The sequence below is a fragment of the Halomonas sp. M1 genome (assembly GCF_029581375.1).
GTDB lineage: Bacteria > Pseudomonadota > Gammaproteobacteria > Pseudomonadales > Halomonadaceae > Vreelandella.
Window position 1 is genome coordinate 2240763 of record NZ_CP121119.1, and the last position, 458517, is coordinate 2699279.

Sequence of the window (458517 nt, forward strand, 5' to 3'; positions counted from 1 at the left end):
ATCGCCATATCCTAGCTCTGCGTTAACCGCCTGTTCAGCCACTAAAAACTCCAAGTAGCGCCGCGCCGTGGAGCGGCTTGCCCCCATGGTGCGCGCCACCTGCATAGCCGTAAGCGAGTCCTGTGCTGCTGCCAGCGCATCCACCACGCGGCGCAGCGTTAATCGGTCAACCCCTTTGGGTAGCGAGCGCGTCGCTGGCCGCGGTGGCTCGTTCGGCTGCAAGCGCGCTAGCACCTGATCTAGCTCGTCTTGATTCATTTCAACGCGATTGGCCAAGGCTTCTCGCTCTCGGCGAAAGCGGCTCAACATCTGGCTCATCCGCGAAACTTCAATGGGTTTAATCAGGTAATCGAAAACGCCGCCACGCAGCGCTTCGCTGATGGTTTCTACTTCCCGGGCGGCGGTCACCATCACAATATCCACATGCATATAGTCGCGCCGAATAGCCCATAGCAATTCTAGGCCTTCCACATCAGGCAAATACGCATCCAATAGAATCAGTTGAATAGTGTCAGCATGCTCGGCCATTAGCGCTTTTGCTTCGCTGCCGTTGCGTGCCATTCCCACCACATAAAAGCCGTCGCTTTGTTCGATAAACGCTTTATGGATATCAGCAATGCGAAAATCGTCTTCGACGACCAAAATACCGTACTGCGCCGTAGACATAGTCATCCCTCTTATACTGGCATCGTTATTATGAGTAGGACGTCGTGGCTGCTTGATCGCAAAGCGAGCGATCAAGCACAGCAATAAAGCACGCACCGCCTAATTCGCTCTCTTCTAGCGTCACCTCACCGCCGTGCTGGCGGCACAGCCGCGCGACCAAGGCTAAACCAATGCCACGATGCTTGCCGGTTTTAGTCGAAAACCCTTCTTGAAAGATCGACTGTGCATGCTCACCAGGGACGCCTGGGCCGTTATCTTCTACTTCAATCAACAGCTGCTCCCCCAGGTCGGTAAAGAACAAGCGGACTGTTGGGGTATCGCTGTTTGGGCCATTAAGCGCAGCATGGCAGGCATTATCCAATAAGTTGCCCACCACGCTCATCATGACCTCTTGTCCAGTGGGCGTTAAGGGGCTGGAGAGTGAGCTCTGCTCATCAATTTCCAACGCAACCCCAAGCTCTCGGGCACGGGTCAGCTTACCCAGCAGCGTTCCGCTTAATACCGCGTCGGTGACATGGCGCATCAAAAAGCTCATTTGCGCCTGAGCACGTTCAGTTTCGTGATGAATCAGCGCCAGCGCCTCGTCAATACGTTTTAGCTGGAGTAAGCCTGAAATGGTGTACAACTTGTTAGAAAACTCATGGGCTTGAGCACGCAGCATATCCACATCACGGCTTGCCTGGGTCAGCGCTTGGGAAAGATCAACAATCTCACGGCGGCTACGAAATGTGGCAACGGCGCCTTCGATCTCGCCTTCATGCACAATCGGCACGCGATTGACCACCACCGGGTGGTCACCCAGCCACATCTCTTGGTTGAACTCCTGCTCACCGTGCCTTAATACTTCCAGTAGCCGCGAATTAGGCACCACTTCGCGAATCGGCTGGCCCAGCAGCACATGCTCATCCAGCAATCCCAAAAAACGCCGCGCTTGTTGATTCACTAAGGTAATCTGCCCCTCGCGGTTAACCGCCAGAATACCCTCGTGGATCGACTGTAAAATCGCCTCTTTTTCCATGGCCAGACGGGCAATCTCGTAGGGCTCTAAACCAAGAATGACCTTTTTAAGATGCTGTGACAGCCAGTAGGCGCCTGCAAACCCTAAGGCGATCATCAGCGCCACTAACGCCCAACCAAAGTTGGTATAGCGCCCCACATCCATGGCCACACGATCGAGCATAAAGCCCACCGAGACCACGCCGATAATATTCCCCTCTTCATCCCAGATGGGAGTCTTGCCGCGCATTGCGGTACCCAGCGTGCCGGTTGCCTCTGACACATACGACTGACCATAAATCAGCGCTTGGTCGTTGTCGCCGCCTACCATGGGGTGGCCAATGCGTTCCGGCAGCGGGTGCGAATAGCGAATCGTCTGTGCATTGCCCACCACCACATAGCGGGCGCCGGTTTCTTGGCGAACGCGCTCCGCCAAGGGTTGGATAATTAACGCGGGATCAGGGGTAGCAAACGCATGAATGATTTGCGGCATACCCGCCACCGTTTTAGCCACCGCCAACGCCCGTTCACCCATTTGATAGGTAATGATTTCCGCTTTGCGGTGATTCAGATACGTGCCTTGCGCCAGCAGCATACCGGCCAATAAGAAGCCCACCAACAGCATGACCTGTAAGCGAAAGCTGCGCTTATACCAGCGGTGTTTTGCGCGGGTGCGGCGCCAGCGCTGTAATTCAGCCAACGTTCGGGGGCGGGAAGCAGTCATAACGGAACTCATAGTGCGCGACAGCGTCATTATGGCACCGCAATGCCAAGAGGCGTTAGCCGTGGTGCTGTTGTGGCACGTTGCCTTAATAGCCGCCATCTAGCCGCGTCTATATACTGATACCTACTAGCTGCGCTTTAAGGTCAGCTGTTCGCACCGTTGTGTACTCAAGGAGGAGAGTCGTGCTAAGCCTTACAAGATGTATCGTGCTAGCCAGTAGTTTAGTAGGGGTTTCTGCAGCAACGGCTAGCCCATTTTATGCGCCCCCTCCCCCTCAAGATGACGCCCCCCTATTCAGTGGCGACGCTGAGCTGGGGTTTAACCAGCTTTCCGGCAATACCGATAGCCGTACACTGATTGGCAAAACACGCCTAACATGGATTACCGGCCAGTTGACTCACTCACTGCGCGGTGAAGTGCGTAATGTCAGCAGAGATGGCAACACAAGCGCTGAACAGTATCTATTGGCGGGCCGCGAGCGCTACGACTTTAACGGCCCGCACTATTTATTCGGTTTTGCTCGGTGGGAAAAAGACCGCTTTGCCGGTTACGACCAACAGCTCTCCGCGATTGGTGGCTACGGCCGACAAATTGTCGATGGTGAGCGCCATTACCTCTCCCTTGAGGCGGGGCCAGGCTATCGTCACGATCGACTACGCGACGACGAAAATGAGCGGCTCGCCGTGGCCTATTCCGCCCTTGATTACCGTTGGGAGTTTTCGCAACACTCTGACCTTAAGCAGGAGATGTCCGTTGAGTATACCGACCAAAATACGACGTCACGGTCACTAACAGCCCTGACAACACGCTTGAACTCTCGGCTGTCGTTACGGCTATCCCACGAGATCAAACACAATTCACTACCGCCAGAAGATGCCAGCGAACGTACTGATCACACCACCAGTGCTTCGCTGCTGTTTCGTTGGTAATGAAAGCCCCTCTCTGAAAAACGCTGAGAACTCTTCGCCTACGGACGCTTTTTGACTGCTTTATATCAGTGCATGACGGTGTTTATCTTGCACCAAAGCAAAACGCATTAGACCTTGGTCTATATTTGCGATAAACTACGCCCAGTTTCCTGTCCTCGCGCCATTCATTGAATGGCGCTTTTTTTTGTTCGAAAAAACCAAGCTTTAAAAAAAACCTGTGGACCTATGCGTTACACCCGTTTGCGCAAGGTGCTGATAAATGGGCACCTCTGCCCCTGACTTTTCATTTATAGGTGTTTTATGAACCAACCTGTCCCAAACGAGGGCCGCATACAGCGTACCCTTGGCGACCCTATTGTGCTGCTGCTCAGCATTGGCTTTATCATCGCGTTTCTTGCTCTGTCACTGTACGACATTGAGCTGGTCGCCGACTCCATCAGCGCCGGGTTCGCTTGGACGGCCCTGGTGCTAGGCAGCTACTTTCAACTGTTGCTTTTGCTGACCTTCTTTATCGCGATTGGCTTGGCCGCCACCCCCGCTGCCAGCGCTAAAATTGGTAATCTTGATGCACCAGAAATAAGCACCTTCAAGTGGCTATCGATTATTTTGTGCACCTTACTGGCGGGTGGCGGGGTATTTTTCGCTGCCGGAGAGCCGGTCTATCACTTCGTGGTCACGCCGCCAGCATTTGATACCGAAGCAGGCACCGCTGAAGCCGTCTCTGGCGCGCTGGCCCAGTCGTTTATGCACTGGGGCTTCATGGCATGGGCCGTACTGGGCTCCCTGACGGCAGTAGTGCTGGCCCACGCCCACTATGTGAAAGGCCAACCGCTTCAACCGCGTACGCTGCTGTACCCAATTTTAGGCGAGCGCCTAATGCGTGGCCCACTGGGGGCGGTAGTCGATGCGTGCTGTGTGATTGCAGTCGTTGCCGGCACGGTCGGCCCGATTGGTTTTTTGGCAACGCAGGTAAGCTTTGGCCTGCATGAGCTATTTGGCCTACCTGAAGGCTACCCCGGACAGCTGATTATTTTGGCAGTGCTGGGCAGTGTTTATGTGCTCTCGTCCATGAGTGGCGTACACAAAGGTATCCAGCTACTCAGCCGTTTTAATGTGCTGCTGGCGCTGGCGATTGGCGCGGCGATTTTCGTCTTTGGGCCTACGCTGTTTTTGGTCAACACCTACGTCGCGAGTATGGGCGCCTATGCGAGTGAGTTCTTCACCATGGCGACCATGACCGCCGACACCGCACCAGCGTGGTGGATGCAGTGGTGGACAGTATTCTTCTTTGCCTGGTTTATTGGCTATGCGCCATTAATGGCAATTTTTGTGGCGCGTATTTCTCGGGGCCGCAGCATTCGCGAGATGATTCTAGCCGTTGCGGTTCTTGCGCCTATTGCGACTACCGTATGGTTTACCTTGCTGGGCGGCTCGGGTATTTACTACCAGCTCAACGGCGTCATTGACCTCACCGATGCGCTGAACAACTTCCAATTTGATGTAGCAACATTAACAGTTGCCCAGGCGCTGCCCGGCGGCACTTGGATGGCGCTGGCAATTCTATTGCTGACCACCATTTTTGTGGCGACCACGGGTGATTCAATGAGCTACGCCATTGCGGTAGTGGGCGCTGGTCACGACAACCCCAGCCCTTACATACGTGCCTTCTGGGGCATTGCGATGGCGCTGATGGCGGCGGTACTGCTCTACATGGGCGCTGGACAAATCGGCGCGCTGCAGCAGTTTATCGTGATTACTGCGATTCCCGTGTCATTGATCTTACTGCCATCGCTCTGGAATGGCCCCCAGGCAGCCTATGCCATGGCGCGGGAGCAGGGCATCATCAAGTAAAAGCGCCTCTCGTGTTGTTAGCGCTTCTTATAGCCCTTCCAGCAGTCGCAGAATCATCTGCGGCTGCTGATTGGCCTGGGCCAAAATCGCTACGCCTGCCTGCTGTAGGATTTGAGCACGGATCAGATTCGAGACTTCCTGTGCGTAATCCGCATCCTGGATGCGCGACCGCGCGGCAGACGTGTTGATAATGTTGGTATTCAGCCCTTCGATAACGCTCTCAAAGCGGTTCTGGACAGCCCCCATATAGCTACGCTGACGGTCTACGCGTTTAAGTGCTTCATCCATGGCAGTGAGTGGGTTGTCTGTTGCGCTGTCATCACCCAGTACACTGAAATCTTCCAAGCCTAATGCCTGTAAGCCCATCGCCTCAAAACGCACCCCGATCACATTACCTGCATTGGCGCCGACCTGGATATTGAGCGTCTTATCGCTTCCCAACAGTCCGATGCCGTTGAAATTGCTCTGCCCTGCCAGGCGCTCAATCTCCTCCAAACGCTGGTCGATTTCCCCCTGGATAGACGCCAGATCGGAGGGTGCATTTGTGCCATTGGCCGCCTGAACGCTTAGCTCTCGAATGCGCTGCAGATTATCGTTAATCTGGTTAAGCGTGCCTTCAGCCGTCTGCACCATGGAGATGCCGTCATTGGTATTGCGGATCGCCTGATTCATGCCTTTTATTTGCGCCGTCATACGGTTGGCAATTGCCTGCCCGGCGGGGTCATCCTTGGCGCTATTAATGCGCAGGCCCGACGATAACCGCTGCATGGCGGTTTGCATCGACTGCTGGCTACTGCGCAGATTATTTTGCACCAGTAGCGACGTTATATTGGTCGCAAGACTGATCACGCTGATTCCTCTTAGGACTGCTACTTCGGCCGCTGGCAAACGCACCGTGGCAGTCACTTTAATATCGGCAGAGGAGCGCAGAAGGTGAGGCTTAGTAGGTAAAAAAATGCGTTATTGCATGCTGGCCGAGGGCGTAACCGAGCGCCCAGTGGCGGCTAATAGCTCATCGACGGGGCCACGCACGTAGTCGTGGTGATAATAAGCCGTGTCCACTACCTCGCCATCCCACGCGACGATGTCTAAATCCATCGTTCTCGGACCGGATTTAATCGGCCCGCGGATGCGGCCCAAACGCTCTTCAACCTCTTTTAAATAGGCACGAAAGGCGGTGTAATCAAAGGAAGTGCGCACCAGTAACGCCGCGTTAAGAAAATCAGGCTGCTGCTGAAACCCCACGGGCGAGGTACGGATCGCCTGGGAGTTGGCTACCAGCTCGCACTCTTGGCCCAAAATGGCGAGCGCTTGTGTGTAGTGCTGGTCGGGCTGAATATTGCTGCCTAGCGAGATTACGCATTCATGGTAGGCAGTACCCAAAGTTGCATGTGACGACGTTGATGGCATAGCAGCACTCCAACCTCAAAGGCATGATAAAGGCAGTCACAAAAGCAGGCCGTCGCGAACGTAATAGCGAAAGCCGTCATTAAATAGGCGCCTAACTAGAGTAGCTCGGCTTATATTTTGTTCAACCTCTGTACAATTTATTGACAAACGCTGAGTACACGCAGAGAGTCATGGCTGTCGTTGACATTCTTCAAGACTGAGGAGCTGCTATGCATACACCCGCTGCATTAGTGACCGGAGGCGCCACCCGCTTGGGGCGCCACTTCGCCGAAGCCCTGGCGGAAAAAGGCTATGATATTGCGTTGCACGTCAATAGCTCACGGGGGGAGGCCGAAGAGGTTGCCAAAGGCATTCGCCAAAGAGGCCAAGCGTGCGAAATACTGCCGTGCAACTTCTTAAGCGACGCTCTTGAAGAGCTGGTAGCCGCTGCCAAGCAGCGCTTTCCAGGCCTGAATGTGCTGCTAAATAGTGCTTCTGCGTATGAACCGGCGCCTATTGCTAGCACCAACATGGCGATGCTGGAAACGCAGTTTCGGGTCAATCTGTTTACGCCGCTGCTCCTCACGCGCCACTTTGCAGAGGCCGTAGAGAACGGTCAGGTCATCAACATCATTGATAATAAAGTGGCCTACCACCAGTACCCTTACGCGGCCTATTTACTGTCGAAAAAGAGCCTTGCCGACATGACGCGCATGGCGGCACTGGAATTTTCCCCACGCCTGCGTATTAACGGTATTGCGCCCGGCGTGGTACTCCCTGCGTCCCAACGCACCAGCGACTATATTCAATGGCGTATAGAAGGCATTCCGCTTAAACAGCAGGGTGACCCCAGCCATCTCGTACAAGCTCTGTACTACTTACTGGATAACAACTTCGTGACCGGGCAAGTCCTGTTTGTAGATGGCGGTGAGTCAAACAACCTGGAAGGGCGGCACTCAGAAAACTACCCTGTGTAGCCACCCTTCACGCCTTTATGCACTGCCTCAAACGCAGCGGGGCCGCCCAAAGGCGGCCCCGCTGTGCGCTATCACCATCCCGACTACTTCGCCGGGTGTGGGTTCTAATCCTCGTCATAGTCTCCTTTAAATTCAGGATTTGACTTGGAGCGCGGGTCATCTTCGCTCAGGCGACTCGCATCTCCCGAGCGCGGCTGACCACCGGGACGGCCATCGATATCAAAGTCCTGCCGCATGATGCGCAGGTTGGCCGGCGGTGCTTCACCCTCTTTGCCCACGCCAAAGTAGAGCGTGGTATGCGGGAACGGAATCTCAATACCCACATTATCAAAGTGGATTTTCACTAAGCGGTTATACGCTCGCCCAATGGCCCACTGCATGCCTGGAATGGTTTTAATACGCACGCGAATGTTAACCGCGCTATCCCCAAGGCTGGTGACCCCGGCGACTTCAAGCGGCGCCAGGATATTCATTTTATGTTCGTCACTGGCGGACAGCTCGTCAAACGCATTACGCAGCTGAACGATGGCATCGTCAATGCTTTCACGATAGGCAATACCGTATTCACCCACATGGTAGCCAAAATCACGCATGTAGTTGGAAACGGTATCGACACTTGAGAACGGTACGATGTGGTAAGTACCGTTAATATCGCGAATACCCACCGAGCGAATACTAAGCCGCTCTGCCGTTCCCGTAATGCCGCCCAGGGTCACCACATCGCCAGTATTCATGGCATTTTCAACCTGAATAAAGACGCCAGTGATGACATCCTGAACCAGCTTCTGTGCACCAAAACCAATCGCTAGACCCAGCACACCGGCACCGGCAATCAGCGGGCCGATATTAATGCCGATTTCCGACAGTACGATCATGCCGGTAATGGTCACCATGGCGATAGCAAGCGCATTGCGGAACAAGCTCAATAGGGTTTTAGCGCGCGGAGAGGGTTCACCAAGGCCTGTTTCCGGGTTGAGTTTATGCTCAATCAGGCTTGCGAGTCCCAGCCACACGCCAAGCGCCACAATTAGAATGATTGCAACGCCGAATAGGTTGCCCACCAGATTGGCACCACGTTCAGAAGCGTACCAAGCCGTCAGGTTAAAGGCGCCCCAAGCATCCAGCACTACCATGATGACCGCGATCAAAATAATGGTACGCAGCACACGCAGCGCATTAGGCACGTAGCTGTTTAAACGTGCTTCTAGCAGCGGCAATTTACGACGTAGATCATCGGAAAGTTGGATACGACGGCCAATGGTTTGGCTCAAGAACGACGAGAGCAGAATGCCAATGACCACGGCAGCCAGCGTTTTCAGCGTCGCAAAAAGCACAAACGGCAGGGCGTCTCCAGGGCGTACTAACGTAAGTACAAAGACAATCAGGAAATAGAGCAGCGCAAACAGATGCCAGGTACGGGCGAACAGCTGCAGCGAGACACGGCTAGCGGTTAACGTTGAGCGCGCCGCCATGTCATTCAGGTTATCCCGCAGGCGAAGGCGGTTTTTAAGCACCACGCCCACCGCGTAAATAAACGCAAGCACCATAATGACAGTGCCTAACAACTGCCCAAGTGCAGCTGCCAAGTAGAAGTTGACCAGGGGCACCACTACCATTAAGCCGTACCCGACCATACCAATCAGGCGCGCTAACCAACGGTTCCAGTACGACGCTTCTGTAGCTGAAATAGGTAGCAGGCGCAGCCCTTCATAGCGCGAAGAGAACAGCATCCGCACGGCCGCTTTAAGCAGCTCAATAATCAGGAAGGCATTTAAAAAGAGTGACGCACGGGTAGAGAGCTCGCCGGTTTCGCCCACCGCAAAGGTCGCTAGCAGGTTACCGCCTACATAGGCCAGGGCGACCAGTAACACATCGATGACCGCGGCAATAGCAACGCATACCACCAGCCTAAGAACAGGGGTTAGCCCGCTGCCCAGTTGCGACCAAGCACTAATTTTTGTGAAAAGAGGCTTCGCAAGGCGACGGAAGACCACAAACATCGCAAAGGTAGCGACAATCACGATCCCCAAATTTATCGCCGCGTTGATGAAGCCCGCTGTATCAAAGGTACCGGCCCCTTGCCCCGTAAACAGGCCGCTCACCATCGTAAACGCCTGCTCCAGTTGCCTGCCAATATCCGTGACTACCCCGCTGGTTAGCTCAGCTAACTGACGCGGTAGCGATACATTTTCAGGGGCCACCTCGCCGCCCTGTGCGGCCGCTTCCGGCGACAGCTCGTTGGCTAATCCTGCGGGAAGCGTTGAGGCTTGATTGCGCAGCAGCTCTATCAGCGCTTGTCGCCCCTGCTCATCCTCAAGCAAATCAGCAAGCGCGGCGTAGGTGGGCGCTTCCTGCGCTGTTTGGGTGGCCTCTTGCTCTTCTGCCGTGAACGTCGTTTGCGCCAACGCGGGCGTTGCCAGTAAGGCAAACAGCGCTAACATCAAGACGCTTAGCCAGGGTAGTAAACGTAGTGGCGTCACACCTTAACCTCCCTTCGGGTGAGTATTTTTCAACAATCTACGATTGAATCGCTGTATACAAATCATAGCGCACCCAGCAGGGGTGCAAAGCTTGTATAAAGATAGCCTAGGGTAACATGGGATTATCACGTTCGTTGAAGGGGCAGCGGCGCTTAGCACGCGCATTGCGGCATTAACGGCCTCTCTTAACGGATAGGATTTTGCTAGGCATCAGCTGCAGAGCGGTGCCAACCATTGATGGGCCAGGGCAAGCACTAAGGCATAGCGTGCACCTTTAGCAAGTACGATCCATAGCAGAGCTCGCCACCAGGGCAGTTTGAAAACACCCGCCAGCACCGTTAATGGGTCGCCAATAATTGGCGCCCAGGAAATCAGCAGGCTGTACTCACCAAAGCGGTGATACCAGCGCTCAGCTCGCGCGAGGCTAGCAGGGGACGCGGGGAACCAGCGGCGATGTTGAAATTTTCGAGCATAGCGCCCCATCGCTACGTTAATCAGGCTACCAAGGGTATTGCCGGTGGTGGCGACTATCCACAGGCCAAGTGCTGGCTCTCCCAGACACCATAACCGGGCTAACCACACCTCAGAGCCGCCGGGTAGTAGCGTAGCGCTAGCCAACGCCACCCAAAACAAGCTAAACATTAAGCGTTACACCTTAACAACGGGGCAGATGACCGCCTAACTGTAGCGTGATCTCGTCGGCGATTTTGCGCACCAGTGCACCCAGCGCTAACAAACGCTCTTCAGGAATGCGCGCCATTGGCCCAGACACCGAAATCGCCGCCAGCGGCGTTCTATGCTCATCATAAATACAAGCAGCGACGCAGTGCAGGCCGATGGCATGCTCTTCGCGATCGCAGGCAAACCCCTGGGCGCGAATGGCGGCCATTTCTGTTAACAGAGTGTCGGTTTGGTAGAGAGTGTTTTCGGTGACCCGGCCAAGCTCGTAGCCTTTCAGCAGTTCGGCGCGCTCCTCATCGCTCATCCAGGCTAACAGCGCTTTACCCACGCCCGACGCGTGAAGCGGGGCGCGGGAGCCCAAGCGCGTAATCATGCGCATCATTTGAGGTGACTCATGCTGGGCCAAAAACACAGCCGTTGCGCCATCTCGGATGCCCAGGTTGGCAGTTTCGCCGGTCTCTGCGGTTAAGCGGCGTAAAAAAGGGCGGCTTTTGGCGACCACGTCCCGAGCTTCCAAAAAGCTGTTACCAATGCGGAACGTTTTCACATCGATTCGCCATAGCCCCTGCTCGCTCTCTTGGGTCACAAAGCCTTGGCTCTGCAGCGCTTGCAGCAAACGGTGGGTGGTAGAGGGCGCAAGGTCAGCCATTTCCGCCAGTTCTGAAAGGGCTAGCCCTAGTGGGCTTGCTGATAAATACTCAAGCAACGTGAGGCCACGTACCAACGATTGGCTGTGCCCGCCGCTTGCTTTGGTGGCTCCCGCCGGGCGTCCGACTGACCTGCGCTTGACTTCACTCACCCTGTTCTCCCTTGAAGGCGTCTTGGCGTAAAGGGGGTGAGGATAACGCGCCTTATAGGCGTTGTCGCGTTTACGGAAACAAATTCCACCAATGCCGACAAGTGCTTCGCTAACGGTGTCGCCACTGGGGAGCGCGCTTGGCAATAAAGGCATCTATGCCTTCGCCAACGTCTTCTGCCTGCATATTGCAGGCCATGGTTTCGCCAGCAAAGGCGTAGGCTTCATCCAACGGCATCGCTAGCTGACGGGAAAACATCGCTTTACCAGTGCGCACCGCCACCGCGCTTTTGGCGCAAATACTTGCGGTCAAAGCATCAACCGCGCTGTCCAGCGCATCGTCCTCTGCGACGCGGTTGATTAACCCCCACTCGGCCGCCTGGGCCGCGCTGATAAACTCGCCGGTGAGCAGCATTTCCATGGCCCGCTTACGGGCAACATTGCGCGATAGTGCTACCGCAGGGGTTGAGCAAAATAGCCCCACGTTAATGCCCGACACCGCAAACCGCGCGCTGCTGGCAGCCACCGCTAAATCGCAGCTGGCGACGAGCTGGCAGCCGGCGGCTGTGGCAATACCCTGGACTTTAGCAATCACTGGTACGGGCAGATTAACAATTGCCTGCATCACCGCGCCGCACCGCGCAAACAGCGCTTGGTAGTAGGCTTTATCAGGGTTGGCGCGCATCTGTTTTAAATCGTGCCCCGCGCAGAACGCTTTGCCACTCGCGGCAAGTACCACACAGCGCACCTGCTCATCCTGGGCGATGTCGTCTAACGCGCTTTGCAGCGCCGAGAGCATTGCTTCAGAGAGCGCATTAAAACGTTCAGGTTGGTTAAGGGTTAGCGTGGTAACGCCCTGGTGGTCAGCACGCTGAAGCAAATTATCCGCGGCCAGGGGTGTCGTGGGGGGAGTTGGCATGGGAAGCTCCTAGACAATGGGTTGTTGCTAGTCTAACGCTTCCCTAGAGAGGTATTGGGCAAAGTAAGACCAAAGTGGCCTCTGCAAAGCAAGAGGCCACGCTTTACGCTTTTTCGACTACGTCTTTAGGCTCCTTCTTGCGACCGTTCTGGCGCTGGTCATAGCCCAGTGGATGGGGTTCACCGCGCGCCTTTGCCAGTTCAATTTGGCGCTGACGCTCGCGGGCGGCGGCGCGGGTTTTCTCAGGCAGCGAGTCGATACAGTGGGGGCAGCTAATACCCGGCTCATAGGCCGACGACTGCATATCTTCAAGAGAAATGGGCATCCGGCAGGCGTGGCACTGCTCGTGCTCGCCTTCGCTGAGGTCATGACGAACCGTAACGCGGTTATCAAACACAAAGCACTCGCCGCGCCACAGGGATTGCGCTTCCGGCACTTTTTCCAGGTAGTTCAGCACGCCGCCTTTCAGGTGGTAGACCTCTTCAAAACCCTCTTTCAGCATGAAGCTGGAGGCTTTTTCGCAGCGGATACCGCCGGTGCAGAACATGGCAACTTTCTTGTGCTTTTCCGGGTTGTAGTGCTCGCGCACGTACCCAGGGAACTCGCGAAACGTGGTGGTTTTGGGGTCAACTGCACCTTCAAAGCTGCCAATCGCCACTTCGTAATCGTTGCGGGTATCAATCACCAGTACTTCCGGGTCGGAGATCACGTCGTTCCAGTTTTCTGGCTCAACGTAAGTACCCACGGTGTCGTTGGGGTCGATGTCCGGCACGCCCAAGGTGACGATCTCTTTTTTCAGCTTCACCTTGGTGCGGTAGAAGGGCGGCTCATCGCAGAACGACTCTTTGTGGTCGATATCGCTTAAGCGGGGGTCGGCCGTCAGCCATGACAGCAGGGCATCGATGCCTTCGCGCGTACCGGCAACGGTGCCATTAATGCCCTCTTTGGCCAGTAGCAGCGTGCCTTTTACGCCGTTCTCGACCATGGTTTGGTGCAGCGGCTCGCGCAGCGCTTCAAAGTCATTCAAGGTGACAAATTTATATAGCGCAGCCACCACAATGGGCGGCGCTGAGGTTGAGATAGGGGTAGGTGCCGTCATGGTAAAACTCCTGGTAGTCGCCCTCGCAAAGGGCGGACCGGGTTAAAAGAGGCGCGCATTTTAACGAAAAATGAGCAAAAAGTTCAGCAAAACCTAGATGCAACACACAACCACAACACCCAATCGTCGATTTATTCGATGTTACCGTATAGAAACCTTCACCCCACGCCAACCCGTGCCGGACGTATAGTAAGCATCACTGTTAATCACTCTTTGGGAGCACCCCATGCAGATTCGTCGTTCAAACGAGCGGGGCTATGCCGATCACGGCTGGCTGCGCTCCTACCATACGTTCTCGTTCGCCAATTATATGGACCCTAACCACATGGGATTCCGTGCGCTAAGGGTTATCAACGAAGACCGGGTAACGCCTGGTAACGGTTTTGGCGCCCACCCCCACCGGGACATGGAAATTCTCTCCTATGCACTGGAAGGGGAAATGGAGCATCGCGACAATATGGGCAATGGCGAGGTCATGCGCCCAGGCGACGTGCAGCGCATGTCGGCGGGCACCGGCGTACTGCACAGTGAGTTCAATCACTCCAAAGAGAATGGCCTGCACTTTCTACAGATTTGGATTCAGCCTGCTAAACGCGGCATTACGCCCAGCTACGAACAGAAACACTTTCCCGTTTCTGAACGTCAGAGCCAGTGGCGTTTAGTGGTTTCCCAGGAAGGACGCGAGGGGTCGGTCAGTATCAATCAGGACGTTAACCTCTACGCGAGTTTACTTAGCCCTGGGGATCAGGTGGCACCACCTGCTACCCGTTACGCATGGCTACACGTGGTAAAAGGCGCGGTAGAGGTTAACGGGGAAACGCTGAGCACCGGCGATGCGGCAGCGTTCACCCCCGAAGAGGTAATAACACTGACCTGTAAAGAGGCGGGCGAAGTGCTGCTGTTTGACCTTGCGTGATGAGCGGTAGAACACAAAACGGCCCCTTAAAGGGCCGTTTTGGTGAGAAGCGCTACTTAACTATTGTGCGCCGAGTAGAGAGCACGAATTTTCAGCGTGTGCTCGACTTCTCTCAAAGCTTCCAGCGCCTGGGGGCCGTAAGCTTTATCCACGTCGATGACGACGTAGCCCACTTTATCGTTGGTTTGCAGATACTGACCCGAGATATTGATGCCGTTTTCAGACAGCACACGGTTAATCTGGGAAAGTACGCCGGGCACGTTATCGTGAATGTGCAGCAAGCGGTGCTTGTCCGGGTGCGCTGGCAGCGCCACTTCGGGGAAGTTGACCGAGGTCACCGTGGTGCCGTTATCTGAATAGGTAATCAGCTTTTCGGCCACTTCAATACCGATGTTCTCCTGGGCTTCCAGGGTAGAACCACCGATATGCGGCGTCAGGATCACATTTTCCAGGCCACGCAGCGGGCTTTGGAACTCTTCATCGTTGCCTTTAGGCTCCACCGGAAAAACGTCGATGGCGGCACCGTTAAGTTTGCCGGCCTTAATAGCGTCTGCCAGCGGCTCAATTTCCACCACGCTGCCACGGGCTGCGTTAATTAGGATGGCGCCATCTTTCATGGCAGCAATCTCTTTCGCGCCCATCATCCAGCGGGTTGAAGGCAGGTCGGGCACGTGCAGGCTAACCACGTCTGAACGTTCAAGCAGTTGCTCAAGGCTGGCCACTTGGTTCGCGTTACCCATCCCCAGTTTGGTGATGACATCGTAAAAAATGACGTTGAAGCCCAGCGACTCGGCCAATACAGAGAGCTGCGCACCAATGCTGCCGTAGCCCACGATACCCAGGGTTTTACCCCGTGCTTCGTGGGAGTTTTTCGCTGATTTCAGCCAACCACCCTGGTGGGCACGGGCGTTTTTCTCAGGAATACCGCGCAGCAGCATAATCGCTTCTGCCAGCACCAACTCGGCCACCGAACGGGTATTGGAGTAAGGCGCATTGAACACGGCGATACCGCGTTTGAGCGCTGCTTCCAGGTCAACTTGGTTGGTACCGATACAGAAACAGCCAACGCTCACCAGCTTCTCTGCCGCTGCGAACACCCGCTCGGTTAACTGAGTGCGAGAGCGAATGCCGATGAAGTGAACGTCGCGGATCTTCTCGATCAGCGCCTCTTCATCTAGCGAGGTAGGCAGAAGCTCGATGTTCTCGTAGCCTGCGTTGTGAAAATTGTCCACCGCGCTTTGGTGGACGCCCTCGAGCAGCAGGATCTTGATCTTGCTCTTGTCCAGGGACGTTTTGGCCATGGCTGAATCAACCTCTATGGTCGGCGGCATGCGCCGTGTATCGGTTCACGGGAGGCACGTATAGTAGCACAGCACCCGGGGCTCCCGGCGCCTTGAAATGATGAAAAGTGTGCGCTTTCAAGATGAACCGGGCGCAAGTCGGAAAATGCCCGTCTGGATGAGGGCAGACGCCACCCCCTTGCCTCGGTGTATACTGTGCGCTTGTTTTTGGTAGCACGACCGCAGCCCCACTTGCCGCCCTTTATCTGTTTGTGGCGTCCGTAAACCAGTAGGCATTAACCAATGAGCGAACACACACCACCCGCGCAAGATTTTGCCGCAACGGTCTCACAGTTAGAGAGCCTTGTGGAACGCCTTGAGTCCGGCGACCTCTCATTGGAAGATGCGCTGACAGCTTTCGAGCAAGGCGTCCGGCTAACCCGTGACGCCCAGCAGCGTCTCGACAGCGCAGAGCTAAAGGTGCGCGCCTTAAGCGAAGACCGCGACGGCCGTTTAGCGGTCGCCCCCTTTGCTGCCACCCCGGACGACACTGCCCAAACCAATGGGGACGACAGCGAGGAGACGCCACCATGGTAACCGCTAACCCAACACGGCTAACCACCCTGCGCCAAACCAGCAACGCCCGGGTAGACGCCACCCTTGCCGCGCTATTCGACAGCCACCGCGCCGTTGATCCGCGCCTGGAAGCCGCCATGCGCCACGGCCTGCTGGTAGGCGGCAAACGCCTGCGCCCGCTGCTGGTGTATCTCGCAGGGCAGGCCCTGGGCGCTGATGATGAGGCCCTGGATGCCCCGGCGGCGGCGATTGAGCTGATTCACGCTTACTCGCTAATCCATGACGATTTACCCGCCATGGACGACGACGACTTGCGCCGCGGCCAACCGACGGTACATAAAGCCTTCGATGAAGCTACCGCTATTCTGGCCGGTGATGCGCTACAAGCGTTAGCGTTTGAAGTGCTCGCCCGCCGCCCGCACCCCCGGCTTGGCAGTATGGTGACTACGCTGGCGGTGGCTTCGGGTCGAGAAGGTATGGTCGCAGGCCAAGCACTGGACCTTGCCGCTGTGGGCGGCCACCCGGATGTCGACGCGCTAGCGCACATGCACAGCCATAAAACCGGCGCGCTCATTGTGGCCGCGGTACGTCTCGGTGGGCTAGCCGCCGTTGAAGAACAGGACCCGCGCTTAAGCGCATTAATTCGCTACGCCCGCGCCATTGGTCTAGCCTTCCAGATTCACGATGATGTGCTGGACGTGACGGGTGATACCGCCACGCTGGGTAAAGCATCCGGTGCCGATGCCGCCCGTGCCAAGCCCACTTATCCTAGCCTGCTAGGGCTTGCGGGCGCACAGCGCAAAGCACAAGCGCTGATTGATGAGGCTATTGCCGCCCTCGCCCCCCTGGGGGAGCGTGCCGCACCGCTGGCCGACCTGGCGCACTATATGATCGAGCGCGACCACTAAACGATGCTCTTAACCATGTTCTTAACTCCATACTCATGAAAACATGCCGCCTATGAAGCTGTTCGACGAGATACCCCGCGAGCGCCCGACGACACCGCTGCTCGACTCCTTTGAGCACCCTGCCGCCCTGCGTGCCATGAATAGTAAGCAGCTTGCCCAGCTGGCAGATGAGCTGCGCGCTTACCTGCTGTATAGCGTCGGCGTTTCCGGCGGCCACTTTGGCGCAGGCCTCGGCGTCGTGGAGCTTAGCGTAGCGCTGCACCACGCTTTTCATACCCCTAAAGACCGCCTAGTGTGGGACGTGGGCCATCAAGCTTACCCCCATAAAATTCTCACGGGGCGCCGCGACGCTATGCTCAGTATTCGCCAGCACGGCGGCCTTGCAGCCTTTCCCCACCGGGCAGAGTCGGAGTACGACACCTTTGGCGTCGGCCACTCCAGCACCTCAATATCCGCGGCCCTTGGCATGGCGCTGGCCGCCCAAGCGCAAGGCAACCCACGCAGGGTGTGTGCGGTTATTGGCGACGGCGCGCTAACCGCAGGCATGGCGTTTGAAGCACTGGCCCATGCCGGTCACGTTAACGCTAACCTGCTGGTGGTGCTGAACGACAACGAAATGTCGATTTCTGAAAACGTCGGCGGCATCGCGACGTACCTTGCCCGCGTGCTGTCCAGCAAGCCTTATCTCAAAATGCGCGAAGAGAGCAAAAAGGTGCTTTCACACCTGCCCGGCGCCCTCGAGCTTGCCCGGCGCACCGAAGAGCACATGAAAGGTATGGTGAGCCCCGCCACGCTGTTTGAAGAGATGGGCTTTAACTACGTCGGCCCCATCGATGGCCATGATTTGGACGCGCTAACCAGCACGCTGCACAACCTGCGCGATGAAGATGGGCCGCAGTTCCTGCATATTAAAACCGTCAAAGGTAAAGGCTTCTTACTCGCTGAAGCTGACCAGATTGGTTATCACGCCATCACTAAGCTGGAAAAACCTAGCGACATCGCCAAAGCATCGCTGGTGAAAAAGCCGGTAGCGCCAAAACAGAGCCCGAAGAAATACTGCAACGTCTTTGGTGACTGGCTATACGATATGGCCGCCGCCGACCCGCGGCTGATGGGCATTACTCCCGCCATGCGCGAAGGCTCAGATTTAATTCGCTTTTCCCAAGCCTACCCTGAGCGCTACTTTGATGTCGCCATTGCAGAGCAGCACGCGGTCACCTTGGCAGCAGGTATGGCCTGCGAAGGCATGAAACCGGTGGTGGCGATCTACTCTACCTTTTTACAGCGCGGCTACGACCAGTTGATTCACGATGTGGCCGTACAGAATCTGGATGTCACCTTCGCGATTGACCGTGCAGGGCTGGTGGGGGAAGACGGGCCGACGCACCACGGCAGTATGGATCTTTCATTTTTACGCTGTGTGCCGGGCATGGTGATTTTAGCCCCCGCCGATGAGGCCGAATGCCGCGCCTTGCTTAGCGCCGCGTATCACCACCCTGGCCCCGCTGCCGTACGCTACCCGCGGGGAAGCGGCCCCGGCGTCGATATTCCCACGCACCTGGAACCGCTCGCCATCGGCAAGGCCGAGGTGCGCCGCCACGCCTCAAACGACGGAGTGCGTATCGCACTGCTGGCGTTTGGCAGTGTTAATAGCGCCGCCGCCGACGTGGCTGAAACGCTCAACGCCACTCACATTAATATGCGCTCAATTAAACCGCTTGACCGCGACGCCGTGCTACACGCTGCCGATGAGCACGAACTGCTCGTCACCCTGGAAGAGAACGTGATTGCCGGTGGCGCAGGCAGTGCAGTGAATGAACTCCTCCACGCCGAAGGCGTTCAAGTGGAGGTGCTAAATTTAGGCCTGCCGGACGCCTTTGTTGAACACGGCACCCCCGCCGAGCTTTTACGCGACTGCGGGCTAGATGCAGCGGGCATTGAAAACGCGATCCGCGCCCGATTGCCGTGATTTTTTGACGTTTAAATATTTGAGAATGCAATGCTATTTCTAATTATTCTATTTGGCCTGATTGGCCTCGCCATTGGCGGTTCTTGGGGTTTGCTCACGGGGGGTGTTTTAGGCTGGTGGCTAGGACGGCGCATCAAACGCCGCTTAACCATCGCGCGAATGCAAATCCAAGAGGGCTTTCTAGAGTCGATCTTTTCGGTGATGGGCTGCCTGTGCCAAGCCGACGGCAAGGTCACGGATGGCGAGCTGGGCGTAGCCGAAAAGCTGTTCGACCAGATGCACCTCCAGGGTGAACAGCGCGCCAAAGCGCGTGCCGCCTTTGAACGCGGTCGCGCCGACAATTTCAATCTTGATGCAGAACTGGCCAGCGTCAACCGCCTCACCCAGCGTCAGCCCATTTTACGTCAGGTGTTTTTGCAGGTTCAGCTCACCGCCATTGCTGCCGACGGCGTGCTCCACCCCGCCGAGCACGAAATGATTCTACGTGTGGCCCGCGGTGTTGGCTGCAGCGAAGCCGAAGTTCAACAAATTGAAGCAATGCTGCACGGCGCAGCCGCCAACTCCCAGGGGTCTAGCGAAGAGGCGCTTAAAGATGCGTATCAAGTGCTGGGGGTAAGTGAAGATGCCAGCGATACCGAGATCAAAAAAGCTTACCGCCGCCTAATGAGCCAAAACCACCCGGACAAGCTGGCTGGCAAAGGGCTTCCCGACAGCATGCGCGAAGTTGCCCAGGCCCGCACTAGCGAGATTGGTAATGCCTACGAACGTATTCGCAGCGCCCGGGGGTAGTAGGTAGTGACAGAGGATAACGCTCTGACTAAAGTGAATGCTCTACTGCACGCCAAAGGAGCCGCCTAATGATCACGCTGTACAGCTTTCCTAACTCCCGCTCGCTGCGGGTGGCCTGGACGCTTGAAGAGCTTGGCCTTGCGTATCAGTGCCACCACGTGGCGCTGGATAAGGGTGAAGGCCAAACGGCTGAGCACTTGGCCCGCCACCCGGATGGCAAAGTGCCGGTACTTGAAGAGGGTGAGCTAAGCCTGTTTGAGTCCGCTTCGATCTGCCGCTACTTAGCAGAGCAGTACGGTGACGCTGGCTTACTGCCGAAGAGCGCCGCTGAACGGGCGCAGGTAGATCAATGGCTGAGCTTTATCATCACTGAAGTTGAGCAGCCGCTGTGGCTACAGGCCAAGCATAAGTTTGCCCTGCCCCAAGAACGGCGTGTGCCCGCGGTTTTACCCACCGCCGCGTGGGAGTTCCAGCGCGCACTACACGCGCTTGAGCGCCGCTATGATGGCCAAGAAACCCTTGTCGGCGATACGTTTACCCTGGCAGATCTATTTCTTACCCATACGCTAAGCTGGGCAGCTAGCATGAAGCACCGGTTACCCGAGCCATTAGTGGCTTACCATGCTCGCCATGCGGCACGCCCGGCGATGGCGCGCGCCATAGAAAAAGAGCAGGCCGCAAAAGAAGAGACTGAACATTAATACAGCGACTAACCGCGCCTAGCCACCGGGCTAGGTGTCGGTTAAAAGCCTAGCTCATCCAGCAGGTCATCAACCTGGTCTTGCCCCGCAACGACATCAGTCTTGTGTTGACTGACCTGCGGCCCGTTGCGCAGCTTGGCATGCTCGTCACGGTTATCTTCTGCCTTAACCCCATCGGTTACATTCGGGACATTATCCACCAACACCTGAACCAGCTGCTCTTCGATAAGCTTGATGACTTCCATCATCTTCTTGATCACTTGGCCGGTAAGATCTTGGAAATCTTGCGCCATCATGATTTCTAGCAGCTCTTTTTGTGTGGCGCCGGTGGCATCAGGCAGCGTCTTGCTTAAGTAATGCTGGGTGTCTTCGATAAGCGAAGTATCACCTTCCACCTTGGCCAAAGTGGCAGCCGCTAACTGCCAGCGCTGGCTAAGCGCATCGCCGGCACTCTCAAGGTCATCTTGTAATGGCTGGGCTCGTTCAACAGCATTTAAAGCGCGCTCAGCGGCCTGCTCTGTCATCGCCGCCACATAGCTAAGCCGATCATTGGCATCAGGGATCGCCTGCGCCGCCTGGGAGATCTGCTGATCCAACCCCAGCTCTTTCATACTGTCGCGCAGCAGGCGAGTTACATAGCCTATGCGGTGAATCATGTCATCAGCACTATCGTGCTTTCCCAACACCGACGGCATGGTCGAATCGTGGGCATTCTTAGTCGTGCTCATCGTAGCCTCTACGCTTATTTTTTTATCAGCAGGATTAACATTTTCGCCCGCATTCACGAATAGCACTCAACACTCACTACACACCATCAATGATCTGTATAGAAGCATTTATCTAATACTCTTAGAAAATACGACTCATTACAAATTATTAGAAACGCTTCACCAACGCAGGACTCACCCTTGAGGTGAGCGCTTTCCGTAACGCGCTAACTAACGTGATGATACCCCGCTTAACTTAAGACTGCCCTAATAAAGCTAACCATATAAAATTATGCTGCCGTAGATGCCCCATAAATTTACTCGTCGTATTCTCAGTAATATCGCGCGAGCATTCACAATGGTGATTAACAGGAAGGTTCTGGCGCATGTTAGAGAAACAACACGCACATTTTTAAGATGGCCTTCTTACCAACGTCAACCAGTACTCTTCTAGCGCCTGGATAGCGTTAATAAACTGATCTATATCAACAGGTTTGACAATAAAGCCCGAAGCGCCAAGATCGTAAGAGTCAATAATATCGGACTCTGCTTCCGACGTGGTTAATACAACCACCGGTATTTGACGAAGTGTTTCCAAGGTTTTGAATTTTTTCAGGAACGTTTTGCCATCCATACGCGGCATATTAAGATCGAGCAGAATTAAGTCCGGCTTTGGCGCATTCTGGTAGGGGGCTTCCTGCTTTAAAAATGCTAACGCCTCAACACCATCTCCCACGTCATGCACATCCACCAGTACTTTACCTTCATTGAAGGCCATTTTAGTGAGGTGCACATCCGCGGGTTCATCTTCCACCAGCAATACTTTAAACTGCGCGCGCGTCATTTTTCACTCCCTGCCGATGGCAAATCAAATATAAAACAGGCTCCCCCTTGGGGGCCATCTTCAATGCTTATACGGCCGTTGGTCTTTCTAAGTGCTTTGGCCACCAGTGCTAACCCCATCCCTGTCCCTGGGTACTCTTCGCTGTTAGGCACTAGGCGTGAAAACATATCGAAGATTTGCTCACGATATTCAGGTGCAACACCCTGGCCATTATCCTCTACCCGAAAACGTACTCGGTCACCCACCTTCAGCCCACTCACCACCACACGTAGCGGCCTATCTTTACAGCGGTACTGCCAAGCATTGTGCAGTAATATTTTAAAAATAAGGCTTAGCTGTTTCTTATCAAAATAAACACGGGGCAGCGGTGTAGCTATCTCCAGCTCGCACTCTAACCGCATGGGGTCTAATAGACGCTCCGTCTGATAGACATCTTGCAGGATGGACAGAGTATCCAGCCGCTCAAATACAGGCGGTACGGTACCCAGACTTAAATAGCGCTGTACATCTGCCACGAGCTCACTTAAACGTTGAGACTGGGTACTTATATAGTGAACGGCCATTGCCGTGCCTGGAGAAGCAGCATCAACTTCCCGCTTTAATTGCTGAGAAAAACTAATTAAGCGTCGGCTTGGCTCTTGAAAGTGGTGGGCCATTGCATGACCTAGCCGTTCCAAATCGCGATTCTGATGAGAAAGCGCATCAATTAACTGTTCATTATCTTTCTTTGCTTTACGTAGCCGAAAAATCATAAAAAGCAGCAATGCGATAAACAACGCCTGTGCAGAGATAGCGATCAAACTTATCCATCTCGTTCTACGTTCAGCGGCTATTAATGCGGCTGTCTGCAGGTCCACCTGCTGCTCAACGCTTTTGATATAGTGCCGCTCAGCAGAGCTTTCGAACTCGCTGGTATCGTAGATGGACGATATTAATACCTCGCGGCCATCGATATTGTGCCGCTGGGTATTAATACCGACTACTTTGATGTTGCCATTGGCAAGCCTATGGCGCATGAACAAGTGGTTGGAAGAGCGTTCGCTCGCGCGCGCAATTTCCTCTTCTATCTGTGCCGGCGTTAACAGATTAATTTGACGTATATTGCGCTGCTCAAGATCATCGTAGCCATAAAATTCATAAGCAGCGGCGTTGGCGCGCACAATGTCTCCACTCGTGGTGTCAATCATCCACATAGGCGCTGAGTGACGTTCAAAATATTCATCAAAGCTTGGAGTGGCCCATGCAAACATGGGTAGCAACAACACTAGCAGGAAGCCGAAGAGCCGTCGCGTTTGTTGCATTAAACGGGTCCTTCCACGGTATTTTTTATTGGTAATGTAAAGAAGAAACAGCTGCCTTTTCCTTCTCCAGCCGACTCTACCCAAACATGGCCGTTATAGCGATCCACAATCTTCCGACAAATCGCCAGCCCTACGCCAGTACCTTCATACTTTTCACGGGCATGCAGACGTTGAAACACTTTAAATAAACGTGTGATCTGCTCTGGTGCAATGCCAATACCATTATCACAAACACTGATTTTCCAGCACGACTGATCAACGAGTTCAGTGACTGCAATGTCAATCATCACTGGCTTATCAGTCGCACAATATTTTAATGCGTTGCCTACCAAGTTCTGGAAAAGCCGTGTCATTTCATCGGGACTCGCGACAACCTCTGGCCAGCTACCCGTGATACTTACCTGTGCCTGCGCTTGGTCAATACTTGGCTTGAGGAAGTGGAGCGCTTCTTCAAGAGATGCCTTGAGAGGCATCATCTGCATAGGCTGCCCTTTACGGCCCACTCGGGAGTACTCCAGTAGCGATAGCAACATATTATCGATGCGCGAAGCACCGTCTTGCATGTAATGCAGCATCGTGCGGCCATCGTCATCTAGGGTGTCACCCAAGTGGCGCTGTAGCAGCTGCCCATAGCTGGTCACCATGCGCAGCGGCTGACGTAAATCATGCGATGCCGCGTAAGCAAAATGCTCAAGCTCTTGGTTTGATTTTTCTAAGGATTCTCGGTATTCATCGCGCTCTTTTTGCAGTAAGTGAGCAGCCGTTATGTCGCGTAAGTAACCGTGCCACATGGTACCGCCATCACTTAAACGCTCTGGCATGGCAATGCCGTCTATCCACAGCAACTTGCCGTTAGGATGGTTAACACGGTAGTTGGCATGCCAAATAGTCAATGTCTCTGCTGACAGCCGGATGCTTTCTGCAACGGCCTCCCGGTCATCCGGGTGAATAGCATTAAAGATACGCGTTATATCACTTGCCGCTTCTTCAATAGTTACGCCATAAATAGCTTCAATGCCTGGGCTGGCGTAGGGAAAGCAGGCATGGCCGCTGGGCGCAAGGTGATACTGGTAGATGGTACCAGGCAGCAGGGTTGCCAACTTTTTGAGCTGCTCTGTCACCTCAAAAGCTTCTCCCTCTGCTTCTTTGCGAGACGTGATATCGGTATGCGTGCCCGCCATCCATAACGGTGCTCCTGCTTCATCTCGCTCTACAATGCGGCCACGGTCATGCACCCAAACCCAATGCCCATCTCGATGGCGCATACGCGCTTCTACGCTGTAGCTATCTAAGCGCCCTTCAAAATGATCTTGAAGGGCAGCATTAGAGCGGGCTAGATCATCTGGGTGGCAAAACGTCATCCACGTATCGATGGTCGTGGGCTGTAGCTCAGCTAGCCGATAACCAACCATCTCTGCCCAGCGTTCATTAAAGCGCGTTTCGCCTGTTTGAACATTCCACTCCCAGGTGCCTGCCGCCGTCCCCCACAAAATATGATTAAGCGCCTGGCGCTGCTCTTTAATTTTGACCAAGTGCTTACGCCCCCGCCAATACAGAACGCCCAGCAGCAGTAAAGAGACAATTAAACCACTTAGTAATACGGTGAAAACCCACAGCCAATTGCCAAGCTCACGCTGCAAACGTAGCAACAACGGGGCATTGACAGGGTTATAAGGCGGCACCTGTAACGCCCTAGCCGTCTCTTCAAGGCGCAAGTAATCCATAGGGGCAACAAACCCTAAGGGTGCACCGGGCGGCATATTAAGTAATGCTCTACTCACCGTTCGTTTATCTTCTTCAGAGACGCGGGGCAGTGCGGCAAATGACCATTCGGGATACAGGCGAGTTGAGTGCTCAAAAGGAAAATGAGTATGCTGTTGGGCATTCAATACCTTGAGTTGATCAATACCCTCCCTGCCCTCTTGCTGCCATAATTCGAGCGTCCCGGTTCTCACAAACCCCGCGTCTATGTCTTTATCTATCAAGGCTTGAATAACGGCGTCGTGGTTACCTAGTTCGCGATAAATAGCAAAGCGCTCAGGACGAAATCCATGCTGATAAATTTCATACGCTTGGGTAAGGTACCCCCCTAAAAAGCGCTTACCCGGCATGCCAATGACTAAGCCTTCAAGGTCTTCAAGCTGCTGAAGAGCATCACGATCTGCATGTGTGACGATGACACCACCCAGTGCATTAAGCCGATGTCCTGCATAAGGGCGGGAGAGTGTTGCCAAAGCGCCACTTACATCGTATTGGTGGCGTATCGTTAAGAAGTGCAGCGGATTGGTGAGTACAAAATCAAGGTGTCCCGCTTCGATAGCGGCTTCTAACTGCTCCAGGCTTAAAGCGCTAAGCTCGACAGTCCGCTCCGGAAACGCGCTATTCACAGCGTCTGCCACAGGGGCAAACTCCTGCTCTACAGCGCTTGCATCACGGTAGGCAAAGACACCAATAGTCAGAGAAGCCTGGGCAATACACGGCAGGAGTAGTAGAAGCGCTAACACTAGAGGGGTGAGCCAGCCTTGCTTCGTTATTTTTATAGACGCGGCCAACTGCATACCGTTTATCCTTATCGCATTAAAAGCTAGGCACTATTTACATTCACACAAACACGATTCCGACCACTGTTCTTTGCGTTATAAAGCGCGCTATCTGCTCTGGCTAGCCCCCCGTCGGGTCGATCATCATCAGGGTGCATCATGGTGGCGCCTATACTGGTCGTTACCTTGATCGTTAATGTTTCATCAAGGTCAATATTTAAGCCCTCAACAGCCGATCTAAGCTTTTCAGCCGCTTTTTCTACGCCATCTCGTTCTGTGTGAGGAAGTAAAACAGCAAACTCCTCCCCCCCTAAACGGGCAAATACATCGTTTTCCCTTAACTGCTCAGTTACCACGTGTGAAAAGCGTTTTAACACTTCATCTCCCGCAGCATGCCCATAGGTATCATTAACACTTTTAAACCTATCTAAATCGAGCATAAGCATGCCAACACAGTAGTCAGCTTGGCGCTTAACTCGCCCGTACTCTCTGTCCGCTATATTCATGAAGCTACGGCGATTAAGCAAACCCGTTAACTCGTCATGCATCGCTAAATGGATCAGCCGCTCCTCCATCGCTTTTCGCTCACTAATATCCTGTTGTACGCCTACCATGCGAATAGGGTTTCCCAGCGCGTCTCGCTCAGTGACGTGACCGGATTCAAATAACCACACCCAATGGCCATCACGGTGAAGGATACGAAATTCGCACTGGTAATTAGGCAACTCGCCAGACAGGTGGCGCTCCACGGCTAGCTCAAAATGTTGGCGCTCTTCAGGATGTATGCGCTCTATCCAGGCTTCAGCATTAGCGGGCAGGTCTGGACTATCAGATTTAAAGCCCACGGTAGCCAGCCAGCGATCACTAAAAACAAACTCATTGCGGTCAAACAACCAGTCCCAAACCCCTAGTTTGCCCCCTTCAATGGCTGCCGCCATGCGCTCTTCAGAAAGCACTAAACGTTGCTCAAGCTTAGCGCGGCTAATGGCATAGCGTATGGTGCGTTTTAAAGAGTCCGCATCAATACTGCCTTTAACAAGATAGTCTTGAGCGCCCATTTCAAGCACTTCTAGCGCAAAGTGAGCGTCGTCGTAACCTGTCAATACAACGATGGGCGTTCCAGCAGCGAGCCTTTTACAGGCTTGTACCGTTGCAATACCGCTTGAATCTGGCAAGCTTAAATCGAGCAGAATAACATCAGGGAGTAGGGGCGCTTGCTGTAAATAATCGGCTAACTCTGAGAGGCTGCTTACCCAATCTAGCGTGGTCTCTTGATCATCATATTTAAGCGTATACTTAATAAGACCGGCATCACCGGGATCATCTTCCACAAGCAAAATAGATAAGCGTTGCATCATTATGCCTTTGAGTTATCAATAAGTTTACTTTGCGTTAAAGGCATACAACGGTCAAGCCTCTTTTTTCCTACCCCTTACGCTCAATATCCACGTCGCTGGCCTGGGTAAAATCATCCAGCGCCATCATATGGCCGAGCTTGCCCGCTTTAGTGGAGAGGTAGTGTTCGTTGTGCGGGTTCAGACCTGTGGTAATCGGCAGACGCTCGACCACATTCACTCCATCCCGAGTCAAGGCATCCACCTTGCGCGGGTTATTCGTCATCAGTTTTAACGCCGTAATACCTAAATGGTTGAGCATCGGCACGCACAGGTCATAGCGGCGCATGTCGGCACCAAAACCGAGCTGTTCGTTGGCCTCTACCGTATCGGCCCCCTGGTCTTGAAGGTTGTAGGCGCGAATTTTATTAAGTAGCCCAATACCGCGCCCCTCTTGGCGCAGGTAGAACAGTACGCCCCGGCCCTCTTCGGCAATACGCTTGAGCGCCTCCTGCAGCTGATAACCACAGTCACAGCGCATGGAGAACAGCGCATCGCCGGTTAAGCACTCAGAGTGCACGCGCCCAAGCACTGGCTCGCCGCCGCTCACGTCGCCCAGCGTTAGCGCAATATGGTCTTTACCCGTGGCCTCGTCTTCGAAACCATGCATAGTGAATGTCGCCCAGGGAGTGGGCAGCCGAGAAGCGGCAATGAAGCGGATGGTCACAGGTTACCTCGCTGATCAACCAAACCAGTTAACCACACCAGTGTTGGCAAAGTGGGCACATAGTTTACCAGGAAGCGGCGGCGGCCTCACGGTATCCCTAGGGTGCAACGATTAATAGGGTGCGACGATTAATGCCAGGCCAGACGCCGCCATGCGTCCTATCTTCAAGTACAATTCCTATCTTCAGGTACAAAGACTCCCTTACAATGCGGGCAAATTTCTTAAGAGCAAGTGTTTATGACCACCACACCTTTGCAAAACGACCGTTTTCTCCGCGCGCTGGCTCGTCAGCCCGTAGACCGCACTCCGGTGTGGATGATGCGTCAAGCAGGCCGTTACCTGCCGGAATACCGCGCCAGCCGTGCCGATGCGGGTAGCTTTATGGATCTGTGCCGCAATCATGACTTGGCCTGTGAAGTCACGCTGCAGCCTTTAGAGCGCTATCCCCTTGATGCCGCCATTCTATTCTCAGATATATTGACGATCCCTGACGCGATGGGCTTGGGGCTTTATTTTGAAACCGGCGAAGGCCCGAAATTCAAGAAAACCGTGCGCACGCCACAAGAGGTTGCCGCACTCACCGTGCCCAACGCCGAGCGCGACCTTGATTATGTGATGCGCGCAGTGTCGACCATCCGTCGTGAGCTCAACGGCCGTATGCCGCTGATTGGTTTTTCAGGCAGCCCTTGGACGCTGGCTACTTACATGGTGGAGGGCGGTTCAAGTAAAGATTTCCGCCACCTGAAAACCATGCTTTACGATACGCCAGACACCATGCACCAGCTGCTGGACACCCTGGCCCACGCGGTAACCGACTACCTGAATGCCCAGATTCGTGCGGGCGCCCAGGCGGTGCAGATTTTTGACACCTGGGGCGGCGCGCTATCTACCCCGGCTTACCTTGAGTTCTCGCTGCGCTATATGGAGCAGATTGTTTCCGGTTTGATCCGCGACCACGACGGACGCCGCGTGCCGGTCATCCTGTTCACCAAAAATGGCGGCCAGTGGCTTGAACACATCGCCTGCGCCGGTGCCGATGCGCTGGGTATCGACTGGTCTACCGAGCTGTCTGACGCCCGCGCACGGGTGGGCCATAAAGTAGCCCTGCAAGGCAACCTCGACCCTAACGTGCTGTTCGCACGGCCTTCTGCTATTCGCGCTGAAGTGGCACGCGTGCTTGAAAGCTACGGCCACGGCCCGGGCCACGTGTTCAACCTGGGCCACGGCATCAGCCAGTTCACTAACCCAGACAATGTCACCGCCTTTATGGACGCGCTGCACGAGTTAAGCCCCCAATACCACCAAGGCATTGCAACGCAAACCAGCGCCCCACGCTCAGGAGCAAAGTAATGAGCGAACTACGTAACGACCAGTGGTTCACCGAGGTATTTGATAGCCACGGCAGCGCTTTCTCGCTGAAAATCTCTGAAAAACTGCTGGATGTACAGAGCCCTTACCAGCACCTAGAAGTGTACGCCACGGAGACCTACGGCAACCTGATGGTGCTGGATGGCTGCGTGATGCTGACCGACCGCGACAACTTCCTCTATCACGAGATGATTGCCCACCCGGCGCTATTCACCCATCAAGACCCCAAGCGGGTGGTGATCATTGGCGGCGGTGACTGTGGAACGCTTAAAGAGGTGCTCCGTCACCCCGGCGTTGAAAAAGTCACCCAAATCGACATCGATGAAGAGGTCACCAAGGCGGCGGAGCGTTTTTTCCCAGCGTTGGTGGAAGCTAACGGCGACCCCCGAGCCGAACTGCTATTTGCCGACGGCGTGAAGTGGGTAGATGACGCTGCCGATGAGAGCATCGATGTGCTGATTATCGACTCCACCGACCCGGTAGGCCCTGCCGAAGGGCTGTTTAAAACCGACTTCCTTAAGCGCTGCCACCGCATCCTAAAAAATGGTGGCGTGATGGTGCAGCAGAGCGAATCACCGCTCTACCACAGCGGCTCTATCATTCGTGAGCTGCGCAACGATATGCGTGAAGCAGGCTTTGATAGCGTGGCCACCCTGCCCTTCCCGCAGCCGGTGTACCCCTCTGGCTGGTGGAGTGTGACCCTGGCGGGTAAAAACGCCAACGTGGAAAGCTTTCGCGAACAAGCTGCCGCCAGCCACGAAATGCCGCTACAGTACTACACAGGTGATGCCCACCGTGGCGCCCTGGCGCTACCGCCCTTTATGCGGAAAGCCTTTGCGTAAGCGAGCGCTAAGGTATTGACAGCGAAGGCCGGGCATTGCTCGGCCTTTTTTGTGCGCTTAGTTTTGTTTGCTAAACCTGTTTGTTTGGCTACCCACGTTAAGGAATAAAAATGAAAAACGTTCGTTGGTTGGGGTTAGGAATCAGCATACTGCTACCCACGGTGGCCATGGCCAGCACTTTGGAAACGGTGCAGAACCGTGACAGCCTTCGCTGTGGCGTCAATGCCGCCCAGCCGGGCTTCTCTTCACTGGATGACGATGATCAGTACCGCGGCCTGGATACCGACGTGTGCCGGGCAGTGGCCGCAGCGGCGCTCGGGGATGCAACAAAAGTAGATTTCGTACCGCTAGACTCTGTAGAGCGCTTTACCGCCCTGCAGTCTGGCGAAGTCGATGTACTATCCCGCACCACCACGTGGACATCAAGCCGTGACACCACCCTGGGCATGCACTTTACCGGCGTTAGTTACTACGACGGCCAAGCCTTTATGGTCGCTAGTGACCTGGGCGTGCAAAGCGCCAAAGAGCTGGATGGCGCGGCAGTCTGCACTCAGTCCGGCACCACCAGCGAACTTAACCTTTCCGATTACTTCCGCATTAACGAGATGACCTACGATCCAGTAGTGTTTGATGCCCCTGAGCAGTCGATTATCGGCTTTGAAGCGGGCCGCTGCGACGTTTTAAGCTCCGATGCCTCCCAGCTCTATGCTCAGCGCATGCAGCTTGCCGACCCCAGCATGGCTGTTGTACTCCCCGAAATCATCTCGAAAGAGCCGCTTGGCCCCGCCGTGCGCCAAGGCGATGACCAGTGGTTCAACATCGTCAAATGGACGCTGTTTGCCATGCTTAACGCCGAAGAATTAGGCGTTAGCCAGGAAAACGTGGACGAGCATCTCACCTCAGAAGACCCCGATGTTATGCGTCTGCTAGGTCAGGACGGTAATTTTGGCGAAGCCATGGGTATTGAGACCGACTGGGCGTACCAAATCGTTAAACAGGTAGGCAACTATGCGGATATTTATGATCGTAACGTGGGTACAGGGTCAGATTTCAATATTGCACGCGGCTTAAACAGTCTTTGGAATGACGGCGGCATTCAGTACGCTCCACCCATTCGCTAAGACGTCCGATTATTAAGCTCTCAGCAGAGAGTATCACCTCTGCATTAGCGGCTACGCACCAAAAAAGTGCGCACGGTAGCCGCTAATGCACTTTCATGCACCACAACTTTGGTAGGAACTTGCTCCGTTTTGCGTTGAAAAGCGCTGAATTTAACGTCGTATCCTTTTTGGCACCTTCCTTGCTAGCTTTTAGTGTCATGCACCTGCATGCATAACGACATTACATCTAGGAAGGGGAACTACCATGTTTAACAAGAAACACTTGGTACTGCTGGCATCTGCGGGCGCCATCACCGTTGCGGGCGTAGCAACTGCGCAGGCCAGCACGCTCGAAGATACCAAATCACGCGGGGCCGTTCAGTGTGGTGTTAGCGATGGCTTACCAGGTTTTTCCGCGCCAGACGATAGCGGCGAGTGGCAAGGTATCGACGTTGACGTATGCCGCGCCGTAGCAGCAGCGGTGCTGGGTGATGCCGATGCGGTTAACTACATCTCCTTAAATGCGGTTGAGCGCTTCACCGCGCTGCAGTCGGGCGAAGTGGACGTACTGTCACGCAACACCACCTGGACCACTACCCGCGATACGACCCTAGGTCTTAACTTTACCGGTGTTAACTTTTACGACGGCCAGGGCTTTATGGTTTCCCGCGACCTGGGCGTTTCAGAAGCCTCTGAGTTAGATGGCGCCGCTATCTGCATCCAGTCGGGCACCACTACAGAACTCAACCTAGCTGACTACTTCCGTGCTAACGACATGGAATTCGACCCGATTGTATTTGATACGTCTGAGCAAACGGTAGGTGGCTTCCAAGCTGGCCGCTGTGACGTACTCACCTCTGATACCTCTCAGCTTGCTGCTCTGCGCATCCAACTAGATGACCCAGATGGCGCCGTCATTCTCTCCGATGTTATCTCAAAAGAGCCCCTTGGCCCGGTGGTTCGCCAGGGCGACGACCAGTGGTTCAATATCGTCAAATGGTCACTCTTTGCCATGCTTAACGGTGAAGAGTATGGCGTTACCAGCGAAAACGCTGAAGAAATGCGCGACTCTGATAACCCCGACATTGCACGCCTGCTCGGCCAAGACGGCAACTACGGTGAAGGCATGGGCTTAGACGCTGACTGGGCTTACAACATCCTAAGCCAAGTGGGTAACTACGGCGAAAGCTTTGAGCGTAACGTAGGAATGGACTCTCCGCTGGAAATCGAACGCGGCGTTAACGCGCTGTGGAACCAAGGCGGCTTCCAGTACGCACCGCCGATTCGCTAAGCGTCTCGATTGACCCCGGCCCGCCCTCCTGTTTAGTGACGGCGGGCCATTTGATTGACCTGCCGTATCGCGGAGACGCTATCCATGTCCGTTCGACCCAACTCTCGCCCGGTCGGCCAAAAGCCTCCCTTCTGGCGAGACCGCGCTAAGCGCGCTCTTATTTTTCAGTTACTCCTTGTGGCCGCTGTCGCCGCTTTTTTGCTCTATATCGTCGGGAATACCCAGGACAACTTATCCGCACGTGGCATTACTACCGGGTTTGGTTTCCTAGGTAACACCGCAGGCTTTGGGATAGTTCAGAGTCTGATCGACTACTCATCCCAAAGCACCTACGGCCGCACGTTTGTCGTGGGCCTGCTCAACACCCTATTGGTAGGGGGTTTAGGGGTCTTAGCGGCGACCATCATTGGGTTTATTGTCGGGATTGCCCGCCTGTCGCCTAACTGGTTACTTGCCCGCTTAGCCAATGCGTATATCGAAACCTTTCGTAATATCCCACTGCTACTGCAAATTTTCTTCTGGTACTACGCAGTGCTTCGCACGCTGCCCAGCGCCAGGGACAGTCTCGCCTTTGGTGAAGTTATCTTCCTCAACGTGCGCGGCCTCTACCTGCCTGAACCGCTCTTTGAGTCAGGCTTTGGCCTCATCCCCGCAACCTTTATGGCCGCGGTCATTGCCAGCATTGCGCTGGTTGTTTGGAACAAACGCCGCCATGAGGCAACCGGCAAACGCATCCCAGCTTACTGGATTTCGTTTGCGTTAATTTTCGGCTTACCCATGCTGGTATTGGTGGCCACGGGTGTGCCGGTTACTTGGGATGTGCCAGAGCTGCGTGGCTTTAACTTCCGCGGTGGCATTACGATCATTCCTGAGTTCCTCGCTTTATGGCTTGCGCTGTCGATTTATACCGCCTCGTTTATCGCCGAAATTGTGCGCTCAGGCATTCAGGCCATTTCACACGGCCAAACCGAAGCCGCCCAGGCGCTTAGCCTGCCGCGCAATCTAGTACTGCGCTTAGTGGTCATTCCCCAGGCGCTGCGTGTGATTATTCCGCCGCTCACTAGCCAATATCTAAACCTGATCAAGAACTCATCGCTGGCCACGGCCATTGGTTACCCAGACCTTGTCTCGGTGTTTGCAGGTACCACGCTGAACCAGACCGGCCAAGCCATTGAGGTCATTGCCATGACCATGGCGGTCTATCTGACCATCAGCCTACTGGTGTCCATGTTTATGAACTGGTTCAACGCCCGCGTGGCGCTGGTTGAACGCTAGGCCAATGGCGAGGAAATACACATGATTCATAACCAATCGATGATTGATCCGAGGCCCGCCCCCAGTAGTTCAGTGGGGCCAGTCGCGTGGCTGCGCACCAACCTGTTTAACGGCCCAATCAATACCATCTTTACGCTTATCGGGCTTTACGTGCTGTATCTTTTGGTCGTGCCCACCGTGCAGTGGGCGTTTATTAACGCCGACTGGGTCGGCACGAGCCGCGACGACTGCTCACGTGAAGGCGCTTGCTGGGTATTTGTCAATGCCCGCTTTAGCCAGTTTATTTATGGCCTTTATCCGCGCACAGAAATATGGCGCGCTAACGTGGTGTTTGCGGGTTTCTTTGCGCTGATTGCATGGCTGGCTATTCCCAAGCTGCCCTTTAAACGCTGGGTGGCGGTGTTTGCCTTAGTGGGCTTTCCGGTAGTGGCCTACGTGCTGCTCCACGGCGGCTACTTCGACCTGCCCCGCGTACCCACTCACCGCTGGGGCGGTTTAATGCTGACCCTGCTGTTGGCCACCGTCGGTATGGTGGGCGCGCTACCCATTGGTATTGTGCTGGCATTGGGGCGGCGCTCTAATATGCCCATCGTCAAAAGCTTCTGCGTAGTATTCATTGAGTTTTGGCGCGGTGTGCCGCTGATTACCGTCCTGTTCATGGCCTCGGTAATGCTGCCGCTGTTCTTACCCTCAGGAATCAGCGTTGACCGCTTAGTACGTGCGCTTATCGGCCTTACGCTGTTCCAAAGTGCCTATATGGCTGAGGTTATCCGGGGTGGTTTACAGGCTATTCCCAAAGGCCAAGAAGAGGCTGCGGCCGCGCTAGGGATGACCTACTGGAAACGCATGGGGCTGATTGTGTTACCCCAAGCGCTAAAGATGATGATTCCAGGCATCGTGAATACCTTTATCTCGCTGTTTAAAGACACCACGCTGGTCATGATTATCGGCTTGTTTGACCTATTAGGGATCGTGCAAGCGGCACTGTCCGACTCTCGCTGGCTGGGATTCTCGCTAGAGGGCTATGTATTTGCCGCGTTTATGTTCTGGATCTTCTGTTTCAGCATGTCGCGCTATAGCCAGTACTTAGAACGCAAGCTACACACCGGCCATAAGCGCTAACGCCGCTTTTATTAACGATTTTTAGCAGGATACTGACATGACACAAGCAGCCACCAACGTCTCTGGCACACGTACTTCTGATCTGATGGTTGAAATGCGCGGCGTTAACAAATGGTACGGCGACTTTCACGTGCTACGCGATATCGACCTAGAGGTTAAACGCGGTGAGCGTATCGTTATATGTGGACCTTCTGGCTCGGGTAAATCCACGTTGATTCGCTGCATCAATCATTTAGAAGAGCACCAGCAGGGTGAAATCGTGGTGGGCGGCGTGCCGCTGACCCAGGACGTTAAGCGTATCGAGCAGATTCGTCGCAGCGTGGGCATGGTCTTCCAGCACTTTAACCTCTTCCCCCATTTATCGGTGCTGGAAAACTGTTGTATCGCGCCCATGTGGGTGCAGAAAAAGCCGCGCCGCGAAGCAGAAGAGATGGCCATGCAGTACTTAGAGCGGGTGCGCATTGCCGAGCAGGCCAAAAAGTATCCCGGACAGCTTTCAGGCGGCCAGCAGCAGCGGGTGGCGATTGCCCGCTCGCTGTGTATGCACCCCGATGTGATGCTTTTCGACGAGCCCACCTCCGCCCTTGACCCTGAAATGATTAAAGAAGTGCTAGACGTCATGGTCGAGCTGGCCAATGAGGGTATGACCATGCTTTGCGTGACCCACGAAATGGGCTTCGCCAAAACCGTCGCCGACCGGGTGATTTTTATGGATCAGGGGCAAATCATTGAGGAGAACGCGCCTGAGCCGTTCTTTAATACCCCACAGTCTGAGCGCACGAAGCTGTTCTTAAGCCAGATTCTGGGACACTAAGTACGGGAATGGGTAAGACAATGGGCCTCATCGCAGGCCCATTTTTGTATTTCATTTATAACTAGCATCGCCGACACATCGACATAAGAGAGACAGTTTACGATGGAAAAGCTATTTATCGACCGCGCGCCACAGCCGATTGCGCCCTTCTCCCACGCATGCCGGGTGGGAGATTTGGTCTTTATTACCGGCCAAATGCCCACTGTTCCGGAAACCAACGAAATGCTGCTGGGTACGTTTACCGAACAAACCCACCGCGTGATGCAAAACCTAGCGATTGTGCTGGAAGAGGTGGGCAGCAGCTTTGAGTACGTGGTTCAGTCACGGGTATTTATTACCAACATGGGCCACTTTGACGAGGTAAATGGTGTATATGCCAGCTACTTCCAGAAGCCGCTGCCTACCCGCACCTGTATTGGCGTTACCGGCCTTGCCGGCGGTGCGGACGTAGAAGTGGACATGATTGCCTGGATTCCGCCCAAAGAAAGCAACGCTTAACCGCCCAGCCGGGTAATACTCGCGGGCAGTAGTGCGGCCTGCTCACGGTGTTGCGTCAGCGGTTTATTGGCCAGCGCAGTGAGCAGTATCTGTAACGGATCCCCATGACTAACCACCAGCACCGTCTCGCCGCTGCACTGCTGCTCTAGCCCCTCGATCACTGCACACAATCTCGCTGCTACGCGGCTTACGGCTTCCACTTGGTATTGCTGATGGTCGGCATCCTGAGCATCTAGCGCCCATACATCGGGGTAATATCGATCTGCCTGGCCATCAAGCTCACCAAAATAGCGCTCACGCAGGCGCTGCTCTTTCTCCAGCGTTAAACCAAAGGCACTGGCAACCCTTTCAGCGGTTTGTGTTGTACGTAAAAAGTCCGAATGCACTACCCGCGTCGGGGTTGTCCACTGCCAATCTTCTACCGTCTCAAGCAGTTGCTGTTCTCCCAAAGCAGAAAGCCCAAACGCGTTAAGCCCCCTTTCAGGCGAGCTAATAATTAAGCCCTGCTCATTGGCTTGGCTATGCCCATGACGCATCAAGAGATAGCGGTTTCGCCAATGATAGGAAGAGGTTCTGAAAGTGTTTGACATATCTTTGCAACAAATCCTAGATTGAAAGGGATCGTTTTCGAAAAATAAACATCTAGCATTACAAATGTCCACTTACGAAACGCACGCCAAGCAAAAGAAAGCGTTAAACGCGATAGTGGATAGCAAAACACAAAAATAACGCATATAAGAGGCTAACTATGGAAACATCACGTTTCTGCAAGCGCCCGCTTGCTATGTTCGCGGCTGCATCACTGCTCCCCTTCGCACTGCTTTCTACCCACGCCTTCGCAGAATGCGAGCGCGGCGATCTTGACACTATGTTCTGCGACGAAGATGGCGATATGGTCGCTGACCGGCCAAGCGATGAGTCAAAGTGGGTCAACCCAGACACCCTTATTTTTGCTTATACGCCCGTAGAAGATCCTGCCATTTATTCAGACATCTGGCAGCCTTTTATTGACCACTTATCTGAGGTTACCGAGCGTAACGTGCGTTTCTTCGCGGTACAGTCCAACGCTGCACAGGTTGAAGCCATGCGCAGCGGGCGATTGCATATCGCCGGTTTCTCAACCGGGCCAACCCCATTTGCCGTTAATTTAGCAGGTGCGGTGCCTTTTGCGTTGATGGGCTCCGACGACGGCCAGTTCGGCTACACCCTGCAGATGTTCACCCACGTGGACTCTGACATTGAGAGCCTTGAAGACCTTAAAGGTAAACGGGTAGCCCACACCTCGCCTACCTCTAACTCTGGCAACTTGGCCCCGCGTGCCTTGCTGCCCGAACTAGGGATCACGCCAGAGGAAGATTACGACGTGGTCTACTCCGGCAGCCACGACCAGTCCATGCTGGGTGTTGTAGCGCGTGACTACGACGCAGCGCCGGTCGCTTCTGAAGTTGTCGAGCGCATGGCAGCACGGGGGCTTTACGATGAAGAGGATGTTCGGCTGATTTATGAATCAGACCGCTTCCCTACGACCTCCTATAACTACGCCCATAACTTGCACCCAGACCTCGTGGAGAAAATCGAAGAAGCCTTTTTTACCTTTGACTTTGTCGGCACCGAACTTGGCGAAGAGTTTGAGGGCGTCGAGAAGTTTATTCCGATTAATTACAAAGATAACTGGCAAGTGATTCGCACCATCCAAGCCGCTAATGACGTGCGTTATACGCGGGAAAATTTGGAGTAACGCGTACCGCGCCGCTGCTCGCGGCGCGGTTCTTCGTTTATCGATGGAAGCGAACCCATGCTGGAAATTACAAATCTGGTCAAGCGTTATGGCCACAACGAGGCGGTGCTAAAAGGCCTCGATCTCAAGGTAGAAGACAATAGCGTTGTGTCTATCGTAGGCGCTTCCGGTGCCGGTAAAAGCACCATGCTGCGCTGTATCAACCGCTTAGTAGAGCCCACGTCAGGCTCGATCAAACTCAACGGTGCCGAGCTGGTTAACGTGAAAGGGGCTGAGTTACGCCGCGCCCGGCGCAAAATTGGCATGGTATTCCAAGGCTTTAACTTACTTGACCGACTCACCGTCATGGAGAACGTGCTCGCCGGGCGACTTGGCTACGTTAATCTCTACCAAGCCATTTCGCGTCGCTACCCGCCAGCCGATATAGAGCGCGCCTTTACCCTGATGGAGCGAGTGGGCATTGCCCATTACGCCAATAAGCGTGCCGATGAGCTTTCCGGCGGTGAACGCCAGCGCGTAGGGGTAGTGCGGGCATTAATGCAAGAACCCGACCTGTTGCTGGCCGACGAGCCAACGGCATCGCTAGACCCACGTACGTCGGAACAAATCATGATCTTGCTGCAGAGCCTTGCCAGTGAGCTTTCGCTGCCAGTATTGATCAACATTCACAACGTTGCCCAGGCAAAAACCTACACAGAGCGCATTGTCGGCCTGCGCCACGGCAAGATGATTTTTGACGGGCGGCCCGCAGACTTTAACAAAGACGCGCTAGATGCCATTTATGGTGGCATTGAGGCACCGGATGAAACGGTTTCCGAGCAGCCGCACCGCTCAGCGGAGGTAGAACGCCATGACTCCGCCTGACCCCCAACCCCATGTGCCTCGCACCTGGAAAAAGCCGCCGTTTATTGCCAACCCCTTTATTCGCTACGGCATTTTTATTGTCGCCGCGATTTATCTGGTGTGGGCTTTCGGTTCTTTGCCGTTTAACTGGGCACGCATTTCGGAAGGCCTACCTAGGGCTGCCCGCATCTTTAGCGGCGGCTTCCCACCAAGCTTTGAGCGCTTTGGCCTGCTGCTCACCGGGTTTAAAGAGAGCTTTCAAATCGCCATTCTGGCAACGCTCTTGGGTGTGCTGCTCTCGATTCCTTTTGCGGTGATGGCCGCACGTAACATTGCCCCCCTACCGATCTACTTAATTGGCCGTTCGGTGATCATTATCTCGCGCAGCTTTCACCCAGTGATTGTGGCCATTTTATTTGTCGCAGCGGTGGGCTTTGGGCCGCTGGCAGGTATTTTAACGCTCACCCTCTACTCCATTGGCTTTGTAGGCAAACTGCTGGCCGAAGAGATTGAGGAGATTGACTGGGGGCAAGTAGAAGCCATGCGCGCAGCAGGTGCAGGCTATATAGCCACACTGTATTACGCGGTCTTCCCACAAATATTACCCCGCCAGGTTGGTTTATCAATGTATCAGCTTGACAGCAATTTGCGCGCCTCTGCGGTGGTTGGCATCGTCGGGGCCGGGGGTATCGGTGGCACGTTAATGAATGCCTTTGGCCGTTACGATTACGACTTCGCCTTTGCGATTCTGCTGATCATTATTGCGGTTATTTTGCTCAGTGAAGGCATCAGCGGCTGGGTAAGGAAAAAAATATGGTAGATCACGCACAGCAACTCGCCGACCGCGTTTGGCAACGCTACGACCGTAAAGAGAGGCTCATCCGCTATGCGGTGCTACTAGGCACGTTAATGCTGGTGTTCTGGGCTGTTCGCGATATTGATATATTCTGGCCCTGGGTGTGGGACGCTCCCAATCAAATGTCGAATTTGGGTGCGCGCATGTGGCCCCCGAGCGCTGCCGGGCTAAGTAATATTTTGAACGCGCTGCTGGAAACGGTGCATATCGCGACGCTCGCAACCTTTCTCACTATTTTTCTAGCCCTGCCGGTGGCCTATATCGCTGCCCAAAACACCACGCCCAATCGTGCGTGCCTGTGGCTCGGGCGCTTTATTCTGGTCTCAAGCCGCTCGGTTAATACAATTATATGGGCGCTGTTATTCGTGGCCATTTTTGGCCCCGGCGTGTTAGCAGGGATCCTGGCGATTGTGTTTCGCTCGATAGGCTTTATCGGCAAATTAATGGGCGAAGCCATTGAGGAAATCGATCGCCGACCGGTGGAAGCTATGGAAGCCACCGGTGCTTCCAAAGCCAAAGTGGTTGCCTACGCTATTGTGCCCCAGGTGATGCCGGCCTTTTTCGCCATTGTGATTTTGCGTTGGGACATCAACATTCGTGAGTCCACCGTGCTAGGGCTCGTGGGCGCTGGCGGTATTGGCGTGATTCTTCAGGGCGCTATCGATACCTTTGCCTGGCCCACTGTTGCCACCATTTTGATCGCGATCATCGTGCTTGTACTGATTGGCGAGGCAATTACCAGCTTACTGCGCAGCAAGGTACTTTAACTCTCCAAAACATGTTTTAGCCCTCGCAAGTGTTTGACCAAACGGCAAACGCTTGCCATGGTTAAGAGGCAACTAATGACAAGGAGGACGTATGACGATGACCACCTATATTGTGGTAGCCGATGCCGCCCGTGCGCGTATTTTCACCCGTGATGCGCTAAACCTCGTTGAACAGGAGAGTTTGGTACATGCGGAAGGACGGCTGCATGAAGGAGATTTAATCACTGATCGTCGTGGCGCCGATGTCCATGAGTCAATGTCCACTACGTCACGCTCCTCCGGTGAAGAGGGAGCCGCTTCAAAACATGAGAACGAGCTGTTTGCTAAAGAAGTGGTTCAGCGCCTTTATACCGCTCGGGTGGAAAACAGCATGGAAAAGCTGATTATGGTTGCGCCGCCTAAGTTTCTAGGCCTACTGCGTGAAAAACTTGATAACCCCACTCAAAAGCTGGTTATTCACACGCTCTCTAAAGATCTAAGCAAAGCCTCTGTGCAGGATATTCAAAACGCGGTAAGCGATTTGCGTTAATCGTCACTCAAGTCGTGGTCGTTCTCGCCGATAGAGCTTTGGTATCCAGCCATCCTCGAGAGAGCGACCATGTTTTCCTCCCTTCGCATACGAATCTTACTTGCTGCCCTAACGGCAATTACCCTCGCTCTGATTATTAACGGCATTGCCAGCTATACCACTGTTAAGCATCACAACAGTCAACAAATTAGCCGTAACTTAAGCGCCGTCGTAGACGGCAACACACAAGCCATTAATGAGTGGTTTAACGCCCGTTATACGATGCTCGCCAGCATGGAAGATACGGTCGCTAGCGACTCCCCACTGGCTGCATTACGTCAGCTAGCTGATTCCGGCAGTTTTATGTCCACCTATATTGCCTACCCTTCTACATCAGCGGCCGTATTTTCTGACGAATGGCAACCCCCCAGTGATTACGACCCACGGCAGCGCCCTTGGTATCTAGAGGCTGCTGAAGCACAAGATACTATTATTACAGCGCCTTATGTGGATGCTCAATCAGGTGGATTGATTGTTACCTTTGCACGCCCTTTCTACCAAAACGGTCAGCTTGCCGCCGTTATTGGTGCTGACATTAGCATTGGTGACGTCATCGATATCGTCTCAGGCATTGCGCCTACGCCTTCCAGTTTTGGCTTTTTAACAACAGAAGACGGCACCCTCGTCGCCCATCCTGATGCTGAATTAACGCTTGAAGCTTCCACGCAGTTGAGTGGAGACCTTACCAATGAACGCCTTAGCCAAATCATCCAAGGCAATGAGCCCCAAGCACTTAAGCTGCAAAACAGCGATAAGCTGCTTATGGGGAGCTATGTCGGCGGCAGTAGCGGTTGGCAGCTCATCGTTGCACTCGATGAACAAGAAGCGACCGCAGGGCTGCGCGCCATTGCCACCACATCGATAGTAACGCTGCTAATTGTCGCCGCCATTACCGCAGTTGTCTTTAGTATGCTGCTCTCACTGCTGCTGCGCCGCTTACTCGGGGTGCGTAATGCAATGGATAACATTGCCTCTGGAGAGGGCGATTTAACCCAGCGCCTGCCAGAAGAGGGCAACGACGAGGTTTCCCAAATCGCCAGCGCCTTCAACCGTTTTGTCGGCAAAATGGAAGCGGTATTGATCGATGTACGCACCAGCAGCGAGTCGGTTCACCATGCGGCAAACGAAATCGCCCTGGGCGGCCAGGACTTATCCCGACGTACCGAGAACGCAGCGTCTAATCTGCAGGAAACCTCTGCCTCAGTGGAGCAGATAACGAGCACGGTCGAGCACACCGCCGCCTCCGCTCAAGAAGCCAACAAGCTCTCCCATACAGCCTCGAAAGTGGCTAAAGAAGGAGGACAAGTGGTGGCTAACGTGGTCATTACCATGGAAGACATCTCCCAGTCTTCCAACAAAATTGGTGAGATCGTCACGCTCATGAACAGCATTGCCTTTCAAACCAACTTACTGGCCCTCAACGCCTCAGTAGAGGCCGCCCGGGCGGGGGAGCATGGCCGAGGCTTTGCGGTCGTGGCCGATGAAGTACGCAAATTAGCAGGGCGCAGTAGTGACGCGGCCAACGATATTCAGAAATTGATCGAAGATTCACAAAGCAAAGTGAATAACGGCACCACATTAGTGCAAAACGCAGGGGCTACCATGCAGGATATCGTGGCCCATATTACCCGTGTTGCTGATGTGCTGGAGGAAATCAACTCCGCGACTAGCGAGCAGAGCGATGGCATTAAGCAAGTCAATATCGCCGTGGCGGAACTTGACCGTATGACCCAAGAGAATGCCGCCATGGTGGAAGAGTCCACTACCGCTGCGGAACAGCTAAAAGAGCAGGCCGATCACCTTAAGGGCACCATCAGCAGCTTTAAGCTGTCGTCAGCAACGCCCCAGGCACTTGAAAGCCCTCGCCCATATATGGCCTTAAAGGGATAGCCACGCTTATGCATTTTCGCTCTTTACGCTCGTTTGTGGTTGCCTTAGCCGCGCCTTGCTTACTTGCCATCGTTGCAGCGCTGGTGGCGTATAACTTAATTGCCGCCGCCCGCACCCAACAAACGGTGGATGACTATACACGCCCCTTAATTAAGGGCGCGCTTGATGCGCGGCTGGATGCCATTGCCGATGCAGAGGGCGAGCGCATCCGCCGAGAGTTAGACACAGCGATGACCCTCGCGTCTCAACTGGCATCTACCAATGCCTTGATGGGCGTAGAAGATGAAGAAGGGTTCCGAGCGTTACACCTGAGCCGCCGCCAGTTATCGAACCTGGTTCGCCAAACCGTCGCCGATAACCCTGCTCTTTTGGATGCCTTTATTGGCTGGGAGCCCAACGCCTTTGGGGATGACGCACGCTACGCGGGTGATGAGCGCTACGGACATGACGGCAGCGGCCGTTTTATGCCCTGGTGGTACCGTACCGGAGACGGCTCCCTGGCGGTACTGCCCCTGGGCGATACCATGGAGAGCCAAACACGTCTAGCCAGTGGCGTTCGCGAAGGTGAGTACTACCTGTGCCCGCGCGAAACGCTGGCCCCCTGCATTATTGACCCCGCCGCCTACGACTATGACGGCGTCACAGAACTGGTCACCTCCTTCAACGCACCGATCGTGGTGGATGGGGAGTTTCGTGGCGTCGCAGGGGTGGACCTATCGCTTAACTTTATTCAAACGCTATTAAACGAAGCCAATCAACCCCTCTATAACGGAGCAGGCCGCATGGCGCTAGTAGCCGGCCGTGGCGGCTTAGTAGCGGACACCGCAGGCGAAAGTGGCCTTGGCTTACCAGCAAGCGAATCGCTTAGTAATACGCTGATGTCTGGGATTGCCCAAGCGGCCTCTCAGGGCAGTCTCCACAGCAGCCTAGATGACGGCATGCTGCAGCGCTACCAGCCTATTCCTCTGGGTACCGAGCAGCCTTGGATGCTGGTGTTGCAGCTACCCGAGTCACTGGTACTGGCAGAGCTAAATACGCTGCAAGGTTTGCTCGGCGACCAGCGCCAGCAAAACACGATCGGCATGACGATTGTTGGCCTGTTACTTGCCTCTATTGGCGTCATAGCCCTTTGGTGGATTGGTGGGCGAATCGCACGACCCCTAAAGCGGCTTGCTAACCGTATGCAGGAAATTGCCTCGGGTAGTGGCGATCTTACCCAGCGTTTGCTGGTACATGGCCGCGACGAAAGCGCAGCGGTAGCCGAGCAATTCAATGCTTTTGCCGCCAAAATCCAAGCGATTTTACTGGATGTACGGCGCAGCAGCGAAGCGGTCAATCATGCCGCTAATGAGATTACCCAAGGGGGCCACGATCTTTCACGGCGAACCGAACAGGCCGCTGCCAGCCTGCAACAAACGTCTTCTGCTATGGAAGAGATTAGCAGCACCGTTAGCCATACCACCCACGCCTCTAAGGAAGCCAGTGGGCTTTCCGAAACCGCATCGGAGCTAGCATCCCGCACGGATAGCGCATTTGAGCAGGTGGTCACCACAATGACGGATATCCGTACCAATTCTGATGAGATACAGAGCATTGTCAGCGTCATTGATGGCATTGCCTTCCAAACCAACCTGCTGGCGCTAAACGCATCCGTCGAAGCCGCTCGGGCGGGGGAACATGGTCGAGGGTTCGCTGTTGTAGCAGATGAAGTACGCAAATTAGCGTCGCGTAGTAGCGACGCCGCCAAAGATATTCGCCAGCGCATTGATGCCTCAGCCAACAAAGTAGAGAGCGGCACCCAAATGGTGCGCGATGCCGAAGCCGCTATGCGTGAGCTGGCCCAGAGCGTAACGCGCGTCACTCAAATGCTGGGGGACATCAGCACTGCAGCGCAAGAACAGAACGATGGCATCAGCCAGGTCAGTATTGCGGTGACCGACCTAGACCAGATGACCCAGCAAAACGCTGCCCTGGTGCAAGAATCCACCACCGCTGCCGAACAGCTGAAAGACCAAGCCGATCGGTTGGCCGCATTGGTAGGTGGCTTCACACTTGAAACGACTGGCAGCGAGGCGCTTAAAGAGTATTCACTGCCGGCCCCAGAAACGTTCCGCTGATGGGCTAAGGAATCGGCGGTAGCGGAATATCATCGCTACGCTTAGCGCCCGCGGTCATTTCGCGGCAGAGCCGCAGGAACTCACGCACCCCGGTGGTGAGGTGCTTGTGGCGGTGCCAAATAAAGGTGAACTGGCGTCTTAAGTCTAACTCCGGCGTGGGCAGCGGCACTAAGCTGCCCCGTCGGAAGGCATCGCGCAGCGCCAACCTGGAAACGCAGCCGATACCCAGGCCCGATTCAACCGCCCGTTTAATGCCTTCGGTATGCTCAAGCTCCAGCAGGGTATTAAACCGACTGCGCCGGTGGCGGGCGGCGTGCTCAAGGGTCATGCGCGTACCTGAGCCCTCTTCGCGCATTATCCAATCCTCACGCAGCAGTTGTTCCAGCTCCAGATGCTCACGCCCCGCCAGTAGATGGCGCGGCGAGCAGAACACGCAAAGCTCATCTTCGACCCAAGGCTGGCTGATAATCATCTCGTCATCACACTGCCCTTCAATCAGCCCCAAATCCAGCGAGTGCTGGCGCACGCCTTCGATGATATGCCGCGTATTGCGCACCGCTAGACGCACGCGGCTGCCGGGGTGCTGCTGCATAAAGTCACTAATCAGCAGCGTGGCTAAGTAGTTGCCAATGGTAAGGGTTGCCCCGACATCTAGCGCGCCCACCCCCTGCTGGCCGCGCAGTAGCTCCTCCACTTCTTCGGCACGGTCCAGCAAGGCCACGGCTTTGGGCAACAGCTGAAAACCGAGCGCATTAAGCTTTAACCGCTTACCTATACGATCCAGCAGTTGGCAGTCGAATTGGCGCTCTAGCTCCGCCAACGCCGTACTGGTCGCGGACTGAGACATGGCAAGCGCACGCGCTGCATGGGAAACGCTTTCGTGCTGGGCAACCGCCACAAAGACCTCTAGCTGGCGCAGGGTGTAATGCATAGCAGTGACCTATCTATCCGGGGGCTCTATATCTATTTTTTAGATAAGTGTTATCAGTATAATTCACTTAACAGATATACCACCCGTTATTTAGAATTAGCAGCATCAAATACAGCTATTTTTTATTCTTTTTTAGAATATGGCGGCGAGGCGTAGCCCACTCTGCCCCTAGAGGAGTCAGCATGAGCAAGTTTGCCCTAGAAGAAGTCCTCAGCGTTCATCACTGGAACGACACCCTGTTTAGCTTCCGCACCACCCGCGAGCGCAGCCTGCGCTTCAAAAATGGTCAGTTTGTGATGATCGGCCTGGAAGTAAACGGCAAACCGCTGATGCGTGCCTACTCCATCGCCAGCCCTAACTACGAAGACCACCTGGAGTTTTTCAGTATTAAAGTGCCCGACGGCCCGCTCACCTCGCGCCTGCAGCACTTAAAAGTGGGCGATCAAATTATGGTCAGCCGCAAGCCCACCGGCACGCTGGTATGCGACGACCTGCTGCCGGGTCGCAACCTTTACATGCTCTCCACCGGCACCGGTCTTGCGCCCTTTATGAGCCTGATCCAAGACCCTGAGGTGTATGAGCGCTTTGAGAAAGTAGTGCTAATCCACGGCGTGCGAGAAGTCTCGGAGCTGGCTTACGCCGACTTCATCACCAAAGAGCTACCTGCGCACGAATATCTGGGCGAAGAAGTCGCCGAGAAGCTGGTGTACTACCCCACCGTCACCCGTGAAGAGTTCCACACCATGGGCCGCCTGACCGACCATATCCGCAGTGGAAAACTGTTTGAAGATACCGGCCTTCCGCCCATCGACCCGCGCCAAGACCGTGCAATGATCTGCGGCAGCCCCGCCATGCTCGACGACACCAGCGCACTCCTGGACGAGCTGGGCCTGAATATCTCCCCGCGTATGGGCGAGCCGGGCGACTACGTGATTGAACGTGCCTTTGTTGAGAAGTGAGTCGTGAGTCGTGAGTCGTGAGTCGTGAGTCGTGAGTCGTGAGTCGTGAGTCGTGAGTCGTGAGTCGTGAGTCGTGAGTCGTGAGTAGAAAAATTCTAGTCACTTTAATGACCACATCACTAATACAAAGCCCCTGCTGGAGTTGTTCCACAGGGGCTTTGTGCTGCTTACTATTTACAGTTCAAAAACTGATTACAGTGCAAAAACTGACTGCTTTTTACTTACCCTTCCCCACTCACTATTCACAGTTAACCTAAACCGCGTCTTTTCCGGTTTCACCGGTACGAATACGGATCACCTGTTCAAGCGGCATGACAAAGATTTTGCCGTCGCCAATCTTGCCTGTATTGGCGACCTGCGTAATGGCATCGATGACCTGCTCCGCCATATCGTCATCGACCGCCACCTCCAGCTTTACTTTGGGCAGAAAATCCACCACATACTCTGCACCACGGTATAGCTCTGTGTGGCCTTTTTGACGACCAAAGCCCTTCACTTCAGTGACTGTAATGCCCTGCACGCCGATATCAGAGAGTGATTCGCGTACGTCATCAAGCTTAAACGGCTTGATAATGGCTGAGATTAATTTCATTGCGACATCCTCTAGCTTGGTGGCCTATTGTCGAAGGTTGGCGGGCCACTGTGGTTAAAGCCCATCCCCCGTTACCGTTAAGCATACACCGCTACCGGCGGAGAATAAAAAATCAACGCAAATGTAGCCTAAGCGTATCCTAAAACAAAAAGGCCTCCCGGTTAGGGAGGCCACGCGCCGGCTCACTTCATTAGCGCACGTTTATTTCTTAACGCTAAACTCAGGGTAGGCTTCAAGTCCGCACTCAGCGATATCCACCCCTTCATACTCTTCTTCTTCGCTAACGCGGATACCCATGATGGCTTTCAGCACCAGCCATACCACCAGGCTCGCCAAGAAGACCCAGGCAAAGATGCCCAGCATACCGATGATCTGCGCCCCAAAGGTGGCATCAGCGTTAGACAGAGGCACTGCCAGACAGCCCCAGATGCCTACCACACCGTGCACCGAGATCGCACCGACCGGATCATCAAGCTTCAGCTTGTCGAGCATCACGATGGAAACCACAACGATCAGGCCACCCACCATACCGATCAGCATCGAGCCGAAGGCAGTGGGCGCCAAAGGTTCAGCCGTAATCGCCACCAAGCCCGCCAGTGCACCGTTAAGCGCCATCGTCAGGTCTGCCTTGCGGAACCATAGCTTCGCCAGGATAAGCGCAGCAATAACACCGCCCGCCGCTGCTGCATTGGTGTTTACCATGACTTGTGCAACATTATTAGCGGAGTCAACGTCTGATACCTTCAGCTCAGAGCCACCGTTAAAGCCGAACCAGCCCATCCACAGGATAAAGGTACCCAGCGTTGCCAACGGCAGGTTAGCCCCAGGAATAGCCCGGATAGTGCCGTCGTTACCGTATTTACCCTTACGTGGACCTAATACCAGCACACCGGCTAAGGCAGCTGCCGCACCAGCCATGTGAACAATGCCCGAACCTGCAAAGTCTGAGAAGCCGATCGCATCAATCCAGCCGCCGCCCCACGTCCAGTAGCCCGATACCGGATAAATCACACCCGTCATCACAACAGCAAAGGCTAAAAACGCCCACAGTTTCATGCGCTCGGCAACCGCACCCGACACAATCGACATCGCCGTGGCAACAAATACTACTTGGAAGAAGTAATCTGCACGCATGGAGTAGTAAGGCGCGTCATCACCGCCCGCGGTTACCGCATCGGCGCTGTTTTCACCGCCTAGCAAGAAACCAAGGTTAGGCAAGAAACCACCTTCCGCGCTGGAGTACATCAGGTAGTAACCCAGCAGGAGGTACATGGTGCAGGCAATTGCAAACAGCGCGATGTTTTTGGTGAGAATTTCGGCGGTATTTTTAGAGCGCACCAAACCGGCTTCCAGCATCGAGAAGCCAGCCGCCATCCACATGACCAACACGCCACACATTAAGAAGTAGAAGGTGTCGAGCGCGTAACTCAACTCTGCAAGCTCGTTCATTGTCAGTTCCCCATTAACCATAGAAAGATGTTATTAGCTGGCTGGATTACACGGCGTCAGCGCCGCGCTCACCGGTACGGATCCGAATCACGTCTTCAAGGGGTGTTACAAAGACCTTGCCGTCCCCGATTTTGCCGCTGTTCGCCGCGCTGCAAATAGCATCAAGAACGCTTTCCAGACGCGCATCATCAACAGCAACTTCAACTTTTACTTTGGGTAGAAAATCGACCACATACTCTGCGCCGCGATATAGCTCGGTATGCCCCTTTTGACGACCAAAGCCTTTGACCTCTGTAACCGTGATGCCCTGAACGCCGTTGTCGGCGAGCGCTTCACGAACGTCGTCAAGCTTGAATGGCTTGATGATAGCGGTGATGAGTTTCATCCCGGTTCTCCCCTGCTGGATTAGCCCTGCTGAATAGGAGGCGACATGGTCGCCCGAAATAAGTGCTTATCTCGTTAATGCGCATACCGTGCCACTCGATTTTTTTATTATTAAAGTCAGTAACTTGACAAAATATACGGAACCTTTAATACGCTTAGGACAAGAATTGAAATAGCGCGCAGCATGGCGCTGCACCATAAGTGATCATTCAAAAAAGCTGCGCGCCCCATTTCAATGCAACGACAATCTGAGCGCACAAATGCAAACGACACATGCGTATTAGCGAAGGGTTGCGTATCCTTACTATTAAGCAGTTCACATTTATGCGTGTTCGTTTAAGGAGAGAACTATGGCGCCCCAAGACCGCATCAGCCGTCTCGCTCAGCAGATTGGCGATCGTTTACAAAACGCATCCCACGCTCCCGAAGATATCCAGAAAGGCGTACAGCAAGTCGTGCGCGGCGCCTTTGACCGGCTGGAACTCGTGTCACGAGAAGACTTTGATATTCTGATGGATGTGCTACAGCGCACTCGCGCAAGGGTTGAAGCCCTGGAGCGTCAGGTGGCTAGCTTAGAAGCCACGGTAGAAGCCTCTGTGGCAAACAACACCACGCCGCTTGAAGCCGAGGTGCCCCCTACGCCTGATCACACCGACTCGACAAAGCCTATCCAGCCAGGGGCTGCTGCAAAGCCGAACGCCACCGACGAGTAAGCGTAAACGCGTCACCAAGACGGCAGTGCGTTGATACGCCTGCCGCCGCCCTCCTGCGCCAATGTGATGCATGATTATCCCGACTTCTCCCTACAGCACGCCATCGCCGCTGAAGGAACAGTGGTAGCTAATCCAGGGCGACTACTAGGTTTACTTGGTTAAAATAAAGTAAGATTTGGCTAAACCTGGATGATAACAAGTAGCGAGGGAGCGCGATGACATTAGCCATTGTTGCCACACGCGCAGGCGTTGGCTTAGAGGCACCGGCGGTACATGTAGAGGTTCATTTAGCCAATGGGTTGCCGGGACTTACGCTGGTGGGGCTGCCGGAAACCGCGGTGAAAGAGAGCCGCGAACGTGTGCGTAGCGCACTCATCAACGCAGGCTTTGACTTTCCCAACACCAAACGCATCACCCTGAATCTTGCCCCCGCCGACCTGCCCAAAGAGGGCGGCCGGTTTGATCTTCCCATTGCCCTGGGCATTCTTGCCGCCTCCGGGCAGATACCTGTAGAAGCATTGGAAGGCATGGAGTGCGCGGGCGAGCTAGCGCTAGATGGCAAGCTGCGCGCCGTGCCCGGCGTGCTGCCCTTTGCTTTGGCCACCCGGCGAGCGAACAAGGCGCTGATTATTCCTCGCGCCTGCGCCGATGAAGCGGCGCTGGCTGGCGATCTACCCGTTCTGCCCGCTGACTCGCTCTGGCAGGTAGTTGCTCACCTTTTGGGCCAGGAAAAAATCACACCCCATCAGCTCTCTGCGTCAGTTAAATCCACTGCCCCCATGGCAGATTTAGCCGACGTGCGCGGCCAGCATCAAGCGCGCCGAGCGCTAGAAGTCGCTGCTGCTGGCGGCCACAACCTGATACTGGCAGGGCCGCCAGGCACCGGCAAAACCATGCTGGCCAGCCGCTTGCCCGGCATTCTGCCGCCGCTTTCAGAAGAGGATGCGTTAGAAGTCGCCGCGGTGCGCTCCGTATGTGGGCTGCCGTTAGAAGCCGACTGGGGCCAGCGGCCGTTTCGCCAACCCCACCACAGCGCCAGCGCCGCCGCACTGGTAGGCGGAGGCTCTAAACCCAAACCAGGGGAAATCTCGCTGGCTCACCACGGCGTGCTGTTTTTAGACGAGCTGCCGGAGTTCTCCCGCAACGTCTTAGAAGTGCTGAGGCAACCCCTAGAAACAGGTACCATACATCTAGCCCGCGCCAGCCACGAGCGCCGCTACCCTGCTCAATTTCAGCTCGTAGCCGCCATGAACCCCTGCCCCTGCGGGCACTTAGGCGACCCACGCCAACGCTGCCAGTGCAGCGCCAGCCAAATTCAGCGCTATCAAGCACGGCTTTCAGGCCCGCTTCTTGACCGTATTGATCTACAGGTGGAAGTCCCCGCGCTGCCACCCGAGCAACTCACCGCCCAAACCCAGGGCGAGCCTTCAAGTGCCGTGCGGGAGCGCGTAATGGCCGCACGCGAACGGCAGATGGCCCGAGGCGCACTTAACAGCCAGCTGAGTGGCAAAGCATTAGAAGCCGCCTGCGCGCTTAACGACGAAGAGCGCGCCTGGCTGGCAAGCGTGCTGGAAAAGCTCAAGCTTTCCGCCCGCGCCTACCATCGCGTGCTTCGCGTTGCGCTCACCCTGGCGGATCTACAGGGCGAGCCTAAACCCTCACAGCCTCACTTTATCGAAGCCATCGGCTACCGGCAGTTAGATCGAATGTTGAAAGGGGCTTAACGCACACTCTCGACAAAATGATCCAGCGCTTCAAATAGCACATCGCGGATAGGTTCCGCTTCGTTGACGAGATGGTGGCGGGCATCTGGGTGGCGGTGCACCTCAGCATTAGGGAATTTCTCCGCTAACACATCTAAGTTCCACTCCCAGTCGACGGTTAAATCCTGCTCACCTTGCAGAATCAAGGTAGGCAAGGGGTTGGGCTGCAGCGCCAGCAACCGCGGCATCCAGCGGCGCATGGCAGTAATCCAGACAACGCTTAAACGCTCGGGCTGGAGCGGGTCGTGGTCGCGGAGAAACTCAGTAAACTGCTCATCGGTGGAGTTGGGCCGATAATTACGCGGCAGCTCCTTCACAAACGGGCTGGCTATCAGATGCAACCAGCTGGCTTGGCTCCAGCGCCAGGGGCGCACTAGCGGCGCCAGCAGCACAATGCCCGACCAGCCGGATGCTTCCCGTCGGGTAAGGGCATCGGTTGCCAGTATCGCCGCACCGGTACTTTGCCCTACGCCCAGCCACGGCTTAGGAGCCATACCCTGAACTTGCAGGGCAGTCTGCAAATGCATTAAGCAGTGCTGATAATCGTCAAAGTCTTCGATCTCTGCCCGGGGGCCGCTGGAAAGCCCATGACCGGGCAAGTCCCAAAGCACCACCCGCCACCCCTGCGCCAGCAGGCAGCCAAGCAAGTGCCGGTAAAGCCCTAAATGGTCAAAGTAACCGTGAATGACAAATGCGGTTCCAGTGGGCCTAGGAGGGCTCCACACCTGGCACCACAGGGCAAAACGGCCCGTATCAATGAATCCGGCATGCACCTCGCTGGTGTCATTGAGCAGTGCTTCTAAACCGTAATGGCAAAAATAGTCATTTACGGCGTCTGTTAGCGCGTCACCCAGCCGTAAGCATGAGAGCGATGACTTACCTGCCGCTTGCCGAAACAAGCCTTCCAAGTGTTGGAAATTATGCATCAACGTCGCTCCATAAATGCCACCTTCCATTGGCCAAGAGTCAGGCAATAGGGGCTACCTTTCTCATCATTTGGTCGAGCATTTTGCCGCTTTAAAGAGTAGGCTGTTTACATGTACGTTCAGATATGGAAGTATTTTCCATAAATATACCTTTACCCTGACCGTGGACCTTTCCTTAACCCACGGGCACCTTCACAGGAGAGACCCCATGAGTGAGCGTATCACGCGTCACCGTTTACAGGTGGCAGCCGACCTAGACCGCTTCATCAACGAGCAAGCTCTGCCGGGTACCGGCGTCGACGAAAGCGCTTTTTGGGCCGGTGTCGATGCCTTGTTTCATGATTTGACCCCAAAAAACCGCCAACTACTCGAAAAGCGCGATGTGCTGCAAGAGAAGCTCGATACCTGGCACCGTGAAAACCCCGGTCCAGTTAGCGACATGCCTGCTTACCGCCGCTTTTTGAAAGAAGTCGGTTACCTCGTCGATGCACCGAACAGCGTAAAAGCCACCACTGCCAATGTTGACCGTGAAGTCGCTGTTCAAGCAGGCCCACAGTTGGTAGTGCCGGTGAGCAACGCCCGTTATGCGCTAAATGCGGCTAACGCGCGCTGGGGCAGCCTTTACGATGCGCTGTACGGCACCGATGCAATTTCAGAAGAGAATGGCGCTGAGAAAGGCTCCAGCTTTAACCCCAAGCGCGGCGAAAAGGTGATTGCCTACGCCCGTGGCGTGCTGGACCGCGCAGCGCCGCTGGCCACTGGCTCGCACCGGGATGCGATTAAATACGTTATTCGCGACGAACACTTGGTGGTCACGCTGGAAGGCGGTCGCGAAACCGGTTTGAAAGATTCCGGCAAGCTGATCGGCTTTAACGGCGAAGCATCTGCCCCAGAAGCAATCCTGCTGGCCAACAACGGCCTGCACCTGGAAATCCAGATCGACGCCAGCCATCCGATCGGTAAAACCGACCCCGCCCACGTAAAAGACGTGGTGGCAGAAGCGGCGCTAACGGCCATTATGGACTGCGAAGACTCCATTGCCGCGGTCGATTCTGAAGATAAAGTGGGTGTATACCGTAACTGGCTCGGCCTGATGAAGGGCGACCTGGAACAAAGCATCGATAAAGGCGGCAAAACGTTTGTCCGTAAGCTGAACGATGACCGCACGTGGAAAACCACCGATGGCGGAAGCGTCACGTTGCCCGGCCGTTCGCTGCTGTTTGTGCGTAACGTGGGCCACCTGATGACCACGCCAGCGGTGCTGGACGAGAACGGCAACGAGCTACCGGAAGGCATTCTGGATGCTGTGGTCACCTCACTGATTGCCCTGCACGACCTGAAAAAAGACGCCGACCAAGCGCGTAACTCCCGCACAGGCTCGGTATATATCGTTAAGCCGAAGATGCACGGTCCGAAGGAAGTGGCCTTTGCCAATGAACTGTTCTCCCGTGTGGAAGACATTCTGGGCATGAGCCGTGACACCCTAAAAATGGGCATCATGGACGAAGAGCGCCGCACCACGGTCAACCTGAAAGCGTGTATTGCTGAAGCCACCTCCCGCGTTGTGTTCATCAACACCGGCTTCCTCGACCGCACCGGTGACGAAATGCACACCGCCATGGAAGCAGGCCCGATGGTTCGCAAAGGCGATATGAAAAGCGCTGCGTGGATCTCTGCTTACGAGAAAAACAACGTACAGATCGGCTTGGCCTGTGGCCTGCGTGGTCGTGCCCAGATCGGTAAAGGCATGTGGGCCATGCCTGACCTGATGCACAGCATGCTGGAGCAGAAAATTGGTCACCCGAAAGCCGGTGCCAACACCGCATGGGTGCCGTCGCCTACCGCTGCGGCGCTACACGCACTGCATTACCATCAGGTAAACGTCACTGATGTTCAGCGCGAATTAGAAGCCCAAGGTGAGCCAGACTACCTCGATGACCTGCTAACCGTACCGGTGGCGGAAAACCCCAGCTGGTCGGACGAAGAGATCCAGCAGGAGTTGGACAACAACTGCCAGGGCATTCTGGGTTACGTAGTGCGCTGGGTAGAGCACGGCGTGGGCTGCTCGAAAGTACCGGATATCCATAACGTCGGCTTGATGGAAGACCGCGCTACGCTGCGTATTTCCAGCCAACACATTGCCAACTGGCTGCACCACGGCATTGTGGATGCAGCGCGGGTAGAAGAGACACTGAAGCGTATGGCTAAGGTGGTCGATGAGCAGAACGCTGGCGACCCAATGTATACCGCCATGAGCGCCGATTTTGAAGGCTCTACTGCCTTTAAAGCGGCCTCAGACCTGGTATTCAAAGGCCGTGAACAGCCTTCCGGCTACACTGAGCCGCTACTGCACGCGTGGCGTCAGGTGCATAAAGCGAAGTAAACGCTTCGCGCTGACTAGACAATAGTCGCTAAAAGCCCCTCATGGTCTCGCACCTTGAGGGGCTTTTGTTTAGCTTAATAACATGCTTACGTTTACGTTAACGAAACCAATCACAGGAAAATAACAATGACCGTCATGACCGCCGAACAAATCGAACACTTCCTCGATGATGTATTTCCTCAACGCATGGGCAAGATAGAGAGCGTCGGCGATATGTGCGCCACCATGCGCTTAACGATTGGCAATGAACACCTTCGCCCTGGCCCCCGCGTTTCTGGCCCCACCATGATGGGCTTTGCCGATGTGGCACTTTACGTGGCGATTCTGGCGCAAATTGGCCCGGAAGCCATGGCGGTCACCAGCGACTTAAACTGCCACTTCCTGAGGGCGGCGTCGGGCGATCACGACATTATCGCCCACGCCAAGCTAATCAAGCTGGGCCGTCGCCTGGCGGTGGGTGAAGTGCAGATTTTTTCCGCCAGTGACGAGACCAAGCCTGTGGTTCATGTCACCGCCAGCTATGCGCTACCCGCTTAAATTTAACGTTGGTGGCCCTTTTATCGTAATAAACGTTATTTCTTTATATTCTCTCTAGCTATATGTATTTTCATTAAAGGCATTGACCACCACGCCGATAATAGTAGCAACGCTTGATAACGCCTCAACAGGCAGGCAAGGAACACTCTTAATGACCAATGCTTCTTTTTCGCACCATATTGCGCGTACCGACAAGCTTATGTGGTGGCCGTTAGGCTTTGTTGCTCTCCTGTGTTTGGTCGTTGGGGTTTTCACGCAAACGCTGCTGCTTGTTGCCGTGGTAGCGGTTATTACCCTTCCGCTTACTTATATCCTCCAGCAGAAGCTGACTGGGCACATTGCCAACGGATTCGTTAAAGCCGCGGTGATGATGGTTTGGTCGGCGACCCTAATCGAACAAAGCGGTGGGATGATTGAAGCGCACTTTAGTATTTTCATCCTGCTATCAGTATTGATTCTCTACAGCGATTGGCGGGTTATTGCCTTTGGTGGGCTGGTGATTGCGCTTCACCATGTGCTTTTTACGTGGCTTCAATATCAAGGCGTCGTTCAGCTCTATACCAGCATGGGCGACATGGCAAGTATGGCCCACGGCGAAACGACCCATGGCGCCATGGACTTACTGTACTGCTTGCTGATGCATGGCGGTGCCGTGGTCGCACAGGTGATTATTTTAGGCTACCTGGCCAAAGTGCTGGAAAGGATGGTGAAAGAAAGCCTGCACGTTAGTCGCTTTGCTGTTGCCGCAGGCGGCGGCAAGTTAGACATGATGTTTAGCGATACAGAGCAGCAGTTGCCCGGGGTCGCCGCCATCATCAACATGCGTGACCAAGTCGCTGAAAGCTTGCGCAAGACACAAACCGCGGCAAGCCAAGTCACCGACTACAGCCAGCAACTTTTTGTTGCTCAGGAACAGTTACGCACGCAAACAGCACGTAATAGTAGCCAAACCGAACGCATCTCTACCGGCACCGCCGAGCTGTCGGCCACCACGCGCGAAACCGCTGAAGAGTCCCAGCACATTCGCGATCTGGCCAATCATGCTGAGCAAGTCGCTCGCCAAAACGGTGAGCAGGTCGAAGAAATGCGCGAGATGATGCGTTTGATTAATCAGCATGCGGGTAAAATCCACGAAATGCTGAGCGAAATTGACAACATTACGTTTCAAACCAACCTGTTAGCACTCAATGCATCGGTTGAGGCGGCCAGGGCCGGCGAGCACGGGCGAGGCTTTGCTGTCGTCGCCAACGAGGTTCGCACGCTGTCAAAAAACACCCAGAGCACCGCTTCTCGGATACGTCAAACCATTGCGGTCACGACTGACCAAGTCTCTCAAGGCGTTGATCAGACCACGACGATCGCTAAAACCACTCAGTCGCTTATCCAAAGCTTTGAACAAGTGGCTATGCGTTTAACCAATATGGACAGCGCGTTACAACAACAGCATCAAGGCGTAGAAGAGCTAGAGCAAAGCGTTAACGAGATTTACAATGCCTTGGAGCTGTCACGCGAAGCAGTGGATAACTCGCACAGTATGGCTGAGCAGCTATCCGGCACCGCCGACACCCTAATGCTCGCTGTGAGCGGCTTTACACTGCCCGCATCCTCAAGCGCGCCAGCAGCACAACAAGTGCTCATTGCATCACCCAGGCGCCAACAGGTTAGCTAACTGGCAGAATCAACGGCGGAGGTTGACTTGGGGCGACTAAAAAGCGCCACCGCCCCAAGTGCCAGCCAACCTGACATTAACAACAACCCGCCAACCGGGGTCACGATACCCAGGCTTAGCCCTGCCAAAGCCATCAGGTAGAGCGAGCCTGAAAAAGCGATGATTCCCAGCACCCAGAGCGTTAGTACAACCCGCTGCCCTGCCAGAGGGCAGCTGCTGCGCCAGACCAACACAGCCAACATCGCTAAGGTATGCCAAGCTTGGTAGCGCACGCCGGTTTCCACAATATCGACCATCGCCGCACCAGCGCTCGCCGCCAACCCATGGGCAGCGTAGGCACCTAACATCACCATCAGCGCACCGGAAAGCGCCACTAAACACCACCACAGACTATCTACTCGCTGCACGTTTTACTCCTCTTGATAAATCTTGATAACCACCGTTTACTGATTAAAACGCTCAGATATTAACGTCACCGCATACCTTGCACGCCGCTAAACCGCTACAATAGAGCGCGTTTTGCCTCACAAAAATGGGACGTTCACCGTTTATGTCTACCCTCAATGAGTCGATACAGCTTACGCTCAACGGCGAACCCTACGCCATTGCTCCTCGCCTAACCGCCGCAGACCTAGTGGAACAGTTGGGCCTTAGCGGACGCCGTATCGCCGTCGAAGTTAATGAACAGATTGTGCCCAAAAGCCAGCTGGCCGCCACCCTCTTAGCGGATGGCGACCAGGTCGAAGTCGTTCACGCCATTGGCGGCGGCTAGCGCTGCCTTCCGCTTGTGCTTTTTCCAAGGATTCGTCATGACGCAACTGACCGATACACCGTTTACCATCGCCGGACGCGACTTTAGCTCCCGCCTGCTCGTGGGCACCGGCAAGTACAAAGATTTTACTGAAACCGGTGCTGCCATTGCCCAAAGCGGGGCAGAAATTGTCACCTTCGCTGTGCGCCGCACCAACCTTGGTCAGGACGCCGACGCTCCGAACCTGCTGGATGTGATTTCGCCTAAGCGCTACACCCTGCTGCCCAACACCGCGGGCTGCTACAACGCCAAAGATGCGGTGCGCACCTGCCGCCTGGCGCGGGAACTGCTGGATGGCCACAACCTGGTCAAGCTAGAAGTGCTCGGCGACGACCACACGCTTTACCCCAACGTGGTCGAAACCCTAAAAGCTGCCGAAACGCTGCTGGCCGATGGGTTTGATGTCATGGTCTACACCAGCGACGACCCTATCGTGGCACGGGAATTAGAAGCCATGGGGTGTTGCGCCATCATGCCGCTAGGTTCGCTGATTGGTTCGGGTCACGGCATTCAAAATCCCCACAACGTGCGCCTGATTGTTGAACAGAGCAGCGTGCCTGTTCTGGTAGATGCTGGCATTGGCACGGCATCTGATGCCGCCATGGCCATGGAGCTGGGCTGCGATGGCGTATTGCTCAACACCGCCATTGCCCATGCCCAAGACCCGCTGCGCATGGCCAACGCCATGAAACTTGCCGTAGAAGCAGGCCGCGATGCGTTTTTGGCAGGCCGCATGCCGCGCCGCCAAAGCGCCGACCCCTCTTCGCCTTTTGCAGGCCGGATTAACGGCTGAAACAGAGACACCATGACCGATACGAACGACACCACGCCCGAAAGCAGCACCACCGGCCCTGAAAGCGTTGATGCCCCGCTGCACCGCCGGGGCATTAAAAGCTATGTGATTCGCGCCGGGCGTATGACCCCCGCCCAAAGCCGTGGCCTGGAAGAAGTATGGCCCCGCTTAGGACTCACCATCGCCGATGGCCGCCAGGATTTAGACGCTCTGTTTGGCCGCCAAGCGCCCCGCGTGGTGGAAATTGGCTTTGGTATGGGCAATTCGCTGATTGAGCAGGCCGAAAGCCATCCGGACACTGACTTCATTGGCATTGAGGTTCATGCGCCCGGGGTTGGCAAACTGCTTGATGAGGTGGATAAACGCGGCCTATCTAATCTGCGCGTTTACCGTGAAGATGCCCTCGCCGTGCTTGAACAGTGCTTGCCAGAAGGCTCGCTGACTACGCTGCAGCTGTTCTTTCCTGACCCGTGGCCCAAAAAGAAGCATCACAAACGGCGCATTGTGCAGCCTGCTTTCGTGGAGCTCATTCGTACGCGTCTCAAGCCAGGCGGCACTTTCCATATGGCCACCGACTGGGAAGCCTACGCCGAGTGGATGGCCGAGGTCATGGAAGCCGCCCCCGGCTACGCGAATACAGCCAGTGCAGAAACTGCCCCCTACGTCCCGCGCCCGACGTTCCGCCCGTTGACGAAGTTTGAAGCCCGCGGCGAAAAACTCGGCCACGGCGTATGGGATTTGATCTACCGCCGAGAAGACTAAAAAGCGACGCAGCCGTCGGGTAAAGCGGCTTAACTATCTCTCAAACGCGCTTGCTGTAAACGACCCGGTGCAACGTGCCGCTGCCACATTCAAAGGCATCTACATTGGCCAGGGTCGTTTCAGCAATATTGGTGAGCGCTTCGTTAGTGAAAAACGCCTGATGGCCGGTAATCAGTACATTGTGGAAAGTGGTTAAGCGCATAAACTGGTCATCCTCGATGATCCCGTGGGATAAATCTTCGAAAAACAGCTGCTCCTCCTCTTCGTAGACATCCAGACCCAGGCGGCCGATATGGCCGCTTTTCAAACCAGCAATCACCGCCGAGGTGTCCACCACGCGGCCACGCCCCGTGTTGATCAGCATTGCCCCCCGCTTCATTAACGCAATAGCATCGGCATCAATCAAGTGATCGGTATCCGGGGTTAACGGGCAGTGCAGCGAGATAATATCCGCCTGGGCGTAAAGTGACTCCAGCGGCACGTACTCTACAAACGCCTTGGCCTGTGGGTTAGGTTGCGGGTCATAAGCCAAAATACGGCAACCAAAACCGTGCATGATGTCAGCAAAAATCAGCCCAATATGGCCGGTACCAATCACGCCCACGGTTTTGCCATGTAGGTCAAACCCCAGCAGGCCGTCCAGCGCAAAATTACCTTCCCGTACGCGGTTATAGGCACGAAAGGTCATACGGTTCAGGCTCAACACCAACGCCACAGCGTGTTCGGCCACCGCGTGGGGCGAATAAGCGGGCACCCGCGCCACGGTAATTCCAAGCCGTTCGGCAGCCGCTAAATCCACATGGTTAAAGCCCGCCGAACGCAGCGCCACTAAGCGCGTGCCACCCGCGTGAAGCTGCTCAAGTACAGCGCTATCCACGTGGTCGTTAACAAAGACGCATACTCCGTCAAACCCCTTCGCTAACGGTGCGGTGTCATGGGTCAGCCGCGCATCAAAAAAGCTCAGCTCATGGCGGTTAGCGGCATTCGCCCGGGTTAAAAAGGTTTGATCGTAGGGTTTAGCGCTAAAGACGGCGATGCGCATGGCGGTTTCTCCTTGCTCGTTATTGGCGCTCAGCAACTGATTAACGCTAAGCATGACGTGAGACATTATCTGCCCAAAAGTGACAAATAAGCGTAATGGTGATCAACAAAGAGGAGGGTAACTAGAAAAAGAGTAGCTAGAAAAAAAGAAGCCGCTCCAAGGGGAGCGGCAAAAGACCGTGACTAGCAATGAGAGGGAGAAACCATGACAGAAAATGAGTTGATACTGCTTACCAAGTATCTGTCGAGGTTCGTGGCGTCTCATCAAACGCCGACAATCACAATATAATCATTCTCATTTAATCTGTCAACACAAATGCGAATAGTTTGTATTTATTTTTAGCTAGACCACCAATTTCAGCCAAAAGGGCAACGTCAGCATTGCCAACAGCGTTTGCCCGGTAATAATCGCAGCCATCATCTCCGCGTCGCCACCCAGCTGACGAGCCAGGATGTAAGCTGACGTCGCCGTCGGCAGTGCGGCAAATAAAAGTGCTACATCGCGGCTTACCGCATCCAGCCCCATCGACCAGGCCAGCAATAGAACAAACGCTGGCATTAACAGCAGCTTGACACTGTTGGTGGCCATGACGCCTCGGTCAAACCTCAGCAGCGCCGACGGACGCAGTGCTACGCCAACAGCCACTAGCCCTAACGGCAACGCCGCACGCCCTAGCAGCTCCACGGTGTCTTGACTCCAACCGGGCAAGCCCATCCCCGTCAGGTTTAATGCGATACCCGCTAGGCAGGCCAGTATTAGTGGGTTTTTCGCCAGCGCTATGGCGCTTTGACCCATACTTGCGCGCCCCAAGGTGCCTGCGGCGACAAAACTTGCAACACACATTACGTTAACCACCGGCACCATGATGGCCACCGCCACCGCTGCCGTCGTGGCGCCAAGGCTGCCATGTAGCGCCGCGGCACCGGCCACGCCCACGTAGGTATTGAAACGCACCGCCCCCTGAAACACTGACGTAAACGCCGCAGGCGATAACCCCAACCAAGCGCGAAAGTGCCACAACCCAAGGCCAAACAGCCCCATGGCACCTAATAGCACCAGCGCTAGCCGCCCCACGGGTACTTGGCTTACATCCGCGGTGGCAAGTGTGCTTACCAGCATGGCTGGGAACAGCACAAAATAGATTAAGCGCTCCATTTGTGGCCAAAAGGTAGCGTTGGGCCAGCGCCCATAACCAATCGCAGCCCCTAACAAAATCAATAAAAACAGCGGCCCTAACGCACCAGTGATACTCTCCATGGTCGTTCCTTAGTAAGTGCGACATCCCAGCACAGCGGACATCTGCGCGATTGCTGTTACCATGAGCCCATCTCCGCCTCACGGCCTGCGTAGCGACTATTCTGCCATGAAGAAATTGTCTAAACCTGTCTACTTTACGGGTTTTCCCGCACTTAAAGTGCTTATTCTTGTGACCGGCTTAGCCCTTGCCGCCTGCACATGGTACGTGTTTGCCAACTCGCTGCGGGACGATAGCGATGTCACTTGGTTTGCTCCCAACGCTGGCTGTGATTTACACACCCACCCCTGCACTGCCATGCTCGGCGACAAAGGGCGAATCACGCTAACGGTAGATACCGATGGGCGTATTGAAGCGTTGGAGATTGTGCCGCTGGAAGTACACGTAGAAGGTATTGACGCCCAACATGTTAGCGTTGATTTTATCGGCCGAGATATGGATATGGGCCTACACCGCTTTGGCTTAACCGCGACCGCCGCTGATTATTTTTATGGCCAAGGTCAGGTAGGTATTTGTACGCAAGCCGTTATGCCGTGGCGTGCGCGTGTCATACTGGATACCCCAGAAGGAAAGTTGGGAAGTTGGTTCGACTTTGACGTGATTCGGAGCTAATAAGCATGGCAGCTAGAACAAAACGTAAACCCCTGTGGCTAGGCCTGGGGCTGTTGGTCGCACTGGTGATAATCAGCCTTATCGGTCTCTACCAAACAACCCTGAATAACGATAGTGGCGAGCCAGCAGGCGGGGCCATCGAGATGCCTTCGACCCACGGCGATTTCTCTTTGGCGCAGCTTGATGAAGGGGATATTGCTATTGTCTCGTTTGGCTATACCTACTGCCCCGACGTATGCCCCATCAATCAAGCCGTTAAACGCCAGGCGCTTGCCCAGTTAGACGAAACACAGCGCGAGCGCGTACTGCCCCTATTAATTACCGTCGATCCAGAGCGTGATACGCTTTCGCGAATGGAAGAGTACATGCAGTTTTTCGGAGACGAATTTATTGGCTTAGTGGGAAGTGCCACACAGCTTGAAGATGTAGCGGCGCGCTACGGGGTCATCTGGCGCCGGGTAGAAGCACCTGATTCAGCGATGTCATACACCATTGATCACAGCGCATCGCTCTTCCTGGTAAACCGTGAGGGCGAGATTTTGCAGCGAGTACTCTACTCGCCCACGCCCCACGCCTTAATATCAGCATTGGAAAACGAACTGGATGGATGAGCGATGATGCCGCGTCACTCCTGGTGAGCTGACGCGCTCTCCTCTGTCACCTCATCTTCTAGCCTGTCCAGCATGGCCATTAATGCCTTAACTTGTGTGCCATCGCGGGTGTCGTGAAGCGGATTTATCTGCCAAGTACTTTCGGCAAAGCCCCACCAGTCCCAGCACCCTTGAGGGTTAGCCATGCTACTTTTGGCCTGAGGGTATAACACCACCTGCCGATACTCTTCCGCCCAGTGGTTTAAGCCGCTGTGACGAACAAAGGTATCGCCAATGGCATCAACGCTCATTTGGCAACCATGCAGTGCAACGGACACCGGGCAGCCGCCCGCCTCGCACGCCTCGGGTATAAACACATAGCCTGTATCCGCCAGCCCTTTTACCGCAAATTCCGACTGGTCAAACGCCACGAGCTCACCGCTACTTGGTGAAGAGGGGCGCTCGGGATAGAGCCACGACAACATCTCGCTGGCGACGTCTTCATTGCAGGCCAACACATGGCTTCCACCACCCTGACGGCAGCCACCCAACGCCTGAGGGTCTATGGCCGCTTCTTGGGGCAACCGCACCGGCCACCCATGACCGGTATCCTCGCTTTTAACCCAGCGAAGCTGCTCTTCCGGTGAGGCAAGCCAAGCTTCCCACTGCTCCGCTAGCAGGCTTCCAAGTTCAGGCGTGACCACACTGTCCTCGGCGCCATGCCAGATATAGGCGCGCAGTTGGCTGAGTCCCTCCTGGCTGCCCACCAGCTCTTGCGCGGCGTAACGCTCCCGCCGTGCATCCAAGTCATCCAGGGAAGGTAGGCCACGGCGGGTTGTCATGCACTGGTTAAGCGCAAGGCTTAATGCCCCTTGGGCACAGCTCCATGGCCCAGCGGCCAGCACCCCAACACCGCTAAAACGCTCGGGCCATGCCACCGCCAGTTGCGCTGCCATATAGCCCCCGGACGATACGCCCAGCACGCTGGCCTGGTCACTATCGGCACTTAATTCGGGCAGAGGGGCCGGAGTCTCAGCATAGGCAGCGCTGCTGCCCAGCATAATAAGCGCGCCCATCAGGCAACGCACAGAAGCAGACGGGGCTGAGCGCATGGCTTACTCGACGCCTAGTAGTTCAACGCGGAACGTCAGCATTTCGTTCGGACCGATAGGGCCTTGGCCGCCTTCACCGTAAGCAAGCTCGGCAGGAATATACAGCATCCAGCTATCGCCAACGCTCATTAGCTGCAGCGCTTCTTGCCAGCCTTCGATCACTTGATCTACTTGGAAGCTCACCGATTGACCACGCTCAAAGGAGCTATCGAACACGGTGCCATCCAGCAGCATGCCTTCATAGTTAACTTCAACCGTGTCTTCAGCGCCGGGTGTCGCACCGTCGCCAGACTCCAGCACTTCGTACTGCAGGCCGGAATCCGTTACTTCTACCTCATCGCGCTCGGCATTTTCAGCGAGGAAAGCTTCACCCTCTTCTAGGTTCAGCTGGGCAATTTCAGCGGCTTCCTGTTCACGGGCCTGCATTGATTGCGCTTGGAAATCCACCAGCGCTTCCATCATCTCTTCTTCGTTAAGCGCTAATTCATTGCCCTCAAATACATCGCGCATGCCGTCAGTGAAGGCATCGAGGTCAAGATCTTCGATATCGGCTTGCATGCTTTCACCTAACGTCACCCCCAAGCTGTAAGCAAGGCGCTGTTCGTCAGTTTCAGGAGCCGCCGCCGCAAAAGGCGCAACCAGTAATAAACCCGTTAATGCGGTTGAAGAGAGCAGTGCTTTCATGAAAAAAACCTTATTCAGGGGCGCAGTACGCCAAAAATTTAGTGCCTTAAAGACTAACACCCGCCGCCCCAGGCTGCATTACCTGAAACGGCGGGTGATTATCAGACCGCAGATGTGAGCAGAGGTTTAGCGAATTAAACCACGAGTGTAGGGCAGTGTGCCGCACCCGCTACCCGCTGAGAAACACTGCCAAGCAGTAGGTTCTTCTCACCGTTGGTACCCTGGGCGCCAATCACAATTAGATCGCACTCTCGCTTGCGGGCAAAACGCACAATTGTGCGCGACGGGCGTCCGCCTTTCACAAAAGCCCTAACCCTAACGCTGTCGGCACCTAACTCTATCGCGTAGGACTTAGCGTGTACCGCAATTTCAGTCGCGTACTCCTTCAGCGCGTCATCGGGGATGTCGAGCTTGTTAGGCCGCACCATGGAAAGCGACGCCTCAAGCAAGCTGTGGTGCTTAAATACACACAGTAGATAAAGCTCAGCGCCGGTTAGCATATGTAGGCCAATGGCCTTTTCAAGCGCCTTGATTGCCCCTTTTGAGCCATCCACGGGCACTAAAATGCGGTTAAACATGCGCGTTATCCTTGTGGTGGTTTAGCGGAAGGCAAGGTCTCGCAAGAACAGTGCAATCTGCGGATACGCAATAATAAGTGCCGCTGCGGAAACCAGCATAAAGATGAAAGGCGGCGTCCCTTTTATCACTTCCCAATAGGGTCGTTTGAATATTGCGATGGCCGTAAATATATCGCACCCAAAGGGCGGCGTGGCCGAACCTATCGCCACTTGGAGCGTGATCAACACCCCTACTAGCACCGGGTCAAGCCCAGAAGCCGCAATGGCCGGCGCAAAGATCGGCGTAAGGACCAAAATCACCACAATCGGATCAACGAACATACAGGCGACAAAGAACGCAATGGAAATGGCGATCAATACGCCTACCGGCCCGGCTTCGTTAATACCAAAGGCGCCTAATACCGCTTGGGGAATCTGGGCAAAAGAGATAATCCAGGAGAACCCATTGCCTGCAGCCACCAGAATAAATACCACCGCGGTAATCAAGCCCGTTGATTTGGCAATGGTGAACATATCCGGCAGCTTTAAGGAGCGGAAAATCACAAACTCAAGCAGCACCGCATAGAGAACACAGGCTGCCGCAGCTTCAGTCGGGCTGAATACGCCGCCATAGATGCCGCCCACAATCAAGACAGGAAAGCCCAACGGCCATAGCGCCTTTTGCACCGCTACCCCACGCTCTTTCCAGGTCGCTTTTGGCTCGGTAGGCACCTTATTAACGATGGCGTAAATGATGCAGTAGATTGAGAACATGCCCAGAATCAGCAGTCCTGGCCCAATACCGGCAATAAATAGCTCAGCAATGGAAGTTTGCGAAATAACCCCGTAAATAATCATGCCGATGCTAGGCGGGATCAGAAAGGCAATGTCACTGGAGTTAATAATCAGGGCAAGCGTAAAAGGATCTTTATAGCCCGCCTTGAGCATCCGCGGGCGAAGCGGCGAACCTACAGCGACAACAGTGGCCTGGGTCGACCCAGATACTGCCCCAAACAGCGTGCAGGAAGTAGCCGTACTTACCGCCAACCCGCCTTTGATATGCCCCACAAAGGTCATCACCATATCAATCAGGCGATTAGCCGACTGGCCACGGGTCATAATATCCGCCGCCAGAATAAACATCGGCACTGCGATAAGAGCGGTAGGGCTTATCCCGCGCATCATCTGTTGGATCAGGGTTTCCATTTGTCCTAAACCGCCAAAACTCATAAAAAAGCCCACAAAGGCGGCGGTCATTAGCGGAATCATCATCGGGAAGCCAAGCAGCAGCAGCACGATCATGATTGTAATTATCGTTGCAGTCATGTGTCGTTCCTCGCGGCCTAAACTTCCGTTTCGGTATCTTTATAGCCATCCACTACGTGGGTCGAGAGATAAACATCTTTCGAAATCACGTTGGTATAGGCCGTCATCAGGTACTGAATCCCCGTTACTGCAAACCCAATGGGCACCCATACGTACATCCACCATGCGGGAATACCGGTAGAAGGAAGACTGCGGCCACGCCCCATTACGGTATTGATATAACCCACGGAGTAGTAGCACAGCACAAACATTACCAGCGCAGTAAACAGGCTGATAAAAATCATCAGCCAGCGACGCCCGCCGGTAGGCAGCGCATCATAAATGGCCGACATCCGAATATGCCGGCCATGACGTGCGGCATAACCAATACCTGCAAAGGTCACCAACACGATTAACATGCGGTTTACTTCCTCTGAAAAGTGCAGGCTCTCTCCAAAAACAAACCGCCCAATAACGTTCGCCACGGTATTTACCGCCATCAAGATAATACCGGCACCCAGGATGACCGCTTCACCTTTACTGATCCAGGTATCCAGCACTCCAAGCGGGCCAGGCAACATGGAGCGATACTTTTTTTCGGCAATATCGTCTTCGCTCATATCCATCGCATTTGCTCCTCTTGGCTCCCCTGACGCTAACGACTGCGCCTTATTATTACGTCAGCATGGCTATCTAACGTCGTGATACGTCAGCTCGCTTCGGGTGTAGGTGGCTAATATATGTACGTCTACACTGTAACGAGTAACCACCACCTACCATTCAACGCTGATTGGCCGCACAACTCTTAAATGAAAAAGGGGCAGCCTACGGCCACCCCTATACAAACAACGCTCATCACTCTAGTGCGTGATTAGTTGCTTTGTACTGCCTCCAGGTCTTGCTTAAACTGCTCAAGCAGCGCAGCACCGCGCTCACCGGTTAGCTCTACAAAGCGCTCTTCAACCTGTGGAGCACGTTCGCGGAACGCTTGAATCTGCTCTTCGTTGAGACGGGTAACCGTCACCTCGTCAGATGCATCCTGGATTTTCGCCAGTGATTCATCCGCTAAGCCAGAGATATGGTCGATAATATGCTCATAAGCGGCTTCGGTAGCGTCACGCACCAGCTGCTGGTCATCTTCTGAAAGACCTTCATAAAAGTCTTGGTTAGCCATCATTGCGGTGGTGAACCAGCCATGACCAGTGAATACTAAGTTAGGAGAAACTTCGTAGAGACCACCAGACTCAATCCAGAAGATCGGGTTTTCCTGACCTTGTAGAATGTTGGTTTGCAGACCGCCATAAACCTCACCCCAGGGTAGCGGCGTTGGGCTAGCACCAAAGGCGCGATAGGTCTCTGACAGCAGCGGGTTGGTCATCGTACGAATATTTTTACCGCGCAGCTCTTCCGGCGTAGTAAACGGCTCATCAAGCGTTACTACCATTTCGCCTTCCGGGTACATCTTCAGCAGCTCAAGGCCCTGTTCGGCGTAAAGCTCTGGGAAGGTTTCATGAATAGCGGTACTGGTGTTGAAGAACTCAATAACAGTTTCTTCATCGGTGGGCAGCAGGTAAGGCACAAAGAAGATTTGTGCTTCAGGAATCAGCGACCCAGTGAAACCCGGTGATTGGTTAACGAACTGGAGAATACCCGCCTGGGTCTGCTCCATAATGTCGTCAGACTCACCTAGCTCGCCGAAACGGTATACCTGAACGGTATGATCGGAGTTCTCTTCGACGTACTCTTTAAACGCCATTGCGAAAACGTCTTGTACATCGCCTTCGTATTCTTCATGAGCGTAACGCCAGTTATCCGCCTGGGCAGCAGCGCTAAGGCCAAACAGCAGTGCGCCAACGCTAGCCGTGGTCAATAACTTTGTCGTTACTGAACGAGTCGAAAAAGTTTTTTTTGCCTTCATGCAGAGTTCCCCTTTCAGTGGTCAGCGCGCTATACAAATGCGCCAAAATCTTATTTTTTGAATAACGCAGTTTTCTATTTTGCTAGCTCACAGCGACTCTAAAACCAACGCATATCACCCCTGCTGATTAGTTAGTTATTGCTGTGATTTAGCAGATGATTTATTCAGCGTGTGCCGCGTTATTCAAAAATAGCTTAATTTCAGGCTAGCGTGATGAACCCAAGCGGTCAAGCTGGCAAGCCACTACCTCCAACGCCGACAACAGGTCTCTACGTGTGTGGCTCCTGTTTTGTCTTTGCTGATCAAACTCCAGAAAAAACAGCGTATCATGCAGCCATCTTGCGACTTCTGGCGGGCTGATTTGATTATTTGTTAATCGTTGATTACTCGCCGTGGCGTGCCAGGCCCATGCCTGCCAGCGTTGAAGGTTTTCACGCTCTGCTTGAAGCTCAGCCTGCTGAATGGTTTTGCGCAGCGTAGTAATGGAGTCACTTCCTTCCGCTTGCGGCTTAAGCTCACGACGCAGCGATCTTAGCGCCTCGGTGACCCGCTGCTGCCAGCCTAAACGCTCTTGACGGATGGTATTTAACGCCATAGGAGCAGCTTGCAAACCATGCTGATAAAGCCAGCTATGGAACAGCAATTCGCACACATCACCGCCTGCTTTGTCCTGTAATACGAGGCAAGCCTGCTCAACCCCGGGCTGGGCATAAAGTGCCAGTGCGAAATCCCACAGCGGAGCCTGCTGTAAGCGCTGTAATCGGTTAGAATCGAGCATTGATTTACCCACTTTTATCGGGAGAATGCATGATCGCACTGCGCCAAGTCGCCCTGCAACGGGGCACACAAACGTTACTCGATAACGCTGACCTTATGCTCCACAGCGGCATAAAGGCGGGCATTATCGGGGCAAATGGCGCCGGTAAGTCGAGCCTGTTTAAACTCCTGCTAGGCGAGCTTGGGCCCGACCAGGGCGACGTTGAGATGAGCGGTGGTCAGCGAATTGCCCACATGGCCCAGGAAGTAGACGCCCTAAACCGCCCCATTGTTGAGTATGTACTGGATGGCGATCACGCGCTGCGTCGTGCACAGGCAGACCTGCTGGCCGCTCGCGAAGCAGACGATGCGCACCGGGAAGCCGAATTACATGGGCTGATCGAAACGCTGGATGGCTACACGGCCGAATCACGGGCGGCTCAGCTGCTGGTGGGGCTTGGTTTTGTACAAGCCGATCTTAAGCGCCCCCTGTCGGACTTTTCCGGTGGCTGGCGTATGCGGGTGAACCTAGCGCGCACGCTGTTTATGCCTTCCGATCTATTACTGCTTGATGAGCCGACCAACCACCTGGATCTTGACGCCCTGCTTTGGCTAGAACAGTGGCTGACTCGCTACCCAGGCACGCTGCTGCTGATTTCTCACGACCGTGACTTCTTGGATGCTGTGTGCGATCACATCGTCCACATGCATCACCAAACGCTTGAGCTTTATCGCGGCAATTACTCCCGCTTTGAGCGCACGCGGGCTGAAAAGCTTGCGTTGCAACAAGCAGAAGCCGCCAAGCAGCAGGCCCGGCGCGAAGAAATTGAGCGCTTTATTGCACGCTTCCGCGCCCAGGCAACCAAAGCGAAGCAGGCACAAAGCCGCGTAAAAATGCTGGAGCGCATGGGAGACATTGCCGTCGCCCACACTGATTCGCCTTTTCACTTCACCCTGCCTGCCGCCGACAAAACATCCCACCCGCTCCTGGTACTTGACCAAGCCACCCTGGGCTATCGCGGCGACGCGGGCGATGTCGCGCAGCTAGAGAAGGTCAACATTACCCTGCTGCCCGGCAGCCGTATCGGCTTGTTAGGCCCCAACGGAGCGGGTAAGTCGACGTTGATCAAATCACTGACCGGTGAGCTTGCGCTGCTCGAGGGTAAGCGAGTGCCTGGGGAGCATTTAGCCATTGGCTATTTTGCCCAGCACCAGCTGGAAAGTCTCGACGTGACCACAACGCCCTTTGTGCATGTGCAGCGTCTCTCACCCACAGCGAGCGACCAAGACATTCGCAATTTCCTCGGCGGCTTTGGCTTTAAGGGCGATGATGCATTTGGCGAAGTGGCTACTTACTCTGGTGGTGAAAAAGCGCGTTTGGCACTGGCGTTGGTTGCCTGGCAAAAACCCAACCTACTGCTGCTCGATGAGCCTACTAACCACTTGGACTTGGAAATGCGCGAAGCGCTTACCGAGGCACTGGCAAGTTTCGAGGGTACGGTGATTCTGGTCTCCCACGACCGCCACCTGCTGCGCGCGACGGTGGATGAGTTCTGGCGGGTGGCCGATCACCGTGTGGAACCCTTCGACGGCGATCTTGACGACTACCGGATATGGCTGAAGGCGCGTTTGGAAGAGAGCCGCCGCGATGGCCGCAGTGAAAAAAGCGAGCGCCAGGGCCAGCAGCCAAACAGCGACCGCAAAGCTACCCGCAAAGCGGCGGCGGAACTGCGCGAGAAGCTGCGGCCGCTGAAAAAACAGCGCGATCACGCTGAAAAAGCCATGGAAAAAGCTCAGCAGGCGCTGGAAGAGGTCGAATCCGTGCTCGCCGACCCCGCGCTCTACACCGATAGCGCTCGAAAGGCTGAATTAACCCAAGCGCTTGCCCAGCAAGCAGACATTAAGGCGCGTTTAGACGGCGCCGAACAGACCTGGCTCGCCGCCGAAGAAGCGCTTGAAGCCATGGAAGCCGAGCTACTGGCAAGCGAAGATACCTAACTTGGTGGGCGGACAGCCCTTAGCTTTCCAGCAGAAACGTAACCGGCCCGTCGTTCACCAGTGCTACCTGCATATCAGCGCCGAATTGGCCGGTTTCAACCTTGGGCCAAGCAGCGTGGGCTTGGCTAACTAAGTAATTAAACAGTCGCTCCCCTTCCCCCGGGGGAGCTGCGCTAGAGAAGCTGGGCCGCAGCCCCTTGCGGGTATCAGCGACAAGGGTGAACTGGGAAACCAGCAAAAGCCCCCCGTCAGCCTGCTGCAGGTTGTGGTTCATCTTGCCGTCAGCATCGCTAAATACGCGGTAGTGCAGCAACTTGTGAAGTAGCTTATCGGCCTCTGTCTCGCTATCGCGCTTCTCCACCCCTACCAACGCCAACAGCCCGTTGTTAATATCACCGACTACGTCGCCATTTACCGTGACGCTGGCACTTTTTACCCGTTGAATCAGTGCTTTCACGCTTTCCCCTTGCATGATTCTCTACAGTGAGGACAGTGTAAGCGCCGCCACCCGATTCAACCAAAACTCACCGCGCATTTAGTTCTGGCCCAACAATGCATCACGAAAGCCTTCACCAAGCGGACGTTCGCCCAACCAGATACTAAACATGGCGCTGGCAAACTCGGCGCTATCGTCTTCAAAGAGCGTTTCACCATTAAGCCCAAGACGCAGTTGCTCGCCGTCCCAGCTCAACAGGTAGCGGTCGCCGGGCACAACGTCGCGATAACGCTGGTTAAATCGCTCAAGGGGCTCCTGAATCTGGTTGAATTCATAAAGCGTTAGCGACGCTTTTAGCGACTCTTCGGTCGCTTTTGCGAAGTCGCTGGCATCAATGGCGTGAAAGTAAGCAAGCTCCAGGCGGCGCGGCACGTTGCTTAACGGCTGCGGCTGCTCTTCACCTTCAAGCTGATAGTAAGCCCCTGCGTAAGCGGTCCAGATCATATAGCGAAACACTCCGCTGCCAAGCAGCCGATAGCGCTGGCCGTTCTCCTCAACAACACGGTCAAAGCGTTCACCACGCTCGGTAACGCTATCGGCTAAGGCCGCTGACGCAAAAAGCGCCATACCGGCCATCAGTATGACGCTTGCGATGCTGCGATTAAGAGTAATAAGGGGCACGGTCAAAACCTCCGGGTTGAGTGGCATAAGGGGCGGCCTTTTTGGCCCTACACCTCAGCTATACATACAAACTCAACTCATAAAGGTTCCGTATCACTTTCACCACGCACGGCACAGCATTAAATCGCAGTGGGGTTCGTTAAGCAGCATCTCGGTTAACTGGCTGGTGTGATGGGGCTGGCCACGACTTCCGATCATCACTAGGTCAGGGGTGTGGCGCTTCATGTAATCGTGCAATACGTTGCAGGGCTGGCCCTGTTCCAGCACAAGCTCTATATCAGGCACGCCATCAAGCTCACGCAGCAGGCTCTCGACTTCGTTATCCAGTGCTTCGCGTAACCGCGATACCTCGTGGTCGCGCCACTGGGCGTAGTAAGCTTGCGAGCCAAGCTCACGCTCGCCGGGCAGGCTCCAGGCATGGAGTAACGTCAGCTTTGCTTCAGGAAAGCGAATTAACGCCTCTTTTAAGGTTTGACGAGCCGCCAGCGAAAAATCAATGGGCACCAAGATATGTTGCCAGGGCTGGGTGGGTAGATACGACGCTACTACCACCGGGCAAGGCGCGCTGCGCAGCACCCGCATCACGGTGGTACCCAAGAGCAGGTCTTTCTGACCGCGCTTACGGTGCATCCCCATAATGATCAGCGAAGCATGCCGCTCATGGGCTTCGCGGACGATCTCCACATGGGGGGAGCCTACTAGCGTCTGAATCATTAGTGCGGGGGCTTCTAACGCATAGTCCTCACGAAGATCCGTCAGCGTGGCGCTAATGTCTTCACTGACCGCGCGCTCCACCTCATGCAGAACCCGATGAGGCAAGTAGGGATCGAGTACGTGCAAAATATCGAGCTGGGCACCCTGAGCGTAAGCGAGGCGCAGCGCTCGGGCAAACGCAGCGCGGTTATCTTGGGAAAGGTCAGTGGCAAACAGCAGGGTCTGAGACACAGCACAACTCCTTGGCCGAGCAGTCGGCGCAGTCGTAAGACAAGCAGGCACTCTTCAGCATGGTGCTCGAATGCGCATACCGCAAGCAGGCACTGCCCTAACCTTGGCTGTTCTGTTCGTTTATCTGCGCCAGGACAATATGTCCATCGTCACTCAGTCACCACCAGGCATGAAAATGGTGCACCGGGCCACGCCCTTTACCAACGCTTAACCGCTCACTCTCTTCTAACGCGGTGTGTAGCCACTGTTTTGCCTCACTAATGGCCGCTATCGGCGCCTCAGCGGCGGCGTCTTGGGGCAGCTTGGCCAAGCACGCGGCAATCGCTGAGGAGAGTGCGCAGCCGGTTCCGTGCAGGTTTTTGGTAGCAATACGCGAGGCCGGTAGCCATGAATGACCGCCGGGTGAGGCTAATAGGTCGGGGCAGGTTTCGCCCCGCAAATGCCCACCTTTTAACACCACATAGGGTGTGCCTAGCTGGCTGAGCCCTGGCAGCATAGCTTCCATCTCATCTAGCGTGGTGGGCGACGCAGTGCCCAACAGCACCGCGGCCTCGGGTATGTTGGGGGTTATCACGTCGGCTAACGGCACCAAAATATCGCGTACCGCACGGATACCAGCATCATCGACCAAGATATCACCACTTTTTGCCACCATCACCGGATCCAGCACAATCCAGCGGGGGCGGCGCGTACTCAGCACATCAGCAATAACCTCGGCCACGTCGCGGCTGGCCACCATGCCAATTTTGACCGCATCCACGCGAACATCGTCCAGCAGGTGTTCAAGCTGTTCACGAATGGCCTGAGGCGAGACAGGGTAAACGGCGGCCACGCCGCCGGTGTTTTGTACCGTTAGTGCCGTTATCACGGTGGTACCGTATACACCCAACGCAGAAAACGTTTTAAGGTCTGCCTGGATACCTGCGCCACCGGAAGGGTCGGAGCCTGCGATGGTCAATACATTGGCTATATGAGTCATATACCCCTCTTACATGATCGATGGTAGCCAGGTGGCAAGCCCTGGGAAAAAGGCTAGCGCCAACAGCATACTTAACTGCAACAGGATAAACGGTATCACCCCTTTATAAATTGCCGAGGTGGGTACGCTCTGCGGCGTAACACCGCGCAAATAGAACAGCGCAAAGCCAAACGGCGGGGTTAAAAACGAGGTTTGTAAGTTAACCGCAATCATAATGCCTAGCCAAATGGGGTCGACGCCCATGGCCAGCAGTACCGGCCCGACAATAGGCACCACTACAAACGTGATTTCAATAAAGTCGAGAATAAAGCCCAATAAGAAAATAACGAGCATAACCACTAGCGTGGCGCCCACCACCCCACCAGGCATGGCTTCAAACAGCTCGGTGACAAGCTCTTCACCGCCATAGGCGCGAAATACCAGCGAGAACAGCGCTGCGCCAATCAGAATCAAAAACACCATGCTGGTGACCTGTGCCGTCGAGTGCAGCACCTCTCTCAGCATAGTGATATTCAAACGGCGGTTAGCGGCAGCCAAAAACAGCGCACCAAACGCACCCACGGCTGACGCTTCGGTGGGTGTAGCAAACCCACCTAAAATGGAGCCTAAAACGGCGACGATCAGCAGTACGGGGGGCAGTAAACCTTTTAATAGCAACGGCCAAATACTGCCTGTATGGCCCAGCTCCGCTTTTAGGGCTGCGCGGTCAGCCGCTGGCGCAGCCGAGGGTTTCAGCCAAGCCACTATTAACAAGTAGACGATATACGCAATGACCAGCAGCAAGCCGGGCACCAGCGCACCAATAAAAAGATCACCAATAGAGAGTGTTTTAGGGCTCCACACTCCCATGGACAGCTGGGCCTGCTGGTAAGCATTCGACAGCACATCACCCAAAAGAACGAGGGCAATAGAGGGCGGAATTATCTGCCCAAGCGTTCCCGTGGCACAAATAGTACCAGTGGCCAAAGCGGGTGAATAACCGCGCTTTAACATGGTGGGTAGCGATAACAGCCCCATGGTTACTACGGTTGCACCCACAATGCCGGTGGAGGCCGCCAGCAGCATGCCGACAATTACGACCGCGATGCCCAGCCCGCCACGCAGGGCGCCAAACGCCATGGCCATCGCATCGAGCAGCGTTTCCGCCACTCGGGACTTCTCTAAAAGCACCCCCATCAACACAAACAGCGGCACCGCCAGCAGCGTTTGATTGGTCATAATGCCGTAAAGCCGGTTAGGCATGGCGTTCATCATACGGGCTTCAAAGGGCACGGCCACGCCCATGGACTGGAGCATTAAGCCAAAGCCCGCAAACGCCAGCGCGGTACCTGCCAACGCTAAGGCAACCGGATAACCAAGCATGAGCACCGCACACACCGTAGCGAACAGCACCAGCGGCATAAATTCTAGTAACGTAGCCAGCACTAGAGAATCTCCTCATGCTCGTGGGAGGCGTTGGATAGCTTGCCGCGAATAATCAATGTCTGGCGCATTAGCTGCGCAACCGCCTGCAGCAGCAGCAGCCCCACCATAACTAAAATCAACGTTTTGAGCAGAAACACGCCTGGGATGCCGCCATCGGGGGAACGCTCCATCACCGCCCAACTGCTCTGCACATAGCGAAAGCTGCTGATAGCGATAAATAGCGCGACAGGGATGAGAAGAAACAGCGTTCCAAGCAAGTCGATCCAGGCGCGCCCTTTCGCCGATAAGCGGCGGTAAAAAATATCGACCCGTACATGGCCATCGCGCTTAAGCGTCCAAGCCGCACCCAGCATAAAAACAGCGGCATGCATGTACATCACCGACTCTTGCATCACGATACTGTTGATACCGATGAAATAGCGCATCACTACAACAGCGAATTGAATCGCCATCATGAAGATTACTAGCCAGGCAATGGCCCGGCCCACCCCTTCGGTCAAGCAGTCGAGCCAGCGCAATAAGCGTGGCTCCTGGGCATTTGCGCGCATTGTTGTTGTCCTGCATTAATAAAACGGCCCAGAATCATCGCTGATTCTAGGCCGGACGTCATCCCCATAAGCGCGCTATTCGGCGCTAAGCGGCAATTAATATGCTTATTCGGCGCATTAGCGCGTGTTGGCTAATGCCTCGGCTTCTGCTCTGCATCGGCTAAAGCGTTTAGACAAGCGGCAGGCAGCGGCAGATCTACGGCAATCGGCAGATGGTCCGAAAACAGATGGTCTAACACGCGCACTTCGGCGGCTTCGAGGGTTTGCGAGAGTAGGATATGATCTAGCGCACGGCGTGGCTGCCACGACGGATAGCTTAAAAGCGGCTTGACCGGGTGGAGCGGCAGGGACGTACTGAAACGCTCATGGGCATGAAGCTGTTCAGGCGTGCAGTTCAAATCACCCATCACCACGACATGACGAAGCGGCTCGATGATTTCACTTAGATAATTAAGCTGCCGAACACGGCCACGATGGCTGAGCGCCAAGTGGGCCACAAAGATATGCAGTGCATCAGGCCCATTGCCATAGCGCACATGTATCGCCCCACGCCCAGGCATCGCACCCGGCAAGCGGTGCTCCTCAATGCGGCTAGGCACTAAACGGGATAAAAGGCCGTTACTGTGCTGGGCAATACGCCCCAAGTTACGGTTTAGCTGTTGAAAATAGTGGGGAAACCCCGCCTGACCGGCGAGGAATTCCACTTGGTTAATACTGCTGGAGCGGAAGCTACCGCCGTCCACTTCCTGCAGCCCAACCACATCGAATTGGCTTAGCACTTCGCCCATCACCGCTAACCGCTTCAAACGCTGGGGATGGGGTAAAAAATGCTGCCAGCTACGGGTTACATAGTGGTGGTAGGCGGAGGTTTGAATCCCCACCTGCAGATTGAACGTCAGTAGCCTGAGGTGACCATGATCCAATAACGATTTTCCGCGATTGGACGTTAGCCCACCTGTTAAGCCGCCAACATGGCCCTGCTCCAGCACTGTTATTCTGTGCGCTCGCTGCGGACGCGCTCAACTAACGCACCGGCAATCTGCGGCATGTTATCCAAGCTGCCGGCCGTACTAGGGGTAATCACATAGCGGCCATCAACCACTAGCGCAGGAACACCCATTAGGCGCATTTCTCGCATGCGGCTGTTCGCTTTGTTAACGTCACTGCGCACGCTGAAAGCCGTTAGCGCTTGCTTTGCTTCTTCTTCGCTGACGCCGTAATCCGCAAAAAATGCCGCAATGTCATCAGCATCTGTTAACGCACGACCGTCTTCATGAATCGCTGCGAAGAAGTCTGCATGCAGCTCTTCTTCAATCCCCAGCGACTTAGCGGCATAAAAAGCATTCGCGTGGGTATTCCAGTCACCGCCCATGGTCGCAGGCATGTGCACGATGTTGACATCGTCTTCAAGCGACTCATACCACTCGCTTACCGGCGTTTGGAGGCGATAGCAGTGCGGGCATCCGTACCAAAACGCTTCGGTCACTTCGATCTGCCCTTCGTCTACGTTTGTCGCCACGGGGGTAGCAAGTAGCGTGTAGTGCTGGCCTTCGACCAACTCCTGGGCACTGACAGCAGCGGAAAGGCCGAAACCGGCCAGCGCGACCACTAACGTTTTAAACATAGCGAGAATTCTCCAAGGATAAGCGAAAGCTGTGACCGTCGATATAGGCCACAGGTTCCCCGCTTTGCCAACGTCGTTTAGCAAAGGGGAGAACCCTAGACGCTGAACTTAGTGCAAGCCCAACAGGTAGTTCGCTACCGCTTCCATGTCGCTGTCGCTCATTTTAGAAGCGATATCGCGCATGATGTTGTTCGGGTCGTTAGCCCGCTCACCGGCTGCAAAATCCTGCAGGGTGGCAATAGTGTATTCCGCATGCTGACCGGAAAGCCCCGGATACACCGCACTGCCAATACCAACACCGGTAGGTGTGTGGCAAGCGCTACAGGAGGGGATACCTTTCGCCATGTCACCTGCACGATAGAGCTCTTCACCGCGGGCGAGAAGCTCTGCATCTTCATCGCTAGTTTGGCCCAAGTTAGCATCTTGCCCAGCGAAAAACGCGGCCACATCCCAGGCGTCCTGGTCGGAGTAATCATCTACTTGCCCCGCCATGGTGGGCACCATACGGTTGCCATCGCGGATGTCCATAATTTGCTTGGCCAGGTAAGACATCTGCTGACCTGCCAGGTTAGGAAACGCACCCGACGGGCTGATGCCCGCTTGGCCGTGACAGGCCGCACAGGTTTGGGCCAGTTCACGACCTGCTGAAGCATCGGCTTCTGCTTGATAGTCGGTTTGCGCGTGGGCGGTGCCAACGGCACCCATGGTAATTGCCAGGCTTGCCAGTAACTTTCTCATTGCTAGTCCACTATGCCGTTTGATTATTGACTGGTACGCATCCTGGGCGCTGCCCAGGTTCAGCACTTTACCAGGGTCAGCTCCGCCAAAACGAACAACATGTCGTGTTGGTCGCTGCTGGCTAGAGCGCGATGGTACACTAGCGCCCCAGGTCGCAGTTATAAACCTCTTGCATTATAACGAATCACCCTAGCGGCGGGAATGCAAGTCCAAGACTGCTTTCGGGGTAATTCGTCGCGGTATCGCTTTTTTTCACACTAATGTGGTGAAGCGAGCCGTTTATACGTTCGTTTTCCAGGATTGATTCCATGACTACCCCCCATGATAGCCTAGTCCCCCGACTGAACTACCCCACCGCCCGCTTTGTTATCAGTGCGCCGACCCTTGCGCTCTGCCCTGACGATACCGGTGCGGAAGTGGCCTTTGCCGGGCGCTCCAATGCAGGTAAATCCAGCGCTATTAACGCGCTTACCCAGCAGACCGCGCTGGCGCGCACGTCGCGCACCCCGGGTCGTACCCAGCTGATTAACTTTTTTAGCGTGATGAACGATGAATCACGCCGTTTGGTTGATTTGCCCGGCTATGGTTACGCCAAAGTGCCAGAATCGGTCAAGTTAGAGTGGCAAAAGCACTTGGCTGAGTATCTTCGTAACCGCTTTAGCCTGCGCGGCTTGGTGCTGCTGATGGATGTACGTCACCCGCTTACCGAGTTCGACCAAATGATGCTCAACTATGCCGACCAGCGTGAAATGCCGGTGCATATTTTGCTCACCAAGTCCGACAAACTCAAAAAAGGCCCAGCCAGTGCCACGCTACAAAAAGTCCGCTCACGCCTGAAAGAGTGGGAAGACCTCGTGTCTGTGCAGCTTTTTTCATCGCTTAAGCGCGACGGCGTGGATACGCTTTCCAAGAAGCTCGACCAGTGGCTGCATACACCGGATCAATCAGAGTACGACCAGCCGCCTGCCTAAGCGGCTCGTAACATTCGCTGGTGAAAATACAGCGCACTCAGCGCCGCTTCTCCAGCCACTCGATCAGGTTAGGCAACTCTTTGACATGGGCTATGCGGTGGACGCGCGCGGGTAGTGCCTGGTCACCGCGCTCGGCAATCCAGGCAGCATGCATCCCCAGCTGCTGGGCAGGCAGCACATCCTCTTTCCACGAGTCACCCACGTGCATAGCCCGGTTTGGGGCCACGTTAAGCCGCTCAAGCGCGGTAAGAAAGGGCTTGGGATCAGGCTTCGGCGCCAGCAACTCACCTGCGGCAATCGCCACGGGAAAATAGCTGGCCAAAGGTTGGCGCTTTAAGTGAATATTGCCATTCGTAATCGCGGCCAACTGGTAGCGCTCAGCTAAAGCGGCTAACAAACCGGCCGCTTCAGGATGAGGCGTTACCTGTACCCGCAGGCGGTGAAACTCATTCATCGCGGCGGCCGCCCACATGAAGGCGGCACTGCGCGTCAGGCCCTGTGCCTCAAGCTGCTCTTCCAGCGCCCTTAACCGCAGCCAAGTAAAGTCTCCACGCCGTTCCGGCACCCGCTGTGCCCACTGCTGGCGACGCTGCAAATAATCCGCCACGCCTTGCTGGTAATGCAGTGCTAACGGCGGCTCCTGGCGTGCTTCGCGCCACATCGCCAGGGCTTCTAACAGCCAGCGATAGTGCCCCTCTTCCGTTTTTAGCATCACGCCCTGGTTGTCCCAAAGCGTATCATCAAGATCAAAAGTAATCGCTTCTAGCGACGACATGGTTAGCTCCCAGCAGGGCGGCGTTTAGCGCGCGGGTGAGCAGCATCGTAGCTTTCGGCTAGGTGCTGCCAATCCAGCCGCGTATATACCTGGGTGGTAGATAAGTTGGCATGGCCAAGTAGCTCTTGCACCGCGCGTAGATCCTGGCTCGACTCCAGCAGATGACTGGCAAACGAGTGGCGCAGGCGGTGAGGGTGCAGGTGTTCAGGCAAGCCACGGGTTACCGACAGCTGCGCCAAACGCTTTTGGATAGCACGATGCCCAAGGCGCGAGCCGCGCTGACCGACAAATAGCGCGACGTCACCCTCAGGCGCAAGCCCGCTACGGCAGGCAAGCCACGCTGTGAGCGCCTGATGAGCTCGCCGACCCACCGGTACTTGGCGGGGCTTACTGCCTTTACCCATTACCCGCACATGATTAGCGGTTAAATGGTTAAGGTCCAGCGCCGCCAGCTCCGCCAAGCGCAAGCCACTGGAGTAAAACAGCTCCAGCATGGCTTGGTCGCGTATCGCCAGCGGCGTGCCGTCGTGGGGTGTATCTAAAAAGCGCGCCAGCGCATCTACATCCACGGGCCTGGGCAGATGGCTTGGTTGCTTCGGGGTTCGCAGCAGGCCGACGGGGTTATCCGCAAGCACGCCTTGCTTTACCAGGTCATCCGCAAAGCGCGAAAGCGCAGCCCGCCTGCGTGCCAGGCTTCTGGGGGCTAGGCCTCGGCTGCGCTCGGCCCCTAAAAACGCTCTGAGCAGGGTGGCATCCAGCGCGCTTGGCTCAGTGATGTCACGCTGCTGCGTAAAGCGGCAAAGCGCGGCTAAATCCTGGCGATAAGCCGCTACCGTAGCCGGGCTTGCGTGGGCCGCCAGGGCCGCTAAATAGCGCTCAACCTGCTCAGCAATGGACGTGTTAGGCATGGGGTTCCAGGCGCATCAACAGCCGCGCCACAATATCGCCCAGGTACTCGGTAAACAGCGTATCCATACTGGCGCGGTAGCTCTCGGGGTCGGGACTGGCAAGCAGTAAATACCCCAGCGGCTCCCCTGCCGATAGCCGTGAAATGGCGCAGGAACCAGCCCTACGCGGCGCTTTGGTATGGGGCAGCAGGCACTTCCAGTCGCTCACGCTAAGCTTGGCGCAGCGGCTGGTGCGGCCATCCAGCAGCGCCGCTAACCGCGCGCTGGCGTGCTGGTCTAACACGTGACGCGGCGGCTGTGGGGGCGCGGCTTCGCTATCGCTTAATGACGCCGGGCACCACAGCGCCATAGCGGGCGTATCAAAACGCTCGCTTAGCTGGGTGGCCAGGGCCTGGGCTAACGCATCACGATCTTGCGCTTCGACCAGCGCCAGCAGCGTTTCTCGCAGGCGGCGATATTGGGACTCGTTATGCCGTGCGGTTTCCAACAGGTGCTCTAGGCGATCTTCCGCAGTTTCGGCGCGCTGGCGCAAATCAATGACTAGCCGCTCAAGCAGCGATACGGCACCCTCGATATTGGGATGGGGCACCTTGAGCTGCTGCAATAGCCCTTCTCGACCGACAAAAAAATCGGGATGACGGGCCAGCCAAAACGCCACTTGGTCAGGGTCGAGCGTCTTGCGCGGCTCGGGGGCTTGAGACATCGCCGTTCTCCTCGAATTAGATGAGTGCTACACGACCATCAAAGACCCGTGTTGCGGGCCCTACCATGACAAGCGATGCTTCAGGGTCAGGCCACTCAATACTGAGCTGACCACCCGGTAGGTGTACCGTCACCGGGCTTTTCAGCAGCCCTTGGCGGATACCGCTAGCCACGGCGGCACAGGCGCCGGTTCCGCAGGCAAGGGTTTCGCCGCTGCCACGCTCAAATACTCGCAGGCGGATCTCATTGGGCGCCACCACTTGCATAAAGCCGACGTTCACTCGCTTGGGAAAGCGCGGGTGTGATTCAAGCAGCGGCCCTAAGCGCTCCACCGGTGCGCTATCGACACTCTCCACCTGCAAAACCGCATGGGGGTTGCCCATGGACACTACGCCCAGCTGCAGCGTCTCCCCCTCCACAACCACCTCATGTAGCGGCTGGTCGCCAGGCGCCTCAAACGGCAGCGTGGCAGGGTTAAAGCGTGGTCTGCCCATATCCACGCGCACCATGCCATCGTGCTGCACGTTCAGCACCAGCGGGCCACCCGCGGTTTCCACGTGGATTTCATGTTTATGGGTCAGGCGCTGGTCACGCACAAAGCGGGCAAAGCAGCGCGCGCCGTTGCCGCAGTTTTCCACTTCGCTACCGTCGGCGTTATAGATGCGGTAACGAAAATCCATCTCCGGGTCTCGGGGCGGCTCGACGATTAATAGCTGGTCAAAGCCAATGCCAAAGCGGCGATCCGCCAACTGGCGGATCTGCTCATCGAGTAACCTGGCGCGCTGAGTGACTAGGTCAACCACCATAAAGTCGTTGCCCAAGCCGTGCATTTTAGTGAAGTGGAGCAGCATCAGCGCGCCCCTTCAGGCAACAGCGCCTCGCCAGCCCACAGATTTTCCAAACTTTCCCGGGCGCGTATTACATGGTAGTGACTGCCATCTACCATCACTTCTGGCGGACGCGGGCGACTGTTGTAATTGGAGGCCATCACAAAACCATAAGCCCCCGCCGAGCGCACCGCCAGCAGGTCACCTTCGGTAATCGCCAGCTCGCGCTCTTTACCCAAGAAGTCACCGGTTTCGCACACCGGCCCCACCACATCGTAGGTGGCTGTTGCGCGCTCGTGGCGAGTATCCACCGCCACAATGGCCTGCCATGCTTGATACAGCGCCGGGCGAATCAGGTCATTCATGGCGGCATCAACAATCGCAAAGTTTTTAGTTTCGCCAGGCTTTAAAAACTCCACGCGGGTCAGCATGACCCCTGCATTGGCGGCAATGGAGCGGCCGGGTTCAAACAGCAGGGTCAGCGTTTCACCGCCTTTCCAGCGGGAGAGACGCGCCAGCAACTGGCTGGCGTAATCAAATGGCTGGGGTGGCGTTTCATCGCGGTAAGGCACACCCAGGCCGCCGCCTAAATCCAGGTGGTCGATTTCGATGCCACGCTCACGCAACCGCTCCATCAACATCAATAACCGCTCTAGGGCATCCAAGAACGGCGCGGTTTCGGTAAGCTGGGAACCGATATGGCAATCAAGCCCTGCCACCCGCAGGTTGGGCAGGCTGGCCGCTAGCTGATAAACGTCTAGCGCTTCATCTACCGGGATACCAAACTTGTTATCTTTCAAGCCGGTTGAAATATACGGGTGGGTGCCCGCGTCTACATCCGGGTTAACCCGCAGCGAGACTGGCGCAATTTTTCCCAGCTCACCTGCCACGCGATTCAAGCGCTCAAGCTCTGAGCGCGACTCAACGTTAAAACACTTGATGCCAACCTCAAGGGCGCGGGCCATCTCCTGAGGCTGCTTGGCAACCCCCGAGAAAACCACTTTTGCAGGGTCACCACCGGCTTTCAATACGCGCTCAAGCTCGCCCACTGAGACGATATCAAACCCGGCGCCTAGCGTTGCCAGCAGCCCTAAAACAGCAAGGTTGGAATTTGCTTTTACCGCGTAGCAAATCAGGTGCGGGTGGCCACCTAGCGCTTCGGTATAGGCACGGAAATGGCGCTCCAGCGTTGCCTTGGAGTAGACATAGCAAGGCGTGCCCAGCGCGTCAGCCAGCTGCGTTAGCGGCACATCTTCAGCATAAAGAACGCCGTCACGGTAGTTAAAGTGATCCATTACCCCTCCTGCTCGGCGGCCGAATCGTTGGTATCGTCAGGCAGATAAAGCGGTCCTTTCTGGCCACAACCGACGAGTAGCAGCGCCGTTAGTAGCACTGCGCTCAATGTGAAGGCTTGCCGCTTCATGCGTCACCTTTAAGCGCTGCCAGCGCTTCGCGGGCACGGCTTGCCGCTGCGCGCACTTGGTCAGGCGCGGTGCCGCCAATGTGATTACGCGCCGCTACAGAGCCTTCTAGCGTTAATACCTCAAACACGTCCTGCTCGATAATGGTGGAGAACTGCTGCAGCTCTTCCAGGGTCATTTCCGAGAGGTCTTTTTTGGTTTTCAGGCCATAGGCCACTGACAAACCAACAATTTCGTGGGCATCACGGAAGGCAACGCCTTTGCGCACTAAGTAATCAGCGAGGTCTGTAGCAGTGGAGAAGCCGCGCCGCGCGGCTTCATACATGCTCTCTTTCTTCGGCTCAATGGCGGGCACCATGTCGGCAAAGGCTTTTAAGCAGTCGCGCACGGTGTCTACCGCGTCAAACAGCGGCTCTTTGTCTTCCTGATTATCTTTGTTGTAGGCCAGCGGCTGGGACTTCATGAGTGTCAGCAGCGCCATTAAGTGCCCGTAGACCCGGCCTGTTTTACCGCGCACCAGCTCAGGCACGTCCGGGTTTTTCTTCTGCGGCATGATGGAGGAGCCGGTGCAGAAACGGTCAGGCAGGTCGATAAAGTCAAACTGGGCGCTGGTCCACAGCACCAGCTCTTCGCTCATGCGCGACAGGTGCATCATGAGAATGCTGGCAAAACTGGTAAATTCGATGGCGAAGTCGCGATCGGAGACGGCGTCCAGGGAGTTTTCTGCTGGGCGATCGAAACCGAGCAGCTCAGCCGTCACGTGGCGGTCGATGGGGTAGGTAGTGCCTGCCAGCGCCGCAGCGCCTAAGGGCAGGACATTGACCCGCTTGCGGCAGTCCAGCAGGCGTTCGTGGTCACGGGCCAGCATCTCCTGCCAGGCTAGCAGGTGGTGGCCAAAGGTGACCGGCTGCGCCGTTTGCAGGTGGGTAAAGCCGGGCATAATGGTATCGGCTTCGCGGTCGGCCAGCGCAATCATACCTTCTCGCAGGCGTACCAGCTCTGCTTCAATGACGTCAATTTCGTCGCGCATAAACAGGCGGATATCAGTAGCCACCTGGTCGTTTCGAGAGCGCCCGGTGTGCAGCTTTTTGCCGGTAATGCCGATTTTATCGGTCAGCCGCGCCTCAATGTTCATGTGCACATCTTCAAGCGGCACCGACCAGTTGAACTCGCCCCGCTCAATCTCGCCCTGAATCTCGGTCAGGCCGTTGATAATGGCGTCGCGCTCTTCATCGCTGAGCACACCTACCCGGGCAAGCATGGTGGCATGGGCGATAGAGCCCTGGATATCCTGGCGCGCTAGGCGCTGGTCGAACGTTACTGACGCGGTGAAGCGTGCAACAAAAGCATCGGTGGGCTCGCTAAAGCGACCGCCCCAAGACTGGTTCGTAGCTTGGCTCATCGGAGGCATATCCTGCTGACAAAACTAATGGAATCGTTAATCGAAAGTGTACCAGAGTCGCCGCACTCAGCGGCATGCCGTTTTAAACAGTGGCCGCTTAAGACGTAGGTGACTCAATTGTAACGGTGGCGGTAAGCGGGGGTTGTAAAAACGCATAGAGCGCTGCAAGGGGCATCGGCCGAGCAAAGTAGTAACCTTGGAAGTGGGCACGTTGAACCCCTTTGAAATAGTTAAACTGCTCGGCGGCTTCGATACCTTCAATCAATACCTCAAGACCCAGTTTATCCGCCATGGTGACAACGCCATCCACAATGGCCGCATCGCGGCGGTCGTTAACCACTTCGCGAACAAAGGAGCGGTCAATCTTGAGTTTACTAATCGGCAGGCGCTTTAAGTAACTCAAACTGGAGAACCCCGTACCAAAGTCATCCAGCGCTATGTGTACCCCCATGCGGCGCAGGGCATGCAGCGCTTGAATCGTGTGCTCGGCGCTATCCATGAGCACACCTTCGGTAAGCTCTAGCTCCAATAGCTCAGGCGCAAGACCGCTCTCTTGTAGCACTTTTTCTATAGACGCCAAAAAACCTGGCCGCTGAAACTGCATAGGTGACACATTAACGGCCATGGTGATCGGGCCGTGGCCTGCGGCGTTGAGGGCCACCGCGTCCCGGCACGCGGTGGCCAGCACCCACTCACTGATGGGCATAATTTGCCCGGTGTCTTCCGCTAGGCTAATAAACTGCACCGGCGGGATATTGCCACGCTCAGGATGGTACCAGCGGAGCAGTGCTTCTACCCCGGCCACCCGGCCGCGTTGGCAAACCTGAGGCTGATAATGTAGCTCAAACTGGTCTTGCTCAATGGCCTGCTGAAGGGCATGACGCAAACTGACGCGCTCGGTTACTTTGCGATTTAACTCATCGGTATACCACTGGTAGGTGTTGCGCCCCCGCCGCTTGGCTTTGTACATCGCAAGGTCTGCCTGTTGAATCAGCTGGCGTGGCTCGCTCATAGTCCCATCATCGGTGGCAATACCAATGCTCGCGGAAATTCGTAGCTCGCTGGTGCGATACCAGTAGGGCGACGAAACCCGAGCGAGCAGACGCTCTACCACTTGCAGTACATCCTGCTCGTGGGCTAAGTCTGGCAGCAGCACAACAAACTCATCGCCACCAAAGCGCGCCACGGTATCCCAAGGGCGCAGCTCCTCCTCCAGCCGCTTAGCCACTTCAATCAGCAGAAAATCCCCCACTTCATGGCCCAGGGTGTCGTTAATCGGCTTAAAGTCATCTAGGTCGACAAACAGAACGGCTAAGTAGCGATGGTAGCGCTTTGCTAACAGACACCCTTGGGCCAAGCGCTGGTTGAGCAACAACCGATTAGGCAGCCCGGTCAGCGCGTCGTGGCTCGCGTTATGGCGTAACTGCGCTTGATACTCGCGCTGTGAGGTAATGTCATTCTGTACGCCAATAAAGTGGGTCACTACGCCGGCTTCATCGCGCACCGGCGAAATGTATAGATCGTTCCAGAACGGCGTCCCGTCGCACCGGTAGTTGCGAATCACCACATGCACTTCACGCTGGGCATTAATACCTTTGCGCAGCTGTCGCCGAGATTCCGGCGCGGTATCTTCTCCCTGAAGAAACCGACAGTTACGCCCCAGCACAGCTTGCCGGGAGTAGCCCGTGATGCGCTCAAAGGCTGCGTTGATATAGACAATGGGCAGATCGTCGCTGAGCGCATCAACGATAATCACGCCGTTAGTGCTCGACTCAACGCTGCGCTCTAGCAGCTGTAGCTTTTGCTCGGTGGCTTTACGGTGACTTATGTCCTGGGTTGAGCCTTGTATTTGAAAAATCTCTCCGTGCTCATCTCTCACCGCTCTGCCAATGGCTCTCACCCACAGGTGTCGCCCCTGACGCGTGATCACCTCATACTCGCCGTCAAAACTAATGCCGGTATCACTACACGCCTGAAAATCGCGCATAAGTTGCTCTCTAGAGCCTGGCGCATAAAAAGCGAAGGCCTCCTCCACAGAGGGTTTAAACCCCGGCGGCATGCCGTGAATTTGGCACAGCTCGTCTGACCAAACGGGCACGTTATTCACCACATCTACGTACCAGCCACCAATCAGCGCAGACTCACCCGCCATTTCCAGCAGCCGCTGATTGCGTAAAAGCTGCTTTTCAATGGCCTTGCGCCGGGTAATATCCCGGGCAATGACATAAATCACCTTATCGCCGAGTGACGCCGTGACTTCCAGCCACAGCAGTTGCCTTGCTGCGGTTAACGCGCGAACATCAAAGGCTTTGATGATTTCCCCTTGAAGCAGTTGCGCCAGCGCCGTTTCGATCACCTTATAATCACGCGGGTCGATCACTTTACCGCACGGTCGGCCCACCAGCTCTGCAGCGCTATAGCCCAGCAGTGTTTCAAACATAGGATTGACGTTAAGCACTATGCCCGCAGCGTCGATGCAGCAGAACATGTCCTGCGAGAGCCGGAAAAATTGATCGAGCTGACCTTGCGGTTCTTCAAGGGGCATCGCGTTACCTAAAGATGTAAGACGCGTTTCAACGCTACGCTTAAATTTAACCGGTTATTTTTACTGTGTGGCCGGGTGCTTTATCATGAGACTTATCATAGTTCGACGCGCCGTGTCAGCGGCCAAGGGAGAATAACGTGTCATCCATCACTAAATTGCGCATTGCCACGCGTAAAAGCCAGTTGGCCATGTGGCAGGCCGAGTACGTCCGCGACCGTTTGATGGCGGCACACAGCGGTTTGGAAGTCGAGCTGGTTCCGCTCTCTACCAAAGGGGATAAAATTCTCGACACGCCGCTTTCTAAAATTGGCGGTAAAGGGCTATTTGTCAAAGAGTTGGAAGACGCCATGCTGGATGGCCGCGCAGACATTGCCGTGCACTCCATGAAAGATGTGCCGATGCACTTCCCAGAAGGCCTCGGGCTTTCGGTGATTTTAGATGGCGCCGACCCCACCGATGCTTTTGTCTCCAACCACTACAGCAACATTGAAGAGCTGCCTGAAGGTGCCCGCATCGGCACGGCCAGCCTACGCCGTGGCCTGCAAATGCGCGAGGCCCGTCCGGATCTTCAAATTCTTAATCTACGCGGTAATGTACAAACTCGCTTGGCAAAATTAGACGCCGGTGAATTTGATGCGATTATTCTTGCCACCTCGGGGCTGCAACGCCTGGGGCTGGATGCACGTATCGCCCAAGCATTGCCCCCAGAAATTTGCCTACCGGCCTGCGGCCAAGGGGCGCTGGGTATCGAATGCCGCTTGCATGACCCTGAGCTGATCAGCTTACTGGCTCCTCTGGATGACCCTGACACCGCCACCCGCGTGCGCGCCGAACGGGCAATGAACACCCGCTTAGAAGGCGGCTGCCAGGTGCCTATCGGTGGTCATGCGATTCTCGACAAGGCCAACGAAACCATTTGGCTGCGCGGTTTAGTGGGCAACCCTGAAGGCACCGAAGTGCTACGGGCCGAAGGCAGTGGCTCCATCCACGAGCCGGAAGCGCTGGGCATTCGGGTGGCTGAAGACCTCCTTGACCAAGGGGCTGGGGATATCCTGGCCGAGGTTTACGGCCACAACGTATGACCCAACCGGTACTGATCTGCCGACCCGGAGAGCGTGGTGAAGCGCTTGCCGCTGCGCTGCGCGCCCAGGGCGCTTGGGTCGAATCCCTGGAGGTCATGCAGCTTGAAGCACTGCCCGAAGCACCGGAACAGCGCAGAATCTGGCTGGATATTGATCAGTACCATAAGATAGTAGTGGTCAGCCCCTTCGCAGCCGAATGTTTAAGCGAAGCGCTGGAGCGTTATTGGCCGCAGCTTCCTGTAGGGATTGATTACTACAGTGTTGGCAGCGCCACCGCCTACACCCTTCACAACCTGCTAGGCGTACGCGTTCACATTCCTTCACCTGCAAGCGGTGAAGATACCAGCGAGGCACTGCTGGCACTTGCCTCACTAAAAGCATTAACCCACCAGAGAGTACTACTGGTAGCGGGTGAAGGCGGCCGCACACTACTCACCGAGACGCTGGAAACGCGTGGCGCGCAAGTCACCCGCGTAGAAGTATATCGGCGAGTGTATCAACCGCCCTCAGCGGCCATGCAGCAACGTCTTTTAGTAGGCGATTACCGGGCGTTAATCGTTACCAGCAGCGAACTGCTTGAACATCTGGCAAAATGGTGTGATCAAGCAGCGTTGAACCAACCGCTAATCGTTTCCAGTCACCGTTTAGCTACACTGGCCGGTAAACTGGGTTTTTGTGACCTCAAGGTGGCGTCGGGAGCAACGCCGGCTGCGCTGGTAGCCGCGTTGGATCGGTCCTGCAACCCAAAGGGTGCCGATGTCGATCAAGGAACTTAATAAGGGCTAGCGACAGATGAGCAAACAACTAAACGATCAGGAAGGCGTACACAAGACGTCTGCCGATGCATCCCAAGAGGGCGCTAAGCCGAGCGATACCGCCGTGCCCGCCTCTTCCAACAGCGAGCCTGCAGGGTCAAGCACTACCTCAGCATCTTCCTCCTATGCCGCTAAGAACAGCCGTTCCCGGCGGCGTAATAAAGGCGGCCACCAACCCGCCGATTCTAAGCAAGACACCACAAGCGCCGCACCTGTAGCACCACACAGCGGTGCCAAAAAAGATGAGCCTGCCCCCAAACAGGCAGCGGGTACGAGCACCGCGAGCGCAAGCGCAAGCCCCAAAGGCGCCTTCACGCCGCCGCCCACTAACAGTGGTGGTGGTGACCGCCACTCGGGTAGCGACAGTGGCAACGGCGGCAACAGTGGCAAGAGCGGCATGCTCGCCATTGTGCTGGTGATTATCCTGGCGGTGGCATTAGTACTGGTTGCTTGGCAAGGCTGGCAGCGCCTGGATAGTCAACAGCAGCGCATTGATGCGCTGACTCAGCAGACTGAAGACAGCGCCTCCCAGCAGGCCGTTAGCGACCTTGAGTCACGTATCGAAAGTGGCGAAGCAGAGCGCAGTCAGGCGCTGGAAAGCACCTTGAGCGATCTGCGCAGTGAACTTGACACTTACCGCAGTGACGTCGACGAGACGCTGGATCAAGTGCTGGCCCAGCTATCCCAAGAGCAGGAAACCGACGAGCGCGACTGGCTACACGCAGAAGCCGCCTATCTGCTGCGCTTAGCCAACCAGCGCCTGCAGCTTGAAGGTGATGTCGATGGTGCAGCCGCCCTGCTTAACACCGCCGACGCCCGCCTAGTGGACGCCGACAACCCGGCACTGACCTCGGTACGCCGTGAAATCGCCAATGAGCTGGCCGCCCTTGATGCGGTACCCCGCGTAGACCGCACCGGTATCTATCTGGCGCTGAACGCCCAGCAGGAACGCATCGCTGGCCTGCGCCTTTCCCAGGAAGTGGAAGAGCGTGCCGTTACCTCTAGCATCGAGCAGCCGCCTACAGGTACCTTCCAGCGCCAGCTAGCACGCTTTGGCGAAGAGTTAAAAGATCTTGTCGTGATTCGCCATCACGACGAAGCGTTGGAAACGCTGATTACTCCAGAGCAAGAGACCTATCTGCGTCAAAGCCTGCGCCTAGTGCTTGAGCAGTCGCAGCTCGCCTTACTCAAAGAAGAGCAGGAACTTTACGAAGCGAGCCTTGATAAAGCCCTGGGTCTACTTAACAGCTACTACGACACCGATCGTGACGAGACCCAAAGCGTCATTAATCGCCTGCAGGAGCTAAAGCAAACCGAGGTGAAGCCAGAACTGCCCGATATCAGCGCGTCACAGCAGGCGCTAGCGAACTTCATTGAAAACCGCTTTGAATCGCGTCGCCAAGGCGGAGGTGACGCATGAGAAAGCTCATTCTTCTTATCGTCGCAGGCCTTGCAGTAGGTGCCCTATTTGGGCACCTAATGATGGCGGTGCCTGGCTACTGGTTAATTCGTGTCGGTGAAACATCGGTACAGACCTCCTTCTGGTTTGGCCTGGTACTGCTACTCGCCGCCTTCCTTGTGCTGCACTTTGCCCTGCGGCTTTTAAGCGGCATTATTCGTCCCGTGGGTAACTTTCGCACCTGGAACAGCCGCGCCCGCAATCGCCGCGCCATGAAACGCACGGTGCATGGCTTAGTGGCCCTTACCGAAGGCCGCTTCAAAAAAGCTGAAAAAACTCTGGTTAACGCTGCCAATGACTCCAGCACCCCGCTGGTTAACTACCTTTCAGCGGCGCTGGCGGCACACTACCAAGGCCACCATGTTAAGTCTCAAGAGCATCTTAACAAGGCTCAGCTAACTACCGAAGGCGCCGACACAGCGATTGGCCTGATGCAGGCGCAGTTGATGATCGACCGTCAGCAGCCCGAAGAAGCACTGGCGATTCTTAATCGTTTGGATAAGCAGCTGACCAACCACCCTCAAGTGCTCAAGATGCTTAAGCAGGTGCATCTCAGCGTTAACGATTGGGAGGGGCTACGCCACCTGATCCCGCGCTTAGCCGCACAAAAGCTGATTACTCAGCAAGAGCGTGAGCAGCTGGAGTTCAAGGCCTACCGTGAACTGATTGTGTTTGAGGCCAAGAACCCCACCAATATCGAGCGCGTACGGGGGTTATGGGCCGATATGCCGGACTACCTGCGTGGGAATACTGAGCTGATCGTGCTCTACACCGAGGCGCTGCTCCAGTCGAACGAAGAGCCTATTGCTGAACGGCTGCTCAATCACTCGCTGGACCACCACTGGGATGCACGCCTGGTAAAACGTTACGGCTTGCTTAACGTAGACGCAGCGCGCCAGCTGGTGAAAGCAGAGAAATGGCTGCAAGAGCGCCCCAATGACCCAGAACTGCTGTTAGCCTGCGGGCGCCTATCGCTACGTATTGGCCAGTGGGAAAAAGCGCTGGAATACTTTGAAGCTAGTCAGCGCCAGCGCCCCAATGGTGAAGTATGTGCCGAGCTTGCCCGCCTCTACGCCAGCATGGGCGAGCATAATAAGAGCCAGCTCTACTACCGCCACAGTGTAGAAATGCTCGCCAAATCGCTGCCATCGCTGCCACAACCCAGCGACGCCAGTGACAGCAAACCAAGTGATCAAAAAGATAAGGCGAGCGATCCTAAGATCACAAAGAAGAAAAGCGCTTAATCATCTTTAAGCGTTATTAGCATTACCTAAAAAAAGGGTGCCCGCTTAAACGGGTACCCTTTTTTATGACTCACACCAGCTACTGGCTCGCGGTAATAACATGGCACTTGGCGAGGTGGCTCACTTTGTGTGACACACTGCCAATAACAACGCCGCCTAAATCACTTAACCCGCGACTGCCCATGACGATAGCATCCGCATGGCACTCCTCAGCGGTGGCTAAAATCACCCGTACCGGGTCGCCTTGTACCAACTGATTCTCCACCTGCCGAGCGCCATACGCTGCGGCTGATTTTGCCGCGTGTTCTAACAGCTGCTTACCTAGCGCTTCGCGCTCACCATTGGAGGCCTCCGCATTGACAGCGCCAAGCCCCCAGACCAATGTCGCCGCATACGTCAGCGCTTCGGGCACATGCAGTAGGTGAAGTGTTGAATCGCTGCCCTCTAAAAGCTGACAAGCAATACGTAGCGCGTGCTGAGAATGGGCAGAGCCATCGACCGGTACTAAGATACGTTGATACATAATTGAGTCACTCCTGTGGTGTCTTTTATTATTACTAAAGTCGTAGAAAATATATAATTTTCAAACGCTTAAATACTGATAGGGTTACTGCCTTGTATAGATAGCGTTGTGGTCTCGATATACTCAATGCGGCTCACCCTTGCCAAGCCATTAGCACTACATCAGCAGGGGCCTGCAGCGCTAATGCGAGGCGGCTGACGTGGGGCACACGGTTAGCTTGTAAGTAACCCCGTGACAAAACCAATATTGTTTAAGTTGCTGCTCATACCTAGGAGGTATCATGGAACTACGCCACCTGAGGTACTTTTGTGTGGTTGCCGAAGCGCTTAATTTCACCTGTGCCGCTGAGCGCTTGCATATGTCCCAGCCGCCGCTTTCACGACAAATTAAACAGTTAGAGCAAGAAGTGGGTGCCGAGTTATTTGAACGCAGCTCCCGGGGCTTGCGCCTAACACCGGCGGGCGTGTTTTTTCAGCAGCATGCGCTTCAAATTTTAGAGAAAGTAGACGCAACCACAGAAGCCACACGACGCATGGCACGCAGCCAGCGCACGCTGTTTGGCATCGGCTTTGTGCCGTCGGTGTTTTATGGGCAACTGCCCACGCTGGTGCGCGATTTGCGCCAAAGGGACAACCTTGAACTCTCGCTGGCTGAGCTGACGTCTGTTCAGCAAATTCAAGCGCTAAAGGCAGGAAGAATCGATATCGGCTTTGGTCGGTTGCGCATCGATGACCCCGAAGTAGAGCAGGAAATTCTGTTCAACGAGCCCTTGGTAGCCGCCCTCCCCCTCGGCCACCCGCTAGAGGGCACCACCCCCAACTGCGAAGCGCTAGCACGCTACCCACTGATTATTTTCCCTGCCAAGCCCCGCCCTAGCATGGCCGATATGATCCTGGGGATCTTTCGCCGTCAGCGGCTAAAAATAGACGTTGTGCAAGAGGCGAATGAGCTACAAACAGCATTAAGCCTCGTGGCCTGCGGCATTGGGATTACGCTGGTACCGGAGCAGGTCAAACGCGTTCAGCGCGAAGGCATTACTTTCGTTTCGCTTGAGGATAAGTCGCTGACCACCCCGGTAATCTGTAGCCGCCGACGTGGTGAAAAACCCTCACCCATCATGCAAGAAGCCAATGCGATCTTAGAAGTGCTGGTCGAGAACCGCCGCACGGGGCGTTACCCCTAGCCTGAGTGACGAAAGCGCCGATGCAGCAAGTTATAGGCCAGCGCCCCAACGACTACTCCCCAGAAGGCCGACCCCAGGCCTAAAAAGCTGATACCTGACGCCGTCGCGATAAAGGTAATCACCGAGGCTTCAAGATGGCTCTTTTCAGCGGCAAACGCGCTGACATTACTGGTAATGGCGCCAATCAGTGCAAGCCCCGCCAGCACCGCTATAAACTCCGCCGGTAATGAGGTAAACAGCGCCACAATGGTGCCAGCAAAAATACCACCGATCAGGTAGAAAACCCCGTTCGCTACCCCCGCCACATAGCGCTTTTCTGGGTCTTCGTGGGCCTCTTTACTAGTGCAGATAGCCGCCGTTATTGCCGCAATCACCGTGGTAATACCGCCAAAAAAGGCGGTAATAAACGAGGTCAAACTCGCTATCGTGATAATCGGCTTAGCCGGGGTGGTATAGCCCGCCGTACGCAGTATGGCCATGCCCGGTAAAAACTGCCCTGTTAGGCTGACCAGCACAAGGGGAATCGCCAAGCTTAGCGTGGCATTCCACGTCCACTCAGGGCGAATAAACTGCGGCTCAGCAAGCTGTAAGGAAACACCCTCAAGGCTTGCACCTTCCAAACCCACCGCCAACGCAACGCCCGTCACCAGAAGCAGCACCAAGCTATAGCGGGGCGTTAGCCGCTTAAACACGAGGTAGGCGATGATCATACCAACCGCCAGCGTAGGCACACTCTCTAATGCAACGAACACGCCCACACCGAACTGAAACAGAATGCCCGCCATCATGGCGCTGGCAATGCCCGGCGGAATTAAACGAATAATGCGGTCAAACGACCCAGTTACACCAATGACAAAAATAATCAGCGCCGCGGTTAAATAAGCGCCCACCGCTTCATTTAGCGATAGCCCAGGGAACAGGGTGACCAGCAACGCAGTGCCCGGTGCTGACCACGCAGTGACCACCGGAACTTTCAACCACAAACTAAGCACAATGCCCGAAATAGCCGCCCCGATTGAAATCGCCCAGACCCAGGAGGTCATCATCGCACTTGAAATTTCAGCACTCTGTGCCGCCTGGAAAAAGATAGCCAGTGGGCCGGAGTAAGAGACTAGCACCGCCACAAAACCAGCGGTAATGGCGGGTACCGACCAATCCTTATGAATACGCATACACAACGTCCCAGCGGGTTAAAGGTGAGTTATAGGTATCAAACAACACAGACGTAATAAGCCAAAAAGGCACCTTTAATCGTTCTTTCAAAAGAGAGAGCGCCAACGCCTAAAGCAGCTGAAAAAAGACCCGTACGACGTGAGCAGGTACGGGCCAAGGAGAATCTCTAATCAATCGTCTAACAACGGCAGTGCTGCCTAATCTCAACCGCTCTTTTCAAGCGCATTACGCGCAAACACAAACTCAAAGTCTTTTGTCTCGAAGATTATTGAGACCACAACGCCCAGCACCAGCGCCCAGAACGTGGCACCGATACCTAAGATTTGCAGGCCCGAGGCGGCAATCAAAAACGCGAACAGCGCGCCTATTTCGTGCTTTTTACCGGCAAAGGCAATGGACATAGACGAGGTAATAACGCGCATCAGCGCAAGCCCGGCGATAATCGCGATAAAGTAGCGCGGCGTGGCTTCCAGCAGGCTAACCACATAGCCGTAAAAGGGCGCTGCCACGATAAAGATCGCTCCCGCCACCACGGCAGCGACCCAGCGTTTGTCGTGGCTGCCAGCCTCAGGTGACGAGCAGATACCGGTCATCGGCGCGGCAATACAGGTGCTGTGCAGGTTGAAAAATGCCGACACCATGGTGCCCACACCCCCCACCGCGGTAATCGCGTTGGCAGGCACCTCTTTATAGCCCATGCCCTTCACCAAGCCAACGCCCGCGGGGGTTTCCATTCCCACTAGAATAATCGCCAGCGGCAGGCCGTAGGTTAGAAAGGCACTGAGCGTGAACTGAGGAACAATAAACTCAGGGAAACGGATCGTTGCTTCAATGCCTGACAGGTCAACACCGGTCGCTATCAGATAAAGGATGCCTGCCAACATAGCGACAACTAGCGGTGGAATTTTACGGAAGAGGCGTGCGGAGATGAAAAACGCCAGGATCATAATGGAAGCGGGCACAATCGCGCTTTCCAGCGGGCGCACCATATTGAGACCAAAGCTCAGCAGCATACCGGCCACCATGCCCATCACAATCGGCATCGGGATCAGCCGCATGACGATGCCCATCACCCCCGTCAAACCCGCTACCAGCGCGATGGCTCCTGCGATCAGGCTGGCACCAAGTGCAGCCTCCAACCCCACCACCGGAATCACCGCCGCAAACATCAGCGCGCCAGGAATCGAGTTAGCCATGGGTAGCGGCAAACGGTAATAGGCGGGCATAAATAGCCCAAACAGCCCGTTAATCATTAGGTAACTGATAACCCAAATCATAATGAAGGAAGAGTCTAGGCCCGCAGCGGTGCCTGCGCTGATGTGCACAACGCCCACGCTGAGGCCCAAGATGCCTGCCACTAGGCCGGTACTGGCGTTATCCACGTTAATGTCGCGCAGGAAGTCGCGGGGCGCATGCCTTAGGCTGACGCCTTTCTCGATATGTTTCACGGTGTGCTCCAGGGATCGTTATATTTGACGTTATTGTTAGCGTTTAATGGTCTGAACACGGCGGTTTAGTTATTGAGTTTGCACAGCCAGTGGTTAGGCAGGTTTAGCCAAGGTCACCACCTGCCACAGGCACAACGCTGCCGGTGATGTAGCTCGCGTCATCAGAAGCCAGGAACAAAATAGGCGCGACCATTTCATCCAGCGTGCCGTAGCGCTTCATCAGGCAGCTCTGTTTGGTCTGGTCGATATGTGCTTGAAACCAGGCCTGCTCGGTCTCGTTTTGCGGCTCCGGGGTGCCCCGGGAGATACGCCGTGGCGGCGCTTCGGTGCCGCCGGGCGCTGTTGCCACCACGCGGATGCCGTGCTCGGCAAACTCAAAGGCCAGCGAGGCCGTCAGCGCATTCACACCGCCTTTGGCCGCCGAATAGGGAATACGGTGAACCCCCCGCGTCGCCGCTGAAGAGACATTGACGATGACACCGCTGCCCTGCGCCACCATCGTGGGCAGCGCGGCGCGGCAGCACCATAACGTAGGCATTAACGAGCGCTGTATTTCGGCGCTAATTTGCGCCTCGGTAAACTCGGTGAACGGCTTGAAGTTAATTGCCCCGCCCACGTTGTTGATCAAAATATCGACTCGACCAAATGCCGCCTTTGCCGCCTGCATCACCTGCTCGGCACCGGCCCAGGCTTCGAGATCGGCCTGCACCGCCATCACCTTGTTATCTTCGGCCTGTAGGCCGGCGACCACCTCGTGGATATCGTCGGCGCGGTCAACCAGCACCAAATGCGCACCTTCAGCAGCGGCACGTTCGGCCAAGCGTCGCCCAATCCCTTGGGCGGCACCGGTAATCACCATCACTCGGTCTTGAAAACGCGGGCCGTTAACGGCTGAGTTGCTCATGCGCTTTCTCCCACCTGGTTCGGGGTGAACTTTTCGTAGTGGAAGCTCTGGGGCTTAATACCTTCGGCATCAAAATGCTTGAGTACCGCATCGACCATCGGCGGCGGACCGCACAGATAAACGTCCACATCGCCGTCGTGCATGACGCCCGCATCCATGTGGTGGGTGACGTACCCTTTACGCGGGTGAGCGCTGGCCTCGTCTACCACCACGGTGGCATAGGTGAAATTAGGCAGTTTGGCTGCAAAGGCATCCAACGCATCCACCATGACCAAATGATCGTCTTTGTTAACGCCATAGATCAGATGGATTGGGGCGTCGCAGCCCTTCTCGACCAATTGCGCCAACATAGAGAGAAACGGCGCTAACCCCGTTCCACCCGCCAACATCAGCACCGGGCGGGTGACATCACGGAGATAGAAGCTGCCGAGCGGCCCGGTTAGGGTCAGGCGATCGCCCACGGCTGCCCGCCCACCGAGATAGCCACTCATCACCCCGTCAGGGATATTGCGAATCAGGAAAGTGGCGCGCTTTTCCCCCGGCAGAGAGCTAAACGAGTAGGAGCGGTGCACCTCGGTACCCGGCACATCAATATGTACGTACTGGCCGGGGAGGAAGGTGATCTCAGCGCCTTCGTCCAGCGCCACCGCAAGCTCGATGCTGTCCTCAGAAAGCTGTTCGACCCCAGCGACCGTGCCCTCAACCTTGCCTACCTGCGTTTTACACAGCGTTGAGGCGACCGGCACTTGAATAACGCAGTCCGACGAGGGCACCATTTGGCAGGTAAGAATCTGACCTTCCGCGGCCTCCTCATCAGACAGCGCTTCTTCCAGGTACTCATCGCCCATCTCAAACTCACCCTGTTCGCAGTGGCCTTTGCAGGTGCCACATACGCCGTCAGAGCAGTCCATGGGTAGGTTGACCTTTTGCCGGTACGCGGCGTCCAGCACCGTTTCGCCTGCTTTACAGCCAATAAAACGGGTGACGCCGTCTTCAAAGTTGAGGGCAATGGTATAGCTCATGGTTGAATCTCCTCCCACCTCACGTCACACGTGGTAAACGTCAATGACCTGATGGATATAGTCGTTATTGAGTTGCACGACTTTTCTTGTGATAAGCGGCGTGCCACCGGACACGTCCAGGGTGTAAAACGCGGTACCAAAGAACTGATCGGTGACTTTGTAGCGGTGGCTAAGCGTGTGCCAGTTGAAGCGCAGCTCAACCTTATCGCCCTCTTGAGCGAGCACTTCGATATTGCTGATTTGATGCGTGGTACGCGGCTCTGGCGTGCTCGCTCCGCTGCGCTCGGTCTTGATGCGGTAAACGCGGTCTTCTAACCCTTCGCGGTTGGGGTAGTAGATCAACGAGATCTCGCTGTGCGGGTCGCGGGTCAGCTGGTCATCGTCGTCCCAAGCGGGCATCCAGAACTCAGCGTCTTGGCGGTAGCAAGCCAGCCATTCGTCCCACTGGCGGTCATCCAGCAGGCGCGCTTCGCGGTATAGGAAAGCTTGGATGTCGTGATAGGTGATGCTCATAGTGGTGTCTCCCCGGGTCACTCGGCGCTTAGGCGGATGCGGTGGCGATGAACTGGCTACGCTCTTTGTCAATCGCGCGCAGCATTTCGTCGACCCAGTGCTTGTGGTGCAGCACGTAGAGGCCTTCGTCTTCCGGTGAGGCACCGCTGAGCAGAGGCTTCATGTCGATGGCCTGGGCATTTTCGTCAGCGCCTTCGATCCACTGCTTGGCGCCGCGAGAAAGATCGTTCCATTCAGCTAACGCGCCGTTGTAGCCTTCTTGGCAGGCGCGAAACTCTTCAAGATCGTCGGGCGTGCCCATACCAGAGACGTTAAAGAAGTCTTCGTACTGGCGGATACGCACTTCTCGGTTCTCAGCTGACTCACCTTTGGGGGCGAAGCAGTAGATGGTGACTTCGGTTTTGTTGACGTCGACGGGGCGCAGCACGCGTATTTGCGTGGAGAACTGATCCATCAGGTAGACGTTGGGGTAGAGGCACAGGTTACGCGTCTGGTTGACGATAGAGTCAGCGCGGGCCTCGCCCAGTTGCTCCTGGATCCACTCTTTTTGCTGGTAGACCGGGCGCACTTCCGGGTTAAGCAGACGGGTCCACAGCATCATGTGGCCGTTTTCGTAGGAGTAGAAGCCCCCTTTGCTCTTCGACCAGCCGTCGGCATCGACGGCTTTGGTGCCGCCGGCATCATAGTTGCGGCGCTCCATGGTGGAGGCGTAGTTCCAGTGCACGGAGCTGACATGATAGCCATCGGCGCCGTTTTCGGCCTGCAGCTTCCAGTTACCGTTGTAGGTGTACGACGAGGTGCCGCGCAGGATCTCAAGGCCTTCAGGGGCCTGGTCAACGATGTTGTCGATGATCTTGGTGGTTTCACCTAGGTGCTGCTCAAGCGGCTGAACATCGTCGCTTAAGCTGCCAAACAGGAAGCCTTTGTAATTTTCAAAACGTGGCAGGCGTTTGAGGTCGTGGGAACCGTCCTCTTTGAAGGCATCCGGATAGGCACCGTTCTTCTCGTTTTTAGCCTTCAGCAGCTTGCCGTCGTTTTTGAAGGTCCAGCCGTGGAACGGGCAGGTAAAGGTGCCTTTATTACCACGCTTACGGCGGCACAGGGTCGCGCCACGGTGGGCGCAGGCGTTAATCAAACCGTGCAGTTCACCCTGTTTATCGCGGGTAATAATCACCGGCTGGCGACCCATGGTGACGGTCATGTAGTCGCCCGGTTCGGCGATTTGGCTCTCATGGGCCAAGAACAGCCAGTTGCCTTCGAAAATGTGTTTAAGCTCAAGTTCGAAAAACTCGGGATCGGTGAACATGCTGCGGTGGCAGCGGAAGATGCCCTGGTCAGGGTCGTCTTGTACAGCGCCGCGAACGCGGTTTTCGAGTTGATCAAGTTTTGTGGTCATGATCGCGCTCCTCGTTATTGTGGGTCGTACTAAGGCGGGCCCAGGGGCAGGCCCGCTGACATCAAAGCGTGAGGCTTAAACCTTGGCAGTGCCTGCTAGCTGGCTAGCGAGGTCGTGTTCGTCTTCTTTGGCACGCGGGCGGGCATGACGCACTTGCAGTTCAGGCGCCTCGGTTTTTGCCAGCTCGACGTCAAATACAACTTCGGAGAAGGGGCCGTCTAACTCGCGCTTGGCGATGGCATCTTGGTCATTGATTTTGTTTGCCGGCACCACCAGCTCTTCACGAGTGGCGAATGCAAAATCGTCATAAGTGTAGGGGTCACCGGCGAGATTGATCTGGGTGGTCAGGTGCTGATGGCCCGGTGCAGAAACGAAGTAGTGAATATGCGCAGGACGCTCGCCGTGACGGCCAAGTGACTTGAGCACTACATCGGTGGGAGCACCTTCCGGCACGCCGTAGCCAGACGGAATAATGCTGCGTGCGGTGTAGCGGCCTTCGCTGTCCGCATAAATCGTGCGGCGCAGGTTGTACTCGCTTTGGGTTTGGTCAAAGAAGGAGTAACCGCCTTTGGAGTTAGCGTGCCAAATCTCCACCTTGGCGCCAGCAATCGGCGTGCCGTCCACGTCGCGCACTTGGCCCGTTAGCCACATGGTTTCACCGTCGTTGTCCTGGCCATCGTCCATGCGCGCAAAGCCTTCCGCTTCCGGGGCGCCAGCCACATACAGCGGGCCTTCAATGGTGCGCGGCGTGCCGCCGGTACGCTTGGCTTCCGCGTCAATGGCGTCTTGGCGCATATCGAGGAAGTGGTCAAAGCCAAGCCCTGGCGAGAGCAGGCCAAACTGCGTCTGGCTACCCAGGGCGTTAAGCAGATTAACGCCCGCCCAGTACTCCTCTTCGGTGACGTTGAAGTCATCGATCAGCTTAAACAGATCAGACACGAGACGGTGTACGATCTGCTTCGCGCGGTCGTTGCCACCGGTTTGGTCAAGACCGGCAATGGTGTTTAGAAACTCTTGTACTTCTGGCGTGTTAAAAATCTTCACGGTCATGGTGATATCCTCATGTTGTTATGGGGTGTTGCGCTTATGGGGGATTGCGTGTGTGCCTAGCTATCGTCTTCACGCACGGAAGAGGGGTGGCGACACAGCGGTTTAACGCTGATCTCCATATAGGGAAACAGCGGAAGATTGCTGACCAGCTCCTGAAGCTCGGCGTTGTCTTCCACATCAAAAATGCTGACGTTCGAGTAGCTACCTGCCACCCGCCACAGGTGGCGCCATTTGCCTTGGCGCTGCAGGTCTTGGGAGTAGGCTTTTTCAGTCGCTTTAATCTCTGCCGCTTGCTCGGCGGGCATATCGGTTGGCAGCTTTACGGTCATTTCGACGTGATACAGCATGATGTTCTCCTCCTCGGTACTTGCGTGACTTAGCGCTTGCGTGACTTAGCTCTTTGACTCAGCGCTTAGGCGCGTTAATCGTTACGCGAATAGTGCGCAAGCTTGTCTTCATCTAGCGTGATACCCAGCCCTGGCCCGGCGGGCAGGTCGACACCAAATGCGTGGTAGTTGAGCGGTTCAACGACGATGTCGTCTTTCAGCAGCAGCGGGCCGAACATCTCGGTGCCCCATGCCATGTCCGGCAGCGTGGCCCAGGCATGGAGTGATGCAGCGGTGCCGATAGTGCCTTCCAGCAAGGTGCCGCCGTATAAGCCAACGCCCGCCGCTTGAGCCACATGAGCAAGCTCTAACACGCCGTAAACGCCACCGGATTTCGCAATTTTCAGGGCAAAGGCACCGCTGAAGCCGCCACTCACTAGGTCAAGCCCGTCGCGGGCATCCTGCACCGCTTCATCCGCCAGCATCGGCACGTTAAAGCGGTTGGCGAGGCGGATCAGGCCAGCGTGTTCACGGGCGGGAATCGGCTGCTCAATCAGCTCAATCCCAGCGTCTTGCAGCGCCTGGATACCGCGTACCGCAGTGGATTCATCCCACGCCTGGTTAACGTCCACACGTACGCTGGCACGATCTCCCAGTGCGTCTTTAATAGCCGCCACATGACGAACATCCTGCTCAACTGGGTTGGCGCCGATTTTTAATTTGAAATCGCAGTGGCGGCGCTGCTCTAAGCGCAGCAGCGCTTCGTCGATATCTTTCGCGGTATCGCCGCTGGCCAGCGTCCATAAAACCGGCAAGTGCTGTTGGCGCGCACCGCCGAGCAGGTCGGCCACGCTGAGCCCCAAGCGTTTGCCTTGGGCATCCAGCAGCGCGGTTTCCAGCGCCGATTTTGCAATCATATTGCCGCGGGCATGGCGGTTAAGAAGGGAGCGTAACTGGTGAATATTGCTAGAGGGCTGACCCAGCAGCAGCGGGGCCAGGTAGGTATCAATATTGCGCTTAATGCTCTCGGGGCTTTCTGGGCCATAGGCCAAGCCACCGATAGTGGTGCCTTCGCCGACCCCTTCAATCCCATCGGAATGGCGCATGCGCACGATCACCATCGTTTGGCAGGCCATAGTGGTCATTGAGAGCTTATGGGGGCGGATGGTCGGCAGGTCGACCAGCAGCGTCTCAATGTGTTGGATGACGGTTGACATGGCGGCTCCAGCATCTAGCGATTAAGTAACTAGGCTGCAGTTTGGTGACCGCCGGTGCTTGAAACCAATATTGTTTAAGTGCCTCTCCATACTTTAAAAGTATTGAACGCATTGGCATTCATGTTACTCATTAATCTGACACAACACTTGACGAGTTCTATAAAATACAAATAAATTATTATTTATCAAACATTTATAAAAAAAATCAGCGCTTTCTGTGGTGAAAAACACAAAAACGGCGCAACGACACGCTGCACCGCAAAACACTAAATAAGTATGATCGCGATTGATAAGACCTTGAAACGTCATCGCCCTTGACGCGGCTGCTGTCAGCCATTTACTGCAACGTCACCATTTCTTGGCGACATTACGCTAAACATCGCTGTTGCGACAAAAGACTAATACAAACTCACTTAGGGAAAATTTACTGCAGCGCCTCCACCAAACTGCTCCGCCGCTAACTGGATAAAATTATCCAGCACGGGCGACACCTCACCCCCGCGCCACGCCAGCCACAGCGGCATAGCGCAGGTGGTTAACTCCTCTAGCTCGATAAAGCAGATGCCTGGCATTGGGTGACAGCGGCTTGCAGCAGGCACAATCGCCACCCCTAAGCCTGCCGCCACCATACTCAAAATGGTGAGGTTATCCGCGCCATACTGCACCACTCGGGGTTCAAACTTCAGCCGGGCAAAGTGCGCTACCACGCGGTCGTAGTAAATTGGTGAGATACTGCGATACCCCCACACAAACTCAGCATCGGCCAGTGCCGCCAGGCACGTGGGCGGCGAGCCCGCCCAAGACGATGTATCGGGCACCGCCAGCAGCAGGTGGTCGTGCTGCAGTAAGCGCGCCTCAATACCTTGGGGGGCGTGCTCATCCAAGTAGAGAATGCCGGCATCAAGCCCACCCTGCTGCAGCTTCTCTAATTGGGGGCCGGAGAGCAGTGGAAAAACATCCAAGGCCACCTGGGGATAACGGCCGCGATAGCCCCCCATCAGCTTGGCGACCTCTGGCAACCATAAATGGGTAACCGTGACCCCCAAGCTCAGTTTGCCGGTTTGCCCACTGCCCAGTGCTAATAGCCGCGCCTTGATATCCGCCCGCTCGTCCAACAGCCGAGTGGCTTCACTGTAAAGTGCTCGACCCGCCACGGTTAAGCGAATACCTCGGGCGTGACGATCCAACAGCTGCGTCCCCACATCATCTTCCAATAGCCGCATCTGGCGCGTCAGCGCAGGTTGGGCCACGTGTACCCGACGGCTAGCCGCTGAGATTGAGCCGCTCTCCACCACGGCGATAAAGTACTCCAGCTGGCGAAACTCCATGGGCGAACTCGCTTACGTTGTTTTTCAAAGTGGCTCACATGGCATGCTTTATGAGGGCGCTTTTCCATACCAATATGATATGGCAAGCATCTAAAATCTATATTTCTGGTATCTGCCCGCTTGTTTCATAGTGAGCGAACAACCCATAAAAAGACTCGTAAGCGAGCAGGACACCTGATGACCAAGACTTACCACCTACTAACCGGGCTGCACTTTACGCTGTGCACCCTGGCGATGATCTGGCCCGGGGCGTTAATCGCTAACCGTATTGAGCCCACCGTGTTTGGCCTACCCTTTCTCTTTTTTTGGTACATCCTCTGGATGCTGATCCTATTTATCGGCATGTGGGTCGCCTTTGTGGTTCGCCACGGAGGTAATCGCCATGACTGATTCTGTCATTGTTGTCGGCATTACCCTGACGTATTTGGCCCTAGTACTGTGGGTGGGGTTGCGCGCACGAGGCCAGCAAAACTCTAGCCTAGAAGGCTATGTGGCCGGTGGCCGCCATGTCGGCGTCGTCATCCTGTTTTTCATTCTAGGGGCAGAGATTTTTTCAGCCTTTGCGTTTCTTGGCGCACCGGGCTGGGCCTACCAGCACGGTGCGCCCGGCTTCTATATTCTGGCCTATTTATCGCTGGTACCGATCACCATTTGGGCCATGGGCCCGCGCGTGGCCAAACTGGGCCGCGAGCGCGGCTACTTAACCCAAGGCGATATGATTGCCGACCACTACCAAAGCAAATCGCTGGGGTTACTGGCCGGGGTAATCGGTGTATTGGCGCTAGTGCCTTATCTGACCATTCAAATCGCCGGTGCCGGGCTGCTGTTTCAGGCGGCCACCGATGGGTTAATTCCTTTCTGGCTCGGCGCACTGCTGGCCTTTTTAGTAGTGGCTGCTTACGTTTTTTGCAGCGGCCTTAACGGCATTGGATGGACCAACTTAGTTCAGGGCATCATGATGATCGCCATCGCTTGGTTTCTGGGGCTGTCCATTTCCGAGCGCCTTTATGGCGGCGTCGGCGAGATGTTTAGCCAAATCCAGCTAACCATGCCCGAATACCTCACCATGCCCGGCGCTACCGGTATGAACTGGGGCTACTTCAGCACCGCAGTATTGGTCAGCGCCTTTGGCGGCGCCATGTGGCCACACCTGTTTATGAAGTTCTATTCTGCCGACAGTGGCAAAACGCTGCGCAAAGTCAGCGTTTTCTACCCGCTTTATGCCTACCTGCTGGTGCCGCTGCTGTTCATCGGCTTTGCCGGCATTCTCGCCTTTGCCGACACGCCCTTAGAGCGCTCGGATACGGTACTGCTTCGCATGGTGATGGACGTGGCTAATTTCTCGCCCTGGGTGATTGGCTTGATGCTCTCCGGCGCGCTGGCTGCGGCCATGTCCACTGGGGCCAACTTGGCCCACACCGCCGCCGTCGTATTAGTGCGTGACGTGGTCGGCCCCACGTTAATGAAAAATGCCAGCGAAAAAGCCGTGGTCAGCGCGACCCGCTGGAGCGTGCTGGGGCTATCGTTGATTGCTTACCTTTGCGCCCTGGCTAACCCCGCCTCGCTGGTGCTTTTGTTACTGGGTGCCTATGGGCTCATCGTGCAGCTGTTCCCCATGGTGATTGGCGCACTGTTTATGCCGCAGCTTAGGCGCGCCAGCGTGATGGCCGGGGCGCTGGTCGGCAGCCTTGCCTACCTGATGATGGAGTTTGTCTGGAGTTCGCCGCTCAACTGGCACGCCGGGGTCTGGGCAATGCTGCTTAATGTCGGTGTGGTGGCTGCCTTCCAGTGGCTTGTCAAACCCGCACTTGCTAAGCCAACGCCTACCCACCGCTAAATGGCTGACGGAGATGACCATGACTACCCAGACCGATCGTATGAATGTAAAGGGCGCCGTGAGCGCCCAGGTTAATGCCGCCTTTGCAGAGGTGAAGGCGCTGTACCAACAGCTGCACCAAATGCCTGAGCTACCCTTTCAGGAGTACAAAACCAGCGCGCGGCTGGCTGAATCCCTGGAAGCCCTTGGCTATACGGTCACTCGCAACGTGGGTGGCACAGGTGTGGTCGCGCTGCTGCGTAACGGCGAGGGGCCAACGGTGATGCTGCGCGGCGACATGGATGCGCTGCCCATTAAAGAAGCGACGGGGCTCGATTACGCCAGCAACGAAACCGCTACCGCTGCAGATGGCAACGAAGTACCGCTGATGCACGCCTGCGGTCACGACCTGCACAGTAGCTGCATTGTGGGTACGGCAGCGGTTATGGTGGGGCTAACTGCGCAGTGGTCGGGCACCTTGATGCTAATTTGCCAGCCCGCCGAAGAGATTTTTGGCGGCGCCAAGGCCATGCTGGCGGACGGGCTTTACGAGCGCTTTCCACGCCCCGACATTATTCTTGGCCAGCATAATATGCCTGCGCGAGCGGGCACCATCGGCCATCGCGCCAACAGCACCATGGCTGCCTGCACCAACTTGGCAGTGACTATTCACGGAGCGGGGGGCCACGGCTCCATGCCTGCACAAACGGTCGATCCGGTGGTGATTGCGGCCCACGTGGTCACCCGCCTCCAGAGCATTGTCTCCCGCGAGGTGCCGCCGGAGGAGACCGTCGTGGTCACCGTGGGTAAACTGCATGCGGGCACCCAGGCCAATATCATTCCCCACACAGCCGAGCTCGAAATTAATATCCGCAGTTTTGACAACACGCTGCATCGCCAAGTCGTGGCGTCGATTGAGCGGATTATTCGCGCTGAGTGCGACGCTGGCCGTGCTCCCAAGCCACCAGCGTTCCAGGTGCTTAACGAAACCATCGCCCTGCACAACGACCCCATGGCCGTTGAGCATGTTCGCAGCGCCCACGCCGAGCACTTTGGCGATACCAACCTCTTCGACATGCCGCGCTTAAACGGCAGTGAAGATTTCCCGTTTTTGGGCAATGCGGAAGCGGGTGGGTTTGGCGGAGACGATATCCCCTACGTTTACTGGTTTATCGGCGCGACCCCCGCTGAGCGCTGGGCAGAAACACCGGGAACGAGCGTTTCACAAAAAATGCGTCATCTTGAAATGCCGCATTCGCCCTACTATTTTCCCGGCAACGACATAACCCTGCGCACCGGCATGGAAGCAATGGCAACCGCCGCGTTGGCATATTTAGCCTAACCAGGCTAAAAGCCTTAACCGTCTAGCAGCGGTTAAGGCTTGGCCCACGCCGCCCGCATACTATGGGCGGCGGTTTTGTTGGTAATCTGCCAAGTGCCATCGACCTTTAACACCTATGAGCCTTCTCTCTGTCAATAGGCCGCAGTGTTTTTTATTGGCCGCGTCAGCGGCCAATGGCAAGTCCCTGAGCTAGTGATCCTACTTCATCTGTCATCGTTGGCTGTGAGTGGCTTACAGCAAACACCTATTGAGGCTCTCTTAACGTGGTGGTTTACCACTGCCAGACCGGGTTGCTCCTTGCAGGTGGGTCTGGGGCACTAGACATTCATCGGTTAACCAGCCTCTGTCCTATTCAAAAAGCGGGTTACTTTACAGTCCCAGTTAGTTTCAGGTTCAGCGCCGGTGTAAGCCCACTCGCTCAGGGTATTGGTGCACGCCAGCAGGATGGATAATCAAAGCGACGGGCTTCGAGTTGGGTGTAGAAGTCGGGGTTCAGATCTCAAAATCAGTCAACAGACACCCTATTTCAGCACACTCCATGATGATCCAGTTAGACGTTGATCATCAGCCTGCTGCGTGACTAACTCGTTAAAAAGCGTTGTTCATCAAACACCTTCTCGTTCTTTAACATGAAATAGACCGCACGCCCGAGCTTGTGGGCCAGAGCTGATAACGCTTTGGCTTTACTCATGCGTTTCTGGAAGCGTTGCAACAGCTTTTGTGCGCCTGGATTGCTGCGCAGATAAAGCACCGCAGCCTCAGAAAAGCCCACTTCAGATGGGCATTACCAATCTTGTTGCCCTGGGTGCCATAGGTCTTACCGGCCGATTCGGCTTTGCACTTGATCAGTCGGGAATAGGAGGCGAACTTCTGGACAGATTCAAAACGTCGAATATCACCCACTTCATACAGAATAGTGAGGGCCAGAATACGGCCAACGCCGGGAATGGTTTTTAATAAGTGGTAGTAGGTCGGCTGATGCTTTTTGGCCTGCTTTTCCAATAGCCATTCCACCTGGCTTAGTTCCCGGTGGTAGCACTCTAAAACGGCCATATCTAGATCGATATTGCGCTGAACGAGCGGGTCATCAAAGGTTCTGCCTAGTTGCTCTCTGGCACTGACATTTTTTAAATTGACCTTGTTGGGTGGCAGGTTGTACTGACTCGTGGTGTTGACCACATGAGCTTTGAGATCCGCGCCGTGGCGAACGAGTCCAGTTCGACGGCGAAGCAGGTCACGGGTAGCTCGCATGCTGCGTGGGTAGACATATGCAAGGGGAAAATTACCGCCTCGAATAAGCGCCGCAATTTTGTAAGAATCCACGCGGTCATTCTTGGTTTTACCACCATGAATGGCCTTCATATAAAGGGCATGGCCGAGAATGAAGGTAATGCCCTGGTCTTCACAGAAATCAGCGATCCAGTACCAGCAGTGCATGCATTCGGTGCCGATGACCAGATCGTCCAGGTAAGGTTCGATCAGATGAAGCAGAGGTTCTGGTTTGGCTGGAATCTCTTTATGCAGAAGGGTTTCGCCCTGCTGATCCAGGATGCAGACATATAAGCTACGGGCATGCAGATCAATTCCACAGTAGTGACGGTGAGTGCTATTGTAAAAGTTCATTGAGTCTTCTCCTGTTAGGTTTGGTCGCCTTTTCAGCTTAGCCAAACGGGCTGAGCTGGGGGAGAAGGCTCAATGAGTATCAAGGCAATCACGTCCACCCAGGAATCTTCCAGGTTGTCGCTATTATCAAAACCCAGCAGCACGCTGGCGACCTCTCCTGCTTGAGTCACCGCTATAAAACGGCTCTTCACAGCACGGCGACTCTTTGCCCAGCGCTCGAAGCGATCGCTGATTAAATCCGTTGCTAACGCACCCTCCGCATCCAGCACAAAAATCCAGGCGTCCTTATGAAACGCTTCCTCCAGCTTTTCTCTACCCCCCTGAAAGCCATCAACATACAGCTGCACAACGCGCTTAATTTCCTCGATCTCGGGCGCATCGCCCACGACAGTGGTCTCCGTCATCACATCACTCCTGCGTAGTCGTTGTCGGTTTATAACCCAAGCATCTCACGCGCCTGCTGCCAAGTGGCTACCGGCCGCTGGTACTTTTCGCACAGCGCCACGGTGCGCTCGACCAACGCTGCGTTTGAAGGCGCCAGCGTTTCGCTATCCAAGCGCACATTATCTTCAAGCCCAGTGCGGGTATGCCCACCGGCGGCAATCGACCATTCGTTAAGCACGTATTGATTAGCGCCGATGCCCGCGCCACACCACTGTGCCTCCGGCGCTAAGCGCTTGAGCGTCTCGATGTAGAAGTCGAAGGTCGGCCTGTCCGCTGGCATGGCGTTCTTAACCCCCATCACGAACTGCACGTAAAGCGGTGCTTTCAATTTACCCTGCTTAGAAAGCGCGACCGCCTGATGGATATGCGACAAATCGAACGCTTCGATTTCAGGCTTCACGCTATAAGTGAGCATTTCATCAGCAAGCCACTCCACCAACTGCGGCGGGTTCTCATAAGCACGGTTAGGGAAGTTATTGGAACCCACCGAGAGGCTGGCCATATCGGGCTTCAGCGGCAGCATACCGCCTCGCGCCTCCCCAGCGCCGGAACGCCCGCCGGTAGAGAGCTGAATAATCATGCCAGGACAGTGCTTCTTAAGTCCTTCCATCAGCCGGCCAAATTTTTCTGGATCAGATGAAGGCGTTTGATCATCGTTACGCACGTGACAGTGAGCAATAGTAGCCCCCGCCTCAAACGCCGCCTGGGTGCTTTCGATCTGCTCTTCAACGGTGATGGGCACGGCAGGGTTGTTCTCTTTGCGGGGCAGGCTACCGGTAATGGCGACACAGATAATGCAGGGCTGAGACATAAACACCTCTTTATACTTGTTAGGCAAAGGAGTCACTGCGGACATACAACGTAACTACCTGCTTCAGCCGCAGGTAGAGGACGCCTTTTAACGTCGCGATGCGTTACCTAATACATGGGTTATCGTCAGGTAAGTGTTACGCCCAAGCCTCATCACGACCAATACCTCTTTTGTTGCTTTGTATACCCAGCGGAGTAACGAACCTGCATACCGATGCGCTTTAACATCAAATAAACAGTTGCTTATGAATAGCTCAAGCAACAACAGTGCGTCGCCTGACAGGGTGTAAGCCCCCGGTCACGCGGTAGCGCGTAAGTTAGCCCGTGAGGCCTACGACTAATGGATGCCATTAAAAAAAGAAGGCCAGCGATGGCTGGCCTTCTTTCTTAGGTACTTATAAAGAATAGAAATCGTAAACCACATCTCATCCTGCCCGTTTCAACCCACGAGCGGCTAACGTCAGGCTGATATTGATTGCTCTTGGTTGGCCGCTGACGCCCTACTTCAAGCCACACCGCCTGAATCAGCGGCCAACACCGCAAGAAGCTTTTGTGCGAAAAGCGCGGGGGCTTCCACGGATGGCACATGCCCCACGCCGTCAAAAATCTCCAGTGGTGCACCGTCTAGTTCAGCAGAAAGCGCTTGCAGCGTGGCGGTCGGCGTGGCCATATCTGCGCTGCCACCGAACAGCTGCACCTTTACTCTCTTCGCTGCTAATTTACCTGTGAACGTATCGCGGCCAAGCATTTCACACAGCTGGGCGTAGGACTCATCGTCGCCACGGCCCATCTGGGTGCACCAGCCCGCTTTCAGCGCGGGGCTTGCCTCAAACGCCGCGGGGGCAAACCAGCGCGGCACGATCTCTTGAGACATCGCCGCCAAGCCTTCCTGGCGAACCCGACCTGCACGGGTATTCCAGAGGTCAGGATTACCGATCACCGCGCCGGTGTTAGTCAGCGTGGCAGAAAGCAGACGTTCGCTATGCTCAGCAATGAGTTGCTGGCCTACCACGCCACCGATGGAGGTACCTGCAAAGTGAAAGCGCGTAGCTCCCGCAAGCTCTACCAGCGCTAAGGCCTCTGCGGCCAAGTCTGCGGGCGTGATTTGTGCACCACTAACCGCTTGGCTAGCACCGTGGCCAGGCAGATCCCAGGTCAGCACTCGGTAGCGGGGCAGCAGCGCGGGGATCACGTCATCCCATACCGCTTGGCTCATGCCCAGAGGGTGTGCCAGCACGACCAGCGGATTTACTTCTGCGCCGAGCAGCCGGTAGGCTACGCTGCGGCCATTGATTGTGTGAAAAGCCATAAAGCCTCCGTTAAACCCGCTCAATTAGCGTGGCGATACCCTGGCCAACACCCACACACATGGTGCAGAGCGCATAGCGCTTGCCACTGTTGTGTAGCTCATGGGCGGCGGTCATTAACAGGCGTGCACCAGACATACCTAGTGGATGGCCCAGCGCAATCGCGCCGCCATTGGGGTTCACGCGGGGGTCGTCGTCTTTTAGGCCGAGGTCGCGCGTACAGGCCAGCGCCTGGGCGGCAAAGGCCTCGTTAAACTCAAACACATCAATCTCATCCATCGTGATGCCAGTGCGCTTGAGCAATTTCTGCACTGCCGGTACCGGGCCATAACCCATAATGCGCGGCTCTACGCCCGCCGTGGCCATGCCGATGATTTTCGCCATCGGTTTAAGACCGTGCTGCTTAACCGCTGCCTCGCTGGCGACCAGCATCGCCGCCGCGCCGTCGTTGACACCCGAGGCGTTGCCAGCGGTCACGCTACCACCGTCACGGAAAGGCGTGGGCAGGCCAGCGAGTTTCTCCAGGGTGGTTTCCCGCAGGTGCTCATCCTGATCAAAGATGAGCGGCGCCTGCTTGCGGCGCGGGATCTCGATTGCCGTGATCTCTTGGGCAAAGCGGCCGGCCTTTTGAGCGGCAGCGGCTTTCTGCTGGGAGCGCAGTGCAAAGGCGTCCTGATCTTCTCGGGAAATGTTGAACTGCTCGGCGACGTTTTCAGCCGTTTCCGGCATGGAATCCACGCCAAACGCTTTCTTCATCAGCGGGTTGATCAAACGCCAGCCGATGGTGGTGTCTTCGATCTTTTGGTTGCGGGTGAAAGCGCTATCCGCTTTACCCATCACATAAGGTGCGCGGGACATGGACTCCACGCCACCCGCCAGCGCCAGCTCCATCTCACCGGCTTTAATGGCGCGAAACGCCGTGCCTACCGCATCCATCCCTGAACCGCACAGACGGTTCATGGTCGTGCCGGGCACCGAGGTGGGAATGCCCGCCAGCAGCGACGACATCCTCGCCACGTTACGGTTATCTTCACCGGCCTGATTAGCGCAGCCCATAAAGACTTCTTCAATGGCGGCAGGGTCGAGATTCGGCGCATCCAGAAGTACAGCTTTGAAGATGGTCGCGGCGAAATCATCCGGGCGCACGCTGGCCAGGGTGCCGCCAAAACGGCCAATAGCGGTACGGCGGGGATGACATAAATAAACGTCACTCATAGCAAACTCCTTATGCGCCCGCGTGGGCTCGCTCGGTGCGCGCTTTTAGCTCACGCAAAATCGTCAGCTCGTTTTCGCTGGGCTCCGGGGTGCTCTCAAGCTGCTCGGCAAAGCGTACTTCCCAACCGGTGGCGTCAATCACGTCCTCGCGGGTTACGCCTGGGTGCAGCGATACCACCACTAGCTCTTTGGTGTCGGGATCAGGCTTCATCACGCACAGGTCGGTGATGACGCGGGTGGGGCCTTTGCCGATATTGGGCACGTTATCGCGCCCTTTGCCGTCGCGGCCAAAGCCTAGCGTAGTGACGAAGTCGACATCTTTTACAAAGGCACGTTTGGAGTGCTTCAGGGTGATAAACACTTCCCCGGCGTTGGTGGCAATTTCCGGGGCACCGCCACCACCCGGCAGGCGAACCTTGGGTGCCTTGTAATCGCCAATTAGGGTGGTGTTGAGGTTAGCAAAGCGGTCGATTTGCGCGGTGCCTAAAAAGCCCACGTCGATTTTGCCGCCCTGCAGCCAGTAGCGGAACATCTCCGGCACCGCCACGGTGGTCAGCGCTGATTCGCACAGTTCACCATCACCGATGGAAAGCGGCAGAATCGCAGGCTTGGTTTGCAGCGTGCCGGACTCGTAAATCAGCACCACATCAGGGGCATGGGTCAGCCGCGCTAGGTTGGCGGCTTCCGAGGGCAGCCCGATGCCCACAAAACAGGTCATGCCGTTCTCCAGCGCTCGCGCCGCCGTCACCGACATCATTTCAGACGAGGTATATTCCAGGCTCATCAGGCTTGGCCTCCCACGTTATCGGCGGCATTAAAGACGTTGTCGTCAAGCCACTGGGTAAAGGTGTCGCGATCCCGAGCAATAGCATCCCACTCCTTGTAGAAGCGATTGCTGCGGCCGTAATAACCGTGAGTATAGGAAGGCAACGCGCCTTTCTCGGCTACTGCAACGGCGCTGATCGCCCAGCTTGGAATCACGCAGGCATTGGGGTGCGCGTTCAGATCATCGACAATCTCTTCCACCGTGACGATGCTGTGTTTGGCGGCCAGCACCGCTTCTTTTTGTACGCCAACAATGCCTTCTACCAACACGTTGCCTTGGCGATCCGCCCGCTGGGCGTGGATGATCGAGACATCCGGGCGCACCGACGGTATAGCGGCCAGGCGTTCACCGGTAAACGGGCACTCGATGAATTTGATTTGATCATTGACGCTGGGCAGCTCGCTACCGATGTAGCCACGAAAAACCGCCAGCGGTAATCCAGCCGCACCCGCTTCAAAGGCACAGGCCATGGCCGCGTGGCTATGCTCAAGAATCTCGATCTTGCACGGCCAGCCTCTCTCCACCGCGTCACGCAGGCGATGCAGCGAGCCCACGCCGGGGTTACCGCCCCAGGAGAAGATGACTTTTTTGGCGCAGCCCGCGCCAATCATTTGATCGTAGATGATATCGGGGGTCATGCGGATCAGCGTCAGATCACGCTTTTGCTGACGGATCACTTCGTGACCCGCGGCAAACGGAATCAGGTGGGTAAAGCCTTCCATGGCAACGGTGGCGCCGTCTTGGACGTAGCGCGCTACCGCGTCATGCAAGCTGAGAAACTCGGCCATGATGGGTGCCTCTTAGCGGGTCGTTGCCGACGTTGTTAGCACTTGTTCGTTTAACGAACATATATTCTTAATACGAACAATTTACTGCCGATCGCTAATGAGGTCAAATGCCTAGCGGCTATTCAGTGCCTGGATGGCCTATCCCCCGCACTGAGTAACGCGTTTTAAAGATATTTTTTTCAGCTACTTATTCACTTTTCAGCCCTTTCTTTGCACGCGCCCCCTGGGCAGTGCTGCTACCAAGGTATAAAGCCGGATTGCATGCATCACACCGCGTATTGGCGTTCTAATGGACACCGGTTTAGGCCAGCAAAGGACAACAACAATGAGCCAACCTTCTGTACATAACCAAAATAATCAATACGCCTGCGCCGTGGTTACCGGCGGCGCTAGAAACATCGGTCAAGCTATCGCGTTACGACTTCAACAGGATGGCTGTCGCGTTATCGTGGTGGATATCGTCGAGCCGGAAGCGGCAGCTTTGCAAGCAGACGCCTACCAGGTTGACCTCGCCGATGCTGATGCCACTCAGCGGGTAATGGGGGACATCGCCGAGCGTTATGCGGTTACTCGGCTGGTCAACAATGTAGGTATCGTCGCCCCCGCTCTGCTTGAAGAGGCAACGCTTGAAGACTTCGACCAATTGATGCACCTGAACGTACGCTCGGCGCTGATCTGCACCCAAGCGCTGCTTCCTGCTATGAAGGCTCAGGGTATGGGGCGCATCGTCATAAATGCCAGCCGCGTGGTGCTGGGCAAAGAAGCGCGAACTATCTACAGCGCAACAAAGGGAGCGCTGCAATCCATGGCCAGAACATGGGCGCTGGAACTGGCTGAACACAGCATCACCGTTAACTGTGTTGCTCCTGGGCCTATTGCCACCAGCGCCTTCTGGCAAAATAACCCGCCTGATTCGGAGCGCGCACGCCGCATCATCGACAATATTCCGCTACAACGCATGGGCCAACCTGACGACGTGGCCCAGGCCGTCAGTTTCTTCTGCGATGAGCGTAGCGGCTTCATCACCGGACAGACCCTCTTCGTGTGCGGCGGTGTTACGGTCGGTTAGGCAAATCGAAGGCTTATTTCACCACGCCCTTTTGGCGCAAGGCGCTGATGTCGGAAGCGCTCTTGTGTAATAGGCGTTCTAACACGCTATCGGTATCCTCGCCCAGTCGCGGCGGTGGCTTGTGATACGCCAACGGCGTTTTGGAGTATTTAATAGGGTTAGCCACACCAGGCACTACGCCGGTGTCGCTTTCTAGCTCAATTTGCATGTTTCGCGCCTGAACCTGCGGGTCATTGAAGACTTGGGCAATATTCTGAATCGGCCCGCAGGGAACGCTAATGGCGCCTAGCATTTCAATCCATTCGTGGCTGGTGCGGGTACGAGTGATCTCCACCATCAGTGGAATTAGCGCCAGACGGTGCTTCACCCGCTCAGGGTTAGTGCCAAAACGAGGATCAATGGCTAACTCAGGGCGCCCAACCGCCTCACAGAAGCGCTTGAACTGCCCATCGTTGCCAATGGCGATAATGACTTTTTCACCGTCAGCCGTAGGAAACGGCTGGTAAGGCACTAAGTTAGGGTGATACTCGCCGGTGCGGGTTGGCGGTGTGCCACTGCAGAAGTAGTTAAGCGCTTGGTTTGCCAGCCAACTGACCTGAACGTCCAGCAGCGCCATATCAATATATTGGCCCTCCCCGGTGCTATGTCGGTGATGCAAAGCACCCAGAATGGCGATGGTGGAATTCATCCCTGTGGTCAGGTCGGAGACCGCCATGCCTACCCGCTGCGGCCCAGCCCCCGGCTCACCGTCGGCGGCACCGGTAATACTCATTAGCCCGGATTGGGCTTGGATTAGGTAGTCATAGCCGGCCATTGCCGCCATTGGCCCGGTTTGACCAAAGCCGGTGATTGAGCAGTAAATCAACCCGGGATTAATCGCCTCTAGGGTGGCGTAATCGAGTCCTTTTCGCGCCAAGCCCCCACTTTTAAAGTTCTCCACCAGAATATCGCTTTCTGCCGCTAGTTCACGCACCAGCGCTTGTCCCTCCGGCTGGCCAATATCCACCGTCACCGAGTGCTTGCCGCGATTGGCAGACAGGTAGTAAGCCGACTCTTGGGACTCCTTGCCCTGTTTATCGTTTAACCAGGGAGGCCCCCAGTGGCGCGTGTCATCGCCGAGGGTGGGGTGCTCAATTTTAATCACCTCGGCGCCCATATCGGCCAGTATTTGCGTACACCAGGGGCCTGCCATTACGCGGCTTAAATCCAACACTCGAAGCCCTGTTAGCGGTCCTGCCATAGCCATTTTCTCCGGTAGTCGTACTTACTGCGATTTACCGACGGCGTTGCGCGCTTCACGGCGTGATGAAATAAAGCGGTAAAGGGCCAAGGCAATGGAACCCACCGTCAATGCAATAAAGACCCAGGTAATGGGGCCACGCACAAAGATCGAAAGATCGTTATGGCCGATCAATAGCGAGCGGCGCAGGTTATCTTCAAACATTGGCCCAAGGATAAAGCCGATTAAAAATGGCGCTGCCGGGATCGCGGCGCGATTGAAGATATAGCCCACGACGCCGAAGGCCAGCATTAGCCACACATCAAAGGTGTCATTATTAACCGCATACGCCCCATAAACGCAGAACATCAACACAATCGGGAAAAGAATAGATTTAGGAATGTCAGCAATTAATGAAAAGTACTTAATGGCCACATTGCCCACTAGCAGCAATACCAGCGAGCTAAACATAATGCCCATAAACAAGGCATAGATGAGCGGCAGGTTTTCTTGGAACATAATGGGGCCTGGCGTTAGCCCATGAACCATAAAGGCCCCAAGAATAATCGCCGTAATAACATCCCCGGGAATACCCAGCGATAGCAGCGGAATCATCGTCGCCCCGGCAACCCCGTTATTACCCGCCTCGGCAGCGGCAACGCCTTCTACCTCACCCTTACCGAAGTTCGCCTTATTAGGCGACCGCCTACGTGCATCGCTATAGGAAATAAACGCAGCCGCCGTAGCACCAGTACCGGGGATGGCTCCAATAATCACGCCGATCAAACTGCCCCGCACAATAGTGGTCAAGCAGCGCTTCAATTCAGAAAATGCCAGGCCAGCACCGCTCGCCTTCGCCTTGATATGGGGAAGCGCCTTCTTGCGATAGAACTCAATAATCTCTGGGATGGCAAACAGGCCAATCAACAGAGGAATAAAGGAGATACTGTCCATTAAGTTATAGCTGCCAAAGGTAAACCGCTGGGAGCCGTAGACTTCATCCAGCCCCACCAGAGAAAGCAGAATACCTAACAACGCAGCCATCAAGCCTTTGATCATAGAGCCGCTGGCCAGGGAAATAATGATGGTGAGCGAAAAACAGATCAGCCAGAAAAACTCCGGCGCGCCAAAATTTAGCGCAATTTTTGCCAAATAGGCGGCAAAAAAGATCAGTGCGATGTTGGAGATAAAATCGGCGATTACCGATGAGTAGAGCGCTGCTTTGAGTGCCTTTTTGGCATGGCCCTGCTGCGCCATAGGGTAGCCATCTAACAAGGTACATGCAGAAGCCGGGGAGCCGGGCGTTCTAATTAAAATAGCGGTAATGGAGCCACCGTACATGCCGCCTTTATAAATACCCACCAACAGCAAAATAGCGGCGACCGGCTGCATGGAGAAGGTAAAGGGCAGCGCTAGCGCCACCGCCATCGTGGCGGTCAGCCCAGGAATGGACCCCACCACCACACCGATGACCACGCCCATCGCAATGGCCAGAAAGTTATCTAAGCTAAAAAATATCGCGATGACTTCCGAAAAATTTTCCATAGATCACCCAGAAGATTAAGTAGCCAATCAGAAACCGATTGGTGATATCGGAAGCGGTACATTCATCACTTTTACAAAGATAAATGTCACAGCGATAGGAAAAACGAAGGCCAGGCTATAAACCCACCAGGTGCGAACGGGATGTGCCACAAAAAGCACCAGGGTCGCCAGAATGCCGGTAAATACCGCCCCCATCGACTCAAATAGAGAGACATAGATGACCAGAGCGACCACCATCAATATGAAACGCCGGGTCGTCCCTTTCTCGATATTTCGTTCATCCTCCTCGCTGCTTCTATCCAACAGGAAGCCTTGTAGGATAAGCAGAATAGAAAACAGTAGGATCAACCAGCCGACGATTCCCGGCAGCCAGCGCGGCGACATCATCGGGTTTTGCAGAATAGGCGGTTCATTGACGTAGTTAGGCACTAAGTAAAACACCAGTGCCAGCGAGAAGCCCAGCAGGATAACTCCCGCAACTACGTCACTTGGGTCTTTTACCCTGCGCTTAGAATCTGAGGGTGTCATCGCTGCCTTCTCCAGGGAAAACAATAAAGGCGAGAACGCATGTCCTCGCCTCAGTGTTTGATGAGAGGCTGCCTAGCTTACTGGCTGATGCCAGCTTGCTGGGCGACGCCGTCCCAACGCTCCAATTCTTCAACGATGAACTGTTTAAACGCATCACCCGACACTTGGCCCGGCTCTGCGCCTAACTGCTCTGCGAAATCTAGAAACTCTTCCCGCTCCATCACCCTGGCCAATGCATCTTGCATGACGCTTTGTGCTTCTTCTGGGAAGGAGCTGTGGGCAATCAGCCCAAACCAAGCAGTGGTGATGAACTGGTCAAGGTTATGCTCGCCCACTTCCGCTAGTGTAGGCACATCCGGCAAATACTCGGAGCGCTCCGCCGAGGTAACCGCTAGTGCACGTAAATCTCCCGAACGAATGTGTGAAAGGACTGTGGGCATATTTTCAAACGACACGTCTACATCACCACCTAACAGCGCAGGCAGTGCCGCACCGCTACCCGCAAAAGGCACCGCGGTCATGTTGGTCTCGGTCAGCGTTTTAAATAGCTCGCCAGACATGTGAATAGAGCTACCCACGCCGCTGTGACTGAAGGTCATGTTTTGTTCTTTTGCAGCTTCTACGAATTCAATAACGTTTTCATAGGGGCTGTCAGCGGGCACGACCATGACGTTAGGAATATCTATCATGTTCTGCAGGAAGACGAAGTCATCAACGGGGTCGTAGCTGAGGTCAGGATAAATAGCGGCACCGATGGTATGGCCTGGCGATGCCATAAGAATGGTGTGATCCGCACCGCGCCCACCGCGTGCAAGGCGCCCGGTGCCGACAGTGGAACCCGCACCCGGGCGGTTTTCTACCACCACGTTAGTATCGAGTTCTTGCTGGAGTAGATCGGCAACGCGCCGCGACAACACATCGGTAGTACCACCTGGAGCGTATGGAACGACTAGACGAATATCATCTGTCGGCCACTCATTGGCGCTGGCAGAGGAAACAGTAAGGCCAAGTGCAAGCGCGCTACTACAGGCAGCTAAACATGTTGCGCTAAGGAGTTTATTCATTGTTATCTTCCTGTGCGTTAGTTAATTATTGTTCGCATTGCGTACACGTATTCGTAGTGCATGCCTTGAGATTACGTTGTTGTTAACACTTTAAAAAACACAACTTTAGTAGTATTGCAGTAAATACTCTCCCCACAACGGGCCTGTAGTGAAAACCCCAAAGTTCGCATGGCGAACTTTTTTACGTTACTCTCTTATCAGAGGCTTCAAACAGTGGATAGCGACGATGCAAGAAGAGATGCTTAATACAGAGAGCCGTGACTTTGTCACTGCCCTGGCCAGCGGCCTGGAGGTTATACAGGCATTTGACGCTGAACACCCACGCATGACGTTAAGCGAAGTGGCGACGCGCACTGGCATGAATAGAGCAAAAGCTAGGCGCTTCTTACTGACGTTGCATGCGCTAGGGTATGTCCGTAAAGAACAACGCTATTTTGAATTAGCCCCTCGCGTTCTACAGTTAGGCTACGCGTTCCTATCCGCCAACAACTATCAAGGGGTTATTCAACAGTACTTGGAAGAAATAACCGCAGAAACCGGGGAGTCTTCTTCTCTGGGCGTCTTAGATGGTAACGATGTTATTTATGTCGCTCGTTCTGCAGCCAAACATCGCTTAATGGCGATTACGTTATCCGTAGGCACGAGACTTCCGGCCGCGCACACCTCAATGGGTCGCATGTTGTTGGCTCAGCTTAACGATAAAGATCTTGATCATTTCCTATCGACTATTTCCCTAGAGCCCTATACCGATAAAACAGTGACCGATGTTAAAGAATTACGCAGCCAAATAGTTAATGCACGCCAGCAAGGCTATGCGATTTCTGATCAAGAGTTGGACTCGGGCTTACGCTCTATCGCTGTTCCGGTTTTTGATGCTAAGCAGCACTTAATGGGGGCAATCAATATCAGCACCAACGCGGCTCGGGTCGACCTCGACACGCTGGTTAATGTTTACCTACCTGTGCTGCAAAGCAAAGTCGCGTACATCCGCGCGCATATTAATTGACCATTACAGCGTCTAACGCAGCGCGATAGCCTTGCACGCCCAACCCGGCAATCACGCCATCGGCGCGTAGCGATACGTAGGAGTGATGCCGAAAAGCTTCGCGTTTGTGCACGTTGGAGAGATGCACCTCAATGACTTTGCCATCAAAGGCATTAAGCGCATCGAGAATAGCCACCGAGGTATGGGTATAGGCCGCCGGGTTAATAATAATCGCTTGGGTACCATCAAGGCGTGCGGCGTGGATCGCATCAATCAAGGCGCCTTCATGATTACTTTGAAAGCACGTGATGTCCCAGTCGGCCATCACCGCTTTCTCACGTAAGAGGTTATTCACATCTTCTAACGTCTCATAGCCGTAGATGTCTGGCTGGCGGCTGCCCAGCAAATTCAAATTTGGGCCATGTAATACCAATACTTTTCCCTGACTCATTCTCTCTTCCACCCTGTGCGCTGGCGCATATATTGACGATGATGCTTGTTCTAGCATCTAGCGCATCAATTGCGCCAGCGACTTTTCAATCAACGCCGACGCTACTGCTCGGCATAGGCACCGCTCTCCAGCTCTAAGTGCGCGGCCCAGGACACGATATCGGGCACTCCCACAGCAGCCTCTATTCTAGGACTCATATCCGGTAGTTCGTGGGCGATGCCTTTATGGCAGTCGATACAGGTTGAATCGCCCGAGGCAAGGTTGGTGGAGTGGGCCCGGGCAGCACGCGTACTCTGCTGGGTGAAGTCCATGGAGTCGAATTCGTGGCAGTTGCGGCACTCTAGCGAGTCATTGGCCTGGAGCCGCGACCATTCGCGCTCAGCCAGCTCGCGGCGCTTTGCCTCGAACTGCTCTTCGGTGCGAATTGAGCCAAATACCCAGCCCCACACCTCTTTAGAAGCCTCCATTTTGCGCGCTACTTTATGCGTCCAGCCGTGAGGAACATGGCAGTCTGAGCACGTCGCCCGCACCCCAGAACGATTGGAGTAGTGAATGGTGGTTTTGAGCTCCTGCATCGGGTTGCGCTCCATCTCATGGCAGGAGATACAAAACTGCTCCGTGTTGGTCGCTTCCATCGCCGTGTTGAAACCGCCCCAAAAGATGATACCGGCGATAAAACCACCCAGGGTTAAAAATCCCAGGCTAAAGTGAACGCTGGGGCGACTTAAAATACGCCAGTAACGGGTAAAAAAGCGCTTCATTGCCCCGCCTCCTGGCGCTCACGTAGCGCCTCGTTAATCACCTCTTCCACCGACTTGAAGCGATTGGGTACCAGCGGGGTGGCATCGGTTTTGGGCACGTGGCACTGAGTGCAGAAGTAGCGATCCGGCGATACGGCGGCTAATACCTGCTTATGGCGATCCATAAAGTGAGTAATGCTCACCATAGGCGCACCCGCGCTGACGGCCTGCTCCCGGCTATGGCAGTTTAGGCACTGGTTAACCCGCATATCGACCTGATAGTCACGGATCGCGTGGGGGATCACCGGCGGTTGCTCTGGGTAACTGCGCACTTCACGGCCGCTATCTCGCGGTTCACCGGCAATAGGCGCCGCAGACTGCGTTTGGCTAATGGTGCCGCCGAGACGCAAGCCATCCGGAGCAGGCGCATCGCGTGTCTCATCCGCACCAGCCGCCCCCGCCAGCAGCGCCATGGATAAACAGAGAGGAAAAAGCCATTTCATCGTTATTCTCCTTAGCCTGTTTACGCCAGATTGACGAGTTCAAGGCGCACCGCGCACTTCTTGAAATCGGTCTGTTTTGAAATAGGATCGGTGGCATCCAGCGTGACCTTATTGATCAGATAGGAGGCATCAAAAAAGGGCACGTACACTAAGCCACGGGGCGGTTTAACGCGCCCACGGGTTTCTACCCGCAGGTTCACATCCCCGCGTCGGCTGGCCACTTTAACCTCGCTTCCCCGCCGGAACCCTTCAGCGCGAGCGTCCTCTGGGTGCATATATAAAAGCGCGGCAGGTACGGCCCGATGAAGCTCAGGCACGCGACGGGTCATGGAGCCGGTGTGCCAATGCTCCAATACCCGCCCTGTACAGAGCCAGTAGGGGAAGTCATCGTCAGGGGCCTCGGGAGGTGGCTCAGCCGGGACGGCGAAAATTAACGCGCGATTATCCGGCTTCGCGTAGAACTGCCAGCCGCTGCCGGGTTCTACATAAGGGTCATACCCCTCCCGGTAGCGCCATAGCGTTTCCTTGCCATCCACCACCGGCCAGCGCTTGCCCCGGTTGGTGTGGTAAGCGTCGAAATGATCCAAGTCTTTGCCTTTGCCGCGGCCAAAGCGGGCGTACTCTTCAAACAGCCCCTTTTGGATATAGAAGCCGAAATCGTCTGCCTCAGCGTTGGCGTAGCCCTCTTCCATATCGGAGGTGGGGTACTGGTCGACCTGACCGTTGGCAAACAGTAAATCAAACAGGGTTTTGTCACGCATCTCCGGGGCGGCTTCCAGTAACTCTTCGGGCCAGACGTCAGCCACGCGGATGCGCTGGGAGAGCGCCACGGTCTGCCATAAATCCGAGCGCGCCTCGCCGGGGGCATTGACCAACTGATGGAAAAACTGGGTGCGCCGCTCGGAGTTACCAAAAGCGCCCTCTTTTTCTACCCAGGATGCCGCGGGCAAAATCAGATCCGCCGACTGGGCTGAAACGGTGGGGTAGATATCCGAGACCACTACAAAGGCTTCGGGATTACGCCAACCAGGCAAAATCTCCTGCATGACGTTGGGCCCGGCCTGCATATTGTTGGTCACCTGGGTCCAGTAGACCTTGATGTCACCATCTTTAAGGCGGCGGCTTTGGGCCACCGCATCAAAGCCCACCCACGAAGGAATAGTCCCCTCGGGCAGTTTCCAGATTTTCTCCGCATCGCGGCGATGCTCCGGATTGGTAACCACGCGGTCGGCGGGTAGGCGGTGAGCAAAGGTGCCTACCTCCCGTGCTGTGCCACAGGCAGACGGCTGGCCAGTGAGGGAGAAAGGGCTATTCCCCGGCTCTGAAATTTTGCCAGTAAGCAGGTGGAGGTTGTAAATCAGATTGTTGATCCACACCCCGCGGGTATGCTGATTGACCCCCATGGTCCAGAACGTCATCACCTTTTTATCAGGGTCGGCATACAGCTCTGCCAAGGCCTCAAGGCGGCTTTCAGAGACGCCGGACTCTCGCGCTGCCCGCGCTAAGGTATAAGGCGCAACATAGTCGGCGAACGCCTCAAAGCTCATATCCGTCCAGCTATTAGCGTTATCAGCGTTCTTCGCCGCCTGCTGCAGCGGATGCTCGTCGCGCAGGCCATAGCCGATATCATCAGTGCCGAGCGCGAAGTTGACATGCTTATCGACGAATGACCGATTTACCCGGTCAGTCTGAATAATATGGTTGGCAATGTAGTTAAGGATCACGATATCCGCGTTGGGCGACATAATCATGGGGATATCAGCCAACTCAAAGCTGCGGTGCTCGAAGGTCGACAGCACGGCGACCTGGGTGTCCGGAAAAGAGAGGCGCCGGTCAGTAACGCGGGTCCAGAGTACCGGGTGCATCTCGGCCATGTTAGAGCCCCACAGCACAAAGGCATCCGCATGTTCGATATCGTCATACACGCCCATGGGCTCATCCGAGCCGAAGGTGCGCATAAAGCCGAATACCGCCGAAGCCATACAGTGGCGGGCGTTGGGGTCGATATTGTTCGAACGCAGCCCGGCTTTAAATAGCTTACTCGCCGCGTAGCCTTCCCAGATAGTCCACTGGCCGGAGCCAAATAGCGCGATGCTCTCCGGGCCATGTTCACGAATGGCGCTGGTAAATTTTTCTGCCATGAGGTCGAGCGCCTCATCCCAGGAGACCGGCTCGAAATCGCCATCTTTAGCATATTGACCGTTGCGCTTACGCAGCAGCGGCTGGGTTAAGCGATCCTCCCCATAGAGAATTTTGGAAAGAAAATAGCCTTTAACGCAGTTAAGCCCCCGGTTTACTTCAGACTGATTATCACCATGAGTCGCCACGATTTGGCCGTTATAGGTGCCAACCATGACGCTACAGCCGGTACCGCAAAAACGGCAGGGAGCTTTATCCCACTGCAAGCGGTTCAGATCAGCATGGGTAATCAGGTTGCTGGCGCCTGCGGGAATCGACATCCCTGCCGTAGCAGCGGCCACCGCTGCGGCGTTCGCCTTTACAAACGCTCGGCGTGTTAGTTTCATTGCTCCCCCTCCTGTACGTGCGGCTCATCCGCTGTCAGGGCATCAACCACTTCGTGATACACAAAGGCGGCGTCAATAACCCCAGGCTGCTCGCGTACGTGATCCATTAAAGCCAATAGTTGTTGTTCGTCAGTATGTTCGGCGACGACCACGAGCTTTCCAGCCGCGTCTTCGCCCATCACTTCACCAATGCTATGTTGGGTAATCCACTCCGCTGTCTGCTTCAGCGCCTCGGGCCGCGCATGAACGATAAAGCTAATGATGTGTAGCAGTTGATCAGACATAGACGGTATCTTTTGTTATCAGTGAGATTGCTTGGTTAGGGCAGGCGGAATAGCAAGCACCGCATCCAGTGCAGCTTTCTAGGTGGATTTCAGGTTGCGGCGGCCGACCACCGGGGCGCAGCGGAAAGCGAATCGCGTTCCACTCGCAGGCGTCCTGGCAGCTTTGGCAATGGATACTCGCCAGTGCCAAACAGTGCGGCTGAACTTCGGCTTGCCAAACAAAGGCTTCGCTAACGCTAGCGCCGCGCTCTATCGCCTGTGGCTCGCATACCGTTGCGCAATCACCGCACAGTGCGCAGCCCGCTTGGGCAACGCTAAGCTCGGGATAGCCACCGCCACCGCGCGTCAAAATGCCTTCCGGGCACGCGTCGACGCAGGCGTTACAACCGGTACAGAGGTCGAGAAAGGCAGCTCTGCTCCAGGGCGGCCGACGCACATCATCACGCCCCGACAAGCGGCGAAAAAGATTGCGCCGATTATTGTTTTTATTCGTGCGCGTCATAAGTATTCCTAAAATAAAAGAACACTAACCCCTGTGCTAAACAGCGGTTAACCACCCTTTAAACTTATTTCTTAGAAGCGTTACGGGCGCCTTATAGCGGCGGGCCGGGAGGGCCTGCAAACATCTGATAAACCCATACCGAAAAGCCATAGCCCCCTACCACTGCTATCGCCAAAATAGGAAATAGCAGCACGACAATAAACAGAAACAGCCCCAATTCCTGGCGTTTGCGAGGTGTTTCTTCCGCCGTTATTGGATGAGATTTTTTAGCCATGCCTAACTCCACAGGGTAGGGACACACCACTGTAGATGTGTATTAAAATAGTTATTTATAAAGCGTAGTAACTAAGTTCAACTTGTCACTTGATCCAGATCAATTTTTCCAAGTTAGTAACTAGATCGCTTGGTACTAACCTAATACCAATGAAGGCCCTCCTTATGAAGGCTCAATTCTTATGACGCTTCCGCTTTATTTAGGCTTACCCATGTGGGCCAACCAAGATTGGCTGGGCAGCCTATACCCGCGCCACGCCAAAACAGACCTTTTAAGTGACTATGCGGCGGTTTTTTCAAGTGTCGAGGGCAACACGACTTTTTACAGTGGTGCGCCCAAGCCTGAGACAATTGCTGCTTGGGCTCGCCAGGCACCCCCTTACTTTCGCTTTTGCTTTAAATTGCCGGCTAGCGTCACCCATGATCAGCGGCTAACGCGCTTGGAAGATGCCTGGGCATTTTTAGCCGCGCTGGAGCCACTTCATGATCGCCTTGGCCCCACCATGGTTCAGTTACCGCGAGATTTTGGCCCCCAGGAGCTGCCCCAGCTAGAAGCGCTACTCGCCCAGTGGCCCGCACATTTACCCTGCGCTGTCGAAGTGCGTCACCCTGAGTTTTTCCACAAAGGAGCCGCTGAGAAGGCACTTAACCAATTGTTGATAACTTACGCAGCTAACCGCGTGATGCTTGATGTGCGTCCACTGTTTTCCACCCCAGCTAATGGCCATGCTGGGCTTGCCCACGCCCAGCAGGAAAAGCCGAAAGTCCCACTACACGTGCTTTCCACGGCACAGCAGCCTGTTATTCGTTTCATTGGGCATATTGACAAAACCATCAACAGCGGCTACTTCAGCCCATGGAAATCGCGTCTTAGCCTGTGGATAAAACAGGGGAAAACCCCTTTCTTATTTGTGCATACTGCAGATAACCGGGAGTCTCCCGAGATGGCGCGCATGCTCTATAAAGAGCTACAAACACTGGCACCGCTACCTCCCCTGCCAGCGTTTGCTGGCGATAAGCAGAGCCAACTGTTTTAAACAGCCTTTTTAGCTGTGTTTACTGGCATGCACTCTTTCTATCGGATAAATTGCGTCTACTTTCGGAAAATAACGCTGGAAAATATCTTTTCCTCACAGTTTAGTTTTCCGAAAATTAGCATTTTACGATAGCAACACCTTATTAATTACAATTGAACCCATATAGAAGGTGAAACATGGCAAAACTTGCACATGCACAGTGGTCATCAAAGATGGCCTTTGTGCTCGCTGCCGCAGGGTCGGCAGTCGGTTTAGGGAATATTTGGCGCTTCTCTTATATGGTGGGCGACAGCGGCGGCGCGGCCTTCGTACTGGTGTATCTCGCCTGTGTGGCGCTGGTCGGTCTGCCTATTCTAGTGGCGGAGTGGATGATTGGTCGCCGAGGCCAGAAAAACCCGATTAACGCTATGGCCGAACTGGCCGCGAACCACGGTAAATCTAAGGCGTGGGCGCTAATCGGCGTTAGCGGTGTATTAGCGGCATTTTTGATTCTGTCGTTTTACAGTGTCATTGGCGGCTGGTCGCTGAACTACACGCTAAGCTCAGTGATTGGCACCTTTGACGGCCAAGATGCAGACGGCATCAGCGGCTTGTTTGGCGGCATGCTAGGTAGCCCCACTACGCTGCTGCTCTGGCACACCGCCTTTATGGTGCTAGTGGTAGGCATCGTGGCCCGTGGGGTCACCAAAGGGCTGGAAAGTGCGGCGCGGTTGTTAATGCCTGCCCTCATCATATTAATGCTCATCCTGGTGGGCTACGGCGTAGCCAGCGGTTATTTTGGCGAAGCATTAGCCTTTATGTTCCGCCCTGACTGGAGCGCGCTTAACGGTGGGGTTGTATTAGCCGCCATGGGCCAGGCTTTCTTCACGCTGTCGCTGGGTATGGGCATCATGATGGCGTACGGCTCTTACCTGGGTGAAGACGTTAACCTGCTGGGCACTGCGCGCACGGTGATCATTCTGGATACCGTGATTGCACTGCTGGCCGGCTTGGCCATCTTCCCGATTGTCTTCGCCAATGGCTTGAGTGCCGGTGAAGGCCCAGGTTTGATCTTTGTTACGCTGCCGCTGGCGTTTGGCAATATGGCAGGCGGCACCATTCTGGGACTGATGTTCTTCCTGCTATTAACCTTCGCAGCGCTAACCTCGGCTATTTCTCTGCTGGAACCCGTTGTGGAAACATTGGAAGAACGCACGTCCATGAGCCGTATCGCATCTACTCTCGCGAGTGGTGTTGCTGTATGGCTATTAGGCGTCGCGGCGCTTCTATCATTCAACGTCTGGTCTGAGGTGCTGTTCTTTGGCCTGAATATTTTCGACCTACTGGATACCTTTACCAGCAAAGTTCTGCTGCCGTTAACAGGTCTGGGGGCGATTGTATTTGTGGCGTGGTGCTTGAAGCGCGAAAGCGTGGAAGCTGAGTTGGGACTCTCAGCAACAGGTGTCAGCCTATGGAACATCATCGCACGCTATGTAGCGCCCGTTGGCGTTATCATTGTGTTTGTGACTGGCCTTATTTGAGCCATTACTAAGGCCTCAACAAAGCCGAGCAAACAGCCGCCCTGCTTCATAGCGGGGCGGTTTCGTTTAGACGCTAGTGAAGTTCGCTCTCTTGCTCGTACTCGGGCAAGGGGGCGATATCCCGCGACAACTTCTGAAACTCCCGATGTAACTCTATTCCCCTGCGCGCCCTTAAACTGCGCTGGGCAGAGCTGCGCCGTTGCTGGGCGTGCTCATCGACCTGCATGCTCATAAAAATGTCGAGCAATTCGTTTTTTACCGAGGTGATTCGTTCGACGTTTCTCATAATCGACGTTCCTCCAGGTGAATATGCCTCCGTCCACCTGCATCCGTAACCACTGATTTGCAAATGATGCAGTGCGGCACTTCACTTCTTACTATAACCTACTTGACAAAATGATGACCAATCCTGCTCAAATGTCTTAACGGCATTTAAACGCCTGCAGATTAGGCGCTGCTGCCGACGCGGGCATGCTGTCATCAAGCGAGTTACCGCTCTACCGCAGCAAACGATGAACCGTCATTAAAAACGAACGTTTTAAACAGGTATTTTTTATCGTACTGTAAATACCTGTTTGTTGAGCACCCAAGGAGCCGAACGTGAGCCGCGCCCTGTTTGATGAAATGAGACGCCGCATGGAGCACTTCCGTCGCTCCGAGCAAAAGGTTGCACGGTTTGTACTGCGCAATCCTGACGAAGTTATCCACATGCGGATTGTGGATCTCGCCACGGAAGCCAAAGTGAGCGAGCCTACGGTGGTGCGTTTCTGCCGCGCATTGGGCTGCAACGGCTTCCAGGACTTCAAGCTACAGCTGGCGCAAATGCTGGCCAGCGGCAGCCAGTTCGCCCAGTTCTCCATGAACGACAGCGACTCAGTCGCAGAATTTTCCCACAGCATTTTCGACTCCACCGTGGGCACGCTGTTATCGGTGCGCGACCGACTCGACAACGAAGCCTTAGGGAAAGCCGTTAACGCCTTGGCCATGGCCAACCGGGTTGAGTTCTATGGCTTTGGGGCCTCTGGCGCGGTGGCTTTCGACGCCCAGCACAAGTTCTTCCGCCTGCAGATCTCAACCTCTGCTTACGCCGACCCGCACATGCAGAATATGTCTGCGGTGACCTTAAAAGAGGGCGACGTGGTGGTGGCGATCTCCCAGACGGGCCGCACCAAAGCGCTAGTGGCTAGCGTACGTTTGGCTCGCGATGCGGGCGCGACGGTGATTGGCCTCTGCCCAAGCGACTCACCGCTGGCCAGCGAGGTCAGCCTGCCGCTGTATATCGATGTTCACGAAGACACCGAGATCTATACGCCGCTAAGCTCCCGCATTGCCCACCTAGTGCTTATCGACGTATTAGCAGTTGGCGTTGCCAAAACCCGCGGGCCAAAGCTCGCCGAGCAGCTTAAAGCGGTTAAAAAGAGCCTTAACACACTGCGCTACCCCGAAGAGAGTTAAACGCTCGCCCTGTACGCACAGCCAGTTCCTTGGCTGTGCTAAACTGACTGCCCATTTTCGAACCGGCAGCGGCTTATATGGACGACGTCACGGCGATTCTTGATCAGCTCAACCCCGCCCAGCGCGAGGCAGTTAGCGCCCCCCAGGGCAATCTACTCGTGTTGGCTGGCGCGGGGTCGGGTAAAACCCGCGTGCTGGTTCATCGCATCGCCTGGTTGATGCAGGCCGAGGGGCTTTCTCCCTACGCCCTGCTGGCGGTGACGTTTACCAACAAAGCGGCCAAAGAGATGCGCACCCGCTTAGAGGCGCTGCTGGGCATCTCTATGCGCCATGTGTGGGTAGGCACCTTCCACTCCATTGCCCACCGCCTGCTGCGCACCCACTGGCAGGATGCCCGGCTACCCCAGCACTTCCAAATCATCGACTCCGATGACCAGCTACGCCTGGTTAAACGGCTGCTGAAAGATTATTCGATCGACGATGAGCGCTACCCGCCACGTCAGGTACAACATTTTATTTCCGGTTGCAAAGAAGAGGGCCTACGCCCCCACCAGGTGAACGTCGATGGCGATGCTTACCTGGGCCAGATGGTCGAGCTTTACGAACGCTACCAACTGACCTGTGAGCGCGGCGGGCTGGTGGATTTCGGTGAGCTGCTGCTGAGAAGCCTGGAGTTACTGCGCGATAATCCGGCGCTGTTAAACCACTACCAGGAACGTTTTGGTCACGTGTTAGTGGATGAATTTCAAGATACCAATACGCTGCAGTACGCTTGGCTGAAGTTGCTGACCGGTATGAAAACACCGATGACCGCCGTGGGTGATGACGACCAGTCCATCTACGGCTGGCGCGGCGCCAAGGTGGAAAATATCCGCCGTTTCGAGCAGGAATTTCCGCACACCCATACCGTACGTCTGGAACAGAACTACCGTTCTACCAGCGCGATTTTAGAAGCCGCCAACACGCTGATCAGCCACAACAGTGAACGGCTAGGTAAAAACCTGTGGACCGATGGCATCGAAGGCGAGCCAATTTCTATCTACGCCGGGTTTAACGACCTTGAAGAAGCCCGCTATATCGTCGATACCATCAAAGAGAAGGTCAACGAAGGCTTTAACCGCCGAGACGTTGCGATTCTCTACCGCTCCAACGCCCAGTCGCGGCTGCTGGAAGAGACGCTGATTCGCCAAGGCATGCCCTACCGTATTTACGGCGGCCATCGCTTCTACGAGCGCTTAGAGATCAAAAATGCCCTGGCGTATTTGCGCCTGCTGCTTAACCGTGATGACGATGCCTCGTTAGAGCGGGTGATCAACGTACCCACCCGTGGCATTGGCACCCGCACGGTGGAAATTGTTCGCCACCGCGCCCGGGAGCAAAGCGTGTCGCTTTGGCAGGCGCTCCATGATGCGATTCACGACGGTACATTAAAGGGCCGTGCCGCCAACGCAGTACAAACCTTTGCCAACCTGATAGAGCAGTTGGATAACGATGCCGCCGGGCTGCCTCTGCACGAAATCATCGACCACGTGACGGCGCATACCGGGCTAATTGAGCACCATAAAAGCGAGCGCGGCGAGAAAGGCCAAGCGCGAGTCGAAAACTTGGAAGAGCTGGTTACCGCCGCCCGTGCCTTTACCCACGGCGACGCGTTTGAAACCCCGGAAGCGGGTGAAGGTATGGCAGCGCTTGAAGCGTTCCTTTCTGAAGCGGCGCTCAACGCTGGCGACCACGAAGCGGAAGAGTTTGAGGACAGCGTCCAACTGATGACGCTGCACTCAGCAAAAGGCTTGGAGTTCCCGGTGGTCTTTATTGCCGGCGTTGAAGAAGGCCTGTTCCCTCATAAAATGTCTCTGGAAGAGCCTGGCAGGCTCGAAGAGGAGCGGCGCCTCTGCTACGTGGGCGTTACCCGAGCCATGCAAAAGCTCTACCTCACCCACGCCGAAACCCGCCGCCTACACGGCAAAGAGGTATTCCCACGCCCGTCGCGCTTTTTGCGTGAACTCCCGCCTCACTTGCTGGAAGAAGTACGCCTGCGCGGGCATATTTCCCGCCCGGTCACCGCGTCGCGTACCTCCTTTGCCCAACAAAGCATCGAGAGTGACGGTGACCTACCTAGCCTGCACGTGGGCCAACGGGTGGCGCATCCGGTATTTGGTGAAGGCATTATTCTGAACGCCGAAGGGGAAGGTGCCCGCGCCCGGATGCAGGTCAGCTTCGAGGGTGATGGCGTTAAGTGGCTGGTGCTGGGTTTTGCTAAGCTGACGCCGCTTTAAACGCCAACGCCTTGGCGTTGAGGGCAATGGCTTGCCGATTAAAACTTGGTTGGCGCATACTGGCAAACGGACACTGTGCTTTTCTGCACGCTGACAAAAATATCCTATAATTTCCGGAGTCTTGCTCATTATGCAACGCCGCAATTTCCTCAAAGCCGCCGGCCTTGGCGCCGCCGGTGTCGCTGCCGCCCCGTTTGTTTCTACCGCCAGCGCTAACGAAACCTACACCTGGGATATGGTGACCTCCTGGCCGAAAAACTTTCCTGCACTCGGTACCGGCGCGAACGACTTCGCCCGCCGGGTAGAGCAACTCTCTAACGGCCGTATGCGCATCCGTGTACACGGTGCTGGCGAGCTGGTGCCTGCCATGGAAGTATTTGACGCCGTGGCCGCCGGTACCGCTGAAATGGGTCACTCCGCCTCATACTACTGGCGCGGCAAAGTAGCCGCCTCGCAGTTTTTCACTGCCGTACCGTTCGGCATGAACACCACTGAAATGAACGCCTGGTTATACCACGGCGGTGGCCAAGAGCTGTGGGATGAGATCTACGCCAACCATAACCTGAAGCCTTTCCCGGTCGGCAATACCGGCGCGCAAATGGCCGGTTGGTTCAAAAAAGAGATTAACTCCCTGGCCGATATGCAAGGCCTGCGCCTGCGCCTACCGGGCCTGGCAGGCGAAGCAATGAACGCTATTGGGGTAACCACCGTTAACATGCCCGGTTCGGAAATTTTCACCTCGCTCCAAACCGGCGTACTTGACGCTGCCGACTGGGTAGGCCCTTACAACGATATGGCGTTTGGCCTGCATCAGGTCGCCGACTACTACTACACCTCGGTGTGGAATGAGCCTACCGCCGTGCTAGAAGGCACCGTTAACCTGGACGCCTGGAATGCCCTACCGGAAGACCTTCAAGACGTTATCCGCGAAGCGGCACGAGCGTCTAACCTCGCCATGATCAGCGAGTTCGCCTACCGCAACGCTCAAGCGCTGGAAACCCTGGTAGACGAGCACGGCGTTCAGCTACGCACCTTCCCGGAAGATGTCATGCAAGCGCTCCATGAATCTTCCCAAGAGGTTATTCAGCGCCAGGTAGACAGCGACGAAGCGTCTCGCCGGGTGTGGGAGTCTTACTCAGCCTTCCAGCAAGTACTGCGCCCGTTTAGCGATGTGGGTGAATACGCTTACTTGAAAAGTCGTGATGAGCTAACGTCTTAAGCCACTTTTAGCACGCTGGTACTTCTTAAGAAAACTCGATCTTCTTAAGCACAAAGGGCGCCTCGGCGCCCTTTTTAGCTGTGCACCGCGCGAATTCGACCATTTTCATCCAGCGCTACCATGACAAAACGTGCTTCGGTGACTTTCTGGCGCTCTTCAATATGGCGACCGTGAGGTGGGCGCACCCAAACTTCCACATCAATTTTGATCGAGCTGTGGCCAATTTCCCGCACCTGGGTATAAACACTGACCATCGACCCCACGCGTACCGGGCTTAAAAAATCCATCGCTTCAATGGCAACGGTAGCGTTTCGCCCGCCGGCTTCACGGCCTGCGGCAAGCTCGGCGGCTTGATCCATCTGGTTGACGAGCCACCCACCAGGAATATCGCCATAGAGATTGGTATCTTGTCGAGAAGCCAGTAGCTTTAACGTGAGCTGCCCTTGGGGCGCAGGTACATCGTCCAAATCAGAATCCAACGGTGTCATAAGGTGGTCGCTTTGTGGGTTTATTGTTGTGATGTTGCTGCATCGCAATAGAGTGGCATTAGTTAATCACAAGAGGAAAGGCGTTTGAAGGGTAACGGTTTATGGCTTAGGAAGAAATATCGCCTACGCTTAGCGCTGCTAGGAGCACTGCTGGTGGTCACCCAGTTAGCCTGGGGGCAGCCCGCCGTGGCGCCATCCCTGCCAAGCGGCACGCTAGGGGCGGTGGGTTCCGACACCATGGCAGGGCTGGTATTACGCTGGGGAGAAGCGCTCACCGCTCGTCATCCAGAAATTAACCTCCAGTTTCAAGCGGGCGGCTCAGCCAGTGCGCCCACGGCGTTAATTGCAGGTACTACGCGCCTTGGCCCGATGTCCCGGCCGATGGCTGCGACTGAGCGCCAGCAGTTTATCGACCGCTATGGCTACCCACCCCTTGAGTTTCGTGTGGCGCGGGATGCGCTAGTCGTCGTTGTCCATCGCCACAACCCGCTTGATGTCTTAACCCGTCAGCAGATTGATGCCATTTTCTCCACCGGCCTTGCCTGTGGTGCCAGCCAGCCCATTCGGCGCTGGGATGCGCTCCTTGATGCCGAGCAGTGGCCTTACGGGCGTATTGCGCTGCATGGGCGCAATTTGGCCTCGGGCACCCACGGATTATTCCAACAACAGGCGCTATGCAGCGGCCAGTTCCGGGTCGATATTAGCGAGCACCCTGGCTCTTCCGCCGTGGTCGCCGCAGTGGGAGAATCGCCTAACGCGATGGGTTATGCAGGCTTCAACCACCTTACCCCCATGGTAAAAGCGCTGCATCTAACCGACCAGCACGGCAACGCCCTGGCGCCTAAGGAATCAGCGATTCAGCGTGGCGAATATCCTTTATCCCGCGATCTCTATCTCTACGTTAATCTGCCCCCAGGGGAGGCGTTACCGGCCGCCGAGCAGGCGTTTATTGAGCTGATTATGTCGCCAGAAGGCCAGCAAATTGTCCGCGCTTCAGGCTTTGTACCGCTGCCGCCTAGCGACCTGAACGCCCAGCAGCCATGGTAACGACTGTCATTTAATTGTCATAAAAATGTTTTAGGGTAAGGAGAATCCCATGCATGTTTATTTTAGCGATGGCACCCGCTTCTCAATGATGTCGACATGACTCCCCCCCGGCTAACCCGCGTTCATCTGCCGCTGCGCCAACTTCAAGACCGCATTGCCACTGGGCTAATCACCGCTGGGGGCATTGGGGTGTTATTGGCGATTCTGGCCATCGGGGTTTTCCTTATTTGGGAAACGCTTCCGCTGCTCGCATTAGGCGATACCTTCGCGCTTAGTAAGCTCTCACCACTTGCCTGGGGCACCCTAAAAGCGGCCCTCGCCGCCATGCTGTTTGCAACGCCCATTGCGTTAGGCGCAGCCATCTACTCGGCGCTGTTTATGTCGGCGCGTTTGCGTAGTCGGCTAAAACCCGCGTTAGAACTCATGGAAGCAGTACCTGGCGTTGTGGTCGGATTTATTGCTGGCTTAGTGCTAGCACCCTGGGTGGAGCGCCACTTAGCCAGTGCCCTGCTGCTCATCGTGTGGCTGCCCTTCAGCGCCGTGTTGGCCGGTGTCTTATGGCATCTTGCGGCGACCCGATTGCGCCAGCGCTTACCGCACTCCTGGGCGGGACTATGGCTAATCCCGTGGCTTGCGTGCATGGTCGTCGTGGCACTGTGGCTCGCGCCATGGCTTGAGCACCACCTGCTAGGGGGCGATCTACGCCGCCTGCTCGACCAGCGCTACGGCATGGATTACGCCACACGAAACGCGCTGATCGTCGGTATCGCCATGGGGTTTGCCGTCATTCCGAGTATTTATGCGCTGGCCGAAGATGCGCTCGCAGATATCCCCCCCACCTTAATGGAAGGCGCGCAAGCGCTGGGGGCCAGCCGTTGGCAGGCGCTTTGGAAAGTAGCGCTACCCACCGCTGGCCCCGGTATTTTTTCAGCGGTCATGATTGGCGCAGGCCGCGCTGTGGGTGAAACCATGATCGTACTCATGGCTAGCGGCAACACCGCGCTGTTTAGCGCCAGTCCCTTTGAGGGACTACGCTCGCTCTCCGCCGCTATCGCCATTGAACTGCCCGAGGCGACCCCCGGCGGACTCACTTATCATCTCTTGATTTTGGCCGCACTAGCGCTGTTCATTTTTACCTTCTTGGTGAATACCCTGGCAGAAGTGGTGCGCCAGCGACTACGCCGCCGCTACCATCGGCTGGGGGGCAGGCAATGACGCCACTATCCGAACAGAGCAAACGGCGGGTTAACTGGCTAAATGATGGGCTGTGGCCGTGGCTATGCGCTGCCTGCGTGGCGCTTTCACTACTGATGTTGGCAGCGCTGCTCACCCTGTTGGCGACCCGCGGGCTAGGGCACTTCTGGCCAGCTGCCCTGGAGGAGGTCACGCTTGCCTCAGGTGATACGGTTATCGGCCAGCCGGTACGCGAAACCCCGCTGCCGCTAAACGCGGGCATGGAGCGGCTCTATTTTACCGGCAACCGCGATATCACCGGGGCTAACTGGCGCTGGATAAACGTCGAGGACATCGCTGAGCAAGCGACCCCAAACGACCTAATCCGCTTAGAACGTACCCCCTGGGGCGATTTTATTGGCCGTTTAATCGCAGTGGAAAGCGATGGCCAGCGCTTAACCGGACAAGCTGCCTGGGAGTACATGACGACTTCCCTAGCGCTGCCAGCCAGCCAGCGGGCTAGCAGTGAGCTACTGTTGCTGACCGCCGATGGCCAAGCGCTACGCCAGCCGCTCTCTAGTATCCGCCATTTTCAAGCCCCCAATGCCATGTCCTGGTGGCAGAAAGCCACAGCCTGGGGGCAAAACGTTTGGCGCTTTCTGAGCGAAGGGCCACGGGCAGCCAATACCGGCGGCGGCGTGTGGCCGGCTATTTTTGGCACCGTACTGATGGTTATTTTAATGTCGGTGATCGTGACCCCGTTTGGCGTACTGGCGGCGATTTATCTCAATGAAATCGCTCATCAAAATCGGCTCACCCATTTAGTCCGCATTGGCGTGCGCAACTTAGCAGGCGTGCCATCGATTGTTTACGGCGTGTTCGGCCTGGGAGTGTTCGTCTACGGCATTGGCGGCTCTATCGATAATTGGTTCTTTAGCGATGAACTGCCCTCGCCCACCTTCGGCACCGGCGGGCTTTTATGGGCCTCGCTGACCCTTGCACTACTAACCCTGCCGGTGGTGATTGTGGCAACCGAAGAGGGCTTAGCGCGAATACCCGACGCCCAGCGCGAAGGGGCGGTAGCGCTAGGGGCCACACGCCTGGAAATGTTAACCCGGGTGGTGCTGCCTATGGCTACCCCTGCGATGCTCACCGGAGTGATATTAGCCATCGCCCGGGCCGCTGGCGAGGTGGCACCTTTAATGCTGGTGGGCGTTGCCAAACTAGCGCCGCAAATGCCGCTGGATGGTGATTTCCCTTATTTGCACCTTGAGCGCAAGTTTATGCACCTTGGCTATCATTTATTTGATACGGCGTTTCATGGGGAGGATGTTCAGGCCGCCATCCCGCTGGTTTACGCCACGGCGTTACTATTAGTGCTGATTGTGCTGGTGCTTAACCTAACTGCCATATTTCTGCGTCATTATCTAAGGCGTCAACGAGGAAACGAATGCTAGCGCCCTTAACACCAAGCCAAGCGTCAGGCCAAGCATCACAGGCTCCGGTGACCACCTTTGCTCCCGGGCAGTGCTGCCTAAGCATCAATCAGTTTAACCTCGCCTATGCGGGGAAACCTGCATTGCGGCAGTTGACGCTCGACGTGCCTCGCCATCGGGTTACCGCTTTTATCGGCCCCTCTGGCTGCGGTAAATCCACGCTGCTTAGGGCGATTAATCGGTTACATGACCTCAACGAATCAGTTTCCCACAGTGGACACATAGCGCTTGAAGGGCAGGATATTCACGCCCCCCAAACGAACGTCACCGAGCTGAGGCGCCGCGTGGGTATGGTGTTTCAAACCCCGAACCCATTTCCGATGTCAATTTATGAAAACGTCGCTTTTGGGCTGCGCTTGCAGCGCCGATTACCCAAGCGTAAGCGAGACGACATTATTGAGTGGGCGCTAACGTCTGCCGCGCTATGGGAGGAGGTTAAAGACCAGTTGCACCGTTCAGCATGGCAGCTCTCCGGTGGGCAACAGCAGCGTTTAGTCATTGCCCGCACGCTGGCCGTCCAACCCGACGTTTTACTGTTAGATGAGCCCGCTTCGGCACTGGACCCCATCTCAACACTCAAGGTGGAAGAGCTGATTCGCAACCTTAAATCGCAGCTTACCTTGGTGCTGGTTACCCACAATATGCAGCAGGCCGCCCGGGTTTCTGACTACACGGCGTTTATGCAGCACGGCGAGCTGGTTGAATTCGGCTTAACCGACCAAGTGTTCACCAACCCGCGTTTACAACGCACTGAAAACTACATCACCGGCCGCATGACCTAGGCCCCAGAGACGACCCGTCAGGAGTGCGCAATGGACATTACCAGCGATACCCACAGCCAGCATATCTCTCGCCAGTTTAATCAAGAGCTAGAGGAGCTAAAAACCCACCTAATGGCCATGGGTGGCCTAGTGGAAAAGCAGGTGCAAGACGCCGTATTCGCACTGCTTGAAGGCGACAGCCACCTCGCCGAAAAAGTGCGCGATAACGACCGCCAAGTAAACGACCTGCAGCTACAAATAGATGACGAGTGCACGCGTGTTCTAGCGCGCCGACAGCCCGCGGCTTCTGACTTGCGCTTAGTGCTGGCGGTTATTCGCGCCACCTCAGACCTTGAGCGTATCGGCGATGAGGCCAGCAAGATTGCCCGTAACGCGATGCTATTAAGTGAAAACAACGGCAGTGTTCGTGGCTTGGTAGAAGTGCGCCATATCAGCGAACACGTCCGTAAAATGCTGCGCGATGCGTTAACCGCGTTTGCCCGCTTTGATACGGAACTTGCCATGCAGGTCGTGCGTGAAGACGAACTCGTGGATGACGAGTATGGCAGCGCCATGCGCTCGCTGATGACCTTTATGATGGAAGACTCTCGCTCTATCAGCTCGGTACTCAGCATTATGTGGGTACTGCGTGCCCTGGAACGCGTAGGCGACCACGCCAACAACCTCGCGGAATATGTGGTTTATCTCGTAAAGGGACTGGATATTCGCCATACCGACCTCGACAGCTTAGATCAGGACGTGCTTAAAAAGTCTTGACCTATCCTGTAATACCTCCTGCAATACGCCCAGATGCGCTGCCTGGGCGTATTGATAAGGAGTTCGCACATTGGATGCATTTACCGCGCTAAGCCGAGGCACTCGGCTGGTGTATCGAAAAGGCCTGCGGCGCTATGTCTTCCTTCCCCTCCTGGTAAACCTTGTGGTTTATGCCAGCATGCTCCGCTTGGTGGTTAACCGCTTTTCTGGCTGGCTAGACAGCGCAATGGCAATGGTGCCGAGTTGGCTTGAGTGGCTATCCTGGTTAATTTGGCCTCTTTTTTTCGTCAGCCTACTACTGGCCGTGTTTTTCACCTTTACGTTAGTCACCCACCTGATCGCCGCGCCTTTCTACGGTTTTTTAGCCGCCAAAGTAGAGCGCCAAGCCACTGGCCGCGAACCGTTAGACGACCGCGGGCTGGCGAAAACGGCGATTGATGCAGTGGGGCGTGAGCTGGTGAAACTAGGCTACATCCTGCCTCGCGCGGCAGCACTGTTGGTGTTTAGCTGGATTCCAGGGCTTAACCTGCTGGCGCCTATTTTGTGGGCACTGTTTTCTGCCTGGATAATGGCCATCACCTACTTAGACTACCCAATGGATAACAATAAAATAACGTTTCGGGATATGCGCCAACGACTCTCACGGCGCTGGTGGCAAAGCCTAACTTACGGAGGGCTGGTGACCGTTGTTACCTGGATTCCGCTGGCAAATTTATTCTTAATTCCTGGTGCGGTGGCAGGCGCTGTTTTGATGTGGGATCACCACTACCGTGGTGTGGTCACGGTGGAATGAACACACTTTTCGACCGTCCACAAAAAACGAGACCCCGCCAGGGCGGGGTCTTGATAACTCTTAATATGGGCGATACCTAACGTTAGCTTCCTATCCTTTTGCGGGACTCCAACCATGGAATTTACCCTGACTAACGTATTGTTCGTCGCTAGATTCACTCCTTGAATCGGTGAGCATCCTTGCAGTGGGACATCCTTGCCCCTTATGTGCTCACTCCTAAGCGTAAGAGTTATTTTCAACCTTGTAAACTAATGTTATCTACAATATCAATTACGACGCACGGTTTTCTTCATTAATCTCTTCTGGGGTGTATTCGTCGTCATTATCACCGTGCATGTCAGTTGATTCAGGATCGTCGACGGCATCTGGACCCTGTGTACCGTGGTCGGTAGTCAGATCGTCACTGTCATAGTTTCCAGCACCTGTACCTTGTGCATGGCTATCCTGAGGCTCATCATCAGTCGTAATATCTTGGTTTTGATCAATTGATGAATGGTCGGTGGTGTCAGCAAATGCTAGTGGGCTAGCCATCAAGCCAAAAGATACACCTAAAATACCAGCTTTCTTGAGTAGTTCCTTGGATATCATATTCCGTCTCCTCGATCGCTGTGATACCGCTAATTTTAAGGAAGAGTGCCATATAGGCTTGCCAGTTCCAGCGGTTATCTTCCTTGTCTGGGTAGTTGCACTGCTTGTGCCATCCTGCCAAAAAATTATATAAAACCATTTAAATACAAATATCTATAAATATTAGTCGATTATTTATAGCCACTCTAAAAGCGCTGTCAAAGCTGAAAAAGTGGCTAAAAATGACACATGCGCAGAGTTTGACCATTCTTAACAGACAATCTGGCACACTTGTACAAGCGTTGTCTTTTTTTAGGGAACGCGTGCTTCTTTGTGACAGGAATTGTTTGACCAGCACCGCCGTTGCATTCAGTGGTTGAATGCAGAGTTTGAAAACGCAGCGTGGTTTTTTTAAAAGACGGTATTAGCCACCAAGGCCCGTGTGGCAGGAAATACGCAGCGAAACTGCGCGCCTTCGCCAGGGCGGGAGACTATCTGTAGCTGAGCATCGTGGCGCAGCAATACATGCTTAACAATGGCTAATCCCAGGCCTGTGCCCCCAGTGGCGGTGCTGCGCCCTTTATCAACTCGGTAGAAGCGTTCGGTCAGCCGGGGGATATGCACCGGATCGATCCCCTCGCCGTTATCCTCCACCGAGATGTAAGCGCTACCGTTCTCCAGGTTGGCCCAACGCAGGGTTATTTGGCTGCCTGCAGGGGTGTAGCGCACCGCGTTAAAAGCAAGATTAGAAATAGCGCTGCGGATTTCCTGCTCGCTGCCCACTAGCTGGGCCTCGCTCTCAACACTTACGTGGATGCTATGTAGCTGGCTACTCGGCACTTGACCGCCTTTCTGCTGACCGGAGAGCGCCAGGGCATCCTGGCGAATGCTCTCAAGTAACGGCCCAACGGCCAGTGGTTGGTGGTCTTTTCCACCTTGGTCAATTTCCAACCGCGAAAGCAGTAGCAGGTCATTCACCAAGCTCTGCATGCGCTTGGTTTGTTCCTCCATCTGACCAATTCCCCGGCCTAAGCGTGGCGGCAGCTGGTCGCTTAAGTCGCTGTAGGTCTCCAAATAGCCGGAAAGCACCGTTAGCGGTGTGCGCAGCTCATGGGAGACATTCGCGACAAAGTCACGACGCATCTGCTCAAGACGATGCAGCCGGGTAATATCCCGCGCCATGACGAGACGTTCATCGTCTCCATAGAGGGTAATCTGATACTGCAGAATTTGGCGTTCATCAATTGGCGAGGTTAGCGTTAACGGTTCGCTATACTGGTTGGCATTGAAGTAGCTGATGAAACGCGGGTCACGCAGCAGATTCGTAATATGCTGCCCGCGGTCATGGGCGGTTTGTAGGCCCAGCATCTCAGTGGCGGCACTGTTCCACCACTCAAGGTCACCGTGGCGGTCTAACATGACTACGCTGTCGCGCATGGCTTCCGATGACTCTTGAATACGCCCGAGGGTAGCCCGCAAGCGGGTTTGGGTAATGCGCTGGCTCTTTTGGTAACGGTAGAGCCGATCAAATAGCTCGCCCCACATGCCCCGCGCCGAAGGCGGTTCATCCTGGGGATGCAGCGTTAGCCATTGAAAAAGCGCCAGCAGTTGACGCAAATGGTAAAACAAGCACACCGCAAGCCCTGCGGCCAACCCTAACCCAGGCGCGCCTAGCGCCCAGCCCAGCAAGACCCCTAAGGTCGCCAGCCAGGCAACTCGCCACAGTTCACGGCTCCAAAGACGCACGTTTTACACCCGAGCGGAGAAGCGGTACCCCGTGCCTCGCACCGTTTGGATAAGGTTTTGGTGGGCTTCGCCCAGGGCTTTACGTAAACGACGGATATGTACATCAACAGTGCGCTCTTCAACGTAGACGTTGCCACCCCATACCTGGTCAAGCAGCTGGCTGCGGGTATAGGCGCGCTCTTGGTGGGTCATAAAAAACTGCAGCAGGCGGTATTCGGTGGGGCCCATTTCCAGCGGTTCACCATGGGCGCTTACCCGATGGCTTACCGGGTCGAGCATTAGGCCATTAATCTCAATGGGGTCTTCCACACCCCGGGGAGTGGTACGCCTTAGCACGGCTTTCAAGCGCGCGACCAGCTCACGGGGCGAAAATGGCTTAGTGATGTAATCGTCGGCACCCGCTTCAAGACCTTGAATCTTATTATCCTCTTCGCCCTTAGCAGTAAGCATAATAATGGGTATTTCAGCGGTAGACTCTTCGCGTTTTAGGCGCCTTGCAAGCTCAATACCGCTGGTGCCGGGCATCATCCAATCCAGTAGCAGCAAATCAGGCTGATGGTCGACAACCATCGCATGAGCATCTTGGGCGTTATCCGCTTCAAGCACGTGATAGTCAGCCATTTCCAGCGCCACTGCGATCATTTCGCGAATCGGCGCCTCATCATCGACAATCAAAACGGTCTTGGCGGTCATTCCTGGGCCTCACGGTGTGCAATGAAACTAGCTCATAGAAAAACAGTTCAATGAAATATCTGTGACGATAACACCATGGCTTAGTGACAATTTTATGACACTCAGCGTATTTAGCCAGTGATTGGCCACCAGCTCAGAGCAATACCGGCAAAAATAAGCAGGCCCGACCAGTAATTATTCAAAAACGCCCGGAAGCAGCCATCACGCTCACGGTGCGCTATCAACCGCTGCTGATGGACAAACGTCGCTGCCATCGCTATTAGCCCTAGCCAGAAAAAACCGCCTAACGCTACTCGTAGCCCTACCCAGGTTAATAGCGCCAGCGTAGCAAGCTGTAGCAGGCCAATGATTAATCGATCAGCATCTCCGAACAGCACCGCCGTTGATTTAATACCGATTTTTAAGTCATCGTCGCGATCAACCATGGCGTACTGGGTATCGTAGGCCACGGTCCACAATACGTTGGCGAAAAACAGCAGCCATGCTTCAAGGGGCACGCTCCCCAGCACGGCACCAAACGCCATCGGTATCGCCCAAGAGAAAGCCGCTCCTAGCACCACTTGGGGAAAGTGGGTGTAGCGCTTCATAAAGGGGTAAATAAACGCCAGTACCAAGCCCCCAATAGAGAGTAAAACCGTAAACCAGTTGGTAAGCAGCACCAGAATAAACGCAATCGCTACTAGCCCAACAAACAGCAGCTGCGCTTCGGTTTCGCTGATACGCCCAGTGGCAAGCGGCCGATGCTTGGTGCGTTTCACATGGCCATCAAAGTGGCGGTCCGCATAATCGTTTACCACACAGCCCGCCGCGCGCATTACATAAACACCGGCAATAAAGATCAGCAATACATTTCGCCCAGGTACTCCCTCTGCCGCAATCCACAGCGCCCATAGGGTTGGCCACATCAAAAGCCAGGTACCAATGGGCCTATCCAGGCGCATCAGTTGTAAAAAATCCGCCACCCGAGCCCACCCCGTTGGCCGCAACAGAGAACGATCCATGCTTACCTCACGAATAAAGATGCAGTGTTAGCCTAGCGCGAAGGCAGGCCAAGATCATCCGCCATGGTGGATAAAAAGTACTCTTGAACCAGCAGCGAAAGCCCGCTGTGCTGAAAAACTGAGCGCCGCCCCCATACGCCAGACACATTTGGCGCACATAGCCGGTGGGCAAAACAGGGCCAATGCTTGGTAGCGTAAAGGGGGCCACGCACTAAATCAGGCTGGCGAAACAGCCAGCTGCCCAAAGAGCGTTCGCCGAGCCCCTCTAACCCTTTCCCCTGCAGCTGGGTCAGCGGCGCTACCGAGCGGGCCACCACCCAAGGCGTATCGTCCACACAGAGCGCTACTTCCCGCAGCCACGCATAGCGGCGCGGCTCAATACCCAAGGCCAGCGCCTCATCCCGCTGAGGCAAGCCAATTGTCTGGCGTAATAAGCGCACCCGAAACGGTTTATCGCCTGCCGCCGCGGTTAGCCGCGCCGTTAACGAATCGGTAGAAGCCACCCATTGCCGCCAGGGTGCGCTCATCGCAGGGCGCAGCGCATTAACGGGTAGCCAATGCATAAAAGGCTGGGCTTGCCGGAAAATTGGGGCCGTCACCGGGTTCTCCAAGGCAGTCAAAAAAGTGAGCGGTAGTGTAACATGGTGCTCTGACAGGCTTTTGTTCCACCGACTTTTGGTGACTGCATGCCCCCACCGATTGAACAACGCGCCGACGCCACCCACGCAGCGCTGGTGATTATTGGCACCGGCATGGCAGGTATTGGGCTTGCCCGCGCCCTGCGCCGCCAAGGCGATACCCGTACCATCGCTCTGTTGAGTGCTGACAGCGGCGACGAATACAGTAAACCGCTGCTTTCCACCGGCTTTGCCAAACGCATTGGCCCCGAAAAGCTGGCCCAGCGCAGCGCTGCCGACATAGCAGAAGAGCTTAACGCAACGCTAGTTACCCATACCCAGGTTGTCCAACTGGATGTGGATAACCAAAAGGTGCGGTTGAGTGACGCCCGAGAGCTTTACTATGATGACTTAGTTTTAGCGACGGGCGCGGCCCCACGCGCGCCCTTCAGCGTGTCTGAGAGCCTTAGCAGCCGCTGCTTCAACGTGAACGACTTAGATGATTACCGCCGTTTTCATACCGCACTAACACAAGGCCCCACGCGGGTCGCGGTGATTGGTGCCGGGCTGGTGGGCTGCGAGTTTGCTAACGACCTGATTGCTGGCGGCCACCACGTCAGCCTATTGGCCCCCGAAAACACGCCGCTAGCGCGCCTACTGCCCGAACCGCTAGGCCGCGCGCTAGCCACAGCCTTTGAAACGGCGGGCATAACACTCCGCCTAGGCCACGCCATTACCGCAATAACCGACTCCGTTAATGACCACGCAATAGACATCCAGCTTGATAACGGCGAGTCTTTTCAAGCCGATAAGGTGTTAATGGCGACAGGGCTTACCCCACGCACCGCGCTAGCAAACGCCGCTGGGCTAGCGGTGGCCTCTAACGGTATACAGGTGGACCGCTACTTGCGCACGTCTGAACCTAACATTTACGCCTTGGGCGATGTGGCCTGTGTGGAAGGTGTTAACGCCATGTACGTACAGCCGCTTCAGGCCAGTATTAAAGCATTGGCGGCTACCCTAACCGGCACGCCCACCCGCGTCGCCTTTGGCGCATGGCCGGTCATCGTAAAAACACCGCTACTCCCCGTGGTGGCCTACCCGCCGTTAACCACGCCCACACAGTGGCGCATCGAAGGGGAAGGGGGAGAAATGGCGGCGTTGGCGGAAGATAAAGACGGTCGTTTGATTGGTTTTGCGTTGACAGGCGGCTGCGTGAGAAGGAAAGTGGAGCTTTCCAGAGCAGCCCCTGCGCTGCTAGGCTGATTTTCGCCGCATTCACGACTAGTCTAAGAAGCTGGACCAGCCGGGTAATGCTTTAAACAACACTGTTTCTTACACATCACAAGCGTACGCTTGATTCTGTTACAAGGGAGTTTCCTCTATGCGCAAACCTGAACTCGCCGCTGCTATTGCTGAAGGTGCCGACCTTTCCAAAGACAAAGCGGGCCAAGTCCTCAACGTCATCCTGGATGAGATCACGAACAGCGTCGCCAAAGGCGAAGACGTCGCCCTGATTGGTTTTGGTACTTTTACCGTTCGCGAACGTGCCGCACGTACCGGCAAGAATCCGCAAACTGGCGCCCCGCTACAAATTCCCGCCAGCAAAAACGTTGCCTTTAAGCCAGGCAAAGCGCTCAAGGACGCCGTTTCCTAATGAAGCTAACGCTTACGCTGTGGCTGCTGAGTTTTATGCTCAAGCGTGCCCTACGCCGCAAGCCGCGCTTTAAAGAGCAGCTGGAACGCATGCGCGGACTGGACTGGGGGATTGCCACGGAAGACTTAAGCATTGCCCGCTACTACCGGATGACGCCCAAAGGGGTAACCACGGGCAAAGGCTTGCCCGTTGACCTTGACCTTGAGCTACGTTTTCGCGACCAAGATGCCGCGCTACGCATCCTCAAGAAGCCTACCCAGCAGGCATTTCTAGACGGCATGGTAAACGGCGAGGTGCGCCTCGTCGGCGACTCCGCCGATATGAACAAGCTGCAAAAGCTGTTGAAGTATTTGTAACGCTAGTGGCTCTATTGCTTGCCGCCTATTGCCCCGCAGCCCATCGCACTGCGGGGCTTTTCGTTGATAGGCCACAACAGCGTCTCTCTAGCCATGCGGCAACGCAGCATATAAACTAAAGTCTAACAACCTCTGCCTACAAGAGCCCCTATGCCGCTTTCACTGCCCCTACGGCGCCTTTGGACACTGGATAAGTTCGCCTATAGCCTGCGGGTGTTTATCGCCTTCAGCGGGGCGCTGCTGTTTAGCGGGGTAGCGGGAGACGTGGCACTGGTGATCCCGCTGTTTTTAGGCATTATCGCAAGCGCGCTTTCAGAAACCGATGACAGCTGGCAGGGGCGCCTACAAGCGTTGGCAGTCACCCTGTTATGCTTTGCCTCGGCGTCGTTTGTGGTGCAGTGGTTATTCCCGTGGCCGTGGCTGTTTGCCCTTGGGTTGGCGCTCTCTACCTTCACGTTGATTATGCTGGGCGCCATCGGCCAGCGTTACGCCACTATTGCCTCGGGCACGCTGATTCTATCGATTTACTCGATGATCAATATTGAACAGCACGGCGGCGTGGATGAAGACGTCGCCGCTCGCCAACTGCTGCTATTGGCCGGGGCAGCGTGGTACGGGGTTATTTCCGTTGTATGGTGCGCGCTGTTCTCCCGCCAGCCGGTCAAGCAGAGCATGGCCAGGGTATATAAAACTCTGGGCGAGTTTTTAATTCTCAAATCTGCGCTGTTTGAACCCGTGCGCGGCGTGGATATAGAGGCCCGCCGGGTGGCGCTGGCGCGGCAAAATGGCCTTGTGGTCGATGCCCTTAACCAAGCGAAAGAGATGATTTTCCGCCGCCTAGAAGGCCAGCGCGGGAGTCGCAAGCTTAACCGCTACCTGCGGATATACTTTATCGCCCAGGACATCCACGAGCGGGCAAGTTCGACCCACTACCCCTACGGCGCGCTCACCGAAGCGTTTTTCCACCACGACGTGCTGTTCCGCTGCCAGCGGCTACTCGACCAGCAGGGCCGTGCCTGCCGTCAGTTGGCTAAATCACTGCTGCTTAATCGCCCCTTCGACCACCAGCTAAGTGAGCAGGCGCTGGCGGACCTGCGCGCCTCTATCGATAATCTGAGCGAGCGCGGCAAGCCGGAGTGGCGGCCGTTGATGCACCCCCTCAACGCCTTGGCCGATAATCTTGCAACGTTAGAGGCGCAGATTGCCAGTGCCCACAACCCCGATAGCGATGACCCGCGCCGGGACAGCGCGCTCTTTGACCGTTCGCCTTCCAGCTTACTGGAAGCCTGGCGCCGGGTACGGCTGAACGTTACGCTGGGGTCACCCACCTTTCGTCATGCGATACGCTTAACCACCGCGCTGGTGGTTGGTTACGGGCTGCTGCAGTGGCTAGACCCAGAGCAGGGCTTCTGGATTTTGCTGACCACGCTATTTGTCTGCCGCCCTAACTTCGCCACCACGCGGCGCTTTCTTTCCCAGCGCATCGTCGGCACGGTACTCGGGTTAATCGCGGGATGGGTGTCAATTAGCCTATTTCCACAACCCTTGGTACAGAGCATGATTGCGGTGGCCGCGGGCGTCTCATTTTTCGCTAACCGTGAAAAACACTACGTCATTGCTACGGCATCCATCACCCTGCTGATACTGTGCAGCTTTAACCAGGTGGGTGACGGCTTTGATTTAATCTGGCCGCGCCTGTTTGATACGTTAATTGGTTCGTTAATCGCGGGACTCGCGGTGTTTTTTATTCTACCCGACTGGCAGGGCCGCAGGCTCTACCGGGAAGCCGCCAACGTGCTGACCAATCACCGCCGCTATCTAGACGAAATTGTTCATCAGTATGAAGAGGGCAAACAGGACGATTTAGCCTACCGGCTAGCGCGCCGTAATGCCCACAATGCCGATGCGGCCCTCTCAACGCTGCTGACCAATATGCTCCACGAGCCGGGCCACTACCGAAAGCAGGATGCCGATAACGGGCTGCGTTTTTTGGTGCTGTCCAATACGCTGTTAAGCCATCTCTCAGCACTGGGAGCCCATCGTCATCGGCTGGCAGAAGACGAAGACGATGCCGCGCTAGTTCCCCTTGCTAAGCGCATCAGCGCCCTGTTAGAACAGCTGGCGGAGCAGTTGCATAAACGCTTGCCCATCGCCCCCCTGGATGAGCACGCCCGCGAGCTACTCGCACAAATGGAAGAGCAGCCCACCCCCGATGAAGAGAGCGCCGTGACGCTCTACCGACCTATTCAGAGCCAGCTACGCCTGATCACCCAACAACTCGCTCCTCTAGGCGATGCCGCCAGCCGTTTAGCCCGCACGCAAGAGGTGGAACCAACGCCCACCGCAGCCTGACAACACGCTTGCTACACCTGCCCGTAGCGGCCAGCGGCTTCACCTAACCAGCGGCGTACCAGCACGGCGGTGATCTCGGCGTTGCCCTGTAGCGTTTGGGCAAGGGCAGTCACACGCTCCAATAGATCAGCGTCGCGCTCAAGGTCGGCAATTTTCATTTGGGCAAGGCCGGTTTGGCGGGTACCCAGCACTTCCCCTGGCCCGCGGATCTCCAGGTCTTTCTCAGCGATGCGGAAGCCGTCGGTAGTTTCACGCATCACGCCCAAGCGCTCACGGGAGCTTTTCGAGAGCGGCGGGTGATAAAGCAGCACACAGAAGCTTTCAGTGCTGCCACGCCCTACCCGGCCACGCAGTTGGTGAAGCTGTGAAAGCCCTAGGCGTTCAGGGTTTTCGATAATCATCAGGCTGGCATTAGGCACATCCACCCCCACCTCAATCACCGTGGTGGCCACCAATAAATCTAACTCGCCGGTTTTGAAGGCCTCCATCACCGCGACTTTCTCGCTGGCCTTCATGCGCCCATGGATCAAGCCAATCGAGAGTGCTGGTAACGCGTGGGTTAGTTCCTCTCGGGTAACTTCAGCGGCCTGGCACTGCAGCACTTCTGACTCTTCTATCAGCGTGCATACCCAGTAGGCTTGGCGGCCATCGCTACAGGCGTTGCGAATGCGCTCCACCACTTCGGGGCGGCGCTCATCCGACACCACCACGGTTTTCACCGGTGTGCGCCCCGGCGGTAGCTCGTCAATCACAGAGACATCTAGATCCGCATAGGCGCTCATGGCCAAGGTACGGGGGATGGGGGTGGCGGTCATGATGAGCTGGTGGGGCGTCAATCCACCGGCTTCACCTTTTTCCCGCAGCGCTAGGCGCTGGTGAACCCCAAAGCGGTGCTGCTCGTCAATAATCGCCAGCCCCAGGCACTGAAAATGCACATCGGCCTGGAACAGCGCATGGGTGCCTACCACCATGCGCGCCCGGCCATCGGCAATGGCCGCTTTGGCATCTAGCCGCGCTTTGCCTTTAAGTTTGCCCGCCAGCCACGCCACCTCAATGCCTAGCGGTTCAAACCACGCCTTGAAGGCACGGTAGTGCTGCTCGGCGAGGATCTCCGTGGGTGCCATCATCGCCGCCTGACAGTTGCCCGCCAGCGCCGAGAGCGCAGCCATTGCCGCTACCACCGTTTTCCCAGACCCCACATCGCCCTGCACCAGCCGCAGCATTGGGGCGGGGCGAGCAAGGTCCAGGGCGATCTCTTCCAGTACGCGCTGCTGGGCACCGGTCAGCGCAAATGGCAGCTGAGCTAAGAAGCGGGTTTGCAGACCACGCCCCGAAGGCAGCGCCGGCGCGCCGTCGGCCTGAATGCGCAAGCGTACTTCCCGCAGGCTAAGCTGGTGGGCCAGTAGCTCTTCCAACGCGAGCCTGCGGGTGGCGGGGTGGTGCCCATGTGTGAGCGACTCTAAATCCACATCCGGCGGCGGCTGATGCAGCAGCTGTAGGCTAGCGTGCAGCCCCGGCAGGTTAAACCGCTGAAGCAGGGCATCAGGTATCACCTCCGGCAGCGCCGCTGGCGTTTGCGTCAACATTCCCAACGCCTGCTGAGTAAGTGCACGCAGACGGGTTTGGTGAAGCCCTTCGGTGGTGGGGTAAATCGGCGTGTAGTACTCCTCAACCGGCGTTTCGCTGCCGCTTAGCCGATACTCAGGGTGATAAATCTCCAGGCCCGTGGCCCCGGCGCGTGCTTCTCCAAAGGCGCGCACCGTTACCCCAGGGCGCAGCTGTTGCTGTTGGGCGGGGGAGAAGTGGAAAAACCGCAGGCTCAAAATACCGCTACCATCGCGCAGGCGAACCAGCAGGCTGCGTCTGCGCCCCTTCACCACGTCACTGGCGGTCACTTCACCTTCAACCACGGCTTCTTGACCCGCCCGCAGCAGCCCGATGGGCGTAAGCCGCGTGCGGTCCTGATAGCGCAACGGCAGGTGAAAAAGCAGATCGCTAATGCGCTCAACCCCCAGGCGCGCCAGTTTAATTGCTAGCGCCTCGCCTACCCCTTTGAGCGCGGTGACCGGTGACGTGAGTTCACTCATGAGGAGGCTTTAACCATCTTGGCAGGCTGCTTACACTGGCTAATCGCCTGGGCCAAAGCATCAATCGCTTTAGGCCGAGGGAAGCTGGCCCGCCAGGCGATGGCGACCGTGCGCGAGGGCGCTGGGTCGGCAAAGGGCCGACTAACCAGCATGGCGTTTTCGTACTGCTCGGTGCCCAACGCAGACTGCGGCAACACCGTAATGCCCAACTTTGAAGCCACCATATGACGAATAGTTTCCAGCGAACCACCTTCCGCAATGAGCGTGTTATTGGGGCTGTTGAGTTTTTGGGTGATCGCCGGGCAGGCCTCTAAAATCTGATCACGGAAGCAGTGACCTTCGCCCAACAGTAATAGCCGCTCTTCCAGCAGGTCCTCTTTATTAATCACCTCACGCTCCACCCAGCGGTGATTGGCAGGCATCAGCACTTCAAAATGCTCGTCGTAAATTGGCTTGGTGACCACATCCGTTTCGGTAAACGGCAGCGCCACAATAATCACATCGAGTTCACCGCTACGCAGCTTGGCGCGTAGCGAGCCGGTCATACCCTCTTCAATATATAGCGACATTTGCGGTGCGGCGTTGGCCAGCGCAGGAATTAAATGAGGAAATAAATAGGGGCCAATTGTGTAAATAGCGCCAATACGCAGTGGATTGGCTAGCTGATCTTTCCCCGCGCTGGCCATTTCATAAATCAGGCTGCTCTGCTCTAACACCCGCTGCGCCTGGGCAACAATTTTCTCACCCAGCGGGGTGACCTGCACGGTAGATTTAGAGCGCTCGAAAAGCGGGCTATCAAGCTCCTCTTCCAATTTCTTTACTGCCACCGAGAGCGTGGGCTGGGAAACATGGCAGCGTTCTGCCGCCCGCCCAAAATGGCGCTCTTGGGCAAGGGTTACGATATAGCGAAGTTCTGTTAAAGTCATAACGGTGCCAGTGGGCATCCTCTCGTTGCTGCTTGTGACTAATTAGTAGCTTGTGACTAATAATCGTGACGGTTAACGGGATGGCAAGGACAAGCAAGTCTTATTGACGATGTCACATCTCATAGAGACTTTGTATCTGATAGGGAATATTTATCAAGAGGAGTGAGCCAGGTGAAGCTAACTGTATTGATTGTCGGCTGTGGCGATATCGGTATTACCTTAGGTCGCGAGCTGCTCAGCGAGGGGCATCGTGTCATTGGTATACGCCGCCACGCTGATGCATTACAGGGTAGCGGCATTGAGCCGCTAGCGCTGGATCTCAATAACCTTGAAGGCGCTGATGCCTCAGCACTGCCTCAAGCCGACTACGTTGTTTACACCGTGAGCGCCGACCGCTTTGAAGAGAGCGCCTATCAAAGTGCTTACCCCGATGGCCTTAAGCGCGTATTAGGTGTGCTGGAGCAGCACAAAAAGCCGCCAAAGCGCATTTTCTTCGTCTCATCGACCAGCGTCTATGGCCAGCAGGAGGGCGAGGTTGTAAACGAGGCAAGCCCCACCGAGTCGACCAGTTTCTCAGGCAACCTGATGTGCGAAGCGGAGCAGGCGCTGCTCAACCATTCGCTACCCGGCACCGTCGTGCGCTTTTCCGGCATTTACGGCCCAGGCCGTGACCGGCTAATTCATCAGGTGGCAGAAGGCCGCATTGCTGCCGTAACGCCAGTCATCTACTCCAACCGTATTCACCGAGACGACTGCACCGGCATTTTGGCACATTTAATTCGGTGCCAAGAAAAGGGCCAGCCCCTTTCCGACCTTTACCTAGGTAGCGACTGTGAACCGGTTACCATGCACAACGTAATGGCGTGGTTAGCCACACAGCTAAAAGTGGCGTCCACTGAGACCATGCAATCACCGCTGCGTCGCCGGGCCAGTAAGCGCTGCGATAATAGCCGAATCCGTGAAACCGGTTATAACTTCCGCTACCCAAGCTACAAAGAGGGCTACGCCCAAGTGCTTAAAGAGGGCGGCTTCTTAACACCGCAAAAAATCTAGCCGCTGGCTAGCTATTTTGAGTAAAACACTAAAAGAGCGGCCCTCGAAGGGGCCGCTCTTTTTATGGGTGTTCGCGTTTAACCGGTGTTTAGTCGCCAATCACCATCACGGCTTCGGCTTCAACTTGGCTACCCTTGGGCAGCGCCTTCACACCTACCGCTGCGCGGGCGGGGAACGGCTGGGAGAAAAACTCTTCCATAACCTTGTTAACAATGGCGAAGTTATCTAAATCCACCAAATAGAGGTTGAGCTTAACGATATCGCCAAGCGATCCTGCGGCTTCTTCACATACCGCTTGCAGGTTAGTGAATACCTGGCGTGCCTGGGCTTCGAAATCCTCAGAGACGATTTCCATTGTCTCTGGGTTGAGCGGGATCTGCCCCGACATATACACCGTATTACCTGCTTTAATCGCCTGTGAATAGGGGCCAATGGCAGCGGGTGCTTTCTCAGTGTTTATAACGGCTTTATTGCTCATAGGTGCTCGTGCTCCTTAATGGTGTAAACATGATTATTTTACCCATCACCAGCGCTGCCAGCGTTTAGCCGGCGGCTCACTGATACGGGCTATTAATTCGCCATTCGGGTAATTTTGCCGACGTTGGGCAAGTTGCGGATACGCTTGATAATACGGGCGAGGTGGACACGCCCTTTCACCGATAGGGTTAAATTAATGGTGGAGAGGCGTGCGTCACGCTCCTCAATGCCGATGCGCTCAATATTAGCGTCAGCATCGGTCACTAGCCCGGCCAGTTCAGCCACCAGCCCGCGACGGCTTTCAATTTCAATGCGCAGCGCAACGGGGAAGTCATCTTCGATCGTTTCCGACCACTCAAGGGCAAACAGCTTTTCGGGGTCGTTTTTCAGGTCAGTAAGGTTACGGCACTCACTGCGATGCACCACCAGTCCTTTGCCTACCGAAAGATGGCCCACCACCGGATCACCGGGCAACGGGTGGCAGCAGCGGGCAAAATTAATCACCATCCCTTCACTGCCGCTAATCACGACGGCTTTATCGTTCCCCTCGGTAAGCGTTTGGTCACAGCGGTCGCCGTGGGCGACATCCACTAACCGCCGCGCCACCACGTGGGCCATCCGGTTACCCAGCCCCAGCGACTCCAGCAGCGAATCCAATGAGGGAACATCTAACTCGCTAAACGCCTGGCTAAACACGTTTTCATCCAGCTCTTCCAGGCTGGTTTCAAAGGGTGTCAGCGCCTTATTCAACAGCCGGCGACCCAGCATAATGGCCTCAGCCTGCTGCTGATGCTTAAGCGCGTGACGAATGGCCGAGCGGGCTTTCGCCGTGGTTACAAAATTCAGCCACGCCAGGTTGGGCTTAGCCCCAGGGGCTGTGATGATTTCCAGGGTTTGGCCGCTTTCAAGCCGGGTGGACAGTGGCGCTAGATGACGGTCGATACGACAGGCAATACAGTTATTGCCAATATCGGTGTGCACGCTGTACGCAAAGTCGATCACCGTGGCGCCCTGGGGCAGCTCCATGATGTCGCCTTTGGGGGTAAATACGTAGATATCGTCGGGGAACAAGTCATTTTTAACGTGTTCAATAAATTCTAACGAGTCCCCTGCGTGGCGCTGCATCTCTAGCAGCCCTTTTACCCAGGCGCGGGCGCGGGCATGACTACCTTCGGCAATCGGGTGATCGGTTTGCCCTGCTTTATAAAGCCAGTGGGCGGCAATACCGTTATTAGCCATGGCTTCCATTTCACGGGTGCGGATCTGCACCTCAATCGGCATGCCTCGCTGGCCAAATAGCGTGGTGTGCAGGCTTTGGTAGCCGTTTGCTTTGGGTATCGCGATGTAATCTTTAAATCGCCCCGGCACCGGCTTATACAGGTTATGCACCACCCCTAAAATTCGATAGCAGCTGGCTACGTCCTCGGTAATGATGCGAAAACCGAACACGTCCATGATTTCTGCGAAGGGTTTGCGCTGGTCGCGCATTTTTTTATAAATCGACAGCAAATGCTTCTGGCGACCAACCACCGTTCCCGGCAGCGCTTCGTCATCTAGACTCTGCTGCAGCGACGACTGAATTTCCCGCATGGCGCTGCGGCGATTACCGCGGGCGCTGGCCACGGCACGCTTAATACGCTCGGCGCGCATGGGGTGAATGGCCTGAAAGGAGAGGTCTTCTAGCTCAATACGGATGGTATTGATGCCCAGACGCCCGGCAATACGCGCATAAATTTCCAGCGTTTCCCGGGCTATACGGCGCTTTTTATCGGGACGTAGCGCGCCCAGGGTGCGCATATTGTGCAGCCGGTCGGCGAGCTTGACGATAATGACGCGAATATCTCGCGACATCGCCAACACCATCTTCTGAAAGTTTTCCGCCTGGGCGACGGCTTTGTCTTCGAAGGTGATCTGGGTCAGCTTGGATACACCGTCCACCAGCTCAGCAACCGGTTTACCAAACTGCGCCACCAAGGCTTTTTTCGAGACGCCGGTGTCTTCAATGACATCATGCAGCATAGCGGCCATCAAGCTTTGATGGTCCATGTGCATGTTGGCAAGAATGTTGGCCACCGCTAGCGGGTGGGTAACGTAAGGCTCGCCAGAGCGGCGACGCTGGCCATCGTGGGCCTGCTCAGCGTAGTAGAAGGCGCGCTTGACCTGCTGGATCTCATCCGGTGGTAAATAGCCGCCAAGTCGGTCGGCCAGGTCATCAATGGTGAACATTTACCGCGCCCCTAATCGGTTCGTAGCCCTAGTCGTTCGGTTCTTAACCTTAGTCGTCGATATGAGGCGTCATTGCAGGACGCGTACGCACCGGGGCTTCTACCGGCTCATCCAGTACCGTATGGTCAACCAGACCCGCGGCTATTTCACGCAGCGCCATCACAGTGGGCTTATCATTTTCCCAGGGCAGCTGCGAATCCCGAGAACCACGGGCCAACTGACGCGCGCGCTGGGTGGAAATCATCACCAGCTTGAAGCGATTTTCAACATTTTCCAGACAATCTTCAACGGTTACGCGAGCCATGGGGGCCTTCCTGTAATGACGACGCCGGGCCGGCGTTGTTGGACAACGTCGCCGACCCAGCGAAAAAAAGAGTGGTAATAGAACCTGATAGATTACTCGACGCTAGGCGCCTGTGACAAGAGCGCGTCGAGCAGTGGCGCATGACGCTCCTGCATGGCGGCCCGTGTTAAGCGGCGGCTAATCACCAGCGACTGCAGTTCTTGCAACGCAGTAGTGAAGTCGTCGTTAATGACCAAGTAGTCATACTCATCAAAGTGCGACATTTCGCTAACCGCATCGCGCATACGCCGGGCAATCACCGCGTGCTCATCGGTGCCACGGCTGGCAAGACGGCGCTCCAACTCACTGCGCGATGGCGGCAGGATAAAAATCGACACCGCCGAGGAAAGCTGTTGGCGTACCTGCTGGGCGCCCTGCCAGTCAATCTCTAAAATAACGTCCTGCCCCGCATCTAGCAGCGTTTGTACTGCTTGGCGCGAGGTGCCGTAGTAATTATCAAAGACCTTGGCATACTCAAAAAAGTCACCACCCGCGATCTTTGCTTCAAAATCGGCCACAGGAATAAAGTGGTAGTTGACGCCGTCCACTTCCCCTTCGCGCTTATTGCGCGTGGTGTGCGACACCGATACTTGAATACCATCAAGGCTTTCGATTAGCTCGCGAACCAAGCTGGTTTTGCCAGCACCCGATGGGGCAGACACAATAAAAAGCGTACCCTGGGACATGAAGCGCTTCCCTAGTTAGCAAAAAGCGAGTGAAAAGTTGCTCAAGCTGTTGGCAAAACAGGCGATAAAAATAGCCGCGCCAACGGTTTGTCATTATTGGCAGCGCTGCTACTGTCTGCACTTGCCCTACACAAACATGCATAAAGTAACGTGCAGTATCGCACACCCATGGCGTGGGCTGTAGGGTTTCGCGCAGAGCGATAAGGAGATCAGCATGCGTAGTACGATAATGATTTTATGCTTAATTGCCCTCGGGGTAGCCCTACAGAAGAGAGTCATCGAGATTCCCCGCCATTGGGCACCTTGGGCGCCGCTTTATGTCGATGACCCCATCACGCCCATCACTCAGCTTAAGCTCAAACGCTTAAACGATAACCGTCAAGCCTGCTTAGCCGCACTAGATACAGTGCCCGAGAGTGAACTTCGCTATACCCCTCTGGCCGACTACGCCCCCACCGACAGCTGCCCACTCAGCAACGTGGTACGCATGCAGTCCAGCAGCGTGCGTTTCAACCAAAGCTTTGTGGCTACCTGCCCGCTGGCCCTGGCTTGGGTGATGTATGAACGCCACGCCCTTCAGCCCGCCGCAGAGGAGATTATGGGTAGCCGAGTGGCCCAGGTGAATCATGTGGGCAGTTTCGCCTGCCGCAATGTGTATGGTCGCGAGTCAGGCAGGCGCAGCGAACATGCCACCGCTGAAGCGTTGGACGTAACGGGGTTTCAGTTCGAGAGTGGTCAGCGCGTAACACTACTTAATCACTGGGAAGATGATGGTGACGTTGGTGAGTTTTTACGGGCAGCCCGGGATGGCGCCTGCGATACCTTTGGTAATGTGCTGGGGCCAGACTACAACGCCGCACATGCCGACCATTTTCATTTAGGCATGCGCGGCTTCCGGCTTTGCCGATAAGGGGCCTGCTCGTTAATCCAGGCTGATATCGTCTTCATCCGTGGCAGCACCGGTCGCGGCACCTACGCCACCACCAATCACCGCGCCCTGGCCAACGCTTCCACCGGTGGCGGCAGCAGCACCTGCGCCAACAGCGGCACCCACTCCAGCACCGCTGGCAGCACGTTCGCCAGTGGTTGAACCGCAGCCAGCCAGCACCAGCATTAACGCGGCAATGGCACTCAGGGTTAGTACGCGTGAAGTCTTCATTACTTGAGTATGCATAGGGTCACCTCCTTATGAGTTGCACCCTTATACCCTAGAAACGATTCACCCTTTTTGCCACCTTTTGTCAGCTTGATCATTCATAAGAAAACACTTATTTGAAGTGCTGTTAGAAGCTTTTAGCACATTGATGCGTGCGCTTTTCAAGCCAACGCCCCCAAGCAAACATCAGCAAGCCACAGCACGCCAAACCCGCCCCAACTAGACCGGTACTTGACCAACTAAGCCCCGCGCTGATCGCAAGCCCTGCAAGCCATGCACCCAACGCATTAGCACCGTTAAAGGCCGCGTGATTGAGCGAGGCCGCCATGGTTTGAGCATCTTCCGCCACATCCATTAGGCGGGTTTGCAGCGAAGGCGCTAGCGCCATGCTAGTGCCTACCAAGCCGACAAACAGCAGCCCCGTCCAAACGTTATTGGCGGCAAAATAAAACAACCCTTGGATCACGCCACACCACAACAAAATAGCGGGAATAGCGCGCATCAGATTTTTATCTGCCATACGCCCGCCGATTAAATTACCGGCAATGGAGCCAAGCCCAAAAATCACCAGCACCAGCGGCCCTAGCGCTTCGCTCATTCCCGCCTGCTGCGTCAACGTCGGCATTACATAGCTAAAAATGGCAAACATGCCGCCACAGCCGATACAGGCAAGCGCCAGCGCGACCAATACGCGCTGCTTTAACAGTGCGGATAGTTCGCGTACCGGGCTTGCGAAGGCATCCACCGGCTGAACGGGTACATAAATGCGTATCAGGAGGGCCGTTAATAGTGCAATAACGCCAACTCCAACAAAAGCGATTTGCCAGCCAAACTGGTTGCCCGCCCAGGTACCTAGCGGTGCGCCGATCAAAATCGCCACCGTTAAGCCCATCATCACCCGGGAAATAGCCCTCGCCCGTTGATCCACTGGCACGGCCCCCGCCGCGACCAATGCAGCAATGCCAAAGTAAGCGCCATGGGGCAGGCCTGCGAGAAAGCGCAGGCCCACAAATGACCAGAACCCTGGCGCCATGGCACTGGCTATATTGCCCAACGCAAACGCCAGCATCAGTATAATGAGCAATGCTCGCCTTGGCGCTCGCGCGGCGAGCGACGAAATCAGCGGCGCGCCAACCACTACGCCTAAAGCGTAACTACTGATCGCGTAGCCTACTTGGGGTACGGTTACCGCCAGGTCCCCTGCTACGCGATTCATCAAGCCCATAATGACAAACTCGCTGGTGCCAATCCCAAAGCCACCCAGCGCCAACACAAATTCAGCCACCCGCGGATTACGCGCCAGCCCTTGAGACGACGATGCTGTCGAATCCTGCATACTTAACTCCTAGGGATACCGCACGGGTGGTATCTCGATTAGCGCTAAATAATCGCAGGATTAGACGAAAGTATAAATACACAAAGCTTAAAAAAGTTAGCGGACAAAGGGGTATCCACTTGGACACGGCGCGGCAGCACCTAAGACACAACTGCTAGGATGATACGATTCTCTATTCATCAAGCGAGACGGTTATGACCCCGCGTAACATCGAGCACGCAATGCAGGCATTGGCCAGTGCCGACTCCGACATTGCGCGTGCCTACCCCTTGGTAGGCGCACCCAACCCGCGCCAGCGCGACCCAGGCTTTGCCACCTTCTTCTCGACCATCGTGAGCCAGCAGATCTCCACCGAGGCGGCCCGCGCCATTATGGGCCGGGTCAATACATTACTGCCGGAGTTACACGCCAAGGCTGTGCTGGAAGTGGAGGGCCAAGCGCTGCGCGAGGCGGGGCTCTCATGGCGTAAGATTGAGTACGCTAAGGGGCTTGCTGAAGCGGAGTTGGCAGGCACCTTTAGCGCTGATGGGCTTGAACAGCTAAATGATAACGAAGCCATTGCCGCCATTACCGAGCTACGCGGCTTTGGCCGTTGGAGTGCAGAGATCTACCTGATGTTCTCACTGCAACGCCCCGATATTTTCCCCGCCGACGACCTCGCCCTGCGAGTTGCGCTGGGCCGCTTGAAGGGCATGGATAACAAACCCACACCCAAGCAAGCCCGCCAGTTGGTAGAGCACTGGGCTCCCTGGCGTAGCGTAGGCTCGCTGTTTCTGTGGCATTACTATCGCGGCGAGCCCCTGTAGGAGAGCGGTCTTCAGAGCGTTAGCCCGCCAAATTTGCCGTTCTGATAGTCCTCAACCGCCTGGACGATTTCTTCGCGGGTATTCATCACGAAAGGGCCATGGGAATAAACCGGCTCATCAATCACCTCGCCGTGTCCAAACAGCAGCCGCGCGTTGCTGCTGGCGCCGATGTCCAGGCGATCACCGTCGCGATCCACTTCAATCAAGTGGTGGGACTTAACGGGCTCGCCGCCTACCGTCACATCGCCATCTACCACATAGAGAAATACCTGCCGACCTGACGCAACGGGCAGTTGTTCGTGGCTACCGGCAGGCAGCCTTAGTGTCGACATAAACACGCCCGTCAGCGTGTCGATAGGGCCCGCGCTTCCCTGCCACTCACCGGCAATCAGGTTTAGCTCCCCGCCGCCCGGCAGCGCGATAGCGGGTATGGATGCTTGCTGCAGCCCCACATAGCGCGGCTCACTCATTTTCAGGCGCGACGGCAGGTTGACCCACAGCTGTAAAATCTCCAGCAAGCCGCCGTCGCGTAAAAACTCCGGCGGCGAAATTTCCGCATGCACAATACCGCTGCCCGCGGTCATCCACTGCACGCCGCCCGCGTTGATCACGCTTTGGTGCTGGGCGCTGTCGGCGTGGGCAAGCGAGCCTTCTAAAATAAACGTCACCGTCTCAAAGCCCCGGTGCGGGTGCGGGCCAAACGGCAGCCCGCGATTATTGGCCGGGTACGTCTGTGGGCCGTGGTGGTTAAGAAACAGAAACGGATCAAGCTGATCCAGCCCTGGCCCCGGCAGTGGCCGCCGGGTGACTAAATCGCCGATATCATCGCGCTTGGCCGGATGCTGGGCGATCACGCGACGTGCTGTTGGGATAGTGTCTGGTGGCATCATTTACTCCTTATCAATACTGCCCAGCGTAAAACCTACCGCAGCGGATAAGGAGCGAATAATTTGCCGTGTTTCATTGAAGTAAATTGTTATAAACCCAGCCTCACTCCCCGTTACTACTTAGCGACCCCACTACGTCCAGCACCTGCCCCTCTGGGCGTACAACGGCCATATCACCCGAGCGCACCACGCCCCCAATAAGTGCCGTAATATTGACCTGATGCGTTACCAGCATCAGATTGCCCGGCCCTTGCCACGCCATAATATTGTCGCGCAGGGCCTGGGTTAGCGCTTCCCGCTCGCCCGGGTTGCGAAAGAAAGAGTCTAGCCACGGCGTTGGCTCAACGTCTCCCAACGCTAGCTGCTCGGCGGTCTCTAACGCCCGGCACCAGCGCGACGAATATACCGCGTCAATGGGCACTTCCCGCTCACGAAACGCCTGGCCTACCCTCGCTGCCTGAACACGCCCCTCCGCCGATAAATTACGCTGGGTATCGCACTCTTCAAGCTTGAACGCTGGTGGGTCGCCGATTCCTGGCGCCAGCGCATGGCGCATTAAGATCACCAAGCCACCTTCTTGGAGGGCTTGCCAGGTGGCGGTGTTGGCGTGGGTGGTGAGGGGGAGCATGCTCAGAATGCTGAGCAGTAGGGCGAAAGAGAGGTAGCGCAAAGTCAGCATGGCAGGGCATCCTCAATCAAGGTAGAAGCACCATTGCCTAGCGTGTTGCTAGTACCAGCGGCAAAGCTAGTTGGGTGCTAAGTTAACAGTAGCACTAGATGCTAGCCTTGCACTGCCTACCTTTGGGCCGAGAATACCTCTCCACGGGGCTTTAGCCGTTAGAAAACTCAGCACGACCTACCACCAAGGGATCAGTTGCCCCAATGTTATTAATATCTTTACCTTCATAATCGAAGGCATTTAATACGTAGCGCATGGCATTGAGGCGCGCACGTTTTTTGCAGTTCGACTTGATGACCACCCAAGGACACTCGGAGTGATCCGTATGGAAAAACATGGTCTCTTTAGCAGCCGTGTACTCATCCCATTTTTCCAGCGATGCCAAATCAATCGGGCTCAATTTCCAACGTTTGAGTGGATGCAGTTCACGCTCTTTAAAACGACGCTGCTGCTCTTCACGACTGACCGAAAACCAGAACTTGATGATATGCACTCCGCTGCCCACCAAGTTGCGCTCAAGCTCAGGCGCTTGACGTAAAAAGTCCTGGTGCTGCTGGTCGGTGCAAAATCCCATGACCCGCTCAACGCCCGCCCGGTTGTACCAGGAGCGGTCAAACAGAACGAGTTCACCGTGCGTCGGCAAGTGTTTAATATAGCGCTGGAAATACCACTGCCCCTGCTCTGTTTCTGTCGGCTTTTCAAGCGCTACGACCCGGGAGCCACGCGGGTTTAGATGCTCCATAAAGCGCTTAATAGTGCCGCCCTTTCCTGCAGCATCGCGACCTTCAAAGATAATGACGGCACGCTGACGCGTTTTTTTAATCCACGCTTGAAGCTTTAGCAGTTCCACTTGAAGGTAATATTTCTGCTTTTCGTACGCTTTACGAGACAGCCGGTGCTTGTAGGGGTAAGGCGCGGAGCGCCAATCGTCGACTAACGCTTCATCCTTTGAGACCGTGCGGCCTTTATCGAACTGTTTCCAATGCAACAGTGCTTTTTTTAGCTCAGCCACGTCATCCAATGACGCACCCTCGATAATATCAGCAACCGCTTTTAGTGTTTCTTCATGAGGCTCAGGCAGCGGGCCTTTTAACCCCAATATATCGGCAATGGCAACTGCCTGCGCCTCTTGGGCGCCATGGGTCTTCTTCACAACGCTAAATTCGTCCACCCATGAGGGTTGCCCTTTGGATAGCGTGTCTGCCGTTTTGTTATCGCAGCTTGTTTTGTCCATTGTACTTCTCTCTTATCAACGTTCACGACAGCGGGGCTAACCATCATATAAAATGCTGATGCGCCCTACCGTGATACGCATCAAAAACGCCAAGCAGAACAGCGGTGTGAACCGACTTTTTTTGCAGCTGAGCGAGGCCACCTGCTGGCGACGGCACAAACCAGATAGCGCAAGCACGCGGGCAGGTGCACCAAGCCGTGAATACGGCCATAGTGCAGAGCTACTGGGAAGTAGGTTCGAGCACGAACAGCAAGGCTGTCGTCGTGCTGAGTATGGTAAGAAGCCGCTACAGCAGCTCTCACAACAGCTAAACGAAGTTGTGTAAAAGCTTTGATGTCCGCAACCTACGCAATATCCGCCAGTTTTATCAAAGCTTTCCAAAACGGAACGCAGTGCGTACCGAATTGAGCTGGGTGCACTATCGAACTCTACTACGGGTGGAGAATGCCCACGCCCACCACTAGTAGTTGCTAGAAGCTATCCATCAAAGCTGAAGCGCCAAACCCTAGGACTATGTTCCTATAATTCAATCAAAAATGGGAACATAGTCCTATATTTTCACACGTCAATTTGTCAACCTTATAAAAACAGGACTATATTCCCATTATATTATTAAAAATAGGAATATAGTCCTATTACTGGTGATTGTATGGCTAAGCGAAATTTACACAGTGTGCTGTTTCCAAAGGAGCGCAAAATTCTCACTCATTTTGGTGAGGATTTGTTGCTAGCGATGAAGCGACGTGGGTTAACCAAGAAGATGCTCTGCGAGCGTACGGGTTTTGATCATAAAACCGTGAACAAGGTGTTTGCTGGTGATCCTGGTGTGGCAATTGGCACCTATTTGAAAATTATGGCCGTGCTGGGTATGGAAAGTAACTTCTCTGAAGTGGCCGCACATGACGAGTTAGGCATCAAACTGCAAAACATCAAGCTTCTGGAAGGTTCAAAATGAGCCGTGAATTGGTAGAGGATGCATAGGAGTGATATAGGTTTTAAAATAATTATTACAAATATTGTTGATGTCATGAATTGCGTGTCAAAAATTTTAGTTTGCTTTCATAAAAACTAGTTTGTATCCTAATAAATTCTTATGTAAACGTAACCCACTGCTTAGCACACGAATAAAATTAAACTTTTCATATGGTTACAAAAATGATCAACTTTTTATTGCCTAGTCTAAGACTCTTGAGAAGATTGTTATTAATATTTCCAATAGGTCTATTTACTAGCACTTTATCAGCATTTGAAGTTCAACCTGTTCCTGAAAAATTTATTCCTTCACAAGATAATACGCCTATATTGATGCTAGATATTCATGGAGAAAGCAATTATATTAGCAGAACTGATATAGAGCTACTCCCACTTTATTCTATAAGCCTTTATCATTTTAAGGGAATACATGGTGTTTTTACAGGAGCATGGCTAAAAGACCTCCTATCTGATCAAAATATTGATAAAGCGGCTACACTTCGTTTCATTGCTCATGATGACTATAGCGTTTTTATCACTTCAGAAGATCGTCACAAACGGGATTATCTTCTAGTCACCCGACTGGATGGAGAACCTTTAACTTTAAACGACTTTGGCCCGACGCTACTGATAGTCCCCGCCGAGGCAGAGGCAGTGCAAGCAGGCGCAACTGATATGACACATTGGGTCTGGTCAATTCGAGATATTTTTATCCAATGAAATGGATAATCAGAAAATCAATGGCTTGGCAACTGACAATAGCCCTTATCCTATTAACAAGCACTTATACTGTTACCATTCTTTTGTATGACTTACATACTCGTTACCAAGCAGGCTCTCACTATACGTCTTTAGTTGCAGTCATTGCACGCTCACAGGCACATACTTCTATACTTAGAAACACTTTGGAAGATTTCCGGAACCGCCCCGAAGATACTAATGTTGTTAATCGCTTAGAAAATTTATTATGGCGGATACCGCAGCATATTAATGGTGTTAGTTTTCATTTGCAGACTAGTCAAATTTCAGAAAACGATTATTATGCCCCTTTAAAACAACTAAAAGACATTCGAGAGGGTCTTTCTGAGATGCATCAGCAGCTCGACGAAATTAAATTAGGTGGCTCTCCCTATAACTTTTTGAATCAGGGCCAAATAATCGAAAACGACTTGGCCATGGCTTACACTATCTTAGAAGGTATCGCGCATTCTGAGGCAGGCAAGCAGCAAATTTTTATGGAGCGCCTGGGCCGCACCGTAGCGGCGCTGTCTGTTACTGTTATAATATTAATAACAGTGCTTTTGATAGGTTTTTTTAAACTCAGACAAAAGCACCACAAAGTATTGCATCTCAGTATGTTTGACGCCCTAACGCAATTAGGTAATCGTCGCTATTTACTACACCATGCAGAGGCTTTTTGTCGAAATAGCCAGCGCTGTGATAGCCCTTTGAGCTTAATCATTATAGATATAGATCATTTTAAATATGTGAATGACGCATTTGGGCATCCTGCTGGTGATCAAGTACTTGAAAGAATTTCAGAAGTATTAAAAAGAGAAGCACGAGCAATAGATGTGGTAGCTCGACTTGGAGGTGAAGAGTTTTGCATACTCATGCCGGACACAAGCTTAGATGGTGCTATGCAGCTAGCAGAGAGACTACGACAGAAAATATGCGGTTTAACACACCAGCAACTGAATGTTGCCACATCAATCACAGTGAGCTTAGGGGTCACAGTTGCGTGCAAAAATGACATGGAATTCAAAAAAATTTATAGCCGCGCAGATAAAGCTTTGTATAAAGCGAAAACTAATGGTCGTAATCGGGTAGAGTCTGCTTAGAATAGAATACTTATAAAGCGATGAACAAAATACAGATTTTCTCACATGAATTTTGCTTTCTTGAACACTTGGTCATAGAACGCTAAAGTATTGGTCAACACACCCGCCAAGCCTATGCTTTTTATAGCAAGCACGCTCAAATCGCGCGGGTTTTATTTATCCATGAATATCAATGAAGGGTACAACCAGCTCTGCCACCTTTATCAGGGCCTGTTTCCGCTCTTCGTAATAGTCATACCGGTCATAAATACCTTCCACACCCTTGAGCTTGTGGTTCAGACAACGTTCAGCAACATGACCCGGCACACCGGCTTCAGCCAACAAACTGCGGCAGGTACGCCGCAAGTCATGCACAGTGAACTCACCCAGGTCGCCCATTTTGTTCTCAGGCTGCTGCTTCTTTCCTGGCTCCTTACCAAAGAGCTTGGCAATGGCCCGATTTAATGTGTCCTTGCCCATATGGGGCTGCTTGCTGCTACGACGACTAGGAAACACATACAACGAACCACACGCGCGAATCTGTAGCTCCTCAAGCCAAGCGATAGCTTGTGGAGGCAGAGGTATCGCAATCCCTACACCCGATTTGCTACGTTCGCCGGGCAACACCCATTTCGCATCGCTCAAGTCAATCTCTGTCCACTTGGCTTCTGTTAGCTCTGTTTTACGCACCCCTAAAACAACCAGCAAAGCACATGCGAGATAGTTATCACGGGTAAAGCTAGCCCGGTTCTCTCTGAACACAGCAAAAGCTTTACTGAGCTCATCGATGCTTAGTGCCCTGTCGCGGCTTTTCTCGACCCCACCCGCATCGTTGACGTTAAAAGCAGATGCGGGGTTATAGGTAAGCAACCCCAGCTTGACGCTATGGTTAAAGAGTTGCTTTAAGTACATCAAAGCGTCATTTGCAATGGTTGGCCGACCACTGCTCGTCACCTTTCTGACGATAGCACGTACATCCATAGGGGTAACGCTATCCAGCGTTAGCGAACCGATGGCGGGAGCAATATCCCTTTCGAATACACGCTTGGGGATATTGGGATGCTTGAGTCGCTTCTCTAATTCCTGATACCAATCGTCAAACAGATCCTGCACCGTACTGATGGTTATCTTTTCTTCACGTTTGCGCTCTGTAAGAGGATCTGTACCGTTACGAATCGCCTTCTGAGTCTCAACCACTTGTTCACGGGCTTCAGCCAGAGATAGCTGGGCGTACTTACCCAGCGTCATACCACGGCGTTTACCCGCAAAGGTATAGCGGCACATCCAGTAGGCAGCTCCTGCCTTAGGAATCATCAAATACAAGCCATTGCCATCACCATAGCGCCCTGGCTTGGCTTCTCTGATCAATGATTGGATTTTCTTGGCAGTAAAGCTCCCCATCCCCTCGCCCCTTCATTAATGCTTCAATACTTACTCATTTTTAATTGCTTATGAAAAAAATGGGTAGTACTTTCAAGCTATTCTGCCCCAATAGTGGGTGGCATGGCATTTTACTACCCACTTGGCGGTGGCTTAAGCTGGATTTTGATAGACAAGCGTAGACAACGTATGACATTAAAATAATTAAAAACAATATTTTATATATCTAAGCAGGAATCCGTAGACATCACTCAATATTCTGAATCTGCTCCCGCATCTGCTCAATCAACACCTTCAGCTCTACCGCACAACGCGTTGTCTCTGCCACCACGGATTTCGACGAGAGCGTATTGGCTTCGCGGTTGAGTTCCTGCATTAAAAAATCCAAACGACGGCCTTTGGGGCCTTTCTGGGCGAGCTGGTGGCGCACTTCTTCGATATGCGCCGTTAGGCGGTCTAACTCTTCGTCCACATCAGCTTTTTGCGCTACCAGTACCAGCTCGGCTTCCAGGCGCTGGGGGTCGAGTTCCGTTTTGGCGACTTCCAATCGTTCCAGCAGTTGGGCGCGTTGGCGCTCTAGTATCTGCGGCAGCAGGCTGCGTACGGTGGCTACTTGCTCGCTGACGGCGTCTAGGCGGGTGGTGATCATCTCAGCGAGCTTTTCACCTTCCCGGGCGCGGGCGTCAATTAGCTCGTCCAGCGCTTGGTCAAATAGCCCTTTGGCGGCGGCTTTGATGGCGTCTTGGTCTAGGTGCTGGGTTTCCATAACGCCGGGCTGGTTGAGTATCGCCAGCGTATTAGGCGGTATAGCACTGGGTACTTGCTCTTGAATAGCTTCTAAAGCGTTGGCGATCTCTTTGAGCCGTTGGGCGTTTACGGCGGGGGCTAGATTGGCTTCGGCAGCCTCAAAGCGCAGGCTGCACTCTACTTTACCTCGTGCTAGTCGGGTGCGTAGGGCATCCCGCAGCAGCGGCTCTAAATCACGCAGCGCATCAGGCAGGCGAAAATGCGGCTCTAAATAGCGCTGGTTTACCGAGCGAATTTCTACCTGCAGGGTGCCAAATTGGGCGGCCTGCTCGGTGCGGGAAAAGGCGGTCATGCTGTGTACGCGGCGGGAAGTGGCCATGGGTCCTCCTGGTAGTGGGCAACGGTTATTCGCCAGTCTACCCGATAGGCCAATCAGCGTGCGCCTAGACGTGTACAATGGACGGCTTTTCCCTGAAACGCGTTTATTGTGAGAGGTGCTATCTGTGAGCAGTGCTAAGCGTCCTGATGTTGTTCGCCCCAGCGGTCGCGAAGCCGACCAGCTCCGTGAAATTCGCCTAACCCGCGACTACACCCGACATGCGGAAGGTTCGGTGCTGGTGGAGTTTGGCGATACCAAGGTGCTGTGTAATGCGAGCGTGGACGCGGGCGTACCGCGCTGGCTGCGCGGCAAAAATCAGGGTTGGATCACCGCTGAGTACGGCATGCTGCCCCGCGCCACGCACTCCCGCAGCAACCGCGAAGCGACTCAGGGTAAGCAGGGTGGCCGCACGCTGGAAATTCAGCGCTTGATTGGCCGCAGCCTGCGCGCGGCGGTGAATTTGAAGAAGCTGGGCGAGTTCACCATTACCGTGGATTGCGACGTGATCCAGGCCGATGGCGGCACCCGTACTGCCGCGATTACCGGCGGCTGCGTCGCCCTAGTAGATGCAATTCGCCATCTTCAGCGGGAAAAAAAGATCAAAGGCGACCCCTTCAAGCAGCTGGTCAGCGCGATTTCGGTGGGTATTTATAAAGGTGTGCCGGTATTGGATCTGGACTACCCGGAAGACAGCAAAGCCGACACCGACCTGAACGTGGTGATGACTGAAAGCGGCGAGCTGATCGAGGTGCAGGGCACTGCGGAAGCGGGCGCGTTTAATCGCGCTGAGCTAAACGCGATGCTTGATCTAGCCGAAAAAGCAGGCGATGAGCTGCGCGAAAAGCAGCGTGAGGCGCTAGGGATTCGCGGTTAATAGCGAAAAGTATTAACGCGCGCATACGCAAACAGGCCAGCTTAATAAGCTGGCCTGTTGCTTGTTACCATGACAGAGCGACGCGGGAAGTAGCTAACGCTTAGAGCGCTAAATCATACTCAACGATTAGCGGTGCGAACTCAGAGAAGGTCGCATCGTAATCAATCCACGCGTCGACCACGTGACGGCGGAAGTTAGGGCCGACCAACTGGTAGTCGATCCGCCAGCCTTCTTGGCGCTCACGGGGCACGTCTTGGTCGAGCTTCGGCCACCAGGTGTATTCGCCAGCGTCGCGATTAATTTCGCGGAAAGTGTCGATAAACCCGGTGGGGCCGAGCACCTGATCCATCCAGGCACGCTCTTCCGGGCGGAAACCAGAGGTGAGCTGGTTGTCGGACCAGTTGGCCAAATCGACGGTTTTATGGGCAATATGCCAAGTACCACAGATGATGTATTCGCGACGTTTACGCGACATCTTCGTCAGGTACTCTTGGTACTGTTCCATAAACGCTTGCTTGGCTTTTTGATCACTCCCGTCAGGCATCAAGAAGGTGGCAATACTGAAGCGGTCATAATCCGCCTGCAGAAAGCGCCCTTCATGGTCGCATTGAGGGAACCCCAGGCCGTACATAATGGCCTTGGGAATTTTGCGGCAATAGAGCGCCACACCGGAAAAACCATCTTCTTCAGCATCCAGGAAGTAGCCTTCATAGCCTTCTGGATAGAGAATATGGTCGTCCAGTTCAAAACTTTTTGCCTTGATGTTCTGCACGCAGACCACATCGGCATCCTGCTGAGCCAGCCAGTCCAGGAAACCACGGTCGACGGCGTCACGTATACCATTGACATTAATGCTGGCAATTTTCATAAATCGTCCCTTTTGCGTCGCTGCTGTATGATACCCGACGTTTAGACGTTTGGGTAAATAGACAAACCTAATCTTGCTACTTAGCCCGTTTATATTGTTGTGTTTGACTTACCTTTCTATTGACAAGAGAAAACCGCCGTGGCCAACACTCTACAACCCTATCAGCGCGATTTCATTGCCTTCGCTATTGAGCAGGGCGTACTCAAATTCGGCGAGTTCACGCTTAAATCAGGGCGAGTCAGCCCTTACTTTTTCAACGCGGGGCTATTTCAAACCGGTCGCGCACTCGCCAAGCTGGGCCGCTTTTACGCCCAGGCGATTGTCGATAGCGGCCTAAAAGCCGACGTTCTGTTTGGCCCGGCGTATAAGGGCATACCGCTGGCAGCGGTTACGGCAGCCGCTCTGGCCGATCACCACGACCGGGATATGCCTTACTCCTTCAATCGCAAAGAGGCCAAAACCCACGGCGAAGGCGGTAATATTGTCGGCGCGCCGCTGGCTGGCGATATTTTGATCATTGATGATGTCATTACCGCCGGCACCGCGATCCGCGAGGTAATGGGCCTGATTAAACAGAGCGGTGCCCGTGCAGGCGGCGTGATCATTGCGCTAGATCGCCAAGAGCGCGGCCAGGGAGAGCAGAGCGCCATTCAGGAAGTTCAGGCCCAGTTTGCAATCCCGGTCGTCAGCATCGTCACCCTGGAACAAGTGCTGACGTACCTAGAAGAGCATGCCGGAGGCGAAATGCTAGCTTACGCCGAGGCTGTGCGGGCCTACCGCGACCGTTATGGCATTTAACATATCGTTATCTACCCCACATTTTTTAAAAGCAACTGTATAGATTAGGAGCGATCGATGCCACGTTGGACACCTCTGCTAGTCGGAGTAACTGCACTGTGGGCGGCCAGTACTGCGCAAGCAGGAAGTTTTGATCTTAACCTTGGCAATAACGCCATCGAGCTTAACCTTGCCGCGCCCGTGGCCAACGGTATCGCCATTGGAGCAGGCGTGCTGCATAGTGAATACCGCGAAGATGCCACCATGCTGCATGGTCAAATCATGGGCGTCGAGCGTAATCGGCGCATGGACATCGGTGTAGGGGCGCGCTGGACGCAGTTTAATACGGATTACGGCAATGGTGGCGGGCTAGGCTTAGGCGGCTACGGCTATGTCTATTTACCCAATGCCCCTGCGGTTTCGGTTGGGGGTTACGGCTTTTTTACGCCCAGCGTGGCCACCAGTGGCAAGCTTGATGACAGTTTTCTAGCTGGCGCTCGTATGCGCTACGATTTTACGCCTACCGTTGATGGTTATGTGGGGTATCGTCGTATGACCGCTGATTTTGACGACCAACGTAGCTCGCGCACGCTAGATAATAGCGTGCACGTCGGGGTTAATTTACGTTTTTAGTCGCCTGCGCCAGCAAATTCATGCTGGCGCCACGCTTCATAGCTAACGATAGCCACCGCGTTAGAAAGGTTCAGGCTACGATTATTGGGCTGCATGGGAATACGCAGCTTCTGTGCGGCGGGCAACGCTGCGTGCACCTCGGCAGAGAGCCCGGCGGTTTCCGAGCCAAACAGCAGCACATCGCCAGGGGCAAAGGCAGCGTTACTGTAGGCTCGGGTGCCTTTGGTGGTAATCGCCCAAATGGTGCGCCCCTGCATCGCGGTTTGAAACGCCGTGAAATTCGCGTGCCGTGTCACGTTGGCTAAGTCGCGGTAGTCTAAGCCCGCGCGACGCAGCTTTTTCTCTTCGAGATCAAAGCCTAGCGGTTCAATTAAGTGCAATCGGCAGCCGTTGTTGGCCACCAGGCGCATAATGTTGCCCGTATTGGGGGCCATCTGCGGTTCAAATAGCGCTACTTCAAACATCACCACCTGCCTATTATTGCTCATTGTGCATTCGCCAACGCCGCTGATTGTAATGGAATTTGCCCAGAAACACTTGTAGAGGTCACCCTTCGCCATGACGCCCCAACCGCCAATGAGCATCCTTAGCCGTATTAAAGGGCTCAACCCGCGCCAGCAGGAAGCGGTGCGCTATATCGATGGCCCCTGTCTTGTACTGGCGGGGGCAGGTTCCGGTAAAACCAGCGTGATCACCACCAAAATTGCCTATTTGGTGCAAGAGTGTGGCATGAGCGCGCGTAAAATTGCCGCCGTGACCTTTACCAACAAAGCCGCTCGGGAAATGAAAGAGCGCGTTGGGCAAATGCTGAAGGGTAAAGAGGGCCACGGGCTAACGGTGTCGACATTTCACAACCTGGGCCTGACGATTATTCGCGGCGAGCTAAAAACCCTGGGCTACAAACCGGGCTTTTCGCTGTTCGACCCGGAAGATGCCAAAGCGCTGCTGCGCGATTTGATGAACAAAGATGCCCAGGTAGACGCCGAGCAGATCAACGCCGTGCAGAGCAAAATTTCCACCTGGAAGAATGATTTAGTGCTGCCCAGCGATGCGCTCTCGTTTGCTGCGGATGATGACGAGCACTTTGCCGCCAGGGTCTATGAAGCCTATGTGCGCCACCTAAAAGCGTATAACGCGGTGGATTTTGACGACCTCATTCTATTGCCAGTGGTACTGCTCAGCCGCGACCCGGAAGCGTTGGAGCGCTGGCGGCGTAAAATTCAGTACATGCTGGTGGATGAGTATCAGGACACTAACGTTTCCCAGTACCTGCTGGTGAAACTGCTGATGGCCGAACGGGCTACATTTACCGTGGTTGGCGACGACGACCAGTCAATTTACGCGTGGCGAGGCGCGCGCCCAGAAAACTTGGTGACCCTGGGCGAGGATTTCCCGCGCCTGAAGGTCATCAAGCTAGAGCAGAACTACCGTTCTACCGGCACTATTTTGCGGGCGGCTAACACGCTAATTGCCAACAACCCCCATGTGTACGATAAAACCTTGTGGTCGGATATGGGCGATGGTGCACCCATTCGCGTGATCGTCAATCGCCATGAAGAAGCAGAATCCGAGCGGGTCGCCAGCGAGATGCTCACTCGGCGCATCAAAGAAAAAGCCGAATGGCGTGATTTTGCGGTGCTCTATCGGGGTAACTTCCAAGCGCGCTTATTAGAGCTCAAGCTCCAGCACTATCAAATCCCTTACAAGCTCTCCGGCGGCACGTCGTTTTTCTCCCGCAACGAGATCAAAGACACCATGGCCTACCTGCGGCTGCTGATTAACCCCGCCGACGACAACGCCTTTTTACGCATTGTGAACGTACCGCGGCGAGAAGTAGGCCCCGGCACCGTGGAAAAACTCGCTAACTACGCCACCGAACGCTCTATTTCGCTGTTTGCCGCCTGTCATGAGATGGGGCTAGAGCAAACGCTGCCCACCCGGGCCGTGGAGCGGCTAGCGCGCTTTACCCATTTTATCGACAGTGTCCGCAAGCGCATGGATCAAGACGATGCCATCGCCGCCATTCGTGACATGCTGCGGGATATGGATTACGAAGCGTGGCTCTATCAAAATGCCAGCGCGCCCACGGTGGCTGAACGGCGTATGGCCAACGTGTGGATTTTAATTGATCAGTTGGAGAAGTCGCTTAACCGAGAACCAGAAGATGCCAATGATTCCACGGCTACCGAAACAGACGGCGTGGAAGCAGCAATTTCCCGTTTAGTACTGCGGGATATTCTGGAACAGCAGGCTGAAGAGGATGACTCCGACCGGGTACAACTACTCACTATGCACGCCTCAAAAGGGCTGGAGTTCCCCCATGTCTATTTAATGGGTTTAGAGGAAGACTTGCTGCCCCACCGCAACGCCATAGAGATGGGCACCGTGGAAGAGGAACGACGCCTAGCTTATGTTGGCATTACCCGGGCGCGGCGCACACTGACATTGACGCTTGCACGCCAGCGCAAAGCCTACGGAGAGCTGATGGACTGCCAGCCCAGCCGCTTTTTAGACGAGCTGCCCAGTGATGATTTGGAGTGGGAGGGTCGCGCGGATAAAGAGGACCCGGAGAAAAAGCAGGCGCGGGGCAAGGATGCTATTGCCGGGCTACGCTCGCTGTTGGGCTAAGTGACCCTTAGCGCTATCAGTAAAAGTGAAAGTGATAGGCAAAAAAATATCCACAGGCGAGTTTAAAACCCGCCTGTGGATAACACACTCTACCGCTGGCTGCTATGAATTACTCAACTTCAGCAACCATGTAATCAACAATGGCCATGACTTCTTCATCTTCAAGACGCATGTTGCCACCTTTGGGCGGCATAGCGCCGATACCCCCAATCGAGTTGGCATACAGCTCATCGATGCCTTTATCGAGACGCTCTGCCCACGCATCTGCATCACCTAGCACGGGTGCACCCGCTACGCCGTTGTTATGGCATGCTGCACAACCAGAGCTACCGTAAAGCGCTTCACCGTCTAAGCCGTTACCAGCACTGGCGACGTCTTCTTCGCTAGCGGCGGCGGCTTCATCAGCAGCTTCTTCGGCAGCAGCTACGTCTTCACTAGCGCCTTCATCGGCCATGCCTTCCTCAGCCGTGGTTTCTTCAGCCACTGCGTCATCGGCTGCATCACCACCGCCTAGCTCGGGCACATCCATTACTGGCTCAAGTAGATAGGCCGTTGAGGCTTCCATCTCTTCATCAGAAAGGTTGGGGTTACCGCCACGGGCAGGCATTGCGCCAATACCGTTGATGGAGTGTTCCAGCAGCGTGGCAAAGCCTTGCTCGATGCGCTCAGACCAGGCCGCTTCGTCACCACGAACCGGTGCACCGGCGGCGCCTGTTTCGTGACACGCCATACAGACACGGTCATAGATGCTGGCGCCATCAATACTGTCGCCGCCGCCATTGCTAGCGGCCTCAGGGGCTGCTGCTGTGCCACACTCTTGGCCCTGTAAACAGAGCTGGCCTACGGGTGCTAGGCGCTGGGCCATTGCGTCACGTGCAGCGTCGGCATAAGCACCGGATGTGCCTGCCATGACGCCAAGGGCTGCCAGCCCGCTCATGATCAGCTTAGATTTCACTCTCACCACCTCTTGAGTATTGTCATAAAACGTTTGTGCTTAACCCCTGCGCGCACCGACCCGTTCCGTCGAAACGCCAAGACATGCGTATCGGGCTAGTATACCGAGAACCCAAAGAGTAAGAAAATGCTACTAAGCGCCGCAATTTAACCTACTTCAACCTTATTCACGAATGCTCTCCCAAAAGTGGCTCATTCCGGCCACTCTTCAGGATGCCAGGCTAATAAACGCTGTTGGGCGTAACACCTAAACCCGCAGCGTTCATAAAGCCGCTTGGCAGGCACGTTGCTAGCATCCACCGTTAATACTAACTCGTTAGCCCCCGTTTGTGCCGCCAGCGCAAAGGCGTGCTTGATGATTGCCTGGCCTAGCCCTTTTCCCCGCCACGCAGGCAGTAGCCCCATCAAGAGTAGTTCACAGCGCGGGGTGGTAGGGTAAGGCGCCAGCAGTAAGACGCCTACACACTGTTTTTCAACCCCTTTTTCACACGCTTCTTGATAGTGCACCTGATACCAATGAGCAGGCGCTTGGGGCGCCTTGGTATAGAAGCCAGCCAGCAGTTCATCCATTGAAAGCAGCTGGTGCAAAGCAGGGCAGTCTAAAGAGTCCTGGCTAACGGCCTCCACTAAGGTTAGCTGCTGTGCGGACGTTAGCGCGCTGAAAGGAACTAGGGTTATCAACGGTGTAGAAGGCTGTTTGCCTCCTGTGCTACACCGAAGATGCTCAAGTTCGGCTAGAGGCCGCATACCTTGGGCTACCAACGGCGCTTGCCACGCAAACTGCTGCGGCGCTAACAGGGTATGGCAGAGCGTAATCCTTTGCTGCTTTGCCCATTGGCACGCCACTTTTATTAGCGCAAGGCCCGTGCTATCCAGCATCTTCGGTAACCATAGCTGAGCGGTACGGTTGGCTAACGGTTGAACCCACACCGCCGCTGCAATTCGCCCAGCCTGCTGGGCTATCCATAGGCCTTGCCAGTTAAAAGTAGGGGTCTTCTTCACCTCCGCTAGCGCTTCCTGCAATCCAGGCTGCAAGGCAGCATCGTGTACTGCGGCTAAATGCAGCAGCGCCTCCCGCCGCTGGGCGGCGGGGCATTCGACAAGCGTAGCGTTCAAAAAACACCTCGCTGTGGAACGTGGAGTAATTACTCGACAGTTACGCTCTTTGCCAAGTTACGGGGCTGATCCACGTCGGTACCTTTTAGCACGGCAACATGGTAGCTGAGGAGTTGCAGCGGTAGGGTGTAAAGAAGCGGCGCCAGCGCTTCATGCACTTGGGGCAGCTCCAGTACACGAATATCATCTTGCTCGCTGATACCCACGCTGTGGTCGGCAAACACAAATAGCTGGCCGCCTCGGGCGCGTACTTCCTGCAGATTGGATTTAAGCTTTTCAAGCAGGTCATCGTTGGGCGCAACCGAAATGACCGGCATTTCACTATCTACCAACGCCAATGGCCCGTGTTTAAGCTCGCCAGCGGGGTAGGCCTCGGCATGAATATAGGAAATTTCTTTTAACTTAAGCGCCCCTTCAAGTGCGATGGGGTAGTGGGCGCCACGGCCTAAAAACAGCGCGTGGTGCTTTTCAGCAAACGCCTGCGAGAGTGCTTCAATTTGGCTATCCAGCGCTAAAACCTGTTGGCAAAGCGCGGGTAGCTGACGCAGTGCCGTGACGATCTCAGCGATCAAGTCGGTTTTTTCAGGCTGACCTTTGGCTTTGCTCACCGAGAGCGTCAGCAGCATCAGGGCGACTAACTGTGTGGTGAACGCTTTGGTAGAAGCCACGCCAATTTCCGGGCCTGCCCGGGTCATCAGCGCCATATTGGACTCACGCACCAACGAGCTGCCTGGTACGTTACAAATCGCCAAGGTACCTACATAGTTGAGCGTTTTGGCAAAGCGGAGCGCGGCCAAGGTATCGGCGGTTTCGCCCGACTGAGATAGGGTGACAAAGAGCGTGCCTTCGGGCACTACAGGGTGGCGGTAGCGATACTCAGAGGCCACTTCTACCTGCACCGGCACGCCAGCGTAGCGCTCAAGCCAGTAGCGCGCTACTAGCCCCGCATGATAGCTGGTGCCGCAGGCAATAATATGAATATGGCGGGTATTTTCAAACAGCGCCTGGGCTTCTGGGCCAAAGCTTTCCACCAGCACGCTGCTAGCACTTAAACGGCCTTCAAGGGCAGCGTTGATCACCTCCGGCTGCTCGAAAATCTCTTTCAGCATGTAATGACGGTAATCGCCTTTACTAGCGGCGCCGTCGCCGTGTTCAAAGGTATGAATGGGCCGTTCAACCCCATTGCCCTGGTGATCCACAATGCGAATAGACCCTTGCTCGCCAAGTTCTACTAAATCTCCCTCCTCTAAGTAGATAAAGCGGTCGGTGACCTGCAAAAGCGCCAGCGGGTCAGAGGCTAAAAATGCCTCATCAATTCCCACGCCCACGACGAGCGGGCTGCCCTGGCGTGCGCCAACGACGATGCCCGGCTCAGCCGCACTCATTACGCCCAGTGCATAAGCGCCGCCCAACCCGTTCACAACCTGCTGGGTGGCCTCAAACAGACCCAACCCGCTTTGCAGTTTGTCTGCCAGCAGGTGGGCGATAACTTCGGTATCGGTTTCTGAGGTAAAGGCATAACCGCTCGCTTGAAGCGTTGCCTTAATGTGTTCGTAGTTCTCGATAATACCGTTGTGCACCACGGCGACTTGATCACTACTATGGTGCGGATGAGCATTGGCTTCAGAAGGCTTGCCATGGGTAGCCCAGCGGGTATGGGCGATACCGGCGACGCCGGGCAGCGCCGACTTGGCTAGCTGCTCTTCAAGGGCTACCACTTTCCCCAAAGCGCGATGACGGGTTAGCGCGCCGTCATGAAGCACCGTCATGCCAGATGAGTCGTAACCGCGGTACTCTAGGCGTTTAAGCCCTTCTAGCAAGATTCCTTGCACATTACGTTGCGCAACCGCAGCGACGATGCCACACATAGACGATTCTCCTTGGCGTTTTAGCGCGCTTTTAGAACACTAATAAAGTAAATAACCGACCGAATTAATTGGTCTTTTTCACCGGACGCGGCCAGCCAGCTTTTTCTAGCTGCCGGCTACGGGTGACAGCCAGCGCCTGATCGCTAACGTCTTTAGCGATGGTGGAACCAGCGCCCACGGTAGCCCCTTTACCCACGGTTACCGGCGCAACAAGCGCACTATTGGAGCCAATAAAAGCGTCATCACCAATCACCGTGCGGTGCTTATTGGCGCCATCGTAATTACAGGTAATCGTACCTGCACCGATGTTAACGTTTTTGCCTAAATGGGCATCGCCCACGTAGCTTAAATGGTTGATTTTGCTGCCTTCTCCCACCTCGGTATTTTTGGTTTCAACAAAGTTGCCAACCTTAGCTTTGACCGCTAATCGCGTGCCGGGGCGAAGCCGTGCATAGGGGCCTATCTGGTTCATCCCGGCGGCTACCGTTGCTTCAATAACGCTGTGGCTCTCGATCACGCTTTCGGCGCCAATCGTGCTGTTTTTAATCACACAGTAGGGGCCAATCCGCACACCTTCACCAAGCGCTACTTCCCCTTCAAACACACATCCCACGTCAATAAACACATCGTGACCACAGGTCAGCTTGCCACGTATATCAAGCCTTGCCGGGTCAGCAAGGGCGACCCCTTGTTCCATCAGCTTATCGGCCAGCTGCTGCTGATAGGCACGCTCTAGCCGGGCCATCTGAGCGCGGTTGTTCACCCCTTCAACCTCTACCGCGGTGGCCGGTTGGGCGGTACATACTTTAATGCCCTCTTTAGCGGCCATGGCAATCACATCGGTTAAGTAGTATTCACCCTGGGCGTTTTCAGCGGAAAGCTGGGGGAGCCAGCGTTTTAGCTGGGCGCTGGTCATTGCCATAATGCCGGTATTGCATTCAGTAATCGCCAGCTGTGCGGGAACGGCATCCTTTTGCTCAACAATAGCTACCGCGTCACCTGCCTCGTTACGCACAATGCGCCCATAACCGGAAGGGTCGTCTAGAGTGACGGTTAACAGCCCCATATGCTGCTCATCCACCTGGGCTAACAGGGCATTTAACGATTCGCGTCGAATCAGCGGCACATCCCCATAAAGCACCAGCACGTTACCACTACCTAACTGGGGCTGCGCTTGGGCAACCGCGTGGCCAGTGCCTTTTTGCTCAGCCTGAATGGCAAAGGAAACGGCACTTTCAGCGAGCGCTTCGCGCAGCTGTTCAGCGCCATGACCAATCACGACGTGGGTACGCGTTGGGTTAAGCCCAGCCGCCGTATCCAGCACGTGTTGTACCATGGGCTTGCCTGCCAAGGTGTGGAGTACTTTGGGCGTTTGCGAGCGCATGCGGGTGCCTTTTCCCGCGGCAAGAATGACAATATCGAGGTCTTGCATGTTATTCACCTGTGGCCGTTTGGCGTGGGGCAGACGGGTCTTCCCAGGCATCAATACCTAGTTCCTCCACCAGCGCGTCACCGAAATAGTTGATAAATGCGGGGGTGCCAAGGCTTTGCCATTGGCCTTCATCAATTTTAATTAACAACAGCGCATTTAGATCGTGCTCTAGTGCCAGCTGCATACCGGCTTCACTGCCGGTTACGGTTAGCGCGGTGGCCCAGGCATCGGCCCACGCATTAGAAGGGTGAAACACGGAAACAGACGCTAAACGGTTATTGACCGGGCGGCCGGTGCGCGGGTCGATGGTGTGCGAGTAGCGCTCGCCATCTTCCTCAAAATAGTTGCGGTAATCGCCTGAAGTCGCCAACGACATATTGTCCAGTGGCAGTATATGTTGCGCCTCCTGCGGCCCCGTATGAGGCACTTCGATGCCGATACGCCACGGTGTTTGCTCATCAGGATGGCGATAACCACGGGCAAGAATGTCTCCCCCCAGGTTCACCAAGTAGTGCTCGATGCCCTGTTGATCAAGGTAGGCAGCTACGCGGTCGACACCGTGGCCTTTAGCAATGCCAGACAGGTCGGCGAATACATCACGCGTACGCCGCGCCTGCATGCTTTGGGTGTCTACGTCGATCGCGTCATACCCTACGATAGCTAAGCGCTCGTTTAGCTCAGCTTCAGAAGGAATTGTTTCAGGGCGCGCTTCTGGGCCAAAACTCCATAAATTGACCAAACCACCCACGGTGATATCGAACGCACCGCCACTCTCCTCGGATACCGACCGACTAATAGAGAGCACTTCAATCAATTCATTAGAGAGGGGCTGCCACTCGTTGAGGGGTGCCTCGTTAAAGGCAATAAGCTCGGCATCGTCTCGATAGGTCGACATCGCTTGATCAACGCTCTCAAGCTCTGCCAGGAACCCCTCTTCAAGCGCGTTAGCCTCGCCTTGGGTCAACGGATCCATCACCGTTACCTGATAGAAAGAGCCAAAGATAGCGCCTTCAAAACGAACGGGGGCATCCAGGGGGCGATCGTTTTCTGAACAGCCTGCAAGTAAGAAAGTGGCTAGCAGCACTACGCCGACAGCACCTGACAAACGGTGGTAGCGATTCATTATATTTCCCTTGAACAATTAGGTATGCGTATTAAAAGTGGAAAAACCACAGTAGCCAAGCACCAAACAGCACCCGGTACACTACAAACGGCTGCATCCCCAGCTTTTTAATAATAACGAGGAAGTAGTGTATACAGAGGTAAGCACTGATGCCTGATAGCAGAGCGCCCATCAACATAGCCGGCCAATCGATCAGTTCGGGGTTTTGAATCAGCCCGACCACTTCCAAGCCACCTGCCAAAATAATCACTGGAATAGAAAGCAGGAAAGAGAAGCGTGCCGCCCCTTCTCGGCTCATGCCCACCAGCAGCGCAGCGGTGATGGTAATACCGGAACGCGAAGTGCCTGGAATCAGCGCCAGCGCCTGGGCAAAGCCGATAATCAGTACATCTTTCAGGCCCAGGCTATATTCACTACGTGTCCCGCGCTTTTTCCAGTCGGCATACCCTAACAGCAGTCCAAAACCAATGAGACTGATGCCGATAATCAACGTTGAGCGCATCTGGTCTGCTATCAAATCACGGCTTAAAAAGCCTATGACACAAACGGGTAATGTCGCTAGCGCCACCCAGAATCCTAACCGGGCGTCTTCATCGACCCCTTTACCCTGTAGAGCGGTGACGCTGCTTTTGAGCATCCGCAAAATTTCATATCTAAAGTAAAGAATAACGGCGGCTAAGCTCCCTAAATGAAGGGCAACATCAAAAGCTAAGCCCTGGTCTTCCCAGGCAGTGAGCACCGGCACTAGAATTAGGTGGGCTGAGCTTGAAATTGGCAGGAACTCGGTCAATCCCTGAACTACCGCTAATACAACAACTTGTAGCCAATCCATACGGCATCCCAATGTCAGTGAATAGTAAGCGAGAATGGACACAAGAATACACGTCAGATGATGTGCTGTCCGCCTGCAAATTTTAAAACATTGACATCGTTTGTGGGGGCTTTTAGCATGGCGCTGCTTTTTAGTAGTGTTTTTAAATAAAGCAGTATTAAAAAGCTCATCGCTACAGCGTCTAACTTATAGACGATTACCTTTCTATTGATTAACGAGGTTACGAGAGCAGCCCATGGAAGATCCCAGTAGTCGATTATGCATGCGTGAGGCAGCCTGTAGGCTTGGCCCGTTAGCGCATACGACTAGCCTTTAAGCGCTCTCTGCTCTTTCAGGCTATCGTAGCCTGACACCTCTTTATTTTGCCTACCTTACTTGCTGCCTCGCGCTCATCGCGAGGTAACTGTGTTACTCGCCATTACCAATAATTGATCGTACTGCGTTTAAGATGATGCATAGTGATAGTTAAGCCCGTGATCGCAAGAAAGATCATTGCTAACTATCCTAACACTCCCTTAAGCGCCGTGGATTTATAACACTCTTATAACGCTTGCAAACTTACAAGCGTTATAAGACAGGGTTGTCTCGCCTTTAAAACGGATATTCCGGAGGCGACACATGAGCTATGCCGTATTAGCTGCGTCATTACGCAGCGCTATGCAGCGCAATGACCAAAGCGCGATTTCCCACGTTGTTTCAGAAATGCAGCCTGCTGATATTGCGGATTTTGCCCGCTATGAACCAGCCTATACCGTGCTCTCTCTGCTGATGCTGCTACCCGAGGAGCAGCGTGGCTCTACATTTGGCTACCTAGAGGCTGAACAGCAGCGCGATATTGCTGAAAAAATGACAGATGAGGAGCTCGCAAAATTAGTCTCTTCAATGGATGCAGATGAGCGTGCTGATCTGTTTCACCTTGTGGAGCCTGGCCGTCAACCGGCCATACTTCGCCAGCTCTCTAAACGTGAGCGCGATGATCTGCGCAAACTAGCCAGCTATGAGGAAGGCACCGCTGGTGCGGTAATGACGTCCGAGTATGTAGCTGTCCCTGACAACATTGACGTTGCTGAAGCGTTAAGCCTACTACGTGCTAGTGCGCCGGATGCAGAAACGATCTATCAGATCTACTGTGTGGACACGCTAGGGCGCTTAAAAGGAGCGGTTTCACTGCGCCAGCTGATCTTAGCGGCGCCTCACCTGCCCATCACGGAGCTGATGGTTGAGGATGTAGTCTTCATTACTGCGGATACGCCCCAAGAAGAGGCAAGTCGACTTATTGCGCGTTACGACTTGTTGGCGCTGCCGGTGATTAACGGAGGTGAGCGTCTAGTCGGCATCGTCACCTACGATGATGCGATGGACGTCGCCGAAGAGGAAGCCACTGAAGACATACATAAAGGCGTCTCGGTGGGCAAACTGGAGGGCAGCCTACGCTCAGCTAGTTTTTTTGAGCTCTACCGCAAACGCGTGGTGTGGCTTGTGCTGTTAGTGTTTGCCAATATTTTTTCCGGCGCGGGCATTGCCCATTTTGAAGAAACCATTGAAGCCTATATTGCGCTCGTCTTTTTCCTTCCCCTGCTGGTTGATAGCGGCGGTAACGCAGGCTCGCAGGCTGCCACGCTGATGGTTCGTGGGATGGCAACCGGCGATGTACGCACCCGTGACTGGGCAAAAATGCTAGGCCGTGAAGTAGGCGTGGCACTCGGGCTTGGCTTGACGATGGCGTTAGCAGTATCAGTCGTAGGTGTTTTCCGTGCAGGGACGGAAATCGCCATGGTGGTGGCGCTCTCCATGGTACTGATTGTGATGGTCGGCAGCCTAATCGGTATGATTCTGCCCTTCATTTTGCAGCGGTTTAACGTTGATCCAGCGACCGCCTCGGCGCCACTGGTCACATCCATTGCTGACGCGTCAGGGGTGCTGATCTACTTTGCGCTAGCTACCGCTATCCTGGGCCTGCCCAGCTAATGAATCAGGAGGTCAGCTGATGACCTTATTTGCTCAACTCTCAGCTCAATTACAGCCGCTATGGCCGCTAATGCTAGCGGCCGTTCTGGGCGCTTCCGTTGGGTTGGAAAGGCAATGGCGGCAGCGCATGGCGGGGCTGCGCACCAATGCACTGGTGGCGCTAGGCGCCGCCAGCTTTACCCTTATGTCGATGATGGTGGAGGGTGAAATCAGCCCAACACGCATGGCAGCTCAAGTGGTATCAGGCATAGGTTTTCTTGGTGCGGGTGTGATAATGAAAGAGGGTGCCAATATCCGCGGCCTCAATACGGCAGCGACGCTTTGGTGCTCAGCGGCTATCGGCGTCATGGCGGGCGCCGGGTTTTATGTGCCTGCCATCTTCGTTGCCGTCTGTATTCTGGCCGTCAATATTTTGCTGCGCCCGCTGGTTTTGCTGATTAACCGGCAGCCCATTGAAAGCAGTCAAGAGGAGGGGGATTGGCAGTACGAGTTAAACATTACCTGTCATAATGATCACGAAGCGCATATTCGTGCGTTGCTACTTCAGGGGTTACTAGGCGATGCGTTACAATTGCAAAAATTGGAAAGCGTCCATCGAGAAGATGAGCGCACAGTTCGCGTAACGGCCAAACTCTTGGCAACAGAGCGTCACGATGCCTTAGTTGAAAAAGTAATCGGACGCCTGAGCCTGGAACCATCAGTCAGCACGGCTGGCTGGGACATCTCATGACACAAATGATTGAGCAGCACCATAGCCAGGAAGCGAAGCGGGTTACGTACATCGGTGCGTGGCTAGACGGTATTCTTAGCGTGGTCAAGGTCGCCGTCGGCTTTATGGTGGGTTCAGCGGCGCTGATCGCCGATGGCATTCACTCCCTTTCTGACTTAGTGACTGACGGCTTCGTGCTGGCAGCGATTCATTATGGGCGCCAAGAACCGGATATTGACCACCATTACGGCCACGGCCGTATCGAAACCCTGACCACGCTGCTGCTCGGCAGTGTGTTGATCTTCGTTGCAGGCGGGATTGCCTGGTCAAGCTTAGACCGCCTGTTCAGCGGCACCGAGGTGGGTGCCCCTGGTATGCTGGCTATCATAGTGGCCATTTTAGCACTGCTGAGCAAAGAGTGGATCTTCCGCTACACCATGCGGGTCGCCAAGCGTGTCAACTCAAAGCTGCTTGAGGCCAATGCCTGGCACTCACGCAGCGATGCGCTCTCTACAGCAGTGGTGCTGGTGGCACTCATTGGTGCCCAGTTTGGTTTTGGCTGGTTAGATGCGGTGGCCGCGATTGTGGTTGGCTTGCTGGTCGGTAAAGTCGGTTGGGATCTGTTGTGGGAGTCGGCTAGAGAGCTGGTCGACACTGCCTTACCCGAGGATGTCCAGCAGCAAATGCACGATGTCGCCTGCAGTGTCCCTGGCGTTGATAGCGTGCATGATTTACGTACTCGCCAGTCGGCTGGCTGGGTGATGGTCGATTTGCATGTGGTCGTGGGCCCTAAAATCACCGTATCGGAAGCCCATGAAATCGGTAACGAAGTAAGCCGCCGCCTGCGCAATGGGTTTCCACTGCTCACCGATGTTATTTTCCACGTAGACCCCGAGGACGACGCCGGAGAGGGCGACCCCAGCCGTTTACCGGGCCTGCCACTGCGCCCTGAAGTGGAAGCGGCATTGAATGAGCGCTGGTATCGCCATCCTGTATGGCGAACATTAAGTGAGCTACAGCTGCACTACTTGGACGATAAAGTATCGGTTTCTTTGATTATTGGTGACGCGGTGAACCAACCCCCCCAATGCCTTGCCAGCCAGCTTAAAAGCTTAGCCAGCGATATCGAGTGGCTGGGCCATGTAGAGATCCTCTTCATTACTCGCGCTGCGAGTAATGCACCTTAATACGCGCATAAGCAGGTGGCTTAGGCAGTGGCAGCTGCCTCCCTGGCCGGCATTGTTACTACGCGTAGCCTTTTATAGCGGCCTGTGGTGGGTCATCACGGAAGGTAACGGGCATATCGGGTTAGGCGTTGTGTTAGCGCTTCTCATCGCCCTGTGCGCACCGCTCAATGTAGCCACTTGGCCGAAGCAGCTACGCTGGTGGAAGCTGCCGGGTTTTATCGGATTTGTACTCAAACATAGCCTTCTGGGTGCGCTTGAAGTGGCACGATTAGCATTAGCCCGACGCTATCAGGCCAATACGCACACCCAACACTATCGCTTTCGCCGCTTAACGCATCACCCTCAGCAGTTGCTCATGGCCAACCTGGTCAACCTAACCCCTGGCACTCTGACGCTACGGCTTCACAACGATGCGCTCGCGATTCACATTCTCCACCATCACCCGCAGGTAGAAGCGCAGCTTCAGGTGCTTGAAAGCCGCATCGCAGCGCTCTATGGTCTGAGTGATGAACCTTGAAATAGGATTTTTAAAGAGGGGTTAACCATCGTTTATTTACTGGCCAGCGCTGTGCTGCTGGCAAACGCTGTGGTATCGCTTTGGCGGCTCTACCGGGGGCCTACCAGCGCTGACCGGATGCTGGCGGTGGAGTTTTTTACGACGTCGGCGCTGGCCATCATACTGCTATTTAGTGCCTACTTTACCCTCCCGGCCTTAGTGGATATTGCCCTGCTGTTTGCCCTACTGGCCGCGCTGGGCACCGCAAATTTCGTTGTTCGCCACCACCCGCCCCAGCGAGAGGAGCCAGATAACGATGCGTGAGCTGCTGGGCGCTGGGTTTATTCTCCTGGGTATCCCCTTTTTTATTGCTAGTACAGTGGGCCTGCTGCGCTTTCCTGATGTTTATACCCGCCTACACGCCCTTACAAAGGCAGATAACATTGGTTTAGGGCTAATCTGTTTAGGCCTTGCCGTACAGGCCAGCAGTGTCGCCGTCGCCCTTAAGATAGCGCTGATTTGGGGGCTGATTCTGTTAGCATCAAGCACGGGGGCTACCTTGATTGCGACCTCCGCCATACGCCACGGCCCCGCTCCTCTGCGCCGTAATGACGACGACACCCATGCTGGCCGTTGACCTGCTACTCGCCCTAGCGGCACTCGCCACTGCAGGCCAGTGCCTACTGCTACCCGGTCTATTTCGGGCAGTGGCCAATTTGATGGCGTTTGGTCTTGTAATGGCACTTATTTGGGTGCGTTTGGAAGCCCCTGATGTGGCGCTAGCCGAGGCTGCCATTGGCGCAGGCATTACCGGCGCTTTGCTGCTCACCGCCCTTGGGCAGCTGCCTGCGTCCCAGCGCAGTATTCAACCTACGTGCGACCGTCCTTTACGCCTACTCATCCCGATAACGGCGTTGGTGCTGTTAATAGCCGGTGTACTCTGGGCAACCGTATTGGCTCTCCCTAAACCCGGTTTGGTTGAAGAAGTAGCAGCGGTACTGCCAAAGAGTGGTGCTGAGCATGCAGTGACCGCGATTTTGCTCAACCTGCGAGGTATCGATACCTTACTGGAAATCGCCGTTATGCTTTGCGCGGTTGCCGCTATTTGGTCACTCCAACAAGCGATCCCTCCGCCAGCCCTAGGCGACCACTACCCAGGCCTGCCGACGCTGGCGCGCTGGCTACACCCTCTGTTTTTATTGATGTTTAGCTATTTTCTCTGGCAAGGAACCCATGCGCCGGGGGGTGCTTTTCCCGCTGGCGCCGTACTGGGTGCTGGAGGCGTGTTGCTGCTGTTAACCGGCAGCATCGCCTGGATGCATCAACGAGATTTTAACCTGCTGCTACGCTGGCTGCTGGCGGCGGGGTTATTGCTCTTTCTAGCCACCGCGTTAGGCGGTTTACTAATGACCGGTACGCTCTACGGTTTACCGCCTCAATTAGCGGGCTACTTTATTATGGCGATTGAAGTAGCGACGGCCCTCTCTATCGCGCTCATGCTGATGGCCTTTTATCTTTTTGGGCGGCCAGGAGCCCCGCGATGACACACCTGTTCAGCAACATAGCGCTGACCACCGAAACGCTTTTCGCCTTGGTGGCTTCTCTGCTGGTGGCGCTGGCGCTGACGAGCGTGTTTACCGCGCGGCACCTCATTCGGCGCTTACTGGCGCTTAATATCCTCTCAAGCGCGGTGTTTTTGCTGCTGGTATTAATAGCACGTACCGCCGATGGTACTGATCCCGTTCCTCACGCCTTGGTGCTAACCGGCATTGTTGTGTCGGTTAGCACAACAGCCGTGGTGCTAGCGCTCTATCTGCGTCGCTACCGCATGAAGCCACCATGCTGACGCAGCCTCTCCCCCTAAGCGCTAGCAGCATACCTGTGCTGTTAGTCATCGTCCCTTTATTGCTGTGCATAGCCGCATTTACCCAGCGTTTACGGGTTAAGCATCAGTTGATTATTGGGATATCGCTAATCGCGCTAGGCAACGCCTTAGGAGCCTGGCAGCTTAGCCTTAGCCCCGAGTGGACGCTAGGCGGTTGGGCACTACCCATAGGCATACGTTGGCACCTTGAGCCCGCGGGGCTTGCGCTACTTAGCTTAACCACCGTGGTAGCTAGTGTCGCTAGCCTGACGGCCTACGGTGAAAAAGCCCAACAAGGCGAATACTGGACGCTATGGTGGTTAATGTGGGCGGCACTTAATGCCCTATGGCTCACCCAAGATCTGTTTAACGCCTATGTGGCGCTTGAGCTATTAACCTTAAGCGCCGCTGGCTTAATAGCGCTGTCACCCAAAGACCCCTACGGCTTTTCCGCGCTTCGCTATGTGATGGTGGCGCTTATTGCGTCGCTTTTGTACTTGCTGGGGGTGGGGCTTATGTACGGTACCCACGCCACGCTAGACGTCAATTTACTCAGCGAGCGGGCGTCTTCTGACATGCTGCATGGAATGGCGGCACTGTGCATGACGCTTGGGCTAATGATGAAAGCGGCGCTGGTGCCATTGCACAGCTGGTTACCCCAAGCCCACACCCGGGCCACCCCGCCGGTCAGCGCCATGTTGTCCGCAGTGGTGGTCGCGGTCGCGCTTTATTGGCTGTGGCAACTCTGGCAAGGGCCTTTCCAAGGGCTTTCGATGCAGCCACTGTTTGCCTTTTTAGGCGGACTTTCACTGCTGTGGGGAGGGTTTAATGCACTCCAACAAACGCAGTTAAAGCGCTTAATTGCCTACTCGACAATTTCTCAGATGGGCTATGCACTGCTGATCCTGAGCCTTTCCCCTGAGCTGAGCACTTACCCCCTCGCCCAGCAAGGGGCGACCACGCTGCTGGTTGCCCACGGTTTGGCTAAAGCTGGACTATTTTTAACCGCCGGTTTCCTGGTGGCTTATCACCAAAGCGACCAGTTGCGGCAGCTTACCGGCAGTGCCTATCGGCTGCCCTGGCTGTGGGCAGGCTTTGCCCTCTCAGCGGCCAGCTTAATAGGGCTACCGCCCAGCGGTGGCTTTGTCGGTAAATGGTGGCTTTTTATAGGGCTTTTAGAGCAACAACGCTGGTTAAGCGCCATCGCTTTTCTCCTGGGAACACTGCTGACCGCCGCTTACTTAGCCCGCGTGCTTACCATTGCGTTGCGCCCGGCAGCGGGCGCTCAAATAACGCTGGCCCCTAGCGCCCTCTCTGCACTCGCTCCCTTACTGCTCGGCGGGTTAGCGTGGTGCGTGGGGATTATTTTATTAATTCAGCATGATTACCTTTCACTGCCTCACATTGACCGTACCAGCGGTTTTTTTGCGCTACCGGCACTGCTGATTTGGCCGTTAGTGCTCGCTTGGCAGCACTGGCGCCCCTCACCACCCTCACACTTTTTCAGCGTACTGCTGTGGCTAAGCGCACTGCTCCATGCCGTTGCTCTGACTGCTCAAGAGTGGCTGACGTTTTATACCGCGCTGGCTTGGCTGGGAGTGATGGGGTGGCTGTTGATTTTACACGGCACAAACCGTACTGCTGCACAGCTCTATTTGGCCATGATGCTGCTCGCAGAGGTCTTACTGTTTGCCGCTACCGCCAGCCTGGTACTACAGGGAGCGCTCAGCGTTACAAACGCCACCTTTGCCACTCTTTCAACAGGCACAGCGCTGCTCATAGGGGGAGGATTAGCCATTAAAGCAGGCGTGTTAGGCGTACACGGCTGGCTACCCATTGCTCACCCTGCTGCACCTGCGTTGGCCAGTGCGCTGCTGTCTGGTGTGATGATTAAGCTAGGTATTTTAGGGTTACTGCGGCTGACACCCCCAAACGCTGAAGGTTTGCCCATTGGCCAACTGCTGTTTTATTGGGGATTAATGGGCGCACTTTATGGCGGCATACGCGGCACGTTAGCAACACTGCCTAAAGCGGTATTGGCATGGTCCAGCGTCGGCCAAATTGGGCTATTAACAGCAGGGCTTGGCGCACTGCTCTGGATACCTGAAAGTGATGCCCTGCGTACCGTTCTTATGCTACTGGTGATTAGCCATGGCCTCGCTAAAGCGGCGCTGTTTATTGGCGCAGGGCCATGGCGTTACCTTGCGGGCTACCAGCGATGGTGGGTAGCTGCAGGCATGGTTATCGCTGCCCTTTCACTGGTGGGCGTACCGTTGAGCGGCGGGCTATATATTAAAAGCTGGCTGACCTACGCAATGAACAGCCAAGGCTTAGCGGGAGAGCTATTAACCCTGGCCAGTGTGGCAACCGCAGGCGCCATGCTGCGGTTCGGTTGGTTACTTTTAAAACATCCGACTGAATCAACGCTCGACGGCAAAACGTCACCACACCGCTGGCTCTGGGGGGGATGGTTTGTGCTCTGCGCCAGCGCTTGGCTAGTGCCGCTTATTTGGTGGTGGTGGCTGCCCTACCCCGGAAGCTGGTTAGCAGCCAACATAAAAGCCCTAGGGATAATCATGGTTAGTGGAAGCGCTGCCGTAGCAATAGCGTACCTGCGTATAACCAGCGCTTTTCAGCTGCCTCCATTGCCGCTGCCGCAACGCATACCACAATGGGGCCAGGCAAGCCGCGTTCGGCTTGCCTGGCGCATTGAGCGCCAGCTACGGCACTGGCCCGTCATCGGTCTTATGCTGCTCATTGTAGCTGGGCTTTTTCTAGCGATATATTAAAGCATAGCGTTTGAGGTTATAGCGGTTCGCTACATGCTTACATCAGCCAAAATGGCGGTGGCAATACTGAAGTAAATCAGTACGCCCGTGGCATCAATCAACGTAGTGACCAACGGTGCTGATGCCGTCGCCGGGTCGACTTTAAAGCGCTCTAGCAAAAATGGCAGGCACATACCCATTATGCTGCCAAATATCACAATCGTGACCATACTAAGCGCAACGATCATACCTACTGCTTCACCACCGCGCATAACGCCTATCGGTGCTACTGCTAACGCCATTGTCAGGCCCAGTGACCCGGCTACCAGCAGCTCACGGCCAAGCATTTTGCTCCAATCTTTGACACCCACATCACCGGTTGCCATACCGCGCACCATCAGCGTTGCTGCCTGGGCACCCGCATTACCCCCACTACCAATCAGCAGTGGTAAGAAGAAGACCAGCGCCACTTGAGCAGCAATGGTGTCTTCAAAGTAAGCAATACCCGCGCCTGAAAACAGATTGGCAAACACCAGCAGTACTAGCCAGAAGACCCGTTTACGATAAAGGCTCCATAGCGGTACACGGCTAACGCCATCTTCCAGCTGGCCGATCGACATCCCCTTGTGGATATCTTCAGTGGCCTCTGATTCGGCGACATCCATCGCGTCATCGTGGGTGACAATCCCCACCATGCGACCGTCAGCGTCGACCACAGGTAAAGCGAGTAAGTCGTAGCGGGCGACAATACGCGCGACTTCTTCCTGCTCTTCATCAACGGGGGTGTGGATAACATCTTTAATCATGATGTCATCCACCAGCGCACCTGGGCGTGCCACCATTAACTGACGCAATGACATCGTACCGATCAGTTGCCCTTCACTATCAAGCACATAAAGCTGATAAACCGTTTCCGCATCGGGGGCGGTTTGGCGCACCCGCATCATGGCTTGCGACACCGTCATGCCACTGGCTATTGCCACATAGTCAGAGGTCATGATGGCGCCTGCGGTGCCCTCTTCATAACTCGATAGACGCTTTAGGTCTTCCCGCTCTTGATGGGCCATACGGCGCAGCAGCGCCTCGCGGCGATCTTCATCAAGCAAGTTGAACAAGTCAGCCCGCTCATCAGAGCCCATCTCCCCAAGAAGCTTAAGCACCTGGGTATCCGACAACTCACCGACGACTTCAAGCTGGCTTTCACCCGGTAAGTAACCCAGTACGTTAGCTGCTCGCTCGGTAGAGAGGATATCAAGTACTGACAGCGCTGCAGGCAACTCCTCATCATCTTCGATGAGCTCTTCAAGCACTTCACCAATATCTGCCGAACGTATTTCCGAGAGCCGTTCGGAAAGCAGAGCTTTACTCGGCTCTTCTTTAACCAACTCGTCTAGAAGCTCATTTTTTAATTCCTGCAAGGTTTCATCATTCAATGACATCGCTATCTCCCTTTTTGCAGGCCCGTTTTAGCCGATAAAGTACTGCAGACAAACGTCAATGACTGCATACGCCGCTTATATTAACAGACAAAAAAAACGCCCCTTAAACCCTAACGGGTTCAAGGGGCGATTTATACACGCCAGAGGCGTGTTTTTAGCCTTTACCAGCCTTTTTACGCAGCTGCTGGATCGTTCGCAGCTGGGCAACGGCTTCGGCAAGTTCAGCAGCAGCGCGGGTATAATCCAGCTCCGCTGACTTCTCGTTAAAGGCCTTCAGCGCTTGCTGACGCGCATCTTCAGCGGCGGCCTCGTCGAGGTCTCCCGCACGCGCCGCAGCGTCTGCCAGGATCGTCACGACGGTCGGCTGGACTTCCATGAAGCCACCCGAGACAAAGAAGTTTTCTTCCTTGCCACCATCGAGGATCACGCGGATCGGGCCCGGCTGAAGCTCGGTCAGCAGCGGGGCGTGACCCGGCAAAATGCCCAGGTCACCCATAATCCCGGAAGCGACTACCTGCTCAACTTTACCTGAGAAGATAGATGCTTCAGCGCTGACGATATTGCAAGTGAAGCTATTCGCCATAGCGAATCCCCCTAATGGACGGGATTACTTCTTCATCTGGTTGGCTTTGTCGACAGCTTCGTCGATGGAGCCGACCATGTAGAAGGCCTGTTCCGGCAGATCGTCATACTCACCCGCAAGGATACCCTGGAAGCCGGTGATGGTATCTTTCAGAGAAACATACTTACCGGGCGAACCAGTGAATACCTCGGCAACAAAGAACGGTTGCGACAGGAAGCGCTGGATTTTACGCGCACGGGATACGGCCAGCTTATCTTCATCAGACAGCTCATCCATACCCAGAATCGCGATAATGTCCTTCAGCTCTTTGTAACGCTGTAGAACGTTCTGTACACCGCGAGCGGTAGCATAGTGCTCTTCACCAACGACCAACGGATCCAACTGACGTGAGGTAGAGTCCAGTGGGTCGATGGCCGGATAGATGCCTAGCTCAGCGATAGAACGCGCCAGTACAACGGTGGCGTCCAGGTGCGAGAAGGTGGTCGCCGGCGACGGGTCAGTCAAGTCATCCGCAGGTACATAAACCGCCTGCACAGACGTGATAGAACCGGTTTTGGTCGAGGTGATACGCTCTTGCAGAACGCCCATCTCTTCCGCCAGTGTTGGCTGGTAACCTACCGCAGACGGCATACGACCCAGCAGGGCAGATACTTCGGTACCGGCCAGGGTGTAGCGGTAAATGTTATCAACGAATAGCAGTACGTCGCGGCCTTCATCACGGAATTTCTCAGCGATGGTCAGGCCAGTCAGCGCTACGCGCAAACGGTTACCGGGCGGCTCGTTCATCTGACCGTAAACCAGCGCTACCTTATCGATAACGTTGGACTCAGTCATTTCATGATAGAAGTCGTTACCCTCACGCGTACGCTCACCTACACCGGCGAATACAGAGTAGCCGCTGTGCTCGGTGGCGATGTTGCGGATAAGCTCCATCATGTTAACGGTTTTACCGACACCTGCGCCGCCGAACAGACCAACTTTACCACCCTTAGCAAACGGGCAGACCAAGTCGATAACTTTGATACCGGTTTCTAGCAGCTCGTTAGAAGCTGCCTGGTCGGCATAGCTCGGTGCTTTACGGTGAATCGGCATACGCTCTTGCTCACCGATATCGCCTGCTTCGTCAATCGGCTCGCCAAGTACGTTCATGATACGGCCCAGCGTTTCCTTACCTACCGGTACGGAAATCGCGGCACCTGTGCTGGTCGTTTCCATGCCACGCTTCAAGCCCTCAGTGGAGCCCATGGCGATGGTGCGCACCACGCCGTCGCCCAGCTGCTGCTGGACTTCGAGGATGGTCTCAGCATTGGAGACCTTCAGCGCGTCGTAGACCTTGGGCACAGAGTCCCGCGGAAACTCTACGTCAATCACCGCGCCGATGATTTGTACGATACGTCCGCTCATCTTGGTTCCTCTCAAAAACCTGCAAATGAAACCTGTCTGCCGGGAGCCACCTAAGTAATGGCTAGCTCCCTAGGCGTTATACGGCAGAAGCGCCGCCGACGATCTCGGAAATTTCCTGGGTGATGGCGGCCTGACGGGCCTTGTTGTATACCATCTCCAGATCGTCGATCAGGTTGCCCGCGTTATCAGTGGCACTCTTCATAGCGATCATTCGGGCGGCCTGTTCGCACGCTCCGTTTTCGACTACCGCCTGATACACCTGCGATTCGATGAATCGAACCAACAGGCTGTCTAGCAACGCCTTGGCATCCGGTTCATACAGGTAGTCCCAGCTTCCGGGACGGGCGTTTTCTTCGTCATGCCTTGCCTCTGCGCCCATATCAGGCGACAGCGGAAGAATCTGGCGTACAACGGGACGCTGCGTCATGGTATTAACAAACTCGTTATATACCACGAAGACACGATCTAAACGTCCATCATCGTAGGCTTCAAGCATGACCTTAACACTACCGATCAGACCCTCAACACTCGGTGCTTCACCTAATCCGCTCTTGGCGGCAACTAGGTTGCCTCCGTAGTTGCGGAAGAAAGCACCCGCTTTAGAACCGAGGGCACAAAAATCCAGCTCAGCGCCTTCCTGTTTCCAGGCCATGGCGTCTTTCAACACCGCCTTAAACAGGTTGACGTTCAAGCCGCCACACAAGCCACGGTCGGTAGATACCACGATATAGCCAACACGGCTGACGGGGCGTTCCACCATATAACGGTGCTTGTCTTCCTGCTCCACGTCAGCGTCAGCAATGTGAGCAACCACATTACGGATTTGGTTAGCGTAGGGCTGACTGGACCTCATCAGATCTTGTGCTTTACGCATTTTAGATGCAGCTACCATTTCCATGGCACTGGTGATCTTTTGCGTATTTTTAATGCTCCCGATCTGGGTGCGTATCTCTTTTGCAGCTGCCATAGCGATCTACCCTTCGTTCGTGGCTCTCAGAAAGCATGCAAGCCCGCCCGCAGGCGGGCTGGACATTACCAGCTCTGAGTCGCCTTGAACTTCTCGAGACCCGACTTCAAGCCGTCCTGAATCTCGCCATTGTAGTCGCCGGTCTGGTTGATCTTGTCGAGCAGGTCGCCGTGCTCAGACTTCATGTAGTCGTGCAGGGCACGCTCAAAGTCCAACACTTTATCGACGCTCACATCATCCAGGTGACCTTCGTTAGCGGCGTACAGAGACAGCGCCATTTGCGCCACAGACATCGGCGAGTACTGGTTCTGCTTCATCAGCTCAGTGACGCGCTGACCGTGCTCAAGCTGCTTACGCGTGGCTTCATCAAGATCAGAAGCAAACTGCGAGAATGCCGCCAGTTCACGGTACTGAGCCAATGCCAGACGTACGCTACCACCGAGCTTCTTGATGATCTTGGTCTGTGCTGCACCACCTACACGGGAAACCGACAGGCCTGCGTTAATCGCCGGACGAATACCGGAGTTAAACAGGTTAGTTTCCAGGAAGATCTGACCGTCGGTGATCGAGATCACGTTGGTCGGTACGAACGCAGACACGTCGCCACCCTGGGTTTCAATGATCGGCAGCGCGGTTAAGGAACCGGTTTTACCTTTCACTTCACCGTTGGTGAACTTCTCAACGTAGTCGACGTTAACACGCGCGGCACGCTCAAGCAGACGGGAGTGGAGGTAGAAAACGTCACCCGGATAAGCTTCACGGCCCGGCGGACGACGCAGCAGCAGAGACACCTGGCGATAGGCCACGGCCTGCTTGGAAAGATCATCATAAACGATCAGTGCGTCTTCACCGCGGTCGCGGAAATACTCACCCATGGTGCAGCCAGAGTATGCGGCCAGGAACTGCATGGGTGCCGGATCGGCAGCGCCTGCAGCCACCACGATGGTATGTTCCATCGCGCCATGCTCTTCTAACTTACGTACCACGTTAGCAATAGTCGACTGCTTCTGACCGATGGCCACGTAGACACAGGTAACGCCTTTGCCTTTCTGGTTGATGATCGCATCGATAGCAATAGCCGATTTACCAATCTGGCGGTCACCGATAATCAGCTCACGCTGACCACGACCGATTGGCACCATGGCATCGATAGATTTCAAACCGGTTTGGATTGGCTCATCAACGGACTGACGGGTAATAACGCCTGGCGCTACTTTTTCTACCGCGTCGGTCATTTTTGCGTTGATGTCGCCTTTGCCGTCGATGGGGTTACCCAACGCATCGACAACACGACCAATCAGCTCAGGGCCCACCGGCACTTCAAGAATACGACCGGTACACTGGGCGGTCATGCCTTCTTCAAGCTGCAGGTAGTCACCCAGGACAACGGCACCTACGGAGTCGCGCTCCAGGTTAAGTACCATGCCGAAAATGCTGTTGGGGAATTCAATCATTTCACCAAACATCGCGTCTTCGAGGCCGTGAATTTTCACGATACCGTCGGAAACGCTGACGATGGTGCCCTGATTACGGGCTTCGGATGCGACGTCAAGCTTTTCAATTCGCTGCTTGATGATGTCGCTGATCTCGGAAGGATTCAGTTGCTGCATGCCATGTCCCTCAGACTCAAATGGTCAGCGCTTCGGAAAGGCGGTTCAATCGACCACGCACCGACCCGTCAATGACGGTGTCGCCGGCACGCAGGATGACACCGCCAATAAGCGACTTGTCCACCTGAGTAGTAATGGAGATTTCGCGATTCAGACGTTTCTTGAGCGCGGTTGCTAGCTTGGTCTTCTGCTTGCTGTCCAGCTTGTAAGCTGAAACCACAGTGACGTCGATACGCTTTTCATGCTCTGCGCGTAGGCGCTCAAACTGATCAGCAATAGCATCTAGCGTCGCTAAGCGGCGCTGATCAGCTAAGGTGGTCAGAAAGCGTTTGAACGCATCATCTGCGTTGTCGGTCAGCATTTCTGCCAACAGTTCCACTTTCTTTTCACTGCTGAGTTTAGGGCTACCTAACAGGCCAGCAACTTGACGATCTTTGACGATTGATCCCGCCATTGCCAGTGCCTGTGACCAAGCGTCAAGCGCCTGATGATCGCGCGCGTATTCAAACGCCGCTTTGGCGTAAGGACGAGCGACGGTAGATTGTTCCGCCATGGGTCACCTCCTTACAGTTCAGCGGCAAGCTTATCAAGCAAGTCGCGGTGCGCTTTCTCGTCAACAGAGGCTTCAAGAACACGCTCAGCGCCTACGATCGCAAGGTGAGAAACCTGTGCACGCAGTTCGTCTTTCGCGCGATTAATTTCTTGCTCAATTTCTGCCCGAGCATTGGTAACCAAACGCTCGCCTTCGGCACGCGCTTGTTCCCGTGCTTCTTCGATCATTTGGGCAGAACGCTTGTTTGCTTGCTCGAGAATTTGAGATGCCTGCTCTTTGCTTTCACGCAGTGTCTGTTCTGCGCGTTCTTGAGCCAGCTCAAGGTCGCGGGTAGCACGGCTAGCTGCGTCCAAGCCATCAGCAATTTTCTTTTGACGCTCGTGAAGCGCGTTGCTGATCGGAGGCCACACATACTTTATGCAAAACCAGACAAAGATCGCGAAGGCGATCGTCTGCCCGATAAGCGTCATGTTGATATTCACAGGGATGTACCTCTGACAAATTCGTGGCGACCGGAGTGAAACAAAACCGAGCGGGGAGCCGCTCGGTCAAGCTGCATTAACCGGCAACAACGAAGATCAGGTACATCGCAATACCAACACCGATCATCGGAACGGCGTCAAGCAGACCCGCCATGATGAAGGTGCGGGTTTGCAGCTGGTCGCTAAGCTCTGGCTGACGTGCGGTGTTGTCCAACAGTTTGCCACCCAGCATGGCGAAACCAAAACCAGTAGTCAGGGCGCTAACACTGATCATGAAGGCAGCTGCAATGTAGACGATTTCCATGATGAAACTCCTAATAGTGCGTTAAGTTCAAGGGTTAAGGTTAAGGGTTATTGCAAAGCGTTGCTCTTGATTAATGATGCTCGTGTGCAGCACTCAGATACACGATAGTCAGCGTCGTGAAAATGAAGGCCTGCAACGATATCACTAAAATGTGGAAGATGGCCCACGGCACATCCAAAATCCAGATGGCCCAGAACGGCAGCAGGGCAATCAGAATGAAGATAACTTCACCGGCAAACATAGTGCCGAACAGTCGGAAGCCAAGGCTAACGGGTTTAACCAACAGGCCAACAATTTCAAGAATCAAATTGAAAGGCGCCAGCCACACCGTATTGAAGGGGGTCAGTGACAGCTCTTTACCGAACCCAGCCACGCCTTTCACTTTGCAGCTATAGTAGATAATCATTAAGAACACACCGATCGCCATACCCAGCGTGGCGTTAATATCGGTGGTTGGTACTATTTTCATGTACTCGAAGCCAAGCTTGCCAAACATTTCAGGCAAGTAGTCAACCGGTAGCAGTTTTAAGCTGTTCATGAGCAAAATCCACATGAAAAGCGTCAACGCGATTGGCCCAATATTTTTATTGTGACCATGAAACGTGGAGCGTGTTAGGCCTTCGATGAACTCGACAACCATTTCCACTGCGTTCTGCAGACCGCTGGGGACGCCTGTCGTGGCCGCTTTACCCGCCTTATGAAATAGCCATAGGAACAGAGCACCCATGCCAATAGACCAACCCATCGTATCCAAATGGATAGCCCAAAATCCCATTTCAGTGGCTTCGGCAGAGGTGGACGCAAGCGACCAGCCATTTTCCGGATGCTTACCGAACGTGAGGTTCTGGAGGTGGTGCTGTATGTAATAGATGGCCGATATTTCGTTATCCGCTGCCATACTGCTTCCTCAAGTTTAAGGGGTTGACCGCTCACGTACGAGCCAAGGTGCTAGCCAGTACATGAGTTGGGCCACCACATAGGCGACAAAGAAAAAAGCTGGGTTTGAAGGGGGCACTGATACTAGCACAATCACGAATAGCGCCACCGTCAAACCAAACTTACCTGCAGCTGCCTGATAAAAATTCAGTACATTTTGTTTAGATTGCCGGCCTGGGCGGCGTAGACCACGCCACACAAAATAGATGCCTGGCAATATGCTAACCACACCACCCATCAAGGCTGATAGTGCTGCTTGGCTGCCTGATACGCCGCCAGCAAGCGCCATAATGAGGGCTGTTACTACTAACTGGGCTTGAAATAGCCTTTTAAAATCTAACGTGCGACGTTTAGCAGTAGAGACATTTTGCACGTTGATCACTACTCCCGACTGCTTTTACCAGCGTTTAGCGTTATTGCCTGACGCCTATCGTCCCACACAACCTTTTAACAAACACGGGCGGATTATAGGGAAGCGCTATCACACCTTCAACCGAAGTTGCACGGATTTGACGCGTTTTGGCAACTACTTGCGACCAAAGGGTTAAAAAAATGGCTATATAACCCGCCTATTTTATATAGCCTGCTATTTAATATGCGCCAAGATACCGTCTAACTCTTCGAGACTGGTATAGCGAATAGTGACTTTTCCTTTGCCTTTCTGCCCGTGATCTATCGAGACAGGCGCACCTAATAGCTCACCTAAATGGGTTTCTAATCTTGCAACGTCTGGCGTTTTAGCTGTACGTGACTGAGGCGGGATAGGCGCTTGGCTGGTTTGAACCTTTTTGACCAACGCTTCGGTCGCCCGCACAGTAAGGTCATTATTGACCACCTCATGGGCAACCTGACGTTGCTGTGCGCTGTTTAGCGATAGCAGCGCCCGTGCATGCCCCATATCGAGATCACCGCGCTCAAGCAACGTTTGTACTTCAGGATCCAGCGCTAATAAGCGCAATAAGTTAGCGACCTGAGTACGCGATTTACCCACCGCATCGGCTATTTGCTGTTGAGTCAGCTCAAATTCATCACCTAAGCGTTTTAGCGCTAGGGCTTCTTCGATGGCGTTAAGGTTCTCACGCTGAATGTTTTCAATCAGCGCCAGGGCAAGGGCAACTTCATCGGTGACGTCGCGAATAACCGCCGGGATTACATCCAGTTCTGCCAACTGAGCAGCACGCCAGCGCCGTTCACCGGCAATAATTTCGTAGCGCTCCTTCCCTACGGGACGCACTACAATGGGCTGCATAACCCCTTGGGCGCGAATAGAATCCGCAAGTTCTTCCAGTGCTTCGGGCTGGATATCCCGGCGAGGCTGATACTTGCCGCGGGAAAGCTGGCCTAAGGGCAGACGCTCTAGGCGCTCCGCTGACGCATCATGGGAGGCAGCTGGCAATAACGGAGCGTCTGCGCTATCTAGCGTAGCACCACCGGTTAAATCTAAACTGTCACGACGACGGGCGCCCGCACCAATCAGGGCATCCAGGCCACGTCCTAGCGCGCGTTTACGCGTCATTCGCTTCCCCTCGAACTTTTAGCAATACGTAACTGCGACATCGTTATAGCGACAGTCGACGAATCATCTCTTTCGCTAGCACCCGATATGCCTGGCTGCCGCGTGAAAAGCGCGCGTATTGAGTCACAGGAAGCCCGTGACTGGGCGCCTCAGCAACTTTTACATTGCGCGGAATAGTCGTTTTTAACAACGCATCACCGAAAAATTCCCGCAGCTGTTTGTCAACTTCCCGCGTTAAGCTGGTGCGCTTATCGTACATGGTGCGCAAAATGCCAGAAATCGCCAGCTCAGGGTTAACACTTTGTTTGATCTGCTCCACTGTATCAAGCAGTGCTGACAACCCTTCCAGCGCGTAAAACTCGCATTGAAGCGGGATGAGTACGCCATCCGCTGCTGTCAGTGCGTTAACGGTAAGCATATTAAGCGACGGCGGACAGTCGATGAGCACCACATCGTAGTCATCGGCCACCTCGTTAAGCGCCAGCGATAAACGGCTTTGGCGCTGGTCGATGTCCAGTAGCTCTACTTCGGCCGCGGTCAAATCGCCGTTGCCGGGCAACACATCAAACTTTACCGGCAGGTTACGCACGATAACTTCGTTCGCGGTTGCCTCCCCCAGCAGTACATCGAGAACGCTTTTATCCAGCTCATATTTGTCGATGCCGCTGCCCATACTGGCATGCCCTTGTGGGTCTAAATCAACCAGCAGTACACGGCGATCCAGCGCTGCCAAGCTGGCCGCTAGATTTACGGCTGAGGTGGATTTGCCCACGCCGCCTTTTTGGTTGGTCAGGGCAATGATCTGGCTCACTACTCAACTCCTTTTGGGGTCAGAATCAACAGCTGCCGCTCGGCCGTTTCAAAAGGTACGCTCAACAGATGACGCTCTTGGAGCACGATACCTGGGGGTAATTGTTTCAATTCTTCATCGGCGCCGGGGCCTTTCATGGCCAGCCACTGCCCGTCTGCCGCCGGTAATGCTTGGGTGAGAATGACAAAATCCACCAAGCTAGCAAACGCCCGTGAAATGACTTGGTCAAACGCCTGGCCGTTAAACTGCTCAACGCGCACTTGGGTGGGTGTGACGTTGTTAAGGGCTAACTCCATCACCGCCTGGCGTTGAAAGCGTACTTTCTTACCGTTGCTATCAAGCAGCGTTACCTGCAGCTCAGGCTTGAGAATCGCTAACACTAACCCCGGCAACCCCGGCCCAGCGCCAACATCAAGCAACCTTGGCCCATGCACATAAGGAGCCACAGCGGCGCTATCAAGCACGTGACGGGAGACCATCTCTTCCACATCACGCACTGCGGTGAGGTTATAAGCCTTGTTCCACTTATGCAACAAAGCCAACAGCGCCAGCAACTGCTCGCGTTGTAAGGGGCTGATACGTAAGTTAAGCGCAGCTAACCCCTCATCCAAACGGGTCGCAACGCCAGTCGGTAAGCTTGCTATCAGAGGCTGCAAAGGGTTCATCCGTTAACCACCTCGGCACTACTGATTAAGCGACGTTTTTTCAAATGGACTAGTAAAATTGATATCGCCGAAGGGGTAACGCCAGAAATGCGTGCTGCATGTGCCAACGTTGCTGGACGTGCTTCGCTTAGCTTCTGGCGAATCTCATTAGAGAGCCCTTCTACCCGGTCATAGTCCAGTTCGGCAGGTAGCGGCGTTGCTTCGTGACGCTTAAGCTTATCGATTTCGTCCTGTTGACGTTCAATATAGCCTTGGTATTTCGCCTGAATTTGCACTTGCTCGGTAACCGATTCGTCTTCAATACCAGTACTTTCTAAGCCGGGTAACGTTGCAATATCTGCATAGGTTAGCTCAGGACGCTTAAGCAAGTCGCTTAAGCAGTATTCACGTGGCAGCGGCTTGCCGGTTTTTTCGGCAATCTTATCTGCCGCAGGGGTATTTGGCTGCACCCAGACGGTGGCTAATCGCGCGGTTTCACGCTCGATGGCTTCGCGTTTCTCGCTAAATGCTGCCCAGCGGGTATCGTCTACTAGGCCAAGTTCACGCCCTTTTTCAGTCAAGCGCAGGTCAGCGTTGTCTTCACGTAGCAAAAGACGGTACTCCGCACGGGATGTAAACATGCGGTAGGGCTCTTTGGTGCCCATGGTAATCAGATCATCCACCAGCACGCCAAGATAGGCTTCGTCCCGACGAGGGTACCAAGCGTCCAACTGCTTGGCGCGACGAGCAGCGTTTAAGCCCGCCAGCAGCCCCTGGGCACCTGCTTCTTCATAGCCGGTAGTGCCGTTAATTTGGCCAGCAAAAAACAGGTTGTGGATAAATTTGGTTTCCAGAGAGTGCTTTAAGTCCCGCGGATCAAAGAAATCGTACTCAATCGCGTAGCCTGGACGCGTGATATGTGCGTTTTCAAGCCCTTTGATTGATCGTACTACCTGCAGCTGAACATCAAACGGCAGTGAGGTGGAAATGCCGTTGGGATACAGTTCATGGGTATCTAGCCCTTCAGGTTCGATAAACACTTGGTGGCTCGATTTATCAGCAAAACGGTGCACTTTGTCTTCAATCGATGGGCAATAGCGTGGGCCAATCCCTTCAATTACACCAGAGTACATCGGCGAGCGGTCTAAATTACCGAGAATAATCTCGTGAGTGCGCTCATTCGTGTGCGCAATGTGGCAGCTCACCTGCTGAGGGTGCATATCCCGAGAGCCCAAATAAGACATGACGGGGGTTGGCATATCGCCAGGCTGCTCTTCTAGCTGCGAAAAGTCGACGGTTTTGGCATCAATACGCGGTGGCGTGCCTGTTTTTAACCGGTCAACGCGAAACGGCAGCGCACGCAGCCGTTCTGCTAGGGCGTTGGAGGGAGGATCACCCGCCCGGCCACCGCGACTTTGATCCAATCCAATGTGGATAACACCGCCTAAAAACGTTCCTGTTGAAAGCACGACTGAGTCGGCATGAAAGCGAATACCGGTTTCAGTAACAACGCCACAAACCGTGTGGTTATCCACAACCAGGTCGCCAGCAGCTTGCTGAAATATCGTCAAATTTGGCTGATTTTCGAGCATGCCGCGAATCGCTGCTTTGTAGCGAATGCGGTCAGCTTGGGCACGAGTAGCCCGAACGGCTGGGCCTTTGCGTGCGTTTAGTACACGAAACTGGATGCCGCCTAAATCCGTGGCTAGCCCCATTGCACCACCAAGTGCATCGATTTCTTTCACCAGGTGGCTTTTGCCGATCCCACCAATCGCTGGATTGCACGACATTTGGCCGAGCGTCTCGATGTTGTGGGTCAGCAATAGGGTTTGACAACCCATACGAGCAGAGGCCAGTGCGGCTTCAGTTCCCGCATGGCCACCGCCGATGACAATCACGTCAAAGCGGTCGGGATAGTTCAAAAGACACCTCGTCTTGTGCCATTAGGCACGCATTTTGTGAACCAGTGCATGAGCACTGGTGAGTAAGCCGGCCAGTATAAACCTCCTGTGGGTAACCGTCAGGTTTTTCCACACCCCAAATAACTACTTCACCTATTATTAATAATAAAATAAAAATATATAAGAGAAGTTCTGTTAATGCTGTAACTACTAGTGTGGACAAAATCTGTGTATAACTAACTTTTTTTTAATAAAAACATTTATTTACACTGTTGGTATTTAGGCGTTTAAACGGAGGAGTGCCTGCGTAGAAGCGGTGTTTGAGCTGTGGATGAAAAAGCGACTTACACACAGGGCGAATTAATAAGAGGTTATCCACCTCGCCATACCGAGTTTGTTACCGCACCTGTGAACAAGGCATCAGCCGAACACTAGAAGTGCTCATAGGTGTCCATAGCAAGGGATGTAGAGCAGAGGAGTTACAAAACTAAAAAATAGTATCCACAGGCAAAAAAAATGGCCTGTCGCACTGACAGGCCATAAAACGGGCAGTTATTAGTGGTTTTCGGTCCCTTTAATGCTTTAACACGCGCGCTAAAAATGATTGCGTACGCTCATGTTGTGGGGTATCGAAGAGTTGTTCAGGGGAACCTTGCTCGGTGATTTCTCCTTTGTGAATAAAAATAATCCGGTCAGCCACCTCTCGTGCAAAGCTCATTTCGTGGGTGACGATCACCATGGTCATGCCCTCTTTAGCTAGTTCACGCATGGCATCCAGTACTTCACCGATCATTTCCGGGTCAAGCGCTGAGGTTGGCTCATCGAACAGCATTAGCCGTGGTTCCATGGCCAACGCACGGGCTAGCGCAACGCGCTGTTGCTGGCCACCAGAGAGCTGGCTTGGGTACTTATCAGCTTGGTCGGCAATGCCCACGCGCTCAAGCAGTCGTTGAGCCGTTTCTTGGGCGTCCTGGCGGCTCCAGCCGCGCACTTTCATCGGAGCAAGGGTAATATTGTCCCGCACGCTTAGGTGGGGAAACAGATTAAATTGCTGAAACACCATGCCCACTTCGGTACGAATGGTTTGCAGCGCTTTGCCGCTTTTGCCGTGGGGTAGTAGTTCATTGCTATCCACGACTAGCGAGCCAGATTGAAACTCTTCTAGGCCGTTAATGCAGCGAATCAACGTCGATTTACCGGAGCCACTGGCACCAATCACGACGACCACCTCGCCAGGAACAATCTCAAGATCAATATTATTGAGTACGTGCAGGCTGCCAAAATGCTTGTTGAGCTGCTGCATACGCACAATAGGCTGCGTTGCGTTATTCATTGCGCTTGTCCTTATTGTCCGACGAGGCCTCTGCGCTCTAATTGACGCAGCAAAAGGGAGAGAGTCCAGGTAATGGCGAGGTACATCAGCGCCACCATGAAGTAGACCTCAAGGGCGGTAAACGTGGTTGCAATATAGATCTGGCCTTGGCGTACCAGCTCACCTACCCCGATAACGGAAAACAGCGATGTGTCCTTAATACTGATAATGCCTTGGTTGCCCAAGGGCGGGATCATGCGGCGAAACGCTTGGGGCCAAATGACGTAGCGAAACGCTTGGGAGCGGGATAGCCCGAGCGAGAGCGATGCCTCGCTTTGGCCACGTTCGATGGATTGAACCCCGCCACGCACAATTTCAGAGATATATGCCCCTGAATTAATAGCAATGGCGGCAATACCGGCCACCAACGCGTTAATAGGGCTGCCCAGTAGCTGCGGCAAGCCATAAAAGATAAACAGCACCTGAACAAGAATAGGGGTCCCGCGAAATACTTCGACATAGAAAATGGCGGGCCAGCGTAACCAGCGATGGCGGCTGATGCGCAGTAGGCCGAATAAGATACCGATAAAGAAGCCAATGGCGAGACCGCCAAACGAGATCATAAGCGTCCAGGGGATACCTGGCAGCAAGTGAGGAATTGAGCGAAACGCTGCCGCCCAATCAAACTGAAAAGTGACGTCCACGTGTCTTTCTCCTGAAAGGCATCCAAACAACGCAGGGCCGGGGGCTAGGCCGCCCGGCCCTGTCTCAGTTATTCACTGTGTAACGAAGTATTAATCGTCGCTGGGCGTTTCACCGAACCACTTTTCGTAGATTTCATCGTAGGTGCCATCTTCACGCATGGCTGCTAGCGCTTCGTTAGTGGGTTCTACCCACTGGCTGCCTTTATGGAACACGATGCCGTACTGCTGGCCCTCATACAGCGGGCCGACCACTTTAGTGCGGCCTTCGCCCCGGGTTTGAGCGAAGTAGGAGACGTTGGGGGCATCGTAGAAGGCAGCGTCAACGTTACGGCCTAACAGCGCCATATACATATCGCTGTTACCGGGATAGGGGGTGATGTCGGCATCGTCACCCAGCTGCTCTTGAAGGAAGTCGTAGCTGGTGGAGCCGATACGGGTAGCAATGGTGAGGCCGGCGAGGTCTTCGATAGTCTCAACATCATCGTTATCCGCTCGGACAATGATTTGTAGGCCTGAGTCGTAGTAGGGGTCGGAGAAATCGACGATCTCTGCGCGCTCTTCGGTAATCGTCACACCCGCAATGGCGATCTCTTGGCTACCGGTTTGCACGGCTGGAATAATACCGGCGAATTCCATGGTAGTTAGGTTGACCTCAAAGCCAGCACGATCGGCGACTTCATTAATGATATCCATATCGAAACCGATCATTTCACCGGTTTCTGGGTCCATCATTTCAAAGGGGACAAAGCTTGGGTCGGTGACCACGTTGACGGTGGGCGTCTCGGCCATGGCGGAGGTGGCCATACTGGCAAGACCAAAGGTGACGGCAGTGGCAATGACCGACTTTTGAATAGTGAGTTTCATTAGTTTCCCCGTGTTTTATGTTGTTGTTAGCGATATTTAAAGAAGGTGTTTCTTTAAAAATCGGGTTAACAACCGTTATTGACCTTTTAACCTTGGCGAGAAACCGCCAAGGCGTCAAGTCACGGGGAGAGCTTGCTACCAACGTTGGTTAGACCATAAAAGAGGCGCCACAGCCGCAGGTGGTGGTGGCGTTGGGGTTTTGCACCCGGAAACGCGCGCCGGCAAGACCCTCTTCGTAATCGATGGTTGAGCCGACTAAATACTGATAGGAGAGTGGATCGACCACCAGGGTGGCAGTGCCAAACTCGATAAGCGTATCGTCTTCGGCGACGTTTTCAGCGAAATCAAAACCGTATTGAAACCCTGAACAGCCGCCGCCGGTCACGTAAACGCGTAGTTTCAGCGCTGGGTTGCTCTCTTCTTCTATTAGCGCGTTGATACGACTGCGTGCGCTATCAGATAAAAGTAGAGGGGTTGGAACAAAAGCTTCTGCACCGCTCATGGGTACCTCCCGCGAGCTTTAAAGAACGAATAATCGGCATTAGAGAATGATTATGGGTAATTCCCAGCAAAAGGGTCAACTATTGCTGGGAATTAGTGAAGGCTTACGGCATTAAGGCGGGGGCTGTTAGGCCGGTATTCTCTTCAAAACCAAACATTAAGTTGAGATTTTGAATCGCTTGGCCCGAAGCGCCTTTGACCAGGTTATCAATCACGGAGAGCACCACGACGGTATTGCCGTTGCCCGGACGGTGGATAGCTAAACGGCAGGTATTGTTGCCTTTCACGCTGCGTGTTTCCGGGTGGCTACCTGCAGGCATTACATCCACAAACGGTTCGTTGGCATAACGCTGCTCAAACAGCGCCTGTAAATCGTCGGGTTCACTGGTGAGTGAGCTGTAGAGCGTCGCGTGAATACCGCGAATCATCGGTGTTAGGTGGGGGACAAAGGTGAGTCCTACCGGATGTTGCTGCATATCCCCCAAGCCTTGGCGAATTTCCGGTAAATGACGATGACCAGCCGCGCCATAGGCTTTCATGGATTCGCTGGCTTCAGCTAAAAGTGACGCCACTTTGGCCCCACGGCCAGCGCCGGTAACCCCTGATTTACAGTCGGCGATTAGCTGGCTTGGGTCGATTAGTCCAGCTTCTAAAAGCGGCAGGTAGCCAAGTTGAACAGCCGTTGGATAGCAGCCAGGTACGGCAATTAAGCGGGCATTTTTAATCGCTTCACGATGCATTTCTGGCAGGCCGTAGACGGCTTCTTTTAGAAGCTCTGGTGCGCCGTGGGGCTGGTCGTACCATTGGCTCCACTCCGCTGCATCGCGCAGGCGGAAATCCGCTGATAGGTCGATGACCCGCGTACCGTTATCGAGCAGTTCCCCGGCAAGGGCGTGGGCCACGCCGTGGGGTGTGGCAAAAAACACGGCATCCATCGCCCCTAGTGCGTTGGCATCGGGTTCGCTAAACGCCAGCGTGTCGTAGTGGCCGCGCAGGTTGGGGTACATATCGCACACCTTAACGCCCGCTTCCGATCGTGAGGTAATCGCTTCTACGCTAACGTGGGGGTGCTGGGCGAGAAGCCTTAAGAGCTCTACACCGGTGTAACCCGTACCGCCGACAATACCAACCTTAATCACAAACCACTCCTTGCGCGTTGAGCACGTTATGTCTTAACAATAAAGCGCTAGTCATAAACAGCCTTATTAAATGGAAACAGGCTGTCGAAGCGTATCAAGCTATGATACACAAGAGGCGTCCCCCATAAGAGCGCTCAATGGTACGAACCCTAATAACCACTGTGTTAGCTAACTCGGGTACCTTGATAGAACCCTTCGTAACCTAAGCGCAAGGATGGTCGCTGTGGCACGCTTTTCCCGATCAGATTTCACCTTAGAGAGTTTTCGTCGACAATTAGCGAACGTGGATGCCCTACCGCAGCTATGCGTGCTGGGGCTGATGTCTGGAGTGATTACTGGCGCGTTGATGGTAGCCTTTCGCTTACTGCTCGAGGCGGGCGCGGCGCTCTATATGCCTGAGGGTGACCCGGAAGCCTTTGAAGGCTTGGCTCCATGGGTGCGAGCGCTATTGCCAATAGTAGCGGTAAGCCTCGTGGGCACGCTGCTATATCGTCAAAGAGCCACGGCACGTAAGTTGGGGGTAGGGCATGTCATTGAGCGCCTTACCTATCACCAAGGGCGTTTTCCACTGCGCAACTGGTTAAACCAGTGGTGGGTGGGGGCAGTGTCTGTTTTAGGTGGGCTTTCTGCTGGGCGTGAAGGGCCTGCTATCCACTTGGGCGCTGCTGCATCCAGCGGCTTAGGTCTTAAGCTTCGCTTGCCTAACAATAGCCTGCGCGTATTAGTTGCCTGCGGTACCGCCGCGGGTATTTCAGCCTCGTTTAACACGCCGATTGCTGGGGTGATCTTCGCCATGGAGGTGGTGATGATGGAGTACACCCTGATGAGCTTTATGCCGGTTATTCTGGCATCGACCATGGGCGCGCTGGTGGCCCAAATGGCTTATGGCAACGAACCCGCATTTCGTATCCCCGAAGTGGCGTTGGGTTCATTGATGAACCTGCCTTGGGTGGTGGTGATAGGGTTGGTGATCGGCCTGTTGGCGGGGCTGTTCATTCACATATCTCGCAGCCAACAGCTGCAGGCGTGGCCACTATGGCTGCGCTTAGCGCTAGTGGGTGTTGCAACCGGCGCCGTAGCTTGGTGGTTTCCCGAAGTGCAGGGCATTGGTTACGATAGCGTTGCAGCGGCACTTAATAATCAGCTTGAACTCAATGTGCTGTTTGCCCTGATGATTGCCAAACTGCTGATTACCGCAATTACCGTCGCGGGGGGAGTACCCATTGGCATTATTGGGCCGGTACTAGTGATAGGCGCTGCCACTGGCGCGTTAGGGGGGATGTTAGGCGGTTGGCTATGGCCAGATAAAGCCGCAGACCCTGGGGTGTATGCCATGCTGGGAATGGCAGCGATGATGGGGGCGGTGCTTCAAGCGCCGCTGGCAGCGTTGATGGCGCTGCTTGAGCTAACCCACTCGCCGAACATTATGCTGCCGGGCATGTTAGTGGTCGTAGTGGCCTGCTTAACGTCGCGCCAACTAACAGGCTGTGAGGGCTTTTTTATTAGCTCGGTACGTTACGGTTTGCACCCCCTTCAGCAGCCGTTGATGCAGGCGCTTTCGCGGGTTTCTGTGCCCGCGGTGATGGAGCGGCAGCTGGTGCGTACTGAGCGCATGATAACGCCGGCCCATGCCCGTCGTTTGCTAGAAACTAGCCCCGTTTGGCTGGTGATTGAGCGCTCAAGCAGTGAAAAACCGGTGCTGGCGCTCAAGGCTGCGGAACTCGCCCGCTGGTTGCTGGAGCACGATAAAGCGCTTGAGGGAGAAACCCCACGAGAAGATGAATTGATCGACTTGCTTGAAGTTCCCGGTCAGCGTCTAGAGATGGCGCCTATCGCCTTGCAGGCAACGCTTTCTGAAGCGTTTCTAACATTGCAGGCGGATTCCCTGGATGCGCTCTACGTGGTACACGGCAATCGACCAAAGCATCAGCGTATTTCAGGTATCATTACCCGTGATGCCATCGAGCGTTACTATCACTACGTTGACCCACTCAGTGTTGAAAACCACAGCACTGAAAAAAAGCACTGACTCCCATGCTGCTATTTTCCAGCAATGACCCCACCGCCTAAGGAGAGACCATGTATTTATGGATAAAAGCCATTCATTTAATGGCTGTTATCACTTGGTTTGCCGCGCTATTTTATTTACCGCGCCTATACGTTTACCACGCCATGGCCCGGGATAAAGGCGATGAACAGGCCATAGGCTATTTCAAAACCATGGAGCGTAAGCTGTATCGGGGCATTATGACGCCCTCAATGATTGTGGTACTGATCTTTGGCGGTTGGCTGCTCTATTTGGTGCCCGCGTGGTTTAGCCAAGGCTGGATGCACGCCAAGTTAGCGCTGGTCGCGCTGCTGATTGCTTATCACCATGTATGTCTCATTTATTTAAAACAATTTGAACAAGCCCGCTGCACCAAAAGCCACGTGTTTTTCCGCTGGTTTAACGAAGCGCCCGTCATTGCGTTAATTGCAATTATTATTCTTGCGGTGGTGAAGCCCTTTTGATGCGCCAACCTCTTCCTCCCGTGGTATTAGTGCTTGCAGGCCACGACCCAACCGGCGGTGCTGGGCTGGTGGCCGATAGTGAAGCGATTAGGGCCTGTGGCGGTTGGGCGGTGACAATCCCTACCGCGCTAACCGTGCAAAATTGTCACGATGTGATGCGAATTTTGCCCGCCGATCCCGGCGCCATGCGCCAAATGGCCGAGGCGTTAGGTGATATGCAGATTGCCGCGATTAAACTTGGCCTACTAGCCGATGAGCCAACGCTGCGTGCGGCAGAGCAAATTATTCGCCGGTTTCCAGGCGTACCGGTGGTGGCTGACCCGGTGCTTAAAGCAGGGGGGGGAACTGAGTTATCCACACCTGCTTTGCAGAAACTGTATGTAGACCGTTTATTACCCCTTGTGGATATTTTAACCCCCAACCGTTTTGAGCTTGCTGCGCTTACACCTGAGGTCACCGCGCCTTTTGACGATACGGCGCGTGCTGTGGTCTTACTATCAAAGGGTTGCCAAGCGATTTTAGTGACGGCAACCGACGACCCTCTGCCAGGCAATACGCAGCAAGTGGTGCACACCCTGCACTCGCCAGATACCACCCGCCAGTGGCAATGGCCTCGCTTACCAGAAATCTTTCACGGCTCTGGCTGCACGCTAGCATCAGCAATTGCCGCACGATTAGCCGTGGGTGAGCGCTTACCATCGGCTTGTGAACAGGCGCAGCACTTTACCTGGGAAAGCCTGTCTCAAGGCTATCAGCCACCCAGTGGTCAGTGCTTGCCCAATCGCTTGCCATACCCTGTACGTTTTTGATCTCATTGGCGGTAAACCATTTATATTGAGGATGCCATGACCACATCTGCTGAACTGTTTGACCTCGCGAGTCGCCATATTCCGGGTGGCGTTAACTCGCCTGTCCGTGCGTTTAAAGGCTTACATCGCCCGCCAGTATTTATGGAGCGTGCTCAAGGCGCTTATCTGTTTGATGTGGAGGGTAACCGCTACGTAGATTATGTTGGCTCCTGGGGGCCGATGATTACTGGTCATGCTGACCAAGACGTACTGGCAGCAGTGCGCGCGCGACTGGATAACGGCCTCTCCTTCGGTACGCCAACGGCGGTTGAAACCACCATGGCGGATCTTCTCTGCGAGATGATCCCCACCATGGAGATGGTACGCATGACCAGCTCGGGCACTGAGGCGACGATGTCGGCCATTCGCTTAGCGCGAGGTACGACAGGGCGCGACAAGATTGTTAAATTTGAAGGTAATTACCACGGCCACTCGGACTCACTGCTTGTTAAGGCGGGTTCCGGCGCGTTAACTCACGGCGAACCCAGCTCGCCCGGTGTGCCCGCTTCGCTTGCTGAACACACCATTACCCTCTCGTTTAACGACCCTGAAGGGGTTGAGGCGTGTTTTGCTGAGATAGGCGAGCAAATTGCCTGCATCATTGTCGAGCCAGTAGCTGGCAACATGAACTGTATCCCACCTCAGCCGGGGTTTCTGGAAACGCTGCGCCGCGTATGTAATGAGCACGGCAGTATTTTGATTTTCGATGAAGTCATGACGGGGTTCCGCGTTGCGCTCGGCGGTGCTCAAGCACATTACGGCATCACCCCTGATTTAACCTGCCTAGGTAAGATTGTCGGCGGTGGTATGCCCGTTGGCGCATTCGGCGGTAAACGGGAAATTATGCAGAATATTTCGCCACTGGGGCCGGTGTACCAAGCCGGTACGCTTTCCGGTAATCCGCTGGCCATGGCTGCAGGGGTCGCCCTGTTAACCAAGCTACAGGTGCCTGGCTTTCACGATGCATTGACTCAGCGGGTACAAACGCTGTGTAACGGTCTGCAGGAACGTGCCAATGCTGCCCGCGTACCGATGATGACCCAATCAGCCGGTGGTATGTTCGGTGTCTTTTTCACCTCACAGTCACGGGTAGATAACTTCGCTCAGGCCACTGCGTGCAACCCAGAGGCTTTCCGGCGTTTCTTTGGTGCCATGTTGGATCACGGCGTTTACCTTGCCCCTTCTGCTTTTGAAGCAGGCTTTATGTCGAGCGCTCATTCACCTGAAGATATTCAGTTCACCTTAGATGCCGCAGAAAAAGCCTTCTCTGTTATGTAACACAAAGTAACGGAGGTCTGCTTCTACTGCTACACTGCAAGAGCCGCTCATTGTGAGCGGCTCTTGTGGTTAATGAGGTAGGCAAGCATGAAAGCTTGGCACTATGGATTGTTTAATTACGCACTTTTAACAGCCGTTATCACCCTGGGTGTACCCTTAGGCGCAACTGCTGCACAGGAGCAAGCTATGACAAAGATTCACATTACAATGAGTGGCTCGCCAGGCGCTGAATTTTCCGCCGAGTGGCGTATTACGCACGAAGGCGAAACAACCGAGCACCTCGAAGAGCGGGGAACAGTACCCGCAGAATATACCTTTGAAGGAACATCTTTAGAGGGAACGGTAAAACTACTGACTGATGATGAGCGCCTTGACGTTGATATCGTAAAAGGCACTAATCGCTCGCGTTCTTCTACCCAAGGCAAAGGCGGCACGCTAACCGTGATGGTGCGCTAAAACGAAAAAACCGCCCCGTAAGGGGCGGTTGATAATAACAAGCGGAGCCTTTACCACTGCGTAGAAACGGCAGAGTTGTTGTAGCCAGCTTGTGAGTGATTAGCATAGGCAACACTACCGCTTTGGCGAATGGTTGATACGTTGCTTTTACCTGTCTGGGATACAACAGCCTTGTGGTTATCACCCTGTTGGAAAATCCAAGATGAGCTTAAGTCGGCGTTATCTTGGGTAACTTCAGCTTTATTATCGTTACCGCCTTGATAAACAAAGCTCCAGGTTTCATCAGCGTTATTTGTTTGTAGAATATCCGCTTCGTTGCCATTACCCATTTGCTGAATAATGGAATCACTTAGTGAAGAGTTTTGAATCTGGCGAACATTGGCTGTGTTGTTATCACCTGTTTGCTCAACCCAAGAGTCATTACGATTGCCACCGAGCTGTTCTACATTAGAGGTGTTGCCTTGGCCATTTTGTAAAACAATGGATTCGTGGCGATCGCCAGTTTGATACACATCTGACTGGTTGCTAGTGCCCATTTGTACTACTCGAGAATATTGGCGATGACCCTGCTGTGTTGTTTCAGCTACGTTGTAATCACCATCTTGAGTAATCAGGGAAGTACGCATATTGGGTTGATTAAAACCGTCTAAGCTGGCACGAAGCGCATTCTGGGAATCAAACGTGGGATTTGCACCAGTGTTTGCGGCAGGCGTTGTTGTTGAGTCGTCATAAAGACGCGGCTCAGCAACAGCAGACATTGATGCAGCCAGTACGAGCGCAGAAGCAATAGCAGTAAGTTGGATTTTCATGTTGTTTCCCCTTTGTTTCGATCTACTTGCTGTGGTGGTTTACTGAGAAGCAGATAGCCACTCAGTAGGTATCGATAGTGACCGCTCGTGTGTTGCCCGAATAGTTTTGTTGCTGGACACTTACACCGCGTAGGCCACTGCCCGATTGTGAAATTGTTACATCTCCGCTAAAACCTAACTGGTCAATATCAGCTCGGAGTGAAAGATTATTGCCTTGCTGGTAAATATTGGCAGTGTGGTTATCACCTTGCTGCCATATGACGCCAATGTTGTTGCCGCTAGTTTGTTGTATGCTTGCTTGGTTATTATTTCCGCGCTGATTGATATGCGAAAAATTGGCTAGCTGATAACTTAGCGAACGTGACTGAAGAACATTTGCCTGATTGTGATTACCTTGTTGCTGTATAATACTAATGTTCCCCTGAAAAGACGCATGATCAATATGTGCCATATATTGAGAAATCCGAGAGCCTTTATTTAGTTCAGATACACTGCCGTTAGCTTCCACATTAGAAGTAATGTTTAAGCTTAAAATAGTAAGCATCACCACGGCAAAATGGGTTTTTTTGCGTAACCTTTGTATCGTGTGATGTTGGCGTAAAGGTTGCATTTTTTATCCTTTTTGAAACGCAATGTATCTTTTTGTTTCATGGTTTGATTGTGGACTATTTGAAGAATGCCGCCATAAGAAAATTTGTTATTATTAAGATTAGTTTTTTAATTAGTATCTAAAATTATTTTTGTACATACTTAATACTTTTTTTGTAACTTTTTGGTGCTTATTTTTTTAATGATTTTTAAACATTAAAAAAGGCCACTCAGTGAGTGGCCTTTAAAATTTTTTATTATTTTGTAACGATTCCCTTGGACGAGCGATTACAAAAGCTATCAAAGCATAGGTATAGGCGCGTTAAGGTAGTCATTTAAAATGGTTTCTTGAAGAGAAGTACCCGGCGCTAGGTTCCATAGTTGATTCTCAATGCCTCTTGCTACCAGATGAATCACAGATGACTCAATGGCTGACATAACGGCAAGTTGAACAGGCTCATTGGTAGTAATGCCCGTTTCTATCTCTAATAAGCGCCTAAAATCAATAAAGCGGTACACCCCGGCCCTCAACTCTTTTGAGTAGATTGTTTTCGTTGTCGTTACATTGGCTAATATTTCACCTGTCGATATTTCGACTGCACGTAAATTAACCGTTACCTGGTCTACCTGATACTGGCCGGATGCCCCAATGCCAAAATATTCAGCACCGGCTCCCCCGGTTCGTACATTCGACTCATAAGCAATAATGCCGCCTTCCAGCATTACCGACGCGGCTCTTAAAGAGGGCAGTGTGTCTGGTTGGCCAAAGCGCTCAAACTCTGCACGAATGATACGCCGCTCGGTTAACAAGTTCTGAAGGCCAACACGCTCAAGGGGTATAAACCAGCCTGAATCTGCTAATGCGCCAGTGAGCATAGCGGCTGCTCCTTGAGTAACTGCCGTAGAGAAGGTACTCGCTGGGGCTGGGCGGTACTGTCCCGTTTGGTCGCGGAAGTCATAGACAGAAACAAAAATCTTACCTGCTGGCGGTGGAAGCGAGATAAGGTCCTGATAGGTTGCGCCCCGCGGTGTTAATGTTGCCTGCGCTCCTTCTAAATTTTCAGAGTTAGCTACTACGCCAGCGCAGCCGCTGAGTAATAATATGACAAGCATGATAGCCGCAGTTTTCATAGAGTTCCCCTTTTTTAAGACGACGTAACCCTAGGGCTTTAGTGTTAAGCCCGAAAAGTTTTGTTAATTTAAGCGGGGTGGAGATTACGGATTAAATAAACCACCGACGCTAATATTGGTTACATCTCCGGTTAACTTATCTACAACTCTAACGGTGAGCTCCCCTCCCACATCGTTAACCACAACACTGAAATCGTCACTATCAAAACCCCCATCGCTTATATCACCCCGACCGACATCAGAAATTAATTGAGAAATTAGCCGACTTTCTAAATTTTGAATCAACCTTTGTGTAGGGTTAAGTGGCTGAGCGCGCCTTGCATTAGGGTCTGTGTTGGTATCCTGAGCCTGCGCTTTACCTAAAAGGTAGCTCCCCATAAATGGATCGCCCCCAAAAGAGGGATTAAGCGGTCGATAAATTAACTCCCCAGCCTGAGCAATGGGAGATAGTGCTAACACGAGCAGTGCCGTTGCTGCGCTAACGTTTTTTACTGTTTTCATTAGAATAACTCCTCTCTTCCCAAGTCTTTGTCAGAGGTAAGAGCAGAAGCCAGCTGATGCTGGAGAAGCGCTTCCTCGACGATTTGTACAGCCTCTCCAGCGACAAGATCTGCTTCGCTAATCCTGGGAGAGAGCTGCGTTCTGAAGTACATCCGGTTGCCTTCCATAATCCATACTTGGCTACCCCAACGTGCATCAGGGCGCTCTTGAATGGTGAGCGTGGCATTGCCTATCAATAAGTTGTCCATCGCCCGTTGGCTAAAGGCGCGATAGAACGTTTTACCCGCCATCGTGATGGTTCGATCAACCATTATTCCGGTTAGCTCGCTGCTGCCAGTAACACGGCTCTGAATTTCCGGGCCATCAGAGCTTGATAGTTGATTAATTGAATCTATGGCGTCTTGTTCACTTGTCGCCAGTGAGTCGCTGGGTGAGGCCGGTTGATTAGCGAGTACCCATGATGTTGGCGACAACGCTAAAAAACTTGCGATTAAAACGACATAAAATAGTGGCATGGCAAGTAGCCCTTTTTTAGCAATTTTCTAACACTGGATTAACGGCTAACGATGCCGCTTTAAGCTTCGGGCAGTATCGATATTGGGTAAAATTGGACCTAAATTTTGATGTATCCAGTTAAGTGCTTGAATTCGGTTATGTACGTTTATTTTTCGGAATATGTTGTACAGGTGGGATTTAACGGTGTGTTCGCTTACAAACAGCTTGTCAGCTATTTGTTGATTGGAAGAACCCGCGCTTAAGAGAGAGATAATCTCCATTTCCCGGTTAGTAAGGCCACAAGCTGGGCGGAAAGCGTTACTTTGGTACTTACGATAGAAAAGGATCAGCTTTGCCATAAGATCCCGCGACATCCAAAGGTCTCCCTCCAACAACGCATGGATACCCTTGCAAATAACCTCGAGGCTCTCGTTGCGGTAAAACACGCCTTTCAACTGAGCGCAGGAGAGCGCTTCTAGTGCGTGATCCATGTCGTGGATGTTAAACGCTGCAAGGGGGACTTTCGTAAGTGTATCTGTCAACTTATCTTGCCAGTCTGGTAACGCATCAACACTGATGTGGTCACTGTCGATCAGAATCAGCATTCTCTCTGCGGTTGTCGCGGGAAGTGCTATGCCCGGAGAGTAAATGCTGACCGTGCAGCCTGTATGCTCATGTAAATAATCAGCAAAAAGCTGAGATTGGGGGCTTTTCTCTGTGATGATATACACCAATTCATCTGCGTTTTCCTGCGGCATTGTGGAGTCCTCATAGATAGAAAGAGTGAGCAAGGGATCACCCAAGTGTTGCCTATAAGATACATTTCGTAAAGTTTTGTTATTAGATATATGGTAAAAATATATGATATATAGATATTCTTTGCAGCTATATGCATACTAAGTAACTGTTTTAAATAAATTTATTTAATTTAAAATAAATTTTAGAATAATAAGTAACGATACATTGAGTAACATTTTGTTGGCTTCTGATGCGTATTCGATAGGCGTAGACTGAGCGTCTCTTGTTTGGAGGTTTACCTATGTCAACGCTCACTCCACTGGTGTTAGCCAGCGGCAATGATGGAAAGCTTAATGAGTTCAACCAGTTACTGATGCCATTGGGGTTTGATGTTCGCCCTCAGGCTGAATTTGGCGTACGCGATGTAGAAGAAACAGGACTTACGTTTGTAGAAAATGCGCTCTTAAAAGCGCGGGAAGCTAGCCGAATCAGTGGGTTACCCGCGTTGGCTGATGACTCTGGCTTAGAAGTAGATGCACTCCACGGGGCGCCGGGGATTTACTCAGCGCGCTATGCTGGTGAGCCGAAAAGCGATCAGAGAAACAATGCAAAGCTATTAGAAGCCCTTAGTGAGTGCGCAGAGGGGCAGCGCACCGGACGCTACTGGTGTGTGCTGGTTTATTTGCGCCATGCTGAAGATCCTGTACCGGTGATAGTGCAACGCAGTTGGGAGGGCGAGATTTTGGCTCACCCACGGGGTGAAGGCGGCTTTGGTTATGATCCGCTGTTTTGGTTACCTGACCAAGGCATGAGTGTGGCTGAGCTGCCTAGTGAAACTAAAAATCGTCTTAGCCATCGAGGTCGCGCGCTGCAGAGCCTGGTGGATTTTTTGAAGGTGGCGCATGGTTGAGCCATTACCCCCGCTTTCGCTGTATATTCACACCCCTTGGTGCGTGCGCAAGTGCCCCTATTGTGACTTTAACTCCCATGAGCCCGAGGCCGGTGAGCTGCCGGAAACAGCTTATCTGGGGGCGTTGCTGAAAGATCTTGATGAGGATATTGCACTTGCGGATGGGCGAACGATTGAGACGATCTTTATCGGGGGTGGTACGCCAAGCCTGCTATCACCAGCGTTTTACCGTGAGTTATTCGATGCAATTCGCCAGCGTTTACCCTTTGCTCCTGATGTGGAAATTACCTTAGAGGCTAATCCCGGCACGACCGAGCAAGGGCGCTTCGTTGGCTACCGCGAGGCGGGTATCAACCGTTTATCACTGGGCGTTCAAAGCTTTCAGACGGCACAGCTTAGCGCGTTGGGTCGTATTCATAGCGGTCATGAAGCCGTTACCGCTGTGGAGCAGGCACGCCAGGCGGGGTTTGATAATCTCAATATTGATCTGATGCATGGCCTTCCTCAGCAAACCCCTAGCCAAGCAATGGATGATATTGAGCAAGCCTTGGCGCTTTCTCCAGAGCATCTTTCTTGGTACCAGTTAACCCTTGAACCTAATACAGCTTTCTTTTCCCACCCTCCGGTGCTACCGGAAGAGGAAGCCCTCTGGGATATTCAAGAAGCGGGCCACCAGCGCCTTGAGCAAGCGGGCTTACATCGCTATGAAATATCTGCGTACGCAAAGCCTCACCAGCAAAGTCACCACAATATTAACTACTGGCAGTTCGGCGACTATCTTGGCATTGGGGCGGGCGCCCACGGCAAGCTAACCACTATTGATCAAGCGGGGGAGTGGCATATAGAGCGGCGTTGGAAAACACGCCAACCAGACGCTTATTTGCGGCGTGTAAATGACCCGCGTGGCTTTATTGCGGGGAAGCAGCTCATCAGTGTTGATGAGCTACCGCTCGAATTTGCTATGAACGCACTGCGTTTAACGGATGGTGTCACCATAGGGAAGTGGACACGCCATACCGGGCAGCCTAAGGCTGTGTTACTTAAGCGCTTACAAAGTGCCCATGAAAAAGGACTTTTGATGGAAATGCCTGAAAAGCTACGTGCTTCGCCTCAAGGTCTATTATTCTTGAATGAGTTGCTGGCCTTGATAAGTGATGAGTGATCAGCGATATAACAGCAATTACCCTGAAGATAAAATGGAGTGAGCGATGCGTATTTTTCGACTACTGACCCCGCTAGCGGCTGCTATCTTAGTGGCCGGTTGTGCCACCACGGACCCTTACAGCGGGCAAACGCAACGCTCTAGTACTGCGATGGGCTCGGGCATCGGCGCCGCTGTGGGTGCGGCGGCAGGAGCGTTATCCGGTGATGGCAGTACCAGCCGACGTGATCGTGCATTAATTGGCGCGGCCGTTGGCGCAGCTGCAGGTGCAGGGATTGGCGTTTATATGGATCGCCAGGAACAGCAGCTGCGTGAAAACCTACAAGGGTCACGTATCGAAATTGATCGTCGCGGTGACGATATCGTTCTCAATATGCCAAGCGGCGTGACGTTTGGCTTTGACTCAGCAGACCTCACTAGTGAAGCACGTGGTGCACTCAACGAAGTAGCCAATGTATTGACGCAGTATCAAGACACTCGGGTGAACATTGCGGGCCACACCGATAGTGTAGGTGACCCCAGCTATAACCAGCGTCTCTCTGAGCGCCGCGCTCAGGCGGTAGGCAGCTATTTAAGCCAAAATGGCGTTTCTTCCACGCGCCTTAATACCAGGGGTTATGGTGCTAACCAGCCAGTGGCCAGTAATGACACGGATCAAGGCCGCGCCCAAAACCGCCGAGTTGAGATTACTCTTACGCCCACTGGCGATGGCCAAGGCTAGCCAGTCACTATTGGGTTAGCAACGATCATCTAACTCCGGTATTGCTGCTAAAAGCCCGCTATGCTCACATAGCGGGCTTTTTTCGATTAACTGTTAGCGAGCTGCCATGCTGTCTTATCAACACGCTTACCATGCCGGCAATTTTGCCGATGTACATAAGCACCTCACGCTTTACGCGGTCATTGATTATTTATTACGTAAAAAAACAGCTATTACATATATAGATACCCACGCTGGAAGAGGCCTCTATCCCCTTGCTACAAAAGAGACCCAGCGGCTACAAGAGTACCGCGCAGGTATTTGGCCTCTGTGGCAGGCTCGCTGCGAGCTGAAGAATCCGCTGTTGGAAGCGTGGTTAGAAGCGCTGGTTAGCGCTCAGCCTAAAGGGGATGAGCTAACCCATTATCCGGGATCACCTTGGTGGCTCTCCCAACCGCTGCGTGAACAAGATCGGCTTAAACTTTATGAGCTGCACCCCGGGGAGCATGAGCACTTAAACGGTCAAGCGCTTCCTAAGCAGGCTCAGCGAATTTATGGTGACGGCTTGGCTGGGTTGAGAAAGTTAGTGCCTGTGGCAACGCCACGCTTATGCGCGCTAATTGACCCCAGCTACGAGCTTAAAACAGAGTATCAAGACGTGGCCGATGCGGCGGTGTACGCCATGGAAAAAGCGCGCCATGCAGTACTAATGATTTGGTACCCACTGCTGCCAGCAGGCCATCACCACACACTATTAACAGGCTTGGAGGAGAGTGGTATCCGTAAAATTTGGCGCAGCGAGCTGCAGCTGCGCCAACCTAACGCACAAAGCCACGGTATGTATGGCAGTGGCATGCTCGTTATTAACCCCCCCTGGGGGCTCAATGAGCACTTAGCTGCGGCAATGGCGCAAATGTCGCCGCTGCTAGGTGCTGAAAGCCGCTATCACAGTGAATGGTTAGTAGGTGAATAGAAATCGGTTACTTACCAATACAGAAGCTGCCGAAAATCTCGCCAAGCAGATCATCGGCGCTAAACTCTCCGGTGATTTCTCCCAAGGCTTGCTGGGCATCACGTAGGTCTTCAGCAAGTAACTCTCCAGCCCCGTAGCCATCTAGCTGGGCTCGCCCGGTTTCTAGTGCGGTCATAGCGCGGTCTAAGGCATTTAGATGACGGCGGCGCGCTGAGAAACGCCCTTCTGTAGTGGTTGAAAAGCCCATGATCTCTTTTAGATGGGCTTTTAAACTATCCACACCCTCACCGGTTTTAGCCGAGAGTCTTAGTGTGGGAGTGGTTGTGGATAAATCAATACCCGCCTGTTCAGCGTTGGTATCAATCTTATTACGCACCAGCGTCAAGCGTGCTTTATCGGGAAGACGTGCCACAAATTCTGGCCAAATAGTCATCGGATCCGTTGTTTCAGTCGTTGCGGCATCGACCAGCAATAACACCCGATCTGCTTTTTCAATCTCTTCCCACGCCCTGGCTACGCCAATTTTTTCAACAGCATCCGGGGTGTCGCGCAGCCCTGCGGTGTCAATGATATGCAACGGCATGCCGTCAATATGGATATGTTCGCGCAGCACGTCTCGGGTGGTGCCGGCGATATCCGTCACAATAGCGGTATCCTGCTCCGTCAGCGCGTTTAGTAAGCTGGACTTACCCGCATTGGGGCGCCCAGCGATAACCACGCTCATACCCTCACGCAGCAAGGCACCTTGGCCTGCCGCTTTACGTACATCGGCTAATGCTTGCTGCACGCCTGCTAGGTGCTGGGCTACATGGCCATCGGCAAGGAAATCGATCTCCTCTTCAGGGAAATCAATGGCGGCTTCTACATAAACCCGCAGCTCAATTAACCGCTGTACCAGGGCTGAAACGCGCTGGGAAAATTCACCTTGTAGCGACCTCACGGCGTTTTCGGCTGCCGAACGCGAGGAAGCATCAATCAAATCGGCAATCGCTTCGGCCTGGGCGAGATCAAGTTTGTCGTTGAGAAAAGCGCGCTCGGAGAACTCGCCAGGACGCGCCAGGCGGGCGCCCAACTGAAGGCAGCGTTCCAACAGCATATCCATGATGATCGGGCCGCCATGCCCTTGAAGCTCGAGCACATCTTCACCGGTAAAGGAGGATGGGCCGTTGAATAGCAGGGCTATCCCTTCATCAATGGTGCCTTCAGCACCGTTAAATGACCCGTAGTGGGCGAAGCGTGGGGCTGGACAGTGCCCAAGTATGGCGGAGGCGATATCACGGCAGGCAGGGCCTGACACGCGAATAATGCCTACTCCGCCACGGCCAGGGGGGGTTGCCAGGGCAGTAATAGTGTCTTGGGTATAAAGTCGATCGGCCATGGCGGTTCCCGTTACTGAATGGAAAATAGTGAGGCGTTGTTATGCCTAAGTTACGCCTAAAACGCCAGACCCCCGCAAGAGCGGGGGTCTGGTTGCTTCGTAAGATGCGCTATTTGGTTCGCATCCCTTTACCCACGCTGGGGTCATTCTCGATATTACGCGTAATAACATACTGCTGCGCGACCGAGATAATGTTGTTGACCACCCAGTAGATGACCAGACCTGCCGGGAACCACAGGAAGAAGAAAGTGAAGATAATCGGTAGCATCTTCATAATCTTCGCTTGCATGGGGTCCGGCGGCGTCGGGTTCAGCAACTGCTGAACATACATCGAAATACCCATCAGGATCGGCAGGATGAAATACGGATCTTTCACCGATAAATCCTGGATCCAGAACATAAAGGGTGCGTGGCGAAGCTCAACGGATTCAAGCAACATCCAGTAAAGCGCGATAAACACCGGCATTTGCACCAGGATCGGTAAGCAGCCGCCCAGAGGATTGATTTTCTCCTTCTGGTAGAACTTCATCATCTCTTGAGACATTTTCTGACGATCATCGCCATACATCTCTTTGAGACGCTGCATCTCCGGGCCGAGTTTCCGCATACGTGCCATAGACTTGTATGCCTTGGCAGAAAGCGGGAACAGTGCCAGTTTCACCAATACGGTCAGCAGTACAATCGACCACCCCCAGTTGCCGACCACATCATGGATTTTATCCAGTAGCCAGAACAGCGGGTTGGCGATAAACCATAGCCAGCCGTAATCCACGGTTAAGCGCAGGTTGGGTGCCACTTGTTCAAGATAGTCTTGAACCTTAGGGCCCATATAGAGCGTTGCGCTTAACGTGGCCTCACCGTCAGCGGCAATGCTGGTGGTTGGGCCTGCAAAAGCAGCTACATTACGGTCGCGAGAATCGGTCGTGGCGTAAAAAAGGTTCTGCTGATTTTGTGCAGGCGCCCAGGCAGACACAAAGTAGTGCTGGATAATGGCCACCCAACCACCTTGCGCCTCACGGTTTTCGAATCGACCACGTTGAATATCGTCAAAGTCGATCTTGTCGTAGCGCGTATCAGGCGTGGAATAGGCAGCCCCTAAATAGGAGCTCATACCCATTGCAACACCGCTAGACGGGTCGGGGCTGTTATCCCGCGCTAGTTGGCCAATAAAGCGTGCGCTAACAGGCGCGTCGGTATTATTAGCTAAGTAGTAGCTCACTTCGACAGCATAGCTTCCGCGCTCAAACGAGAGCCGCTTGATGATATCGACACCGTTAACCTCGGCGGTTAGATCCACGCTTAGCTGCTCTTCGTTATTACCCAGGCGATACTCAGAGCGCTCAGGGGTAAACACGATGCGGCTAGCCTGGCCATCTAACTGTAGGCCTGAACGTGCTACGTAGCTGCGGTTTGCGTTGTCTGAAAGCAGTACATAGTTCCGGTCTGAATCCAGGGTTAACTTATGCTGAGGTAGCGCTGCATAGACGATATCGCCGCCGTGCGGGTCAATACGCACATCGAGAACATCAGTGGTAACGGCAATAAAGTCGCGGCTTGCCGTTTCACTTTCAGTCGCATCCTGCATGCCATCGCCGATAGCGCTTTGGGGGGCCGAGGTGCTGGGAACCGCCAAATCATCGCCATTGGAGGGATCGCTTGCCGGGGCGCCGTTGCTACTTTGTGTAATCTCAGGCGACGAATCGTAGGAGATCTGCCCGTAATCCTGATTCCATTGGACTACCAGTAGGTAGGCCAGTACAGCCAGTGGAATCAGTAATAAAAGTCGTTTTACGTCCATGAGGGTTCTGCCCGATGGGTGGTGAACATGCTAATGGCGCAGTGTCATTTACTCGACCCATGACACACGAAAGCCTGCCAGGCGGCAGGCCGAGGTCGAGCGGCGAGGTGTGTCGTCAAGCGTCACGTGTTACGCCATCAAGCGGGGGAGTTGAAGACACCGCCTGTGCGTCACGCTGAAGTCGCTTCCACATGCCGTGTAGCTGGCGGTGGAGCGTTTCATTATCAATATCCTGAACACCACGCTTAGCCAGAATTACTATATCCATTGAGGGTAAGTGATCTTGGCGAAGCCGAACGGATTCTCTAACAAGACGCTTAAAGCGATTGCGATCAACAGCGCGCTTCACATTTTTTTTGCTGACCACCAGTCCAATGCGGGGATGCCCCCGAGTACTTAAGCGCGCTAGCGCCATCATACCTTTGCCATGAACTTTCAGGTCTGCTTGTTCAAACACGTGACTAAAATCCCCAGCGTTTAGCAACCGTAAGCACCGGGGAAAGCCTTGATGCAGCACACGCAATCCGAGATCAGGCGCTCAGACGCTTGCGGCCTTTGGCGCGGCGGCGTGCGATAACGGCACGGCCGTTTTTGGTTGCCATACGAGCACGGAAGCCATGCGCGCGCTTGCGCTTGAGAACGCTAGGTTGAAAAGTGCGTTTCATAACTCGTTATTCCCACGTGGTTTAGGACGGAAAATGAATTCCAAAAGACCCGGTCCAGTGAGAACTAGCCGGGTAGATTCAATTCAAGACCGGAAATTGTAGAGACTTCCCGCCGCCGGTGCAATTTTTCCTTGCATAAAAAGCGTTAAAAAGGCAATGCCCGTTTTAGTGACTGTTCATCAGTGACGCCACACCGATGGACTATTATTACTAGTAGTATTACTTAAAACCTATTGTTATTAATAGTGGGGATACTAATTGTGGATAAGCTATTTAAAGATAATTTTATCAACAGGTTAAAATCATAAAAAATCTGTGCATAACTATCAAATAAGCACTAAATAAGCTGTTAACTAGGTGTGACTAGATGCAACGGAAATAGCGCTTTTTCGACTTATCCCGATTCCATCATGAGGTTTTCCTTGTAGCTCAAAAGAAGTTGTCCACAGGCAAAAAAGAGCCGCCACTGCGTGTGGATAACCGCTTCGTTGGGCGCTACAATGGTCGGCCGTTTTCAACCGATGGTGAGATGAGTGTCACTCGCGCTTTGGCAACAGTGCCTGGACTACCTACAGGACGAACTGAATTCTCAACAGTTCAACACCTGGATACGTCCGTTACAGGCAGAAGAAGGAGAGGCCAACGAGCTATGCTTGTTGGCGCCGAATCGCTTTGTGCGCGACTGGGTGAGTGATAAGTACGCCAAACGAATCAGTGAACTGATTCGTGAGCTGGCACCTGGAAAACCTCCCAAAGTTAGCTTAACGGTGGGTAGCCGCCGTGCCGCGACTCCTGCGCCACAGCCCCGAGAGTTGGGTAATCCTGTTTCGGCTACGCCCACCCAACGAATGGCTCCAGCAGTCCACACCTCACCCCGCGGTAACGTCTCTGATGAACGAGAAATTAGTCAGCTAAGAGAAGAGTCGCCTGTCCGACGAGGTAATGAGCGTCAGGTGCAGGTGGAAGGCAGCCTGAAGCATGGTAGCGGCCTGAACCCTAATTTCACCTTTGATAAATTCGTCGAGGGTAAATCGAACCAACTAGCTCGCGCTGCCTCACGTCAGGTGTCAGAAAACCCCGGCGGCGCCTATAACCCCTTGTTTTTATATGGGGGAGTTGGTTTAGGTAAAACACACTTAATGCACGCAGTAGGGAATGCCCTGGCGGATCGGCGTGAAAATGCTCAAGTGGTTTATCTGCACTCGGAGCGCTTTGTCGCAGATATGGTCAAAGCGCTGCAGCTAAATGCGATTAATGACTTCAAGCGCTTTTATCGCAGTGTTGATGCACTATTAATCGATGATATTCAGTTCTTCGCGGGTAAAGAGCGCTCTCAAGAAGAGTTTTTTCATACGTTTAACGCGCTGTTAGAGGGGGGGCAGCAGATGATCCTTACCTCTGACCGCTACCCAAAAGAGATCAGTGGTGTTGAAGAGCGTTTGAAGTCGCGCTTCGGTTGGGGGCTTACCGTCGCGATTGAACCCCCTGAACTGGAAACCCGCGTAGCAATTCTGATGAAGAAGGCCGACCAAGCAAAAGTGGACCTTCCTCACGATGCTGCCTTTTTTATTGCCCAAAAAATTCGTTCTAACGTCCGTGAGCTTGAGGGTGCGCTGAAAAAAGTCATTGCAGATTCTCACTTCATGGGTAAAACCATTACCCAAGACTTTATTCGTGAATCCTTAAAGGACCTGCTCGCGCTTCAGGATAAGCAAGTAGGGGTCGACAATATTCAGCGCACGGTGGCCGAGTATTACAAAATTAAGGTAGCGGATTTGCTCTCCAAGCGACGTTCGCGCTCAGTGGCCAGGCCCCGCCAAGTTGCTATGGCGCTTGCCAAAGAGCTGACTAATCACAGCTTACCCGAGATAGGCGATGCGTTTGGTGGGCGTGACCATACGACGGTCTTGCATGCTTGTCGAAAGGTAAAAGCGTTGCAGGAAGAGAGTGCGGATATACGCGAAGATTATAAAAATCTGCTGCGTCTGTTAACCAGTTAACCATATTGTTGGGTCTTAAGTAGAGAGGCCTTTCAGGATATACAACCGGAGTATTGATGAAATTCTCAATTTCCCGAGAGGCGCTGCTGCGCCCGCTGACACTGGTGGCGGGCGTGGTAGAACGGCGCCAAACACTGCCTGTGCTCTCTAATGTGCTGATTCAAGTTGAAGGTGATCAAGTTTCACTCACGGGTACCGACCTTGAAGTTGAGCTGATCGGGCGCACGGTTGCAAGCCAAGTGGACCAGGAAGGCGCGGCAACGGTGCCTGCACGCAAGCTGATGGATATTTGTAAGTCACTGCCCGACCAGTCAGATATTCAGCTTGCCGTCGAAGAGGGGCGGGCTGTTCTGCGTAGTGGACGCTCCCGTTTCACGCTTTCAACGCTGCCAGCAGCCGAATTCCCTAATATCGAAGATGCTGATGGTAGCCAAGAGATAAGCGTTCCCCGCGGTACGTTAAAACACCTTATTGAAGCCACCTCGTTCGCCATGGCGCAGCAGGATGTACGCTATTATCTTAATGGCATGCTGCTTGAGATTCAGAGTAATTTGTTGCGTACAGTGGCCACTGATGGTCACCGTTTGGCTATGTGCTCTCGTCCTATCGATATCTCTGTTAACCAGTCCCAAAAGCTAATAGTGCCACGTAAAGGGATTCTCGAGTTGTCGCGTCTATTAGACGATAGCGACGAACCGGTTAGCTTAACGCTAGGTTCTACACACGTAAGAGCACACACTGGCGACTTTACTTTTACGTCTAAGTTAATTGACGGCAAGTTTCCTGATTATGAGCGCGTGGTGCCACGTAACGGGGATAAAGTGTTGATTGCTGAGCGTGCTGAACTGCGTCAGGTGCTTTCGCGTACTGCCATTCTTTCCAATGAAAAGTATCGTGGTGTGCGCCTCTATCTTGAGGAGAATAATCTCAAGGTAATGGCTAACAATCCAGAGCAGGAAGAAGCCGAAGAGAATGTGGCGGTTGAGTACAGCGGCGGCGCTATGGAAGTGGGCTTTAACGTGGGTTACTTAGTCGATGTGCTCTCGGTGCTAGATGAGGACCGGGTGCAGGTGACTCTGGCTGATCCCAATAGTAGTGCGCTGTTAGAAGAGCCAGGTGGCGGCGACGCACTCTATGTAGTGATGCCCATGCGCTTATAGCATGCTTTAGCTCTATGATAAAACGGCGCTTCTGACAGCAGAAGCGCCGTTTTCACGTTTAATACCAACATGACTTAATTTGGCGGCGACTGTTAATGAGCCTAACTCGGTTACACCTGCAAGGCTTGCGTAATCTCGCACCCGTGGAAATGCACCCCTCTCTGCGTATTAATATTCTCCATGGGGTTAACGGTAGTGGGAAAACCAGCTTGTTAGAAGGCATCCATATATTAGGGATGGGCCGTTCATTTCGTACTCGTCAGCTTAAGAATGTTATCCAGTCAGATGCTCCGTATATGACGCTTTATGGCCGTTTGGCAGGTGACCCTGAGGTTGCCCTTGGGGTTAGGCGACTAAGAGCGGAGAGAGAGCTTGAGCTGCGCCTGCGGGGCGAGAAAGGGGTGCGCTTGGCTGAGCTGGTGGAAGCCATGCCGTTACAGCTGATTAATCCCGATGCGTTTCGTTTGTTAGAGGGATCACCGGCTGGTCGGAGAGAGTTTCTCGATTGGGGAGTGTTTCACGTGAAACATCAATTTTTGGAGGCATGGAAGCGAACGCGCCGGGCGGTGAAACATCGGAATGCGCTGCTTAGGCGTGGTAGAATAGTACCCGGCGAAATTGCAGTGTGGGAGCAGGAGCTAGCTACCTGGGGCGAGCAGATGGATACGCTGCGTCAAAGCTGGTTTAGTCAATTTTTACCTGTCTTCGAGGAAACGCTGGCAAGGCTATTCTCATTGCCAGGGCTAACGCTTCGTTATGCCAGAGGTTGGGATAAGCAGAGGTCCCTAGCGGATGTGCTAGAGAGTAGCCGTGAAACAGATCAGCAAATGGGGTTTACTCAGCAGGGGCCTCAGCGTGCAGATCTACGGATTCGGCTTGATAAGCAGCCAGCAGTTGAAGTGCTTTCCAGAGGCCAGCAAAAGCTGGTTGTTAGCGCGCTTAAGCTAGCCCAAGGGCGGCTTCTGGAAAGTACAGCAAAGCGGCACTGTGTTTACCTGATAGATGATTTGCCTGCGGAGCTGGATGAACAGCATCGCTTGCGGTTTTGCAAATTACTTGAAGAGATGCAGTGCCAAGCATTTATTACCAGCGTCGACCCAGCCGCTTTACGCGATATGTGGCAGCCTGAGACTACGGTTAAGATGTTTCACGTGAAACATACTGAGCAAGGCTTAAGCCAGTTAGTAACGGATGGGTAGGCGACATGGAATGAGACAGACTTCACGACGGAGTGGTCAATGAGCGAGCAGGCTTACGATTCATCAAGCATCAAGGTGCTCAAAGGGCTAGATGCAGTACGCAAGCGCCCAGGTATGTATATCGGTGACACCGACGACGGTACCGGTCTGCACCACATGGTTTTCGAATTGGTGGATAACTCCATCGATGAAGCTTTGGCAGGCCACTGCAGTGAAGTTCGAGTGGTTATTCACCCCGATGAATCAGTAACTGTCAGTGATAACGGCCGTGGTGTTCCTACCGAGCTTCATGAAGGGGAGGGGGTATCAGCAGCAGAAGTTATCATGACGGTGCTGCATGCTGGCGGTAAGTTTGATGACAACTCTTATAAAGTCTCAGGTGGACTTCACGGTGTAGGGGTTTCGGTTGTCAACGCGCTGTCGGAAGAGCTGCGTTTGACCATATGGCGCCAAAATGAAGTGTTTGAGCAGATTTATCGCCACGGCGTACCACAAGCACCGCTAGGTGTGGTGGGTAAAACTGAAAAGACTGGCACTAGCATCCATTTCCGTCCATCACCGGATACATTCGCAAATATCGAATTTCATTACGATATTTTAGCAAAACGCCTGCGTGAGCTCTCTTTCTTAAATTCAGGTGTTGCCATTCGTCTAATGGATGAGCGCAGCGGGAAAGAAGAGCTGTTTCATTATGAAGGTGGTCTAAAAGCATTTGTTGACCACCTGAATAAGAATAAAACTGTCTTGAATCCGGTTTTTCATTTTAATGCAGTGCGTGAAGATGGCGTTGAAGTAGAAGTCGCCATGCAGTGGAGCGAAGCCTTCACAGAAAATATTTTCTGTTATACCAACAATATTCCACAGCGAGATGGCGGTGCCCACTTGGCGGGTTTCCGTGCGGGGCTGACCCGTACGCTCAATAACTACATTGAAGCGGAAGGGTTGCTGAAAAAATCCAAAGTAAATACCTCGGGCGACGATGCGCGTGAGGGTTTAACCGCGGTTATATCTGTTAAGGTTCCAGACCCTAAGTTCTCGTCTCAAACTAAGGAAAAGCTAGTTTCCAGTGAAGTGAAAACAGCTGTTGAGCAGGAGATGGGCAGGCTGTTTTCAGAGTACTTGATTGAAAAGCCTAGTGAAGCAAAATCCATCGTCAACAAAATGCTGGATGCCGCCCGCGCTCGTGAAGCTGCCCGTAAAGCGCGGGATATGACACGACGCAAAGGCGCGCTGGACATTGCCGGTTTGCCGGGCAAGCTGGCGGACTGCCAAGAAAAAGATCCTAGCCAGTCAGAACTCTATTTGGTGGAGGGTGATTCGGCAGGTGGCAGTGCGAAACAGGGTCGAGACCGCCGCACCCAAGCGATTTTACCGCTGAAAGGTAAGATCCTAAACGTTGAGAAAGCACGCTTCGACAAAATGCTTTCGTCAGCGGAAGTGGGCACGTTAATTACTGCGCTTGGCTGTGGCATTGGGCGGGAAGAGTTTAACCCTGACAAGCTGCGCTACCATTCGGTCATTATCATGACCGACGCGGATGTAGACGGCTCTCACATTCGCACACTGCTTCTGACGTTCTTTTTCCGACAAATGCCGGAGCTGATTGAACGTGGCCACATCTTTATTGCCCAGCCGCCGCTATATAAAATCAAGCGAGGCAAGCAAGAGCTTTACCTTAAAGATGAGCAGGCAATGGTCGACTACCTGACGACTACCGCGCTGGATGGAGCGGGGCTTCACGTGAATGCCGATGCGCCAGGCATCACGGGCTCACAGCTGGAAGCGCTGGTTAATCAGTATCGCAACGTGATGAAACGAATCGATCGCCTAGCCCGTGTCTATCCGATTGAAGTGCTCAAGCAGACGGTGCACACAGCGGCGCTGCTAGGCGAAACGAGCCTGAAAGATCGGGTGACAATGGAGAACTGGATCGCTGAGCTTCAAAAAGCGATGGACGATAAGGTGGCCTATGAAGGTGGCCCCCGTTACCAGTTCTATATTCACGAAGATACTGAACGTGGTCTGCATTTGCCCGCGGTGTCGCTAATTGCCCATGGGGTAACCACAGAGTACGTTTGGGGCTTGGATTTCTTTGAAAGCGCCGACTACCGCGCCATTACCGGGTTAGGCGATACGCTCAATGGGCTGTTGGAGGAGGGGGCTTATATTGCCCGTGGTGAGCGGCAGAAGCCGGTTTCCCACTTCTCCGAGGTGCTGACTTGGTTAATGCAAGAAGGTCAGCGTGGGCTCTCTTTCCAGCGCTATAAAGGGTTGGGTGAGATGAATCCTGACCAGCTTTGGGAGACCACCATGGATCCTGACAGCCGCCGCATGCTGCGCGTTACTATCGAAGATGCGGTTGCCGCCGATATGATGTTCAATACGCTCATGGGAGATGAAGTTGAACCTCGTCGCGAGTTTATTGAGACAAACGCGCTAGTGGCTAATCTTGATGTCTAGGCGTCACTGTTGATGTTTCACGTGAAACAAAATAGTGATTGCTGAATAAAAAACGGCCCCTGGTTAAAAACCAGGGGCCGTTTTTGATACTTGTCACGCTTTACTGCTGGCAAAGCCAGTCGGTGAATGCAGCCAAATCAGCGAAAACAGTAGCATTCTCAAGTCCCGCATTGTGGGCCAAGGTTTTCTCTCCCTTTCCCGTTTTGACAAGTACGCTATGGCAGCCGACTGCTTCGCCTGCCTGTAAATCACGCAAACTGTCGCCGACCATCCAGCTGCCCTCTAAACTCTCTATACCTAACTGCTGCTGAATTTCTAGCAGTAGCCCCGGCAGCGGTTTGCGGCAACTGCAGCCATCGTCAGGCCCGTGTGGGCAGTAAGCAATATGAGCAATACGACCGTCTTCTGCTTCTACGAGCGCATTTAAACACTCATGCATGGCGTGCAGCGTCGCTTCATCATAGTAACCACGAGCGATGCCGGATTGATTCGTCGCGACGGTAACGGTAAATCCTGCCTTAGTTAAACGAGCAATAGCGTTAATGGCGGAAGGGTACGGTATCCATTCTGCTAGGGACTTTATATAGGCGTCTGAGTCACGGTTAATCACGCCATCTCGGTCTAAGATAATCAGCTTTTCAGGAGACACATTAACGTAGCGTTCGTTAGTAGGGGACATTTTTAGCTCTATTTAGCGCTTAGCTGTTGGTTGAGTAGTGACAGCGCTTGTAATGTAATAGCGATTTTTTTCCCATCACTACCAAAGCGCTGGAACGGAAACCGATTTAAGCGTGCAAGGCGTGGCAGCGTCGTTAGAAATCGCTCCCTTACAGCAGGTTGGGCCTGGCGTAAGCCGTTAAGTAGCGCAAAAGCTAAACGCTCTCGATGTGTGTCACGTTTACTAAGTTTTCCATACAGTGAAAAAATAAAGCAGTGCCAGTCGCGCACCATGCAGTCTATTAGCTCATGGCGCTCACCTGGATCGGTCTCAAAATCGATAAAAACAACTTCTTCCTGGTTTACCAAAATATTGCGCGCAAACGCTTCACTGAGATAACACTGGCGTGCATGGACATCATTTAGCGCCTGCGTTCCCAGCATAAGGTAATGATCGATCTCTTCCACTTGCTGCGCTGTGAGTAGTTTATCCAGCAGCGTTTGCGATGGCTGATTTTCACTGCCAGCATCGGCCAGCAATAGTGCTTCAGGTGCCTCAGCCAAAATAGTGGGCACTGCCACGCCGGCCGAGGAAAGGGCTTTAATGCGCGCGGCTTCTTGGGCAATGCTCTGTTTGCCCCCCAGGTTGTGAACCGGCTTGAGCGCATCAACACGCAGCCATTTGGCGAGTAGAGTAAGTGGCAGATAGGTAAGGCGTGAGTTACGTTTAGCGGCTTTTTTAAGCCAGACCTTGCGCCCATCAAGCGTATAAGACGCAATGTTGGTTTGCTGCTGGGGAAGTGTGTCTAAAAGAAAAAATTCGTACATAGCCGGTTCCATGGCGAGTCGTCGCTCGTCGACTTTGAATGCAAAGCTAGCTAGTTAGCAGTAAGGCACAGCGATTAGGGTAAACGTTTCACTAATCTTACCTGTATGTTTCACGTGAAACAAAAAGGTTTGTAGGCTTTTCAGGAGGCAAGAACTAGCAATAAAAAACCGGCACTTTTAAAGTGCCGGTTGGAATGTTGGCCTGCGCACGCTAGACAGCGTTTTATAGCATGCTACTAAAAGCGTCTTACTGTGGCAGCTGGGAAATATCCGCAACTTCAAGAAACAGCGCCTGCAGGCTGGCTAGCAACGCAAGGCGGTTCCGACGCACCGCTTTGTCATCGGCCATCACCATAACCTGGTCAAAGAACGCATCAACCGGCTCGCGCAGCGTCGCTAAGGCATCAAGCGCCTGCTGATAGTTACCCTCTGCAAATAGCGGAGCCACCTGTTGTTGGCTAGCTGAGACGGCGTTGAACAGATTCAGTTCTGCCTCTTCTTGTAGCAAAGACTGGTTGACCTGTGTGCTGCCATCGTGCTCCTGCTTACTCAGGATATTAGAAACCCGCTTATTGGCTGCGGCCAGGGCTGCGGCTTCTTCCCGCTGGGCAAAGGCTTTGACAGCGCGCAGGCGACGCGCAAAATCCAGCGGCTTAGTGACCGGCCGGGCACGAACGGCAAGGTACATTTCTGCACTGATACCCTCTTCCTGGCCCCAGGCGCGGAAGCGGTCGAGCATATACGTCAGTACGTCTTCTACCAATCCATCGGCTTTGGGCAGGCTCTGATGTTGATCAGCGGCCACCTGCAGCAGCTCACGCAGGTCGAGGTTCAGCTCACCTTTTACCAGAATGTTCAGCACGCCAATCGAGGCACGACGCAGGGCGAAGGGGTCTTTTGCGCCGGTAGGGCGTTGGCCAATACCGAAAATGCCCACCAGAGTATCCAAGCGATCCGCCAGTGCCAGGGCTTGGCCGGTTAGGCTTTGTGGAATAGTGTCGCTAGCAAACCGGGGCAGGTACTGCTCTTCTAGCGCCTGGGCGACCTCAGCAGGTTCGCCATCTTGCTCGGCGTAATAGCGCCCCATAATGCCTTGGAGTTCAGGGAATTCGAGCACCATCTCAGTGACCAGGTCGCACTTAGCGAGCGCTACAGCGCGCTGGGCGTGGGCGACATCGCCATTAATTTGCTGAGCAATAAAAGTGGCTATCGCCGTGCTGCGGCGCGCTTTATCAGCCAGCGTGCCCAGTTGCTGCTGAAAGACAACGCTTTCCAACTGAGGAATGCGCGATGCAAGAGTGCGCTTGCGGTCGGTGTCGTAGAAGAAGGCGGCATCTGCAAGACGCGGACGAATGACTTTCTCATTCCCTGAAATCACCTGCTGGGGGTCGGCACTGTCGATGTTCGAAATGGTAATGAACAGCGGCTTCAGCTTGCCTTGGTCATCCAGCAGGTGAAAGTATTTCTGGTTAGCCTTCATGGAAGAAATCAGGCACTCCGCAGGCACCTCCAGGAAGCGCTCATCGAAGCTGCCGGTTAATGCGACAGGCCACTCCACCAAACCACTCACTTCGACCAGCAGGTCTTCATCGATGACCGCATGAGCTTCCTGCACTTCGGCTTCCGCTAACACCTGCTCACGAATGCGTTCACGGCGGCGCTGACGGTCGGCCAGTACGTAGGCGTTTTCTAGCGTGGCGAGGTAGTCGTCGGCATGCGCGAGCTGAATGGCATCCGGGGCATGAAAGCGGTGACCATAGGTAGTGCGGCTAGCCTCTAGGCCAAGTGCCTCAGCGGCAATCACATCGCTGCCGTAAAGGGCGACCAGCCAGTGAACCGGACGGGAGAACTCAACCCGGGATGCGCCCCAGCGCATGTTTTTGGGCACCGGCAGTGATTGCAGCGTTTTGCGAATCATCTCCGGCAGCAGCGCTTGAACGCTTTCGCCTTGCTGCTGCTCCTGAAAACCTAGCCAAGTACCTTTGTCGGTTTCCAGATGAATCAGCTCATCCACGCTAACACCGCAAGAGCGGGCAAAGCCTTCGGCCGCTTTGGTGGGCACGCCATCTTTAAACGCAGCGGCCAGGGCGGGGCCACGGCGCTCTACTGCGCGGTCAGGCTGCTTGTCCGCAAGACCGGTCACCTGCACCGCTAAACGGCGTGGTGTGGCGTAAGCGCTAATCGCCTGGAAAGGAATGTCAGCCTCTTGTAGCCCTTTTTTAATACCCGCTGCAAACGCATCTGACAGCGCATCCAGTGCCGTGGGCGGCAGCTCTTCGGCACCCAGTTCTAATAAAAGTGTATCAACAGCCATTATGCCTCTCCCTGGTCGGCGAGTGGTTCTTGTAACAGTTCGCGGCGCAGGGCCTCGGGGGCCATGGGGAACCCCGCTGCTTTGCGTGACTCGAAGTAAGCGGTGGCGACGTCCCGTGCCATGGTGCGTACACGTAAAATAAAGCGCTGGCGCTCGGTCACGGAGATCGCATGGCGGGCATCAAGCAGGTTGAACGTATGGGAAGCTTTCAGCACTTGTTCGTAGGCGGGCAGCGGTAGATTAACGGCTAGCAGTTTGCTGCACTCTTTTTCCTGGTGATCAAACGCCGCGAAGAGCTGATCCACATCCGCGTGCTCGAAATTGTAGGCGGACTGCTCACGCTCGTTTTGTAGGTAAACGTCACCGTAGCTGACTTTACTGCCATCGGGTGCTATCGCCCAAACCAGGTCATACACGCTGTCGACGTTCTGCAGGTACATGGCGATACGCTCAAGCCCGTAGGTCAACTCGCCGGTGACGGGGTAGCACTCAATGCCGCCCGCCTGTTGGAAGTAGGTGAACTGGGTCACTTCCATGCCGTTAAGCCAGACCTCCCAGCCCAGGCCCCAGGCGCCTAGGGTAGGTGATTCCCAGTTATCTTCGACGAAACGTACGTCGTGAATCAGCGGGTCAAGCCCCAGGCGCTTTAGCGAGCCCAGGTAGAGATCCTGCAGATTACTGGGTGAGGGCTTCATGACTACCTGAAACTGGTAGTAGTGCTGCAGACGGTTCGGGTTTTCCCCATAGCGGCCGTCGGTAGGGCGTCGAGAAGGCTGCACGTAGGCCGCGTTCCAGGTTTCAGGGCCAATCGCCCGCAGGAACGTGGCGGGGTGGAAGGTGCCCGCGCCGACTTCCATATCGAGGGGTTGAAGGATGACGCAGCCTTGCTCTGCCCAGTACTGCTGAAGAGCAAGGATCAAGCCTTGAAAGGTCGACACATCGGGTGTCGATTGGTTTGTCGAAACACTCATCGCGGAAAGCACCGTTGGCCATGAATTCATAAGCCGTCAAGTATACAATCACAGGCAGATGGGTTATAGGCACGTTAGCCAAAGAGCCGCTTTTGGTAAGGAGAACGAGATGATCGTTGTAACAGGCGGGGCCGGTTTTATCGGTGCCAATATTGTCAAAGCGCTAAATGTTCGTGGCCGAAATGATGTGATGGTCGTCGATGATTTGCGCGATGGCACCAAGTTTGTCAATTTAGCTGACTGCACGTTGGCCGATTACCTGGACAAAAATGACTTTCTGGCACGGGTTAAGGCAGCGCTACGTGGTGAGATGATTGACCTGCCGACTATCGATGCGATTTTCCATGAGGGTGCCTGCTCCGATACCACCGAGTGGGATGGGCACTATATGTTGGAGAATAATTTCGAGTACTCCAAAGTGCTGCTCAACTACTGTGAGAAGTTTGGCATCCCGTTCTTATATGCTTCGTCGGCGGCTACCTATGGTGGCAGCGAGGTGTTTAAAGAAGCGCCTGAGCACGAGAAGCCGCTCAATGTATACGGTTACTCCAAGCTGTTGTTTGATCAGCACGTGCGCTCGCGCTGGAGCGAGCTAACCACCCAGGTGGTGGGTTTCCGCTACTTTAATGTTTACGGGCCGCGGGAGCAGCATAAAGGCAAGATGGCCAGCGTGGCGTATCACAACCATCTGCAGGTTCGTAATGGCGAAACCTTGAAGCTGTTTGGGGCTTACGACGGCTATGAGGCGGGCATGCAGAGCCGCGACTTCGTTTACGTAGGCGATGTGGTCAATGTAAACCTCTGGTTTTTAGATAATCCCAGCGCATCTGGTATTTTTAATCTGGGTACTGGCCGAGCAGAGCCGTTTAAAGCCATTGGTGAAGCGGTAATCGACTTTTACGGCCAGGGTGAGATTGATTACATCCCTTTCCCAGAAGAGCTAAAAGGGCGCTACCAAAGCTACACGCGTGCGGATATAAGTAACCTGCGTGCCGCTGGCTGCGATGTGGAGTTCAAAACTGTTGCTCAAGGCGTTAACGCCTACTTGGAGTGGCTGAATGGCTAATTCTGCCAAGCGGTTGCTCGTTATAGGCCCTTCCTGGGTGGGCGATATGGTCATGGCACAAAGCCTGTTTATGACGTTAAAAGCTCGCTACCCCGGCTCAACCTTGGGCGTTGTCGCGCCGGCTTGGTCGCAGCCTATTATTGAGCGTATGCCCGAGGTGGACGAAGTACTGCCGCTGGCGGTGGGGCATGGCGAGTTTGGCCTGGGAAACCGCCGCGAATTGGCGGCAAGATTGCGAGGGCGTTTTGATCGCGCCATTGTGCTGCCGCGCTCCTGGAAAGCCGCACTGGTACCGTTTATGGCACGCATTCCCGAGCGTGTGGGCTTTTTAGGCGAGCACCGCTATGGCCTGCTTAAAGAGCGCCGCAAGCTGGACAAGCAAGTGCTGGATCAAACCGTAAAGCGGTTTGTCTCCCTAGGCTTGCCCCTGGAAGAAACCCTACACGGTGATTTCACCATCCCCACGCCACGCTTATCCATCGACCGAGATAATCTGGTAAACCTGCGCCTTACTCATGCGCTGTCATCACGCCCTGCCATCGGCATGATGCCCGGCGCCGAATATGGGCCTGCCAAACAGTGGCCGCTGGAGTATTTTCACGCCTTGGCGGCGCGGCTTATCGCCGATGGTTTTGAGGTGCGCGTACTAGGCGGGGCAAAAGACCACGAAGCGGGGGAGGCCATTATCAAAGGGCTTTCCCACGCTCATAACCTGTGCGGTAAAACCCAGCTAGCGGATGCGGTTGATCTGTTGGCCGACTGCCGTCAGGTGGTGACAAACGACTCAGGCTTAATGCACGTGGCGGCCGCAGTAGGCGTGCGTATTCACGCCCTGTACGGCTCCTCATCGCCTGCCTACACACCGCCGCTAACGGATAATGCCACTATTCACTACCTTGGACTCTCCTGTTCGCCGTGCTTCAAGCGCACCTGCCCACTGGGCCACACCAATTGTCTTAATGACTTGAGCGTTGAGCAGGTGCATCAGGCAGTGAAGAGATGCGTCTAGTAGTTTTTTGAGTTCACCTGGCCGCTCTAGCGACTGTCTAGCTTTTAAAAAATATTAATACGAAATAATGATTTCGTCAGCACTGTCGCTAGGGGTCTCTGTTACCTGCTCTCCTTCGTTCGCTGCTTCGTCAGCTTCACGACGTTGAGGTGCTAGCCCCTCCCACAAGCGCTGCTGAAGAACATTCTCTTCGCGCAGTCGCGCATTGATATCCGCAAGGCCATGGCGCTCAAGTAAGGTGCGTGTTTCGCTGTCGAGAAGTGAAACGCCCAGACCCGCACGGGAATCTTCCGGCATATAGCCCATGGCATCCAATAGAGTAGGAAATATGTCTACCATTGAGGCTTCACGGATAATACGCTTAGGGCTAAGGTCGTCTCCCAGTAGCATAAATGTGTTATCACGATCCATGGTGACAAGTTCATCCCAAACAGAAACACGCATGGTGAGATGGTCGCTCGCAATGGCGACCACGGTGTTTTCTAGTAGACCCTGCTCTGTGAGGCGTTCCAGTAAATCTCGCGCTAGCCAAGCCGAGCACTCAACGGAATAAAGAATATCCACACCGTCCCACTCTCCCTGTCGTTCTATGCAACGCTGAGCGGGGTAACCATATGGAGCGTGCCCTGCAATAGTCAGGTTGACGACACCCCAAGGGCCGTCGCTCTCAGCGTCTAAACGCTCAATCTCTTTCACCGTAAAGTCGTATAACGAGTCGTCGTACAGCCCCCAGTTATTGACATAGTTGGGGTCGTCCAGACGCGGTTGCAGCTCCCTTAGTCCGTAAACGTTATCGAAGCCGTGATCTCTATAGAATAAGCCTTTACCGGCGAACTCAGTGCTTGCACCACCTAAATAACTGAGACGGTATCCTTGCTCTGACAAGAGGTCACCCAGACAACGAACGCCCGGAACAACCGTGGAGAGCGGCTCAAATTGACGGTCGTGTAGTAACCCTGCAGACATCAATGGCGTTCCACATTGGCTAGCGATCATGCCCGCCATCGTCCAGCCGGTATTATCAATTTGACGAACACCCTCAAAGACTTTTCCCGATTCACCAATGGCACTTAAATCGGCGTAAGCATCACCAAAGCGTGGATCATCGTAGGTGCGCTCAATGCTCTCCAGATACAGCAGCAGAAGGTTGGGAGGATTTTCCTGAGCGCTGATAACGGGTTCGACATAGCGCCTGTCTAGCCAGCCCCCATCGTCAGTGACCACGGCTGCACTACGCTGACCGATGCCAAAAATCAGGGGATTGGTAACCAGCAGGGCAATAGCAATCAAGGGTTCCACGCGTCGCCAGCGGTGGTCATGGCGAATAAGCCAGGTAAAAGCAATTAACAAGCTCAGCATGCAGGCTGTGTATACCACAGCAGCTACCATGCGCCCTGATCCACCGTGATCGGTTATGCCGGCCTGTAAGTGGAAGAAGACCGCGCCTAAATCAACAATTCCGAAGCTATCTGCTAGATAGACATATAAACCCCACAGGCAGAGCGGTAATAGCGACCAGGGCCATGCTCTGCGGTAGCTTGCTGATGTTCCCCAGTGAAGCTTCAGGCTGACGATCAGCCATATGCTCGTGACGACAAACAGCGTCCACCAGGGGAGGCGGGTCAGCACGGTAATGGAGTAGCTAATGCTGAAGCCAATAATAAGCAGAGGTAGCCATGGAGAAAGCTTGGGTGTTATTAATTGAGGCATGAGTCTCCCACACTGTTTATGTTAACTAGCCATTTAAGTTCTATGTAACTCATCAAACTACCCTGGCGTTGAAAATTTTATTAAGCTCACTTTTATCTAGTATAAAACTCTACTTGCTTCAACATGCTTTCTTCTCCATACATATTTTGAGTTGTTTTAACTGCATTTCTACCTATAAACTCTCTAAGATGCTGATCGTTAACAAGCATTTCTAACAACTTCTTAGCCTCTTCAGTAGTATCAAAAAGAAAACCATTTTTTCCATGCTCAATCCAATCTACGTATCCACCCTTTCTTTCAACTACGATAGGTAAACCAGCTGCCATTGCTTCAAAAACAACGCGACCAAATGTTTCAATATGTTCGCCAGTGCGATAGTAGAAAATATCTATGTGATGGTAAAAATCATTTGCTTTTAAAGTGCCGGTGTTAAATATTTCTATATTCTCAGTGTTTGAAAGTTCATTCTTTAAACAAGAGGCTCCCTGGAGGATGATTTTAACGTTTGACTTGGCTAAGCTTTTATAAATATCTACGTCTGAAATGTTGTGTTTGCCCGGATCATCTCTACTCATTCTGCCAACAACAATCATTTTTTGATCGTTCAAATCTCTTTCTTTATGTTGAAGAAATGTAGAAATATCAATGGGTGACGGGAAAACCTTTGCATCTATATTTTCAGCATTTTTTTGGTAATTAGACACAACAACATACTCAACATCAGGCCACCTGAGTAATTTAGGGCGATGTGAGGTTAGCTTTACATGTTTAGGATGAAAAGTATTATAAATATTAATGAGTCTTTCTGGGCGAGGTATTAGATAAGGCCAAAGCTTATTACGCCAGTGGCAGCCTACAAAGATATAAGTGCCCCCCTTAGGGTAGCTACCTTTAGTAAGGAGCGAAATTTTTTGTATGCCGTACTTTTCCATTAATTTAGGGCAGGCGCGAGAGGTGCTAGCCCAAAGTTTCACCTCTACATGCTTTGAAAGCATCTTAGCTAAGTGTAGGGCTTCCTGTTCGCTTCCTCCGTATTCAGTTTTGAAGCTATTAAAAATATGTATTTTCTTCATATACTTGAAACCAAGTTAAAATAGTTGGGCTCGTGAGGTTGCTTGCTCATTAAGAAATATTTCTGCAGCACTAGATGTGATATTAATAATTCTCGCTGGTGATTTAAAAAAGGTTTTACATAGTCGTTAGCATTCTTAATTATTCTGGCAGCTGCGTCTTCGTTTTTTCGATAGAAATTAATTTTATCCTCCAGATCAGAATAATCATCTTTTAGTTCGACATAGTGGACGTTAGGGATGAGCAAACCTTCCATAAACCAGGTTTCAAATTTAGGCTTTACCATAAAGCAAAGTGAATTGGATGCCATTATCCACTTTAAATTACTGGCTACCTCATTGCCTTCGATGCTTAAAATAAATTTATATTTCAATTGTTCCTGAATGCTCATGAACGGTTTCTTGCCTAGTTCAGCATCTCTGTTAGTGTCTCCAACATTACATAATGGGTGAGCATGGAAATACTCGATAAAATAGCGGCGATGGGGTTGATGACAAGCCCCACGCCAAACGAGTTGATCTTTTTTTGTAGCGTAATCAAAAGGATCATCTACAAAATTAAAATGCCTAATAGTGTTTAATTTTAATAAAATTGAGTTTTCGTTCTTCTGAGATATGGGCCTGCTCTTTACAAACGTTGGCGTGCAAGGAATGGTTTGTACGTCACCAGGGGTATAGTGAAACAGCAGGTTATCCGTAAAAGCAGCTAGCTGCATCGTTAAGTCATAGTGGTAAAACCAGCTGCCAGTCTTCTTTAAATTTAAAACATTGTGAACGAGCAGTTCTTTGTTTATTTCGAAGTTATGGTTCAACTTGTTATAGTAGTTTACCCTTTTAAGTATGTCGTTTTTTCCACAAGGACTGGCCTGTGTATAATGCATGTCAAAAAGGTGATTTAATTTTTTCTTTTGATGATTTTTAGATGTAAGTTTTAATGCCGCGTACTTGAAGTAGCGCCTTGCTTTCTCTAGGTTTTTGTTGGTTTTTTGCAAGCGGCTAGATAAGTTCATTGCTTTCCTTTGTCATATCATTTACACCGAATGTGCAGAGTGTTGTTCCCTTCTCTAAAGAGAGCTTAAATTTTGCATAGTTTTCACTTTCATTAAGGCGTGAAGCTTCTTTATGATGAAGGTGCATGACATAACTGTAAAACTTGCCATCTTTTCTATAAATATTGTTGTTCATTAGCCTTATAACTAAGTCACTATCTTCTAGGCCCCAGCCTATAAAGTCATTATTAAAGCCATTTATGTCGAAGAAATCTTTGCGCCATAATGAAAGATTACACGTAACAGCCCCTTGCCATTTATTTTTTCGTTTAAAACGAAATGAGGAGTTGGCTGGCATTCTGAAAATAGGGTGGACTCTCTTTATTTTTCTTTTAAGCCATAGCTTAACAATTTCATTACATTGGAATTGATGTGGTACACCATTATTAATTAATTGGTAAGTGTAATTTTCAGAAAGCTTTAACCTTGAGCCCGGTACGAAAAATCCTGGCTGAGATAGGTGAACATGATCTGTGATAAAGCTATGAGGAAGAATACAGTCTCCGTCAATAAAGATAAGGTACTCTCCATCAGATATAGAAACGGCCTTGTTCCGTATTTGGGCAGCCCGAAAGCCTAAATCCTCATGCCAAGCATGCTTTATAACAATATTGCTTGATTTAGTGAATTCTTCAATGCATCGCTTTGTTTTCTCATCGGAGCCATCATCCGCAATGATAATTTCATAGTTTTGATAGTCTTGCGTTAAGGCACTCTTAAGCACAAGCTTTAGAGCCTCTGGCCAATTGTACGTGGTGACTATTAAGCTCACTTTCATTTTTTAGCCTCAGACCTTTGGTATACCTTGGCATATTTGAAGAAAACGCCGATTGCATCGCCAAAGGAAATAACAAAGCCACGCCAGCCAGAAGTGATACCCAGCTTTAAAATATATGATCGGAAGAACGCAAAAAAAGTCTTCACGATAATAAAAAAGAAGCTGTATTTAACTTTTTTGTTAGAAGATGCATATATTTCGGAATAAAGCTGTGCCTTGTCTAATGTCTGTTTTATATCAAAAATAGCGTAATGTATTATTTTTCCTTTGAGCTTTATGATTTTGGTTTGGCTATTGGTCTCGATCTTTTCATGAACTTGGCTGTCAGTAAATCTATGTATTTTTTTATTATATAGTCGAATGATAGAATCATTTCCCCAGCCATTTGTGGTGATTTTTTTACCGCAAAACCAATTTTCTCTTAATATCCGGCCAACGGTTTGAGTATCCTTAATGTCCCAGCTTAAAAGCTCGTCAAAGGCACTTTGATGAAGCTCTTCGTCTGAATCAAGAGAGAATACCCAGTCTGTTGGTGCTTTCTCTGCAGCATAATTTTTTGTTGGCCCAAACCCAAAAAAATCGCCCTCAATAACAATAACATTGTCGAACGAGCGACAAATACTGATAGTGGCATCGGTAGAACCGTTGTCATAAACAAGCACATTCTTGAAGCCTTTAAGAGACTCCAAGCATTGCTTAATCGTATTTTCGCTATTCTTTGAAATGATGACGGGCGTTATATTTTCTAATAACATAAAAAGCCTAATATTAAATAATTCTGCTTGAATTGTAGCTGCTTTTTATCGTCAGCATTGCATCTAAGGTGCGAGTAAATTTTAATATCGACCTCTCCAGCCGTTTCAAGTTTCGTTCCTGCCACTTGCCAGGTGGCCGAAGGCGACAGCGGTCCAGGTCAATCAGCCAAGGTTCGCCATTAGGGTCGATTAAAATATTGCGGGCGTTGAGATCCACATGGTCAAGCCCTACCTGATGAAAGCGTTTAATCATCGCGCCAACGCGCTTTAGCAGTGCATTGTCGGCTTTATCAGCAGCGAGTAAGGATGCCAGCGCCTGGGCGCCTGGTACTCGCACCGTAAGCAGTGCCGCCTCGTAGGTGACCCCGAAGCGCGTTACGCAGCAGGCAACCGGACGTGGCACAGGTAAACCTTGTTCATACAGCTTGGCGGTTAAGCGAAGCTCGCGGAACGCTCGGGTGCGTTCTTCTCCAAGCCATAGGTAGCGTTTTTGGCTTAGCTTGGCGACCAGCCCGCCACGGCGGTAGGGGCGCATTACCCACTGTTCGTTAGCGCGGGCCTGTAAAAAAAGGCTACTGCCACGCCCAGGCGCCTCGCCGACGATTAACCCCTGTTTGCGCCAATACTCCTCTTCAAACAGCGTTGTATCGAGTTGGTGTGATGCGCCAGCGTCACTTAAACTGTCTACATCATATAAAATCAGCCAACTTTCCTTCCGGAGTGCCGCTAAGCGCATGAAGCCCTCTCTGCCTGCTCAACCCAACCATATTGCCATTTTGCGCCTCTCCGCGTTGGGAGACGTGTGCAATCTCGTGCCCACGGTGCGGGCATTGCAGCGCCAGTGGCCCCACGCACGTATTACCTGGATTATCGGCAAGGGGGAGTACAGTTTACTGGCGGGGCTTTCTGGGGTCGAGTTTGTTGTCTATGACAAGTCTACCGGTCTTTCCGGCATGCGAGCCATTTGGCGGGAACTGGCCGATACGCGTTTTGATGTGCTGCTGCACATGCAGCAGGCCATTCGCGCTAGCGTGCTCTCACTGGGGTTAAAGGCCGATGTGCGGGTAGGGTACGACAAAGCCCGCGCCAAAGATGCCCAGCACTGGTTTACCCAGCGCCAGCTTGCGCCACACCCCAACGCCCATGTGTTGGAGTCGTTTATGGACTTCGCACGCTTATTGGGAGTAGAAGACGACCGCCTCGAGTGGAACTTAGCCGTACCCCCGGTGGCCTACGATGAGGCGCGGGTGATCAGCGGCGAAGGGCCTTATTTAGTGATTAACCCCTGCAGCAACGCGCGGTTGCGTAACTTTCGCAACTGGTCGGTGGAAGGCTACGCTAGCGTTATAGAACATGCGTGGGTGCAGCATGGCTTGAAGAGCGTTTTAACCGGCGGCGGTAGCTCCCTTGAGCGTGAAGTTAGTGACCAGATTGAAGCGCTATGCCAGCCAGGTAGCGTTATTAATGCCATCGGCGGCACATCGTTAAAAGGGGTGCTGGCCCTTATTGATAATGCACAGGCGGTGATTGCCCCGGATACTGGCCCTGCCCATATGGGCAACGCCATGGGGACACCAACGCTTGGCCTTTATGCCACCACCAATCCGCAGAGGGCAGCGCCTTATTTGTGGCGCGACTTTGCCGTCAATGCCTACCCTGATGCGGTGCGCACGTACCTACATAAATCGGTAGAGGAGGTTAGTTGGGGGCAGCGGGTGCGCCATGCCGATGCGATGGATCTAATCAAAGCTGATGATGTGATTGCAAAGCTAGACGCGCTGCTGGCGTATACCGCAGCGCAGCCAACAACAGGACCTTCGGATGAAAGTTGATTTAACCGCCCTAGAACACGCCCGCGTGCTGGTGGTGGGAGACGTAATGCTCGACCGCTACTGGCACGGTGGCACAACGCGTATTTCGCCAGAAGCGCCGGTGCCGGTAGTGCGTGTAGAGAACGCCGACGACCGTCCAGGCGGCGCTGCGAACGTCGCGCTTAATGTGGCCTCCCTGGGCGGCCATGCTGCTTTAGCAGGCGTCGTCGGAGAGGATGACAACGCTGAGCTGTTGACGTCGCGCTTGATGGCTTCAAATGTAAGTACTTACTTTCAGCGTAGCTCAGAAATACCCACGATTACGAAGCTGCGTGTGATGAGCCGCAACCAACAGTTGCTGCGTTTAGATTTTGAGCAGAGCCTTGAGGGGGTCGATACGTCAGCGCTGTTAGCACAAGTCGAAAAAGCGCTGCCAGCCTGCGATGTGGTGATCCTCTCTGATTACGGGAAAGGCACGCTCAATCAGGTGGAGAAGTTAATCACGATGGCACGCGCCCATGGTAAACGGGTGCTGATTGACCCTAAGGGCCAGGACTTCAGCAAGTACCGTGGCGCTAGCTTGATTACCCCCAACTTAACTGAGTTTGAAGCGGTGGTTGGGCTGTGTGCGACCGATGACGTGCTTGCCCAACGCGGTGAGGCGCTGCGCACCGAGCTTGAATTGGAAGCCTTGCTCATCACCCGCAGTGAAAAAGGCATGACCCTCATTCGTGAAGGCCATGCGCCGCTGCACCTGCCTACCCGCGCCCAGGAAGTGTTCGACGTAACCGGCGCGGGCGATACCGTGATTGGCTTGATGGGCCTCGCCCTGGCGGCAGGCCACGCACTGCCCGAAGCCATGATGCTGGCTAACCTGGGTGCTGGCCTTGTAGTCGCTAAGCCGGGCACCGCAACGCTTTCGGTTGCCGAGCTATATACCGCGCTGCACGGTGACAAGCTTGCGGAGTTTGGCGTAATTGAGCAGGCCCCGCTGATGGAAGCGGTTCGAGGTGCCCAGCTTCGCGGCGAGCGGGTGGTGATGACCAACGGCTGTTTCGATATCCTCCATGCTGGCCACGTGGCGTATCTTGAGCAGGCTAAACGCTTGGGGGACAGGTTGATCGTGGCCGTCAATGACGATGCATCCATAGGCCGTCTAAAAGGCCCCAAGCGCCCTATTAACCCGCTAAACCGACGGATGCAGGTACTAGCAGGGTTAGGCGCCGTGGATTGGGTCGTGCCTTTTAGTGACGATACGCCTCAGGCACTAATTGAAGCCGTTTTGCCGGATATTTTGGTGAAAGGCGGCGACTATCGCCCTGAAGACATTGCCGGTGGGGCCGCGGTGATGGCCAACGGCGGCGAAGTAAAGGTATTAGGCTTTGAAGATGGCGTATCGACGACGGCAATGATTAGCTCTATTTTGGATCGCGAGCGTTAATGTCGCTTCCGACGTGGCCTCGGTGGGCTTATTCAGCGGTGCTTTATGTACTGTCTCCGCTGATTACTTGGCGTATTTGGCGAGAGCAAGTACTTACTTACTCCCGCCTTCAGCGGCTTGGTTTGCACCTTGGCGAACTCCCCCCGGCGCCGCGCATTTGGCTGCACTGCGCCTCGGTGGGGGAAGTGCGCGCTGCCCGCCCGTTAATAGAGGGCTTGCTGGCGCGGTACCCGAAGCACAGCCTGCTGCTTACCACCATGACCGCTACCGGCGCCCAGCAGGCCCAAGTGCTGATGGATGAGCAAACTGCAGCCGACAACGTAAGGCTTGCCCACTGTTTTCTGCCGCTAGATTATCCTGGCGCGGCAAAGCGCTTCCTCAACCGTGTTAAACCTAAGGTTGCCCTGCTGTTTGAAACCGAGCTGTGGCCCAACCTGCTCCACGCTTGCCATCAACAAGGGGTGCCTGTTGTCGTGGTGAACGGTCGGCTATCGCCGCGGGCCTTTACACGCTATCAGCGTCTGCGCCCGTTGATGGCTAGCGCTTTAGCGAACCTGACGTGGCTGGCGGCGAAATCGGCAGCCGATGCTGCGCGCTTTCAAGCTCTCGGCGCGCGGGCCGAGATCACGACTGTGGTTGGGTCGTTAAAATTTGAGCTTGCCCCTAAAGATAAGGCGATAAAAGAGAGTGAGCGCTTACTTCGTGGCTGGGCGGAGCGGCCTGTATGGGTAGCAGGCTCCACCCGTGAAGGTGAAGAGATGCTACTGTTAGAAGCGCACCGCCAGCTGTGTAAGCGCTTTCCTAATGCGCTATTGGTGCTAGTGCCGCGTCACCCCCAGCGTTTTGATGAGGTAGCGACTCTTTGTACTGACGGCGGGTGGGTGTTAAGCCGCCGCAGCCAGCAACAGGCCGTCACGCCACAAACGCAGGTCTACCTGGGGGATACGCTAGGTGAGTTGGCTGCGCTGTATGCAGCAGGCAGCGTGGCCTATGTGGGGGGGAGCTTAGTGCCATTGGGTGGCCACAACGTTCTTGAACCGGCTGCGTTGGGTAAACCGGTGCTCAGCGGCCCCTTTATCGAGAATTTTAACGACGTGGCCGATCCGCTGTTAGCCGTTGGCGCACTTACGTTGGTCAGCACGCCCGATGCGCTAGCGGTAAGGCTAGTCGAGTATTTTGACGCGCCAGAGTATGCTCGCGAGCAGGGTGAGGCAGGGCGTGTTGCCATCAATGCCCATCGAGGCGCGCTAGCGCGCACTCTCGAAGGGCTTGATTGTTGGTTGGAGCGTTGATTAGCGTAGCGCAGTGCGCTCTACGCCATCTGCTTTGCCCAATAGCAATACATCGGCACCGCGAGCAGCAAACAAGCCGTTGGTAACCACGCCCACAATGGCATTAATCCGTGTTTCCATAGCGACGGGATCGTCGATCATAAAATCAAAGCAGTCGATGATTTGATTACCGTTATCGGTCACTACACCTTGCCGATACACAGGGTCTGCGCCTAGCTTGACCAGCTCTCTGGCAACGTAAGAGCGCGCCATCGGGATGACTTCCACCGGCAGTGGAAAGCTACCGAGCCGAGCCACTTCTTTCGAGCCGTCGGCGATGCAGATAAAACGTTCAGCGCAGGCGGCAACAATTTTTTCACGGGTAAGCGCGGCTCCGCCGCCTTTTATCATGTGTAAGTGAGCATTAACTTCGTCTGCGCCGTCTATATAGAAAGGAATGCTGCCAACACTGTTAAGCTCAAACACCTCAATGTCTAAGGCTTGTAGGCGCTTGGCACTCGCCTCTGAGCTGGCAACGGCCCCTTTGAAGCGGTCACGTAGCGGGCCTAAGCGGTCAATAAACAGGTTGGCGGTTGATCCTGTGCCGATACCCAACACGGTATCTTTCTCAAGGTGTGGTTCTATCTCTTTAATGGCAGCGTCCGCCACGGCGGCTTTTAGTTCATCTTGGGTCATTGTGTTTTCCAGCGTCAGGGTTGGCAGGTGATCCCTAGTATAACGGCCCAAGCGATAACTGCCGATGGAAACGCTGCTAGACGTCGCTAGGCGTAATCTGCTACCAATAAGAGCCTTGTCCGTACCCCTATGGGTCACGCTATTTTTCTGGGAATTCCGCATGCTAGAAGCAACCGTCAAAAAGATCCTCCAAGCCCGCGTTTACGAAGCCGCTTGTGAGACCCCCATTTCTCCTGCTCCCTTTTTGTCGCGTCGCTTCCATAACCAAATTTTAATTAAGCGCGAAGATTTGCAGCCGGTGTATTCGTTCAAAATTCGCGGCGCCTATAACAAAATGGCCCAGCTCACCGAAGAGCAGAAGGCCAAGGGGGTGATCGCTGCATCAGCAGGCAATCATGCCCAGGGGTTGGCTATGGCAGCCAAGCTAATGGGCGTTAAAGCTATCATTGTGATGCCCCGCATTACGCCGGACATCAAGGTTCAGGCGGTGCGTGCTCGTGGGGCTAAAGTCATCCTGAAAGGCGATGCCTTTGCCGCCGCTGCCGAGCACGCGCAGGAATTGATCAAAGAGCACGGCTATACCTACATCCCGCCCTTTGATGATATCGATGTGGTGGCAGGCCAGGGCACCATTGGCGTAGAAATTCTGCGCCAGCACAGTGGCCGGCTAGACGCTATTTTCATCCCGGTGGGGGGCGGTGGGTTAATCGCTGGAGTGGCCGCCTATGTGAAGTACTTGCGTCCTGATATCAAGATTATTGGTGTAGAAGCCGAAGACAGTGCCTGCCTGAAAGCCGCCTTAGAGGCGGGTGAGCGGGTGGTGCTGGATCAGGTGGGTGTATTTGCCGAGGGTGTGGCGGTTGCACAAATTGGTGAGGTGCCGTTCTCTCTTGTGCGCGATTTGGTGGATGAGGTGATTACGGTTAACACCGATGAAATGTGCGCTGCGGTGAAAGATATCTTTGAAGATACGCGTGCGGTGGCGGAAACCTCGGGTGCGCTTTCGCTGGCGGGGCTGAAAAAGTACGTGCAGCAAACGGGCGTTGAAGGCCAAACGCTGATTTGCATCAACTCGGGGGCTAACACCAACTTTGACCGCCTGCAGCATATCGCTGAGCGCACCGAGCTTGGTGAACAGCGTGAAGCGATCTTGGCGGTGACGATTTCCGAGAGGCCCGGCAGTTTTAAAAAATTCTGCCGTACCTTAGGCAAGCGTATGGTGACTGAGTTTAGCTATCGCTACGCTGATAATAGCGAAGCCCACATCTTTGTCGGTGTGCAGGTGAAGCCCGGCGGGGAGGACCGCCAAGCGGTACTGGATAAGCTTCGCGAAGGGGGCTACCAGGTGGAAGACCTTACTGATAACGAGCTAGCGAAACTGCATATTCGTCACCTTAGTGGCGGCCGCCCCAGCGAGCGCTTCGAAGAGGAGCTTTATCGCTTTGAGTTTCCAGAGCGGCCAGGGGCGTTGATGAACTTCCTAACCCAGCTGCCCCACGACTGGAATATTTCGCTGTTTCATTATCGCAACCACGGTGCCGCTTACGGGCGCGTATTGGTGGGGATGCAAGTGCCGAGCAGTGACCGCACCCACGTGGCTGAATATTTAGATGCAATTGGATACCGCTATTGGCAGGAGAGCGATAACCCAGCCTATCGTTTGTTTATGGCTTAGTAGTATGTAAGTGCTTACTAACGCCATAAGTGAGAGCAGCCAGGCAGTCTAAACGCTATGAAACGTTTAATTGGGCGTTAAAAATAGCGCTTATCGCTGTTGTCAGCAGGCCCTTATAGCCCTATAGTCATGATCGAAATTAATGCAGTGTGTCTCCTTTCCAAAGGTAAAGCCTGGGCGACGCACTGAGGGGTATTTGGCAACCGTGAAAGATGTTGGAGAAGAGGCATGCGGCGGAAGAAGCCTGATATGGTGATGGCGTTAACAGTGGTGTTTTTACTCGGCGTACTTGCCACTGGATATGCGCAGGCAGTGTCGGGGAGTTAACTCATCAGGTTATACCTCCCGCGCATTTAGCTCACGCTGCTGCACCTATTGGTAATTAATTGTTTTGCAAACGGGCTGCCCTCTAGGGTTAGCCCGTTTTTGTTGGACGCACCGTCACTTGGTCGCTGACGACAGCATTAAGTGGAATGTCCCAAGGCTCCACGGGGAGCGTCTCTACCTGCTGGCAGGCATGGGCAACACCGATCAGTGCGGGGGCAGGCCCTTTTCTTTGCATGAAGGCGAGACTACGGTCATAAAAACCGCCGCCCATGCCCATACGGTTTGCTTCAGCATCAAAGCCTACCAGTGGCACAATCAACGTATCCAATGCCCAGGCAGGTAACCGATGACGCCTGTTAGCTGCGAAGCGTGGGCACGGTTCGGCAATGCCAAACCGGTTTTTAACCATCGGTGTTGTGGCCCGGTAAACCACAAACCAGAGGCTATTGGCGCTGAAAGGGCGTAGCACCGGTAGATAAACCTCGACATTACGCTGGCGTAGCCAAGGAAGTAGCGGTGTTGGGTCAATCTCACCATTCACCGGTAGATAGAGGCTGATGCGTTTAGCTCGGCGAATGTCGGGCAGCCGTTTTAGCCGTTGGCAAAGGGCCATGGCGGCCTGGCGCTGTTGGTAAGGGGAAAGTGCCTGTCGCTTGCGCTTGAGTTCGCGCCGCAGGGCGCGCTTATCATCCAAGCGGCAATGGTAAGTGGTATGACGGGAAGAGAGGTCGTGCATTGAAAGTGTTCCCCAGAGTGCCGCTGTCGTTCTGGCCCTGAACCTACTGGTTCAGGTGGGTGGCCGCAGCCAGACCGTCAGGCTTTCCGACGCACGGACATGCACACGGGCCTGGCTAGCATTTGGCCCCCTGGGTACTGCGCATAGGCTCGAGGGACTATAACGACTGGCGTACACCCCAGAGAACACCACTATCCTACCAGAGCCAGGGCTAATGCCAAAGTATCGCGTTAAGGTTCTTCGGCACGGCGCGTTTTGGCCAGTGCGCGTTCAAGCCGGTCATTCAAGCGGCTGAGGTTCGCTTCGCCAGCACGGTGCTCGTCTAACGTTTCAAGCAACTCATGGGTAATATTAAGCGCCGCCATAATGGCAATCCGCTCACTGCCCAGCACGCTACTTTGAGCATGGATGCCTTGCATGGCGCGGTCTAAATAGCGAGCAGCGCGCTCAAGCTTGGCTTCTTCACCGGAATCGCAGGCAATTACATAGCTGCGACCCAGTAGGGTGACTTCTTTAGTTGGCCGCTTAGCGTTACTCATCAAAGGCTCCAGCACAGGTCATTTTGTTGACCGATGCGTTAACATCACTGCATAGGAAGGATAGACGGCGTTTACTATAAGAGAGCCGCTTACGTGGGGTCAACGCGCAGGCGCGCCGACCGTTGTTCTATTGTATTCGTCTTCACTTACTCTAAAGCGAGTTATTACCATGTCTCTTATTGAAGAGCGCCAGGACTTTTCTGACGTTGCGGATGTGTTTCTACTGCATGGCAGCATGCAGTCCCCAGCTTTCTTGGACGGTCGCCTGTCTGGCCTCTTGGCGCTGCGTGACATTACCGCCCAAGCGTGGCTGGAGGAGGTCTGCTTAAGTCTAGGCGTTGAGCAACCCCGTGACGAGGCCAGCGCTGAACGCTTACTAGGCTGGCGTCGGCAAACGCTGGAAGCGCTTAGCGCCAGCGATTTGAATTATGCCCCATTGCTGCCTGATGAACTGTTCTCGTTGGCCGAGCAGGCCCAGGGTCTGAAAGAGTGGACGCTAGGCTTTATGGAAGTTGTCGAAGACGCTGCCGACGAGTCGATGCGTGAACGCTGGTCGCAAACCCTGCGTGAAGCCATTGAGGACTTGGCAGGGCTTGCGCAGATCGAAACTGATATCGACGATAGCCCTGAAAACGAGAACGACCTATTCGCGCTGACTGAACACGCACGCATGGCGGCCATGTTGCTGTATACCGAACAACACCCCGGCATGCCTCAGGTTGAACAAACAGACACCCCCGTTCACTAAGTTTTTTACGTAATCTCTAAACCAGCCCATTAATTGTTAGGAGTCGATATGTTGCCTGAGCTATTGCCCCGCCCCGCAGCGATTGAGCCAGCCGAGTACCTGAAGCGGCGCGAGGCGCTGATAGCGCAGCTACCGCAAAATGCTGCCATGGTGGTGCCAGGTGCTTCTTTGGTAACGCGCTCCCACGATAGCGAGTACGCGTTTCGCCAGCAGAGCGACTTCTACTACCTTACCGGCATTCAAGAGCCCGATGGGTTGCTGGTGCTGTTGCCTGGCCGCGAGGAGGGCCAAAGCGTGGTGTTTTGCCAAGACCGCGACCCCACTCTGGAAGCCTGGACGGGTAGGCGGCTGGGCGCCCTGGGTGTTGAACGCCTGCATGGTATTGACCAGGCGTATGAAAATGCCCAGCGCGATGAGCTGTTGCCAAGCCTGCTGGAAGGCCGCGAATTGCTTTATGTACCGCTGGATAACCCCGAGGCCTTAAGCATTGCAGAAGACGCGCTAGCCCATGCGCAGGCGGGATTGCGACGTGGTAAACCAGCGCTAAAAGGCTGGCTCGATAGCCGACCGTTAACTCACCAAATGCGCTTGCTTAAGAGCCCTGCAGAAATCGCACTGCTGCGCCATGCAGCAGCTATTTCCGCCCAGGCCCATGTTCGTGCAATGCGCGTTTGCCAACCAGGGTTGAGCGAGTACCAACTGCAGGCGGAACTGGAGCACGAGTTTAGGTGGCAGGGTGCCAGCGGGCCGGCTTACAGCACTATTGTGGGCGGCGGCGCTAACGCCTGCGTGCTGCACTATATTGAAAATAGCGATGTGCTGGATGCGGATACGCTGGTGCTGATCGATGCAGGCGCCGAATTTGATCTGTATGCCGGGGATATCACGCGCACCTTTCCTGTTAGCGGGCGTTTTAGCGAAGCCCAGCGGGCGCTTTACCAAGTCGTCTTAGAGGCCCAAGAGCGCGCTATCCAAGCGGTTGCGCCTGGTGCAAGCTTGGTGGATATCCACCAAGGAGTGGTGCGAGACTTAACGGCAGGCTTGATCTCTCTAGGGCTGCTAGAGGGCGATGTAGAGGCGCGTATTGATGATGAGAGCTATCGCCGCTTCTATCTGCACTCTACGTCTCACTGGCTAGGGCTGGATGTGCACGATGTGGGTACTTACCGCCTTGATGAGCAAACCCCGCGCCCGCTAGTAGAAGGCATGGTGCTGACGGTTGAACCTGGCCTGTATATCCCTGAGGACGACGAACTGCCAGCGGCGTATCGCGGTATCGGCATTCGCATTGAAGACAATGTGGTGGTGACTTCAGCAGGGCATGAGGTGCTTACCTCAGGCGTGCCTAAGCAGGTGGCTGAAATTGAGCAGTTGATGGCTACTAAATAACCGCTGAGAATTAAGCTGTTTCTGCATTATGTAAATTACGTTACGGTTTACGATAGAGTTTCAGGAGAAGCCCATGCTAGGCGCTAAGCAGGAGAAACAAACGCTCAGCCACGATATCGTGATAGTCGGCGGTGGGCTGGTAGGGGCAAGCTTGGGCTGTGCATTGGCGCCGCTGATTGAGCGTTACGGCTGGCGCGTGGCGATTATTGAAGCGGCAGCGTTGCCTGAAAACAGTCAGGAAACGCCCTGGCAGCCCAGCTTTGATACCAGGGCCAGCGCTATTGCCGAAGGGTCTGCCCAGCGCTTTCGCCAACTGGGCGTTTGGGAAGCCATGCAGCAAGAAGCCGCGCCCATTGAGCGCATTCATATTAGCGAACGAGGGCGCTTAGGCGCAGCGCGGTTAAGCGCTAAAGAGCTGGGTGTTGCAGCATTAGGGCATGTTATACCCAATGCCTGGATGGGACGCGTGCTTCACCAGCAGCTTCAGCGATTGCCCATAGAGTGGTACTGCCCGGCTAAGGTTGACCAGCTAACGCCCCAAGCCTACGGCCACCACTTAGTGCTCTCTGATGGGCGCGAGCTAACGGCGGCGCTCACTATTTTGGCAGACGGTGGACGTTCCGGTCTTAAAGAGCAACTGGGGATCAGTAGCCGCCACCACTCTTATGAACAAACCGCGCTGATTGCCCATGTAGGGGTTAGCCAACCCCATCAAGGTGTGGCCTATGAACGATTTACCGCAGAGGGGCCCATTGCGCTACTGCCGTTACCAGGCCAAGCCATGGAGCTAGTATGGACCCATGCCAGTGGCGCTGACCAAGCGCGCTTAGCCCTATCTGACCGAGCGTTTTTGCATCAATTACAAACCGCCTTTGGCGACCGGGTTGGACGTTTTACGCGGGTTGGGCAGCGTTTCAGCTATCCGCTATCGCTAGTTACTGCCGAAGAACCCGTACGGCCTGGGTTGGCGGTACTGGGCAATGCGGCCCATGCGCTTCATCCGGTCGCAGGCCAGGGGTTCAATCTTGCGCTACGCTCGGTAATGGACCTAGTAGAAGCGCTAGAGCAGGGTGCCCAGCATCAGCGCTCGTTGGGCGATATGCCAACGCTGCTTGCCTTTGAACAGCGGCGTGCCCGAGACCGGGCCAACGTTATCCGATTTAGCGACGGCTTGGTGCGCTTATTCGGATACTCACTGCCTCTGTTGCCCCATGCCCGCGCGGCTGGGCTGATTGGGCTTAATTTGATAGGCCCGCTGCGCCGTGGCCTTGCGCGTCGGGCCATGGGTCTGGAGCGTTGATTTACTAAGCAATTAAGGGACGTGCTATGACAACGCAAACAGCGGCAAGTAAAGCGCCGGTTGAAGACTTTGACGCGGTGATTGTCGGAGCGGGCATGGTCGGAACGGCGCTGGCAGGGTTGCTAGCAAAAGCAGGTATGCGGGTAGCACTGGTAGAAGCGAAAGCGTCGCCATTGCAACTTAGCGCGTTTGGTGACCATGCGCCTGCGCCAAGGGTAAGCGCTCTTACACCGGTTTCCCAGCGCCTGCTGACTCACCTAGGGGCATGGCCCGCCATGGAGGCGACCAGAGTAACGCCCTACCGCTATATGCAGGTGTGGGATGCTGACGGCAGCGGCAGCATTGATTTTTCTGCCGATGAAGCGGGCGCCCCGGTGCTGGGGCATATTGTTGAAAACGATGTCACCTTAGCGGCGCTCAATGAGCAGGTGCTTAATTTGCCCGGGGTTAGTCCTCTTTTCGGCTCGCGTATTCAAGCGTTACAAACCACCGATACCGGGCGTTGGCTGGTGCTGGAGGACGGTCGTCAGCTGCATACCCCGCTGTTAGTCGCTGCAGACGGCGCTCGCTCTGCCCTGCGTGAGCTGGCGGGGATTGAGGTCGCTGAAGAGGCGATGGAGCAGGATGCGCTAGTGACGACGGTTTTGTGCGAAAAAACGCATGGTGCCACGGCGCGTCAGGCTTTTATTGCAGGAAGCCCTTTAGCCTTTTTACCGCTGACGGTGAAGGGCGATGATCGTTACTGCTCAATTGTGTGGTCTACCACCCCAGACCATGCAACGTCACTCGCGAGTCTTTCACGGGAAGCATTAGGTGACGCGCTGGGGAGTGCATTTAGTCACCGGCTGGGTGAGGTGACAGTGGTAGATAGTGCCCATCGGTTTCCGCTCGTACAGCGGCATGCAGCGCACTACGTGCAGCCCAACCTTGCCCTGGTAGGCGACGCCGCCCACAGCATACATCCGCTGGCTGGGCAGGGCGTAAACCTGGGCTTTATGGATGCGGCGGTGTTGGCTGAAGAGGTGATAACTGCCTGGCAACGCGGCGCGCCGTGGGGGGCATTAACCACCTTGACCCGCTACGAGCGGCGGCGGCGTTTTGATAACAGCGCCATGTTAGGGCTCATGAAAGGCTTTAAGGTGCTGTTTGGTAGTCATGTGCCGGTGCTCACCCTCGCGCGAAATATAGGTATGAGCGGTATGAATCAACTGGTGCCGTTAAAGCGCGTGATTATGCGGCAGGCCACTGGAGAGCGTGGTCGCCTGCCGCTGTCGTGCCGTTAGCGGCGGCGGCGGTCCACAACGTTGAGCGCTTTAAGCAGATTAAGCGCTTCGCTGAGCTGGTAATCATCCTGCAAACGCTGGACGGCGGCGGAGCGCTCACGAGGTAGAGCCGATTGACCGCCCAGATGACCATCAAGGTCGGCCTCGCGGATCTCGCGGCGGCTTTCGGCAACCTCTAGTCGGCCACGTACTACCTCTACATCCGGCTCGATGCCTTGGGCTTGAATCGAGCGCCCGTTGGGCGTGTAGTAAAGCGCGGTGGTGAGCTTAAGGCCTTCACCGTTACCCAGCGGCATAATCTGTTGCACTGAGCCTTTACCGAAGCTTTCGGTGCCCATGACTACCCCGCGGCGCTGGTCTTGCAGTGCCCCTGCGACAATTTCAGCCGCTGAGGCGCTGCCGCTGTTAATCAGCACCACTAGCGGTACGTCACCAGCGGGCGTTGCCGGTGAGGCTGAAAACGACATTTCGGTGTCGGAAAGCCGCCCCTCAGTGTACACAATCAGCCCTTCATCTAGGAACAGGTCGGCCACGCCGACAGCGGCCTGCAGCACGCCGCCAGGGTTATTACGTAAATCGAGAATTAAGCCTTCAAGAGGTTTTTCGCGGCCCATGCGTTCTATTGCTTGGCGCGCCTGATCTGGGGTGCGTGACTGGAACTGGCTGATGCGTAAATAGCCATAGCCAGGTTCAAGCACCTCATGCTTGACGCTTTCACTGCGAATGATTTCCCGGTTCAGGGTAAATTCGCGGGGCGCATCTTCGCCTGCGCGCAGTACGGAAATACGAAGCTGGCTGCCCGGCTCACCGCGCATCATGCTGACCGCTTCCTGAAGTGACATGTTGTCGGTGGGGGTGCCGTCAATGGCAATAATAATATCCCGGGAGAGCAGCCCAGCACGGGAGGCGGGGGTGTCGTCAATGGGCGTAATAACCATCAGCTGGCCATTTTCGGTGCCCACTTCAATGCCAATGCCGCCAAACTCGCCCTGGGTGGATTCACGCAGGCTTTGATACTCCTCTTCGTCCAAATAGGCCGAGTGAGGATCCAGCTCGTTGAGCATGCCGCGCATGGCGTTACGCAGCAGCGTGCGGTCATCCACTTCTTCTACATAGCCGCGTTTAATGCGCTCAAACACTTCCGCAAAGGTTTGAATCTCTTCTAACGGAAGATCGTCAGCCGCGCTGTTACCTGCGGGCTGGGCCACTAGCGGTAGCGGCGCTAACAACAGGGCAAGCGGTAGCAGGGTAGCCAAAAAACGCTTGGCGGGGGCCGATACCTCGGTAACAGATAGCGTCATGCAGACTCCGCTAGGCGAAAGGCAGCGCATCTCTGCGCTGCGCAAAGTTAATCGTTAAAGCTTTATAGGTGGTGATACACGTCAGCTTATCCCGTCAGCGGCGTGCAATCCAACGTTGTGGGTTAATTGGTTCACCGCCACGGCGCACTTCAAAGTAGAGCGCCGAGCGTGACTGGCCGCCACTATTACCGACCCGGCCAATTTCATCGCCCCGGCTGACTTGTTGGCCAGGGCGGGCGCTGAACTGCTGTAAATGGGCGTGCAGGGTCATAATCTGGTCGCCGTGGTCGATGATCAGCAGGTTGCCAAAACCACGCATCCATTCAGCAAAAACGACACGGCCGCTGTGAACCGCCGTTACTGCAGTGCCTTCGTTGGCCTGGATGACAATGCCGTTATAGTGTACGCCGTCACGGCGTTGGAAATCCGCGGTAATTGACCCCTGCACTGGCCAGGGCAGGTCGCCTTGGGTGCGGGTGATATGGGTGGTAGGGGTGGGTTGCGATAAGCGGGCAAGCTCTGCCTGAATAGCGCGCAGCTGCTGCTCTGCCTGTTCCCGGCTCTGGTTAAGGTCCGCAAGGCGGTCAGCTTCGCTGCCATAACGGTCATCTAGCGTTGCCACGACGCCGCGCCGCTCAGTAGTGCGCTGGGCGAGTAGCGCGCTCTGTGCCTCCAGCTCGTCTGCCAATGTATCAAGCCGTGTTTGGCGCTCGCTCAAGGCGTGTTGCGTATCGGCAAGCGCGGTATCAAGGCGTCCAATGTCTGCTAGACGCTGCTGGCGAGCTTGGGTCAGTCGGTTTAAGTAGGCCTGCATACGATCTAGCTCAGCCGGGTCGTTTTGGTTGAGCAGGAGTTTAAGCTGAGGCGTTGGGCCAAGGCGGTAGAGCGCGGCCAGCTGTTGAGCGAGCGCGGTGTATTGAGCATCACGCTCAGCTTGTAAGCGATCTCTGTGCTGAAGTAACTGCGTGGTTTCCTCGTTTAGCTGGCGGCGTTCGGCCTGAAGCGTATCCAGGCGCTGGTGGGTGTCGGCCAGCTCGGTTTCTACCTCTTTTAACTCGCGTTCAGCGCTGTCGCGCGCCTGGCCAGTGGCACTCAGGCGCTGGGAGAGCGAATCAATTTCTTGGCCAAGGGCATCTAGCTGCTGGCGTGCGGCACTTTCATTTGGCTGGGCGAAAGTAACCGCTGGCGCATACCATAGCGCCAGCATGGCCAGGAGCGTTAAACAGCGCCGCATGGGCATTAATTAAAACGTATGAGCGGCTTCCCGGTCATTGCTTCGGGAAGGGGTTGGTTCATCATCGTCAGCAGCGTAGGCGCTAAATCGCACAGGCGGCCATCTTCTAAAGCGCCGTCTCGCTCACCTACGTAAATCAACGGCACCATAAAGGTGGTGTGGGCGGTTTGCGGGGCGCCGGTTTCTGGATGCACCATCTGTTCAGCGTTACCGTGATCAGCCGTAATCAAACAGGCGCCGCCTGCGCGCTCGATGGCTTCTACCACGCGGCCAACGCAGGTGTCGACGGTTTCAATTGCCTTAACGGCGGCATTAAAATCGCCGGTATGGCCTACCATATCGCCATTGGCATAGTTGCAGATCATTAGGTCAAAACGGCCGCTGTCGATTGCTTCTACTAGCTTATCGGTGATTTCAAAGGCGCTCATTTCGGGCTTTTCGTCGTAGGTTTTGACGTCCCGCGGTGAGGGCACGAGGATGCGCTCTTCGCCTTCGTACTCGGCTTCGTTGCCACCCGAGAAGAAGAAGGTAACGTGAGGGTATTTCTCGGTTTCGGCAATGCGTAGCTGGGTAAGGCCGCGCTTAGCAACCACTTCACCGAGAGTGTCGCTCAGATCTGACGGCGGAAACGCCGCTGGCGCGGGAATATTGGCAGCGTACTGGGTCATCATTACTAAGCCGTCACCCGCGAGTTTTGGACAAACGCGACGCTCAAACCCCGTGAAATTGGGCTCGGTGAAGGCGCGGGTTAGCTCGCGGGCGCGGTCAGAGCGGAAGTTGAGGAAAATCGCCGCGTCACCATCTTGTAGGGTAATAGCGCCTTCAGTGAGCGGAATACTGCTAGAAGCTACAAATTCGTCGGTCTCACCGCGCTGGTAAGCGTCTCGTAGGGCGGTTTCAGCACTGGAGGCAATGAAGTCGGCATGACCGTCGGTGAGTAGACGGTAAGCTTGTTCAACGCGTTCCCAGCGATTATCGCGGTCCATGGCGTAGAAACGACCAATCACCGAGGCCACGAAACCATTGTCAGCGCCGACCAGCTCCGCTAAACGGGCGTTAGCACGCTCAATTGAACGTAGCGCACTTTGTGGTGGCATATCGCGGCCGTCTAAAAACGCATGGACATAAATACGCTGAGCACCGCGGCGGGCGGCCAGTTCAGCCATGGCAATAAAGTGGTCTTCATGGCTATGTACGCCGCCTGGGGAGAGTAGCCCCAGCAGGTGGACAGGACGACCGTTGGCGACGGCTTCATCAATCGGCTTGGTTAGCACCTCAATCGTATCTAGGTCGCCTTCTTCAATGGCTTTCGTGATACGGGTAAAGTCCTGATACACAACGCGCCCGGCGCCGATGTTCATATGGCCCACTTCGGAGTTGCCCATTTGCCCCTCAGGCAAACCCACATGAAGGCCGTCGGTGTGGACGAAGGCGTGGGGGCGGTTGGCCCACAGTTTATCCATGGCAGGCGTGTTGGCGGCGGCCACGGCATTGTGAGCGCTGTCGGGGTTATGGCCGTAGCCGTCTAAAATGATCAGCGCCACGGGGCGCGGAGTAGTAGATGTAGCCATGGAAAAAACCTCGTTAAGTGGGTCCGTCAAACAATGTGAGGAGCGCTTTGAAACCTTATTAAAGGCTGCTCAGGCAGTTTTCAGACAACACCTTATGATCGGGGTCGCGACGCTCGCGTGCATGGGGCATCATAACGCAGGCAGCCGTCGGGCGTCATGGCCTGCGCGGAATGCTGTGTGACGTGTATACTTGTCGCGTTTCTGACAGTGGCTAGGCCGCTTTTTTCTGCATAGACCAAGAGATTATGTTCGCGATGATCGATCAGCTGTTCGAATTCGTAATGAATCACCCCCTATTAGTGGGGGCGTTTTTGCTGGTACTGACAGCGTGGATTACCTATGAAACGCGCAGTGCTGCCACTAATGCCGTGACCTCTACAGAGGCCACCCAGCTCATTAACCGTGAAGACGCGGTGGTGCTGGATATTCGTGAAAGCAAAGACTTTAAAGCCGGGCATATCGCTGGCGCACGCAACATACCCCAAAGCAGCCTTGATAGCCGCATGAGCGAACTGGAGAAAGTTAAAAGCCAGCCGATTATCGTGGTGTGTAAGCATGGCCAGAGCTCTGGCGCTGCCCATGCAAAACTCTCCAAAGCGGGTTTCGAGCGTGCTACCAAGCTTAAAGGCGGTATGGCGCAATGGCAGGCCGATGGTTTACCGGTCGTTAAAAAGTAATCACGTGGTTGGTAGTATCCGCGTGACGTTATTTATCGAATGAATTATCAGGAGCATTCCAATGGCGGAAGATAACAATACCCCCCAGGCTGGCGCCGCAGAAGGCGAAAAGCCACAGCTGAAGTTCTCTTTACAGCGTATCTACGTAAAAGATATTTCGTTTGAAGCGCCTAATTCGCCCTCTGTGTTTAAGCAGGCGTTCAAACCTAAGGTCAATCTCGACCTTAACACCACCAGCCAGAAAATCGCTGACGACCAGTACGAAGTCGTGGTGAAGGTGACGGCTCAGGTTAACGATAGCGAAACGGGCACCACGTCGTTTCTCGCTGAAGTCGAGCAAGCGGGCCTATTCCGTATCTCGGGTATCGAAGGTGCCCAGCTTGAGCAAACGTTAGGTGCGTTCTGCCCTAACCTGCTATTCCCTTACGCCCGTGAGTGCGTGGACAACCTCGTCAATCGTGGAGGCTTCCCCCCGCTGATGCTGGCGCCGGTAAATTTTGAAGCCATGTACGCCCAGCGCAAGCAGCGTGAAGCGCAGCAGGCTCAACAAGCCGCAGAGAATACTCACTAAGCTATGTCGGAAACGTTGCTCGCCGCTGATTGGGTTGCCTTGCACGGTAAAATGCCGCGTCTCTATGTGCCTGCTGAGTTTGCAGTAGGCGCAACCTTAACGCTTCCGGAAGGCCCTGCGCGACACGTTACGCGGGTGCTGCGGATGGGCGAAGGCGCGCCACTGATGCTGTTTGACGGTCAGGGGCGAGAGGCGGGCGTGCGCTTAGCTGACGTGAGTCGCAAACACACGACGGTGCGTATTGAGGCGCTCTGGCAAGGCAGCGGCGAGTCGCCACTGGCCGTGCATCTTGGTCAAGCGATTTCCAAAGGCGACCGAATGGACTACGCCATTCAAAAAGCCGTGGAGTTAGGCGTTGCCGCGATTACCCCGCTCTATACCGAGCGGGGTGATGTACGCCTCAAAGGTGACCGGGAAGAGAAAAAGCTGGCGCATTGGCAGGCAGTCGCTGCCAGTGCCTGCGAGCAGTGCGGGCGTGCGGTAGTGCCACCGGTTTATCCACCCATCGCGCTTGATGAGTGGCTCGCCGATCGCCAGGAGCCGCTGCGTTTAATGCTGCACTTGGCAACAGGCAACGCCTTTAACCAACAGTCTCGCCCTAATGTGGCGGCGCTGTTGATTGGCCCTGAAGGTGGTCTAAGCGACGTGGATATTAACGCCGCTATTGCCAGCGGTTTTACGCCGCTCACGCTAGGGCCTAGGGTACTGCGTACTGAAACCGCCCCGGTGGTGGCTTTAACGCTACTGCAGCATCACTTTGGTGATTTGTAAGCACTGACTAGTGTAAACACCTTCCACGCAGTCGCTGCCCTGCAATGCGGTGGCAGCGTTTTTTTATACGCTTTTCCCCTCGGTTGGTTTGGCTGGCCGCCGCGACGCTTTGCCTTGCGTGCGCAACCCACCATAATGAAGCTCTACTTCTTGTAAGGACGGTACCCATGGTCCGTGAGTCACACTCATCTCCCCGCTCCGCTAGCGATGCATCTGCCCAGTTGGGTGATGTGGCGTACTTAACCGTGACGGCGGTCAACAGTACGGGGGCGTTTCTACAGTGGGGGCAGCCTAAAGATGTGCTGTTGCCTTACAGTGAGCAGCGCTTTCGGCCTGACCCCGGCAAGCGGGTACTGGTCATGCTTTATAGTGATGACCAGGGGCGTCCAGTGGCCACCATGCGTCTTGATCGTTTTTTAACCGACGATGCCTGGGCCCTAGAGAAGGGGGATGAAGCCTCTGTGGTGGTTGCCGACCGAACGGATTTAGGTATGAAGGTCGTGGTTAATCACCGCTACTGGGGGCTGATTTATCAAGATGATATTACTCAGCCGCTGCGCCGTGGGCAGTCGCTTAAGGGCTATGTCAAGCAGCGCCGTGAAGATGGCCGAGTGGATATTTCGCTACTGCCACCAGGGGCTGCCCGCTTAGACGTGGTGGGTGACAAGGTGCTACAGGCGCTGCGCGAAAGCGGCGGTTACTTGCCCTTGGGCGATAAAAGCTCGGCTCACGAAATCAAAACACGGTTGGGGGTAAGTAAGAGCGCTTATAAGCAGGCGATTGGGCGGCTCTACAAGCAGCAGTTAATCACCTTAGAACCGGGGGCTGTGCGCCTTGTTGTCGGCGCCCTCACTGATGAGCAAACTAAGTAGCCACTAATAGTGATGGTTGGAGCCGTACAGGCAGTGCGGCATACTGGCGGCTATTGTTCATGTATGGATAGGTACCTCAATGAGCCAGGCAACGTTGCATCTCGGTGTGGTGATGGATCCCATCAGCGACATCGCTTACAAGAAAGATACCACTATGGCTATGTTGTGGGCGGCTCAAGAGCGCGGCTACACCCTGCACTATATGGAGCAGGAGGATCTTTTCTTGCAGGCGGGAAAAGCTTACGCGCGCATGCGCCCGCTGACGGTGCATCGTGACCCCAGCCACTGGTACGACTTGGGAGAAGCGGCGCAGCGTCCGCTCGCTGAGTTAGACGTGGTGCTAATGCGCAAAGACCCGCCGGTAGATGCTGATTTTACCAATGCGGTTCATCTCTTAGGGTTTGCCGAGCGAGATGGCGTGCTAGTGGTCAATCCCACCGCAGCGCTTTTGCAGTGCAACGAAAAGCTTTTCGCCCAGCAGTTCCCCCACTGCTGTGCCCCCACGATAGTCGCTAGCCGTGATGACGTACTGCGTGCTTTCCATGCCGAGCACGGCGATGTGATCTTCAAGCCGCTTGATGGCATGGGCGGCACCGGTATTTTCCATATTGGCCCTGATGGCCGTAACATTGGTGCCGTGATTGAGCAGCTGACATTGCGTGGCCAACGGCAAATTATGGCGCAGCGCTATTTGCCGGAAATCAAAGATGGCGACACGCGTATCTTGTTGGTTGATGGTGAGCCGGTACCCTTTGGGTTGGCACGTATACCATCAGCAGGGGAAACCCGAGGCAATCTTGCCGCCGGTGGACGTGGCGTCAGCCGAGAGCTGACCGAGCGTGACCACTGGCTCATCCAGCAGGTGCAGCCCATGATTCGCGAAAAAGGGTTGATGTTTGTTGGTTTAGACGTGATCGGCGATTACATCACCGAAATTAACGTCACTAGCCCAACCTGCGTGCGTGAAATCGATGACCAGCGCGGTACCGATATTGCTGGCATGCTGCTGGACGCGATTGAGCGTCGGCTTACCTAAAGGTTGAACGTTCTAGTCGCTAAATAATTCGAGGCTTGCCGAGCAATCGGCGGGCCGTAGGAGACGCATGCAAAGTTTAAAGCATCACTTTTTAATGGCAATGCCGCACTTAGAAGACCCCAATTTTGCCGGCAGCCTGATCTATCTTTGTGACCATGATAACAATGGTTGCATGGGCGTTATCGCTAACCGGCCGCTAGAGATTACCTTGGACGCCCTGTTTGAACAGCTCTCATTAGGGGGCGACGACAGTCCACATCGTAATGCACCGGTTTATTATGGCGGCCCCATGCATAAGGATCGTGGTTTCATTTTGCACCTGGGTGATAGTCAAGAGTGGGACTCCAGCGTCCAAGTGGAAGATAATATTGCGCTCACCACCTCAATGGATATTCTACAGGCGCTAGCTGATGGCACAGGGCCTGAGCATTTTCTGGTCTGTTTAGGCTGTGCGGGCTGGGATGTTGGGCAGTTGGAGGAGGAGTTAAAAGAGAACGCGTGGCTGACCGTTGAAGGCGAGGGAAGCGTGCTGTTTGATACGCCCCCAGCCGAGCGTTTAACTGCCGCCGCTGGAATTTTGGGCGTTGACCTAAACCTGATGACCCGTGATGCAGGGCATGCGTGATGGTGAAGTGTCATGGCTGATAGCGGGCAGCGTCTGATCCTCGGATTTGATTTTGGCACTCGGCGCATAGGGGTTGCCGTGGCGAACGAGCTGCTAAAGAGTGCGCGAGAACTGTCGCCGCTCACCGCACGCGACGGCATTCCTGATTGGAACCTTGTCACACGTTTAGTAGAGGAGTGGCAGCCTGATCTGTTTGTAGTGGGGTTGCCACTCAATATGGATGGCACTGAATCAGCGATGAGCACGCGGGCACGTAAGTTTGCTAATCGCCTTCATGGGCGCTTCGGCAAGCCGATTGAAATGGTTGATGAGCGAGGCTCTACTCGCGAAGCCAAGCAAATTGCGCATGCGGCGGGCCATCGTGGTAATTACCGGGAAGAGAGCGTGGACGGCATCGCCGCCGTGCTTATTTTAGAAGGCTGGTTTGCCCACCAGGAAGGACTACCCGGCGGGCGTAGCGCTTATTAACGCGGTATAGAAAATTATCGATCCAGCGTACCGGTTTGGGAGGGGACGAACCAGCGTACTGAGCGCAGGTCTTTCTCAATCAAATCGTCAACGTTCAGAAGCGTTGCGAAAATAGCCATGCGCATGGGAATACCGTTATCCGTCTGACGGAAAATCGCCAAACGCGGGTCCCCGTTTAAGTCTACATGCAGGTCATTGGCGCCCGGGCGGCTATCTCGGGGCAGTGGGTGCATGACAATCGTGCCCTGATTGCAACGGTGGTCAAGAAATTCGCGATTGACCATAAAGTCATCGGAAAGCCCCTGGAAGCTCTCGTTCATCTCGTCGGTAAAGCGCTCTTTCTGAATCCGCGTGGTGTAAACCACGTCCAGGTCCGAGAAATCGCTGGCCAATGAGTCGCGCTGTTCAATGCGGTGCCCGCGTGAGGTCACTAAGTCAATCAGTGTTGAAGGCATCTCAAGCCCAGGCGGAGAAACCAGGGTAATGCGCAGCGGATCATAAAGGGACAGCAGCTTAATCAGCGAATGCACTGTACGGCCATACTTTAAATCGCCGGTCAGTAAGATATGCGCGCCACTGAGCGATTTACCTAACCGCTGAAACTCTTTATCAATCGTATAAAGGTCTAGCAACGCTTGGCTTGGGTGTTCTCCCGGGCCATCCCCACCGTTAATCACCGGCACGTTGGTCGCCGCTGCAAACTCTGCCACTGAGCCTTGATCAGGATGGCGCATGACAATCGCATCGCAGTAGCCACTCATTACCCGACTAGTATCGTAGAGCGATTCTCCCTTCGCCATGGAAGAGAAGGTAAAACCGGTGGTGTCGCATACGCTGCCCCCTAAGCGGCAAAAAGCAGCATTAAAGCTCACCCGCGTTCGTGTACTGGCCTCAAAGAAAAGATTGCCGAGCACCGCGCCTTCCAGCACACGCGTCACCTGGCGCCGCTGTGCAATCGGCTCCATGCGCGAGGCAACACGCAATAAGTGATTAACGCTTTCGCGGCTTAATGAATCGACGGTTAATAAGTGCTGGCTCATCGTAGACCTCAAAGTAGATAGGCATTCAGTGCTATAAGGCAGATATAAGTGTAACTGCCAAAGCAGTGGCGCCGAAGTGCTTTCAAAAGCCAAATCTGAGCGTATTGAAACTTTCTTCTCCTTATTTTCTAAAAGCCCTTGCCAAGACGGCAGCGAATCCGTAAAGTACGCATCCGCTGCCGGGGACGCCAAGCGTTACCAGCGGTGAATGAAGGTGAAAACCTTCGGTTTGTCAGTAGGTTAGAGCGGTTGTGTGGCTCGCCTCGTTCGCTGAATTCAGTCACTGAAAACAGCGGTTGACAATCACCAGGAAATGCGTAGAATACGCCTTCCTCGCTGAGGCAAGCCAGTTCAACGGCAAGCCGGTTATCAGCGAAACGCTCTTTAACAATTTGATCAGGTAATTCATGTGGGCGCTTGCCGATGAGGGTGATAAATCACCAAATATCAAGGCAAGCGGTCATGAAAACGTAAGTTTGAATGAATTCGTTTGAACCTTGAGCCAAGTTTGATGCGCTTTTGTTGCTTTCGGCTAGTCCTTAAGTAACGAGTAAGCATCACAATGATTTTAAACTGAAGAGTTTGATCATGGCTCAGATTGAACGCTGGCGGCAGGCCTAACACATGCAAGTCGAGCGGTAACAGATCTAGCTTGCTAGATGCTGACGAGCGGCGGACGGGTGAGTAATGCATAGGAATCTGCCCGATAGTGGGGGATAACCTGGGGAAACCCAGGCTAATACCGCATACGTCCTACGGGAGAAAGGGGGCTTCGGCTCCCGCTATTGGATGAGCCTATGTCGGATTAGCTAGTTGGTGAGGTAATGGCTCACCAAGGCAACGATCCGTAGCTGGTCTGAGAGGATGATCAGCCACATCGGGACTGAGACACGGCCCGAACTCCTACGGGAGGCAGCAGTGGGGAATATTGGACAATGGGGGAAACCCTGATCCAGCCATGCCGCGTGTGTGAAGAAGGCCCTCGGGTTGTAAAGCACTTTCAGCGAGGAAGAACGCCTAGGGGTTAATACCCCCCTAGGAAAGACATCACTCGCAGAAGAAGCACCGGCTAACTCCGTGCCAGCAGCCGCGGTAATACGGAGGGTGCAAGCGTTAATCGGAATTACTGGGCGTAAAGCGCGCGTAGGTGGCTTGATAAGCCGGTTGTGAAAGCCCCGGGCTCAACCTGGGAACGGCATCCGGAACTGTCAAGCTAGAGTGCAGGAGAGGAAGGTAGAATTCCCGGTGTAGCGGTGAAATGCGTAGAGATCGGGAGGAATACCAGTGGCGAAGGCGGCCTTCTGGACTGACACTGACACTGAGGTGCGAAAGCGTGGGTAGCAAACAGGATTAGATACCCTGGTAGTCCACGCCGTAAACGATGTCGACCAGCCGTTGGGTGCCTAGCGCACTTTGTGGCGAAGTTAACGCGATAAGTCGACCGCCTGGGGAGTACGGCCGCAAGGTTAAAACTCAAATGAATTGACGGGGGCCCGCACAAGCGGTGGAGCATGTGGTTTAATTCGATGCAACGCGAAGAACCTTACCTACTCTTGACATCCTGCGAACTTGTGAGAGATCACTTGGTGCCTTCGGGAACGCAGAGACAGGTGCTGCATGGCTGTCGTCAGCTCGTGTTGTGAAATGTTGGGTTAAGTCCCGTAACGAGCGCAACCCTTGTCCTTATTTGCCAGCGCGTAATGGCGGGAACTCTAAGGAGACTGCCGGTGACAAACCGGAGGAAGGTGGGGACGACGTCAAGTCATCATGGCCCTTACGAGTAGGGCTACACACGTGCTACAATGGCCGGTACAAAGGGTTGCCAACTCGCGAGAGTGCGCTAATCCCGAAAAGCCGGTCTCAGTCCGGATCGGAGTCTGCAACTCGACTCCGTGAAGTCGGAATCGCTAGTAATCGTGAATCAGAATGTCACGGTGAATACGTTCCCGGGCCTTGTACACACCGCCCGTCACACCATGGGAGTGGACTGCACCAGAAGTGGTTAGCCTAACGCAAGAGGGCGATCACCACGGTGTGGTTCATGACTGGGGTGAAGTCGTAACAAGGTAGCCGTAGGGGAACCTGCGGCTGGATCACCTCCTTAAACGATGCATTATCCTCGCGGTAAGCGCTCACAATGAATTACCTGATCAGAATGCTGTTGATGAGCAGTGATAAACGCTCTTTCACACTAAAAAAGAAGAAAAGACCTTTCTTTTTCTTTTGATGTTGAAAATACGATTCGTTTATCACTGCTTATAGCAGTCGCTCTTTAACAATGTATATCATGCTGACATAAACACTTCGTAGAAGTGTTTATACGTAATTGTTTTGTGATACGTCTCAAGCGTATCCGGCAATCGTTATTATTGCGAACCCCAGACTCCTTCGGGTTATAGGGTCAAGCAATTAAGCGCACACGGTGGATGCCTAGGCAGCCAGAGGCGATGAAAGACGTGGTAGCCTGCGATAAGGCTCGGCGAGGTGGCAAACAACCTGTGACCCGGGCATTTCTGAATGGGGAAACCCACTCAGCATAAGCTGAGTATCTTACGCTGAATATATAGGCGTAAGAGGCGAACCAGGGGAACTGAAACATCTAAGTACCCTGAGGAAAAGAAATCAACCGAGATTCCCCTAGTAGCGGCGAGCGAACGGGGACCAGCCCTTAAGCATGTGACTGATTAGACGAACGCGCTGGGAAGCGCGGCCGTAGCGGGTGATAGCCCCGTAGTCGAAAATCTGATCATGTGAAATCGAGTAGGTCGGGGCACGAGAAACCTTGACTGAAGACGGGGGACCATCCTCCAAGGCTAAATACTCCTGGCTGACCGATAGTGAACCAGTACCGTGAGGGAAAGGCGAAAAGAACCCCGGAGAGGGGAGTGAAATAGATCCTGAAACCGTGTGCGTACAAGCAGTAGGAGCAGACTTGTTCTGTGACTGCGTACCTTTTGTATAATGGGTCAGCGACTTATATTCAGTGGCGAGGTTAACCGTTTAGGGGAGCCGTAGGGAAACCGAGTCTTAACTGGGCGACACAGTCGCTGGATATAGACCCGAAACCGAGCGATCTATCCATGAGCAGGGTGAAGGTTGAGTAACATCAACTGGAGGCCCGAACCAGGATCTGTTGAAAAAGATTTGGATGACTTGTGGATCGGAGTGAAAGGCTAATCAAGCTCGGAGATAGCTGGTTCTCCTCGAAAGCTATTTAGGTAGCGCCTCACGTATTACCGCCGGGGCAGAGCACTGTTTCGGCTAGGGGGTCATCCCGACTTACCAACCCGAGGCAAACTCCGAATACCGGTGAGTACAGCGTGGGAGACACACGGCGGGTGCTAACGTCCGTCGTGAAAGGGAAACAACCCAGACCGTCAGCTAAGGTCCCCAAATCCTGGTTAAGTGGGAAACGATGTGGGAAGGCTCAGACAGCTAGGAGGTTGGCTTAGAAGCAGCCATCCTTTAAAGAAAGCGTAATAGCTCACTAGTCGAGTCGGCCTGCGCGGAAGATGTAACGGGGCTAAACCAGGTACCGAAGCTACGGGTTCACACTTAGGTGTGAGCGGTAGAGGAGCGTCGTGTAAGCCGATGAAGGTGAATTGAGAAGTTCGCTGGAGGTATCACGAGTGCGAATGCTGACATGAGTAACGATAAAGGGAGTGAAAACTCCCTCGCCGGAAGACCAAGGGTTTCTGTTCGACGCTAATCGGAGCAGAGTGAGTCGGCCCCTAAGGCGAGGCCGAAAGGCGTAGTCGATGGGAAACGGGTCAATATTCCCGTACCGGACATGATTGCGATGGGGGGACGGAGAAGGCTAGGTGAGCCAGGCGTTGGTTGTCCTGGTGAAAGTGAGTAGGCCGAGGTGCTAGGAAAATCCGGCACCTTAAAGCCGAGACACGAGATGAACTGACCACGGTCAGGAAGTCACTGATGCCACGCTTCCAGGAAAAGCCTCTAAGCTTCAGATCATGTGCGACCGTACCCCAAACCGACACAGGTGGTCAGGGTGAGATCCCAAGGCGCTTGAGAGAACTCGGGTGAAGGAACTAGGCAAAATGGTGCCGTAACTTCGGGAGAAGGCACGCCGGCGTAGGGTGATGAGACTTGCTCTCTAAGCCCGAACCGGTCGAAGATACCAGGTGGCTGCAACTGTTTAGTAAAAACACAGCACTCTGCTAACTCGTAAGAGGACGTATAGGGTGTGACGCCTGCCCGGTGCCGGAAGGTTAAATGATGGTGTTAGTCCTCGGACGAAGCTCTTGATTGAAGCCCCGGTAAACGGCGGCCGTAACTATAACGGTCCTAAGGTAGCGAAATTCCTTGTCGGGTAAGTTCCGACCTGCACGAATGGCGTAATGATGGCCACGCTGTCTCCACCCGAGACTCAGTGAAATTGAAATCGCCGTGAAGATGCGGTGTACCCGCGGCTAGACGGAAAGACCCCGTGAACCTTTACTATAGCTTCACACTGGACGCTGATGTTGCCTGTGTAGGATAGCTGGGAGGCTTTGAAACCCGGACGCCAGTTCGAGTGGAGCCAACCTTGAAATACCAGCCTGGCATCATTGGCGTTCTCACTCAGGTCCGTTATCCGGATCGAGGACAGTGTGTGGTGGGTAGTTTGACTGGGCGGTCTCCTCCCAAAGAGTAACGGAGGAGCACGAAGGTACCCTCAGCACGGTCGGACATCGTGCAGTGAGTGCAAGAGCATAAGGGTGCTTGACTGCGAGACAGACACGTCGAGCAGGTGCGAAAGCAGGTTCTAGTGATCCGGTGGTTCTGTATGGAAGGGCCATCGCTCAACGGATAAAAGGTACTCCGGGGATAACAGGCTGATACCGCCCAAGAGTTCACATCGACGGCGGTGTTTGGCACCTCGATGTCGGCTCATCACATCCTGGGGCTGAAGTCGGTCCCAAGGGTATGGCTGTTCGCCATTTAAAGTGGTACGCGAGCTGGGTTTAGAACGTCGTGAGACAGTTCGGTCCCTATCTGCCGTGGGCGTTGGATGTTTGAGAAGAGCTGCTCCTAGTACGAGAGGACCGGAGTGGACGACCCTCTGGTGTTCCGGTTGTCACGCCAGTGGCATTGCCGGGTAGCTATGGTCGGACAGGATAACCGCTGAAAGCATCTAAGCGGGAAGCCCCCTTCAAGATGAGACATCCCCGAGGACTTGATCCTCCTAAAGGGCCCAGCGAGACCAGCTGGTTGATAGGCACGGTGTGGAAGCGCTGCAAGGCGTTGAGCTAACGTGTACTAATGGCCCGTGAGGCTTGACCCTATAACACCCAAGGGGTCTGGTCGTAGTAGTAACGAGAACCGGATACGCGCATCAAGCCCAGGGCTTGATAGAGACGCACACAAACACGTCAGCATGATATACATCGCCAGTTACGCCTGACGACCATAGCGAGCGTGAACCACCTGATCCCTTGCCGAACTCAGCAGTGAAACCGCTTAGCGCCGATGGTAGTGTGGGGTCTCCCCATGCGAGAGTAGGTCATCGTCAGGCACTTATACGAAAAATCCCCCAGGGCTGATGCCTTGGGGGATTTTTTTATGCGCGAGGGGTAAAAAAGAAGGGGGAAGGGAGAATCGTGAGCCGGAAATGCCACACCTCATACTAACGTGCGGTTTTCTGGTGTTTTATGTCAAAATGTAGCATTTCAAGGAGGAATGCTATGACACAAATGCAGTGGAATCAGTTGCTTTCCCCCCAGCGCCTTCACGATAATCGCACTGATAGTGCCCGTGAAATAGGCCGTAGCCCCTTCCATAAAGATCATGATCGTATTGTATTCTCTGGTTCTTTCCGGCGTCTTGGGCGAAAGACCCAGGTGCATCCGCTGACTGAAAATGACCATATCCATACGCGCCTGACCCACTCACTAGAAGTTGGCTGCGTTGGTCGCTCATTGGGTATGATCGTCGGAGAGCTGCTACGCGATCGTCTGCCTGATTGGATAACCCCTGCTGATCTTGGGGTAATCGTTCAAACCGCCTGCTTAGGTCATGATATTGGCAACCCACCGTTTGGTCATGCTGGCGAATACGCCATACGTGACTGGTTTCGACGCGCCCAGGGAAGCGGCCTGCTAGATGGACTTTCAGAGGCTGAGCGGGAAGATTTATTGACCTATGAAGGTAATGCTCAAGGATTTCGGGTAATTACCCAAATTGAGTACAACCAGTTCAATGGGGGGATGCGGCTCTCTGCGGCAACGCTCGGTACACTGCTTAAATACCCATGGACAGTGCGCTATAGCGGCCGGGCGGGCAAGTTTGGCTGCTATCAATCTGAGCAAGCACTGTTAAAAGAAGTGGCAGACGCCGTTGGTTTACTTCCCCAGGGGGAGCAGCGCTGGTGTCGCCATCCGTTAGCATGGCTTGTCGAAGCAGCTGATGATATTTGTTATGCCTTGCTCGACCTGGAAGATGGGTTGGAAATGGGCATCTTGCGCTATGAAGAGGTGGTTGAAATACTGCGGCAAATTGCCGGTGAATTTCCGCCTGAATACGCAGATATGGAGCGTAGACAGGTTTCCCAGCGTCGACGCATCGCGCTGCTAAGAGGGGCAGCCATGGAACGTGCTGTGAACGACGTAGGTGCTGTCTTTGTAGAGTATGAACAGGCATTGTTGAGTGGAACGCTAGGAGAGGACTTGCTTGAGCTGTGCCACCCAGATTTGGGCTGGGGCGTGCGGGCAGCCAAACAATTAGCCCGTGAGCGTATCTTCCAGAATGAGCGTAAAGCGAAGCTGGAAATTGGTGCTTACACCACGCTGGGTATTCTGTTGGAAGCCTTTATCGGAGCAGCCCACGAGCTGCACCACACGGGAAAAAGCTCTTTTAAACATCAAAGAGTGTTGGCGTTAATTGGTGAAAACACACCGCTGCCATCTTGGACGCTATACGACAGTTATCGACGAATGCTGGACTTTATCGGTGGGATGACGGATCACTACGCGGTGGATTTAGCCCAGGAGATGGGAGGCCGTTTACGCGGCTACTGACGCATGCCTACACCGAGGGCTCGCGTAAATGCTTCAGCTCCATCAGTCGCGCGCGCTCGAGGAGAATGTGAATCACTCGATCGTGGATGGCATCGCTCATCTGGCCTGGGGTTAACTCTGTCAACTGGCGGGCAAGGTGCTCGCCGCTGACCACCAAAATATCCGGCGATGCTTCGCTGGTATCGATTTGCCAGCCGGGTAATACAAGCACTCCTCTAACGGGTACAGGCACACCACAGCGTCGCTCCAGCCACTGAGTTAACCAACTGACCCCTTGACGTGTTTTATGCAAGGGGCGACGCTCCTGCCAATGAGGGAAGCGCAGACGCTCGCGTTCAACCGAGACGCTGTTTATCTCTTTACCATCAGTACCGATCGCCAGCGCCCGAGCCCGGGTTTCTACTACAAAAATACCATGGGGTGTCACCACTACGTGGTCGATGGTAAAGCTATCGGTAGGGACATCGTGAAAGACATAATAAGGGTGCGCTTCGGGCCTTACTAAGCGCTCTAGTTCTTGGCCAACGGCTAACTCGCAGGCTAGGCCGAGCTTAAGCCGACGAATACGCTGGTAATCGCGAATTAACAGCAGGGAAAACGCTAATACCAACAGCGTGCTTAGTAAGCCATAAAGTGCCCATTCCACCCAGTCCTGCTGCTCAACAAATAGCATTCGGCCCATGCCGTAAACCAAGGGCGCAAGGCTCACAATGGGGCCCAGTGCGCCATTCAAAAAGAGGCTAGAGAAAGCTTTGTCCAGACGGTACCTTAGCGCTTGTCCAGGTTCACGCAGTGGGGCGTCAAACGGCGAGTGAACGCGGGCGTCGTGTAAGCTCCGCAGTGCTAATACGATGCCGCCCATGGCCGCCATGGGGAACAGAAAGATGAGCGGTAGCAGGTATTCCAGCCAAACCATTGCAGTGCCTTGCCCTTTAGCAGTTTACTTACGTAAACCGACATCATAGAGGTGTGTTAGCCGCCCGCCAACTTTACTTGGTAGCCGAGCGACGTTAACGCTTGCTGCAGTGTCTCGCGATGATCGCCCTGAATTTCGATCACGCCATCTTTAACGGCACCACCCGTGCCACAGCGTTTTTTCAATGTCTTAGCGAGTGTTTTAAGTTCTGTGTTATTCAGAGGTATGCCACTGATAGTCGTGACGCCTTTGCCTTTACGGCCGCTAGTTTCACGGCGAATACGCACAATGCCGTCCAGTGCAGCGAGGCGCTGCTGTTCGCTGGCGATCTCACAGCGGCAGTCATCGATTGACTCGCGGCAATCTGGGCAAGTTTTTCCATGCTCGGTTGAGTATACAAGCCCTCCAAGCTGGTCACGTAAAGAAGCCATGCTAGTTCCCTGTTGAGTGTTGAGGCACTGCTGCCAGCCGCCATTGATGTGTCAGCTGTTCCACCACTGCGGGTAGCTGATACATGCTGCTAATCATAATAGCGCCTTCAGGGGTGCTTTCGGCATCCGGAAAACGGTTTAAATGGATAACCGTCATGCCCGCCTGCAGCGCGGCGCGAACGCCGACAAGCGCATCGTCTATCGCAATGCAGTCACGGGCAGCATAGCCCATGATACTGGCTGCGTGCAGATGTAAACAGGGTTCTGGCTTCCAGCAATTGGCGGTATAACCACTAAACAGCCGATTACCAAAATAGTGGGTGAGGCCGGTGGTTTGTAAGGCAGTGCGGATTTTACTCTCTGGGCCATTAGAAACAACCGCGCTAGGAAAGTGGCTTAATGCGTCGAGCGATTCACGGGCGCCAGGGATAGTGGTCAATTCGGTGGCCAGTCGTTCAGCCAGCTTGGCGCGCATCTTATGCTCCATATGGTCGAGCCGCTCGGAATCTATTTCACCATAGCGATGTTGGAGCTCGGCCACGATACGTCGGAAGCGGGTGCCGCGAAACTCCCCAAGATAATCAGAAGCAGCAAACGGCAAGCTGACAGAGTTAAGGCCAATGGCCATCTCTTCAGCTAAAAGAGGCTCGCTATCAACGAGGGTGCCATCACAGTCAAACAGCAAAAGTGGAAGCGGCATTGTCGTTCCTTGGAGCGCAAAAAGCGCTACCCATGTTAGTTGAAACCGACACACTGCTATTGAACGAGATTTTACGCCCTTTGTGAACACTGTTTTATAATTTTTATACGATAACGCTGGTTGGCCATTATGCACAGATAAGATTTAATGCGCTTTTGTCGGCGTTCTTCTGAAGGCATACGCTGTATAGGCTAAGCTGTTATTACCATAAAAAGGAGACTCCCTATGCGACTTACCCCTTGGTTGCTTTCAATTACGCTGGGCGGCTTACTGTTAGTAGCAGGTCCTACTTTAGCTGAGCAAACGGAATCAGATGAAACTCAGCATGAGGCGCTAGACGACACTGCGTTAGAAGAGAAGTACGGTATTAAGGCAGGTGCAGTGCAGCGCGATGAGGAACCCGCCCCCAGCGACGAAGAGACTTCCACTGATAATGGCACTGATGAGGAAGCGGACGCTGAAGGGGGGACCGGTGGCACGGGTAGTGCTGAAGACGCTGTTGAAGAGGGTGAAGATGAAATGCGTGAATAGCGCTAGCGGGATAAACGCCGTGAGTTGGCGCTACTGCGACGCTGGTAGGGCTTCATGGCCTTTTGGCTGGTTACCCACCACGGAGCGTAATTACCGCTCATGGCGCTAAACAGCGTTTTTTGCACGACGAGGCCAGCTTCCATGCTGGCCTCAATTTTTTCAGTCACCATACGTTGGTTTTCACGCATCATAGAGGGGCTGAAAAATGGCTGTGTTTGCCAAAGCTGTTGGCGCATAGCGATGGTCGATAATGAAGAACTCCAAAGCTCAAACACCATAAAACCCGCTTTCCAAATATCGAGCATTGCGGCTGGTGAATTGGGCATTAGGGAAAGAGGGGTCGGGGATTTCATAAGCGTTGTTGCCTCCTTGCTGGAACATGAAACTGAGTGGCTCATGACTAGTGTTAGTGCATTAATGCTGCGTTGCAACATCTATTTTTTCGCTCATAACCTGTGCTATTGAAAAGTGTTGACCAAAAAAAGACGACCGGCTGGTCGTCTTTTTGAAGGTACGTTAACTACACGCTTACTTTACCTTGGGAGCCAATTCGCCGCGCTCATAGCGCTCGAACATCGCCTCTAGGTTAATAGGCTTGATTTTGCTTGCATTGCCTGCCGTACCAAAGGCTTCGTAGCGAGCGATGCAAAGGTCACGCATCGCTGAGACGGTTTCTTTCAAGAATTTGCGGGGGTCAAATTCAGAGGGGTTTTCGGCCAGGAAGCGGCGTACTGCGCCGGTGGAGGCTAGGCGTAGGTCAGTGTCGATATTGACCTTTCGAACACCATACTTGATGCCCTCGACAATCTCTGCCACGGGTACCCCGTAGGTTTCCGGAATTTTGCCACCGTGCTGATTGATAACTTCCAACCACTCCTGGGGCACTGAGGAGGAGCCGTGCATCACCAGGTGGGTGTCAGGAATCCGCGCATGAATATCTTTAATGCGCTGAATGGAGAGGGTGTCGCCAGTGGGCGGCTTAGTGAATTTATAAGCGCCGTGGCTGGTGCCGATGGCGATCGCTAACGCATCCACATGGGTGGCTTTTACAAACTCAGCGGCTTCTTCTGGGTCGGTTAACATCTGCTCCATGTCTAGCTTACCTTCGGCGCCGATACCGTCTTCCTCTCCGGCCATGCCTGTTTCCAGGCTGCCTAGGCAACCTAGCTCGCCCTCGACGGAAACGCCGCAGGCATGCGCCATTTCTACGGTACGACGCGTGACGTCGACGTTGTAGTCGTAGTCCATGGGGGTTTTTCCGTCTTCACCCAGGGAGCCATCCATCATGACAGAGGAGAAGCCCAGCTGTATGGAGCGCTGGCAAACCGCAGGGCTAGTGCCATGATCCTGGTGCATAACGACGGGAATATGCGGAAACTCTTCCACCGCTGCCAAAATCAGGTGGCGCAGGAAAGGGGCGCCGGCGTATTTGCGTGCGCCGGCAGAAGCCTGCACGATCACCGGAGAGTCGGTGGCATCAGCAGCTTCCATAATGGCGCGCATCTGCTCAAGGTTATTAACGTTGAATGCTGGAATGCCGTAGCCATATTCGGCAGCGTGGTCGAGCATTTGACGCATGCTGATCAAAGCCATGGGGTCACCTTATGTATGTTTTTGAATCGGGGTTGTCTATGTGCACAGATGCTATGAGCGTGCAGGTTCAGCGCGATGCGTATTAACCGCGTTGGGCAGCTGCTTCGAGCGCGGTGACGGCAGGCAACTGCTTGCCTTCAACGTACTCAAGAAACGCACCACCCCCTGTGGAAATATAGGAAACACGGTCAGCAATGGCATATTTATCGATGGCCGCTAAGGTATCACCGCCGCCAGCAATCGAGAAACCCGCGCTATCGGCGATAGCATGAGCGATTACCCGAGTGCCGTTACCAAACTGGTCAATTTCAAATACGCCCACTGGGCCGTTCCACAAAATAGTACCTGCATCTTTCAGCAAGCTGGCGAGGTGGGCGGCGGTGTCTGGGCCAATATCCAAAATCATTTCGTTATCAGCGACCTGATCAACTGGCTTGACCACCGCCTCGGCAGACTCTGAAAATTCAGTGGCAACGACTACGTCAGTTGGCAGCGGGATGGCGACTTTTTCCATCAAGGCTTTTGCTTGGCCGATTAAATCCGCCTCAAAGAGTGATTTGCCCACATTATAGCCTGCCGCGGCAATAAAGGTGTTGGCGATGCCGCCGCCAACGATCAACTGATCGCACTTGTCAGCAAGCGCGGTGAGCACATCTAACTTGGTGGAGACTTTAGAGCCGCCGACAATCGCTGCCATCGGGCGAGCAGGGTTCGCCAGTGCTTTTTCAAGGGCGTCGAGCTCTTGGGCAAGCAAGGGCCCTGCGCAGGCTTGTGGGGCAAAGCGGGCAACACCATGGGTTGAGGCCTGGGCGCGGTGGGCGGTGCCGAAGGCATCCATCACAAACACGTCACACAGTTCTGCATACTGCTTGGCCAACTGCTCGTCGTCTTTCTTTTCGCCAGTATTGAAGCGCACATTCTCAAGGAGTACGACTTCACCGTTGGCCAGGTCCAGCGCGGTGTCTAAATACTCGCTAATAAGCGTAACCGGGCGGCCCAGAAGCTCTCCTAAGCGTTCGGCCACCGGCGCTAGGGAAAACTCTTCGCTAGGTTCGCCTTCAGTGGGGCGGCCTAGGTGGCTCATCAGCATGACCTTTGCACCTGCGTTGGCCGCCGCTTGAATGGTCGGCAGCGCTGCCCGCAGGCGCGCATCGCTGGAAACACGGCCAAGCTTGATAGGCACATTTAAATCTTCACGAATCAGCACACGCTGCCCTTCCAGGGGCAGGTCAGTCATTTTTTGCACATTCATGTGAGCGGTTTCCTTGTGTTCAAACAGGTGGAAAATAGTCATGCGGCCCTAGTCAGCGCGACCTGCTTGTAGAGAGGCCAAGCGTTGGCTGATATCCAGCATGCGGTTGGCGAAGCCCCACTCGTTGTCAAACCAACACAACAGTTTAATCAAGCGTGTGCCCGCGACGCGCGTTTGGGTGGCGTCTAGGATGCCAGAGCGAGGGTCATGATTAAAATCAATCGAGGCCATGGGGGCTTCAGTATAGCCAAGTACACCAGCAAGGCGCTGTGCACTTGCGGCGCGTAGCAGAGCGTTGACCTGCTCGGCAGTAGTATCGCAGCGGACACTTAGCGCCACGTCCATGGCGGAAACATTGATGGTTGGTACACGCACATGCAAACACTCAAAACGCCCAGCTAAGCTGGGCATTAAACGGCTAATACCCACGGCTAAGCCGGTGTCTACAGGGACAATCGATTGCATGGCGGAGCGCGTCAAGCGAAGGTCGGTTTGATGGTAAGCATCAATCACCGGCTGATCGTTCATGGCTGAGTGGATGGTGGTTGTTACGCCGTGCTCAAGACCAAGCGCCTCATCCAGTACGGTGAGCAGCGGCACTAAACAGTTGGTCGTGCAGGAAGCTGCCGACAGAATATGCTGGGAAAGCGCTAGCTCGTGCTCATTAATGCCCCAGACAATAGTGGCATCTACATCGCTTTCAGCAGGCTGAGAAAACAGCAGCCGTTTGGCGCCCGCAGCCAGGTGCATTTCTGCGGTGAGACGATCTTTAAAGCTGCCGGAGCACTCGAGTACTAAGTCGATATCCAGTGCTGCCCAGGGCAGCGCCTTAGGATCGGGTTCACACAGTACTTGGATTCGCTGGCCATTGATCAGCAGCGCTTCACCGTCGTTCTCCACATCACCTGGAAAACGGCCGTGGGTGGTGTCGTAGCGGGTTAAGTAGGTAATGGTTGCGAGGTCTGAGAGCTCATTAATGGCCACTACTTCAAGCTCGGCGTGGTTGCGCTCAACCAGCGCCCTAAGTACGCACTGACCAATGCGCCCATAGCCGTTAATGGCGATACGATACCTGGATGTTGAATTAGCCATGAGACAGAACGGCTCTTAAATAAAGTGGCGAGATGATAACGTATTTCAACCGGCGATGCCGATAAGCCGCCAAGCAAGCGGTAGCAGCAGAGCGGTTAATATGCCGGTTAAGCTCATGCCGAGCGAGGCAAAAGCCCCCGCCGTTGGGCTGAGTTCAAATGCCCGCACGGTGCCAATGGCATGGCCGTTCAGGCCAAGAGCGAAGCCGATAATTCGCTCATCGTCGATGTTTAGCAGCTTTGCGCAAAAGCTGACAAACGGGATAGTTACCACGCCGGTCAACAACAGTGCCCCCATCAGCAGCGCCACACTGCCACCCAGCTGTTCGGTAATACCAATAGCGATAGGCGCAGTAACCGATTTAGCGGCAATAGAGGCGAGGATATGCTGGCTGCTGCCCATCAACCAACCGATGAGTAAGGCGTAGCTGGCGGCAAGCATGGCCGCGATAGGCAGACACACTACCAGTGGGCGCCATAGCTCACGAATACGCGGCAACTGCTGGTAGAGCGGCATGCCCAATGCCACGGTCGCGGGCCCTAACAGTATCGTAAGCCACGCAGCCCCCTGCTGATACGTTGCGTAGGGCACGCCGAACACTGCGAGAGTCGCTGCTAAGAGCAGCGCGGCAATTAAAATAGCCGGTAGCCATGAAGGCTTTTTCAGACGATTGAAGAGTGCGCTGCCAAGTAAAAAAGCGGCAAGCGTTAAACCGACAGCAAACAGAGGGGTAGCGGTTAGGGTACTCAGAAGACTAGCGGGCATTTGAGCGTCCAATGAGACGTTTGAGCAGCCATAGCGTGGTCATAACGCTAAGCAGCGTGCCTAGCAACAGCGCGGTCAGAACGGCGAGCCACTCACCAGCTAACGCATCCAGCATAAAAAACACCCCGACGACGCCAGGCATAATCAGCATGGCGAGCAGGGCAATTAACGGTTGAGCAGCAGCGGCAAGACTTGCGGGAACGCGCCTAAGTACGGCGAGAGTGGTGCACAGCAGTAGCATGCCCACCACCCCGGAAGAAATAGGGAGTCCGGAGAAGTGGATCACCACTTCTCCGATTAACCAATAACTAATCAGCCATAGCAGACCGTTTAACGCGGGCATTGCATAACCCGCGCTTGATCAGCCTGCGTAGCGTTAGCCGAGCAGTTCATTAGCCTGTTTGACGATGTTGTCAACCGTAAAGCCAAAGTGCTTGAACAGCTCACCTGCTGGCGCTGATTCGCCGTAAGTGGTCATGCCAATCACACGACCATCAAGGCCCACGTATTTGTACCAGTAGTCGGCGTGGCCTGCTTCAATGGCGATACGTTTGGTGACAGCTTTAGGCAGTACACGCTCACGATACTCTTCTTCCTGGCCGTTATAACGGAAGGTTGAAGGCATGGAGACAACGCGTACGGCTTTGCCCTGCTTTTCCAACTCATCGGCAGCGTCCATGGCCAGGGAAACTTCTGAACCGGTGGCAATCAGGATAAGCTCGGGCGTACCGTCACAATCTTTCAAAACGTAACCGCCGCGCTGAATTGAGGCCAGCTGCGTTTTGGTGCGTGACTGGTGGGGCAGGTTTTGGCGTGATAGCACCAGCGCCGTGGGCCCGGAGTGGCGTTTAAGGGCGGCATCCCAGGCGGCGACGGTTTCGACGGCGTCACAGGGGCGCCAAGTGTTCAGGTTCGGCGTGGTGCGCAGGCTGGTCAGCTGCTCAATTGGCTGGTGGGTTGGGCCATCTTCACCCAAGCCAATGGAGTCGTGGGTAAACACGTAAATAGCCTGCTTTTCCATCAGCGCTGCCATGCGTACCGCGTTACGCATGTACTCCATGAAAATCAGGAAAGTAGCGCCATAAGGTACGAAACCGCCGTGCAGCGCGATACCGTTCATGACCGCGCCCATGCCGAACTCACGCACTCCGTAGTGTAGGTAGTTGCCGCTGGCATCTTCTGGCGTAATCGCTTTAGCGCCTTTCCAGAACGTCAGGTTAGAGGGTGCGAGATCAGCGCTGCCACCCAACAGTTCGGGCATCTGCGGGCCAATCACGTTCAGCGCTTCAAAGGAGGCTTTGCGTGAGGCAATGCTTTCGCCTTTCTCTTGGGCCTGCTCGATCAGCGCTTCTGTGGACAGGTCGCTTGGCAACTGTGCCTTCATGCGACGCTTAAATTCACGCGCTTCTGCTGGGTAGGCCTCAGCATAGCGGGCAAAGCGTGCGTCCCACTCCTGTTGGCGGGTTTTACCTGCGTTACGAGCATCCCATTTGGAGTAAATTGGCTCGGGGATATGGAACGGCGCGTGCTCCCAACCAAGCTCTTTACGTGCCAGGGCCACTTCTTCGTCACCTAGCGGTGCGCCATGGGCCTCTTCTTTGCCCTGCTTGTTCGGGGCGCCAAAACCAATGATGGTTTTGCAGATAATCAGGCTAGGTTTATCGTCGTGGCTCTTCGCCAGCTCAATCGCGGCTTTGATCTCTTCAGGGTTGTGGCCATCTACATTGGGCACCACGTGCCAGCCGTAAGCCTCAAAGCGCTTAGCGGTGTCGTCGGTGAACCAGCCCTTAACGTCGCCATCGATAGAGATACCGTTGTCGTCGTACAGAGCAACCAGCTTACCCAACTGCTGAGTGCCGGCTAATGACGCTGCTTCATGGGAGATACCTTCCATCAAGCAGCCATCGCCTAAGAAACACCAAGTGGTGTGGTCAACAATGGTGTGGCCCGGGCGGTTGAACTGCGCGGCTAAGGTTTTCTCAGCAATCGCAAAGCCCACGGCGTTGGCAAACCCTTGGCCCAGCGGGCCGGTCGTGGTTTCGATGCCCGGCGCGTAGCCGTACTCTGGGTGGCCTGCGGTGGGGGAATGCAGCTGGCGGAAGTTTTGCAGCTGTTCCAGGCTTAATTCATAGCCGCTGAGGTGCAGCAGTGAGTAGAGCAGCATGGAGCCGTGACCATTAGACAGCACGAACCGGTCACGATCAGCCCACTTGGGGTCTTCGGGGTTGTGCTTGAGGTAGTCATTCCACAGCACCTCGGCAATATCAGCCATACCCATGGGGGCGCCAGGATGGCCAGATTTGGCCTTCTGAACAGCATCCATGGAAAGGGCGCGAATGGCATTGGCCAGCTCAAAACGGGACGGCATGGGGGTGCTCCTCGCCTGAAAACAGAAATAATAAAGCCTCTATTGTCGCTGACTTCCCCCGCGGCGGCAAATTCTGCGGGCCGCTTCTGTGAAGAACTCCCAACAGCGTGTAGACTCTGCCTCCCGAAGTGGCCGTAAAAGTTGTCGAGCCGCTTCTTTATACGGGCAGGGAACCTCCTGCCATGATTTCCTGCTGATGCTGCGGTCACTATGCAGCCGTCATACAGAGGGTCGAGTGCGCGATGAGCGAATATTCCCTGTTTACCTCCGAGTCCGTCTCAGAAGGCCATCCTGATAAGATTGCCGACCAGATTTCCGATGCGGTGCTAGATGCCATTATTGCCCGTGATAAGCAGGCGCGCGTTGCCTGTGAAACCATGGTGAAAACCGGTGTAGCGATTATTGCCGGTGAGATCACTACGTCTGCGTGGGTGGATCTGGAAGCGCTGGTACGGGATGTGATTACCGACATTGGTTACACCTCATCCGACGTTGGCTTCGATGGGGCTACCTGCGGGGTGATTAACCTGATCGGCAAGCAGAGCGTTGATATTGCTCAGGGCGTTGACCGCTCTAAGCCAGAAGACCAGGGCGCGGGTGACCAAGGGCTAATGTTTGGTTACGCCACCAACGAAACCGATTCGTTTATGCCGGCGCCAATCCACTACTCGCACCGTTTAGTGGAGCGTCAGGCAGAGTTGCGCAAAAACGGCTTGCTGCCGTGGTTGCGCCCGGATGCCAAAAGCCAGGTCACCTTCCGCTATAACGCACAAGGCCAGCCCTGTGGCGTTGACGCCATCGTGTTGTCCACTCAGCATGACCCGGAAATTGACCAGGAAGACCTGCGCAAAATGGTCAAGCGTGAAATCGTCGAGCAGGTGATTCCCGCTGAGTGGCTGGATGAAAATACCCAGTACCATATCAACCCGACTGGCAAGTTTGTGATTGGCGGCCCAGTGGGTGACTGTGGCTTAACCGGCCGCAAAATCATCGTGGATACCTATGGCGGTATGGCACGACACGGTGGCGGCGCCTTCTCGGGTAAAGACCCCTCAAAGGTTGACCGCAGCGCAGCCTACGCTGGCCGTTATGTGGCCAAAAATGTTGTGGCGGCAGGGCTTGCCGATAAGTGCGAAATTCAGGTCTCTTACGCGATTGGTGTTGCTGAACCCACCTCGGTCTCTATTGATACCTTTGGTACTGGCAAAATCGACGACGCGAAGATTGTTGATCTCGTTCGTGAGCACTTTGACCTTCGCCCCTACGCGATTACCAAAATGCTCGATCTGCTGCATCCCATGTACCGTCTTACTGCCGCCTATGGCCACTTTGGCCGCGAGCCCTTTGAGCACAGCTACAGCTGGGTAGACGACAAAGGCGAAGCACATAAAGAAACCTTTACTGCCTTCCCGTGGGAAAAGACCGATAAAGCTCATTCTCTACGTCAGGCTGCCGGTTTATAAACGACGCTTGAAGGTAAGCTAGACATCTCGAGAGTGAAGGTTCTCCAAAACGCCCCTTGGCTTAGGTCAGGGGGCGTTTTTTTATGTTCGCTACAGAAGTACCACGGCATGCGCTAAGATTACTTCGCTAGCGGCTAAGGCTGTAATGTAGCCGCTATTTACCAGCAGCGTCGTTAGTGAGCGCTCTCGGGAGTTGGGGTATGCAAAAAAGGATAAAGGCGGCTAAACGATGGCTGCTGGGGGTGTGGCTAATAGGCGGCGCTGTATACGTCCAGGCACAAGAGTGCCCACCGTGGCCCAGGGAGCAGCTGGCGCTTGAGACCCAGGCGTTGGTGGAACACGTCGCGGTATGGGATCGCGCCTACCATGACCAGGGCGAGTCGCTTATTGATGACGAACTCTATGACCAAGCCTTGGCTCGCTTAGCCAATTGGCAAGCCTGCCTGGGAGATGATACGCCCCACCGCCCGCTTACCAGAGTGACCCGCAGTGGCGGCACCTTGAACCACCCGTTCGCTCAAACCGGCTTGAATAAAGCCGACGATGCCGGCGTTCGACGTTTTACCAGCCGCCGGGAGAACCTGTGGATCCAGCCTAAGGTAGATGGCGTGGCGGTCACACTACGCTATCAAGAGGGTGAGTTAATCGAAGCCGTAAGCCGTGGGGACGGCGAGCGTGGTCAAGACTGGACGGCCCGCGCTCACCAACTCTCCGCTGTGCCCAATGCGTTGCCTATGCCGCTTTCTGCAGTGTTCCAAGGCGAACTCTATTGGGTATTGAATGACCACGTGCAGTCACAAAATCCTGCATCTGGCGCTCGGGGCGCCGTGGCGGGAGCGATGGCGCAACAATCACCTAGCCCCGATACTTTGAACCGAGTCGGGCTATTTGTATGGGATTGGCCGGATGGCCCCACCGATATGGCTGTAAGGCTTGCCGAGCTTACTGCGCTGGGCTTCGATACCGCCGACTACACGCACTCCTTAAACGAGCAGCGCGATGCCGCTTATTGGCGAGATGCGTGGTTTAACGGTGCGCTTCCCTTTGCTACCGATGGCGTTGTGCTCAAACAAGCGGAGCGTCCTGGCGTGCAGCGTTGGAGTTCATCGCCGCCAGAGTGGGCAATCGCCTGGAAGTACCCAGCTCAACAGGCGTTGGCTCAGGTACGCGGCGTGGAGTTTCGCGTAGGCCGTACCGGGCGCGTGACACCACTGCTGTGGCTCTACCCAGTTACCTTGGAAGGAAAGCGCATCAGCCGCGTTTCGTTAAACTCGTTAGAGCGCTGGCAAGCGTGGGATATAAGGCCGGGTGATCAAGTGGCAGTAACGCTAGCAGGGCTGACCATCCCCCAGGTGACGGATGTCGTCTGGCAAACGCGTGAGCGGGCGGCGTTAAGCGCCCCCTCACCGGAGCGCTACCATTTGCTGAGTTGCTTTACGTTAACGCCGGGCTGTGAAGCACAGCTACTGGCAAGGCTTAGCTTTTTAAGCGATCAGTTGGGCATGCAAGGGGTGGGAGAAGGCACTTGGCAGGCGCTCATCGACGCAGGCGTTGTTACGGAGTTACTGGGATGGATGGAAGCGACACCTACCCAGCTACAACAGGCCCACGGTATTGGAGCAGTGCGTGCTGCTGCTCTTGAAGCGCAATTCAGAGCTGCCAGGGCCGCTTCTTACGCAGCATGGCTGTCAGCGCTGGGCATGTCGCCCGGCGGTAGTGCCCAACTGGGCAATTGGCAAACCCTGGAAGGCTATTCACGGGCGGATTGGCAGGCTATTCCGGGTGTCGGCCCAGTTCGAGCCGACGCGCTAGCAGCGTTTTTCAGTCATCCGGAGGTGCAGCGCATGGCGCTAACACTGCAGCAGTCGGACATTGCGGGTTTTTAACCCAGGCCGGTTAGGCGCAGCATCAGGCTTAAATAGAGCGGAATCAGCAGCGGTGCCAGTAGCGTGGTGGTGAGCACCGCGAGGGCGCCCTTTTGGGGCTGAATACCCAGCTCCATAGCGACCACCACGACATTTGACGCCATAGGCACCACGCCCAGCAGCAGCAGGGCCATGGCAAGCTCCGGGGCCAGCGGTGTGACCTGCTGTAGCACAAGCACCGCGGCAAGCATGACCAGCGGCCAAAGCAGGTAGCGCAACCCTACGCAGGTGGCGACAAAGCGCGTATCCCACGCCGACAGCGTGACCTGGCTGAGGGTCATGCCAATAATCATCATGCCCAGCAGTGTATACGTGGCAGGGAATACGTCCAAAGAACTCATCAGGGTAGCAGGCAACGTGATGTTGAGTGCATTTAGTAGCAGTGCAAAGAGAAATGCATAGAGGAGTGGCAGGCGAGCGATTTTGATTAGGCTTTGGCGCACAGAAAAGTGGCCGCGGGCGCTTAAATAAAACCCCACCGTAAACTCATATAGATTAATACCCAACATGCAGAACAGGTAAAGCGTCACGCCCTCGGGTGGCAGCAAAATAAGCGCCACCGGCAAACCGAAATAACCAGTATTGCCAGTGCCGGAGGAGAACGCTAAAAGTGCACCCTCCTGAGGGCCGAAGCGGTGCTGCGTCACTCGGCGCACGAGAAGCGCCATTGTGCTCACTAGAATAAACAGCGCCAGCGTCAGTACCAGGTACTCAGCCGTAGGGCCGCCGTTCATCAGCGCGCGAAAAATTGTCAGCGGTGCAATGAGGTACACCAGCAGTGTAGCAATAGGCCGTGGGTCTATCTTCAGTCGCTGTGCCGCAATAAAGCCCAGCCCTACATACCCTAATAACATCAGCAGTGGCCCCATAAGGGCGCTTGGCGCTAAATCCATTTCACCTCCCTGATGAATGGCCATTTTATCCAACATGAGCCGAATTGAAGGGCGACCGTGGAATCTTTCATTAGCCCCCATGCAGCGGAAAAGGGAGAATAACCCAAATAACATCACGTTGACGCTACGCGAGGAATTTCCATGAGCAGCCAAGAACATCCGTTAGGTATTAGCTTTGAGTTCTTTCCGCCCAATACGGATGCCGGGCGAGACAAGCTAATTCACGTGCGTGATGAGCTGGCCGCGCGTAAGCCGCGTTTTTTCTCGGTCACATATGGCGCCGGTGGCTCTACCCAGGCGCGCACGCGTGACATCGTTCGCAGCGTTAGCCAAAGCGGCATCACCACTGCGCCGCACCTCTCATGCATTGGCAGTGAAAAAGCCCTGCTGCGGGATCTGCTGGCGCAGTATCGTGAAGAGGGCGTGGATAGCTTGGTCGCGCTGCGCGGCGATATGCCGTCAGGTATGGCGAGCATAGGCGAGTTGCGCTATGCCAATGAGCTGGTGGAGTTTATTCGCGCTGAAACCGGCGATCATTTTGAAATTGCCGTGGCGGCGTATCCAGAATCTCATCCACAGGCCCCCAACCTAGATAAGGACGTGGAAAACTTTGCCCGTAAGATGAAGGCTGGCGCCAATATGGCCATCACTCAATACTTCTTCACCGCAGACGCTTATTTCAACTTCGTTGAGAAAGCGCGTGCGCTAGGCGTCGAGCAGCCGATTATCCCCGGCATTATGCCGATTACCAACTACACCAAGCTTGCGCGCTTTTCGGACGCCTGCGGTGCGGAAATCCCCCGTTGGATCCGTAAACAGCTGGAGTCCTATGGCGATGATAGCGACGCTATTGCCGCTTTTGGTACCGACGTTGTCTCCCGCCTATGTGAGCGACTGTTAGATGGCGGCGCGCCGGGCCTACACTTCTACACGTTGAACCAAGCGGCCCCGGTATTAAAGATTGTCGATAATCTGGGCGGCTAACAGCCGGCTCTAGGTGTGAACTAAAAACGCACAAAAAAGCCCCGCTCAATGACCATTGAGCGGGGCTTTTTCCATCAAGTTACAGCAAGCGTTGGTTTGTATTCAATGTCACTGTTTACTCACGATTAGCCCGCTTGAGCGGTTTTAGTGCTCCCACCATGCAGTCTACGCTGCATGATAAATATCGTGGCGCCAATCGCAAGGCCTGCAACATCGGTATAGATGCCGCCATAAATCATAAACATCGCACCTACTAGCATAATTAGGCGTTGCCACGTTTTGACCGGGCCGAAGAACCACGCCTGAACAACACCGGCAAGTAAGATAATACCCAGTGACGCAGTGATCGCGACGCGCGTAATCTGCATGGGACTACCTTCCATCAGCATGGCAGGGCTGTAGAAGAACATGAACGGCACGATAAACGCAGCCAAGCCAATCTTGAACGAGGCTATTGATGTCCCCATCGCGTTATCGCCTGAAATACCCGCCGCTGCGTATGAGGCCAGTGCCACCGGCGGGGTGATCGCTGACATAACGGCAAAGTAGAACACGAAGAAGTGTGCCACCAGCGGTTGAATGCCGATATTAATCAAGCCTGGCGCGACCACTGATGCAGCCACCGCATAAGCCGCTGTGGTGGGCATGCCCATGCCGAGCATAATGGAGATACACATAGCAAAGAACAGAGCCAACAGTTGGCTTACACCAGCCAAACCCAACAGCAGTGAGGAGAAGCGAGCGCCAACGCCGGTCAGTGAAATCACCCCGACAATTAGGCCTGCACAGGCACACACCGCGATAATCTGAATCGACATGGTGCCTGCTAATTGCAGGGCTCTCAAAATGGAGCGGATACCCATTTTATTGGGGGAAATCCAGCTGACAACGGCTGCCGACGCGGTGGCTAATGTACCCGCGCGAATCACCGAGTAACCCATGAAAAGCGCTGCAATCAAAATAATAATCGGGGCGAATAGGTAGGCGTGTTTAACAAGACGGCGGAACTGTGGAATTTCATCCTTGCGCATGCCGCGCATGCCTTTCTTAGCGGCTTCAAAGTCGACCATGCAGTAAACAGACAGGAAATAGAGTGCCGCAGGAATAAGCGCAGCGACGGCAATCTCGCGGTAAGGGATACCGGTGACTTCCGCCATAATAAAGGCGCCTGCCCCCATGATGGGCGGCATGATTTGGCCACCGGTCGATGCTGCGGCTTCAATGGCGCCCGCACTGCGGCCGGGGTAACCAACTTTTTTCATCAGCGGGATCGTCAGTGAGCCAGTCGACACCACGTTGCCTGCCGATGTGCCGTTGATCATGCCCATCAAACCTGAGGCAAAAATAGATACCTTAGCCGGGCCACCGCGGGCACGACCCGCTGCGGCAAAGGCAAAGTTTACAAAATAGTCGCCTACCTTTGATGCTTGTAGGAAAGCAGCAAAAATAATGAATAGGATGATATACGTAGATGAAACCGCCGTGGTCTGGCCGAGTACGCCCGTATCGGTGTAAAGCTGGCTGAAAAAGCGTCCTACGGAAAGGCCTGGATAGCTTAAAAAACCCGGTAGGTAAGGCCCACCAAACACATAGGCAAGAAAGATAGCTGAAATAATCACTAGCGCATTGCCAGCCACTCGACGGGTAAGTTCAAGGATAAGCAATGAACCGGCGATAGCGGAGTAAGAAATACCCATCGGCGCAAAGGAGGTGCCGGTCGACATGCGCAGCGGGGTGTTATAAATCACCAAGAAATAACCCGCGCTGGCTAAAGCACATACCATTAGAACCAAATCAGGTAGCGCAAACTTAGTACGCACCTGACGATATGTCCACGATAAGAAAATAGCGGCGACGGTTGCAGCAATGAGAGGGTAACCAAAATGCCATTTTTCAATATGTGGCTCAATGCGCATTGCGCCACCGGCGATTGTTTGCCAAATGATGACTGTTTGCAAAAACGCGTAGCCAGCCAGCAACAGTAGCAGTGAGCTCAATACCGTTTGCCACATAGGTGCGGTCGCCGCATCGTCGCTGGCAAAGCGGGCGCCGGTGAATAAACCAAAGCCAAGAATTAGCGCACCAGCAACGTGAATAATACGATAAGACCACGTTTCCATTGGCAGGACGTTTAGGGTCACCAAGTGAAACACGGCATAGATGATAGCTAAGCTAGCAAATAAGGCCCATTGCCAGCCGGTAAAAGTACGGCGATTAGGTTCGACAATTTCTTCATCGACACCCTCAGCCAAAATCGCTGCAGCGTTCTTGTCTTCCGCGGAGTCGCTGGAAGTTGCAGCCGGGTTAGGGCTGTTGGAGTTATTGCTCATGATACGTCACCCATGGGTGTGGAACATCAGCGTGACTAGCGTTGCTAGATCAGCAATTTATGAAGTACTGATAGTGTAGGAAGGGCCGGCCCTGAGAACACAGGAGCCGGCCCTTTCGCGCAGGTAGCTTAGGCTGTTACTGGCTAATCATATCATCTTCAATTTCATAGCCATTTTCGTTAAACCAGCGGGCAGCGCCTGGGTGGAACGGCATAACGGTGTTGTAAACGACATTTTCAGGAATAGTCGTCTCGGCACTGCGGTGAACCGACATCATGCGATCATTGTTTTCCATAGTGATGCGGGTTGCCTCATAAACAAAGCTTTCCGGCAGGTCACAGGCAGCAATGGCGAAGTTCCACATGGATACAGCGCGGGCATCTTCTTCCAGCGTTTCGTAAGTACTGGCTGGGATCATGTAGCCAGACACCGGGAAGGCGTCAATGATTTGTGCCTGCTCTTCTTCAGTAAACTCAATGATATTAACGTCAGTCTGTACTTCCAGCTGGCTAACAGCGGGGATCGGAATGCCGGCTGCGAAGGCAATAACATCTAAAAGACCGTCTTGTAATTGACCACCGAGGTCAGACCAGCCCCCGTTACGTCGCTCAAAGTTCACGCCTAATTCTTCAAGAATAGCCGGGAAGTAAACATCAGAAGTTGAGCCTGAAGGACCAAAACCAATGCGCGAACCATCAGGGATATCGGAAATTGAGGTGATTCCAGAGTTGGCAAGCGCAGTAACGGAGAACGGCGTTTCGTACATGGGGAACATTGCACAGGCGTTATCCATTACTACGCCGGGCGCCAGCGGGCTTTCGCCGTTCATTGCGTCTGCAGCAGGACCCATGGTGGTCATGCCGAATGCTAAGTCGCCGTTGTGAACAAGCGCTAAGTTTTGAGTGGGGCCACCGGTCACTTCACCGCCGCCGGTAATGTCACCAAGCTGGTCTGCAATCAGGTTTGCCCAGCCAGAGCCGTAGATGTAGAAAGTGCCACCTTGGCTAGCAGTACCAATAGTGAAGCTGGATGGCCAGCCATCGCGATCAACTTCAGCATGGGCGGTAGCAGCGATAAGTGCGCCACCGGCTAGTAGGGCGAAAGACTTAGGCATCAAATTACGCATGGCGAGAATTCCTAGCTGTTATTGGGATTATGTACTGACGGTCGTATGGGTACGGCCAGTTGATACTGCTTGAAGCAGATATGCAGCTAGATAGTAGCGAGAGTTGTGCCAGTTAATTTTTATTTAATAAGAAACAATCACTTGCTTGTTTTTTATTAAACTTTGGTAGATACGGTAATAGCGCGTTGCGTCTGGTTTTACGCACGCAATGGGTGGCGGAGCGTGTGGTTTTTCGCACACTTTAGAGAGTGAGGAGTGAGGAGTGAGGAGTGAGGAGTGAGGAGTGAGGAGTGAGGAGTGAGGAGTGAGGAGTGAGGAGTGAGGAGTGAGTGGAGTGCCCCTGAAAAAGTAGACACTCAGATAAAGAAAGGGCCAGGTAGACCTAGGCGTTGTTAGCTTTTCTTGCCAGGGTCGAGAATACGGACGGGCTGAATATCTTGAACTTTCTGCTCGTCACGCACTTGGTTAACACGGGTGGTTAGCTCCGGTGCTGTTTCATCATCAATGGGCAACTGTTCGAAAAAATCACAGCTTACGCACTCTCGGTAGCGGATGCTGTTTTGCTCCCAGGCACGGATCCGGTCCATCGCCGCGCAGCGTGGGCAGGTCACACCGGCTATAAAACGTTTGATGCTCGACATAATAAGCTCCTATGGCGCAACGGCGGTGGGGCCGTCGCGCTGGGTCATTACAGTAAGAGGGCTAGGCGGCGCGAATACCGCTATGGCGCAGCAGCGGTTCAACGCTTGGTTCTCGGCCACGGAAGCTGCGGAATAGCTCTGCGGCATCACGGGCACCGCCCTGTTCCAAAATTTCCTGCCGGAAGCGTTGGCCGGTCTCAGGGTCGAAAATACCGGCCTCTTCAAAAGCGCTCCAGGCATCGGCGGAGAGCACTTCGGCCCATTTATAGCTGTAGTAGCCCGCCGCATAGCCACCGGCGAAAATATGCCCAAAGCTGTTCTGGAAGCGGTTAAAAGCGACCACGGGCACCACCGACGTGGTGCTACGCACTTCGTCAATTAATGCCTGAACATCGTTAGCACTTGGGGCTTTTAGCTCATGGTGGAGGCGTAAATCGAAGAGCGAAAATTCGATTTGTCGCACCATGCCCATCGCTGACTGGAAGTTTTTAGCTGCTTGTAGCCGCTCAAGCAGTTCTGAGGGCAGCGGTTCATTGCTCTCAACATGTTTGGCGAGCAGGTCTAATCCTTCGCGCTCCCAGCAGTAGTTCTCCATAAACTGGCTAGGTAGTTCAACCGCATCCCAGGCAACGCCGTTAATCCCAGAAACATCGGCAATTTTCTGTTTGGTCAGCATGTGGTGCAGGCCGTGACCAAACTCATGAAATAGCGTCGTCACTTCATCGTGGGTGAGCAGCGCAGGCTTGCCGCCTACTGGCGAGGTGAAGTTACAGGTCAAAAAAGCAACGGGTAACTGTAGGCCGTTGTCAGTTTGGCGGCGTACTCGGCAGTCGGCCATCCAGGCGCCGCCGCGCTTTCCTTCCCTGGCGTACAGGTCAAGGTAAAAGCCCGCAATAGGGTTGCCTTGTTCGGTAATCCGAAAGAAACGCACATCGCTGTGGTAGCTCGGTGCCGCGCTGTCTTCCTTAATCTGAACGCCGAAGAGACGCTCGACGACCTGGAAGAGCCCGTCTACTACGCGAGGCGCGGAAAAGTAGGGGCGCAGCTGTTCCTGGGAAATAGCATGGCGCGCTTCACGCAGTTTTTCGCTCACGTAAGCCACGTCCCATGGCTCAAGAGTGTCGATCTCAAGCTCGTCGCGGGCGTAGGTGCTTAGCTCGGCAAACTCTTCTTTCGCCTGGGGAGCTGCGCGGCGGGCAAGGTCGTTTAAGAACGCAAGCACTTGCTCGGGGGAGTCCGCCATTTTGGTCGTTAGCGAGTAATCGGCGTAGGTATCAAAGCCTAGTAGTTCGGATAGCTCATGGCGCAGGCCCAGGATCTCTTCCAGAATTGGCGCATTGTCGAACTTACCGGCATCCGGGCCTTGATCCGAGGCGCGGGTAACAAAGGCGGTGTAGACTTCGCGGCGTAGTTCGCGGTTATCGGCATAGCTGACAATAGGAAAAAAGCTGGGAAAATCAAGGGTTATACGATAACCCGTAACGCCTTTTGCTTCAGCGGCGGCCTTAAGCGTATCAAGCGCGCTTTCCGGTACGCCGGTCAGCTCATTTTGGTTTTCAATGTCTTTGTGCCAGGCCTGGGTGGCATCCAGGACATTGTTGGAAAACTGATTGGAAAGCGTTGAGAGACGGGACTGAATCTCGCCATAGCGGGCTTTTTGATCAGCGGGCAGGTCAACGCCGGCCAAGCGAAAGTCGCGTAGGGCATTGTCGACCGTGCGCTGCTGGGCGGTATCAAGCTGTGACCAGTGCTTCTCTTTTAGTGCTTGCCAGCCATGAAACAGCCCTTCGTGCTGGCCGACCCAAGTGCCGAATGCAGAAAGCTGCTCCAAGCAGGCTTGGTAAGCTTCGCGCAGCTCGGGGGTATTCATCGTGCCATTAAGGTGCGAAACCGGCGACCAAGCCTGAGAAAGTCGATCATTCACGGCTTCAAGCGGTGCCGCAAAGTTTTCCCAAGTGGGTGGTGTGCTAGCCGCCTGTTGGGCAAGGCGATCGATCGCTTCACGGCTTTCACTGAGCAGTGTTTCTACGGCGGGCACCACGTGTTCGGCGCGAATCTCAGCGAAAGGGGGAAGCTCGTGGCTCTCTAGCAGCGGATTGCGGGACATAGGCACCTCGATGGCATCGTTTTAAAACGTTAAGGAGCGCGTAAAACGCGCGATAATGATGACACAGTGTGGGCAGTGAGGCGTTCTTTCAATAGCAAGGTTTGGCCTGGACGAAAGCGCCTGCTAGTCTTGCCGCCTTTTAGTGCCACCAATGGCAGGAGCATGTAATGAGTGAAACGCTAGAGCGCTGGGGGTCGAAGCGGGCCTTTATCTTAGCGGTAACCGGGGCAGCGGTTGGGTTAGGCAATATCTGGCGCTTTCCCTACGTGGCGGGTGAAAACGGCGGCGCTGCTTTTTTACTGATCTATATCGCTTTTGTGCTGTTGCTGGGTATTCCGGTGATGATGGCGGAAATTTTAATCGGCCGGGCAGGTCGACGTGGCCCTATGCAAGCGCTTGGTGCGCTCGCCGCCGAGGCGGGGGCTTCGCGCCATTGGCGTTGGTTAGGGCTGTTTGGCGCCTTTACGGTATTTTGTATTTTGTCGTTTTATTCGGTGGTCTCGGGTTGGTCGATTGAGTTCTTAGTCACGTCGATAAATGGTAATTTTGCGGGGGCAAGCGCGGCGGAAGTCGGGGCCGGGTTTGATGCCTTTTTGGCAAACCCTGGGCTGTTAATTTTTAATCACTCGCTATTTCTGTTTATGACCATGACCGTAGTCGCCGCAGGCGTCGCGAAAGGTCTGGAGCGGTTAAATAATCTGCTGATGCCGCTTTTATATGGGTTACTGCTGCTATTGGCCGCCTATGCGACAACGACCGACGGCTTTGGCACGGCGCTCTCCTGGCTATTCTTGCCTTCATTTGGGGATGTTACGGCCAGTGTTGTGCTGCATGCGATGGGCCACGCCTTTTTCACCCTTGCCGTTGGAGCTTGTGCCTTAATGGCGTATGGCGCCTACATGCCCGATGACCAAAGCCTGCCCAAGGCTGCCTTCGCAGTTGCCGTGCTGGACATTAGTGTGGCCTTGCTAGCGGGCATTGCAATTTTTTCGGTGGTGTTTGCCCAGGGGATGGACCCAGCTGATGGCCCAGGGCTAATGTTTGTCACGCTACCCATTGCGTTTTCTGAGCTGCCCTGGGGTTCGCTGTGGTTGAGCGTGTTTTTCCTACTGCTGTTACTGGCGACCTGGACATCAGCGATTAACCTCGCTGAGCCGATGGTGGCCACACTGCAGGGCCTTGGCTGGCGGCGTAGCGTGTCAACCGCAGTGGTGGCGCTAAGCGTATGGCTGATTGGCCTGCTATCGGCGTTCTCGTTCTCAACCTTGGCAGAGTTTAAACCGCTATTTAGGCGTAATGTATTTGAGCTGGTAAGCAGTATTCCTCCCGATATCTTCTTACCCATCGGTGGGCTGTTCATAGCGATTTTTGCAGCATGGGTGATGCCTCAAGCGCGTGCTGTAAGCGCGCTGGGAATGGGGGGGCGGGGTTATTTATTATGGCGTACCATCGTCCGCTGGGTATCGATTCCACTGACGTTTATTGTCCTGCTGGGTGGATTGCTATAGTGCTTTTTCCGGCACCATTATTGCGTTAAGGAGATAACCATGAGCAGTGCCCTACGAACTTATCAAGGCGTTTCGCCGCAACTTGGCGAGCGTGTGTATGTCGACCCTGCGAGCGTCGTGATTGGCGATGTGGTGCTGGGAGATGACTGCTCGGTGTGGCCGATGACCGTCATCCGTGGCGATATGCACCGGATACGTATTGGCGCGCGGACAAGCGTGCAGGATGGCAGCGTGTTGCATATCACCCATGCCAGCGATTTCAACCCTGATGGCTTTCCGCTCATCATTGGCGATGATGTGACCATTGGCCACAAGGCGATTTTACACGGCTGCACCCTGGGCAACCGTATTCTGGTGGGTATGGGCGCCATTGTGATGGATGGTGCGGTGGTGGAAGATGAAGTAATTATTGCCGCTGGCGCGGTGGTCACGCCGGGGAAACGCCTTGAAAGTGGCTATGTGTATGCCGGTAATCCTGCTAAAGCGCTGCGCCCGCTGAAAGATAAAGAGCGCGCTTTTTTCCCCTACACCGCAGGTAACTATGTAAAGTTAAAAGAGTCGTTTCTTGCTCAGGCTGCGGGTTAACCGAGAGGCCTAAGCAGTTGGCTAACCACTCTTTTTTCTAACGCAATGATGTTGCGGCAGCTGGAAATCTGTTAATTTATCCAGTTTTCTAGGGTGCCGCGCTATGGCTAATTTTCGCACGCATATTTCGGTGGCAGCAGCGGGCGGTATGGTACTGGCCTACGCGGGCTGGCAGGCTCAATGGTGGCCCGCTAATCAGGCACTGCTGGTCGTGGCGTTGGTCGCTTTTGGCGGCATTTTGCCGGATATCGACGCCGACCGTTCACGCTCTATTCGGTTGATTTTTAATCTACTTTCGGTGCCTTCGCTGGTGCTTGGCGTACTGCTGCTGCAGCCTTGGCTAACGCCCGGGTTACTGCTGGTGGCCTGTGGCGGAATCTATTTCTGTGTACGCTATTTAGCCGCAGTGCTGTTTTCACGTTTCACGGTGCATCGGGGGATCTGGCATTCGCTGATGGCCGCGGGGCTGTGTGCCCTGGCCACGGCGGCGCTTAGTTACCACTTGCTTGCCCAGCCGGCTTGGCTGGCATGGTGTCACGGGGCAGCGGTGCTGCTGGGGTTTATCATTCACCTGGGGCTGGATGAGCTGTTTAGTGTTGACCTGGAAGGCGCGCGGTTAAAGCGCTCTTTTGGTACCGCGCTAAAGCTGGGCGATAGCCGCCGTCCGCTTTCCAACCTATTAATGTTGATTGCGATGCTCACCCTGGTGCCCTGGGCACCGCCCTGGGGAGTGTTAGCGGAGCTGTTCCATCAAGGCTCGCTATTGTGGCGGTAGTCACCAGCGTTTAAACCGTGCTTTTTAAGCTTGTCGTAAAACGTTTTACGGGGAATACCCAGATGGTGGCAAACATCGGTAACCCGCCCTTGGTGGCGTGCTAGTGACTGGCTAATCAAGCTTTTTTCAAACAGCTCTACTTGGCGGGGCAGCGTTGGCTCTTGAGTGTCGGCGGCGACACCCTCCAGCAGGGCATCGAGGCGGTAGTCAAACGCTGCCCCCAGCAGTACATAGCGCTCGGCCAAGTTACGTAGTTCACGCACATTGCCAGGCCAGTCGTGGGCCAATAGGGCGGCAATGGCGTGACTATCCAGCATGGGAGCTTCAAGCCCGCTGCGGTTAGCGGCTACCACGGCAAAGTGTTGAAACAGTAGGGGAATGTCTTCTCGCCTTTCGCGCAGGGCTGGTAGCGGTAGGGTGACAACGTTTAGTCGGTAGTAGAGGTCTTCGCGAAAGCGACCCTCCTCAGCGGCAGCTTTAAGGTCGACTTTGGTGGCGGCAATCACGCGAATATTGAGTGGCACTGCCTCGTTGGCGCCTAGCCGCTCCACGCAACGCTCCTGAAGAACCCGTAGCAGCTTAACTTGTAGTGCCAAGGGCATGGACTCAATTTCATCCAAAAAGACGGTGCCGCCGTTAGCGTGCTCAAACTTACCAATTCGCCGCTCTACCGCCCCTGTGAAGGCGCCTTTCTCATGGCCGAAGAGCTCTGATTCAATGGTGTTTTCTGGCACTGCGCCGCAGTTGATCGCCATAAAGGGGCTGTTGCGCCGGGCGCTGCGTTCGTGAATTGCTCGGGCGACCAGGTCTTTTCCGGTGCCGGTTTCACCAAACAGTAGCACATCAGCTTCTACTTGGCTGATGCGCTGAATCATTGCGGCAAGGCGAGAAATGATCGGTGTACGCCCAACAAGCCGAGGGCCAAGAGCGGCTTGCTGAACTTCAAGCTCCGCTTTAAGGCGTAAGTTTTCGAGGCTTAGCTGGCGCTTTTCAATCCCGCGCCTAACCACATCCAATAACTGATCGCCCGCGAAGGGCTTTTCTAGAAAGTCCCAGGCACCTGCACGCATGGCTTCTACGGCGGTCGAAATGTCGCCGTGACCGGTAATAAGAATAATCGGCAGCGTGGCGTCGCGGCTGTGTAGCTCATGCAGCAGGGCCATACCGTCCATTCCAGGCATGCGAATATCGCTCACAATGACCCCAGGAAAGTCATCAGGCAGCGCAGCAAGCGCTTGTTCGGCGGACTCAAAGCAGTAGGGCGTATAACCGGCAAGCTCTAAGGTTTGGCTGGCGGTGATACGCAGGTGCGGCTCGTCGTCAATCACCATCACCGGCAGCGTCGACGGCTCATGCATGGTTATTATTCTCCTTCACTTTTGGGGCCGTAAACGAGTCAGGAGGCGACGAGTATGGCAGTGTGACAGTGAAGCATGCGCCGCCAGTCGTGTGGTTGCTGGCCTGCAGTTTGCCTCCCAGGTCGTCCATAATACGTGAGGAGATGGAAAGTCCCAGCCCTAATCCGCTGCCCGGCGCTTTGGTGGTAAAAAAGGGCTCAAAAATCTGCCCTATATGTTGCGTGGCAATGCCGGGGCCATTATCGGCGACGCTGATGACCACCTGCTCTCTGATCACCTCAGCGCTAAGCATGAGTATTGGCGATGAGGTCTCTTTCATGGCCTGCAGCGCATTGCCAATAAGGTTAACCAGCACCTGCTCCAGGCGCACTAAGTCGGCGTTTACCCAAAGTGTTTCTTCCGGCCAGTGCTGTTGCACCTGGACGCTACCCTCTTTCAAACGGCTGTGAAACAGGCGTAAGGCGTATTCAATGCATGCCTGCACGGAGATGGTCTCCTGCCGCTCGCTGCTTTTGCGGGAGAACTGCCGTAATTGGGCGCTAATGTCAGCCATCCGTTGAGTAAGCTCGACAATTTGTTCTAGGTTGGCATCGGCTTTTTCAACCCGAGCAAGCTCAATAAACCGCCGAGCATTTTCAGCGTAGGCGCGAATGGCTGCTAAAGGCTGGTTGAGCTCGTGATTAATACCCGCGGCTAGTTGGCCGAGCACGGCAAGTTTGGCTGCTTGAATCAGTTCATCTTGGGTTTGACGCAGGCTTGCCTCAGCTCGGCGGCGTTCTTCAATCTCATCGGATAAGCGCTGGTTGCTGGCGACGAGGTCTCGGGTGCGACGCTCAACGCTCACTTCAAGCTCATCGCGTACTCGGGCTAGAGTTTGTCGCTCACGTTCAGCAAACGCCTCACGCTCTCGGCGTAATCGCAAGCGCTGCCAACCAATGCCACCGCCAAGGGCCACAATGCCGTAAAGCCCGCCGGCCATCAGGGCGGCGATCCATTGTGCGCTAATGACTGGGGTTAGGGGTTTTAAAATGTGCATTTGCCAGCCAAATTCAGGAATGGGGCGTGTGAGACTTAAGTAGCGCTCACCGCTAAGCGGCCCATGTGAAAAGCTGACGAGATAGCTATCAGGCTCGTAGGGCATGTCGATTTCAATGCCGGAAGGTGCCAATGGTTCCATGGCATAGCGCCGCGTGGCTCTTAATGCGTCACGCTCTTCATCGCTAAGGGGATGAAGTGCACTCATGCGTAGCGCCGAGTGGCTGGCCATAAAGATGATGTTGTCGCTGTCAGTAACCAGCAGTTCTGCGTCCTGCTCGGCCCAGCTGGCTTCGACATCATCCAGCAGTACTTTAATGACTAGCACGCCGTCGGGCTGTGCATCGGGCGACGTATCGTCTAGCCAGACCGGAGAGGAAAAGTAGTAGCCGCGCTCAAGGGATTGAACGCCGAGACCGTAAAAGCGCCCCTGGCCGCCTTTAATAGCGTCCGTGTAGTAGCTGCGAAAGGCGTAATTTTGGCCGATAAACGTATTAGGGCGGTGCCAGTTACTCGCGGCGATGGTATCGGCGTTTCGATCTAGCAGATAGATATCTGACACCCCTGCTGTGAAGCGGAAGCGATCAAGTAGCAGGTTGAGCGGCATTGGGTCTTGGTTGTCTGGAGAGGCAAGAAAGCGCTGAATGCCCTCCCGGGTGGCGAGCATTTGCGGCAGGTAGTCGTAGCGCAGCAGGTAGCCATTAAGGTTAGCCGCTGACAAGCGCAGCTCATTTTCTGCGTCGTCCTGTAGATTACTCAGCGCTTGATCACGAGCAAACAGCGCGGCTTGCCACATGCAGAGAACCAGGCCCAGAGGGATCGCTATCAGCCACATCAAACGCCAACGTAGCGGCTGGCTAGTCATGCGGGCGTGCTGCTGGTGCCTTGGGCACGACGTAGTGCTCGCTGAGCGCGGGTTTCAGCGCGGGCCATTTCCAGTAGCCCTTCTTCAACATATACCAAGTGTTCATGGGCGCGGGCACGGGCATCTTCTGCCCGCCCCTCTAAAATTGCATCCAGCAGTGCGCGGTGCTGCTTCATCAGTTGGGTGCGGGAGTCAGGTTTAGCAAACAGGTGCGCTAAATTATCGACAATGCTCTGCTCTAACAGATGGAAAATCCCACGAATTGTATGTAATAGCAGGACGTTATGAGCGGCTTCTGCAATCGCAAGATGGAAGGCGGCATCTAGCTTGGCTTCCTGAGCGGGGTTGGTGCCTACAAAGCCGCCATCAAGTTCTTCAAAGCGCTGAATTAAGACGGCTTTATCTGCAGGCGTCGAGCGTAGCGCGGCATAGTAAGCAGAAATGCCCTCCATGGCGTCGCGAAACTCCAGCAGGTCAAGATGAAACTCGTTATGGCGAGACATCATCTCTAATAGCGGATCTGTATAACCGTTATTAAGTGTTTCGTTTACAAACGTGCCGCCTCCCTGGCGGCTGGTAAGCAGTCCACGGGCCGCAAGTTTTTGAATGGCTTCCCGCAGCGAGGGGCGAGACACCCCAAATCGCTCCGCCAGCTCCCGCTCGGGTGGCAAGCGTTGGCCGGGTTTTAAGCTGCCTTCAAGGATCATAGCCTCAAGACGCTCAGTAATTACATCGGCTAAGCGCTGCTGGCGGAGCGGTGGGTAAGTCATTGGTAAAAGCCCCCGTAATTGGTAAGACCAATAATAAGGGCTTTGGCGGTTTGTCTCAACAGTAAATGGCTAGCTAGTTGATGGCTAATTGTACCGTTTATTTGATTTTAAACTAAAGTATATGGTCGAAAGACGCTCTGGAGCACGATACTGGTTTGACACGACTACGGTGTCTCACTAATGTTGAGTCTAAATTTTTGTAAATTGGTAAAACCAATTCTAATCTGAGGCGCTTAACACCGACGCTTCGATGACCATTTATAAATAGCGCATCTATTTATTGCATAGGGCCTGCCATGATCATTTCAGCACCTACGGACTACCGCCAAGCTGCCAAGCGCCGTATCCCTCCCTTTCTTTTCCACTATGCCGATGGCGGGTCGTACGCAGAGCATACTCTGCGGCGTAATGTTGAGGATCTAGCGGGTGTCGCGTTGCGGCAACGCGTGCTGAAGGACATGTCTTCGCTATCACTCGAAACCGAGCTGTTTGGTGAAAAAATGGCGATGCCTCTTGCCTTGGCGCCGGTGGGGCTAACAGGAATGTACGCTAGGCGTGGCGAGGTTCAGGCGGCACGGGCGGCGACTAAGAAAGGTATACCGTTTACGCTTTCTACTGTATCAGTATGTCCTATTGCTGAAGTCGCAGCGGCGGTGGATCGGCCCATTTGGTTCCAGCTTTATGTATTGAAGGATCGGGGCTTTATGAAGCACGTGCTGGAACGTGCTAAGGCGGCAGGTGTTAAAACACTGGTCTTTACCGTCGATATGCCTGTGCCAGGCGCACGTTATCGCGATGCTCATTCAGGTATGAGCGGTAAGAGCGGGCCTATGAGGCGTATGCTGCAGGCCGCGCTGCACCCCCTTTGGGCTTGGGATGTAGGTGTTCATGGTCGCCCGCATGACCTGGGTAACGTGTCTGATTATCGAGGCCAGCCAACGGAGCTTGAGGACTATATAGCCTGGCTGGGTGATAACTTTGACCCCTCTATTTCGTGGAAGGACTTGGATTGGATTCGCGAGCAATGGGATGGGCCGATGATCATTAAGGGCATACTCGATGCGGAAGATGCCCGTGATGCGGTTCGCTTTGGCGCTGATGGTATCGTTGTTTCTAATCATGGTGGCCGCCAGCTCGATGGTGTTCCTTCTACTGCGCGGGCACTGCCCGCTATTGCTGATGCAGTGAAGGGCGATTTGACCATTCTCGCGGATTCTGGCGTGCGTAATGGGCTTGATGTTGTAAGAATGATTGCCCTGGGTGCTGATACCGCTCTCATTGGCCGTGCCTTTATTTATGCACTTGCTACAGCCGGGGAAGCGGGCGTTACTCATCTTCTAGAGTTGTTCGACAAGGAGATGCGGGTTGCGATGACGCTTACCGGGGCGCGCAGCATCGCTGACATTAGTTCGGATTCGCTGGTGTCGGGTTCGCTGCGCGATATCTAGCGTGTTATAGCAAGAGATACAAGGAAGAGTAGTGTTAAGAGGTTGCTCACCTCAGCTATGGGAGCGAAGTGAGCTTAATTATCGAGCATTTTCAAAATAGCCCTTGCCAAGCCGGCAGCGAATCCGTAAAGTACGCATCCGCTGCCGGGGACGCCAAGCGTTACCAGCGGTGAATGAAGGTGAAAACCTTCGGTTTGTCAGTAGGTTAGAGCGGTTGTGTGGCTCGCCTCGTTTGCTGAATTCAGTCACTGAAAACAGCGGTTGACAACCACCAGGAAGTGCGTAGAATACGCCTTCCTCGCTGAGGCAAGCCAGTTCAACGGCAAGCCGGTTATGTTAGCGAAACGCTCTTTAACAATTTGATCAGGTAATTCATGTGGGCGCTTGCCGATGAGGGTGATAAATCACCAAATATCAAGGCAAGCGGTCATGACAATGTAAAATTGAAATGAATTCGTTTGAACCTTGAGCCAAGTTTGATGCGCTTTTGTTGCTTTCGGCTAGTCCTTAAGTAACGAGTAAGCATCACAATGATTTTAAACTGAAGAGTTTGATCATGGCTCAGATTGAACGCTGGCGGCAGGCCTAACACATGCAAGTCGAGCGGTAACAGATCTAGCTTGCTAGATGCTGACGAGCGGCGGACGGGTGAGTAATGCATAGGAATCTGCCCGATAGTGGGGGATAACCTGGGGAAACCCAGGCTAATACCGCATACGTCCTACGGGAGAAAGGGGGCTTCGGCTCCCGCTATTGGATGAGCCTATGTCGGATTAGCTAGTTGGTGAGGTAATGGCTCACCAAGGCAACGATCCGTAGCTGGTCTGAGAGGATGATCAGCCACATCGGGACTGAGACACGGCCCGAACTCCTACGGGAGGCAGCAGTGGGGAATATTGGACAATGGGGAAACCCTGATCCAGCCATGCCGCGTGTGTGAAGAAGGCCCTCGGGTTGTAAAGCACTTTCAGCGAGGAAGAACGCCTAGGGTTGATACCCCTAGGAAAGACATCACTCGCAGAAGAAGCACCGGCTAACTCCGTGCCAGCAGCCGCGGTAATACGGAGGGTGCAAGCGTTAATCGGAATTACTGGGCGTAAAGCGCGCGTAGGTGGCTTGATAAGCCGGTTGTGAAAGCCCCGGGCTCAACCTGGGAACGGCATCCGGAACTGTCAAGCTAGAGTGCAGGAGAGGAAGGTAGAATTCCCGGTGTAGCGGTGAAATGCGTAGAGATCGGGAGGAATACCAGTGGCGAAGGCGGCCTTCTGGACTGACACTGACACTGAGGTGCGAAAGCGTGGGTAGCAAACAGGATTAGATACCCTGGTAGTCCACGCCGTAAACGATGTCGACCAGCCGTTGGGTGCCTAGCGCACTTTGTGGCGAAGTTAACGCGATAAGTCGACCGCCTGGGGAGTACGGCCGCAAGGTTAAAACTCAAATGAATTGACGGGGGCCCGCACAAGCGGTGGAGCATGTGGTTTAATTCGATGCAACGCGAAGAACCTTACCTACTCTTGACATCCTGCGAACTTGTGAGAGATCACTTGGTGCCTTCGGGAACGCAGAGACAGGTGCTGCATGGCTGTCGTCAGCTCGTGTTGTGAAATGTTGGGTTAAGTCCCGTAACGAGCGCAACCCTTGTCCTTATTTGCCAGCGCGTAATGGCGGGAACTCTAAGGAGACTGCCGGTGACAAACCGGAGGAAGGTGGGGACGACGTCAAGTCATCATGGCCCTTACGAGTAGGGCTACACACGTGCTACAATGGCCGGTACAAAGGGTTGCCAACTCGCGAGAGTGCGCTAATCCCGAAAAGCCGGTCTCAGTCCGGATCGGAGTCTGCAACTCGACTCCGTGAAGTCGGAATCGCTAGTAATCGTGAATCAGAATGTCACGGTGAATACGTTCCCGGGCCTTGTACACACCGCCCGTCACACCATGGGAGTGGACTGCACCAGAAGTGGTTAGCCTAACGCAAGAGGGCGATCACCACGGTGTGGTTCATGACTGGGGTGAAGTCGTAACAAGGTAGCCGTAGGGGAACCTGCGGCTGGATCACCTCCTTAAACGATGCATTATCCTCGCGGTAAGCGCTCACAATGAATTACCTGATCAGATATAGAGCAAACGGTTTAAGCACGATCCCCTCTTGGGTCTGTAGCTCAGTTGGTTAGAGCGCACCCCTGATAAGGGTGAGGTCGGCAGTTCAAGTCTGCCCAGACCCACCAAATTCCTGCGATACTGCGTTAAAATGCCCCTCGTATAGCAGGCTATACGTTGTCGCATTTTGCCTTGTCTCACAGAAATTAATGGCAAGAGGTAAGGTCAGCAAAAACAATGGGGCCATAGCTCAGCTGGGAGAGCGCCTGCCTTGCACGCAGGAGGTCAGCGGTTCGATCCCGCTTGGCTCCACCATTATGTGCTGTTTTGTACATATTGTTTTATCGTACTTTAATGTCCGTTTGTGAATGTTTCGTGACCACTGATAAGTCACTGTGTTTTAACACGTTGTTTTAACATACTGCTTTATCACTGTTCATTGAACAGCTGCTCTTTAACAATGTATATCATGCTGACATAAACACTTCGTAGAAGTGTTTATACGTAATTGTTTTGTGATACGTCTCAAGCGTATCCGGCAATCGTTATTATTGCGAACCCCAGACTCCTTCGGGTTATAGGGTCAAGCAATTAAGCGCACACGGTGGATGCCTAGGCAGCCAGAGGCGATGAAAGACGTGGTAGCCTGCGATAAGGCTCGGCGAGGTGGCAAACAACCTGTGACCCGGGCATTTCTGAATGGGGAAACCCACTCAGCATAAGCTGAGTATCTTACGCTGAATATATAGGCGTAAGAGGCGAACCAGGGGAACTGAAACATCTAAGTACCCTGAGGAAAAGAAATCAACCGAGATTCCCCTAGTAGCGGCGAGCGAACGGGGACCAGCCCTTAAGCATGTGACTGATTAGACGAACGCGCTGGGAAGCGCGGCCGTAGCGGGTGATAGCCCCGTAGTCGAAAATCTGATCATGTGAAATCGAGTAGGTCGGGGCACGAGAAACCTTGACTGAAGACGGGGGACCATCCTCCAAGGCTAAATACTCCTGGCTGACCGATAGTGAACCAGTACCGTGAGGGAAAGGCGAAAAGAACCCCGGAGAGGGGAGTGAAATAGATCCTGAAACCGTGTGCGTACAAGCAGTAGGAGCAGACTTGTTCTGTGACTGCGTACCTTTTGTATAATGGGTCAGCGACTTATATTCAGTGGCGAGGTTAACCGTTTAGGGGAGCCGTAGGGAAACCGAGTCTTAACTGGGCGACACAGTCGCTGGATATAGACCCGAAACCGAGCGATCTATCCATGAGCAGGGTGAAGGTTGAGTAACATCAACTGGAGGCCCGAACCAGGATCTGTTGAAAAAGATTTGGATGACTTGTGGATCGGAGTGAAAGGCTAATCAAGCTCGGAGATAGCTGGTTCTCCTCGAAAGCTATTTAGGTAGCGCCTCACGTATTACCGCCGGGGCAGAGCACTGTTTCGGCTAGGGGGTCATCCCGACTTACCAACCCGAGGCAAACTCCGAATACCGGTGAGTACAGCGTGGGAGACACACGGCGGGTGCTAACGTCCGTCGTGAAAAGGGAAACAACCCAGACCGTCAGCTAAGGTCCCCAAATCCTGGTTAAGTGGGAAACGATGTGGGAAGGCTCAGACAGCTAGGAGGTTGGCTTAGAAGCAGCCATCCTTTAAAGAAAGCGTAATAGCTCACTAGTCGAGTCGGCCTGCGCGGAAGATGTAACGGGGCTAAACCAGGTACCGAAGCTACGGGTTCATTCTTAGGAATGAGCGGTAGAGGAGCGTCGTGTAAGCCGATGAAGGTGAATTGAGAAGTTCGCTGGAGGTATCACGAGTGCGAATGCTGACATGAGTAACGATAAAGGGAGTGAAAAACTCCCTCGCCGGAAGACCAAGGGTTTCTGTTCGACGCTAATCGGAGCAGAGTGAGTCGGCCCCTAAGGCGAGGCCGAAAGGCGTAGTCGATGGGAAACGGGTCAATATTCCCGTACCGGACATGATTGCGATGGGGGGACGGAGAAGGCTAGGTGAGCCAGGCGTTGGTTGTCCTGGTGAAAGTGAGTAGGCCGAGGTGCTAGGAAAATCCGGCACCTTAAAGCCGAGACACGAGATGAACTGACCACGGTCAGGAAGTCACTGATGCCACGCTTCCAGGAAAAGCCTCTAAGCTTCAGATCATGTGCGACCGTACCCCAAACCGACACAGGTGGTCAGGGTGAGATCCCAAGGCGCTTGAGAGAACTCGGGTGAAGGAACTAGGCAAAATGGTGCCGTAACTTCGGGAGAAGGCACGCCGGCGTAGGGTGATGAGACTTGCTCTCTAAGCCCGAACCGGTCGAAGATACCAGGTGGCTGCAACTGTTTAGTAAAAACACAGCACTCTGCTAACTCGTAAGAGGACGTATAGGGTGTGACGCCTGCCCGGTGCCGGAAGGTTAAATGATGGTGTTAGTCCTCGGACGAAGCTCTTGATTGAAGCCCCGGTAAACGGCGGCCGTAACTATAACGGTCCTAAGGTAGCGAAATTCCTTGTCGGGTAAGTTCCGACCTGCACGAATGGCGTAATGATGGCCACGCTGTCTCCACCCGAGACTCAGTGAAATTGAAATCGCCGTGAAGATGCGGTGTACCCGCGGCTAGACGGAAAGACCCCGTGAACCTTTACTATAGCTTCACACTGGACGCTGATGTTGCCTGTGTAGGATAGCTGGGAGGCTTTGAAACCCGGACGCCAGTTCGAGTGGAGCCAACCTTGAAATACCAGCCTGGCATCATTGGCGTTCTCACTCAGGTCCGTTATCCGGATCGAGGACAGTGTGTGGTGGGTAGTTTGACTGGGCGGTCTCCTCCCAAAGAGTAACGGAGGAGCACGAAGGTACCCTCAGCACGGTCGGACATCGTGCAGTGAGTGCAAGAGCATAAGGGTGCTTGACTGCGAGACAGACACGTCGAGCAGGTGCGAAAGCAGGTTCTAGTGATCCGGTGGTTCTGTATGGAAGGGCCATCGCTCAACGGATAAAAGGTACTCCGGGGATAACAGGCTGATACCGCCCAAGAGTTCACATCGACGGCGGTGTTTGGCACCTCGATGTCGGCTCATCACATCCTGGGGCTGAAGTCGGTCCCAAGGGTATGGCTGTTCGCCATTTAAAGTGGTACGCGAGCTGGGTTTAGAACGTCGTGAGACAGTTCGGTCCCTATCTGCCGTGGGCGTTGGATGTTTGAGAAGAGCTGCTCCTAGTACGAGAGGACCGGAGTGGACGACCCTCTGGTGTTCCGGTTGTCACGCCAGTGGCATTGCCGGGTAGCTATGGTCGGACAGGATAACCGCTGAAAGCATCTAAGCGGGAAGCCCCCTTCAAGATGAGACATCCCCGAGGACTTGATCCTCCTAAAGGGCCCAGCGAGACCAGCTGGTTGATAGGCACGGTGTGGAAGCGCTGCAAGGCGTTGAGCTAACGTGTACTAATGGCCCGTGAGGCTTGACCCTATAACACCCAAGGGGTCTGGTCGTCGTAGTAACGAGAACCGGATACGCGCATCAAGCCCAGGGCTTGATAGAGACGCACACAAACACGTCAGCATGATATACATCGCCAGTTACGCCTGACGACCATAGCGAGCGTGAACCACCTGATCCCTTGCCGAACTCAGCAGTGAAACCGCTTAGCGCCGATGGTAGTGTGGGGTCTCCCCATGCGAGAGTAGGTCATCGTCAGGCACTTATATAAAAAATCCCCCAGGGCTGATGCCTTGGGGGATTTTTTTATGCGCGAGGGGTAAAAAAGAAGGGGGAAGGGAGAATCGTGAGTCGGGAATGCCACACCTCACCACTCAATGGCTTCACCCGCCCAATCCCAAAAACTGCCGGTGTCTTCTGGGGTGCGTTGGGAAATAACCTTCAATAGTTGCTCTGCAACGAAGTCAGGCGTGAATAATTTGTCATTGGGTACGCGGGCTTGAAAGGGTTTTGAAAGAGCAGTGTCGGTAGTGCCTGGGTGTAAGCATAGCACTATGGATTGCTTGTTAAGTCTAGTCAGCTCAATTGAGGCCGTTTTCATAAGCATATTATGGGCCGCTTTACTGGCTCGATAGCTATACCAGCCCCCGTAACCGTTATCGGTAATCGAGCCAACACGAGCGGAGAGGCTAGCGATGATCGCTGGATGTGAGCCTTGTAATGATGGCTTAAGAGCTGCAATTAATAGCGCAGGGGTAGCTGCATTAATATGCATTACATGATTAAGAGAAGCTGCATCAAGCTGTTCAAGGCGTTTCTCAGGCTGTAGACCGTGGCTATCGTCGTGAAGAGTGCCTATTGCATTGAATAAGAAGTGGACTGGGCGTCCGCTTACTTGCTGGGCAACAACTGACCTGCCGTGCTCGGTAGTTATATCTGCAATAAGTGATTTTAGGCGTGGATGATCAGATGCTAAGAAAGAGCGGCTGATGGCAATGACTTCACCAGTTTTCTCTGATGCCAGCAGCGCGTTAACCATTGCGCTACCAATACCACCACTGGCGCCAGTAACAACGGCTGTAAAATCTTTTGGAAGATGGGAAAGCATAAATACGCTCCAGAAAGGGAGAACAATATGGTTCTCATTGAAGCGCGCTGTACAGTTATTGTCTAGGCATTGCTGAGGGTATAAAACTTAAGCAGAGGCATTAATACGTCCTGGTTGAGCATTGTTACGCCCATCAGGCTTATACAGGGTCTTTTCAGCAATTTGCCGAATGTAATCCAGCATTTGCTGGTTGTGTTTCATGCGCAGCGTAAGCATTTGGCCTGTCAGCTCGTTCATACGAGCAACACGCTCACTTTTATCCAGTAGGCTTTCCCAAGCAGCTTTGCAATTAGCGTCAGTCGCCGCTGCAAGGGCGCCAGCCGCACCATCATCATAGCCTAGCCGTTTTTGTACTGAGCGGCGCACTACCTCAATACGCTCCAGCTCGCCAAGCAGCGCTTGTTTGGTGTGCGCAATGTCAGTCAGCGCATCGCCGTCAATATCGCCTTTAGTCAGCTGTGCTTGCTCACTAGATAGCAGAGCGACGAGTTCATCAAGGCGGTTTTGCTGGTCATTGAGTAAGCGTACAAGGCTCATGGTTCGCCTCTTAAGACTCGTTTAAATTAGCAATTAAGCCATCAGCGATGCGTTCAGCACGTATTTCTAAACGGCCTTCTCGAATAGCGTCGCGAATTTCCTGCACTTTTGCCATATCAATATCTTGAGAGCTATCAACACGAGATTGGCTAAGCTGCGTAGACTCTTTAGCCGCGCTAGCTGCCTCTACCGGTTTGGCTCCACTTACTTTCTGTACGTCATCACGCTGCTGGGCTTGATTTGAGCGAAGCAGCGGATTGATATTGTCAATTTTCACGTTGTTTGCCTCATCGTCAACGTTGGGGCGGCATGCGCTGTGATATTAACTATCGGCCGGTATAGAGAAGACTTTAGGCGCTGCGTTAAAAATCCACTATTAGTACGCCTTGCCCAACCACGCGCGCTGTCACCATTTCGCGGGTATCGAAGCGTACCCTAATACGTTCACCTTGGGCGCCATTAGCCATTGCCTCGCCTTCGCGGGATACACGAAAGCCCGACCCTTGTGCGATAACAGTAACGCGCTGTCCCCTTTCAACTAGATGGGGCGCTTGTAGATAGTGGGCATGGAAAGTGCTACCACTACGGATAGGCCGTTGAGCGATCATGCCAATAATATCATTTTGCTCAGTGAGCGCTTGAGCCGCCAAGTCACCAAGATTACCTTCACGCTGGCTCAACATATCGCTGGTAATCAGTGTGCCGCGTTCGATATCGTGCCTAGCGACTGAATAACTACCAATGATATCAATCTGAGCCTGAATATAGCGCACCTGGCGCCGCCCTTCACCACACCGCACACCCACAGAGACACGCCCAATAGGTGTTTGGTTCGCATTAGGGAAAAAAGGCTCGGGTGCTACGCAGGCCGGAAGGTGGGGCGAGGGTGGGGAGATGTCGATAACAACTTCCTGCCCCAGCGCATGAGAATGGTTATAAAGAAACTGCTGTACAACATCTACCAGCTCCTGGTCGTTAGCCTGCGCCTGGAGAGATGTAAAAAAGGTGACAAAACAGACATATAGAAGACGTTTTAAAACTGCCAAACAGCGTAATGCTGGACGCGAGGGGCTGGGCATGTGCGAATCGCTCAATCTTAAAGGCTGATGATAAACATCGACTAGAAAGTGTAGTGCAAAAGCCTCCTAGGCATCATGCGAAATGCTGGTGTAAACAGCAGCTGTTCCATGCTTTAGGCTGACTTAGCAACGCCTATTATTCATCATCAATAATTTCCGATTTATTTTTTGCCTCTCAGCGAGCGAGGGACGGCATGATTGACCAACTTAGTTCCGCCTTTAATTACCACCAGCAGGCACTGAATTTACGGCGCGAACGGCACGATGTGCTGGCCGCGAACATAGCCAATGCCGATACGCCCAATTACAAAGCACGGGATATCGACTTTGCGGCCGAGCTTAAAAAAGCAGTAGGCAACGGCTCTGCGCAGCAGAGCGGCGGTGTTGCATTGTCACGAACATCCGAACGCCACCTTTCTGGCCAAGGGCCCGCCTGGCGTGGCGCCGGCAGCTCTGACCTGTTGTATCGCATCCCGGATCAGCCAAGTCTAGACGGTAATACGGTCGATATGGATCGAGAGCGTACCCAGTTTGCCGATAATGCCGTTCGTTACCAAGCCGCACTGACGATTACGAACAGCCGCATTCAAGGGCTGAAAAACGCGATGCAGCCTGAATAACCGAGTTACAGGAGAAGAATAAGCTATGTCGATGTTTTCAGCGTTTGATATTGCGGGTTCCGCTATGAGCGCCCAAGCGCAGCGTATGAATGTTACCGCTAGCAACATGGCCAATGCTGACAGTATTGCTGGGCCAGATGGGGAAACCTACCGGGCCAAGCAAGTCATGTTCCAAGCCCAGGCGCAGAATAACCGCTACGGCGTTGGCGGTGTTCGCGTGACGGAGGTGGTGGAAGACGACTCACCCCTACGCTTGGTATATATGCCGAACCATCCGGCGGCCGATGAAGAGGGCTACGTTGCTAAGCCTAATGTTGAACCCGTGCATGAAATGGTCAATATGATCTCTGCATCGCGTTCGTATCAGGCCAATGTTGAAGTTTTCAACACAACAAAGCAGATGATGATGCAGACACTCTCATTGGGTGAAGGATAACTATGAATATTGATTCGAGTGTTATCAATAGTGTCAATAGCGGTGGCTCTGGTGGGATGCCTGCACGTCAGTCACAAGAGCTGCGTGAAAGCTTTATGACATTATTAATTACTCAGCTACAAAATCAAGATCCATTGAACCCAATGGATAATGCTGAGATGACATCCCAGCTTGCTCAAATTAATACCGTGAGTGGCATTGAAGAGTTAAACACGACGCTCAACGGCATTACTCAGCAAATGGATGCCGCTAAATCCCTACAAGCAGCAGGCCTTATTGATAAAGCCGTATTGGTGCCTGGTAATAATGTCATGGTAAGCGCTGATGCTGAATCTGGCTCCTATGCAACGCCATTTGGTATTGAATTAGCCAAGCCCGCTGAAAATGTAGAAGTAATGATAACCAGTAGGTCTGGGGAAGTAGTTTATACCAAAAACTTAGGTTCAGTTTCCGCAGGGGTAGAGTCTTTCAGTTGGGGTGGGTTAACCAACAGCGGAGAAGCTGTGCCTGAAGGAGCGTACCGCGTTAGCTATAAAGCCACTGATGCGGAGGGCAAGGCTGTAGAAACCACTGCACTCAATTATGCGTTGGTACAAGGCGTAACGCCTGGAACAAAAGGCAGTGATGTGCGGTTAGACCTTGGGGCTGTTTATGGCCAAGTCACGCTCGAACAGATTAAACAGATTCTTTAATTATTGACTAAAGACAGCTTCCCAGGGGAATAGTATGAGTTTTTCACAAGCACTCAGTGGTCTAGGCGCTCAACAGCAAAAGCTAGGCTCCATTGGTAATAATATTGCTAACTCGCAAACAGTGGGCTTTAAAAGCTCAAACGTTCAGTTTGCTGATGTATTTGCCGAGTCGCGTATTGGCCTTGGCGTTCGCACATCGACTGTTCAGCAAAATTTTAGTCAAGGAAATATTGAGTCCACTAGCCGTGGTATGGACTTGGCGATTGCAGGGGATGGTTTTTTCCGCTTCCAGCAGACCAATGGGGAAATTGGCTACTCGCGTAATGGTCAGCTTAACATGACAGCTGATGGGCGCTTAGTGAATGCGCAGGGCTCACAGATTATGGGCTACCCAGCTGACGCTGAAGGGAATGTACAAGAAGGTGGTAATGCGGTGCCTCTTGAGGTCCCACCTGGTGATTTGCCAGCAAATGCAACGACAGACCTCAATGTTTCACTGAATTTAAATTCGGGACAACCGGTTATTGAAGCTGCATTTAATCCAGATAATGCAAATACGTATAATTATTCAACGAATGCAACGGTATTTGATTCACAAGGTAATGCTCGTAACCTAACACTTTACTTCACAAAAACAGCGAATAATAGCTGGGATGTAAACGGACGCTTGTCGGGTGGGCCCGCTGATGGCGGTGTTTACGACGTTGATTTGGGTGAGCTGGTTTTTAACCAAAATGGGACGCTCCAGGCAGACAATACGGGTAATGCAACTTTTGCTGCCAATGAGTTTGGAGATGGCAATCCTCTGGCGGAGCTCGATATTGACCTTAGTTTTGAAGGTTCCACTCAGTTTGCTAACAGTTCAACGGTTAATGACACCATCCAAGATGGCTATACCGCAGGTGCCTTAGTAGGTATTTCGATCGAAGAAGATGGCACGGTAATGCGTAACTACTCGAACGAACAGTCACGTGCTTCTGGGCAGATAACGCTAGTCACATTTCGGAATCCTGAAGGCCTTCGTCCGGAAGGTGACAACCTCTGGACTGCTACCGCATCTTCTGGACAAGAGTTGCTGGGTGCGCCAGGTGCAGGGTTGCGTGGTTTGATTCAGGCAAGTGCTATTGAAACATCGAATGTTGATATGGCGAGAGAGCTAGTAGATATGATCGTTGCACAGCGTGCTTATCAAGCCAACTCACAAACCATCAGCACCCAGGACGAACTCCTGCAGACCATTATTAATCTTTAATTATATTCCTTAATAGTGGCGTAGTAACGTTGTGAAGGAGTGAGTTGTGGATCGAATGCTCTATACCGCCATGAGCGGCGCTAAACACACGATGGACCAACAGGCTGTCATTAGCCAAAACCTATCAAATGTATCCACTGCAGGTTTCCGCGCCCAGCTTCAAGCGGCGCGGTCTGTGCCGGTTCTGGGGGATGGAGCACTTGCTACGCGCGTATCGGCGGTTACCACAACGCCTGGCACCGACTATTCCCAAGGTCCTATTGAGCGTACTGGGCGTACTCTTGATATTGCAATGCAGGATAATGCCTGGATGGCGGTATTAGCGGACGACGGTACTGAGGCATACACCCGTCGTGGCGACCTACAGTTGGATAGTGACGGCGTGCTGTTAAGTGTAGGCCGCCCAGTAATGGGCGATGGCGGTCCAATTGCGCTACCTCAAGGTGCGCAAGTCTCCATCGGCGCGGATGGCACTATCAGTGCTATTCCTCAAGGTGAGGGGCCTGCGGCGTTAGTCGATGTAGGCCGTATCAAGTTGGTAACGCCTGATGAGCAAGGATTAATACGTGGGGACGATGGTCTGTTTCGTGCTCCTTTAGATGAGGAGGGCCAGCCTGGAGGGTTACCCGGTGATGAGGAGGCGCAGATTGTTAGCGGCGCGCTTGAGGGCAGTAACGTCAGCGCTGTGGATGCCATGGTCTCTATGATTGATGTGGCCCGTCGTTACGATATGCAGATGAAAATACTCAGCACAGCCGATGAAAATGCTCAGCGGGCCAATAGCATCCTATCGATTCAAGGCTGATAAAAGCCTCTCAGTTAAGGGAACACGAATATGATTAAGTCCTTGTGGACTGCTAAGACCGGATTAGAGTCTCAGCAAACAAAATTAGACGTTATTTCTAATAACCTAGCTAACGTTAGTACTAACGGTTTCAAACGTTCACGTCCGGTATTTGAAGATTTGCTGTATCAAAACATGCGGCAACCGGGCGCGCAAAACAATATCCAGGATAGGCTCCCTTCCGGCATGCAAATTGGTACCGGGGTTCGAGCCGTTGCTACTGAGCGTTTGCATACCCAAGGAGGCCTGGAAGAAACGGGCAACTCCCGTGATTTGGCCATTAATGGCGAAGGCTTTTTCCAAGTACTTCTGCCTGACGGTACGGTTGGCTATACCCGGGACGGTAGCTTTCAGCTAAATGAAAATGGGCAGATGGTGACTGCTAACGGCTACCCATTAGAACCCGCTATTTTTATTCCAGAAAACGCTTTATCAGTGACCATTGGCGAAGATGGCACGGTGAGTATCCGTCAGCCAGGTATTGCTCAAGACGCGGACATTGGCCAAATCAACGTTGCCTCGTTTATTAATCCGGCTGGTTTGGAAAGTGTCGGTGGTAACTTGTACTTGGAAACAGGCGCATCAGGCGCTCCTAATCAAGATGTGCCTGGCAATAACGGTGCGGGCAGGTTGTTTCAGGGTTATGTAGAGACATCCAACGTTAACGTAGTGGAAGAAATGGTCAATATGATTCAGACCCAGCGTGCTTACGAAATTAATAGCCGGGCAGTTTCCACCAGTGATGAAATGTTGGCGCGTTTAAGTCAGCTCTAACATCGTTAATTAGTAGGGCTTTCTAATAGGGCGCATCATGTTGGAACTGGACACTATTTCTCGCCGGATAAGGTTAATTGGTTTCGCGTTTTTTATTGTACTCGTTGCAGGGTGTGCACAAGTTCCCCGCGCCTCTGTCGTGGGAGAGCAAGAGCAAATTACGATAGTGGATCGGCCACCTCCGGTTGCCAACGGCTCAATCTATCAGGTTCGCCGCGGTTACCAGCCCCTGTTTGAAGACCGGCGCCCCCGCTCTATCGGCGATATTTTAACCATTGTGTTAGACGAAGAGGTAAGTGCGAGTAAAAACGCTCAATCCAACGCAAACCGTTCCGGCAGTTCCAGTCTTAATCTGGCCCAGTTGCCTGACGTGCTAGATGCCTTGGCAGATTTTGGTTTTGACGTTTCGGGAGCGAGTGATTTTGCTGGCGGCGGTGGTTCACAAGCCAATAATACGTTTACCGGTACGATTACCGTTTCCGTTTTGGAAGTAATGAATAATGGCAACCTGCGCGTGCGTGGTGAAAAGCAAATCGCGATTAATCAGGGAACTGAATTTATTCGTTTCTCTGGGGTAGTGAACCCTCGCACAATTACAGCACAAAATACCGTGCCTTCCACTCAAGTTGCCGATGCTCGGATTGAGTATGTAGGAGACGGTTATATTAATGAAGCGCAACATATGGGCTGGTTGCAGCGTTTCTTCTTAAATGTGTCGCCATTCTAGGCGCGTTCAAGGCCCGACAATAGAGGCTTAAAATGGCTATGCAGCAAAGCAATGGACAGACATTTAAACGGTGGGGGCTGCGTTTAATAACGTTATTGGCGCTATTTATCGTCACTTCCGCAGCGGCGGCTGAGCGTGTGCGTGAGCTAGCGGGGTTTGCTGGTGTTCGGGACAACCAGTTAGTTGGCTATGGTTTAGTCGTTGGTCTGGATAGTACTGGCGACCAAACCACCCAGGCGCCATTTACCAGTCAAAGTTTGACCAATATGTTGTCGCAGCTTGGGGTCACCGTACCGCCAGGCACTAATCTACAGCTGCGTAACGTGGCTGCGGTTATGGTCACTGCTGACTTGCCTCCTTTCTCCCGCCCAGGCCAACGCTTGGACATAGTGGTTTCGTCTATTGCCAATGCCCGCAGCCTTCGCGGCGGCACGCTGCTGATGACGCCGTTAAAAGGGGCAGATGGTGATACTTATGCTATTGCCCAGGGCAATATGTTAGTGGGAGGGGCCGGTGCCCAAGCGGGTGGCAGCAGTGTGCAGGTTAATCAACAAGCGTCGGGTCGTATTCCTAATGGTGCGCTTGTGGAGCGAGAAGTGCCGCTCAACTTGGGAGGTAATGGCGGTGTGCTCGAGCTACAGCTCAATAACTCTGATTTTGGCACCGCCCAGCGTGTGGTCACCGCGATTAATAACGAATTTGGTCAATCGGTTGCCTACGCACGAAATGGACGAGTGATCGCACTCGATGGCCCCGTGGATGCCAATGAGCGGGTAAACTTTATGGCCAGGGTAGAGAATGTGCAAGTGACTCCCATGGACGCGCCTGCTCGTGTTGTGCTTAACGCCCGAACGGGTTCTGTGGTGATGAATAGCGCCGTTACTCTTCGACAAGCAGCTGTGGCGCACGGCAATCTCTCTATTATGATCAATACCCAGTTTGGTGTTAGCCAGCCCGCGCCTTTTGGCGAAGGTGAAACGGTTGTGGTGCCCAACACGGATATTGATATTGAGCAGCAAGAGGCCTATCTACAAATAGTCGAAGGTGCACAGCTTAACGACGTTGTTAATGCACTCAACGCGTTAGGTGCGACGCCTCAAGATTTAATGACTATTTTAGAAGCGCTAAAAGCCTCAGGTTCACTGCGTGCTGAGCTGGAGGTTATCTAATGAGCATGGCCGATATGACTAGTCAGTTCGCCCTGGATATGAATGGTTTTCAGCGCTTACAGCACAATGCGCGAGTAGATCCAGAAGCAGGTGTGCATGGCGCTGCGCAGCAGTTTGAAGCACTTTTTGTGCAAATGATGATGAAAAGCATGCGTGATGCTGTTCCTTCCTCAGGCTTATTGAGTAGCTCGACCACTGACACGTATCAGCAAATGCTGGATCAGCAGTGGTCGCAGGTGATCTCATCTAAAGGGATGGGGCTAGCGGATATGTTGGTGGAACAGCTACAGCGGCAAGGAGCCGTTGGTAGCACAGCGAACAATGTGAACCAGGATCAGGAGCTGCAGGCGCTGATTGCTGGTATTCCCCGCGGGACGCCGCGTGTGCTGGATGGGCCTTTGCAGCCACAAAGTGAGAGTGAAACCGGAGGTCGCTTCCTGTCTGAGTTAGAGGTAGTCAGACAGCGCTCCTCGACGGAGCCCAGCCCTGGCACAAATACTGAAGTGAGCGGTTCACAGGCAACTGAATTGCCTGGCTTCTCTAACGCGCCTGACCATGTGCAGCGGTTTATGGCAAAGCTTGCCGCGCCTGCCCAGGCGGCTAGCCAGGCGAGTGGAGTTCCTGCCGAACTAATTTTAGCGCAAGCGGCGCTGGAGACAGGCTGGGGTCGACACGAGATTGCTACTCGCCAAGGCAGTAACAGCCATAACTTATTTGGTATAAAAGCAGGCAGCCAGTGGCAGGGTAAAACCACCGATATCGTTACCCATGAATATATTAATGGCCGCCGGACACAGGTGGTAGACACTTTCCGTGTTTATGACTCGTTTGAACACGCTTTTACTGACTATGCGAACTTGATCGGTAATAACCCTCGCTATGCCGGCGTGGTGCAAGCTGCTAATGCGGAGCAAGCCGCGCGCGAATTACAACGGGGCGGTTATGCGACAGACCCCCTATATGCCGACAAATTGGTTGCTGTTATGAATACTATGGGGCCGCTGAATCCAGGGCACAACCTATTGGCGGATGCACGTTGATGCCATTAGCAATTTAAGTTTTTCTGCGCGCTGCCGATAAAGAAGTTATCGGCCTAAGGAAGTGAACCATGAGCATGTTTTCGATCGGCTTAAGCGGCTTAAACGCGGCGCAGAATGCCCTCAATACGACCAGCAACAATATTAGCAATGTGTACACGCCTAGCTATAACCGCGAGCTAACACAGCTTGGTGAAGGGCGCATAGGGGGCGGTGTCCGTGTTAATGATATCGAGCGCCAGTTCAATACGTATGTCGCAAATCAGCTAAATAATGCCAAGACACAGTCAAGCGCTCTGAGCACTTACAATAACCAGGTTTCGCAAATTGATAACCTGCTTGCTGACCGTGCCGCTGGCTTATCGCCCTTAATGCAGTCATTTTTCTCTTCATTAGAAGATTTGGCAAGTTCACCTTCAGACCCAGCTGCCCGCCAGGGCGTATTGGGTACTGCAAACACATTAAGTGCCCAATTCCGTTCGTTTGATGGTTATCTGCAGGATATGCAGAGCAACATTAATAACCAGATTAAAGATGAGATTACCCAAGTTAATAACACGGTTGAGCAGATTGCTGGGTTAAATCGGGAGATAGTCTTGGCCCGTGCGCGGACTGGCGAAGCCCCCAACAGCTTGCTCAACCAGCGTGATCACTTGGTGTCGGAGCTTAATGAGCGTATGGATCTCCGGTTGAATGTACAGGACGGTAAAACCTATAACATCAGCCTGCCTAATGGTCAGCCCTTAGTGACGGGCACCAGCTCATTTAAACTTGAAGCGGTTCAGGCTGAGAATGATCCCCAGCGCACTGTTGTGGGCTATCGTGATGGTGGCGGTAACTTGGTTCAGCTTGACGAGTCGATCGTGCAGGGCGGCGCCTTGGGTGGACTTATGACTTTCCGCGCTGAAACCCTTGATAAAACTCAGAATCAAATTGGTCAGCTAGCAGTTTCTCTTTCTGTCGCCTTCAATGAACAGCATAAGCAAGGTACCGATTTAAACGGCGATGATGGAGAAGACTTTTTCCGCGTCCGAGAGCCACAGGTATACGGCTCCTCTGAAAATAGTGCCACCGCATTAATTGAATTCGATACCGATAATATCGGGCAGCTACGCGCTACTGATTATACCGTCAGTTACGATGGCTCCGATTTTTCAGTTATTCGCAATGATACCGGAGCCGCCGTAGCGTTCGAGCGAGATAACGATCAACTCTCCTTCGGCGGCGTTACCATGACGTTTGGTGGAGACTTGGAAAACGGAGATCGCTTCGAGGTTCAGCCAGTCCGCCGTGCTGCCGCGGGTATGGAATTAGCAATTTCTGAAGTTGATAAAATTGCCGCGGGTGAAGACGCTTTTTCGGGTGATAACCGTAATGCTTTGGCACTGCAGAGCCTGCAAAGTCAAAATATTGTTGGTGGCAATGCATCGGTCAGCGGTGCTTACGGTGCCATTGTCAGTGATGTGGGCAACAGGACTAATATTACACAAGTTAATTTAGAGGCTCGGCAAGGTCTTACTGATCAACTAAGAGCTGTTCAGCAGTCAGAGTCGGGGGTTAATCTCGATGAAGAGGCGGCTAACTTAATTCGTTACCAACAGTTTTACCAAGCAAATGCTCGGGTGATCGATACCGCGGGTACTATTATGGATACTATTTTGAACCTGCGGAATTAATAAGGAGCTTAGGCGATGCGTATCAGCACGGTCACCATGTTTGAGCAAAGCACGGCTTCTATTAACCGTCAGCAAAATGATTTTTTAAAAGTAAGCCAGCAAATCGCCAGTGGAAAGCGGGTAGTGAATCCATCCGATGACCCACAGGCGGCTTCTCGTGCGGTAGGCGTTGACCAATCTAAAGCGATAACACAACAGTTTGCGGATGCGAGGGTTTCGGCGCGCAACTCGCTTTCGCAAACAGAGAGTATCTTGAACAGTGTTAGTGATGCAGTTACCAGTGCCAAAACGCTGTTAGTACAAGCATCGAGCGATACCTTGAGTGACGTTGACCGGCAGTCGGTTGCCAGCGAGCTCAAAGGCATTTACGAAACAATGATTGGTCAGGCGAATGCCACCGACGGCAATGGGCGCTATTTATTCGGTGGGTATGCAGACAATACACCGCCTTTCGTTGCCGATGCGGATGGTAATACTCGATATCAAGGTAGCGATAACTCACGCGAGCAGCGAGTCGATTCTTCTCGGTTAATGCCTGTGACAGAAAACGGCATCACAATTTTCCAGAGCGTGCCTAGTGGCGCTGGTTATATTGCCGAAGCACAAGGCAACGAAGGTAGCGTTACCTTTGGTGGTCCCCAAGTAAATGACATTAATAATGAGGGCTTTGGTGAAAGCTACAAGATTGTCTTTGGTGAGGAGGGGGGGGAGCCTACCTACAGTGTTCAGCGCTTTGATGGCGCAGCGTATGTAGCCGTTGATGATCCTGCACTTACCAATCAACCCTACTCGGGAGATGGTCAGCGTGTTGCTTTTGGTGGCGTTTCCATAACGCTTAACGGGGAGCCCGTAAATGGGGATGAAATTTTAGTGGCGCGAGCAGGCAGTGCCGAACGGCCTGCTGATCTGTTTAGAACGATGGAGCAGGCAATTCGTGTATTAGAAAATCCTGCTGTCACCGCTGCTGATAAGGCTGAGCTACGTAATACGCTCAATACGTCGATGCGTGACTTAGACAACGCACTGGACAATGTGTTGACCGTTCGTGCATCTGCTGGCGCCCGTCTTAACGAGCTGGACGTTATTGATTCTGTAGGCAGTAACCGCATGCTTAACTACGAGCAAACGCTGTCGGATTTAGTGGATCTTGACTATGCGTCTGCTATTTCCGAGTACAGTCTACGTCAGGTGGGATTGCAGGCTGCACAAAAGGCCTTTGTCGATATTAAGGGCATGTCGCTCTTCGATTATATGTAATCCCACGTGTTAAATGCAGTTTTTAAGAGCATGAACCAAGACCCTTGTGCCGTTAGGTGCAGGGGTTTTAGCTTAATGGAGCCATGGTCTCGATTAGGCTCTGCATAAAGGCGAGACCTTGGCTGAAGAGATTTTGTAAAAAGCGGCCTATATCGGTCATCAGTACCATTAGCAAGATCAGCCCAACGGTGAGTGACGTAGGGAAGCCGATATTAAAGACGGTGAGCTGCGGTGCTGAGCGATTGAGGATGCCCAGCGACAGGCTAATAATTAATAACGATCCGGAGAGCGGTAGTGCCAGTAGCATCCCTGACGCAAAAATAGTTCCTGCATAGCGTGCTAATAGCTCAAAGGCATTAGGATTCAACGTGCCGATGCCCACTGGTAAGGTTTGAAAGCTCATTACCAGCGTTTCTAACACCATCAAATGGCCATTGAGCGCAAGAAACATCAGCAGCGTAATCATATATAGAATACGTGACAACACCATAATGTTAGTGCCGCTGGAGAGGTCAAAAAAGCTCGCAAACGCCAGACCCATCTGCAAACCGATAAATTCCCCGGCAGCCTGCACGACGGCAAATATGATGTGCATCACTAAGCCGATGGCTAGACCGATAAGTATTTGTTCCACCATGATGCCGACTCCCGCCCAGGACATAATGGGCACATTCGGCATGGCTGGTAAAACAGGGGCGATCACCACCGCAACGATAACCGCTAGTCCCACCTTAACTTGGTTAGGAATACTGGTATGGCCCCAGAGAGGTGACGCCGCCATAAAGGCCGTTATCCGTGCGAAAGGCCATAGAAATGCCACTAACCAGCCCTGTAGCTGGGCAAACGTGACCTCGACCATTGGCTACATCACCATGTTAGGAATATTAGTGAATAAGCGATGGGTAAAGTCCGTAATCAACCCAAGTAGCCATGGCCCAGCTAATACCAGCACGGCAAAAACGGCCAGTACTTTAGGAATAAATGTCAGCGTCATTTCATTTATCTGCGTGGCGGCTTGGAACAAGCTGATCAGTAGGCCAGTAAACAGAGCGGCCAACAGCATTGGGCCTGCAAGAAACAGGGTCACGCGCATGCCCTGGTAAGCGATGCTCATTACCATTTCCGGGGTCATGGTTTGCTCCTAGTCGCCCGTTGCGACAATTAAATCATGTAAAAGCTTTCAGCTAACGAGCCAATAATTAGCTGCCAGCCGTCTACAAGGATGAACAGCATCAGTTTGAAGGGTAACGAAATAGTAATGGGGGGCACCATCATCATCCCTAGTGCCATTAAGGTACTCGCAACGACAAGGTCAATAATTAAAAATGGGATAAAAATGGTGAAGCCAATCTGAAACGCGGTTTTCAGTTCACTGGTAACAAAAGCGGGTAGTAAGACGCGCATGGGCAGTTCTTCAGGCCCTTGCATGGGGCCGACGTCGGCTAAGCGCACGAACAGTGCTAAATCTGGCTCGCGGGTTTGTGCGAGCATAAATTCGCGAAAAGGACCTTGGGCAAGAAGCAAAAACTCTTCAAAATCAATTGTTTCTTCTGTGAGAGGCACCCATGCGATGTCATACACTTGGGCGATGACGGGTGACATAATAAAAAATGTTAAGAAAAGGGCGATGCCTAGTAGCACTTGATTAGGCGGTGTTGCCTGCGTGCCCATTGCTGTTCTCAGCAAGCTAAGCACAATGATGATGCGCGTAAAGCTAGTCATCATTAGTAGCATCGCTGGCAGAAACGCCAGCGAGCTTAAAAATAGTAGCGTTTGTAGTGATAGCGACCACTGCTGACCGCCATCTTCCAATGGTTGCGAGACTATCCCTGGTAGCTGTTGCGCATGAGCAGGGAAAGCCAGCATTAAGCAGCCAGCAATGACAGCGCTAAAAAGCCACCAGCGGAGCTGGTAAGGCCAGGAGAGGTGCATCACATATCTCATGGTGTTTTCGTTGGGTCAGAAGAGGGAGGGACTTCACTGCCTCGTTTGTCACGGTGACTTGCTAGTGCCTGGGCTAGGCGGTGTGAAAAGCGTGCCGGTGGTTCAGGCGAGGTGGGAGGAGGACGGTCGTTAGGAGCATCACGCTCATGTAACTTGGTAATTCGGCCTCCGCTAACGCCTAGCACTAGCCACGTATCTTCGATTTCGACCACAACGATGCGCTCGCGACTGCCAACAGCGGTATTGCCCACAATGCGTAAGTGGGCGCCTTGATGATGACGTCCCGTTTGCCAGCGCTTTAACAGCGCGGTACATAGCAAAATAATCGCTATTACGAGCGCTAGCGCTGCTGCCGTTTTGCCTAGAACCGCCATCCCTATTAAGGCATCACCGCTGCCGCTAAGGGCATCAATGGGCGTGTTCTGTGTGGAAGAGGTAGCGACGCTCATCGATTTAGTTTGTGGATGCGCTCAGAGGGGGTGATGATCTCTGTAATACGAATGCCATACTTATCTTCGACGACGACGACTTCGCCTTGAGCAATCAAGTAGCCATTGATCAAGATATCCATTGGTTCGCCAGCTAACCCTTCAAGTTCAATGACCGACCCTTGGGCAAGCTCAAGCAGTTGTTTAATCGTAAGCTTGGTGCGGCCCAGCTCTACGGTAAGCTTAACCGGAATATCCATGATCATTTCAAGATCACGGGATTGAGCGCTGCCACTTTCCGGGCCGAGCGGACGAAACACTTCGTCACTTGCTGATTTTGCTACGGGTGCTGGGGGCTTGTGCTCAGGCTCCTCGGCTTGGGTTTGCTCTTCTGCCTCTTGCTCTGCCATCGCAGCCGCCCAAGGATCCTCTTCGCTGCTAGTGGTGCTTGCCTCTTCTTGTTCCGCCATCGCAGCGGACCATAGATCGTCTTCACCGGTATTATCGGTGTTGGCAGTAGGTTCTTCTTGCTCAGACATGGCGTCCGCCCAATCGTCGTTAGAAATTTTTGGATCGGGTTTGTTAGGATCAGTCATGCTTTTGGTTCCTTGGCTTTCTGTCGCGTTGAACCTTTAATAAAGTCCTTGGACGACACGTTATTCAATGCGGCATGGTCGATCATATGCAGGACACGTAAAGCGCGCTGCTGAAGCTGGCTGCCATACTCACACTCCATGACAGGCACTCCATCCACACGTGCGGTGATGGTTTGTGGAATGTCCATGGGCAGTACGTCGCCTTTTTTCAGCCCCATCACATGGGCAATACGGCTTGGTATTTGAGCAAATTCTGCCACTAGCTCGACCTCAGAATGGCGCAGTTCGCTGGCCATACGCCGCGACCATGTACCGTCGTGGTCATGGTTACTGTCGTTAATAGGATTGACCAGCAGGTCACGCAGCGGCTCAATCATCGCGTAGGGCATGCATACTTGGAAGTTGCTGGAAAGGTTGCCAACCTCGATATTGAACTTTGTGTTGACCACAATCTCATTAGGCGAGTTAGTGATATTGGCAAACTTTGACTGCACTTCAGAGCGTAAAAAATGTGCCTCGATAGGGTAAACCACTTTCCACGCTTCTTGATAGGCTTCAAGCGCGAGGTTCAGAAGCCGTTGAATAATGCGCTGCTCGGTATTGGTGAATTCGCGCCCATCGGATTTTGTGACAAAGCGACCGTCGCCGCCGAACAGGTTATCCACCACCATAAAGACAAGATTAGGTGGAAAGACCACCAGCGCGGAGCCACGTAGCGGCTTCATGGACACCAGGTTCAAGTTGGTGGGCACAGGCACGTTACGTGAAAAATCACTAAAGCTTTGGTAGCGAACTGATTCAACGGTGATATCTGCGCTACGGCGAATCAAGTTAAATAAACTGTTACGGAAATAGCGTGCAAAGCGCTCGTTAATAAAGTCAAGCGCGTGCAGGCGTTCGCGTATGACCCTGTGCTGCGTGGCGGGGTCATAAGGGCGAATACGAGTTTCATTCTCAGAGTTGGAAGACGTAGCTGATGGCTCGTCGTCCCCGCTGACACCCTTAAGCAGGGCATCAATTTCTTCCTGGGACAGTAGATCGTCCTGTGACATGAACGGCTCCAGTTCCCGAGGTTATTGCACAATGAATTCAGTAAATAGCACTTCTCGTAAATCGAGAGGCGGCTGATTTTCTGTCAAAGGTACGGTGAGGCGGCTGATGATTGCCTGGGCAAGCTCTTCTTTACCTTCCGTAGAGGTAAGCTCACTAGCTTGTTTACCTGACAACAAAATCAGTAGGCGGCTACGTACTTGAGGCATGTGCTCCTCAATAATGGTCTTACTTTGCTCGTTGCCAACGAGTAACGTAATTCCCGTATAAAGAAGGCGTGAGCCGTAGCGGTCATCTGCGAGGTTGACAGTAAAAGGCTCAATGCGCGTGAAAACAGGCGTTTCGCGCTCTGCGACCCGCTGAATTTCTCCTCCTTCTGCAGTTCCTCGCTGGTCTAACACCATATATATCGCTGCCGCTGCGCCCGCAGACGACAGCACTACTAGAATAATCATTATCCAGAGCAGTTTTTTGGACCCGCTGCTTGTTTCTGCCATTTATTGTTCCCATGATCATGACGCATGACACTAGTCAAGCATTATGCCTAACGCAGCTGCTGATGATGAAATGAACAGACTCCTTTGGAGAGTCTATCTTTTGGTTTAGCTATCTAACCGTAGTGATGCCATTATTTTCATACAGCCACTAAGGCGTGGCTTAAGCATATAGATCGACACGTCCGTCAAGAACTAAAGGTTTACCACCCTCTAGGAGCGTAAGTGCGCTATCGCCTTCTTCACTGCTTCCGCTGTCACCACTACCGTTGGGGGTGTTAGAGCCTTGTTGAGCAAAGGCTTGTTCGTTAGGGTTGTCATGCTCCCCAACGGATGTTTCACCAAGTGAAATTCCTTGTTCAGCCAAGGCTTCACGTAACTGGGGGATCGCTAGCTCAAGCGCTTGGCGGACTTGGGCGTGGGCTGATAAAAAATGCGCCTGTGTTCCGTGCTCGCTCACTTTAAGGGAAATAGAGAGTGGCCCTAACTCTGCCGGGTGGAGTTGCATTTTAACTTGGTGCTCTCCTCCTCGTTGTGCAAGTTGAATAAGCTGCTGGCCAAGCTGAGAAGGCCATGCGGGGCTGCTAACGGGCGTGCCGATTGACGCTGAGGTCATTAAGCTACCTGTCGCTGGCGTAAGGGTGCCGGGCTGAGTTGAAATGGGTGACTCTGCTCCCCTGCCGGTGCTTGGCGTAAGCTCAGCCAGAGCGGTTGCAATGTTTGGCGCATCGCCACCCATGCGTAGCGAACTAGCATTTATATCTACAGGTAGTGCTATGTTGCTGCTTCGATAAGCAGTAAGCGACTGGCTACCTTCTGTGGTATTTGCGCTGGGCAGCAGGTTAGCCACTTGTCGGTGAAGCTCCGTGAGGGTTGTACCCTGCGGTGTGGCGTCACTAAGGGAGTTAAAAGCAGTCAGCAGCTCGGCGGCTTGGCTTTCACTAATAGCCAACTGCTGAGCAATATCAGGTACCTGGGGTGCTGGTTGTGGCTCTGGCGCTTCGGAGAATGCGGCGACTAACGACAATCGTGCCGCGATCTCATCAAGAGGCGTGAGCACTGACGCTTCGCTCAGCGCACCCTCATTAGCCATTGGATGTGTGGTGTTTAAGTCGACAGACTGGAGTTGAGCGAGTAAGTCAGCCAACGCTTCCTCATCCAATTCAATGTCTAGTGATGTTAGCAGTTGAGCAAAGCTGGCTAGCGGATCTGAAGAACTAGCCTCCGGTGGCGGGCTGGTTAACCGCTGAGGCTGAGCGCCAGTTGCTTGCATCAAAGCCTGATGAAAAAGGGCGTGTGGCGCCCCTTTGTGCCCAAGGGTCTGTGCCGGGGCGGATGAGAGGGAGTTTTGACCCTGATTCGCTGAAAGCAGCAGCTGAATATTCATAAGTAAGTTCCCCGGCGCGACGCTAGTGCGGTTTATCAGTAAGTTGGCGAGCCAAACGGCCAGTGACAAAATCATCGCTAGCTTTTTGCTCATGGCGCTCTTGGCGGCGGTGCTCTTCTAATAACCGGCGCGAGGCTAGTGTATCGTAGGAGGAGAGCTTACGCTGCTCTTGCTGCCAATGTTGTTGGCTTTGCTGAACGCGTTTTTGCTGTGCAGCCAGTGCTTGCCTAGCGCGGCTCAGCGCGGCGTCCAACGAAGCTAAAAATTGTTGATAATTGTACATGGTGGCTGGGTCAATACCGTCGCGCATGGCCAGCTGCAAACGTTCGGCATACTCGGCGCGGTAGCGGGTGAGCGATTCAAGTTGGGCTTCGGTCTGCTGTTGTGTTTGGCGCTCTTCGGCCAGCAGCTTGCCCGCTTGATCTCTGGCATCTCGTGCTAGGCCGGTTAACATGTCGATCTGCGAATGACTCATGGTTAGCCTCCCACGGTGGCATGCAGCGCTTGGCGTGACGCTTCAAGCGTTGCGCATTCATCAATATTTTGCTGAAGAAAGCGTTCCAGGGCTGGAAACCGGCTCACTGCTTCATCCAGTTTTGGATCGTGGCCTGGGCTATAGGCGCCTACGCTAATCAGGTCGCGATTACGCTGATAACGTGAAAAAAGTTGCTTAAACGTTCGCGCAGCTTGCAGTTGCTCAGGCGTTGCAATGGCGGTCATAGCGCGGCTAATAGAGGCTTCAATATCAATGGCAGGGTAGTGTCCTGCTTCAGCAAGCCCGCGCGAGAGCACGATATGACCATCCAGGATCGCCCTTGCCGAATCAGCAATAGGATCCTGCTGGTCGTCACCTTCGGTAAGTACGGTATAAAAAGCGGTAATGGAGCCACCACCCCGCTCGGCATTGCCTGCTCGCTCAACTAACCCGGGCAGTTTGGCAAACACCGAGGGTGGGTAGCCCTTGGTAGCAGGCGGCTCGCCGATCGCGAGGGCGATTTCGCGCTGCGCCATGGCATACCGAGTCAATGAATCCATAATAAGCAGCACATTGCGGCCCGCATCGCGGAAGCCTTCGGCTAATCGCGTTGCATAGGCTGCCCCCTGAAGACGCTGAAGCGGCGATGTATCAGCAGGGGCTGCAACGACAACAGCGCGCCTTCTGCCTTCTGGGCCTAAAATATTATCTATGAAGTCTTGTACTTCTCGGCCACGCTCACCAATGAGCCCGACAACGATGACATCCGCTTGGGTGTAGCGCGCCATCATGCCAAGCAGAACAGATTTACCCACCCCTGAGCCTGCAAATAGCCCCATCCGCTGGCCTCGGCCAACGCTGAGCAGGGCATTGATAGCGCGGATGCCCACATCGATCGGTGCGTCGATAGGCGCGCGGGAGAGTGGGTTAAGCAGCGTGGCTTGAAGCGTGGCACGGGGAGCGTCATCAATGCTTTCCCTGTCATCCAGTGGGTTGCCGTTGCCATCTAGTACACGCCCTAGGAGCTCATCACCAATTGGGAAACGTCGTGCGCTGTGCCCACTGCCATCGCTAAGGGGTGTCACCCTAGCCCCCGGCATTAAGCCGGTGATTTCTTCCAAGGGCATAAGAAACAGCTTATCGCCTGAGAAGCCAACAACTTCAGCTTCTGCGTGTTTGTCGCTGTCGTTAAGCCTGCCGTCTGCACCGGGTAATTCAATTCGGCATGCACTGCCTACCGCTACTCGCAATCCCACTACCTCGATCACCATGCCCGTGGCGCGAATCACCCTGCCGCTAGTGCGGTAGCGGGGTAAATGACCAACACGCTGCGTAGTGCGGTTCAGCGCTTTACGCCAGCGGTAGTGGTGAGGGCAAGTGGCATCGCTCATAATAGTGCCTACAAAGAGGTCGAAGGGTCGCTGACGTGATGGCGCTTGCGAAGTTGGGCATGTACGGCCTGCCAGCGGCTTTCAAAAGTGGCGTCTAGCTCGCCCTGGGCGCTAGTGACGCGACAGCCGCCGCGGGCAAGCTGGTCATCAGGTTGGAGTTGCCAGTTAGCGGCGCTTAGTTCGCTACCTAGGTGCTCTTTTACTAACGCATGATCTTCTGGGTTAAGCCACAAGCGCTGTTGTCCAACCAGCGGTGGCTCGGTGTGCAGAAGATCGCGCACAATTGTCAGAATTTGCTCAGGATTCTCTCGGAGAGCATTACCCGCCAGCTGCTTGCCAGTGGCGAGTGCTAGTTCGGTAAGGTCGTGGGCTATCGTTTCATCCATTTGCTCAAGGGCGACCGAGAACTGTTTAGCGAGAGCTTGAAGCGGAGTGACGGTTTGGCGAACCTGCTGTTTAAGCGTTTCTTCGGCCTGAGCGTGCCCCTCTTGGAGGCCTTGCGCTAGCCCCTCTTGATGGCCACGTGCCAAGCCTGCCTGATAGCCATCTTGCTCAGCTTGTTGGCGAATACGCTCATAGAGTGCTTGGCGTTCTTGCTCTTCTCGCTGGCGTGCTTGCTCCGCAGCGCGCTGTGCCGCCTCAACTTTGCGTTGTTGCGCGGAGGGAGCAGAGAAGTCGCTCTCTTGGAAGTTGGCGCTCTGCTCCTTTAGCTCATCCATCTGCCAGCGCCGCCAGGTGCCATGGCGGTCAAACTCGGGGGAGTGAGTATTAGACATACTCATCATCTCCACCTGATAAGACGACCTCGCCAGAATCCGCTAAACGACGAACCACCTGTAGAATGGCTTTTTGTTCCGTCTCTACCTGGGAAACCCGGATGGGGCCGCGGGCTTCCATATCTTCGCGAACCAAATCTGCAGCCCGTTGCGACATATTGCGCAGGAACTTGTCGACCAGTGCATCCTGGGCGCCTTTGAGGGCCACCACCAGGGAGTTGGTTTCGACTTCTTGCAGCACCATTTGGATTGCACGGTTGTCCAGGTCGAGTAGGTTCTCGAATAGGAACATTTCGTCGATAATTTTCTGTGCAAGGTCTTCGCTGTGCGAGCGAACGGTTTCGATGGCGACTTCTTCTTGCGAAGAGTTCATCAGGTTCAAAATTTCGGCGGCTGTTCTTACGCCGCCCATTTTGCTGCGTTTGAGGTTCTGACCATCCAGCATGCTGGTGAGTACCTCGGTGAGCTCTTGGAGTGCCGCTGGCTGAACGCCGCTAAAGGTGGCTATGCGCAGAACCACATCGTTGCGCAGTTTCTCTTCAAACAGTTCCAGAATGTCGGCAGCCTGGTGACGGTCTAAATGAACCAGGATGGTGGCAATAATCTGCGGGTGCTCATCGCGGATAAGCTCTGACACCATGGAAGCTTCCATAAGGTTCAGTGCATCGATGCCCGAGTTGCCTCCCGTGGTTTCAAGGATATCCTCGATGAGGCTGGTGGCGCGCTCACTGCCAAGAGCCTTAGTAAGTACCGAACGAATATGCTCGCTGGAGTTGAGGTTAAGCGCCACGAACTCTTCGGACTCATTGTGAAACGCTTCCAAAACAGCCTTCATATCCTCGTGGGAGACTTGGTGCAAGCGCGCCATTTCCGTACTGATATCTTGCACTTCGGTAGCGCTCAGAAATTTAAACACTTCGGCAGCGCTGTCTTCGTCAAGGGCAAGTAGCAGGATAGCGCTCTTGCGCGCCCCGCTCATTTCGGCAATAGAGCTACTCATTAGCATTCATCCAACTACGGATAATCATCGCGACCATGCGGGGGTCTTCTTGAGCCATTTCCCGCAGGTCGTTGAGATTGTGTTCGTACAGCGATGTTTTACGGCGACGTTTAGGCTTGTCGCTATAGGTATCACCGTCCTCTGAAGACGCCTCGTCCTCTTCACCATCTTTTTCGTCGCCGACGCTGACGCTAAAGGTACTGCCGGGGCCAGGCATAGCGGCTGCCATGACGGGGGTCTGCGTATAGCGCTTGATCAGCGGGCGGAGAATCAGCAGATAAAGCAGTAGTGCAGCAAGCGCCACGAGTAAGTAGCGCCCCAGCGTAGAGGCAAGAGAGAGCATCTCGGGCTGCCGCCACCAATCGGTCTCATCCGTCGCCTCGTCGGTGCTAGCGAAGGGGGTGTTAACAACTTCGACTTGATCGCCTCTGTCCAGTGAGAACCCCATCGCTTGTTGAACGAGACGCTCTAGCTGAGCAACTTCTTCAGGGCTTAAAGCGACTTGTTCTACCTCGCCCTCATCATTAATGGCGCGGCGGAAGTTTACGACAACCGCTGCCGAGAGACGCTGAACCTGCCCTAGGCGGTGCTGAATATGCTCAATGCTACGATCAACTTCGTAATTAACGACGTCATCTTGGCGTAGGTTGCGTAGCGCATTGGCCGGCAGGTCATTCTCACCCTCCTCAGCGTCTGGCTGATTGATAGGGGCAGGTGCTACGCCAGGCGGAGTGTTACTAAGCGCGCCGGGTATTCCCGTTGCTAATGGGTCTTCGCCGTCATAAGAAAGGCTTAGCTGACGGCTGCGCACGGCCGATTCATTAGGCGCTTGGTTAGGGCCATAACGCTCAGAGGTTTCTTCACGGCGTGAAAAATCGATTTGTGCAGCCACCTGGGCGCGCACGTTTTCACTGCCCAAGATAGGCGAAAGAATATTCTCGATACGTTGCTGGTAGGAGCGCTCTACTTCGGTGATATACGCCAGTTGGGAACCATCAAGGTCATTCCCCTGAGTGGTGTTGGCGGTCAATAGGCGACCGTTTTGGTCGACTACCGTGACGTCCTCGGTGGACAGTTCAGGAACGCTGCTGGAGACCATGTGCACAATAGCGCTGACCTGGCCTTCACCTAAAACTCGGCCGGGTAGTAGGGTCAGAACAATGGATGCCTTGGCAGGCTCGCGGTCGCGTATAAAGACCGACGGCTTGGCCATGGAAAGGTGAACCCGCACCCGTTCCACTGGGCCAAGTGACTCAATGGAGCGGGCCAATTCACCTTCTAGGCCGCGCTGGAAGTTGACCTGTTCAGCAAACTGACTAATACCGAAGGCTTGGTTATCCATAAGCTCCAGGCCAAGGTTGCCGCCGCGAGGCAGGCCTTGCTCAGCAAGCTGAAGCCTAAGCGTGTGAACATGATTGCCAGGCACTAAGAGCGCTTGGCCGCCTTCGCTAAATTGATAGGGAACGCCTCGACTATCGAGTTCGGCGATGATGCGCCCGCCGTCGGCTTCACTAAGGTTGCTGTAGAGCACGCGGTATTCAGGGCTGCTGGCCCACATGAAAAGCGCAGCGACAACAGCAATAGACGCAGCAGCAGCGACCAATAGCACTACCAGAGGGTTGCCACGCAGCTGTTTCAGCATGCGTTCAGCCGTCGGCGTGCTTTTAGTCTCACTCTCTGCCGTTCCACTGCGGGGGGCGTTTTGGGGCGTACTGTTCTGACGGCCTGCCGTAGCACCAGTTTCGCTCATGCATCCCTCCTAGAGGGCAGGCAAAACCGATGACGGCCCAGGCGCATCACCAAAGAAGGCATAGGCTATATCCGTCGATCGCGGTTATCCGCTGAAAGTAGTAAGCGGAATTATGATGAACGCCATTATCCCGGGGCGCGTCGACCATAAATGAACGAAAAGCTTGGCTTTTCGTACCTATTTGTTCGTATGAGTCTTATGCTACCAGTGATAGGCTGCAGGCATTATTTTACTTTCATGCGAATGAGGCATACGTATGAGTTCTCCCCCTATTCAGGCTGCCTTGCAGCAGATGCAGAACATGGCTTCCCAGGCGGCTCAGCCTATTAAAGGCGAGCATGTCTCTACCGCTGTTGGTCAGGGCGGTTTTGGCAGTGAGCTGCAAGCTTCCATACAGCGCATTAACCGTCTTCAGCAGAGTGCTAACACTAAGGCAATGGCGTTTCAGGCAGGCGAGCCTAATGTTGAGTTAAATGACGTTATGGTAGATATGCAAAAGGCCAGCGTTGCGTTTCAGATGGGGTTGCAGGTGCGTAACCGGCTAGTCTCTGCCTATCGGGACGTGATGAATATGCAGGTCTAACTAGCAAGGCAAAGCTGGGGCTATGGGCGTGGTGTGAGAAAAGTAGCATGGCGAACGCTAACTGAAAGGCTAATCAGTTTTTAAAGTCTTACTGTGTACTGCTAAGCGTTCGCTTGCTAAACACGGTTATTTTACGCTTCCGCTGAGATAAGTCGGCCTTGCATTTCTTCTAGCTGTTCGGCAAGTAAAAGCACTTCTTCAGCCGGTATTTGGCGAATCACATCACCTGTATCTCGGTCGACAACCCGGGTGATGATGCGCGTGGACTGTTCGCTAACATCAAACTCAAGGCCGCGTGGTCGCATAACATCATTAATACGCTGTATGGGTTCAACCAGCTCTTCTTTTGTGATTGTGTTGCTGGCAGGAGCTTGGCTCTCTTGTGTTGTGAGTTGGCTTAGCTTATTCACAAGCTCTTGGCGTGGCGTAAGCGTTTGCGTTGATGGAGTGGGTAGTGAAGCAGACGCGCTGTCTAATGGCAGTGGGCCCATAAGAGACGTTCCTTCAAAGGTAAGTAAGCCTAACGGCTAGGTAGCGTTGCAATATCAAAGGCTGAGGCAGCTTATTACTTAATTGTTGAGCCTCACTATGTTTATCGGCCGACACATTCTAATCTTTAGAAGTTAATGCTGGGCCTGTGGTGCTTTTCTTAGATCGACAAGTTTTTATAGATAGGTATCTGTAAAAAGAAAAACATAATTAGGCTGGTGGGCTCATGTGGCTTGCTGAAAGCTTCTGTTATGCTCTGTCGCTTCAGGGTAGGTGTCAAACAATAACGTGGTAGGGAAGGCGAGACGAGCATGGTCGTTCAGCAAGAAGAATATGAAGGCGTTACCAGTGCCTCAGCGATAAGCGCGTATTTGAATGCCATGATTGAAAGCGGTGGTGTATCGCTCTGTTTGGCTGCGTCGGATGCGCGTCCTGAGCCTATTGTGTTAATGGAGCAGCACGTTGGTGAAACCCTGGTCATGGATCTGTCCTCCGTGGATTACTTGCTAGGCCGCCTGCAGCAGGGCGAACAGTTTTTTTTACGTGGTCAGTCTCAGGGCAAGGTGTTGCGTACGCCGCTGCTTTCGCTAACCGAAACGCGACGCACCGGTGGGCGTTTTTTATGCTGTAGCGACTATCCAGTCTCAATAGATGTGCTGCAGCGGCGCGAATCGTTTCGCGCAGAGTTACGCATGGGGATGGTGGTGTCCGCAGCCGTGGTGAGCGCTGATGGTGAGAGCGTCCAAGGTGAGTTACGCGATCTTTCCCAGGATGGTTGTCAGATAGAGCTACCCTTAACTGCGAGTGGCGTGCTTGCTGAGGCAGATGGCCCCCTTAAGCTTGCCTACACTTTTCCTGATGGTACTTATTTTGAAGTGCTGGGCGTGGCCCGCCACCAGAAAACAGACGCTGAGCGCCATATCTTGCGGGTAGGGTTTCGTTTTGCCAATTGCACGTCGGATCAAGAGCGTCAAATTTGGTACTTCGTGTGTGAAATTGAGCGTGAAGCGGCACGTTATAAGAAAGAGACGCAAGAGGATCGTCAGCCGTCGCCATTGTTTGAGCAGGCAGGTAGGCGCACCGACGGGTCAGAGCTCGTTGGGCGCCGCGATATTAAGCGTTACGCCACCCCGACGGCTCGGCGCCTTGTGAAAGTAGCGGCCTACCTCGATGCTCAATTACTGCTGCTAAAACAGGGTAGTGATATTGACTCTCGGCAGCTTTCACGCAACGCCGACCGTGTGTTAATGCTTCATGAAGAAGACCGCGAGGCCTTGCTATTTGCTTCACGCTGCTTATCCCCCGAGCCGCTCCTCGTGCGCCATGGTATTGCCGTGGCAGTGCACCTGCTGGATTTGGTGGGAAGTAACATGCCGCGCGATGTGCAAAAGGCGATTGTGGCCAGTGGTCTGATCCACGATCTAGGCAAAGCGCTTGTGCCCCAGGTGGTATTCAAGGCGCCCAATTTTGAAGCGACCCATCGTCAGGCCATGAGTGAGCATGTGTCCCTTTTAATGGATCGGCTGCACAACTGCCAGTGGCTTTCAGCCTCCGTTGCCAAGGCGGTAATTGGGGGTATTAACGAGCGGCTTGATGGCAGTGGCTATCCGGAAGGCTTATCGGGTAATGACATCAACGAGTTGGCTAAAGCCAGTGCAATTGTGGATGTTGTTGAGGCAATGCGCCGTGATCGGGCCGATCGTCCAGCTCGAACAGCGCAACAAATTTATCGTCATTTATTGCGTCATCCGCATCAATTTGATCCTCGTTGGATCAAGCGCTATGTCGAACACTTCAAAACGCTTCCTGTTGGCTCGCTTGCCCACTTTTCAAGTGAGCAATTGGCCTGGATCGTGCGTCTTAATAAAGATGGGACGCCAGCGGAGGTAGTGCTGGCCGAGGGGGTTGAGCCGCCACTGCGCGATACGTTGGGAGTATCCGTGCGTGGTGATGTCTTTGAGCGGTTAGGGCGGCCTGTTAGGGAAGTGGCAGTATCCACCTGATATGGGCTTTGCTGCCATTGTCTAGCAGCAACGCTAACGTTCACCCCGTGAACATTACTTTTCTAAGCGAAAGTGTGTCTGAGGGTTAAAGTCTGTGGTTGGCGCGCCGATATAACTACATAGCTGAGTTTGAAAGCTCAAATTTTTGAATCATTAACAGCATGTATTGGCCCTATGGGCTCAGCTGTTGTGTTACCTAATGAAGGAGTGCCCGCTTATGACATACTCTCGCGGTGGCGCCGCCTACGGACGTGGTGCTAAGGCGTATGCTCGTGTCGGCGTGGAAAGCGGTGTGATGTCTGCTGACCCGCACCAGCTTATCGTAATGCTGTTTGACGGCGCCCAAGCGGCTATCCGGGCGGCACGAATTCACATGCAGGCAGGCAACACAGCCGAGAAGGGAAAGTCGATATCCAAGGCGTTGGATATTGTTAATAATGGATTAGCGGCTGCATTGGATCAGGAGCAGGGCGGTGCCATTGCTGAGCGGCTAGCTTCCTTGTACGACTATATTGCCCGCTTACTCTTAGTTGCTAACCTACGTAACGATGAAGAGAGTCTGAGTCAGGCGGAACGGTTACTGGAAGATATCGCTTCAGCTTGGCGTGAAATCGGCCAACAGCAGAGTGCATGAGGCAACTATGTCGGGTTCTGAAGCTGTCCACGGCTCTACTCCACAAGCGCTGCTAGAGGCTTACGCCAAACTGCTTGTACGTGCAAAGCATATGCAAGAGCTAGCCAATGCGGAGCAGTGGCCAGAGCTTATTGAGCAGCGTACCCATTACGTTACGTTAGTCGAAGAGCTACGCGAGCTTGATAAACAAGTCGTGTTAGATGCTTCTGCCAAAACTCGTAAGGCTGAGCTGCTGGAAAGTATTCTTGAGCACGACGTTGAAATTCGCCGACGTTTGGTTGCTCGGCGTGAGGAGCTTGGGAAGTTAATTGGCGTATCTCAGCGCCAGCGTGATTTGCACAGAGCCTATGCGCCGCAGCAGGGCAGTCATGACATTTATGACCCTGAAGGCACACAAGACCAGGGGGCTCCGTGAGTGGCATCACGCCACTTATTGATACCCTCATGCACCAAGTGCTTGGGCGTCAAGGAGAAGCCTCTTTACAGCGCTCCTTGAATGCTCCTGTGCAGCCTGTTCCGCCGGGAGAAGGGCCGCGAGCCTTACAAGGTGATGCTAGCTTAGACGGGCGACCAATGTCGCTGCCGCTAGGTGACCTCAAGCGCTTACCAACCTCCCCGGATGGGCAGCGCCTAACTACCCAGGGCGGCGCCAATACAGCCCCAGGCTCCACCCAGACTCATTTAAGTCCTGCGGCACGCACGATTGCGGATGTATTGCTGCGTTTTCCTGCGCCGCCCACCGTTATGCGCCCTGAAGCTCCCCTAATGAGCGCTCTAGACGCGCCGTCAGCTACGACGCTCGCGACGCGTCTAGAGTCGAGCGTACGTGATAGTGGTTTGTTCTACGAGTCTCATTTGAAGCGTTGGTTCCAGGGGGATGTTTCTCGTCAGCAGCTACTGCGTGAGCCTCAGATGCAGCCCGGCCCACGGCCTGTGCTGCCTGCTAGCGTGAATGTGTTGTCGGCGGTTGCTACCTCTTTAGCGCCGGGCTCCTCTGCGCCAACGGGACCTGGCAACTTTTCTATTTTGCCTAATACAGCGCTGGTACCAGTCGCAAGCGATAGGCTGATACTTGAGCGCCCCGTGGCCTTCCTTAATACGCCAGCCAGCCCTGCCGCGTTACAGGCAGAGCGGCAAGAATCGGCCCAAGCGAGAGTTGAAACAGTGGGCGCTCGCGAGCTAGCCGACGTAGCTATCCAGCGCGGTGGTCGTGAGATTGTTCATGAAAACCTGCAGAGCCTAGTGCGTCAGCAGCTGGAGATGCTGGTTATGCCTACCATACGTTGGGAGGGAGACGTGTGGGCCGGGATTTTTATGGCGCTAGTGATTAACTTGCCTACACGTGACGAGGGGCGTGAGGGTGCCCAGGACGAGACTGATTCGGGCGAAGGGTGGCGCTCTGAAATGCAGCTCGAAGTGCCCAATATAGGCGCCTTTAGCGTTACTTTATGGCTCTATCAGTCAGTGCTCAGCATCGACCTTACCACCGAAGACTTGGCGACATATCGGCAACTTGAGCAGGGGGTAAGCGCGTTAGAGCAACGTTTAGGAGCCTTGGATTTTCGCAAAGTTCAGGTTAAATCACGGCATATAAGTTTGGAGAGCCACCATGACGACGCCGGGTGAGCGCCGCCGCCAAGCCGTGGCATTGGCTTATCGAGATGGGGAGCAGGCACCCCGGGTAGTGGCGAAAGGGTATGGTGAGTTAGCTGAGAGGATTATGGCAGAGGCGCAGCGCCAGGGGATTTATGTGCACGATGCTCCTGAGTTGGTGGCGCTGCTCATGCAGCTGGATTTAGATGCCGAGATACCGGCGAGTTTATATCAGGTCGTTGCTGAGCTTCTGGTGTGGGTGTTTGAGCTTTCAGAAGGTGCGCTAAGTCACCGTGAACAGCTCAAGTAGCCAATGTAGACGTTGTGTGCAACCATGATGCTTATGGAAAAAGTCACCCATGGCGTCATTATAAAGTTTATAAAGTCGCGCCTGTGTCGTCCGATGGAACACTATGAGCCAATCAAACTTTCTCGATGAAATTGAAGAATTAAACTTAGCGTACTTACTTCTTGCCCAGCGTCTACTGAGTGAAGATCGAGAGGCAGCCATGTTTCGCCTGAAAGTTGATAGCGAACTGGCAGATTTGCTTACTTCACTTAATGCTTGGCAGTTAACGAAGCTGGCACGTACTAATCAATTGGTATGTCGGTTTAGTCAAACTAGCGGGCAGCGATTACGCCAAATTATGGAAAACCCCAGGGATCAAGGGCTGTCGGGGTTGCATGCATCGCTGTTATCAGCCTGCGAACCGTTCGATTCACTACCCAAAGGAGGGGCGGAGTGAGCCAGAAAAGCTTGGTTGATGAAATGCATCAAGTACAGCTGGCAATCGAACTGATTGAGTTAGGTGCACGTTTACAGGTGTTAGAAACGGAAACGGATCTAAGCCGTACTCGCCTAATTAAGCTGTATAAAGAAGTGCGTGGCATGTCGCCCCCAAAAGGGATGTTGCCTTTTTCGGCAGACTGGTTTGTTACCTGGTTGCCTAATGTGCACTCATCACTTTTTTATAATATTTATGCAAGTTTACAACAAGATACCTGCTGCGAACGTATTGATGCGTTCGTTAAAGCTTACCGACTTTACGAAGAACAAATAGCGCTTGAAGACGTGGAGCCAGTGTTGGGCTTAACGCGAGCGTGGACACTGGTACGTTTTTTTGAAAGTGATCTGCTGCAGCTAAATACGTGTACCCGGTGTGAGGGGCGATTTGTTGCCCATGCGCATAGCCCGATTCACGGCTATGTGTGCGGTATTTGCCAGCCGCCTTCACGTGCCGGGAAAACCCGTAAAGCCCAACGCGGAGCGGCGGGTACAGAAACATAGCCATGACCCACTCACAGGACGACGCAATATAATAAAAACAGCCATTAGCGCATAGATAGCGTTAAAAGGCGGTGGTACTTTTCCATTAAACATCGCCTACATCTTAGTATGATATGACTAAGCTCCACTTGAAATGGAACCCTCCAGTGTTATTCATAATGATGAAGCAGTGGTTGGCGCTCCGTTGATACAAAAACTGCTATCGCAAGGACACTGCTTGTGCTGATTCTCCTAGGTTATGTGGTCGTAATATTATGTGTGTTTGGCGGCTATGTGCTGGCAGGTGGTAGTTTAGGCCCCCTGTATCAACCTTTAGAGCTGTTAATTATTGGCGGTGCGGGCGTAGGCGCGTTTATTGCCGCCAATAACGGTAAAGCGATTAAAGCCACGTTTAGAATACTGCCGCGGCTCAAACGGACCAAAAAATATAACAAAGCCCTATACATGGAGCTAATGGCGCTGCAGTACAAGATTCTCTCCAAAGTGCGCCGTGAGGGGATGCTGGGGATTGAGCGCGATATCGATAACCCTCAGGAAAGCCCGCTGTTTCAAGAGCATCCCACGGTGCTTGCGGACCCGCACATTATGGATTTCTTAACTGATTACCTGCGTCTAATGGTAAGCGGCGGCATGGAGCCGATGGAAATCGACGAGCTGATGCTCCACGAAATCGAAGTATTTGAGCAAGAAGCCCATATTCCCATTGATGCGATTGCTAAAGTAGGTGATGCCATGCCTGCGTTTGGCATCGTGGCAGCGGTAATGGGGGTGATTAAAGCACTGACCTATGCGGATGCTAGCCCTGATCAAATGGGGCAAATGATTGCGATGGCCCTAGTGGGCACCTTCCTAGGGATTTTGATGGGTTACGGTTTTATCAGTCCAATTGCTAGCTACGCAGATCGGCAGGCAAAAGAAGCAGAAAAAATGCTGCAGTGTATCCGCGTCACGCTGCTAGCGAGTCTGCACGGTTATGCTCCTCAGTTAGCCGTTGAGTTTGGTCGTAAAGCACTGCACAGCACCGAACGTCCTAGTTTCTCAGAACTTGAAGAGTACGTGCGTGACGCCAAAAAGGGCGGTAATGCATGAGTAAGGGCGGTGACAAGCGCCCGATAGTCATACGGCGCAAAAAAGTGGTTCATGCTCATCATGGGGGAGCATGGAAAATCGCCTTAGCTGATTTTATGACCGCGCTAATGGCTCTGTTCCTGGTGATGTGGATTTTAAGCGTCTCCAGTGATGAAACCCGGCGCGGTGTTGCTGAGTACTTTAGTACACCGCTGATAACCGCGATGACCGGCGACCGAGGTGGTAGTACGCGGGTGATTCCCGGTGGCGGGCCTGATCCAGCCCATAGCGATGGTGAGCGCGCCCGGGTAGATTTGTCTCTGCAGCCGCGGCCCAGCTTGCAAGAGAGGCGTTTTTTCTCTGATTTACAAGAACGTATAGAGCGGGCCATTGAGCTAGACCCTGAGTTGCGCCAGCTGCGCAACCAAATGCGTTTTGATCTTACCCGTGAAGGGCTGCGCATTCAGCTGCTTGATACAGAGCAGCGGCCAATGTTTCAACTGGGTAGTGATCAGGTAGCACCTTATATGCGCAACCTTCTGCGCACTATCGCGCCGTTGCTCAATGAATTGCCCAATGACCTAAGCATCAGCGGTCATACCGACAGCGTGCCCTACGCGGGTGGCTATCGAGGCTACAGTAATTGGGAGCTATCCAGTGATCGCGCTAATGCCTCGCGTCGGGAGTTAGTCGTCGGAGGGCTTGATCCAGGTCAACTATTGCGCGTATCGGGCTTTGCCGATCGGGTATCGCTGCCTGACACTTCCCCTTCAGACCCTATTAATCGGCGTATTGAGCTTTTAGTACTGTTACCCGAAATTGCTGAGACCATTCGCGACCCAGGTATTCTTAGCACCGATGTGCTGTTACCTGAAGGTGATTCGCCCGAAGAGGCTTTACTACCAGACATGCCACAGGCCGACGTAGCCGAATGAGCGAAGCTGGTCCAAAAAATATGATGATAATGTGGAGCGGTGCATGGATATAGCGGATTTTTTTGACACCTTTTTTGAAGAGGCGGAAGAGCTGCTTGCAGATATGGAGCAGCACTTATTAGAACTGGATGTCGATGATCCGGATAGCGAGCAGCTAAACGCTATTTTCCGTGCGGCCCACTCTATAAAAGGTGGTGCAGGGACGTTCGGGTTTAGCGTGCTGCAAAAAACCACGCATATTTTCGAAAACCTGCTGGATCATGCGCGCAAAGGGGAACTGACCCTGCGCGCTGACCTCGTTGATACCTTTTTAGAGGCAAAAGACATCATGCATGAGCAACTCGATGCCTATCGCAACGAGGAAGAACCCAACCAGGAAGCCTATGAGCGAATCTGCCAAGTGTTGCAGCAGATCGCTTTAGAGGAGATTGGACAAACCCTCGAAGCTCCTGCAGCGCCTGCGCCGACGGTGACACAGCCTTCCAAGGCAGAATCTAGCAAACGCGAGACGCCGGAAGAAGGCGAGACGCATTTGTTAGTCGCCCTACTGAACGTCAACGATAAAGATCGCACGTTGCTGGTCGAAGAGCTTGAGCAGCTGGGGGATATCCAGTCGCACTCAGGCGATGACAAGCGTTACGAGGTCATTCTCAAAGGTGGCGTCAGTGCCGACGATATTGAAGCCGTGATGTGCTTTATTATCGAGCCTGAGCAAATTAGCATCAGCAGCGTTGCTGCGGGTGACCCAGCACCAGAACCAGAGCCAGCACCTAATGTGCCGGCTCCTGCCTCCTCGCCTGCTGTTGAGGAAGTGGTGAGTACTGCGGATAACGCCCCCGCTGTGCCAAAGCAGAGCGATAAGAGCTCCCCGAAAGCCAACGATAAGCCCGCTAAGGCAGCGCCAAAAAAAGCCGCGAGCGAGTCCTCATCAATACGCGTATCTGTCGACAAAGTTGATCAAATTATCAACTTGGTTGGTGAGCTGATCATTACCCAGTCGATGCTCGATCAAACGGTCAGCGACCTTGACGACCAGTCCGTAGGTAATAGCTCGCTCCAAAACGGCATGAGTCTGCTTCAGCGCAATGCCCGTGATCTTCAAGAAGCGGTGATGTCGATCCGCATGATTCCCATGGAGTTTGTGTTTAGCCGGTTCCCCCGCGTGGTGAGAGATACCGCAGGCAAGCTGAACAAAGAGATCGAACTTATTACCGAGGGTAAATCCACCGAGCTGGATAAAAGTTTGGTTGAGCGAATCACAGACCCGCTTACGCACCTAGTGCGTAACAGCTTAGACCATGGTATCGAAATGCCCGATGAGCGTGAGGCGCTAGGTAAGCCTCGCGTAGGCAAGCTGGTGCTTTCAGCGCGTCACCAGGGCGGCAATATTCTTATTGAAGTGCGTGACGACGGTGCAGGAATGGATCGTGAGCGCCTACTCGATAAAGCCCGTGAAAATGGGCTCAATGTTTCTGACGCAATGTCCGATGAAGACGTTTTCCAACTGATTTTTGCCCCTGGTTTTTCGACCGCAAAAGAGGTCACCGATGTATCAGGGCGCGGCGTTGGTATGGATGTGGTGAAACGTAATATTCAAGGAATGGGCGGGCGAGTCGAAATACAGTCTAAAAAGGGCGAAGGCACCAATACGCGTATTGTCTTGCCGTTGACCCTCGCGATTCTAGACGGCATGTCAATCAAAGTGGGTGGCGAAACGTTCATCCTACCGCTCTCTACCGTGCTTGAGTCCCTCCAGCCTGCCAAAGGTGATATGTACGCTATGGCAGGGGATGATGTGGTCATCAAAGTGCGTGATGAATACCTGCCGGTTATCGCGATTCATGAAGTGTTAGACGTCGAAAATGCAATTACTGACCCGACTAAAAGCATCGCCGTTATTGTACAAGGCGAAGGTCGTCGCTATGCCATGTTGGTCGATGAGCTCATTGGCCAGCAGCAGGTGGTTGTCAAGAACTTAGAAGATAACTACCGCAAAGTACCGGGCGTTTCCGCTGCCACCATCCTGGGGGATGGAAGTGTCGCATTGATTTTGGATATCACGGGCTTACACCGCTTAAGTCGTGCCAAAAAAGAAGCAGGCAAAGTAACCAATCATTCACAACTCGCTTATTACAAGGAGGCTGAGCCGTCATGAGTCAAGCAGCTAATAAGGCGGTGCTAGCCGCTGCAGAGGCAGAAAATCGCGAATTCTTAGTATTTTCTTTAGGGGAAGAAGAGTACGCCATTGATATTTTGAAAGTGCAGGAAATTCGCGGTTACGAAAATGTAACGCGTATTGCCAACGCACCGGATTTCATAAAAGGCGTGACCAATCTGCGCGGTGTTATTGTGCCGATTGTTGATCTACGCATTAAATTCCACCTGGAAAATGTGGAGTATGGCGGTCAAACCGTGGTGATTGTGGTTAATGTCGCCGACCGTATCGTGGGGATTGTGGTCGACGGTGTGTCAGACGTGATGACCCTAACTCCAGAGCAGATCAAACCCGCACCGGAGTTTGGTGTGACGCTCTCCTCTGATTTCTTAAGCGGTCTGGGCAGTCTTGATGACCGCATGTTGGTGCTAGTGGATATCGATAAACTGCTGACCAGTGAAGAAATGGCACTGGTAGATAGCACCAGCAATTCTTAATGTAGAACACTGGGCATAAGGAGTGTGCCTATTTTGAGCTAAACAGCCGAGCCGCGAGCCATGGAGTGCTGCGGCTAATTGGGTTGTGCTTGGAGTAATGCGTGTGACACAGCTAGTGCGTCAAGTGATGAGCAATATGACCGTGCGTTTAAGTTGGGGGTTGGTACTTGCTACTTTTTCACTCCTGATTGTCCTAGCGTGCGGTATAGGTCTCTACGCGCTCCACCATGGTGCTGCCATTGTGCAAGCGACAAGTGACTTACAGTCGCAGCAGGCAGCGTTTACGGAATTTTCAGCCCAAGTTCGCTGGGTGCTTATTGGCGTGGTCGTCATGACGGTGCTAACCGTTGTTGTGGTCATTTGGGGAGTGACGGCGAATGTGTTGCGTCCGCTAGATAATTTAGTGGGTTATTTTGAGCGTATGGCTCAAGGCGATTTAAATCAGCAAATTACCTCGCCGGGTAATAACGAAATTGGTCGACTGTATAACGCGATGGCGCATATGCAAGGCTCACTCTCCGAGACGGTCGGCGTGGTTCGCCAAAGTGGGGCCTCTATTTTTGAGCGTTCTCAGCATATTGCCAGCGGTAATAATGACCTCTCTTCACGCACTGAGCAGCAGGCATCTTCATTAGAAGAGACCGCTTCCAGCATGGAGCAGTTGGCCTCCACGGTAGGGCATAACGCAGATAACGCTCGCCAAGCGAGTCAGCTAGCAGGTGATGCGACGTTAACCGCCAGACGCAGCGGTGAAGAGGTTGGCAATATTGTTGAAACCATGCAAGAGATCAGCGCCAGCTCCCATCAGGTAGCTGACATTATAACGGTCATCGATAATATAGCTTTCCAAACTAATATCTTAGCGCTTAATGCCTCTGTTGAGGCGGCACGGGCGGGGGAGCACGGCAAAGGGTTTGCCGTCGTGGCGCAGGAGGTTCGTAGCTTGGCTAGCCGCAGTGCCAATGCAGCAAAAGAAATTCGCACACTTATTGATGCTTCTCTGGGTAAAGTGGATGCCGGTACGCAGCGAGTGAACCATGCAGGACAGACCATGCAAGACCTTGTCGCAGCGGTTCAGCGTGTCAGCGATATTATGGATGAAATTGCCGCCGCCTCAGAAGAGCAGAGCAATGGCATCGGCCAAGTTAATCAAGCGGTTGCCCAAATGGATCAGGTCGTGCAGCAGAATGCCCAGCTGGTTCAGCAGGCCGCCCGCAGTGCCAATGAGCTAGAGAGTGAGGCCGCTCGTCTGCGTGAAGCGGTTGAGCGTTTTCGGGTGTCGGGAGCGAGTGCCGCACCATTGACCACTCGCCCCATTCTACCAAGTGCCACGCCACGGCCCGCTAAGGTGGTTGCTACTAAAACGCCGGTAGACGAGTGGGAAGCTTTTTGATTCAGCCTTTACGTAGAGTCGCCCAATTTAACTAATAAAAATGTCACCTCCCCAACAATAAGGCACGTTAATGCGTAACAATCAGCCAGTCTCCCAACGCGAAGTTGAGCTAAAGGGGGACGATTTTCTCGTCTCGCGAACGGATCTTAAAGGTCGCATTACGTATGCTAATCCCGCGTTTATCCAAATTAGTGGCTTTCGCCATGACGAGCTAATTGGGGCGCCGCACAACCTGATCCGTCACCCAGATATGCCGCCAGCGGCGTTTGCAAATTTATGGCAAACCATCGAAACCGGTGAAACGTGGCGTGGGCTGGTTAAAAATCGCTGCAAAAACGGCGACCACTATTGGGTAGACGCCAGCGTGACGCCGATTGTCGAAAATGATCAGGTGGTTGGCTATGCCTCAGTGCGGGTTCAGGCGTCACGGGAGGCAATCGCCCAGGCAGAGCAGGTATACGCAGGTATTCGTGAGGGGCGTCTTAAACGGGTCTATTTAGATAAAGGGCGTATACGTTATAAGGGGCTAGTGCAGCGCCTTAAACGGGTGCGCCTGCACACCATCCGCGCCAAGCTGGTTGGCATGATTGTGGTGGCGGGCATGCTGCTGTTGGTCAGTGGTGGGCTAGGGCTGTATGGATTAAATGTCGCGGGTGAGCGGTTAGATCGCCTCAATAACGATGGGCTGCGCGATGTTATTCGTCTCCAGCAAATCGACCAAACCATTGCCCATACACGTCAGTCGATGATCGAACCAGAAAGGATGCAGCTCATCAGCCAACGGTTTGAGATGGGCGAAGCCGTGGCGGAAAACGCCGCGGAGGTAGCTGAGGTTTGGCAGGCGTACTACCAGCGTGATGCTAACGCTAGCCAGCTGGCGGATAGTTTTGATCAGCAGCTTCAGGCGTTCTTAGCTAATGGCATGGGGCAAGCGGTGAGCGTGCTACAAGCTGAAGAGACGTATGAGGCGTTTACCGGTTTAGATGCGGTGATACGTGTGATGAATACCGATGGGCGAGCGCTGTCGGAGATGGTGAATCAGCTCATCGCGCAAAAACAGGCTGCAGCGGAAGTTATGGCGGTAGAGGCTGAGCAGGGGCAAACCGCCATGCTGAGCGCTCAGGCGGCGGTGCTGGGGATTGGCTTACTGATGCTCATGATGATAGGCGCGCTTACGCTACGTTCAATCGTTAGACCGTTAAAAAGTGCTTCGCGCTTTACCCTGCAAATAGCGGGCGGCAACTTGGCAGCCCCTGTGCCTGCCCGTCGTCGTGATGAAATTGGCCTACTGCTTGATTCGCTAAATACCATGCGTAAAAGCCTGAGCAGTATTATTGGCGAGGTTAAAAGCGGCATTGAGGTAGTGACACCTGCGGCGCAGGGTATTGCCAGTGGTAATGAAGAGCTGTCGTCGCGTACAGAGCAGCAGGCTGCCGCGCTGCAACAAACCGCTTCCAGCATGGAAGAGATAACCACGACCGTGCGCCAAAATAGCGATAACGCTCAAGAAGCCCGGCGTCTGGCCGATAATAATGCTACACGGGTGACGCAAACCGGTGAGCTGATGACACAGCTAGTCGACAACATGCAACGCATCACTCAAAGCTCGCGAAAAATGACCGAGATTATCAACGTCATTGATTCGATTGCGTTTCAAACCAATATTTTGGCGCTTAATGCGTCGGTTGAGGCAGCAAGGGCCGGGGAGCACGGGCGCGGCTTTGCGGTTGTGGCAGAAGAAGTGCGTAATTTGGCGGGGCGCAGTGCCGGCGCGGCCCAAGAGATCCGGGTATTAATTGATGGTTCCAGTCAGGATGTTAGTGCAGGGGCCGGGTTAGTGGAAAAAGCTGAAGCGGCCATGAGTGAGGTTGCTGAAGCGGCACGCAGCGTAACGCAGATTATGCATGAGATCTCTTCAGCGTCAGAAGAGCAGAGCAGCGGTATTGCAGAAGTCAACCAGGCCGTTGCGGAAATGGATCAAGCGACCCAGCAAAATGCTGGCCGTGTGCAGGAAACCGCGCGGGCTGCGGCAGCATTAGAACATCAAGCGGGGCTGTTGGCGTTATCCGTAGAGGCGTTTCGGCTAAACCATCAACAGTCTCTACAGGCTATGCCAGCCGCTATAGGGGCACCTGCTGCTGCGCATCAACTTTCTGCGAAGCCAAATAGCGCGACATCGCCAGCGCCGCGTGTGAAGCGGCAATCGGTTTCTGCAGAGGAGTGGGAAGAGTTTTGAGCGGACAACGCGAACGGGGAGCCGAAGCCGGCCAATGGGCGTCTAGTGGGCAGATCGAGCGCGACTTGCTGCTAACAGATGCCGATTTTTCACGGATTAGAGAACTGATCTACCTGCGTGCCGGTATCGTGCTTGCCGAGCATAAGCGTGAAATGGTTTACAGCCGTTTAGCAAAGCGGCTGCGCCACCACGGCATAACGCACTTTACCGACTACCTGTCACGCTTGGAGCGTCAGCCCGATGCTAAAGAGTGGGAAGCGTTTACTAACGCACTCACCACCAATCTCACGGCATTTTTTCGTGAGGCGCACCACTTTCCGCTGCTGGCTGAACATATCAAGCATAAGCAGGAGCCGGTGACTATTTGGTGCTCAGCGGCTTCCACGGGTGAAGAGCCTTATTCAATAGCCATGACGCTGCTGGAAACGCTAGGCCCCAAAGCCTCCCAAGCGAAAGTCATCGCCACAGATATTGATACTGACGCGCTCGATAGGGCTCGCGCCGGTATTTATCCTCAGGAACAAGTGCGCAAGCTCGATGAAGTTCGGGTGAAACGTTTTTTTCAGAAAGGTACTGGTAACCATATTGGGCTGGCCCGTATACGGCCTGAAGTCTCCGCGCTGGTGGAGTTTTTGCCGCTTAACCTGCTGGCGCCCCAGTGGCCCGTTAAGGGGCCCTTTGATGCCATTTTTTGCCGCAATATCATGATTTATTTCGATAAAGATACTCAGGCGAAAATTCTAAAGCGGTTTGCGCCGCTCATGAAGCCAGATGGCCTGCTGTTTGCTGGGCACTCTGAAAACTTCTCCTATATTAGCGATGCATTCAAGTTGCGTGGGCAGACGGTCTACACCCCCGCTAAAAAATAACCCGTATTACGTGCGTTTAGCTCCGTTAACAGGTATTTCTCAAGCGGAAGCGCAACAGCACATTAGGTAGCTACCGTAAGAGGAGGCGTGCTTTGAGCGCAGCCAAGATCAAAGTGTTATGTGTCGATGATTCGGCGCTGATTCGCGATTTGTTAACCGAAATCATCAACTCACAGCCAGATATGGAAGTGGTTGCCGTCGCGCCCGACCCCATTGCTGCCAGGGACCTGATTAAGCAGCATAACCCTGATGTACTAACCCTTGACGTGGAAATGCCGCGCATGGATGGGTTGGACTTTCTTGAGCGGTTGATGCGCCTGCGCCCAATGCCGGTGTTAATGGTCTCATCACTCACCCAGAGCGGTTCTGAAATCACCCTGCGTGCGCTGGAGCTGGGCGCGTTGGACTTTGTGGCTAAGCCCAGCCTAGGTATTCGCAATGGGATGATGGAGTACGCCAACGAAATTGCTGAGAAGCTGCGTGCCGCCGCGCGCTCACGACCCCGTCAGGCCCGCCACAAAAACGCGCCGCCTCCGACGCAGTTGAAAGCACCGCTGGTTACCAGTGAGAAGTTAATCATCATTGGTGCCTCTACTGGCGGAACCGAGGCGATCCGTGCGGTACTGGAGCCCTTGCCGGCTAACGCACCTGCCATTTTGATTACGCAACACATGCCGGGCGGCTTTACCCGCTCGTTTGCTGAACGGCTGGACCGGCTGTGCCGGATTACCGTCAAAGAGGCCACTGATGGCGAGCGTGTGCTGCCGGGTCATGCCTATATTGCGCCGGGTGATCAACACCTTGAACTCGTCCGCAGCGGTGCAAACTACGTGGCCCGCTTGAACGATGGGCCTCCGGTTAATCGCCATCGGCCATCGGTGGATGTGCTGTTTCACTCTGCCTCAAAGCACGCCGGTAAAAATGCGATTGGGGTAATTTTGACTGGCATGGGAAAAGATGGCGCTGCAGGGTTATTAGAAATGCGCCAAGCAGGCGCGCCGACCATTGCGCAAAATGAAGAGAGCTGCGTGGTTTTCGGGATGCCGAGAGAAGCGATTGCTGTTGGGGGAGCGGTTGATGTCGTCGCCCTAGACGATATTCCATCGCGATTGATGGCGCTGGTCGCGGCTTCCGGCCGTGCCCAACGGGTGTAATTCATAACCAAAACAATAACGTCAACAGGGGAAGTACTATGGCTCGCTTGTTTCGCAATTTGAGTATTCATGCGGCTGTTATCGCTGCTCTCATCAGCTTTATCGCCATCATAGCGGTGCTGGCAGGCATCAGCTTTATATCGGATCGCAGCGCTCAAAATAATTTAGCTACGCTAGATGTCATTAGTAATGAGCAGCTAAATGAAATTAATCGCGCTGATTCATTGCTTAACCAAGCGATGCTGGCGATGGAAACGGCGTCAAACTTCTTAATGGTGGGTCAGACCCGTCAATCTAATGAGCAAATAGAGATTGCCGCTAACCGTATTGAGCGTGCAGAACAGCGTTTAGCAACCTTTATGGCGACGCCGCGCACGCCTCAAGGTGAAAGGTTGGGCAGCGACTTGATTGAAGATTTTCAAGACGTATTAGCAATGGTCAAACAGCAGTTGGTGAGTTTTGAAACCATGGATATCACCACGTTTAACCAGCTGCGCGGTGAGCTGACAGGACCGCTGGCAAACTTGGCTGAAAGTTCAACTGCCTTTGTTGACTATGGCTTTGACCGCGTGAGTACCATCCGCAGCGACTCTAACGCGGAAGGAGACTTTTTCACTCTCATCAATGCTTTCGCGGCACTCATTGCGTTATTGGTTACCGCGGTGATCTATGTAGGGTTGCGTCGCACAGTGATTGCTCCGCTTAACGATGCGGTGCGCCGCTTGGATAAAATCGCCCAGGCGGATTTGACCGAGCCTTTGCCCACCGGAGGTAAGGGCGAAGTCGGCCGTCTTTTTGCTGCAATGGCAACCATGCAGCAAAATCTAACGGGGATTGTTTCAAGAGTTCGCGAGGGCAGCAGCGAAATCCATCACGGCACTCGGGAAATTGCCAGCGGCAATGCAGATCTTTCATCGCGTACCGAGCAGCAGGCCGCCTCTATTGAAGAAACCGCTGCCAGCATGGAGCAGATGACGGCGACAGTGAAGCAGAATGCGGACAACGCGCGCCAAGCCAGCACCCTTGCCGCGGATGCATCTACCACGGCTGAGCAGGGCGGGCAGGTGGTTGAGCAGGTCGTGCAAACAATGCATGGCATCTCAACGAGCTCCCAAAAAGTGGCAGATATTACCAGCGTGATTGACTCGATTGCCTTTCAAACCAATATTCTGGCACTGAATGCTTCTGTCGAAGCGGCGCGCGCTGGCGAGCAAGGGCGTGGCTTTGCCGTGGTAGCAGGTGAGGTGCGCAATCTAGCGAGCCGTAGCGCCGATGCTGCCAAAGAGATCAAAACTCTGATCGATGCTTCGGTTTCACAAATTAAGCAAGGTTCCACCCTGGTAGAGCAGGCCGGTAGCACCATGAGTGAAGTAGTGACCGCCGTGCGTCGGGTCACTGATATTATGGATGAGATATCCGCGGCCTCTCAGGAGCAGAGCGACGGCATTACGCAGGTTAGCCAAGCAGTGGGGCAGATGGATGAAGTGACTCAACAAAACGCTGCGCTGGTTCAGCAAGCCACAGCGGCGGCTGCTTCTTTGGAGGAGCAGGCGAGCCGGTTAGAGGAGGCGGTTGCCGTCTTTAAGCTGCTTGGTGTCCAAGAACACTCTTATGAGTTACCGCGTTCGATAGCGCCTTCGGCGCCAGCACAGCTTGCCTCTACACAGCCTGCTGCACAACGGAGCGCCCGCCAGAACAGCCACCATGACGAGTGGGAAGCGTTTTAACCGTAATAAACCCTGACTGGGTGTCCAGTCACCCTAACCCATGTGTTTGATGAGAGGATGACCAATGGCCGATAAGAATATGAGTTTTCTGGTAGTTGACGATTTTCCTACGATGCGTCGGATCGTCCGTAGCCTGTTAAAAGAGCTGGGCTTTACCAATGTGGATGAGGCGGAAGATGGTCAGGACGCGCTGAATAAGTTGCGGGCAGGCAATTTTGAGTTCGTTGTCTCTGATTGGAATATGCCCAATCTTGATGGTTTAGAGATGCTTAAAGAGATTCGCCAAGACGAAGCGCTCAAAGGCTTACCGGTGCTGATGGTGACCGCCGAAGCGAAAAAAGAGAACATTATTGCGGCCGCACAAGCAGGCGCCAACGGCTACGTCGTTAAGCCGTTCACTGCCGCTACCCTAGAAGAGAAGCTGAATAAAATCTTCGACAAGATGGGTAAATGAAGCGGCTGAGCCTTTGTGGCTCGGTTAGCAAGGAGATACGACAATGAGCCAGAGTGAGCAGGGAAATACTGCCCAACTGCCCGATGAAGCCGCTGAAGAACTCATCCATCGCATTGGTAAACTTACCCGCATGCTGCGCGACAATATGCGCGAGCTGGGGTTAGATAAAGAGATTGAAAAAGCGGCGGAAGCGATACCTGACGCACGTGACCGTTTGCACTATGTTGCGACCATGACCGAGCAGGCGGCTGATCGTGCGCTAAACGCTATCGACCGAGCACAGCCGCTTCAGGATCAGCTGTCTGACCGTGCTGAAGCGCTGGATAAGCGTTGGGAAGCATGGTTTGAAGCGCCCCAAGAGCTAGATGATGCTAAAGCCTTGGTTAAAGAGACCCGCACCTATTTAAGCGATGTGCCCACTATGGCCGCAGCCACCAATAAAGAGCTGTTGGAAATCATGATGGCGCAAGATTTCCAGGATCTGACCGGCCAAGTCATCAAGAAGATGATGGATGTGATTCGCGAGATCGAACATCAGCTCGTACAGGTGCTGATTGATAACGTGCCGGGTGCTCAGGCGCGGGAAAGCATGCAGCGCAAGGCGGAAGATCAGTGGAAAAACGAAACCGCGCGACGTAAAGAAGACCTGCTTAATGGTCCTCAGGTGAAGGAGAACGCCCCGGATATCGTGACGGGCCAAGACCAGGTAGACGACTTATTGGATGAATTAGGCTTTTAATGCGTTGTTATTAAGACATTGTAACAAGCCGCATCTGGCACTATAGGCTTTTTGTTCAGCCGCCCTCTGGGGCGGCTGAATTTATGGTGAGCCGCGTACGACCGGCCGGATAGCAGCATGGCAGATAACGACAGCGACCAGGAAAAAACCGAAGAGGCCACCCCCAGGCGCTTGGATAAAGCGCGTGAAGAGGGCCAGGTTCCCCGCTCCCGAGAGCTGACCACTTTTATGCTGTTACTGGGAGGCGTGATAGGGCTTTGGAGCATGGGGCAGATGCTCTATGACCAGTTGGGAATGGTCATGGAGAGAGCGTTTTTGTTTGAGCGTCGCCAGGTAATGGAAAGCACTCCCATGCTGGTGAATGCCCTGGATCTTGGTCAGCGCACGCTGTTTGCCATGATTCCGCTGTTTTTACTCCTCGTGGTGGTGGCGTTGGTAGCACCTGCGCTGCTGGGGGGGTGGCTGGTATCGGCAAAATCGATGCAGCCCAAACTTTCAAAGCTCAACCCTGTTAAAGGGGTGAAGCGCATATTCGGTGCTCAGGCGCTGGTGGAGTTAGCCAAAGCGATTGCTAAATCGGTGCTGGTGGGGAGCGTCGCGGCAACCTTTTTGTACGTTAATATCGGCACGTTTATGGGGCTGATGGACCTGCCTATTCAGCAGGCGCTGGTCAGTGCGCTAAATATGGCCGCGTTAGCCGCTGGGTTAATTGTGTTATCGCTGGTGGTGGTCATCCTCATCGATGTGCCTTTCCAGCTGTGGAGCAATGCTAAAAAGCTGCGCATGAGCAAGGAAGAGGTAAAGCGAGAGCATAAAGAGTCAGAGGGCGACCCCCATGTAAAAGGCCGCATTCGTCAGCAACAGCAGGCGATGGCGCGTGGCCGCATGATGAGTAAAGTACCAGATGCTGACGTTATTATTACCAACCCTACCCATTATGCGATTGCGCTCAGGTACCAGGAAGGCAGTATGGGCGCGCCTCGGCTAGTCGCCAAAGGGGCCGATGCGGTAGCGGCACGTATCCGTGAGATTGGTTTAGAAGCGGGCGTGCCACGATTGGAGGCAGCGCCCTTGGCCCGCGCCCTGTATCATCACGTGGACTTAGAAGCTGAGGTGCCTGCGGAACTGTATACCGCCGTGGCAGAAGTGATGGCCTGGGCGTACCGCCTAAAGCATGTTGCACAACAAGGAGGCGAGGTGCCCCCCACCCCTGATAATTTGCCGGTTCCCCCGGAAATGGATAGTCCCGGCCCCAAGGCCGGTGGCAGTGAGGCGCAGTCATGAAGGGCTTAGGCCAGTTGATCAATCAACGCGATTGGATGGGCGATGTGCGCATGAAGCTGCTCGCTGGGCCGCTGCTGATTCTAATGATTTTGGGCATGATGATCCTGCCCTTGCCGCCCTTCGCGCTGGATTTGCTCTTCACCTTCAACATTGCCCTGGCCATTATGGTGCTGTTGGTCAGCATGTTTGCGCAAAAGCCGCTGGACTTCGCGGCGTTTCCGGCCGTGTTGCTGTTCACCACGTTGCTGCGCCTATCGCTCAATGTTGCCTCCACCCGGGTGGTACTCATGGAAGGGCATCAAGGGGGCGATGCCGCAGGTAAAGTTATCGAAGCGTTCGGCACCTTCCTGGTAGGCGGCAACTTTGCGGTTGGCTTAGTGGTCTTCCTGATCTTGGTTATTATCAACTTCATGGTTATTACCAAGGGCGCCGGGCGGATTGCCGAAGTTGGCGCGCGCTTTATGCTGGACGCCATGCCCGGCAAGCAGATGGCCATTGATGCGGACTTAAACGCGGGGCTAATTGGTGAAGAAGACGCTAAAAAGCGTCGAGCAGAAGTCGCCCAAGAGGCCGATTTTTACGGCTCAATGGATGGTGCAAGTAAGTTTGTGCGCGGCGACGCCATGGCCGGCTTGGTTATCATGGTGGTTAATATTATCGGTGGCCTGCTGATCGGCATGATGCAGCACGGCATGGACTTCGGCGATGCTGCCCGTACCTACACACTATTAACCATTGGGGATGGCTTGGTCGCCCAGATTCCGGCGCTGGTGATCTCAACCGCAGCGGGTGTCACGGTGTCGCGGGTAAATACCGACCAGGACGTTGGTCAGCAAATGATCAGCCAGCTGTTCGTTAACCCCCAGGTTATGATTTTAGCCGCCATCGTTATGGGGCTATTGGGCATGGTGCCCGGTATGCCCAACCTGGTTTTCCTGATTTTTACGGCGCTGCTTGCTGGGCTTGCATGGCTGTTGATCCGTCAAAAAGACCGGGCGCTGGTCAAGGAGGAGATTGCCGCGGCCCCTCCACCGCTTCAAGAAACCCCTGAAGCGAGCTGGGAGGATGTCCAGTTAGTGGATACCTTGGGTCTCGAAGTCGGACATCGCTTAATCCCGCTAGTGGATTCGCGCCAGAAAGGTGAGTTGTTGGGCCGGATTAAAAGCGTGCGCAAAAAGTTTGCCCAGGAGGTCGGCTTTTTGCCCCCTGTTGTACATATCCGCGATAACTTGGAGCTTTCCCCCAATACCTACGTGCTTTCGATGAAGGGCGCAGAGATTGGGCGTGCCGAGGCACAGCCAGGCAAGTGGCTGGCCATCGACCCAGGGCAGGTATCTGGTGAGCTGCAGGGGACGCCCACTCAAGAGCCCGCCTTCGGCCTTCCGGCTATCTGGATTGATTCCAGTCAGCGTGAACACGCCCAGGTGTATGGCTATACGGTAGTGGATGCGAGTACGGTCATTGCCACCCACTTAAATCACCTGTTGCACCGCCACTCCCCGGAAATGCTCGGTCGCCAGGAAGTGCAGAAGCTGCTGGATAAGCTCGGTGATGATCAAAAATCGCTGGTGGAAGAAGTCGTGCCAAAAGCGATCTCCCTGACGGTGCTTCAGCGCATCCTGCAGAACCTGTTGGATGAAGATGTTTCCATTCGCGATATGCGCACTGTGCTGGATACCCTGGCGGAGTTCGCGGGTCAGCAGAAAGACCCTAATGAGCTCACTGCGTTAGTGCGCATTGCGCTGGGCCGCGCTATCACTCAGCAATGGTTTGCCGGGCAAGAAACACTTAACGTGATGGGGCTGGATGCTCAGTTAGAACAAGTGCTTATTCAGGCGATGAACGGCAACGGCGCTATGGAGCCAGGCTTAGCAGATACCCTGATGAATCAGGCCCAACAGGCGCTAGAGCAGCACGAAGCCAGTGGAGAAGCCCCAGTGCTGGTGGTGCAGCATTCGTTACGCGCTGTGTTGTCGCGTTTCCTGCGTCGCCGCATGCGTCATATGGTGGTGATGTCTCAGGCCGAAGTGCCCGATGACCGTACGCTGCGGGTGACCACCGTCGTGGGTGGGCGCTAGCCAGCGGACATAGCCATCAACGCCGATAAAGCAGTGGCAGCCATTCAAGCAGAGGCAAAAGGTAAAGCATGAGTGTTAGACGTTTTGTCGGAGCAAATAGCCGTGATGTGATGCGCCAGGTGCGCGAGACGTTGGGTGATGACGCCCTGATTCTTGCTAACCGGCGTACCGAGGGCGGCGTTGAGATTCTGGCGATGGCGGATGAAGCGGTCGATCATTTTGACCCAGCCCCCACGCCAGAGCCGCCACCCGCTTCTCCCCCCGCGTTTTCACTGCCTGCCTCCGACCCTCTTCAGGCCATGAGCGAGCGTTTGCTGCGTGAAATGCAGGATATGCGTGAGCTGCTGACCCGCCAACAGCAAGCACCTGCCGCTGCCGCAGCGGCGGATACGTCCACGCGGCTGCGCCAACTGCTAGCGCGCGTTGGTTTTAGCGATGAGTTAAGCAGCGAAGTACTGGCGGGCCTGCCGGAGTCACTGGTACTAGCCCCCGCCGACAGTAACCAGCCACTATTGTGGCTGCGCGAACAACTGATGGCGCGCTTACCGGTGCTTACTCAGGAAAACAGTTTTTTTGACCAAACGGGCATTGTCGCGCTGGTGGGCCCAACGGGCGTAGGTAAAACCACCACCACCGCGAAGCTTGCAGCACGTTTTGTGATGCGCCACGGTACGCGGCCGGTGGCGCTTGTCACCACCGATAGCTTCCGTATCGGCGCCCATGAGCAGCTGCGGATATATGCGCGTTTGCTCGATACGCCGATGTATGCCCTCGATGCGGAGCAGCCTATTGATGATCTGCTAGGCCGGCTACAGGGTAAACAGTGGGTAATCATTGATACGGTCGGTATGAGCCAGCGTGACCAGCGGGTCATTGAACAAATCGCTCACCTGCAGGGGGGGCAATCGACCGTGCGGTTAGTGCTGCTGTTAAATGCCGCCAGCCAGCCGGAAACGCTCGAAGAAGTCGTACTACGCTACCGGCAAGCCGCCCGCGCGGCGGGCGCCGAGCTAGACGACTGTATTATCACCAAGCAGGACGAAGCCGGACGCTTAGCGCCGGTGCTTGATATTGTCATGCGCCATGGAATGCGTGTGCTGTTTGGCTCTCATGGCCAGCAAGTGCCTGAAGATATGGCCGTGGCGAACCCCGCGGCGCTGATTGACCAGGCGCTGGACGGCCAATCCACATTAGCCAGCCAGCCTGCTTCCGCGCCGGTAAGTCTGCCCCGCTGGTCAAGGGATGTGCTTGGCCAAGGGCGTCGTCTCTCATCGGTACTGACGCGCCTGCGCCAGCGAGTGGCGGGTTTTGTCCGCTTAGAGGCGGTATGGGATATCGCCGCCCTGCCAAGCGCAGTGCAGGATGGGCGGCTTGATCGTTTACTCGCTGACACGCCCCCGGCAGATAACCTCCTAGGGATGGCATGGTCCCCCCGCCGCAATGAACGCGGCTGTGACTGGTCAATGCCAGATATTGGGCTAGATGCTAACGGGGCATGGTCGGCGCTGCCCCGCCTGCAGCATCGGCAGCCCGCCGGTTGGCAGCCCCGTTTGGCAACACAAAGTGATGAACACGGCATCGCCGTCCATTTGCTGCCTACGCTCCCCGACACCGAAGCGCTGGCATGGTTGGAAGCCCAACACCTGACCTGGGTCAGCTTGGTGCCTGCCAGCCAGAGGGTATACTTCCAGGGCACGCGTTGTGCCCAGCGCCAGTTATTTATTGATAGCACGCTTACGCACCATATAAGCGTGCGTTTTCGTGGGCAGCCTATGCAGCTGTGGAGTGCCTATGCAGAAGTGACTGACGCGTCTGGCACTGCTCTATTGGCATGGTACGGAGAGGTTCGTGACCCCGAAAGCGCTAAGCGTATTGCTCGGCGTTACTGGTTAAGCCCTGCTCGATTAGGCGCTGATGCGCTCTCTTTACTGGCGACCCAGCTGCAAAGCGAAGGGGTCACCGCGCTGACGAAGCGGGCATGGCAGCAGCTTAAAGAAGCCGACAGTGGTGATGTCAGTGCTGAAATACGCCTGCTCATGGCCAGCGGCGTTGCCGCCGTAGCAGGGCATTTGGACAGTGCCGACGATGATGCTGCCCTGGCCCTGCGCACCGACCTGATGCTGCTGCTAGGCACCCAGCGAAAACGGCGCGATACCGCCTTGCTCGATGGATTAGTGCATTCCTTTATGGCCCGCGATGCGATTCGTCAGCTAGGTAGCGTGAGCCGAGAGGGCATGCTATGAGCAGCCAAGACCAGGCAGCGGGGCTGCGAAAATGGGCGGATTTACAGCGTCAGCAGCGCGGAGACATACCCGAAGATACGCTGCCGGATGAGCCAGCTCCCGCAGAGCCAGTCTCAAAGGAAGCGGCTTCTGTTTACGCTGCATCCGCCATGGTGCCAACCGTAGAGGCACCGCCCACGCCGAAACAGCCGCTGGTGGTGGTGGGCTTACCCACCCATCAGCACCAGGTTAACAAGGTAAGAAGCCGCCTCAGCCAGTGGTCGGCATTGGGGCGCCGCTGGGCAGGCGACCCAGATGACTGGGACATTCACCTGGTTGACCCTGCTACAGCTAATCTGCCATTACTAGTGGCGCGCTACCCGCGCTGGGCGTTGTGGGTAAGTAGCGATGCGGATGCGTTTATGCCGATGTACCGAGTTTTGCGGCAAGTGCATGACAACAAAGGTCCAAAGCGCCTGTTGGCGCTGCATGAGCCCCACTTGCCACGCCAAGGATTACTCGATAACTTGCGAGAAGCTGCCGCAGGTTATTTAGACACAGAACTGCTGCTGCTTGCCCGATAAGGGCTGCAGCGTTTACAAGCAAGCGGGTATTGGCAGAGAAGTACTGGCAGATAAGTACTGGTCACTATCTAGTAGCGTTACTGGGAGCACCCATGCAGCGACAAAGCAGGCAGGGTAGGAGCATCTTAAAGGTGGTCACGTTGAGCATTACGGTGTCGCTCATCGCAATGGGGTTGGCAAGTAGCGTACAGGCAGCACCTGGCAGTTGGAGCAGCCAAGTTCCCAGTGTCATGGTCGCCATGAGCGACCGGGTCAGCAGCAGCCAGCCCATCGTAGCGCCCAGCGCAGCGCAAGTGGGAAACGCAGTGATTGATCGGATACAGTGGCGGTATGAGGCGCCACCGGCGTCGCCAGTCAATGCTTGGCTATGTCACCCTGAACAGTGCATCCCACTTAACAGCATGCGGGGTTCCACTATGGCATTAGCCGGAAAGCACGCCGATGCGCCGCTGTACTTTCGTTTTGCCTTAACGCCCGGCCAGCGGCCGGTGCGGGTACAGGGGCTGCAAGCCATCGTGAATTACCAGTAAAAAGTGTTTTAGCCGCGAGGCACGAGGATGTATACAGCACAAGGCAGGATCAAACAGAGTGAGCTGTTAACCCAATACATGCCACTGGTGAGACGTCAGGCCTTAACGCTGCAGGTGAGGTTGCCCGCGAGCATCGAGCTAGATGATCTTATCCAGGCGGGCATGGTGGGGTTGTTAGAAGCCCTTGGGCGCTTTGATGCGGCCCAAGGTGCGACATTTGCCACCTTTGCCAGCCAGCGAATCCGTGGCGCGATGATGGATGAGCTACGCACGCGCGACTGGCTACCCCGTAGCGTGCGACGTTCGGCCAGAGCGATGGATGAGACGGTGCGGCGGCTGGAGCAACAGCTAGGCCGCGCTCCCGAAGAGGGGGAAATCGCCCGTGATTTAGAAATGCCGCTAAGCGACTATCAGCAGCTACTCAATGACACCAACAGCGGCCAACTGCTGCCGTTTGAAGAGCTGGTGACAGAGGGTGGTGAGCCTAGTAGCGGCGCTGGCAATGTGCTCTTCGACCAGTTGTTGGACGCTCAGCAACGTCAAACCTTGATTGAAGCGATTGAGGCGCTGCCAGAGCGAGAAAAGCTATTAATGGCGCTGTACTACCAAGAAGAGATGAACTTAAAAGAGGTGGGTGCTGTGCTGGGGGTTACCGAGTCCCGTGTCTCCCAGCTGCATAGTCAGGCCGTTAGCCGTTTACGCGCCCGTTTGCACGACGCCAATTAATCTCTCACTCACTTATTTGAACCCGGCGAGGAGCCGTTGATGAATCCATCTACGCTGATCGGTATATCTGCCAGCATTCTACTGCTGGTAAGCGTGCTGTTTTTTACCGCAGAGTCCCCAGAAAGCTTTCTTAACTTACCGGGGTTAGCGATTGTCATTACCGGTACGCTGGCCGCTACGTTTATCAGTTACCCGCTGAAAGAAGTACTTCGGGTAGTGCGCTTGGTAGGCTTAGTGTTTCGCCGTGAAAATACCTATGTTCGAGATGACATTAACGAACTCGTGTCGATGTCTCGGCTATGGTTTAAAGGCGATGTTCGGGCGGTGGAAAAAGAGCTTGAGCACACCCGTAACCCGTTTCTACGCACGGGCATTCAACTGGTCATTGCCAATACCAAAGAGGATGAAATCTTCGACATGCTGCGCTGGCGCATAGCGCGGTTAAAAGCGCGCGAGCATGCAGAGGCACAAATTTTCCGCACGATGGCCACTTACGCGCCTGCCTTTGGCATGATTGGTACGTTGGTGGGGTTGGTTAACATGCTTGAAGTCATGGATGCGGGCGACTTAGAAGTCATTGGCCCGCGCATGGCCGTTGCCCTGCTCACCACGTTTTACGGTATTTTGCTCGCCAACCTAGTGTTTAAGCCTATTGCCGTTAAGCTTGAGCGTCGTACCGAAGAGCGCCTCATTACCATGAACATGGTGCTTGAAGGTATATCGCTCATCACCAAACGTCGCCTACCGTCGTTTATTGAAGAAACACTCAACTCCTTTGTTGCCAACTACCACGACGAAATACGCGATGCTACTGTAAAGCCACGCACCACGCCTAGCCCCGCGACAAAAGGGTAGCGACATGCTGAACAGTGAAGCCCGTCATGCGCTGGAAATGCCCACTGCCGAAGGCGAGGGGGATGAGAGCTGGTTAACGAGCTATCTGGATGTATTGACGCTACTAATCACCCTGTTTGTCCTCCTGCTGGCGTTAACGCCGCCAGGCGGGGGAGAAGCGGCAGATAGCGACAGAATGCGCTCGGCCAGTGCGATTACTGCGCTGCCCCTGGCAACCTTAGCCACTGGTATTCAGCCTCGTCACCAGGGGCTAAGGCCGCAGATGGCGGGGCTAAATATTCCCGGGGTCAGTGTTTCCCAAGGCCGTGAAGGCCTTACCCTGCGTATTGATGATAGCCTTTTGTTTCCCAGTGGCGATGCCGTGCTAACGCCCCAAGGGCAGAATGTGCTAGAAAACCTGATAACGGCGCTTGAGGCCTTTGAAGGTCAAATTTCGGTAGAGGGGCATACCGATAATATACCCATTGCTACTCCTCGGTTCCCCTCGAATTGGGAGCTCTCGGTAGGGCGCGCGATTGCGGTTGTGCGCCACCTTGAACGCCAGGGAGTCGCTGTTTCACGAATGCGGGCGGTCGGATATGCCGACACCCAACCCATGGAAAGTAACGCGACCGCAGAAGGGCGAGCAGCCAATCGGCGCGTTGAGCTGTTGCTAAAGCAGTAGCTTGAGGGTGAATAGACTTTTTTCGAGGCTATTTTCGTGCCGAAGCAACACCCTTTACTTCAGTCGTTTGGTGCTTTGCTGGTGTTGGATGCTGACAGTCGGCGCATTCAAGCTTTCAGTAGCAACCTTGCCGCACTGGTTGGCACGACCGTTACCGACGGGCGTGATCAGACGCTGTCGGAAGTGCTGGGTAAACGCCTAAGCCAGCGGCTACGCCACGAGCTACAGGGCCAGCAGCGCTTGGCCGGGCCGCTAACCTTTACCCGCCCGGCGAGCCCAACGCGCTTTCAGCTTTATGCCTACCGTTCAGGCGCCTACGTTGTGGTAGAAATTGAACCATTAACACCGGTTGGTAAACGGCGCTTGTTAGGCACGGTGAATGAGCGCCTGCTCAGGCTGACGGAAGCGAGTCATCAAGAGGAGTTGCTTGACTACCTAGTGCGGGCTGTTCAGGAGTTGACCGGTCACGACCGCGTGTCGATCTGCCACTTTGACAGCGACTGGCACGGGCTGATCGTCGCCGAAGCATGCGGTAGCGGCTTACCGTCACTGTTAGGTCAGCGTTTTCCCTCCAGCGACTTTCCCCTTTCCTTACGCCTCGCCTACGAGCGCCATCCGGTGCGCTTAATTGAGGATGTGGCAGCGCCCAGTGAATACTTAGTCCCCCGTGACTTCCCTGTGGCACTTAACGATAGTTTTCTGCGTGCCCCTGCCCCAGAGCGTCAACGCTATCTGCACCGTCTTGGCGTTCGCGGGGCGTTAAGCGTTGCTATGCAGAGCGATACTGGCCTTTGGGGGCTGCTGTTTTGTTATTCGGCGAAATCACACCCGGTGGCCCCTCCGGTGCGTGACGCAGTGCGCATGCTGGTGCAAATGGCGACTCAGCGCCTGCTGCTGCTGCGGGCACGCCAAGAAGCGCGCTATCTACAGCGCGTGCAGGATAGCTTGGCGCTTTCAACCAAAGCACGCGAAGAACCGCAAAGCCCTCAGCAACTTTTAGCTGAACAGGCAGATACCTGGATGGCACTGTTTCGTTCCCACGGCGTGGCACTATGGGCGAAGGGCAGCGTTTTTCAGTCTGGTAATACGCCGGCCCCAGAGGCGATTAGCCAGCTGGCTAGGCGCTTGGATAAAGCCCATGTCCACAGCGGGCCGTGGTGTACCCGGGATACCTCTAAGGAGCCGTTAACCTCATCGCTATCCATGCCCGAGCAGTGTGGTGTGCTAGCAGTACCCCTACCCGTGAACCCCGCTCAGCGCGGTTGGCTGCTGTTTTTCCGTCCTGAGCAGGTAGAAAGCTTCTATTGGGCGATGCAGCCTAAAGCTTTCCCTCAGGGTGCCGTCATAGCCACTCCTCCCGCGGCATGGCATGAAGAAGTAGTGGGTAAAAGCGAGTCGTGGCAGCGGGTCGAGCGCCTAGCAGCCGTGGACTTGGGGGAAGACCTAACATTGGCGATTTCAGCGTACGAAATCAGCACGCTCAATATGTACCTAGAGTGCGAGCGCAAAGCCCTGGCCGAAGCAAATCAGCGCTTAGAGCAGCTGGCGCATTTCGACCCGCTGACCCAAGTATGGAACCGCTACCGCATTGAGCAAGCCATCGACGCTGAGCTGGTGGCCGCTAAACGCTATGGCGCGGTCTTTGCAGTGTTGCTGTTCGATGTAGACCACTTTAAGCAGATCAACGATAGCTACGGGCATAGCTTGGGTGACGACGTGTTGGTATCGCTAGCGCGCTTGGTGGAAAGCTCTCTACGCGGTTGTGACCACCTGGGCCGCTGGGGCGGGGAAGAGTTTGTGGTGCTAGCGACTCACTCCGACATAGAGGCGGCCGCTGGTCTGGCGGAGCGGCTGCGACATCTTGTTGCCTCGCTGGAGGTAAATAAATTGCCACAGCCCATCACCGTCAGCGTTGGGGTCGCGGCATGGCGGCCCGGAGATAGCTGCAAAACGTTAGTCGCCCGCGCGGATATGGCGATGTACCAGGCAAAGCGCAGTGGGCGTAACCGTGTTGAAGTAGCCATCAAGGAGTCATCTTGAGGTATCGGAGTGAGAAATGGCGCCACCTCTCCCCTCGATGGGTAGGGCTCCTTGGCAGCTTATTACTGGCAGGTATCGTCATGCTGGTGGTGTGGGAGATGCGCATCTTCTATCTCAACCAGCAAACCTCTGCGCAGTCGCGCACGGGCGCTAGTGCTGATGTAGTAGCAGAGTGGTTAGGAAGCGCGCTTGAGACCTCACGTCACGCCCTTGAGAGCGTTGAGGCGCTCTATCAACTCACCTATGACGAGCGTATTGATACGACGTTGCTGACGCACTATTTGGCGCAGCAACGCGACCAGGTCGCACTTTGGGATGAAGTTGGCCTGCTTGATCCACAAGGCAATGTATTGGCATCAACACTACCGCTTCAGAGCACGCGGTTCGATGTTGGCGTGCAGGACGTTTTGTCTGGGTTAGTTGGTCAGCGTGACCGCCGCGATGTCGTCTCGCGCCTTTACTGGTCAGAGCGCGCGAATGGACTTCGCCTGCTCCACCTATTACGCGTAGAAAACAGCGTTGGTGAGCCGGAGGCATATATCGTTGCACGGTTAAATCCTGCTTATTTTGTGCAGTTGATGGGGCGTTTAACCCTAAATGAAGGCGCAAGTCTTGCGCTGTTAGATGCTACGCCCCGTGTCATCATGCAGCGCTCCCAGGGGGGCGTCGAAGAGCCTGCCGTGCTGGGCCGCGAGGTTAGTACCCCCGAACTGGCGCATTTTTTAGCAAGTGATCAACTTGCGGCCACGTGGGAGCGCGTCTCGCCAGTCGATGATACGCAGCGGCTGTTTAGCGCGCGGCGATTGAGTGATGCCCCCTGGCTAGTCATCAGTGGTGAAGACACCACCTTTTATCTGCACGACTGGTGGCGGCGGTTTTGGATTATCTTGGTGGGGGTAGTGCTGCTGGCGGCGTTAGGAGCGACGGCCTTTTATCACTACCGACGCCTCTATGCGGCGGAAAAGGTCCTGCGTGAGCACCGCCAACAGCTTACTCAAGAGGTGGCGGCCCGAAAAAAAGCGCAGCAAGCCACTGAGCTTGAAGCCGCGCAGCTAAAAATTGCTGCAATGGCGTTTGAAACGCACCTGGGCATGTTTATTGCCGATGCGGATAACCGCATTGTGCAGGTTAACCACACCTTTAGTGAGATCACCGGCTACGACGAAAAAGAAGTAGTGGGCCTTACACCGGCGATGTTGAATTCCGGCCGCCACGATGCCGCGTTTTATCGACAGATGTGGCTATCTCTCAATGAGCAGGATCGCTGGCAAGGCGAGGTGTGGAATCGGCGTAAAAATGGTGAAGTTTATCCTCAATGGCTGACCATTAGCGTTGTTCGTAATGATAACGGCGCCGTTACCCACTATGTGGCTACGTTAAGTGATATCACCCAGCGCAAAGCCGCTGAGCAGGAAATTCATCAGCTGGCGTTTTTTGATGCCCTGACCGGGCTTCCCAACCGTCGCCTCTTGATTGACCGCATTGAGGCCCGCCAGCGGGAGGCACGTCAGGAGAGCCACTATAGCGCGGTGATGTTTATTGACCTGGACAACTTTAAAACCATTAACGACAGCCTGGGCCACTACCTAGGCGATGCGTTACTGGTCTCCGTTGCCAAACGGCTCGCGGGTATTGTGCGTGATAGTGATACCGCTGCCCGGCTGGGAGGCGATGAATTTGTCGTTATGCTTCACGAGCTGGGGGACGATATCGCGGTGGCTGCGCAGCATGCAGAAGGTGTTGCTTATAAGCTACTGACTGCACTCAGAGAGCCGTTGGTCATTGATGACCACCCACTCCAGGTCTCAGGCAGTATTGGTGTGACGCTATTTGCTGGGGAGTCGGTAGGCGTAAGCGAAATTTTACAGCAGGCAGATTTGGCGATGTATCAAGCCAAAGCCTCTGGGCGCAATGCGCTGTGCTTTTTTGACCCCTCCATGCAAGCTGCGGTGATGGAGCGTGCCCAGCTAGAGTCTGACCTACGCCACGTGATTGAACGACAGCAGCTCTCGCTCTACTACCAAACCCAGGTGAATGAGCGTGGCCAGGTCGTGGGCGTTGAGGCGCTCGTGCGCTGGTTGCATCCCAAGCGCGGTATTGTGTCTCCGGGTGTCTTTATTCCGCTAGCGGAGGAAACGCACCTTATTGGGATGATTGGTGAGTGGGTGCTGGAAACGGCCTGTCGGCAGCTAGTGGTCTGGTCGCAGCAGCCGCCTACCGCAGCGCTGAGTGCTGCGGTTAACGTTAGCCCTAACCAGTTCCGACAAGAAGGTTTTGTTGAACAAATAAAAGCAGTCTTAGCACGTACCGGTGCCAATCCGCAGCGGCTAAAGCTTGAAGTGACTGAGTCACTGCTCATGGAGGACATTGCCGAGGTGCGTTGCCGCATGGAGGCGCTGAGACAGTTGGGGATTCGCTTCTCCCTGGATGATTTTGGCACCGGCTATTCGTCGCTGGCCTACCTCAAGCAGCTCCCCCTGGACCAGCTTAAAATTGATCAATCGTTTGTTCGCGATGTATTGGATGACCCCGCCGATGCCGCGATTGTACGCACCGTCATTGCGCTAGCTCACAGCTTGGAGCTGGAAGTCATTGCAGAGGGCGTTGAGACTCAAGCGCACCGGGACTGGCTCTTTGCCCAGGGGTGTCTCTCTTACCAGGGCTACTTCTTCTCGCGACCACAGCCCACCGAACATTTACGGCTAAAAGATGAGTCGTGTATTCAGTGCCGATAAGCTAAGGGGCGTCAGTCGATAAGGAGGCATCGCACAGTGACTGCATGCGCCCAATGGCGCCATCAGCGCCTTCCAGACTAAACGTCATATACCACGGCGCATTCACTTCCTGATCAAAGCCGATAAATAGCTGCTCGCCCTGGCGCATGTCGTCTATTAATGCAGACATTTCGCTGAGATAGAAGTGTGCGTAAAAGCCATCGTCGCCGCGCTCGGTAATAAATTCGGCCATAGTATCCACGATGGGTTGCTCATCAATACGCAGCCTAGCTGGTACGAGATTGACCGCTTTGCTTTCCCCTTGCTGCTGCTCAAGGGTAACGCGCATTTCCAGCCAAGGTAGATCACAAACGCCCTGGGTCGCGTTAAGGCTTAAGGTCGCATCTGAGTAGCTGTGAGTCTCCACTGCGCGCATGTGACGTTCGTCACCCAGAGCAAGCATCATCGACTGCCAATGGCCATGGGCTTCGGGCTGCTCAATGTTAAACGTAGCCGCTGCGGCGAAGGGCGCGGCAACCCAAAGGGTGGCGCCCGCCATGGTGCTAATCACAAGCGTTGAGAGAGAGGTGTACGTTTGCATGATCAATTTCGCACAAGAAAAACTCTAGCCTATAGCGTGTTGGCGACCAACAAAAGCTAACGCGCTGATTTTCCTATATCTAGTAGCATATGAGAAAATTAAGTAGCGTATATAGTGTGAAGTCAAGTCTATACTTCATTTCGATGCCACGTATAATCGCCGCATTTAAGTACTGTATTCACCCCGTTGTGAAGGAGTTTTGTCACATGAGCACCGCTGCTAAGGCTATGAAGACCTCTAATGATGTTCCGATGCAGGCGCCCTCGCGGGAGATCTGGGACGCTAAGTATCGCCTTAAAGATCGTCATAGCCGCCCTGTTGACCAGGATGTGGGGGCTACCTTTGAGCGGGTCGCGCGGGCGCTAGCGGCGGTGGAGGGTGATAAAGCGAACGAGTGGCTGCCGAAATTCCGCTGGGCGCTGGAAAATGGCGCCATTCCTGCCGGGCGGATTCTGTCTAACGCCGGTGCGGAAGCTTACAAGCCAGCGGTGAGCCTGATTAACTGTACGGTATCGCGTACCATTCGCGACTCCATGCGCGATATCCTTGATTCCGTAGTGGATGCTGGCATGACGCTGAAGTCCGGCGCTGGCATTGGTTACGACTTTTCGACGCTGCGCCATAAGGGCGCCTTCGTATTTGGCGCTGGCGCTGGTACCAACGGCCCACTGGCGTTCATGGATATCTATGACAAAATGTGTTTCACCGTCGCCTCTGCCGGTGGGCGTCGTGGTGCGCAGATGGGCACCTTCGATGTCGGTCATCCAGATGTGCGTGAGTTTATCCAGGCCAAGCGGGAAGCGGGCCGCCTGCGTCAGTTCAACCTTAGTCTGCTGATCACCGATGAGTTTATGGAAGCGGTGAAAAACAACGCCGACTGGCCGCTGGCGTTTCCGCTCCATCCCGGTGAAAAAGAGGACGTTAAGGCCGAGGACCTGATTTACCGCGACTGGCCCGTTATCGAAGAGGGGTATACGGTGGATGAGCAGGGCCGTGTGGCCTGCCGCATTGTTGAAGTGATCAAAGCCCGCGAGCTGTGGGACACGATCATGTCCTCAACCTACGACTACGCCGAACCAGGCTTTATCCTGATTGATCAGGTAAACCGCATGAACAATAACTGGTTCTGCGAAGATATCCGCGCCACAAACCCCTGTGGTGAACAGCCGCTACCACCGGAAGGCGCCTGCCTGTTGGGGTCTATCAACCTCACTCAGTTTGTTATCGAACCGTTCAGCGATAAGCCGCGCTTTGACTGGGAGCGCTACCGTAACGTGGTGGCCATCTTTACCCGTATGCTGGATAACGTTGTGGAGATCGCTGGCCTGCCGCTTCCCCAGCAGCAGCGTGAAATTGAAGCTAAGCGTCGCCACGGGATGGGCTTTTTAGGGCTGGGGTCAACGATGACGATGCTGAAAATCCCCTATGGCTCAAACGCGTCGCTAGCCTTCACTGAAGAGGTCAGCCGTCACCTTGCCCTGGAGGGCTGGAAACAAGCGTTAGAGCTTTCCAAAGAGAAAGGTATGGCACCGGTGCTAGCGCAGGAGCACACCATTACGCCGAAAATGATGCGTGAGCGCCCCCAGCTTGCAAGCGATGGTTACGAAGTAGGCGACAAGGTGCCGGGGCGTATTTTGCATGCCCGCTACAGCCAATATATGGCGAAAGTCGCCGAGTTAGAGCCTGAGCTGGTAGCGGCACTGGCCGAACACGGTGCGCGGTTCACCCACCACAGCTCGATTGCGCCGACGGGGACTATTTCGCTCTCCATGGGTAACAATGCCTCTAACGGCATTGAGCCGTCGTTCTCGCACCGCTATTTCCGTAACATTATCCAGTCGGGCAAGAAAACCAAAGAGCAGGTTGAAGTAGTGTCGTTTGAGCTGGCGGCCTACCGCCACTTTATCGCCGCTGACGCGGTGGAGAGCGATCTACCCGACTACTTTATTACCGCGGACTCGGTGTCGCCGGAGCAGCACGTGGCCGTGCAGGCAGCCGCTCAGCAGTGGGTTGATTCGGCCATTTCTAAAACGGTGAACGTGCCTACCGATTTTCCGTTTGAAAAATTTCAGAACCTCTACCTGCAAGCCTACGAAAGCCGCTTGAAAGGCTGTACCACTTTCCGTTTTAACCCTGAAGCCTTCCAAGGTGTGCTGGTACGCGAAGACGACCTTAAAAACACCACCTATGTGTTCGAACTGGAAAATGGTGAAACCCTAGAGCTTACCGGCGATGAAACGGTGATTTACGACGGTGAAGAGCATAATGCCGCTAACCTGTTTGATGGCTTGAAAGAGGGCACCTACGGCAAATGGTAAGTGCGGGCAGCATCTTACTGACTAAACCACGCACACCTTTGCTAAGTGGAGAACGATATGGCTGTTGAAATTACTTCAAAAATAGTTGGTTATCGCATTAAGCAGCAGGAGCAGGCCGCGCCTGCCCCTGAGCTACCCGAAGAAGATCCGCTGACGGTTCGGATTCCCTCTCGCCCGGAAGGAACGCTGGAAGCCGTCTCTGAAAAGATTTCTTACGTAGGTGCTGAAGGGCGTAAAAAAGTCTACTTGCTGGTTTCCTTTATGCCCGTAGAGGGCGTGATGGGCGGTCGGCGAGTTGTGATTGAACGGCCCGTTGAGTTTTTCTTTCCCTCTGGCCAGCTCTCCAGCGAACACCAGTGGATCACGGCGACTATGCGCAGCCTGTCACTGGCCGCCCGTGGTGGCTACGTGACCCAGGCAGTTGCCGACCTGCGCAAGGTGGCCTGGGATAAAGGCTTGGTGCGCTGTGGAATGAACCGTTGGAACAAACCGGTGTTTCACGACTCAGAAGTCGCGGCAATTGCCTGGTCGATTCAGCAAATTCTTTATCGCCGTGGCTTTCTTGATCAGGATGGCAACCAAGTGCCGGTAGAAACGCTGGTAGAGCGCTATGCGCACCGTATGCAGCACGGCCATGCCTGGCAGCCTGAAGAAGCAGAAGCCGCCTCGGTAGAGCAGGGCGCCGTAGAGCCGATTGGCGGGTCAGGTGCATCGGTAAAAAAGCCTGAAGGCAGTGGCCCCCCCAGCGTAGGCAACTGCCCGGAGTGTCGCGGTGAGCTAATCATGATGGACGGTTGCCCCACCTGCTATGCAGGCTGCGGCTGGTCTAAGTGTGGTTAATAAAGGTGGGTGATTAAAAATAGGCAACTAACAAGCCGCGTGCCCTAGGCGCGCGGCTTTTTTATGCGGACTGCTCCAGCAGTGGCCTAACGCTATCGGTTAAGTAGCAGTCGTCAAACTCGCCTTCAGTGGCTAGGGCATCCAAGTCAGGGATTGTGACATGGTGACGGTCTCGGAAAACCAGCCCCTCTTCACTTAATGCACTAAAGGTACGGCTAACATGTACCGGGCTTAGCCCCAAAATATCAGCTAGCTGCTCCTGTGAAAGAGGGAGACGAAACTGCCCGCCAATATCACGGTTAGTTTGGCGCAGGCGAAGATACATTTCGTGGAGAAAGTGCGCCATTTTTTGCCTAGCAGTACGTCTGGCTATGTTGACGAGTCGTTCAGTCAGCAGAGCCTGTTGGCGGCTGCTGATGGCGAAAAGCACAGACGTCAAGGTGAGCGACTGGCGAAATATTTCAAGCATACGCCTATGGGGGAAGTGACACACCACTCCATCAGAAATCATGCGGACGCTATCTAACCGCTGTGAAAAAGCAAATTCACGCAGGCCAATAATATCGCCAGGCAGAAAGACCTCTAAAATCTGCCGGTCACCGTTCTCAAGATGACGAAATGAAAAAGCCCAGCCGCTTCTGATGGTGCAGAACTCGTTTGCCGAAGCGCCGGCTTCCCATAGCAAGGCACCTGCCTTGATAGAAGTTGGGCTCTGCTCTAAAGAGTCCAGCAACTGTTTTTCCTCTTCAGTCAGCGAGCAGTAGTGACTAAAGTGGCGAATAATACAGCTTTTATCCTCATCCACAGCTTACGTTCTCCTCAAGAGCTAACCATTGTAGTTAAGCCACGTGCTACACAATATAAACATAACGTGCCAATGTTGCTCGCCCTTTTGGCTGGCTTAAACGTTGGCAGGGCAAGCGCTGGCGTGCCCTGTTTCATGGGGTTAGGCGGATTTAGCGGTACCTTTACCCCGGGCCAGTAGCGGGGCCAAGAAGCGCCCTGTGTGAGAAACTTTCTGCTTGGCGATCTGTTCGGGGGTGCCTTCGGCGATGATTTTTCCACCACCAGAGCCGCCTTCAGGCCCAAGGTCGATAATCCAGTCAGCGGTTTTGATGACGTCTAAATTGTGCTCAATCACCACAATGGTGTTGCCGTGATCGCGCAGCCGGTGGAGTACGGTCAGTAGTTGGCGAATATCTTCAAAGTGCAGGCCAGTGGTCGGCTCATCTAAAATATACAGCGTTTTGCCGGTATCGCGCTTAGCCAGTTCTCGGGCAAGTTTGACGCGCTGGGCTTCACCGCCGGATAGGGTGGTAGCGCTTTGCCCCAGGCGGATATAGGAAAGGCCTACATCCAGAAGGGTTTGTAAGCGGCGGGCAATAGCGGGTACTGGGCTGAAAAATGCTAAGGCGTCTTCCACCGTCATGTTTAGCACTTCATGGATGGTCTTGCCTTTGTAATGAATATCGAGCGTTTCGCGGTTGTAGCGCTTGCCCTTACACACGTCACAGGGCACGTAAATATCTGGCAGAAAGTGCATCTCTACCTTGATCATGCCTTCGCCCTGGCAAGCTTCGCAGCGTCCACCCTTCACGTTAAAGCTGAAACGGCCCGGCTTATAGCCCCGGGAACGCGCTTCCTGAGTGCCCGCAAACAGTTCCCGAATAGGGGTGAAAATCCCAGTGTACGTCGCGGGGTTAGAGCGTGGCGTACGGCCAATCGGGCTTTGATCAATATCGATCACTTTATCAAGTTGATCCAGGCCTTCAATTTTCTCATAAGGTGCAGCGGTCAGCGTGGTCGCGCGGTTTAATTCCCGGGCCGCAATCGGCATCAGCGTGCCGTTGATCAGGGTGGACTTACCCGAGCCGGAAACGCCCGTAATCGCGATAAACAGCCCCAGTGGCAGGCTTAAAGTGACGTCTTGCAAGTTGTTGCCCGTAGCACCGCGCAGCACCAGCTGCTTTTCCGGGTTGCCGGGAATCCGGTAGGGCGGTACTGCAATTGCCCGCGTGCCCGAAAGGTACTGGCCGGTGAGCGAGTTGGGGTTGTCCATCACGTCTTGGGGGGTGCCCTGGGCGACGATTTCACCGCCGTGAACACCGGCACCTGGGCCAATATCCAGCACGTGATCCGCGGCGCGAATGGCGTCTTCGTCGTGCTCCACAACGATCACCGTATTGCCTAAGTCGCGCAGCCGTTCCAGGGTTTTCAGCAGGCGGTCGTTATCACGCTGGTGAAGGCCGATGGAAGGCTCATCCAAAATGTACATCACGCCGACCAGCCCCGCGCCAATTTGGCTGGCCAAACGAATTCGCTGGGCTTCACCGCCGGAGAGCGTGTCGGCACTGCGTTCAAGGTTCAGATAATCAAGCCCCACGTTGACCAAAAATTCCAAACGGGCATGGATTTCATTGACGATTTTATCGGCAATTTCGCCTTTACGGCCCGGTAGGCTTAGGTCTGCAAAGTAGCGCCACGCCTCACCAATGGGCAGGCGCACAATATCGGCGATGTTGTGGTCATCGACATAAACGTGGCGGGACTCTTTGCGCAGCCGCGAACCGCTGCAGGTGGCACAGGGCTGCACGGCGATATACTTGGCTAGGTCGTCGCGCACCATGTTGGATTCGGTTTCTCGGTAGCGGCGCTGCATATTAGGCAGGACGCCCTCAAAAGCGTGTTCGCGGGTTACCTTGCGGCCACGGTCGCCTACATAGGTAAACGGAATTTGTTCGTCACCACTGCCGTTGAGGATAATCTCCTGCTCGTGGCGGGCAAGCTCGCTCCACGGCGTTTCCAACTCAAACCGGTAGTGATTGGCCAGCGCCTGTAATTGGGTAAAGTAGTAAATATTGCGCCGATCCCAGCCTTTAATAACGCCTTCGGCCAGCGAAAGTTCTGGGTGGCTGATCAGCTTTTCAGGATCAAAATATTGCTGCACGCCTAGTCCGTCGCAGGTAGGGCAGGCGCCCGCAGGGTTGTTAAACGAGAACATACGCGGCTCAAGCTCAGAGAGCGAGTAGCCGCACACCGGGCAGGCAAAGCGCGATGAAAAGGCGAGATCTTCTTGCTCGCCATCCATAAAGTGAATCATTGCCGTGCCATCGGCGAGGTTGATGGCGGTTTCAAATGACTCGGCCAAACGCTGGGCGATGTCGTCGCGCACTTTAAAGCGGTCAACGACGACGCTGATATCATGCTTCTTGCGTTTATCCAGCGGCGCAATATCGTCTAATTCAAGCACTTGGCCGTCAATTTGCACGCGCACAAAGCCTTGGGCGCGAAGCTCGGCCAACAGCTGCAGGTGTTCCCCTTTACGGCCCTTCACCACCGGCGCCAATAGCATTAGCTTGGTGCCTTCGGCCAGGTTCATTACCTGGTCGACCATTTGCGAAATCGTTTGCGCTTCAAGGTCTTCGCCGTGTTCTGGGCAGCGCGGCGTACCGGCGCGGGCAAACATCAGGCGTAGGTAATCGTAAATCTCAGTAATAGTGCCAACGGTGGAGCGAGGATTGTGGGAGGTGGACTTCTGTTCAATGGAAATCGCAGGCGATAACCCTTCGATGTGGTCCACATCAGGCTTTTCCATCATCGAAAGAAATTGGCGCGCGTAGGTAGAGAGTGACTCCACATAGCGGCGCTGCCCTTCGGCGTAGAGCGTGTCAAACGCTAGCGATGATTTGCCTGAGCCTGAAAGCCCTGTAATAACAATCAGTTTATCGCGTGGCAGCTCCACATCGATCTGCTTGAGGTTGTGGGTGCGGGCACCCCTGACCAGAATGCTGTCCATCAACACCTCGAATCGCGTGGCAAAAGCGCAATTATACGTTTCCTGTACCCCTCCCGGCAAAACTGCCTGCAGCGAAACGGCGGCACTGGGCGTTTCCAGCCTGGGTACAAAGCGCTAGAATGGGCGGTTATCTTAGGCCGTTCGGCCCATCCACCATACACAAGGGCATTATGCGCAAGGTTTCTGCACTGCTGATGGCCACTGAACGCCGTGCAATCAGCGGCTTGGCTGGCCTCTATGCGTCTCGTATGTTGGGGCTTTTCATGGTGTTGCCGGTATTGGCGCTGTATGCCGATACGCTTACAGGGTCGACACCGCTCTTAATAGGCGTGGCCTTGGGTATTTATGGATTAACCCAAGCGACGCTGCAAATACCGTTTGGTCTGCTCTCTGACCGTATTGGCCGTAAGCGTGTTATTGCCATGGGGTTAGTCATTTTTGCGCTAGGTAGCGTTGTAGCGGCGTTGGCGGACACCATTTGGGGGGTGATTTTTGGCCGTGCGCTGCAGGGCAGCGGGGCCATAGCGGCGGCGATTATGGCGCTTCTGGCTGACCAAACGCGGGAGCAGGTGCGCACTGTGGCGATGGCCACCATTGGTTTATCGATTGGCGTGTCGTTTGCGATCGCTATGGTAATAGGGCCGCTGCTAGCGTCTTGGGCAGGGTTATCGGCGGTATTTTGGTTTACGGCTCTACTGACCTTAGTGAGCTTGTTAGTGCTTTGGCGCTGGGTGCCTCCCGCGCCGCGGCGTCTGCGTCACCGCGACGTAGGCATGGATCGTCAGCAGTTGAAAAGCGTCATTACCCGCCCTGATCTTTGGCGCTTAGATGTATCCATTTTTGCCCTGCATTTGGTGCTGATGGCCATTTTTGTGGCGATTCCGTTTCGGCTACTCAGTGCTGGGGTGGCGGTTGAGTACCATGGTTTGGCCTATTTAGTGGTCATGGCGCTCTCTTTTGTGGCCATGGTGCCGCTGGTGATTGTGGCTGAGAAGCGCCAGCGGATGAAGCTGATGTGCCTGCTCGCCATCGGCGCTATTGTGGTTAGTCTGGCTAGCTTGGGGTTAACGCTCTCTCAGGGACACTGGCTATTTGTATGGCTGTTTGTGTTTTTTACCGGCTTTAATTTGCTGGAAGCGACGCTGCCTTCGATGCTCAGTAAGCTAGCCCCTGCCGGTGCTAAAGGTACTGCGATGGGGGTGTACTCTACCAGCCAGTTTTTAGGGGCATTCTTGGGCGGCACGCTTGGCGGTGTGTTGGCGCATAACTGGGGCCTTAATGCGGTGTTTATCGGCTGCGCGTGCTTGGCACTGTTATGGTGGTTGGCCATGCTGCGTATGCCATCGCCGCCGCCGTTATCCAGCGAGGTCGTTGCGCTACACGACACGCAGCCCGACGCGTTAGACCTCTTAATGGAGCATCTGGCCGACGTCGTGGGGGTTGAAGATGTAATGGTGGTGCCTGAAGAGCGCCTGATGTACCTAAAAGTGAATCGACAGCAGCTTGATCGGGCGGCCTTAATAAAGTTGATTTCGCCGCCTAAGACTTAACCCTGCTAAGCTGCTCAACTCGGGGCAGCCGGCAGTGACGCCGATGATACCGTCGTATCGTTGGTTGATTATTTTTATGACCGATTATTAAAGGAGCGAGCTATGGCGCGCGGAATTAACAAAGTCATTTTGATTGGCAACCTGGGGCAAGACCCAGAAGTACGTTTTACCCCGTCGGGCACCGCCGTGGCTAACTTGAACCTTGCGACCTCCGACACCTGGATGGACCGTCAGAGTGGTCAGCGACAAGAGCGTACCGAGTGGCACCGCATTGTGCTGTTCAATAAAACTGCCGAGATTGCCCAGCAGTATTTGAAAAAAGGCGCCAAGGTCTACATTGAAGGCCGCCTGCAAACCCGTAAGTGGCAAGACCAGAATGGTCAGGACCGTTACAGCACTGAAATTGTTGCCAATGACATGCAGATGCTTGATGGCCGCAGTGGCGACTTCCAAGGCGGCGGTGCGCCACAGGGTAATTACTCTCAAGGGAATAATCCCCAGAATAACTATGCCCAGAATAACGCCGCACAGGGTGGGCAGCCCCAAAACGCCCCGGCTCAACATGCCCCTGCGCAAAACAGCTATGGGCAAGGCAACCCAGGTCAGACGCCGCCTGCTCAAAACGCGCCTCAGCAGCCGGGTGGTTACCCACAGCAGGGCGGCGCCCAGCGTAGCCCGCAGCCTGCTCCGCAGCAAAATCAGCCTGCCCCCGCCAACCAAAACAGCAACTACGGCGCGCCTGATCCAGGTAACTTCGACGATTTTGACGACGAAATCCCGTTCTAAGCTGGTAAGTTACTAGCACGTTCTTGGGTTGAGGGAGAGGGTCTGCCGTGAAGCTGCTGATATTAGATGCCGGGCACTGCCTAAGCTTGGCACTGGCCCGCGAGGCGAGCCGCCGCACCGACGCGGAGCTTGTTATCGAACAAGGCACGACGGTAACGGCGGCGCAATTACAGGCAATTGCGCCTGATGCGGTAATCATACCGCCGCTGGCGCATCCACTAAGCATGACGCCAGCAGCGGTCAAGGCTCATGCAGATGCAGTGGATACCTGCCTGGAGGCCTGCCAAACCCAGGAGGTTGCGCTGGTATGGTGCGTTTCCGACCAACTTTACGAAGATGGTTTTGATGTGCCGATTGATGAGCACGTCGTACCCGCCCCGCGGGATGAGTGCTTACGGCGTCTAGTAGAAACCGGTGACCGTATTCGGGCGCAGTATCACCGCCATTTGATTGTGCGGCTAGGGCCGTTGTTCGCCCTTGAAGGTAGTCGTGCGTGGTTAAGCGAAATTATCGACAGCCTGATTACGGGGCAAAATGTGCGTGCGGCTGAGGATGTTGTCTTTTGCCCCACCTCAGCGGATGCAGTGGCCATGGCCTTAATGGGTATGTTACAGCAGCAGGTCTGTGGCGCCGATGCCTGGGGTGCCTACCATTTGGCAGGCACGGAGCCGGTGAGCGCCTTCACATTTACGTCCATGGTGCGAACGCAGTTAGCTACTCACTTAGAGGGGCGTGGCGAGTCGATCATTCTTGGCGATGTGCAGGCGTTAAACCACCATCATGATGCCAAACTGCGTCGAGTTTTAAACTGTCGTCGCGTATTGGATGTGTTTGGTGTGCATCAAAAGCCGTGGCGCCTTGAAGTAGGTCGCATGTTGGATGCGTGGTGTTTGACACGTGACCAGCAGAGTGATGCTGAAACAGGAGAGACGGCTTGATCAATGTGGTTCGCAGCCTATTGTTTTACTTAGGTTACTTCTCCGCCATGCTGGTGATTGGCGTGCTTTTTTTGCCCATAGCACCGTTCCTGCCGCTCGCTGCCCGCTATCGCTTGCTTAACCTTTATAACTACTTTTTGATGGTGTGGTTTAAGATCGCCTGCGGTGTGCGCTACGACATCCAGGGCCGTGAGCATATTCCCGAGGGCCCCTGCGTTATTCAGGCTAATCACCAGTGTGAGTGGGAAACGGTATTTCTGCAGGTGATGAAGCCGCCGGTGTGCACGGTGCTTAAGCAGGAACTATTGAAAATACCCGTGTTTGGTTGGGGGTTAAGGTTGCTGCGGCCCATTAGTTTAGACCGATCAAAGCCCGCTAGAGCCATGAAACAGGTGCTGACCCAAGGCGTAGCGCGTTTAGGTACTGGACTTTCGGTGCTGATTTTTCCGGAAGGCACGCGCGTTGATCCTGGTATCCGCAGGCGCTATAACAAAAGCGGTAGCGTAGTGGCGTGTCGCGCGGGAGTGCCGGTGTTGCCGGTGGCGCATAACGCCGGCGAACGTTGGCCGGGGCGTAACTGGGTGAAGCAGCCAGGGGTGCTGCGGGTGCGAATTGGTAAACCGATTGAAACGGCAGGGCGCACCCCCGACGAGGTGCTGGTGGACGTAGAGGCGTGGATTGAAGGGCAGCTGCAGGAGATTTCTGACGTGCCAAGGCCCACTTCCCGTTAGCTTAGTTCACCTCGCTGCTTTTCATCATCTAGCGGGTAAAAACAGTAACGGCGCCTCATGGCGCCGTTACTGTTTTGTTTATGCGTCGACTGACGCATCTTGCTTATATCAATCGTTAAAGCGCTGGAAAACCAAGCAAGCGTTGGTGCCGCCAAAACCGAAGCTGTTGGAAAGCACGCGCTCAATGGTTACGTCATCACGAAGCTGGGTCACGATATCAAAGCCGTCAGCCTGCTCATCTAGGTGCTCAATATTGGCAGAGGCGGCAACAAAGCTATGCTGCATCATCAGTAGCGAGTAAATCGCTTCCTGGACGCCCGTAGCCCCTAGCGAGTGCCCAGTGAGTGATTTTGTTGAGCTCATGGCGGGGGTTGAATTGCCAAACACCTCGCGGATTGCTTTGAGCTCGGCTACATCGCCAACGGGCGTTGAGGTGCCGTGGGTATTGATGTAATCAATATCACCCGATACGGTTGCCATCGCCTGGCGCATACAGCGCATAGCGCCTTCGCCAGACGGTGCTACCATGTCGTGTCCGTCGGACGTCGCGCCATAGCCCACCAGCTCGCCGTAAATTTTGGCGCCACGCGCTTTGGCGTGCTCTAACTCCTCAAGCACTAGCATGCCGCCGCCGCCTGCAATGACGAAGCCATCGCGAGCCTGGTCATAAGGGCGCGAGGCCTTCTCCGGGGTATCGTTGTATTGGGTGGAAAGAGCACCCATAGCGTCGAATAAGCAGGAGAGTGTCCAGTGCTCTTCTTCGCCACCACCTGCAAACACCACGTCCTGCTTGCCCAGCTGGATTTGTTCCATGGCGCTGCCGATACAGTGGGCAGAAGTCGCACAGGCGGAAGAGATCGAGTAATTAACGCCCTTAATTTTAAACGGCGTTGCCAAGCAAGCGGATACCGTGCTGCCCATGGTGCGGGTAACGCGGTAAGGCCCTACGCGGCGTAGGCCTTTTTCGCGCATAACATCAGCAGCTTCCACCTGGTTGGCGCTAGAAGCACCGCCAGACCCGGCAATAAGCCCGGTACGCTCGTTGGAGACCTGCTCTTCTGTTAGCCCTGCATCTTCAATGGCCTGGGCCATGGAAACATACGCATAAGCTGCTGCATCGCCCATAAAGCGGCGCAGTTTGCGGTCAATAAGAGTATCAAGGTCGATGTCGACGCTACCCGCTACATGGCTACGAAAGCCGCGTTCGGCGTACTCTTCCTTGAAACGAATACCGCTGCGCCCGCTTTTGAGCGCGTCTAAGACCTGTTGCTGGTCGTTGCCTAAACACGACACGATGCCAAGGCCGGTGACTACCACTCGTCGCATGGGAGCCTCCTGTTAGAAATTCGCAGTGGAGGTGAATAGGCCAACGCGCAGGTCATTAGCCTGGTAAATATCGCGTCCGTCAACGGACACGGTGCCGTCGGCGATGCCTAGAATAAGCCGACGGGTAATAATGCGCTTCACATTAATGTGATACGTCACTTTTTTCGCGTCGGGTAGAATTTGGCCGCTGAATTTGACATCGCCGCAGCCAAGCGCACGGCCACGGCCGGGGTGGCCAAGCCAGCCCAGATAGAAGCCTACGAGCTGCCACATGGCGTCCAAACCCAAACAGCCAGGCATCACAGGGTCGCCTGGAAAGTGGCAGTCAAAAAACCACAGGTCAGGTGTGATATCCAGCTCTGCAATCAGCTCGCCCTTGCCATGCTCACCGCCTTCTTTATGGATGTGCGAGATGCGATCAAGCATCAACATGTTAGGAGCCGGAAGCTGTGCATTTCCGGGGCCAAAGAGCTCGCCCCGCGAGCAGGCCAGCAGTTCTTCGCGATCAAAGGAATGTTGCTTGGTCACTGAATCGTTCCGAGTATCAAAATGGTTGTTAAGCCTAGTCTACTTCTCGAAACCGCTGAATGCACGCCGTAGGCAACTTATCGTGTATTTCTACAGCTTTTTGTTTAGCGGCCGATAACCAATAACAAGATGTTTTATTTCATAATTATCGAATTTGCACAATAAACGTCCTGTTGACGTAATATACAACACGCACGTTTTACTGAGCGGCAAGGTGAGCGTGCCTGCTACTCATCTCCTATTTCGATCATTAATTAGGAAGCGATTAATTTTCATGTGGCTGCCTGTTTCTCTTAATCGACCGCTGATGTGGATAGCGCTGGTGGCTCTGCCTGCCTGTGTGTGGATCCCCGATGCTGCGCTGCGTATCGTCGCGGCATGCTTAGTGGCGTTGGGCTTATGGGATGCTTGGAGCCAAGTGCGTCAGCAGCGTTTGCGCCTGCGCCTAGCTCAAGATGCCATGGGGTTGGCAAGCGATGCGATGGTGATTAGCGATGCGGAGAATCGCGTTATTGCCGTCAACCCTGCATTTACCGACATTACCGGCTACGAAAGCCAGGAAATGATTGGCCGTAAGCTCGAAACCTTAGCCGCGCCACGTCACGACAAAGCCTTTTATCAAGCCTTTTGGAGTACTTTAAAGGCCACTGGCCGCTGGGAGGGCGAAATGTGGAATCGCCGTAAACACGGCGATGAGTATCCAGAGTGGTTGAAAGTCAGAGCGATTACCGATAAGCGCGGCAATGTCACTCATTTTATTAACCTATTTACCGATATTTCCGCACAAAAAGCCCGCGAGCATGACCTGCGGCGTATTGGCTATGAAGACCCGCTTACTGGGTTGCCAAACCGACGCCGTTTGCATGAATTAATGTCATCGCGGCTGCGTGGTTTACGTGCAGGAGAGAGCCTAGATATGGTGCTGATCGATATCGACGGGCTTAAATCAATTAATGACAGTCTGGGAGTTGATCAGGGCGACCGCTTGCTAGCACGTTTTGGCCAACGGCTAGCAAGCTATATGGCGGGAAGCGTGGTGGGCAGGTTAGGGGGCGATGAGTTTATGGTGATCCGTACTACCACGTTTGACGATCACGATAAGTGGGTAGCCAACCTGCGTGACCATATGTGCCGCCCGTTTGAAATTAACGAACAGTCGCTGCGCTTAGGGCTTACATTTGGTACCTGTCGAGCGCCCGAAGATGGCCGCGACTCCGCCGTGCTGTTTCAGCGTTTAGAGTCCGCGTTATATAGCGCCAAGCGGCTAGGTCGCAATAATAGCCAGCGGTTTCGTCCCGCACTGGATAAACAGGATAACCCTCAGCTTGCCCTAGTCAGCGATTTACGGGCGGCGCTGGTGTCAGGCGACCAGTTGGAGCTGCACTATCAAACCCAACACCACCCTGGCAGTGGTGCGTTAATTGGCATGGAAGCGCTGCTCCGTTGGCGGCATCCTAAAGATGGGATGATCTCACCAGGAGAGTTTATTCCCCTCGCTGAGCGTCACGGTTTAATGGCTGAGCTTGGTAGCTGGGTGATCGAAAAAGCCTGTGCTCAACAGGCGCACTGGCAACATAGTGGCATGCCGAAAATTACCGTATGGATCAATATTTCGGCGCTCCAGCTCTTTCAAGGTGATTTGGAAACCCAGCTGGCCACTTGTTTAGAGCGCTACCGGCTTCAGCCTGCGCAAATTGGCCTGGAACTGACCGAATCGGTACTGCTGGACGAACGGGCGGGAGATATGGGGCCACGGTTACAAACCTTGCGCGGGTTGGGTTATGCCATTGCGATTGATGATTTTGGCACCGGCTACTCATCGCTTGGCTACTTAAAGCGCTTGCCGGTGGATAAAATTAAGCTGGATCGGGCGTTTATTCGCGAATTACCCAACGACCAGGCCGATGCAGCCATTGTCACGGCGGTACTTGCCATGGCTGAAGGGATGGGCCTTGAGGTGGTAGCTGAAGGCGTTGAAACTAAAGAGCAGTGCGAGTTTTTAGTTGATGCTGGCTGTACTCAGGTTCAAGGTTTCTATTTTGCACGGCCGCTACCCGCTGACGAGTTAGAGCAGCGCTGGGCACCGCTGCCACTCGCCGTCGGCGTTAACTGAAAAAGCCCCGTTCGAGCTAAGTGCTAAAAAACTAGGCGCTAGAAAAGTCAGATGTGCGGCGGATTGCATAGCGGCTAATCCCAAAACACAGGGCCGCCCAGATAACCGCTTGGGCAGGCAGTAGCCAAGGGGCTAGCCCCACGTTGGCAATTGCAGCGCCCCCTAGGTAAGAGAGCGGCCCGCTGATGGCGCCGCAGGCAGCGGCAATCAGCGGGTAGCGCCATAGCCAGGCAAGGGAGTGAAATGCCAGCGTGGCAAACAGCGGCCATAGCATCCACAGCCACAGCGGCAGTAAGCCTGCTACTAGTGCATGTCCGCTAAAATCAAACCCTCCCGCTAAGTGCAAGCCACCGTCAATAGCTAGCCCTAACAGGGCAAGAGTGCCAATAAAACGCCATTCGCCGGGCTTGGCGCAGCGCCAGAAATGCCAGCCTAATAATCCAGCGCCAGCGAAGGCTGCCACCCAAGAGCCCCCTACCACGCATAACAGCCAGCCAGCCTCAAAGCGCAGCGCGTTGAACAGTAGGTCGCGCCAGCGCTGTGTGGCCACTTACAGCGCACCCATAAGCGGTACTGGCTTGGCGGCAGGCTTGGCTAACAATAGGTGACAGGTGCCAATGGAGCGCTCGATAAAGCCTCCCTCGCAGTAGCATAGGTAGTAGCGCCACATGCGGATGAAACGCTCGTCGTAGCCCTGCTGGCGCACCTGTTCAAGGCTGGCCTCAAAGCGATGTCGCCACTCGCGCAGCGTGCGGGCATAGTGCTGACCAATTTCGTCTAATGCGACCACGTTAAGTGAGGTTTTGCGCGTTACGCTGGCGAGCATCGCGTGGTGCGAAGGTAGAAAGCCGCCGGGGAAAATGTAGCGTTTGATAAAGTCCATTTCCCGCTTGGCTTCTTCAAAGCGTTGATCACGAATCGTGATCGCCTGGAGCATGGCTTGGCCATCGTCGGTCAGCAGGCTGTCGACTTTTTCCAGGTAGGTGTTGAGGTATTGGTGGCCGACGGCTTCGATCATTTCCACCGAGATCAGCCGGTCATAGCGCCCCTCTAAGGCTCGGTAATCCTGTTTGAGTAGCGTGATTTGCGCTTCTAGCCCCTCTTCTTTAATGCGTTGGGCAGTGTGGGCATACTGCTCGTCAGAAATCGTTGTGGTGGTGACCCGACAACCGCGGGTTTTCGCCGCGTGGATGGCAAGCCCGCCCCAGCCAGTGCCAATTTCTAACAGGTGATGCTCGGGCTGAACATCAAGCTTTTCCAGCATGATATCGAGCTTATAGGTGGAGGCTTCTTCCAGGCTGGCTTCCGGATAAGGGAACACGGCGCTGGAGTACATCCAGTGGCGCTGGTCTAAGAATGTGGCGAACAGGTCGTTGCCAATGTCGTAGTGCGCCGAAATATTGCGTTTAGATCCCGTAACGCTATTGCGCTGGAAACGGTAGGCGAACCCTAACAGCCAGCGTGCTATGCGAGCGCTGCCGTTTTCCATTTTACCGTTCACTTGTTCCAAGTTGGCGGCAAATAGGCGTACCAGAGCGACGAGATCATCGGCATCCCAGTCGCCATCCATGTAGGATTCCGCAGCGCCTACCGTGCCGCCAAAGGCGAGGCGCTTCCAGGCGCGGGAGTGGCGAATAACCACGGTGACCTGCAGCGGCCCTTCCTGCCCAAGATGGTGGCACTGTTCGCCCTCAATCAGCGTAATCCGACCGCCCCGAAAGGCGTTCAGCTGGGCCATTAAGCGAGGCTTAAGCCAGCGAGTAAAGCGGTCCTGACGAGCCGTTTTGCTAGTCGGGGGCGTGGTACGCAGGGTCGTCATTTTGAAGTCTCCTTGCGCTTGGGGTGGTTATAAACGGGGATGCGCTTAAGCCATAGGCGTAGCGCTTCAAAATGGATTCCCGCGACTGTTTTTATACTCATGAAGGGCTGCCGTGCCAGCGTTGCGAGTAGTACCCGACGGGTGGCGGGTGCCGCGTCTAACATCAACGTGGCGTCAAAGTGACGTGCTCCGTCTTGCCAGTTTTCCATGTGCAGGTAGAGCTTTTCGCCGGGGCGGTTAAACTTCCAGCGGTAGTCCATTTCCATCGGGTTAAACGGTGATACGTGCATCGCTTTTTGAAAGTGTGCCTGGTGGCTATGCCGTGAAGGCTCGACGCTGCAGGCGTAGCACGTGCGCTCACGCCAGGGCATGTTGGTGACTTCCCCAAGCACCGCCGCTAATCTGCCCGCGTGGTCGTAGGCGTAGTAAACCGAAATAGGGTTGAATACGCTGCCTAACGTGCGCAGCTGGGTAAGCACAAAAATCCGACCGTCCGGCGCGCTGCCCAGTTGACGGGTTAGCTCTTCGCGAACAGCGGTACGCAAAGGACGGTCGGTGGGCGCTAGATAATCCTCACGACGAAAACGCGCCAGGGCTGGGCCGCGAGCGCTAAAGCCCGGTACCTTGTCGAACAGCGTTGGCAGCTCTTCGAGGTCAAGCCACGCCATCCATACGTGATAGTTAAAGGCGTGGTGTTGGGGCGTAAAGCGCCGGTGGCGCAGCGTGCCGCGATAAATGCGCGAGCGGGGCGCAGTAATCATCCCAGCCCCTCCCCAACGCTGTTGTTGGGCATTAGCTCCTGGGCAGGAAGCGCGCTGGGGCTTTCCAGCGCTGTGGCGGCTTCATCACAGCCCAGCGCTTGGGCAACCCTAAGTGCGCTCCATACGCCATCTTCGTGAAAGCCATTGCGCCAGTAAGCACCGCAGAAGTGGGTGCGCCTGGCGGGCGATGAGATGTCTGAGTGGCGCTGCTGGGCTGCTTGACCTGCCAAGGTGAACTGGGGGTGGGCATAGGTATAGCGCCCCAATACTTTGCCGGGGTCGATACTCGCAGAATCATTAAGCGTAACGCAGAACGTCGTGTCACTCTCCAGGCGTTGCAGGATATTCATGTTGTAGGTAACTGAAACACGCTCTTCAGCCCCGCGGCCATCCAGCCGATAGTTCCAGCTGGCCCATGCCCGCTGCCGACGGGGGAGCAGTGCCGTGTCGGTGTGCAGTACCACTTCATTATCCTGGTAGGGCATGGCGCCGAGAATGTCGCGCTCTGCGGGCGTCGGGTCGCCCAGCATGGCCAGCGCTTGGTCGGCGTGGCAGGCCAGCACCACTTGGTCAAAGTGCTGGGTACCTTGGGCGGTGGTAATCATAACGCCCGTATCGGAACGGGTAATACGCGTTACCGGGGTGTTTAGGTGAATACGCGAGGCATACGGGGCCGTGAGGTTCGGTATATAGCGCTTAGAGCCGCCGACCAAGGTGTACCACTGTGGGCGATGGTTGACCGACAGTAGTCCGTGATTACGGAAAAAGCGTACAAAAAAGGCCAGCGGGAACGCGCGCAGGTCACCAATGCTTGCCGACCAAATCGCGGCACCCATCGGGAGCAGGTAACGTCGCTGAAAGGCGTAACCGTAGCCGTTTTTATCCAGGTACTCGCCTAGCGTCATTTCGCTAGACAGGCGCTGGCTCTCTAAATCAGCGGTGGCCTGTTTGTTAAAGCGTAAAATATCCCTGAGCAGGCGATAAAACGCCGGGCGCAGCAGGTTACGGCGCTGGGCAAACAGCGAGCCCAGCGTATGACCGTTGTACTCAAAGTCGACATCAGTCTCATGCACTGAGAAACTCATCTCGGTGGCCTGGCTTGGCACGCCGAGCGTTTCCAGCAGGCGCTGAAAGTGAGGGTAGGTCCAGTCGTTAAAGACGATAAAGCCGGTGTCGATGGCGTAAGGCTTGCCGTCGACTTCAACGTCCATAGTGGCCGTATGGCCGCCTAAACGATTATCGGCTTCAAACAGGGTCACTTCGTGTTGGGCGGATAAATACCAGCCTGCCGCCATACCGCTGATGCCGCTGCCAATAATGGCGATGCGCTGGGATGCTGTGCCGCTCATTGCTGTTCCTCTTGGCGGCGCGTCATGCGAAGGCCGATATAGCGCCGTATTGCGGGGGGTAAAATGCCCAAAAATTTGACGATGTAGGTAAAGCGCCGGGGAAAATGAATATCCAGCCGCCCCTTAACAAGGCCTGCAATGATCGCATCGGCCGCTTCATCGGCGGAGACTTGCATGGGCATCGGGAAGTCGTTGCGATCGGTAAGCGGCGTTTTAACGAAACCTGGATGTATCAAGCTGACATCAATACCTTCTTGGTCGAGATCCAAGCGCAAAGATTCTAAAAAATAACTAACCGCCGCTTTAGAGGCGCCGTACGCCTCTGCTCGGGGCAGCGGTAAATACGCTGACGCGCTTGAGGTGGCGGCTAGCCGTGCAGGCTTGCCCTCTTTCCGCGCTGCCCGTAATAGCGGCAGTGCAGCTTCCACGCCATATAGCGTGCCAAACACATTTGGCGTGAACACACGCTCCACGAGCGCCATATCAAAATGCTGCGCATTGAGATATTCACAGGTGCCGGCGTTAAATAGTGCGATATCCAGCGCACCTAGCCATTGTCGAATCTGTTCGCCAGCGTCAAGGACAGCCTGCCGATCACTTATATCAAGCGGCAGCGAGTAAGCATTGCCATGGCCGTCACATAGCGCATTAAGCGCTTCTTGACTACGCGCGCTGAGAACGACTTGGTGACCCTGAGCGATGAGCTTTTTGGCCAATGCCTCGCCGATGCCGGAGGTGGCGCCGGTCAGCCAGATACGCTGGGGCGTTTTCCATGTGCTCATCGTGCCTCTCCTGGTGCTCCCTGCTGGCACGAAAGGTGTGTGCTTAAGCAAAAGGGATGTTAATTAAGGCGATGTTTCAGCCATCGTATGACCTGTCCCATGAGTGGCAAGTGCTCATAGAGCATTGCCCCGGCGTCAAAATAGTCGCGGTGCTGGGTGACTCGCCCGTCATCAGCAAACGTTAAGGCGCTACACCCCGCTACACGAACCGGTTTGCCACGGGCTAAACGTGGGTGCACGAACTCCATGGTCCACGTTACAAACGCCTGATTACCCTGTTGTTGCTGCGTGTGATAAGTAAATTGGCAGCGCTCAACGTTCTCGTACATCGTGGCGAAATAGCGGGATAGCGCCTCACGCCCCTTAATGTGATGCAGCGGATCGTTGAAGACAACTTCCTCAGTATATACCTCGTATAGCTTTTCTGTACACGTTTTGTCTAGTTTGTTAAAAAAGGCACAGAAACGTGCCACGGCTTGCTCGTTAGGCATGGGGTTCTCCTTTCCTGTGGCACAGAGGCTCAGCCGCTATTTAGAGAGCGCTTTAAAAGCGTCCAGCGCACGCTGACGGGCGGCTTTGTGGTCAACGATAGGCGCTGGGTAGTCCAACTGAGTAAGCATATCGCGTGGTGGAGCGTGGCGCGCTTTCGCTGGCAAGCTTTCCAGCGCTGGTAGCCAGTGGGCGATAAACTCCCCCTCTGCGTCAAAGCGGGTTGACTGTGTGGTGGGGTTAAAAATGCGGAAATAAGGCGCTGCATCGGTACCAGTAGAGGCCGCCCACTGCCAGCCGCCGTTATTGGCGCAGAACTCACCATCGACTAAGTGGCGCATAAAAAATGCTTCACCACGGCGCCAGTCGATCAGCAAATGCTTGCTCAAGAACATTGCGGTGACCATCCTTAGCCGATTATGCATCCAGCCGGTTGCCACTAGCTGGCGCATGGCGGCATCTACCAGCGGGTAGCCGGTACGCCCTTCGCACCACGCCTTAAAGTCCTCGTCGTCATCACGCCACTGTAGCTGCTGCGTATGCGCTTGGAACGGCTGGTAGCGGCACACTTGGGGAAATCCCACCACCACGTGCTGATAGAACTCCCGCCAAATAAGTTCACTCACCCAGGTGGTTAGGCCCGCATCGCCATCGGCCAAATGGCCGCCGTTTTCGCTCATCACCGCTTGTAAGCATTGACGATAGGAGAGCATACCCAGCGCTAGGTAGGGTGAAAGCTCGCTGGTGCCGTGTACCTTGGGCAGGTCGCGTTGGGCCTTATAGTGACGGCCACGAAAACGTAAAAAGCGCTCTAGGTTATCGCTGGCGGCGCTTTCGCCAGCTGGCCACAAGCGCGCATCCACTGGTTCGTCATCAAGCGTTGGTCGCTCGGGTAGCGGGTCGCTTTCGATGGCTAATGGCGTCTGCACGTTAGGGGTGTCGCGGAGCGCTAGCTGCTCGGCGGTAATCTGCTTGTGCCAAGCTTTGGAAAATGGGGTGAAAACGCCGTAATAATCGCCTTTGCCGGTTAATAGGCTGCCGGGGGCGAAGGCAATCCCGTCGTGGTGCGCTTGAACGTTAATTCCGTGCTGCTTGAAGGCCTCTCTAACGGCCTGATCGCGATGCTGCTCGTTAAACGGGTACTCAATGTTGAAGTGGAGCTGGTCTACGTTATGCTCGCGAGCAATATCCAGCAGTACCTGTGGAGCCTCTTCGTACGCGCCAATATCGCGGTGCAGTAAGGGAATATTAAGCCCGTTAAGCGACGCTTTGATAGCCGCCACGCCGCGCGCCCAGAAGTCGATTTTATTAGCGCCATGGCCGTGGGATTGCCACTGCTTAACGCTGCGCAAAAAAACGGCGACAACCGGCCCCTTGGCCGCGGCAGCCGCGAGCGCTGAGTTGTCGTGAATACGCAGATCGCTGCGCAACCATACTAGCTGTACGTTCATAGCGGCTCCTGCAAAGGGCTCAAAATTGCGCTAAAAAATTGGCCGCTGCCCTGTCGGGTAAGCGGCCATATTATTAATGCGACGTTACAAATACTTCAGCGACTTAACACCGCCGCTTAAAGAATGCCAGATTCACGCAGTAGCGGGCGCAGCCGTGCGATCGCTTGGGGTAGATCATCCCCTAGCATGTGAACAGGGCCGTCGTTTAATTCACCCTCCCTTAACCTCGCGACTTCACCGCATACGCCAATGGGCACATTCAATGATTGAGCCGCCTGTGGCAGCGCCCGGCGAATATAGTCATCGCTTTCCCGCTGGCCGCTGGAGAGCAGCACCATGGAGGAGTGAAGCCGAGCCACCGCTTGGGGAAGGTCGGCCAGCGCCAGAGAATGATCAAGCAGCTGTACGCGGTAGCCCTGTTCGCTGGCCATCAGCGCGCACATTAATACCCACAGCGGGCCTGGATCGTCAGGCATAGCGCTGAGCAGAATCAGCGGCCCGCGAGTAGCCTGGTTGGCATAGTGGAGCCGAATACCGACCTGGCTGCGCAAAAAGGCTTCAAAGGTGCGGCGCACAAGATCATCGGGCTGTGATGCCCATTTTGCTTCCAAGGACAGAATAACCGGCTGCCATAGCTCATTAATGGCCACGCTAAGTGGGTAGAGTGCCAAGCTTTGGTAATACAGCGCTTCTAGTTTGGGCAAGTCAACCGCTTCAATGACTGACTGGAGCTGTTGACGCTGGCTGGTCCAGTCGCCTGCTGCCGGTGCGGGTGTTTCCACCGCTTCCGGCTGGTCAAGCAAATCCACGACCTGGCTGACGGGTACCCCACGGTTGAGCCACTGCAGAATGCGCTCGATACGGGTTATATCGTCTTGGGCATAAAGCCGATGGCCTTTGGGGGTGCGTTGCGGTCGAATTAAACCATAGCGTCGCTCCCAGGCACGAAGGGTGACCGAGTTCACACCCGTTAAACGGGAGACTTCCCGTATCGGATAGAGAGGGGTATCGGGTGGGTGGGTCGCCTTGTTGCTCATGGGCGCCATTGCCTCTTGGTTGCCTGCAGCCGGTGCCGCAGGGGTCTGTCTATAATTGCCGTAACAAGGTCATAACGCGGATAGAGCGTCTTGTCACAAAATCGGATAGCGAGTAATCGATTAAATAGTTGCACGCTATTATAGGCCCCTTTGTACAACTTGTAGCTAGTAGGTACAACCTTTGCTGTGCTTACTGATGAGTATGCTGGCCTTGCACTATTGAACCGACCGGGCTAATAGTGCGTGGGCTAACTCAAAACCAGAAAGCCAAGCATCCTCTACACGACTGCCGCGAAAGCTGTCGCCGCAGAGCGCTAAGCCCTGCTCGCTGTATAAGTATGATTGCTGGCCAGCCTCTGCGGGCTGGGCATACCGCCAGCGGTGGGCGCCTAAGTCAATCAGTTCAGGCAACGCCGTACCATTTGGAAAGAGCGCCGTAAAAGCCGAGAGCAGTTGCTGGGCCGCGACATCACTTGCCAATTCAATATTTGTATCGCTCCACGCCAATTGCGCCAGCAGGCTTATGCTCTCTGGCTGCTGTTCACGGCCAGGTTTGCTGCTATTGCGTGTCGCCAAGCGCAGCGCTTCGTGACCTGTCTCTACGGTGTGCCAGTTAGGTACGACACCTTCAATAGGCGGGAGGGGAGAGGCGAAAATGGCCCAGCCTGCCCAGCAGCCGCGCTGTGGTTTGTCTTTGCAGGCCGCTGCCAGGGCGTCGTCCCAGTCGGCGACGAGCGCATAAGCCTGGGGCGGTGGTGCGCTGACGACCACTGCCGCGAACGGGCCGTAGGTGGCGCCGTGCTGATCGATGAGCTGCCAGCCGTCCGATGTTTTTTCAAAGGCTGCAATTGGGGTTTCAAAGGCCAGCGTGGTATGGGGCAGTGAAGAGAGTGCTTCCGCCATATGGCGGGTAATGGCACTCATCCGAGGAGCCCCGGCGTAGCGCAGCTGATCATCGTTATGCGTTTGCCAACCGCTTGAGCTAGCCTGATAACGGTTAGCAGGCCAAAGCGCTGCGCAGCCAGCAAGCTGCCACTCTTTTACCGCTTGCGCAAAACGCGGGTCACGAACGGTAAAGGCTTGGGCACCCAAATCGAGCGTTGCCTGAGGCCGTCGCTTGCTAGACATACGGCCGCCGGGGCCGCGCGCCTTATCGAATAGTGAGACGCTAAGGCCCTTTTTTGCCAGTTCATGGGCGCAGGCAAGTCCCGATACGCCTGCGCCAATAACGGCCACAGCGCAAGGCGCTGAAAGAGTAAGAAGCGACGGTGATGCAGCCATAAAACCTCGCAGCGCTAAAAATGAATAAAGCGATAAAGAATAATGAGCTAACGCCTGCTGAACGCTTAAAATCTTTTAAGTATTTGATTGTAGCACTTGTGTATAAATATCGTACAATAAGTTTGTGCGCTTAACCAGTGTTACGCCAGGCGGCGCTTACTTCCTTTCATCCACAGGAGCGACACGATGCGGGTACTAATAACTGGAGGCAGCGGCTTTGTTGGTCAACGACTATCCGAGCAGCTTGTAGCGCTAGGCCACGACGTTCAAGTGGTATCCCGCGCGCCTCATAAAGTACGGGACCGGCTGCCGGCGACCTGCGATATCCGCGATAGCGCTCAGGCGTTTGTGGATACGCCACCGGATGCGTTGGTCAACCTAGCGGGTGAGTCGATTGCTGCCAAACGCTGGAGCGACAGTCAAAAGAACGAGTTGATTCGTTCGCGGGTGGAGAGTACAGCGCAATTGGTGATGCTCTGCGAGCAGTTGCAAGCCAACGGCCAGCCACTGCCCAAGGTGATGGTGAGCGGCTCGGCGATGGGCTATTACGGTGACCAGGGTAGTAAGGTGGTGGATGAAGCAACGCCGCCAAATGACGAGTTTGCCCATCGGCTTTGCGAGCAGTGGGAAGCGGCGGCGAAGCCCGTGGAGGCGCTTGGCGTTCGCTTAGCGCTACTGCGCATTGGCCTGGTGCTGGATGCTGGCGGCGGCACGCTTCAGAAAATGGTGCCCCCGTTTAAGCTGGGGTTGGGGGGCCGCTTTGGTGATGGCAAGCAGTTTATGCCGTGGATTCACCGCGATGACTTGGTCGCGGCGATTATCTTCCTGCTGAATGAGTCGGCGCTCTCTGGGGCCTTCAACGGTAGCGCACCGCACCCGGTGACGAACGCGGCGTTTACCCAAACGCTGGCTAAGCAGCTGCATCGCCCCGCCATTTTTCCGGTGCCTGCCTTTGTGCTTAAAGCAGGTTTTGGTGAGATGTCGCAGCTGCTGCTTACCGGTGCTGATATGCGCCCCACGCGCCTGGTCGAGGCCGGCTTTACCTTCCAGTATCCGACCCTCGACAAAGCGTTAGCCGCTATCTTCTAACCGCAGGCTGTTTAAGGAGGCGTTAGGCATTGGGGTCAACGGTGATGACAACCCGCACGGAGTCCAGCCGCAGGCGGGTGTTCTCAATTGCGTCGCTCAACGCTTGGCGCTCCTGTTTCAACGCCTCAAGCTCCTCGGTGCGCACCGCTGGGTTGTGCTCCGCCAAGGCGGTTAAGCGGGCAAGCTCACTGTCCAGCTTAGCGCGCATGCGGATTTCAGCCGCTTCTATGATGCTAGGCAGCTCCCGTTCGGCTTCGCCCTCACCCTGAATCAACAGGTCGCGCAGCTGGTCATGGCGGCTCTTGATTAGATCCCGCGCCAGCGATTTATTCACCTTCTGGAGGTTTTTACCCAGCCCGGTGAAGGAGATTTTGCTGGTCAGATTGGCGCCTGATTCGTCCAGCAGTACCCGAATCGCCGTGGGTGGTAAGAAGCGGTTAAGGTGCAGCGATTTGGGTGCCGGACAGTGGGTGCGGAACACCAGCTCGGCCATTAATCGACCGCTTGGGATCGCCGGGTGGCGCAGCAGCGCCAGCGCGGTATTGCCCATGGTGCCATCTAATATGCGCTCCATCATTTCGCGCAGTAGTGGGTGCTCCCAGGAGAGCCGCTGTACGTCGTCTCGGGCCAGTGCCAGGGCGCGGCTGTAGGTCGCCGAGAAGCCTTCTTCACCTTTTACTAACCCCGGCAAGCCATCCAGCATGTGCTGGCTAGGCTGAAGGTAGAGCAGGCCGTTGCCAATCTCTTGGCTGTCGACGCCAAAAATATCCAGCGCCCGCTCCACAAACTTGGGCAGTGCAGGGTCTTCATCAAGCTCGCGCACCGCATCACTCACCTGCTTGGCGCGGGCAGGGCGACAGGCATTTAGCTCCAGCAGGCGGTTGCGACCGGCGTCACGTTCGGCCAGTTTGGCGGTGAACATTTGCCGCGTCTCTTCGATGATTTCATCGAGCATTTCATCGTCAAGCAGGGCGTCGGCAAGGGCATCGCCAAACGCATCAAATAGCTCGCTACCAATGCCGTGGGGTGCGCTGAACGCGTCCATGCCTTCGTGGTACCAGCGCAGCAGCCGTTCACCGGGGCTGCCGGTAAACGTAGGTACGTGCAGCTCGATGGCATGGCGCTGGCCAATTCGGTCTAAGCGGCCAATGCGCTGCTCCAGCTGGTCGGGGTGCTGGGGCATATCAAACATTACCAAGTGTCGGCAGAACTGGAAATTGCGCCCTTCGGAGCCAATCTCCGAGCACACCAGCACTTGGCAGCCCTCCTCTTCATCGGCAAATGCTGCTGCGGCACGGTCGCGCTCCACCAGCGATAAGCCTTCGTGGAAGACGGGGGCCTGGTAGCCACCGAGTACGCGCAGCGCCTCGGCAAGCCCTTCTGCCGTTTCGCGGTGGTGGGCAATCACCAGTACTTTATCGTTGGCAAAGCCCGCTTCGCTATCGTCGCTGAGCTTCTCAAGCAGCCAATTGACGCGGGGATCAATGTGCCACCAGGGCTCGCTGTTCAGCGGGTCGTTGCTTAATTCCCGGTACATGGCGTCTGGGTAGATCAGCACATCGGGATGGTCCATGCCGGTTTCGATCAGCAGTTCATCCAGATAATCCTCATCGCGCTCAAGGCGGCGCACTACCCGGCGATAGGCGGAGGGCAGCTCAAGCGCTTCAAGGTGCATGCGGCGTTCGGGGAAGCCTCCCACATGGCGACGGCTATTGCGGAACATCACCCGGCCCGTGCCGTGGCGGTCAAGCAGCGCGTCGCGCAGCTGGGCGCGGGCGGCATCCTGCTGCTCGGCACTGGCTTCTGGGTTACATAGGGTCGCTAGCAGGGCTTGGCTGTCGCGGTCATCCGCGACGGCTTCTACGCGGCTGCGCGCTTGCGTGGCGCTGGGCAACTCATCCAGAGCATCAATGGCGCTGGCCACGCCAATGTAGTGACGCTCTTCGTCTTTGAAGCGCTCGATATCGTGGTAGCGCTCGGCATCCAGCAAACGCAGGCGGGCAAAGTGGCTCTCAACGCCCATTTGTTCTGGCGTGGCGGTGAGCAGTAGCAGGCCGGGAATCTCGGCGGCGAGCTGTTCAACGCACTGGTAACCCGGGCCGCTGCCCTCGCTGTTCCAGTCCAGGTGGTGGGCTTCATCCACGATCAGTAGGTCAAAACGGCTGGCCAGCGCCTGGTCCTGGCGGTGAATGTTGGCAAACAGCCAGCCTTGGCTAGCCAGCACTATCTGGGCGCTCTCAAACGGATTAGCGCTGCCGTGGGCTTGGCTTTGTTGCTCATCGAGCAGGCTAACGTTGAGCGAAAAGCGGCGTAAAAGCTCGACCAGCCACTGGTGGGTTAGGCTATCTGGCACCAGAATCAGCGCCCGTTCTATGCGGCCAGTGAGCAGCAGGCGGTGCAGAATCAGGCCGGCTTCGATGGTTTTACCCAGCCCGACTTCATCGGCCAGCAGCACCCGCGGCGCGTGACGGCCAGCGACTTCATCAGCGATATAGAGCTGGTGAGGAATCAAGTCGATACGTGGCCCGGCAAAGCCAAGGGCGCTGTGCTGTTCGATGCGCTGGTAGTGGTGCAAGGTACGAAAGCGCAGATCGAACCAGTCGTTGCGGTCTACTTGGCCGGTCAATAAACGGTCCCGGGCCTGATCGAACTGCATGGTGTCGGCCAGCTTGGCTTCTGGTAGCTCGCGCAGATTACCTTCGCTGTCTTCGCCAATATAAGTGATTAGACCGCCAGACTCTTTGCTGTCATCCACGAGTATCTGCCAGCCATCGGCGGAGAGCACGCGGTCGCCGCTGCCGAACATCACGCGGGTTAACGGCGCCTGACGCGTGTTGTAGGTACGGGTTTCCTGGCTGGCACTGAACAAAATGGTAACGCTACGGGCGTCGCAGTTAAGCACGGTGCCGAGTCCAAGCTCAGCCTCGCCGTCACTAATCCAGCGCTGGCCGGGAGAAAAATCGCTCATGATGCCTCAGGGAAGTCTTCAAAACGGGGGCGCATGCCACCGGGAATATTCACCGGTGGCAACACAGGGCGGGGGATTCTAACGCAAAGCAGCGGGGGGATTAAGGTCTATTGGCGTCAATCTTCCAACCAGCCGGCTAATTGAGCACGGGTAAGCTCGCCCACATGGACATCCAGCGTGTTGCCCTGACGATCAAACAACACCGTGGTGGGCAAACCAGGCGCCTGGAACTGGGCCATTAAGGTTTGGCTTGGGTCGCGCAGCGCGTAGCGAAATGTTAGCCCCTGCTCATCCAGGTAGCGCACGATAGGCAGCAAATCCTCGCCCTGGTTGGCGATAACGACGCTCACATCGTCACGCTTGGCGGCTTCTTCCAGCAGCGGCATTTCCCGCAGGCAGGGCGGGCACCAGGTGGCCCATAGGTTGACGATAATCAGGTCGCCGCTTTCAGTCAGCGATGGCAAATGCACCGGATTGCCGTCGACATCTTCTAGGGTGACATCCGGCAGCGCCTCAACGGCAAACTGATTGCCAAGGGGGGCGAGCGTTACCACCACCAGCCACAGGCTAGAAGCGCCGACGAGCATCGCTAGGGCGCCTATCATTGACAGCAGGTGTGCGCGCAGCGACCAGGCCGTCCAGAGTAATCCCGCGAGTAACCCGCCCAAACCGTGATAGCCGGGTTGCCACAGCTTTAAGGCGTCTAGCGGCTCGGCGCTGAAACTTTCCCAGTTAAGCGCGACGTAGGCCGCCCGCGCGCCCACTAGCCACACTAGCATCAGCCCATTGAACCAGCGGCCGTGCTGGCGCGCCGATACGCCCAGTAAATAGCGGCTGGCCAACAGCAGCAGCAGCGCGCAGCCAATGGCATATAGCCGCGGCAGTGAGATGAGGAGTGGGCCGATGGCAATCGCGTTCATGGTTTTCCCATTAAGCAGGTAGACTGGTGAACCATACCATGCACGTTAAACATTACGGAGATGTCTATGCCGCAAGCCGCCTTTAACATGCTTCGGGCATTGGCCAGCGGGCCGTAAGCGCCATATTTAATGCTGATTATTCCATTTGAGACCATGGCATTGCGCTAGCAAGACTTGGCTGGCGTAATCGCTTGCGACAACAGCAGGTACAGTGGTTTGCCGAGGTTTGGTTTGCCGATAGAGATGAGTTAAAAACGCTCACGCGAGCCGTTTTATTAAGGAGGTAACGACCATGGACGCGCCGACTAACGCCCTACGCTGGCAGCGACGCAAAATCACCGTAGGGTTGCTGGGCGGCCCCCTGCTAGCGGTGATATTGCTGGTGTTGGGCGCGCCCGACGGCATGCCAGTCGCTGCATGGCGTGTCGTCGCCCTTACGGCGTGGATGGCGGTATGGTGGATTCTGGAGCCGGTGCCGATGCCGGTGACCGCGTTGTTGCCCATAGCGCTATTACCGCTGCTGGGCGTGGTCGATGTGAATGCAGCGGCTGCCCCCTACGCAAACCCGCTGATATTTCTCTTTTTGGGCGGCTTTATGCTGGCGGAGGCGATACAGCGCTGGAACCTTCATCGACGGATTGCCTTGGGTGTGTTGACCGTGGCAGGCAAGCGCCCGGACCATCTAGTCGCCGGATTTATGGGGGCAACAGCGCTCCTTAGCATGTGGGTAAGCAATACCGCGACAGCGGCGCTGATGGTGCCGATTGGCTTGTCGGTTCTTACGCTGCTTGAACGCAAAGGCAGCGCTTTGGATCAGCGCCCCATGGAGCTTTGTTTGCTGTTGGGTATTGCCTTGGCAGCCAATATTGGTGGAATGGGGACACTGATTGGTACGCCTCCTAACGCGTTACTAGCGGGCTTTATGGCAGATAACTACGGCATCGAGATCGGATTTGCCCAGTGGATGCTCGTCGGAGTGCCGCCTGCGGCGCTGCTATTGCTGGCTGGCTGGTGGCTGCTCACACGCTGGGTTTATCCTGTGCCGCGTTCACCGCTAGAGGGGATCGCTACAGTGCTGTCGCAGCAGTCAGAAGACCTAGGCCGGATGACCCGTCCAGAGCAACGCGTTGCCGCCGTATTTGCATTGGTAGCGTTGGCGTGGATGGGGCGTCCGGTGCTGGAAAACTTGACCGGCTTGCCGCTCAGCGATGGCGGTATTGCCGTGATGGGCGCGTTACTGCTGTTTGTGATTCCGGCCCGCTGGAGACAGCGCCAATTTTTACTCGACTGGAAAAGCGCGCAGAACCTCCCCTGGAGCGTGTTACTGCTGGTGGGCGGTGGGCTTAGTCTGGGCAGCGCCATCGAAAGCTCAGGGTTAGCCGAGGAGGTGGCTAACATGATGGCCATGTTTGCAGGCTGGCCTATTTGGGCGATGATTTTCATGGTGGTCGTCACCGTTATGCTGATGAGCCACGTGACCAGTAATACCGCCACCGCGGCGGCTATTATACCGCTAGCAGCCGCGCTGACGGTCAGTATGGAGCAAAGCCCACTCCTCCTTACCGTACCGGTTGCCATGGCCGCCTCTTGTGCCTTTATGTTGCCGGTCGCTACGCCGCCCAATGCCGTTGTGTTCGGCAGTGGTAAAGTGCAAGTGATTGATATGCTGCGTGCCGGGGCAGTGATGAGCCTGGTCGCCGTTGGGGTTATCTGTGTAGCGGTATTTGCGCTTGCCATGCCGGTATTAGGGTTTGGATGGTGGCAGTAGCGACCTGTCGCGTTCAGGGTTATCCCGTTAAGCAGGTACACTGGTCAACCACATTATGTACGTTAAACATGACGGAGATGTCTATGCCGCAACCCGCCTTTGACATGCTGCGGGCGCTGGCCATTGGGTCGCAAGCGCTGGGATTAATGCTGATTATTACCTTGGAAACGGTGATGGGCGATGCCGCCCGCCCCTGGCAGGGGGGGGTGCTTGCCATTATGGTGGCCGCCGCGCTGGCTATCGCATTGGTAAGGCTTTACCGCCGAAATCGCCTGCGTAAGCAGCAGGCGCAGCGGCTTGCTGACCATGACGATGACTAACACTGGGCGCTGTTACCCCAGCTGCTGTTAGCTACTGGTGGCGATGGGGGCTGTCTTGATGGCGGGGTGCTCCTATGCGTGGGTTCGTCTTGATCAGTGGAGGCACGGGATACGTGGCAGGGTAAACGCGCTTCCCAGGCGTTAGCTTTAAGTAAATTGTAAATTAGCGTTAGAAACCGTTGCTTGTGTTTTTTGCGTTGCGGTTCCAGATTAAGAGGAGTCCCACGCTGGACGGTTGGGGCACTTAACATACTGGGAGCGACCAATAATATGATTAATAAGCGCGCATTAGCCACCGCCGTGGCGGCCTCATCACTGGCCTTAACGGGCATGGCCCAGGCGGAAGTCAAAGTTGGCTTCTTGGGCGGCTTTACTGGCGGTATTGAGAGCCTGACGCCACCGATTTTTGAAGGTGCTCAGCTTGCGGTGGCGCAGGTGAACGAGCAGGGCGGTATTTTAGGCGGCCAAACGCTGGTGATGCCATCAGGAGATACCACCTGCTCCGATGCTTCGGCGGCCTCTAACGCCGCCGATCGCATGGTGAACTCCGAGCAGGTCACGGCGATTGTAGGTGCACTCTGCACTGGCGCCACGATTGCTGCGGCTAATAACGCGGCAATTCCTGGCGGCGTGTTGATGGTTTCCCCGGCGTCTACTGCGCCGGCGGTCTCTGAATTGGACGACAATGATCTGGTCTTCCGCACAGTGCCTTCCGATGCCTTCCAGGGGGAAATGCTGGCCAAGCTGCTGCTTGATAAAGGCATCGACTTCGTCGCCGTCACCTACGTTAACAACGACTATGGCCGCGGCCTGTCGGATGCGTTTAGCGCTGCGTTTGAAGAGGGCGGCGGTGAGATAGCTGAAAATCTCGCCCACGAAGATAACCGTGCGGACTACCGCTCTGAACTAGGGTCACTCTCCGTTAGCGGTGCGGAAACGCTTGTGGTGCTGGCTTACGCCGATACTTCTGGCCAAACCGTGCTGCGTCAGGCCTATGAAAGCGGTATGTTTACCCAGTACGTGGGTGCCGACGGCATGGTGGGTGATAGCCTTATCAACGCCATTGGCGCTGACGTGCTGGACGGCATGATCGCTACCCGCCCCGGCAGCCCCGACTTGCCAGGTACCGAGATTTTCAATGAAGCGGCTGAAGCCGCCGGTATCGACCCCAGCGCAGTGTTTGCCGCCCAGGCATATGATGCTGCCTTCCTGGTGGCGCTGGCCATTGAGCAAAACGGTAGCGCAGAGCGCGAAGGGTTAAGCGAAGCGTTGCGCAGCGTCTCCAGCGCACCGGGTGAAATTATTTTACCGGGAGAGTGGGAAAAAGCGGTGGAGCTGATTGCCGCAGGCACCGAAATCAATTACGAAGGCGCCTCTGGCTCCCACGAGTTTGACGAGAACGGTGATGTGCCCGGCGTTGTGGTTGAAATGGTCGTAGAGAACGGCTCATTTACCAGCAAGGGCTTGGTTGAGCTCTAACCACTAGCGAGTTGTTTCCTAAGCCCTTAACGCCGTAAGGCGTTAAGGGCTTTTTATTGCCTATCTTTTACTGTCTGTCTTTTACTGCCAATGTCAGCCCGTTTACCTGGTGTGTGCTTATGTCGCACAGACTTGATGAAGATCACCTGTTGCTCTTGTCAGGCGCGCTACTCTCGCGCTTCAAACAGAGCGTTGTCCCAACAACACGGACGATCTTGATCGGGGAAAAATAAAAATGAAGACAACACGGGGCCCACTGACCCGCCTATTTCACTGTATGGAAGGTAGCCTACAGTTCAAAATCATGCTGCTCGTACTCATGCCGCTGGTGCTCTCTTCTGGCTGCCTGTTGGTATTAGAGGGGGTTGATCGTTACCGCAACAATCAGGTGCAGGTTGAGCAGCAGCGTACCTTGCTAGTTGAAGCTAGGGAGCAGGGCGTTCGCAGTAGCGTTGAGTTGGCAAGCTCAATGATCCGAGAGATTCAGGCAACAGTAAGCAATACCCAGCGCGCTCAAGCGCAGGCTGTCCAGCTTCTTAGCAGCATGCGCTTTGAAAATGACAACTACGTGTTTGTCTATGAGATGGATGGCACGATGCTGGTGCAGCCGGCACTGCCTGAAAGCGTCGGCACGAATATGCTGGATGCGCGGGATGCAAGCGGGCGCGAAATGATTCGTGATATGGCGGTGCTGGCGCAGCAAGGGGGTGGTTTCTACCAGTACGATTGGCCGCACCCGGTGACAGGCAATGCCGAGCCAAAATACTCCTATGCCGAGGCCATCGATGGTTGGGGTTGGGTGGTTGGTGCGGGTGTTTATGTGACGGATATTGATACGACGATGGCGGCGGTTGAAGCTGCGGCGATGGCTGATCTGAAAATGGCCTTTATTCGCCTTTGGATTATTGCCACGGTCATTAATCTTGCCATAACGGCATTGGCGATCTGGTTAGCGCGGCGCACGGTTAAACGGATCCGCCACACTTCTCATCACATCCAGGCAGTCGCTGCTGAGGTGGCTTCTGGTCGTGGCGACCTTACCCAGCGCCTACAGGTCACCAGCCGTGACGAAGTAGGTGTGCTGGCAGAGGATTTCAACCGTTTTTTAGCGCACATACAGTCCATGCTTAGCGATGTTAGGCACAGCGCCTTAACGGTTTATCAAGCGGCAGATAATATCGCGCAGGGTAGTGAGGAGTTAGCGACGCGCACCGACCAAGCAGCAGCCAGCTTGCAGCAGACCTCTTCGGCCATGGAAGAGATTACGTCAACCGTTGAGCATAATGCCGAGCATGCTCAAACCGCTGACCGGATGGTGCAAGACAGCGCTAGTGTTGTCACCCAGGGGCAAACAGCGATGGAAGATGTCGAGCGAACGATGGCCGATATCAAAGCCTCCTCTGGGCAAATCAGTGAAATTGTCACGCTCATTGATTCGATCGCTTTTCAGACCAATATCTTGGCGCTCAACGCATCGGTAGAGGCCGCCCGAGCGGGCGAGCATGGGCGAGGGTTTGCGGTTGTTGCCCAAGAAGTAAGAAAGCTGGCTCAGCGCTCTGCAGAGGCGGCTCAAGAAATTAAAACGCTGATAGCCACCTCGGTTGAGCACTCACAAAAGGGCAGCCAAATCGTGCAGCGGGCGGGTAACACAATGCGAGAGATTTTAGGCAGCGTGCATCAAGTGGCTACCGTCATCGCTGATATTAGCGCTGGCTCTAAAGAGCAGAGTGTCGGGGTAAGCGAAGTAAACACGGCTGTTGTACAGCTCGATGGCATGACTCAGCAAAACGCAGCGTTAGTTGAGGAGAGTACCGCCACCGCCAACCGCATGCGTCAGCAGGCAGAGCAGCTTAATACCTTGATAAGCGGCTTTGTATTGGGCGATGCCACTCCTACAGTGGGGCCGCTTCCCAACAATGGTCAGCCTTCGCGTAGTGCTCTTGCTGGCAATTCGCCTAAAAACGATTTGCTGCTCGCGGGCGATGACTTCTAGCCACTGAGCGCTTTTTGCACCCCTAATAGCAAAACGCCCTTAAGCCACTAGCTTAAGGGCGTTTTTTGGTTAGAGGTAATAAGTGCGATCGTTAACCGTGCTGCGATATTTTCTCAGGCAGCAGCCCTTTAGGGGCGAAGCGCAGCACCAGGGTAATGAGCAGGCCGATCACAAATACCCGTGCTTGGAGTGCTCGGCTTTCTAAGCCGCGCGGCGGCTCCCAGCCAAACCAGCCTTCGCCAATAAAGACTGCCATCTGCATTAGAGCTAACGCCAGCGGCTCCGACATGATCCAGATAATGTAGACCGCCACTGCGCCGAAAATGGTGCCTAAATTGTTGCCAGGGCCGCCCAGGATCACCATTACCAGTACCAAAAAGGTGTGGTTAAGCGGCAGATAGCCTTGAGGGTCGAACAGGCTATTAAACGTAGCCAGCATGCCGCCGCCCAGTCCCATCAAAATGCAGCCTAATACGAAAATTTCCAGACGGCGCTTATTGATATCTTTACCCATGGCCGCTGATGAGACTTCGTTATCGCGGATAGCGCGGATCATCCGCCCCCAAGGAGCGTTGTAGGCGCGGTGGAGCAGAAAGAAAATCACCGCGATCACCACCGCCGTAACCGATAGGTAGATTGCTCGCGACAGGGTGAAGCCTAGCTCAGCCGGGCCAGGGGTGGGCCAGGGGAGTGGGGAAACGGTGGCGGTGCCGCGGGTTAGCCAGTCGGAGTTTTTCAAAAAGGCTTTGATGATCTCGGCAATACCCAAGGTGGCGATGGCGAGGTAGTCGCTACGCAGGCCAAGGCACACATGGCCAATAAAGTAGCCAACCCCACCGGCTAACGCGCCGCCGACTATCCAGCCCGTCCAGGCAGGTAAGCCAAACCCACCCACGAACCCGGCTTGTGACTGAATTTGACTGGTCACATCGCGCAATAAGCTGATGACCACTAAATAGAGCACCACTGCCAGTAATACGGCGATGATAGTACGCAAGGTTTTGGGAACGCCCAACCGGTGTAGCTTGGTAGCGCCGACTACCACCAGCGTTGCCGCGAGGCCGTAAAGCAGCACGCGGCCCAGTTCGCCGGGTAGCTCGGTGCCCCAGAAAGCGTCATTCACCGGCACGCTGAACAGCATGGCGCAGAAGCCGCCTAACGCTACAAAGCCCATTACCCCTGCGTTGAACTGCCCGGCGTAGCCCCATTGAATGGTTAACCCCAAAGCTAAAATGGCATAGCAGGCGGCCTCTACCAGCATGCGCGTGCTGTAGGCGGCGCCCATTATGACGTATACCGCCAGCACAGCGACCAATAGCGCACCAAACAGCACTAGCTCCCGCAGCGGAAAGCGGCGCCCAGTGGTGGAGTCTTTGGGCGTGTAATCAGGGTTACGCGTTTGTGTGGAATGGCTCATTAGATCACCTTGCCCTTAAACAGTCCGGTAGGACGCCACACCAGGATGGCCACCAGAATAAAGAATGGCACCACAATCTTATACTCGGTGCCCACGAAGGCGAGATTGTTAGGCAATTCAAGCCACGCCGGGAAGCTGTCGCGGAAAGGGCGCAGCAGTACATTCCAGTTAAATACCGCCAGGGTTTCAGCAAAGCCCACCACAAAGCCGCCGGCAATGGCGCCATAGGGGTGACCAACGCCGCCTACAATGGCCGCTGCGAAAATCGGTAGTAGCAAGAAGAAGCTAAGGTCAGGTTTGAAGGTCACATCCAGTGAGAGTAGGGTGCCAGCAATGGCCGCGAGCCCCCCTGCAATTACCCAGGTGACGGCCACAATGGTGTTGGTGTTAATACCTGATGCCTGGGCGAGCTCGGGGTTGTCAGACATAGCGCGCATTGCTTTGCCCAGCCGCGAGCGGTTAAGAAACAGGTGCAGGGCGATGACGGCTACCAGCGTAATCACAAACAGATAAATTTGCGGTTCGGTGATCACGATCGGCGCACGGGCACCTTCAAAAGGCAGCGCAATACGGAAAATCTCTTTGTGGTCATCTATATACAGGCTTTGGCCGCTGGTGCCTGCAAATAGGCGAATAAGCCCCTGGAGCATCAGCGTCACGCCCAAGGAGCCAATCACCATGACGATGGGCTTAACGCCGTGAGCGCGCAGTGGCTTGTAAAACGCCTTATCAATACCCACCGCCAGCGCTGCGGTTAATACCATGGCCAGTGGCAACATAACTAGCGCCGTAGGCACGCCGATGCTGGCGCCTGCGGCAGGAAAGGCCGTGGTGAGCAGGAGCACCATAAAAGCGCCAAAGGTCATCATGTCGGCATGAGCAAAATGGGCAAAGCGCATAATGCTGAAAATCAGCGTCACGCCAATCGCACCAATGGCATAAATAGAGCCGGTGACACTGCCTGCAATCACCACGTTATTAATAAAAAAGACCAGTTCGTTCACGCGTTTCTCCCCCGGGCTAGCCGCCCAAAAAGCTTTTAGCAACATCAGGGTTGGCAAGCAATGCAGCCCCGGTATCCGTAAAGCGGTTCTGGCCTGCCGCCAGCACAAAGCCTTTGTCGGCAATGGCTAACGCCTGCTTTGCGTTCTGTTCGACCATTAAAATACCCACGCCTGCGGCGTTGATTTTTTTCACCCGGTCGAAAATTTCGTTCATGTAGAGCGGCGAAAGCCCGGCAGTCGGTTCATCCAGCAGCAGCAGGCTGGGCTCGGCCATTAGCGCGCGGCCCATGGCCACCATCTGGCGTTGGCCACCAGAAAGCTCGCCTGCAGGCTGGTGGCGCTTTTCCACCAGTGGTGGAAAGAAGTCGTACACCTGCTCTAGCATACGCTTCACGTTTTGCGGCTTGAGGTAGGCGCCCATCTCCAGGTTCTCTTTAACGGAAAGGCTGGGGAAGACGTTTTTTTCCTGGGGCACAAAGCCCATCCCGCGTTCAACCAGCTGGTTAGGGGGAAGATTATGGATCGGCTGGCCGTCGAGCAGTATCTCGCCTTGATTAACGTTTAACAGCCCAAATACGGCTTTGAGCATGGTCGATTTGCCAGCGCCGTTAGGGCCAACAATCACGCCCACTTCATCGGCGTACAGGGTCATATTAACCCCGTTTAAAATATTCATACTGCCATAGCCGCCGTGCACATCGCGTGCTTCTAGCAGTGGCTGTGATTGCGTTGAAGACATAGAAAGCGTCTCTGTGAGAGTGTCTCAGCAGTGCCGCCTACGGGATAATCAAGGCGGCCGTGTTGTTTTGTTTATCGTTTAACGCGCTGTTTAGCCGTGTTGTTTAAGCAGCATCGGTGCCGAAATAAGCCTCGATGACCGCAGGGTTATTCTGTATCTCTTCAATATGACCTTCTACCATGACGCTGCCCTGGGCCAGCACAATGACGGGGTCGCACAGCCGGGAAATCATGTCCATGTCGTGTTCAATGACCAGGAAGGTGTAGCCCATTTCGCGATTAAGCCGCTCAATGTTGCCCATCAAGTCGCCTAGCAGCGTACGGTTCACACCTGCCGCAATTTCATCTAGCAGCACCACTTTGGCGTCGATCATCATGGTACGGCCAAGCTCTAATAACTTTTTCTGGCCGCCGGAAAGGTTGCCTGCCAGCTCGTTTCGCACATGGTGTAACCCGACGAACTCAATCACCTCCAGGGCGCGTTGGCGCACGTCAGCTTCCTGCTGGCGCACTAGCCCAGGTTTAAACCAAGTGTTGAATAAGCGCTCACCTGCCTGGTTAGGCGGCACCATCATGAGATTTTCCAGCGCACTCATCTGGCTGAACTCGTGGGCAATCTGGAAGGTGCGTAGTAAGCCCTTGTGAAAACGCTGGTCAGCACTTAGCGCCGTTATATCCTCGCCGTCTAACAAAATACGGCCACTGTCGGGAGTGAGGGCGCCCGCAATTAAGTTAAACAGGGTAGATTTCCCGGCACCGTTGGGGCCGATCATGCCAGTGATTGAGCCTTTTTCGACGCGAATTGAGCAGTCGTTGATGACCTGTAGCCCACCGAACGCTTTATTAACATGTTGTACTTCGATAAGCGGTTTCATGGTGTCCTCGCGCTGCAGGCGACTGTGCCGCCTGCGTTATTCGTATTGTATTAGGAAGCCGAGTTGCGCAGCCGTTGGCTAAGCGCAAATGCACCGACAATGATGAGCGCCCCAAGTGTGGGGATGACGTAGCCTTCCACGTAAGGAATGGTGCGTAAAAAAACAAACGAGACGGCTGCCGGGCCAACAAAACGCACCAAAAACCGCCACACCATGAACCAGGTTTTATTGGTGCCCAGCTCTTTCATGACTTCGCTTTGGGTAAGCGCCCAGCCTGCAAAGAGCGCAATCATCAGCCCGCCCAGCGGCATAAAGATATTGGTTAATAGCTCGATGAAGTCAAACGCGCTGCGTCCAAACAGGGTGTGGAAGATAGTGCCCTCAGCCCATACGTTGAAGCTCACCACGGTGAGTAGCCCCATCGCCCAGGCCGCGATAACCATGATCGTGACCGCTTGGGGGCGAGTCATATCAAAGCGCTCGACTAAAAAGGCTGCCACCGGCTCAATCAGCGAGATAGACGAGCTGATCGCAGCGCCCAGCACCAAGATGAAGAAGACGCCGCCCACCAGCGCACCAAACGGCATATCGGCAAAGGCCAGCGGTAGCGTGACAAACATTAGCCCCGGGCCCTGGCTAGTCTCAAGACCTGCACCAAATACCAGCGAGAAAATCGCCAGACCCGCCACCATCGCCACGGCAGTATCCACAAATGCGACGGCAATGGCGGTGCGGGTTAGCGAGGCCTCGCTGGACATGTATGCGCCATAAGCCATGATGGCACCCATACCAAGACTGAGTGTAAAGAACGATTGGCCCATGGCCTGTAGCCAGCCCTCAAGGCTTAGGTCGCTGATGTTGAAGGTAAACAGGAAGCTGGCTGCTGCGCCGACATCACCGTTAATAATCCCGTAGATAAGCACCAGAATTAAAATGGCAAACAGGGCTGGCATCATAATCCGCAGGCCCGCTTCAATGCCTTTGTGGATGCCCATGGCAACAATCAGGGCCGAGGCGGCAATAAATAGCGTGTGGTAGAGCGTCATTAACCCGGGTGACGCCAGCAGCGCATTAAAGCCGTCGCCAATGGTCTGTGCATCCGCCCCCACTAGCTCGCCTGTCAGCATCAGCCAAGTGTAGTGCAGTGCCCAGCCTGCAATAACCGAATAAAAACTTAGAATCAGAAAGGCCGATGCTGCCCCCAGCCAGCCAATGGATTCCCATGCGCGTGAGGTTTTATGGGTTTTGGTTAAGTGTCGCATGCCCATAATCGGGCTTTGGCGGCTGGTACGGCCGAGCATGGTTTCGGCAATCAAAATGGGTATGCCCACAGCAAAAATCGTTAAGGCATAAACTAAAATAAACGCCCCGCCGCCGTTTTCACCGGTGAGGTAAGGAAACCGCCAGAGATTGCCAAGGCCGACGGCAGAGCCAACTGCTGCCAATAAAAAGGTGCCTTTGTGAGTCCAGACGTTGTGACCGCTCATGTGAAGGTGTGCCCATGTGCTGGTGGTTGGATAGATGTCTTAAACCAAACACCTGTATGAATTGCAAGATGCCAGCGGGCCGGGGCCGTGCTGAAGTTAGCGCTACTTTGCGATAGAACGGATAAGCTTTCCAGCCCACTAGCGTTTAGGCTGCGTTAATTGAACCACTTGGCGTGGTATGGGAAAGCTAAGTGGGCAGGTAAACAGTCTACAAAAGAGAAACCCGCACTAAGGCGGGTTTCTGGGGACTTTCTTAACGCTTATTTGCTAAAGCTTATTTCTTGCTAGAACGCTTACGCTCGTTTTCCGTCAAGTGCTTCTTACGCAGACGAATGTGGGTCGGTGTGACTTCTACCAGCTCATCGGAATCCAGGAATTCAATGGCCTGCTCAAGGGTGAACTTGATCGGCGGCGTCAACACGATGTTTTCATCGTTACCCGTTGAGCGCATGTTATCGAGCTTTTTACCCTTGGTCGGGTTAACCACCATGTCGTTGGCACGGTTGTTAATACCGATAAGCATGCCTTCGTACACTTCGGTGGCGTGATCAATAATCAGCTTACCGCGCTCTTGCAGAGCGTAAAGCGCATACGCTAGGGCTTTGCCGCCGACCATCGAGACCAATACGCCATTGCGACGCTCGATAGAGGCGTCCGGCTTCAGCGGGCCGTAGTGATCAAAGCGGCTGGTCAGAATGCCGGTACCTGAGGTTAGCGTCAGGAACTGGCCACGGAAGCCAATCAAGCCACGAGCAGGAATGATGAAGTCCAAACGAACGCGGCCTTTACCATCCGGGTTCATATTGGTCATCTCGCCTTTGCGGTAGCCAAGCTCTTCCATGATTGAGCCCTGGTGCTGCTCTTCACAGTCGATGATGACTTCTTCGTAAGGCTCTTGCTTAACGCCGTCGATCTCTTTGATGATGACTTCTGGGCGGCCAACGGCTAGCTCGAAGCCTTCACGGCGCATGGTTTCAATCAGTACCGACAGGTGTAGCTCACCACGGCCGGAAACTTTAAATTTCTCCGGGGTTTCGCCCTGCTCAACGCGAAGCGCCACGTTGTGAATAAGTTCTTGTTCTAGACGATCTTTAATATTACGGCTGGTGACGAACTTGCCTTCTTTACCGGCGAACGGTGAGTCGTTGACCTGGAACGTCATCGAAACGGTCGGTTCGTCAACGGACAGCGGCGGCAGTGCTTCAATCGCACTCGGGTCGCACAGCGTGTCAGAGATCGATAGATCTTCGATGCCGGTAATGCAGACGATATCACCCGCGGTGGCTTCGGTGGTTTGTACACGCTCAAGACCCATGTGGGTCATGACCTGACCGATTTTGCCCTTACGCGTAGTGCCGTCAACGCTGATGACTGAAATCTGCTGGTTAGGTTTCACCGAGCCACGCTTGATGCGACCAAGGCCGATAACGCCTACGTAGCTGTTGTAATCCAGGGCAGAAATCTGCATCTGGAAAGGGCCGTCGATTTCAACTTTAGGCGGCTCAACGATGTCCACAATTGCTTGGAACATCGGATCCATGTTGTCGGCCAGCTCTTCCGGATCCATGCCAGCGATACCGTTTAGTGCCGAGCAATAGATAATCGGAAAATCGAGCTGCTCGTCGGTAGCGCCTAGGTTGTCGAAAAGATCGAAAATCTGGTCGATAACCCAATCCGGTCGTGCGCCTGGGCGGTCAATTTTATTGACAACCACGATCGGGCGGAGGCCCTGGGAGAACGCCTTTTGGGTAACAAAGCGCGTTTGCGGCATGGGGCCATCAACGGCATCTACCAAAAGCAGTACCGAGTCCACCATGGACATAACCCGCTCGACTTCACCACCGAAATCGGCGTGCCCAGGGGTATCCACGATGTTGATGTGGTAATCCTTGCCGCTACCATCTTGCCACTGGATGGCCGTATTTTTAGCCAGGATAGTAATGCCGCGCTCTTTCTCCTGGTCATTGGAGTCCATGACGCGCTCTTGGCCTTCGGCCTTGCGGTCGAGCGTGCCAGACTGGCTTAACAGTTTGTCTACCAGGGTAGTTTTACCGTGGTCAACGTGAGCGATGATGGCAATGTTGCGAAGATTATCAATTGACGGGGTAATGCTCATAGGGAAGCTCTATCGATTAGATTGGCACCTATGGATACATTTTTTAAGAGTCCCTAGGCGCGGTTAGGGAAAATGGGCGAGCATTGTACCTACTAAGCTGCTGGCGGGATAGTTTCTTTGCATGTTCGAAACGTAGTTAGCGTTTTATATAAGCATAATATAAGCATAACAAGGGCATAGCGCCCTCTGGATGGTGATATCTGAGGGCGCTGTATCAACGTATATTCAGTGAGTTGGGTTAATCGTCAGACGGTACGCCACCCATGCGGTCTAGCAATTCGCGGTAGTTTTCTGACTGCGAGAAAAGCATCTCGGTGGCTTCTTCTTCGCCGCGGAAATGCACGGGCATCAATATCCGTTCTTCGGTGATTTCGATAAAGCGTTCATCTTGTGTTGCCGCTTCAAGGGCATCTGCTAGTCGTTCGACATGGCTGTCAGGTGTGTTTTTAGGGACGACCACGACACGAAAATCAGATGTGTCGATATCGTAGCCAGCTTCCATAACGGTGGGGGCGTCGGGGTAAGCGAATAAGCGCTCACCGTCCATGCTTAAAAGAACAGGCATTTCTCCGCTATCAGCGTAGCCCGAGTGGGTGCCGCCACTGTACGCAAAGTCAACGTCGCCAGACAGAATCAGCGGCGCCATGCCGCCGCCGCCAGCGGTGGGTACAATGCGTAGATCGAGTCCTTCCTGTTCCATGATGTACTCAATCACCAGCCTGTCCAGAGCGTGCTGAGTGGCGTAGCTGGTGCCTGGATTTTCCCGCGCGTATTCGATCAAGTCTTCCCAGCTGTCACCAAACGGACGATCTTTGCCTGTCACTAATGCATGTTGCACTGTCGTTATACTGGCAACGTAGCGAAAGTCGTCGAGCGTAAAGTCCGTGTCATGGGCATGCGGGGCAAACGTGAGCGTGCCATTTGTGCCAGCGTAAACAAAGGTATGGCCTTCATCCTGGTTGTGCATTAAGCGCGTCAGCGAAACCGCACCGCCAGCGCCTGGCTGGTTAACCACGTTAACCGGTTGGCCAAGCTCCTCGGATAGCACATTAGCCAATACTCGCGCTTGAATATCCGTGCTGCCGCCTGCAGCAAAACCGACCACCAGTGTCAGTGGGCCGGAAGGAAATTGGCTGTCAGCCTGGGCGGTGAAGCTCATCGTAAGTGCAAGTGTTGCAGTGGCAAGTATTTTCTTATTAAACATTCCGCTATCCCTAATTGTTAATAGATACAAAAATGATGGCGTAACCAAGTGCTTCATAACGATAAAATGGAACTTGGTACCCTGGTTCTTATAGTAGACATAAAGTCTAAAAAGACGACCCTTTAAGCAGGGGTTGACTTCGACGCTAAAAATAAAATCGAAATCTCAATGCTTTCCGACACTTTTATATATCCGGTAAGATTGTTTTTTTTGGTAGGGCAGGCACATGACCATCGGTAACTTGATGCGTTTGTTAAGCGATGGCGAGGTTCATTCCGGTGAACAGCTAGGTGAGACGTTAGGCGTTTCACGAGCCGCCGTGTGGAAGCAGCTTAAGAAACTAGAAGCGCTCGGCGTAGAGTTAGTTGCCGTCAAAGGTCGAGGCTATCGGCTGGCCTATCCTTTAGAGCCCCTTGTGGGCGCGAGGATCGTAGAGCATCTGCCTTCCCAAGCACGCCATTTATTGGCGCGCCTGTTTGTGGAAGATCAGCTTGCTTCTAGTAATGAGTATCTGCGTGAGCGTTTTCTGCAAGGAGCTGGTCACCGAGAGGTGTGCTTGGTGGAACTGCAAACCGCAGGTCGTGGTCGCCGAGGGCGCGCCTGGTCAACGCCCTGGGGGCAAAGTTTAATGCTCTCAATTGGGTGGCGCTTTGAGTCCGGCGTCCACGCGCTGGAAGGTCTTAGCCTCGCAGTAGGCGTGGTAATTACCCAGGTGCTTGAACAGTATGGCGTTTCTCCAAAGCTGAAATGGCCGAATGATATTCTGCTCGCCGAGCAGGGTGATGAGCTTGGTAAGCTGGCAGGGATTTTAATTGAAGTGACGGGGGATGCCGCGGGCCCCTGCGAAGTTGTTATCGGCATCGGTATGAACCTGTCTCTGCCGGATAGCCTGCGCGCGACTATCGACCAGCCTGTTGCTGCTCTCTTTGACGCCAAGGCAGGTATTTCGCGTAACCTGCTCGCCGCAGATGTGGTCGCGGGCTTGCTTGGCATGTTGGCGGCGTTTGAGGGGGTAGGCTTTGGTCCGTGGCGTGATGAGTGGAACAAACGCCATGCCTATGCAGGAGAGCCTATTCGCGTCATCCAGGGTGAGCGTGTCAGCGATGCAATCGCCGGGGATGTGGATGAGAGTGGTAACCTATGGGTTACCGAAAATGACCACTCGCGTCGCCTATCGGGCGGTGAGATCAGTGTACGCAGGCGCCTATGATTTTGGATCTGGATATCGGCAACACGCTGTCAAAATGGCGGCTAAAAGATGCCGAGAGCAGCGAAATACGCTCGCGGGGGGCGGTCTGGACGCGAGACGAGTGGCGCCCTGGGGCAGACATTCCTGATTTAGACGTTGTAGAGGCCGTGCGCATTTCAAGCGTTGCCCGAACAGCAGTATTAGAGGATACCGTCACGCTGCTACGTCGTCAGGTGCGCCATGTGCATGTGGCGCACTCTACGGCTGAAGCCTTAGGCGTAATTAATGGCTATGATGAACCCGGCCGTCTAGGGGTTGATCGCTGGATGGGAGCGCTAGCGGGCTACCAGTTGGCAGGCGGCTGCTGCGCGGTGGATTGCGGTAGCGCTATTACCATCGATTTTGTGCTGCCTGGTGGGGCGCACCTCGGCGGGTTTATCGTTCCAGGCCTACGTCTCATGAAAGAGAGCCTAAAGCTTGGCACCCAAAATGTGGCGATCGACCCTGAAAGCGAAGCCGATGCACTGCTAGAGCCTGGGCGCCGCACCGTCGATGCGGTTAACCACGGTATCTATATGGCGGCGGTGAGTGCGATCAATCGCATTTACAGCGAAGTGTGTGACCAGCAGGGGGTTGCGCTGCCAATGATGCTCACTGGTGGTGATGCGCGGGTAATCTCGCGAGGCGTGCAGGTGCCCCATGCGGTATGGCCAGATATGGTGTACGGTGGTTTGGAGGCCAGTTTCCCGCTGACCTTTGCTGAGCGAGCCGGTAAAATGTCGGGTGCCCCGCGGGTACCTGAGCCAGTGTCGCTAGAAAAAATTCGCGCGGGCCTTGCATTCTCCATGTTGCTTTGACAGAATGCAGCGCGTTCCAAGGCGGAAGGCGCGTCCTAGATAGCGCAATAGCCAGCACGTTAAGTTATCGGCAAGCTATGATAAATAACGGGTTTGCAGGCTTGACACCGCGTTGGAGGCTGGCATAATGTGCCGCCACAGCTGGAGAGGTTCCCGAGTGGCCAAAGGGAGCAGACTGTAAATCTGCCGCGAAAGCTTCGAAGGTTCGAATCCTTCCCTCTCCACCAATTTTGTCGAGCAGCAATGATAGTGCGCTGCTTGAGAATGAAAAGCCGGTAAGCGGGCATTAGCTACTGTTTCTCGTGCAACGGGCTGTCATTCTAAAGGCGAGTTCGGCGGGCGTAGTTCAATGGTAGAACCTCAGCCTTCCAAGCTGATGGTGCGGGTTCGATTCCCGCCGCCCGCTCCAAGTTTTTTGTTTTGTATTTAGCTCATGTAGCTCAGGGGTAGAGCACACCCTTGGTAAGGGTGAGGTCGACGGTTCAATTCCGTCCATGAGCTCCATATTGCAGAAAAAGCGAGCAGAGCTCGCTTTTTTTGTCTTCGCCTCTGGTGTTTTGCGCCAAAGGTTAGGTGTAAGGGTTGTCAGGTGGAGTGTTCTCCGCTATTATGGCGCCCGCTGTTGCGTAGGCATTTGTCTGCGCAAATGACGATACAGGCCAGTAGCTCAATTGGCAGAGCAGCGGTCTCCAAAACCGCAGGTTGGGGGTTCGATTCCCTCCTGGCCTGCCAACCTTCCCCAGGTTGGTATGTCTTTTCAAGAATTCCTTTGTCGCTCGCTGCACCCTTGGGAGTCTCGTTTTTATGAAGCCTAGTTCTTTAAAACATGGCGAAGAGGTGCAACAGTCGCGCCATGACGGGCTCAAATGGGCGGCGGTTGTAGCGCTGCTTGTCGTTGCAGTCGTTGGAAACACCTATTTCGCTGATGTTGGCCTTCTCTACCGCGTGCTGGGCGTGGTGGTTCTGTGTGCGATTGCAGGTTTGATCGCGCTGACCACAGCCAAAGGCCGCGATCTGGTAGAGCTTGCCGTAAGCGCTAAGAAAGAGATTCAGCGCGTTGTGTGGCCGACCCGTCCCGAAACTGTTCAGACCACGGCAATTGTGTTGGTCGCGGTGCTAGTGGTTGGGTTGATGCTGTGGTTGATCGATACTCTTCTTAGCTGGGCAATGTCCGGCGTCATTGGTTAGGAGTTTTCATGTCCAAACGTTGGTACGTCGTCCACGCCTATTCCGGCTTCGAGAAGCATGTCATGCGCTCGCTTATCGAGCGGGTGAAAATGTATGGCATGGAAGATCGCTTTGGTGAGATCTTAGTGCCGACGGAAGAAGTGGTTGAGGTTCGCGACGGTAAGCGCCGTAAGAGTGAGCGCAAGTTTTATCCCGGCTATGTTTTGGTCGAGATGGAAATGGCCGACGAAACTTGGCACCTTGTCAATGAAACGCCTCGTGTAATGGGCTTTATTGGCGGAACCAAAGAGAAGCCAGCTGCCATTACTACCCGTGAAGCAGATGCTATTCTGCGCCGGGTGAAAGACGGTACCGATAAGCCGCGGCCCAAAACAATGTTTGAGCCGGGTCAGTCTGTTCGCGTTGTTGATGGTCCGTTTGCCGACTTCAACGGCGTTGTTGAAGAAGTGAATTACGACAAGAGCCGCTTGCAGGTTAGTGTATTAATCTTCGGGCGTGCGACACCAGTGGAGCTTGAGTTCTCCCAGGTGGAAAAAGAGTAAAGCTTATAAAGTAACAGGGTGGTGCACATAGTGTGCCACCCTGGATTTATGTGAAGCAGCCAAGCGCTGCTTCGCGCGTACCGGGGAGCCGGAAGGCGCTATTACCCAACTGGAGTGTTTACCATGGCCAAGAAAGTACAGGCTTACATCAAGCTGCAGGTTGCTGCAGGTAAAGCCAATCCTAGTCCGCCCGTAGGCCCAGCACTGGGTCAGCACGGCGTGAACATCATGGAATTCTGTAAGGCGTTCAACGCTGCCACTCAAGAAATTGAGCCTGGCCTGCCGACGCCTGTCGTGATCACTGTCTACTCTGACCGTAGCTTCACGTTCGTTACCAAAACACCGCCTGCTGCCGTTCTGCTGAAAAAAGCGGCCGGCATCAAATCGGGTTCTGGTGAGCCGAACAAGAAGAAAGTAGGCACAGTGACTCGTGAGCAGCTTGAAGAGATCGCCAAAACCAAAGAGCCTGATATGACGGCTTCTGATCTCGATGCTGCGGTGCGCACCATCGCTGGCAGCGCTCGTAGCATGGGCCTAAACGTGGAGGGTCTTTGATCATGGCTAAACTATCTAAGCGCGCGAAGGTCATTCGCGAGAAAGTAGACCCGAACAAAGCTTACTCTCTTGAAGAAGCGGTTACGCTGCTCGCCGAGCTGTCTACCGTTAAATTCAAGGAGTCCCTGGATGTTGCGATCAACCTGGGTGTTGATCCGCGTAAATCTGACCAGGTAGTACGTGGCGCTACCGTTATGCCTAACGGTACTGGCAAAGACGTACGCGTAGCGGTCTTTACGCAAGGTGCTAACGCTGATGCTGCAAAAGAAGCAGGCGCTGACATCGTAGGTATGGAAGATCTGGCTGAGCAAGTTAAGAAAGGCGTGATGGACTTTGACGTGGTCATTGCTTCTCCTGATGCGATGCGCGTTGTGGGTCAGTTGGGTCAGATTCTTGGTCCGCGCGGCCTAATGCCGAACCCCAAAGTTGGCACCGTAACGCCTGATGTGGCGACTGCGGTTAAGAACGCCAAAGCCGGTCAGGTTCGCTTCCGTACCGATAAAAACGGCATTATCCACACGACGTTGGGTAAAGCTGATTTCGACGTAACCGCGGTACAGGGCAACCTGGAAGCGTTGGTTGCTGACCTGAAGAGGCTCAAGCCGAGCTCCTCTAAAGGTATTTACGTCAAGAAAGTTACCCTGTCCACTACGATGGGCCCGGGTTTAACCATCGACCACTCTGCGCTTGTATAAGCGGGTTGTTGGTAGGTTTTTAGTAAGAGCCGAGCAAGAACTTTGCGGTCCCCCGTTTAGGTTTAGGCCCAACGGGGCGCCGTCAAAGACCGCAGGTGCCGCGCAGTATTTGAGCGCGGCTTAATTGCCTTAACAGCGCCTGCGCAGATGGTGTGGCCGCCAGTTGGTTAACGCTTTTTAGCTAACCGCTTTCTGGTGAGCACCATCCCCTAAGGCTTTCAGGCTAGGTGGTTAATGGCTTGGAAGAGATGGTAACCACCGGAGCCTGTTGTGGGTTCCGGCACGAAGGAGTGATCACTGTGCCACTAGCACTTGAAGGCAAGAAAGCGATTGTTGCCGAGGTCAGTGAAGCGGCCAAAGGCGCACTCTCCGTCGTAGTTGCCGATTCTCGCGGCGTAACGGTCGGTAAAATGACCGATCTGCGTAAGCAAGCGCGTGAGAATGGCGTCCAGATTCGTGTTGTTCGTAACACGCTGGCACGCCGCGCCCTCGAAGGTACTCAGTGGGAGTGCCTGAATGAGAGCTTTGTTGGTCCTACTCTGCTGGCTTTCTCTACTGAGCACCCGGGCGCTGCCGCTCGTCTGTTCAAAGAGTTCGCAAAGCAAGATCAGAACTTCGAAGTGAAGGCGTTGGCCTACGAAGGTGAGCTGATTCCGGCTGCTGACATCGACCGTCTGGCAACCCTACCGACTTACGACGAAGCAATTGCCAAGTTGATGTCGGTAATGAAAGAAGCTTCCGCTGGCAAGCTGGTTCGTACCCTGGCCGCCCTGCGCGACCAGAAGCAAGAAGAAGCCGCATAAGCAGGCCTTTTTGTCCGCAGCGTAATAATGCTGCTCGAATCATGCAATGAACCCTGAGCGCTCGTTATACCGAGCCTCCCGCAAAGTTAGGAATGAGACAATGGCACTGACCAAAGACGATATCATCAATGCTGTAGCCGACATGTCCGTAATGGAAGTTGTCGAGCTGATCGAAGCGATGGAAGAGAAGTTCGGCGTATCTGCTGCGGCCGCTGTTATGGCTGGCCCGGCTGCTGCTGGCGAAGCTGCTGAAGAGCAAACCGAGTTTGACCTGGTTCTGACCTCTGCTGGTGACAAGAAAGTTAACGTCATCAAAGCGGTTCGTGAAATCACTGGTCTTGGCCTGAAAGAAGCCAAGGGTGCCGTTGACGGCGCACCAGCGACGATCAAAGAAGCAATGTCTAAAGAAGATGCTGAAGCAGCTAAAACCAAGCTGGAAGAAGCAGGCGCAAGCGTCGAGCTCAAGTAATTCTTGTGCTGATGGCTTTACGCGCTGCGTAAGCTTCCACGGCTGGCGGCGGGATATCCCGCTGTCGGCCTTTTTCTGTTGTAATGTATTGTTCACGCAGTGCAGGACGAGCAGGAAAGCTGCGAAATAGCAGTAAACACAGTAAGACCGTTGTTGTGAAGCGTAAGTTGTGAAGCGCGAGTGATGGTAAACGTAAGCGATAGCGAAGCGTGAACAGCACTACTGTAACACTGTTATCTATCAAGATTTTTGACGGCGAGCTACCGATTTAGGAGCTTGCTGTCTGCGTCTGAAACGCCCGCGGGGCAGATGACCACGCATCGGTCACCCATGGTGAACAAGCTGGGGAATACAGATGGCTTACTCATATACTGAGAAAAAACGCATCCGCAAGGATTTCGGCAAACTGCCCCAAGTGATGGATGTGCCTTACTTGCTGGCCATCCAGCTTGATTCCTACTACGACTTTCTCCAGCAGGATCGTTCGCCTGACGAGCGTCACGAAATCGGCCTGCACGCGGCGTTTAAGTCCGTGTTCCCGATTGAAAGTTTCTCCGGCAATGCGGCGCTGGAATATGTCAGCTACCGCTTTGGCACGCCGGCGTTCGATGTGAAGGAGTGTCAGCTGCGTGGCGTGACGTATTCCGCCCCGCTGCGCGTCAAGGTTCGCTTGATCATCTATGATCGCGACTCGTCGAACAAGGCAATCAAGGATATTAAAGAGCAGGAAGTCTACATGGGGGAAATCCCCCTGATGACCGAGAACGGTACCTTTGTCATCAATGGTACTGAGCGGGTTATCGTTTCCCAGCTCCACCGTTCGCCCGGTGTGTTCTTCGATCACGATAAAGGTAAGAGCCACTCGTCGGGCAAGTTACTCTATTCAGCTCGCGTAATTCCTTACCGTGGTTCCTGGCTAGACTTCGAGTTCGACCCCAAGGACAACGTCTTTGTACGTATTGACCGTCGCCGCAAACTGCCGGCGTCGGTACTCATGCGTGCCCTGGGAATGAGCACCGAAGAGATTCTTAACGAATTCTTTGAAACGAGCGTCTTCCATATCGAGAAAACCGGCTTCTTTGTAGAGCTGGTGCCCTCGCGCCTGCGTGGTGAAACCGCCACCTTTGATATCAAAGATGACAGCGGCGAGACGATTGTTGAAGAGGGTCGTCGGATTACCCAGAAGCACATTCGCCAGCTTGAAAAAGCCGGTCTTGAGCGTCTGGAAGTGCCGATGGAGTATCTGTTCGGCAAGACGCTGGCAAAAGATCAGATCGATACCAAAACCGGCGAGCTGATCTGCCCCTGCAATACGGAAATTACGCCTGAAGTTCTTGAGCGCATGGCTCAGGGCGGCATCACGGATATTGAAACGCTCTACACCAATGACCTTGACTGCGGTTCATTTATTTCCGACACCTTGAAGCTGGATTCTACGAACTCCGCGCTTGAAGCTTTGGTGGAAATTTACCGCATGATGCGCCCCGGCGAGCCGCCTACTAAAGAGGCTGCTGAGACGCTGTTTAACAACCTGTTCTTCAGCGAAGACCGCTACGACTTGTCGGGCGTTGGCCGTATGAAGTTCAACCGTCGTCTGCGTCGTGATACCGATACAGGCTCTGGTGTACTGGATCGCAAAGACATCCTGGATGTGCTGCGCGAGCTGATCAATATCCGTAATGGCTTCGGCGATGTTGACGATATCGACCACCTGGGTAACCGCCGTATTCGCTGTGTTGGCGAAATGGCTGAGAACCAGTTCCGCGTCGGTCTAGTGCGCGTTGAGCGTGCGGTGAAAGAGCGTCTTTCCATGGCGGAAAGCGAAGGCCTGATGCCTCAAGACTTGATCAACGCCAAGCCAGTTGCGGCGGCGGTGAAAGAGTTCTTTGGTTCAAGCCAGCTCTCTCAATTTATGGATCAAAACAACCCGCTCTCTGAGGTTACCCACAAGCGCCGTGTCTCTGCACTCGGCCCGGGTGGTTTGACCCGCGAGCGTGCTGGTTTCGAGGTGCGCGACGTACACGCGACGCACTACGGCCGTCTGTGTCCGATCGAAACGCCGGAAGGCCCGAACATCGGTCTGATCAACTCGTTGGCAACGTACAGTCACACCAATAGCTACGGCTTCCTGGAAACGCCTTACCGTAAGGTTAATTCAGGTCAGGTGACTGACGATATCGTTCACCTGTCAGCGATTGAAGAGGGCGACTTCGTCATCGCCCAGGCGTCTGCGGCCGTTGATGAGTCCAACAAGCTGAGTGACGACTTGGTTCAGGTACGCCACCGTGGCGAAACAACCTTTATGCGTCCTGAGCAAGTGACGCTGATGGACGTGTCGCCACGTCAGGTAGTCTCGGTAGCAGCAGCGCTGATCCCGTTCCTTGAGCACGATGATGCTAACCGCGCCTTGATGGGTGCGAACATGCAGCGTCAGGCGGTTCCCACCTTGCGTGCTGATAAGCCGCTAGTAGGTACCGGGATGGAGCGTTTCGTTGCCCGCGACTCCGGCGTTTGTGCCGTAGCCACCCGTGGCGGTGTAATCGACTCGGTTGATGCGCGTCGTGTTGTTGTGCGGGTTCACGAAGATGAAATCATCGGCGGTGAAGCCGGTGTTGATATCTACAACCTGACCAAATACACCCGTTCAAACCAGAACACCTGTATGAACCAGCGCCCCATCGTGCGCCCTGGTGATAGCGTGGCCCGTGGCGATATTCTTGCCGATGGCCCGTCTGTGGATATGGGCGATCTGGCGCTTGGTCAGAACATGCGCATCGCGTTTATGCCCTGGAACGGTTACAACTTCGAGGACTCCATCCTGCTGTCTGAGCGGGTGGTACAGGAAGACCGTTTCACCACGATTCACATCCAGGAACTGACCTGTGTGTCGCGTGACACCAAGTTAGGGCCAGAAGAGATCACTGCGGATATTCCCAACGTAGGTGAATCGGCGCTGGGCAAGCTGGATGAGGCAGGCGTTGTCTATATTGGTGCTGAAGTTGGCCCCGGCGACATTCTGGTCGGTAAAGTAACGCCTAAGGGTGAAACCCAGCTAACGCCGGAAGAGAAGCTGCTACGCGCTATCTTCGGTGAGAAGGCGTCTGACGTTAAAGACACCTCGCTGCGTGCCCCGACAGGCATGAAAGGCACCGTCATCGACGTTCAGGTGTTTACCCGTGACGGCGTTGAGAAAGACTCACGTGCCCTGGCCATCGAGCAGATGCAGCTCGACGAAGTGCGTAAGGATCTCCAGGAGACCTACCGTATTGCCGAAGAAGCTACCTTTGAGCGTCTAAAGCGTACCCTGGAAGGACAAGCCGTTAACGGCGGCCCGAACCTTAAGAAAGGTGACGTACTTGACGAGGCTTACCTCGACGAGCTGCCGCGTCAGCAGTGGTTCAAGCTGCGTATGCAGGATGAAGCCTATAACGAGCTGTTGGCTCAGGCCGACGAGCAGCTAGAAAATCGCCGTAAAGAAATGGACGAGCGCTTTGAAGATAAGAAGCGCAAGTTAACCCAGGGCGACGATCTTGCGCCGGGCGTGCTGAAAATCGTTAAGGTTTACATGGCGGTTAAGCGTCGCATCCAGCCCGGCGATAAAATGGCAGGTCGTCACGGTAACAAAGGTGTTATCTCGGCGATTATGCCCATCGAAGATATGCCGTTCGACGAGAAGGGCGAGCCGGTCGATGTGGTACTAAACCCGCTGGGTGTTCCATCGCGGATGAACGTGGGTCAGATCCTGGAAACCCACCTAGGTATGGCGGCCCGTGGTCTGGGCATGAAAATTGAAGCGATGCTGCGCGATGCCCGTGGCCAGCAAGTGGCTGAAATTCGCGACTTCCTGGGTCAGATCTACAATACGCCTGGTAGCCGCACCGAGGATCTTGATTCTCTGAGCGATGAAGAAGTGATCGCGCTGGCGAAGAACCTTAAGGGCGGTGTGCCTATGGCAACGCCGGTGTTTGATGGTGCTAAAGAGCATGAAATCAAACACCTGCTGAAACTTGCGGACATTCCTGAGTCAGGCCAAATGGCGCTGTACGATGGGCGTACCGGCGATGCGTTTGACCGCCCGGTCACCGTTGGCTACATGTACATGCTGAAGCTTAACCACTTGGTAGACGACAAAATGCACGCCCGTTCTACCGGCTCTTACTCGCTGGTTACCCAGCAACCCTTGGGTGGTAAGGCGCAGTTCGGTGGTCAGCGCTTTGGTGAGATGGAAGTGTGGGCGCTGGAAGCTTACGGTGCCGCGTATACGCTGCAAGAGATGCTCACCGTCAAGTCGGATGACGTCGAAGGTCGCACCAAGATGTACAAAAACATCGTGGATGGCGACCACACCATGCAGGCAGGCATGCCGGAATCCTTCAACGTACTCGTGAAGGAAATCCGCTCGCTGGGCATCGATATCGAGTTAGAGAGCTAGGAGCCGTTCCATGAAAGATTTGGTGAAAGTACTCAAATCGCAATCTCAGTCCGAAGAGTTTGACGCGATCAAGATTACCCTGGCGTCGCCGGACATGATTCGCTCCTGGTCTTTCGGCGAGGTGAAGAAGCCCGAGACCATCAACTACCGTACCTTTAAACCGGAGCGGGATGGCCTGTTCTGCGCCAAGATCTTTGGCCCAGTGAAAGACTATGAGTGTTTGTGCGGCAAATATAAGCGCATGAAGCACCGCGGTATTATCTGTGAGAAGTGTGGCGTTGAAGTCACTAAAGCCGCCGTGCGCCGTGAGCGCATGGGGCACATTGAACTGGCATCACCGGTTGCTCACATCTGGTTTCTGAAGTCACTGCCGTCGCGCATCGGCATGTTCCTCGATATGACCCTGCGTGATATCGAGCGCGTGCTCTACTTCGAAAGCTTTGTGGTTATCGATCCAGGCATGACCACGCTGGAGCGTGGTCAGCTGCTGAACGATGAGCAGTACTTCGAAGCGCTGGAAGAGTTCGGCGATGACTTCGACGCCCGCATGGGTGCTGAAGCCGTTCAAGAACTGCTCAAAGACATTGATCTGGAAGAAGAGATTAATCATCTGCGTGAAGAGATTCCGCAGACTAACTCCGAAACCAAAATCAAGAAGCTCTCTAAGCGTTTGAAGCTGCTTGAAGCGTTCTACCACTCCGGCAATGCGCCGGCGTGGATGGTCATGGAAGTGCTGCCTGTGCTGCCGCCGGATCTTCGTCCGCTGGTACCGCTGGACGGCGGCCGCTTCGCGACCTCTGATCTGAACGACCTTTACCGTCGTGTGATCAACCGTAACAACCGTCTGAAGCGTCTGCTTGATCTGAATGCGCCGGATATTATCGTGCGTAATGAGAAGCGTATGCTTCAAGAGGCGGTGGATGCGCTGCTGGACAACGGTCGTCGCGGCCGTGCGATCACGGGCTCTAACAAGCGCCCGCTGAAATCGCTCGCCGACATGATCAAAGGTAAGCAGGGTCGTTTCCGTCAGAACTTGTTGGGTAAGCGCGTAGACTACTCAGGCCGTTCGGTGATTACCGTGGGTCCGACCCTGCGTCTGCACCAGTGTGGTCTGCCGAAGAAAATGGCCCTGGAGCTGTTCAAGCCGTTTATCTACTCCAAGCTGCAGTCGCTGGGCCATGCGTCCACGATTAAAGCCGCGAAGAAGATGGTCGAGCGCGAACTGCCGGAAGTATGGGACATCCTCGCTGACGTTATCCGCGAACACCCGGTACTGCTTAACCGTGCGCCGACGCTGCACCGTTTGGGCATCCAGGCGTTTGAGCCGCTGTTGATCGAAGGTAAAGCGATTCAGCTGCACCCGCTGGTGTGTGCCGCTTATAACGCCGACTTCGACGGCGACCAGATGGCGGTACACGTACCGCTGACCCTGGAAGCCCAGCTTGAAGCGCGTGCGCTGATGATGGCCACCAACAACGTGCTGTCGCCTGCTAACGGCGAGCCGATCATTGTGCCGTCTCAAGACGTTGTTCTGGGTCTTTACTACATGACCCGCGAAAAGATCAACGCCAAAGGCGAAGGCATGGTGTTCTCTGACCTCAATGAGGTAGAGCGCGCGTTTGGTACGCAATCTGTGTCGCTGCACGCCCGCGTCAAAGTGCGTCTAGACGAAATTGATATCGAAGAAGAAACCGGTGCGCGTAGCTTCCATCGCCGTATTTACGACACCACGGTAGGTCGTGCACTGCTGTTCCGCATTCTGCCGGAAGGCGTGCCGTTTGCGCTGATCGATCAGCCGATGAAGAAGAAGGCGATCTCCAGCCTGATCAACGAAGTTTATCGTCGCGCCGGCCTGAAGCCGACCGTCATCTTCGCTGACCAGCTGATGTATACCGGCTTCCGTTTAGCAACGTGGTCGGGTGCCTCTATCGGTGTTAACGATTTCGTTATTCCCGAGGCGAAAACTGAGATTGTTGATGCTGCAGAAGCGGAAGTTAAAGAGATCGAAGACCAGTTCTCTTCTGGCCTAGTAACGGCGGGTGAGAAGTACAACAAGGTTATCGATATCTGGTCCAAGGCTAACGATAAAGTCGCCAAAGCGATGATGGTGGGTATCTCTAAAGAGACCGTCATCGATCGTGAAGGCAACGAAGTTGAGCAAGACTCGTTCAACAGCGTCTTTATCATGGCTGACTCCGGTGCTCGTGGCTCTGCTGCCCAGATCCGCCAGTTGGCGGGTATGCGTGGTCTGATGGCTAAGCCGGATGGTTCGATCATCGAAACGCCGATCGTCGCTAACTTCCGTGAAGGTCTGAACGTACTTCAGTACTTCATCTCGACCCACGGTGCACGTAAGGGTCTTGCGGATACGGCCCTGAAAACGGCTAACTCCGGTTACTTGACCCGTCGTCTGGTGGACGTAGCCCAGGATCTGGTCATCACCGAGACCGACTGTGGTACCGAAAGAGGCTTGACGCTGCACCCGATTATCGAAGGTGGCGACATCATCGTACCGCTGTCTCAGCGCGTACTGGGCCGTGTGGTAGCTATCGACGTTGTGGACCCCCGCAATGATGATATTTTGATTCCGCGCGGCACACTGCTGGATGAGAAGTGGTGCGCTGAGCTTGACACCATGGGTGTCGACGAGATTATCGTTCGCTCGACCATCACCTGTGAAACCGCCCATGGCGTGTGCTCCTCCTGTTATGGACGTGATCTGGCCCGTGGTCATCAGGTGAATATCGGTGAGTCAGTCGGTGTCATAGCTGCCCAGTCCATCGGTGAGCCAGGTACCCAGCTGACCATGCGTACGTTCCACATTGGTGGTGCGGCATCGCGCTCTTCAGCTGTTGACAGCGTTCAAGTCAAGCACGGCGGTAAGGTGCGTCTGCACAACATCAAGCACGTTGAGCGTGCCGACGGTAAGCTGGTGGTGGTTTCTCGCTCCAGCGCCCTGGCCGTTGCCGACGACCACGGTCGTGAGCGTGAGTACTACAAGCTGCCCTACGGCGCTGAGCTTTCCGTACGTGATGGTGAAGTCGTTGATGCCGGCGCTGTCGTCGCAAAATGGGACCCGCACACTCACCCTGTTATCGCCGAAGTAGAGGGTAAGGCGCAGTTCATCGATCTTGACGAAGGTGTCACCATGCACCGTACCGTCGATGAGATGACCGGTCTTTCGTCTATCGAAGTTATCGAGTCGGCAGCACGTCCGATGGCGGGTCGCGATAAGCGCCCCATGGTAATGCTGCAGGACGCGTCGGGCGAGTATGTCGCTGTGTCCGGTTCCAATACGCCAGTACAGTACCTGTTGCCGGGTAACTCGATTATCTCTGTCGACGATGGTGCGACCATCGGCGTTGGTGAAGTGGTCGCGCGTATTCCGGTAGAGGCGTCGGCGAACAAAGATATTACCGGTGGTCTGCCACGGGTTGCTGACTTGTTTGAGGCGCGTAAGCCGAAAGAGTCCTCGATCCTGGCCGAAATCAGCGGTGTAGTAAGCTTTGGTAAAGAGACCAAGGGCAAGCGTCGTTTGACGATTACCCCGGAGTCTGGCGACCCGTTTGAAGCGCTAATTCCGAAGTGGCGCCAAATTGCCGTCTTCGAGGGCGAGGCTGTTGAAAAGGGTGAGGTCATCTCTGATGGTCCAAGTAACCCCCACGACATTCTGCGCCTACTCGGCGTCGCGGAGCTTGCGAAGTACATTACGGCTGAAGTACAGGATGTTTACCGTCTGCAAGGTGTAGGCATCAACGATAAGCACATCGAAGTGATTGTGCGTCAGATGCTGCGTAAGGTAGAGATCACCGACTCCGGCGACTCTGACTTCATCACTGGCGATCAGGCAGAGCTGGTTCGTGTGCTGGAGCAGAACGAACGTCTTGAAAAAGAGAAGAAATTCCCAGCCAAGTATCAACGTATGCTGCTGGGTATTACCAAGGCCAGCTTGGCCACTGAGTCGTTCATTTCCGCGGCATCGTTCCAGGAAACGACCCGCGTACTGACCGAGGCAGCGGTAACCGGCAAGCGCGATTACTTGCGTGGCCTGAAAGAAAACGTGGTAGTTGGACGTCTGATTCCGGCAGGTACCGGTCTGACTCACCACGCCGAGCGTCGTCGCAAGCGCGAAGACGTTGAGCGTTTGTTCAACCCCTCGGCGACCGAGGTAGAGCAAGAGCTTGGTGCTCAGTTGACCGCTCTTGATTCAGACGACGAGCTGTAAGTAGCGGTAATAACAACGAGCAAAAACGAGACTCTGGCCCTTAATGACGCCATCTTGCCGGTTAAACCGCCGGCAAGACTTGACGTCACCTAGGGTCAGACATTAGAATGCGCAGCCTTTAACAGTGGGGTGGGTGCGCCCGCATCCGCTGCCAGTACTTGTTAAAAGGCTACTTGTTGAAAAGCAAGGCAACCATTGGAGTCAGCTAAACACCATGGCAACGATTAATCAGCTAGTGCGCAAGCCTCGCAAGCGCCCCGTCACTAAGAGTGACGTGCCTGCGCTTCAAGCGTGCCCGCAAAAGCGCGGCGTTTGTACGCGCGTTTACACCACCACCCCGAAGAAGCCGAACTCGGCCCTGCGTAAGGTTTGCCGTGTGCGCCTTACCAACGGTTTCGAAGTTTCGTCTTATATTGGTGGTGAAGGTCACAACCTCCAGGAGCACTCTGTTGTTCTGATTCGCGGCGGCCGTGTAAAGGATTTGCCAGGTGTGCGTTATCACACCGTTCGTGGCGCCCTTGACACCTCCGGTGTTCAGAACCGTAAGCAGGGTCGTTCTAAGTACGGTACCAAGCGTCCGAAGTCCTAAGGCGTCTTGATTCGTAGCGCACCTGTGCGTTTGTGTTGTTATCTTTTATACGAATATGACGGTCTGATAAGAGTAAGGTCGGGCAGCGCTTTTAAGCGTTTGAGTTCCGGGTTTACCTGAAGGATCCTTAATTGAGGGCTTATCATGCCTAGAAGAAGAGTTGTAGCTAAACGCGAAATCCTGCCGGATCCTAAATTCGGAAGTGAGCGTCTGGCGAAGTTCATGAACCACCTGATGGTCAGCGGCAAGAAGTCCATAGCTGAGCGCATCGTGTATGGTGCGTTGGACAAGGTTGCCGAGCGTAGTAATGAAGAGCCGCTGGAAATCTTCGACAAGGCGCTGGAAACCATCCAGCCGATGGTCGAAGTAAAGTCGCGCCGCGTAGGTGGTGCGACCTATCAGGTGCCGGTTGAAGTTCGTCCGTCACGTCGCCAAGCCTTAGCAATGCGCTGGTTGGTAGACGCTGCGCGTCGCCGCGGTGAGAAAACGATGGTTCAGCGCCTGGCAGGTGAAATGCTGGATGCCGCTGAAGGCAAAGGCTCGGCTGTTAAGAAGCGTGAAGATGTGCACCGTATGGCGGAAGCCAACAAGGCCTTCTCTCACTATCGTTTCTAAACTCGGCGTTTCTGGGTATGTGTTTCTTTTTGCGGGTTGCGCTGCGTTAAAGAATTATTTCGCTACGCTGCAACACTCCGTCGCTATCGTTGTCGATGGCGGCGGTGGCAAAAGCAAAACGTGCACTGCCGAATTAACGAGCATCGCCAACTAACGGGAGCTTCACCGTGGCACGCAAGACTCCACTGAATCGTTATCGTAATATCGGTATCGTCGCTCACGTTGACGCGGGTAAAACCACGACAACAGAGCGCGTACTGTTCTATACCGGCCTATCCCATAAGTTGGGCGAAACCCATGAGGGTGCTTCGACTACCGACTGGATGGAGCAGGAGCAGGAGCGTGGTATTACAATTACCTCTGCTGCTGTTACCACCTTCTGGCAAGGTATGGACAAGCAGTTTGACGAGCATCGCATCAATATCATTGATACGCCTGGGCACGTTGACTTCACTATCGAAGTTGAGCGTTCTCTGCGTGTTCTCGATGGTGCGGTCGTTGTGCTGTGCGGCTCTTCCGGTGTTCAGCCGCAGACCGAGACCGTTTGGCGTCAGGCCAATAAGTATGAAGTTCCGCGTATGGTGTTCGTCAATAAGATGGACCGTACCGGCGCTGACTTCTTTATGGTTGTTGAGCAGCTGAAAGAGCGCTTAGGTGCTAACGCTGTGCCAATCCAGATTAACTGGGGCACAGAGGAAGATTTCAAAGGCGTTATCGACCTGATCCAGATGAAGGCCATCCTGTGGGATGAGGCAAGTCTGGGTATGAATTTTGATCTTGTTGATATTCCGGCTGAGTTGCAAGAAACAGCTGAGAAATATCGTGAGCAAATGGTCGAAGCGGCTGCCGAAGGCTCTGAAGAGCTGATGGACAAGTACCTGGAAGGCGGCGAGCTTACGATTGAAGAGATCAAGGCTGGTCTTCGTGCGCGTACGTTAGCGAATGACATTGTTCTGGTTACCTGCGGTTCTGCGTTCAAGAACAAGGGTGTTCAGGCGGTTCTGGATGGCATTATCGAATACATGCCTTCGCCGACTGAAGTTAAAGCGATTGAGGGTGAGCTTGACGATAAAGACGGCACTATCGCTACGCGTGTCGCTGATGACAGTGCTCCGTTTGCGGCGCTGGCGTTTAAAATCGCAACCGATCCCTTTGTAGGTACGCTGACCTTTATCCGCGTCTACTCCGGCGTTCTGAAGTCTGGTGACGGCGTGTATAACTCCGTTAAGCAGAAGAAGGAGCGCGTTGGCCGTATCGTTCAGATGCACGCTAACTCGCGCGAAGAGATCAAAGAGATCCTGGCGGGCGATATCGCTGCCTGTATCGGTCTGAAAGATGTCACCACGGGTGACACTCTTTGCGACATCGATAACAAAATTGTTCTCGAGCGCATGGAGTTCCCGGATCCGGTAATCTCGGTTGCTGTTGAGCCGAAATCTAAAGCCGATCAGGAAAAGATGGGTATTGCGCTGGGCAAGCTGGCTCAGGAAGATCCCTCTTTCCAGGTTAAGACCGACGAAGAGACCGGCCAGACGATTATCTCTGGTATGGGTGAGCTTCACCTGGATATTATCGTTGACCGTATGCGTCGCGAGTTCAAGGTGGAGGCAAATATCGGTAAGCCGCAGGTTGCTTACCGTGAAACGATTCGCGGCAGTATTGAGCAAGAAGGCAAGTTCGTACGTCAGTCTGGTGGCCGTGGTCAGTATGGTCACGTATGGTTGCGTATCGAGCCGCTGACTGCAGCAGAAAAGGGTGAAGGCGAAGAGGAAATCTACTTCAAATTCAACTCTGAAATCGTGGGTGGCACGGTTCCTAAGGAATACGTACCTGCGGTTGAGAAGGGTGCTTTTGAGCAGCTGAAAAACGGCGTCATTGCGGGTTACCCGATGATCGACGTTAAGGTAACGCTGTTTGATGGCTCCTTCCACGACGTGGACTCCAATGAGACTGCGTTCAAGATTGCTTCTTCTATGGCAGTAAAAGAAGGTGCCAGGAAGGCCAAGGCCGTGCTGCTGGAGCCGGTGATGAAGGTCGAAATCGTGACCCCCGAAGAATTTATGGGTGACGTCATGGGCGACCTGAGCCGTCGTCGCGGTCTGGTGCAGGGCATGGATGACTCTTCCGCAGGTAAAGTCATTCGTGCAACGGTGCCACTGGGAGAGATGTTCGGTTACGCAACCGACCTGCGCTCACAATCCCAGGGCCGTGCGAGCTACTCTATGGAGTTCTCGAAGTACGAGGAGGCGCCCTCCAGCGTCGTTGAAGCCGTCATCAATCAAAACGGTTAACCGTTAGCTAACGTAAAGAGGTTATAGCAGTGGCTAAGGAAAAATTTGAACGTTCCAAACCGCACGTCAACGTCGGCACCATTGGTCACGTCGACCACGGTAAAACGACCCTGACAGCGGCCCTGACACGCGTATCTGCCGAAGTTTTCGGTGGCGACTGGCGTGCCTTTGATACCATCGATAATGCTCCTGAAGAGCGTGAGCGCGGTATCACTATCGCTACATCTCACGTTGAGTATCAGTCAGAAGAGCGTCACTACGCCCACGTTGACTGCCCAGGACACGCTGACTACGTTAAGAACATGATCACCGGTGCTGCGCAGATGGATGGCGCAATCCTGGTATGTTCTGCTGCTGACGGCCCGATGCCGCAGACGCGTGAGCACATCCTGCTGTCTCGTCAGGTTGGCGTTCCGTACATCGTTGTGTTCCTGAACAAAGCGGACATGGTCGATGACGAAGAGCTGCTTGAGCTGGTAGAGATGGAAGTTCGCGAACTCCTCGACGAGTACGACTTCCCGGGCGACGACACGCCGATCATCATCGGTTCTGCACTGATGGCTCTGAACGGCGAAGATGAAAACGGCATGGGTACTACTGCTGTTACGAATCTGATCAAAGCTCTGGATGATTATATTCCTGAGCCGGAGCGTGCTATCGACCAGCCGTTCCTGATGCCGATCGAAGACGTATTCTCTATCTCTGGCCGCGGTACTGTTGTTACCGGTCGTGTAGAGCGCGGTATCGTCAAAGCGGGCGAAGAAGTGGAAATCGTGGGTATCCGCGACACCACTAAGACCATCGTTACCGGTGTTGAAATGTTCCGTAAGCTGCTCGACGAAGGTCGTGCAGGTGAGAACGTTGGCGCCCTGCTGCGTGGTACTAAGCGTGATGACGTTGAGCGTGGTCAGGTACTGGCTAAGCCGGGCACCATCAACCCGCACACCACGTTCGAAGCAGAAGTTTACGTACTGTCCAAAGAAGAAGGTGGTCGTCACACGCCTTTCTTCAAGGGCTACCGTCCCCAGTTCTACTTCCGTACCACAGACGTAACCGGTACTTGTGAACTGCCGGAAGGTGTTGAAATGGTTATGCCGGGCGACAACGTTAAGATGGTTGTTACCCTGATTGCTCCGATCGCTATGGACGACGGTCTGCGCTTCGCTATTCGCGAAGGTGGTCGTACCGTTGGTGCTGGCGTTGTGGCTAAGATCGTTAAGTAAGTTGCTTACTTGACTGATCAAGGGGGCTCTTGTGAGCCCCCTTTTCTGCGCACCAATAGCAAATGTTTGACATGGGCTGTTGGCGTGCCTATAATGCGCATCCTTTGAATGCGTGGGTAGACGGCTCGCGCCGTCGACATCCATTGGAGTTTAGGGCAAATGCAGAACCAAAAGATTCGCATTCGGTTGAAAGCGTTCGACCATCGCCTGATCGATCAGTCCACAGCGGAGATCGTTGAAACCGCTAAGCGTACTGGTGCTCAGGTTCGTGGGCCGATCCCGCTGCCGACCAACCGCGAGCGCTATACCATCCTGATTTCACCGCACGTTAACAAAGATGCGCGTGATCAGTATGAGATTCGTACTCACAAGCGTGTGCTCGACATTGTTGAGCCGACTGAGAAAACTGTTGATGCGCTGATGAAGCTCGATCTCGCCGCTGGCGTAGACGTGCAAATCAAGCTCGACTAATTACACTAGTCACTTGCGGCCCAGCGCTTACTAATTTTTAGGGTAAGCAGCAGCCGCCGCGCCGTGAGGCGCCACACAATGTGCTAGTGGAATGCTCTGGAAAGGGCAGCCATAGCGGGTGATAGCCCCGTACACTATAGGAGACTGAGTATGACTATCGGTTTAGTCGGTAAAAAGGCCGGGATGACCCGTGTCTTTACCGAAGATGGCGCTTCCGTGCCCGTGACCGTTATTGAAGTTGACCCTAACCGTGTAACGCGCGTTAAGACCCTTGAGTCTGACGGTTATGCAGCGGTTCAGGTGACTACAGGTTCTCGTAAAGCCAAGCACCTCACCAAAGCGCAAGCTGGACAGTTTGCCAAGGCGGGTGTTGAGGCTGGTCGTTCACTGATGGAATTTCGTCTTGCAGAAGGCGAAGAAGCTCCAGAAGTGGGTGGCTCTCTCACCGTATCCCTCTTCGAAGCTGGTCAAATGATCGACGTGACTGGCACCTCTAAGGGTAAAGGCTTCCAGGGTGCTGTTAAGCGCTGGAACTTCCGTACCCAAGACAACACGCATGGTAACTCCCTGTCGCACCGCGCGCCGGGTTCTATCGGCATGTGTCAGACCCCGGGTCGTGTATTTAAAGGCAAAAAAATGGCCGGTCAAATGGGTAATGCCCGTTGCACCGTACAGAGCCTTGAGATCGTCCGTGTCGACGCCGAGCGTAACCTGCTGCTGATCAAAGGTGCTGTTCCGGGCGCGACCGGTAGCGATGTTATCGTTCGCAGCGCCGTGAAAGCTGGCTGAAGGGGATAATTACCAATGAATCTGAATCTTGCTGCAGGCACGGGTACCGTTGAAGTAGCCGACGCCACTTTTGGCAAAGAATTCAACGAAGCGCTGGTTCACCAGGTGGTAACCGCCTATTTGGCTGGTGGCCGTCAAGGTACTCGCGCTCAAAAGAACCGTTCCGACGTGCGTGGTGGTGGTAAGAAACCATGGCGTCAGAAGGGCACCGGCCGAGCACGTGCCGGTACCATCCGCTCTCCGCTATGGCGCAGCGGCGGCGTAACTTTCGCGGCGCGTCCTCAGGATCACTCGCAGAAAGTTAACCGCAAAATGTACCGCGCGGCGATGCGTTCGATCCTGTCTGAACTGGTACGTCAAGAGCGTCTTATCGCGATTGAAGAGTTCAGCGTAGAAGCGCCGAAGACCAAGCAGGTAGCTGCCAAGCTGAAAGAGCTCAACCTTGAGAAAGTGTTGATCGTCACTGAAGACATGGACGAAAAGCTCTATCTGGCCGCACGCAACCTTCCCCATGTTGACGTGGTGGATGTCGCTGCAGCTGATCCGGTGAGCCTGGTTGCCTTTGATAAGGTCCTGGTTACCGTCTCCGCCCTGCGTAAATTCGAGGAGAAGCTGGCATGAACCAGGAACGCGTATTCAAGGTTCTGCTCGGACCGCACGTGACCGAAAAGGCCGCGATGGCAGCAGAGCGCAACCAGTACGTTTTCAAGGTGGCAAGCGATGCTACCAAGCCCGAGATCAAGAAGGCCGTTGAAGCACTTTTCGGCAAGAAGGTCGGTGGCGTTCAAGTATTGAACGTCAAGGGTAAAACTAAGCGTACTGCTCACGGCGTTGGCCTGCGTAAGGGTTACCGCAAAGCGTATGTGACCCTGGCTGCGGGTGAAACGCTCGAAGACTTCTCTGGCGCCGAATAAGGGCAGGAGTACGGATAATGGCAATCGTCAAGACCAAACCCACATCCGCCGGTCGTCGCCACGTCGTTAAGATCGTTGGTGAGGAACTGTTCAAAGGCCGTGCGTATGCACCGCTTTTAGAAAAACAGTCCAAGTCCGGTGGCCGTAATAATAACGGTCGCATCACTACCCGCCACGTGGGCGGTGGTCACCGTCATCACTATCGGTTGATCGACTTCAAACGCACCAAAGATGGCGTTCCTGCCACTGTTGAGCGTCTGGAGCACGACCCGAACCGCAGTGCGCACATTGCACTGCTTAAGTACGCTGATGGCGAGCGTCGTTACATCATTGCACCTAAGGGTGTCAGCGCGGGTGACGTGCTGGAATCTGGTGTTAATGCGCCCATCAAGAAAGGCAATGCTTTGCCACTGCGCAACATCCCGCTTGGTTCTACCGTTCACGGTATCGAACTGAAGCCGGGTAAAGGCGCGCAGATTGCTCGCAGTGCCGGTACTAGCGCCCAGCTGGTCGCTCGTGAAGGTAACTACGCTACCTTGCGTCTTCGCTCTGGCGAAATGCGCAAAGTGTTGGCTGAGTGCCGCGCGACCTTGGGTGAAGTGAGCAACTCTGAGCACAGCCTGCGTCAACTTGGCAAGGCCGGTGCGAAGCGCTGGAGAGGCGTGCGTCCGACTGTTCGCGGTGTCGCGATGAACCCAGTCGATCACCCGCACGGTGGTGGCGAAGGCCGCACCAGTGGTGGTCGTCACCCGGTATCCCCATGGGGTGTGCCGACTAAGGGTCACAAGACGCGTAAGAACAAGCGCACCGACAAGCTGATTATTCGTCGTCGTAATAAGACGCGTTAATCTAAATTGCCAAGACATTAAGAGGTAACGGCTGTGCCACGTTCACTAAAGAAAGGTCCCTTCATTGACCTTCATCTTTTGAAGAAGGTAGAGGCTGCAGTGGAGAAGAACGATCGCAAACCGATCAAGACTTGGTCGCGTCGTTCGATGATCCTGCCAAACATGGTAGGCCTCACAATCGCTGTCCATAACGGTCGCCAACACGTCCCGGTGCATGTCTCCGAGGAAATGGTTGGTCACAAGCTGGGCGAATTCGCTGCCACTCGCACTTATCGCGGGCATGTGGCGGACAAGAAAGCCAAACGGTAAGCCAGAGAGGATTGAGAGATGGAAGTCACAGCTAAGCTGCGTGGCGCTCGTTTATCCGCCCAGAAGGCCCGTTTGGTGGCTGACCAGGTGCGCGGTAAACCGGTCGCCGAGGCGCTCGACCTGCTGACCTTCTCACCGAAGAAGGCTGCTCAATTGGTCAAGAAAGTGCTGCAGTCCGCCATTGCAAACGCGGAAGAAAATAACGGCATGGATATCGACGAGCTGCGTGTCTCGACCATCTGCGTCGATGAGGGCATGACGCTTAAGCGTATCAAGCCGCGTGCCAAAGGGCGTGCGGATCGTATCTTGAAGCGCACCTGCCACATCACCGTCAAGGTAGCCGAGAAGTAGGAGTCGACCAGATGGGTCAGAAAGTCAATCCAACAGGCATTCGACTGGGCATTGTCAAAGACCATGCTTCTGTCTGGTATGCCGAGCGCGGCGCATATGCCGATAAGCTCAATAACGATCTCGAAGTGCGCAGCTTCCTGGAAGAGCGTTTGAAAAACGCCTCCGTAAGCCGCATTCACATCGAGCGTCCGGCTAATAATGCCCGCATCACCATTCACACTGCCCGTCCGGGTATCGTGATTGGCAAAAAAGGTGAAGATGTCGACCGTCTGCGTCGTGATCTAGCCGAGATGATGGGTGTTCCGGTACATGTGAACATTGAAGAAGTTCGCAAGCCGGAGCTGGATGCCAAGCTAGTCGCTGCTAACGTAGCAGGCCAGCTTGAGCGTCGCGTAATGTTCCGTCGTGCTATGAAGCGCGCGGTACAGAACGCAATGCGTCTTGGCGCTGGCGGCATCAAGATTCAGCTGTCAGGTCGTCTTGGTGGCGCTGAAATCGCACGTACCGAATGGTACCGCGAAGGTCGCGTTCCGTTGCACACGTTGCGTGCGGATATCGACTACGCCACTTACGAAGCTCACACCACCTACGGCGTTATCGGCGTCAAAGTGTGGATCTTCAAGGGCGAAATCCTCGGCGGTATCGAGGAAGTACGTGCCAAGGCTAAGCAACAGCAGCCTGCCGGCAACGCGCCCAAGAAGAAAGGTTCCAGGTAAGGGGAGAGCGAGTCGATGTTACAGCCCAAGCGTATGAAATTCCGTAAGATGATGAAGGGCCGCAACCGTGGCCTTGCGCATCGCGGAAGCAAGATCAGCTTCGGGGAGTACGGTCTCAAAGCAACTGGTCGTGGCCGCATCACTGCGCGTCAGATCGAAGCTGGCCGTCGTGCGATCACACGTCACGTAAAACGTGGCGGTAAGATTTGGATCCGCGTCTTCCCTGATAAGCCGATTTCCAAAAAACCGCTCGAAGTTCGTATGGGTAAAGGTAAAGGTTCTGTTGAGTACTGGGTAGCCCAGATCCAACCGGGTCGGGTCCTGTATGAAATTGAAGGTGTATCCGAAGAGCTGGCCCGTGAAGCATTTGAGCTGGCCGCACAGAAGATGCCCCTGTCCACCACCTTTGCAAAACGGACGGTGATGTGATGAAAGCCCAGGAAATTCGTGAAAAGTCCGTAGGAGAGCTCCAAGAGCAACTCCTCGAGCTCCTCCGCGAGCAGTTCAACCTGCGCATGCAGAAGGCCACTGGCCAACTGAGCCAGACTCATCTGCTCAAGCAGGTCCGTCGGGATATCGCCCGCGTGAAGACTATGCTCAACGAGAAGGCAGGTGATTGAGATGGCCGAAGAAAAGAAAGCACGTACGCTCACCGGCAAGGTGGTGAGCGACAAGATGGATAAATCCATCGTCGTTATGATCGAGCGCCGTGAGCGTCACCCGATCTACGGAAAATACGTTAAGCGCTCCACCAAGCTGCACGCCCATGATGAGGCGAACCAGGCTAAGGCAGGCGACACGGTTTCCATTCAGGAGTGCCGTCCGCTTTCCAAGAAGAAAGCCTGGACGCTGGTCGAGGTGGTCGAGCAGGCCAAGGGTTAATTCCCAGGTCTGTCCAACCAGTGCAGTCAGATTAGGTTTGGAGAAAACCGATGATTCAGACTCAGACAATGCTGGATGTCGCCGACAACAGCGGAGCGCGCCGGGTGCAATGCATCAAGGTGTTAGGCGGTTCACACCGTCGCTACGCTCGTATTGGTGATGTCATTAAGGTAACGGTGAAAGAGGCGATTCCGCGCGGCAAGGTCAAAAAAGGCCAAGTGCTGAAAGCGGTAGTCGTTCGGACCCGTAGTGGCGTCCGTCGTGGTGACGGTTCGCTGATCCGTTTCGATGGAAATGCGGCGGTTTTGTTGAATAACACCAACGAACAGCCGATCGGCACGCGTATCTTCGGGCCGGTCACTCGTGAACTTCGTAACGAGAAGTTTATGAAGATCATTTCCCTAGCGCCTGAAGTGCTGTAAGGAGCGAGGCGGATATGCAAAAGATCAAACGTGACGATGAAGTCATCGTCATCGCCGGGAAGGATAAAGGCAAGCGTGGCACCGTTAAGCGGGTATTAGAAAACCGTTTCTTGGTGTCCGGTGTGAATATGATTAAACGTCACACCAAGCCAAATCCCATGGCGGGTAATCAGGGCGGTATCGTCGAGCGTGAGGCTCCGATTCACGCGTCCAACGTAGCGATCTTCAATTCGGAGACCGGTAAGGCGGATCGCGTCGGCTTCCAAGTTAAGGAAGACGGTACCAAGGTACGTATCTACAAGTCGACGCAGACGCAGATCGACGCCTAACGCGAGTCGGGTAGCACAATGGCGAACTTGAAAGAACGTTATCAAAACGAGGTCGTGGCTCAGCTCAAAGAGCAGTTTAGCTACGCCAACGTAATGCAGGTACCCCGGATCACGAAAGTGACTCTGAACATGGGTATCGGCGAAGCGGTCAGCGATAAAAAACTGATCGACAATGCCATCGGCGACATGGAGAAGCTCTCCGGTCAAAAGCCGTTGGTGACCAAGGCACGCAAGTCCATCGCGGGCTTCAAGGTGCGCGAAGGTTGGCCGATCGGTATTAAAGTAACACTGCGCGCAGAGCGTATGTGGGACTTCCTAGACCGCTTGGTTTACATCGCAATTCCCCGCGTGCGTGACTTCCGTGGTCTCAACCCGAAGTCCTTTGACGGTCGCGGCAATTATTCTATGGGTGTGCGTGAGCAGATCATCTTCCCGGAGATCGAGTATGATAAGATCGATCGCGTTCGGGGGCTGGACGTCACTATCACTACTACCGCCAACACCGACGAGGAAGGTCGTGCACTGCTTGCAGCGCTGAACTTCCCGTTCAAGAAATAAGGGTTGGATCATGGCTAAGAAAAGTATGATAGAGCGTGAGCTCAAGCGTACTCAGCTAGTCGAGAAGTATGCGGCTAAGCGCGCAGAGCTCAAGAAAATCATCTCGGACGTGAACGCTTCTGAAGAAGATCGTTTCGAGGCGACGCTGAAGCTGCAGCAACTGCCGCGCGACTCAAGCCCGGTGCGTCAGCGTAACCGCTGCCGCGTCACTGGCCGTCCGCACGGTTTTTACAACAAGTTCGGCCTCGGCCGTAACAAGCTGCGTGAAGCCGCCATGCGTGGCGACGTTCCTGGCCTGAAAAAGTCCAGCTGGTAACGCCACGTAGAATCATCAGGAGCGCACATTAAATGAGCATGCAAGACACTCTGGCGGATATGTTTACCCGTATCCGCAATGCGCAGATGGCCACCAAGGAGACGGCTACCATGCCGTCCTCCAAGCTGAAAGTTGAAGTGGCCCGAGTGCTAAAGCAAGAAGGCTACATTGCCGACTTTACGGTGGCTGAAGGCGTTAAGCCCGAGCTAACCATCACTCTCAAGTACTTTGAGGGTAAGCCGGTCATTGAGCACATTCAGCGGGTTTCCAAGCCGTCTCTGCGCCGCTACATGGGCAAGGACAACCTGCCTAAGGTCGCCGATGGTCTGGGTATCGCGATTGTCACCACCTCTAATGGTGTCATGACCGATCGTGCCGCGCGCCAAGCAGGCGTCGGTGGCGAAGTCATCTGCACCGTATTCTAGGAGGCTGGAATGTCCCGCATAGCGAAATATCCGGTTAAAGTGCCTGCCGGTGTCGAGATCAAAATCGACGCTGGTCAGCTGACCGCCAAAGGCGGCCAAGGCACGCTGTCTCTCGCCATTCACCAAGACGTGGTGATTGGCCAAGAAGATGGCCAGCTGACCTTCGCCCCGAGTGAGTCTGCCAAGAGCTGGGCAATGGCCGGTACAACCCGCGCCTTGGTTCAGAACCTGGTCACGGGCGTATCCGAGGGTTTTACAAGAACTCTCGAAATTGTTGGCGTCGGTTATCGTGCCCAAGCAAAGGGCCAGACGCTCAATCTTTCACTGGGCTTCTCGCACCCGGTCGACTATGAACTGCCTAAGGGTGTATCAGCGGAAACGCCGAAAAACACCGTGATCGTGCTGAAAAGCGCGGACAAGCAGATGCTCGGCCAGTGCGCCGCGGAAATCCGCGCCTTCCGTCCGCCAGAGCCGTATAAAGGCAAAGGTGTACGGTACGCCGACGAGCAGGTGCGTCGCAAAGAAGCCAAGAAGAAGTAAGGCAGGGTTATGAACGCGAAGAAAGAATCTCGTCTCCGTCGTGCCCGCCGCGCTCGCGCCAAGATCCGCGAGCTGGGCGTGTATCGCCTGTGCGTCAACCGTACCCCGCGACACATCTACGCGCAGATTATCTCGCCGGATGGTGGCAAAGTGTTGGCCAGTGCATCTACGCTGGACAAGGCACTGCGCGAGGGTGCGACCGGTAATTCAGACGCGGCCTCTAAGGTCGGCGCTCTGATTGCTGAACGCGCTAAAGAAGCAGGCATCACCCAGGTGGCCTTCGACCGTGCTGGCTTTAAGTATCACGGTCGCGTTAAGGCTCTGGCCGACGCCGCTCGTGAAGGCGGCCTGGAATTCTAAAGGGTTTTACGATGGCGAAGAACGAACAGCAAAGCGGTGATCTGCAAGAGAAGTTAGTGCAGGTCAACCGCGTCGCCAAGGTGGTCAAAGGTGGTCGTATTTTCGGCTTCACCGCGCTGACCGTCGTTGGTGATGGTAAAGGTCGTGTCGGTTTTGGTCGTGGCAAGGCGCGTGAAGTGCCGGTCGCGATCCAGAAAGCGATGGACCAAGCTCGTCGCAACATGGTCAAGGTTAACCTTGCTGGCCACACGCTGCAGTATCCGGTGAAAGCCCGTCACGGTGCTTCTAAGGTCTACATGCAGCCGGCTTCTGAGGGTACCGGAATCATCGCTGGTGGTGCTATGCGCTCTGTACTAGAGCTTGCTGGTGTCCACGATGTACTGGCCAAGTGCTACGGTTCCACCAACCCGGTTAACGTGGTTCGAGCGACTGTTAAAGGTCTCTCCGCCATGCAAGCACCGGAAGACATCGCCGCTAAACGCGGTCTGTCTGTCGACGCGATCACGGGGTAAGACACCATGGCAGCAACGATCAAGGTTACCCAGATCCGCAGCACCATCGGCGTTTTGCCCAAGCACAAGGCTACTATGAAGGGCCTGGGTCTACGTCGCATCGGTCACTCGGTTGAACTGGAAGACACCCCTGCCGTACGCGGCATGATTCACAAGGTTAATTACCTTGTGCGCGTTGAGGGAGAGTAATCCATGAAACTCAATACCCTGAGTCCGGCACCGGGCTCCAAACACGCTGAAAAGCGCGTTGGCCGTGGTATCGGCTCCGGTCTTGGTAAGACCGGTGGCCGTGGCCACAAAGGTCAGAAATCACGCAGTGGCGGTAGCGTCAAGCCTGGTTTCGAAGGCGGTCAGATGCCGTTGCAGCGCCGTTTGCCGAAGTTTGGCTTTACGTCCGCTAAGTCACTGGTATCTGAAGAAGTACGCCTGGCTGAGCTTGCTAAAGTTGCCGGTGGCGAAGTCACCATGGCATCTTTGAAAGAAGCCAACGTGCTGAAGGATGCTACGCTACACGCGAAGATCATCCTTTCTGGCGAACTGAAAACAGCGGTTACCGTTCGCGGAATCAAGGTCACCAAAGGTGCCCGTGAAGCGATCGAAGCCGCTGGCGGCAAGGTAGAGGACTAAATGGCCAAGTCAGGAAATATGCCGGCGATGGGCAGCGGTCTGAGTGAACTGTGGGCGCGTTTGCGCTTCGTGCTCCTCGCCATCGTGGTGTACCGTATCGGTGCCCACATTCCCGTTCCCGGTATCAATCCTGACCAGCTTGCTGCCTTGTTTAGGGAGCAACAGGGCACCATCCTGGGCATGTTTAACATGTTCTCGGGTGGCGCCCTGGAGCGTATGAGTGTCCTCGCCTTGGGCATTATGCCTTACATCTCGGCGTCGATTATCATGCAGCTCATGACTGCGGTCTCCCCTCATCTTGAACAGCTCAAGAAAGAGGGTGAGGCCGGCCGCCGCAAGATTAGCCAGTACACCCGCTACGGCACGGTGTTGCTGGCATTTGTCCAGGCTACCGGTATGTCCGTCGGTCTGGCTAGCCAAGGCATCGCGTACAGCGCTGACTTCAGCTTCTATTTCACTGCCATCATCACGTTTGTGTCGGGTGCGGTGTTTATGATGTGGCTAGGTGAGCAGATCACCGAGAAGGGCATTGGCAACGGTATTTCGTTGCTGATCTTCGCGGGTATCGTCGCCGGGCTGCCCAGTGCCGTGGGGCAAGCGTTTGAGCTTGCTCGTAACGAAGGGGCCTGGAATGTTCTTCCGCTGTTAGCGCTGTCAGTGCTAGGTATTGCCACTGTTGCCTTCGTGGTGTTCATCGAGCGCGGTCAACGTCGACTCAAGGTGAACTACCCGCGACGTCAGGTGGGCAATAAGATGTATGCAGGCCAAAGCAGCTACCTGCCCTTGAAAGTGAATATGGCTGGCGTTATACCAGCAATTTTTGCTTCCAGTATTCTACTTTTCCCGGCCTCAATTGGTCAGTGGGTAGGCGCTGGTGAAGGGATGGAGTGGTTGCAGCGTGCATCACAAGCGTTGGGCCCTGGTCAACCGCTTTACATCTTGCTTTTTGGCGCGGCGGTGGTATTCTTCTGCTTCTTTTACACAGCGCTGGTCTTCAACCCCAAGGATGTGGCTGACAATCTTAAAAAGTCAGGCGCTTTCCTGCCGGGCATTCGCCCCGGCGAGCAGACCGCTCGCTATATCGACAAAGTGATGACACGTCTTACTTTGTTCGGTGCCTTGTATATCACTGCGGTTTCCTTGATGCCCCAGTTCTTGATCGTAGCGTGGAACGTACCGTTCTTCTTCGGCGGGACGTCGCTACTGATCGTAGTTGTGGTCATCATGGACTTCATGGCCCAGGTGCAGTCGCATCTCATGTCGCATCAATATGACTCAGTGATGAAGAAGTCCAACCTGAAAGGCTACGGTAGCGGCGGCATCATGCGCTGAGGCGCCGCCTTACTTATTGGCGTGTCGCGAGCCGTTTTTGGAGAAAGAACGATGAAAGTTCGAGCTTCCGTAAAGAAGATGTGCCGTAACTGTAAGATCATTCGTCGCAATGGCGCTGTCCGCGTTATTTGCATCGAACCGCGGCACAAACAGCGTCAGGGCTAATCCTGAGTTGTTTTAAGCGGGTGCCGGCATACCCCTTGCCTTAGGGCTTTTAAAGGGGTATGCTGTTGCGCCTTTTGTAGATGAATAAACGAGCAAGCCGCTCAAATTTCGGAGTAAGCTGATGGCCCGTATTGCAGGCGTCAATATCCCGGACAACAAGCATGCGGCGATCTCGCTGACCTATATCTTCGGGATTGGCCGTACTCGTGCACAGCACCTTTGTGCTGCTGCCGGTATTGCGCCGACTACCAAGATCCAGGAGCTGTCTAGCGAAGAGCTGGATACCCTGCGTTCTGAAGTTGGTAAGTACACCGTAGAAGGCGACCTTCGTCGTGATGTCACGCTTAACATTAAGCGTCTCATGGACTTAGGCTGCTACCGTGGTCTGCGTCATCGTCGTAGTCTTCCGCTGCGTGGTCAGCGGACTAAGACTAACGCGCGTACCCGTAAGGGCCCGCGTAAGCCGATCCGCAAATAACACGCAGGCTCTTTAATAGAGAGCTGACGTTAAGACAGGAATAGACATCAACATGGCTAACCCGCGTAGTAACCGTAAAAAGGTTAAAAAGCAGGTAGTGGACGCCGTAGCGCACATCCATGCCTCTTTTAACAACACGATCGTGACGATCACAGACCGCCAGGGCAACGCTCTTTCTTGGGCGACAGCCGGTGGTTCGGGTTTTCGTGGTTCTCGCAAGAGCACCCCGTTCGCTGCTCAAGTGGCAAGCGAACGTGCAGCAACTGCTGCAGCCGAGTATGGTGTGAAAAACGTAGACGTACTGGTTAAAGGCCCAGGTCCCGGTCGTGAATCCGCCGTGCGCGCACTGAATGCCGCCGGCTTCCGCGTGCAAAGCATCGTAGACGCGACGCCCATTCCCCATAATGGCTGCCGTCCGCCTAAGAAACGCCGCGTTTAAGGAGACAGATTCATGGCTCGTTATATTGGACCGAAGTGCAAACTGTCTCGTCGTGAAGGCACAGACCTCTTTTTAAAGAGTGGTGTGACTCCCTTCGAGAAAAAGTGTAAATCCGAGCAAATCCCGGGTGTACACGGCCAGCGTCGTCAGCGTCTTTCCGACTACGGCTTGCAGCTTCGCGAGAAGCAAAAAGTACGCCGTATGTATGGCGTACTCGAAAAGCAGTTCCGCAACTACTACAAAGAAGCCGCTCGCCTGAAAGGTGCGACGGGTGAAGTATTGTTGCAGTTGCTTGAATCCCGACTGGATAACGTCGTCTACCGCATGGGCTTCGGCTCGACTCGCTCTGAAGCGCGTCAGCTGGTCAGCCACAAGGCGATTTCCGTGAACGGCCGCACCGTTAACGTAGCTTCTTACCAAGTGAAGCCAGGTGACGTTGTTTCTGTTCGCGAAAAGGCGAAGAATCAAGCGCGTATTCAACTCTCGTTGACCATTGCGGCCAACCGTGGCGACATCGCTTGGATCGAAATCGACACCAAGAAGATGGAAGGCACTTTCAAGGCTCTGCCTGAACGCGGTGACCTGACTGCCGACATCAACGAAAACCTGATCGTCGAGCTGTACTCCAAGTAAGCAGTCTGATTTTTATTTCTGCTTCTTGAGGCCTGGGCGGGATAGCAAAGCTAACCGCCCAGATGCTCTTGAGTATCGTGCTTTAGAGTACTCAGTATCCGTTTGGCAGCCTGAAGAAAGGTGTTCATATGCAGCGTTCAGTGACAGAGTTTCTTCGTCCCCGCGACATCAAGGTCGAAGAAATCAGCGCACATCATGCCAAGATCGTTCTCGAACCATTCGAGCGCGGCTTTGGTCACACCCTGGGGAATGCACTTCGTCGCATTCTGCTTTCGTCCATGCCCGGCGCTGCCGTGGTAGAGGCTGAAATCGCCGGTGTCGAGCACGAATATAGTGCGCTCGAAGGGGTGCAGGAAGATGTCATCGAAATCCTCCTGAACTTGAAAGATGTTGCGATTAAGATGCACAGCCGCGATGAGGCGGTGCTCTCGCTGAACAAGCAGGGCCCAGCCGTCGTCACCGCTGGCGACATTGCGCTTGATCATAGCGTCGAAATCGTCAACCCGGACCACATCATTGCGCATGTTAATGAAGGCGCCGAGCTGAAAATTCAGCTTAAGGTCGCGCTGGGTCGTGGTTATGAGCCGGCTGACGCTCGTGGCTCTGATGAAGAGACACGTGCTATTGGCCGCCTGCAGCTGGATGCCACCTTCAGCCCTGTCCGCCGTGTTTCCTACTCGGTTGAGGCCGCTCGTGTAGAGCAGCGCACCGATCTCGATAAGCTTATTATCGATCTGGAGACCGACGGTACCTTGGATCCGGAAGAGGCTATCCGTCGCAGTGCGACCATTCTGCAAGAGCAGCTGGCCGCCTTCGTCGACCTGGAAGCTGATAAAGAGCAGGAAGTCGAAGAGGAAGAGGATCATGTTGATCCTATCCTATTGCGCCCCGTAGACGATCTTGAGTTGACCGTTCGCAGCGCTAACTGCCTAAAAGCCGAGAATATTTATTACATCGGAGATCTGATCCAGCGCACTGAAGTTGAGCTGCTGAAGACCCCGAACCTCGGTAAAAAGTCTTTGAATGAAATCAAAGATGTATTGGCGGCGCGCGGCCTGTCCCTGGGTATGCGGCTGGAAAATTGGCCACCCGCTAGCCTGAAGGACGACAAAGCCTCCGCGTAAGCGTCGACTTGAGTCCCAGTTTGGTAAGGAATTACAACCATGCGTCATCGTAAGAGTGGTCGTCATCTGAATCGTACCAGCTCGCATCGTCAGGCCATGTTCAAGAACATGTCTGTCTCGCTGGTCGAGCATGAAGTCATTAAGACAACCCTGCCTAAGGCTAAGGAACTGCGTCGCGTTATCGAGCCGCTGATCACCCTAGCCAAGCAGGATAGCGTTGCAAACCGTCGTTTGGCGTTTTCCCGCACGCGCTCTAAAGAAGCCGTCGGCAAACTGTTCAACGAGCTAGGTCCGCGTTACGCCGAGCGTCCGGGTGGTTACATCCGCATTCTCAAGTGCGGTTTCCGCACCGGCGACAACGCGCCCATGGCGTATGTTGAGCTAGTTGATCGTCCGGTTGCTGAAGAAGAAGCGGTTGCAGAGTAAGTTTCTGTACCCTTTTTCGAGCATAAATGAAAACCGACCCTAGCGGGTCGGTTTTTTTATGTCTGCTGTTTTTATAGTTAACCTATATACTCTTTTTAGAAGCATCATTTTACCAAGTAAGCGTGCTAGCCTTTTGAGGGGCAAGCGGGCTGCTATTGAGTGTTCACATACGTCTAATAAGCAAGGGGCATGTATGGCCACAATAGGAATATACGCAAGGGGTGTGGCGCTTTGGTGGGTGCCGCTTACGCTCTCTTTGCTGATGCTGGGGGCGTTTACCCAGGCTCAAGCCAATCCGCGCTACGCCGGTATTGTGGTGGATCTGGAAAATGGTGAAGTACTGTATGCAGAAAATGCTGACGAAAGACGCTACCCGGCATCACTGACCAAGATGATGACGCTTTACCTGTTGTTTGAAGCACTGGAAAAGGGTGAGCTTACTCTAGACCAAGCGTTGCCCGTTTCGGCGCAGGCTGCTGCGATGCCGGCCACTAAGCTCTGGCTGGCGGCAGGTAGCTCGATTCCTGTGGATAGCGCGATCCGTGCATTAGCTGTGCGTTCAGCTAACGATGTTGCGGTGGTAGTTGCTGAGGCGCTTGGTGGTAGCGAGCAGCGCTTCGGTCATTTAATGACTGCAAAAGCCCGTGAGCTGGGTATGAATTCGACCACCTTTCGCAATGCTTCCGGTTTGCCGGATGACCAACAAATTACCACCGCGCGGGATATGGTGACGCTATCTGTGCGAGTAATGCAGGATTTCCCTCAGTATTACCACTATTTTGGCCTTCAAGAATTTACTTACCGGGGAACGCGGCATACCAGCCATAATCGGTTAGTGCGTAACTATCCTGGAGCCGATGGTCTTAAAACAGGTTTTATTCGCGCCTCAGGTTTCAACGTGGCCACGACTGCCGTAAATAACAACCGGCGCTTGGTAGGCATTGTGATGGGCGGTTTTACGGGGGCGTCCCGTGATACTCATATGGCGAACCTGTTAGATCGCAGCTTTAGCCGTGCAGCACTGCGTGACCATGGTACATGGTTAGCCAATACCGATATCTCCCGTGAGTTTATGACGTTTCCAGGGTTAGCTCAGCCCATCAATCAGCCTGCAGCTCCTAGCCAGCCTATGCTTGCTAACGTCGCGACGACGCTGTCTCCTGCGCGAACGGCAGCAGTGGCAGTAGAAGAGCAGCTTTCCCGTTCGTCAGAGCAGAGCACTGATACCCCCGCCTCGGCACAGCCAGATCCATTGCAAGCGTTTATTGAGCGAGAGCGTGTGATGGCTACGGTTGCACCGGCGGCAGAGCAAGCTTCAGGTGGTGTTTGGGGTATTCAAGTAGGTGCCTTTAGCCAAGCATCTCACGCTGAACAGCTTGCTCACCAAGCGGCGCAACGCTTACCTAACAGCGTCGGTGGCCGTGTGCTAATTGACACCTTAGAGGGTCAGACACCGGTATTTCGTGCCCGTGTAGTGGCGTTAGATGAAGGAGGGGCAAGGCAAGCTTGTCAATCGCTTCAAGCTCAGGGCATGGACTGCATGGTGGTGAACGCTAGTTTGTAATCGCACTGATGACATACTGCCCCGCCAACCCTGTGTTGGCGGGTTTTTTTTGGTTAGTGGCTACCCAGAGCCCGATGAACTGAGGAGGCGCAAATGACAACATCGTTAAAAGGCATACTCTGCATGTGCCTGGGAGTACTGTTTTTAGCACTGGGCGATGCTGTCTCAAAATGGCTTGGCGAAGTGCACTCGCCGCTGCAGATCATTTTCTTTCGTACGCTGGTATCGTTACCGCTGATTGCGTTGATGGCCTACTTCGCTGGTGGGCTACGAAAGTTAAGCACGAAGCGACCAGGCGTGCACTTGGTGCGAGGGCTTATCTACACCGCGACGATGATCTTTTTCGTCTGGGGGCTTATCTTGCTACCTCTGGCGGAAGCGACGGCCATCGCCTTTGTTGCACCGCTTTTTGTCACGCTGCTGTCGGTGCCACTGCTGGGTGAACGTATTGACACACCTGTGCTGATCGCCTCGCTGGTAGGTTTTGTGGGCGTGCTGATTGTGGTGCGCCCGGGGGGCGATGCGTTCCAACTAGGCACGCTAACGCTATTGGGGGCCGCTTTCTTTTATGCCCTTATGATGATTACGGCGCGCCGTTATGGTGCCAGAGAGCACCTTTGGGCAATGGTGTTCTATATGACATTAGTGCCCTTTGTTATTACGGCGGTCAGTTTACCCTGGGTGTGGCAAACGCCGCAGCCGTGGCACTGGCTTGGGTTTTTAGCGGCCGGGGTACTGGGTATTGGCGCCACTGCGTTTATTACGTTGGCGTTCCGCTTCGCACCCGCGGCCATCGCTGCACCGTTTGATTACACCGCGATGCTTTGGGCGGTTCTGCTGGGTTGGTGGTTCTGGGGCGAGCTACCGGACCTGTGGGTGTGGGTAGGCAGTGCGCTGATTATGGGCAGTGGTTTGGCGATTGCTTACCATGACCGGCGCACAACGCTAAAGCGCCGTCCAAGCGCTTAAATAGCGCTGGTTGCCGCTACTTTTTGATCCAGGTCATCAAAGCAGAGAGCTGAACAAGACAGTACGTTTGGGCTGTTTATAATCCGGCCCTTTCAACCTGTGCGCTTTGGTGATTGCTGACGCGCCACGGGCCATCGTCCTGATAACGGTGACTGTTTATGCAAGCCCCAGAACTGCTTTCCCCTGCTGGTACCTTTAATAATATGCGTTACGCTTTCGCCTACGGGGCAGATGCGGTATACGCTGGCCAACCGCGTTATTCGCTGCGTGTGCGAAACAATGATTTTAAGGTCGATAATCTGCACCGTGGCATCGAATATGCCCATGCACGCGGTAAGCAGTTTTATGTGGCGTCCAACATTGCGCCCCATAACAGCAAGTTAAAAACCTACCTGCGGGATATGGAGCCGGTGATTGAAGCACGGCCGGATGCGCTGATTATGTCGGACCCAGGTTTGATCATGATGGTGCGTGATCGCTGGCCGGAACAAGAGATCCATCTCTCAGTACAATCCAACGTTGTAAATTGGGCGGCCGCTAAGTTTTGGCAGCGTCAGGGCATTAGCCGGATTATTTTATCCCGCGAGCTCTCCCTTGAAGAGATTGGTGAAATACGTGCTGAGTGCCCGGACCTAGAGATCGAAACCTTTGTCCATGGAGCGCTCTGTATTGCTTATTCAGGCCGTTGCCTGCTCTCAGGTTATTTTAATCACCGTGACCCTAACCAAGGCACCTGCACCAATGCGTGTCGTTGGAAATACAACACCGTCGCCGCCACTCACGACGAGACGGGCGATTTGGTGCCTGCCAATCCGGGGATGACGGCAACGGCGAATGATCAAGATGAGTTGTCGGCGTTGATTGAAGATGTGACACGCCCAGGCAAGCTGATGCCCGTTTATGAAGATGAGCACGGCACGTACATTATGAACTCGAAAGACCTGCGCGCCGTTCAGCACGTAGCACGGCTAGCAGAGATGGGTGTCTCATCGCTCAAGATTGAAGGGCGTACTAAATCCTACTATTACGTCGCGCGGACGGCCCAGGTCTACCGCCAGGCCATTGATGACGCCGTCGCCGGGCGGCCCTTTAATATGGGGCTAATGGATGAACTTGAGAACCTAGCCAATCGGGGCTACACCGAGGGGTTCTATCGCCGCCATGTACACGATGAGTTCCAGAGCTATGAGCAAGGCAGTTCCATCGGTGTGCACCAGCAGTTTGTAGGCGACGTCCTCGGCTACGATGCATCACGGGAAATGCTTGATATAGAAGTTAAGAACCGCTTTGAAGCAGGCGACAGCATGGAGCTAATGCTGCCCGGTGGCAATCGCCGTTTTGCGCTTGAGTACATAGAGAACCAGCGCGGCGAAGGCTTGCGTGCTGCCCCCGGCTCTGGGCACCGGGTTCGTATCCCGGTACCTGGGGCTGACATTCAGCCTGGGCAGCTTGAGTTTGCCTTGCTAATGCGCGATCTCAAGCCAGCGGCGTCTATTCCCGCTGTTCAGCTAGGAATGCCTGCTTCCTGAGTCTGCTCCACCGCTGAAAACGCCTGCGCCGCCTGGCGCGGGTATGGCTGACCACAGATGGCTGAAATCACCGCAAGGCCATTGGCGCCTGCGGTTTTAGCGTGCGCTGCGTGCTCAGCCTTTAGACCACCAATCGCCACGCTGGGCAGCGGGCAAACCTCAGCCAACTGTGCCAGTCCATCAAAGCCAATCGGTTGAGCGTGGTCTTGCTTGCTACCTGTGGCAAATACAGGCCCTAAGCCTACATAGTCCAGTAGCTCAACCGGGACGGCCTTGAGCTGGGAAAGTGTGTTAATAGAGAGGCCGATAATGGCATTAGGGCCTAGCGCTTGGCGGGCTTCCTGCACCGCCGTATCGCTTTGGCCCACGTGCAGGCCATCGGCGTTGCTCTCTATGGCTACGTTAAGGCGGTCGTTAATAATCAGCGGCACGCCGCTTCCCGCAAGCAGTGTTTTCAGGCGTTTCGCCTGGGCAATCATCTGCGCGTCGCTGGCGTGCTTGTCGCGTAGCTGCACGATAGTGACTCCGCCCTGCACCGCGGCCGCTACTGTCTGCTCTAGGCCAAAAGAGGCGCAAAGGTTCGCGTCGGTTACCAAGTAAAGCGAGAGATCAAACGGCATGCACTGCCTCCAGTTGGGCAAAGGTAGAAAGGTCATTGGGGGTGAGTTGATACAGCGCATCTAATAGCGCGACTTGAAAGCTGCCAGGGCCGGTGGCATGTTCTCCCGCTCGGCTACCTGCCAGGGCAAAGCAGGCTAGCGCGGCGATGCTTGCTTCAAAAGGGCGCTCACGATTTGACGCTACAAAGCCTGCTACCAAGGCGCTTAGGCCACACCCTAGGGTGGTTACTTTAGGCATCAGCGCATGGCCACCTGTGAGGCGATAGTGGTGGTGGCCGTTGGTCACAAAGTCCTCTAGGCCGGTCATCGCCACTACACAGCCATGGCGTTGAGCAAGCGCAATAGCCCCGGTAAAAGCGTCTTGGGTAGAGGCGGTGGCATCTACCCCGCGCCCTTGGCCAGCTAATCCTCCAAGCGCCAGGATCTCTGACGCATTGCCACGAATCACCGTCGGCTGGTAGGTGAGTAACTCAGCACATAGCGTTTGGCGAAAGCGTGTGGCACCCACGGCAACTGGATCTAATACCCACGGGATGTCTTGGAGATGGGCCGTTTTCGCAGCCACTAGCATGGCGTCCGCCCAGGTAGAGGAGATAGTGCCTATATTGATTGATAGCGCGCCAGCAATCGCCGTAAAGTCGGCGACTTCTTCAACGGCGTGAAGCATGGCAGGTGATGCGCCGGCGGCGAGCAGTATGTTGGCGGTGCTGTTCATCGCCACATAGTTGGTTATGCAGTGCACTAGCGGCGTAGAGGAACGCAGCGCTTCAAGATAACCGCCTAGGGGGTAATCGCTCAAGGAGCGTGAGGTCATAGCATCCTCCCGGCAGGGAGGTGGTGTAGAGGCACCACGACTCCCTACGCCGGTGTTATTCGGTTCAGGTTCAAAGGGTGCTTCTCAGCCGTCATAACGGCGCCCCTGTCGTGGGGCCTACTATCCTTGGCTTAAACGGATCTGTAAAGCTTTGGGTTGCCGGAAGTGCTTTCCAAAAACGGGCAGCTACGAGACTAGCTAAGTACGTGACTACCGAAAGGAAATACGCGTTCCATAGGTAAGCATCTCGTCCGGCGTTATCGCTTTGCCTTCCACACCGATCATCTCATCGCCGCACTGGTCGGCAAAGGTAAGCACACCATGTGTTAGCCCTAGTTGGCCAAGGGCATCGCGGATTTCACCGGTGCCCATAAAAGTGCTGACGTGACCTTCACTGTTGCATAAATCAGAGACGCCATTAGCGTGATGAAAGCGTACTTTGTAGATACCATCCATCGACTCGACTTCCACTATCGGTGAAAAGCCGTTTTGCAGCACATGAGACAGCTGCTTCAGCGTTAGTCGGTCGCCCAGGGTCATATCGATTGCAGTCATGACAAGCTCCAGATTGACCCCGCTCGCGGGTCATCTAACGGTTGTTAAAGAGAAAGTTAGTCGTCTCTAAAGAGTCCGGTTTAGACTCGTTTTGTAAAGCATTTGATACGCAAGTGTAGAAGATTTGCATAAAATTTCCAGTCACTATATATCGATTGTACGGCTTTGTGGTTAACGCACTGCGTCCAGAGCATGCTGCTGAAGCTTAATCAGCGGAATAATTTCTAGCGTCCGCTCATGGGTGCTTGAAAGAATCACCGGTGGCGCAAGACCCACCTGAGCGGCTTCGGCCCAGCGGTGGGCGCAGAGGCACCAGCGGTCGCCGGGGGTCAAACCGGGAAATTTATGCTCAGGGCGAGGGGTGATTAAGTCGTTACCTTGAGCACGTGAGAAAGCTAAAAACTCTTCTGTCACCATGGCGCACACTGAGTGAACGCCTGCATCATCGGCCCCCACGCGGCAAAAACCATCGCGGTAGAACCCAGTTTTAGGAGAGTGGCAGCAGGGAGTTAGCGGCTCACCCAGTACATTACGGTCACGGGACATGCGGTCTCCTTTGGTAAAGGCTAGAATTCGCTAAATGCTGCCTTCATAAAGTATCGTTGAGGTAGAAAAGCGCTTTATGAGGTGATGATATTCAGCACTCTAAAGCCTTGTGCAAAGTAACCGCTTCGTCAAAGTATTTACGCCCCTCTAGGGTATTTTGTATTGGTTAATTCAGCCGCAGGAGAGACCCATGTCGTTTAAAGGTGAACAGCACCCAGGGGTTGCCCCCGTCGCACCGCAAACCCAAGGGTTTTGCTTAAATCACACCATGCTGCGGGTGAAAGACCCCGAGCGTGCTCTGGCGTTTTACTCGAAGGTATTTGGTATGCAGGTATTAAGGCGCCTGGACTTTGAGGAGATGCAGTTTTCGCTCTATTTTCTAGGTAATGTGGCCGCGGGGGATAACGTACCCGAAGAGACCCAGGCGCGTACCGCCTGGACATTCAGCCAAAAAGGCCTGCTAGAGCTAACTCATAACTGGGGCACCGAAAACCAGCAAGATTTTGCTTATCACGATGGCAATGCAGAGCCGCAAGGTTTTGGGCATATCTGTTTTAACGTACCGAATTTGGAAGCCGCCCAAGCATGGTTTGACGAGCATAACGTTACCTTTGTTAAGCGTGCCGACCAGGGCAAAATGAAGGACGTTATTTTCGTCAAAGACGCAGATGGCTACTGGATTGAAGTGATTCAGGCAGACCGCATGGCGGCGATGGGCGACTAATATGGCCCATTTGTTATTTCGGCTACGACACGTAACGGATGAAGAGGCGCTGGAAGTTCGCCAACTACTGGATGAACGCGGCTTTGACATCTACGAAACCCAGGCGGGGTTTTTTCGCCTGGGGGTAGATGCCATCTGGCTTCGCAACCCCCACCAACGTGAAGCGGCAGAGGCAGCGTTGGCAGAGTACCAGGCTGAACGCCAAGTGAAGGCTCGGCAAGCGTATGATGATGCCGCTGCCAGGGGAGAAGCGCCAACGCTATGGCGGCGCTTGGCCGCGCATCCGTTTCAAGTGTTGCTGGTTATGGTAGCCGTTGTGATGATTATCCTGATCACGCTACTGCCATTTATAGGTTTGATAGACTAACGGCGGCCAAATGGCCGCGTTTTAAATAAAGCTGTGCACCACTGCCGCCTGCTTTAAGTTGAAGTGCGGCGCCAGCGGGGTAGCGGCACCAGCTGCCTGCAGGGTACTCGGTGCTGCTTTCCCACAGCGACCCTTCCAGTACAAAGAGCTCTAACCCGCCGCTAAGAGTAGGGTAGGAGACTGTTACGTCGGCTTCCCAGCGCTCCAGGCTTACCCGCTCTGGGCCATACTGTTCTGAGTGGTAGGTATGCAGCATTTTGTAAGTAAGGCCAGCGCGGCGGTCAGGCTGCCAGGGCAAGCGGTGGGCGGGGACGGCAAGTTGCAGAAGGTCATCTTTATCAAATTGATGCAGCTTAACCAGAATTAACGCGCCTTCGTTGCCAATCTGGGGTGTATGCCCAGTACCAATCGGGTTGCGCAAATAGCTGCCAGCGGGGTAGCGGCCATGCTCATCGGCAAATACCCCCTCAAGCACCAAGATTTCCTCACCGCCGCCATGGGTGTGATGGCTAAACTGGCTGTTGGGCGCGTAGCGCACTAGGCTGGTAGCCCTGGCTACTTCATCGCCAACGCGGTCTAACATCATCCGTTCCACGCCCGCGCTGGGAGACGCTACCCAACGATATTCTTCCGGCGTAACACAGGCAAAGTGGCTAAAATCGGCGTTCAGGCGCATGGTAAGGGCTCTTTGCTGGGGTGAAGACGAGGGATTACTGACAAGTCTCCTTATCCCAGGGCTAAAATGCAATGCAAAAAAAACCGCCTGTTCGGCGGTTTTAAACGTGTGCAGTGACGTTTAGTGACTATGACCATGATGGTCGTGGTCGTGGTCGTGGTCGTGGTCGTGGTCGTGGTCGTGGTCGTGGTCATCATGACCATGATCGTCATGACCCGGCTCGGCCAGCGCATCGTGTAGCACACGCGCATTATGGCGCATCATGCCTAGGTAAGTACGGGCCTCACCTTCCGCTGCCAACGCATCGGCGTAGAGCGTGCCGGCAATAGGTAGGCCAGTCTCTTCGGCTAGCTGAACAATGATCGACTGATTGGTCATGTTCTCATGGAACAACGCTTTAACATTCTCCTGCTCAATCACGTCCACCAGCGCCGCCATGCTGGCACCGCTTGGGTCAGCTTCGGTGGAAAGCCCTACTGGGGAAAGGAAGTTCACCCCATAAGCGCTAGAGAAGTAACCAAACGAGTCGTGACCGGTAATCACACTGGCAGAGGCGGGTATTTCACTAATCAGAGCACGAATCTCAGCATCTGCTTCTGCCATTTCAGCGAGGTACTGTTCGGCATTGGCCTGATAAGTATCGGCGTTAGCGCTATCGGCTTCCATTAAGGCATCACGAATGTTCGCTACATACACCTTAGCTTGCTGCAGATCCTGCCAAGCGTGAGGGTCATCATCGCCATGTTCGTGATCGTGGTGCCCGTGGTCATGGTCGTCATGCCCGTGGTCATGGTCGTCATGACCGTGCCCATGATCATCATGACCGTGGTGGTCGTGCCCATGATCGTCATGACCGTGCTCATCGTGCTCGTTATATGCAAGGGCGTTAATACCCTCGGTGGCGGTTACCAAAACCCCCGAGTAGTCGCTTGCGTCGATCAATCGCTCCATCCAGCCTTCAAACAGCAGGCCATTAAAAACGACCACATCCGCTTCGGCTAATGCGCGGGCATCGCCAGGCCTAGGGGAGTAAACATGGGCATCGCCATCGGGGCCGACCAACGAGGTAACGTTAACGTGCTCGCCACCGACATTTTCGACCATGTCAGCCAAAATAGAGAAACTGGTGACAACGTTAACCCGCTCGTTAGCAATGGCCGCAGGTAGTGCCAGCATTGCGGAGACACCTACGAGCCAGCGCGAGGAAGAGGAAAGCGACATACAACACTCCTTACCATTTTAAGTAATAAACGTGATGGCACCTATTCAAGCGCAAGCGGCGTTGTTTTACGCCGCAGCTTAGCGGCTAAGCTGTGGTAGCGGCCGAACAGTGCCGACAGTAGATAGCCCACCCCTGCCAGCAAAATAATGCTCGGCCCAGAGGGAATATCCAGGTGAAACGAGAGCAGCAGCCCGCCTGTGCTCGCGATCATTGCCAACACAATGGCAATGCCGATCAAGCCCTCTAGGCGCTTGCTCCAAAAACGTGCCGATGTCGCGGGCAGCATCATTAGCCCCACGGCCATCAATGTGCCCAGGGTTTGAAAGCCGGCGGTTAAGTTCAGCACCAGCAGCCCCAAGAACACGCTGTGTACCCAGCCGCTGCGGCCGCTTTGCCCACGTAGGAACAGAGGGTCCAAGCACTCCACCACCAGTGCGCGGAAAATCACTGCCAAGGTCAGTACAATCAGTGTGCTGATCGAAGCAATCAGCACCAGCGCCGTGGAGTTAATCGCCAAAATTGAGCCAAACAGCACGTGGGTTAAATCCACGCTGCTGCCGCCAATCGAGATCAGCATTACCCCAGCGGCCAGCGAGATAATAAAGAAGCTCGCCATGGCAGCGTCTTCCCGCTGCCCGCCCATTTTGGAAACCGCCCCCGCCAGCAGTGCCACCAGCAGCCCAAACAGCACGCCCCCAACGCTCATAATGGGAAGCGAAAAGCCCGCCAGTAGAAAACCTAGCGCCACACCGGGCAGAATGGCATGGGCCATGGCATCGCCAATCAAGCTCATACCGCGCAGCACCAAGAACACCCCAAGGGGCGGGGCCGCTAATGAAAGCGCTAAGCCACCTACCACGGCACGGCGCATAAACCCGTAATCGAAGGGCGCAATAAACCACGCATCAAGCAGTGCCAGCATGATGCCCCCCTAAGGTAAATGGCACCACCTGTGCTGGCGCATGCTGATGGTTAAGCGCACTTGGCGCCATCCAGCGCGCATGCCCACCGTTTAGCATCAGCACCTCATCTGCCAAGCGGCGCAGATGATCCATATCGTGCAGCACCACGATAATCGTAGTGCCGTCGTCGGCCATTTGGCGCAAAATGCGAATCAAAATATCCACCGTATCGCTATCCACGTTGGCAAACGGTTCATCAAGCAGTAGCAGCTCGGCTTCCTGCATGAGGGTGCGGCCAATCAGAGCCCGCTGGCGTTGACCACCGGAAAGCTCGCCTAGCGGCCGATGGGCCAAGTGGGAAATACCCAGCCGTGCCATAATTTCGCGGCCCTTACGATAATGCGCCGCGCAGTAGCCTTTTAACGCCCCGTGGCTTGGCCAGCTGCCGGTCATTACCAGCTCTTCCACACTCATGGGGAAGGTCAGGTCTAGCGCCAACTGCTGAGGCAGCCACGCACGGCGGGCTTTATCAACCGTGCACACTACTTTGCCGCTGGTAGGCCGTAACTCGCCCATAATGGCTTGAATCAGCGTGCTTTTACCGGCGCCATTGGCGCCAATCAGAGCGCTAATCGCGCCGGGTTTAAAATCACCGTCTACATGCTCGAGTACGGTGCGCCCGCCCTGAGCAAGGTGGAGGTCATGCAGTTCCAAGCGTGAAAGGGTGGGCTTGCTCATAATGGCCACCCACCCGCCCAGACCACCAACCCCCACAGCACCAGCAGCGGCAGAACCACTAAGCCAAGCCGTTTGGTGGCGGAAAGTGACATCAGTGAAAAGTGGCAGGGCCCTTCGCGATTATGGCGATGCGTTCGCTCGCTCATGGATGACTCCGTCTACGATTAATAAGTTATAACATAACATTTAGTAAAACAAAAAAGTTTGGCGCGTATTTTACGCGCCCCCACCGTACTGACAATGGCAAATGTGGTAAGAAAAAAGCACTAACGGTAGAGAAATGCCGGTAGAAAAGTGCTAATAGCGCCATGTGGCGCCAATGTGCTGCGGGGAGATAAGCAGTGCGTACTCGCCATTTAGCGTAACAGGCCCTAACGACATGCGGGCAGGCTGAAAGCGGTTAATCGCGCTTGATGCTTGGTTAGGCTGGCTCCAGATTTGCAGCTCGTTGATTAACATGCCGGTAGCAAAATTCACCGCACCGTCCCGCTCGCGGCCATCAGCGGCGATCACGGCCCCGGCAAGGGTGTTGACTACTAGCGAGCTAATGCGCGCCTCAACGCCGCGGCGTGTCCGTTCAGCTTGAGCAAGCTCCAACCCTAACGCCTGTACACCGCTTAGCTCGCCACGTGCTTTTAAACGCTCATACTCAACCAGTGCCGCTTGGTGTGGCTGGCGGTCAGCCAACATGCCACCCAGTGCCAAGGCGGACTTTATAGTGCCCACCCGCGCATCAAAGCGGTCGTCACGGCTATTCGCCTCGCTGGACTGATAAGCATTGACCACTAAGCTCGTCGCGTAAATACCCGTCCAGCCCGCATCCCACCACGTTGCGTGGCGCGCCCCGTTTTCAAATACCTCGTCGTAGGCCGCCCAATCTGCCTGGGTTTGTGAGTGCGCAGGCAGGGCAATCACCAAGGTGGTAACCAAGGTGGCAATAAGACGAAAAGCATGCATGGCGAAAGCCTATAAAGAGAAGCAGTAGCGCTAAGCGTAGCACGGTGTAACCGAAAAATTAGCGTGCAATTAGAGACGGCTAAGTATGACGAGGATCAATGGTTTTATAAGGTAAAGAATGATTAGATGAGAGCGATAAAATAACAAGATCGAGGTTACGGTGACTTATTACCACTATTGGGGTAAAGCGCAGGCCAAAGAAGAGGCTGTCGAGTGCCACTTACTGCCATATCACAGCTTGGATGTGGCAGCCGTGGGTTGGTTGCTGCTTTCTCCAGATAAGCCATTAACT

442 protein-coding genes, 6 tRNA genes, 6 rRNA genes, 1 other RNA gene, 1 pseudogene and 1 riboswitch (2 of these 457 running past the window's edge) are annotated in these 458517 nt (G+C 54.5%); of the genes and pseudogenes, 234 read left to right on the forward strand and 222 right to left on the reverse strand.

All coding sequences use genetic code 11. From position 1 onward, the window contains the following. Positions 1 to 666, reverse strand: partial view of a response regulator gene (locus tag P8S54_RS10250; protein ID WP_281441671.1) — the 5' portion only. Its footprint begins 66 nt before the window's first position; only the first 666 of its 732 coding nucleotides appear in the window; its start codon is at positions 664 to 666; its stop codon lies beyond the left edge, outside the window. 28 nt (positions 667 to 694) lie between these two features. After that, positions 695 to 2386 (reverse strand): sensor histidine kinase, encoded by a 1692-nt coding sequence (locus tag P8S54_RS10255; RefSeq protein WP_009098410.1) that lies wholly within the window; start codon positions 2384 to 2386, stop codon positions 695 to 697. 206 nt (positions 2387 to 2592) lie between these two features. Here P8S54_RS10255 and P8S54_RS10260 point away from each other — a divergent pair, with 206 nt between their 5' ends. Next, a complete protein-coding gene (locus P8S54_RS10260; RefSeq protein ID WP_281441672.1) occupies positions 2593 to 3315 on the forward strand; it encodes a DUF481 domain-containing protein in 723 nt (240 codons plus the stop codon). A 300-nt stretch (positions 3316 to 3615) separates the two neighbouring features. Then, positions 3616 to 5166, forward strand: coding sequence for a BCCT family transporter (locus P8S54_RS10265; RefSeq protein ID WP_281441673.1), 1551 nt, complete (start codon positions 3616 to 3618; stop codon positions 5164 to 5166). A gap of 27 nt (positions 5167 to 5193) precedes the next feature. Here the strand turns inward: P8S54_RS10265 and P8S54_RS10270 are convergent, their stop codons facing one another. After that, positions 5194 to 6015, reverse strand: a complete 822-nt coding sequence (locus P8S54_RS10270) for a flagellin (RefSeq protein ID WP_281441674.1) — start codon at positions 6013 to 6015, stop codon at positions 5194 to 5196. A 111-nt stretch (positions 6016 to 6126) separates the two neighbouring features. Then, complete coding sequence (gene folK / locus P8S54_RS10275; RefSeq protein ID WP_281441675.1) at positions 6127 to 6576, reverse strand: 2-amino-4-hydroxy-6-hydroxymethyldihydropteridine diphosphokinase; 450 nt, start codon at positions 6574 to 6576, stop codon at positions 6127 to 6129. A gap of 209 nt (positions 6577 to 6785) precedes the next feature. Here folK and P8S54_RS10280 point away from each other — a divergent pair, with 209 nt between their 5' ends. Next, entirely contained in the window at positions 6786 to 7532 is a 747-nt protein-coding gene (locus tag P8S54_RS10280) for an SDR family oxidoreductase (RefSeq protein WP_281441676.1), read from the forward strand. Positions 7533 to 7636: 104 nt separating this feature from the next. Here P8S54_RS10280 and ybiO read toward each other — a convergent pair whose 3' ends face one another. The 5 genes from ybiO to P8S54_RS10305 all read right to left on the reverse strand — a co-directional run bounded on the left by ybiO (position 7637) and on the right by P8S54_RS10305 (position 13507). After that, positions 7637 to 10012: a mechanosensitive channel protein gene (ybiO, locus tag P8S54_RS10285; protein ID WP_281441677.1), complete on the reverse strand. Its 2376-nt coding sequence runs from the start codon at positions 10010 to 10012 to the stop codon at positions 7637 to 7639. Positions 10013 to 10222: 210 nt separating this feature from the next. Next, the gene (locus P8S54_RS10290; protein ID WP_009098396.1) at positions 10223 to 10654 is read right to left on the reverse strand and encodes a YqaA family protein; all 432 of its coding nucleotides are present in this window, start codon (positions 10652 to 10654) and stop codon (positions 10223 to 10225) included. Positions 10655 to 10667: 13 nt separating this feature from the next. After that, entirely contained in the window at positions 10668 to 11492 is an 825-nt protein-coding gene (locus tag P8S54_RS10295; protein WP_281441678.1) for an IclR family transcriptional regulator C-terminal domain-containing protein, read from the reverse strand. A gap of 109 nt (positions 11493 to 11601) precedes the next feature. Further along, complete coding sequence (locus P8S54_RS10300) at positions 11602 to 12408, reverse strand: enoyl-CoA hydratase (protein ID WP_281441679.1); 807 nt, start codon at positions 12406 to 12408, stop codon at positions 11602 to 11604. Between the two features lie 103 nt (positions 12409 to 12511). Continuing rightward, positions 12512 to 13507 (reverse strand): rhodanese-related sulfurtransferase, encoded by a 996-nt coding sequence (locus P8S54_RS10305; protein ID WP_281441680.1) that lies wholly within the window; start codon positions 13505 to 13507, stop codon positions 12512 to 12514. A 226-nt stretch (positions 13508 to 13733) separates the two neighbouring features. Here P8S54_RS10305 and P8S54_RS10310 point away from each other — a divergent pair, with 226 nt between their 5' ends. Beyond that, on the forward strand, positions 13734 to 14423 hold the full coding sequence (locus P8S54_RS10310) for a pirin family protein (protein WP_281441681.1): 690 nt from the start codon (positions 13734 to 13736) through the stop codon (positions 14421 to 14423). A gap of 56 nt (positions 14424 to 14479) precedes the next feature. On the opposite strand, the gene serA is transcribed toward P8S54_RS10310, so the two are convergent. After that, on the reverse strand, positions 14480 to 15724 hold the full coding sequence (gene serA, locus P8S54_RS10315; protein ID WP_009098384.1) for a phosphoglycerate dehydrogenase: 1245 nt from the start codon (positions 15722 to 15724) through the stop codon (positions 14480 to 14482). A gap of 282 nt (positions 15725 to 16006) precedes the next feature. Here serA and P8S54_RS10320 point away from each other — a divergent pair, with 282 nt between their 5' ends. From P8S54_RS10320 to P8S54_RS10340, 5 genes are all read left to right on the forward strand, one after another. Continuing rightward, positions 16007 to 16300: an exodeoxyribonuclease VII small subunit gene (locus P8S54_RS10320; RefSeq protein ID WP_009098383.1), complete on the forward strand. Its 294-nt coding sequence runs from the start codon at positions 16007 to 16009 to the stop codon at positions 16298 to 16300. Further along, positions 16294 to 17187 (forward strand): (2E,6E)-farnesyl diphosphate synthase, encoded by an 894-nt coding sequence (gene ispA, locus P8S54_RS10325; protein WP_281441682.1) that lies wholly within the window; start codon positions 16294 to 16296, stop codon positions 17185 to 17187. Before P8S54_RS10320 ends, ispA begins: the two co-directional genes overlap by 7 nt. A gap of 52 nt (positions 17188 to 17239) precedes the next feature. Continuing rightward, the gene (gene dxs, locus P8S54_RS10330; protein WP_281444093.1) at positions 17240 to 19156 is read left to right on the forward strand and encodes a 1-deoxy-D-xylulose-5-phosphate synthase; all 1917 of its coding nucleotides are present in this window, start codon (positions 17240 to 17242) and stop codon (positions 19154 to 19156) included. Positions 19157 to 19186: 30 nt separating this feature from the next. Further along, a complete protein-coding gene (gene djlA, locus P8S54_RS10335) occupies positions 19187 to 19945 on the forward strand; it encodes a co-chaperone DjlA (RefSeq protein ID WP_281441683.1) in 759 nt (252 codons plus the stop codon). Between the two features lie 68 nt (positions 19946 to 20013). Then, positions 20014 to 20646 carry a glutathione S-transferase family protein gene (locus P8S54_RS10340; protein ID WP_281441684.1) on the forward strand — a complete coding sequence of 211 codons (633 nt, stop codon included), beginning with the start codon at positions 20014 to 20016 and terminating at the stop codon, positions 20644 to 20646. A 41-nt stretch (positions 20647 to 20687) separates the two neighbouring features. Here P8S54_RS10340 and cheZ (P8S54_RS10345) read toward each other — a convergent pair whose 3' ends face one another. From cheZ (P8S54_RS10345) to ribA, 6 genes are all read right to left on the reverse strand, one after another. Next, the gene (cheZ, locus tag P8S54_RS10345; RefSeq protein WP_281441685.1) at positions 20688 to 21374 is read right to left on the reverse strand and encodes a protein phosphatase CheZ; all 687 of its coding nucleotides are present in this window, start codon (positions 21372 to 21374) and stop codon (positions 20688 to 20690) included. Between the two features lie 391 nt (positions 21375 to 21765). Further along, entirely contained in the window at positions 21766 to 22197 is a 432-nt protein-coding gene (locus tag P8S54_RS10350; protein ID WP_009098371.1) for a response regulator, read from the reverse strand. Continuing rightward, positions 22194 to 23498, reverse strand: coding sequence for a PAS domain-containing sensor histidine kinase (locus P8S54_RS10355; protein WP_281441686.1), 1305 nt, complete (start codon positions 23496 to 23498; stop codon positions 22194 to 22196). Before P8S54_RS10355 ends, P8S54_RS10350 begins: the two co-directional genes overlap by 4 nt. After that, positions 23498 to 26056, reverse strand: coding sequence for a PAS domain-containing protein (locus P8S54_RS10360; protein ID WP_281441687.1), 2559 nt, complete (start codon positions 26054 to 26056; stop codon positions 23498 to 23500). Before P8S54_RS10360 ends, P8S54_RS10355 begins: the two co-directional genes overlap by 1 nt. Before the next feature lie 26 nt (positions 26057 to 26082). Beyond that, complete coding sequence (locus tag P8S54_RS10365; RefSeq protein WP_281441688.1) at positions 26083 to 27393, reverse strand: diguanylate cyclase; 1311 nt, start codon at positions 27391 to 27393, stop codon at positions 26083 to 26085. A 70-nt stretch (positions 27394 to 27463) separates the two neighbouring features. Further along, positions 27464 to 28099 (reverse strand): GTP cyclohydrolase II, encoded by a 636-nt coding sequence (gene ribA / locus P8S54_RS10370; RefSeq protein ID WP_035540358.1) that lies wholly within the window; start codon positions 28097 to 28099, stop codon positions 27464 to 27466. A 237-nt stretch (positions 28100 to 28336) separates the two neighbouring features. On the opposite strand from ribA, the gene hemE reads away from it, so the two are divergent. The 8 genes from hemE (at position 28337) to P8S54_RS10410 (ending at position 36409) form a co-directional block, all read left to right on the forward strand. After that, entirely contained in the window at positions 28337 to 29449 is a 1113-nt protein-coding gene (hemE, locus tag P8S54_RS10375; protein WP_281441689.1) for a uroporphyrinogen decarboxylase, read from the forward strand. Continuing rightward, positions 29449 to 30309: a polyamine aminopropyltransferase gene (gene speE / locus P8S54_RS10380; protein WP_009098361.1), complete on the forward strand. Its 861-nt coding sequence runs from the start codon at positions 29449 to 29451 to the stop codon at positions 30307 to 30309. Before hemE ends, speE begins: the two co-directional genes overlap by 1 nt. Positions 30310 to 30419: 110 nt before the next feature. After that, entirely contained in the window at positions 30420 to 31430 is a 1011-nt protein-coding gene (locus tag P8S54_RS10385) for an amino acid ABC transporter substrate-binding protein (protein ID WP_281441690.1), read from the forward strand. A 244-nt stretch (positions 31431 to 31674) separates the two neighbouring features. After that, positions 31675 to 32700, forward strand: a complete 1026-nt coding sequence (locus P8S54_RS10390) for an amino acid ABC transporter substrate-binding protein (RefSeq protein ID WP_009098359.1) — start codon at positions 31675 to 31677, stop codon at positions 32698 to 32700. Positions 32701 to 32784: 84 nt separating this feature from the next. Then, positions 32785 to 33975, forward strand: a complete 1191-nt coding sequence (locus P8S54_RS10395) for an amino acid ABC transporter permease (protein WP_009098357.1) — start codon at positions 32785 to 32787, stop codon at positions 33973 to 33975. 21 nt (positions 33976 to 33996) lie between these two features. Then, positions 33997 to 35097: an amino acid ABC transporter permease gene (locus P8S54_RS10400; RefSeq protein ID WP_281441691.1), complete on the forward strand. Its 1101-nt coding sequence runs from the start codon at positions 33997 to 33999 to the stop codon at positions 35095 to 35097. Between the two features lie 85 nt (positions 35098 to 35182). Next, the gene (locus P8S54_RS10405) at positions 35183 to 35911 is read left to right on the forward strand and encodes an amino acid ABC transporter ATP-binding protein (protein ID WP_281444094.1); all 729 of its coding nucleotides are present in this window, start codon (positions 35183 to 35185) and stop codon (positions 35909 to 35911) included. 102 nt (positions 35912 to 36013) lie between these two features. Beyond that, entirely contained in the window at positions 36014 to 36409 is a 396-nt protein-coding gene (locus P8S54_RS10410; RefSeq protein ID WP_009098354.1) for a Rid family detoxifying hydrolase, read from the forward strand. On the opposite strand, the gene P8S54_RS10415 is transcribed toward P8S54_RS10410, so the two are convergent. After that, positions 36406 to 36999 (reverse strand): histidine phosphatase family protein, encoded by a 594-nt coding sequence (locus P8S54_RS10415; protein WP_281441692.1) that lies wholly within the window; start codon positions 36997 to 36999, stop codon positions 36406 to 36408. The two genes, P8S54_RS10410 and P8S54_RS10415, sit on opposite strands and share 4 nt — an antisense overlap. A 158-nt stretch (positions 37000 to 37157) precedes the next feature. On the opposite strand from P8S54_RS10415, the gene phnD reads away from it, so the two are divergent. The 7 genes from phnD (at position 37158) to P8S54_RS10450 (ending at position 45188) form a co-directional block, all read left to right on the forward strand. After that, positions 37158 to 38147, forward strand: a complete 990-nt coding sequence (gene phnD, locus P8S54_RS10420) for a phosphate/phosphite/phosphonate ABC transporter substrate-binding protein (RefSeq protein ID WP_281441693.1) — start codon at positions 37158 to 37160, stop codon at positions 38145 to 38147. A gap of 57 nt (positions 38148 to 38204) precedes the next feature. Next, on the forward strand, positions 38205 to 39011 hold the full coding sequence (gene phnC, locus P8S54_RS10425; RefSeq protein ID WP_281441694.1) for a phosphonate ABC transporter ATP-binding protein: 807 nt from the start codon (positions 38205 to 38207) through the stop codon (positions 39009 to 39011). Continuing rightward, complete coding sequence (gene phnE, locus P8S54_RS10430; protein ID WP_009098349.1) at positions 38998 to 39810, forward strand: phosphonate ABC transporter, permease protein PhnE; 813 nt, start codon at positions 38998 to 39000, stop codon at positions 39808 to 39810. The genes phnC and phnE (P8S54_RS10430) overlap by 14 nt, the downstream gene beginning before the upstream one ends. Further along, a complete protein-coding gene (gene phnE, locus P8S54_RS10435) occupies positions 39804 to 40613 on the forward strand; it encodes a phosphonate ABC transporter, permease protein PhnE (RefSeq protein WP_009098347.1) in 810 nt (269 codons plus the stop codon). Before phnE (P8S54_RS10430) ends, phnE (P8S54_RS10435) begins: the two co-directional genes overlap by 7 nt. A gap of 97 nt (positions 40614 to 40710) precedes the next feature. After that, positions 40711 to 41142, forward strand: coding sequence for a host attachment protein (locus P8S54_RS10440; protein ID WP_009098345.1), 432 nt, complete (start codon positions 40711 to 40713; stop codon positions 41140 to 41142). A 69-nt stretch (positions 41143 to 41211) separates the two neighbouring features. Continuing rightward, positions 41212 to 43071: a methyl-accepting chemotaxis protein gene (locus P8S54_RS10445; RefSeq protein WP_281441695.1), complete on the forward strand. Its 1860-nt coding sequence runs from the start codon at positions 41212 to 41214 to the stop codon at positions 43069 to 43071. An 8-nt stretch (positions 43072 to 43079) separates the two neighbouring features. Next, entirely contained in the window at positions 43080 to 45188 is a 2109-nt protein-coding gene (locus P8S54_RS10450; RefSeq protein ID WP_281441696.1) for a methyl-accepting chemotaxis protein, read from the forward strand. A gap of 4 nt (positions 45189 to 45192) precedes the next feature. Here P8S54_RS10450 and P8S54_RS10455 read toward each other — a convergent pair whose 3' ends face one another. Beyond that, positions 45193 to 46119 carry a LysR family transcriptional regulator gene (locus P8S54_RS10455; RefSeq protein WP_281441697.1) on the reverse strand — a complete coding sequence of 309 codons (927 nt, stop codon included), beginning with the start codon at positions 46117 to 46119 and terminating at the stop codon, positions 45193 to 45195. Positions 46120 to 46301: 182 nt separating this feature from the next. Here P8S54_RS10455 and P8S54_RS10460 point away from each other — a divergent pair, with 182 nt between their 5' ends. Further along, the gene (locus tag P8S54_RS10460; RefSeq protein WP_009098338.1) at positions 46302 to 47078 is read left to right on the forward strand and encodes a ferredoxin--NADP reductase; all 777 of its coding nucleotides are present in this window, start codon (positions 46302 to 46304) and stop codon (positions 47076 to 47078) included. 253 nt (positions 47079 to 47331) lie between these two features. Here P8S54_RS10460 and glnK read toward each other — a convergent pair whose 3' ends face one another. The 3 genes from glnK to P8S54_RS10475 all read right to left on the reverse strand — a co-directional run bounded on the left by glnK (position 47332) and on the right by P8S54_RS10475 (position 49504). Then, a complete protein-coding gene (gene glnK / locus P8S54_RS10465; RefSeq protein WP_009098335.1) occupies positions 47332 to 47670 on the reverse strand; it encodes a P-II family nitrogen regulator in 339 nt (112 codons plus the stop codon). Positions 47671 to 47871: 201 nt separating this feature from the next. After that, positions 47872 to 49119 carry an ammonium transporter gene (locus P8S54_RS10470; protein ID WP_281441698.1) on the reverse strand — a complete coding sequence of 416 codons (1248 nt, stop codon included), beginning with the start codon at positions 49117 to 49119 and terminating at the stop codon, positions 47872 to 47874. Positions 49120 to 49165: 46 nt separating this feature from the next. Next, the gene (locus P8S54_RS10475; RefSeq protein WP_007112359.1) at positions 49166 to 49504 is read right to left on the reverse strand and encodes a P-II family nitrogen regulator; all 339 of its coding nucleotides are present in this window, start codon (positions 49502 to 49504) and stop codon (positions 49166 to 49168) included. A 349-nt stretch (positions 49505 to 49853) separates the two neighbouring features. Here P8S54_RS10475 and P8S54_RS10480 point away from each other — a divergent pair, with 349 nt between their 5' ends. Both P8S54_RS10480 and P8S54_RS10485 read left to right on the forward strand, forming a co-directional pair. Then, a complete protein-coding gene (locus P8S54_RS10480) occupies positions 49854 to 50216 on the forward strand; it encodes an accessory factor UbiK family protein (protein WP_009098331.1) in 363 nt (120 codons plus the stop codon). 215 nt (positions 50217 to 50431) lie between these two features. Next, positions 50432 to 51940 (forward strand): YifB family Mg chelatase-like AAA ATPase, encoded by a 1509-nt coding sequence (locus P8S54_RS10485; protein WP_281441699.1) that lies wholly within the window; start codon positions 50432 to 50434, stop codon positions 51938 to 51940. Here the strand turns inward: P8S54_RS10485 and P8S54_RS10490 are convergent. Continuing rightward, the gene (locus P8S54_RS10490) at positions 51937 to 52905 is read right to left on the reverse strand and encodes an alpha/beta hydrolase (protein WP_281441700.1); all 969 of its coding nucleotides are present in this window, start codon (positions 52903 to 52905) and stop codon (positions 51937 to 51939) included. The two genes, P8S54_RS10485 and P8S54_RS10490, sit on opposite strands and share 4 nt — an antisense overlap. Positions 52906 to 53113: 208 nt before the next feature. Between P8S54_RS10490 and P8S54_RS10495 the strand changes: the two genes are divergently transcribed. From P8S54_RS10495 to P8S54_RS10505, 3 genes are all read left to right on the forward strand, one after another. Beyond that, entirely contained in the window at positions 53114 to 55288 is a 2175-nt protein-coding gene (locus tag P8S54_RS10495; protein ID WP_281441701.1) for a malate synthase G, read from the forward strand. Positions 55289 to 55414: 126 nt separating this feature from the next. Beyond that, positions 55415 to 55825, forward strand: a complete 411-nt coding sequence (locus P8S54_RS10500) for a PaaI family thioesterase (protein WP_281441702.1) — start codon at positions 55415 to 55417, stop codon at positions 55823 to 55825. Positions 55826 to 55976: 151 nt separating this feature from the next. Further along, positions 55977 to 57494 carry a methyl-accepting chemotaxis protein gene (locus P8S54_RS10505; protein WP_281441703.1) on the forward strand — a complete coding sequence of 506 codons (1518 nt, stop codon included), beginning with the start codon at positions 55977 to 55979 and terminating at the stop codon, positions 57492 to 57494. Here P8S54_RS10505 and P8S54_RS10510 read toward each other — a convergent pair. Continuing rightward, complete coding sequence (locus P8S54_RS10510; RefSeq protein ID WP_281441704.1) at positions 57491 to 57901, reverse strand: DUF423 domain-containing protein; 411 nt, start codon at positions 57899 to 57901, stop codon at positions 57491 to 57493. The two genes, P8S54_RS10505 and P8S54_RS10510, sit on opposite strands and share 4 nt — an antisense overlap. A 143-nt stretch (positions 57902 to 58044) precedes the next feature. Here P8S54_RS10510 and thiS point away from each other — a divergent pair, with 143 nt between their 5' ends. Genes thiS through trmB form a run of 3 tightly spaced genes read left to right on the forward strand, consistent with a single transcriptional unit; the run spans position 58045 to position 59860 of the window. Continuing rightward, positions 58045 to 58266 carry a sulfur carrier protein ThiS gene (gene thiS / locus P8S54_RS10515; RefSeq protein ID WP_009098316.1) on the forward strand — a complete coding sequence of 74 codons (222 nt, stop codon included), beginning with the start codon at positions 58045 to 58047 and terminating at the stop codon, positions 58264 to 58266. Between the two features lie 37 nt (positions 58267 to 58303). After that, entirely contained in the window at positions 58304 to 59098 is a 795-nt protein-coding gene (locus P8S54_RS10520) for a thiazole synthase (protein ID WP_281441705.1), read from the forward strand. A 12-nt stretch (positions 59099 to 59110) separates the two neighbouring features. After that, positions 59111 to 59860 (forward strand): tRNA (guanosine(46)-N7)-methyltransferase TrmB, encoded by a 750-nt coding sequence (gene trmB, locus P8S54_RS10525; protein ID WP_281441706.1) that lies wholly within the window; start codon positions 59111 to 59113, stop codon positions 59858 to 59860. 40 nt (positions 59861 to 59900) lie between these two features. Here trmB and P8S54_RS10530 read toward each other — a convergent pair whose 3' ends face one another. After that, positions 59901 to 60902 (reverse strand): 2-hydroxyacid dehydrogenase, encoded by a 1002-nt coding sequence (locus tag P8S54_RS10530; protein ID WP_281444095.1) that lies wholly within the window; start codon positions 60900 to 60902, stop codon positions 59901 to 59903. A 342-nt stretch (positions 60903 to 61244) separates the two neighbouring features. Next, a complete protein-coding gene (locus tag P8S54_RS10535) occupies positions 61245 to 62159 on the reverse strand; it encodes an AEC family transporter (protein ID WP_281441707.1) in 915 nt (304 codons plus the stop codon). A 61-nt stretch (positions 62160 to 62220) separates the two neighbouring features. On the opposite strand from P8S54_RS10535, the gene P8S54_RS10540 reads away from it, so the two are divergent. Both P8S54_RS10540 and P8S54_RS10545 read left to right on the forward strand, forming a co-directional pair. Further along, the gene (locus P8S54_RS10540) at positions 62221 to 62769 is read left to right on the forward strand and encodes a hypothetical protein (protein ID WP_281441708.1); all 549 of its coding nucleotides are present in this window, start codon (positions 62221 to 62223) and stop codon (positions 62767 to 62769) included. A gap of 5 nt (positions 62770 to 62774) precedes the next feature. Continuing rightward, on the forward strand, positions 62775 to 63380 hold the full coding sequence (locus P8S54_RS10545; RefSeq protein WP_281441709.1) for an SCO family protein: 606 nt from the start codon (positions 62775 to 62777) through the stop codon (positions 63378 to 63380). Between the two features lie 14 nt (positions 63381 to 63394). On the opposite strand, the gene P8S54_RS10550 is transcribed toward P8S54_RS10545, so the two are convergent. From P8S54_RS10550 to P8S54_RS10580, 7 genes are all read right to left on the reverse strand, one after another. Beyond that, the gene (locus P8S54_RS10550) at positions 63395 to 64471 is read right to left on the reverse strand and encodes a PHB depolymerase family esterase (protein WP_281441710.1); all 1077 of its coding nucleotides are present in this window, start codon (positions 64469 to 64471) and stop codon (positions 63395 to 63397) included. A 3-nt stretch (positions 64472 to 64474) separates the two neighbouring features. Beyond that, positions 64475 to 65155: an FKBP-type peptidyl-prolyl cis-trans isomerase gene (locus P8S54_RS10555; RefSeq protein WP_281441711.1), complete on the reverse strand. Its 681-nt coding sequence runs from the start codon at positions 65153 to 65155 to the stop codon at positions 64475 to 64477. 134 nt (positions 65156 to 65289) lie between these two features. Further along, a complete protein-coding gene (locus tag P8S54_RS10560) occupies positions 65290 to 65733 on the reverse strand; it encodes a universal stress protein (RefSeq protein ID WP_281441712.1) in 444 nt (147 codons plus the stop codon). A gap of 21 nt (positions 65734 to 65754) precedes the next feature. Then, complete coding sequence (locus tag P8S54_RS10565) at positions 65755 to 67038, reverse strand: TRAP transporter large permease (RefSeq protein ID WP_281441713.1); 1284 nt, start codon at positions 67036 to 67038, stop codon at positions 65755 to 65757. A gap of 17 nt (positions 67039 to 67055) precedes the next feature. Beyond that, positions 67056 to 67643 carry a TRAP transporter small permease gene (locus P8S54_RS10570; protein WP_281441714.1) on the reverse strand — a complete coding sequence of 196 codons (588 nt, stop codon included), beginning with the start codon at positions 67641 to 67643 and terminating at the stop codon, positions 67056 to 67058. A 245-nt stretch (positions 67644 to 67888) separates the two neighbouring features. After that, complete coding sequence (gene dctP, locus P8S54_RS10575; protein WP_281441715.1) at positions 67889 to 68935, reverse strand: TRAP transporter substrate-binding protein DctP; 1047 nt, start codon at positions 68933 to 68935, stop codon at positions 67889 to 67891. A gap of 205 nt (positions 68936 to 69140) precedes the next feature. Continuing rightward, complete coding sequence (locus tag P8S54_RS10580) at positions 69141 to 69713, reverse strand: TIGR02444 family protein (RefSeq protein WP_281441716.1); 573 nt, start codon at positions 69711 to 69713, stop codon at positions 69141 to 69143. A gap of 29 nt (positions 69714 to 69742) precedes the next feature. On the opposite strand from P8S54_RS10580, the gene P8S54_RS10585 reads away from it, so the two are divergent. Then, entirely contained in the window at positions 69743 to 71689 is a 1947-nt protein-coding gene (locus P8S54_RS10585) for an ATP-binding cassette domain-containing protein (RefSeq protein ID WP_281441717.1), read from the forward strand. Between the two features lie 19 nt (positions 71690 to 71708). Here the strand turns inward: P8S54_RS10585 and dtd are convergent, their stop codons facing one another. The 9 genes from dtd to P8S54_RS10630 form a co-directional block, all read right to left on the reverse strand. Further along, positions 71709 to 72146, reverse strand: a complete 438-nt coding sequence (dtd, locus tag P8S54_RS10590) for a D-aminoacyl-tRNA deacylase (protein ID WP_281441718.1) — start codon at positions 72144 to 72146, stop codon at positions 71709 to 71711. Between the two features lie 78 nt (positions 72147 to 72224). After that, positions 72225 to 72806, reverse strand: a complete 582-nt coding sequence (locus P8S54_RS10595) for a chalcone isomerase family protein (RefSeq protein WP_281441719.1) — start codon at positions 72804 to 72806, stop codon at positions 72225 to 72227. A 99-nt stretch (positions 72807 to 72905) separates the two neighbouring features. Then, positions 72906 to 73751 (reverse strand): universal stress protein, encoded by an 846-nt coding sequence (locus tag P8S54_RS10600; protein ID WP_281441720.1) that lies wholly within the window; start codon positions 73749 to 73751, stop codon positions 72906 to 72908. A gap of 157 nt (positions 73752 to 73908) precedes the next feature. Further along, entirely contained in the window at positions 73909 to 74730 is an 822-nt protein-coding gene (gene thiD, locus P8S54_RS10605; protein WP_281441721.1) for a bifunctional hydroxymethylpyrimidine kinase/phosphomethylpyrimidine kinase, read from the reverse strand. 9 nt (positions 74731 to 74739) lie between these two features. Further along, positions 74740 to 76155 (reverse strand): TRAP transporter large permease subunit, encoded by a 1416-nt coding sequence (locus P8S54_RS10610; RefSeq protein WP_281441722.1) that lies wholly within the window; start codon positions 76153 to 76155, stop codon positions 74740 to 74742. After that, positions 76155 to 76703 (reverse strand): TRAP transporter small permease subunit, encoded by a 549-nt coding sequence (locus P8S54_RS10615; RefSeq protein WP_009098273.1) that lies wholly within the window; start codon positions 76701 to 76703, stop codon positions 76155 to 76157. The genes P8S54_RS10610 and P8S54_RS10615 overlap by 1 nt, the downstream gene beginning before the upstream one ends. Positions 76704 to 76834: 131 nt before the next feature. Beyond that, the gene (locus P8S54_RS10620; RefSeq protein ID WP_105208908.1) at positions 76835 to 77626 is read right to left on the reverse strand and encodes an endonuclease/exonuclease/phosphatase family protein; all 792 of its coding nucleotides are present in this window, start codon (positions 77624 to 77626) and stop codon (positions 76835 to 76837) included. 68 nt (positions 77627 to 77694) lie between these two features. Further along, complete coding sequence (locus P8S54_RS10625; protein WP_281441723.1) at positions 77695 to 78327, reverse strand: thiol:disulfide interchange protein DsbA/DsbL; 633 nt, start codon at positions 78325 to 78327, stop codon at positions 77695 to 77697. Between the two features lie 108 nt (positions 78328 to 78435). Further along, a complete protein-coding gene (locus tag P8S54_RS10630; protein ID WP_281441724.1) occupies positions 78436 to 79065 on the reverse strand; it encodes a c-type cytochrome in 630 nt (209 codons plus the stop codon). A gap of 308 nt (positions 79066 to 79373) precedes the next feature. Between P8S54_RS10630 and yihA the strand changes: the two genes are divergently transcribed. Further along, the gene (gene yihA, locus P8S54_RS10635) at positions 79374 to 80036 is read left to right on the forward strand and encodes a ribosome biogenesis GTP-binding protein YihA/YsxC (RefSeq protein WP_281441725.1); all 663 of its coding nucleotides are present in this window, start codon (positions 79374 to 79376) and stop codon (positions 80034 to 80036) included. A 37-nt stretch (positions 80037 to 80073) separates the two neighbouring features. On the opposite strand, the gene P8S54_RS10640 is transcribed toward yihA, so the two are convergent. From P8S54_RS10640 to P8S54_RS10675, 8 genes are all read right to left on the reverse strand, one after another. Next, a complete protein-coding gene (locus P8S54_RS10640) occupies positions 80074 to 80811 on the reverse strand; it encodes an HAD family hydrolase (RefSeq protein WP_009098264.1) in 738 nt (245 codons plus the stop codon). 2 nt (positions 80812 to 80813) lie between these two features. Next, positions 80814 to 81719, reverse strand: coding sequence for a tyrosine recombinase XerC (locus tag P8S54_RS10645; RefSeq protein WP_281441726.1), 906 nt, complete (start codon positions 81717 to 81719; stop codon positions 80814 to 80816). Continuing rightward, positions 81712 to 82422 carry a DUF484 family protein gene (locus P8S54_RS10650; RefSeq protein ID WP_281441727.1) on the reverse strand — a complete coding sequence of 237 codons (711 nt, stop codon included), beginning with the start codon at positions 82420 to 82422 and terminating at the stop codon, positions 81712 to 81714. Before P8S54_RS10650 ends, P8S54_RS10645 begins: the two co-directional genes overlap by 8 nt. A gap of 16 nt (positions 82423 to 82438) precedes the next feature. Further along, on the reverse strand, positions 82439 to 83272 hold the full coding sequence (gene dapF / locus P8S54_RS10655) for a diaminopimelate epimerase (RefSeq protein WP_281441728.1): 834 nt from the start codon (positions 83270 to 83272) through the stop codon (positions 82439 to 82441). Next, positions 83272 to 84543: a diaminopimelate decarboxylase gene (gene lysA, locus P8S54_RS10660; protein WP_281441729.1), complete on the reverse strand. Its 1272-nt coding sequence runs from the start codon at positions 84541 to 84543 to the stop codon at positions 83272 to 83274. The genes dapF and lysA overlap by 1 nt, the downstream gene beginning before the upstream one ends. After that, on the reverse strand, positions 84543 to 84671 hold the full coding sequence (locus tag P8S54_RS10665) for a lipoprotein (protein WP_009098254.1): 129 nt from the start codon (positions 84669 to 84671) through the stop codon (positions 84543 to 84545). The genes lysA and P8S54_RS10665 overlap by 1 nt, the downstream gene beginning before the upstream one ends. Beyond that, positions 84668 to 86071 (reverse strand): argininosuccinate lyase, encoded by a 1404-nt coding sequence (gene argH, locus P8S54_RS10670; RefSeq protein WP_281441730.1) that lies wholly within the window; start codon positions 86069 to 86071, stop codon positions 84668 to 84670. Before argH ends, P8S54_RS10665 begins: the two co-directional genes overlap by 4 nt. Before the next feature lie 97 nt (positions 86072 to 86168). Beyond that, entirely contained in the window at positions 86169 to 88616 is a 2448-nt protein-coding gene (locus P8S54_RS10675) for an EAL domain-containing protein (RefSeq protein ID WP_281441731.1), read from the reverse strand. Between the two features lie 137 nt (positions 88617 to 88753). On the opposite strand from P8S54_RS10675, the gene hemC reads away from it, so the two are divergent. Genes hemC through P8S54_RS10695 form a run of 4 tightly spaced genes read left to right on the forward strand, consistent with a single transcriptional unit; the run spans position 88754 to position 93216 of the window. Then, complete coding sequence (hemC, locus tag P8S54_RS10680) at positions 88754 to 89698, forward strand: hydroxymethylbilane synthase (RefSeq protein ID WP_281441732.1); 945 nt, start codon at positions 88754 to 88756, stop codon at positions 89696 to 89698. Then, a complete protein-coding gene (locus P8S54_RS10685; RefSeq protein WP_281441733.1) occupies positions 89695 to 90474 on the forward strand; it encodes a uroporphyrinogen-III synthase in 780 nt (259 codons plus the stop codon). Before hemC ends, P8S54_RS10685 begins: the two co-directional genes overlap by 4 nt. A gap of 16 nt (positions 90475 to 90490) precedes the next feature. Continuing rightward, the gene (locus P8S54_RS10690) at positions 90491 to 91933 is read left to right on the forward strand and encodes a uroporphyrinogen-III C-methyltransferase (protein WP_281441734.1); all 1443 of its coding nucleotides are present in this window, start codon (positions 90491 to 90493) and stop codon (positions 91931 to 91933) included. Then, the gene (locus P8S54_RS10695; RefSeq protein ID WP_009098238.1) at positions 91930 to 93216 is read left to right on the forward strand and encodes a heme biosynthesis HemY N-terminal domain-containing protein; all 1287 of its coding nucleotides are present in this window, start codon (positions 91930 to 91932) and stop codon (positions 93214 to 93216) included. The genes P8S54_RS10690 and P8S54_RS10695 overlap by 4 nt, the downstream gene beginning before the upstream one ends. Positions 93217 to 93295: 79 nt before the next feature. Here P8S54_RS10695 and P8S54_RS10700 read toward each other — a convergent pair whose 3' ends face one another. Continuing rightward, entirely contained in the window at positions 93296 to 93739 is a 444-nt protein-coding gene (locus P8S54_RS10700) for a universal stress protein (RefSeq protein ID WP_281441735.1), read from the reverse strand. Between the two features lie 280 nt (positions 93740 to 94019). Between P8S54_RS10700 and P8S54_RS10705 the strand changes: the two genes are divergently transcribed. After that, complete coding sequence (locus tag P8S54_RS10705; RefSeq protein ID WP_281441736.1) at positions 94020 to 94922, forward strand: LysR family transcriptional regulator; 903 nt, start codon at positions 94020 to 94022, stop codon at positions 94920 to 94922. Here the strand turns inward: P8S54_RS10705 and P8S54_RS10710 are convergent. From P8S54_RS10710 to P8S54_RS10755, 10 genes are all read right to left on the reverse strand, one after another. Beyond that, complete coding sequence (locus P8S54_RS10710) at positions 94919 to 96094, reverse strand: benzoate/H(+) symporter BenE family transporter (RefSeq protein ID WP_281441737.1); 1176 nt, start codon at positions 96092 to 96094, stop codon at positions 94919 to 94921. The genes P8S54_RS10705 and P8S54_RS10710 overlap by 4 nt on opposite strands. A gap of 204 nt (positions 96095 to 96298) precedes the next feature. Continuing rightward, a complete protein-coding gene (locus tag P8S54_RS10715) occupies positions 96299 to 97543 on the reverse strand; it encodes a benzoate/H(+) symporter BenE family transporter (RefSeq protein ID WP_281441738.1) in 1245 nt (414 codons plus the stop codon). Between the two features lie 103 nt (positions 97544 to 97646). Continuing rightward, positions 97647 to 98447, reverse strand: a complete 801-nt coding sequence (gene benD, locus P8S54_RS10720; RefSeq protein ID WP_281441739.1) for a benzoate diol dehydrogenase BenD — start codon at positions 98445 to 98447, stop codon at positions 97647 to 97649. After that, complete coding sequence (gene benC / locus P8S54_RS10725; RefSeq protein ID WP_281441740.1) at positions 98444 to 99469, reverse strand: benzoate 1,2-dioxygenase electron transfer component BenC; 1026 nt, start codon at positions 99467 to 99469, stop codon at positions 98444 to 98446. The genes benD and benC overlap by 4 nt, the downstream gene beginning before the upstream one ends. Positions 99470 to 99493: 24 nt before the next feature. Next, a complete protein-coding gene (benB, locus tag P8S54_RS10730; RefSeq protein ID WP_281441741.1) occupies positions 99494 to 99982 on the reverse strand; it encodes a benzoate 1,2-dioxygenase small subunit in 489 nt (162 codons plus the stop codon). 28 nt (positions 99983 to 100010) lie between these two features. Further along, a complete protein-coding gene (locus P8S54_RS10735) occupies positions 100011 to 101378 on the reverse strand; it encodes a Rieske 2Fe-2S domain-containing protein (RefSeq protein ID WP_281441742.1) in 1368 nt (455 codons plus the stop codon). 75 nt (positions 101379 to 101453) lie between these two features. Further along, positions 101454 to 102428 (reverse strand): catechol 1,2-dioxygenase, encoded by a 975-nt coding sequence (catA, locus tag P8S54_RS10740; protein WP_281441743.1) that lies wholly within the window; start codon positions 102426 to 102428, stop codon positions 101454 to 101456. 56 nt (positions 102429 to 102484) lie between these two features. After that, positions 102485 to 102775, reverse strand: coding sequence for a muconolactone Delta-isomerase (catC, locus tag P8S54_RS10745; protein ID WP_281441744.1), 291 nt, complete (start codon positions 102773 to 102775; stop codon positions 102485 to 102487). Positions 102776 to 102849: 74 nt separating this feature from the next. Next, the gene (locus tag P8S54_RS10750) at positions 102850 to 103971 is read right to left on the reverse strand and encodes a muconate/chloromuconate family cycloisomerase (protein WP_281441745.1); all 1122 of its coding nucleotides are present in this window, start codon (positions 103969 to 103971) and stop codon (positions 102850 to 102852) included. Positions 103972 to 104384: 413 nt separating this feature from the next. Next, positions 104385 to 105299 carry a LysR family transcriptional regulator gene (locus P8S54_RS10755; protein ID WP_281441746.1) on the reverse strand — a complete coding sequence of 305 codons (915 nt, stop codon included), beginning with the start codon at positions 105297 to 105299 and terminating at the stop codon, positions 104385 to 104387. Positions 105300 to 105476: 177 nt separating this feature from the next. On the opposite strand from P8S54_RS10755, the gene P8S54_RS10760 reads away from it, so the two are divergent. From P8S54_RS10760 to P8S54_RS10770, 3 genes are read left to right on the forward strand one after another with little or no spacing between them, the layout of a single operon-like run. Further along, a complete protein-coding gene (locus tag P8S54_RS10760) occupies positions 105477 to 105689 on the forward strand; it encodes a hypothetical protein (RefSeq protein WP_281441747.1) in 213 nt (70 codons plus the stop codon). Continuing rightward, positions 105682 to 107136 (forward strand): sodium:solute symporter family protein, encoded by a 1455-nt coding sequence (locus tag P8S54_RS10765; RefSeq protein ID WP_281441748.1) that lies wholly within the window; start codon positions 105682 to 105684, stop codon positions 107134 to 107136. The genes P8S54_RS10760 and P8S54_RS10765 overlap by 8 nt, the downstream gene beginning before the upstream one ends. Before the next feature lie 19 nt (positions 107137 to 107155). After that, positions 107156 to 108457 carry an amidohydrolase gene (locus P8S54_RS10770; RefSeq protein WP_281441749.1) on the forward strand — a complete coding sequence of 434 codons (1302 nt, stop codon included), beginning with the start codon at positions 107156 to 107158 and terminating at the stop codon, positions 108455 to 108457. Positions 108458 to 109037: 580 nt separating this feature from the next. Here P8S54_RS10770 and P8S54_RS10775 read toward each other — a convergent pair. The 7 genes and pseudogenes from P8S54_RS10775 to P8S54_RS10805 all read right to left on the reverse strand — a co-directional run bounded on the left by P8S54_RS10775 (position 109038) and on the right by P8S54_RS10805 (position 115470). Further along, a pseudogene (locus tag P8S54_RS10775) lies at positions 109038 to 110080 on the reverse strand (IS110 family transposase). A 32-nt stretch (positions 110081 to 110112) separates the two neighbouring features. Next, positions 110113 to 110484, reverse strand: coding sequence for a nuclear transport factor 2 family protein (locus tag P8S54_RS10780; RefSeq protein ID WP_281441750.1), 372 nt, complete (start codon positions 110482 to 110484; stop codon positions 110113 to 110115). Positions 110485 to 110513: 29 nt separating this feature from the next. Continuing rightward, the gene (locus P8S54_RS10785; RefSeq protein WP_281441751.1) at positions 110514 to 111335 is read right to left on the reverse strand and encodes a 3-keto-5-aminohexanoate cleavage protein; all 822 of its coding nucleotides are present in this window, start codon (positions 111333 to 111335) and stop codon (positions 110514 to 110516) included. 504 nt (positions 111336 to 111839) lie between these two features. Continuing rightward, positions 111840 to 112643 (reverse strand): alpha/beta fold hydrolase, encoded by an 804-nt coding sequence (locus P8S54_RS10790; RefSeq protein WP_281441752.1) that lies wholly within the window; start codon positions 112641 to 112643, stop codon positions 111840 to 111842. A 10-nt stretch (positions 112644 to 112653) separates the two neighbouring features. Further along, entirely contained in the window at positions 112654 to 113856 is a 1203-nt protein-coding gene (gene pcaF / locus P8S54_RS10795) for a 3-oxoadipyl-CoA thiolase (protein WP_281441753.1), read from the reverse strand. A gap of 10 nt (positions 113857 to 113866) precedes the next feature. Next, entirely contained in the window at positions 113867 to 114634 is a 768-nt protein-coding gene (locus tag P8S54_RS10800) for a CoA-transferase subunit beta (RefSeq protein ID WP_305656482.1), read from the reverse strand. A gap of 5 nt (positions 114635 to 114639) precedes the next feature. Next, positions 114640 to 115470 (reverse strand): CoA-transferase, encoded by an 831-nt coding sequence (locus P8S54_RS10805; RefSeq protein ID WP_281441755.1) that lies wholly within the window; start codon positions 115468 to 115470, stop codon positions 114640 to 114642. Between the two features lie 325 nt (positions 115471 to 115795). On the opposite strand from P8S54_RS10805, the gene P8S54_RS10810 reads away from it, so the two are divergent. Continuing rightward, on the forward strand, positions 115796 to 116539 hold the full coding sequence (locus tag P8S54_RS10810; RefSeq protein WP_281441756.1) for an SDR family oxidoreductase: 744 nt from the start codon (positions 115796 to 115798) through the stop codon (positions 116537 to 116539). A gap of 13 nt (positions 116540 to 116552) precedes the next feature. On the opposite strand, the gene P8S54_RS10815 is transcribed toward P8S54_RS10810, so the two are convergent. From P8S54_RS10815 to P8S54_RS10830, 4 genes are all read right to left on the reverse strand, one after another. Continuing rightward, on the reverse strand, positions 116553 to 117779 hold the full coding sequence (locus P8S54_RS10815; RefSeq protein WP_281441757.1) for a CaiB/BaiF CoA-transferase family protein: 1227 nt from the start codon (positions 117777 to 117779) through the stop codon (positions 116553 to 116555). A gap of 24 nt (positions 117780 to 117803) precedes the next feature. Further along, positions 117804 to 119303: a tripartite tricarboxylate transporter permease gene (locus P8S54_RS10820; RefSeq protein ID WP_281441758.1), complete on the reverse strand. Its 1500-nt coding sequence runs from the start codon at positions 119301 to 119303 to the stop codon at positions 117804 to 117806. Between the two features lie 27 nt (positions 119304 to 119330). Continuing rightward, positions 119331 to 119831 (reverse strand): tripartite tricarboxylate transporter TctB family protein, encoded by a 501-nt coding sequence (locus tag P8S54_RS10825; protein WP_009098227.1) that lies wholly within the window; start codon positions 119829 to 119831, stop codon positions 119331 to 119333. Between the two features lie 77 nt (positions 119832 to 119908). After that, on the reverse strand, positions 119909 to 120895 hold the full coding sequence (locus tag P8S54_RS10830; protein ID WP_281441759.1) for a tripartite tricarboxylate transporter substrate binding protein: 987 nt from the start codon (positions 120893 to 120895) through the stop codon (positions 119909 to 119911). A gap of 226 nt (positions 120896 to 121121) precedes the next feature. On the opposite strand from P8S54_RS10830, the gene P8S54_RS10835 reads away from it, so the two are divergent. Then, complete coding sequence (locus P8S54_RS10835) at positions 121122 to 121901, forward strand: IclR family transcriptional regulator C-terminal domain-containing protein (RefSeq protein WP_009098225.1); 780 nt, start codon at positions 121122 to 121124, stop codon at positions 121899 to 121901. Here the strand turns inward: P8S54_RS10835 and aroQ are convergent. The 7 genes from aroQ to P8S54_RS10870 form a co-directional block, all read right to left on the reverse strand. Further along, on the reverse strand, positions 121894 to 122331 hold the full coding sequence (gene aroQ / locus P8S54_RS10840; protein WP_281441760.1) for a type II 3-dehydroquinate dehydratase: 438 nt from the start codon (positions 122329 to 122331) through the stop codon (positions 121894 to 121896). The two genes, P8S54_RS10835 and aroQ, sit on opposite strands and share 8 nt — an antisense overlap. A gap of 101 nt (positions 122332 to 122432) precedes the next feature. Further along, on the reverse strand, positions 122433 to 123092 hold the full coding sequence (locus tag P8S54_RS10845; protein ID WP_281441761.1) for a NapC/NirT family cytochrome c: 660 nt from the start codon (positions 123090 to 123092) through the stop codon (positions 122433 to 122435). Then, entirely contained in the window at positions 123089 to 123574 is a 486-nt protein-coding gene (locus P8S54_RS10850) for a nitrate reductase cytochrome c-type subunit (RefSeq protein ID WP_281441762.1), read from the reverse strand. The genes P8S54_RS10845 and P8S54_RS10850 overlap by 4 nt, the downstream gene beginning before the upstream one ends. A gap of 20 nt (positions 123575 to 123594) precedes the next feature. Next, positions 123595 to 126099, reverse strand: coding sequence for a nitrate reductase catalytic subunit NapA (napA, locus tag P8S54_RS10855; protein ID WP_281441763.1), 2505 nt, complete (start codon positions 126097 to 126099; stop codon positions 123595 to 123597). Further along, on the reverse strand, positions 126096 to 126383 hold the full coding sequence (locus tag P8S54_RS10860) for a chaperone NapD (RefSeq protein ID WP_009098217.1): 288 nt from the start codon (positions 126381 to 126383) through the stop codon (positions 126096 to 126098). The genes napA and P8S54_RS10860 overlap by 4 nt, the downstream gene beginning before the upstream one ends. Then, positions 126376 to 126885: a ferredoxin-type protein NapF gene (locus tag P8S54_RS10865; protein ID WP_009098215.1), complete on the reverse strand. Its 510-nt coding sequence runs from the start codon at positions 126883 to 126885 to the stop codon at positions 126376 to 126378. The genes P8S54_RS10860 and P8S54_RS10865 overlap by 8 nt, the downstream gene beginning before the upstream one ends. A 91-nt stretch (positions 126886 to 126976) precedes the next feature. Then, positions 126977 to 127159, reverse strand: coding sequence for a periplasmic nitrate reductase, NapE protein (locus P8S54_RS10870; RefSeq protein WP_009098214.1), 183 nt, complete (start codon positions 127157 to 127159; stop codon positions 126977 to 126979). A gap of 181 nt (positions 127160 to 127340) precedes the next feature. Between P8S54_RS10870 and P8S54_RS10875 the strand changes: the two genes are divergently transcribed. Together P8S54_RS10875 and P8S54_RS10880 are read left to right on the forward strand one after the other, a co-directional pair. Further along, complete coding sequence (locus P8S54_RS10875; protein ID WP_009098213.1) at positions 127341 to 128195, forward strand: DUF72 domain-containing protein; 855 nt, start codon at positions 127341 to 127343, stop codon at positions 128193 to 128195. A 176-nt stretch (positions 128196 to 128371) separates the two neighbouring features. Continuing rightward, a complete protein-coding gene (locus P8S54_RS10880; RefSeq protein WP_009098212.1) occupies positions 128372 to 129715 on the forward strand; it encodes a sodium-dependent transporter in 1344 nt (447 codons plus the stop codon). 73 nt (positions 129716 to 129788) lie between these two features. On the opposite strand, the gene P8S54_RS10885 is transcribed toward P8S54_RS10880, so the two are convergent. Then, complete coding sequence (locus tag P8S54_RS10885; RefSeq protein WP_009098211.1) at positions 129789 to 130001, reverse strand: hypothetical protein; 213 nt, start codon at positions 129999 to 130001, stop codon at positions 129789 to 129791. Positions 130002 to 130315: 314 nt separating this feature from the next. Between P8S54_RS10885 and hexR the strand changes: the two genes are divergently transcribed. From hexR to P8S54_RS10900, 3 genes are all read left to right on the forward strand, one after another. Further along, complete coding sequence (hexR, locus tag P8S54_RS10890; protein ID WP_009098210.1) at positions 130316 to 131170, forward strand: transcriptional regulator HexR; 855 nt, start codon at positions 130316 to 130318, stop codon at positions 131168 to 131170. Positions 131171 to 131247: 77 nt separating this feature from the next. Continuing rightward, positions 131248 to 133446, forward strand: coding sequence for a DNA helicase II (gene uvrD / locus P8S54_RS10895; RefSeq protein ID WP_281441764.1), 2199 nt, complete (start codon positions 131248 to 131250; stop codon positions 133444 to 133446). Positions 133447 to 133576: 130 nt separating this feature from the next. Beyond that, positions 133577 to 134665 carry a TRAP transporter substrate-binding protein gene (locus P8S54_RS10900; RefSeq protein ID WP_009098208.1) on the forward strand — a complete coding sequence of 363 codons (1089 nt, stop codon included), beginning with the start codon at positions 133577 to 133579 and terminating at the stop codon, positions 134663 to 134665. Positions 134666 to 134739: 74 nt separating this feature from the next. On the opposite strand, the gene P8S54_RS10905 is transcribed toward P8S54_RS10900, so the two are convergent. Beyond that, positions 134740 to 135153, reverse strand: coding sequence for an acyl-CoA thioesterase (locus P8S54_RS10905; RefSeq protein ID WP_009098207.1), 414 nt, complete (start codon positions 135151 to 135153; stop codon positions 134740 to 134742). 84 nt (positions 135154 to 135237) lie between these two features. Between P8S54_RS10905 and P8S54_RS10910 the strand changes: the two genes are divergently transcribed. From P8S54_RS10910 to cysZ, 6 genes are all read left to right on the forward strand, one after another. Continuing rightward, on the forward strand, positions 135238 to 136200 hold the full coding sequence (locus tag P8S54_RS10910) for a phosphate ABC transporter substrate-binding protein (RefSeq protein ID WP_281441765.1): 963 nt from the start codon (positions 135238 to 135240) through the stop codon (positions 136198 to 136200). A 96-nt stretch (positions 136201 to 136296) separates the two neighbouring features. Then, complete coding sequence (locus P8S54_RS10915; protein WP_281441766.1) at positions 136297 to 137415, forward strand: ABC transporter permease subunit; 1119 nt, start codon at positions 136297 to 136299, stop codon at positions 137413 to 137415. Further along, entirely contained in the window at positions 137412 to 138830 is a 1419-nt protein-coding gene (gene pstA / locus P8S54_RS10920) for a phosphate ABC transporter permease PstA (protein ID WP_281441767.1), read from the forward strand. The genes P8S54_RS10915 and pstA overlap by 4 nt, the downstream gene beginning before the upstream one ends. Then, complete coding sequence (gene pstB, locus P8S54_RS10925) at positions 138824 to 139651, forward strand: phosphate ABC transporter ATP-binding protein PstB (protein ID WP_281441768.1); 828 nt, start codon at positions 138824 to 138826, stop codon at positions 139649 to 139651. Before pstA ends, pstB begins: the two co-directional genes overlap by 7 nt. A 30-nt stretch (positions 139652 to 139681) precedes the next feature. Beyond that, positions 139682 to 140407, forward strand: a complete 726-nt coding sequence (gene phoU, locus P8S54_RS10930; protein WP_009098200.1) for a phosphate signaling complex protein PhoU — start codon at positions 139682 to 139684, stop codon at positions 140405 to 140407. 70 nt (positions 140408 to 140477) lie between these two features. Then, a complete protein-coding gene (gene cysZ / locus P8S54_RS10935; RefSeq protein ID WP_281441769.1) occupies positions 140478 to 141200 on the forward strand; it encodes a sulfate transporter CysZ in 723 nt (240 codons plus the stop codon). A 270-nt stretch (positions 141201 to 141470) separates the two neighbouring features. Here cysZ and P8S54_RS10940 read toward each other — a convergent pair whose 3' ends face one another. The 5 genes from P8S54_RS10940 to P8S54_RS10960 all read right to left on the reverse strand — a co-directional run bounded on the left by P8S54_RS10940 (position 141471) and on the right by P8S54_RS10960 (position 145806). After that, on the reverse strand, positions 141471 to 141788 hold the full coding sequence (locus tag P8S54_RS10940) for a hypothetical protein (RefSeq protein ID WP_281441770.1): 318 nt from the start codon (positions 141786 to 141788) through the stop codon (positions 141471 to 141473). 390 nt (positions 141789 to 142178) lie between these two features. Beyond that, positions 142179 to 143513 (reverse strand): phosphate regulon sensor histidine kinase PhoR, encoded by a 1335-nt coding sequence (gene phoR, locus P8S54_RS10945; protein WP_281441771.1) that lies wholly within the window; start codon positions 143511 to 143513, stop codon positions 142179 to 142181. Positions 143514 to 143516: 3 nt separating this feature from the next. After that, positions 143517 to 144206 (reverse strand): phosphate regulon transcriptional regulator PhoB, encoded by a 690-nt coding sequence (gene phoB, locus P8S54_RS10950; RefSeq protein WP_009098196.1) that lies wholly within the window; start codon positions 144204 to 144206, stop codon positions 143517 to 143519. A gap of 110 nt (positions 144207 to 144316) precedes the next feature. Next, positions 144317 to 145207, reverse strand: coding sequence for a 4-hydroxybenzoate octaprenyltransferase (gene ubiA / locus P8S54_RS10955; protein WP_009098195.1), 891 nt, complete (start codon positions 145205 to 145207; stop codon positions 144317 to 144319). Positions 145208 to 145239: 32 nt separating this feature from the next. Continuing rightward, positions 145240 to 145806, reverse strand: a complete 567-nt coding sequence (locus P8S54_RS10960; protein WP_281441772.1) for a chorismate lyase — start codon at positions 145804 to 145806, stop codon at positions 145240 to 145242. A gap of 87 nt (positions 145807 to 145893) precedes the next feature. Here P8S54_RS10960 and P8S54_RS10965 point away from each other — a divergent pair, with 87 nt between their 5' ends. The 4 genes from P8S54_RS10965 to yccS all read left to right on the forward strand — a co-directional run bounded on the left by P8S54_RS10965 (position 145894) and on the right by yccS (position 150189). After that, on the forward strand, positions 145894 to 147090 hold the full coding sequence (locus P8S54_RS10965; RefSeq protein WP_281441773.1) for an FAD-dependent oxidoreductase: 1197 nt from the start codon (positions 145894 to 145896) through the stop codon (positions 147088 to 147090). Positions 147091 to 147208: 118 nt separating this feature from the next. After that, a complete protein-coding gene (locus P8S54_RS10970; protein WP_009098191.1) occupies positions 147209 to 147481 on the forward strand; it encodes an HU family DNA-binding protein in 273 nt (90 codons plus the stop codon). Beyond that, the gene (locus P8S54_RS10975; RefSeq protein ID WP_281441774.1) at positions 147481 to 147837 is read left to right on the forward strand and encodes a hypothetical protein; all 357 of its coding nucleotides are present in this window, start codon (positions 147481 to 147483) and stop codon (positions 147835 to 147837) included. The genes P8S54_RS10970 and P8S54_RS10975 overlap by 1 nt, the downstream gene beginning before the upstream one ends. Positions 147838 to 147987: 150 nt before the next feature. Next, positions 147988 to 150189: a YccS family putative transporter gene (gene yccS, locus P8S54_RS10980; protein WP_281441775.1), complete on the forward strand. Its 2202-nt coding sequence runs from the start codon at positions 147988 to 147990 to the stop codon at positions 150187 to 150189. A gap of 11 nt (positions 150190 to 150200) precedes the next feature. Here yccS and recG read toward each other — a convergent pair whose 3' ends face one another. Next, positions 150201 to 152276 carry an ATP-dependent DNA helicase RecG gene (recG, locus tag P8S54_RS10985; RefSeq protein WP_281441776.1) on the reverse strand — a complete coding sequence of 692 codons (2076 nt, stop codon included), beginning with the start codon at positions 152274 to 152276 and terminating at the stop codon, positions 150201 to 150203. Then, positions 152273 to 153202 (reverse strand): hydrogen peroxide-inducible genes activator, encoded by a 930-nt coding sequence (locus P8S54_RS10990; protein WP_281441777.1) that lies wholly within the window; start codon positions 153200 to 153202, stop codon positions 152273 to 152275. The genes recG and P8S54_RS10990 overlap by 4 nt, the downstream gene beginning before the upstream one ends. 171 nt (positions 153203 to 153373) lie before the next feature. Here P8S54_RS10990 and P8S54_RS10995 point away from each other — a divergent pair, with 171 nt between their 5' ends. After that, a complete protein-coding gene (locus P8S54_RS10995; protein ID WP_281441778.1) occupies positions 153374 to 154255 on the forward strand; it encodes an SDR family oxidoreductase in 882 nt (293 codons plus the stop codon). An 88-nt stretch (positions 154256 to 154343) separates the two neighbouring features. Here the strand turns inward: P8S54_RS10995 and P8S54_RS11000 are convergent, their stop codons facing one another. The 4 genes from P8S54_RS11000 to gmk form a co-directional block, all read right to left on the reverse strand. Continuing rightward, entirely contained in the window at positions 154344 to 154733 is a 390-nt protein-coding gene (locus P8S54_RS11000) for a RidA family protein (protein WP_009098185.1), read from the reverse strand. A 92-nt stretch (positions 154734 to 154825) separates the two neighbouring features. Next, positions 154826 to 156958 carry a RelA/SpoT family protein gene (locus P8S54_RS11005; protein ID WP_281441779.1) on the reverse strand — a complete coding sequence of 711 codons (2133 nt, stop codon included), beginning with the start codon at positions 156956 to 156958 and terminating at the stop codon, positions 154826 to 154828. A gap of 49 nt (positions 156959 to 157007) precedes the next feature. Further along, entirely contained in the window at positions 157008 to 157262 is a 255-nt protein-coding gene (rpoZ, locus tag P8S54_RS11010) for a DNA-directed RNA polymerase subunit omega (protein ID WP_281441780.1), read from the reverse strand. A gap of 92 nt (positions 157263 to 157354) precedes the next feature. Continuing rightward, entirely contained in the window at positions 157355 to 157987 is a 633-nt protein-coding gene (gene gmk / locus P8S54_RS11015; RefSeq protein ID WP_281441781.1) for a guanylate kinase, read from the reverse strand. Positions 157988 to 158201: 214 nt separating this feature from the next. On the opposite strand from gmk, the gene P8S54_RS11020 reads away from it, so the two are divergent. Beyond that, the gene (locus tag P8S54_RS11020; RefSeq protein WP_281441782.1) at positions 158202 to 158897 is read left to right on the forward strand and encodes an extensin family protein; all 696 of its coding nucleotides are present in this window, start codon (positions 158202 to 158204) and stop codon (positions 158895 to 158897) included. 12 nt (positions 158898 to 158909) lie between these two features. On the opposite strand, the gene P8S54_RS11025 is transcribed toward P8S54_RS11020, so the two are convergent. Both P8S54_RS11025 and P8S54_RS11030 read right to left on the reverse strand, forming a co-directional pair. Continuing rightward, positions 158910 to 159161 (reverse strand): hypothetical protein, encoded by a 252-nt coding sequence (locus P8S54_RS11025; protein ID WP_009098174.1) that lies wholly within the window; start codon positions 159159 to 159161, stop codon positions 158910 to 158912. 109 nt (positions 159162 to 159270) lie between these two features. Beyond that, positions 159271 to 160479, reverse strand: coding sequence for an MFS transporter (locus P8S54_RS11030; RefSeq protein ID WP_281441783.1), 1209 nt, complete (start codon positions 160477 to 160479; stop codon positions 159271 to 159273). Between the two features lie 194 nt (positions 160480 to 160673). On the opposite strand from P8S54_RS11030, the gene P8S54_RS11035 reads away from it, so the two are divergent. Next, the gene (locus P8S54_RS11035; protein ID WP_281441784.1) at positions 160674 to 161285 is read left to right on the forward strand and encodes a DNA-3-methyladenine glycosylase 2 family protein; all 612 of its coding nucleotides are present in this window, start codon (positions 160674 to 160676) and stop codon (positions 161283 to 161285) included. Between the two features lie 11 nt (positions 161286 to 161296). Here the strand turns inward: P8S54_RS11035 and P8S54_RS11040 are convergent, their stop codons facing one another. The 3 genes from P8S54_RS11040 to ppk2 all read right to left on the reverse strand — a co-directional run bounded on the left by P8S54_RS11040 (position 161297) and on the right by ppk2 (position 164085). Then, positions 161297 to 162172: a pirin family protein gene (locus tag P8S54_RS11040; RefSeq protein WP_281444096.1), complete on the reverse strand. Its 876-nt coding sequence runs from the start codon at positions 162170 to 162172 to the stop codon at positions 161297 to 161299. A gap of 103 nt (positions 162173 to 162275) precedes the next feature. Further along, a complete protein-coding gene (locus P8S54_RS11045) occupies positions 162276 to 162851 on the reverse strand; it encodes a histidine phosphatase family protein (RefSeq protein WP_281441785.1) in 576 nt (191 codons plus the stop codon). A gap of 151 nt (positions 162852 to 163002) precedes the next feature. Continuing rightward, a complete protein-coding gene (gene ppk2 / locus P8S54_RS11050; RefSeq protein WP_281441786.1) occupies positions 163003 to 164085 on the reverse strand; it encodes a polyphosphate kinase 2 in 1083 nt (360 codons plus the stop codon). Positions 164086 to 164155: 70 nt separating this feature from the next. On the opposite strand from ppk2, the gene P8S54_RS11055 reads away from it, so the two are divergent. The 5 genes from P8S54_RS11055 to P8S54_RS11075 all read left to right on the forward strand — a co-directional run bounded on the left by P8S54_RS11055 (position 164156) and on the right by P8S54_RS11075 (position 166898). Further along, positions 164156 to 164410, forward strand: coding sequence for a hypothetical protein (locus P8S54_RS11055; protein WP_281441787.1), 255 nt, complete (start codon positions 164156 to 164158; stop codon positions 164408 to 164410). Further along, positions 164403 to 164549: a DUF1016 N-terminal domain-containing protein gene (locus tag P8S54_RS11060; protein ID WP_281441788.1), complete on the forward strand. Its 147-nt coding sequence runs from the start codon at positions 164403 to 164405 to the stop codon at positions 164547 to 164549. Before P8S54_RS11055 ends, P8S54_RS11060 begins: the two co-directional genes overlap by 8 nt. Positions 164550 to 164734: 185 nt before the next feature. Beyond that, a complete protein-coding gene (locus P8S54_RS11065; protein ID WP_281441789.1) occupies positions 164735 to 165040 on the forward strand; it encodes a helix-turn-helix transcriptional regulator in 306 nt (101 codons plus the stop codon). Between the two features lie 200 nt (positions 165041 to 165240). Then, positions 165241 to 165777 carry a hypothetical protein gene (locus P8S54_RS11070; protein ID WP_281441790.1) on the forward strand — a complete coding sequence of 179 codons (537 nt, stop codon included), beginning with the start codon at positions 165241 to 165243 and terminating at the stop codon, positions 165775 to 165777. Beyond that, entirely contained in the window at positions 165774 to 166898 is a 1125-nt protein-coding gene (locus tag P8S54_RS11075; protein WP_281441791.1) for a GGDEF domain-containing protein, read from the forward strand. Before P8S54_RS11070 ends, P8S54_RS11075 begins: the two co-directional genes overlap by 4 nt. Positions 166899 to 167054: 156 nt before the next feature. On the opposite strand, the gene P8S54_RS11080 is transcribed toward P8S54_RS11075, so the two are convergent. Together P8S54_RS11080 and P8S54_RS11085 are read right to left on the reverse strand one after the other, a co-directional pair. Beyond that, positions 167055 to 168278, reverse strand: a complete 1224-nt coding sequence (locus P8S54_RS11080; protein ID WP_281441792.1) for a site-specific integrase — start codon at positions 168276 to 168278, stop codon at positions 167055 to 167057. Between the two features lie 226 nt (positions 168279 to 168504). Continuing rightward, positions 168505 to 169383, reverse strand: a complete 879-nt coding sequence (locus P8S54_RS11085) for a YicC/YloC family endoribonuclease (RefSeq protein WP_281441793.1) — start codon at positions 169381 to 169383, stop codon at positions 168505 to 168507. A 124-nt stretch (positions 169384 to 169507) separates the two neighbouring features. Here P8S54_RS11085 and rph point away from each other — a divergent pair, with 124 nt between their 5' ends. Beyond that, positions 169508 to 170257, forward strand: a complete 750-nt coding sequence (rph, locus tag P8S54_RS11090; protein ID WP_281441794.1) for a ribonuclease PH — start codon at positions 169508 to 169510, stop codon at positions 170255 to 170257. Between the two features lie 100 nt (positions 170258 to 170357). Here rph and P8S54_RS11095 read toward each other — a convergent pair whose 3' ends face one another. Further along, positions 170358 to 171125: an exodeoxyribonuclease III gene (locus P8S54_RS11095; protein WP_281441795.1), complete on the reverse strand. Its 768-nt coding sequence runs from the start codon at positions 171123 to 171125 to the stop codon at positions 170358 to 170360. 138 nt (positions 171126 to 171263) lie between these two features. On the opposite strand from P8S54_RS11095, the gene pyrE reads away from it, so the two are divergent. Both pyrE and P8S54_RS11105 read left to right on the forward strand, forming a co-directional pair. Beyond that, positions 171264 to 171923 carry an orotate phosphoribosyltransferase gene (gene pyrE, locus P8S54_RS11100; RefSeq protein ID WP_281441796.1) on the forward strand — a complete coding sequence of 220 codons (660 nt, stop codon included), beginning with the start codon at positions 171264 to 171266 and terminating at the stop codon, positions 171921 to 171923. A gap of 57 nt (positions 171924 to 171980) precedes the next feature. Continuing rightward, positions 171981 to 172535 carry a YfaZ family outer membrane protein gene (locus P8S54_RS11105; RefSeq protein WP_281441797.1) on the forward strand — a complete coding sequence of 185 codons (555 nt, stop codon included), beginning with the start codon at positions 171981 to 171983 and terminating at the stop codon, positions 172533 to 172535. On the opposite strand, the gene P8S54_RS11110 is transcribed toward P8S54_RS11105, so the two are convergent. Beyond that, a complete protein-coding gene (locus P8S54_RS11110) occupies positions 172532 to 172999 on the reverse strand; it encodes a tRNA (cytidine(34)-2'-O)-methyltransferase (protein ID WP_281444097.1) in 468 nt (155 codons plus the stop codon). The genes P8S54_RS11105 and P8S54_RS11110 overlap by 4 nt on opposite strands. Positions 173000 to 173093: 94 nt before the next feature. On the opposite strand from P8S54_RS11110, the gene rep reads away from it, so the two are divergent. Next, positions 173094 to 175163 carry a DNA helicase Rep gene (gene rep, locus P8S54_RS11115; RefSeq protein ID WP_281441798.1) on the forward strand — a complete coding sequence of 690 codons (2070 nt, stop codon included), beginning with the start codon at positions 173094 to 173096 and terminating at the stop codon, positions 175161 to 175163. 109 nt (positions 175164 to 175272) lie between these two features. On the opposite strand, the gene P8S54_RS11120 is transcribed toward rep, so the two are convergent. The 6 genes from P8S54_RS11120 to P8S54_RS11145 form a co-directional block, all read right to left on the reverse strand. Beyond that, a complete protein-coding gene (locus tag P8S54_RS11120) occupies positions 175273 to 176118 on the reverse strand; it encodes a c-type cytochrome (RefSeq protein ID WP_281441799.1) in 846 nt (281 codons plus the stop codon). A gap of 191 nt (positions 176119 to 176309) precedes the next feature. Beyond that, entirely contained in the window at positions 176310 to 177233 is a 924-nt protein-coding gene (locus P8S54_RS11125; RefSeq protein ID WP_281441800.1) for a GNAT family N-acetyltransferase, read from the reverse strand. A gap of 29 nt (positions 177234 to 177262) precedes the next feature. Beyond that, a complete protein-coding gene (gene glmS, locus P8S54_RS11130; RefSeq protein WP_281441801.1) occupies positions 177263 to 179101 on the reverse strand; it encodes a glutamine--fructose-6-phosphate transaminase (isomerizing) in 1839 nt (612 codons plus the stop codon). A 64-nt stretch (positions 179102 to 179165) separates the two neighbouring features. Beyond that, complete coding sequence (gene glmU, locus P8S54_RS11135; RefSeq protein WP_281441802.1) at positions 179166 to 180533, reverse strand: bifunctional UDP-N-acetylglucosamine diphosphorylase/glucosamine-1-phosphate N-acetyltransferase GlmU; 1368 nt, start codon at positions 180531 to 180533, stop codon at positions 179166 to 179168. 1 nt (position 180534) lies between these two features. Next, positions 180535 to 181656, reverse strand: coding sequence for an FAD:protein FMN transferase (locus tag P8S54_RS11140; RefSeq protein ID WP_281441803.1), 1122 nt, complete (start codon positions 181654 to 181656; stop codon positions 180535 to 180537). 31 nt (positions 181657 to 181687) lie between these two features. Continuing rightward, entirely contained in the window at positions 181688 to 182488 is an 801-nt protein-coding gene (locus tag P8S54_RS11145) for an undecaprenyl-diphosphate phosphatase (protein WP_009098135.1), read from the reverse strand. Between the two features lie 618 nt (positions 182489 to 183106). Here P8S54_RS11145 and mgtE (P8S54_RS11150) point away from each other — a divergent pair. The 9 genes from mgtE (P8S54_RS11150) to P8S54_RS11190 are packed head-to-tail and all read left to right on the forward strand — an operon-like array spanning position 183107 to position 191501. Further along, positions 183107 to 184456, forward strand: a complete 1350-nt coding sequence (gene mgtE / locus P8S54_RS11150; protein ID WP_009098134.1) for a magnesium transporter — start codon at positions 183107 to 183109, stop codon at positions 184454 to 184456. A gap of 19 nt (positions 184457 to 184475) precedes the next feature. Beyond that, positions 184476 to 185186, forward strand: a complete 711-nt coding sequence (locus P8S54_RS11155) for an MgtC/SapB family protein (RefSeq protein WP_009098132.1) — start codon at positions 184476 to 184478, stop codon at positions 185184 to 185186. Further along, entirely contained in the window at positions 185183 to 186352 is a 1170-nt protein-coding gene (locus P8S54_RS11160) for a cation diffusion facilitator family transporter (RefSeq protein WP_281441804.1), read from the forward strand. Before P8S54_RS11155 ends, P8S54_RS11160 begins: the two co-directional genes overlap by 4 nt. A 52-nt stretch (positions 186353 to 186404) precedes the next feature. Further along, positions 186405 to 186869: a Na+/H+ antiporter subunit E gene (locus P8S54_RS11165; protein WP_281441805.1), complete on the forward strand. Its 465-nt coding sequence runs from the start codon at positions 186405 to 186407 to the stop codon at positions 186867 to 186869. Positions 186870 to 186920: 51 nt separating this feature from the next. After that, positions 186921 to 187172: a monovalent cation/H+ antiporter complex subunit F gene (locus tag P8S54_RS11170; RefSeq protein ID WP_009098125.1), complete on the forward strand. Its 252-nt coding sequence runs from the start codon at positions 186921 to 186923 to the stop codon at positions 187170 to 187172. Continuing rightward, entirely contained in the window at positions 187165 to 187485 is a 321-nt protein-coding gene (gene mnhG, locus P8S54_RS11175; RefSeq protein ID WP_281441806.1) for a monovalent cation/H(+) antiporter subunit G, read from the forward strand. The genes P8S54_RS11170 and mnhG overlap by 8 nt, the downstream gene beginning before the upstream one ends. Further along, entirely contained in the window at positions 187457 to 188392 is a 936-nt protein-coding gene (locus tag P8S54_RS11180) for a hydrogenase subunit MbhD domain-containing protein (protein WP_281441807.1), read from the forward strand. Before mnhG ends, P8S54_RS11180 begins: the two co-directional genes overlap by 29 nt. After that, the gene (locus P8S54_RS11185) at positions 188389 to 188694 is read left to right on the forward strand and encodes an NADH-quinone oxidoreductase subunit K (protein WP_009098120.1); all 306 of its coding nucleotides are present in this window, start codon (positions 188389 to 188391) and stop codon (positions 188692 to 188694) included. Before P8S54_RS11180 ends, P8S54_RS11185 begins: the two co-directional genes overlap by 4 nt. Continuing rightward, complete coding sequence (locus tag P8S54_RS11190) at positions 188688 to 191501, forward strand: proton-conducting transporter membrane subunit (protein WP_281441808.1); 2814 nt, start codon at positions 188688 to 188690, stop codon at positions 191499 to 191501. The genes P8S54_RS11185 and P8S54_RS11190 overlap by 7 nt, the downstream gene beginning before the upstream one ends. A 29-nt stretch (positions 191502 to 191530) precedes the next feature. Here the strand turns inward: P8S54_RS11190 and mgtE (P8S54_RS11195) are convergent, their stop codons facing one another. The 19 genes from mgtE (P8S54_RS11195) to argC form a co-directional block, all read right to left on the reverse strand. Further along, positions 191531 to 192919 carry a magnesium transporter gene (gene mgtE, locus P8S54_RS11195; protein ID WP_281441809.1) on the reverse strand — a complete coding sequence of 463 codons (1389 nt, stop codon included), beginning with the start codon at positions 192917 to 192919 and terminating at the stop codon, positions 191531 to 191533. 154 nt (positions 192920 to 193073) lie between these two features. Next, entirely contained in the window at positions 193074 to 193502 is a 429-nt protein-coding gene (locus P8S54_RS11200; RefSeq protein ID WP_281441810.1) for a F0F1 ATP synthase subunit epsilon, read from the reverse strand. Between the two features lie 24 nt (positions 193503 to 193526). Further along, complete coding sequence (gene atpD, locus P8S54_RS11205) at positions 193527 to 194906, reverse strand: F0F1 ATP synthase subunit beta (RefSeq protein WP_281441811.1); 1380 nt, start codon at positions 194904 to 194906, stop codon at positions 193527 to 193529. Between the two features lie 76 nt (positions 194907 to 194982). Continuing rightward, on the reverse strand, positions 194983 to 195873 hold the full coding sequence (atpG, locus tag P8S54_RS11210) for a F0F1 ATP synthase subunit gamma (RefSeq protein ID WP_281441812.1): 891 nt from the start codon (positions 195871 to 195873) through the stop codon (positions 194983 to 194985). Between the two features lie 65 nt (positions 195874 to 195938). Next, a complete protein-coding gene (gene atpA, locus P8S54_RS11215; protein WP_281441813.1) occupies positions 195939 to 197483 on the reverse strand; it encodes a F0F1 ATP synthase subunit alpha in 1545 nt (514 codons plus the stop codon). 16 nt (positions 197484 to 197499) lie between these two features. Beyond that, on the reverse strand, positions 197500 to 198036 hold the full coding sequence (locus tag P8S54_RS11220) for a F0F1 ATP synthase subunit delta (RefSeq protein WP_281441814.1): 537 nt from the start codon (positions 198034 to 198036) through the stop codon (positions 197500 to 197502). 11 nt (positions 198037 to 198047) lie between these two features. Continuing rightward, a complete protein-coding gene (locus tag P8S54_RS11225; protein ID WP_281441815.1) occupies positions 198048 to 198518 on the reverse strand; it encodes a F0F1 ATP synthase subunit B in 471 nt (156 codons plus the stop codon). A 76-nt stretch (positions 198519 to 198594) separates the two neighbouring features. Next, complete coding sequence (atpE, locus tag P8S54_RS11230) at positions 198595 to 198822, reverse strand: F0F1 ATP synthase subunit C (RefSeq protein ID WP_281441816.1); 228 nt, start codon at positions 198820 to 198822, stop codon at positions 198595 to 198597. Between the two features lie 70 nt (positions 198823 to 198892). Next, a complete protein-coding gene (gene atpB, locus P8S54_RS11235) occupies positions 198893 to 199720 on the reverse strand; it encodes a F0F1 ATP synthase subunit A (protein ID WP_281441817.1) in 828 nt (275 codons plus the stop codon). Positions 199721 to 199735: 15 nt separating this feature from the next. Next, positions 199736 to 200131, reverse strand: coding sequence for an ATP synthase subunit I (locus P8S54_RS11240; protein ID WP_281441818.1), 396 nt, complete (start codon positions 200129 to 200131; stop codon positions 199736 to 199738). A 213-nt stretch (positions 200132 to 200344) separates the two neighbouring features. Further along, a complete protein-coding gene (locus P8S54_RS11245) occupies positions 200345 to 201274 on the reverse strand; it encodes a ParB/RepB/Spo0J family partition protein (protein ID WP_281441819.1) in 930 nt (309 codons plus the stop codon). Positions 201275 to 201317: 43 nt separating this feature from the next. Continuing rightward, entirely contained in the window at positions 201318 to 202085 is a 768-nt protein-coding gene (locus P8S54_RS11250; RefSeq protein ID WP_281441820.1) for a ParA family protein, read from the reverse strand. Next, positions 202085 to 202750, reverse strand: coding sequence for a 16S rRNA (guanine(527)-N(7))-methyltransferase RsmG (rsmG, locus tag P8S54_RS11255; RefSeq protein ID WP_281441821.1), 666 nt, complete (start codon positions 202748 to 202750; stop codon positions 202085 to 202087). The genes P8S54_RS11250 and rsmG overlap by 1 nt, the downstream gene beginning before the upstream one ends. Next, positions 202747 to 204651 (reverse strand): tRNA uridine-5-carboxymethylaminomethyl(34) synthesis enzyme MnmG, encoded by a 1905-nt coding sequence (gene mnmG / locus P8S54_RS11260; RefSeq protein WP_281441822.1) that lies wholly within the window; start codon positions 204649 to 204651, stop codon positions 202747 to 202749. Before mnmG ends, rsmG begins: the two co-directional genes overlap by 4 nt. A gap of 553 nt (positions 204652 to 205204) precedes the next feature. Continuing rightward, complete coding sequence (locus P8S54_RS11265) at positions 205205 to 205963, reverse strand: amino acid ABC transporter ATP-binding protein (protein ID WP_009098085.1); 759 nt, start codon at positions 205961 to 205963, stop codon at positions 205205 to 205207. A gap of 11 nt (positions 205964 to 205974) precedes the next feature. Beyond that, positions 205975 to 206646 (reverse strand): amino acid ABC transporter permease, encoded by a 672-nt coding sequence (locus tag P8S54_RS11270; RefSeq protein ID WP_281441823.1) that lies wholly within the window; start codon positions 206644 to 206646, stop codon positions 205975 to 205977. A gap of 90 nt (positions 206647 to 206736) precedes the next feature. Then, complete coding sequence (locus tag P8S54_RS11275; RefSeq protein WP_281441824.1) at positions 206737 to 207510, reverse strand: transporter substrate-binding domain-containing protein; 774 nt, start codon at positions 207508 to 207510, stop codon at positions 206737 to 206739. A gap of 148 nt (positions 207511 to 207658) precedes the next feature. Beyond that, positions 207659 to 208012: an iron-sulfur cluster insertion protein ErpA gene (gene erpA / locus P8S54_RS11280; RefSeq protein WP_009098079.1), complete on the reverse strand. Its 354-nt coding sequence runs from the start codon at positions 208010 to 208012 to the stop codon at positions 207659 to 207661. Positions 208013 to 208115: 103 nt separating this feature from the next. After that, on the reverse strand, positions 208116 to 209150 hold the full coding sequence (gene argC, locus P8S54_RS11285) for an N-acetyl-gamma-glutamyl-phosphate reductase (protein WP_281441825.1): 1035 nt from the start codon (positions 209148 to 209150) through the stop codon (positions 208116 to 208118). 223 nt (positions 209151 to 209373) lie between these two features. Between argC and P8S54_RS11290 the strand changes: the two genes are divergently transcribed. The 5 genes from P8S54_RS11290 (at position 209374) to P8S54_RS11310 (ending at position 214243) form a co-directional block, all read left to right on the forward strand. Next, the gene (locus tag P8S54_RS11290; protein WP_281441826.1) at positions 209374 to 211179 is read left to right on the forward strand and encodes a chloride channel protein; all 1806 of its coding nucleotides are present in this window, start codon (positions 209374 to 209376) and stop codon (positions 211177 to 211179) included. 50 nt (positions 211180 to 211229) lie between these two features. Beyond that, positions 211230 to 211661, forward strand: coding sequence for a protoporphyrinogen oxidase HemJ (hemJ, locus tag P8S54_RS11295; RefSeq protein WP_281441827.1), 432 nt, complete (start codon positions 211230 to 211232; stop codon positions 211659 to 211661). Continuing rightward, on the forward strand, positions 211661 to 212470 hold the full coding sequence (locus tag P8S54_RS11300; RefSeq protein WP_281441828.1) for a hydroxymethylpyrimidine/phosphomethylpyrimidine kinase: 810 nt from the start codon (positions 211661 to 211663) through the stop codon (positions 212468 to 212470). The genes hemJ and P8S54_RS11300 overlap by 1 nt, the downstream gene beginning before the upstream one ends. A 36-nt stretch (positions 212471 to 212506) precedes the next feature. Then, a complete protein-coding gene (gene hemL / locus P8S54_RS11305; protein WP_281441829.1) occupies positions 212507 to 213787 on the forward strand; it encodes a glutamate-1-semialdehyde 2,1-aminomutase in 1281 nt (426 codons plus the stop codon). A gap of 186 nt (positions 213788 to 213973) precedes the next feature. Then, complete coding sequence (locus P8S54_RS11310; protein ID WP_281441830.1) at positions 213974 to 214243, forward strand: hypothetical protein; 270 nt, start codon at positions 213974 to 213976, stop codon at positions 214241 to 214243. 50 nt (positions 214244 to 214293) lie between these two features. Here the strand turns inward: P8S54_RS11310 and P8S54_RS11315 are convergent, their stop codons facing one another. The 6 genes from P8S54_RS11315 to P8S54_RS11340 all read right to left on the reverse strand — a co-directional run bounded on the left by P8S54_RS11315 (position 214294) and on the right by P8S54_RS11340 (position 218525). Further along, the gene (locus P8S54_RS11315; RefSeq protein WP_281441831.1) at positions 214294 to 215052 is read right to left on the reverse strand and encodes a hypothetical protein; all 759 of its coding nucleotides are present in this window, start codon (positions 215050 to 215052) and stop codon (positions 214294 to 214296) included. A 61-nt stretch (positions 215053 to 215113) separates the two neighbouring features. Continuing rightward, positions 215114 to 215662 (reverse strand): hypothetical protein, encoded by a 549-nt coding sequence (locus P8S54_RS11320; RefSeq protein WP_281441832.1) that lies wholly within the window; start codon positions 215660 to 215662, stop codon positions 215114 to 215116. Between the two features lie 278 nt (positions 215663 to 215940). Next, complete coding sequence (locus tag P8S54_RS11325; RefSeq protein ID WP_281441833.1) at positions 215941 to 216771, reverse strand: CsgG/HfaB family protein; 831 nt, start codon at positions 216769 to 216771, stop codon at positions 215941 to 215943. Between the two features lie 84 nt (positions 216772 to 216855). Continuing rightward, on the reverse strand, positions 216856 to 217272 hold the full coding sequence (locus P8S54_RS11330; RefSeq protein WP_281441834.1) for a curli assembly protein CsgF: 417 nt from the start codon (positions 217270 to 217272) through the stop codon (positions 216856 to 216858). Next, positions 217272 to 217787 (reverse strand): CsgE family curli-type amyloid fiber assembly protein, encoded by a 516-nt coding sequence (locus tag P8S54_RS11335; RefSeq protein ID WP_281441835.1) that lies wholly within the window; start codon positions 217785 to 217787, stop codon positions 217272 to 217274. Before P8S54_RS11335 ends, P8S54_RS11330 begins: the two co-directional genes overlap by 1 nt. Positions 217788 to 217832: 45 nt before the next feature. Beyond that, positions 217833 to 218525, reverse strand: coding sequence for a response regulator transcription factor (locus P8S54_RS11340; protein WP_281441836.1), 693 nt, complete (start codon positions 218523 to 218525; stop codon positions 217833 to 217835). 281 nt (positions 218526 to 218806) lie between these two features. On the opposite strand from P8S54_RS11340, the gene rdgB reads away from it, so the two are divergent. From rdgB to rlmJ, 4 genes are all read left to right on the forward strand, one after another. Then, positions 218807 to 219415 (forward strand): RdgB/HAM1 family non-canonical purine NTP pyrophosphatase, encoded by a 609-nt coding sequence (rdgB, locus tag P8S54_RS11345; RefSeq protein WP_281441837.1) that lies wholly within the window; start codon positions 218807 to 218809, stop codon positions 219413 to 219415. Further along, complete coding sequence (gene hemW / locus P8S54_RS11350) at positions 219408 to 220577, forward strand: radical SAM family heme chaperone HemW (protein WP_281441838.1); 1170 nt, start codon at positions 219408 to 219410, stop codon at positions 220575 to 220577. Before rdgB ends, hemW begins: the two co-directional genes overlap by 8 nt. A 46-nt stretch (positions 220578 to 220623) precedes the next feature. Then, the gene (locus P8S54_RS11355) at positions 220624 to 221298 is read left to right on the forward strand and encodes an OmpA family protein (protein ID WP_281441839.1); all 675 of its coding nucleotides are present in this window, start codon (positions 220624 to 220626) and stop codon (positions 221296 to 221298) included. A 106-nt stretch (positions 221299 to 221404) separates the two neighbouring features. After that, positions 221405 to 222250, forward strand: coding sequence for a 23S rRNA (adenine(2030)-N(6))-methyltransferase RlmJ (rlmJ, locus tag P8S54_RS11360; protein ID WP_281441840.1), 846 nt, complete (start codon positions 221405 to 221407; stop codon positions 222248 to 222250). 7 nt (positions 222251 to 222257) lie between these two features. Here rlmJ and mnmE read toward each other — a convergent pair whose 3' ends face one another. The 4 genes from mnmE to rpmH all read right to left on the reverse strand — a co-directional run bounded on the left by mnmE (position 222258) and on the right by rpmH (position 226091). After that, on the reverse strand, positions 222258 to 223628 hold the full coding sequence (mnmE, locus tag P8S54_RS11365) for a tRNA uridine-5-carboxymethylaminomethyl(34) synthesis GTPase MnmE (protein WP_009101651.1): 1371 nt from the start codon (positions 223626 to 223628) through the stop codon (positions 222258 to 222260). 109 nt (positions 223629 to 223737) lie between these two features. Next, a complete protein-coding gene (yidC, locus tag P8S54_RS11370) occupies positions 223738 to 225426 on the reverse strand; it encodes a membrane protein insertase YidC (RefSeq protein ID WP_281441841.1) in 1689 nt (562 codons plus the stop codon). Positions 225427 to 225541: 115 nt separating this feature from the next. Then, positions 225542 to 225943 carry a ribonuclease P protein component gene (gene rnpA / locus P8S54_RS11375; protein WP_281441842.1) on the reverse strand — a complete coding sequence of 134 codons (402 nt, stop codon included), beginning with the start codon at positions 225941 to 225943 and terminating at the stop codon, positions 225542 to 225544. 13 nt (positions 225944 to 225956) lie between these two features. After that, a complete protein-coding gene (gene rpmH, locus P8S54_RS11380) occupies positions 225957 to 226091 on the reverse strand; it encodes a 50S ribosomal protein L34 (protein WP_009723348.1) in 135 nt (44 codons plus the stop codon). 533 nt (positions 226092 to 226624) lie between these two features. On the opposite strand from rpmH, the gene dnaA reads away from it, so the two are divergent. The 4 genes from dnaA (at position 226625) to gyrB (ending at position 232910) form a co-directional block, all read left to right on the forward strand. Beyond that, positions 226625 to 228091: a chromosomal replication initiator protein DnaA gene (gene dnaA / locus P8S54_RS11385; protein WP_281441843.1), complete on the forward strand. Its 1467-nt coding sequence runs from the start codon at positions 226625 to 226627 to the stop codon at positions 228089 to 228091. A gap of 56 nt (positions 228092 to 228147) precedes the next feature. Continuing rightward, entirely contained in the window at positions 228148 to 229251 is a 1104-nt protein-coding gene (dnaN, locus tag P8S54_RS11390) for a DNA polymerase III subunit beta (protein WP_009098948.1), read from the forward strand. A gap of 95 nt (positions 229252 to 229346) precedes the next feature. Further along, positions 229347 to 230450, forward strand: coding sequence for a DNA replication/repair protein RecF (gene recF / locus P8S54_RS11395; protein WP_281441844.1), 1104 nt, complete (start codon positions 229347 to 229349; stop codon positions 230448 to 230450). Between the two features lie 39 nt (positions 230451 to 230489). Then, complete coding sequence (gene gyrB, locus P8S54_RS11400; protein ID WP_281441845.1) at positions 230490 to 232910, forward strand: DNA topoisomerase (ATP-hydrolyzing) subunit B; 2421 nt, start codon at positions 230490 to 230492, stop codon at positions 232908 to 232910. 100 nt (positions 232911 to 233010) lie between these two features. Here the strand turns inward: gyrB and gmhB are convergent, their stop codons facing one another. The 4 genes from gmhB to glyQ form a co-directional block, all read right to left on the reverse strand. Next, positions 233011 to 233589 (reverse strand): D-glycero-beta-D-manno-heptose 1,7-bisphosphate 7-phosphatase, encoded by a 579-nt coding sequence (gene gmhB, locus P8S54_RS11405; RefSeq protein ID WP_281441846.1) that lies wholly within the window; start codon positions 233587 to 233589, stop codon positions 233011 to 233013. 8 nt (positions 233590 to 233597) lie between these two features. Next, complete coding sequence (locus tag P8S54_RS11410; RefSeq protein ID WP_281441847.1) at positions 233598 to 234395, reverse strand: hypothetical protein; 798 nt, start codon at positions 234393 to 234395, stop codon at positions 233598 to 233600. Positions 234396 to 234642: 247 nt separating this feature from the next. Beyond that, positions 234643 to 236709, reverse strand: a complete 2067-nt coding sequence (gene glyS / locus P8S54_RS11415) for a glycine--tRNA ligase subunit beta (RefSeq protein WP_281441848.1) — start codon at positions 236707 to 236709, stop codon at positions 234643 to 234645. Continuing rightward, the gene (gene glyQ / locus P8S54_RS11420; protein WP_281441849.1) at positions 236709 to 237680 is read right to left on the reverse strand and encodes a glycine--tRNA ligase subunit alpha; all 972 of its coding nucleotides are present in this window, start codon (positions 237678 to 237680) and stop codon (positions 236709 to 236711) included. Before glyQ ends, glyS begins: the two co-directional genes overlap by 1 nt. Before the next feature lie 109 nt (positions 237681 to 237789). Between glyQ and rfaD the strand changes: the two genes are divergently transcribed. Continuing rightward, complete coding sequence (gene rfaD / locus P8S54_RS11425) at positions 237790 to 238746, forward strand: ADP-glyceromanno-heptose 6-epimerase (protein WP_281441850.1); 957 nt, start codon at positions 237790 to 237792, stop codon at positions 238744 to 238746. Then, positions 238739 to 239755 carry a lipopolysaccharide heptosyltransferase II gene (gene waaF / locus P8S54_RS11430; protein ID WP_281441851.1) on the forward strand — a complete coding sequence of 339 codons (1017 nt, stop codon included), beginning with the start codon at positions 238739 to 238741 and terminating at the stop codon, positions 239753 to 239755. The genes rfaD and waaF overlap by 8 nt, the downstream gene beginning before the upstream one ends. 54 nt (positions 239756 to 239809) lie before the next feature. Here the strand turns inward: waaF and P8S54_RS11435 are convergent, their stop codons facing one another. The 6 genes from P8S54_RS11435 to P8S54_RS11460 all read right to left on the reverse strand — a co-directional run bounded on the left by P8S54_RS11435 (position 239810) and on the right by P8S54_RS11460 (position 245853). Beyond that, positions 239810 to 241465 (reverse strand): sulfatase-like hydrolase/transferase, encoded by a 1656-nt coding sequence (locus P8S54_RS11435; RefSeq protein ID WP_281441852.1) that lies wholly within the window; start codon positions 241463 to 241465, stop codon positions 239810 to 239812. 92 nt (positions 241466 to 241557) lie between these two features. Further along, positions 241558 to 242538 (reverse strand): glycosyltransferase family 4 protein, encoded by a 981-nt coding sequence (locus P8S54_RS11440; protein WP_281441853.1) that lies wholly within the window; start codon positions 242536 to 242538, stop codon positions 241558 to 241560. Next, entirely contained in the window at positions 242535 to 243545 is a 1011-nt protein-coding gene (locus tag P8S54_RS11445) for a glycosyl transferase family 90 (protein WP_281441854.1), read from the reverse strand. Before P8S54_RS11445 ends, P8S54_RS11440 begins: the two co-directional genes overlap by 4 nt. Further along, positions 243532 to 244362 (reverse strand): glycosyltransferase family 2 protein, encoded by an 831-nt coding sequence (locus tag P8S54_RS11450; RefSeq protein WP_281441855.1) that lies wholly within the window; start codon positions 244360 to 244362, stop codon positions 243532 to 243534. The genes P8S54_RS11445 and P8S54_RS11450 overlap by 14 nt, the downstream gene beginning before the upstream one ends. After that, entirely contained in the window at positions 244359 to 245117 is a 759-nt protein-coding gene (locus tag P8S54_RS11455) for a glycosyltransferase family 2 protein (protein WP_281441856.1), read from the reverse strand. The genes P8S54_RS11450 and P8S54_RS11455 overlap by 4 nt, the downstream gene beginning before the upstream one ends. A 13-nt stretch (positions 245118 to 245130) precedes the next feature. Beyond that, complete coding sequence (locus tag P8S54_RS11460) at positions 245131 to 245853, reverse strand: 3-deoxy-D-manno-octulosonic acid kinase (RefSeq protein ID WP_281441857.1); 723 nt, start codon at positions 245851 to 245853, stop codon at positions 245131 to 245133. Here P8S54_RS11460 and P8S54_RS11465 point away from each other — a divergent pair. Genes P8S54_RS11465 through waaA form a run of 3 tightly spaced genes read left to right on the forward strand, consistent with a single transcriptional unit; the run spans position 245852 to position 249661 of the window. Continuing rightward, complete coding sequence (locus P8S54_RS11465) at positions 245852 to 246949, forward strand: glycosyltransferase family 9 protein (RefSeq protein WP_281441858.1); 1098 nt, start codon at positions 245852 to 245854, stop codon at positions 246947 to 246949. The genes P8S54_RS11460 and P8S54_RS11465 overlap by 2 nt on opposite strands. Next, positions 246939 to 248369 carry a bifunctional D-glycero-beta-D-manno-heptose-7-phosphate kinase/D-glycero-beta-D-manno-heptose 1-phosphate adenylyltransferase HldE gene (gene hldE / locus P8S54_RS11470; protein ID WP_281441859.1) on the forward strand — a complete coding sequence of 477 codons (1431 nt, stop codon included), beginning with the start codon at positions 246939 to 246941 and terminating at the stop codon, positions 248367 to 248369. Before P8S54_RS11465 ends, hldE begins: the two co-directional genes overlap by 11 nt. Beyond that, positions 248369 to 249661: a lipid IV(A) 3-deoxy-D-manno-octulosonic acid transferase gene (gene waaA / locus P8S54_RS11475; RefSeq protein ID WP_281441860.1), complete on the forward strand. Its 1293-nt coding sequence runs from the start codon at positions 248369 to 248371 to the stop codon at positions 249659 to 249661. The genes hldE and waaA overlap by 1 nt, the downstream gene beginning before the upstream one ends. Here waaA and rpiA read toward each other — a convergent pair whose 3' ends face one another. Next, the gene (gene rpiA, locus P8S54_RS11480; RefSeq protein WP_281441861.1) at positions 249662 to 250336 is read right to left on the reverse strand and encodes a ribose-5-phosphate isomerase RpiA; all 675 of its coding nucleotides are present in this window, start codon (positions 250334 to 250336) and stop codon (positions 249662 to 249664) included. It abuts the gene before it with no gap. Between the two features lie 160 nt (positions 250337 to 250496). Here rpiA and ilvA point away from each other — a divergent pair, with 160 nt between their 5' ends. Beyond that, entirely contained in the window at positions 250497 to 252011 is a 1515-nt protein-coding gene (ilvA, locus tag P8S54_RS11485; RefSeq protein WP_281441862.1) for a threonine ammonia-lyase, biosynthetic, read from the forward strand. A gap of 415 nt (positions 252012 to 252426) precedes the next feature. Here the strand turns inward: ilvA and P8S54_RS11490 are convergent, their stop codons facing one another. The 3 genes from P8S54_RS11490 to P8S54_RS11500 all read right to left on the reverse strand — a co-directional run bounded on the left by P8S54_RS11490 (position 252427) and on the right by P8S54_RS11500 (position 253613). Beyond that, positions 252427 to 253074: a 5-formyltetrahydrofolate cyclo-ligase gene (locus P8S54_RS11490; RefSeq protein ID WP_281441863.1), complete on the reverse strand. Its 648-nt coding sequence runs from the start codon at positions 253072 to 253074 to the stop codon at positions 252427 to 252429. A gap of 5 nt (positions 253075 to 253079) precedes the next feature. Further along, positions 253080 to 253262: non-coding RNA, 6S RNA (ssrS, locus tag P8S54_RS11495), on the reverse strand. Between the two features lie 42 nt (positions 253263 to 253304). Then, complete coding sequence (locus P8S54_RS11500; RefSeq protein WP_281441864.1) at positions 253305 to 253613, reverse strand: cell division protein ZapA; 309 nt, start codon at positions 253611 to 253613, stop codon at positions 253305 to 253307. Between the two features lie 169 nt (positions 253614 to 253782). Between P8S54_RS11500 and P8S54_RS11505 the strand changes: the two genes are divergently transcribed. The 4 genes from P8S54_RS11505 to P8S54_RS11520 all read left to right on the forward strand — a co-directional run bounded on the left by P8S54_RS11505 (position 253783) and on the right by P8S54_RS11520 (position 258333). Further along, entirely contained in the window at positions 253783 to 254361 is a 579-nt protein-coding gene (locus P8S54_RS11505; protein ID WP_009102002.1) for a UPF0149 family protein, read from the forward strand. A 48-nt stretch (positions 254362 to 254409) separates the two neighbouring features. Then, positions 254410 to 255750 (forward strand): Xaa-Pro aminopeptidase, encoded by a 1341-nt coding sequence (gene pepP, locus P8S54_RS11510; RefSeq protein ID WP_281441865.1) that lies wholly within the window; start codon positions 254410 to 254412, stop codon positions 255748 to 255750. Positions 255751 to 255823: 73 nt separating this feature from the next. Continuing rightward, positions 255824 to 257050 carry a 2-octaprenyl-6-methoxyphenyl hydroxylase gene (gene ubiH / locus P8S54_RS11515; RefSeq protein WP_281441866.1) on the forward strand — a complete coding sequence of 409 codons (1227 nt, stop codon included), beginning with the start codon at positions 255824 to 255826 and terminating at the stop codon, positions 257048 to 257050. A gap of 26 nt (positions 257051 to 257076) precedes the next feature. Further along, entirely contained in the window at positions 257077 to 258333 is a 1257-nt protein-coding gene (locus tag P8S54_RS11520) for a UbiH/UbiF/VisC/COQ6 family ubiquinone biosynthesis hydroxylase (RefSeq protein ID WP_281441867.1), read from the forward strand. Here P8S54_RS11520 and P8S54_RS11525 read toward each other — a convergent pair. The 3 genes from P8S54_RS11525 to gpmI form a co-directional block, all read right to left on the reverse strand. Then, on the reverse strand, positions 258330 to 259634 hold the full coding sequence (locus P8S54_RS11525) for a S41 family peptidase (RefSeq protein ID WP_281441868.1): 1305 nt from the start codon (positions 259632 to 259634) through the stop codon (positions 258330 to 258332). The two genes, P8S54_RS11520 and P8S54_RS11525, sit on opposite strands and share 4 nt — an antisense overlap. A 94-nt stretch (positions 259635 to 259728) precedes the next feature. Further along, entirely contained in the window at positions 259729 to 260841 is a 1113-nt protein-coding gene (locus P8S54_RS11530; RefSeq protein WP_281441869.1) for a peptidoglycan DD-metalloendopeptidase family protein, read from the reverse strand. A 32-nt stretch (positions 260842 to 260873) separates the two neighbouring features. After that, positions 260874 to 262439 (reverse strand): 2,3-bisphosphoglycerate-independent phosphoglycerate mutase, encoded by a 1566-nt coding sequence (gpmI, locus tag P8S54_RS11535; protein WP_281441870.1) that lies wholly within the window; start codon positions 262437 to 262439, stop codon positions 260874 to 260876. Positions 262440 to 262693: 254 nt separating this feature from the next. Here gpmI and P8S54_RS11540 point away from each other — a divergent pair, with 254 nt between their 5' ends. From P8S54_RS11540 to ruvX, 7 genes are all read left to right on the forward strand, one after another. Further along, positions 262694 to 263116, forward strand: coding sequence for a rhodanese-like domain-containing protein (locus tag P8S54_RS11540; protein ID WP_281444098.1), 423 nt, complete (start codon positions 262694 to 262696; stop codon positions 263114 to 263116). A 61-nt stretch (positions 263117 to 263177) separates the two neighbouring features. Next, complete coding sequence (gene secB / locus P8S54_RS11545) at positions 263178 to 263687, forward strand: protein-export chaperone SecB (RefSeq protein WP_009102012.1); 510 nt, start codon at positions 263178 to 263180, stop codon at positions 263685 to 263687. Between the two features lie 3 nt (positions 263688 to 263690). Then, a complete protein-coding gene (locus P8S54_RS11550) occupies positions 263691 to 264458 on the forward strand; it encodes a 16S rRNA (uracil(1498)-N(3))-methyltransferase (protein WP_281441871.1) in 768 nt (255 codons plus the stop codon). Between the two features lie 167 nt (positions 264459 to 264625). Then, complete coding sequence (locus P8S54_RS11555) at positions 264626 to 265330, forward strand: S1-like domain-containing RNA-binding protein (protein WP_281441872.1); 705 nt, start codon at positions 264626 to 264628, stop codon at positions 265328 to 265330. Between the two features lie 79 nt (positions 265331 to 265409). Then, entirely contained in the window at positions 265410 to 266366 is a 957-nt protein-coding gene (gene gshB / locus P8S54_RS11560) for a glutathione synthase (protein WP_281441873.1), read from the forward strand. 67 nt (positions 266367 to 266433) lie between these two features. Continuing rightward, complete coding sequence (locus tag P8S54_RS11565) at positions 266434 to 266991, forward strand: YqgE/AlgH family protein (protein ID WP_009102019.1); 558 nt, start codon at positions 266434 to 266436, stop codon at positions 266989 to 266991. Positions 266992 to 267003: 12 nt separating this feature from the next. Further along, positions 267004 to 267459 (forward strand): Holliday junction resolvase RuvX, encoded by a 456-nt coding sequence (ruvX, locus tag P8S54_RS11570; protein WP_009102021.1) that lies wholly within the window; start codon positions 267004 to 267006, stop codon positions 267457 to 267459. 14 nt (positions 267460 to 267473) lie between these two features. Here ruvX and P8S54_RS11575 read toward each other — a convergent pair whose 3' ends face one another. Beyond that, on the reverse strand, positions 267474 to 268499 hold the full coding sequence (locus P8S54_RS11575) for an aspartate carbamoyltransferase (protein ID WP_009102022.1): 1026 nt from the start codon (positions 268497 to 268499) through the stop codon (positions 267474 to 267476). Between the two features lie 570 nt (positions 268500 to 269069). Here P8S54_RS11575 and P8S54_RS11580 point away from each other — a divergent pair. From P8S54_RS11580 to P8S54_RS11595, 4 genes are all read left to right on the forward strand, one after another. Then, positions 269070 to 270603: ribosomal RNA gene (locus P8S54_RS11580) — 16S ribosomal RNA — on the forward strand. 295 nt (positions 270604 to 270898) lie between these two features. Continuing rightward, a 23S ribosomal RNA gene (locus P8S54_RS11585) occupies positions 270899 to 273783 on the forward strand. 115 nt (positions 273784 to 273898) lie between these two features. Next, positions 273899 to 274014, forward strand: a 5S ribosomal RNA gene (gene rrf, locus P8S54_RS11590). The 16S, 23S and 5S rRNA genes sit together here, the layout of an rRNA operon. A gap of 169 nt (positions 274015 to 274183) precedes the next feature. Then, entirely contained in the window at positions 274184 to 275515 is a 1332-nt protein-coding gene (locus P8S54_RS11595) for a deoxyguanosinetriphosphate triphosphohydrolase (protein WP_281441874.1), read from the forward strand. Between the two features lie 7 nt (positions 275516 to 275522). Here P8S54_RS11595 and P8S54_RS11600 read toward each other — a convergent pair whose 3' ends face one another. From P8S54_RS11600 to P8S54_RS11610, 3 genes are read right to left on the reverse strand one after another with little or no spacing between them, the layout of a single operon-like run. After that, positions 275523 to 276431 (reverse strand): nuclease-related domain-containing protein, encoded by a 909-nt coding sequence (locus P8S54_RS11600; RefSeq protein WP_281441875.1) that lies wholly within the window; start codon positions 276429 to 276431, stop codon positions 275523 to 275525. Between the two features lie 56 nt (positions 276432 to 276487). Then, positions 276488 to 276862, reverse strand: a complete 375-nt coding sequence (locus P8S54_RS11605) for a translation initiation factor Sui1 (RefSeq protein WP_009096589.1) — start codon at positions 276860 to 276862, stop codon at positions 276488 to 276490. Between the two features lies 1 nt (position 276863). Further along, positions 276864 to 277562 carry an HAD-IA family hydrolase gene (locus P8S54_RS11610; RefSeq protein WP_281441876.1) on the reverse strand — a complete coding sequence of 233 codons (699 nt, stop codon included), beginning with the start codon at positions 277560 to 277562 and terminating at the stop codon, positions 276864 to 276866. 225 nt (positions 277563 to 277787) lie between these two features. On the opposite strand from P8S54_RS11610, the gene P8S54_RS11615 reads away from it, so the two are divergent. Next, complete coding sequence (locus P8S54_RS11615; RefSeq protein WP_281441877.1) at positions 277788 to 278093, forward strand: hypothetical protein; 306 nt, start codon at positions 277788 to 277790, stop codon at positions 278091 to 278093. A gap of 2 nt (positions 278094 to 278095) precedes the next feature. Here P8S54_RS11615 and P8S54_RS11620 read toward each other — a convergent pair whose 3' ends face one another. The 7 genes from P8S54_RS11620 to tkt form a co-directional block, all read right to left on the reverse strand. Continuing rightward, positions 278096 to 278446: a hypothetical protein gene (locus tag P8S54_RS11620; protein WP_281441878.1), complete on the reverse strand. Its 351-nt coding sequence runs from the start codon at positions 278444 to 278446 to the stop codon at positions 278096 to 278098. A gap of 175 nt (positions 278447 to 278621) precedes the next feature. Further along, positions 278622 to 279686, reverse strand: coding sequence for a class II fructose-bisphosphate aldolase (gene fba, locus P8S54_RS11625; protein ID WP_281441879.1), 1065 nt, complete (start codon positions 279684 to 279686; stop codon positions 278622 to 278624). 82 nt (positions 279687 to 279768) lie between these two features. Further along, positions 279769 to 280938 (reverse strand): phosphoglycerate kinase, encoded by a 1170-nt coding sequence (locus tag P8S54_RS11630; RefSeq protein ID WP_281441880.1) that lies wholly within the window; start codon positions 280936 to 280938, stop codon positions 279769 to 279771. A gap of 48 nt (positions 280939 to 280986) precedes the next feature. Continuing rightward, positions 280987 to 282030 carry a glyceraldehyde 3-phosphate dehydrogenase NAD-binding domain-containing protein gene (locus P8S54_RS11635; RefSeq protein ID WP_281441881.1) on the reverse strand — a complete coding sequence of 348 codons (1044 nt, stop codon included), beginning with the start codon at positions 282028 to 282030 and terminating at the stop codon, positions 280987 to 280989. A gap of 45 nt (positions 282031 to 282075) precedes the next feature. Further along, positions 282076 to 282795 (reverse strand): LrgB family protein, encoded by a 720-nt coding sequence (locus tag P8S54_RS11640; protein ID WP_281441882.1) that lies wholly within the window; start codon positions 282793 to 282795, stop codon positions 282076 to 282078. Beyond that, a complete protein-coding gene (locus P8S54_RS11645) occupies positions 282785 to 283138 on the reverse strand; it encodes a CidA/LrgA family protein (RefSeq protein WP_281441883.1) in 354 nt (117 codons plus the stop codon). Before P8S54_RS11645 ends, P8S54_RS11640 begins: the two co-directional genes overlap by 11 nt. Before the next feature lie 33 nt (positions 283139 to 283171). Next, positions 283172 to 285163: a transketolase gene (gene tkt / locus P8S54_RS11650; protein ID WP_281441884.1), complete on the reverse strand. Its 1992-nt coding sequence runs from the start codon at positions 285161 to 285163 to the stop codon at positions 283172 to 283174. Positions 285164 to 285405: 242 nt separating this feature from the next. On the opposite strand from tkt, the gene metK reads away from it, so the two are divergent. Beyond that, on the forward strand, positions 285406 to 286626 hold the full coding sequence (gene metK, locus P8S54_RS11655) for a methionine adenosyltransferase (RefSeq protein ID WP_281441885.1): 1221 nt from the start codon (positions 285406 to 285408) through the stop codon (positions 286624 to 286626). A 200-nt stretch (positions 286627 to 286826) separates the two neighbouring features. Then, positions 286827 to 288512, forward strand: coding sequence for an NAD-dependent DNA ligase LigB (gene ligB, locus P8S54_RS11660; RefSeq protein WP_281441886.1), 1686 nt, complete (start codon positions 286827 to 286829; stop codon positions 288510 to 288512). Here the strand turns inward: ligB and P8S54_RS11665 are convergent. Continuing rightward, positions 288509 to 289444, reverse strand: coding sequence for an AEC family transporter (locus P8S54_RS11665; protein WP_281441887.1), 936 nt, complete (start codon positions 289442 to 289444; stop codon positions 288509 to 288511). The genes ligB and P8S54_RS11665 overlap by 4 nt on opposite strands. A 141-nt stretch (positions 289445 to 289585) precedes the next feature. Here P8S54_RS11665 and metF point away from each other — a divergent pair, with 141 nt between their 5' ends. Further along, a complete protein-coding gene (gene metF, locus P8S54_RS11670) occupies positions 289586 to 290428 on the forward strand; it encodes a methylenetetrahydrofolate reductase [NAD(P)H] (RefSeq protein WP_281441888.1) in 843 nt (280 codons plus the stop codon). A 125-nt stretch (positions 290429 to 290553) separates the two neighbouring features. Here the strand turns inward: metF and P8S54_RS11675 are convergent, their stop codons facing one another. The 4 genes from P8S54_RS11675 to prlC form a co-directional block, all read right to left on the reverse strand. Continuing rightward, positions 290554 to 292758, reverse strand: a complete 2205-nt coding sequence (locus tag P8S54_RS11675) for a TRAP transporter fused permease subunit (RefSeq protein WP_281441889.1) — start codon at positions 292756 to 292758, stop codon at positions 290554 to 290556. A 136-nt stretch (positions 292759 to 292894) separates the two neighbouring features. After that, entirely contained in the window at positions 292895 to 293884 is a 990-nt protein-coding gene (locus tag P8S54_RS11680; protein ID WP_281441890.1) for a TAXI family TRAP transporter solute-binding subunit, read from the reverse strand. Positions 293885 to 294276: 392 nt separating this feature from the next. Further along, the gene (locus P8S54_RS11685; protein WP_281441891.1) at positions 294277 to 294525 is read right to left on the reverse strand and encodes a YheV family putative zinc ribbon protein; all 249 of its coding nucleotides are present in this window, start codon (positions 294523 to 294525) and stop codon (positions 294277 to 294279) included. A 61-nt stretch (positions 294526 to 294586) separates the two neighbouring features. After that, the gene (gene prlC / locus P8S54_RS11690) at positions 294587 to 296632 is read right to left on the reverse strand and encodes an oligopeptidase A (protein ID WP_281441892.1); all 2046 of its coding nucleotides are present in this window, start codon (positions 296630 to 296632) and stop codon (positions 294587 to 294589) included. A 167-nt stretch (positions 296633 to 296799) separates the two neighbouring features. On the opposite strand from prlC, the gene P8S54_RS11695 reads away from it, so the two are divergent. From P8S54_RS11695 to P8S54_RS11705, 3 genes are all read left to right on the forward strand, one after another. Further along, positions 296800 to 298140, forward strand: a complete 1341-nt coding sequence (locus P8S54_RS11695) for a sodium-dependent transporter (RefSeq protein ID WP_281441893.1) — start codon at positions 296800 to 296802, stop codon at positions 298138 to 298140. A gap of 39 nt (positions 298141 to 298179) precedes the next feature. Further along, entirely contained in the window at positions 298180 to 298725 is a 546-nt protein-coding gene (locus P8S54_RS11700; protein ID WP_009096622.1) for a gamma carbonic anhydrase family protein, read from the forward strand. 103 nt (positions 298726 to 298828) lie between these two features. Further along, positions 298829 to 299500 (forward strand): metal-dependent hydrolase, encoded by a 672-nt coding sequence (locus P8S54_RS11705; RefSeq protein WP_281441894.1) that lies wholly within the window; start codon positions 298829 to 298831, stop codon positions 299498 to 299500. Here the strand turns inward: P8S54_RS11705 and P8S54_RS11710 are convergent. The 3 genes from P8S54_RS11710 to P8S54_RS11720 are packed head-to-tail and all read right to left on the reverse strand — an operon-like array spanning position 299476 to position 303528. Further along, positions 299476 to 300858 (reverse strand): sigma-54 dependent transcriptional regulator, encoded by a 1383-nt coding sequence (locus P8S54_RS11710; protein ID WP_281441895.1) that lies wholly within the window; start codon positions 300856 to 300858, stop codon positions 299476 to 299478. The genes P8S54_RS11705 and P8S54_RS11710 overlap by 25 nt on opposite strands. Beyond that, positions 300851 to 302758 (reverse strand): ATP-binding protein, encoded by a 1908-nt coding sequence (locus P8S54_RS11715; protein WP_281441896.1) that lies wholly within the window; start codon positions 302756 to 302758, stop codon positions 300851 to 300853. Before P8S54_RS11715 ends, P8S54_RS11710 begins: the two co-directional genes overlap by 8 nt. Continuing rightward, positions 302755 to 303528 carry a GntR family transcriptional regulator gene (locus P8S54_RS11720; RefSeq protein WP_009096629.1) on the reverse strand — a complete coding sequence of 258 codons (774 nt, stop codon included), beginning with the start codon at positions 303526 to 303528 and terminating at the stop codon, positions 302755 to 302757. The genes P8S54_RS11715 and P8S54_RS11720 overlap by 4 nt, the downstream gene beginning before the upstream one ends. Before the next feature lie 296 nt (positions 303529 to 303824). Here P8S54_RS11720 and lldD point away from each other — a divergent pair, with 296 nt between their 5' ends. The 6 genes from lldD (at position 303825) to rrf (P8S54_RS11750) (ending at position 310777) form a co-directional block, all read left to right on the forward strand. Then, positions 303825 to 304976, forward strand: coding sequence for an FMN-dependent L-lactate dehydrogenase LldD (gene lldD, locus P8S54_RS11725; RefSeq protein WP_281441897.1), 1152 nt, complete (start codon positions 303825 to 303827; stop codon positions 304974 to 304976). A gap of 538 nt (positions 304977 to 305514) precedes the next feature. Continuing rightward, a 16S ribosomal RNA gene (locus P8S54_RS11730) occupies positions 305515 to 307044 on the forward strand. Positions 307045 to 307129: 85 nt separating this feature from the next. Beyond that, a tRNA-Ile gene (locus P8S54_RS11735) sits at positions 307130 to 307206 on the forward strand. 111 nt (positions 307207 to 307317) lie between these two features. Then, positions 307318 to 307393, forward strand: a tRNA-Ala gene (locus P8S54_RS11740). 266 nt (positions 307394 to 307659) lie between these two features. Continuing rightward, positions 307660 to 310546, forward strand: a 23S ribosomal RNA gene (locus P8S54_RS11745). A gap of 115 nt (positions 310547 to 310661) precedes the next feature. After that, positions 310662 to 310777, forward strand: a 5S ribosomal RNA gene (gene rrf / locus P8S54_RS11750). Between the two features lie 106 nt (positions 310778 to 310883). Here rrf (P8S54_RS11750) and P8S54_RS11755 read toward each other — a convergent pair. The 4 genes from P8S54_RS11755 to flgA all read right to left on the reverse strand — a co-directional run bounded on the left by P8S54_RS11755 (position 310884) and on the right by flgA (position 313240). Then, complete coding sequence (locus P8S54_RS11755; protein ID WP_281441898.1) at positions 310884 to 311624, reverse strand: SDR family NAD(P)-dependent oxidoreductase; 741 nt, start codon at positions 311622 to 311624, stop codon at positions 310884 to 310886. Between the two features lie 87 nt (positions 311625 to 311711). Then, entirely contained in the window at positions 311712 to 312161 is a 450-nt protein-coding gene (locus P8S54_RS11760) for a flagellar protein FlgN (protein WP_009097847.1), read from the reverse strand. Between the two features lie 10 nt (positions 312162 to 312171). Then, positions 312172 to 312438, reverse strand: coding sequence for a flagellar biosynthesis anti-sigma factor FlgM (gene flgM / locus P8S54_RS11765; RefSeq protein WP_281441899.1), 267 nt, complete (start codon positions 312436 to 312438; stop codon positions 312172 to 312174). 85 nt (positions 312439 to 312523) lie between these two features. Continuing rightward, positions 312524 to 313240, reverse strand: a complete 717-nt coding sequence (gene flgA, locus P8S54_RS11770; RefSeq protein ID WP_281441900.1) for a flagellar basal body P-ring formation chaperone FlgA — start codon at positions 313238 to 313240, stop codon at positions 312524 to 312526. A 194-nt stretch (positions 313241 to 313434) separates the two neighbouring features. Here flgA and flgB point away from each other — a divergent pair, with 194 nt between their 5' ends. From flgB to flgL, 11 genes are all read left to right on the forward strand, one after another. Next, positions 313435 to 313860 (forward strand): flagellar basal body rod protein FlgB, encoded by a 426-nt coding sequence (flgB, locus tag P8S54_RS11775; protein WP_281441901.1) that lies wholly within the window; start codon positions 313435 to 313437, stop codon positions 313858 to 313860. Positions 313861 to 313885: 25 nt separating this feature from the next. Continuing rightward, the gene (gene flgC, locus P8S54_RS11780) at positions 313886 to 314296 is read left to right on the forward strand and encodes a flagellar basal body rod protein FlgC (protein ID WP_009097838.1); all 411 of its coding nucleotides are present in this window, start codon (positions 313886 to 313888) and stop codon (positions 314294 to 314296) included. 2 nt (positions 314297 to 314298) lie between these two features. Continuing rightward, on the forward strand, positions 314299 to 314988 hold the full coding sequence (locus tag P8S54_RS11785) for a flagellar hook assembly protein FlgD (RefSeq protein WP_281441902.1): 690 nt from the start codon (positions 314299 to 314301) through the stop codon (positions 314986 to 314988). 34 nt (positions 314989 to 315022) lie between these two features. After that, positions 315023 to 316240: a flagellar hook protein FlgE gene (gene flgE / locus P8S54_RS11790; protein WP_281441903.1), complete on the forward strand. Its 1218-nt coding sequence runs from the start codon at positions 315023 to 315025 to the stop codon at positions 316238 to 316240. Positions 316241 to 316286: 46 nt separating this feature from the next. Beyond that, positions 316287 to 317045, forward strand: a complete 759-nt coding sequence (locus tag P8S54_RS11795; protein WP_281441904.1) for a flagellar basal body rod protein FlgF — start codon at positions 316287 to 316289, stop codon at positions 317043 to 317045. Positions 317046 to 317075: 30 nt separating this feature from the next. After that, complete coding sequence (gene flgG, locus P8S54_RS11800; RefSeq protein ID WP_281441905.1) at positions 317076 to 317858, forward strand: flagellar basal-body rod protein FlgG; 783 nt, start codon at positions 317076 to 317078, stop codon at positions 317856 to 317858. A 37-nt stretch (positions 317859 to 317895) separates the two neighbouring features. Then, positions 317896 to 318585, forward strand: coding sequence for a flagellar basal body L-ring protein FlgH (locus P8S54_RS11805; RefSeq protein ID WP_281441906.1), 690 nt, complete (start codon positions 317896 to 317898; stop codon positions 318583 to 318585). A 38-nt stretch (positions 318586 to 318623) separates the two neighbouring features. Beyond that, positions 318624 to 319754 carry a flagellar basal body P-ring protein FlgI gene (locus P8S54_RS11810; RefSeq protein WP_281444099.1) on the forward strand — a complete coding sequence of 377 codons (1131 nt, stop codon included), beginning with the start codon at positions 318624 to 318626 and terminating at the stop codon, positions 319752 to 319754. Beyond that, entirely contained in the window at positions 319754 to 320794 is a 1041-nt protein-coding gene (gene flgJ / locus P8S54_RS11815) for a flagellar assembly peptidoglycan hydrolase FlgJ (RefSeq protein ID WP_281441907.1), read from the forward strand. The genes P8S54_RS11810 and flgJ overlap by 1 nt, the downstream gene beginning before the upstream one ends. A gap of 68 nt (positions 320795 to 320862) precedes the next feature. After that, on the forward strand, positions 320863 to 322467 hold the full coding sequence (flgK, locus tag P8S54_RS11820) for a flagellar hook-associated protein FlgK (protein ID WP_281441908.1): 1605 nt from the start codon (positions 320863 to 320865) through the stop codon (positions 322465 to 322467). Positions 322468 to 322482: 15 nt separating this feature from the next. Further along, positions 322483 to 323724 (forward strand): flagellar hook-associated protein FlgL, encoded by a 1242-nt coding sequence (flgL, locus tag P8S54_RS11825; RefSeq protein WP_281441909.1) that lies wholly within the window; start codon positions 322483 to 322485, stop codon positions 323722 to 323724. Positions 323725 to 323791: 67 nt separating this feature from the next. Here the strand turns inward: flgL and fliR are convergent, their stop codons facing one another. The 13 genes from fliR to fliF all read right to left on the reverse strand — a co-directional run bounded on the left by fliR (position 323792) and on the right by fliF (position 335015). Next, on the reverse strand, positions 323792 to 324583 hold the full coding sequence (fliR, locus tag P8S54_RS11830) for a flagellar biosynthetic protein FliR (RefSeq protein WP_281441910.1): 792 nt from the start codon (positions 324581 to 324583) through the stop codon (positions 323792 to 323794). 3 nt (positions 324584 to 324586) lie between these two features. Beyond that, positions 324587 to 324856, reverse strand: a complete 270-nt coding sequence (fliQ, locus tag P8S54_RS11835) for a flagellar biosynthesis protein FliQ (protein WP_078089763.1) — start codon at positions 324854 to 324856, stop codon at positions 324587 to 324589. 29 nt (positions 324857 to 324885) lie between these two features. Further along, complete coding sequence (fliP, locus tag P8S54_RS11840; protein WP_281441911.1) at positions 324886 to 325668, reverse strand: flagellar type III secretion system pore protein FliP; 783 nt, start codon at positions 325666 to 325668, stop codon at positions 324886 to 324888. Next, entirely contained in the window at positions 325665 to 326117 is a 453-nt protein-coding gene (fliO, locus tag P8S54_RS11845; RefSeq protein ID WP_281441912.1) for a flagellar biosynthetic protein FliO, read from the reverse strand. The genes fliP and fliO overlap by 4 nt, the downstream gene beginning before the upstream one ends. Beyond that, complete coding sequence (gene fliN / locus P8S54_RS11850; protein ID WP_281441913.1) at positions 326114 to 326692, reverse strand: flagellar motor switch protein FliN; 579 nt, start codon at positions 326690 to 326692, stop codon at positions 326114 to 326116. Before fliN ends, fliO begins: the two co-directional genes overlap by 4 nt. After that, complete coding sequence (gene fliM / locus P8S54_RS11855) at positions 326689 to 327744, reverse strand: flagellar motor switch protein FliM (protein WP_281441914.1); 1056 nt, start codon at positions 327742 to 327744, stop codon at positions 326689 to 326691. Before fliM ends, fliN begins: the two co-directional genes overlap by 4 nt. 21 nt (positions 327745 to 327765) lie before the next feature. Beyond that, positions 327766 to 328239 carry a flagellar basal body-associated protein FliL gene (gene fliL, locus P8S54_RS11860; RefSeq protein ID WP_281441915.1) on the reverse strand — a complete coding sequence of 158 codons (474 nt, stop codon included), beginning with the start codon at positions 328237 to 328239 and terminating at the stop codon, positions 327766 to 327768. A gap of 160 nt (positions 328240 to 328399) precedes the next feature. Beyond that, complete coding sequence (locus P8S54_RS11865) at positions 328400 to 329623, reverse strand: flagellar hook-length control protein FliK (protein ID WP_281441916.1); 1224 nt, start codon at positions 329621 to 329623, stop codon at positions 328400 to 328402. A gap of 22 nt (positions 329624 to 329645) precedes the next feature. After that, the gene (gene fliJ, locus P8S54_RS11870) at positions 329646 to 330098 is read right to left on the reverse strand and encodes a flagellar export protein FliJ (RefSeq protein ID WP_281441917.1); all 453 of its coding nucleotides are present in this window, start codon (positions 330096 to 330098) and stop codon (positions 329646 to 329648) included. Positions 330099 to 330100: 2 nt separating this feature from the next. After that, complete coding sequence (gene fliI / locus P8S54_RS11875; protein WP_281441918.1) at positions 330101 to 331489, reverse strand: flagellar protein export ATPase FliI; 1389 nt, start codon at positions 331487 to 331489, stop codon at positions 330101 to 330103. An 8-nt stretch (positions 331490 to 331497) separates the two neighbouring features. Further along, entirely contained in the window at positions 331498 to 332265 is a 768-nt protein-coding gene (locus P8S54_RS11880) for a flagellar assembly protein FliH (protein ID WP_281441919.1), read from the reverse strand. Continuing rightward, a complete protein-coding gene (gene fliG / locus P8S54_RS11885; RefSeq protein ID WP_281441920.1) occupies positions 332258 to 333265 on the reverse strand; it encodes a flagellar motor switch protein FliG in 1008 nt (335 codons plus the stop codon). The genes P8S54_RS11880 and fliG overlap by 8 nt, the downstream gene beginning before the upstream one ends. Beyond that, the gene (fliF, locus tag P8S54_RS11890) at positions 333258 to 335015 is read right to left on the reverse strand and encodes a flagellar basal-body MS-ring/collar protein FliF (RefSeq protein WP_281441921.1); all 1758 of its coding nucleotides are present in this window, start codon (positions 335013 to 335015) and stop codon (positions 333258 to 333260) included. The genes fliG and fliF overlap by 8 nt, the downstream gene beginning before the upstream one ends. A gap of 256 nt (positions 335016 to 335271) precedes the next feature. On the opposite strand from fliF, the gene fliE reads away from it, so the two are divergent. Further along, positions 335272 to 335598: a flagellar hook-basal body complex protein FliE gene (fliE, locus tag P8S54_RS11895; protein ID WP_281441922.1), complete on the forward strand. Its 327-nt coding sequence runs from the start codon at positions 335272 to 335274 to the stop codon at positions 335596 to 335598. Positions 335599 to 335729: 131 nt separating this feature from the next. Here fliE and P8S54_RS11900 read toward each other — a convergent pair whose 3' ends face one another. Then, the gene (locus P8S54_RS11900) at positions 335730 to 336089 is read right to left on the reverse strand and encodes a flagellar protein FlaG (protein ID WP_281441923.1); all 360 of its coding nucleotides are present in this window, start codon (positions 336087 to 336089) and stop codon (positions 335730 to 335732) included. A gap of 309 nt (positions 336090 to 336398) precedes the next feature. Between P8S54_RS11900 and P8S54_RS11905 the strand changes: the two genes are divergently transcribed. The 28 genes from P8S54_RS11905 (at position 336399) to P8S54_RS12040 (ending at position 368550) form a co-directional block, all read left to right on the forward strand. Continuing rightward, positions 336399 to 338090, forward strand: coding sequence for an HD domain-containing phosphohydrolase (locus P8S54_RS11905; RefSeq protein WP_281441924.1), 1692 nt, complete (start codon positions 336399 to 336401; stop codon positions 338088 to 338090). A 217-nt stretch (positions 338091 to 338307) separates the two neighbouring features. After that, entirely contained in the window at positions 338308 to 338724 is a 417-nt protein-coding gene (fliS, locus tag P8S54_RS11910; RefSeq protein WP_009097785.1) for a flagellar export chaperone FliS, read from the forward strand. A 7-nt stretch (positions 338725 to 338731) separates the two neighbouring features. Beyond that, entirely contained in the window at positions 338732 to 339139 is a 408-nt protein-coding gene (gene fliT, locus P8S54_RS11915; protein WP_281441925.1) for a flagellar protein FliT, read from the forward strand. After that, complete coding sequence (locus P8S54_RS11920) at positions 339136 to 340350, forward strand: flagellar hook-length control protein FliK (RefSeq protein WP_281441926.1); 1215 nt, start codon at positions 339136 to 339138, stop codon at positions 340348 to 340350. Before fliT ends, P8S54_RS11920 begins: the two co-directional genes overlap by 4 nt. Then, positions 340334 to 340627, forward strand: a complete 294-nt coding sequence (locus P8S54_RS11925; protein WP_009097778.1) for an EscU/YscU/HrcU family type III secretion system export apparatus switch protein — start codon at positions 340334 to 340336, stop codon at positions 340625 to 340627. Before P8S54_RS11920 ends, P8S54_RS11925 begins: the two co-directional genes overlap by 17 nt. A 103-nt stretch (positions 340628 to 340730) precedes the next feature. Continuing rightward, positions 340731 to 341063 (forward strand): flagellar transcriptional regulator FlhD, encoded by a 333-nt coding sequence (flhD, locus tag P8S54_RS11930; RefSeq protein WP_281441927.1) that lies wholly within the window; start codon positions 340731 to 340733, stop codon positions 341061 to 341063. After that, positions 341060 to 341605 carry a flagellar transcriptional regulator FlhC gene (gene flhC, locus P8S54_RS11935; RefSeq protein ID WP_009097774.1) on the forward strand — a complete coding sequence of 182 codons (546 nt, stop codon included), beginning with the start codon at positions 341060 to 341062 and terminating at the stop codon, positions 341603 to 341605. Before flhD ends, flhC begins: the two co-directional genes overlap by 4 nt. A gap of 219 nt (positions 341606 to 341824) precedes the next feature. Then, positions 341825 to 342694: a flagellar motor stator protein MotA gene (motA, locus tag P8S54_RS11940; protein WP_281441928.1), complete on the forward strand. Its 870-nt coding sequence runs from the start codon at positions 341825 to 341827 to the stop codon at positions 342692 to 342694. Continuing rightward, complete coding sequence (gene motB, locus P8S54_RS11945; protein WP_281441929.1) at positions 342691 to 343608, forward strand: flagellar motor protein MotB; 918 nt, start codon at positions 342691 to 342693, stop codon at positions 343606 to 343608. Before motA ends, motB begins: the two co-directional genes overlap by 4 nt. 43 nt (positions 343609 to 343651) lie before the next feature. Beyond that, complete coding sequence (gene cheA, locus P8S54_RS11950) at positions 343652 to 345763, forward strand: chemotaxis protein CheA (protein WP_281441930.1); 2112 nt, start codon at positions 343652 to 343654, stop codon at positions 345761 to 345763. Further along, a complete protein-coding gene (gene cheW, locus P8S54_RS11955; protein WP_009097763.1) occupies positions 345760 to 346260 on the forward strand; it encodes a chemotaxis protein CheW in 501 nt (166 codons plus the stop codon). The genes cheA and cheW overlap by 4 nt, the downstream gene beginning before the upstream one ends. A 97-nt stretch (positions 346261 to 346357) precedes the next feature. Continuing rightward, complete coding sequence (locus P8S54_RS11960; protein ID WP_281441931.1) at positions 346358 to 347653, forward strand: methyl-accepting chemotaxis protein; 1296 nt, start codon at positions 346358 to 346360, stop codon at positions 347651 to 347653. A gap of 70 nt (positions 347654 to 347723) precedes the next feature. Then, entirely contained in the window at positions 347724 to 349889 is a 2166-nt protein-coding gene (locus tag P8S54_RS11965; RefSeq protein WP_281441932.1) for a PAS domain-containing methyl-accepting chemotaxis protein, read from the forward strand. Continuing rightward, on the forward strand, positions 349886 to 350758 hold the full coding sequence (locus P8S54_RS11970) for a CheR family methyltransferase (RefSeq protein WP_009097756.1): 873 nt from the start codon (positions 349886 to 349888) through the stop codon (positions 350756 to 350758). The genes P8S54_RS11965 and P8S54_RS11970 overlap by 4 nt, the downstream gene beginning before the upstream one ends. Before the next feature lie 92 nt (positions 350759 to 350850). Next, positions 350851 to 351912, forward strand: a complete 1062-nt coding sequence (locus P8S54_RS11975; protein WP_281441933.1) for a chemotaxis response regulator protein-glutamate methylesterase — start codon at positions 350851 to 350853, stop codon at positions 351910 to 351912. A 38-nt stretch (positions 351913 to 351950) separates the two neighbouring features. Then, positions 351951 to 353639, forward strand: a complete 1689-nt coding sequence (locus P8S54_RS11980; protein ID WP_281441934.1) for a methyl-accepting chemotaxis protein — start codon at positions 351951 to 351953, stop codon at positions 353637 to 353639. 64 nt (positions 353640 to 353703) lie between these two features. Further along, on the forward strand, positions 353704 to 354093 hold the full coding sequence (gene cheY, locus P8S54_RS11985; protein WP_009097747.1) for a chemotaxis response regulator CheY: 390 nt from the start codon (positions 353704 to 353706) through the stop codon (positions 354091 to 354093). 43 nt (positions 354094 to 354136) lie between these two features. Further along, a complete protein-coding gene (cheZ, locus tag P8S54_RS11990) occupies positions 354137 to 354832 on the forward strand; it encodes a protein phosphatase CheZ (protein ID WP_281441935.1) in 696 nt (231 codons plus the stop codon). A gap of 117 nt (positions 354833 to 354949) precedes the next feature. Then, complete coding sequence (gene flhB, locus P8S54_RS11995; RefSeq protein WP_281441936.1) at positions 354950 to 356116, forward strand: flagellar biosynthesis protein FlhB; 1167 nt, start codon at positions 354950 to 354952, stop codon at positions 356114 to 356116. Further along, positions 356113 to 358194: a flagellar biosynthesis protein FlhA gene (flhA, locus tag P8S54_RS12000; protein ID WP_281441937.1), complete on the forward strand. Its 2082-nt coding sequence runs from the start codon at positions 356113 to 356115 to the stop codon at positions 358192 to 358194. The genes flhB and flhA overlap by 4 nt, the downstream gene beginning before the upstream one ends. Positions 358195 to 358262: 68 nt before the next feature. Further along, entirely contained in the window at positions 358263 to 360437 is a 2175-nt protein-coding gene (gene flhF, locus P8S54_RS12005) for a flagellar biosynthesis protein FlhF (protein WP_281441938.1), read from the forward strand. Beyond that, positions 360434 to 361000 carry a hypothetical protein gene (locus P8S54_RS12010; protein WP_281441939.1) on the forward strand — a complete coding sequence of 189 codons (567 nt, stop codon included), beginning with the start codon at positions 360434 to 360436 and terminating at the stop codon, positions 360998 to 361000. Before flhF ends, P8S54_RS12010 begins: the two co-directional genes overlap by 4 nt. A gap of 92 nt (positions 361001 to 361092) precedes the next feature. Continuing rightward, positions 361093 to 361530: a flagellar protein FlhE gene (locus P8S54_RS12015; protein ID WP_281441940.1), complete on the forward strand. Its 438-nt coding sequence runs from the start codon at positions 361093 to 361095 to the stop codon at positions 361528 to 361530. Positions 361531 to 361557: 27 nt separating this feature from the next. Beyond that, on the forward strand, positions 361558 to 362256 hold the full coding sequence (locus P8S54_RS12020) for an RNA polymerase sigma factor FliA (protein WP_281441941.1): 699 nt from the start codon (positions 361558 to 361560) through the stop codon (positions 362254 to 362256). A gap of 39 nt (positions 362257 to 362295) precedes the next feature. Beyond that, a complete protein-coding gene (locus P8S54_RS12025; RefSeq protein ID WP_009097730.1) occupies positions 362296 to 363111 on the forward strand; it encodes a MotA/TolQ/ExbB proton channel family protein in 816 nt (271 codons plus the stop codon). A 4-nt stretch (positions 363112 to 363115) separates the two neighbouring features. Further along, a complete protein-coding gene (locus P8S54_RS12030) occupies positions 363116 to 363775 on the forward strand; it encodes an OmpA family protein (protein ID WP_281441942.1) in 660 nt (219 codons plus the stop codon). Between the two features lie 36 nt (positions 363776 to 363811). Next, complete coding sequence (locus tag P8S54_RS12035; RefSeq protein WP_281441943.1) at positions 363812 to 365815, forward strand: sensor domain-containing diguanylate cyclase; 2004 nt, start codon at positions 363812 to 363814, stop codon at positions 365813 to 365815. After that, positions 365812 to 368550, forward strand: coding sequence for an EAL domain-containing protein (locus P8S54_RS12040; protein WP_281441944.1), 2739 nt, complete (start codon positions 365812 to 365814; stop codon positions 368548 to 368550). The genes P8S54_RS12035 and P8S54_RS12040 overlap by 4 nt, the downstream gene beginning before the upstream one ends. A gap of 1 nt (position 368551) precedes the next feature. Here P8S54_RS12040 and P8S54_RS12045 read toward each other — a convergent pair whose 3' ends face one another. Continuing rightward, on the reverse strand, positions 368552 to 369130 hold the full coding sequence (locus P8S54_RS12045; protein ID WP_281441945.1) for a hypothetical protein: 579 nt from the start codon (positions 369128 to 369130) through the stop codon (positions 368552 to 368554). Positions 369131 to 369336: 206 nt separating this feature from the next. Here P8S54_RS12045 and P8S54_RS12050 point away from each other — a divergent pair, with 206 nt between their 5' ends. Beyond that, positions 369337 to 371448, forward strand: a complete 2112-nt coding sequence (locus P8S54_RS12050; RefSeq protein WP_281441946.1) for an adenosylcobalamin-dependent ribonucleoside-diphosphate reductase — start codon at positions 369337 to 369339, stop codon at positions 371446 to 371448. A gap of 57 nt (positions 371449 to 371505) precedes the next feature. Continuing rightward, on the forward strand, positions 371506 to 372288 hold the full coding sequence (locus P8S54_RS12055) for a hypothetical protein (RefSeq protein ID WP_009097717.1): 783 nt from the start codon (positions 371506 to 371508) through the stop codon (positions 372286 to 372288). Positions 372289 to 372349: 61 nt separating this feature from the next. Here the strand turns inward: P8S54_RS12055 and P8S54_RS12060 are convergent, their stop codons facing one another. Further along, positions 372350 to 373093: a Crp/Fnr family transcriptional regulator gene (locus tag P8S54_RS12060; RefSeq protein WP_281441947.1), complete on the reverse strand. Its 744-nt coding sequence runs from the start codon at positions 373091 to 373093 to the stop codon at positions 372350 to 372352. 141 nt (positions 373094 to 373234) lie between these two features. Next, positions 373235 to 376084, reverse strand: a complete 2850-nt coding sequence (gene uvrA / locus P8S54_RS12065; RefSeq protein WP_281441948.1) for an excinuclease ABC subunit UvrA — start codon at positions 376082 to 376084, stop codon at positions 373235 to 373237. A 170-nt stretch (positions 376085 to 376254) separates the two neighbouring features. Between uvrA and P8S54_RS12070 the strand changes: the two genes are divergently transcribed. From P8S54_RS12070 to P8S54_RS12085, 4 genes are all read left to right on the forward strand, one after another. After that, entirely contained in the window at positions 376255 to 377634 is a 1380-nt protein-coding gene (locus P8S54_RS12070) for an MFS transporter (RefSeq protein ID WP_009097710.1), read from the forward strand. 102 nt (positions 377635 to 377736) lie between these two features. Next, positions 377737 to 378420, forward strand: coding sequence for a single-stranded DNA-binding protein (gene ssb, locus P8S54_RS12075; RefSeq protein ID WP_281441949.1), 684 nt, complete (start codon positions 377737 to 377739; stop codon positions 378418 to 378420). Between the two features lie 47 nt (positions 378421 to 378467). Next, a complete protein-coding gene (locus P8S54_RS12080) occupies positions 378468 to 379358 on the forward strand; it encodes a sugar nucleotide-binding protein (RefSeq protein WP_281441950.1) in 891 nt (296 codons plus the stop codon). Then, positions 379355 to 380089 carry a lysophospholipid acyltransferase family protein gene (locus P8S54_RS12085; protein WP_009097704.1) on the forward strand — a complete coding sequence of 245 codons (735 nt, stop codon included), beginning with the start codon at positions 379355 to 379357 and terminating at the stop codon, positions 380087 to 380089. Before P8S54_RS12080 ends, P8S54_RS12085 begins: the two co-directional genes overlap by 4 nt. A gap of 108 nt (positions 380090 to 380197) precedes the next feature. Here the strand turns inward: P8S54_RS12085 and fabB are convergent, their stop codons facing one another. Together fabB and fabA are read right to left on the reverse strand one after the other, a co-directional pair. Beyond that, positions 380198 to 381415: a beta-ketoacyl-ACP synthase I gene (gene fabB / locus P8S54_RS12090; RefSeq protein WP_281441951.1), complete on the reverse strand. Its 1218-nt coding sequence runs from the start codon at positions 381413 to 381415 to the stop codon at positions 380198 to 380200. Positions 381416 to 381427: 12 nt separating this feature from the next. Next, positions 381428 to 381943, reverse strand: coding sequence for a 3-hydroxyacyl-[acyl-carrier-protein] dehydratase FabA (gene fabA, locus P8S54_RS12095; RefSeq protein ID WP_009097700.1), 516 nt, complete (start codon positions 381941 to 381943; stop codon positions 381428 to 381430). A gap of 274 nt (positions 381944 to 382217) precedes the next feature. On the opposite strand from fabA, the gene P8S54_RS12100 reads away from it, so the two are divergent. Then, a complete protein-coding gene (locus tag P8S54_RS12100) occupies positions 382218 to 384056 on the forward strand; it encodes a GGDEF domain-containing phosphodiesterase (RefSeq protein WP_281441952.1) in 1839 nt (612 codons plus the stop codon). Between the two features lie 31 nt (positions 384057 to 384087). Here the strand turns inward: P8S54_RS12100 and P8S54_RS12105 are convergent, their stop codons facing one another. From P8S54_RS12105 to P8S54_RS12145, 9 genes are all read right to left on the reverse strand, one after another. Further along, positions 384088 to 384606: a DUF2878 domain-containing protein gene (locus tag P8S54_RS12105; RefSeq protein WP_281441953.1), complete on the reverse strand. Its 519-nt coding sequence runs from the start codon at positions 384604 to 384606 to the stop codon at positions 384088 to 384090. Next, on the reverse strand, positions 384607 to 385875 hold the full coding sequence (locus tag P8S54_RS12110; protein WP_281441954.1) for a cyclopropane-fatty-acyl-phospholipid synthase family protein: 1269 nt from the start codon (positions 385873 to 385875) through the stop codon (positions 384607 to 384609). Next, positions 385872 to 386636, reverse strand: a complete 765-nt coding sequence (locus P8S54_RS12115; RefSeq protein WP_009097693.1) for a DUF1365 domain-containing protein — start codon at positions 386634 to 386636, stop codon at positions 385872 to 385874. Before P8S54_RS12115 ends, P8S54_RS12110 begins: the two co-directional genes overlap by 4 nt. Further along, positions 386633 to 387985 carry an FAD-dependent oxidoreductase gene (locus tag P8S54_RS12120; RefSeq protein ID WP_281441955.1) on the reverse strand — a complete coding sequence of 451 codons (1353 nt, stop codon included), beginning with the start codon at positions 387983 to 387985 and terminating at the stop codon, positions 386633 to 386635. The genes P8S54_RS12115 and P8S54_RS12120 overlap by 4 nt, the downstream gene beginning before the upstream one ends. Continuing rightward, on the reverse strand, positions 387982 to 388767 hold the full coding sequence (locus tag P8S54_RS12125) for an SDR family NAD(P)-dependent oxidoreductase (RefSeq protein ID WP_281441956.1): 786 nt from the start codon (positions 388765 to 388767) through the stop codon (positions 387982 to 387984). Before P8S54_RS12125 ends, P8S54_RS12120 begins: the two co-directional genes overlap by 4 nt. Before the next feature lie 59 nt (positions 388768 to 388826). After that, positions 388827 to 389258 carry a nuclear transport factor 2 family protein gene (locus P8S54_RS12130; protein WP_281441957.1) on the reverse strand — a complete coding sequence of 144 codons (432 nt, stop codon included), beginning with the start codon at positions 389256 to 389258 and terminating at the stop codon, positions 388827 to 388829. Between the two features lie 36 nt (positions 389259 to 389294). Then, the gene (gene phrB, locus P8S54_RS12135) at positions 389295 to 390707 is read right to left on the reverse strand and encodes a deoxyribodipyrimidine photo-lyase (protein ID WP_281441958.1); all 1413 of its coding nucleotides are present in this window, start codon (positions 390705 to 390707) and stop codon (positions 389295 to 389297) included. 116 nt (positions 390708 to 390823) lie between these two features. After that, positions 390824 to 391744 (reverse strand): MerR family transcriptional regulator, encoded by a 921-nt coding sequence (locus P8S54_RS12140; protein ID WP_281441959.1) that lies wholly within the window; start codon positions 391742 to 391744, stop codon positions 390824 to 390826. 216 nt (positions 391745 to 391960) lie between these two features. Next, the gene (locus P8S54_RS12145) at positions 391961 to 393025 is read right to left on the reverse strand and encodes an FAD-dependent oxidoreductase (protein ID WP_281441960.1); all 1065 of its coding nucleotides are present in this window, start codon (positions 393023 to 393025) and stop codon (positions 391961 to 391963) included. Positions 393026 to 393211: 186 nt separating this feature from the next. Between P8S54_RS12145 and P8S54_RS12150 the strand changes: the two genes are divergently transcribed. After that, complete coding sequence (locus P8S54_RS12150; RefSeq protein WP_281441961.1) at positions 393212 to 394114, forward strand: TIGR01777 family oxidoreductase; 903 nt, start codon at positions 393212 to 393214, stop codon at positions 394112 to 394114. Between the two features lie 22 nt (positions 394115 to 394136). Here the strand turns inward: P8S54_RS12150 and rapA are convergent, their stop codons facing one another. Both rapA and P8S54_RS12160 read right to left on the reverse strand, forming a co-directional pair. Beyond that, positions 394137 to 397082 (reverse strand): RNA polymerase-associated protein RapA, encoded by a 2946-nt coding sequence (gene rapA, locus P8S54_RS12155; RefSeq protein ID WP_281441962.1) that lies wholly within the window; start codon positions 397080 to 397082, stop codon positions 394137 to 394139. A 116-nt stretch (positions 397083 to 397198) separates the two neighbouring features. Next, the gene (locus P8S54_RS12160; RefSeq protein WP_281441963.1) at positions 397199 to 398002 is read right to left on the reverse strand and encodes a TlpA disulfide reductase family protein; all 804 of its coding nucleotides are present in this window, start codon (positions 398000 to 398002) and stop codon (positions 397199 to 397201) included. 292 nt (positions 398003 to 398294) lie between these two features. On the opposite strand from P8S54_RS12160, the gene P8S54_RS12165 reads away from it, so the two are divergent. From P8S54_RS12165 to P8S54_RS12180, 4 genes are all read left to right on the forward strand, one after another. Continuing rightward, a complete protein-coding gene (locus P8S54_RS12165; protein ID WP_281441964.1) occupies positions 398295 to 399770 on the forward strand; it encodes a DASS family sodium-coupled anion symporter in 1476 nt (491 codons plus the stop codon). Positions 399771 to 399853: 83 nt separating this feature from the next. Beyond that, complete coding sequence (locus P8S54_RS12170) at positions 399854 to 400090, forward strand: hypothetical protein (RefSeq protein WP_281441965.1); 237 nt, start codon at positions 399854 to 399856, stop codon at positions 400088 to 400090. A gap of 270 nt (positions 400091 to 400360) precedes the next feature. Next, positions 400361 to 401569 (forward strand): ABC transporter substrate-binding protein, encoded by a 1209-nt coding sequence (locus P8S54_RS12175; protein ID WP_281441966.1) that lies wholly within the window; start codon positions 400361 to 400363, stop codon positions 401567 to 401569. A 235-nt stretch (positions 401570 to 401804) separates the two neighbouring features. After that, positions 401805 to 403562 (forward strand): methyl-accepting chemotaxis protein, encoded by a 1758-nt coding sequence (locus P8S54_RS12180; protein WP_281441967.1) that lies wholly within the window; start codon positions 401805 to 401807, stop codon positions 403560 to 403562. 91 nt (positions 403563 to 403653) lie between these two features. Here P8S54_RS12180 and P8S54_RS12185 read toward each other — a convergent pair whose 3' ends face one another. From P8S54_RS12185 to P8S54_RS12215, 7 genes are all read right to left on the reverse strand, one after another. Next, a complete protein-coding gene (locus P8S54_RS12185) occupies positions 403654 to 404979 on the reverse strand; it encodes a branched-chain amino acid ABC transporter permease (RefSeq protein WP_281441968.1) in 1326 nt (441 codons plus the stop codon). Continuing rightward, complete coding sequence (locus tag P8S54_RS12190) at positions 404979 to 405983, reverse strand: branched-chain amino acid ABC transporter permease (protein ID WP_281441969.1); 1005 nt, start codon at positions 405981 to 405983, stop codon at positions 404979 to 404981. Before P8S54_RS12190 ends, P8S54_RS12185 begins: the two co-directional genes overlap by 1 nt. Before the next feature lie 16 nt (positions 405984 to 405999). Further along, on the reverse strand, positions 406000 to 406722 hold the full coding sequence (locus P8S54_RS12195; protein WP_009097655.1) for an ABC transporter ATP-binding protein: 723 nt from the start codon (positions 406720 to 406722) through the stop codon (positions 406000 to 406002). A gap of 103 nt (positions 406723 to 406825) precedes the next feature. Further along, positions 406826 to 407596, reverse strand: a complete 771-nt coding sequence (locus tag P8S54_RS12200; protein WP_281441970.1) for an ABC transporter ATP-binding protein — start codon at positions 407594 to 407596, stop codon at positions 406826 to 406828. A 50-nt stretch (positions 407597 to 407646) separates the two neighbouring features. Beyond that, positions 407647 to 409083 carry a sodium-dependent transporter gene (locus P8S54_RS12205; protein WP_009097653.1) on the reverse strand — a complete coding sequence of 479 codons (1437 nt, stop codon included), beginning with the start codon at positions 409081 to 409083 and terminating at the stop codon, positions 407647 to 407649. 274 nt (positions 409084 to 409357) lie between these two features. Further along, entirely contained in the window at positions 409358 to 411199 is a 1842-nt protein-coding gene (gene typA, locus P8S54_RS12210; protein ID WP_281441971.1) for a translational GTPase TypA, read from the reverse strand. Between the two features lie 238 nt (positions 411200 to 411437). After that, positions 411438 to 412403 (reverse strand): tripartite tricarboxylate transporter substrate binding protein, encoded by a 966-nt coding sequence (locus tag P8S54_RS12215; RefSeq protein WP_281441972.1) that lies wholly within the window; start codon positions 412401 to 412403, stop codon positions 411438 to 411440. A gap of 226 nt (positions 412404 to 412629) precedes the next feature. On the opposite strand from P8S54_RS12215, the gene P8S54_RS12220 reads away from it, so the two are divergent. From P8S54_RS12220 to yegQ, 49 genes are all read left to right on the forward strand, one after another. Beyond that, a complete protein-coding gene (locus P8S54_RS12220) occupies positions 412630 to 413613 on the forward strand; it encodes a biotin--[acetyl-CoA-carboxylase] ligase (protein WP_281441973.1) in 984 nt (327 codons plus the stop codon). Further along, positions 413610 to 414449, forward strand: a complete 840-nt coding sequence (locus tag P8S54_RS12225; RefSeq protein ID WP_009098957.1) for a type III pantothenate kinase — start codon at positions 413610 to 413612, stop codon at positions 414447 to 414449. The genes P8S54_RS12220 and P8S54_RS12225 overlap by 4 nt, the downstream gene beginning before the upstream one ends. Before the next feature lie 143 nt (positions 414450 to 414592). Beyond that, positions 414593 to 414676: transfer RNA gene (locus P8S54_RS12230), tRNA-Tyr, on the forward strand. Positions 414677 to 414784: 108 nt separating this feature from the next. After that, positions 414785 to 414858: transfer RNA gene (locus tag P8S54_RS12235), tRNA-Gly, on the forward strand. A 20-nt stretch (positions 414859 to 414878) separates the two neighbouring features. Continuing rightward, a tRNA-Thr gene (locus tag P8S54_RS12240) sits at positions 414879 to 414953 on the forward strand. 152 nt (positions 414954 to 415105) lie between these two features. After that, positions 415106 to 415181, forward strand: a tRNA-Trp gene (locus P8S54_RS12245). 72 nt (positions 415182 to 415253) lie between these two features. Beyond that, the gene (gene secE, locus P8S54_RS12250; RefSeq protein ID WP_009098958.1) at positions 415254 to 415637 is read left to right on the forward strand and encodes a preprotein translocase subunit SecE; all 384 of its coding nucleotides are present in this window, start codon (positions 415254 to 415256) and stop codon (positions 415635 to 415637) included. Between the two features lie 8 nt (positions 415638 to 415645). After that, the gene (gene nusG / locus P8S54_RS12255; protein WP_009098960.1) at positions 415646 to 416179 is read left to right on the forward strand and encodes a transcription termination/antitermination protein NusG; all 534 of its coding nucleotides are present in this window, start codon (positions 415646 to 415648) and stop codon (positions 416177 to 416179) included. A gap of 123 nt (positions 416180 to 416302) precedes the next feature. Continuing rightward, on the forward strand, positions 416303 to 416734 hold the full coding sequence (rplK, locus tag P8S54_RS12260) for a 50S ribosomal protein L11 (protein ID WP_009098963.1): 432 nt from the start codon (positions 416303 to 416305) through the stop codon (positions 416732 to 416734). Positions 416735 to 416736: 2 nt separating this feature from the next. Then, positions 416737 to 417429: a 50S ribosomal protein L1 gene (gene rplA / locus P8S54_RS12265; RefSeq protein ID WP_281441974.1), complete on the forward strand. Its 693-nt coding sequence runs from the start codon at positions 416737 to 416739 to the stop codon at positions 417427 to 417429. Positions 417430 to 417728: 299 nt separating this feature from the next. Further along, positions 417729 to 418232: a 50S ribosomal protein L10 gene (rplJ, locus tag P8S54_RS12270; protein ID WP_009098966.1), complete on the forward strand. Its 504-nt coding sequence runs from the start codon at positions 417729 to 417731 to the stop codon at positions 418230 to 418232. 100 nt (positions 418233 to 418332) lie between these two features. After that, positions 418333 to 418701 (forward strand): 50S ribosomal protein L7/L12, encoded by a 369-nt coding sequence (gene rplL / locus P8S54_RS12275; protein ID WP_009098968.1) that lies wholly within the window; start codon positions 418333 to 418335, stop codon positions 418699 to 418701. A gap of 355 nt (positions 418702 to 419056) precedes the next feature. Next, the gene (gene rpoB / locus P8S54_RS12280; protein ID WP_281441975.1) at positions 419057 to 423133 is read left to right on the forward strand and encodes a DNA-directed RNA polymerase subunit beta; all 4077 of its coding nucleotides are present in this window, start codon (positions 419057 to 419059) and stop codon (positions 423131 to 423133) included. Between the two features lie 10 nt (positions 423134 to 423143). Next, positions 423144 to 427358 (forward strand): DNA-directed RNA polymerase subunit beta', encoded by a 4215-nt coding sequence (rpoC, locus tag P8S54_RS12285; RefSeq protein WP_009098971.1) that lies wholly within the window; start codon positions 423144 to 423146, stop codon positions 427356 to 427358. Between the two features lie 214 nt (positions 427359 to 427572). Further along, positions 427573 to 427947 carry a 30S ribosomal protein S12 gene (gene rpsL, locus P8S54_RS12290; protein WP_009098973.1) on the forward strand — a complete coding sequence of 125 codons (375 nt, stop codon included), beginning with the start codon at positions 427573 to 427575 and terminating at the stop codon, positions 427945 to 427947. A 144-nt stretch (positions 427948 to 428091) separates the two neighbouring features. Next, on the forward strand, positions 428092 to 428562 hold the full coding sequence (gene rpsG / locus P8S54_RS12295) for a 30S ribosomal protein S7 (RefSeq protein ID WP_009098975.1): 471 nt from the start codon (positions 428092 to 428094) through the stop codon (positions 428560 to 428562). A 167-nt stretch (positions 428563 to 428729) separates the two neighbouring features. After that, positions 428730 to 430853, forward strand: coding sequence for an elongation factor G (fusA, locus tag P8S54_RS12300; protein ID WP_281441976.1), 2124 nt, complete (start codon positions 428730 to 428732; stop codon positions 430851 to 430853). Positions 430854 to 430882: 29 nt separating this feature from the next. After that, the gene (gene tuf / locus P8S54_RS12305; protein WP_281441977.1) at positions 430883 to 432076 is read left to right on the forward strand and encodes an elongation factor Tu; all 1194 of its coding nucleotides are present in this window, start codon (positions 430883 to 430885) and stop codon (positions 432074 to 432076) included. Positions 432077 to 432235: 159 nt separating this feature from the next. Continuing rightward, positions 432236 to 432547, forward strand: coding sequence for a 30S ribosomal protein S10 (gene rpsJ, locus P8S54_RS12310; protein WP_009098983.1), 312 nt, complete (start codon positions 432236 to 432238; stop codon positions 432545 to 432547). Between the two features lie 150 nt (positions 432548 to 432697). Next, positions 432698 to 433336 carry a 50S ribosomal protein L3 gene (rplC, locus tag P8S54_RS12315; protein WP_009098985.1) on the forward strand — a complete coding sequence of 213 codons (639 nt, stop codon included), beginning with the start codon at positions 432698 to 432700 and terminating at the stop codon, positions 433334 to 433336. Positions 433337 to 433351: 15 nt separating this feature from the next. Then, positions 433352 to 433957 (forward strand): 50S ribosomal protein L4, encoded by a 606-nt coding sequence (rplD, locus tag P8S54_RS12320; protein WP_009098987.1) that lies wholly within the window; start codon positions 433352 to 433354, stop codon positions 433955 to 433957. Next, the gene (rplW, locus tag P8S54_RS12325) at positions 433954 to 434250 is read left to right on the forward strand and encodes a 50S ribosomal protein L23 (RefSeq protein ID WP_009098989.1); all 297 of its coding nucleotides are present in this window, start codon (positions 433954 to 433956) and stop codon (positions 434248 to 434250) included. Before rplD ends, rplW begins: the two co-directional genes overlap by 4 nt. Before the next feature lie 17 nt (positions 434251 to 434267). Next, entirely contained in the window at positions 434268 to 435098 is an 831-nt protein-coding gene (gene rplB, locus P8S54_RS12330; protein ID WP_281441978.1) for a 50S ribosomal protein L2, read from the forward strand. Between the two features lie 33 nt (positions 435099 to 435131). Further along, complete coding sequence (gene rpsS, locus P8S54_RS12335) at positions 435132 to 435407, forward strand: 30S ribosomal protein S19 (RefSeq protein WP_027337511.1); 276 nt, start codon at positions 435132 to 435134, stop codon at positions 435405 to 435407. A gap of 18 nt (positions 435408 to 435425) precedes the next feature. Beyond that, entirely contained in the window at positions 435426 to 435758 is a 333-nt protein-coding gene (gene rplV, locus P8S54_RS12340; RefSeq protein ID WP_009098995.1) for a 50S ribosomal protein L22, read from the forward strand. Between the two features lie 11 nt (positions 435759 to 435769). Further along, a complete protein-coding gene (gene rpsC, locus P8S54_RS12345) occupies positions 435770 to 436474 on the forward strand; it encodes a 30S ribosomal protein S3 (RefSeq protein WP_263066376.1) in 705 nt (234 codons plus the stop codon). Between the two features lie 15 nt (positions 436475 to 436489). Beyond that, entirely contained in the window at positions 436490 to 436903 is a 414-nt protein-coding gene (gene rplP, locus P8S54_RS12350; protein ID WP_007112000.1) for a 50S ribosomal protein L16, read from the forward strand. Then, positions 436903 to 437094 (forward strand): 50S ribosomal protein L29, encoded by a 192-nt coding sequence (rpmC, locus tag P8S54_RS12355; RefSeq protein ID WP_009098999.1) that lies wholly within the window; start codon positions 436903 to 436905, stop codon positions 437092 to 437094. The genes rplP and rpmC overlap by 1 nt, the downstream gene beginning before the upstream one ends. Position 437095: 1 nt before the next feature. Next, positions 437096 to 437356 (forward strand): 30S ribosomal protein S17, encoded by a 261-nt coding sequence (gene rpsQ, locus P8S54_RS12360; RefSeq protein WP_009099001.1) that lies wholly within the window; start codon positions 437096 to 437098, stop codon positions 437354 to 437356. Between the two features lie 50 nt (positions 437357 to 437406). Further along, positions 437407 to 437778 carry a 50S ribosomal protein L14 gene (rplN, locus tag P8S54_RS12365; RefSeq protein WP_009099003.1) on the forward strand — a complete coding sequence of 124 codons (372 nt, stop codon included), beginning with the start codon at positions 437407 to 437409 and terminating at the stop codon, positions 437776 to 437778. A gap of 14 nt (positions 437779 to 437792) precedes the next feature. Next, on the forward strand, positions 437793 to 438107 hold the full coding sequence (rplX, locus tag P8S54_RS12370; RefSeq protein ID WP_007111996.1) for a 50S ribosomal protein L24: 315 nt from the start codon (positions 437793 to 437795) through the stop codon (positions 438105 to 438107). An 18-nt stretch (positions 438108 to 438125) separates the two neighbouring features. Further along, positions 438126 to 438665: a 50S ribosomal protein L5 gene (rplE, locus tag P8S54_RS12375; RefSeq protein ID WP_009099005.1), complete on the forward strand. Its 540-nt coding sequence runs from the start codon at positions 438126 to 438128 to the stop codon at positions 438663 to 438665. A 10-nt stretch (positions 438666 to 438675) separates the two neighbouring features. Then, a complete protein-coding gene (gene rpsN / locus P8S54_RS12380) occupies positions 438676 to 438981 on the forward strand; it encodes a 30S ribosomal protein S14 (protein ID WP_009099007.1) in 306 nt (101 codons plus the stop codon). 32 nt (positions 438982 to 439013) lie between these two features. Then, entirely contained in the window at positions 439014 to 439406 is a 393-nt protein-coding gene (rpsH, locus tag P8S54_RS12385) for a 30S ribosomal protein S8 (protein ID WP_009099009.1), read from the forward strand. Positions 439407 to 439415: 9 nt separating this feature from the next. Further along, on the forward strand, positions 439416 to 439946 hold the full coding sequence (gene rplF, locus P8S54_RS12390) for a 50S ribosomal protein L6 (RefSeq protein ID WP_009099011.1): 531 nt from the start codon (positions 439416 to 439418) through the stop codon (positions 439944 to 439946). 9 nt (positions 439947 to 439955) lie between these two features. After that, on the forward strand, positions 439956 to 440306 hold the full coding sequence (gene rplR, locus P8S54_RS12395) for a 50S ribosomal protein L18 (RefSeq protein ID WP_008959159.1): 351 nt from the start codon (positions 439956 to 439958) through the stop codon (positions 440304 to 440306). Between the two features lie 11 nt (positions 440307 to 440317). Then, a complete protein-coding gene (rpsE, locus tag P8S54_RS12400; RefSeq protein WP_009099013.1) occupies positions 440318 to 440818 on the forward strand; it encodes a 30S ribosomal protein S5 in 501 nt (166 codons plus the stop codon). Positions 440819 to 440824: 6 nt separating this feature from the next. Continuing rightward, positions 440825 to 441007 (forward strand): 50S ribosomal protein L30, encoded by a 183-nt coding sequence (gene rpmD, locus P8S54_RS12405; protein ID WP_087108933.1) that lies wholly within the window; start codon positions 440825 to 440827, stop codon positions 441005 to 441007. Between the two features lie 3 nt (positions 441008 to 441010). Continuing rightward, positions 441011 to 441445, forward strand: a complete 435-nt coding sequence (gene rplO, locus P8S54_RS12410) for a 50S ribosomal protein L15 (RefSeq protein ID WP_009099018.1) — start codon at positions 441011 to 441013, stop codon at positions 441443 to 441445. After that, positions 441446 to 442777, forward strand: coding sequence for a preprotein translocase subunit SecY (gene secY / locus P8S54_RS12415; protein WP_009099021.1), 1332 nt, complete (start codon positions 441446 to 441448; stop codon positions 442775 to 442777). Positions 442778 to 442828: 51 nt separating this feature from the next. Beyond that, a complete protein-coding gene (gene rpmJ / locus P8S54_RS12420) occupies positions 442829 to 442942 on the forward strand; it encodes a 50S ribosomal protein L36 (protein WP_009099023.1) in 114 nt (37 codons plus the stop codon). 121 nt (positions 442943 to 443063) lie between these two features. Continuing rightward, positions 443064 to 443420, forward strand: a complete 357-nt coding sequence (gene rpsM, locus P8S54_RS12425) for a 30S ribosomal protein S13 (RefSeq protein WP_009099025.1) — start codon at positions 443064 to 443066, stop codon at positions 443418 to 443420. A 52-nt stretch (positions 443421 to 443472) separates the two neighbouring features. Then, positions 443473 to 443859: a 30S ribosomal protein S11 gene (gene rpsK, locus P8S54_RS12430; protein WP_009099028.1), complete on the forward strand. Its 387-nt coding sequence runs from the start codon at positions 443473 to 443475 to the stop codon at positions 443857 to 443859. A 12-nt stretch (positions 443860 to 443871) separates the two neighbouring features. Then, positions 443872 to 444492 (forward strand): 30S ribosomal protein S4, encoded by a 621-nt coding sequence (rpsD, locus tag P8S54_RS12435; protein WP_009099029.1) that lies wholly within the window; start codon positions 443872 to 443874, stop codon positions 444490 to 444492. Positions 444493 to 444620: 128 nt separating this feature from the next. Further along, positions 444621 to 445616 carry a DNA-directed RNA polymerase subunit alpha gene (rpoA, locus tag P8S54_RS12440; protein ID WP_009099031.1) on the forward strand — a complete coding sequence of 332 codons (996 nt, stop codon included), beginning with the start codon at positions 444621 to 444623 and terminating at the stop codon, positions 445614 to 445616. 39 nt (positions 445617 to 445655) lie between these two features. Next, positions 445656 to 446042: a 50S ribosomal protein L17 gene (rplQ, locus tag P8S54_RS12445; RefSeq protein WP_009099033.1), complete on the forward strand. Its 387-nt coding sequence runs from the start codon at positions 445656 to 445658 to the stop codon at positions 446040 to 446042. A 262-nt stretch (positions 446043 to 446304) separates the two neighbouring features. After that, positions 446305 to 447606, forward strand: a complete 1302-nt coding sequence (locus P8S54_RS12450) for a serine hydrolase (RefSeq protein ID WP_281444100.1) — start codon at positions 446305 to 446307, stop codon at positions 447604 to 447606. Between the two features lie 93 nt (positions 447607 to 447699). Next, complete coding sequence (locus P8S54_RS12455) at positions 447700 to 448575, forward strand: DMT family transporter (protein WP_009099037.1); 876 nt, start codon at positions 447700 to 447702, stop codon at positions 448573 to 448575. A gap of 158 nt (positions 448576 to 448733) precedes the next feature. Then, a complete protein-coding gene (gene yegQ, locus P8S54_RS12460) occupies positions 448734 to 450104 on the forward strand; it encodes a tRNA 5-hydroxyuridine modification protein YegQ (RefSeq protein ID WP_281441979.1) in 1371 nt (456 codons plus the stop codon). Here yegQ and thiE read toward each other — a convergent pair. The 4 genes from thiE to P8S54_RS12480 form a co-directional block, all read right to left on the reverse strand. Continuing rightward, complete coding sequence (gene thiE, locus P8S54_RS12465) at positions 450080 to 450724, reverse strand: thiamine phosphate synthase (protein WP_281441980.1); 645 nt, start codon at positions 450722 to 450724, stop codon at positions 450080 to 450082. The genes yegQ and thiE overlap by 25 nt on opposite strands. After that, positions 450714 to 451538, reverse strand: coding sequence for a hydroxyethylthiazole kinase (thiM, locus tag P8S54_RS12470; RefSeq protein ID WP_281441981.1), 825 nt, complete (start codon positions 451536 to 451538; stop codon positions 450714 to 450716). The genes thiE and thiM overlap by 11 nt, the downstream gene beginning before the upstream one ends. 24 nt (positions 451539 to 451562) lie before the next feature. Beyond that, positions 451563 to 451655: riboswitch (TPP riboswitch) on the reverse strand. Between the two features lie 93 nt (positions 451656 to 451748). Beyond that, on the reverse strand, positions 451749 to 452093 hold the full coding sequence (locus tag P8S54_RS12475) for a hypothetical protein (RefSeq protein WP_009099045.1): 345 nt from the start codon (positions 452091 to 452093) through the stop codon (positions 451749 to 451751). Positions 452094 to 452264: 171 nt separating this feature from the next. Beyond that, positions 452265 to 452639 carry a DUF2237 domain-containing protein gene (locus P8S54_RS12480; RefSeq protein WP_281441982.1) on the reverse strand — a complete coding sequence of 125 codons (375 nt, stop codon included), beginning with the start codon at positions 452637 to 452639 and terminating at the stop codon, positions 452265 to 452267. Positions 452640 to 452829: 190 nt separating this feature from the next. Between P8S54_RS12480 and gloA the strand changes: the two genes are divergently transcribed. Beyond that, positions 452830 to 453363: a lactoylglutathione lyase gene (gloA, locus tag P8S54_RS12485; protein WP_009099049.1), complete on the forward strand. Its 534-nt coding sequence runs from the start codon at positions 452830 to 452832 to the stop codon at positions 453361 to 453363. A gap of 1 nt (position 453364) precedes the next feature. Next, positions 453365 to 453730, forward strand: coding sequence for a DUF6164 family protein (locus P8S54_RS12490; protein ID WP_281441983.1), 366 nt, complete (start codon positions 453365 to 453367; stop codon positions 453728 to 453730). Here P8S54_RS12490 and P8S54_RS12495 read toward each other — a convergent pair. From P8S54_RS12495 to P8S54_RS12520, 6 genes are all read right to left on the reverse strand, one after another. Continuing rightward, on the reverse strand, positions 453711 to 454406 hold the full coding sequence (locus P8S54_RS12495; RefSeq protein WP_281441984.1) for a cupin domain-containing protein: 696 nt from the start codon (positions 454404 to 454406) through the stop codon (positions 453711 to 453713). The two genes, P8S54_RS12490 and P8S54_RS12495, sit on opposite strands and share 20 nt — an antisense overlap. 120 nt (positions 454407 to 454526) lie before the next feature. Next, positions 454527 to 455627 (reverse strand): zinc ABC transporter substrate-binding protein, encoded by a 1101-nt coding sequence (locus tag P8S54_RS12500; RefSeq protein WP_281441985.1) that lies wholly within the window; start codon positions 455625 to 455627, stop codon positions 454527 to 454529. A 41-nt stretch (positions 455628 to 455668) separates the two neighbouring features. After that, positions 455669 to 456550, reverse strand: coding sequence for a metal ABC transporter permease (locus tag P8S54_RS12505; RefSeq protein ID WP_009097025.1), 882 nt, complete (start codon positions 456548 to 456550; stop codon positions 455669 to 455671). Continuing rightward, positions 456534 to 457268: an ABC transporter ATP-binding protein gene (locus P8S54_RS12510; protein ID WP_009097026.1), complete on the reverse strand. Its 735-nt coding sequence runs from the start codon at positions 457266 to 457268 to the stop codon at positions 456534 to 456536. The genes P8S54_RS12505 and P8S54_RS12510 overlap by 17 nt, the downstream gene beginning before the upstream one ends. Then, positions 457265 to 457414, reverse strand: coding sequence for a hypothetical protein (locus P8S54_RS12515; RefSeq protein WP_168183922.1), 150 nt, complete (start codon positions 457412 to 457414; stop codon positions 457265 to 457267). The genes P8S54_RS12510 and P8S54_RS12515 overlap by 4 nt, the downstream gene beginning before the upstream one ends. Before the next feature lie 151 nt (positions 457415 to 457565). After that, on the reverse strand, positions 457566 to 458225 hold the full coding sequence (locus P8S54_RS12520) for a hypothetical protein (protein WP_281441986.1): 660 nt from the start codon (positions 458223 to 458225) through the stop codon (positions 457566 to 457568). Between the two features lie 160 nt (positions 458226 to 458385). Between P8S54_RS12520 and cas3 the strand changes: the two genes are divergently transcribed. Further along, a protein-coding gene (cas3, locus tag P8S54_RS12525; protein ID WP_281441987.1) for a CRISPR-associated helicase Cas3' crosses the window boundary here: on the forward strand, positions 458386 to 458517 show its 5' portion. 2544 nt of this gene lie beyond the right edge of the window; only the first 132 of its 2676 coding nucleotides appear in the window; the start codon lies at positions 458386 to 458388; the stop codon falls past the right edge of the window.

Coding starts and splice junctions, on each gene's coding strand:
- P8S54_RS10255 (WP_009098410.1), bottom strand. CDS start 2,386: ATGACTGCTTCCCGCCCCCGAACGTTGGCTGAATTACAGCGCTGGCGC.
- P8S54_RS10265 (WP_281441673.1), top strand. CDS start 3,616: ATGAACCAACCTGTCCCAAACGAGGGCCGCATACAGCGTACCCTTGGC.
- folK (WP_281441675.1), bottom strand. CDS start 6,576: ATGCCATCAACGTCGTCACATGCAACTTTGGGTACTGCCTACCATGAA.
- P8S54_RS10280 (WP_281441676.1), top strand. CDS start 6,786: ATGCATACACCCGCTGCATTAGTGACCGGAGGCGCCACCCGCTTGGGG.
- P8S54_RS10290 (WP_009098396.1), bottom strand. CDS start 10,654: ATGTTTAGCTTGTTTTGGGTGGCGTTGGCTAGCGCTACGCTACTACCC.
- P8S54_RS10300 (WP_281441679.1), bottom strand. CDS start 12,408: ATGCCAACTCCCCCCACGACACCCCTGGCCGCGGATAATTTGCTTCAG.
- P8S54_RS10305 (WP_281441680.1), bottom strand. CDS start 13,507: ATGACGGCACCTACCCCTATCTCAACCTCAGCGCCGCCCATTGTGGTG.
- P8S54_RS10310 (WP_281441681.1), top strand. CDS start 13,734: ATGCAGATTCGTCGTTCAAACGAGCGGGGCTATGCCGATCACGGCTGG.
- serA (WP_009098384.1), bottom strand. CDS start 15,724: ATGGCCAAAACGTCCCTGGACAAGAGCAAGATCAAGATCCTGCTGCTC.
- P8S54_RS10320 (WP_009098383.1), top strand. CDS start 16,007: ATGAGCGAACACACACCACCCGCGCAAGATTTTGCCGCAACGGTCTCA.
- ispA (WP_281441682.1), top strand. CDS start 16,294: ATGGTAACCGCTAACCCAACACGGCTAACCACCCTGCGCCAAACCAGC.
- dxs (WP_281444093.1), top strand. CDS start 17,240: ATGAAGCTGTTCGACGAGATACCCCGCGAGCGCCCGACGACACCGCTG.
- djlA (WP_281441683.1), top strand. CDS start 19,187: ATGCTATTTCTAATTATTCTATTTGGCCTGATTGGCCTCGCCATTGGC.
- P8S54_RS10340 (WP_281441684.1), top strand. CDS start 20,014: ATGATCACGCTGTACAGCTTTCCTAACTCCCGCTCGCTGCGGGTGGCC.
- cheZ (WP_281441685.1), bottom strand. CDS start 21,374: ATGAGCACGACTAAGAATGCCCACGATTCGACCATGCCGTCGGTGTTG.
- P8S54_RS10350 (WP_009098371.1), bottom strand. CDS start 22,197: ATGACGCGCGCGCAGTTTAAAGTATTGCTGGTGGAAGATGAACCCGCG.
- P8S54_RS10355 (WP_281441686.1), bottom strand. CDS start 23,498: ATGCAACAAACGCGACGGCTCTTCGGCTTCCTGCTAGTGTTGTTGCTA.
- P8S54_RS10360 (WP_281441687.1), bottom strand. CDS start 26,056: ATGCAGTTGGCCGCGTCTATAAAAATAACGAAGCAAGGCTGGCTCACC.
- P8S54_RS10365 (WP_281441688.1), bottom strand. CDS start 27,393: ATGCAACGCTTATCTATTTTGCTTGTGGAAGATGATCCCGGTGATGCC.
- hemE (WP_281441689.1), top strand. CDS start 28,337: ATGACCACCACACCTTTGCAAAACGACCGTTTTCTCCGCGCGCTGGCT.
- speE (WP_009098361.1), top strand. CDS start 29,449: ATGAGCGAACTACGTAACGACCAGTGGTTCACCGAGGTATTTGATAGC.
- P8S54_RS10385 (WP_281441690.1), top strand. CDS start 30,420: ATGAAAAACGTTCGTTGGTTGGGGTTAGGAATCAGCATACTGCTACCC.
- P8S54_RS10390 (WP_009098359.1), top strand. CDS start 31,675: ATGTTTAACAAGAAACACTTGGTACTGCTGGCATCTGCGGGCGCCATC.
- P8S54_RS10395 (WP_009098357.1), top strand. CDS start 32,785: ATGTCCGTTCGACCCAACTCTCGCCCGGTCGGCCAAAAGCCTCCCTTC.
- P8S54_RS10400 (WP_281441691.1), top strand. CDS start 33,997: ATGATTCATAACCAATCGATGATTGATCCGAGGCCCGCCCCCAGTAGT.
- P8S54_RS10405 (WP_281444094.1), top strand. CDS start 35,183: ATGGTTGAAATGCGCGGCGTTAACAAATGGTACGGCGACTTTCACGTG.
- P8S54_RS10410 (WP_009098354.1), top strand. CDS start 36,014: ATGGAAAAGCTATTTATCGACCGCGCGCCACAGCCGATTGCGCCCTTC.
- P8S54_RS10415 (WP_281441692.1), bottom strand. CDS start 36,999: ATGTCAAACACTTTCAGAACCTCTTCCTATCATTGGCGAAACCGCTAT.
- phnD (WP_281441693.1), top strand. CDS start 37,158: ATGGAAACATCACGTTTCTGCAAGCGCCCGCTTGCTATGTTCGCGGCT.
- phnC (WP_281441694.1), top strand. CDS start 38,205: ATGCTGGAAATTACAAATCTGGTCAAGCGTTATGGCCACAACGAGGCG.
- phnE (WP_009098349.1), top strand. CDS start 38,998: ATGACTCCGCCTGACCCCCAACCCCATGTGCCTCGCACCTGGAAAAAG.
- phnE (WP_009098347.1), top strand. CDS start 39,804: ATGGTAGATCACGCACAGCAACTCGCCGACCGCGTTTGGCAACGCTAC.
- P8S54_RS10440 (WP_009098345.1), top strand. CDS start 40,711: ATGACCACCTATATTGTGGTAGCCGATGCCGCCCGTGCGCGTATTTTC.
- P8S54_RS10445 (WP_281441695.1), top strand. CDS start 41,212: ATGTTTTCCTCCCTTCGCATACGAATCTTACTTGCTGCCCTAACGGCA.
- P8S54_RS10450 (WP_281441696.1), top strand. CDS start 43,080: ATGCATTTTCGCTCTTTACGCTCGTTTGTGGTTGCCTTAGCCGCGCCT.
- P8S54_RS10455 (WP_281441697.1), bottom strand. CDS start 46,119: ATGCATTACACCCTGCGCCAGCTAGAGGTCTTTGTGGCGGTTGCCCAG.
- P8S54_RS10460 (WP_009098338.1), top strand. CDS start 46,302: ATGAGCAAGTTTGCCCTAGAAGAAGTCCTCAGCGTTCATCACTGGAAC.
- glnK (WP_009098335.1), bottom strand. CDS start 47,670: ATGAAATTAATCTCAGCCATTATCAAGCCGTTTAAGCTTGATGACGTA.
- P8S54_RS10470 (WP_281441698.1), bottom strand. CDS start 49,119: ATGAACGAGCTTGCAGAGTTGAGTTACGCGCTCGACACCTTCTACTTC.
- P8S54_RS10475 (WP_007112359.1), bottom strand. CDS start 49,504: ATGAAACTCATCACCGCTATCATCAAGCCATTCAAGCTTGACGACGTT.
- P8S54_RS10480 (WP_009098331.1), top strand. CDS start 49,854: ATGGCGCCCCAAGACCGCATCAGCCGTCTCGCTCAGCAGATTGGCGAT.
- P8S54_RS10485 (WP_281441699.1), top strand. CDS start 50,432: ATGACATTAGCCATTGTTGCCACACGCGCAGGCGTTGGCTTAGAGGCA.
- P8S54_RS10490 (WP_281441700.1), bottom strand. CDS start 52,905: ATGCATAATTTCCAACACTTGGAAGGCTTGTTTCGGCAAGCGGCAGGT.
- P8S54_RS10495 (WP_281441701.1), top strand. CDS start 53,114: ATGAGTGAGCGTATCACGCGTCACCGTTTACAGGTGGCAGCCGACCTA.
- P8S54_RS10500 (WP_281441702.1), top strand. CDS start 55,415: ATGACCGTCATGACCGCCGAACAAATCGAACACTTCCTCGATGATGTA.
- P8S54_RS10505 (WP_281441703.1), top strand. CDS start 55,977: ATGACCAATGCTTCTTTTTCGCACCATATTGCGCGTACCGACAAGCTT.
- thiS (WP_009098316.1), top strand. CDS start 58,045: ATGTCTACCCTCAATGAGTCGATACAGCTTACGCTCAACGGCGAACCC.
- P8S54_RS10520 (WP_281441705.1), top strand. CDS start 58,304: ATGACGCAACTGACCGATACACCGTTTACCATCGCCGGACGCGACTTT.
- trmB (WP_281441706.1), top strand. CDS start 59,111: ATGACCGATACGAACGACACCACGCCCGAAAGCAGCACCACCGGCCCT.
- P8S54_RS10530 (WP_281444095.1), bottom strand. CDS start 60,902: ATGCGCATCGCCGTCTTTAGCGCTAAACCCTACGATCAAACCTTTTTA.
- P8S54_RS10535 (WP_281441707.1), bottom strand. CDS start 62,159: ATGGAGAGTATCACTGGTGCGTTAGGGCCGCTGTTTTTATTGATTTTG.
- P8S54_RS10540 (WP_281441708.1), top strand. CDS start 62,221: ATGAGCCCATCTCCGCCTCACGGCCTGCGTAGCGACTATTCTGCCATG.
- P8S54_RS10545 (WP_281441709.1), top strand. CDS start 62,775: ATGGCAGCTAGAACAAAACGTAAACCCCTGTGGCTAGGCCTGGGGCTG.
- P8S54_RS10550 (WP_281441710.1), bottom strand. CDS start 64,471: ATGCGCTCAGCCCCGTCTGCTTCTGTGCGTTGCCTGATGGGCGCGCTT.
- P8S54_RS10555 (WP_281441711.1), bottom strand. CDS start 65,155: ATGAAAGCACTGCTCTCTTCAACCGCATTAACGGGTTTATTACTGGTT.
- P8S54_RS10560 (WP_281441712.1), bottom strand. CDS start 65,733: ATGTTTAACCGCATTTTAGTGCCCGTGGATGGCTCAAAAGGGGCAATC.
- P8S54_RS10565 (WP_281441713.1), bottom strand. CDS start 67,038: ATGACTGCAACGATAATTACAATCATGATCGTGCTGCTGCTGCTTGGC.
- P8S54_RS10570 (WP_281441714.1), bottom strand. CDS start 67,643: ATGGATATGAGCGAAGACGATATTGCCGAAAAAAAGTATCGCTCCATG.
- dctP (WP_281441715.1), bottom strand. CDS start 68,935: ATGAAGGCAAAAAAAACTTTTTCGACTCGTTCAGTAACGACAAAGTTA.
- P8S54_RS10580 (WP_281441716.1), bottom strand. CDS start 69,713: ATGCTCGATTCTAACCGATTACAGCGCTTACAGCAGGCTCCGCTGTGG.
- P8S54_RS10585 (WP_281441717.1), top strand. CDS start 69,743: ATGATCGCACTGCGCCAAGTCGCCCTGCAACGGGGCACACAAACGTTA.
- thiD (WP_281441721.1), bottom strand. CDS start 74,730: ATGACTCATATAGCCAATGTATTGACCATCGCAGGCTCCGACCCTTCC.
- P8S54_RS10615 (WP_009098273.1), bottom strand. CDS start 76,703: ATGCGCGCAAATGCCCAGGAGCCACGCTTATTGCGCTGGCTCGACTGC.
- P8S54_RS10625 (WP_281441723.1), bottom strand. CDS start 78,327: ATGTTTAAAACGTTAGTGGTCGCGCTGGCCGGTTTCGGCCTTTCCGCT.
- P8S54_RS10630 (WP_281441724.1), bottom strand. CDS start 79,065: ATGAGAAAGTTACTGGCAAGCCTGGCAATTACCATGGGTGCCGTTGGC.
- yihA (WP_281441725.1), top strand. CDS start 79,374: ATGACTACCCCCCATGATAGCCTAGTCCCCCGACTGAACTACCCCACC.
- P8S54_RS10640 (WP_009098264.1), bottom strand. CDS start 80,811: ATGTCGTCGCTAGAAGCGATTACTTTTGATCTTGATGATACGCTTTGG.
- P8S54_RS10645 (WP_281441726.1), bottom strand. CDS start 81,719: ATGCCTAACACGTCCATTGCTGAGCAGGTTGAGCGCTATTTAGCGGCC.
- P8S54_RS10650 (WP_281441727.1), bottom strand. CDS start 82,422: ATGTCTCAAGCCCCCGAGCCGCGCAAGACGCTCGACCCTGACCAAGTG.
- dapF (WP_281441728.1), bottom strand. CDS start 83,272: ATGCTGCTCCACTTCACTAAAATGCACGGCTTGGGCAACGACTTTATG.
- lysA (WP_281441729.1), bottom strand. CDS start 84,543: ATGGATCACTTTAACTACCGTGACGGCGTTCTTTATGCTGAAGATGTG.
- P8S54_RS10665 (WP_009098254.1), bottom strand. CDS start 84,671: ATGAAGCGGCAAGCCTTCACATTGAGCGCAGTGCTACTAACGGCGCTG.
- argH (WP_281441730.1), bottom strand. CDS start 86,071: ATGAGCCAAGCTACGAACCAGTCTTGGGGCGGTCGCTTTAGCGAGCCC.
- P8S54_RS10675 (WP_281441731.1), bottom strand. CDS start 88,616: ATGCCCCTTGAAGAACCGCAAGGTCAGCTCGATCAATTTTTCCGGCTC.
- P8S54_RS10685 (WP_281441733.1), top strand. CDS start 89,695: ATGACCCAACCGGTACTGATCTGCCGACCCGGAGAGCGTGGTGAAGCG.
- P8S54_RS10690 (WP_281441734.1), top strand. CDS start 90,491: ATGAGCAAACAACTAAACGATCAGGAAGGCGTACACAAGACGTCTGCC.
- P8S54_RS10695 (WP_009098238.1), top strand. CDS start 91,930: ATGAGAAAGCTCATTCTTCTTATCGTCGCAGGCCTTGCAGTAGGTGCC.
- P8S54_RS10700 (WP_281441735.1), bottom strand. CDS start 93,739: ATGTATCAACGTATCTTAGTACCGGTCGATGGCTCTGCCCATTCTCAG.
- P8S54_RS10705 (WP_281441736.1), top strand. CDS start 94,020: ATGGAACTACGCCACCTGAGGTACTTTTGTGTGGTTGCCGAAGCGCTT.
- P8S54_RS10710 (WP_281441737.1), bottom strand. CDS start 96,094: ATGCGTATTCATAAGGATTGGTCGGTACCCGCCATTACCGCTGGTTTT.
- benD (WP_281441739.1), bottom strand. CDS start 98,447: ATGAGCAACTCAGCCGTTAACGGCCCGCGTTTTCAAGACCGAGTGATG.
- benC (WP_281441740.1), bottom strand. CDS start 99,469: ATGAGCTATACCATTGCCCTCAACTTTGAAGACGGCGTCACCCGTTTT.
- benB (WP_281441741.1), bottom strand. CDS start 99,982: ATGAGCATCACCTATCACGACATCCAAGCTTTCCTATACCGCGAAGCG.
- P8S54_RS10735 (WP_281441742.1), bottom strand. CDS start 101,378: ATGACCACAAAACTTGATCAACTCGAAAACCGCGTTCGCGGCGCTGTA.
- catA (WP_281441743.1), bottom strand. CDS start 102,428: ATGACCGTGAAGATTTTTAACACGCCAGAAGTACAAGAGTTTCTAAAC.
- catC (WP_281441744.1), bottom strand. CDS start 102,775: ATGCTGTATCACGTCGAAATGACCGTAAAGCTGCCAACCGATATGCCC.
- P8S54_RS10750 (WP_281441745.1), bottom strand. CDS start 103,971: ATGTCAACCGTCATCCAACACATTGAGACGCTGCTGGTCGACCTGCCG.
- P8S54_RS10755 (WP_281441746.1), bottom strand. CDS start 105,299: ATGGAGTTTCGCCAGCTGGAGTACTTTATCGCCGTGGTGGAGAGCGGC.
- P8S54_RS10760 (WP_281441747.1), top strand. CDS start 105,477: ATGACCAAGACTTACCACCTACTAACCGGGCTGCACTTTACGCTGTGC.
- P8S54_RS10765 (WP_281441748.1), top strand. CDS start 105,682: ATGACTGATTCTGTCATTGTTGTCGGCATTACCCTGACGTATTTGGCC.
- P8S54_RS10770 (WP_281441749.1), top strand. CDS start 107,156: ATGACTACCCAGACCGATCGTATGAATGTAAAGGGCGCCGTGAGCGCC.
- P8S54_RS10780 (WP_281441750.1), bottom strand. CDS start 110,484: ATGACGGAGACCACTGTCGTGGGCGATGCGCCCGAGATCGAGGAAATT.
- P8S54_RS10785 (WP_281441751.1), bottom strand. CDS start 111,335: ATGTCTCAGCCCTGCATTATCTGTGTCGCCATTACCGGTAGCCTGCCC.
- P8S54_RS10790 (WP_281441752.1), bottom strand. CDS start 112,643: ATGGCTTTTCACACAATCAATGGCCGCAGCGTAGCCTACCGGCTGCTC.
- pcaF (WP_281441753.1), bottom strand. CDS start 113,856: ATGAGTGACGTTTATTTATGTCATCCCCGCCGTACCGCTATTGGCCGT.
- P8S54_RS10805 (WP_281441755.1), bottom strand. CDS start 115,470: ATGGCCGAGTTTCTCAGCTTGCATGACGCGGTAGCGCGCTACGTCCAA.
- P8S54_RS10810 (WP_281441756.1), top strand. CDS start 115,796: ATGAGCCAACCTTCTGTACATAACCAAAATAATCAATACGCCTGCGCC.
- P8S54_RS10815 (WP_281441757.1), bottom strand. CDS start 117,779: ATGGCAGGACCGCTAACAGGGCTTCGAGTGTTGGATTTAAGCCGCGTA.
- P8S54_RS10820 (WP_281441758.1), bottom strand. CDS start 119,303: ATGGAAAATTTTTCGGAAGTCATCGCGATATTTTTTAGCTTAGATAAC.
- P8S54_RS10825 (WP_009098227.1), bottom strand. CDS start 119,831: ATGACACCCTCAGATTCTAAGCGCAGGGTAAAAGACCCAAGTGACGTA.
- P8S54_RS10830 (WP_281441759.1), bottom strand. CDS start 120,895: ATGAATAAACTCCTTAGCGCAACATGTTTAGCTGCCTGTAGTAGCGCG.
- P8S54_RS10835 (WP_009098225.1), top strand. CDS start 121,122: ATGCAAGAAGAGATGCTTAATACAGAGAGCCGTGACTTTGTCACTGCC.
- aroQ (WP_281441760.1), bottom strand. CDS start 122,331: ATGAGTCAGGGAAAAGTATTGGTATTACATGGCCCAAATTTGAATTTG.
- P8S54_RS10845 (WP_281441761.1), bottom strand. CDS start 123,092: ATGAAGCGCTTTTTTACCCGTTACTGGCGTATTTTAAGTCGCCCCAGC.
- P8S54_RS10850 (WP_281441762.1), bottom strand. CDS start 123,574: ATGAAATGGCTTTTTCCTCTCTGTTTATCCATGGCGCTGCTGGCGGGG.
- napA (WP_281441763.1), bottom strand. CDS start 126,099: ATGAAACTAACACGCCGAGCGTTTGTAAAGGCGAACGCCGCAGCGGTG.
- P8S54_RS10860 (WP_009098217.1), bottom strand. CDS start 126,383: ATGTCTGATCAACTGCTACACATCATTAGCTTTATCGTTCATGCGCGG.
- P8S54_RS10865 (WP_009098215.1), bottom strand. CDS start 126,885: ATGACGCGCACGAATAAAAACAATAATCGGCGCAATCTTTTTCGCCGC.
- P8S54_RS10870 (WP_009098214.1), bottom strand. CDS start 127,159: ATGGCTAAAAAATCTCATCCAATAACGGCGGAAGAAACACCTCGCAAA.
- P8S54_RS10875 (WP_009098213.1), top strand. CDS start 127,341: ATGACGCTTCCGCTTTATTTAGGCTTACCCATGTGGGCCAACCAAGAT.
- P8S54_RS10880 (WP_009098212.1), top strand. CDS start 128,372: ATGGCAAAACTTGCACATGCACAGTGGTCATCAAAGATGGCCTTTGTG.
- P8S54_RS10885 (WP_009098211.1), bottom strand. CDS start 130,001: ATGAGAAACGTCGAACGAATCACCTCGGTAAAAAACGAATTGCTCGAC.
- uvrD (WP_281441764.1), top strand. CDS start 131,248: ATGGACGACGTCACGGCGATTCTTGATCAGCTCAACCCCGCCCAGCGC.
- P8S54_RS10900 (WP_009098208.1), top strand. CDS start 133,577: ATGCAACGCCGCAATTTCCTCAAAGCCGCCGGCCTTGGCGCCGCCGGT.
- P8S54_RS10905 (WP_009098207.1), bottom strand. CDS start 135,153: ATGACACCGTTGGATTCTGATTTGGACGATGTACCTGCGCCCCAAGGG.
- P8S54_RS10915 (WP_281441766.1), top strand. CDS start 136,297: ATGACTCCCCCCCGGCTAACCCGCGTTCATCTGCCGCTGCGCCAACTT.
- pstA (WP_281441767.1), top strand. CDS start 137,412: ATGACGCCACTATCCGAACAGAGCAAACGGCGGGTTAACTGGCTAAAT.
- pstB (WP_281441768.1), top strand. CDS start 138,824: ATGCTAGCGCCCTTAACACCAAGCCAAGCGTCAGGCCAAGCATCACAG.
- phoU (WP_009098200.1), top strand. CDS start 139,682: ATGGACATTACCAGCGATACCCACAGCCAGCATATCTCTCGCCAGTTT.
- P8S54_RS10940 (WP_281441770.1), bottom strand. CDS start 141,788: ATGATATCCAAGGAACTACTCAAGAAAGCTGGTATTTTAGGTGTATCT.
- phoB (WP_009098196.1), bottom strand. CDS start 144,206: ATGACCGCCAAGACCGTTTTGATTGTCGATGATGAGGCGCCGATTCGC.
- ubiA (WP_009098195.1), bottom strand. CDS start 145,207: ATGGATCGTTCTCTGTTGCGGCCAACGGGGTGGGCTCGGGTGGCGGAT.
- P8S54_RS10965 (WP_281441773.1), top strand. CDS start 145,894: ATGCCCCCACCGATTGAACAACGCGCCGACGCCACCCACGCAGCGCTG.
- P8S54_RS10970 (WP_009098191.1), top strand. CDS start 147,209: ATGCGCAAACCTGAACTCGCCGCTGCTATTGCTGAAGGTGCCGACCTT.
- P8S54_RS10975 (WP_281441774.1), top strand. CDS start 147,481: ATGAAGCTAACGCTTACGCTGTGGCTGCTGAGTTTTATGCTCAAGCGT.
- yccS (WP_281441775.1), top strand. CDS start 147,988: ATGCCGCTTTCACTGCCCCTACGGCGCCTTTGGACACTGGATAAGTTC.
- recG (WP_281441776.1), bottom strand. CDS start 152,276: ATGAGTGAACTCACGTCACCGGTCACCGCGCTCAAAGGGGTAGGCGAG.
- P8S54_RS10990 (WP_281441777.1), bottom strand. CDS start 153,202: ATGACTTTAACAGAACTTCGCTATATCGTAACCCTTGCCCAAGAGCGC.
- P8S54_RS11000 (WP_009098185.1), bottom strand. CDS start 154,733: ATGAGCAATAAAGCCGTTATAAACACTGAGAAAGCACCCGCTGCCATT.
- P8S54_RS11005 (WP_281441779.1), bottom strand. CDS start 156,958: ATGTTCACCATTGATGACCTGGCCGACCGACTTGGCGGCTATTTACCA.
- rpoZ (WP_281441780.1), bottom strand. CDS start 157,262: ATGGCTCGCGTAACCGTTGAAGATTGTCTGGAAAATGTTGAAAATCGC.
- gmk (WP_281441781.1), bottom strand. CDS start 157,987: ATGTCCCAGGGTACGCTTTTTATTGTGTCTGCCCCATCGGGTGCTGGC.
- P8S54_RS11020 (WP_281441782.1), top strand. CDS start 158,202: ATGCGTAGTACGATAATGATTTTATGCTTAATTGCCCTCGGGGTAGCC.
- P8S54_RS11025 (WP_009098174.1), bottom strand. CDS start 159,161: ATGCATACTCAAGTAATGAAGACTTCACGCGTACTAACCCTGAGTGCC.
- P8S54_RS11030 (WP_281441783.1), bottom strand. CDS start 160,479: ATGCAGGATTCGACAGCATCGTCGTCTCAAGGGCTGGCGCGTAATCCG.
- P8S54_RS11035 (WP_281441784.1), top strand. CDS start 160,674: ATGACCCCGCGTAACATCGAGCACGCAATGCAGGCATTGGCCAGTGCC.
- P8S54_RS11040 (WP_281444096.1), bottom strand. CDS start 162,172: ATGCCACCAGACACTATCCCAACAGCACGTCGCGTGATCGCCCAGCAT.
- P8S54_RS11045 (WP_281441785.1), bottom strand. CDS start 162,851: ATGCTGACTTTGCGCTACCTCTCTTTCGCCCTACTGCTCAGCATTCTG.
- ppk2 (WP_281441786.1), bottom strand. CDS start 164,085: ATGGACAAAACAAGCTGCGATAACAAAACGGCAGACACGCTATCCAAA.
- P8S54_RS11065 (WP_281441789.1), top strand. CDS start 164,735: ATGGCTAAGCGAAATTTACACAGTGTGCTGTTTCCAAAGGAGCGCAAA.
- P8S54_RS11070 (WP_281441790.1), top strand. CDS start 165,241: ATGATCAACTTTTTATTGCCTAGTCTAAGACTCTTGAGAAGATTGTTA.
- P8S54_RS11075 (WP_281441791.1), top strand. CDS start 165,774: ATGAAATGGATAATCAGAAAATCAATGGCTTGGCAACTGACAATAGCC.
- P8S54_RS11080 (WP_281441792.1), bottom strand. CDS start 168,278: ATGGGGAGCTTTACTGCCAAGAAAATCCAATCATTGATCAGAGAAGCC.
- P8S54_RS11085 (WP_281441793.1), bottom strand. CDS start 169,383: ATGGCCACTTCCCGCCGCGTACACAGCATGACCGCCTTTTCCCGCACC.
- P8S54_RS11095 (WP_281441795.1), bottom strand. CDS start 171,125: ATGAAAATTGCCAGCATTAATGTCAATGGTATACGTGACGCCGTCGAC.
- P8S54_RS11105 (WP_281441797.1), top strand. CDS start 171,981: ATGCCACGTTGGACACCTCTGCTAGTCGGAGTAACTGCACTGTGGGCG.
- P8S54_RS11110 (WP_281444097.1), bottom strand. CDS start 172,999: ATGTTTGAAGTAGCGCTATTTGAACCGCAGATGGCCCCCAATACGGGC.
- rep (WP_281441798.1), top strand. CDS start 173,094: ATGACGCCCCAACCGCCAATGAGCATCCTTAGCCGTATTAAAGGGCTC.
- glmS (WP_281441801.1), bottom strand. CDS start 179,101: ATGTGTGGCATCGTCGCTGCGGTTGCGCAACGTAATGTGCAAGGAATC.
- glmU (WP_281441802.1), bottom strand. CDS start 180,533: ATGCAAGACCTCGATATTGTCATTCTTGCCGCGGGAAAAGGCACCCGC.
- P8S54_RS11140 (WP_281441803.1), bottom strand. CDS start 181,656: ATGAATCGCTACCACCGTTTGTCAGGTGCTGTCGGCGTAGTGCTGCTA.
- P8S54_RS11145 (WP_009098135.1), bottom strand. CDS start 182,488: ATGGATTGGCTACAAGTTGTTGTATTAGCGGTAGTTCAGGGATTGACC.
- mgtE (WP_009098134.1), top strand. CDS start 183,107: ATGAGCTATGCCGTATTAGCTGCGTCATTACGCAGCGCTATGCAGCGC.
- P8S54_RS11155 (WP_009098132.1), top strand. CDS start 184,476: ATGACCTTATTTGCTCAACTCTCAGCTCAATTACAGCCGCTATGGCCG.
- P8S54_RS11160 (WP_281441804.1), top strand. CDS start 185,183: ATGACACAAATGATTGAGCAGCACCATAGCCAGGAAGCGAAGCGGGTT.
- mnhG (WP_281441806.1), top strand. CDS start 187,165: ATGCGTGAGCTGCTGGGCGCTGGGTTTATTCTCCTGGGTATCCCCTTT.
- P8S54_RS11180 (WP_281441807.1), top strand. CDS start 187,457: ATGACGACGACACCCATGCTGGCCGTTGACCTGCTACTCGCCCTAGCG.
- P8S54_RS11185 (WP_009098120.1), top strand. CDS start 188,389: ATGACACACCTGTTCAGCAACATAGCGCTGACCACCGAAACGCTTTTC.
- P8S54_RS11190 (WP_281441808.1), top strand. CDS start 188,688: ATGCTGACGCAGCCTCTCCCCCTAAGCGCTAGCAGCATACCTGTGCTG.
- mgtE (WP_281441809.1), bottom strand. CDS start 192,919: ATGTCATTGAATGATGAAACCTTGCAGGAATTAAAAAATGAGCTTCTA.
- P8S54_RS11200 (WP_281441810.1), bottom strand. CDS start 193,502: ATGGCGAATAGCTTCACTTGCAATATCGTCAGCGCTGAAGCATCTATC.
- atpD (WP_281441811.1), bottom strand. CDS start 194,906: ATGAGCGGACGTATCGTACAAATCATCGGCGCGGTGATTGACGTAGAG.
- atpG (WP_281441812.1), bottom strand. CDS start 195,873: ATGGCAGCTGCAAAAGAGATACGCACCCAGATCGGGAGCATTAAAAAT.
- atpA (WP_281441813.1), bottom strand. CDS start 197,483: ATGCAGCAACTGAATCCTTCCGAGATCAGCGACATCATCAAGCAGCGA.
- P8S54_RS11220 (WP_281441814.1), bottom strand. CDS start 198,036: ATGGCGGAACAATCTACCGTCGCTCGTCCTTACGCCAAAGCGGCGTTT.
- atpE (WP_281441816.1), bottom strand. CDS start 198,822: ATGGAAATCGTCTACATTGCAGCTGCCTTCATGATCAGTGTTAGCGCC.
- atpB (WP_281441817.1), bottom strand. CDS start 199,720: ATGGCAGCGGATAACGAAATATCGGCCATCTATTACATACAGCACCAC.
- P8S54_RS11245 (WP_281441819.1), bottom strand. CDS start 201,274: ATGACGCGTAAACGCGCGCTAGGACGTGGCCTGGATGCCCTGATTGGT.
- rsmG (WP_281441821.1), bottom strand. CDS start 202,750: ATGAACCCTTTGCAGCCTCTGATAGCAAGCTTACCGACTGGCGTTGCG.
- P8S54_RS11265 (WP_009098085.1), bottom strand. CDS start 205,963: ATGAATAACGCAACGCAGCCTATTGTGCGTATGCAGCAGCTCAACAAG.
- P8S54_RS11275 (WP_281441824.1), bottom strand. CDS start 207,510: ATGAAACTCACTATTCAAAAGTCGGTCATTGCCACTGCCGTCACCTTT.
- erpA (WP_009098079.1), bottom strand. CDS start 208,012: ATGAGCGGTGCAGAAGCTTTTGTTCCAACCCCTCTACTTTTATCTGAT.
- hemJ (WP_281441827.1), top strand. CDS start 211,230: ATGTATTTATGGATAAAAGCCATTCATTTAATGGCTGTTATCACTTGG.
- P8S54_RS11300 (WP_281441828.1), top strand. CDS start 211,661: ATGCGCCAACCTCTTCCTCCCGTGGTATTAGTGCTTGCAGGCCACGAC.
- hemL (WP_281441829.1), top strand. CDS start 212,507: ATGACCACATCTGCTGAACTGTTTGACCTCGCGAGTCGCCATATTCCG.
- P8S54_RS11310 (WP_281441830.1), top strand. CDS start 213,974: ATGACAAAGATTCACATTACAATGAGTGGCTCGCCAGGCGCTGAATTT.
- P8S54_RS11315 (WP_281441831.1), bottom strand. CDS start 215,052: ATGAAAATCCAACTTACTGCTATTGCTTCTGCGCTCGTACTGGCTGCA.
- P8S54_RS11320 (WP_281441832.1), bottom strand. CDS start 215,662: ATGCAACCTTTACGCCAACATCACACGATACAAAGGTTACGCAAAAAA.
- P8S54_RS11325 (WP_281441833.1), bottom strand. CDS start 216,771: ATGAAAACTGCGGCTATCATGCTTGTCATATTATTACTCAGCGGCTGC.
- P8S54_RS11330 (WP_281441834.1), bottom strand. CDS start 217,272: ATGAAAACAGTAAAAAACGTTAGCGCAGCAACGGCACTGCTCGTGTTA.
- P8S54_RS11335 (WP_281441835.1), bottom strand. CDS start 217,787: ATGCCACTATTTTATGTCGTTTTAATCGCAAGTTTTTTAGCGTTGTCG.
- P8S54_RS11340 (WP_281441836.1), bottom strand. CDS start 218,525: ATGCCGCAGGAAAACGCAGATGAATTGGTGTATATCATCACAGAGAAA.
- rdgB (WP_281441837.1), top strand. CDS start 218,807: ATGTCAACGCTCACTCCACTGGTGTTAGCCAGCGGCAATGATGGAAAG.
- hemW (WP_281441838.1), top strand. CDS start 219,408: ATGGTTGAGCCATTACCCCCGCTTTCGCTGTATATTCACACCCCTTGG.
- P8S54_RS11355 (WP_281441839.1), top strand. CDS start 220,624: ATGCGTATTTTTCGACTACTGACCCCGCTAGCGGCTGCTATCTTAGTG.
- rlmJ (WP_281441840.1), top strand. CDS start 221,405: ATGCTGTCTTATCAACACGCTTACCATGCCGGCAATTTTGCCGATGTA.
- mnmE (WP_009101651.1), bottom strand. CDS start 223,628: ATGGCCGATCGACTTTATACCCAAGACACTATTACTGCCCTGGCAACC.
- yidC (WP_281441841.1), bottom strand. CDS start 225,426: ATGGACGTAAAACGACTTTTATTACTGATTCCACTGGCTGTACTGGCC.
- rpmH (WP_009723348.1), bottom strand. CDS start 226,091: ATGAAACGCACTTTTCAACCTAGCGTTCTCAAGCGCAAGCGCGCGCAT.
- dnaN (WP_009098948.1), top strand. CDS start 228,148: ATGAAATTCTCAATTTCCCGAGAGGCGCTGCTGCGCCCGCTGACACTG.
- recF (WP_281441844.1), top strand. CDS start 229,347: ATGAGCCTAACTCGGTTACACCTGCAAGGCTTGCGTAATCTCGCACCC.
- gyrB (WP_281441845.1), top strand. CDS start 230,490: ATGAGCGAGCAGGCTTACGATTCATCAAGCATCAAGGTGCTCAAAGGG.
- gmhB (WP_281441846.1), bottom strand. CDS start 233,589: ATGTCCCCTACTAACGAACGCTACGTTAATGTGTCTCCTGAAAAGCTG.
- P8S54_RS11410 (WP_281441847.1), bottom strand. CDS start 234,395: ATGTACGAATTTTTTCTTTTAGACACACTTCCCCAGCAGCAAACCAAC.
- glyS (WP_281441848.1), bottom strand. CDS start 236,709: ATGGCTGTTGATACACTTTTATTAGAACTGGGTGCCGAAGAGCTGCCG.
- glyQ (WP_281441849.1), bottom strand. CDS start 237,680: ATGAGTGTTTCGACAAACCAATCGACACCCGATGTGTCGACCTTTCAA.
- rfaD (WP_281441850.1), top strand. CDS start 237,790: ATGATCGTTGTAACAGGCGGGGCCGGTTTTATCGGTGCCAATATTGTC.
- waaF (WP_281441851.1), top strand. CDS start 238,739: ATGGCTAATTCTGCCAAGCGGTTGCTCGTTATAGGCCCTTCCTGGGTG.
- P8S54_RS11435 (WP_281441852.1), bottom strand. CDS start 241,465: ATGCCTCAATTAATAACACCCAAGCTTTCTCCATGGCTACCTCTGCTT.
- P8S54_RS11440 (WP_281441853.1), bottom strand. CDS start 242,538: ATGAAGAAAATACATATTTTTAATAGCTTCAAAACTGAATACGGAGGA.
- P8S54_RS11445 (WP_281441854.1), bottom strand. CDS start 243,545: ATGAACTTATCTAGCCGCTTGCAAAAAACCAACAAAAACCTAGAGAAA.
- P8S54_RS11450 (WP_281441855.1), bottom strand. CDS start 244,362: ATGAAAGTGAGCTTAATAGTCACCACGTACAATTGGCCAGAGGCTCTA.
- P8S54_RS11455 (WP_281441856.1), bottom strand. CDS start 245,117: ATGTTATTAGAAAATATAACGCCCGTCATCATTTCAAAGAATAGCGAA.
- P8S54_RS11465 (WP_281441858.1), top strand. CDS start 245,852: ATGAAGCCCTCTCTGCCTGCTCAACCCAACCATATTGCCATTTTGCGC.
- P8S54_RS11460 (WP_281441857.1), bottom strand. CDS start 245,853: ATGCGCTTAGCGGCACTCCGGAAGGAAAGTTGGCTGATTTTATATGAT.
- hldE (WP_281441859.1), top strand. CDS start 246,939: ATGAAAGTTGATTTAACCGCCCTAGAACACGCCCGCGTGCTGGTGGTG.
- waaA (WP_281441860.1), top strand. CDS start 248,369: ATGTCGCTTCCGACGTGGCCTCGGTGGGCTTATTCAGCGGTGCTTTAT.
- rpiA (WP_281441861.1), bottom strand. CDS start 250,336: ATGACCCAAGATGAACTAAAAGCCGCCGTGGCGGACGCTGCCATTAAA.
- ilvA (WP_281441862.1), top strand. CDS start 250,497: ATGCTAGAAGCAACCGTCAAAAAGATCCTCCAAGCCCGCGTTTACGAA.
- P8S54_RS11490 (WP_281441863.1), bottom strand. CDS start 253,074: ATGCACGACCTCTCTTCCCGTCATACCACTTACCATTGCCGCTTGGAT.
- P8S54_RS11500 (WP_281441864.1), bottom strand. CDS start 253,613: ATGAGTAACGCTAAGCGGCCAACTAAAGAAGTCACCCTACTGGGTCGC.
- P8S54_RS11505 (WP_009102002.1), top strand. CDS start 253,783: ATGTCTCTTATTGAAGAGCGCCAGGACTTTTCTGACGTTGCGGATGTG.
- pepP (WP_281441865.1), top strand. CDS start 254,410: ATGTTGCCTGAGCTATTGCCCCGCCCCGCAGCGATTGAGCCAGCCGAG.
- ubiH (WP_281441866.1), top strand. CDS start 255,824: ATGCTAGGCGCTAAGCAGGAGAAACAAACGCTCAGCCACGATATCGTG.
- P8S54_RS11520 (WP_281441867.1), top strand. CDS start 257,077: ATGACAACGCAAACAGCGGCAAGTAAAGCGCCGGTTGAAGACTTTGAC.
- P8S54_RS11525 (WP_281441868.1), bottom strand. CDS start 259,634: ATGACGCTATCTGTTACCGAGGTATCGGCCCCCGCCAAGCGTTTTTTG.
- P8S54_RS11530 (WP_281441869.1), bottom strand. CDS start 260,841: ATGCTGGCGCTATGGTATGCGCCAGCGGTTACTTTCGCCCAGCCAAAT.
- gpmI (WP_281441870.1), bottom strand. CDS start 262,439: ATGGCTACATCTACTACTCCGCGCCCCGTGGCGCTGATCATTTTAGAC.
- P8S54_RS11540 (WP_281444098.1), top strand. CDS start 262,694: ATGATCGATCAGCTGTTCGAATTCGTAATGAATCACCCCCTATTAGTG.
- secB (WP_009102012.1), top strand. CDS start 263,178: ATGGCGGAAGATAACAATACCCCCCAGGCTGGCGCCGCAGAAGGCGAA.
- P8S54_RS11550 (WP_281441871.1), top strand. CDS start 263,691: ATGTCGGAAACGTTGCTCGCCGCTGATTGGGTTGCCTTGCACGGTAAA.
- P8S54_RS11555 (WP_281441872.1), top strand. CDS start 264,626: ATGGTCCGTGAGTCACACTCATCTCCCCGCTCCGCTAGCGATGCATCT.
- gshB (WP_281441873.1), top strand. CDS start 265,410: ATGAGCCAGGCAACGTTGCATCTCGGTGTGGTGATGGATCCCATCAGC.
- P8S54_RS11565 (WP_009102019.1), top strand. CDS start 266,434: ATGCAAAGTTTAAAGCATCACTTTTTAATGGCAATGCCGCACTTAGAA.
- ruvX (WP_009102021.1), top strand. CDS start 267,004: ATGGCTGATAGCGGGCAGCGTCTGATCCTCGGATTTGATTTTGGCACT.
- P8S54_RS11575 (WP_009102022.1), bottom strand. CDS start 268,499: ATGAGCCAGCACTTATTAACCGTCGATTCATTAAGCCGCGAAAGCGTT.
- P8S54_RS11595 (WP_281441874.1), top strand. CDS start 274,184: ATGACACAAATGCAGTGGAATCAGTTGCTTTCCCCCCAGCGCCTTCAC.
- P8S54_RS11600 (WP_281441875.1), bottom strand. CDS start 276,431: ATGGTTTGGCTGGAATACCTGCTACCGCTCATCTTTCTGTTCCCCATG.
- P8S54_RS11605 (WP_009096589.1), bottom strand. CDS start 276,862: ATGGCTTCTTTACGTGACCAGCTTGGAGGGCTTGTATACTCAACCGAG.
- P8S54_RS11610 (WP_281441876.1), bottom strand. CDS start 277,562: ATGCCGCTTCCACTTTTGCTGTTTGACTGTGATGGCACCCTCGTTGAT.
- P8S54_RS11615 (WP_281441877.1), top strand. CDS start 277,788: ATGCGACTTACCCCTTGGTTGCTTTCAATTACGCTGGGCGGCTTACTG.
- P8S54_RS11620 (WP_281441878.1), bottom strand. CDS start 278,446: ATGAAATCCCCGACCCCTCTTTCCCTAATGCCCAATTCACCAGCCGCA.
- fba (WP_281441879.1), bottom strand. CDS start 279,686: ATGGCTTTGATCAGCATGCGTCAAATGCTCGACCACGCTGCCGAATAT.
- P8S54_RS11630 (WP_281441880.1), bottom strand. CDS start 280,938: ATGAATGTGCAAAAAATGACTGACCTGCCCCTGGAAGGGCAGCGTGTG.
- P8S54_RS11635 (WP_281441881.1), bottom strand. CDS start 282,030: ATGGCTAATTCAACATCCAGGTATCGTATCGCCATTAACGGCTATGGG.
- P8S54_RS11640 (WP_281441882.1), bottom strand. CDS start 282,795: ATGCCCGCTAGTCTTCTGAGTACCCTAACCGCTACCCCTCTGTTTGCT.
- P8S54_RS11645 (WP_281441883.1), bottom strand. CDS start 283,138: ATGCCCGCGTTAAACGGTCTGCTATGGCTGATTAGTTATTGGTTAATC.
- tkt (WP_281441884.1), bottom strand. CDS start 285,163: ATGCCGTCCCGTTTTGAGCTGGCCAATGCCATTCGCGCCCTTTCCATG.
- metK (WP_281441885.1), top strand. CDS start 285,406: ATGAGCGAATATTCCCTGTTTACCTCCGAGTCCGTCTCAGAAGGCCAT.
- ligB (WP_281441886.1), top strand. CDS start 286,827: ATGCAAAAAAGGATAAAGGCGGCTAAACGATGGCTGCTGGGGGTGTGG.
- P8S54_RS11665 (WP_281441887.1), bottom strand. CDS start 289,444: ATGGATTTAGCGCCAAGCGCCCTTATGGGGCCACTGCTGATGTTATTA.
- metF (WP_281441888.1), top strand. CDS start 289,586: ATGAGCAGCCAAGAACATCCGTTAGGTATTAGCTTTGAGTTCTTTCCG.
- P8S54_RS11675 (WP_281441889.1), bottom strand. CDS start 292,758: ATGAGCAATAACTCCAACAGCCCTAACCCGGCTGCAACTTCCAGCGAC.
- P8S54_RS11680 (WP_281441890.1), bottom strand. CDS start 293,884: ATGCGTAATTTGATGCCTAAGTCTTTCGCCCTACTAGCCGGTGGCGCA.
- P8S54_RS11685 (WP_281441891.1), bottom strand. CDS start 294,525: ATGTCGAGCATCAAACGTTTTATAGCCGGTGTGACCTGCCCACGCTGC.
- prlC (WP_281441892.1), bottom strand. CDS start 296,632: ATGTCCCGCAATCCGCTGCTAGAGAGCCACGAGCTTCCCCCTTTCGCT.
- P8S54_RS11695 (WP_281441893.1), top strand. CDS start 296,800: ATGAGTGAAACGCTAGAGCGCTGGGGGTCGAAGCGGGCCTTTATCTTA.
- P8S54_RS11700 (WP_009096622.1), top strand. CDS start 298,180: ATGAGCAGTGCCCTACGAACTTATCAAGGCGTTTCGCCGCAACTTGGC.
- P8S54_RS11705 (WP_281441894.1), top strand. CDS start 298,829: ATGGCTAATTTTCGCACGCATATTTCGGTGGCAGCAGCGGGCGGTATG.
- P8S54_RS11710 (WP_281441895.1), bottom strand. CDS start 300,858: ATGCATGAGCCGTCGACGCTGCCGGTGATGGTGATTGACGACGAGCCG.
- P8S54_RS11715 (WP_281441896.1), bottom strand. CDS start 302,758: ATGACTAGCCAGCCGCTACGTTGGCGTTTGATGTGGCTGATAGCGATC.
- P8S54_RS11720 (WP_009096629.1), bottom strand. CDS start 303,528: ATGACTTACCCACCGCTCCGCCAGCAGCGCTTAGCCGATGTAATTACT.
- lldD (WP_281441897.1), top strand. CDS start 303,825: ATGATCATTTCAGCACCTACGGACTACCGCCAAGCTGCCAAGCGCCGT.
- P8S54_RS11755 (WP_281441898.1), bottom strand. CDS start 311,624: ATGCTTTCCCATCTTCCAAAAGATTTTACAGCCGTTGTTACTGGCGCC.
- P8S54_RS11760 (WP_009097847.1), bottom strand. CDS start 312,161: ATGAGCCTTGTACGCTTACTCAATGACCAGCAAAACCGCCTTGATGAA.
- flgA (WP_281441900.1), bottom strand. CDS start 313,240: ATGCCCAGCCCCTCGCGTCCAGCATTACGCTGTTTGGCAGTTTTAAAA.
- flgB (WP_281441901.1), top strand. CDS start 313,435: ATGATTGACCAACTTAGTTCCGCCTTTAATTACCACCAGCAGGCACTG.
- flgC (WP_009097838.1), top strand. CDS start 313,886: ATGTCGATGTTTTCAGCGTTTGATATTGCGGGTTCCGCTATGAGCGCC.
- P8S54_RS11785 (WP_281441902.1), top strand. CDS start 314,299: ATGAATATTGATTCGAGTGTTATCAATAGTGTCAATAGCGGTGGCTCT.
- flgE (WP_281441903.1), top strand. CDS start 315,023: ATGAGTTTTTCACAAGCACTCAGTGGTCTAGGCGCTCAACAGCAAAAG.
- flgG (WP_281441905.1), top strand. CDS start 317,076: ATGATTAAGTCCTTGTGGACTGCTAAGACCGGATTAGAGTCTCAGCAA.
- P8S54_RS11805 (WP_281441906.1), top strand. CDS start 317,896: ATGTTGGAACTGGACACTATTTCTCGCCGGATAAGGTTAATTGGTTTC.
- P8S54_RS11810 (WP_281444099.1), top strand. CDS start 318,624: ATGCAGCAAAGCAATGGACAGACATTTAAACGGTGGGGGCTGCGTTTA.
- flgJ (WP_281441907.1), top strand. CDS start 319,754: ATGAGCATGGCCGATATGACTAGTCAGTTCGCCCTGGATATGAATGGT.
- flgK (WP_281441908.1), top strand. CDS start 320,863: ATGAGCATGTTTTCGATCGGCTTAAGCGGCTTAAACGCGGCGCAGAAT.
- flgL (WP_281441909.1), top strand. CDS start 322,483: ATGCGTATCAGCACGGTCACCATGTTTGAGCAAAGCACGGCTTCTATT.
- fliR (WP_281441910.1), bottom strand. CDS start 324,583: ATGGTCGAGGTCACGTTTGCCCAGCTACAGGGCTGGTTAGTGGCATTT.
- fliQ (WP_078089763.1), bottom strand. CDS start 324,856: ATGACCCCGGAAATGGTAATGAGCATCGCTTACCAGGGCATGCGCGTG.
- fliP (WP_281441911.1), bottom strand. CDS start 325,668: ATGAGATATGTGATGCACCTCTCCTGGCCTTACCAGCTCCGCTGGTGG.
- fliO (WP_281441912.1), bottom strand. CDS start 326,117: ATGAGCGTCGCTACCTCTTCCACACAGAACACGCCCATTGATGCCCTT.
- fliN (WP_281441913.1), bottom strand. CDS start 326,692: ATGACTGATCCTAACAAACCCGATCCAAAAATTTCTAACGACGATTGG.
- fliM (WP_281441914.1), bottom strand. CDS start 327,744: ATGTCACAGGACGATCTACTGTCCCAGGAAGAAATTGATGCCCTGCTT.
- fliL (WP_281441915.1), bottom strand. CDS start 328,239: ATGGCAGAAACAAGCAGCGGGTCCAAAAAACTGCTCTGGATAATGATT.
- P8S54_RS11865 (WP_281441916.1), bottom strand. CDS start 329,623: ATGAATATTCAGCTGCTGCTTTCAGCGAATCAGGGTCAAAACTCCCTC.
- fliJ (WP_281441917.1), bottom strand. CDS start 330,098: ATGAGTCATTCGCAGATCGACATGTTAACCGGCCTAGCACGAGATGCC.
- fliI (WP_281441918.1), bottom strand. CDS start 331,489: ATGAGCGATGCCACTTGCCCTCACCACTACCGCTGGCGTAAAGCGCTG.
- P8S54_RS11880 (WP_281441919.1), bottom strand. CDS start 332,265: ATGTCTAATACTCACTCCCCCGAGTTTGACCGCCATGGCACCTGGCGG.
- fliG (WP_281441920.1), bottom strand. CDS start 333,265: ATGAGTAGCTCTATTGCCGAAATGAGCGGGGCGCGCAAGAGCGCTATC.
- fliF (WP_281441921.1), bottom strand. CDS start 335,015: ATGAGCGAAACTGGTGCTACGGCAGGCCGTCAGAACAGTACGCCCCAA.
- fliE (WP_281441922.1), top strand. CDS start 335,272: ATGAGTTCTCCCCCTATTCAGGCTGCCTTGCAGCAGATGCAGAACATG.
- P8S54_RS11900 (WP_281441923.1), bottom strand. CDS start 336,089: ATGGGCCCACTGCCATTAGACAGCGCGTCTGCTTCACTACCCACTCCA.
- P8S54_RS11905 (WP_281441924.1), top strand. CDS start 336,399: ATGGTCGTTCAGCAAGAAGAATATGAAGGCGTTACCAGTGCCTCAGCG.
- fliS (WP_009097785.1), top strand. CDS start 338,308: ATGACATACTCTCGCGGTGGCGCCGCCTACGGACGTGGTGCTAAGGCG.
- fliT (WP_281441925.1), top strand. CDS start 338,732: ATGTCGGGTTCTGAAGCTGTCCACGGCTCTACTCCACAAGCGCTGCTA.
- P8S54_RS11925 (WP_009097778.1), top strand. CDS start 340,334: ATGACGACGCCGGGTGAGCGCCGCCGCCAAGCCGTGGCATTGGCTTAT.
- flhD (WP_281441927.1), top strand. CDS start 340,731: ATGAGCCAATCAAACTTTCTCGATGAAATTGAAGAATTAAACTTAGCG.
- motB (WP_281441929.1), top strand. CDS start 342,691: ATGAGTAAGGGCGGTGACAAGCGCCCGATAGTCATACGGCGCAAAAAA.
- cheA (WP_281441930.1), top strand. CDS start 343,652: ATGGATATAGCGGATTTTTTTGACACCTTTTTTGAAGAGGCGGAAGAG.
- cheW (WP_009097763.1), top strand. CDS start 345,760: ATGAGTCAAGCAGCTAATAAGGCGGTGCTAGCCGCTGCAGAGGCAGAA.
- P8S54_RS11960 (WP_281441931.1), top strand. CDS start 346,358: ATGCGTGTGACACAGCTAGTGCGTCAAGTGATGAGCAATATGACCGTG.
- P8S54_RS11965 (WP_281441932.1), top strand. CDS start 347,724: ATGCGTAACAATCAGCCAGTCTCCCAACGCGAAGTTGAGCTAAAGGGG.
- P8S54_RS11980 (WP_281441934.1), top strand. CDS start 351,951: ATGGCTCGCTTGTTTCGCAATTTGAGTATTCATGCGGCTGTTATCGCT.
- cheY (WP_009097747.1), top strand. CDS start 353,704: ATGGCCGATAAGAATATGAGTTTTCTGGTAGTTGACGATTTTCCTACG.
- cheZ (WP_281441935.1), top strand. CDS start 354,137: ATGAGCCAGAGTGAGCAGGGAAATACTGCCCAACTGCCCGATGAAGCC.
- flhB (WP_281441936.1), top strand. CDS start 354,950: ATGGCAGATAACGACAGCGACCAGGAAAAAACCGAAGAGGCCACCCCC.
- flhA (WP_281441937.1), top strand. CDS start 356,113: ATGAAGGGCTTAGGCCAGTTGATCAATCAACGCGATTGGATGGGCGAT.
- flhF (WP_281441938.1), top strand. CDS start 358,263: ATGAGTGTTAGACGTTTTGTCGGAGCAAATAGCCGTGATGTGATGCGC.
- P8S54_RS12010 (WP_281441939.1), top strand. CDS start 360,434: ATGAGCAGCCAAGACCAGGCAGCGGGGCTGCGAAAATGGGCGGATTTA.
- P8S54_RS12015 (WP_281441940.1), top strand. CDS start 361,093: ATGCAGCGACAAAGCAGGCAGGGTAGGAGCATCTTAAAGGTGGTCACG.
- P8S54_RS12020 (WP_281441941.1), top strand. CDS start 361,558: ATGTATACAGCACAAGGCAGGATCAAACAGAGTGAGCTGTTAACCCAA.
- P8S54_RS12025 (WP_009097730.1), top strand. CDS start 362,296: ATGAATCCATCTACGCTGATCGGTATATCTGCCAGCATTCTACTGCTG.
- P8S54_RS12030 (WP_281441942.1), top strand. CDS start 363,116: ATGCTGAACAGTGAAGCCCGTCATGCGCTGGAAATGCCCACTGCCGAA.
- P8S54_RS12045 (WP_281441945.1), bottom strand. CDS start 369,130: ATGCAAACGTACACCTCTCTCTCAACGCTTGTGATTAGCACCATGGCG.
- P8S54_RS12050 (WP_281441946.1), top strand. CDS start 369,337: ATGAGCACCGCTGCTAAGGCTATGAAGACCTCTAATGATGTTCCGATG.
- P8S54_RS12055 (WP_009097717.1), top strand. CDS start 371,506: ATGGCTGTTGAAATTACTTCAAAAATAGTTGGTTATCGCATTAAGCAG.
- uvrA (WP_281441948.1), bottom strand. CDS start 376,084: ATGGACAGCATTCTGGTCAGGGGTGCCCGCACCCACAACCTCAAGCAG.
- P8S54_RS12070 (WP_009097710.1), top strand. CDS start 376,255: ATGCGCAAGGTTTCTGCACTGCTGATGGCCACTGAACGCCGTGCAATC.
- ssb (WP_281441949.1), top strand. CDS start 377,737: ATGGCGCGCGGAATTAACAAAGTCATTTTGATTGGCAACCTGGGGCAA.
- fabB (WP_281441951.1), bottom strand. CDS start 381,415: ATGCGACGAGTGGTAGTCACCGGCCTTGGCATCGTGTCGTGTTTAGGC.
- P8S54_RS12100 (WP_281441952.1), top strand. CDS start 382,218: ATGTGGCTGCCTGTTTCTCTTAATCGACCGCTGATGTGGATAGCGCTG.
- P8S54_RS12110 (WP_281441954.1), bottom strand. CDS start 385,875: ATGACGACCCTGCGTACCACGCCCCCGACTAGCAAAACGGCTCGTCAG.
- P8S54_RS12115 (WP_009097693.1), bottom strand. CDS start 386,636: ATGATTACTGCGCCCCGCTCGCGCATTTATCGCGGCACGCTGCGCCAC.
- P8S54_RS12120 (WP_281441955.1), bottom strand. CDS start 387,985: ATGAGCGGCACAGCATCCCAGCGCATCGCCATTATTGGCAGCGGCATC.
- P8S54_RS12125 (WP_281441956.1), bottom strand. CDS start 388,767: ATGAGCACATGGAAAACGCCCCAGCGTATCTGGCTGACCGGCGCCACC.
- P8S54_RS12130 (WP_281441957.1), bottom strand. CDS start 389,258: ATGCCTAACGAGCAAGCCGTGGCACGTTTCTGTGCCTTTTTTAACAAA.
- phrB (WP_281441958.1), bottom strand. CDS start 390,707: ATGAACGTACAGCTAGTATGGTTGCGCAGCGATCTGCGTATTCACGAC.
- P8S54_RS12140 (WP_281441959.1), bottom strand. CDS start 391,744: ATGAGCAACAAGGCGACCCACCCACCCGATACCCCTCTCTATCCGATA.
- P8S54_RS12145 (WP_281441960.1), bottom strand. CDS start 393,025: ATGGCTGCATCACCGTCGCTTCTTACTCTTTCAGCGCCTTGCGCTGTG.
- P8S54_RS12150 (WP_281441961.1), top strand. CDS start 393,212: ATGCGGGTACTAATAACTGGAGGCAGCGGCTTTGTTGGTCAACGACTA.
- rapA (WP_281441962.1), bottom strand. CDS start 397,082: ATGAGCGATTTTTCTCCCGGCCAGCGCTGGATTAGTGACGGCGAGGCT.
- P8S54_RS12160 (WP_281441963.1), bottom strand. CDS start 398,002: ATGAACGCGATTGCCATCGGCCCACTCCTCATCTCACTGCCGCGGCTA.
- P8S54_RS12165 (WP_281441964.1), top strand. CDS start 398,295: ATGGACGCGCCGACTAACGCCCTACGCTGGCAGCGACGCAAAATCACC.
- P8S54_RS12170 (WP_281441965.1), top strand. CDS start 399,854: ATGCCGCAACCCGCCTTTGACATGCTGCGGGCGCTGGCCATTGGGTCG.
- P8S54_RS12175 (WP_281441966.1), top strand. CDS start 400,361: ATGATTAATAAGCGCGCATTAGCCACCGCCGTGGCGGCCTCATCACTG.
- P8S54_RS12180 (WP_281441967.1), top strand. CDS start 401,805: ATGAAGACAACACGGGGCCCACTGACCCGCCTATTTCACTGTATGGAA.
- P8S54_RS12185 (WP_281441968.1), bottom strand. CDS start 404,979: ATGAGCCATTCCACACAAACGCGTAACCCTGATTACACGCCCAAAGAC.
- P8S54_RS12195 (WP_009097655.1), bottom strand. CDS start 406,722: ATGTCTTCAACGCAATCACAGCCACTGCTAGAAGCACGCGATGTGCAC.
- P8S54_RS12200 (WP_281441970.1), bottom strand. CDS start 407,596: ATGAAACCGCTTATCGAAGTACAACATGTTAATAAAGCGTTCGGTGGG.
- P8S54_RS12205 (WP_009097653.1), bottom strand. CDS start 409,083: ATGAGCGGTCACAACGTCTGGACTCACAAAGGCACCTTTTTATTGGCA.
- typA (WP_281441971.1), bottom strand. CDS start 411,199: ATGAGCATTACCCCGTCAATTGATAATCTTCGCAACATTGCCATCATC.
- P8S54_RS12215 (WP_281441972.1), bottom strand. CDS start 412,403: ATGTTTAATAAGAAAATACTTGCCACTGCAACACTTGCACTTACGATG.
- P8S54_RS12220 (WP_281441973.1), top strand. CDS start 412,630: ATGACCATCGGTAACTTGATGCGTTTGTTAAGCGATGGCGAGGTTCAT.
- P8S54_RS12225 (WP_009098957.1), top strand. CDS start 413,610: ATGATTTTGGATCTGGATATCGGCAACACGCTGTCAAAATGGCGGCTA.
- secE (WP_009098958.1), top strand. CDS start 415,254: ATGAAGCCTAGTTCTTTAAAACATGGCGAAGAGGTGCAACAGTCGCGC.
- nusG (WP_009098960.1), top strand. CDS start 415,646: ATGTCCAAACGTTGGTACGTCGTCCACGCCTATTCCGGCTTCGAGAAG.
- rplK (WP_009098963.1), top strand. CDS start 416,303: ATGGCCAAGAAAGTACAGGCTTACATCAAGCTGCAGGTTGCTGCAGGT.
- rplA (WP_281441974.1), top strand. CDS start 416,737: ATGGCTAAACTATCTAAGCGCGCGAAGGTCATTCGCGAGAAAGTAGAC.
- rplL (WP_009098968.1), top strand. CDS start 418,333: ATGGCACTGACCAAAGACGATATCATCAATGCTGTAGCCGACATGTCC.
- rpoB (WP_281441975.1), top strand. CDS start 419,057: ATGGCTTACTCATATACTGAGAAAAAACGCATCCGCAAGGATTTCGGC.
- rpoC (WP_009098971.1), top strand. CDS start 423,144: ATGAAAGATTTGGTGAAAGTACTCAAATCGCAATCTCAGTCCGAAGAG.
- rpsL (WP_009098973.1), top strand. CDS start 427,573: ATGGCAACGATTAATCAGCTAGTGCGCAAGCCTCGCAAGCGCCCCGTC.
- rpsG (WP_009098975.1), top strand. CDS start 428,092: ATGCCTAGAAGAAGAGTTGTAGCTAAACGCGAAATCCTGCCGGATCCT.
- rpsJ (WP_009098983.1), top strand. CDS start 432,236: ATGCAGAACCAAAAGATTCGCATTCGGTTGAAAGCGTTCGACCATCGC.
- rplC (WP_009098985.1), top strand. CDS start 432,698: ATGACTATCGGTTTAGTCGGTAAAAAGGCCGGGATGACCCGTGTCTTT.
- rplD (WP_009098987.1), top strand. CDS start 433,352: ATGAATCTGAATCTTGCTGCAGGCACGGGTACCGTTGAAGTAGCCGAC.
- rplW (WP_009098989.1), top strand. CDS start 433,954: ATGAACCAGGAACGCGTATTCAAGGTTCTGCTCGGACCGCACGTGACC.
- rplB (WP_281441978.1), top strand. CDS start 434,268: ATGGCAATCGTCAAGACCAAACCCACATCCGCCGGTCGTCGCCACGTC.
- rplV (WP_009098995.1), top strand. CDS start 435,426: ATGGAAGTCACAGCTAAGCTGCGTGGCGCTCGTTTATCCGCCCAGAAG.
- rpsC (WP_263066376.1), top strand. CDS start 435,770: ATGGGTCAGAAAGTCAATCCAACAGGCATTCGACTGGGCATTGTCAAA.
- rplP (WP_007112000.1), top strand. CDS start 436,490: ATGTTACAGCCCAAGCGTATGAAATTCCGTAAGATGATGAAGGGCCGC.
- rpmC (WP_009098999.1), top strand. CDS start 436,903: ATGAAAGCCCAGGAAATTCGTGAAAAGTCCGTAGGAGAGCTCCAAGAG.
- rpsQ (WP_009099001.1), top strand. CDS start 437,096: ATGGCCGAAGAAAAGAAAGCACGTACGCTCACCGGCAAGGTGGTGAGC.
- rplN (WP_009099003.1), top strand. CDS start 437,407: ATGATTCAGACTCAGACAATGCTGGATGTCGCCGACAACAGCGGAGCG.
- rplX (WP_007111996.1), top strand. CDS start 437,793: ATGCAAAAGATCAAACGTGACGATGAAGTCATCGTCATCGCCGGGAAG.
- rplE (WP_009099005.1), top strand. CDS start 438,126: ATGGCGAACTTGAAAGAACGTTATCAAAACGAGGTCGTGGCTCAGCTC.
- rpsN (WP_009099007.1), top strand. CDS start 438,676: ATGGCTAAGAAAAGTATGATAGAGCGTGAGCTCAAGCGTACTCAGCTA.
- rpsH (WP_009099009.1), top strand. CDS start 439,014: ATGAGCATGCAAGACACTCTGGCGGATATGTTTACCCGTATCCGCAAT.
- rplF (WP_009099011.1), top strand. CDS start 439,416: ATGTCCCGCATAGCGAAATATCCGGTTAAAGTGCCTGCCGGTGTCGAG.
- rplR (WP_008959159.1), top strand. CDS start 439,956: ATGAACGCGAAGAAAGAATCTCGTCTCCGTCGTGCCCGCCGCGCTCGC.
- rpsE (WP_009099013.1), top strand. CDS start 440,318: ATGGCGAAGAACGAACAGCAAAGCGGTGATCTGCAAGAGAAGTTAGTG.
- rpmD (WP_087108933.1), top strand. CDS start 440,825: ATGGCAGCAACGATCAAGGTTACCCAGATCCGCAGCACCATCGGCGTT.
- rplO (WP_009099018.1), top strand. CDS start 441,011: ATGAAACTCAATACCCTGAGTCCGGCACCGGGCTCCAAACACGCTGAA.
- secY (WP_009099021.1), top strand. CDS start 441,446: ATGGCCAAGTCAGGAAATATGCCGGCGATGGGCAGCGGTCTGAGTGAA.
- rpmJ (WP_009099023.1), top strand. CDS start 442,829: ATGAAAGTTCGAGCTTCCGTAAAGAAGATGTGCCGTAACTGTAAGATC.
- rpsM (WP_009099025.1), top strand. CDS start 443,064: ATGGCCCGTATTGCAGGCGTCAATATCCCGGACAACAAGCATGCGGCG.
- rpsK (WP_009099028.1), top strand. CDS start 443,473: ATGGCTAACCCGCGTAGTAACCGTAAAAAGGTTAAAAAGCAGGTAGTG.
- rpsD (WP_009099029.1), top strand. CDS start 443,872: ATGGCTCGTTATATTGGACCGAAGTGCAAACTGTCTCGTCGTGAAGGC.
- rpoA (WP_009099031.1), top strand. CDS start 444,621: ATGCAGCGTTCAGTGACAGAGTTTCTTCGTCCCCGCGACATCAAGGTC.
- rplQ (WP_009099033.1), top strand. CDS start 445,656: ATGCGTCATCGTAAGAGTGGTCGTCATCTGAATCGTACCAGCTCGCAT.
- P8S54_RS12450 (WP_281444100.1), top strand. CDS start 446,305: ATGCTGGGGGCGTTTACCCAGGCTCAAGCCAATCCGCGCTACGCCGGT.
- P8S54_RS12455 (WP_009099037.1), top strand. CDS start 447,700: ATGACAACATCGTTAAAAGGCATACTCTGCATGTGCCTGGGAGTACTG.
- yegQ (WP_281441979.1), top strand. CDS start 448,734: ATGCAAGCCCCAGAACTGCTTTCCCCTGCTGGTACCTTTAATAATATG.
- thiE (WP_281441980.1), bottom strand. CDS start 450,724: ATGCCGTTTGATCTCTCGCTTTACTTGGTAACCGACGCGAACCTTTGC.
- thiM (WP_281441981.1), bottom strand. CDS start 451,538: ATGACCTCACGCTCCTTGAGCGATTACCCCCTAGGCGGTTATCTTGAA.
- P8S54_RS12475 (WP_009099045.1), bottom strand. CDS start 452,093: ATGACTGCAATCGATATGACCCTGGGCGACCGACTAACGCTGAAGCAG.
- P8S54_RS12480 (WP_281441982.1), bottom strand. CDS start 452,639: ATGTCCCGTGACCGTAATGTACTGGGTGAGCCGCTAACTCCCTGCTGC.
- gloA (WP_009099049.1), top strand. CDS start 452,830: ATGTCGTTTAAAGGTGAACAGCACCCAGGGGTTGCCCCCGTCGCACCG.
- P8S54_RS12490 (WP_281441983.1), top strand. CDS start 453,365: ATGGCCCATTTGTTATTTCGGCTACGACACGTAACGGATGAAGAGGCG.
- P8S54_RS12495 (WP_281441984.1), bottom strand. CDS start 454,406: ATGCGCCTGAACGCCGATTTTAGCCACTTTGCCTGTGTTACGCCGGAA.
- P8S54_RS12500 (WP_281441985.1), bottom strand. CDS start 455,627: ATGTCGCTTTCCTCTTCCTCGCGCTGGCTCGTAGGTGTCTCCGCAATG.
- P8S54_RS12505 (WP_009097025.1), bottom strand. CDS start 456,550: ATGCTGGCACTGCTTGATGCGTGGTTTATTGCGCCCTTCGATTACGGG.
- P8S54_RS12510 (WP_009097026.1), bottom strand. CDS start 457,268: ATGAGCAAGCCCACCCTTTCACGCTTGGAACTGCATGACCTCCACCTT.
- P8S54_RS12515 (WP_168183922.1), bottom strand. CDS start 457,414: ATGAGCGAGCGAACGCATCGCCATAATCGCGAAGGGCCCTGCCACTTT.
- P8S54_RS12520 (WP_281441986.1), bottom strand. CDS start 458,225: ATGCATGCTTTTCGTCTTATTGCCACCTTGGTTACCACCTTGGTGATT.